We start from the raw sequence: 432804 nt of genomic DNA, 5'->3' as shown, positions 1-432804 counted from the left end.
ACACCGCAGCGAGACCGGAACGCGGCTACCAAGTGGTCGTCCCCATCGCCAACCCTGCGAACATCGAACAGCTGATGCGCACCGCGTGTACGCTCGCGGCTGAAAACGACGGCGAGGTGTTCGTGGTCAGCGCGGTCACCGTGCCCCATCAGACACCGCTTTCGAGCGGCCGTGGGTTGGCAGAACAGCGCCGGGCGGTGTTGGTGCGCGCAATCGAGTTCGCAGCCGAGTGGGGCGTCCCGGCGAGCGGAGTGGTTCGCGTCAGTCACGACGCCGCCCACGCGATTCTCAACACGATTCGCCAGAACGAGAGCGACGCCGTCATCGTCGGTTGGCGGGGCAGTTGGTCGAATCGGCGGAACGTGGTGTTCGGCTCGACCGTCGATGACGTCATCACGAACGCAGACTGTGACGTGTACGTCGAGAAAATCGGCCCGCGAGCGGACGGACAGGTCGATTCAATCTTACTCCCAACCGCGGGCGGGCCACACGCGTACCTCGCCGCAGAGACTGCGCGTGCCATCTCACACGCCACGGGCGCGGTCACGCGCGTCATCTACGTCATCGACCCGCGCGCCGATGCAGAAGAGCGCGAGCGGGCCACCGCCTTGCTAGAGGCCGCCGCGGCGACTTTCGAGGACACCCCGGTCGAAACGCTGCTTGTAGAGAATGCCGATGTCGTCGAAGGCATCGTTACCGAGGCGAAAAACCACGACCTCACCATCATCGGCGCGACGCGCGAGGGGTTCTTCCAACGCCTCCTGTTCGGCGCGGTGCCAGAAGCCATCGGACAACGCATCCCGACCACCGTCATCATGACCAAACGGAAATTGGACGTCTCCTCTCGTCTCGGTGACCTCCTTGGTCGTCGGTAACACGCGGGTATGTCGAGAAGTTAGGGTGTGGTGCACGAACGGACAGTAATCGCGGTGCAAATTGCTTCTGACCGACCGGCTTCAGTGGGCCGATTCCTGCCTGCCAAACTAGCACGAGAGTACCTGTGTTGCCTGTTGGCGCACCTCGCGCAGTTCGTGAACTGGGGATACCACAGAACCCGACGGACAATGTGATGAAACGGACACGATCTCGAAATTCTCTCGATATACTGGCTAAATTTCCGCAAAAACTACTTTCCACAGTATATTTGTCCAGCAAAACTCGAATTTTACGCACAAATACACAACCCTTATCCGTGTGGTCGGTCTCTGTTGAGTTGTAATGGCAAACGGTAAAGTTGATTTCTTCAACGACACGGGCGGCTACGGTTTCATCGCGACGGACGAGTCTGACGACGACGTTTTCTTCCACATGGAAGATGTCGGCGGTGAGGACCTTACGGAAGGTACCGAAATCGAATTCGATATCGAACAGGCCCCAAAGGGCCCACGCGCAACGAACATCGTTCGCGCGTAAATCGGATTTCTCAGTCGCCCTCGGGCGACAGCAAAACACTTCGTTTCTTTACGAACACTACACACCGCGAGCAACCGCGTTCGTCGCGAGTCGTATCTCCGCACCAGCCACTGGCGAGCAGCAAGCCGGTATCGCTCTCGTCAGTGTTGACCGGTAATCTCGCCCGGTTTCTCCCTCGATTCTGGCGCGGTATGGGTACGCATTTCACCCCGAACTTTACATGATAGTTCGTCCGAATTCCGGCTGTTCACCCCCCCAATAGGCGAATACTGCCACTTCTCAAAGGAAACTTCTTTTAGGGCTGAACCATTGGCTCCCGAGCACCGACATGAGCGAGGCTCCGGACGCAAGCACACTCAAGCGAACCTTCCTCAAGTACCAACACGTTCTGGTGTTCGCCGCACCAGTCCTGTTCATCCTCGGAGTGGTTTTCGCCGCCCCGACCCCCGCGGATGCGGGGACGAGCTACTGGCTCGAATACTGGTGGCTGTTCCCGTTTTTCATCCTCGGAGCGACGATTGTGAACACGGTCGGCATCAGCGGTTCGGCGCTGTTCGTGCCGTTTCTCATCTTCATCTTCCCGGTGTTCGCGTTCCCATTGGAACCGGAAACCATCGTGAAGATTGGCCTCATCAGTGAGTCCTTTGGCCTGTCGAGTTCCGCACTCGCGTTCATCCAGTACGGACTCGTAGACCGCAGACTCGCGCTCACGCTCGTTGGTGGCTCCGTGCCGTTCGTCATCGGCGGGGCACTCCTGTCGTTCGTGATTCCAGAGCCAATCTTCCAGTTCCTGCTCGGCGTCGCGCTCGTTGTCGCGGCGTATCTGCTGTTCAAAGCAGACTTGAGCCACGAAGAGCCGGATGACGCGCACGCAGACGTAGACGCCGAGGTCAGTGCAGACGGTGGCACGCACCTCCCCGACGACGACGACAAGCTCGGCCCGGCGGGTGTCACGGTCACCGACGACGGCACCGTAACCCGCGTCGACCGCGACGGCAACACCTTCCGCTATAAGCGCTCTGGGTATCTCGAACGCTTTGGCAACTACAGCATCGGTGGCGTGTTCCAGGGCCTCGCAGGCTTCGGGATTGGCGAACTCGGTATCATCTCGATGCTCCGCTCTGAGATTCCCGTGAAAGTCGCCATCGGCACGAACCACATCGTCGTCGCGCTGACGGCCGTCCTCGCCTCGCTCGTCCACGTCTTCGGTGGCGGACTGATCGGCGGGCACGCGATGGACCTCGCCTCAACGCCGTGGAACATGGTCGTCTGGACGGTTCCCGCAACCGTGACCGGCGGCCAAATCGCACCGTACGTCGCCTCGCGGCTCGACACGGACGTCATCAAAAAGGGTGTTGGCGTGCTGTTCGCCGCCATCTCGGTTGCGTTGTTCCTCATCTCCGTGGGCGGTCTGTAACCGCCGTCACGCCGTTTTTTAGCCTGTCGCCGTCGCGTTCGTTCGATTCGTCTCTTGAATCACGTAGCGCTGGTCGACCTGCGGGTCGAGCAGGCTGTCAATCGGCGCTTGGCCGTCTCTGAGCAGCGGCACATCGGCCGTGTTCTCCGTTGCGCGGTAGTTCCGTATCTCGCTTCTGAGGTCGATGCCGATGTCGCGTTCGGTGTTCCGCGCGAGCAACTCCTCACGGGTGATGAGCGTCCCGTTTTTAGTAGCGATAATTTCGATGTTCTGGATGACCGTAGCATCGACCGTTGGGAAGCTGTACACCCGCGGGAACACGGCGTCGATGGTTTTGTACTCAGACCGGTAGAACTGTGAGGCAGAGCCCTGTGGCGCTGAGATGATGTTGGCAAACAGGATGCCGTCGTCGCTCAGGCGGCTTTCTGCCAGTTGCATGAACTCTTCTGTGGTCAACTGAAACGGCACTTTGTCCTTCTGGTAGGCGTCTAAGACGATGAGGTCGTACGTCTGGTTCGTTTGTCTGAGATACTGGCGGCCGTCCATGTTGTGGATGCGGAGTCGGTCGGATTCTTCGACCGCGAAGTACTCTTTTGCGACCGAGATGACCTCCGGGTCGATTTCGACGACGTCGACGGTCACGTTGTAGTCAGCGACGAAGCGTTTGGGGCCGGTGAAGCCACCGCCGCCGATGAACAGGACGTTGTCGATGTCGTCGTTCATCAACAGGGGAAGGTGGAAGTAGCGCGTGTAGCCGAAGACGTGGCGATTGGGGTCAGAGAGGTCCATCGCGCTGTGGCGCTGGCCGTCGAGATAGAGCGTCCGCGTGTCGCCTAAGTCAATGACCTGTAACTCTTGATACGGCGTCTGTGTCTGGTAGACGATTTGGCCTTCGATGCTTAACCCAGCAAGGCCACTTCCGGCGGCTGCGACGAGCAGGAGCGCGACCGCCGCGCTGCCCACCGCTTGGTCGGTCGTCATCCCCGGACGGGCGATGAGGACGGCCGTTCCGACGGCGATCAGGCCGAGGACGAGGCCGATTTGGGTAATCGAAAGCGACGGGATGAGGAGGAACGTCGTGCCGAACGCACCGAGGATGCTGCCGACCGTCCCAATCGCGTACACCCGCCCCGAGGCGGCCCCAGTGCTCTGTTTATCGGAGAGTTCTGCCGCGTACGGACTGATGAACCCGAGCAGGTAGGTCGGGGGTGCAAACAGCAGGATGATGGCCGGAAGCGACGCGAATCGACTCGGGAGCGGGAACGCCGTAGACGCCCGCAACAGCGTGTCTCCAACGAAAATCACCACCGCGACGTAGAGGGCGGTTCCGAGCAACAGTCGCACCAACCGATTGTGTGAGGCACGCGAGGCCGCAGAAGCGCCGCCGCGCAGATAGCCGAGGCTGAGCGCCGCGAGGAACACGCCGATGATGCTCCCCCACGTAAAAATACTGCTCCCGAACTGTGGCGCAATCATGCGGCCTGCGAGAATCTCTAATCCCATACTGGTCATGCCGGAGGCGAACACCGCCAATTCGGGCTTGGCTGGTGGGGGCGGCAACCGGGTTCGAAGCGGGGCCATTCCTGTGTCCTACGCGCAGCGTGGCATTAAAGGATACAGCTACTAGACACGTCCTGAATCATCGTGTTCCGGACTCTGCAACTGTCACCCGAAGCGAGGTGTGGCAAGTACGTATAACTCGGCTGCAAGATACGGTGACCTATGGTCGTCATTGTGCGGGGTTCGATTCCCGCAACTGATCTCGCGCTCGCCCATGTGCTGCGGTCTGACCTCCCTATCGAAGTCAATGTCGAGCGAATCGTCCAGAGCGGCAAAGAAAGCGTCATGCCGCTCGTCTGGTTTCACGGCGTCGACAAAGACCGATTAGAGACGCTGTTGGCAGAAGACGACAGCGTCGATTCGGTTACACTGCTCGCTGATTTGGGTGACGAATTTCTCTATCGTATGGAGTGGGTCGATAAAATCCAGTTCTTGCTCAGTATGCTCACCGACTCTAAGGCAACCGTGATGAACGCCTACGGACGGGGCGACCAGTGGAACCTCCGGGTGATGTATCCGGACCGAGAGCTGTTCTCACAGAACGTCGATTTCTCAAAAGCGGCAGACCTCTCGTTCGAGGTTCACTCGATTCGAGAGCTCGATGAGGAGCCGGTTGGCCGATACGGACTCACCCAGAACCAGTACGACACGCTCATTCGCGCGGTCGAGACGGGCTATTTCGAAATCCCTCGCGAGACCTCGCTCGAAGACCTCGCAGACGAGTTCGACGTCTCCCATCAAGCGCTCTCAGAGCGCCTTCGCCGCGGGATGAAATCACTCCTCGAAGATACGCTGGTCATCGGCCACATCGAAGACGAGTGAGTCAGTCCCAGTGGCTTCGGTACTCGAAGTCAGGAGACCGGTCTTCGAACCGACCGAGTTCAAAGGGTTCCATCGGGAACGGGGCGTCTTCGCCGGTCACGAGACACCGAATCGCTCGGCCCGTCACGGGCGAGAGCATGACGCCGCGGCCGTGGAGGCCCGTCACGAAAGCGAGTCCATCGGGGACTTCTTCGGGGGCGTCGATGATCGGCAGACCGTCGGGCGAGGCGCAGTCGGCGGTCGGACAGCAGTCCTCGCGGCGGATGTCGCCGTCTTCGACACCCGCGAGCAGAGGTGCAACACGATCGGTCACCACCTCTCGAAACGCCTCTTGGACACCCATTGGCGTGCCTTCGGGGTCTGAGAGGAGGTGTTCGTTCCCGCCGATGAGCACGTCGCCGCGGTCGGTCGTGCGCCAGTAGACGCGCATCGTCGGCTCTGAGCCCATCGGGGCGTCTGCCGGAAGCGGCGTGTCGGGTTCGACCACGATGGCGTTCCAGCGAAGCGGCTTGACGGGGAGTTCGACGTAGTCCGCGAGTAGGTCGCGGGTCTTCCAGCCCGTCGCGTAGACGACGTGGTCTGCGTCGATGGGGCCGTACTCGGTTTCGACGCCCACGACTGCGTCGTCTTCGACGCGCAGGCCGGTGACCTCGTGGTCGCGGAACACGGCTGCGCCCGCTTGCTCTGCGGCCCACTTGAGCGTCATCGTGTAATCGAGGGCGTCTAAGTAGCCCGTGCCGTCGTAGTGGAGCGCCCCGCCGTAAGCCGACAGGTCGGCGAAGGCGTCGGGGTAGCGCGCGCGAAGTTCGTCTTTTGTGAGGTACGCGCCACCCTCGGGTGCCTGGTCGGTGTACTTTGCTGCGTCTTCTTCGGGGACGAGGCGGACGGTGTCGCGGTCGGTAAACGAGAAAATGCCGTGTCCATCGAGGTCTCGAAACTGTGAGAGCGCGAACGTCGCCCACTCGTCAGGGAACGGCTCGAGCGAGAGTGAAATCATCCCCGACGCGCGCGAGGAAGTATCGGCTGCGACGCCGCCTTTATCGAACACCAACACGTCGTGGTCGGGAGCCAACTCGCGGGCGATGGCCAGCCCGGAGACGCCGGCTCCGACGACGACCACACGGGAGTCACGTCGTGACATGTGTGGACACAAGACGAGATGCAATAAAACGCTACGGGAAGGCGATTTCGATCCGAGTGTGTGGTGGTGACACACGCGACCGATTCTATCGGAATTCTCGAAAAATGCTCGATTTTCGCTCACAAACGTTCAGAAATTACCGAACAATCGTGTTCGATTTCCCGCGAGTCGGGCCGATTCAGTCCGCACCTTCCAATCTCTGTAAATCGTTGTATTTGGGTGTTACACACTCTCTCGCTAACGATATCGGCCGTGAACCTTGTATAGTTATAGCGTTCAACTCCTGTTGATTGAATAATGACGGACCTGGCTACATCAGCCCAGTCGCTCAAAACAGCACTTCCGAATCCAAAAGAGGCAGACAACGTCCTCTACAACCCATCGCTCGACGAACTCCGCGAGCTTGCGCGCGGAGACGAAATCACAACCGAGTTCGGGTCGCCGTCCTACGTGAGCGAGGAGCGCTCGCGGAACGCAGACAAGACGAAAAACGCCGTTGACGCGGAGTTCGACGACGAGGATTACGCTTACCTCGATGCGGCCGTCGACTACGCAGAAACGGAAGCGATGATTTGTGTAGACCGCCTGATGGGCCGACACACAGACCACTCCTACCGATGCCGTCTGTACGTGCAAAAGGAGTTCGCCCGCATCGCGCTCGCGTGGGCGAAACTGTTCGAACCCGTCGCGGACGACGCAGACCCCGACTTCGTCACCATCCAGCTTCCAGAGTGGGACGAAATCGCCGTTCGCATCCTTCCAGACGAGGGTGTCACCGCAGTTCTCGGCAGCGACTACACCGGCGAGGCGAAAAAGTCGTTCCTCCGCCTGCACATGTACTACGCGAAGAAAGCAGGCGGCCTCGGCCTCCACGCGGGCAGCAAGCGCGTCACGCTTAAAGACGACGACGGCGACCTGAACGACGTTGGCCAACTGTTCCTCGGGCTTTCTGCGACGGGCAAGTCCACACTCACCGCCCACGGCCTCTGGCTCGACGGCGACGAGGAAGCCTCGATGCTCCAAGACGACGTGTGTGCGCTCCTCCCCGACGGCACCGTCGCGGGCAGTGAAGGCAACGGCCTGTTCGTCAAAACCATCGGCTTAGACGCGGACGAACAGCCAGCGATGTACGACGCCGTCACCCACGAATCGGCCATCCTCGAAAACGTCGATGTCGACACGGACGGCACGGTTGACTTCGACTCCGACCTCCACACCAGCAACGGGCGGGCCATCATCGTCCGCGACCAACTCGCCTCCGCAGACGCAGACATCGACCTGCCCGAGGTAGACCAGGTGTTCTTCATCACGCGCAACCCCGTGATGCCGCCAGTCGCCAAACTCACGCCCGAAGAGGCCGCCGTCGCGTTCATGCTCGGTGAGTCTATCGAGACCAGCGCGGGCGACCCATCGAAGGCAGGTGAGTCCATCCGCGTCGTCGGCACTAATCCGTTCATCATCGGCTCGAAAGGAGAGGAGGGCAACCGCTTTCGCGAACTCGTCTCCGACCTCGGCGTCGAGTGCTACGTCCTCAACACGGGCCACATCGGCGCGAACGCACAGGACATCGGCGTGACCGAGTCCGTCACCATCCTCCGCGAAATCGCTCGCGGCACCGTTTCCTGGGAGCGCGACGAGCAAACCGGCCTCACCATCCCGACGAACGTGCCGGGCATCGACATTACCGAGTTCTACGTCCCAGACCACGTCGAGGACTTCGAGCAGAAAAACGTTGACCTGCGCGGCGAGCGTCTCGCCCACCTGACGCAGTTCGACGACCTCGACGCCGCGATTCTCGACGCCGTCTACTAAATTTTCTCCTCTATCTCTCCCATTCTCCCACCAATGAGCGACAGCATTCGCTGTCGATTACGGCCAGTTTCGAACGAATTTGGGTGAGAGTGGTGTCCCAGTGGTGTCACAGTTCGGCAAACCCTCATGTGTCGATTCGCGCTCCGTTCTGATTCAGCACTATGAGAGACTCCGACCCAACCCCAACTGACCGTCGCGCCCTCAGTTCGCGCCGCACTGTCCTCGGCACCATTGCCAGCATCGGCGGCGTCGCCCTCGCTGGCTGTATGGGCGGCAGCTCCGGTGGCGAGGGAACGACCACGACGACCGAAGACGGTGGCATGACGACGACTGACGGAACCATGACCACGACCGAAGACGGCTCGATGGACGCCAACCCGGACGTTGCTATCCTGAACTACGCGCTCACACTCGAACACTTGGAGAACGCGTTCTACCGTGATGGTCTCGATACGTTCGCGGATGACGAACTCACGCAGGCCGACGCGCTGAGCAACTTCAGCGAGACTCTCCGGATGCAGGTTCCAGACTACCTGAAAGCAACGGGCGAACATGAGGCAGCTCACGTCTCAGCCATCGCAGACACCATCGAGAAACTCGGTGGCACACCGGTCGAAGAAGCCGAGTACAACTTCGGCTACGAGACGCCTTCTGAGTTCCTCGCCGTTGGCAAGGCACTCGAAAACACGGGTGTTGCGGCCTACGCGGGTGCTGCGCCGTCTATCGTCAACAACGACGTGCTCACCGCCGCCCTCGGCATCCACAGCGTCGAAGCGCGCCACGCGAGCTTCCTCAATCTCGTCAACTCCGAAGACCCGTTCCCGAAGGCTGTAGACGAGGCGAAGTCGATGGAGGAAGTCATCGAAATCGCTGGCGGGTTCATAACTGAGAACCCGAACGACAGCAGTGCGCTTGCGCGCGGTGACTCGATGGAGACGCCGATGCGAAAGGAAGATGACGGCACGAGCGACGTGGACCTCCTGAACTACGCGCTCACGCTCGAACACTTAGAGGCCGTCTTCTACCGCGAAGGCCTTGAGACGTTCAGCGCGGACGAACTCCGTAACGCGAGCGTCCTTTCGGACTACGACGACGAACTCCGCATGACGGTTCCAGACCGCCTCACCGCCATCGGCGAACACGAGTCTGCCCACGTGACGGCTATTGCCGACACCATCGAAAAACTCGGCGGGACGCCGGTCGAAGAAGCGAACTACGACTTCGGCTACGAGACGCCTTCTGAGTTCCTCGCCGTTGGCAAGGCACTCGAAAACACGGGTGTTGCGGCCTACGCGGGCGCAGCAACCTCCGTCTCGAACGACGACGTGTTCGCGGCCGCCGCGGGCATCCACAGCGTCGAGGCACGCCACGCGAGTTTCCTGAACGAACTCAACGTGGCGAACCCGTTCCCGGAGGCCGTCGACCAGCCAAAAGGCATGGAGGAGGTGGTTGAAATAGCCGGCCAATTCATCGTAGAGGAGTAATCCTCCCCGACCCGGTCGCACTGGCGACCACCTGTGTGCCATTCCGGCGACGTGGCCCCCACCACGCCACGTCGCCACCTTTTTCTCGAAACCGGTCACGAATCATTTTGCTTCAGTGACGTGTAGGTACGGTATGCGCGTCCACTTTGCCGACGAGACGTTCGACTATCAGACGCTCAGAGCCACTGCGTACGCGCCCTACGAGGGGAGTTCACTTGGCGAGTGCCTCTCCACCGCAGAACGCATCGATGCGGGTGAGTTCGAGTCGTGGCACACCGAGTGGCGACGCACCGCAGATCGGGTCGCGAGCGAGGCAGAACGCGCCCGTGACGAGGGACGCGACGAGACCGCCCGCGGCGCGTTCTTCCGAGCGCACACCTACTACCGGACGGCCGAGTTCTTCTTAGCGGGTGACGACGCGCGACGCCTGCCCACCTACGACCGAAGCCGTGAAACGTTCCGCGCCGCACTCGACTTCCTCGACACGCCCGTCGAAACGGTCGAACTTCCCTTCGAGGACACGGCGATTTCGGGGTATCTGTTCGCGCCCGACGACAGCGAGGAGCCTCGCCCGACGCTCGTCTGTCTCGGCGGCTTCGACTCGATAGCCGAAGAACTCTACTTCCTGTGTGGCGTGCCCGCGGCGCTCGAACGCGGCTACGCCTGCTTCATCTTCGACGGCCCCGGACAGGGCGATCTGCTCAGATACGAGTCGATGCGGGCGCGAACGGAGTGGGAAACGGTCGTCGGGCCGGTACTCGACTTTCTTGAGACGGAACCCGTCGTCGATGCGTCGAATATCGCCCTGCTCGGCGTCAGCATGGGCGGGTTTTACGCCCCGCGGGCTGCCGCGTTCGACGACCGAGTGGCGGCGTGCATCGCGTTCGACCACTGCTACGACCTCTGGGCGGCGTCTGCCTACGGACAAGAAGCCGTTGCGAGCCTGTTCACGTACCTGCCGGGTGCGCTCGTAAACGGCGTCGCGGCGCTTGCTGCCCGCGTCGATGCCGGGTCGCGCTGGCAACGGCAGAACGCAGAATGGGTGTTCGGCACGGACATGGCTGGCCTCCTCTCTACGCTCAAAGCCTACTCACTCAGAGACGTCGCTCATCGAATCACCTGTCCGACGCTCGCGCTCGCTGGGGAGGACGACCACCTGATCCCCCTCCCGCTCGTCTATGAGTTCGTGGACGCGATAGCCGGGCCGACCACCCTGCGCGTGTTCGAGGAACACGAGGGCGCAGCAGACCACTGTCAGTTGGGGAATCTCCCGCTCGCCCACGGCGTCATCTACGACTGGCTTGACGAGACGCTCACCTGAACGGGAACATGCTATTTAGCCCTCGCAGGGCTACAGACAGGTATGGCTGGTCACGCCTCGGCTGTCGATGAGCTCACGTCCCGCGAGCGGGTTCGCTTCTATCTGGTTGACCACCAGACGCTCGTCGGGAAGACCATCGACGTCGCGCTCCTCTCACTGATTCTCGTCTTCATCGCGTTGTTTATCCTTGAAACCTACGCGTTCGCAGAGCCGTACATGCCCATCTTGTTCCAGCTTGAAGTGGCGATTAGCTTCGTCTTCCTCGGTGAGTACCTGCTTCGCATCTACAGCGCCCGAAATCGACTCGCAGAGGTGCTCAACCCCTACACGATGATTGACTTGCTCGCCATTGCCCCCACGCTGCTCATCTTCTTGTTTCCGACCGTCGACCTCGTCGTGTTCAACGTCGGCTTCCTGCGAGTGCTCCGGGTGGTGCGGGCGCTTCGCTTCTACCGGTTTACCGCAGACGAGGAGTTCTTCTTCGGCACGGTGTCGCTCTCTTCGTTGCGGGCGATGAAACTCGCACTCACCGTCCTGACCATTTTCTTCGTCTCAGCCGGGTTGTTCTACAGCTTCGAACACCAGTTGAACCCGACGGTCAACAACTTCGGCGACGCCTTCTACTTCGTCGTCGTCACGCTCACGACGGTCGGATTCGGGGACATCACGCCAATCACCGACGCCGGGCGCTGGGTGACGGTCTCTGCCATCATCGTCGGCATCATCATCATCCCGTGGCAGGCGAGTCGCATCATCAAAGAGTGGACGTACAAAGAGCGCGTCAACGTCGTCTGTGAGAACTGTGGGCTTGCTTACCACGACCGGGACGCCTCCCACTGCAAGGCGTGTGGGCACGTCATTTACCAGCAGTACGACTCGCGGGAGTGAGTCAGCGCGCGAGCACGAGCGACCGGTGAATCGACCCGAGCGAGAACGGGAGTCGCTCCCACGCGTCGCCGGAGGTGGCCGAGTACCAGACCGACCCGTCGCTCATCCCCGCGACGACGAGGCCGGGTTCGCCCGGGAGCGTACAGAGCGCATACGGCATCGCAAACGACGGCTGTGGCAAGCCTCCGGCGAGTCGTTCCCACGGCCCATTTTCCTGCCAGCGGTAGATGTAGGCGCGGGCGTTTTCTTCGCCGTGAGCCGCGAACGGGCCGGTCGAAGCCGACAGATACCACGTCGTTGGGTCTTCGGGGTCTGCTGTGACCGCCCAGCCGTACGACCGGTCGAGGCCGTTCGTCGGTGCAATCCACGTCTCTCCGCCGTCAGTGCTCGTCGCTCCTGCCCGCCCCCGTAACCCGGCACCGCCTTCGTACACGCGGGTGCCGTCGGTGGCGTGGAACGCGAGGCTGTGACAGTCGCGAATCGCACCTGGCCGGTGCCCAGTCCACGTCTCGCCACCGTCGGTGCTTCTGACGACCGCGCCGAACTCAATCCCTGCGAGGACGAGGGTCGGGTCGGTTGGCGACAGGGCAATCGCTTGGACGTACGCCGTCACGAACGGCGGTTCGGCCGGTGAAAACCAGAGCCGACGGCCGGGAATCTTCGAAAAGCCCGGTGGCTTCGTCCACGTCAGTCCTCCATCTCTCGATACGTAGATGGCCGCGGGTTTCGCCCCGGCGTAGATGACCGCCGAGTCGTGTGGACTCACCGCGAGCGATTTCACGACCACGCCGTCGAGGCCAAGAAACTCCCACGTCTCGCCACCGTCTACCGATTGATACACCCCGTCTCCCTGCGTTCCGGCGTACAGTATCGCCGGAGTGGTCGGGTCTACTGCGAGACAGCGCACGTCTTTGGTGACAAGCTCGTGTGAGACCCCCCACTCGCGGTCTTCGAAACTGGCCCGTGCGATACCCCCGTCCGTCGTTGCGAGGAACGTGGTTGCAGTCAGTGCGTCTGGAATCGTCGTGTCGCCAACTCGTGGCGGACTCGGTGTGTTACTCGCCATTTCCCCAGCCCACCTAGAGAGACGTTGCCACGGGCAAAATAGCTAGTCTGTGTTGCTCACATACTGTGACTTACGTGGCCGCGTTCGAGCGGCCTATCGCATCGACGCGATAGTGCAACACCACAGCCCCGAGGATGCACACCAAACCGAGGCCGACGAGGACGAGCGACTGGCTCGTGAACACGCCGGTCACTCGCCCAACGAGCGCGACCACGAGGTCTGCGAGCGCCGGGATTGGAACGTCGCTGCCCGCAAGCGCCGCGCCGAGCTGTGCGATGGCGACTGACCCGAGGGCGAACGAAACGCCCCCAGCGAGCACGAACGCCCCGCCGATAGTGGAGAGAAATGTCACGCCAGAGCGGCCGACGAACCAGAGACTTCCCACCAGCACGAGGATGAGGCCCGCAAGGACGACCACACCGCGGTCGAGGGCGGTGACGACCGTGCGGGCGTTCTCGAACGCCTGTTTCGACTCTGCGGGCATCTCATCGGTGAGGACGAGTTCCGTCCCGCCGAGTTCCGCGACGAGTTGGTCGTTCATCTCTGTGGCAATCGTTTGTGCGAGGACTGACTTCGACTCCGTGAGGTCCGTCTTAAATTCGTTGTAGGTCACGGTCTCGTCGGTGAGTCCGGTGACGACGACCAGCGTGAGGTCTGCTGAGGCAGTGACGAGCGCCGGGTCAATCTCCCCTGGTGGCACTGTCTCCTCAACCGCGGCGACGGCTTGCGTCTGCACCGCGGAGAGTGCCTCGTCGGTCAGCGCTGCGACACGCTCGTCGTCTGCCTCGACGCGCTCGCGCAGGGCGGCTTCGATGGCCGGTCGCCGGGCGTCGACCGCTCGCGCTTTCTCCGCTGCGGTGTAGTCATCCGGGTCGTACTCTGCGATGACGAGCGCGAGCAGGGAATCGTCCGAAGCCGACGAGAAAGCCTGTGCAACTGCACGTTGGACGACCTGTTCACGCACGGTTTCGCGCACCTCCGCGCGTGCGGCGAGGAAGCCCGCCTCGCTCGTCTCTGCGTCTCTGAGGAGGGCGGTGTCGAATGGGAGGTCTGTGGCCGTCACGTCGAGGTCACCCACGAGGTCTGCGGTCGGCGTCTCTACGATGCTCGTTTCGAGATTCTCTGCAAACGACGCCTGCGCTGGCGCGAGGTCTATCGCGAGGCGCGGTTCTGTCGCATCACCGTGGAGGTACGCATACGTATCATCAATATTGGCATTCGTCTGCGCCGCAAGATACGCCGGGTCGAGCAACGCCTCGCTGTAGGCTTCCGCCGTGAGCGAGGCGACAACGCCCATCTCGCTGTCGTTCAACTCGCCCGCGGCGGGGCCGCCCAGCGTTTCGATGGCGGCGGCAGAAAGCACGTCGTAGCCGCCTTCCTCAGCGAGGCTCTGTTTGACGAAGCCGGGGTCGAGTACCGTCCGGTGGGTCGCAACGAGCGCGTTTTCAGCGCCGACTGTCCCAGTCAGCAGCAGTCCTACCACCAACAGACTCAGGAGTTTTCTGGTACTCACCGGCAGTTCACCACACTAGAGAGGGTGGAAACAACGATAAAATCACTGTTTACAATACTGTCTTTCCTTCTGACTAAATCTGGGTGCCTCGGCTCAGCGCTCTTCGACGAGATTGTAGGGGTTGCCGTAGCAGTCCTCGACCATCGCAGAGACGCCCCACGGCACTTCTTCGGGCGCGTTTGTCACCGTCACGCCGTTTCCTTCGAGCGTTGCAACTGTCTCGCGGCAGTCATCAGTGGCGAGGACGGTGACGGTTCCCTGTCCGATTCGCTCGCGGAGTTTCGCGGCTTCGTCTCCGAAAAAGTCCTCGGTTGGCGCTTTGAGGGCGAGCTCTGTCCTTCCGCCTTCGGGCGCAACCGTCACCCAGCGCATGCCGGGGGCGAACTCCTCGTTCGCGCGTTTCTCGAAGCCGAATTTCTCGGTGTAGAACTCGAGTGCTTCGTCTACGTCTGCGACCAGAACGGTCGCGTGGGTTACGTCGGTGAGCATGACACGCGGTGGAACTCAGTGCAGGCAGATAAGCGTAAACCGTGGCGTGAAAATGGTTGTTGAGACTCAGGCCATTGGCTTCACGTTCTGGTTCACCCGGAACAGGTTGTGCGGGTCGTATGCCTTCTTGAGTTCCGCGAGACGGTCGTAGTTGTCACCGTACGCGAGCGCTTCTTCGCCTTCGCTCTCGCTGATGAAGTTGACGTACGCCCCACCTTGGGCGTTGGGTTCTTGGGCGTCGTAGAACTCTCTGGCCCACGCCTTGCAGGTCTCATCGAGTGCCGGGTCATCCCAGCGCGTGTGGACGTTTATTACGTAACTCGCATCGCGGTGTGGATACGCCGTCGCATCGTGAGAAACTCGTCCCATCTCTCCGCCGAGTTGGATGAGGAAGATCTCGGACATCGGCGACGGGAGTCTTGACGAGAAGTCGAGTGCGATGTCGATGACCTCGTCGCTCAGGTCTTCGAAGTTGTGCGTCTTCCAGTAGTTGCGAAGCCCGGCTTCGAGCAGCGGGTCGAACGCCTGTTGGAAGGCTTCGTATGGCGCTGGGCCGACGCCGTCGCCGAGGAGGGTGCCCAGTTCACGGAGCGGCTTGATGAGTTCCTCACCCTCAGCTATGTCGCCTACGTAGAACGGAACGACGATGATTGCGTCCTTGCCCACGTCCGCTTCGTCGATGAATGGAAGCGGCGGAACTTGTCTCAACACGATCCACGCCGAGAGTTCGTCGGGTGCGGTTTTGTTGAACTCACGAACTTGTTGTATCACCGACTTCCCATCTGCCGCGTCGTAGACGAGCGGGCCACAGAGCACTTCCGGACCGACTTCGTGGAGGTCGTACTCGAAGGACGTCACGACGCCGAAGTTGCCGCTGCCGCCGCGAATCCCCCAGAACAGGTCTGGGTGTTCGGTCTCGCTTACGTGGAGCAGCGTCCCGGCGGAGGTGACGAGGTCGACCGACCGCAGGTTGTCGATGGTCATGCCGTACGCCCGAGTGAGCCAGCCAAACCCACCACCGAGGGTGAGGCCCGCCACCCCCGTCGTCGAGTTGATGCCGAGCGGCGTCGCAAGCCCGAACGCCTGTGCCTCGTGGTCGAAATCACCGAGCGTCGCACCGGGTTCGACGCGCGCCGTCTTCGCCTCGGGGTCTATCCGCACCGCGTTCATCCCCGAGAGGTCGATGACCAACCCGTCGTCACACAACGCGTTCCCGGCGATGTTGTGCCCGGCCCCCTTCACCGCCACCAGAATGTCCTGCTCGCGGGCGAAGTTGACCGCCGCGATGACATCTGCCACGCCAGCACAGCGGGCGATGAGCCCGGGGTGCTTGTCGATAGCCGCATTCCAAATCGTCCGCGCCTCGTCGTATGTCGGGTCGCCCGGTCGAATCAACTCTCCTCGGAACTCCATCGCGAGCGTCTCGATTGCACTTTCGTCGATACGTACTTCTCGAACTGCCATTGCCCATAATACTTCGCTGAATACGGAGAAATAGAATGTTGCTTATTCGTCATACAATCTGAAATCTCTGTTAGTATTCAATTCTGGCCGAGTATTCTGGGGAATAAAATATGACTCTTCTTTGTTATATGGGTGGTTCGTGGCGGCCGTTCTCGTGAGAGATGCCACCACAACTCATGCTCTGTGTGTATATTTCAAAGGTATTTTATGCGCCATCTGCATACGGCCTGCTAATGAGTTCACCATCGTTCACCCCGCTCGGGTACGACGACATCGACCCCGAGTTGCGACCGTCGCTCGGTATCGCGCTGCTTCCCGTGCTCGCCGTGCTCGTGTTCCTCGGCATCGGCTCTGCGGTGCTTCAACTCTCACCGCACGTGCCGTTGCTCTGGAGCATCATCTTCGTCGGCGCGCTGGCACACTTCTACCTCGGCTTTAGCTGGGACGCGCTCGCTGAGGGGTTGACCCGCGGCCTGCTGATGGGCAAACAGGCGCTGTTCATCATCTTCGTCATCTACGCCGTGATTGCGACGTGGGTCAGCGCCGGCACCATCCCCGCGCTCATGTACTTCGGCCTCGACCTGCTCACGCCGGTCATCTTCCTGCCCGTGACCGCGTTGCTCGCGGGCATCGTCGCCTTCTCTATCGGCTCGTCGTGGACCACCGTGGGCACCCTCGGCGTCGCCTTCGTCGGCATCGGCTCCGGGCTTGGCGTCCCCGCCCCGATGACCGTCGGAGCGATTCTCTCGGGAGCCTACGCCGGTGACAAACAGTCGCCGCTCTCTGACACCACGAACCTCGCCGCCGGGGTCACGAACACGAACCTGTTCGACCACATCCGGGCGATGCGAAACAGCACGATTCTGGCGTTCGGCCTCGCACTCGTGGGCTACGCCATTTTGGGCCTGCGCTCGCACGGCTCCATCCCCACCGGCCAAATCGCCGAGATTCAGGGCGCGCTCGCGGGCACCTACTCGCTCAGCCCCGTCGTGTTCCTCCCGCTGCTCGTCACCTTCGGCCTCGCGCTCAAACGCTATCCCGCAATTCCGACGCTCGTCGCGGGCGTGCTCACTGGCGTGTTCACCACCATCGTCGTCCAAGGCGCATCCTTCACCGGGGCGTGGACGATATTCATGAACGGCACGAGCCCGGAAACCGGCTCAGAACTCGTAAACGGCCTGCTCGCAACCGGCGGGCTGACCGGCTCTGCGTGGACGATTACCGTCGTCGTCGCCGCGCTCTCGCTCGGTGGCCTGCTCGAACGCACGGGCGTTCTCGCCGTGCTCGCCTACCACCTCTCGAAAGGCGTCACGAGCGTCGGCGGCCTCGTCGCCGGAACGGGCGCAGCCGCCATCCTGACGAACCTGCTCACTTCCCAGCAGTATATGAGTATCGTCGTCCCCGGCCTGACCCTCCGTGATGTGTACGCGGAGTACGACCTCGAGAGCGAAGACCTCTCTCGCGCCATCGAAGCCGCCGGAACGCCAACCGGCGCGCTCATCCCGTGGCACGCAGGCGCGCTGTTCATGGCCCAAGCGACGGGCGTGCCCACGCTCGCCGGGAGCTTCGGCCTCGCAGGCTACGCGCCGTACTACTTCTTCGGCTTCCTCTCGCCGCTCATTCTATTCGCCATCGCGGCGACGGGATGGGGTCTCTCCGAGCGGACGGCGAAAACAGGCACCGCTCAGCCCGCTGACTAACCCCTGAAAAACTCGCGAATCGGCCGAATCTGCTCGGGCGTGTTCAGCGACGGGGCGTGCCCCGAGTCGATTTCGAGCGTCTCTGCATCCGGCTGGCGCTCTTTCATCTCCTCGAACGTTTCTGCAGCGAGAATGTCCGAGGTTTTCCCCCGGAGGATGAACAAGTCTGCCTCAATCGCCTCCCACATCGCCCACGGGTCTGCTGGCGGTTCTGCGGTCAAGAGTGGTTCGACCACGCGCGGGTCGTAGGCGGGGGTGAACGCTCCCGTTTCAAGCCGTCGCATCGATTCGCGCGTAAAGCGTCGCCACTCTGCGTCCGTCATCTCGCTGTAAGTCGCGTACGTCTCTCGGTAGTAGGCTTCGAGTTCGGAGAACCGAGAGAACGACGGTGGATTTGTGAGGTACTCGATGATGCGGTCTAACCCTTCGTCTGCGGCGTCGTCTTCGCTGGGAGCTGGCCCGACGTCGTTCACGACGAGGTGGGTGATGCGGTCTGCGAGTGGGCCTGCGGCGAGACCGATTCCGAGCATCCCGCCCATCGACGTGCCGACCCAGCGCATCGTATCGATGTCAAGGGCGTCACAGAACGCGACGAGGAGCGCCCCCATCGCTTCAGGGCCGTAGGTCGCGTCGTCGGTTGGCCACTCGCTCAGGCCGCGGCCGGGCATGTCAGGACACACCACCCAGTAGTCGTCTGCTAAGCGCCGGGCGAGCGGGTCGAAGTCGCGCCCGACACGCGAGAGGCCATGGACGCACACGACGGGCGGGTCGTCTGTATTCCCCCACGACGAATAGTGTATCTCTGTGTCTGCGACCGTGACGAACTCGTCAGTCCGGGGCATGGGTGGGTGTTCGTCACACGGGCTAAAAGGCGTAGGGGGCAGTCGCTGTGCGTGGTTCGCGGCGGCGTGGCGTGTGAACTGTCTTGCCGTGGTGAGTGTCCGACTTTCCGTAAACGCGGCTTTTCTCTCGTCTCGTCGTAGTATTTATTGGTGATACCACATGGCACACATGCTCGTCCATCACCGAGTGAAGGACTATCCAACGTGGAAAAAGACGTTCGACGAACACGCAGCGACTCGAAAGAAAAACGGGGAACGAAGCCACGAACTGTTCTGCAGTGACGACGACCCGAACGACGTGACCATCCTCATGGAGTTCGACACCGAAGCCCACGCGCGCGGCTTTGCAGAGTCGGACGACCTGCGACAGGTCATGGAGCGGGCGGGTGTTGTTGGGAAGCCGGAAATCTCCTACCTCACCCACGTAGAGCGCTTCGCATCGTAGTGACTACGCCACACTCGAATTTTTCCACCGTCCAGATCCACTCGCTCGGAGCCAATACAGGCCGCCACGGCACTCGATTCTCCTCGTCGCCAATCGCAAGTTCCTCCCCGACGCGATTCAGACCCCAGTGTATTTAGTTCCGGTTTGCAAACCAGTGAGTGATATTAATGCGAATGGTGTGTTGGCGACTCGATAGTGTTTGCACCAATCCGACACGTCACCGCCACCCGTCTCTCACAGCAGTATAAATAAGGATTTCAACGAGTACACCCAATGACACGTATGCACCCTCTGGCCCGGTCTGCACTCTTTACGCTCATCGGGCCGGGGACGGTCACCGTCCTCGTGCCATACATCCTTCTCACGGGCTTTCCGTTGATGTTCGTCCTGTCACTTGGCCCGCTTCGCTATCTCGGCATCACCCTCTTTCTCATCGGCATCGGCATTTACACGACGACGGTTGCGTTGTTCGCGGCCGCTGGGGGCACGCCGGCCCCCTCTGACGAACCGCAGTCGCTGGTCTCCGCGGGTCTCTACGGCGTCGTCCGCAATCCTATGTACGTGGGCGTTCTCTCGATCGTGTTCGGTGAGGCGCTGTTTTTCCAGTCGGGGCTGTTGGTGGTGTATGGCGCGCTCATCTGGCTGTTGTTTCACGCCTTCATCGTCTCCTACGAGGAGCCTCACCTCCGCGAAAAGTTTGGTGAGGAGTACGACCGCTACAGCACCGAGACGCCGCGCTGGTTTCCGCGGCTTCGCCGGGCGTAGCTCACAGCTCCGGCTCGCTGACGAGCCCGAGTTGGCGATACAGGTGGAGGTAGTCCGCCTGCATCCACGTCTCTTGTAGCTTTCCTGATTCGAAGCGGTCGATTGTGATACCGGACATCTCCGTTTCGCCACCCGTCGGTGACGGGCCGCCGCGGACGATGTCTCTCGGGGTGTGGACTGTCCATCGTGTTACGACCGTGTCGTCCGTTGCGACCTGGTCGTGGATGTCGTACCAGAGCGTGCCAATCGTCTCACCGAAGTACTCTCTGAGCCCGGCCGGGCCAACCACTTCGCCGTCGTGGCCGCCAAAGCCGTGGCCTCTGAAGTCGGGGGCGACGACTTCGTCTATCACATCCTCACCACGCATCAGATAGTCGGTGAACAGCCGCAAACTGAGGCTACGATTGCGCTGCTCGGGGGAAATTTCCGGTGCCATCGTTCACCACCGCCTGCCACCGCGACACACGGTGACAGAGGGTAGGGCGGGTGGCACAAAAATTCGCATTCACACTGCGCCGTACAGTCTGTCAGGCTGTCGTATCGAGGTTTTTGAGATCCCATCCGACGAATTCGCCTTCGACTTCGATGTCGAGGGCGTCGATGGTTCGCGCGAGGGCGAGGTACTCGCCTGCGAGCATGGTGATGCCGACGACTGCACTGTCGTCGAAGAATTCTGCCAACTGCTCGTGAACTGCGTCATCGACGGCGCCGTCTACGTAGGCGGTGACGTACGAATAGAGCGCGGCGTCTTCGGGCGACAGTGCGTCGAGGGTACCCGTGTTGATTGCGTGCAGGTCTGCTGTGGTGAGCCCTGCATCGAGGCCGAGTTCGACGTGTTGGTGCCACTCGTAAGCGTTGTCCGTGGCGCGAGCGACGGTGAGGATGACGAACTCTGCGCCACGATTGTCGAGTCCGGCCTCCGTCCAGAGCACTCCCGCAGACTTCGTGAGGGTGGCGAGGGCGGCCGGGTTGTTCGCGAGCGCCCGGAACACGTTTAGCGGCCCGAGGCTGGTCTCCTCGATGAGCGCCGCGGCGTCCGGAGAAAGGTTGTCAAAATCGAGATACGGAACGCGAGCCATGTGGCTGTCTTGGCTCCCGTCACGATAACTGTTCGCCGGTTACCAGACGTGGTCGAAAAACGCGCCGTGAAAATCAAAGGGCAAGACGTGGGGAAGCGGCGCTCTGGCGAGTTCGCTGAACGTCTCGCCGTCTAACACGAGCAGCGACGACTGCTCGCCTGCGGTGTCGAGAATCACCGAGAGCACTACCCCATCGTCTTCGCGCTCCCCGGCCGGTCTCGGAACGAAGACGGGTTCGCCACAGAACGTCTCTTGGGCCGTCCAGATTGCGCTCGACCCCGACTCCACGTCGGCTTTGACGAGGTAGTTCGAAAAGCCGTCGCCGTCCATGACGCTTCCTTGCCCGTAGACGTAGCGGTGGGGCTGTCTGCGGACGGTCGGTGCGATGGTTGGCAACTCCATCGCAATCTCGGACAGCGGCTCACACTCGACCCGTTCTGTGCCAGCAGTCGGCAGCGTGTAGCGTCTGAGTTCGCCAACGAGTCCTTTGAACTCGCCGCGTTCGAGCCGGTCGAGATAGAGGCCGTCGATGATGTCGGGATTGGGGTAGGCCACGAGGTCTACGACGATGTGTCCCTCGCGCTCGAAGGCGTTTACGTGGTGAAACGTGAAAAATGACGGCGCCCGAGGGGTGGCGACGACGCGGCCGTTTTCGCGGTCGATGATGATAAATCGCGTCTCGTCGGTGCCGTCCCAAGTGAAGTGTTCGATGAAGCCGTCGTTGCCGAGTTTCAGGAAACTGAGCGGGTTCACCGTAAACGGCGCTTCCGTGAGGATGACGTAACGGTCGGTGAGGCCGATGCTGTGAATGTACGCCGGACGCGAAACGCTGACCGATGCGATTTCCTCACGGCAGAGGCTCCCGTCCGCCACGCGATAGACGATGTATGTACTCGGCTTGCCAAACTTCGTGAGCAGGCCAATCGTCTCTTCTCGCGCGGTGTCATGGTGGACGTGGGCGGTCATGACGTGGCCCGACAGTTCGTCATCGAAGGCGACCGCTTCGCGCGTTGCTAAGGTTTCTGGGTCGAACGCGATGGCGCGCGGGACTTCGGTGAGCGCGACCATGCGCGAGCCGAGTTCCACCACGGTGACGTTGGCGTTGTCTGTCGTCTCCGGGACGATAATCGACTTGAGTTTCGCGAGAAAGCCCGTCGTTGACGCGGAGGCGAACTCGCCCGGCCCGAGGTGCCCCTGCTTGCGCGCCTTGTACGTCTCGGTGCGGAGAAAGCGATTCGCATACGTGACAGTACCGTCGTCAAACGTGAACTTCCTGATCATCGCCAACCCGTCGAACCAGTGGGTGACGCGCCCGTCACCGAGTTCGAAGTGGGCCGGGCCGTTTCGGATGAGCGTTCCCCTGAGCCAGTCGGGTATCGCACCCACGATGAGCAGCGACGCTTCGGATCGCTCCTCTGTGAGCGACGAAAATCCCCGCCCATACCCGTTCATACCGGTGTTCCGCGGGGAACGACGATAAGCGTATTCTACGCGTCAGTTCGTCGAGATAATCTCGATAACGTCGCGGTGGGACAACTCGCGGTCTGCGCCGACTTGGCGCTTCGACCGGCAGTCGATGGCGTGGAGGAAGCCGTCGCCGATGTCGGTGTGGAGGTGGTAGGCGAAGTCCTCTGCGGTGGCGTAGTCGGGGAGGAGGAAACAGTCGCGGAACTTGCCTTTCTCGTCCCACTTGCCGTTTGCCGTGCCGGGGAAGATGGCTTTCACGGAGAGCTCTGAGAACAGCGCGGCTTCGAGCGCCTGCTGGACACCCGTGCCGTCGTGGGCCTGCATGAACTCCCGAATCTGCTCTAAGCCCTTCTCCTGTTCTGCGGAGATGTCTTTGAGAATCTCGAAGTCGGCTTCGCCGGGGCGATAGGAGACGACGTCCTGTTCGTCCGCCTTCTTGAGCGCCTTCTCTGCGTGGGCGCTCGCGGGGATGATGGTCAGGTGCTCGTACTCGGGATCTGCCGTGATTTCCTCGTAGTTCGCTTGCGCTTCCGGCGTGTCCATCTTGTTCGCCGCGATGATGATGGGCTTGGTCACCTTCCGAATCTCGCGGGCGAGTTGCTCGCGGTCGTCTGCGTCCCACTCGTCGGGGTCGAGGGCTAAATCACAGCGGAGGATGATTTGCTTGAGTTCGTCCTTGTTCGTGCGGAACGCGGACATCTGCTCTGCGAGTTCGACCTCGATTTTCAGCTCCTCTGCCTGATACTTGCCGTTGTAGCGCTCGATACCCTTCTCCAAAATTTCTAAATACCACATGTCGAGTTCGTTCTCCAAGAACTCGATGTCGTCGCGAGGGTCGTGACCCTCGGTTGGCTCGCCTTCTGCGTCCGTCTTCCCCGAAAAATCCACGATGTGGATGAGCACGTCGGCTTCGTTCAGGTCGGTCAGAAACTGGTTGCCGAGGCCCTTGCCCTCGTGTGCGCCGGGAATCAGGCCCGCAACGTCCACGAGTTTCGTCGGGACAAAGCGCATGCCGTGGTCGCAGTAGCCCGTTGTCGGGGTACACTCCTCTTCGAAGTCAGGTGCCGCACACTCGACGCGGGCGTAGGCCTCGCCCACGCTCGGGTCGATGGTTGTAAACGGGTAAGCCCCCTCCGGGACGTCGTTCATCGTGGCCGCATTGAAAAAACTCGACTTGCCGACAGAGGGTTTGCCGACAAGGCCGATTTTGTAGCTCATTGCCGCTCCTTGCCCCAACGGCGGGTAAAGCGTTTTGTTCCGAAAACGCCGTGCGCAGCGCTGTCACAGCACCGCCGCCTGCCGAAACCCTGTGAGTTATGCTGACACCCCTCTCAGTTTTCCCATGCCCAACACCGCCCACTTTCGCAAGCTCGAACGGATGTACGCAGCCGCCCCGTGCAACGAGTACTACGAACCCGAAATCGATATCGAGGAGGGCAAAGCGACGCTTACGATGCCGGTCAAAGAAGACCAGTTCCACGCCGCACACGCCGTCCACGGGTCGAGCTACTTCAAAGCCTTAGACGACGCTGCCTTCTTCGCGGTCAACTCGCTCGTCGAAGACGTGTTCGTCCTCACCTCCCAGTTCAACCTCTATCTCACCCGGCCCATCACCGAGGGCTGGATGGAGGCCGTCGGTGAAGTCGTCCACGAGAGCGGGAGTCAGTTCATCGCAGACGCAGTCGTGAGAGACAGCGACGGGAACGTCATCGCTCGCGGGACGGGGAACTTCGTAAAGAGCCGTATCGCGCTGGACGAGGATGTGGGGTATCGCTAATCATCCCTCTGGGTTCCCTACGACGAGCACCGGTACGGATGCCTCGCGGACGATACGGTCGGTGACGCTCCCGAGGATGAGCCGCGAGAGCCCTTCTCGTCCCTGTCCGAGTACGATGAGGTCGATGTCGTTTTCGTCTGCGTACGTCAAAATCGCCTCCCGCGGGTCGTCGTGGACGAGTGTCGTGACAGTGGTCACGCCAGCATCCTCTGCGCGCACCTCCGCGTCTTCGAGGGCCGCCGCCCCTTCTGCTTCGAGGTCTTCGCGGAACTTTTCGAGGTTCGGTTCTTCCAACAAATCGAGTCCGCGAACCTCGACGGCGAACAGCACGTGGAGGCTTGCGCCGTACGTGTTTGCCAGATCAATCGCGTGCTCGACCGCCGCCTCGGTTCCCTCGTGTCCGTCTACCGGGAGTAAAATGTGTTGGTACATACGCCACCCTGCGTACCTGTTGGATGGCTACGGTAATGAACCTATGACGATTCGACCGTATTTCGTAGCGTGCCGATGCCCTCGTACCAGATTTCGATTTCGTCGCCGGGTTCGAGGCCGCCCGGATTCGCCGGACTGCCAAAGGAGATGACGTCGCCGGGTTTGAACGTAAAGCGCTCTGAGAGGAACGCGACGATGTCGAGCGGGTCGAACAGCATGTTCTCGGTGTGGTCTTTTTGGCGGGTCTCGCCGTTGATTTTCGTCTCCATCGCCAGATTCGCGGGGTCTACGTCGGTGGCAATCACGGGACCGAGGGGCGCAGAGCCGTCGAACGCTTTGCGCGCCGTCCGCCGCGGCTGGTCGAGCGCGTCTAAGTCGTTTAAGATGGTGTAGCCGTGGACCACGTCCGGCACCTCGGCTGCGGTAATCTCGTGACACTCCTCACCGATGACGGCGGCCAGTTCGCCTGCGTACGTCAGGTCGTCCGTGAAACTCGGATACGGAATCGGTTGTTCAGGGTGATGTAGCGAGACGGCGGGCTTGATGAAGAAGTCGGGTTCGTCCGGGATTTCGTAGGACATCTGCTCGATTTTCTTCGCGTAGTTGCGCCCGACACAGTAGAAGGTCGATGGCTCACTCGGCGCGAGCAGGGTCGCGTCTTCGCCGACCTCGTAGGCGGTCTCGTTGTGCATGACGACGCCGTCGTCGTACTCGCCGGTAACCACCCCGTCGGGGGTTCGAACGCGGGCTAAGTGCATGCGCGAGAAGTCTCAGAGCGCTCGTTTACGTGTTATGCTTGCGGCCTAACTGGCCACATCGTGCGCAGTGTTATCACGTTAGCGCGCGTACATCTTTCCATGGGTGACCAACGGTACTACGAATTCGAGGGGATGCGACCGAACGTTCACGAACACGCCCACGTCAGCCGGGAATCGACGCTCATCGGTGACGTGACGGTCGAAGCCGACGCGAGCGTCTGGCCCGGCGTCATCCTGCGGGGCGATATCGGCCCAGTCCGCGTCGGCAAGGAGTCCCACATCGGGGACAACGCCGTGGTTCACGCGTCGAACATCGGCAACCGCGTCATGGTGGGTCACGGCGCGGTCATCAACGAGGCTACCGTCGAAGACGGCGCACTCGTCGGCTTCAACGCCGTGTTGAACGCAGGCGTCGTCGTCGGGGAAAAGACAATTGTCGCCTCCGGCTCCGTGGTTCCAGAGGAGTATCACATTCCGCCAGCGTCGTTCGCTCGCGGCGTGCCCGCCATTGTGACGCCGCTGTCTGAGACCACCATCGACCCGGAAACCATCTTCACCGACTACTCCTCAGGGGAGTACACGAATCTCGCAGAGCGCTACTCCGACCTGTTCGACTAGCCGGTTCGTCGGCCGGTCAACTCCATCACGCTCAACTCAAACAGCACAGGCTCCATTTCTTCTGGGGCTTCCCCGAAAATTCTGAGCGGGATGAACGCCTCGTTGATGTCTGCGTCCGGGTATGCCTCCTGTTCGTCTGCGTCCAACTCGCGGAGCGGGCCGCGGGCGATGATGCTCCACGAGGTGTCCGGCGGCTCGTAGTCGTAGCAGGTGAGACACGCAGACGCCGTTGTCTCGATGAACGACATTTTCTCGCTGTCGGCGTGGCGGCCAAGCCGGATGATGAAGCGCTCGCCGTCGTAGTGAAACGCCACCGGAATCGCGTAGGCGCTCCCGTCACGCGACAAGCCGAGGACGCCCGTGTTGGTATCTTTGAGGATTTCTTGTACGTCTTCGTCGGTCATCCCGTGGGTGTAGGTGTACTCGATGTGGTCGATGTGGTCACCCGTCATGCGGCGATGTCAACCTCCTCAATGAGTTCAGGACGGTCGTTTCCGGGGTTGTTGACCGCCGTCGAGACGGGGTAGGCACGCAGGTCGTCGCCCGGATACGGCTTGAGCAGGTCGTACACTTCTGCTGGGTCGCCGGTGAGCCACGCGGCTTCTGCCTCGGGTTCGAGGATGACGGCCATCCGGTTGTGGAGCGGTCGTATCACGTCGTTGGGTTCGGTCGTGATGATGGTAAAGCTTTCAACGGGTTCGACCGCGCCGTCGGGTTTCCCACCGCCGAAATCCCCGAAACCGGTCTGTTTCTGTGGCGGCTTCCAGCGCTCCCACAGCCCCGCCATCGCGAACGGGCGGTCGTCGTCGAACGCGACACGATAGGGCTGTTTGCCGGTGTCCGTCTTCGCCCACTCGTAGAAGCCGTCTGCGAGGACGAGACAGCGGCGCTGTTCGTAGGCGTCTGCAAAGCTTCGCTTCTCGCGGACGGTCTCTGCACGTGCGTTGATGAGGTTGTTCCCCACCTTCGCCTCCGACGCCCACGACGGAATCAGCCCCCAGCGGAGGGTGCGAATCTGGTCGCGGGCGGTGTTTTGAATCACGGGGAGGTTCTGGCTCGGCGCGGCGTTGTACCGAGGTCGAAAGCGGCGTTCGAAGCGGGCATCGAATCGTGCTTCGACCTCGTCAGGCGGCGTAAACAGGCTGTATCGCCCACACATGCCAGTACAAAGGCGTTCCAGTCGGTTAAACGCTCCCTGAATTTTGGTGTGAGTTTGGTGCAATTCCGCAAAACCACCATAAGCACCGCACCCGAACGAATGGTATGAATCGACGACGCTTCCTCGCGGGAACCGCCCTCACCGGGGTTGCTGCGCTCGCTGGCTGTCTCGGCGGCGCGAGCGACGCCGGGTCTCCGGAAACCGACGGCGAATCCACCACTACTGAAACGTCGAAGACCCACCCCGCGCTTGAGCACATCGACGCCCAGCCCATCCTTGGGTCGGTAGACCAAGAGGCGCTCATCGTCGCCTACGAAGACCCGTCGTGTCCGACGTGCCGCCGGTTTGAGCAGAACACGTTCCCCGAACTCAAAGCAACGCACATCGACACCGGAAACGTCGCGTTCGCGTTCAGGGTCTACCCCATCATCTACCCGTGGGGGAAGCCCGCCGTCCAAGCGCTCGAAGCCACCTACGCCCGCGACGAGGACGCCTTCTGGACGCTGAAAGACCACTACTATGCAGACCAGTCGTCGTTCGCGGAAGCGAATGTCCTTGAACGAACTGAACAGTTCCTCGCCGACGCGACCGACGTAGATGCGGCAGCCGTCGTCAGCGACGCCCGCGAGAAGGTGTACGACGACGCCGTGCAACTCGACCTAAGCTCCGGTAAAGCCGCCGGTGCGAGCGCCACGCCGACGTTCTACCTGTTCTTAGACGGCGAGTTCCAAACGCAGATACAAGGTGCCCAAGACGTGCGGGTGTTCGAAAACGCCCTCCAGCTATGAGCCGCGTCCGACTGCCGACCCGCGGGCGCGACTGGCGACTGATGGCGCGCACCGCCCGGCTCGTCGTCACCATTCCGCTCTACGCCGTCGTGACCTTCGTCGGCGCGTTTTTCGGTCTCACACTGTTCGTCTTCTCGCTCAACCCTGACCTCGTCGGCTTCGCGCTGTTCTCGGGAACCCTCCCACTCGAAAATCAACTTGCCTTGCTCTCGGGGCTGTACCCGTTCGTGAGCGACTCGTTCGACCTGCTCGTCGGCTCGATTCTCGTACTCATCGCGCTGCTGTTTGGCGTCGACATTGCGATGGTCACCTACCACCTGCGCGAACACGATCTCTCGGTGCGCCAGGGCAGTTCTGGGGTTGCGGGCCTCGTCCTCGGCACGCTCGGGGCGGGCTGTGCGGCGTGTGGCTCCGTGCTCATCGTCGGCTTGCTCTCGCTTTTCGGTATCTCCGTATCGCTCAGCTTCCTCCCGCTCGACGGCCTCGAATTCGCCCTCCTCGCGCTCGTCACGCTCCTGCTCTCTATCTACTGGATTGCAGAAGGCATGCGCGGCGGCGAGATAAACGGCTGCCCCGTGGACTTCTAGGGCGAGCATATATAAGTGATTGCGAACCAATCACATGGATAAGAGGGGTCATGAGTACGGAGCTTCCAACGTTCGAGATTCCACAACGCCCGCGACGCGAGTATTCGAGAGACAGCGGCGTCACCTTCGCGGGCCAGACCATCTTCACGCTCACGCCCGACCCCGAGCAGGAAGATAGCGACCTCAAGACGCTGTTGGTCTCCATCCTCGACGACGACCCGTACACCTACGGCGACTGGTTCGACCTGCCGATGCCGCTGTTTCTCGTCTACGACCGCGAGACGGGCGACGTGTTCCGGGTCGCCATTCGCGCGGGTGCAGTGGAGTTTCACGTGCTCCCCGCGACCGAACCGCCGGGCTTGCAGGCGCTCTACCAGCGCCTCCTCGCGGGCGCTGCGTGCTCGTGGTCGGTCGAGTGTCGGTTGGCCGAGTGAGCCAGCAGGGTGTGGCATACGAGTGCAGTAGATAGTATCCCACAACCGTCTTATCGCCCCATCACCGAGGTGTTTTCATGAGCGTTTCGAGCGAAGTCGAACTTGAGGGCCACATCATCGACTCGGGGATGATGCAGGCGTGTTTCGGCATCATCATGGACTTCAACGGCTGGTTCAACGTCGAGGAGTTCGACATTGGTCGCCAGAAGACGGACGAATCCTACGCCCGACTAACGGTGTCTGCGGAAACCGAAGCAGACTTAGACCGTATCCTGCACGAACTCCACCAGTCGGGGGCAAACCCGTCTGACGTGCGCGATGTGGAACTCGACCCCGCCCCCCGCGACCAGGTCGTCCCGATTGGATTTTACTCAACGACCAACCACCCGACGTGGGTCCGCTACGAGGGCGAGTGGCTCGCCGTCGAAGACATCGAGATGGACTGTGCGGTCGTCATCGACACCGACGACAATCGCGCCTACACGAAGGTACTCAATGCCATCGAAGAAGGCGACCTCGTCGTCACCGGCGACTCGGGCATCAAGGTCAAACCACCAGAGCGCCCCCGTGAGGCGGGCGGCGCGTTCGGCTTCATGCAAGGTGGCATCTCCTCTGAGCGCCCCTCGCAAACGACGATTTCGAACATCGCAGACGCAATGCAGAAAACGAAAGACGAAGGCGGGAAAATCCTCGCCGTCTGTGGCCCGGCGCTCCTCCACTCGGGCGCAGGCCCAGCGCTCGCAGAACTCGTCCGTGAAGGCTACATCGACGGCATCTCCGCGGGCAACGGATTCGCGGTTCACGACTTAGAGCGTGATTTGTACGGGACGTCGCTCGGGATGGACGTCGAAACCTTAGACCACCCTCGCAAGGGTCACAAACACCACATCTACACCATCTCGGAAATCATCCGGGCGGGCGGCATCGAAGCGGCCGTCGAGGAAGGACTCATCGACTCCGGTGTGATGTACGAGTGTGTCACGAACGACGTGCCGTTCGTCCTCGCCGGATCCATCCGCGACGACGGCCCGCTCCCCGACACCATCACCGACTCCATCGAAGCTCAGAACGCCATCCGCGAGCAGGCGCGGGATGCGGATATGGTGCTCATGCTCTCGACGCTGCTGCACTCGGTGGCCGTCGGCAACTGCCTGCCGTCCACGACGAAGGTCGTCTGCGTAGACATCAGCCCCGCGACCGTCACGCAACTGTTAGACCGCGGCAGCGCGCAGGCTATTGGGATGGTGACTGACATCGGGACGTTCGTCCCGATTCTCAAAGAAGAGTTACTGGCTTAAATTCCCGAAACCGTCGCGCGGAAGGCTTTGATTTCTTCGTGGGCTTGTTCGATGGCTTTTTTCTGGTCGTCGTCGACCTTCGCTTTGATTTCGTGGAGCGCGTTTTCGATACGGGCGAGACGGCCGTGGTCTGGGCCGCGCTCTTGGCTGGCGAATTTCCCAACCTGCTCTGCGATGCCGGACAGACGCTCTGCGAGGCTGTCGTCGTCTAAGCCCGCGGCGATTTCTGTGAGTTGGTCGCTTGCTGCTTGAAGATGCTCTCGGCTCATACCTACAGATAGGGTACAGACGACAAAAATGGTTTGTCTGTCTATTGGGAGAGTGGCACCGAAACCACGGGTCGACTCGCACTCAGGAGGATGTCCTGTGCGGTCGAGCCGAACACGACTTTCCCCGTCGGACTGCGCTTGCGGATACCGATGACGACTTCGTCAACGTCGTTTTCTTCGGCAAAATTCTTGATGTCGTCTGCGGGTGCGTTGCCGCGGACGAGCTGGTGGCTTTCGACGGTTACTGTGTCACCCAACGCCTCTTCTATGTACTCGATTGCGTCGCGTCCGGCGAACACGTCTTTATCGTCCGTGTCGTCGCCGCCGATGAGTGAGTTTATGGCGTACACTGTGTCGCCGTCAGTTGCGCGCCCTTCGAGGTACGAAACGAGTGCTTCGCTCGTGTTGACGTCGTTCGTGCCGACGAGAAATCGAACCATGTCAGAAAATTGGGTGTGAAGACCTTAAATGTGTCCGACCGGGTGGGTCCCTGGCTCGCACTTGCAGTCGGGGTCGTAGCACAGCCCCCCAGTCGCCTCTCCTCTGGTGAAATACCGACCCGGAGGGGGCTTTTTATTGGTGGCCTGAGTCGGCCTTCCTATGGACCCCAAGAACTTCTTGTTCTGCTCGCTCGATGCTGCCCTCATCGGGGATATTGCGTGGCAGGTGGCCGAGGAGGGCCACGACGTCAAGTACTACATCGAAACCGAAGACGACCGCGAAATCGCGGATGGGTTCGTCGAAAAAACCGACGACTGGGAGGCCGAAATCGACTGGGCGGACGTCATCATCTTCGACGATATTTGGGTCGGCTCTGAAGTGGGCACGGGGAAACTCGCAGAGGAGTTGCGCGAACAGGGGAAAGCCGTCGTCGGCGGCACGCAGAACACAGACCGCTTAGAAGACGACCGCGGCTACGCGATGGAGATACTCAGAGAACACGGCGTAAACACCATCCAACACCGCGAGTTCTCCGACTTCGACGCGGGCATCGAGTACATCAGGGAGAATCCTGGCCCGTACGTCATCAAACCGCTTGGCGAGGTACAGAACGTCAAACGCCTGCTCTACGTCGGCCGCGAAGACGACGGCAGCGACGTGGTGGACGTGCTTCGCGCCTACAAGAAGGCGTGGGGCCACCGGATGAAGGGTTTTCAGCTCCAGCGCCGCGTCTCGGGCGTCGAAATCGCCGTCTGTGGCTTTTTCAACGGCAACAAATTTGTCGAGCCAATCAACTTCAACTTCGAGCACAAGAAGCTGTTTCCGGGGAACATCGGCCCCTCGACGGGTGAGATGGGCACCTCGATGTTCTGGACGGGGCGGAACAAACTGTTCCGCGAAACCCTCGGTAAACTCGAAGACTGGCTTGCTGCGGAGGGGTACGTGGGAAGCATCGACATCAACTGCATCGTCAACAGTTCGGGCATCTACCCGCTCGAATTCACGCCGCGCTTTGGCTACCCCACCATCGTCCTCCAAGAAGAATCGTTCAAAACGCCGACCGGCGAGTTCTTCTACAAACTCGCACACGGCGATGACCCCGAGTTACAGGTACACAACGGCTACCAGATTGCGGTTCGCATCTGCGTGCCGCCGTTCCCGTTCGACGACGACAAGACCTTCGACGAAAACTCGCGCAACGCTGCCATCGTCTTCGAGACCGACGACCGCGACGGCATCCACATCGAGGACACGAAGAAGGTAAACGGCCAGTGGCGCGTCGCCGGAACCTCAGGAATCGCCATCATCGCCACCGGCAAGGGGCCGACGATGGCGAGAGCCCAGGAGAAAGCCTACGACCGCATCGAGAACATCATCATCCCGAACCTGTACTACCGCGACGACATCGGTCGCCGGTGGATTGAGGGCGACGGCGACCGTCTGCTCGCGTGGGGCTATCTCGGGCCGTAAACGAGTTCGACACCCACGAAAAAGAGCATTTTCAGCCGTCGTCCGCTTCGTCTGCGACGCCACGGAATCGCTGGACGGCGAGCGACGTATCCGATGGAACGACGCGGTGGCGTGTGGCCGGAGTCTCCTCGCGGGGCGCACTCGGGTCGGTCACTGAGGTGGCGTCGGCGGTCGGGTGGCGGTCGTTGCGCCGTTGGAGGTGATGGAGGCGCGCGCCGCGAATCGGCACGAGCACCGCGTTCGCCCGGTCTTGTTTGAGCAAACTGCCGAGGCCGAGCGAGAATCCAAGCCGACCGCTGGGAGCGACCCGCCGCGAGTCACCCGTCGTGACCTGTCGCGTCCCCCAGTGGGTCGTCCGGAGCGTCACGAGCGCGTAGAGCAACAGCGGGAGGTGGACGGTGAAGAACAACACGCCGTAGAGTGGCGCGATGAGGAACGTCCCGAGGTGGCGACGGCTGTAGGCGAGATTTCTGAGATACGCCATCACCGCAATCGCAAGCAGGTACGTCCCGAGGCTTGCGAGCGCGCCGAGGATGAACACGCGATAGAGCATCGTCCCGACGCCGACGCCGAGCAGGGCGATCGGGAGACTCAACTCCACGACCATGAGCGCGGCGAGGACGGCGCTTCGCTTCGGTGCCCACGCAAGTGCCAACAGTGACTCGCGCCAGAAACTCCGCATCCACCGCGTCTGCTGGCGAATGTAGGACGAAAAGTCAGCCGGGGCGGCCGTCCACGCCTGGGCGGTCGATTGGAACACCACCTTCCCGCGCTTGAGCGCGTGGGCCGTCAGGTGGCGGTCGTCCCCGTAGTGACACGGCTTGCCGAGGAACTCCTGTTCGACGTAGGCGGTGAGCACCTCGCGCACCACGTCTGCGCGATAGGCGCTGAACACGCCGGTACAGCAGGTGGTGATACCGAGCACCGACTGCGCGCCGCGGTCTACGTTGAACGAACTCCAATACCGCATGTCGATGAGCCGAGAGAGCAGGGATTTCTCTCGGTCGAGGATTTTCGGATAGCCGGTGACGGCGGTCACGTCCGCGTCGGCAAACGGTTTGACCAGTTCAGCGAGCGCGCCCGGTTCGAGAATCGAATCTGAGTCAACCGTGACGAAGAGGTTGCTGGTCGCGCGCTCGAAGCCGGCGGCCTGTGCGTGGCGCTTGCCGCGATTTTCCGCGAATCGGTGGGTGACGATGCGTGAGTCGCGCGCCGCGTACTGGTTTACCGCGCGCCACGCCCGCTTGTCTTCGCTGCCGTCGTCGGTGACGAACACTTCGCTCACGGGGTACGATTGGTCGAGAATGCTGTCGAGACACGCGCGCATCAGCGCCGGGTCTTCGTTGTACGCCGCGATGATGACGCTCACCGTGGGCGTCGTTGTGGCGTGTCCGAACGGCCGGTATCTGAGGTAACCAACCAGCTTCAATCCGAGATACAGCGCCACGACGGCGCCGTACACGCTGAGCGGCAGGGGGCCTGCCATCAGTCGGGTTCCTCGTTGCTTTTGCTGGGCGCAGTCGGGGCGACGTAGCTGGCACGCGAACTCGCGGAGTCGGTCTCGAACACGGAGAATCTCTCACCAAGAAGATGAGTTCCATGTTGTTTGCTATCGTGTGACTACTCGGGCGGTAGGCTGAGATTTCACGCCCGAACGTGTTGTTCCTCTTACCGGTAGGGATGGGTCGCTGGACGTGGATACCTGTCACACCTTACTGGTTGGGTAGTTCTTCGAACCCGCGCAAATCTCTATAACCCTGAGAAACGTCAAATGTATTATTGTTCCCGCATGGTACACCGCCACCCAATAGCCAAAAGTAAGGCCATCCACCGCCGGACTGGCAAGACGTTCTACTATGCGACGAAACTGCTCCCAAAGCGGATTCGTCACGCAACGTACGTCTTGTACGCCTTCTTCCGCATCGCGGACGAAGTCGTAGACAGCGAAAACGACCTCACGCCCGACGCCCAGCGTCGGCGGTTGGAGGCGCTCCGCGACGAGGTGCTCGGCCGCCGCGAGACCGACGACCCCGTCCTCCTCGCCTTCCGCGACCTCTGTGTGACCTACGACATCCCCGACACAGAGGTCGAAGCGTTCATCGACGCGATGTGTGCCGACATCGAGAAAGATCGGTATGCGACCTACGAGGAACTCGAAACCTACATGCGCGGGTCTGCGGCCGCCGTTGGTCGGATGATGACCTGCGTGATGCAACCCGAGGAACCGGAATGCGCCCTCCCCCACGCGACCCGTCTCGGTGAGGCGTTCCAACTCACCAACTTCTTGCGCGACGTGGGCGAGGACATCGTCGACCGAGAGCGCATCTACCTCCCGCAAACCACCCTCGACACCTTCGGCGTGAGCGAGGCCCAAATCGAACGCCGCGAGTTCACTCCCGAGTTCGCAGACGCCATCTCTTTCGAACTAACGCGGGCAGAAGACCTCTACCGCGAGGGCGTCGCGGGGATTCGCTACCTGCCCGAAGACAGCCAGTTCGCCATCTTGCTGTCCGCAGTCCTCTACGCAGACCACCACCGCCTCATCCGCGAGCAGGGGATGGACACGCTCACGCAGACGCCGTCGCTCTCTGCTGTGCGAAAGCTCCGACTCATCGCCGAAACCAGGTGGCAGTGGCTGTGGAACTCAGACCCGGAGGTCGTCTTCGAGAAGGTGAGCACGACGGGAACCACGCGGTCGAGACCGCCGGAACCGACCGGCACGCCCACGCAGGCGCGCTAGCTGTGTTTCGTTTTTCGTGACCTGACGACCGAGCCGACGGCGAAGTCAAAGCGGTCGAGACGAAGCAAGGTCAGGGCGAAACCGACGGCGAGCGCGGCGGGAATCCAGTTGCCGAAGTAGCCGTTTACGACCCCCCAAAGAATGGCGAAGCTCACGAGGTCGTCGAGCATGAACGAGCAGTTCGCAAGCCGACGTTTCACCTCGTCTGCGTGGAAGCCGAGTTCGATGAGCGACATCGCAATCGTGGCGGAGAACACCCACCCGAGGTAGTTCGAGACTGGTACGTCGTAGTACGCGCCGCCGCCGACGTACGCCCAGAAGCCGAGGTCGACGGCGGCCGGGTCGAGCACGAGGTCCATCACGAGGACGATACCGATGCCTGCGAGAATCCGCCGCAACCGCGAGGTGGCGCGTGGCCCGAGCAGGAGCAAGCCAAGGAGGTAGCTGTTGAGCAGGAGGGGAAAGTAGAAGATGGGCAGGGCGAGGGGGACTTCACCGAACAGCATCGGCCCGAGCGCGAGTTGGTAGGAAAACTCGCCGTAGGGAAGCCCGGTTCTGACGCCGACGAGCTCGACGGCGTAGGTGAAGATGGTGAGCGTACAGAGCGCAACTGCTGCCCGCCGGGTCACGAGCGGCGTCAACCCAGCGATGAGCGGCAGGCGCATCACGAACGTCGCCGCGACGAGCAAGAAGGGATTGAGCGCGAGTTCCGCCGGGACGTAGCCCTCGCTGCCGAGGATGAGCAGAAACGTGCCGACGAGCGGGAAGAGGACGGCAATCGTGAACCGGTTGTCGTGGACGAGTTTATCAAACCCCTTCGACACCTCAGACGCCACCGACGAACCTCCAGAGGCCGCCGAAGGTCAGCACCATCCCGACGACGGTGTTGACGGCGGGATACCACCAGTACGCGCGATTTACGCCGACGCCGGCCACGACGATGCCGAACACCAGCAGGGGGTACAGAGTGAGCAGCGCGCCGAGCAGCGGGTGGACGAGCGCGAACGCGATGGCCGCAGCGAACCAGCAGACTGCACAGTAGACGTAGGTTCGCCGCTGACCGAGTGCGGTTGCCGTCGTGCGGATGCCCGCCGCGCGGTCGGGTTCGATGTCGGGAATCGCAGAGAAGGTGTGCATTCCCATCGTCCAGAGCCACCCGCCCGCGATGGCGAGCGTTGGCGGGAGGCTGCCCGCGAGCGCGGTGTAGGCGACGACGGCGGGCAGGATGTACAGCCCGTTCGAGAGCGAATCGAGAAACGGCGTCGTCTTGAACCGAAACGGCGGCGCGCTGTACTCGACGGCGAGGAAGTAGTACACCGCGAGCACGGCGAGCGCGAGCGGCGACAGAAACGGCACGAAGACGAGGCCGAGCAGCCCCGACAAGAGAATTGCGGCCAGCACGCCACGCTCGCCCGAGTATCTAACTTCTTTTTCGTCCTTCTTCGGGTTTTCAACGTCCACTTCCCGGTCGAAGATGTCGTTTATGCCGTACAGGAAGACGTTCGCCGGGAGCAGGAAGTACAGAAAAAGGGCGACGCTGAGCGGGGAGAGCAACGCGTCGAGCGACTCTGCACCGTAGGCCGCGCCGACGATGACCGGCCCGGCGAGGTAGAACCAGAAGCGAGGCCGCGAGAGCCTGAGGAGGTAGCCATGCAGCGTGCTTTCTGCGGGAAGCGCGTTGGCGAACACGTCGGTCGCACGCGAAAGCGTCGAAGTTCTCATAGCGTCGAATCGTGGATGACGGCGTTCGCTGCGTGCTCCCCGCTGATGAGGCACATCGGAACGCCGATGCCGGGGGTGGTAAACGAGCCAGTGAAGTAGAGGCCGTTCACCTTCTTTGAGCGGTGTGGCGGGCGAAGCAGGGCGGTCTGTCTGAGCGTGTGGGCGAGGCCCAGTGCGGTTCCTTGTGTGCTGTTGTACCGGCTTGCGAAGTCGCGCACGCAGAACGATTTCTCGAAGACGATGCGATCGTGGAGGGCGACGCCAGTGTTCTTTTCGATATCATCGAGTATCTTCGCGCGGTACTGGCGGCGGAGTTTCGGCGTGTCGGTCAGGCCGGGTGCGATAGGGACGAGCGCGAAGAGGTTGCTGTGGCCCTCAGGAGCCACCGTGTCGTCGGTTTTCGAGGGGACGCAGAGGTAGTACGCCGGGTTATCCGGCCACGCGGGCGTTTCGAAAATCTGGTCGAAGTGCTGGTTCCAGTCTTCGGGAAGGACGAGCGTGTGGTGGGCGAGTTCCTCGACGTCGCCGGAGACGCCGAGGTAGAGCAGGAAGGCGGAGGGCGCGTAGGTTCTGTCCTCCCAATAGTCGGCCGAGTACTGTCGTTCGTGTTCGGGGAGCAGGTCCTGTTCCGTGTGGGCGTAGTCGGCGTCTGAGACGACGAGGTCTGGGTGGTACTCACCTTGCGTCGATTCGACGAGGAAGCCTTCGCGTCGGCGGGTCACTTCCGTCACCTCACAGTCGGTGACGAACTCCACGCCGAGTTCCTCTGCGAGTGCGACGATACCGTCTACGACCGCGCCGATGCCGCCTTCAGGGTAGTAGACGCCGAGGTTGAAATCGACGTGGCTCATCATGTTGTAGAGCGCGGGCGTGTTCTTCGGCGAGCCGCCGAGGAACACCAGCGTGTACTGCATTATCTGCTGGAGTTTCGGGTGCTCGAAGTATTTCTCGACGTGGTCCTGCATCGAGCCAACGAGGTTGAGGCCGATTGGTGCGGCCTTGAGCACGGAGGGGTCAACCCAGTCGCGGAGTTTCGGGCGGTCTTTGTAGACGAACTCGTTCATCGCAACCTCGTAGTTGCGCTCGCTTTCCTCAAGATAGGCGTCGAGCTTTGCGCCCGCGCCGGGTTCGTACGAGTCGAACACTGCCTTCACCTGCTCGCGGTCGGGCGTGATGTCCACCTGGTCGCCGTCTTTGAAGAAAATCCGGTAGTGGGGGTCGAGGCGGTCGAGTTCGTAGTACTCGGAGGGGAGTTTGCCGAAGTGACGGAAGAAGCGCTCGAACACGTCGGGCATGAGGTACCACGACGGCCCCATATCGAAGCGAAAGCCGTCTTCGGTGAGACGGCTGGCTCTGCCGCCGAGTTGTTCGTTCTTTTCTAAAACCGTGACGTCGAAGTCAGCAGAAGCGAGGTAGCACGCCGTCGAGAGGCCGCCGATGCCGCCACCGATGACGACGACCGACTGGCGCGAGTGTGGACTCATGAGATACTCTACATGTTCTACGATGATAAGGAACCACCCCAACGAGACAGGGAAATCGCCTTAATGCCCGGGTTCGCACGCATCGGTATGGAGGAGTACACGGCAGTCATCACCGGCGCAACCCGTGGCATCGGGCGGGCGGTCGCGCGCACGTTCGCCACCGAAGGCGCACACGTCGTCGCCGCTGGGCGCGACGCAGACGCACTCTCGTCGCTCGCTTCCGACCTCGCAGACGCGTCGGGTGGCGTGACCACGCAGCGAGCGGACGTGCGCGACGAGTTCGACGTGGAGTTTCTGATGGAAACGGCCGCCCGGGTGAACGGCGACATCGACTGCGTCGTCGCAAACGCCGGTGTGTATCACGGCACGCCCGGCGAAACGCCACTCACCGAAGCGTCCTACGCCGCCTTTGACGACCATCTCCGGACGAACGCCCGTGGCGTGTTCTCGACCATCCGCGAAGCCCTCCCGCACCTCGCTTCCGACGCCCGCATTCTCGTCACTTCCGGGTCGGTGGCGCGTGAGTATACACCGGGGTACGGCAGCTACGCCATCTCGAAGGCAGCCGCCGAAGCGCTCGTACAGGGATTCGCCGCCGAACTCGACCAGCCCGTGGGGATTGTCGACCCCGGTGCGGTCGAAACAGCGCTCTCAGATACCGGCCGGTCGCCCGAAACGGTCGCGCCGATGTTCTACTGGGCTGCGACCGACTGCCCAGCGGAAGCAGTAGATGGGAAAATCGTCGGCCTCGGTGACTGGAAGCGCGCAACCCGGTGAACCGACGAACTTATTAATTACAACCACTGCGTTAACAACATGTCTCAGCCCGGAGCCTCCGCGCCCGCTCGCACCTATGTCGGGTACGCCGGTGTGCTCGCGTTCGTCGTCCTCTCCGGGCTCGCCGTCTCGGCGGGCCTCTGGAAGGTGCTCACCATCGGGTGGGTCGCCTTCATCGCAATGGCCGGTGCCGCAATCCCGGGCAAGCGCGCCGCCGCCTCGAAACACGCCGGCCGCCTCGTCTGGGGGTACGGCCTCGCCGCGGGCGCGATGGTCACGAGCGCCGCCGTCTTTCTCCTCCCGCAAGCGTTCGGCTTCGACCCCAAGGTCGGCGGCTTCGGCGTCGCCGCGGGTATCCTCCTCGGCTTCGCCTCCCATACGATTGGCCACCGCCTCGCCCACCTCGACCTGCCCTTCGACGCGACGACGGCCCACCTGACCGCCCACTCGCTCACCGCGGGCATCATCATCGGCGTCGTCTACGCGACGCTCCCCGAACTCGGCCTCGTCCTTGGGCTCGCCATCGTCTCGCACAAAGGCCCCGCCGGGTACGCCGCCGCCCGCCGCCTCGCCTCGAACGACAAATCCACTTCAATTATTTTGCTCCCGGCAGCGGGCGTCGGCATCACCGCCATCCTCTCCGGATTGGTCTCTCTCCCCGCTTCCGCCCAACTGAACGCCGCCGTGTTCGGCTTCGCCGCCGGCATCTTCCTCCACATCGCTATGGACTTCCTCCCCCGCTGTGAGGTCGGCGGCGAGGTCGGTGAAGTCGCCCAACTCACCGACGACGCCCACGCACTGCTCGACCGACTGCGGGTACACGCCGTCGTCAGCACCTCACTCGGCGCGTTCGCGGTGCTCCTCGCGTGGCTTGCGGTCGCGTAAGTTTGGCTTCTCACCCTCGTGTATCTCGAAACATTACAAAATTTATGATATACATATTAATTTAAATATTTTGGATACTTACATGTTTCATGTCTACCCGGTCGCTGCCCTCTCGCTCAGTCCGTCGAGTTCTCGTTGAACTCAGCGTCGTTGGCGGAGCGTTGAGCGTGGTCTATCTGTGGCGTCGGGGGTTGCGTGCGAGCGCCCAGTCGCACGCCACACTGCTTGGCTCTGCGTCGGTGGCCGGCGGTTTTGGCATGGGATTCATATGCCTCACCGGATGCATCGTGTTCCTCGCGGCGTATGCGTCGAGGCGAGACGTTCTGAGCGGGTTTTCACTCCCCTTTCGAATCGACCTCTTCGCGCTCGAACTCACGGTGTTCGCACTCGTGGCTTCCACCTACCAACGGAGCGAATCACTCCTCCCGCTGGTAATCGCATATCTGGGCATCACACTCACTAACTACGCAATCGTCCTTGGGTTCGAAACCCACCTCCTGTTCTAAATCAGAGTTCCTTCAGCGTGTCCGGGTCGTCGAGTTCCCAGAGCACCTGCGGCAAGAACGCATCCAAATTGTCGATAACCTTCCGCTCGCTCACGTCGAGTCCCTCGCAGTGTTCGTGGGCCGACTCGCGCACTGACACGTGAATCTCGCCGTCTTCGACCGTCACTTGCAGGGGAAACACCGAACACCGCGCTGGCTTCCAATCGTGCTCTAAGTGGAGTTCACAAAGACCGTCGTCGCGCAGGAAAAAGCAGGCTTGGCCCTCCTCGTTTACGTGTTCCTCGCGATTTTTCTGCTCGCGCTTGACGAAGTTCTCCCCCCGGAACGTCGTCGTCGCCTCGTTCAAGTCGGCGTGCTTCGCGAGTTCGAAAAAGTCCGGCTCGTAGAGGAGCACGCCGTGGGTACAACACCACGTACACTCCTCTACGCACTCGAAGGTGAGCGAGGGGTCGAAGTCCACGACCGCCTCACAGCCCGGATGCACCTCGACTCGTCGCGCGTCTGTACTCACGACTGGGGTTCGGAGAGTGGTGGGGAAGTCTTTTTCGCAATAAACACCCTCTCACAACCTCACCGACCCAGCAAAGCAGTGTCGTCGCGGGCAGTTACGGACAGTTGGTGGGCAGTTATTTACGCATTCACGCCGTCAGGTATTTAGAACATGACACTGAACCAACAACTGAATGAAGCGGAATCGACGCGCATTCCTCTCAGCGATGGGCGTGGTGGCGTTCGGAGGCTGCATCGGAACGAGCACTGACTCGCCCCCATCCGAGATGCCCACTGGGGCCGACGCCCCTCCCACCTCCGAGTCGACCACCACCCCGGCTACCACTGTCGACTCGACGACGACTGCACACCGAAAAACGACCATTGGATTCGGCGGGGACACGATGGTCGGACGATCGCTCAACGGAATTTATGGCGACGAAGACGTTGACCCGGCGACTATCTGGGGTGACTTCCAGCCCAGACTCCAGTCGCTCGACGGCGTTTTCTGTAACCTCGAATGCTGTCTCTCGACGCGTGGAGAACGATTTCCCGACCGCACCTACCACTTTCGCGGGGATCCAGCGTGGGCGGTTCCCGCGCTCAACGCCGGGAACGTTACGTTCGCCTCGCTCGCCAACAATCACGCGATGGATTTCGGCGCGGTTGCCCTCACCGACACAATCGACGCACTCGATGCAGGTGGTATCGAACACGCGGGCACTGGCGAAAACGCGGCGGCTGCGCGCGCACCCGCGACGTTTTCGGTCGGCGGCCTCGATGTCGCCGCTATCTCGTTTTCAGACGAGTACGAATTTTACGCGGCGACTGAGGATCGACCCGGAATCGCCTGGATTTCTCGGAACTACGACGGTCCGGAAACTCAGCGCGTCGTCGGTGACGCAATAGAGCGAGCGAAAGCAACGGATCCGGATATCCTCGTCGCGTCCGTCCACTGGGGCGAAAACTGGATCGAACGTCCCCGCGACCGACTGGTTGAGTTCGGCCACTGGCTCGTAGACCGCGGCGTTGACCTCGTCCACGGGCACAGCGCACACGTGGTTCAAGCGATAGAACAGTACGAAGACGGCGTCATCCTCCACGATACCGGCGACCTTGTGGACGATTTCGGTATCAAAGACGACCTGGGTAACGACAAGAGCTACCTGTTCGAAGTCACGCTCATCGACGGGGAATTCGAAAAGATACGGCTCGTCCCGTTCCACATCGACGACGGGGTCAGACCGACGACCGAGGACGAGGCTGCGTGGCTGCGAGAGACGCTCCGCGACCGCACCGACCCATTCGAGACGACGTACGAACGAGCCCGTGAGGGCCTCGTCGTCCAGTTGTGAACCTGCTCGCTTCCCATATCTTGACTGCTACGTTGCTTAGGAGAGGTACGCCATGACGTCGGTTGAGGAGATCATTCCGACGTAGTCGTCGTCAACAACCGGGAGGTGTTTGATACCGTAACTGGTCATCATCGCGGCAACCTCTTCCATGTAGAGGTTTGGCGTGGCCGTCTCGACGTTGGTGGTCATCACGTCAGCTACGGTTAGCTTCGAGATGTCACGCCCGCTCGCGACGGCATCGAGCACGTCCGTACTGCTAATAATCGCTCGCGGAGTGGTCTCGACGACCAGTGCACTGATATCCTTTTCACGCATCTGCTGGGCGGCTTCCCGAATCGTTGCGCCCTTCGAAATCGTCTCAAGCGGCGTGGACATCACGTCTCTGACGGTCACCTTGTCCGTTGAACCCATACCACTAGCCACGGACACGGGAGGTAATGGTGTTTTGCTTCACGTGAGCCCACCCAGTCTCGGGCCCGCAGCACGTCATCCAATCGGCGTGATGTGTCTCGAACTATCGCGTCGGCTACTCGACACCTGCCCTCAGCTATACCCTCGCCACCGATGCCCGCATTCCATACACTTGAAAAACCGCGTCGGTGGCTCGTCAGCAGACCCGGTCTGCTTGATGGTGTACCACGCGCGGTCGTGCCCACACTTTTTGCACTCTTCGTTGGCGGTTGGTTTCCCCTCGTCTGAGGCCTCTTCGCTGGTTTCGATAACGTCGTCGAAGGTTTGCTTTTCCGTGCTGACGAAGCTTTTCGCGGCCTCTTTGTCCTTTGGCACGCGCGCGCCACAGCTCTTGCACACCATCTCATCGCCGTCTGCGTGCATCATGGAGCCACACTCGTCGCAAAATTGCATGGACGCGGGTTGTCGCTCTGCGCAAAAAAGGGTTAGCGCTCTTCTTCGAGTTCGCGCCGTTGGGCGACGACGGGGCAGTTTCGCACCTTGAAGTGGCGCATGTCGGTCTGTTCGACGATTTTCGTCCCGTCGTTCGTACAGCCGACCTCCGGCGGTGCGGTGAAGTGCTCGCAGGACTCACAGAAGTCCTGTTTTTCCACGATGGCCTCTTCGCCCTCGCCGGCTGTGCTCGTAATCGTCATGTCGTCTGTGTCCGCGAGCGCGTCCCAGAGGTCGTCCTCGGCGAGTGTTTTGGCTTCTTCGTCACGCAGCGACTCGGCGCCGAGTTCTGAAAGCGGGTCTTTCACCTCGTGGCTCGTCTCCGCTGCGAGTTGGTCGAAGATGTCGTGGTCGTCGCGCGTCATTGGTTGTTACCTCCGGGGGCGACTTCGACCTCGCCGACGACCTCCGCGAGCACGTCTAAGTCGGTCTCCTCGTCGCCTCCGACTTCGAGTTCGGGGCGGGTGTTCACGAGTCGTGGCGAGCGAATGAGCCACGTCCCCGGTTCAATGTCGGTGAACAGGTGGCCACAGCCCGGACAGGTTGGGTCATTGAGGAGCGCCACGTCGATTGGCGCGCCACACGCGCCACACTTCGCGTTGCGCACGCCCTCCTCCGTCGCAATCTCTCTGAGGGTTGAAAGCAGTCGCTCGCGCTCTGCGCGCTCTGCGTCAGTGCGCACCACGTTGCGCATGTCGAGTGTGACGCGGGCAACGGTCTGGAGCTTCGATTCGAGGTCGTCGATACGCTCACGAAGCGCCGTGTGTTCGTCCGTGCGCGTGCTCGCCTCGTGGTCTACGGCGGTTTCCAGCCGGTCTACTTCGTCTTGGAGGCGGTTTACTGACTCTTCGAGAGTTTCGACGGTCGAGAGTTCTGGGTGCGTGTGGTCGCTCTCTGCTTTCGAATCTGCCTCTTTTTTCACCTGAATGACTCGCGCTCGTACGTCGTCGATGAGCGAGTTGACCTTCTCGTCTAGCTCGCCCACTTCTGTGTCGACTTTCTGTGTGAGCGCAGACTCGACTGCCGCAAGCTGGTTGCTATCGACTGCATCGTGTTGTTCGAGCGCCGCTTTGAGGTCACCTGCGGTGGTTTCGTCAGTCAACCGATACGCCGCAAGCAACTGGACGAGGAGCGTCTCACGCGAGACGCCAAGCGCCGCTGTTTTTGCTGTGAGCCACTCGTCAAGCGACTCCGGTATCCGCACCGCCACATCCCTCGATTCCTCACCCTCCATTCAGTACAGATTTCGGAACAATCACCATAAACGTTCCTTCCAACTTATCTGATTTTCTGCACGTTGCTAATGTCGAACCCGGAGTCGTTAATTTCAGTTTCGAATCGAACGATGTTTTCAGCCTCAATCCGTGGGAGGATGCCGCGGAACTGTTTGACGAACATGGTTCGCGCCCGACTCGACCCGCCGGTTTCCCACGTAAATTCCATCGTCCCGTCGGTCGCTTCGACCAGTTGTTCGTGTTCTTCTGGCTGAATCGTCTCTGCGTTGATGTAGAGGAGAATCAGGCCGTCCCACCGGTAGGCTGCCTTCTGGAGGCCTTTAATTATCAGCGTGATGTCAGCCCACGGGCGTTCGTCGGAGACGATGCTCACGAGGTCAGTGAGCGAGTCAATGACGACGAGGTTGCCGCTTGCGACGCGGTCGAGGCAGTGGGAGAGTGCCGTAAGCACGCCTTCTGAGTCGTGTGACGTGCCGAGGTCTTCGATTGAGAGCGCCTTCTCTGCGTACCACTCTCTCGGCACTTGGCTCTCGTTGAAATACTCGTCTGAGAGGTCGTGAAACGTAATTGCCTCGACGCTCTGTTCGACGATTTCTTCGTCGATGGTCATCCCAATCTCACGGGTGAGTTGGGCTTCGTCTGCGGTAAATGACAGATAATGAACTTCGTCCGGAAACACCGTTTCCGGTTGCACGTCGCCGTAGTAGAGGTCGAACAGTTCCGTATCACCGTCTGCGAGGCCGTTCATCACGGCGCTCGTGTACATGAACTCCCGTGCCCCTGCCCCTGCTTCTCCAGACAGCAAGACGACGCTCCCGGCGGGTGCGCCACCGTCGATGATGGAGTCGAGCCGCGGGATGCCAAAGGGGATGCGCTTCATACCGGGCTATGGCAGGCCTCCCGCTTACGTGTTACTCCGAATGAATGTCCGCCCCAGCGTTTCGACCCCGGGTGACGAACACCTCGCCCGATACCGAAACCGCGTCGAGCGCTTCGTGTGCCACGTTTCGGGCTGCTTCCGCGTGGTCGCGGTCGGTCACGCCGAACACTGCTGGTCCCCACGACGACTGGCCTGCGCCCGACACCGCGCCGCTCGCGGTCAGCGTATTCACGAGTTCCCCAAGGGGCGGGCGGAACACGCCGCCCTGTTCGTCTGCGTACCACGCGCCATTGAGGCGGCTGATGGTCGCCACCGCCGAGCCAAACGTCCGCCAGTCGCCCTCTGCGACCGCGGGCAGGATGCGCCGGGCAATTTGGGTCGAAATGTCGTCTGCGAGCATCGGGTCTGCGTCTTCGACGACCGTCCGAATGCTCTCGTCTTCGTCCGCGCCGCTTCGCCCCGATGGGATGGCTGGAATCACGACGACGAACCGCCAGTCTGTGGGGATGTCGTGGCGCGCCGCAACCGCGGGCACGTCCCACTCGCCGTCCGCCGGGCGATTTGTCGTGAATCGCTCCGTCGGGTGACCGGCGTCGAAAATGAACCCACCTGACTCGAAACCTGCCACTCCGATGCCGCTGCGCCCGCCGCGGCCGAGCGTCGGCGCAACTTCGCGCACGGAAATCTCCTGATCGTTCGCCTCTGCGACGGCTTTGAGCGTCGCCAACGCGAGCTGTGTGCCGCTCCCGAGACCGACGTGTCGGGGCAGTTCTTCGTGTACCGTCACGCGCGCGCCGGGCACGCCGAGGACGGCGACTGCGTCTTGTGCGTAGCGGGCGGCGACCGGGTGGTCACACACAACGCCGTCTGCGGGGTGGGCTTCGACCACCACGCGTGGCTCTGCGAGCGTGACGCCGACGCCGCCGTAGAGGCGCGCGTGCGCAAGCGAGAGGTTGCTAAAGCCAAAGTGGAGACGACCACCGGTCGAGACCCGCACCATGGCCGTCGCTTGGCGTGGTTGTGGTATCGGGGTTTCGACAGTGGCAACTGACTATTTAAAGTAGCCGTTGTCGGGTCGCCGGTCGAGGACGAAGTAATCGAGATAGCCGCGAACGTAGGTGAGAAACAGCCCGACGTAGCCCTGGTTGGTCTGGCGACGCGTCGAGGTGTACACCGGACACTCCTTGTCGTAGACGATGCGCCCGTAGTGCTTCATCCGAAGGGACAACTCGGTATCTTCCATGAACGGAATCTCCTCGTCGAAGCCACCGGCTTCGAGAAACGCACTCCGGCGATACGAACAGTTGTTCCCCGATTGCTGAACGAAGCCGACGGGCCACGCCGCGCGATACCAGTAGTCAGAGAGGAGTTTGAACAAAATTCGGTGTTTCGTGCTGTTTCCCTGTGGCCGGAGCGGGCCGCCAACGCCCGCCACCGTATCATCCGTATAGTGACGCCGATGCTTTGCGACCCAGTAGTTTGGAACAACAGTGTCCGCGTCGGTGAAACAGACGACTTCTGCTGACGCGGCGCGTGCGCCCTGATTGCGCGCGGCGCTCGGGCCGTCTTCGGCTTCGTCGCAGAGAACGCGGTCGACGGCGTCGTGGGCTATCGCAATCTCGGCCGTTTCGTCGTCGCCGCCGACCACGACGATGACCTCGGCGTCCTGCCCAGCGAGCGCGTCAAACGTGCGGCCAACCGAGTCGGCCTCCTCGTAGGCGGCGATGACGACGGCAGCCTCCGGCCAGTCGGCGTTCATCACCCTGTTTTCCCGCCCCCGACGGCAAAGGTGTTCTGTTGTTTCGGAATGACAGCAACATCTGTTCGGGTGCGGCCTTTTAAGAACCTCCGTGGCTACCTCCGCGTATGAGCCAGCGTCACAAGCAGAAGTTAGAGAAGCCAGAGGGGCTTCCCTCCCGCGATGTCACCGAGGGGCCAGAACGAGCGCCACACCGCGCCATGTTCCGGGCGATGGGCTTCGACGACGAAGACCTCGCCTCGCCCATGATTGGCATCGCAAACCCCGCCGCGGACATCACGCCGTGTAACGTCCACTTAGACGACGTTGCGGCCTCGGCCATCGAAGGGGTCGACCAGTCGGGCGGTATGCCAATTGAGTTCGGCACCATCACCATCTCGGACGCCATCTCGATGGGCACCGAAGGGATGAAAGCCTCGCTCATCTCCCGAGAAGTCATCGCCGATTCGGTTGAGCTCGTCGCCTTCGGGGAACGACTCGACGGCCTCGTCACGGTCGCGGGCTGTGACAAAAACCTCCCGGGGATGATGATGGCATCCATCAGAACCGACCTCCCGAGCGTCTTTCTCTACGGTGGCTCCATCATGCCCGGCCACCACGACGGCCGCGACGTGACCATCGTCCAGGTGTTCGAAGGCGTCGGCGCGTACGCAACCGGCGACATGAGCGAAGAAGAATTAGACGAGCTAGAGCGCCACGCCTGTCCCGGCGCGGGTTCCTGCGGTGGGATGTTCACCGCGAACACGATGGCATCCATCAGCGAAGCGCTCGGCATGGCCCCACTCGGGAGTGCAAGCGCACCCGCAGAACACGACGAACGCTACGACGTGGCCCGACGCGCAGGCGAACTCGCCGTCGAGGTCATCCGCGAAGACCGCCGTCCCTCCGACATTCTCTCCCGAAAATCCTTCGAGAACGCCATCGCCGTCCAGACCGCGATTGGTGGTTCGACCAACGGCGTGCTCCACCTGCTCGCGCTCGCCCGCGAGGCGGGCATCGACCTCGATATCGACGACTTCGACGAGATCTCGCGTCGCACGCCGAAAATCGCCGACCTCCAGCCCGGCGGCACGCGGGTCATGAACGACCTCCACGAAATCGGCGGCGTTCCAATCGTCATCCGCCGTCTGCTCGACGCCGGACTCATCCACGGCGACGCGATGACCGTGACCGGCCGCACCATCGCAGACGAACTCGACCAGCTCGACCTGCCTGCAGACGAGGACATCGAGACAGACTTCCTCTACACTGTCGAGGAACCGAAACAGGCAGAGGGAGCCATCAAAATCCTCAAAGGCAACCTCGCGCCCGACGGCGCGGTGCTCAAAGTCACCGGCGACGACAAGTTCCACCACGAAGGCCCCGCCCGCATCTTCGAAGACGAAGAGGACGCGATGGCCTACGTCCAAGAGGGTCACATCGAATCGGGCGACGTCATCGTCATCCGCAACGAAGGGCCACAGGGCGGCCCCGGCATGCGCGAAATGCTCGGCGTCACCGCCGCCGTCGTCGGGGCGGGCCACGAAGACGACGTGGCGCTCATCACCGACGGCCGGTTCTCCGGCGGCACGCGTGGCCCGATGATTGGCCACGTCGCCCCCGAAGCGTTCGTCGGCGGGCCAATCGCCGTCCTCGAAGAGGGCGATATCGTTACGGTGGACATCCCGGAACGCTCCCTCGACATCGACCTCTCTGAGGCCGAACTCGCCGCCCGACTCGACGACTGGGAGGCACCCGCACCGAACTACGACTCGGGCGTGCTCGCAAAGTACGGCCAACTGTTCGGCTCGGCCGCAATCGGCGCGGTGACCAACCCCGCCGCAAAGCACGACTAACTCGACTATTTCCCGTTTCTGGTAACGAGTATCCCTACTGCACTCCTACTTCCAGCTATGCAGGTGTTCATTGCGGGAGCAACGGGTGTCCTCGGACAAAGGTTGGTCGAAGCGTGCACGAACCGTGGTCACGAAGCGATTGGTCTGTCGCGGGGGGCAGCGGGTGACAGACGCATCGAATTGGCGGGCGGGCATCCTCGACGCGGGGACGTGTTAGACCCCGACTCACTCCGTGAAGCGGCGCTCGGCGCGGACGTGATTATCAACGCTGCGACCGCCATCCCCACGACTGCTCGCCCCAAACGGGCTGCATGGCAACTGAACGACCGCGTTCGCCGCGAGGGAACGCGAAACCTTACCGATGTGGCCGCGGCGGTGGACGCTTCGCAGTTCCTCCAACAAAGCATCGTCTGGGTTGCCCGCCAGCCAGACGGGAGTTTCTACGACGAGACCGCACCACCCCACCCCGACCGAACGACTGCCTCGGCGCTCGACGCAGAGGACATCGTCACCGCGGCGGGAACCACGAACGAGTTCGACACGACAATCCTGCGCTGTGGCTGGTTCTACTCCGCTGGCAGCACCCAGACACAGACCATTGCCCAACGGGTGCTCTCTCGACGGATGCCCATCATTGGCCGAGGCGACGCCCTCCTCAGCCACCTGCACGTCGAGGACGCAGCACGTGCCTTCGTCGATGCGATGGAGGCCGGAGCAGTGGGACGTTATCACGTCGTTGATGAAACGCCAGTCTCGCTGGCCGAGTACCTACACACCTTCGCGGAGGCACTCGATGCCCCGGAACCGAGACACATCCCACCGTTTTTGGGACGCCTCGTCGCTGGCAGCGGCCTCGTCCGCTTTCTGACCCGCCCGATGCCGACCTCGGCCGCCCACTTTCGGGACGCGACCGGCTGGACGCCACACTACCCAACAATCCACGACGGCATACCGGCCGTCTGTGACGAATGGCGAGCAGAAGGCATCATCGTCACCCGCAATTCTGGGTCGCAATGGGTCCCGGCCTGACCAAACAATTCAGCAACCGGAACAATTTGGACACCCCGGTGCCATACTCGGAACATGGCACTCATTGATACGATTATGGCCGTGTTCCACATGCTGTTCGCCGGCATCTGGGTCGGCGGCACGCTCTTTTTCGTCGGTATCATCCTCCCCGCCGCCCGCGCCGGGCAGATGAGCACTGACGGTCTCAAGTGGATTGCCGGGCGCTTTACCACCGTGACGACCGCCTCGATTCTTCTCTTGCTTATCACCGGCGGCCACCTCGCCGGGAACTTCTACACCTTTGGCTCGCTGGCCTCGACCGGGCGGGGCCACCTCGTCATCTCGATGGTCGTCCTCTGGGTGATTCTCTCCGGCCTCCTCCAAGTCGGTCTCCGCCGTCTCCGCCGCGAACTCGGCAGTAAAACCGCGAAGGTGGCCGTAGAGCAGAACCTCCCGCTGTTTTTCACCGCGGGCGCGGTCGCCCTTGCGCTGCTCGTCGTCGCCGGACTGCTCTAAAAAATCAGCTCTGGAACGGCTCGCCGTCGCGGTGGTTGTCCGGATTCTCCGCTTTTTCGGCTTCCTGCTCTCGTTTCTGGTCTTCGCGTTCGAGCTTTTCCTGTTTGCGCTCCTGTTCGTGCTCGTTTCGCGCTTCTTGCTGTGCCTGTGCTGCCTCGGCTTTGTCTTCGGAGTTATCGTCTGTCATTGGCTTGCTTAGAGTGGTCGTTTCCGACGGTACAGTCGAATCAATCCCTCACCGGCCAGCCCAACGGCACTCCAGCGCATGGAGAGCACGGCCGCCCCGATGAGCATCGCTCCAATCTTCTTCTCTCCACGACGGAACGCAACCGCCGCCTCTGCAATCATCGACAGCGTACTTAGCCGCTTTATTCCCCGAGAGTTCAGTAATTTACCCAACCCCATACCACTGATTTGGCGCGACCACTTGTATGTGCTTGGGCCGATTGGCTTGAAAGTCCTGTACGGCGGCGGGTTGGGGCTTGCATGTGCAAGGTGGACGCGAGGTTGAATGTGGATGCCAGTCGCTCTTCACGCTCGCGCAAGACGCCAAGGCTCTGTCCACCTTTCGACGCTCACGGAGTTACTCGCACACGCTACGCGGCGCTCGTAGCGTTATTCGCGTCAAAAGGTGGGACCGCTGAGATTCGAACTCAGGTCCTACGGACCCCATCCGCAGAGGATACCAGGCTACCCCACGGTCCCGCAATACGGCAGATGTGAGTGGGCACATTAAGCCCTTCGCTTCGGCGTCCCGCCTACGGGTTTCCTCAGACGAGAACGCGCTCTAAGGAGACCACACAGCCCGTCTCCCGAGACGGGGCACCGACCAGTCTGCCGAGGCACACGACCGCGCCGTCCGGCGTGTAGCACGCCACGAGTGGGCGGTCTGCCTCGGCGCCGTCTTCGACGCCTTCGACTGAAATCACGCCGGGGGCGTACACCTGTGCGCCGTTTGCGACCTGTTCGGCCGCATTTGGCGCAATCGTAACCTTCGGCAGGTGAGTGAGCGCGCGCTCTGCTGGCTGCACCACCTCGTCGAGCCAGCTTTCGTCGCCGTCTTCGGCGAAGGCAAGCGCGTCTGCGAAGTCGTGGAGCGTCACCATGGTCGAATCGTCGAACGGCGTCGTGGCCGTCCGGCGGAGGTGGCCCATGTGCCCGCCGGTTCCGAGCGCGAGGCCGATATCGTGGCACAGTTTCCGGATGTACGTGCCGCTCTCACAGCGAATTCTCAGGAGGGCTTGGCGCTCTGCGACTTCGAGCACGTCGATGTCGTAAATCTCGCGGACGCGCAGGCGACGAACCACGGCGCTCTTGCGCGGCGGTTTCTGGTAAATCGGGCCGACGAACTCCTCCACTGTCGCTTCCAGGTCCGCAGGTGCGCGGCCGTGGAGTTCGAGCACCGCGACGTACTCCTTTTCGCCCTCTAAGAACACCTGTGCCATGCGCGTGGCGTCACCGAGTAAAATCGGGAGACAGCCCGTGACTTTCGGGTCTAAGGTTCCCGCGTGGGCGGCCTGTTCGACTCCGGCCAAATCGCGCACCCAGCCGGTCACCTGATGGGCCGACGGGCCGGGCTGTTTGTCGAGGTTGATGACCCCGAACTGGAGGCGGTCTGTGGGGCGTCGTTCTTCGGGTGGGCCGCGTGTGTGCATTAGAACTGGTAGTCGATGGTTATCTCGACCGTCCCTTCGTCGTCTGCTGCGGTGTACTCTTCGGCCGCAGTTCGGACGATGGCGAGCGCGCTTTCCGGGCTCCAACGCGCCGTGTTGACGTTCAGGTCGTAGATAGAGAGGTTGGTGATGTCGATGCCGTAGTACTCTTGATATCGCTGGGCTTCACTGCTTGAGCGAGCGCGCGTCTCCTTTCGTGCTTGCTCTACGGGTTTGCCCTCGCGGTCTGCAATCCGTGCGGCTCTGACGTGCAGTGGCGCATCAAGCCAGAGGCGGAGGTCTGCGTACTCGCCTGCGAGCCAGCCAGCGAGGCGCGATTCGAGCACCACGTCGTCTTTGTCGCGGGCGATGTCGCGCAGTCTTCGATCCAAGTCGCGGTCGATTTGCTCGTCTTCTTCTGCGCGCTTGTTGAGTTCGAGCGGTGTCAGTCCACGTTCTTCTGCAAGAGAGCGAAAGAGGTCGCCACCGCTGATGTGCTCGTAGCCAAGTGCCTCGGCGAGCGCTTTCGCGGTGGTACTCTTGCCGCTTCCGGCTGGTCCGGAGACGGTAATTAGCATATACACCCTCCGAGCGAGGGAGTAAAAAGAAGTTCGTTACGTCGGCGTCGTCTGGATGTTGAGCGATTTGCGGATGATTTGGGTGAAGCTCACCGAGCAGACGAAGTACCAGAGAATCCACGCCTGCAGTGGGCCAAGGACACCCTCTTCCCAGCCGACCGTCCCGATCAGCGGCATGGTGATTTGGTTCGGCGTAATCACGTCACCGCGGGTGAGGAGCATCCAGTACATCCAGAGGAACACCGGGATGGTCAGGAGCATAATCCACACCATCGGGCGGAACTGCTCTTTGAACATGCCGAGGTTGTCGCCCATGGCTTCCATCTGCTCTTCTTGGATGCGTTCGAGTTCGGCGTCGTCGCCGCGCTCTTGGGCGGCCTTGCGCCGCTCTTGAATCTCCTTCATCGCAGACTGGTACTCGCCCATCTTCTCCATGTCCATGAGGTTCGCCTGCAAGAGCGTCGAGTAAAGCCCAGTAAAGAGTGCAAGCACCATCACGACGACGTAGAACGGCAACATCGATTCGAGCGGACCAAGGAGGACGTTCATCCCCCCACCGATGATGTCGCGAACGGGGCCATAGGAGTAGCCCGCGAACAGCCCCACGGTGATGAGGGCTGCGGCCTTGTCGTAGGATGACCAACTCGAATCTGTGTCGCTACTGTTCGACTTCTTCGACCGCGACCGACTTTTCGTGCCCGGGGTGGTGTCATCGAGCGCCGCGCGCACCTGGTCTGGGTTGTTGACGACGAACCCTTCGCCGTTCCCCTCCACCAGGATGCCCTTCTCGATGAGACGACCCCACTCGCCGCTCGTAATCTCGCCTTTCACATCGCCCCACGTCACGGAGCCATCTCCGTTTTGGGCGTGTTCGAGGACGACGTTGAGGGCGTCGGCCATCGACCCGTCTTGGTTGACGAGTGCGGTCACTTTTTCCGCTGTCCGTGCCATTGCCCTCTCTTGGCACTAGCTGTTAATCAACCTTTTACTCTGCGCGCGCCGGAAAACCGGCTTCGCGCCGGAAGAAAAGTCGCTTACTGTGCGGCTTCGATGGCGGCTTTCAGCTTCCCCCAGACCTCGTCGGGCGTGCCTTCGCCGTCGATTTCGACGAGCTGGCCGCGCTCGCGGTAGAACTCGATGACCGGTTCCGTGTTCTCCCGAAAGACGCGCAGGCGCTCGCGGACGGTCTCTTCGGTGTCGTCGTCACGCTGGATGAGGTCGCCGCCACACTCGTCGCAGACGCCCTGTACTGCGGGCTGGTTGAATTTGATGTGGAAATTGGTGCCACACTCACTGCAAACGCGGCGGCCGGTCAGACGTTCTACGAGTTCCTCTTCTGCAACGTTGAGGTAGGCAACGAGATCGAGGCTCGTCATGTCGTCGAGTTCTTCTGCCTGCTCTAAGTTGCGCGGGTAGCCGTCTAAGACGAAGCCGTCCGCGCTCGTGAGCGCCTCTTCGACGATGGCGTTTACGACCGGGTCGGGGACAAGTTCGCCTGCTTCCATGAACGACCGAGGCGTGCCGTACTCCGTCTCCATGTCCTTGTTGGCGCGCAGTGCGTCACCTGTCGTGACGTGTTCGACATCGAACGCCTCCACGATTCGACTGCTCTGGGTGCCTTTACCAGCGCCCGGTGCGCCGAGCAACAGGATGTGCGGCTGACTCATAGCCGAGAATTTGAGGCCAGCCCTAAAAGGCGTATGGAAACGGGCGAAGGTCCTGCCAACCTGCGGCCCCCTCGCTTTTACTCCTCCGCGACAAAGCCGTCCGCATGACGCGATTTGCCGCCGATACCGCCGACACGCGTCGGGCACTTTTCGTCGATGCGATTGCCGCACACGACAGTCGAGACAGCCAGTTTCTCACCATCGAAGCCGAAGTCGAGGGCGAGTCCCTCGCTCCGTGGATACAGTTTGCCTCGGGCACGCTCAACCTCGATTGCACCGCGGCCGAACTCGACCGCCTCAAAGCCCTGCTCGCAGACTATCCGGCGTTCAAAATCGACGAGCTCACCCGCCCTGAGGAAGCAGAGGGTGCGAACGTCCGCATCGCCGCGCGCACCGACCCAGAACGCGTCGCGGCGTTCGTCGATGTGGCGTTCTGTACTGTCTATGAGCGGTCGGACGACTACGTCGCGTGGGTCACGCAAATCTGAGAAGCGACACACTTTCAATAACCGGCGGAGAACCCCGATTCCAGATGTATATCGTCATCGTTGGTGCTGGTGACATTGGCACTCCGCTCATCGAAATTGCGACCGCGGGGGGAAATGAGGTCGTCGTCATCGAACGCGACGAGGCTAAGGCCGAACTCGTCGCCTCGTCGTTCGACTGTCTCGTCATCCACGACGATGCCACGGTCAAAGACACGCTCCTCGATGCGGGCGCAGACCGCGCAGACGCGCTCATCAGCACGACCGACCAGGATGCGACGAACATCATGGTCTGTCTGCTCTCGAAGGAACTGTCCATCCCGAAAATCGTCTCCGTCGTGCACAACCCAGACCACATGGACATCTTCCGCCAGATTGGCGTGAACACGATGGAGAACCCACAGCGCCTCATCGCAGAGTATCTCTATCGCTCGGTCAAACGCCCGGCAATCGTCGATTACATGCGCATCGGTGACGAGGCCGAGGTGTTTGAAATCACCGTCAAAGAGGACTCGCCAATCGATGGCAAGACGCTGCAGGAAGCCGACACGGCTGGGCTTCTCTCGGCGGAAATGCTCATCGTGGCCATCGAGCGAAACGGTGGGGGCCATCCGATTACACCCCGCGGGAACACGCGACTCGAAGCGGGCGACCTGTTGACCGTGTATTCGGGCAAGGGCGCAACACCGGAGATTACCGATATCTTCGGTCACTACGAGGACCACGACTGAGATGGCGAACCCAGCCCACGACGGTATCGTGCCGACCGACCTCGCCACCATCTTCCGCGACGTCGGCGCGCTCGTGTTGATGGAAGCCGCCCTGCTCGCGCTTTCTGCGGGCGTGGCGCTCGCGTTCGGAGAACTCTACGTCGCCGGGGCGTTCGTCCTCGCCGCCACGGTTACCGCCGGTGTCGGCGGCCTCGCCAGAAAACTGTTCGACGACGCGCCAGCCCCGCTGATGAAACACGGGATGGTCATCGCCGCCGCAGGCTGGTTTGCGACCGCTATTTTCGGTGCGTTACCCTTTTTGTTCGCCGCCTACCTCGTCCCCCAGTCCGTCGCGGCAAGCTACGTCCCCGCGGGCGTCGATTACGGCTCGAGTCTCGCCTACTTTCGCTCGCCGCTGCATGCCTTTTTCGAGTCGATGAGCGGGTGGACGGGCAGTGGACTGACGATGGCGGTTCACGAGCCAACCCTGCCAAAGGCGCTGCTCTGGTGGCGCTCGCTCATCCAGTGGGTCGGTGGCGTGGGTGTCATCGTCCTCACCGTCTCGATTCTCGCCCGCCCCGGCAGTGGGAGCTACGCACTCTACCAGAGTGAAACACGCGAGGAGAAAATCCACCCGAGCATCGTCTCAACAGTCAGAACCGTCTGGAAGATGTTCCTCGGCTACACTCTCCTGTCGATTGCGCTCTTGTTCGTGGCGATTCGTCTCTCTGAATACGGCAGCACACTCCCGACGACCGAAGTCGCGTGGCAGGCGATAAACCACGCGATGACGGGGCTTTCGACCGGCGGGTTTTCCGTCACCGACAACTCGATTGGTACCTATAACTCGCCGCTCATCGAGGTCGTCTTGCTGCCGGTGATGGCGATTGGCGCGATTGCGTTCCCCATCCACTACCTCGTCCTCTCAGAGCGCGACCCGCGTCACTTCTTTTCGGACCTTCAGACGCGCTGGCTGTTCATCCTTTTCGGCCTCGGTGTCGCCGTGCTCACAATTCAGAACCTCGCTACGCTCGCGCCCGCGCTCTCGTTGCGCGATTCGACCTTCCAGTTCATCAGCGCGCTCACCTGTACGGGCTTTCAGTCTGCACCCATCGGCACGTGGTCTTCAGGCGGGAAGGTAATCCTCGCTGGCGCGATGACGATGGGCGGGGCCGCCGGAAGTACGGTTGGCGGCATCAAAATCATCCGTGGCTACACGATTGGCCGCGGGATTCGCTGGCAGTTCAGACGGGTGTTTCTGCCCGCAAACGCCGTCATCACGCTCAAGATGGACGGCCGAACGCTCCACCGCAACGAGATGGAACGCGAGTTCGCAGAGGCGGCCATCGTCACCATCCTCTGGCTCATCTTGCTTCTCGTCGCAAGCGTCGTCCTCACGAACCTCGCTGGCCCCGATTTCTCCTTCGCAGACGCACTGTTCGAAGTGGCGAGCGCTCAAGGGAACGTCGGGCTTTCGACCGGCATCACCGGGCCGACGATGCCGCGCCTCGCAGAAGGGATGTTGATTCTCAACATGTGGGTCGGCCGCTTAGAAATCATCCCCATCCTCGTGTTCATCCGGGCGGCCGTTTACGGACTCAACCCCTAGCTCCGCCAGTAGGCCGACGTGAGCAGGACGAACACCGGGAAGATTTCCAGTCGCCCAACCCACATCAAAAACACCATCAGGAGCTTGCTCTCTTGGGTGAACACGAGGTAGTTGTTCATCGGTCCGGCCGCGCCAAAGCCCGGGCCGACGTTTCCGAGCGTCGCGGCGACGGCACTCATCACTTCGAGCACCGACAGCGAGTCTTGGATGCGCGTCATGTCCACGAGCACGAACAGCACGCCGAAGAAGAAGATGAGCACGTACAGCAGCGTGAAGGCGTAGATGCCGCGAATCGCGCGCTCATCGACCGTCCGCCCACCGAGGCGCACCGGCGAGATGGCTTCGGGGTGCACCGTCGTAAACAGCTCCCGACGGAGCGATTTGAGGATGACGAGCCAGCGGACGACCTTGACTGCCCCACCCGTAGACCCCGCACTGCCGCCGATGAACATGGCGAACAGGAGGAGGTACTGGGTGGGCGCACTCCACGTGTTGAAGTCCATCGAGGCGTAGCCCGTCGTCGTCATAATCGAGGTGACTTGAAAGGTGGCGTGGCGCAGCGCGTCTTCGCTCTCACCGATGATTGGCGGCACCTGCCCAGCGATGGCGCCGAGGCCTGCGCCCGTAAACAGCAAGCCAGCAATCACCGCAGAGAGAACGGCCATCGCGCCGAGATAGGCGCGAAACTCGCTGTCTTCGAATAACTGCTCTGACTCGCCGGTGAGGACGTGCCAGAACAGCGCAAAGTTCGTCCCGGCGACGACCATGAACGGGATGATGACCCACTGGACGGCCGCAGAGAACGCTTCGATGCTCCGGGCTTCCGGGGAGAACCCGCCCGTCGGCATCGTCGTGAGCGCGTGGGCAACGGCGTTGTAAACGTCCATGTTCGGGGCCATCCCGCCGAGATGCAGCCCGTAGAGCAACACGATTTGGAGGATGGTGAAGCCGAGATACGCCCCCCAGAGCGCCCGCGCCGTCTCTGCGATACGCGGGGTGAGCTTTTCGAGGCCGGGGCCGGGCGCTTCTGCGTCCATAAGCTGTGCGCCCCCCACAGACAGCTCGGGCAAGATTGCCACGGCGAGGACGACGATGCCCATGCCGCCGAGCCACTGGGTCAACTGTCGCCAGATGAGGATGGCGCGCGAGTGGATGGTGAAGTCGCCCATCACCGTCGCGCCTGTGGTGGTAAACCCGCTCATCGACTCGAACAGCGCGTTCACGGGATTTGCGAGCATGGATTCGGTGCCGTAGCCCGCGATGAGGTACGGAATCGTCCCGATGACGGCGACGCCGAACCACGTCAGTGCGACCATCAGGAAGCCTTCACGAAAGCCCAGTTCGTCGTCGCGTTCGAAGCGTTCTAGGGCCACGCCAACGGTGAGCGTGATGGCGATGGTTGCCACGAACGTCATGACGCCCTCTCCGTCTACGAGCGCGACGAACAGCGGTAGCAACAGCGCAACGGAGAGATATTTGATGACGGTGCCGGTCAGACTGACACTCGTCCACCAGTTTACGCGCCGTTTCATACGCTCGCGGTCACCGCGTCGATTGCGTCGTGGTCAACGAACAGGACAACGTGGTCGTTCACCTCGATGACGGTGTCACCACGGGGGGTAATCATGCGGTTGTCGCGCGTCACCGCGCCGATGACGACGCCCTCGGGGAGGTCTGCGACCGACTGTTGAATCGGGCGGCCCGCGAGGATGCTGTCTGCGTCGATTTCGAATTCGAGCACCTCGGCGCGGTCTGATTCGATGAGTGCGACGTTCTCTGCTTGTTCGTCGCGGGTAAAGCGCGTAATCTCCTCTGCAGTTGCCTCACGGGGATTTACGGCCACGTCCACGCCAACGGCCTCGAACAGGTCGACGTACTCGCCGGCATCGACGATGGCGACGGTGCGTTTTGCCCCGAGGCGCTTTGCGAGCAGCGAGGCGAGCAGGTTGCGCTCGTCGGATTCGAGGCCCGCGATGACGATGTCTGCCTGTCCAACCATCTCACGGGTGAGAAACTCGATGTCAGTCGGGTCTGACTCCATGACCGTGGTGTTCGGCAGACGCTCTGCGAGTTCGAGCGCGCGCGCCTCTCGGTCTTCGATGAGACGGGGATGAAAGCCGCGGGCTTCGAGCAGGCGGGCGGTCTGGAAGGCGATTTCGCTGCCGCCGATGATGACTACGTCTTGGCCGTTGCCGCCCTGTCCGGGGGCGAGTTCCATCGCAAAGCCGCGGACACTCTCGGGGCTGCCGATGACGATGACTTGGTCGTCGGTTTCGATCGTCGTCTCCCCGCGCGGGATGACGACCGCATCTCCCCGCAAGATGGCGGCGAAGGTGAGCGAGTCGAAGCGGTCTGCGTCTCGAATCGTCTGACCGGTGATGGGGCTTTCAGCCGAGATGCCAAACTGGGCCATGAGGACGCTTCCGCCCGCGAAGGCGTCTACGTCTTGGGTCGCGGGGAGGCCAACGACGCGGACGATGCTCTCTGCGGTCAGCAAGTCCGTACACACGAGGAAATCGACGCCGAATGCGCCTTCTTTGCTCTGCCACGTCGTGAGATACTTCGTGTTCTTCACCCGGGCGATGGTGAAGGCGTCACTCGTGGTTTTGACCGTGCCACAGGTCACGATGTTCGTCTCGTCGTCGTCCGTGCTAGCGATGACCATGTCGGTCTGTTCGATACCGGCTTCTCTCAGCGTGTCGAGGTCTGCGCCGTCGCCTTCGATAGCGAGCACGTCGAGGGAGTAGGTGAGCGCCTCGACGCGGTCGCGGTCAATATCAATCACGACCACTTCGTGGCTGTCTGCGAGGCTCGCTGCGATACTGGAGCCGACTTCACCGGCTCCCACAACGATTACTCGCATCCAGACCCCTCACGAGCGAGACTCTTCATGGTTGTCGTGTTTTGCCGGGGGAGGTAAGTTCATTTCTATTCCTCAGACCGTCTCAGTGTGCAACTTGCTCACGTATCGACCGACGACACCGACCAGTTAAGTTCGAGTAGTCTGTCTGCACCTATCATGAACCATTCACTCGCCAGCAACGGGAACTGTCACGGCCTCGCTATCGAACACGAGCCACCGGGCGGTGGTGTCGATGGGTAACTCCCTCGTCGACTGCGTCGTCGTCCCGGTCGCTGACGAGACCGACGCGCGAACGACGTGTCTCGCGCTCGCGCCGTATCTCGACGCCGACAGCCGCGTCGTGGCGCTTCACGTCATCGAAAAAGCGGGTGGCGCACCCGACAAAGCCTCCGTCGAACAACGGCAGGAGGGCGCAGCAGACATCTTCGCCGTGGTCAAAGACACGCTCACCACGGTCACCGTCGAGACCGAACTGCGCTACGGGACGGACGTTGCAGAGACGATTTTCGACACTGCTTCGGACGTAGACGCGACGGCAATCGCCTTCTCGCCGCGTGGAGGGAGCCGGTGGGTTCGCCTGCTCTCTGGGGACGTTGCACTGTCTCTCGTGACCGACACCGACCGGCCGGTGGTCGTCTTGCCGGACGTCACTGACAAATGAGTGACGAAGAACTCGCAAAAGACCTCGGGCCGCTCGCCGCGCTGACCATCGGCGTGGGCACCATGATTGGGGCGGGCATCTTCGTCCTGCCTGGCGTGGCCGTCGAAACCGCCGGCCCACTCGCCGCCGCGGCGTTCGTCCTCGGTGGCGGGATTGCCCTGCTCACCGCACTCTCCGCGAGTGAACTCGGCACGGCCATGCCGAAAGCCGGGGGCGCGTACTACTACGTCAATCACGCCCTCGGGCCGCTGTTCGGCAGCATTGCAGGTTGGGCCAACTGGATGGGCCTTGCCTTTGCCTCTGCGTTCTACATGTTCGGCTTTGGCCAGTACGTCTCCGTGTTCGTAGACGTGCCCACCCTCGCGCTTGGGCCGCTCACCCTGACGGGTGCGAAAATCATCGCGCTCGTGGGCGCAGCGCTGTTCACGTTCATCAACTACGTGGGCGCAAAAGAGACGGGCCGCCTGCAGAACATCATCGTCGTCACGCTCGTGGGCATCCTCACGGTGTTCACGCTAGTCGGGGCGCTGCAAGCAGACATCTCCTCTCTCCGGCCATTCGCGCCGGATGGCTACGGACCGCTGCTCCCCGTGACGGGCATCATCTTCGTCTCGTATCTGGGTTTCGTCCAGATTACGTCGGTTGCAGAGGAAATCAAAGACCCCGGCCGCAACCTGCCGCGCGCCGTCATCGGGAGCGTCCTGCTCGTCACCGCCATCTACGCGCTTGTCTTGCTCGTCGTCCTCGCCGCCGTGCCAAACAGCGTGGTCGCGGGTAACGACACCGCCGTCGTGGACGTGGCGCGCATCCTCCTCGGGCCGATTGGCGCAGTTGCCCTCCTCTTTGGCGGCCTGCTCGCAACGGCGTCGAGTGCGAACGCCTCGATTCTCGCCTCCTCACGCATCAATTTCGCCATGGGGCGGGACAAAATCGTCACCGAAGACCTGAACACGATTCACCCCCGCTTCGGGACGCCGTATCGCGCAATCGCGCTCACCGGCGGGTTCATCTTGCTGTTCATCCTGTTCGGTGACTTGGCGACGCTCTCGACGGCCGGGAGTACGCTCCACCTCATCATCTACGGCCTGCTCAACATCGCGCTCATCGTGATGCGCGAGGCGAATCCGGCGGGCTACAAACCCGACTACGAGGTGCCGTTCTACCCCGTCGTGCCGATTCTCGGGGCGGTCATCTCGTTCGCGCTCATCGCGTTCATCAATCCGGAAATCGTCGCCCTCAGTCTCGCCTTCGTCGCCTTCGCCGCCCTCTGGTACGTCTTCTACGCCCGTTCGCGCACGGAGAAACAGGGCATCCTGAGCCAGTACATCCTGAATCGCTCTGACGTGATGCCAGAACCTGCTGTCTCTGCGGCGGGGGCCGTCCAGCCAGACGGCGGCCAGTATCGCGTGATGGTGCCGCTTGCAAACCCCGCGAGCGAGAAAGACCTCATCTCGCTTGCGAGCGCAGTGGCAAAACAGAAAGGTGGCACCGTAGACGCCATCCACATCATCACCGTACCCGACCAGACGGCGCTTGCGGGGGCGGCGGCGTACAAAGACCAACTCGACGCGGAGTCCTCGACGTTGCTTGAACGCGCCCGCAAAGACGCGACGACGTTCGGCGTGGACGTGGACACTCACACCATCCTCTCACACCGGTCGTTCGAGGAGATTTTCGACGCGGCAAAAACCCACGAGGCAGACCTCGTCGTGATGGGTTGGGGGGCAGACTCCCACGGCGCACCCGGTCGCGCAGAGAGCGCGTTAGACGAACTCACCGAGAACATCCCGTGTGACTTCCTCGTGCTCAAAGACCGTGGGTTCGACCCCTCGAAGCTGCTCGTCCCGACCGCCGGTGGCCCGGATTCAGACCTCTCTGCGGCCGTGGCGACGATGCTGCGCGCAGAGTACGATTCCGAGATTACCCTGCTCCACGCCGTCGACTCACCCGACGAGGAGGCAGATGGCCGCGTGTTCTTAGAACAGTGGGCCAGAGAACACGACCTCGCGGACGTGAACCTCCGCATCGACACCACGGGCGACGTCGAGGGAGCCATCGAGACGGCGGCGAAAGACTCCTCGCTCGTCATCATCGGTGCGACCGAAAAGGGCCTGCTCACTCGCCTCGTTCGCGGGTCGCTCGTCCTTGACGTGGTCGACGACATCTCGTGTTCGGTGTTGCTCGCAGAGAAGGGCCGCAGTCGCACCCTCCGCGAGCGGTTATTCGGTCGGTAATCGACCACACTGGCGCGCTTTTTCTTCCGTTTCACGCGTTTAGCCTCCCGATAATAACGAGGGGTGACAGGTAAGGAGTAATCAACGATGGGTGTGACACAAAAATCTCTCTTCGCGGTTGGGCTCTTGCTGTTCATCTCTGGCATCGCCGTCTCGACGGGTATCGCCCCCTTTGCCCCCGAGATGGGGTCGTCCGTCAGCAACCTCGCCGAGGGCAACCAATCTGACACGGCCAACACGGCAACCCCGACGCAAACCACGTCTGCGGCGACCACGACGCAAGCCACGACCGCCCAAGACACGACCACGTCCACGACGGCGACGACCGACGAGCCAGCCGAGTCGACGGAGACGTCAACGACGACCACGAGTACGACGACTACAACGGCCGAACCAACGGTGACGATTACGGACACGACGACGACGGAGTCCACCACGACGACCGAGACTACAGAAACGACGACGGAATCAACGACCACTACCGAGACGACCACCACCGAAACGACCACCACCGATTCGACGACAACCACCACGACCACCGAGGAGACCACCTCAACGACCACGACGACCGAATCAGACGACTCTGACGGCGGTCTCTTCAGCTTCGACTAACGCCCACCGGTTTCGCCCCTTGTTATTCCCAGTCGTCTTCGACAACAGGATTGAAAAAGTCATAGCAGAAGTCGTAGGCTTTTCCCAGCAAGAGCGGCAGCGCGAGTACGCTCACCCAGACGACTGCCGCGGCGACGAGGTCTCCCATTCCCGTCTCGACACCGGCGGCTTCGAGGCCGATTTCTAACACCCACATGTGGTGTGAGTTAGCGTACCATGGATTTCAATCTCACGCCGAACTATCGGCAGTTGACCGGTCAATCGCCCTGAGTAGCGCTCATTATCTCAGCACGCGTCTCCATTATTGGGTATTGCAATATCCAATGGGGGTGTGAGCGACCGGCCAACGGTCGTCGCTCGATGCGGGGGCCTCTACTCGCGGCGTCTTTGTCTGTGGATACGGCTGCCTCAACAGGGTGGCGAGAGCACGACTTTACGCTCTCTGCCAGCCTATGCTCTACATGCAGCTTCGTTCTGTCGGCAGAGAGCGCGTCATCCACGCAACCGTTACCGTCCCGGCCAGCAGAGCCGCCGTCTGGGACGCCTGGACCACCGACGCGGGCGCGCGAAGCTTCTTCGCGCCCGACTGTACCATTGACCTCATCGAGATGGGTGCCTACGAGATGTTTTTCAATCCCGAGGGCGCGGACGGCCTCCGTGGGGGCGAAGGCAACGTCATCCTCGCCATCGAACCGGAGCGGATGCTGAGTTTTACCTGGAACGCCCCGCCCTCACTGCCCACTGTCCGCGACCAACGGACGAGCGTCGTCGTCCGCTTCCGTGACCTCCCGAACGACCGCACGCAGGTCAGCCTCACCCACAGCGGGTGGGGTGAAGGCCCCGAGTGGACGAAGGCCTACGACTACTTCGTCGAGGCGTGGGCGGAAACGGTATTGCCGCGGCTCAGAGAGCGCTTCGTGAGCGGACCGATTGATTGGGACGCCCTCGACTGAGCTCAGTTCGCAAAGTCGGTCACGACCTCTACGCCTTCGACCTCGTAGCGAGTCATCGCGTCGAGGCGGTCTGAAACGTCTGAGAGGGCGACCTCGCGACTGACCAGCTTTCCGGGCGTGACCGAACCTGCCTGCATGAGACCGAACAGCTCGTCGTAGCGCGTCGGCGGCATCCCACGAGAACCGTGAAAGGAGAGTTCGTGTCTCGCCATGTAATCGGTCGGCACCGATACCTCGCCGCGTTCTGTGTCGGTCGAAAGTCCCACTTGAACGTGTTCGCCGCGCCGCCGTAGCGACCGGATGGAGTTCCGACACGTCTCCGCGATACCGAGTGCGTCCATCGAAACGTGTGCCCCACCGTCCGTGAGTGCCTGTACTGTCGCGGGAACTTCGCACTCGGTTGCGTTCACGACTTCCGTCGCACCAAGGTCACTCGCCCGACCGAGTGCACTCTCGTTTACGTCCACCGCGACGACACGCGCCCCGAGTGCGTGTCCGATGTGCACCGCAGAGAGGCCAACCCCGCCACAGCCGTGCACCGCGAGCCAGTCGCCGGGGCCGAGGGCGGCGCGGTGTGCGAGGCCGTGAAACGCCGTCATGAACCGACACCCAAGTGCGGCCACGTCGCGGACGCTGACGCCCTCTGGCAACCGCATCGCGTTGTACTCCGCCCACGGAAGGTGTACCTGCTCTGCGAACGCACCGGGAGCCTCCGGCTGAAACCCGAGTGCCCGGTCGTTCACACAGACGTTTCCGTACCCATTTCGACAGTAGTGGCACGTCCCGTCACCGAGATTGAACGGCACCGCGATACGGTCTCCGACTGAGAGGGCTGTGACCTGCTCGCCAACCGCCACGACTTCGCCTGCGGGTTCGTGTCCCAACACCTGCCCGCGGGGCACTTGGTCGTCGGCCCACTCGCCGTGGCCCATCCACGCGTGCCAGTCGCTGCGACAGATGCCACACGCCTCTACGGCGACGACCGCGCCGTGTGGCTCCGGTGTCGGTGGCTCGCGCTCTTCGATTTCGAGCGGTTCTCCGTACTCTCGCAACACTGCAGCGCGCATGCTCTCGGATTCGTGTGCGAGTGGATAAACGTCCGTGTGCGGCGTCGGTGACCCTGTGGCTCACCGGTCAGCGCACAAAAAATGAAAACTGCGAACCGGAGTTAGTCGCCGCCGCCGAACATCTGGCGCATCATCGGGTGCATCTCCATGAGTTGCTCCTCTGCGATCTCCTCGTACAGTTTGTACGTGATGGAGACGGTGAGCAGCAAGCCCGTACCGGAGACGGCACCGATGGTGCCGAGCATGTTCGCCATGACGGCGAGCAGGCCCACGAGGGCACCGCCGATGATGGTGACCTGTGGGATGTAGCGTTCTAAGACCTTCTCCATGACACCGGGGCTCTGGCGGAAGCCGGGAATCTGCATCCCCGAGCGCTGAATCTGACGCGCGGTTGCTTCCGGCCCCATGTCGGTGGTCTCCACCCAGAAGATGGCGAAGATTGCGCCACCGATGACCATGAAGGTCAGGTCGATGAGCACGCGGATCATGATCATCCACGGCTCGGCCGTTGTCTGTCCAAGCCACCACATCCACTGTCCGGGTGACTGGATGGGTGCGAGGTAGTAGAACAGCCCGCTCACGGGCTGGCCTTGGGCGTACGTGCCGACCCAGCCGGGCATGCCGGCCCACTGGGCCTCTAAGATGCGCCCGAGGAACTGGATGTTCGCTTGGAGCGCACGAACGAGGATCATCGGCAGGACGCTCGCGTAGATGAGCTTGACCGGGAAGCGCCCGCGAGCACCCTTCACGCGCGAGTGCGAGAGGGGAATCTCGACGCGGACGCTCTCTGCGTACACAACCACACCGAAGATGAGGAGGGTCGTGATGAGCGCGAGAATCTGCCCTTCACCGACGAACAGCACCTGGAGGCCCGAAAGCGACAGAATGCTTGGCATGTCCACGCTGCCGGTGAGCATGCCAAACCACGTCGCAAACAGCCCGGCTTCGTTCGAGCCGAGTCCGGGAATGGCGAAGAAGCCACCCACGAGACTCTGGCTGACACCGGCGATGATGAACAGGCCAATCCCCGAGCCGACGCCCCATTTCGAGACGACCTCGTCCATGAACAGGATGAGGATTGCGCCGACGAAGATTTGCGCGAAGATGAGCCACTTGACGCCCGTGAGTCCAATGCCGAGGCTCTGGGCGACCTGTGGGTCTGCGGGCAGGAAGCTTCCTGCGAACACCATCGGGAGGCCGGTGAGACAAATCATCACGACCACCAGGAACTTCTGGAGGCCCTGATACAGAATCTGGTCTCGTGGGTTGCTCGTATCGAGGCCCAAGAGGTCGGCGCCGCCGAGTAGCTGCAGCACAATGCTTGCGGTGACGATCGGACCGATACCGAGCTGCAGGATGGTTCCCTGACCACCCGCGAGGATGGAGCGGAACTGCCCGAACACGTCCGACTGTCCGGAGCCGAGTCCGTACAGGAACACGTTCGTCAGGAAGAAATACAGCACCAGAATGCCCGCTGTCCAGCCAAGCTTGCGCCGGAACGGCACGTGACCTTCCGGTCTGCGTACCGACGGCATTCGGGTGAGCACCGGTTCAGCAGCCTCCTTCCAGCCCATGGGTCTACTCCGCGTCCTCGTCTTCGTCTTCGTCGTCTGCTTCGAGTTCAGCCTGGCGCTCTTGGCCGCGCTCACTGAGGATGGCGTCGCCGCCTTCGCCCTCGATGAGCTCGCGTGCGCTCTCGCTGAAGTCGTCAGCCGTTACGACGAGCTGGTTACGAATCTGGCTTCCACCGAGCACCTTCACGACATCGACGTCGTGACCGTCTTCGACGATGTCGCGGGCGTCCAGCTTGAAGCCGTGGTCGGTCTCTTCTGCGAGACCGTCTGCGGCGTAGAGCACCGCGTTCTCGTCTAACGTCTGGACGTCCACGGTGCGGACGTCTTCGCGGAGTGACGGCGGCCGGGTGAACCCGTGTTTACCAAGCGGTTCGTAGTTGTGGAACTCGTGTTTTGCGCGACCGGCGCGACCGCGGCCACCACGGTTTCCGGCACCACGCCGGTTCTTGTGGGTACCGCCGCTGTGGGTGCGCGAGCCACGCTGGCGTCGTTTCTTACTGGTCATGGTTATCGCATCGCCTCGAGGAGCTGGTCGATCTCCTCTGTCGTGTGCTTACCGAGTTCGCCACCCTCTTTAGTGACGTGCTTGATGCCTTTGTGTCCCTTGCGTGGGGGGTGCAGGCGAAGCACGGGAGAGAGGCCTTGCTCGCGGAGGTTCGTCTCTTCTGCAAAGAGCGCGTCTGCGAGGCTCTCGATGTCGTCGTAGTCGGTGTTTGCTGCCACCCACTCGTCGTCGACCGTCGCGTCGCCTTCGAGCGGCTCTGCGCGCGTCCGAAGGAGCGTGACGACGACGTCCTTGCTTGGCTCACCGTGGGCAACGTAGTCGTTGACCTTGGTGATCATGCCACGGTAGGCCTCCGTCTCGGGGACGAAGGTCGCGTGGTTGACTTTGTGGATGTTGAGCATGGAGAGCGTGTCGCGGATGCCCTGTTTCATGTTCACTTCACCGCGAATCTGGACGAGTGCTCGCATTATTCAATCACCTCACGCTGCTCGCGGGCGTGCTGGGGCACGCGGGCCTCAGCCGTGTTGCGAAGCGCGTTGAAGGTTGCTTTTGCGAAGTTGACGGTCGTGCGGGTGTTCCCCGACGAGCGCGTCCAGATGTCTTCGATACCGGCGAGTTCGAGCACCGAACGGACGGTCTCCCCGCCCGCGAGTCCAAGCCCACGTGGTGCGGGCTGGAGTTCGACCTCAACGCTGCCTGCCTTACCGGACGTGCGGAGTGCGACGGTGTGGGGTCGCCCACAGCCACATTCCCACGACCCGCAGCCACGCGAGACGTCGATGATGTTCAGTTTTGCGCGCTCGATTGCCTTCTGGATGGAGCCACCGACCTGGTCGTCCCGGCCCTGGGCGTAGCCAACGTAACCATCGCGGTTACCAATGGCGACGACCGAGCGGAACTTGACACGGCGGCCGGAGTCAGTCATGCGCTGGACCATGTTGATGTCCAGCACGTCGTCTTCGAGCCCCGGGAGGAGCTGGTCGACGATCTGGGGCTCCTTAAGCGGGAGACCCGAGCGGAGGGCATCTTCCATCGTGGTGATGTCGCCCTCTGCGACTTTCCGACCGAGACGGGTTCGTGGCTCCCAGCCGTTGTTGTTTCTGCTCATAGTTCGTTCTCCAGTCGTTCACGCACTTCGTCGAAGTGCTCGGGGAGTTCGGTCGCGTCGAACTCTCCGCTGTAGAGTGGTTCGTCGAGCGATTCTGCGTACTCGGCAATGTGTTCGCCGCGGGTGCGAGACCAGTCAGCGAGGACGCTCTCGTTGTGCGGGATGTCGAGTCCTGCATCGATTGCGCCTTCCTGAACTGCGAACACTTTGTTGCCGGGGGTTGCCGTGTTAAGGCCGATGTCAAGCACTGCCTCTTCGAGGCCTGCTGCGAGCGCACGCTTGCCGGCGAGATAGCCGGTCAGGTACGCTGCAGGCAGGTTACCAGTCGGGGCCTCCCAGCCGAAATCGGCGAGGTCGGCAGACGTTGCACTCGCAAGTGTCACGTCGCCTTCGTCTCCAGCCGTGATCAGCTGCGCCCTGATGTGCTGGTTGCTCTTTCGAGCGACCAGACGAGGCTTGCCGGATTTCAACAGGCGCAACCTCTGATGGTAGTCCGTTCTGACCTCGCGGCGGCGCCGCATCGGAACCTTGTATCGTGGTCCGTTAGCCATTATTCGTCACCGTACTGTTGTTCGATGTAGTTGAGCAGGTACTGGACACTGCGGAACTCGCCACCGCTTGCCTTGTTGTAAAGCGAGCGGTACTGGGTGCGGTTGAGTTCACCCTCGTCGCGGAGTTCTTTGAGCTTCTTTCGCTGTGCGCGAATGCGGCTCGTCCAGTCTGCTTTCTTGTTCTGCCGTGCGCCAGCCTTCCCTTTGCGGGAACCGGGGCCTTTGCGGTGTCCGTAGGCGCGCTTCTTGTTGCGCTCACGGGCACGACCGCGGGAGTTCCCGCGCTTGTCCTTTGCCGTGATGGAGCCGTCCGCGACGAGTTCGCGGATGTCCTCGCGCGTGATTGCTTCTGCAATCTCGGCTGAGGCCTCTGGGTCCATCCAAACTTTGTTCTTCCCGACGTCTAAGACGTCGGCTGCGAGACGGCGCTGGGCTTTCAGGTCGCTCATTCTTCTGTCACCTCAACTTCGACGTAGGTTGGGTTGAGCACGCGGACGCCCATCTCCTCTGCCTCCTCTTCGATGCGTTCGCGTTTGCGAGCACCGACGGAGCCAGCGATACGGGCTGCCTGCGTGTCACCGTCGAGACCATCGAGGTCATCGACGTTGAAGACGCGCACTTCTTCGAAGCCGCTTGGGTGCCGCCCACGAATCGATTTCGGGGTGCGGTAGCCTGCCTCGACCATCGGGCCCTTGCCCTTGATGCCGCGGCGCTGCTTCGAGAGCCCACCGCGTGGCTTGCGCCACGAGGTCGGCGTGCGCTTTTTCTTGTGGTAGTCCTGGCGGTTGAACTGCGGTTTGCCCGCGCGGGAACGCGCCTGAAGCAGGCGTGCTTCCTCGTCGTCGAGGTCGGGGGTCTTATCGACCAGGCCGCGTGGTTGCAGTTCGGTTTCGACGTCTTCTGCGGCTGCCTCCTCGGCTTCCGCGTCTTCGTCTTCGACTTCGGCTTCCGTCTCCTCTGAGACTTCGAGCCCGCCGACGTCCGCTTTGATACGGGCGGCGAGGGCGTTACCGATGCCATCAACCTCGGCGAGCTCAGACTGGGAGGCGCGCGCGACGGCTTCGACCGTATCGAAGCCTGCTTCGCGGAGTGCCTCTGCCTTTGCCTCGCCGACACCGCTGATGTCGGTCAGTTCTTGTGGTTGGTCTTCGTCTGCCATCAGGCGTCACCTCGCTGTGGTTTTTCGATGATGTAGACGCCGTCCTGGAACACCCGAGTGTCTTTGCCTTTGACGCGCGTGAGCTGTTCGATGTCCGCTGCGGTCTGGCCGACGTGTTCTTTGTCGGGACCGGAAAGCGTCAGCTCCTCGCCGTCGATCTGAACTTCCGTGTCGCCGTGAACGGTGGTCCGTCGCGGGGACTTCTCACCGAGGAAGTTCTGGATGACAACGTCGTCACCTTCGACGCGAACCTGCATTGGGAAGTGAGAGTAGAAGACTTCCATCTTGTACTCCCATCCTGCGGTCACGCCGTGGAACATGTTCTCGATGTGACTCGAGAACGTCCCGATGGTGGCGTTCATCTTGGCTTTCTCAACGTCACTCTCGACGACGACAACGTTGTCGTCAACGGAGACGGTGACGTTCGGGTACCAGAGTCGGCGCGTTACCGATCCTTCTGGGCCGCTTACTGTGAGGTCGAAGCGGTCGACTTCGGCCGTCACATCGTCTGGAATTTCGAGTTCTACTCGTGCCATGGTTCAGTACACGTACGCGATTATTTGGCCACCGATGCCCGCTTCGCGGGCCTCGTAGTGGCTCATGATCCCGTGGCTGGTAGTCACGACAAGCGTCCCGTAGTCACGGGCTGGGAGGAACCGTTTCTCCCATCGCTCGAAGTCGTCTGCACCCGCCGAGTAGCGGGGCTTGACCGAACCACATTCGTTGATCGCGCCTTTTAGTTCAACCTCGAATCGACCGGCTTTGCCGTCTTCGACGAACTCGAAGCCGTTGATGTACCCGCGGTCGTAGAAGACCTCAAGCACGCTGCCGATGATATTCGAGGCGGGCTCAACTGTCTGGGTCAGATGACCGACGCTCTCGGCGTTGTCGATGCCGGAGAGTGCGCTGCTGAGTGGGTCGTTATCTGCCATGTTACTTATATTTCTTGAAGCCCATGCTTCGGGCAATCTCACGGAAGCACTGCCGGCAGAGCCAGATGTCGTACTTGCCAACAAGGCCTTGTTTGCGACCGCATCGCTGGCACTGTTGGAGCTGGCCCGTTCGCTTCGTGGCGTGCTCGCCGAGTTCCTCGCTCATTTGTTCACCTCCACGTCATACGTCGATTCAAGGTACGCGATTGCGTCCTCGACCGTCAGCTTGTGGGCCGACGGAATCTGTCGGTTGACCTTGTCGCGCTTTGCGACACGGTAGCCGGGACGAACGAGGTTGACGGTCACGTCAAGCCCGTAAATCCCGATGTTCGGGTCGTACTCCTGGCTCGGGAATTCCGTGTGTTCCGGAACGCCGAAGCTGAAGTTGCCGTTGTCGTCGAACTGCTTCGGTTTGAGATCGACGAGCGTGAGTGCCGTCTCGAGGAACTCTGCGGCGTCCTCGTGGCGGAGCGTCACTTTGGCACCGATTGGGTCACCCTCGCGGATGCCGAAGTCCGGAACCGTGCGCTTTGCGAGCGTCCGAACGCTCTGCTGGCCGGTCACGCTTTCTAGGATGTCCTCTGCGTTGGCGAGCTCGCGCCCACCGCGGCCGACACCCATGTGGACGACGACCTTTTCGACGCGTGGCTGTCGCATTGCGTGGAAATCAGCCTCGCTCATTCGTCGTCACCTCCGGTGAAGTTCTCGTCGATAACGACGACGTAGTCTTCGATTGTTTCGAAGGAGCCGTCTTCTTGGTCGACGACGATACGGTTCGGCGCAGACGATGGGGAAATATGGATCTCCTCGATGGTTCCGATTTCGCCAGCGTGCTGGCCCTTGATTGCCGTCACGAGTGCACCCTCTTCGTAGACGAAGTGGGCGACGACTGCTGCGTCACTGTCCACGACGAGCGAGTCGCCGCGGGTGTAGCCGGGGTCCTCGTCGAAGAGGAGCGTCTGGCCGTTGTGAAGTGACAGCTGCGTCTTGCCACCCTGCACGTTGCGCTTGCCCGTGATTTTGCCGAGCTTCGAGCCGGCAGACTCCTCGGGAATCGCGGAGAGTGCGAGGCGACCTCCCTGGTCGGGGAAGACGCGGTAGTATTCGTCGCGCTCGGTGAACGACAGGATGTCGAACATACCGATTGGGCGACGCTCGTCGGTTACTTGCTTGCCATTGACCAGTACCGTTCCCTGGTTGAGCGCGTAGCGTGCTTCTTTCTTCGAATCGACGTAGCCGAGCACGTCGCGAAGGATGATGAGCAGCGGCACACCCTCTTCGCCGTGGGGGCCTGCGCCCGCTTTCACGGTGAAGGTGGCGGTCTTACGCTCGACCGGCCAGGATTTTGGCACTGAGAGTCGCTTCTGGTGATTACTCATTGTCTTCCTCCAGGCGCGCCTCGCGGACGTCGTCTTCCAGGTTCAGCTCGGTCACGCGGACGTTGCTGGTGTCGAGTGCACGGGGGACCTCTTCGCCGTCTGCCTTTTCGAGGGTCACGCCCTCGACGTAGATGACGGTCTTTTTGAGGTCAACTTCCATGACTTCGCCTTCAACGCCTGCGAAGTCGCCGCGCATAACCTCGACGGTGTCGCCCACGTTCACGCGGACGTTTCGCTTGCCGTACTGCTCGCGGAGGTCGTCCGAGAGCGTGGCACGAACCTGGCGCTGACGCTTGTGCAGCGGTGCGCGCTCGGTCTGGTTACGCTGTTTGGTTGGTTGTCGAGTCATACTATCATCGTAGCTGTGGAAGCGATGCTTCCGAAGCGTTCTGCGACCTCACGCCCGATTGGACCTTTAATCTCGGTCCCGCGTGGGTCTTCGTTCTCATCAACGATGACGGCGGCATTATCCTGGAACTTGACGCGCTGCCCGTCTGGGCGGCGAATCGGTTTCCGCTGGCGGATAATGACGGCCTCGAGGACCTGCCGGCGCATTTCCGGGGTCCCCTTCGTCACGGAGACGGTCACCTTGTCCGCGAGCCCCGCTTTGGGGTGGCGGTTGATGGTGCCCGAGTAGCCGGACACGCTGATGACTTTGAGTTCGCGTGCGCCGGTGTTGTCGGCACACGTGATAATCGAACCCTTCTCGAGTCCTTGCGTGATGTCTGCCTTGAGAGCTTTCATCAGGCATCGCCTCCTGTTGTTTCGACCACGACGTGTGCTTTCGTCTTCGAAAGCGGTCGTGTCTCTGCTATACGAACCGTGTCACCGACTTCCAGACCCAGGCACTCTGGTGCGTGGGCCGGGATGCGAGAGCGTCGTTTCATGTACCGGTCGTACTTTGGTACTTTCACGTCGTACTCTCGTTCGACGATCACGGTTTTCTCCATATCCGTCGAGGCGACTTTGCCTTCGAGCAGCTGTCCGCGTACGGCAAGCGAGCCGTGGAACGGGCAGTTCTCGTCGGCGCAAGTGGCCTCCGGTTCTGGTACGTTCAGTCCTAACGCCATTTGGAATCTCCTGTAGTTTCTGTGCGAAGAGCAGGGTGTGAGAGCAGTCGGTCCCCATCCACCGTAACGTAGGCCACATTCTCGCCTGCTGGTTTGAATGCAGTCCCGGCCTCCTTGCGGTCGGCCGCAGCTTCATCTATGGGTCCAAACTCGAGTGTCGAGGCCTGCTTTGGCACGTGCTTCGTCCGAGACCCCACGTCGATGCTGAGCATCTGGGTGGTTTCGCCCACCACACGCCCCGCTATCCCGACTACGTCGGGGTTTGGGGCAGCAGCGACCCGCACGTGCAGGCCGATGAGTTCGTGTCGTGGGAGTGTCTCGGGGGTCAGCATTCCTTATTCCTCGTCTGCGTCGCCTTCCTCCGCCTGAATCGTCTTGATTCGGGCGATGGTTCGGCGAAGTTCTGAAGTTCGACCAGGGTTCTCAGGCGCGCCACCGGCGGCCTGGATTGCGCGGTCGTTCAGTAGTTCGGTTTCGAGTTCTTCGAGTTCCGCCTCGCGCTCTGCGGGCGTCATGTCGCGAATCTCGTCCGTGTAGAGAATCGCCATTATTCCTCGTCCTCCTCTTCGTCATCGTCTTCCATCTCAGAGAGCAGTTCTTCTGCTTCCTCTTCGACGGCTTCGTCGAGTTCGTCGAGCTCTTCTTCTTCGGCGTCCGCCTCCTCACCGTCTGGCGAGGTCGGGGCAGCGCCTTCTTCGGCTTCGACATTCTCTTCGACGATTTCTTCCTCGGCGACCTCGGCGGCCTCCGCAGGCGTCTCTGCTTCGTCTTCGAGTTCTGCTTGCTCGTCCTCCTCGGACTCTGCGAGCAGGTCTTCGACGCCGTCGTCGTCAGACTCGACTTCAGGTGCGTCTTCGACATCCACGTCGTCGTAGATTTTGAAGTCGTCTGGCAGTCGGGCCTCTGGTGGGATGATCTTCACCGTGACGCCAATCGTGCCGAGTTTCATGACGGCGACGCCCTGACCCTCGTCGACGATGGCTTCTGCGGGTTCACCGTTGTGCTTGATGTAGCCACGGTTGAACTTCTCCACGCGCGAGCGTGCGCCGGTGACCTTCCCGGAGAGGACGATTTCTGCGCCGAGTGCGCCTGCGTCCATGATGCGGTCGATGGTCGTGTGACCGGCTTTCCGGAAGTACCAACCACGTTCGAGCGCGTTGGCGAGGCGGTCTGCGACGATCTGGGCGTTCAGGTCTGGTTCTTCGACTTCCTGAACGTCGATCTGTGGGTCGTCTAAGTTGAAGCGGTCTTCGAGCTGGCGGGTGACCTTACGGATGTTCTTCCCGCCTTTCCCGATGACCATCCCGGGCTTCTCAGCCTTGAGGATGATCTGGGTGCCCATCGGCGTCTTGGCGACTTCCATGCCGCCGTAGCCTGCGCGAGCGAGCTCTTCGCCGAAGAACTCGTCGATGGCGGTACGCTGGAGACCGTCTTCGATGAATTGGTGTTCGTCTGCCATCAGTTTTCAACCTCCTCGACGATGATTTCGACGTCAACCTGTGGGGTGTTCCACGCGGTGGCGCGGCCCATGGCACGCGGTTTGCGGCCGGGCACTTCGCCAACCTTGTGGGCGGCGATGTGGATGATCTCCATCGTCTCGCCGTCGAAGCCCTGGTTGCCTGCGTTCGCGGAGACGTTTTCGAGCAGGTCGAGGAAGGCCTTCGAGGCCTTCTCTGGGTAGCGACCTGCGTCCCAACCGTCGATGTCCGACCGGTGACCGACGCCCGAGTTGTGGGACTTAAACGGCACCGAGCGCTTGCCTTCGACGACCTCTTCGAGGTACTCGATGGCTGCGCCGACGGTCATGCCCTTGATTTCGCGGGCAATCTCCTTGCTGTGCTTGTGACTCATGTGACGCTCCCGAAGCATCGCTTTCGCCGTGGTGTCCGGGTCTGCGTCCACGCTGTAGCTGATTCCCATGGTTTACTTGAGGGGCACGAACTTCGAGGAACGGGTTGCCCCGATACCAGCCTGTCCGTGGGTAACCGACTTGCGCGTGAGCTGGAACTCGCCCAGATAGTGGCCGATCATTTCCGGCTCAATGCGCACGCGCTCGAACGACTGTCCCGTGTAGACCGAGAACGTCTTGTTGACGAACTCGGGGAGGACAGGCATGTTGCGCAGGTGCGTGCGAATCGGGTTGTTGGCCGACTCTTGCGCGTCTCGGTTAGCTGCCTTTTCCATGAGCTTCTCCTGCTCGATGGACAGGCCGCGTTTGATACTTCGCCGCATCCGTGCGGGGAGCAGTTCCGCAACTTCGTCGAGCTCCATGTCCTGCAGCTCTTCGAGCGTGTGACCGCGGTAGGTGAACTCACCCTCACGGCCGGTACGGTAGTCAGAACTCATTTGGAACCTCGCTTTCTGCCAGTGCGTTTGGACGCGATGTCACCGACCTTGCGGCCCGGTGGTGCGTTACGCGAGACGGACTTTGGCCGTCCTGGGTGCTGGCGGCCACCGCCACCGAATGGGTGGTCGACGGCGTTCATCGCAACACCACGGACGCGTGGCCACTTCGACCCGCGTGCCTTCATCTTGTGGTACTTCTTCCCGGCTTTGACGACCGGTTTCTCGGTGCGGCCACCACCAGCGACCACGCCAATCGTGGCGCGACACTGTGGGTCAAGCCGCTTGATTTCGCCACTTGGCAGTTTCACGACTGCGTTCTGGCGGTTGTGGGTGATGAGCAGCGCGCTCACACCAGAGGCGCGAGCGAACTTGCCACCGTCGCCGGGCTGGCGCTCTACGTTGCACACCGGAATCCCCTCAGGGACTTCGGCGAGCGGGAGCGTGTTGCCGGGCTTGATTTCGGCGGTGATGCCGACTTGGACGGTGTCGCCCACACCGACGCCTTCTGCGACGAGGATGAGACGCTGGTCACCGTCTTCGAATTCGACGGCGGCGACCGGTGCGCTCCGTGCTGGGTCGTGCTCGATGTCGACGACCGTGCCGGAGATGACGTCTTTGTCCTCGGTTTTACGGTGAGAGAGCTCTGCTTTGTATCGGTGCGATGGTGCCCGGAACGTGGGCGTCCCGCGACCGCGACGTTGGCCAAGAATTCTGCGTCCCATGGTTAGAACACCCCAATTCGTGAGGCGACTTCTTGGGCGTCGTCGTCGTCAGACAGCGACACCGTCGCTTTCTTCGTGCCCTTCGGGGTCACCTGCGTGTTGACGGAGGTGACGGACACGTCGAAGCGCTCTGAAATCTCTGCTTTGATCTCGTCCTTGTTCGCGTCTAAGTCCACGATGAACTGGAGCTTGTTGTCGAAGTCCATGGCGTTCATCGCCTTCTCGGTCACGTACGGGTACTTGATGAGGCTCATCGGTTTGCGACCTCCTCGATGGCGCTTTCCGTCCAGATGGTGAGGCGACCGGCCTGCGTGCCGGGCGCTAAGTCCTCTGCGGACACGTTCGCCGCGGTTGCGACGTCTGCGCCTGCGAGGTTGCGGGCGGCCTTCGACGGCTCGCCTGCGGTGACGAAGAGGATGGACGTTGGACGGCGGTATTTGCGACCGCGCATCTTCCCTTTGCCTGCGCGAACCTTACGGTTCTCTGCGCGCTCGATGTCGGCGTCGACGCCGAGTGCCTCGAGCAGTGAGACGACTTCCTTCGTCTTGAGCAGGTCTTCGAACTCGTCAGAGACGACGAGTGGGAGCGCGACATCCTCGTCGAACTGGTGACCGCGCTCGGCCACGAGTTCTGCGTCAACCGTCGCAGCGATTGCGCTGCGGACGGCGAGTTGGCGCTCTTTGTCGTTGATGTTGAGCGAGCGGTCCTTTTCGGGTTTCGGTGGGTGCGCTGGGCGACCACCGACGGCCTGTGGAACGCGACGCCCGACGCCGTTCTGGCGTGGGACGTGAGCCATACCACGGCCACTACCCATCGATTCCGCGGGCGTTCGGAGCCCGGCGTATCGGTCGGAACCGTAGTCCTGTTTCCGGTTTGCCTGAGCGGCGAGGACAGCGCGCTTGATGAGGTCGGGACGGAACTCCGTCTCGAACACCTCAGGAAGGTCAAGCGAACCGGCCTCAGAGCCGTCCAGACTGCGAATTGTTGCCTTCATTATCCTTGGTTCGATGCGGTGGAGACGTAGCGCACCTCAGGGTCGAGGCGCGGTTGGTCGTTCGGTCGGACGGCTGGTCTAAAGCGCAGGAGGCGCTTGTCTGGGCCCGGAAGCGAGCCTTTGACGAGCGCGTACTGGCCGTTGACTTCGCCGTAGCCGACGAAGCCGCCATCGACGCTGGCATCGTCGCCATCGCCGAGGGCGATGAGACGCTTGTTCAGCTCGGTGCGCTGGTGGTAGCCCATCTGGCCTTGCTGTGGAACGGTCGAGCGAACGCGGCTCGGGTTCCATGGGCCGAGGTTACCAATGCGACGCCGCCATCCCTGGCGGGCGTGCTTGCCCTTGCGTTTCTGGACGCCCCAGCGCTTGACGGGCCCTTGGGTACCTTTACCCTTGGTGATCCCGCCAACGTCGAGGTACTCACCGGCGCGGAAGACGTCGGACATCTCGTGGACGCCGCCTTCTGCGATGAGTTCGAGTCCGTACTCGGCGCGCTCTTCGATGGAACCGCCGCCGATGCGGGATTCCATCACGTCAGGGCGCTTTTTGGGGACGCCGTTGATGTCGGACGGAACGGTGTGCGTGATGACACGCAGGTCCGCGACGTTTCCGGCATCGAGGGCTTCCTGCAGCTCTTCTTTGGCGCTTTCATCTTGCTCGCCTGGGACGTCCAGGACACGGGAGAGTTCCGGGTGGAACTCATCGGTCCAGACCTCCGTCAGCGGACGCTTTCCATACGGCGTTTGTTCGTAGGCACGGAGCGCGACGGCGCGCATTGGCGGCGTTTCCACGATGGTGACGGGGACGGTTTCTTCCATCCCATTTCGAGGCGACTCTGCCTCGTCGTTAATCATCACCACGTGGGTCATGCCGGCCTTGTAGCCTGCGAAGCCTTGCAGTGCGGGCTGACCGTCGTCTGCTGGCCAGGAGCCGAACCGCGGGACTTCACTTGCCGCGCGTTTTCGCGGCCCGTAGCCCAGCGAACCTTTGCGTGGTCTGCTTGGTTGTGGCATCGTATCACTCTTTGAGTGTCAGGCAGGCAAGCACGGCGAACAGAGCTTCTTCCGTTCGCACGGTCTTACTGCCTTGATTCGGGATCGCATTGAGCCAAAGGTCGAACCGGCTGGGTGCGCCTGATTCGACACGCGGAGAGTCCGCGTCTGTGTCCCAGATCCCGCTCCGGTGAGCGGCGATCTCAGCTTCCTCAACGCCGAAGATTTCCACAAGCCCTCTATCGGGCGCTCCGAACACGATGGTCGCTCCATCGGTTTGGAGGCGTCCGGCCAGGACTCCGAGTCGCCCCACGGAGAGTTCTTCCCCGTGGCGCGAGGTTGCAATGCAGAGTCCGGCGTCCTCACGGCCGAGTGCTTCTGGGAGGTCCATGCGAGAGACGGCAAACCCGGGAGGGGTTTCGTCCACGATTTTCGCACGGACCGGACGTCGCGAAGAGATCCTGATGGTCACGCGCTCCCCCACATCAGGTGCCTCCATCGATGGAGGCACGATGAGGGAGATCGGGTGTTGCAAGCCGCAATTGACCCGAACGCGCCCGTCAGGTCCGACCTCGGTCACGATTCCCTGTCTTATCGACTCCGAATCGTCTGATTCGGAGCCGGTCTGTGTCGCGGTGCGAAGCGGGGGGAGAATGCCCGCATACTGCAACTCGTCGCGCTTGCCCCACGCCTCCTTGCGGAGATAGGGGGGCGTCGCAGCGTACCGAAGTACGGTCTCGACGAAGTCGCCTCCCCATCGATTCTCCCCTGCTTCGTCGGGGAAGATGGTCACGCGGTCCACGTTGAACACGGTAGCCGCGCGGGCGACGTAGCCGATTTTTCGAGTTGCCTCGCGTTTGTCCTCGGCCTCTCTGACGAGAGACGAGGGGACGAGGATGCTGACAGTCATACTGTCCGCATTCGCGCCTCGACACTAGACTGTGGCGATTGTACCGTATCCGGTGTTAAAAAGCCCTCGCTTCGTCTGTGGGCGTGTGAGGGCCTGACACTCACGTTTCCGTGAGTTTTGGCACAGTTTGGTTCGCCCCGCCCTCACACGATTTTCGCCCCTGATTCGCAACTCTTTTATTCCATCCTCTACCTCTATTCGAATGCAGTCGAACGCCGAAACAGGCACGCGCTGATAGTGTAGTGGTATCACGTGACCTTGCCATGGTCACAACCTGGGTTCAAATCCCAGTCAGCGCACTTCTACCGAGAACAAATCCGTGAGCGACGCTTGCGTCGCTCACACTTCGGTTCGAGGGTGTATGCGGTACACTGGGATTTTGAACTAAGGAGCAAATCTCTGATTTGCGACTGGCGTTCAAATCCCGAAGCGGTCGCAGACCGCTTCGACGTTCGCAATTCCTTCGGAATTGTTGACCACTGATGCGACTTCGTCGCATCGAGGCTCGCAAACACTCCGTGTTTGCTCACTTCCGGAGCAACGCAGTTGCTCCGACGTTCGTGAAAGCTGTGCTTTCACTCACTCCCGCTCTTTCGTCCCATACTGCACCAGAAACACGATGACGCCGAGAATTCCGAAAAAGCCGTATACAACTCCTCTAACTTTCGGGTTCGACAGTTCACGACGCGTCGACTCGGTATAGACGTAGTAACCCACGGTTGGCCAGAAGATGAGCAGATACAGGCCAATGCGGATTATCGCGCCATTCCCAGCAGTGAGCCAGTCCACACTCCTCGTTGGACGTGTGACACTATTCACTCGCACGCGTGCGTGGCTGTTCGCGTGCGAAACTAATATTTATAACGTGAAACCGCCGGTCCTCAGTCGTCGTCCGCTTCGAGCGCGACTTCCTGTGGAACGCCATCGACGGTGACTCCGCCGGTGAGTTGGCGGTACGGGTACGGCATGTCGATGCCTTCTGCGTCGAAGCGCTCTTTGACGGCTTGGACATATTCAGACCGCGTGCGTACGAAGTCGGCGCGGTTGGGGTCCTTTATCCAGAACCGCGACTGGAGGCCAACGGCGCTGTCGCCGAGTTCGGTGACGCGCACCGACGTAGGTGGGTCGTCCAGAATGTCGTCGTTCTTCTCGGCTTCTTCGATGATGATGTCCGTCGCCTGATTGATGTCGTCGTCGTAGCCGATACCGAAGACGAACTTCTGGCGGAGCGTGTCGAAGGCGACGGGGTTGATGAGCGGGTTGTTCGCGAGGTCTGCGTTCGGGACGGTGATGAGCTGGTTGTCGAACGTCTTGACGCGGGTGACCCGGAGGTCGATGTCTTGGACGCGCCCGGCATAGCCGTCCCACTCGATCCAGTCGCCGATTTCGAACGGCTTGTCTTTGAGGATGAACAGCCCGGCGACGAAGTTGCTGAGCAGGTCTTGGGCGGCGAAGCCAAATGCGAGGGCCAGTGCGCCGCCGAGGGTTGCAAAGGCGGCAAGGAACGCACCGAACCCCGCGACGGTGAACGCAACCGCGAGCGCGAAAAAGAAGGTGAGTACGCCGACCACCTTCTCTGCGAGGTTTGCAATCGTTTCGTCGAACCCGCGTCTGTCCATGGCGCGGCTGGCGAGCGGCGCGAGGATGACGCGCCCGATGAGGTAAACGACGACGAAGGCAAGGATGAAGGCTGCAATCTTGCCAAGCAGGCCTGCATACTGGGCGATAATTCCATCTACGGTCGTTGGAACCCCTACCTGTAGTATCATTTCTGTATATCCGTCGGCAAGGACTAGGCAGATAAAATACTACTGGCTATCTGTCACGAATCACTCGTCTTCTCGCGGCGACCAGCGAATCTCGAAGCCAACGGTGCCGTCGCCGAGATGCAGTGGCGAGGCCGTCGTGTCTGCGTTCACGTTGAGCGGGCGTGGGAGGGTGATTTTCGTCCCGTCTGCGGTGACGATTAACTCGTCTATGTCCTCGCGTTTGAGGAGGGTTTCCAGTTCGGTGAGCCGTTCGGTGAGGTGTGTGCGGTCGATGTCAGTCTGCTTCTCGACGGGGCGCACGCCGCCGATGACGGGTTCGATGTTCACATCTTTGCTCCGATTCGAGAGGACGGCGTTGATAGCTGCGCCCACGAGAATGACGAGGCCGCTGAAGTAGAGCCACGTCAGGAGGATGATGATGCCGCCGATGACGCTGCTCTCGTTGCCGCTGGTGTAGAGGCGAAACAGCGACTCAAAAATGACGAGACCCACGGCGGCGAACCCGACGCCGGGGAGCACTTCGCGCACCGACACGTCCGTGTCGGGGAAGATGTAGTACATGGGGAAGAAAGCGAGTGAGAGGCCGACCACGAGGATGGCACGCTGGACAAGCCAGCGAACCGCGGGCGACCCGAACGCAGGGAGGCTCGTCTCGACCCAGCCACCCACGAGCAGCGCGACGGCCACGGCGACGAGCACGATGAGGCCGTCGCCGAGCGAGTCGAAGAACGTGTTCTCGGCTTCGGTTTCGTAGATGTCCGAAAAGGCGGTGTCGAGCCCGCGGAAGATGCGGAGCGTCCCCCAGATGAGCACGACAATCCCGATGATGGACAGGCCCGTCGAACTCCCACCGGTCTGGAGTTCGGTGATGAGAATGTCACCCGCATCTTCGGTCAGGACTGCCTGCATCAGGCGGCTGAATCCTTCCTGTAAGGTTTGGTTGCCGACCGTCGAGATGACGGCGGTGACGAGCAAGAGGAGCGGCAACAACGACACGAAGGCGTGGTAGGCAATCGAGCCTGCCATGAACGTGATGTTCTCCGTCCGAATCTCGTGGACGACGGCGCGGGCCACGGTGACCGGCCGGTCGAGGCGCGCGTTCATACACCTATCACGTCACCATCCCGGAAAAACACGATGGCGAGGACAACGGTTTTGCGGCTGGCGGGTGCGCTCTCTGCCATGACCGTCGTCGCACTCCTCAGCGTCGCACCCGTCCGCGAAGGCAGCATGGCAGGTGAAGTGGCAAAGGCCGTCGCCGCGCTCGATGACTTCGCCGTCGAATACGAAACGAACCCGATGGGAACCGTCATCGAAACCGACGACATCAACGAACTGTTCGCCGCGGTGCAAGCCGCCCACGAAGCCGTAGACGGCGACCGCGTGAGCACGTTCCTCAAAATCGACGACAAGCGGACGAAAACGCAGACCGCCCGCGAGAAGGTCGAGGCAGTCGAACGCGTCCTCGGCCACGAAGCGCGAAGCAACCGGTAGTCTCGAACTGAAAAACGGTTTATCCGGCGGCCCGTAACTCGTGGGCATGGAGAGTCTCAACCGGATGACGCTCGAACTCGTCGATGAAGCGCTCGACTTCGCCGACGAACTCGCAATCGAGGCGTTCGCCCTCGACAACGAAGCGACCGTCCTCGACTTCGGCGTCGAAGCGCTCGGCGGCATCGAGGCCGGACTGTTGCTCGCAGAAATCCAGACAGCCGGGCTTGCCACCATCCAGACGCGCATAGATGAGGTCGCTGGCGCGCCGATGCCCCACGTCGAACTGTCCACCGACCACCCCGCATTCGCCCTGCTGTGCTCGCAAAAAGCTGGCTGGGAACTCACTGTCGATGACTTCGAAGGCCTCGGCAGCGGCCCGGCACGCGCGCTCGTCGCAGAGGAGTCTGAGTTCGACCGCGTTGGCTACAAAGACGACTTCGACTTCGCCACCCTCGCCGTCGAATCGGAGAGTCTTCCCACCGAAGCCGTCGCAGAACACGTCGCAGAGCTGACCGACGTGTCGCCAAACGCTGTCTTCCTCCCCGCCTTCTCGACGGCGAGCATCACGGGCAGCGTCACCATCGCCGCCCGCGCCGCAGAACTCGCCGTCTTCCGACTCTCGGAACTCGGCTACGACCCACTCTCGGTGCTCTCGGTGAGCGCAAGCGCGCCCGTCGCGCCAGTCGCGGGAAGCGAGGAAGCCGCCATCGCCCGCACCAACGACGCGCTCGCCTACGGCGGCCGGGTACACCTCGTGGTCGAAGATGAGTTCGACCGCTTCGACGAAGTCGTCTCGACGGCGACCGACGACTTCGGCACGCCGTTCGCCGAGATTTTCGAGTCGGTTGACTGGGAGTTCTACGATATTCCAGAAACGCTGTTCGCCCCAGCACAGGTCACCATCGACGTGGTCGGCGGGCCAACCCACGTGTTCGGTGACACCCACGAAGACCTGCTCGCGGAGAGTTTCGAACTGTGAAGTTCAAAGTCGTCCCCACCCCGCCCGAGTCGCTTGAGTACATCGAGACAGCCCACCGCGCCGTCCCGCTCGTCGCCGGCTCTGTGGACGACTGCTGTGCGCGGATGATGGCGAAGGCGAACGTGCCTGCCCGCGACCAAGCCCGCGAGTGGCTCACCTTTCTGCAGGCGCTCGGCCTCGCAACCGAGGGCGACTCCGGCTTTTCGCGCATTCGAAAGGAGTACGATACCGCAGACCTCGCCGCCGCGTTCCGCGAACGCGTCTTCGGCGCGGACGACCTCCTCACCCTCCTCGAGGCCGCAGACGAACCGCTCACGTCAGCCGAGGTTTTCGAGCGCTTCGAGGACCACGTCCCGAACTGGGAGCGCCACCGCAACCCCGAGACGTGGGAGGACATCTGGACAGAGCGCGTCCATCGGCTGCTCGAGTGGGCGGTGCTGTTGAACCTCGCAGACCGAACTGACGACGGCTACCGAGCCTGAGCCTTTTGTCCGTTGGGCGCGTTTGCCCGGATAATGACCGCTGTCGATACGATTCTTTTCGACATTGACGACACCCTCTGTACCTACCGTCGCCCCGCCACAGACATCCTCGACTACTCGTTCGAAGTCACCGGCGTGGAGCCGTTTTTCACCGTGCGCGACTACTTCGCGCGCTTTCACGAGTTCACCGATGCGGACACCATCGACGAACTGCGCGCGAACTGTTTCGCCGCGCTTGCAACCGACGGCGGCTACGACGCGTCCGTGGGCAGAACAGTCGCCGAAGCGTTCGCTGCAGAGCGCGACCACGGCGACGTAAAATTCCTCCCCGGTGCGAAAGAGGCCTTGGCGGCACTTTCGGACCATCACCTCGGCATCGTGACCAACGGAAGCCCCGAGATGCAAACGCCGAAACTCGACAGTCTCGGCATCCGCGACCACTTCGACGTGGTCGTCCACGCCGGCTACGACGGCCCGGCGAAACCCGCACCGGACCCCTTCCACATCGCACTCGACGCACTCGATTCTGCGCCAGACCAAGCGGTGCACGTCGGCAATTCCCTCGAAGCAGACGTACCGGGGGCACAAGCCGCCGGTATCGGCGCGGTGTGGGTACCAGACCACACCGGCGCAACTCCGGATAAACACCAGCCAGACTACACCGTCGAGACGCTCCACGACCTCCTCGACAAGCCGTGGTCGGCCTGAGATGACCGCGACGACATCTATTGAAAACCAGGTGCCGACCGCAGCCCAGTTTCTCTCCCTTCGTGAGGCTGCCGGAATGGCTCCGCGCTCGCGGGAGGCCGTCGAACAGGGTCTGCCGAATTCGGTGTTTGGCGTCCTTGCGGTTCACGACCAGACAGACGAAGTCGTTGGCATGGGTCGCATCGTCGGTGATGATGGCTCGGTCTACCACATCTGCGACATGGCCGTCCGCCCCGAGTTTCAAGGACAGGGCCTTGGTACGCGCATCATGGACGCGCTCATGGACTACATCGAGGAGACGGCCCCGCCGCTCGCCTATGTGAATCTCATGGCCGACGTAGACGGCTTTTACGAGCGGTGGGGCTTTGAGCACACGGCCCCGGCGTCGAAGGGGATGTATCTGCGGACGGAATAAGCACCAAACCTTTCGCTTCACACCGTGAAAAGTCACCCCATGACTACCGAGGGAACGCTTTCCGATACGTACCTCGCCGCCATCCAACACGACCTCGTCGAGTTACCGGCGTCAACCACGCTCGTCGGCGTCGTCCGCAAGCCAACTCGGTGGTTCTCGGGTGCAGTCGATGAGAATGTCGCTGCCCTCGGCCCACCCACAGACCTCCTCTCTGAAACCAAAACACGACAGGAGGAGTTGAAGTTACAGGGGTTTTGTGACGAGGAAGCGCACAACGCCGCGTGGGAGGCGTGTGGGTTTGAGTCAAGCTACCGGGAGTACTTGACGACCGACGAGCCATCTGCTGCGATGCAGGAGCTGCGCTCCCGGCTCGAATCGGGTGAGAACATCGCGCTCGTCTGCTTCGAGAACACGGCAAAAAAGCGGTGTCACCGGACACTTCTTCGAGAGGAACTCGACGCCAGTCAGTGACTATTCGACAACGTCGGTGACCGTGCCAACGCCCTTGCTTCGCCCCTCACGGAAGACGAATCGCTGGCCGACTTCGACGTGGTAGGGGCGGAACTTGAAGCGGACGCGGGTGCGCCCGGTGTCGCCGGGGAGCAGTTGCCCCTCGTTCGGGGTGAATCGCACCGTTTCACTGATGGTCTCTAAGTGAATGACCGGTTCGTAGCCGTTACCGATGCGAGTCGGGTGATTGAGAACCATCACGTCGGCTTCGAACTCGCGGACGGCGGTGGGTTCTGCGTCGCGGCGCACGAGCACCATCCCGCGCTGGATGTCACCTTCTTTGACGCCTTTGAGTGCGATGCCGACGATGCGCCCCGCCTTCGCGTGGTCGACGCGATGGTAGTGCATCTCGATAGAGCGCACCTCGACTTCGCGGAAGGTGCCGTCTTGCATCGGCCCGAGTAGGAGTTCGTCGCCCGCATCGACCGTTCCAGACCGGATGGTGCCCGAGGCGACGGGGCCGACCCCGACGACGTTGTACGAGCGGTCTACGTACATCGAGAAGTCGCCTTCACCGTAGGCGGTTTTCGGAAGGCGTTCGAAGAAGGTGTCGAGCACGTCGAGGCCCTCCATCGTGACCGAACTCGTCCGGAGGATGGGGATGACCCGCGGGCTAATCTCGTCGATTGCCGCATCGACGCCGTGGCGGGCAATCGAGAGCGGCGTCTTTCCGGCCAGTCGAAGCATGCGCTCTATTTCGTGTTCGACCGCCACGACGCGGTCTTCGGTGACGGCATCGATTTTTGTGATGGCGACGATGGTCGGCAGGTCCATCGCGAGCAACACGCCGAGGTGCTCTTTCGTCGTCTTGGTCGGGCCGTCGTCTGCGGCGACGACGAGCAGGCCGTAGTCGAGTTTCTGGCCAACCAGCCCACGAATCGTCGTCCGTAGCCACGGCTCGTGACCAACGGTATCGACGAACGAAACGAGGCGGTCTGCCTGCTCGACGATGTGGGCACGCTCTTCTTTCCGGAAGGGGTTGTGCATGCGCAGTGGCCCCTCCTCGGTGAAGCCGTACACCCCATACGAAAGGTCAGCCGAGAGGCCGCGTTCGACCTCGTGGGGTTGCACGTCGAGATAGGTGCGCGTCCCGCCTTCGCCGTTGTCTGCCTGCCCGGTGACGAGCGAGCCAACGAGCGTGCTCTTGCCGTGGTCTACGTGGCCCGCGGTGCCAACCACGATGTGTTCGTCGTCGGTTTCGAGGACGCCGCCTTCTCTGATGGTGGCGACGCCGACGATGCCGTCGTTTATGCCCCACGTCTGTACCGCGTCGATGTGGGCATTGGCTTCGTCTGCGAGAAATGAGAGGACGTCCATCGATTCCGCAAATGCGTCGGGTTCGAGGCCCGCCAGCCCGCCGTCGTCGGTGACACCAACGACGTACAGTGCCTCGCCGTCTCCGGAGAGAACGCGGTGGCGCAGTTGCGCCGCGAGGCTTTCGAGCCGGCCACCTGCCAGATGCAGGTCCTTGCTGAGCCGTTCTTTGAACTCGACGTTGCCATCCTCTTGTTCGCCGCGTTGGAGCGCTTTCTCGAGGATAGCCCGGTCGGGGCTCATGGTTCTTCATAGTTCACCACCGAAGAAAAGTGTTGTCAGGTGTGTTATCAATTGACACGCAAACCGCTACCCAGTAATCTGGTCTATCGCCTCTAAGAAGCCGTCGCCGTACGACCTCTCAGTCACGGAATCGGCCGCCTGCTTCGCTTTTTCGTCCGCGTTCGCCATTGCAAACGACCGCCCGACGACCGAAAACGTGGACACGTCGTTCTCTGAGTCACCGAGGGCGACGAACGATTCGGGTGAGATATCGAGGTGATTCGCGGCGACTGTGAGCGCCTTGCCCTTGCTCATGGCCGTGTCTTTGACGTGGTAGGCAAAGCCCGTGTCAACCACTTCGAGGCCGTGGCGTTCGGCAATTTCGTAGAGCGGTTCTTTCGGAGAGTCGAGCGACACCGCGACTTCCGTCTCGCGCCAGCGGTTCACGAAGTCAGCCTCACCCCAGCCAAGGTCGTAACCCGCTTCGACGTACTCGTCCGCCACCGCCTGTGCGCCTGCACGGTCACCGAGGTAGTCTACATGGTCGTCTACGGTAACGACGCCGCCGTTTTCTGCGATGACGCGAATCGGGATGCCGATGAAATCACAGAGACCAACCGGGTAGGGAAGGGCCTTTCCGGTGGCGATAACGACGGGAGCGTCCCAGTTGCGAATGACGGGAAACACCCGTTCATCGAGAGAACGGTCTGCGCGACTCAACGTGCCGTCGATGTCGAGGACGAGCGGCGGAACCATACGTCGTATCCGTGCTCCGGGACTTATTGCGTTCCGCTTTGAAAAACTGTGACCGGGTTAGTACGCGCTGAAGGCGCCGAGCGTCTCGAAGCTGCTGCCGTTTGGCCCGGTCCAGAGCACGGAGAGTCGGGTGTCCGCACTCAGGGCGTACGTCGTCGTGTAGGAGTCGCCCGCGGTGATTGCGCCGCCTTCTGGCACCCAGAATTCGAACTGGTCGTAGCCCTCGTCGTCTACGTACTCGATGTAGAGCGTGTCGGTGACGTGGTCGCCGCCTGAGTGAGTGATGGTGGCCGTGCCGTCGGTGTTCTGCTCGAAGGTGAGCGACACCTGCGGTGCTTCGGCGCTTGCGTCACTGGAGAAACTGGTGCTCGAGCTTCCGGTTCCCATCAAGCCACCGTTGCTCTCTTGATAGCCATTCCAGAGTTCGTCGGTATCGACTTCAGAGGTGACGACGACGGCGCGCCCGTCCGCGCTCACGGTAATCTCTGTGGTGTTCTCTTCGAACTCCTCGGATTCCTCTTTGAGGCGCTCGATGAGCGCTTCGACGTTCTCCGCGCTCGCGGCGTCTTCGTCCTCGTAGACGAGGATGATTTTGTTCTCCGTCGTCTCTCCGTTAATGGTCGCGCCCATGCCCATCGCCTCCAAGTCGTCGAGGACGGCTTTTATCTCGGTCTCCTCGTCTGGCACCCAGTCTTTCAGAATGCTGACTTCGAGGTTCAGGCCCATCGCCACCGTGGCGTCCCCGAGTTCCTGCATCATCGTCTTCGCATTTTCGTTGGTGTCGTAGTAGCGTTCGACGGTGCCCGCATCAGACTCAATCATCTGTTCGACGGCCGCTTTCGCTCTCGCGTCTGCGTCCACGACCATGCCAAGTAGCGCGTTTTCGTCCCCGATGGCGAAGGTCATGGACATCGTGGAGTCAGATTCACCCGACATGCTGTAGCCGTAGGGTTGTTCGATGCTGTAGAGCGTGTACCCCTCGTACTCGCCTTTCTCCACGTCCTCGCCGCTCTGGCTCTTTTCGAGTTCGTTCTCGATTTCTTCGCTAATCTCCTTGCTGTCGAACGACCCTGAGACGACCCACGACATCCCAGCACGGCTGAAGTCGGTCTCACCGTAGGCGAGCATCGTCATGTGTTGGAGTTCGTCTAACTCGACGGAATCAATCTCTTCGTCGAGTTGGTCGAGCGAGTCGAACAGCTCTTCTGGCAGTTGGTCTTCGTGCTCGTAGTAGCTCTGGATGTTAACCGATGCAAAGAGGTGGTTGTCCACGTTGAGCACCGTTTCCGGGTCGTACAGCCAGCTCGAATACGCCGGTGCGCTCGGGCCAGTGATGGTTTCAAGTTGCGTACAACCAGCAAGAGAACCGAGAGACGCAAGTGCGAATGTCGCCCCGCTCGCTTTCAGAAAATTTCGTCGAGATGCCATAATTGTCACTCAACTGCAGTTACTAAATAACTACTCATTCTCCAAAACTTATACATATTAATTGGTAATGACGGATTGTTTTTAATTTCACCGGTTAGAGAGACGTTCATAAGCTTCCGTCACGCGTTTGAACGCTTCTTCACTTCCGCGTTCGGTGTCAGGATGTGTCTCTTTGACACGTTTCCGATACGCTTTCCTGACCGCGTCTGCGTCCGCACCGGGGTTGAGACCGAGTATCTGGTAGGCCTCCGTCACCGACTGATTGGGCCGAGACGGCTGCCGAACCTGCCGTTGGCGTCGTTCTTGGCGCGGCCCCCGCCACTGCTGGCGCGGTCCCGCGCCGAACCCACCGCGTTCTTGCCGTGGTGGGCTGCGCGCGGTGCGTGCCTGTCGATACACTTGCTGTTGGAGCTTTCCCGTCGCATGAAACCAGAGAGCGTACGTCGTCGCGCCGAACAGCGCCGTCGCCACGAGCATCGCGGGCGTGAAGACGAAACTCAAGACGAGAAACAGCACTGTCATGCCCGCGAACACGGCGGTCAGCGAGAGGAGGAGCCGCGACTGGTTCACGCGTGTGGCTTTGACCCACACGACCCTAAACTTCTCGCCCAGCACCCTCAAGTGGGTTCCTGTGCTACGGTGACACATGTCCGTCTCCGGCACCTGCCAAATCTGTGGGACCCGCGAGATTACAGACGACTGTGACCGCTGTGGGAAGCTTGTCTGTGCCACACACTACGACAAGGAGTTAGGATACTGTACGGAGTGCGCCACCGAAGTTCGCGGGACAACAGAGAAACCACCGACCCCAGACCGCGACGAGTTCCCCGATGGCGTCGATACCTTCCGCAGCTAGTCGCGGTACTGGTTCAGCCGCTTTTTCAGCCGCTTTGCCGCCTCACCTGCGGCCTTGTCGAACTGCTCGCCTTCGCCCGCGAAGATGATGCCCCGCGAGGAGTTGACGAGCCCAACACCGTTTGCGAGGCCGAACTCGACTGCAGCCTCCGCGTCGCCGCCCTGTGCGCCGACGCCCGGAACCAAAAACGGAACGTCTGGCACCTGTTCGCGGACGGTTTCGAGTTCTTCGGTCGTCGTCGCGCCCACTACGAGACCGACGTTGCCGTTACCGTTCCAGAGGTCCGCGAGCGCGGCCACCCGTTCGTACAGCTTCTCGCCGGATTCGAGCGTGAGGTCTTGGAGGTCTGCACCGCCCGGATTCGATGTGCGACAGAGGACGAACACGCCTTTTTCTTCCTGTGAGAGGAACGGTTCGAGCGTGTCGCGGCCCATGTACGGATTCACCGTGATGGCGTCTGCGTCGTCGAGGAGCTTCGCGTACTTGCGCGCCGTGTTGCCGATGTCGCCGCGTTTGGCGTCTAAGATGACGGGCACGTCTTTCCCGTGTGCGTACGCGATGGTTTCTCTGAGCGCGAGCCACCCGTCGCGGTCTTCGTAGAAGGCGGCGTTTGGTTTGTACGCGACGGCGTGTTCGTGGGTGGCGTCGATGATGCGGCGGTTGAACGCCCAGCGCGGCAGGTCGTACTCCTGTAAGTGTGCGGGAATGCGGTCTTCGTCGGCGTCGAGGCCGACACAGACGACGCTCTCTTTCCGTTCGATATTGCGGGCAACCCAGTCGAAGAACGCTGCTGGCATACCTGTCACTCTCTGGGGTATCCTAACTATTCTGTCGGATGTGGTCGCTCCAAAATCAGGTCGCCAGACCGTCACGTCTGTCGGTATTTCGCGCCTGTGCACGGCAGATTCAATTAGCTGGCTCCCATTGTAGCTACCATGATACGAGCGGTCGGGTTTGACCTCGACTATACACTCGTCGTCCCAGAACGCGACCGTCAAACGCTGTTGCATGAGGCCTCAAAGGCCGTCGATGCCCCACTGTTTGACCGGCAGGCCTACCTCGACGCCCACCGCCGCAACCTCTCGAACGAGACGCGCGAACCCATCTTCAAAGACCTCCTCGAAGACCACGAAACGCCCGTCTCACCTGCAGAACTCTCTGACGCGTATCAACACGCCATCAACAATTCGCTCATCGCCTTAGAGGGGGCAGCACAACTCGTCACCGACCTCCGCAACGAGTATCGCGTCGGTTTGCTCACCGACGGCCCCATCGAAGCCCAGCAGGCGAAACTCGAACGCCTCGGCTGGCAAGACCTCTTCGACACCGTCCTCATCAGCGGCTCGCTCCCGGCGGGGAAACCCGACCACCGCGCCTTCAGGTCGCTGCTCGCAGAACTCGATACGGTACCAGAAGAGTCGGTCTACATCGGTGACCACGCAGACCTCGACATCCGGGGGGCAACGGACATGAACATGCACGCGATCCACGTCATCGGCCCCGACGACGACCCCTCTCCCCTCGCAGACGCGGTGCTCACACGAGATGAACTGGTCGCTCGGCTCCCAGACGTGCTGAAAACGCTCTAATTCGACGTTGCGGCGACGAACACGTCGAGAATCCACTTCACTTGCGCGCCGTCCTCGATGAACACGAGTGTCTTCGGCGGGTCGCTCGCCTTCGGTCGGGTTCGGAGGCCCGTTTTCTCGGCTGTTTCTGCGACGTCGTCGAGGCTCACGTCGAACTCGACATGGGCGCGGTCGGCGTGAACAAACACACGAGCGATTCGCTCACCATCGTGTGCAACATCGTAGGCGCGGGCGACGGCTTCGACCGGCCGCAACCCGTCTGCATCGACTGCGTTCGTCACGGAAAGCGGGCCAAGCGGCCCGTCTTTGAAACCATCGAGTTCAGAAGCGAGCAGCTGCGCGAGGCGGACGCCATCTGTCTCGCGTTTTGTGACCATACCCCTGCTTTGGCGCGCGGTGGTTTATGGCTTCAGAGTTCGGCCAGCGCCGCCGCGGCTTCGTCGCCCACGGCGACCCCCCGACGGTGGGCGTAGAGGACCGCCGCCGCCTCGATGGTCACTCCGAGGCCGCGTTGGAGTTCGTTTACGCCCGCGACGGCCTCCTGTTTGCTGTGGCCATCGGCGATGAGGCGGTCTAAGATTTTCTCGAACGTCGAGCGCTCGTTGAGCAGGCTTGCGTCGGGCGAAAAATCGTCGGGGATGGTCACGTCGTCGGGGTCGAACGCGCAGTGCAGCGCGTCGTCTTCGCGTCGGAGCAGACCTTGGCTCACGGCGATATCGACGAGTCGTTTCGCTTGGTCTGGAGAAAACCAGTCGCGGTCGAGCGAGAGGGCAACGACGAACTCGCTTTCTGCGAGTTTTCGCTTGCCTTTCGTGCGAAACGGTGCGGCGGCGGCGACCCGAATACTCATCGTCTCCATTGATTTTCTGTGCCGGTGTAAGTGTGCCGGTGTCTCCGTGTTTGGGGCTTGTGGCGAGTGGAGCGGGAGGAGAGCGGTACGAGTCGTGCGATTCAAGTAGTCCGTTTGCCTTTGATGGGGTATGAAAGACCAGGGACGCTCCATGCGCAAACGCACGGGTGGGCGACGCCGTTCGCTTCGCAACAAAAAGAAGCACGAACTCGGCCGTCAACCAACCGAAACGCACGTCGGTGACGCGAAGTTCCGCGTCGTCGAAGGCCGCGGCAACACGAAAAAGCTCCGCGCCATCTCCACGGACTCCGTGACCATCGCCAAGGGCGACGGCACGTCCGTCACGGCGACGATTGAGGGCGTAAAAGAGAACAACTCGAACCCGAACTACGCCCGCCGGAACATCATCACGAAGGGCGCACTCCTCACCACGAACGAGGGCGTCGTCCGCGTCACCTCCCGTCCCGGTCAGGACGGACAGGTCAACGGCGTTCTCGTCGAATAAGCTGTCTCACCGCGCGGTGGCCGTCCACCGCTTTTTTCTCGACTGAGTGAACGGGACACCTATCGGTCGTCGATGGGGGTCCACGTCCTGTCGGTTGCGCCGACGTAGCGACTGCGCGGGCGGATGATTCGGTTATCGGCGGCCTGTTCGAGGCAGTGTGCCATCCATCCACCGACACGCGCCACGGCGAACGTCGTCGTGAAGAGATCGCGAGGAATGCCGACGCCGAACAGCAGGGCCGCGGTGTAGTACTCGACGTTCGTATCGAGCCGCCGGTCTGGCTTGTGTGCTGCGAGCAGCTCCACCGCCGTCGCTTCGAACGCGCTCACGGTCTCGAAAAAGTCGGCGTCGCCACCGGCTTCGTAGAAACGTTCGGCGGCCGCAGACAACACCGCAGCGCGGGGGTCTCGAACCCGATACACCCGGTGACCGAATCCCATCAGCCGCTCACCCGCGGCGAGTTTCCGGCGAACGTACCCCTCCGCATCGCCCGACTCGTGTACCTCCATGAGCATTTCGAGGACGGGACCGGGCGCGCCGCCGTGGAGTGGCCCTTTGAGCGACCCTACCGCGGCCGTCGCCGCCGACACGACGTCCGACTCGGTGGAGACGACGACGCGGGCGGTGAACGTAGACGCGTTCAACCCGTGGTCGATGACTGTATTCAGGTAGGTTTCGAGCCCCGCGGTCGCCGCGTCGCTCGGTTCTGTCCCCGTTAGCATGTAGAGGTAGTTCGCGGCGTGTCGCAGGTCGTCTCGCGGTGCGACCGGGTCGTCGCCCTGTCGGTAGCGCCAGTAAGCGGCCACAACTGTCGGAAACACGGCGATGGTTCGCTCGACTGCCTGTTGGGCTGTCGCCGTTTCCGCCCCGAGATTTGCGGCCGCGACACCCATCCTGAGGGCGTCCATCGGGTCGACGCCCTCCGCTGCGGCGCGTTTGAGCCCGGATCGCGTCTCGTCTGTGAGTTCCCGGCTGCTCGCGAGTGACGTGCGAAACGCCACGAGTTCGTCTGCGGTTGGCAGCCGGTCGTTCAACAGGAGGAAGACACTCTCCTCGAACGTTGCGTTGGCCGCCAGTTCGGAGACGGGAAACCCGCCGATGATGAGCGTCCCCGCCTCCCCGTCGATGTAACTCAGTCGTGTCTCCGCGACGGCGATTCCTTCTAAGCCGCGATTGAGTTCGGTGTCGACCATAGCATGTCCTACGCGAACGACGACTAAGAACTCCGCTCGTCCGCCGCCGAACTCACGGGAGGAGTGGGCGAACCGGCGCTACGGGCGGGGGGCTGCCTTCTGGAGCGCCGTCTCTGCGATGTTCCCGCCGTAGTCAGCACTCCGTGAGAGCGAGTCCACGATGAGGCCGAGCAGTTGGGCGCGGTGTGGGTTCAGGTCGCGGATGAGGTTGTCCACGTTCCGCGTCTGTTTGTCGATGCCTGCAATCTTCTCGCTCGCGTCGTTTGCGAGCCGGGTTGCGCGCTCGGGGTCGTCTTCTAACAGCGCGTCCATCGCCATCTCGACGATGGTCGCGGCGTCGGTGTAGAGCTCCTCGATGGCCGTTGTGGCTTCGTCGGGGATGGCCCCGAGTTCGAGCGTGATGCTCGCGATTTTCGTCGCGTGGTCTGCGATGCGTTCTAACTGGCGCGCACTGGAGTGGTAGTCGAACGTCGTCTCGCGCGGGAGGCCGACTTCAGTTGCGGCCGTTGGGTTGCGCAGCGCAGAGCGGAACACGCGTGAGATCATAAACCAGAGGCGGTCTACGTCGTCGTCGCGCTCCATCACGTCGCGCGCGAGGTCGTCGTCGTTGTCCGCGAGGGCGGTGACCGCGTCTTTGAGCATCGAGAGCGCGACGAGGCGCATGCGCGTGATGGCGTTCAACACGGAGAGTTCAGCCGAGTCGAGGAGGTCCTGTAAGACAACGCGGTCTGAGGTCTCTTCGATGACTTCGAGGCCGACGAGCCCTTGGGTGGCTTTGCGAATCGCTCGGCGCTGTTCTGAGGTGACGCGTGAGGTTTCGAGCGTGATGATGTCGAAGCCGCTTACGTACATTGTGACGATGGCGCGCATCAACTCATCACCTTTGAGCCCGACGATGTCGAGGGTGCCCTCTACGTGCGTCGATTCGTCGTTTGGCGTGAGAACCAGCGAGTCGTCTTCTTTGAAAAACGCAATCTCGCTTCCGGCTTTGATTCCGTTGTCCGTCGCCCAGGTTTTCGGGAGGGAAACGGTGAACGTTGAGCCACCCGTGATTTGAACCTTCCGCGTTTCCATATGCATCCTCTTCACCTCTATGATAAATAAATCGATCCCTCTCTACATATTTTCTCGAATTTCTCCTTTCATTGCGGCGACAGTCCACACTCATTTAATATTTTCAATCGTCATGGGGGCGAAATTTCACCCTCTGTATACTATTGGGCTTGTATTGGGTTTGTGTAACACACTGCAAAATTCGTCTCTTTCAGGGGGTATTTTCCGCTAACCTTGTTCAATTTGCCTGACCTTCTTCTTTGTTCATTTGTCCCATAATTATTACTATATAGAAATCATAGGAGGGTATTTATTCCCAAATCCGAATGGCTCAGATGATGGCAGACAAACCCAGCTTCGTTTCGCGTCGCAAATTCATCACCGCTGCGGCAGGCGTCGGCGCACTGAGCATTGCAGGGTGCGTTTCAGAGAGTAGCACCGGTGACGACGGAACGAACTCGGACGGCGAAGATAACCTCTCGGGAACAATCGAAATTGCGGGATCATCCACCGTCTTCCCACTCGCAGAGGCAGTCGCCGTGAAATTCCGCGAGGAGCACCCAGAGGTCAACATCAACATCAGTTCGACTGGCTCTGGTGGTGGCTTTTCGAAGTTCTTCTGCCAGGACAAAACCGCGTTCAACAACGCTTCTCGCCCAATTAAAGAGAGCGAAGAACAGCTTTGTAAGGACGCTGGCGTCGAATGGCTCGAACTCAACGTGGCGACGGACGCCCTTACCGTCGTCGTCAACAACGAGGCAGACTGGGTCGACTGCATTACCGTAGAGGAGCTCAAGAAAATCTGGGAACCAAATGGTGCCAAAAAGTGGAGCGACATTCGCTCTGAATGGCCCGACGAACCGTTCGAACTCTTCGGTGCGGCATCCACGTCAGGGACGTTTGACTACTTCACCGAGGCCATTATCGAAGAAGAGGGAAACCACACACAGAACTATTCCCCAACTGAAGACGACCGCAACATCGTGAGCGGTGTGCAGGGAAGCGAGTACGCGATGGGCTACTTCGGCTTCTCGTACTACTCCAACAACCCAGACTCGGTGAAAGCACTCAAAATCGACAACGGCAGTGGCTGTGTCGAACCATCCATCGAGACGGCGAAATCTGGTGAGTACAAGCCACTTTCCCGTCCGCTGTTCACCTACCCAAAGAAAAGCGCCCTCGCACGGCCTGAAGTCGCCGAATTCGCGAAATTTTTCGTCGAACAGAGCGCGAACAAGGAACTCGTCGCAGAACAGGTTGGCTACGTCCCAAACACCGAAGAGGACATGCAAAAACAACTCTCCGATCTCGAAACCGCAATCGAAGAAGCGCAGGGATAACGTCTCCCCAGCAAAACGAAGCGCTTTTTCCGAAACCAAAAAAATTACTTCCAAGTAAATGAGCACTGATTCTCAACCACTCGACATGACCGTGCGTGTCGCGAACTCGCCGAGAGAGCGGCTTATTCGGTGGTTCTTTTTCGCATGCGCGGCCGTGTCGATTGTAACGACGATTGGTATCATCTTCGCGCTGGTCGGTGATGCTGCACGTTTCTTCCGAGTGACGGGGTCGACTCTGGGCATTCCCGCAGAACAGACCGTTCCCGTGCTCGACTTCCTCCTCGGAACGACGTGGTCGCCAACGATTAATCCAAAACAGTTCGGCGTGCTCCCTCTCATCACGGGGACGCTCACGATTATGGTCGGTTCGGCCCTCGTTGCCCTCCCTCTCGGGCTTGGAACCGCCATCTACCTGAGTGAGTACGCGAGTCCGCGCGTGCGCTCCGTGCTCAAACCTGCGCTCGAAGTGCTCGCAGGCATCCCAACCGTCGTTTACGGTATCTTCGCGCTCGTGTACATCACCCCGTTCCTCAAACAGTTCATCCCTGTCCTCGGGACGTTCAACGCCCTCTCTGCGTCGTTGATGGTGGGAATCATGATTATCCCGATGGTTTCGTCCATCAGCGAAGACGCGATGAGCGCAGTCCCGGACTCACTTCGACAGGCGGGATACGGCCTTGGAGCGACGAAATTCAACGTCTCGACTGGTATCGTCGTTCCTGCCGCAATCTCCGGTATTGCCTCGTCGTTCATCCTCGCGCTGTCTCGCGCAATCGGTGAGACGATGATTGTGGTGGTCGCCGCAGGGTTGAAACCAAACCTCGTCAACCCCTTCCTCCCAGCCACCTACACGCAATCGCTCCAGACGATGACATCCGCTATGATTGCCCTCGGGACGGGCGACATTGCATCGCAGGGTCGGGCCTACCGGAGTCTGTTCGCAATCGGGCTCACCCTGTTCGTCATCACCCTCGTGATGAACATCATCAGCGATCTCATCGCTGAACACTACCGGGAGAGCTACGAATAATGGCAACGCAAACCTCCACTCAGAAAGACGGATTCGGGCAGGTAAGCCGTACCAAGGGCATCTTCTTTAGATACGCCCTTCTCGCATCCGCACTCGTGGGAATCGTCGCTCTCACCGTGCTCCTCATCTACGTCACCATCGACGCCGTGGAGCCAACCTCGGCGAGCACCTCATGGTTGCTCGCGTACGCGGGTGTGTTCGTAGTCCCCTCGTTGCTCGTATTCGGGTATTTCTCGATAAAAAATCCACGCGGCCTCAAACTTGGCTTTGCTACGACCGGGCTTCCAGTCGCCGGGTTGCTCCTTGGGACGGCCATCCTCGTCATCTTCATCGACGTACTCGACGACGACGTGTGGTTCTACCACATGGTCGGGGTCGCGCTCACGGCCGCGCTCATCTGGGGGCACCGCAAACTCAGACCTACCGCAAACATCTACGAAAAACTCCTGTTCGTGCTGTTCGTGGGCGGGTACGTGATGGTCGGCCTTCCGGGCTACTACCACAGCATCCCGGAGATTTTCCTCCTGTTCTCGCCGTTCGAACCCGTCAAGTGGTTTTCTATGCTCACCACGTTCGGGCTGGCAGGCGCACTTCTCACGGGCCGTCATTTCGCTCGGAAATTCGAGAATCAACGAACCGGCCTCGTCACTGGTGGCCTTGTTTTCGCTGGCGCGGCCGCGAGCGCATTCGTCGCGCTCTTCGCCGGCGTCGAACAGAGCATCGGTGTCATCCTCTTTTTGACCGTCGTCGTCCCTCTCGCGCTCTTCGTTGAGGACATCTTCTCCAAGGAGCACACCATCGGCGCACGCGATGGCTTGGTGATTCCAATCGTCGTCTTTGGTGGCTTGTTCGCCGCAGAACTCATCGCGCGGACGGCTGGATTCACCGGCCCGATGGCCTGGATTGACTTCCAGTTCCTCTCTAGCCTCCCGAACCCAGACCCACAGCAGGCAGGCATTTACTCGGCACTCGTCGGTTCTGTGATGCTGATGGTGGTCATCGTGCTGTTCTCCTTCCCGATTGGTGTCGGGGCCGCGGTCTACTTAGAGGAGTACGCACCTGACAACCGCACGACGCGGTTTATCCAGATTAACATCTCCAACCTCGCAGGCGTTCCGTCAGTCGTCTACGGACTGCTCGGACTGGGTTTGTTCATCAACCTCTTGAATCTCGGTATCGGGTCTGTCCTCGTGGGTGGAATGACGCTCTCGCTGCTCATCCTCCCCATCGTCATCATCTCCTCACAAGAGGCGATTCGCGCCGTGCCGAGTTCGCTTCGGCAGGCATCCTACGGGATGGGCGCGACGAAGTGGCAGACAATCCGCGAAGTCGTCCTTCCGCGGTCGATTCCAGGCATCCTGACTGGGACGATTCTCGCGATCGGTCGTGCTATCGGTGAAACGGCACCGCTCATCATCATCGCCGCGCCGACGTCGTCGTTCTCGGTTCCAACCTCGCTGTCGGACGGGGCCAGTGCGATGCCGCTGCAAATCTTCACGTGGGCGTCTTACCCACAACAAGACTTCCAACACGGTGTGCTCGCGGCGGGTGTCGTGACGGTGCTCATCGTCCTCTTGACGATGAACTCCATCGCGATTGTCCTCCGCAACAGGTATCAGAGCGAGAACTAACCATGTCACAAGAGAATATGACTTCGAACGAAGAGGTAGAGACAGACGACCCAACCAACGACGAGATGTTGTTGGAGACCGACGTCACCGCCGGGCTCTCAGGCTCCACGGCTGGAGACGCCCGCGCCGTCGTCGAAGCACGCGACGTGAACGTGTTCTACAACGACGACCAAGCGCTCCAGAACATCGACCTCGCCATCCCCGAAAAGCAGGTCACAGCGCTCATTGGCCCCTCCGGCTGTGGGAAGTCAACCTTCCTGCGCTGTATCAACCGGATGAACGACCTCATCGACGCCGCTCGCGTTGAAGGCGAGCTGTTGCTCGACGGCAAGAACGTCTACGACGACGATGTCGACCCCGTCGCGCTCCGTCGGCGCGTCGGCATGGTGTTCCAGCACCCAAACCCGTTTCCAAAGAGCATCTACGACAACGTCGCCTACGGCCTAAAGATTCAGGGCAAAACCGACAACATGGACGAGAAAGTCGAGAACGCCCTCAAGGCCGCCGCGCTCTGGGAGGAGGTCAAAGACCGACTCGATGAGTCCGGCCTCGAACTCTCGGGCGGGCAACAACAGCGCCTGTGTATCGCTCGCGCCATCGCGGTTGACCCCGAGGTCATCCTGATGGACGAGCCCGCAAGCGCGCTCGACCCCGTCGCAACCTCGCAAATCGAAGACCTCATCGAAGAGCTCTCAGAGAAGTACACCGTCATCATCGTCACCCACAACATGCAGCAGGCCGCCCGGATTTCGGACAAAACCGCGGTGTTCCTGACCGGTGGCGAACTCGTCGAATTCGATGACACGAACAAAATCTTCGAAAACCCAGAGAGTCAGCGGGTCGAAGATTACATCACGGGCAAGTTCGGATAATACACATGGCACGGGAAACGTTTCAAGAACAACTAGGCGAACTGCGCGAAGACGTCCTCTACATGAGCGAAGTCGTCCTCGAACGCCTCCGCATGGGGCTCGACGCGCTCGAACAGAAAGACCACGACCTCGCCCACGAAGTCATCGACGGCGACGACGAGGTCAACCAGCTCTATCTCGACTTAGAACAGGACTGTATCGACCTGATTGCCCTCCAGCAACCGGTCGCCTCAGACCTGCGCTTTATCGCCTCTTCGTTCAAGATTATCACCGACTTAGAACGCATCGCAGACCTCGCAACCAACCTCGGGAACTACACGCTCACCGCCTCGCGAGACATGTTCCCCGAAGTGGACATCCAAGAGATTGGCTCGCTTACCCTCGACATGGTCGAAGACGCCATGGACGCCTACGCGGAGAATGACGCGGAAGCGACCTACGAAATCTCAGAGCGTGACGACGACCTAGACGCCCTCTGCGAGCGCGCCTCCAGTCTCGTGGTGCGCGACCTCATCGAGACCGAAATCGACGACACGACGAGCGAGAAAGAAGTCGAGACGCTCATGCAGGACGTCTCGCGTCTCCTGCTCACCATCCGCGACTTAGAGCGCGTTGGCGACCACGCCGTCAACATCTCGGCCCGGACGCTCTACATGGTCGAGAACGACGATACGCTCATCTACTGAACGCGCACCTTTTACTGCCGGTCGGCTTCGCCTCCCGGGTAAAAGATGCATCAAAACAGCAGTCTTTCCGTTGGTCAGACCGCGCCCCCACTCGTTCGTTTCACTCACTCGCGGTAGATAACTGGATAGCGATCGATTCATTCGGTGACTGCAGCCCAATCGGGCTTGAGCTCGAGTCTCCGCTCAAATAGTGGGTGTCTGTGAAGTTCGATTAATTCTCTCGTAGAGCCTTCACATCGAGGTATTCACCGTGCAGTTCGGCCACAGCGTCGGTTCAGACCAGTTCATGCGTCTTTCTCGGATAATATCCGCTTATTCGTGTCTATCTGCAGCATACTGACGGCTCTACAGGGCGTACCCACACGTAGCCTTGGCATGTCACAAGTGACTGTCATCGCTATGGGGTGTCTGAAAAATGACAGAGAAAAAGAATATCTCGGAGGTAAGTCATTCAGAAACAGACCTTGTAGAGGTCTTGCAAACGTACGGCGTGAGCCGGCGGTTGATACTCAAACTGTTGGGTGGCGGAGCTGCGCTCACAGTCGCGAGTGGGACGGTAAGTGCTGGTCACGAACAACCAGACCCACCGTACATCGATTCGTATTACGGCTACTCTTCACCGTGTGACGTCCGTCTCCCTAGAAAGCTTCAACCGAACCACGAGGTAGACTTGCACATCGACTTCCCAGAGGGGATGGAGGATACGAATCCACCGTTCTTCCACTTTGAGCCGACCGGACTACACGTCGAGCCTGGAGACATCGTTCGGTTCAACTTTACCACGCCTGACCACACGATAACAGCGCTCCACAATGGACACGGCCGCCAACAGCGCGTTCCAGAAGGTGTACCACCGTTCTCCTCGCCGATTATTAACATCGGCGGATTCTGGCTCTACCAGTTCGACGTGGAAGGACTGTACGACATCGTCTGTGCGCCACACGAACTTTTCGGGATGGCAATGCGTATCGTGGTGGGAGACCTCGCGGAAGGCGACGTGCCAGCCTACGAAGACGACTTCGTCGGCGACGATCCGGAGATGTTCCGCCCACCGATCAGCAAAGAAGAAATCGAGTTCTTTCTCAACGCCTTCGGCCAACAAGAATGCGTGTGGCCGTTTCTCACGTCCACTGACGTTCTTTCTACTGACGCCCTCGACCCGGACGTTATCCAGACGGAGGGTTCAGTTCCGTTCAGCGACGTGGCTGCGGAACTCGGATACGAGTAATCCGGTCACACTACTTTTCGAGAAATCCTGCGCGTCACCGGTGGTGACTACGCTGCGGGTCGAGTCGCTCCGGGTCTGAGATACCCACCAATGAAGTTCGGAACGTGGCTAATCGTAGCCCCGGGCGTCCGTTCCAGGACGGCGAGTGCCTCCTCGGTTGGTTCACCGAACACTTCGAATGTTTTGAATTCGAGGAGTTCAGCGGCCTTCTTCACGCGGTTATCGACTCCTCCCATGTGGGCGTCCATCGCGGCCGCATCCGGGAACACGTGAATCGTGGTCACTTCGGTCTCGTCTTCGTTGAAGTACGAGAGGTGCACGACGGTTCCGGGCTTTTCCTGTTCTAACTGCTTCGTCACCGATTGGACGAGTTCCTTGTACTCGGTGGCTTTGCCGGCCTTGATTCGGTGCGTGCTTCTGAATACAATTGGGTCTGCCATCTCTATCTCCTCGCGTTTTGTCGAACGCTAGGTGAACGTAGGACGGCAACGGCAATAATCGTCTATCCTCTCGCAGTGAGCCTCCGGTCGGCTTTGAAAAATCGAACCAAAATCAACAGCAAGCATTTGTACAGCGGAGACGCGAAGCGTCAGATCGGCCTTTTTCATGTCTTCGTGATCTGCTTCGGTGAAAGTTTTTGCCAGCGAGGGTCGCGACGCGACCCCTGCCGGAAAAAGATGCTACTGGAAGCCAATACGGCTGTGACGACCCGCCGTTGGCTCTGCTGCGCCGCCCTTGAACTCGTCTTTGATGCGCTCGAAGTACTCCATCATGTCGTCGGTGATAGTCGGGCGGACGTTCTCCATCGCCTTGCGGAAGTGGCGCATCTCCACGACGTCTGCGTCCGAATCCTCGCGCAGTGCTTGGATGGCGGCTTCGCGCGCGATGGATTCGAGGTCGGAGCCGACGTAGCCCTCGGTGATTTCTGCAATCTCTTTTAGGCTCACGTCGGCGGCGAGTGGCATGTTCTTCGTGTGAATCTCTAAGATTTCCTCGCGGCCGTCCTCGCTTGGCTCGCCGATGAGCACGAGGCGGTCGAACCGACCAGAGCGAATGAGCGCGGGGTCGATCATGTCCGGGCGGTTGGTCGCGGCGATGACCATGACGTTGCCGCGGTCTTCAAGTCCGTCGAGTTCCGTGAGCAGTTGGTTCACGACGCGCTCTGAGACGTTCGAGCCCGTGTCGCGGCCACGGCTTGGCGCGAGGCTGTCGAGTTCGTCGAAGAAGATGACCGTCGGGGCCACCTGCCGCGCCTTGCGGAAGGTTTGCCGGATGGCCTTCTCCGACTCACCGACCCACTTCGAGAGCAGTTGCGGGCCGCGCACCGAGATGAAGTTCGCGTTCGTCTCGTTTGCGACGGCCTTGGCGATGAGCGTCTTGCCCGTGCCGGGCGGCCCGTAGAGGAGCACGCCCGCCGGTGGGTCGATACCCATGCGGGTGAACTTCTCAGGGGAGTTCATCGGCCACTCGACCGACTCCTGCACGTTCTGCTTTGCGTCCTCTAAGCCGCCGACGTCCTTCCAGTTGACCTTCGGTAGCTCGACAAGGACTTCGCGCATCGCGGAGGGGTCGACCTCTGCGAGCGCACCGCGGAAGTCAGACCACTTGATAATCATGCGGTCGATGAGCGACGGGGGAATATCCTCTTCGTCTAAGTCAATCTCCGGCAGGTAACGCCGGAGGGCTTTCATCGCGGATTCCTTCGTGAGCGATTCGATGTCCGCGCCGACGAAGCCGTGGGTCTCCTCTGCGAGGTCATCGAGACTCACGTCGTCTGCGAGCGGCATGCCGCGCGTGTGGACCTGCAGAATCTCCTTGCGGCCTTCCTCGTCGGGGACGCCGATCTCGATTTCGCGGTCGAAGCGACCGGGACGGCGGAGTGCTGGGTCAACCGAGTCAACGCGGTTGGTCGCGGCGATGACGATGACGTTGCCCCGCGCCTCTAGCCCGTCCATCATGGTGAGCAACTGGGCGACGACGCGGCGTTCAACTTCGCCGGTCACGTCCTCGCGCTTTGGCGCGATGGAGTCGAGTTCGTCGATGAAGATGATAGAGGGCGACTCCTCTGCGGCGTCTTCGAAGATTTCGCGCAGTTGCTGCTCGGATTCACCGTAGTACTTCGAGATAATCTCGGGACCAGCGATAGAGAAGAAGCTGGCGCTGGTCTCGTTTGCGACGGCCTTTGCGAGCAGCGTTTTCCCCGTGCCGGGTGGGCCGTGGAGGAGGACACCCTGGGGCGGCTCGATGCCCAGTTTCTTGAAAATCTGGGGGTGTTTCATCGGCAGCTCGACCATCTCGCGGACGCGTTGAATCTCCTGTTGGAGGCCACCGATGTCCTCGTAGGTGATGCCGCCGCCCGTCTTCTCGAAGCCGCTGATCGGTTCCTCGCGGAGTTCGACCTCCGTGTCCTCGGTGATGAGGACGACGCCCTCAGGCTCTGTCTCGACGGCGATGAGCGGGATTGCCTGACCGGGCGAGCGCATGAACGGGTGGTTCGTGCTCGACATGACGGGCACGATGTCGCGTTCGACGACCGGACGCTTCAGAATCTGGCGTTTGACCATGCCAGCGGCGTCAGAGCCGAACTGCACGCTCGCGTCTTCTGGCGGGGCGAGCACCAGTTTCTCTGCTTTTTTCGCCTCGGCTTTGCGGATGGTGACCCGTTCGCCAATCCCCACGTCTGCGTTCTGCCGAGTGAACCCGTCGATGCGAACCGTATCGGTGTTCCAGTCCTGTCGGTCCGCCCGCCACACCTTCGCCGCCGTCACGTCGCCACCCTCAATCTGGATGATGTCGCCCGGGCTGAGCTTTAGATGCAACAGCGTGTCCGGGTCGAGGCGGGCGATGCCCCGACCGGAGTCATTTGGGTACGCTTTCGCGACCTCAAGTTGAACTTCATTCATATTATTTTCACGTTCAGGGAGATGCGTATACTCTGTCGTGGATGGCGATATGCTTTTTGCTCCCAGCACTCACGGCGTATCACGTTTTCGCCTGATGGCGAAAGGATGCGCGACGGGTCTGACATGCGTCTGACATCGGGCCGAGACCGGGTGTTTTTCTCCGTGCCCTTCGTCCTCTCGCATATGCGAACAGTTGCGTTCGACGGACGAATGGGCGCGAGCGGCGATATGCTCCTCGGAGCGTTGCTCGCCGCGGGCGCAAACGAGGCTGCCCTCGCCCCCGTCACCGAGACACTCGACATCCGCTATGACTGCCACATCGTCGATAAAAACGGTATCGCGGCGACGAAGGTGGACGTGTTGCTCACAGACGAGGACGCACGCCGCGCCCACGAGGACGCAGAGGGCTACGACCACGGCGAGGGGCACAGCCACGATCACACGCACGCGCACGACCACGGGCACACGCATGAACACAGCCACCCTCACGACCACAGCGACGACCACACGCACGCAGAAGGCGCAGGCCCGAACCGAACCTACGCCGAGGTCATCGACATTGTCGAGAGCATGAACCTCTCCGCGTTCGTCGAGGCGGACGCGAAAGCCGTCTTCCGCATCCTCGGTGAGGCAGAGGCAACCGTCCACGACGCCCCGCTCGAAGACACCCATTTCCACGAAGTCGGCGCGGATGACGCCATCGCGGACGTGGTCGGCGCGTGTCTTCTCATTGCCGACCTCGCCCCTGACCAAGTGCTGACGACGCCGCTCGCTGTGGGCGGCGGTGAAGCCGACATGGCCCACGGCACCTACCCCATTCCAACGCCCGCTGTGGTCGAAATCGCCGCGCAAGCCGACTGGGAACTGCAGGGCGGCCCCGTCGAAGCCGAACTGCTCACGCCGACCGGCGCGGCGATTCTCGCCCACTTCGCCCGCGGAATCGATTCCCTGCCTGCGATGAATCTCGAACAGTCGGGTTACGGGGCGGGCGGTTGGACGTTCCCAGAGCGGCCGAACGTCCTGCGCGCGCTCGTCGGTGAGGCTCGTGGTGGCCTCGTCCCCGAAGCCATCACCGTCCTCGAAACGAACCTCGACGACGCCCCGCCCGAGGTGCTCGGCGGCCTCCAAGAGACGCTCACCGCCGTCGGCGCACGCGATGTGAGTATCGTTCCCGTCACGATGAAGAAGGCTCGGCCCGGCCACCTCGTGAAGGTCATCGTTCGCGCCGAGGAAGCCGCCCGAGTCGCCCAGAAACTCGCAGAAGAGACGGGAACGCTCGGTATCCGAGAGATGGTCGCTCGCCACCGCTGGACGGCAAAACGCCGCTTCGAAACCGCCACACTCGACATCGAGGGCCATTCCTACGAAGTCTCGGTCAAACTCGCAAGCGACGCAGACGACACGCTCTACGACGTGAGCGCGGAGTACGATGACGCGGCCCTCGTTGCGGAGAAAACGGGTCTCCCAATCCGTGAAATCATGCGCCGGGCAGAGGCTGCGGTCAGGGACGCTTAATCCCGGTCGTTCAGCTGCTGGCGGTGTTCTTCGAGGGCTTCTTCGATGGTCAGTTCGCCCGCCGCAACCCGTCGGGCGAGTTCCTCGCCTATCGCGCGATTCTCGGGTGACTGTTCGCGCGACCGCGTTTTGATGACCTGTAACTCGCCAGCCGTCGGCTCGATGGTTCGCTCGGTGATGCGTTCGCCCGAGAGGTGGGCGATGTTGATGGCGGCGATGACGTCGCCCATCCCGCGCGCGCCCGTCCCGAGATACGGCGTCGTGCCGGTTTCGTCAACGAGTTCGATGGGAATGCCATCGAGGTCGTCAATGAGTCGTGTACCCTGCAGTCGAGCGCCGTCACCGATTCTGACGAGCGGGTCTACAGCTCCCTCGAGCTCCGCCAAAATAATCGCCGCCGCTTGGGCGAGCGGGACGTGGAACGTGGCGATGACTATATCGCCGTTCAACACCGCGATACCGGGGCGTTCACCGGGGTCAATCCCAACAATCGTGCGTCCGCCGCCGCTTCGCATGAGGGCGAGGGCTTCTTCGACGGCGTGCCGGCACTCGTCTGGTTTCGCGCGGACGACGGTCACGGGCGTCTCGATTTCGTCGTCTGCGCCCGTGATGACGACGTTCGTGTTCTCGGGGAACTCGTCGCCGGGTTCGATGGTGGTAAACTGCACCCCGCGCTCGCGCAGTTCTGCGACTGCCTCGTGATACACTTCGAAGTCAGTTGTGGCGACGACTATCACTCCCTCCTTCTCCGCGCCGCAGGTGACTAAATCCTTCGGCAGACCGGACCCTTTTTGCTGAAGACGGCGAAAGGATGGGTGTGTCAAACGCGCCCGTTCCGACCGGCTGTGGCCCCGTCGATACTCTCCTCGGCGGCGGCTTTGAGCGCGGCACCGTCACGCAACTGTACGGCCCGCCGGCCGCCGGGAAGACCAATCTCGCGCTCGCCGCGGCCGTCGAAACAGCCGCCGCCGGACGGACGGTGCTCTACATCGATACGGAAGGCCTCTCCATCGACCGATTCCAACAACTGGCGAAAGCCAAGGGCGAAGACGTTTCTGACCTCGCCTCGCGCATCATCATCTCAGAAGCCCACGATTTCGCAGAACAGGAAGCCGCCGTCAGAGACGCGACCGACCTCGCCTCGCGTGCAGACCTCATTGTCCTCGACAGCGCGACCGGCTTCTACCGCTTAGAACGGACGACCGAAGAAGAAGGTGAGTCGCTGAGAAAAGTCGCGCGCCAGATGACGCACCTACTCTCGCTCGCCCGCAAACACGACCTCGCCGTCGTCATCACGAATCAGGTGTTCACTGACCCGGACGGCGACTCGGCGCGCCCGCTCGGCGGCCACACGCTCGCCCACTGGACGGGCACGGTGCTCCGCCTTGACCGATTCCGTGGCGGCAACCGTCGAGTCACCATCGAGAAACACCGCGCGAAACCGACCGGTGAAACGGCGCGCTTCCAGATTACCCAAGACGGGCTTGTCGGCGTAGACGAGTTGTAAAACGGAAGTATCGCACCCGAAAGCGACTGAGTCGCGTTCGGCCTTTTTCATGCAAGTTTTTCAAGGAGCGGTGCGCGAAGCGCACCCGACGAAGAAAAAGTTGCTATAATTCGCCGAGCTTCCGCAGCAACTGCCCTTTGTAGATTTCGTCAGAACGCATGTCTTTCATCTCGATGACGTTGCGTTCGAGCTTGTCGAGGGCGACGTAGAAGGCGTTCTCTGCACCGTAGCCTTCGCCGGAGCCAGCGACCTGCCCACGATCTGACCGAATCCGAATCTGGCACTGGATGAGCGGCGTGCCGCGGAGTTTCTCCTTGTGCTCGTGGAAGCGAACGTGGGCGTGATGGACGGTCATCCGCTGGTACTTCTGGATGACGGCTTCGATGCTTTCGCGAATTTCGTCGCGGCTCAGCGTTTCGAGCAGGTTGATGTTGGTGATTTGGACGTCTAAGTGTTCTTCCTCCGTGTAGGATAGTGCGCGGAGCACGTCGGTTTTGGTTAGGACGCCAGCGATGAGGCGGTCGTTCTCTTCTGGCGTGACCACGAGGCCTGCGTAGTTGTTTTCGAGCATTCCAGAGACGGCGTCACGAACCGACGCGCCGAGCGTAATCGTCCGCACGGGGCTGTTCATGATGTCGTAGACGGGGAGGTCGAGCATGCGCTCTATGTCGCCAGAGCGCTCGCCAAGGGTGGCTTTGTTCATGTCGCGGACGACGAAATCGACGATGTCGTGGGTCGTCACCATCCCAGTGAGATGACCGTCGTCATCGACCACGGGGAGACGCGAGACGCCGTGTTCGCGCAGGAGGTTGATGGCCTGCCCGACACGGTCTGACTCGTGGACGGTGACGGTGTCGTCGGTGTAAATCTGGTCAACAGTAAGCACGTCCAGATTTTCGAGGACGGCTTCTAAGATAGCATCCGCGGTGACGATGCCCCAGAGAGCGTCGTCTTCGAAGACGGGGGCGACTTTCGTCCCGCCTTCGACGAGCATCCGCGCGACATCGCGGATGTTGGTCGTTCGTTCGACTTTCGGGGCAGATTTCATCAGCGCGGCCACTTTCGTCGAGTCTTCGACGTGTGACTGGAGCAACTCGCGCTGGGTCACAAGACCGGCGTATTCGTCGCCGTTCGTGACGATGATACCCTTTGGGTTCTCCCGTTCGAAAATTGACCGCACTTTACTCAGTCGCTGGTCGACGTCGACCTCGACAAAATCGTTAGTGGCAATGTCAGCAATATCCATCAATTGTCCCCAATATGGTAGAGGGGCGCAGCCCTAATGAAAACTAGGGCTAATCCGGCGACAAGACCTTTATCATGCGAGTACCTATCACACCGGATGATGCCGAACATTGGTGTGTTCGGGCCGTATACATATCTTTTCACAGAACTGCTCTGGGGAGTGGTCGCGCTCGCGCTTCTCTGGTACTCAAATGCGTGGCGCGACGCCGCGCGAACCATCGCGGTTCTCTATCCGTTTGCGTACGTCTGGGACTGGTATACGCTCACTGTGGGTGTGTTTTCGATTCCGCTCAGAACCGGCATCGACCTACTTGGCATTCCCGTCGAAGAACACATCTTCATGCTCATTGTCCCCGCGATGGTCGTCGGGGCACACGAAACGCTCAAAAAACGCTTCGGCAGCTCAGAGGAGTGAGGCGACGAGCCAGCCGAGGCCAATCGCCGCGAGACAGGCGAGAAGGCTCCCTCCGGCGTTCATCGCTGCCCGCAGCCGGTGGCCGCGCTCCCACAATAAGCTTGTTTCGACCGAGAACGACGAAAACGTCGTGAATGCCCCACACGCGCCGGTTCCGACGAGGAGCATCGCGTCGTCAGACACGCCGACGAACGTGAGCGTCCCGAGGACGAAACTCCCGATGACGTTCACGGTGAGCGTGCCGTATGGGAGTCGACCTTCGGGCACGCGCCCGGCGACGAGAAAGCGCGCCATCGCCCCGAATGCGCCGCCAATCCCGACGAGATACGCGGGATTCACATTTCCACCTCCTTCGTTCCGATGCGCGCGCCGGGCAGTGATTTTGCGACCAGCCGTCCCACGAATACCGCCGCGAAGCCGAGCGCGTAGTTCGCCACCACGTTCACGAGCGCGAGTTCGGGCGACAGCGCCGTCTGCACCGCGAACGTCGAGTACGTCGTGAGCGAGGAGAGAAACCCAGTCGTGATGGCGAGGCGCATCGGTCCGGAGAAGACGCCAAGAAACCGCTGTTCGTAGACGAAAAAGCCGAGCAACAGACTCCCCACCACGTTCACGACGAGGGTGCCCGGAAGCCCCGGCAGCACCGTACTCGTCGCATAGCGCAGGTTCGCCCCGGCGAAGCCACCGAGCGCGATGAGCGCCAGGGCCTCAACCGTGGCGAGCGGGTGGTCTCGACTCATACACCTACCCGTGACTTGTGCGAGTCGAGTATAAGGATGTAGTGAAGTTGATAGCTCATCCAATACTGTCAAGTGGATAAACAGACAACGCTACCATATCGCAAATGCCCTCCTCCCGGCTGCCCTTCTGGAGGTGCCCGCTATGCAGGTGCTCCCAGCTGATGGGCTGGCATCGTGGTTCGTATCGCTCGGGCCGGGTATCGAAGCCATCTCGCTCACCGCGGTACAGTGGAGCAGTTACGCTGGCGCTCTTCTCGTCATCTCGCTGCTCGCCGCCTTCGGGTACAAAAGTGCAATTCGCCGTTTCGACCGCTACACCATCACGTAAGGTTGGCCACCGCTATTCGTGCTGGTCGAACGCCTCACGGGTCAGTTCGTTGTACCGTTCGAACTCCTCGCGGGCGCCCGCCGGGAGGTCGTCTTGTGGTGGGGCCATCGCTGGCTCAGCGTCGAGGTCGGGCGTACCAACGATGACGCGTCCGACCATCCCAAACGTCTCGTGTGGCGTGCAGAAGTAGTCGTAGACGCCCTCTTGCTCGAAGGTCACCGCGAACGTCTCACCGGGGTCGCTGATGAGTGGGCTTCGCCACGGGGCTGTGCCTGCCGGGATTCGCGCTGGCTTGCCGTTGTCCGGGTGGTATGCCACCGTGTCGTGGACGCTGTTGACCAGTTCCCACGTCACCGTTCCGCCGGGGACGATGTGGACGACGTGGGGCAGGAAGTGGAAGCCGTTTTCTCCGACCATTTCAACGGTCACACTCGCCATTGGCTCGCCAATCTGGATGTCGCCGTGGGCGTATGTATCCTCGTCGCCCTCGCCATCCATGTGGCCGTCGTCCATATGCTCGTCATCCATGTGCTCGTCATCCATGTGCTCATCGTCGAGGTCGTCGCCGGTTGCATCCGTGGTCGTGGTTCCTCCGGGTTCGCCCGGAGTCGAAACACAACCTGCGAGACCAACAGTGACGACCGCACCGGCCGCTTTGAGGTAGCGTCGGCGTGTCGAGGTCGATTGTCGTGCGTCCATACTAGTACTAAGGTCACCAACGAATGAGCACTCTTTGGTGAATCTCACATTCTGAGACCACGACGTCCGTAATACCGCCCGATTTATCAATTTCTGTTAACACATTTTATCTCCGTTTCGGTCGAACTAGAACGGGCGATGACCGCTGTTAAAATCATCAAAGTGCTTGGCACATCGAGCGAATCGTGGGAAGCCGCCGTCAAAGAAGCCGTCAAACAGGCCGCCGCGTCGGTCGATGACATCCACGGCGTCGAAGTCGAAGACTGGACGGCAGACGTAGAAAACGGAGAGATTGTGAACTACAAGGCAACCGTCGAGATTGCCTTCCCGGTCCACCACGAGCTGTAGACGCGGGAGTTCACCGCCGCACTGTTTTATTCGGCTTGCACACCCGACACACTCACCGCGTCATCGTTAGGCGTGTGCTGGGCTGGGGGCGGGGCTGTGGCCAGTCTGTCGCGTTCGATTTCGAGGGCGGCAAAAACGTGTTCGTGAATCATGGTGGTTTGTGAATCGATTCAGGTAGCGGGTGGTGCGTGGCGTTTGCCTTACTGCGATTCGGGCGGCTGGAAGAACAACAGCTCGTTGCCCTCCATATCGCTCGCGATGGCTTCCGTGCCGTAGTCTTGTTCCGTCGGCTCCGAGACGAACTCGACGCCGCGTTCTTTCAGGTCCTCGTAGGTCGCCTGACAGTCATCGACCGAGAACGCCAGCATCGCGTTGTTCCCGACGAGCGGGCGGAGTTTCTCCTCGTCGCGGCCGTCGAACCAGCCAATGGCCTGCAGCGCGATTTCGACGTCTTGGCCGGGCACGCCGACCGTAATCCACCGGTCGTCGCTGTCGTTGTCCATCATCGGCATGTCCATCTTCTTCTCGAAGCCGAGTTTCTCGGTGTAAAACTCGAGGGCGGCTTGCTGGTCAGCGACGACTAACGAGACGTGTGTGAGTGCTGAAATATGGCTTGTTTGGGTCTTGCTCATGGGTTGTTTTCCTCCACGTAATTGGTACGCTGGAACGGGGGTTATTCGTGCGCATAGCGCGGAGTGAAAGTGAAATTCACGGGTGGTGATTTCGAGCATGTCAAACGCACCCAAAAACACTTACTGGTTCGTGTCAATCTCGCTACCAAGATGTTCGACGTTAAAGTCCCACCGTACGGGTTTGCTCGCATTACCCTCGCGTTCTGGGGATACGTCGCCGTGGCGCTCGGTATCACGCTTGTGGTCCACGAGCTTGGCGTGCCAACTAACTTGGCCGTTTACGTGTTCATCGAGGTTGGCGCGCTGCTCTTTCCGGTGTTTCTCCCGCTGTTTCGGCGGTTGATGCCGGGTGGGAAGGGTGGGGAGTGAACTCACTGCTTTTCATACCACTCATCTCTCAGCACTCTTTCTGGTCCACAAATTAGTAAGAAGTTCACGTCACACTCGATGGAATTCTCTGTTTCCGTAGTCAGTGAAAGAGGCCACATTAGACCCTGATACGGGTAGGTATCACCTCGTGCTGTCGCCCGTACTGATTGAACAAGGTGACTTCGCCGCCCCCAATTTTCAGTAGAAGTGCCGCCTTTGAATCTAACTTCTCCGATTTCGCCGACAACCTCGATATATGTCTGATTATCAATTTCACTTTCAAATGGTTTTGTCTCAACCTCACAAGAAAACCGATACAGTTGACCAGTTTCCAATTCGTTTTTGTTCACTTCAGATATATCTGGTATTTCGTCATCAGAAAGAATCTCATTGGCCAATTTCTTGGCTTTAAACATCTCCTTATCAAAATTGATGCTATGAATCTCTGCTTCAGTCAACTCTCCAGTAAAGCCACTCGAAATTTGAGTAAGAAATGCACCTAATTTCCCACTAATAGTTCCAGTCTTACGGGACCTTTCTTCTACTGTTATCTGATCCACGTCGCCAAATAACTCCGAATATACCTGCTCTACACCACCCCTAGATGCGTACATGACGTGTTGATAATCAGCCATACTCCCCACAACAAGTCAACGATAATAAATGTTGATTTGGTTCTGGAAATGTCTGCTATACTCGAGGAGATTTGAACCACGGTCGCTGCTCGCTCCCTGGTTTAAGCTGCCCTCACATTACGATTACAGACGGCGCTCGAAGGTTGAGCGCCGTCAGAAAGTAGTGGGTTCGGGCAGATTTGAACTGCCGATCTCCTCCATGTCAAGGAGGTGTCATAACCAGCCTAGACCACGAACCCTTGCTGGTGTGCTTCTGTCTGCATTCCTTCGTAACCCGCCGGGGTAATTGAAGGTTTCGAATCGGGAACGAAAACACCGCCGCCGGGATGCGTTTTTCTCCCACACGGTGAACCAACGGGTTTCGGGCGTCTCGACGGAGCGCTTCTCCAATCGTGATTGTGCTCCCGCACGCTCGAAATGGCGACACTGTTAAGTGGATGTACGAATTTGTACATTGCAAGACAAAGAAGTACATTGGTGATATCATGAGGGAATTTATCGAGCGTGTGACGGAGGGTGAGGATTTGACCATCGAACAGGCCAGAGAGGCGGCAACGGCCGTCTTTAACGGCGCGACGGAGGCGCAGATGGGCGCACTGCTCGCGGCGCTCCGGGCCAAAGGCGAGACCGAAGATGAAATCGCGGGCTTCGCACAGGGGATGCGCGACGCGGCGTTGACCATCGACCCCGAGCGAAACGGCAAACCGCTCGTCGATACGTGTGGGACTGGCGGCGACGACTACAACACCATCAACGTCTCCACGACGAGCGCGGTCGTGGCCTCGGGTGCAGGTGTCGCTATCGCAAAGCACGGCAACTACTCGGTCTCCTCGTCGTCGGGGAGCGCGGACGTGCTCGAAACCCTCGGCGTGAACGTCGAGGCGGAACCAGCGGATGTTGAGAAGGCCATCGAAGAAAACGGGATTGGCTTCATGCTCGCGCCGGTGTTCCACCCGGCGATGAAGGCCGTCATCGGCCCGCGCCGGGAACTCGGCATGCGCACCATCTTCAACGTGCTCGGCCCGCTCACCAACCCCGCCGGAGCCGACGCACAGGTCATCGGCGTCTACGACCCCGACCTCGTTCCCGTCATCGCGCGCGCCCTCTCGCGTATGAACGTGGAACGCGCCCTCGTCGTCCACGGCTCCGGCCTCGACGAAATCGCCATCCACGGCGAAACCGTCGTCGCCGAAGTCACGGGCACCGAAATCGAGGAGTACACGCTCACACCTGCCGACCTTGGACTTGACTCATACCCAATCGAGGCCGTCGCCGGAAGCACGCCCGAAGCAAACGCCGCGGACTTCGAAGCCATCGTCTCCGGTGAACTCACCGGCGCGAAACGCGACATCATTCTCGCAAATGCGGGCGCGGCCATCTATATCGCCGGCGCGGCAGAGACCCTCAAAGACGGCGTGGCCCTTGCTCGCGAGTCCATTGACTCGGGTGCCGCGCTGGAAAAACTGAACGCGCTGCGACAGACCGTGGTGGCATGACGCGGGTGAAAATCTGCGGGCTTACGACCGAAGCCGACCTTCGCGCCGCGGTCGAGGCGGGTGCGGACGCCGTTGGGTTCATCTCGGACGTACCCGTCGAGACGCCGCGCGAAGTTTCGACCACTGAGGCCGGTAACCTCGCGGCCGCCACGCCACCGTTCGTCACGAGCGTGCTCGTCACCATGGCCGACTCCGTCGAACGAGTCTGCACGCTCGTCGCGCGCGTCGAACCCGACGCAGTGCAACTGCACACGCTGCTCTCGCCCGATGCTGTCAGTGAAATCCGCGAGCGAACCAACGTCACGGTCATCCAGCGCATCGAAGCAGACGATGCGCGCGTGCCCGAGCACGCCGCCGTCGCAGACGCCCTCCTCGTCGATTCGGTCGATGCCGCCGGTGCTGGCGGAACCGGAACCACCGCGGATTGGAGCAAAACGAGCACCCTCGTCGCAGAGATTGACGCGCCAGTCATCCTCGCGGGGGGCCTCTCGCCCGAGAACGTCGCCCGCGCAATCGACGAGGTTTGCCCCTTCGCCGTCGATGTAGCGAGCGGCGTCGAGAAAGCAGGCGGCGTGAAAGATCACGAGATGTTGGACGCCTTCGTCCGCGCGACCCACCGGCAGGTGACCGCCCAATGATGCGTTCGCTCACCCGTGAGGAGTTCATATCGCTCGCCGCAGACGACCGCCCGGCCGTGCTCCGGCTTGCGGTCTCCCTCGACTGTTCGCTCGACCCACTTGCTGCCTACGCAGAACTCGCAGACGGCTCCCATTCGTTCTTGCTCGAAAGCGCAGAGAAGGTCGCCTCAAGCGACCCGGCCGGGGCGTTCTCTCCGGAGACGACCGACCGCCACGCGCGCTACTCGTTCGTCGGCTACGACCCCGACGGCGTCGTGTCGATTGGCCCGGACGGAGCCGAGGTCGAACAGTTCGAAAACGCGCTCGCAACGCTCGCAGCCCCCGGCGAAGGCGACGTGCTCGATTCGCTGCGCGAGACGCTTCCAGACCTCCCGCTCAAGGGGTTCCCGAAAGCGGGCCGCCAACACCTGCAGGGCGGTCTCGTCGGTTTCCTATCGTACGATGCGGTGTATGACCTCTGGCTGGACGAGGTGGGCGTCTCCCGCCCCGAAAGCTCGCTTCCGGACGCACAATTCGTCTTGACGACGAAAACGGTCGTATTCGACCACGCAGACGACTCCGTGTCACTTGTGTTCACGCCGGTTGTCACTCCCGACGCCGACGCCGGAGACCTCTACGACGAACTCGCCGCCGAAGCGAGTGCCGTAGAATCGCGCCTGCAAAACGCAACCCCGGTCGAGACGGGCAACTTCGTCTGCCGCGCAGAGCACGCTGGCCCGCGCGATGAGTACGAGGCCGCCGTCGCCAAGGCAAAAGAGCACGTCCTCGATGGCGACATCTACCAGGGCGTCATCTCGCGAAAGCGCGAACTCGAAGGAGAGTTCGACCCGAAGACGCTCTACGCCTCGTTGCGCGAGGTCAACCCGTCGCCGTACATGTACCTCTTGCGCGCAGACGACCTGAGCATCGTCGGCGCGAGCCCAGAAACCCTCGTCTCGGTGAGCGGCGACACCGTCGTGAGCAACCCCATCGCGGGGACGTGCGGGCGCGGGGGCAGCCCCGGCGAAGACCGCCGGCTCGCCGGTGAGATGCTCGCAGACGACAAGGAACGCGCCGAACACACGATGCTCGTCGATTTGGCGCGCAACGACGTTCGCCGAGTCGCAGAACCCGGCTCGGTTCGCGTAGAAGAGTTCATGAACGTCCTCAAGTACTCCCACGTCCAGCACATCGAGAGCACGGTCACGGGGACGCTCGCGCCCGAGTTCGACGCCTTCGACGCGACGCGCGCGTCGTTCCCCGCCGGAACGCTGTCTGGTGCGCCGAAGGTGCGGGCGATGGAGATTATCCACGACTTAGAAGCCGGGCCGCGCGGCCTCTACGGCGGCGGCGTCGGCTACTACTCGTGGACGGGCGACACCGACTTCGCCATCGTCATTCGGACTGCGACCATTGAACACGGCGACCCAGACCGGTTGACGATTCAGGCCGGTGCGGGTATCGTTGCTGACTCAGACCCCGTAAGCGAGTTCGAGGAGACCGAAAAGAAGATGGGTGGCGTCCTCGCCGCGATTGAGCGGCTCGAACCCGCGGAGGTGAAGCCATGACCGACGTACTGTTCGTCGATAACTTCGATTCCTTCACCTACAATTTAGTCGAGTATGTGAGCACGAACGCGGACACCAAAGTCGTGAAAAACACCGCGTCGCTCGCGGAAATTCGCGCCGCAGACCCCGACGCAATCGTCTTGAGTCCGGGGCCGGGCCACCCGAAAAACGACCGCGACGTGGGCGTGACCCGCGACGTACTCCGTGAGCTGAGTCCCGACATACCGACGCTCGGCGTCTGTCTCGGTCTCGAAGCCGCGGTGTACGAGTACGGCGGCGAGATTGGCCGCGCGCCGTTCCCCGTCCACGGCAAAGCCTCTGCCATCACTCACGACGGACAGGGCGTGTTCTCGGGACTGCCACAGGCGTTTCGCGCTGGCCGCTACCACTCGCTCGTGGCCACGTCAGTGCCCGAGTGTTTGACGGTGACCGCCCGCTCAGACGACGATTTGGTCATGGGCGTGCGCCACGAAGACTACCCGCTCGAATGCGTCCAATTTCACCCAGAAAGCGTGCTCACCGAACACGGCCACGACGTTATCCGGAACTTTCTCGCCGCGATTTAGAGGAAAATACCGACAATCCAGAGCGCGCCGATGATGGCGATTGCGATGAGAATGAGTTTCCACGCGACGTGGAGCAGGATGCGCCCGACGAGAACGATTGCCGCGAGCAAGACAAGCGTTAACAGAATCGTCGGCGGCGAGGTGAGTCCTTCGACGAGGAACGGTTGCATATCGTGAATTATGAGATGGCGACGGTTAATCGTATTGGGCGACGCCGCGATTGGCGGTCGCTCGCTCAGCGCGATGTGACACCTCGATGAACCCGGCCTGAACCCCCCATTGTTTCTGCTGAACCGCCGCCTCACTCGGCCGGTTTTTCTGCATCGCTTCCACTTTCACTCCGGTCTGGACAGTGTTATTAGTCTCTCTCGCTTACCAGTATTTGACCGTAGAATCAGCAACATCACCCTTGCTGGGGATGTAAACTAAACAGCTGAGTTACAACTTTCCAGGTAGCCTGAAAATCGCGAATGCCAAAGGGTTATTTGGGTGGACTCAGTACAAAATCGCCGTTACAAATGTCGTGTATGACGCCACACTCTGAAAGTCGTATCGCCCGGCAGAGAACGCCTGCCGGCTGTCGAGGGGAACTATGAGCCGCGCGAACCTCTCCGCCGACGAGATTACCCTGCCCATCAAGCGCACGGATGGGGAGACTCTCGCAGACCGGATGACCACAAACGCGTATAACAACATTCTTCCGGCTCGATATCTCCGCAAAGACGCGAACGGGGAGCTTATCGAGACCCAAGAAGACCTGTTCGTCCGCGTTGCGAAGAACATCGCGCTCGCAGAAGCCGTCTACGAGGCAGACAACCTCGGCCTCGAACTGACGGTTCGCCCCGAGCAACTGAAACCACGCCACCCACGCCGCGACGAACTCGCCGCAGAAGTGTTCGGCGAGGGAACCACCGCCGCCGACGACGTCGAAACGCAACTCACCGAGTTCAACGTCAACAAGTTCGACTACGACACCGTCGTCCCCGAACTTCCAGCAGGCGTACAGGAGAAAGTAGAGTCGGTACGCGCCGAGTTCCAAGACCTTATGGAGCAACTCAGCTTCATCCCGAACTCCCCGACGCTCATGAACGCGGGCGACGAACTCCAGCAGCTCTCTGCGTGTTTCGTTGACTCGCCCGCGGACGACCTCACTGACATCCACAAAACCGCCATGGAGGCCGCAGAGGTCTTCCAGTCGGGCGGTGGCATGGGCTACGCCTTCTGGCAACTTCGTCCGTACGGTGACGCGGTTGGCTCCACGGGAGGAATCGCCTCCGGGCCAATCACGTTCATGCGCACGTTCGACCAGATGTGCGAGACCATCGCGCAGGGTGGCACCCGCCGCGGTGCCCAGATGGGCGTCATGCGCGTCTCGCACCCGGACGTCATCGAGTTCCTCCACGCGAAGAACAAGGACGTCTCGCTCGCGGTCACGCTCCGCCTGAACGACCCGGACGACTACACGTACACGAGCTTCAACGAAGCGCTCGAAGAGGCCCGCTCGCTCATCGACGAGGAAGGCCGCGTGCCAAAGCACCTCCGCAACGCCGTCGAGGGCCACCTCTCTAACTTCAATATCTCCGTGGGCGTCACGGACGGCTTCATGGAGGCACTCTACAACGAGGAGGACTTTGTCTTCACGAACCCACGCACAGAAGAGCCACACATCGCCACCGAGGAGACCAAGGAGATGTACGACCGCTACGACCTCGGTCACTACGTCACCCCCGGCGAAGTGCTCAAGATTCCCGCGGTCGAAATCTGGGACCACATCATCGACGGCTCGTGGGAGAACGGCGAACCCGGCGTCATCTACTTAGAGCGCGTCAACAAGGAGCACTCCTTCGACGTCGACAAGCACCCCGACCACCAGATTCTCGCCACCAACCCGTGTGGCGAACAGCCACTGGAGGAGTACGAAGCGTGCAACCTCGGCCACATCAACCTCTCTACAATTGCCGAGTTCGACGCCCCCGACTGGCGCGTCTGGCACGCGGAGAACGGCGAGAACTTCGACTCGACCGAGGAAGCCATGGACGCGTTCCTCGCGGACGCCATCGACTGGGACGAGTTCGACCACCGCATCGAGTGGGGGACGCGCTTCTTAGAGAACGTCGTCACCATGTCGGACTTCCCGGTGCCGAAAATCGAGGAGAAAGTCCGCAACATGCGCAAAATCGGCCTCGGCGTCATGGGCCTCGCGCAACTCTACATCCAACTCGGCATCCGCTACGGCTCTGAGGAGGGCAACGAACTCGTCCGCCAGCTCATGATGCACATCAACCACGGGTCGAAGTGGGCCTCCCACGAACTTGCCGAGGACCGTGGCGCGTTCAACGACTGGGGCGACTCGAAGTACGCAGACCCCGTCGAATACCGCGACTGGTTCGAACACCACACCGGCCTCTCGGCCGACGAGTGGGCCGACGGCTTCTCGATTCGCAACCACAACACGACGACCGTCGCGCCAACGGGCACGACCTCGATGGTCGGCAACACCACGGGCGGCATCGAGCCAATCTACAACGTCGCCTACTTCAAGAACGTCTCCGACGACGTGCAGGGCGACGAGATGCTCGTCGAGTTCGACGACTACTTCCTGCGCGTGCTTGAGGCGAACGACATCGACGTAGACGCCGTCCAAGCCGAAGCCGTAGAACAGATGCAGAACAACGCCTTCGAGGGCGTCACGTCGCTCTCGACGGTGCCTGACGCGATTGGCGAACTGTTCGTCGTCACCGCAGACCTCGCAGGCCTCGACCACGCGGGCGTCCAGTGCGCCGCACAGGCCGGCGTTGACTCCGCCATCTCGAAGACCTGCAACTTCCCGAACTCCGCGAGCAAAGCGGACATGGACGAGGTGTACCGCTACATCTACGACCACGGCGGGAAGGGCGTCACCGTCTACCGCGACGGCACCCGCAGCAAGCAGGTGCTCACCACCCGCGCGAAGAACGCAGACTTCGCCGACGACGACGAAGCCGCAGAGGCCATCGTTGAGCAGATCACCGAGGTGTTCGGCTCGATGGACGAGTTCCTAGACCACGAGGAAGTCAAGGCGGCGTTCAACGCGCAACTCGACTCCATCGCCACGGCCGCGGCGAACGGCAACCTCTACGCCGAGAAGCGCGCGCGACCGGACGTCCTCTACGGCGTCACCCAGCGCATCTCGACGGGCTACGGCAAGCTGTACGTCAACATCAACGAAGACGAACAGGGCCGTCCGTTCGAGTTGTTCGCGAACATCGGTAACTCCGGTGGGTTCACCGCAAGCTTCACCGAGTCGCTCGCAAAGACCGTCTCGACCGCGCTCCGGTCGGGTGTCGACCCAGAGGAGATTGCGGGCGAACTGAAAGGCATCCGCTCACCGAAGATTGCGTGGGACAAGGGCGAGCAGATTCAGTCCATCCCGGACGCCATCGGCACGGCGATGCGCCGGTATCTCGACGGCGAAATCGACAAGGCTTACCCACAACAGCGCAACCTCGCGGAGATTGCAGAGGAGAGCGCGCCTGCAGCGGACGCAGATGAGGTGGACGCAGAAAGCGACGACGACGCAACCCAGTCGCTCATCGACGCGGGCGAGAGCCCAGAGTGTCCCGACTGTGGGTCGATGACGCTCTACTTCTCTGAAGGCTGCAAGACCTGCGAGTCCTGTGGCTGGTCTGAGTGCAGCTAAACAAAAACTAGCGATTTTCGATTTTTTTCTCACTGCTTGACTGGCAAGAGCGGGCATTCGAAGAAGTTCGGCGGGTCGCCGGGGTTCGGTGACCCGGGCGTGATGGACAGGTGTCCAGCCTCGTACTCCGCGTGAACGTCGTCGTAGGATGTCAACACCGGGAGCGGATTGTGTGCGGCCAGCCCGGCAGCCGTCCACGTGGCAGTGTGGGTGTACCAGCGCCCGCCGTTGAACGCGGGGTTGCCGGGTGCCGCCTCCGCGACGGGAAGCTGGCCGGTCGCGCCGTTCGTGAAGGCGAACAGCTTGTCGAAGGAGTGGTCATTCTTGCCGTTCGAGCCGGGAATCGCGGCCGCGCCTTTCGTGCCCCAGGTCTTGCCGTCGCCGTAGAGCGACGGGCCAAAGTTCGGTTTGCCGGGGTTGGCTGCCGCGCTTCCCGCACTGAGTGCGAGTCCAGCGCTGAGGAGGGCCGTCGTTCTGAGGATGCGTCTGCGGGTCACAGTCGGGAGCGGTGTCTGTGTGGTCATTTCATCACCTCACTATGACTCGACGCAGAACGGAGGGATAGCGATTTTTCAAGATTCACACCGAGTTGTTCTAGAATTGCTCGCAAGTGGGAACTGCGGAAAACAGGGACCTCACTTCACCGTGACCCACGTCAGGAAGACGAGCGCGACGAACTGCAGTGCGCGCAGGACGGCGACTGCGCCTTGGACGGTCGGGTCTGAGCCGTAGAACATCTGCATGGTAAAGAAAAAATAGAGCGCGACAGCGTTCTCTACGAGCATCACCGCGCCGAAGGCGATGAGGCCGAGGATGGTGTTCGTCCGGAACGTCCGGTAGTTGCGCGCCCAGACGAAGGTGAGCGCCGCGAGCAGGATGATGTTGAGTCCCGCGAGGGTGCTTGCGATTAGTAGTTCAGTTCCCATTGCCATTGTGAGTCACTCCATTTGGTCGGTGATGCGCTCGAACGCATCCCAGTGGTGTTCGAATTGGTCGGTGAGGAAGTACAGCGCGCCGTAACCCTCGCCGCCCGGCTCGACGATCCCGTGCTCGATGAGCATATCGAGATGATGACGGATGGTGTTGTAGTCCACGTCAAGCTCCGTCGAGAGCTGATTCGCGTTGTGTGGGCGCTCAGCGAGGGCTCTGATGATGCGGACGCGGTTTGCGCCCCCTCGCATGCCCACGAACAAGTACCACAACACCTTTTCCATCGGTTTTCTGTATCGAGTTTACTTGTCGTCAACGGCAAAAGTCTCTCTCATTGGACGGTTCTCGAAACCCAGCCACTTGGCCCGTTCGGGAACGCGGGCAGTTCTTCGTTCGCCTGCACCGTCCCGTCGCCCGTGATGGCGCGCACTCGCACCCGGTGTTGGGAACCGGGGTGCTCGTAGGTGTACGACCACTGTCGCCACACGTCCTCGCCCGGCAGCGGCTCTGAGAGCGTGGCTTCCTGCCATCCATCGCCAGTGTTGACCTCGACCGCAGAGACGTCCATGAGTCCGGCGTAGGCGTGGCCAGCGACCGTCACCGTGCCGTCATCGTTCTGGGTTTCCACCCAGAGCTTTGCGACGATGTTGACGGGGCCGGTGCCGTGCCAGCCGCGCTCTTCCCAGTAGCCATCGACTGCCTCATCGAGGAACTCGATTTCGGTGAGCCATTTGACGTTGATTTCGCCCCAGTGGCCCGGAATGAGCACCCGGACGGGCGCGCCGTGCGAGCGGGGCAGCGGTCTGCCGTTCATCCCGTAGGCGAGGAAGCCGCGTCTGAGCGCCGCGATGGGGAACTGGACGTAGTAGCCGTCTCCCGCCCGGAGCATGGCACACTCACAGCCCGAATCGGTGATGACCTCGTCGAGCAGTGGGGCGAGGGGCGTCCCCGTCCAGAGTGCGTTGTCCATCTTCGTGCCGTTGAGCGAGTCGCCGACACACCGGAGCGTGATGAAGCGCTGTTCGACCGGGAGCGCGCGGATGTCGTCGTAGGTGAACGTTGCGTCCTCGGAGACGGCTCCCGTAAGCGAGAGCGTCCAGTTTTCAGGGGCCGTGTTCGGGTTCACCGCGGCGATGTCAACCTCGTAAAACGACGTGCTGACGAGGGGTTCGAGTCCCGACACGGGAAGCGATTTCGCTTCTGCTTCTGCCAGCATCGTCTCGATTTCTTGGTGCTGTGCTGCGGTGAGGCCGAGCGGTCGGTCGCTCGTGTCGTCGCCGCCGCGGTTGCCACCAACGACGTACGAGAGCACCGAGAAGCCCGCGACGCCTGCGATGGCGGTGAGCACGCGACGGCGTGCGGTGGCGTCCACTTCACTCGGTGGGACGCCGGGGCCGGTGAGCGCGAGGACGGCGCTCGCGGGAACCGCCGCGGCGAGGGCCAACACGGGTTCGCCGGTGAGGAGAGTCACGGCCGCCCACGTTAGTCCGAGCGCCACCGTCACCGAGACGAGCCCGCTTCGCTGTCGCCACCCAGTCGCCAGTGCTGCGGCTGAGAGGCACGCAATGAGGAGGACTGCGAGGGTTATGGCGGCGAGCAGGTTCAGTTTCTGGCCGATGTCGCCGAGGACGACGATGGCGAACGTCACGAGCGACGCGGGGGCCGCTCGTGAGAGCATCGCTTCGAGGGGCGCTCCCACGAATCCAGTCGTGAACCCGGCGGCGGCGTAGGAGCCAGCGATGGCTGCGACGCCTGCGAGTACCGCTCTGACAGCACCGACGCGAATGCGCTGTGATTGTGGGAGCAGGTTCATCGCTTAGCTCCGTACCCGAGCGATGACTAAGGCAATGCCGATGAGGGCGACGATGGCGACGCCGATTGCCGCCGTTGGCGAGAGCAGGCCACCGAGTGCGCCGGACTCCTCGCCCATGTCGTCACCCGAAGAGTCGTCTGCCATCTCTTCGTCGGTCATCTCATCATCCGTCATCTGGTCGTCGGTCATCTGGTCATCACTCATTTTGTCATCAGACATGTCATCATCCGACATATCGTCGCCGGACATATTGTCATCTGACATTGAGTCGTCGCTCATGTTGTCGTCCGACATGCCGTCGTCCATTCCATCGTCCATGCCGTCGTCGGTCATGTTGTCGTCAGTCATGTTGTCTTCTTGGGCGAACCCAGCGTCCGGGGCCGCCGCACCCGCGCCGATTGCGAGCGCGAGGGCAACGAGGACAACTGCCACTGAAGCTACGAGTTTTCGCATGATTCAGGTGAGCAAAGTCCTCGGGGTAAAATACCAATTTTTCAAACTCCGGACAAAGTTATTCTAGAATTGGGCCAAGGTTCGTGGCACAAGGCTCAAACCAACTGGCAACAAGACGACCTATATGGCAAACGCAGGTGGTCGGCCGTGCCCGCTCTGTGAGGAACCGATGTACCACCGCCACTGTAAGTACGTCTGCCCGAACCACGGCGTCATCTACGACTGCGCGGACACCTTCTGGTGACTGCGTTACTGTTTTGCGACGAACTGGCGATAGAGTGGCCCCACGAGGAGCGCCGTGGCGACCGCAACCGCGCCGAGGAGTAGGGGAAGCCCGATGCCCGCCACACCCTCTGTAGCAAGCGACTCCATCGAACTCCCCGCGAGAACACCCGCGACCGTCCACGGCAACTCCCCGACGAGCGTCCCGACGGCGAACGGCCAGAGACGCACGCCCGAAAGCCCGGCGCTGTAGGAGATGACATCCGTTGGAATGGGCACCAGCCGCGAGGCGATGACCCCGCGCGTCTCGCCCGTGGCGGTGAAAAACCGCGAGCCGACATCGCGGGCTTTTCCGAACAGGCCGCTGTCGGGGAAGTGACGGGCGAGCAAGAAGGGCGGAATCGCCGTGACGACGATGCCGACGAGCGCGATGGGCAGGCCGACTTCGATGCCGTAGACGTATCCAACCACGACGGAGATGGGCGTGACCGGCCACGCGACGAGCGGACGCAGGAGGTAGACGAGCGCGAGCACGCCCCCGAAGGCGACGGGGTCTGCAGCGAGGTGCTGGAAGCGAGCGAACACCTCGCGCGGCGAAATCACGAGCGAGACGACGACGAAAAAGCTCCCCACGAGGGCGAGTCCCACCAGTTGTCGTCGCGTCGCCCGCTCCATGTGCCGTTCTCCGCCGGAGTCGCGTAAACCAGTTGCGGCTCACCGTTTTCTTTTTCAGCCTCTCTCTCGAACTGCAACTGTGCCAGAACGCGATACGGTCGAACTCGGCGTCGAACTTCTCTCGAAACTCGAATTCGAGGAGCTGACGCTGGCCGAAGCACTCGACCGCATCGAGACCATCACGACGAATCCGGCGACCACCCGCGAGATTCTCGACGTCGCAGAGAGACGCGGCGTCATCGAACGCGAGGGAACGCTGCTCAAACCCCAAGGTGGCGACTACATCAAATTCGAGAGCGAAGTCATCACGAAAGAAGGCGAGTTCACCTGCCGACGCTGTAACGCGGCAATCACAACGGGCTACTTCATCAAGATGGATTCCGGCGAACTGGGGCCGTTTGGCTCCTCGTGTATCCGGAAGGTTACCGGCCGCGACTGAGTTCGTCGATGAGCTGTTCTAAGAGCACCTGTTGTTGTTCTAAGAGCGCGCTTTGCTGTTCGACGACGGCCGTCAGGTCTGCGAGTTGGGCCTGGACATCCGCACTGTCTGCGCTTGCCACGTCCGTGGGCGCGGCGGCTGGCTCCTGAATCGGCTCTGCCTCTGTCTCTTCGAACATCGACGTGGCCGTTGTGCCGCTCGTCGCCTGTGACTCCTCGGGTGTCTGGTCGGGAGTTGGGTCTGGCGGAGACTGGCTCGCGCTCCCACTTCCGAGTGGCTTCAGCCCGCTCTGTTCGAAGTTGGTATCTGCGCGTTCCGTCTCTGCATCCTCCTCCTCGTCGGGGGCGACGACCGTGTTGAACTCCGCGAGCGAAGCCACGTCGTAGAAGTCGAACAGTTCCTTTTCGAGCGTCTGTCGGACCACGCGGGCTTGCTCGTTCGGGCACTTGATGCGCTCTGGTCGCCCGTTTCGCTCGATGACGATGGACGTGGCGACGCTGCCGTCCTCGAACGAGAGGCCGGTGATGTCGGCAAAGGGATACTCCTCGAAATCTGCGTCCCAGACGGCCTGCCCGACGTGTTTCACCACGCGCTTGCTCGTGACGACGAAGGTGAGTTCGCTGAAGCGATACACCGCCGCGAGCGTCTCGTCGCCGTCCATGACGCCCGAGACCGAGAGGATGCCCGCCATGAGCGACTGCAAAATGTCGTCCGTGCGCTTGCCCGGGACGGTGAACGTCTCCTTGCCGTCGATGTACTCCAGTTCGAACTTGTCCTTGCGGCGGCCGCTCGCAATCGAGAGCCGTTCGACGTTGTGGCTGAACTCCTCGACCGTTTCGTCGCTCAAAAGCCCCTCCGCGCGGTAGACGAGCGTCCGGGTCAGGGTGATGTAGACGCGGTCGTCACCACCGAGGTGAACGCTGGCCGCGGCCTGCTCGTCCCCGAGGTGCTGGTTGACGAGGTCTGGCAGATTCATGGTACTTCATTCCACGGAACAAGTATAAAACCGCATGATGACTCGGGTGAAGATGAGAAGCTTAAAGAAGTCCCTCCTGCTACCAAAAAATGAGCCCGGGTGGCTTAGCTGGACATAGCGCCGCACTCATAGGGTTACGAGATTCGGTGCGGAGCCTTGGAAGCTCCCGACATGTTCCGGAGGCTTTGCCGAGCCTCTAACCTGGGACATGCGGAGATCGAGGGTTCGGAGCCCTCCCCGGGCATACATTTTGATTCCGTCGCTCACTCTGTGAGCGACAAGCTCCTCAAAATGTATGCACATCACGGCGACGAACCCGTAGGCTGGACGCGAACCGGGTGAGCGTCCAGTAGGGAGCAGCTTGCTGCGACTGAAGTTCGGTAGCCCTCCCCGGGCACTTTTCACTTACGCGACTCACTCTCGTGAGTCGTAACTCCGTGAAAAGCTGGCCGGTAGACGCGGAGAACCCGTAGGTATCACGTGAGCGAAGCGAACGTGATGCAGGGAGCGGAAGCGACCGTGGTTCGGCAGCCCTCCCCGGGAACTGATTCACTGCAATCGTCGCTCACTCCCGTGAGTCGCACCCTAGTGGAGAAAGTGGGGCGTGTCTCGTTGGTTACAGTTCGCCGTAAGCTAGGTGTTCGCGGGTGGTGGGACACCAAAGACTACTCGCCTAGACCAGTAGTCGAAACACTCGCCTGAACCTGCGATTTTTCTACCTCCCGCGTGTCCCTGAGAGCATGCACATACGCCTCGCCACGCCGGATGATGCGCCGGGGATTCGCACCATCTACGCGCCCATGGTGCGCGAGACGACGGTCTCGTTCGAGACAGAGCCGCCCACGGAAGCAGAACTCAGCAACCGAATCGAGGAGACACTGCCGAGCCATCCGTGGCTCGTCTGTGAGGGCGAAGACGGTTCCATTCTCGGCTACGCCTACGCGGGTATGCACAACTACCGCGACGCCTACCAGTGGACGGTGAACGTCTCCGTCTATATCCACGAGGACGTTCGCGGTCAGGGGCTTGGCCGCAGGCTCTACGAGGCGCTGTTTGCCGTTCTCCACGAGCAAGGATTCGTCTCTGCGTTCGCCATCATCACCGTCCCGAACGAGCCGAGCGTCGCCCTCCACGAGGCGTTCGGCTTCGAGCGCGTTGGCGTCATCACGGAGGCGGGCTACAAACACGGTCGCTGGAACGACGTTGAATGGTGGAAGCTCAGACTCAGCGAACCGAGCGACACCCCGGAACCCCCGCGCTCGCTCGACCAGCTTCCGGCAGCCGACCTGAAACGCGCACTTGCGTCGTAAGCTGGCCCGCTTAGGTGCGGTGCGTCGCTGTCGCGCAGTCACGTCCTGCACACTACCGATACTATTTCGCCACCAACCACCACATGGCGGCCGTAGAACTAATGATGGATGGGTTACGCTTCTGACTACCTTTATTACGCTATGTGCTGAATAGAAACTTGGCGCGGGAGATTCACTTGTTATACTTACCCCACTAACAACCCTTTCCCCCCCTTCTCCCGCGTTCACTCTTATACGTCGTACATCGCTTGCCACTCACCGACGAGTTCGAGCGCCTCGCGTTCCGTTTCGACGAGTTCGTGTTTGTACGCCTCGCCTTCTGGGGCCTGAATCAGTCGGTCGAACGAGACGGCCCAGTTGCCACCCCGCGTCTGGCGCAGGCTGATGGTCGCGTAGTCGTCGTCGCGTCGCCATTCGCGTTTGTCGCCAATCGGTGTGCCTTCTGCCCAGCTCATAGCGCTGCATAGGGGGTGACTAACCTAAGCCCCTCGAAAGCGCGGCACGCTCTTTAGGCCCCTCGCCGTACCCTCGTTCATGCCCTCGCACCCTGACGATTATCGCGTCGTCCGGTCGATTGCCGTGACCGCGAGCGATGTCGTGATGGCCCACGAGGCAAACCAGTCACGCCGCGACCAGCGAGCGGTGATTCGACTCACCCCGCCGTTCAACGGGCGGATGCGTGCAAGACTGCATCTCGTCCGGGAAGGCGATGCCTACCAGCCACCCGAACCAGCACCCCTCCATATCGACCCGGAGGCACTCATCGACGCCGCCCCGCCGTACCCGCACGCAGAAGATACGGAAACGGCACTTCGGGCAGAAAGCGACACACAGTACACGGTCGAAGAACACTACGAGCGCCATCGCGCAGCCGTTGATGCGTGGCGCACGGCCGTCTTGAGTCGGCTCAAAGAGACAGTCACGCTCGTTGGTAGGCACGGCCAGCACACGGTCGATGTGAAAGTTCTTGGAGATGAATCTGGACTTTCGAAATGACGACTTTTGCGCGGGCTTTGAAGAATAAGGACAGATTTTAGGCACTCATGAAACGTTTTCAGATTGTTCTTGAACCGTGAAATGGGAGAAAACTGTCCAAACGCTCCACCCATTATATGCTATCTCCTGTCGTAGAGATGTGTGAGGTAAATGGGGTGTCCGCCATGAACGAATCCGCCATGAATGAAAACAGGTCCTCTCTCGCCGCCCGCCGCGATGCGGGCGACTCTGGAGACCCGACTGCATCGCTCGCAACCGTCGCTGCGAACTACCGAGACGAGCTTGTCCGCTCGTTTGAAGCCGCTGCCTTCTGGTCTGCAATCGCACTGCCCTTCCTCCACGTGCCATTGCTCCTCTCCGGCCTCACCACGACCGCAGAACAGGTCGCGTTCGTCTCACTGCTCGCACTCAACGTGATCGCCCTCGTCGTGGGTCACTCCCACCACGAGAGCGAACGCTGAGGATTTATTCTGTTTCGGGAGCTAGCTCGGATATGGCTCTCGATTTCGTCCCGCTTGGCCGCACTGGTCTCCAAGTCTCTGAACTCGCCTTTGGCACCTGGCGGTTCGGCCGCGAGAACGACCAGGGCGACATCGAAGTTGACGCAGACCGTGCACACGAACTTTTAGACGCCTACGAAGCACACGGCGGTCGCTTCATCGACACTGCAGACATCTACGGCGACGGCCGCGCAGAGGAGTACATCGGTGACTGGCTCGCCGGGCGCGACCGCGAGGAGTTCGTCATCGCTTCGAAGGTGTACTGGCCAACGCGCGCCGACCCGAACGGCCGCGGACTGAACCGCAAGCACCTCAGGAAGGAAATTGACCGCATCTTAGAACGACTCGGCACCAGTTTCGTCGACATTCTGTACATCCACCGCTGGGACGACGACACCCCGCCAGAGCAGTTCATGCGAACCCTGAACGGCCTCGTCGAAGCCGGGAAGGTGAACCACCTCGGCACCTCGACGTTCGAGCCGAACGCGTGGAAAGTCACCCGCGCGAACGAGATTGCGGACCGCCGCGGCTACGAACCGTTCACCGTCGCCCAGCCACGCTACAACCTCGTCAACCGCGAAATCGAAGGCAACTATCTGGAGATGGCGAGCTACTACGACCTCGCCGTCGTGCCGTGGAGTCCCCTCGCCGGTGGCTTCCTCTCGGGGAAGTACAAACGCACCGAGGAACCGCCTGCGGGAACACGCGGTGCGACTGACTCGCAGTTCGCAGACACCTACCTCACGAGCGCGAACTTCGACGTGATGGAGGAGGTAGAGGAGGTCTCCCGCGAAGTCGGCGCGTCGCCCGCCGCCGTGAGCCTCTCGTGGCTGCTCCATCACGACGCGGTGACGGCTCCGATTATCGGCGCGCGCACGGTCGAACAGCTAGAAGAGAACCTCGCCGCAACCGACCTTGCGCTGTCGCGCGACCAGTTCGAGCGGCTGGCGAACGCGAAATAACGGTTATCCTGTTTCCCACCCAACTGTTCTGCGAGAAAATGGACGCACAACCGATTCAGACACTGGTCGAGCAACTGCGCTCGTCTGCGAGCGTGACCGCCGTCTACGGCAACCCAGTCGAACACGCGGATAAGACGGTGATTCCGGTTGCGCGCATCGCCTATGGCTTCGGTGGCGGGTACGGGCAGAGCGACAGTGCGACCGGAGCGATTGACAGTGACAAAAGAGCGGGAGACGAAGAAGAGTCAATAGACAGCGAGGAGAGAACGGACGGAGCGACCAGTACGGAGACCACAGCAAGCGAGGCAGATGGCGAAGGTGCCGGATTTGGCGGGGGTGTCGCGGCGATGCCCATTGGCGTCGTCGAAATCACCGATACGGACACGCGATTCATTCGATTCAGCGACCGAAAACACACCGCGAGAACCATTCTTCTCGGGATATTCATAGGACTCCTGCTCAGCCGCAGTCTGCGACGGCGCGATTAATCAGTCGAGCCGTCGCTCTGGGCAGTCCCCAACAGTTCCGTGCGAATGTCACGGCCTTTGAGCAGGAGAAAGCCGGTGAAGATGACGAGGAAGCCAGCGACGGTGTACTGGTCAAGCCCTTCCTGTAAGAACAGGAAGCCGCTGAGCGCCGCGAAGATGGGCGCGACGTAGGAGACGAGGTTGATTTCGACGGGGCCGAGGCGTTCTAACAGGTCGAAGTAGATGAGAAAGCCAATCGCACTCGCCACGACCGAGAGGTAGGCAAGCGCGAGCAGCCCCTCGTTCGTCCAGACGATGTCTCCGAGCGACTCGTTCGGGAGGGCGAGACTCACGGCGTGCATGAGCAGCGCCCCGCCGAGCATCGACCACGCCTCCATCGTTTCGATTGGCAGGCGGGCGTCAATGCGCCGGGTCAGCACGCTACCGAACGAAAACGAGAGCGCGGCGAGGAATACCAGTCCCTTTGCGACCACGTCCTCGGTGAGGAGGTTCGCGGGGTCGGGCCGGGCGAGGATGGCGACGCCGAGGAGCGCGATGACCATGCCCGCGACGCCGGCGGCGGTGAGTCGCTGGCTGGGCAAGAGCGCGCGGGCGAACGTCGTGGTCAAAATTGGCGAGAGGCTGATGATGACGGCGGCCGCCGCGCTCGTCGTCTGGGTTTCACCGACGAACAGGAAGATGTGGTAGCCAGCAATCATCAAGACGGCCCCGACGGTGACGAGCCACCATTCGCTTCGCGTGCGGGGCAGCCAGTGGTCGGTCACGTAGACGGCGTAGGCGAGCATGAACACCGCCGCGATATCGTAGCGGAGGGCGGCGAACAGCACGGGCGGGAAGAATTCCAGCCCTGCCTTGATGGCCATGAACGCAGACCCCCAGATGGCGGCGAGGAACACGAACAGGAGTAGATTCCGATAGCGCACATCGGGAATGGCGTGTCAGCGAGCCTCAACCTTTCGTTAGGCAACGCGTTCGCCGCGAAGCGCAGCGAGGATGTCGTCGCGGGTGATGATGCCGACGAGCACGTCGGCTTCGACGACGGGCAAGCGATTGATGTCGCGCTCCTCGTCGGTTACGAGGTCGAGAATCGTGGCCAAGTCGTCGTCCGGGGTGACCGTCACCACGTCTTCGGTCATCACGTCTTTGATGGGTTTTCGCGCGTTCTTTGCGAGGTCAATGTTCACGTCCACGTCCTTCCACGAGAGGTCGAAGCCGTAGGTCTGGCTTTCGATAAACGGCGGCAGGCCAATCGGAATCCAGAGCGTCCGGTCCGACGGCTGGAAGATGTGAACGAGGTCGCCTTGGGTGACGATGCCCACGACGTGATTCTCGTCATCGACGACGGGAAAGCCGTTGAATGAAGCCCGCGCCAGTCGGGTCAGTACGTCGCTCACCTCGTCGTCGGGTGAGACGGTTTCGACGGGCGTGGTCATGATGTCGCGTGCGAAGAGTGCCATAGCTGACCACACGTCATCCGAGGGGGTAGTGGTTACGGTGCCCTGACGTTCCAGTTTGCTATACTAAGACACACATTTAAATCATCTGGGAACATATCGGGTTACATGGCCGTGTACGGCCGACGCACCCTTCGTAACCTGTTCGACGATTCGCCCACGCCGCACATCGCACACCCCCCTCGCACTCACCATCGCCATTTTTACGTAGCGACGGATGGGTCGTACCGGGAGTCCGGTGGCGGGTTGGGCGTCGTCATTGAAACGCACGACGGTGAACGAGTGGCTCGGCTTTCAGTGCCGGATTCGCCACCTGATAACAACGTCGCAGAGTACCGGGCGTTACACCTCGGTCTCGACGTGCTCGCCACACGCGCACCACCGACCGCGCGCGTCGGCGTCCTCATTGACCACGAGAACCTCGCGGCGAACGTGAACACGGCGACCATTCTGGCGCAGGATACAGACTGGCTCCCGAACCATCAGTTCACCATTCCGGCGAACGCAGAACACCACTGGCGCGGGATTCGCGCCCGTATCTGCGGGTTCGCAGAGCTCAGAGCCGCACAGATTTCCTCGGGAGAGAATCCGGCCCACTCGCTTGCGAACGCGCCAGACCAGTACAGTCACGTAAACCGCGAGCGGGCGCGGTGTGTGCTTCCACAACCGTTCGACGTGCCACAGTCACCGAGCGAGACGGGCGTTCCGCCGCCGTCGCGAGCAGACCGCCACGCTGGTGACTAACCAATGAGTACTGTAGAAGACCTCGTCGAACAGCGCACCCACAAAGACGAGTTTTTCAAGAATCATCCGCATTCGCCGATTCCCTACGACCAACGCGAGGGGTTTCGTGGTCTGTCGTACTACGACCCGAACCCCGATTTGCGGTTTGTCGTCCCGCTTTCGGAACACGCGGAGAAGGAAGAATTCCTCCTCGAAACGAGTACCGAAGGGGTTCGGCAGTATATCCGGTGGGGCGAGTTCCGCATCGAAATCGACGGCGAGCAAGTCGTGATTCAGGCGTACCGCGCCGACGAACACGAGCTGCGGCTGTTCATCCCCTTCCGCGACCGAACCAGCGGGTCTGAAACTTACGGCGGCGGCCGCTATCTCGACTTAGAGGAGACAGACCGCGAGGGCGAGGCGTGGATACTCGATTTCAACCTCGCGTACAACCCGTACTGTGCGTACTCAGAAGCCTACGAATGCCCGCTGCCGCCGGGTGAAAACTGGCTCCAGGTGCCAATCGAAGCGGGCGAAAAGAACTACGAGCCGAATTAGTTGTTCTCTTGGGCGTCCACGACCGCGACGGACGCAAGATTCACGATGTCCTTGACCTCGTCGCCGCGCTGGAGGACGTGGACGGGCTTGTCCATCCCAACGAGCATCGGCCCAATCGCCTCTGCGCCGCCGAGGCGCTGGAGGAGTTTGTACGCGATGTTCCCCGCCTCAAGGTTCGGGAACACGAGCACGTTCGCCGATTTCTTCAGGTCGGAGAACTCGTAGGTACCGTCGAGGATGCTCTTGACGACGGCGGTGTCCGCCTGCATCTCGCCGTCAACGGGGAAGTCCGCAGCCGGGTCAGTCCGCAGCGTGCGGGCGGCACGTCGAACCTTCGCGGTTCCTTCGTTGTCCACCGACCCGAAGTTCGAGTAGGAGAGCAACGCGGCGCGTGGCTCGACGTTGAACCGGCGGGCGAGGGTCGCGGTGTGTTTCGTAATCTCCGCGAGCACCTCCTCGGTCGGGTCTAAGTTGACCGTCGTGTCCACGCAGAAGATGACGCGGTTTTTGAAGGTGAGCATGTACACCCCAGCGGCGTACTTGGCGTTCTCCGCGGTTCCGACAACCTGCAGGGGCGGGCGTAGGGCGGAAGGATAGTGGTGCGTGAGGCCCGTGAGCATCGCGTCTGCGTCACCCATCTCCACGAGCACGCTGCCGAGGTAGTTGCCGTCGGTGATGAGTTCGTCAGCCTCGCGGCGGGTGACGCCTTTGCGCCGCCTGAGTTCGTACAGCCGGTCTGCGTAGGCGTCTAAGTTGCTCTTGTCTGGGTCGACGATTTCCGGCTCGAATTCGAGGCCGAGGCGCTGGGAGGTCTCCCAGATACGGTCGCGGTCGCCAATCAAAATTGGCTCTGCGATGCCCTGTTCTATGAGCTGGTAGGCCGCGCGCACCATCTTCTCGTCGTCGCCTTCCGCGAGCACGACGCGCTTTGGGTCGAGCTTTGCCTTGTTGAGGACGACGCGCATCATCTCACGGGATTTCCCGAGGCGCGCTTCGAGCTTTTCGACGTAGTGGTCGATGTCGAGTTCGATACGCGAGGCACCGGAGTCGATGGCTGCCTTCGCAACGGCCGGGGCGACTTCGAACAGGACGCGCGGGTCGACCGGTTTCGGGATGATGTAGTCAGGGCCGAACTGAATCGGCTGGTCGCCGTACGCTTTGACGACCGCATCAGGCACGTCTTGGCGCGCGAGACGGGCGAGCGCCTTTGCGGCGGCAATCTTCATCTCCTCGTTAATCTCGCTTGCGCGCACGTCGAGTGCGCCCCGGAAGATGAACGGGAAGCCGAGGACGTTGTTCACCTGATTCGGGTAGTCAGAGCGCCCCGTCGCCATGATAACCATGTCGTCGCGGGCGCTTTTCGCGTCCTCGTAGGTGATTTCTGGGTCGGGGTTCGCCATGGCGAAGATAACCGGGTCTGACGCCATCGACTGAACCATCTCTTGGCTCACGATGCCGCCGATGGAGAGGCCTGCGAACACATCCGCGCCTTCCATCGCGTCTGCGAGGTCACCTTCCGGCACGTCGCGGGCGAACTGCTGTTTGTATTTGTTGACATCGCCTTCGTCTGCGCGCTGTTTCGTGATGATGCCCGAGGAGTCACACATCGTGATGTTCTCGCGCTTCGCGCCGAGCGAGACGTAAAAGCGAGCGGTTGCGATGGCGCTTGCCCCGGCACCCGAGAACACGATGTCGAGTTCGTCGAGGTCTTTGTCAACGACGTCTGACGCATTGAGCAGGGCGGCCCCGGAGATGATGGCGGTGCCGTGTTGGTCGTCGTGGAACACGGGGATGTTCATCTGCTCTCGGAGTCGCTCTTCGATGGTGAAACACTCGGGGGCCTTGATGTCCTCTAAGTTGATGCCCCCGAAGGTTGGTTCCATGGCCTTCACCGACGCGATGATGGCTTCCGGGTCATCAAGGTCGAGTTCGATGTCGAAGACGTCGATGTCGGCAAAGCGTTTGAACAGCACGCCCTTTCCTTCCATCACGGGTTTCGAGGCTTGTGCGCCGATGTCGCCGAGGCCGAGCACCGCAGACCCATTCGAGATGACGCCCACCATGTTGCCCTTCGCGGTGTAGGTGTAGGCGTCGTCCGGGTTTTCTTCGATTGCAAGACACGGCGCGGCCACGCCCGGCGAGTACGCCAGACTCAGGTCGCGCTGGGTGTTTGTCGGTTTCGTCGTCGAAATCTCGATTTTGCCGGGCGGGTCGCGCTTGTGGTATGCGAGAGAATCTTCATCAAGTCCCATGGGTGTACTCCCACAGGGTTCCGTAAAAAGATATGCGAAGTCACAATTCGACACGCGTCGAAAATCTGTGATTCTCCGGCAACGATTACCGGTCGTCGTCTGTCGGTTCGTCCGTGTCTTCGGCTGCGTCCTCGCTCAGTTCCGTTGGGTCGCCCTCGCCGTCTGCGCGCACCGCCCGGCGTTGGTCGGGGATGAGGTCGAACTCTGGCGCTGAGTCACCGAGGACGAACAGCGCGTAGTACCGGAAGAACGTCGTCACCGGCACTTGCACGAACAGCGCGTAGATGAGCAAGAGCAGGCCAATCGGAATGGCGAGCACGACGAGGAAGGCAATGACGGCGTTCGTCACCCCGCCTGCGCCTGCGAACAGCCCGAAGCCCAACAGGGCTCCGATGCCGAGCACTGGCACGAACACGACCGCAAGGGCGATTGCGACGAGGATGCCTCCGGCGATGCCGAGCAGCCAGCGAAGCACGACATAGACGCCGTACTGTTTCCATTGCTCGCGGAGCACTGGCCAGAACCGTCGCCACCCGGCAAGGACGCCGAGGTTTTCGTGCATCATCACAGGGACGACGAAGTCGGTGGTCAGGCTGAGCGTAATTGCTAGTAAAATCGCCACGATGAACAGGAAGGGCAATAAAAAGAGCAAGAGTAGCGGCGTGACTGCGAAGAGGAAGACGGCACCAACCCCGAAAATCGGCGCGAGGATGAGCAAGAACAGCAAGAAGCTGAACACGAACAGGCGTACGCCTTTGCCAAACCAGCGGCGGAACGGAGCGCGGATGTGCACTTCCTCGCTGCGCACCGCGTCTACGAACACGAACTGGAAGACCGAACTCGCGATGGCGAACAACAGCCCGATGAGGAGCAAGACGGCGACCACGACCAGTATGAGCACAACGACGTTCGCTGGCTCTTGAATCGGCGGGAAGTCGCTTGGTGTGTCACCCGACGGCACTGTGAAGTTGGTACCACCGCCGCCGCCACCGACACCGCCGATGAAAAAGACGATGATGGCGAGTTTCAGCCATTTTCGCAGGTCAAACGGAAAGAGGAACTGTCGCGTCGCGGTCAACGCATCCTCGATGTCTTCTATTGCATACCACGACATGTCAACTAGACCATGCGACGGCCACAGGTAAGAAGGTACCCCTCAAACGGACAGCATCCAACTCGGACACATCTAAATACCATCGGGACTGAGTTCCGACCAATGAACCTCCGTTACCGGCACCTCGCCGCCGTAACCGCGGGGCTGACGTACATCCTCATCCTGCTCGGTGTGTACACGAGTTTGATGGGCGCAGGAGCATCGTGTAGCCTACAGTGGCCGCTCTGTGACGGCGGCGTTCTGCCCCAGACCGCAGCTGGCTGGATTGAATGGACCCACCGCCTCGTTGCGATGATAACCGGCTTTTTCATCCTCGGAACGGCCTACGGCGCGTGGAAACACAACCGTGACCCGCGCCTGAAGAAGGCGACGGCCATCGCGACCGTGTTCCTCCCAACCCAGATTCTGCTCGGCGCGGTCACCGTGAAGGGCTACATCTGGTTCGGGAGCATCCAGCACCTCATCGTGCTGGCTCACCACGCGACGGCCATGATTATCTTCGCGGCAACGGTTGCCACGACGGCGTGGGCGTATTCGGCCGCGCGGAGTGAGGCCACGACTTCCCTGTCTCACAGTTCGACGCCTGCGGACGACTAACACATGACGAAACGTTATTACCTCTGACGTGTCCTTTTTACCCCATGGATCGCAAGTTTAGCAGTGACATAGACCGCCGCTCCTACCTGAAGCTCGTCGGAGCCGGTGGCGCAGTCGGAATGATGGGAACCGCAGGCTGCCTCGGAGGCGGCGATGGCGGTGACGGCGAAACGACCACGACCGAAGGCGGAGAGACCGGCACCGAAAACGGTGGCAACGGCGACATGGAAGTCACCGAAATCGTCCCCGGTACCGCGCCCGGCTTCGCACCGTTCGAGTTCAAAGAAGGCGACAAACTCGTCGGCTTCGACATCGACCTGACCACCGCAGTCGTCGAGAACATGGAGGGCTACGAACTCGGCGAGTGGAAGGAGTTCGAGTTCTCCTCGCTCATCCCGGCGCTCACGAGCGAGAACATCGACCTCATCGCCGCGGCGATGACCATCAACGACGAACGCAAGCAGACCATCTCGTTTTCAGACCCCTACTACGAGGCAGACCAGTCCGTCCTCGTCCGCACCGACGGCGAGTTCTCGCCGGGGTCGCTCGACGACCTGAACGGCCACCCGGTCGGGGCACAGAAAGGGACGACAGGCGAGTCGATCGTCCAAGAACAAGTTCCGGACGCGACCTACCGCGCCTACGACAACTACGTCCTCGCCGTGCGCGACCTTGAGAACGGCAACGTCGATGCCGTCGTGCTCGACAAGCCGGTCGCCGAAAACTTCGCCTCACAGAGTGCCGTCGAAGTCGCATTCGTCGAAGAGACGGGCGAGAAGTACGGCCTCGGCATGCGTCAGGATTCGGAGTTCATCGACGCGCTCAACGAGGGCCTCGCTGCCGTCAAAGAAGACGGCACGTACGAGGAAATCGTTAACAAGTGGTTCGGCCAAGAATAAGCACGTAAATGACCCTCTCAGCCCAAATCTTACAGGCGGGTGACTGGGCGTTTATCGCAGAGAACGCTGAGTTCCTCGTCGCCGGGCTGTGGGTCACGATTAAACTCACGATAGCGAGCATCCTGCTCGGATTTTTCATCGGCTTCCCGGCGGGCGCAATCGAAGTGTACGGGCGCGGCCCCGTGAAGTGGGCCGTTGAGACGGCGGGTGTCATCATCCGTGGCATCCCCATCGTCGTCATCCTCGTGTACGTCTTTTTCGTCCTCTCGGTGACGAACGACCCGTTCTGGGCGGCAACGCTTGGCCTCGGGCTTCGCGGGGGCGCCTATCAGTCACAGATTTTCCGTGGGGCGTTCCAGAGCGTCTCCGGCGGGCAGATGGAAGCCGCCCGCTCGATTGGCCTCACGCGCTTGCAGGCGATTCGCTACGTGAGCGTGCCACAGGCACTTCGGCGCAGTGTGCCGGGCTTTCAAAACGAGTTCACTATCGTGCTGAAAGACACGAGTGTGGCGCTCGTCGTCGGCCTCTCTGAGTTGCTCACGAGGGGCACCGACCTCTACTTACAACCGCGGGGCGGGTCTGCCGTCCTCGAAGTGTTCTTGCTCATCAGCGCCATCTACTTCGTGCTCACGTTCGTGACCAACCGCAGCCTCGACTTACTCAACGATTACTATGCTATTCCCGGAGGAAACGACACATGACTGACCCGCTGCTCCGCGTCGAGAACGTCTCAAAGTCCTACGGCGAAGAAGAGGTGCTCCACGACATCAGTTTCGAGATGGAACCTGGTGACGTCGAAGTGCTCATCGGCCCCTCTGGCAGCGGGAAGTCCACGATGCTTCGTTGCGTGAACCGCCTCACTGAAATCGACTCGGGTGCCATCTATCTCGATGGCGAGAACGTCACCGCGCCGAGCTACGACGTAAACGACCTCCGCCGCGAGGTCGGCATGGTGTTCCAGGACTTCAACCTGTTCGCCCACCTCAAAGCCCGCGAGAACATCACGCTCGGCCTGCGAAAGGTTCGCGGCATGGGCAAAGCCGAGGCGAACGAGCGGGCGATGGAACACCTCGAGCAGGTTGGCCTCGCAGACCAAGCCGACTCCTACCCCGCAGAGCTGTCGGGTGGGCAAAAACAGCGCGTCGGCATCGCTCGAGCACTTGCGATGGACCCGAAGCTCATGCTGTTCGACGAGCCAACGAGCGCGCTCGACCCCGAACTCATCGGAGAGGTGCTCTCGGTTATGCGAGCCCTCGCAGACGACGGCATGACGATGCTCGTCGTCACCCACGAGATGAGCTTCGCGCGGGAAGTCGCCTCGGGCATCTCGTTTCTCGCAGACGGGTCGCTCGTCGAACGCGGCCCGCCTGAGCAACTGTTCACGAACCCACAACACGACCGGACGCGACAGTTCTTGAGCCGCCTTTCGACCACGGAGAACCACGGATGAGCGAGACGGCCACCAGTCGAGACCGTCGGGCATTGCTCGGTCGTACCGGCGCGCTCGTTGGCCTCCTCGTTGGCCTGCTCTTCTGGGGGTGGCTCATCGCCCGGTGGCTAAACGCGTGGCTGTTCTCCGGAATAACCGGTATCGGACCAAACGAGCCGTTCGTCTCTCCATCGATTTTCGGCGGTATCGCAGAGACGCTCACCGCAACCGCGTCCCTCCTCGGGCCGCTTGGCGGGCCGGTATACCTGACTGGCGAGTTGTTCCTCTACGCCGCACAGACCCCAAATGGGCTTCCACAGCTTGCCGGAGCCGTTTGGCTCACCATCGTGCTCACCGTACTCGGCCTCGGCCTCGGGCTCATCATCGCCGTCCCGCTCTCGGTTGCGCGGGTGTACGGTGGCACCGTCTCCCGGAGCATCGCACTCGGCTACATCGAACTCATTCGCGGGACGCCGTTGCTCGCCCAGCTGTTCGTCCTACACTTCGGGACGGGTCTCTCCTCGTTCATCCGCGAGTTCCCCGGTGTTGGCCAGAGCATCATTCCAGACCAGTTCATCTGGGTGGCCATCATCGGTTTCACGATCAACAGCGCGGCGTATCAAGCCGAATACATCCGCTCTGCGCTGTTGTCCGTAGAAGAAGGACAGCTCACCGCCGCGCGCGCAGTCGGCCTCTCGAAACTCGAGGCAATTCGCTACGTCGTGCTCCCACAGGGGCTGCGCTACGCGATTCCCGGCTGGTCAAACGAGTTCGTCTACCTCATCAAGTACTCCTCGCTCGCGGCGTTCATCACCGTCCCCGAACTGTTTTTCACCTCACAGGAACTCGCCACCGTGGGCTATCAGATTACCGTGGTGTACACCCTCGCGGCGCTCATCTATCTCGCGCTCGTGCTCTCTGCGTCGAAGCTCATGAACCGCATCGAGCAGGCCGTCTCCATCCCCGGCCTCGGGCACGTAACCGGCAGAACCCACTGACAACCCTCTTTTTAGCAATCAGAAAACCGCGTCACATGAAGTCGCTGAGGCCAGATTGCGAATCGCCGCTTTCCGTCTCTTCGCTCGATTCGTCCGACGCGGCTTCTTCGTCATCGCTCGTTTCTGACTCGTCAGCCTCATCGTCAACGTCCATCGACGTGCGGTGTGCGCCCTCGAACGCGCCGCCCGAGTGCTCGACGGCTGCTTTCTCCTTTAACTCGTCTGCGTCTTCGACGATGCGCTGTACCTTGTTTGTGTCCTTCCCGCTGCCCGTGAGAAACGCGAGGTGGTCTGCGTCTAAGTCGTAGCGGGCGGCCACCGCCACCGTCAGGTCACGATTCTTGCAGTGGTAGGTCATCCCGGCGAGATACGGGAGGATGTCGCGTCGTGCGCTTCCCATCGACACGCCACTTGCCTCTGCGATTTTCTGGGCAATGTAGTCGCGCTTGTTGCGGGTTGCCTTCGAGCGCCCGAGTTTCGACCAGTAGCTCGGCGGCCCGTAGCGCGTCCACCCGCCTTTCGTGCCGTTGCGCGAGGCGGCTACACCCGCGGTCATGTTGTCGCCCGCATACCGCCAGTAGGAGTAGTTCTGCGTCTTGCGCACGCGTCCGAGCCAGATGTCAGCCTTCCCGAGGTGGTCGTAGGCGTCGGCCAACTCCTCACCCTCGAAGTCTTTGGGCATGTTGTCCTCTATCCAGTTGATGAGGTCGTCGGGCGTCTCGTCTACGTCGTAGGACTGTTTGAGCGCTTCCTCTGCGTCGAGTTTCTTGATGACATCATCGAGGTAGTCGAAGATGCCGGTCGAGCGGTCGCGCTCGCCCGTGATGACGTTGTCTGCGGTCAGCCGGTCGGTCGATTCGGCGAGCGCTTGGAGGTCGTTTACCGCCCCTCGAAGGTCGCCCTTGTTGGCTTCCGCGATTTTCTCTAAGGCGTCTTCCTCGTACTCGACGCCCTCTTTCCGACAGAGATCGCGGAGCACGGGGACAATCGAACGCATCCGCACGTCGCGAAACTCGATTGCTTCACACGCGTTGCGCAGCGAGTTCGACATGTCGTAGAACTCGTTTGCGATGAGTACCATCGGCTGACTCGCTTCTTTCACGAGACGAGTGAGCGCCCGCGAGCCGCCGCGGTCTGCGTTGCCGTGGATGTTATCCGCCTCGTCTAAGATGATGAGCCGTCGCTCTGCCGTGCCCGTTTGGGTCAGCGTACCGCTTTTGGCTGCCTCGCCCGCCACGCGCTCGATGACGCTCGCGGTGCGCTGGTCTGAGGCGTTGAGTTCGATGGTGTTCCAGCCAAAATCGTTCGCCAGCGCGTGGACGGCGGACGTCTTGCCGACGCCGGGACTGCCGTGGACGATGGCGGCTTTCCGGTGGGAATCCCAGCTCTGTGCCCACTCTTTGAGGGCCGTACGGGCCTTGTCGTTGCCGCGTACCTCAGAAAGCGTCGTCGGGCGGTACTTCTCCGTCCAATCCATTGGCACACGGTAGGTGCGAGCGGCGTTTAGTGGTTGCGGAGCCGTCGTGATACGCGGGATTTTCTTCGCGCCCTTCATAGGCCTCTCTATGCCCACGCTCACAGACACCGTCGCACTCGTCACCGGGGCGAGCCGGGGCGTTGGTCGGGGTATCGCCCGCGAACTCGGCGCAGCTGGCGCGACCGTCTACGTCACCGGGAGAAGCGTCGCGGGAAACGTAACCGAAGACCTGCCCGGAACCGTCACAGAGACGGCCACGCTTGTGGACGAAGCGGGCGGCACCGGCATCGCGGTTCGCTGCGACCACGCTGTCGATGCGGATGTCGAAGCCCTGTTCGCACAAATCGAACGCGACCACGGTCGCCTCGACCTGCTCGTAAACAACGTCTGGGGCGGCTACGAGGAGTACGACGACACGTTCGACGACCCATTTTGGGAACAGCCGCTCGACCGGTGGGACCGGATGTTCGATGTGGGCGCTCGCGCCCATTTCACGGCCAGCCGCCTCGCCGCGCCGATGATGCGCGAACAGGAACACGGCCTCATCGTCGGCATCTCGTCAGGTGACGGCGAGAAGTTCCGCGGCAGTACGCCCTACGACGTGGCGAAAACCGCGGTCGATAGGCTCGGAAAGGCGATGGCTCACGAACTGAGAACAGACGAAATCACCTCGCTCGTTCTCTACCCCGGATTCACCCGCACCGAGCGCGTGGAACAGGCGTTCGAGGAGATGGGGGAGGACCCACCCGAGGAAACGCACTCACCCGAGTACGTCGGGCGTGCGGTTGTGGCGCTGGCGACAGATTCGGACGTGTTCGAGAAAACGGGCGGCATCTTCGCGGTTGGCGATCTCGCCCGCGAGTACGGCTTTACGGATACGGACGGACGCCAGCCGCCGCGATTCGAACTCGACACCGACGAGTTGTAGGGTTGCGTGAGTGGGTCCAACGACACCTTTTTCGCACTACTCCGCGCCTGTACGCATATGTTTCCCGAGGAATTCGAGACCGATCGCCTGCGCTTTGAGCAGGTGTCACTCGATACGCTCGACCCGGTTTCGGTCTATCCCTATCACTCGTCTGAAGCGGGTATCGAGGAGGCGACGCAGTACATGTCGTGGAGTCCCCACCGGACGCTCAAAGACACGTGGGATTTCGTCAAACAGGTCGGCGAGGCGGTTGAAGCCGGAAACGGCGCAGTCTACGCCATCTACCCGAAAGACGGCGAACCGGGCGCAGGCGAGTTCGCGGGCACGACTGGCCTGCATTGTGACTGGGACAAGCGCACCGCCCGTTTCGGGATTTGGCTTCGGAAAAAATTCTGGGGGCGTGGCTACTCGGGTGAGCGTGCGGCCAAACTCATGGAACTCGCCTTCGAGCGCCTCGACTTAGAACTCGTCGCCGTCGAACATGTCGTCGAAAACGAGCAGTCGAAACGCGCCATCGAGAAGTACGTCGATGCCCACGGCGGCCGTCTCGACGGCATCATCCGCAACCACATCGTCATCGACGACGAGCCACACGACGCGCTCCGCTACACCATCTCACAGGCCGAGTGGGAGTCGAGTAAATGAGCCACCTGTTCCCCGAGCAAATCGAAACAGAGCGACTCACCCTCACACGACTCTCGACGGAGAACCTCTCTGTGCGTGAGTTCTACGACATCTGCAAACCGTCGCCCGAGATGGAGGAGGTCACGAAGTTCATGCCGTGGGAGCCACACGCGACGATGAAGCCGACCCAGGAGTTCTTCGAACGCCGCGAAAAGCTGTGGGACGACGGTGAGGAAGCCGCGTATTTCATGGTTCCAAAAGCTGGCGAGAGCGGTGTGGGCGAGTTTGCAGGTACTGCCACGCTCCACTGTGACTGGGAACACCGCGTTGGCGGCCTCGGAACGTGGCTCCGCAAAGCCTACTGGGGTCGGGGTTACTCGGGCGAGCGCGCCGCTGCGCTCATGCAACTCGCCTTCGACCGACTCGACTTAGAGTACGCCAAAGTCACCCACCACACCGAGAACGAGAAATCCAAACGGGCCATCGAGAAGTACATCGAGGCACACGGTGGCCAGCGGGACGCCACCCTCAGAAACTGGTTGCCCTACGAAGACCACGTTTCAGACCAAGTCTACTACTCGGTGAGCCAGTCCCAGTGGCGCGAAGCTGTGGACGGCAGACCGAAGGCTGCGTTCACGGAGGTCATCGACCATGCCGAGTAGTCTGTTCCCCGAGCGTGTCGAAAGCGAGCGCCTGCGCTATGAACCACTCCACGAGGTGCTGGACGCCCTCGACCTGTACGAGTACCACCGGACCGGCGAGATGGATGCCGTGATGCAACCGCTTGGCGAGAAGCCCCACGCCACGCCAAAGAAGTCGATGGACGAGATGGAAGCGGCGAAAAAGGGGTGGGAATCGGGTTCGCGAGCGACTTACGCTATTACCCGACGCGAAGACGACGAATTCGTCGGCGTCGCAGAACTGTGGATGGAGTGGGAAAAGCGCGTGACATCGTTCGGGACGTGGATTCGAGAACCACACTGGGGGCATGGCTACTCGGGCGAGCGCGCCGGGGTGATGCTCGCCATCGCGTTCGACTACCTCGACCTCGAGTACGTGAACGTCGGCCACGAACCCGACAACGAGCAGTCAAAACGCGCCATCGAGAAGTACGTCGAGGCGTACGGCGGCAGGCGGGATGCCACGCTCAGAAACTGGCTGCCGCCCGGTGACGAAGGCGGGCCGCGCGATTTAGACACCTACAGCATCTCGCAGGCCCAGTGGCGCGAGAACGTCACCGACGAACTGGCAACGATTCGGATAGTCAAATAGCCAGAATATTCATATTCCCTTCATTGCCTCGAGGTGCATATGGCACAGCAAAACTCGATTCCCGTCGTTCGCGGGACACTCGCCGGACTCGCTGCGTACCTGTTCGGGTATCTCGTCACCTACCTCTTGGTCGCTCCCCGGATTGACGACTTGTTTGCGGTGCAAGCGTTCGAGTTCTTCACGGGTGAAAATCCCGTCTGGAAGCTCACCGGCTGGCTGTTCTACAACGAGCATTTCGTCTCCACAATCGTCCCACGCCTCGCGGGGTCTGACATGGTGAACTTCCTCGTAGAAAGCGACGACGGAAGTGCAACGCTGCTGTTCTTCCTTCCCGTTCTATTGATCGTCGTTGCGGGCGCACTCGCCGCACGCAGCCAGTCAGGCACGAACACGTCGTCGTCGGCAAAAGCCGGTGCAACAGTCGTGCTTGGCTACGTCCTTCCTGCACTGGTCGGCGCACAACTGTTCCGCCTTGATCTCGGCAACTCGACGGCTGGCCCAGATTTCGTCACCGCAATTCTCGTCGCAGGGCTGCTCTATCCGCTGATTTTCGGGGCTCTCGGTGGCGTGCTCGTCTCGTTCTACAGCTCCCGACAGACGAGTTCGCCCCAGTGAGCGAACTCGTGGCGGTCGTAGAACGCCATCGCCCGCGCGTTGTCGCCGTCCACGTCGAGAACGATACGGTTGAGGGGGAGGTTCTGGTCGCGGGCGAGCGCGAGCGCACCCTCCATCAACTCGTCTGCGACGCCGGTGCCGCGATACTCTGCTGCGACGAAAATCTCGTTTAACACGGCCGCATCCCAAATCATCGACATGGTTTCTGGCAGCACGAACACGTAGCCGACCAGTTCGCCTTCCTCTACGGCCACCGTCATGCAGCGTTCGTCTGAGTCACCACACCGTGCCACCCACGCCAGATACCGCTCGCGGTAGTCGTCGGTGAGTTTCGCTTCGTACTTCTCCTGTTTTTCGTCGCCGCCGGTCTCACTGCCGAGGCCCAATTCAAATCGCGTTTTCAGTTCCCACAGCCCTTCGCGGTCTGTCTCCGGGTCGTACGGTCGAATCATGCGTATGCTTTCACACCCGGAAAGTCAAGGTTTGCGTGTCTCGCGGAGCCGTCCCCAGAGAACGATGAGACTCGTCACGATGAGCAGCAGTTGCCAGCCCGATTGGGCAACGGGGAAGATTCTGTCCACTTCCGGTGGTTCCCTCCCCGGATTCGGGTCGATGCCACTGTTGATGTGCACCTCTTGTGAGGAACCAATTGCACCGAGGTTTGGGCTACTGCCCGTCGAGAAGTCAACGAACGTCTGGACGATACCACGATTCGTAGAGTAGAGCAGTTCACCAGAAACGCGGTAGAACTGGTCGTGGATGGGATAGAACACGTTTGCGCCCGCCGTAAAGAGGTCAAGCCCGATGCCCGCGATGGCGAACGCGACGATGCTCACCCACGCAATCCGTAGGCCGCGTGTGCCCCATCGCTCCCGGAGCCACGACGGCTCTCTGTGGCTATCTGCGTACACCACCACGGCAGCGAGAAGTGGGATGAGCAACGTGTGCAACACAGAGCGGTGGCCACCGGCGATGAAAAAACCAGCAAACACGTCGAGATCGGGGATGATGGTCACCCCGAGAACGATGGCGAGCGACCGCTTGTCGAAGGCGTCACCGAGAAGCCCCGCGGCGAGCAGCCCGGCAAGCGCGACGTGGACAACGGTTGAGGGCATGACAACCTCTACCACATGAGTCGCCCTGAGCATTTCGGGAAAAACGTCGAAACCATTTTACGATGAACGACGAACCCTTGCGCAATGACCGACCGCGGCGCACGTCGTGACCTCGCAGAAAAAATCGCGGGCGAGATTACGCTCAGCACAGACCCCGGGGCGACGCTCAGAAAGTGGCGCACCGACTTCGACATCTCACAGACCGACCTCGCAACCCAACTCGACGTCTCGTCGTCCGTCATCTCAGACTACGAAAGCGGGCGACGAAAGAGTCCGGGTATCGGCGTCATCCGACGCATCGTCGAAGCCCTGCTCGCCATCGACGAACACCGCGGTGGTGGCCGGATTCGCCAGTACGCCCGCGTCCTCTCTGCAGGGTTCGAAAGCGACATCGTCCAAGACCTCCGCGAGTATTCGACGACCATCCCCCTCTCTCGGTTCTACGACGCCATCGACGCCACCGAAGTCGCCTCCGGAAACCAGTCTACCATCGCCGGGCACACCGTCGTAAACAGCATCGAAGCCATCACGCGCTTATCGAGCGAGGAGTTCTACCGCCTTTATGGACAGAGTACGAACCGCGCGCTCGTGTTCACGCACGTCACCCGCGGCGAATCGCCGCTCGTCGCCATGCGCGTCGTCACGCCCACGCCGAACGCCGTCGTCCTCCACGGCCTCACCGAAGACGACCTCTGGGAGCACGCCCCGGCGCTCGCTCGCATTGATGGCTTCTCGCTCGCGGTGACGAACAAAGACTTAGAAGAGATGCTAGACGCGCTTCGACAGCTACCCTGACTTACGGCGCGGCGTCCAACCCCTGGTCGATGAGCCGTTGCATCTCATCGCTTATCTCTTCGATTTCGACCATCACGTCCTCTGCGACGAGTTCGTGGCTCGTCATCGCCGTCTCGTCTGGATGGTCGGGCGCGTTCACAATCGTCTCGTAGGTGATGGTTCCGATTGCGTCGTCACCTTCCATGACAATCGCTTGGTCGACGTCGAACTGGTCCATTAACTCCTCGACTCGCGCGACGAGTGTGTCTTTTCTGACCGTTACGAAATCCTTCCCACCGATTTTGACGTGTTTGTTCATCGTAGTACCCTCAATTGACGGTGCTGGCATTGCTGACCACCCGTCACACCTGTCTCTACGCGGGGACAGATAGTTAACTATCCGGACGATTCTCAGCGTGAGAGACCACAAACGCCGTTCAATCCACCAAAACGACCGCAAAAGCCGGAACTTTGACTTACTCGACGAACCGGTACTTGCGTTCGTCCATGCGGCCCCAGCCGTCGAAGACGAACTCGTTTTGCGGGACCGTGAACTCCTCTACGTCCACGTCTTTCTCGTGGTTGTGTACGTCGTGGATGTGCTCGTAGTCGTCGAAGCTAATCTCGTAGCGGTCGTCGAGGTGGTCGAGGATGTCGATAGCTTCAATTTCCTCTTTCCAGCCTTCCTGGACGATTTCCGAGTGGACTTCCGCCTGTGCACCACTGCCGTAGGAGCCAACGAGGAGCTGCTCGCCGGTCATGTCCTCGCCTGCTTCGTACGCCTTGATGAGGCCGCTCACGCGGGCGACGTGGACGGAGCCGGTGTACCAGTTGCCGACGTGGCGTGCGAGATAGAGCGTCGGGTCGACCGTGTTCGCGTACCACTCTTGGTAGGCATCGGTGCGTTTGAGGTCGTCCATGTACGCGCGGATGGCTTCGGTGTAGTTCTCCTCTGAGTCGAACTCGGCTTCGCGTGGCTGGCGGCCAATCTCCGGTTCGAGTTCGTCTTCGACTTCAGTGTCACGGATGATGTGGCGGAAGCCGAGGAGTGCGGCCTTGCGAACCATGCCGGGGAACGGCGTGTGGAACGGCGCGAGGTTCACGTCGTCGAGTTCGACCTTTCCCGCGACCGATTCGTAGTCTTCGAGCGCCTCGCGCATCCGGGCGAGGTACACCTGCACCGAGCGCTTGCCGTCGACGCTTGGGAACTGCTGGTTTGGTTTGAGGAAGTCCGTCTCGTCTGCGCTGCCAAAGCCCTGCTCGGTGCTGAGCGTGACGAGCGATGGGTCTTCGCTGATGAGCATGGCAACCGCACCGGCCCCTTGGGTCGCCTCGCCGGGGTCGCCACGGGCGTAGAGGGCGGTGTCCGTCGCAATCACGAGCGCGGCGCGGCCACGATGCCGTCCGGCGCGAATCCAGTTGTAGGCGTCGTCAATCGACTGCGTGCCCGCGACACAGGCGAACTTGCGCTCGCCTTTGTTGGCGTGGTGGAAGTCGCCGTCGTACACCTGTTCGAGACAGCCGGCGATGTACGTCGAGACGGGCTTTGAGTTGTCGAACGCGCTCTCTGTGGCTACGTCGATGCGGCCGATGTCCTCTGGCGTGAGGCCCTTTCGCTCCATCAGCTTGTAGGCGGCGTTCGCGCCCATCGTCACAATGTCTTCGTACACGTCCGGGAAGGAACTCGCGTGGAGGCCGAGGCCTTTCGTATACTTCTCTGGGTCGTCGCCCATCTCCGGGGCGAACACCTCAGCGAGGTCCATTTTGAGCTTCCCTGTATGAATCTCAACGGCGTCAATTCCGACTTTTGTCATGGCTGTATCCTGTGTAGACCAAGTATATGTGTTTGTCGTCTGGACTATCGACAGGTGTCGAAAATTACGCCACCCAGTGGCATGGCGTCGTGCCCTGACTGGTTGGGGCCAATCACGAAACTCAATCGAAACTGATGTTCTCTCCGATGCTATTTTGTTCGATGATGGATTTATCCGCTTTCGTTTTGATGGAACCGAGCACAAACCACGTCCTGGAAATCGGCCGAACTGCATGACTGGCTGTTCCCGAATTCGAACACGAAAATAACCTGCTCGTCGTCTATGGTGACAGTGTCGTCGTTATTCACCAATCATTGGAATTAGTACTGTTCGCTTATTTCTAATGCATGGTTTCTGCTATACTCGCCAATTATTCCTTGGGTTATATCTTGGTTATTTGATGAATCTGAGACGATGAGTGATACTACCCAATCATCGAGTGTTCTCCTATCTGAGTCCACTCAGCTAAACGTCACGGTGCCTGATTCGTCTTTTCCACCTGGATACACTGTTTGTCTCCCACCTTCGTTTCCGGTTTCGTCATAGAGAACAAAATCGTTGACAGCTCCTCCAGAAAGACTATCCTCGTCAGTCGCTTTCCATCCTACCGTAACATCATATATATTGTTGCTATTTGCATCCTATACGCTGACGGTGTCGATTGAGGCAGCCGGCGGTGTAGAGTCGCCGCTTCCACCGCTTCCGCCGTTATACTACTCACCAGATGCGATGAAGTACGTCGCCGTCTGTCCCGAGTCAAAGGTCACAGAGAGCACCGCAAAGTCTCCCTTCGAGACCTTTTTATCAAAGTCGAGAATGACTGTCGTCGTGTCACCCGCTGTCACCTCAATCTCGTTCGGTGAAAGTTGCTTGAATTTTCCGCCAATCGGTAGCTCAGTTATTCCGCCAACCGCTTTGTCGCTGATGTCGGCTTTAGTGTGCCCGCTCTGCCCTGACCCATCGTTATAGAAGAAACTGAGCCGTGCAGCGGTGATGTTCGTCGTCGTTGACCCGGTGTTCTCTAAGTCGAATTCCAGGATAGTGTCACTGGATCCAGTCCGCGCATCGACCAACCGAATATCTCCCACCTCTGCCGGATTAATCTCAGTCCCCCCGTCACCGTTTCCGGACTCTTCACTCACTTCAATGGTGAAATTCACTCGTTCGTAGTTAGTCGAATTGCCCAGGATGGAGGCAACCACCGTGTCCGATTGCTCCGAATTCGGGGCCGTGTACCTAAACTCGAACTTCCCGTTCTGGTCGGTTGTGTTTGATATGGGGGCGAATTTCGTTTCATTGGACGAATTTACGACGACCCCACTCACGGGGTTGTTGTACCGGTCTTTGACTGTCACTGTAAACCGTTCGCTCGCACCAGGAGCGACCGTCTGATTGGGTTTGTCCGTCGTGATGTACGTCGCGCGCTCCGATTCGACTTGTGTGCCGACGCCGACTTTTGCTAGCCTGAGGTTGTACGTTTCGTCGCCTTTCAAGACGAGGGTAATCGTGTTTGGACTGCCCGGGGTGTAGGTAGTCTCGTCGAGATCAACGAAACCGCCATCGGCCACCGACTGATCTTCGAGAGTTTCGAGCCACTGTTCTTCGCTCATCCGCGTCGGGAGCGTGATGCGAACCGGTCCGGTCGAAGTGTTCGTAATCGCAACCGTCTCAGCGGAGACGCTCACGGGTCGCGCATTTAGCGTAACACTCCCGGTGGTCGATTCTTGGTACTTCCCATCGAGCGTGATGAGGGTTATCTGCCGTCCGTTGACGATGCTCTGGTCTGCGAGGACTCGACTCGTCGAATCCTCGAACTGATTGAACAGAATCGAGTGTTCGTAGCTGGTCGTCGGGGCGTTCCGGTACTCGTTGTAGTTCGGGCGGTACTGGAGGCCCTTCGTCTCGAACTCGTGGCTGGTGACCGTTTCCCAGTACGGATTATCCCCGACTGTAGCCGCATTTTCTATCGAAATCGTCCCGAGCGATACGGTTTCGAGCGTCCCGCCGGGGCGACCCGGATTCACGCTGAACACGCGCTCTGCATATTGGGTGCCAAGCGTGACCGACGCGGGCTGCTCTGTCCCCGTGCCCGCGGTCCTGACGAGGGCGTTTCGCATGTCCACCAGCTGGTCTTGCACCTGGAGGTTGTGGTTAAATTCGACTTCCTTGTTGTTCTGTGGAACGACGGTTGCCTGATATAATGATAGTGCGATAATCAACGTTGCAAACAGGAGCACGGCTCCAATCTGGATTGCTTGCCCCCGTTTGTCGCCCCACAGTCGCATGGGCTATATCAGCAGGGAGTCAATAAAAAGTCTCTGCCAACTGACTATCCTGTATTGTGGCTTATTCGTCGTCTTCTTCGACGACTTCGGGGTCGCTCATCGCGTTGTGGAGGCTGTCGAGGCCGTTTACCCATTCGGTGACGAGCCCGTATTCGAGTTCCTCTGCGACGGCGAGGTCTAAGTCGTTGCCGTCGATGATGCGCGTCCCGGCCTGCACGCAGTAGCCAAGCGCGGCGTCTAAGTCGTCTTCTGCTTCCGCGTCGCCCGCGGCGACGATGTACTCTTCGACGCTCGCATCCTCGGCCACCCCATCGAGGATGTACTGCTCTGCGGCGTAGAACACACACAGCAGCGAGGTCTGGACGCCGTCAACGAGCATTGCTTTCTCCTCGTCTTCGAACTCGACGTCCGCGAGGACGATTTCTCGAATCTTCGCAAGCTCTTCTTGGGCTGCCTCCGTGTCGATGTCACCGTCTGAGTGGCTAGTGACGACCTTCACAATCGCGATGGCCGTATCGTCCTGCAAGTTGAGCAACAGGCGCGCTGAGTCTTCGTCTTCTGGGTCGATTTCTTCTTGTTGAATCCGGTCTAACCAGTTCTGCCACCGATCCTCAGTGTAGAACTCTCCAGGGGGCGTGCTCATACCGTGGAGAAACGGGTGATACGTGATAAGCCCTGTGTTCAGTAATCTATCGTGTCAATGTCATACACGGCCTTCGGCGTCTCGACGTGTGCGACCCGAACGGCCTCTTCGTGGCCCGATTCGAGCAGCCAGTTCACCCGCCGTGGAACCGTTTTCGGCCCCAACACCGCACCCGGCCGGTCGGGGTCGTCGATGAAATCCGTCTCCATCAAGAACGGCTTGTGTTCGGTGAGCGCGAGTTCGAGCCGGTCTTTATCGGCAAGCACGCTCGGCGTCGGACCGGCGAGTTTGCCCCCTGAATAGTGCTTGACCACCTTGTGTTCGGGAAGCCCCCGGGCTTCGGCCCACTCCGCCACTTCAGTCAAATCCTCGCTCGTCTCAGTGTGGAGTTGCACCGCGCAGTCGTGCTCCGCGCCGAGCGCGAAGGCTTGTTTCATCACGTCGTTCGACGCCTCCCACACAGCATCTGCAACCTCGTAGTGCGGCCGCCCGGACTTGAGCGCGAGCGCACGCCCGTCGTCGACGAACTCGGCTGCCACGTCGAGGCCGGTCTGCATCAAGTCGCGCGCTTCTGCCGGCGAGAAGTCGCGTTCGCCAACCAGCCGCGAGATGAGCGCCGGGTGGACGCCGAGGACGGCCCACGCGCGCCCATCCAGAAGTTCCGTCGCCTGCTCGACCGCGCCGACGGTCAACTCGAAAACCTCGCGGAAATCGGCTGGGCCATCGACCTCGCGGTCGAGCAGGTGCCACGACGGTTTGTTGACGACGAGCAGGTGGGTGCCACCGGCGCGCGCGAAGTCTTTGACGGCTTCCTCGTTTCGACCGTACACCGGGTCAAGGTGCATATGATTGTCGAGAACCGGGGTGTCGGGCATAGCTGAGTGCGGGGCGCGCACGAAAAAAGGTCTTACTCGATGGTGACGGAATCGTGGGCGGCGTTGCGCAACGCGTCAGAGCGACCGTGTTCGCCCGGTGCGATGGCGAGCGTGCGCACGCCGTGGCGCGAGGCCATTTCGAGCAATGGTTTGAAATCCGTATCTCGAGAGGCGATTGCGAGGACGTCAATCGATTCGGTGACGATGAACTCGGTCGCGTCGACGGCGAGTTTCACGTCCACGTCGCCGCTCGTGATGATGACCTCGAAGCCGCGGGCTTCTGCGGCTTGAATGAGCGCAGGCGTCGCGTGTTCGTCGAGATAGAGTCGTCGCGTCGCAAGCCACCCCACCTCCATTCCCGCCTCACGGACATCGTCTAAGTCAACACTAAACTCGTCGCGCAGCATGTTCGGTCCATCGACGAACAACCCCACTTTGGGTTCGTCACGGTCACCGAACGCGTCTTCTGTCAGACCGGACATGGCTCTGCTACGGCCGGTAGATTAAAAGTGGTGGCGATTGCCAAACCCATCAGGTATGCTGAATTTGGGGTAAAACGGCGTGTCCCGCGAAGGGGGGTCGCGCGGACACGGTGAGTGTGGATTCCCACGGGAGCAGCCCGTGAGGGGTGTCCCACGCCGGTGGGGGCGACGGGGACGAGGAGCGGGTGTCCCGCGTGGGGTTTGGTCCCACGAGGACGGGATGACAGACACGTGTGAGCTGTGGCGAGCCATGGGGTGTGGCTGGCCGGTGCAGTCGGGATGCGACTGCGTTATTCGACGGTTCCGTCGGTGGTGACGGAGCCTTCGGTGAGCGCACCGAGCGTCGCCTGCAGTTCGTAGGCGGGCGTCTCGATGGTCACTTCGGTGTCGGCGGAGACGTTGACGAACCGGATGTTGAGCTCGTAGCTGCCGTCGTCTGCGATTTCGGTCGCTTCTTTCTGGTCTTCGTAGTAGGCCCACGCGGCCTCACCGGCGTACTCGGCGTCAACCTTGCCGGTGACCGTCCACGTCTTCGGTGCGTCCTTTGGGCTGCTCCCTTTCATCGGGTAGCCCGCAGAGCGCCACGCGCCGTAGCCCTCGTAGACGACGTACACGTTTTCGTAGCCTTCCTCTTTCAGCGCGGCGGCGCGAATCGAAGAGAGATGGTGTGGGCAGTCACAGTAGGCGACGATTTTGTCTTCCTTTGGCCAGCTTGCGACCGGGTCGTTTTCCATTTCGCTCTTTGCGGGGCTGACGACCGCGCCGTAGATGTGCGAAACGTTGTACTCAGACTGACTGCGGGCGTCTAAGAACCGTGCCTCGCCGCGGACGTACCAGTAGTACGCGACGTCGAACGGAACGAGCGTAATTTCGGTGCCGTCGATGGTATTTGACTCCCACCGCGAGTCGTCGATTTCGACATCTTCGAGCTGCATGTCGAATTCGGGTGGGTAGCCGTCTTCTGGAGTGGAGTCTTCCGGAAGCTCCATCTCGTTGGTCGGCCCATCGAACGCGAGGCGACCATCGGCGTCGGTTTCGACCGTCACCTTCGCCTGCTCGGTGGTGGTCTGTGCCGTGGTCGTCGTCTCGTTCTCGGTCGTACCCGCTGCTGTCGTCGTGTCTGAGTTGCCGCTGCTCGAACAGCCAGCGAGTCCGGCGAGCGCGGCCGCACCAGACACTTGAATGAAGCGTCGGCGGGTCGTGTTTCGGTTCGTCATCGTCAGTTTCGCCGTACAAAGACAACCCCCATTATTATAGGCTGAGTAAGGCCGTGAAACTGGAAACTTACCCCGTCCATAATGGTGTGTGCGACTCTCATGCATGTGATTTCGCCGGTGATCGAAATCATCGGCGTAACCGTTCAAAACACCAGCATTGTGAAAAGTACACAACTTCAACAGTTCGGTGCCGTGGCAATATCCCGCACACGCAACTCCAAAACGTTACTTGGCGGCGGTGCGACCGGACAGGTATGGGCCTTCTGCAACCACCACTGCACGGCGTCCACGACGCCCGCGGTGCGAAGTTCACCGAGTTCGGCGGCTGGGATATGCCCGTCGAGTTCGACTCCATTCGAACCGAACACGACAGCGTTCGGGAGGCCGCCGGCATCTTCGACGTGAGTCACATGGGCGAAATCACCGTCTCCGGCCCCGACGCCGAGACGCTCATGCAACGGCTCACCTCGAACGATGTGACGGCGCTCTCTCCGGGCGACGCACAGTATTCGATGATTACGAACGACGACGGCATCATCTTAGACGACACCGTCGTCTACCGCCTGCCCGAGGACGTAGACGGCGACTATCTATTCATCCCGAACGCGGGCCACGACGAACAGATGGAACGGCGCTGGAAGCAGTACCGCGACGAGTGGGACCTCGATGCCGCCGTCGAAAACGTCACGACCGACTGGGCGATGTTCGCCCTACAAGGCCCAGAGGCAGAAGACCTGCTCATGGCCGCGGTCGATGACCATGCGCCAGCAGAGCCAACCGTCGTCCAGGACCTCCGGAAGTTCACGGCGGCGACCGTCGAATTGGACGGCGCACAGTGCATCGTCGCGCGCACCGGCTACACGGGCGAAGACGGCTTCGAGATTCTCGCGCCGTGGGACGACGCCGAAGCGGTGTGGTCGCTGTTCGATGTCCAACCCTGCGGACTTGGCGCACGCGACACCCTCCGCATGGAGATGGGCTTTCTCCTCTCAGGACAGGACTTCCATCCCGACGAAAACCCACGGACTCCGTACGAAACCGGCCTCAGATTCACCGTCAAACTCGACACGGACTTCATCGGCCGCGACGCGCTCGAAGCCCAACAGGCAGAGGGCGTAGCGGAGAAGTTCGTTGGCTTCCAGCTCGTCGAACGCGGCGTGCCCCGACACGGCTACGATATTACTAACACGGATGAGGAGCATATCGGCACAGTGACGAGCGGGACCATGAGCCCAACGCTGGGCGAACCCATCGGGCTTGGGTACGTTCCCGTTTCATACGCAGAGCCAGAGACGACGATTCACGTCCTCGTCCGCGGCAAACCAAAGAAAGCAGTCATCAAATCACTCCCCTTCAACCAATGACATTCGAAATCCCAGACGACCTCAAGTATCAGGAATCACACGAGTGGGTGCGCCAAGCCGGTAGCACCGCAAAAATCGGCATCACCGACTTCGCTCAGGACGAACTCGGCGACATCGTGTTCGTTGAACTCCCCGCCGTTGGCGACGACGTGAGTCAGGGCGCGGAGTTCGGCGTGGTCGAATCCATCAAAGCCGTCTCCGACCTCTATGCTCCGGTTTCGGGCACGGTCACGGCCGTCAACGAGCAGGTGTTCGACGCGCCTGAACTCGTAAACGACGACCCGTACGGCGACGGCTGGATGCTCGAACTCGAACTCGCAGACGAGAGCGAACTCGACTCCCTGCTCACCCCCGAAGCGTACGCAGACCAAATCGCGTAACGACGCGACCGCTTTTTCGTGTGGCCCGGTGTCGTGACGCAATGCACAGACATGTATCGCGGACGCGCTCGCCCACAGTCGATACACACCGTCGTGATAATCGACGCAATCATATGCCATTGTCTGTAACACCCAACCATCGTGCGGCCACAAACCGGACAACAGCGTTTCTTTGCAAACTATGAGTGACTCAGCAACCCCAGGCAGTCCGTTCGCTCCGCATACGCCAGCAGAGACGCAGGCGATGCTCGACGTACTCTCCGTCGCGAGCGAAGAGGAACTGTTCGACATTCCAGACGACATCAAATTCGACGGCAACTTTGGCATCCAACAGCGCAGTGAACAGAACGTTCGCGCACGCGCAGAAAAGATGCTAAATCGCAACGCATCGCTCACCGAGTTCCTCGGCCGGGGTCACTACAGCCACTACATCCCGTCGCTCGTAGACAACCTCTCGATTCGCTCTGAGTTCCTGACATCGTACACCCAGTACCAACCCGAAGTCGCACAGGGCTTCCTGCAGGTGCTGTTCGAATACCAGTCGATGCTGGTTGAACTCACGGGCCTCGAAATCGCCAACTGTTCGATGTACGACGCGGCCACCGCGCTCGGTGAGGCGGCCACCCTTGCAAACCGCCTGCGCCAGACCTCTGGCCACCGCGTGCTCGTCCCCGAGGTCATCTCTGCGGGACGCCGCGACGTGCTCGAAAACTACGTCGGCGGTTCTGAGATGGTCGTCGAATCCTACGCGATGGTAGACGGCAACGCAGACCTAGACGCCCTCGCAGAGATCATCGATGACGACGTGGTCATGATTTACGCGGAGAACCCGACCGTCCGCGGAACCATCGAAGAAGGCCTCACAAAACTTGGCAAACTCGCCCACGACCACGACGCGATTTTCACCCTCGGCAGCGACCCGGTCGCGCTCTCCCTGCTCGAAAAGCCGTCCGCTGTCGGCGCAGACGTCGTGGTGGGCGACGCCTCGACGCTCGGCATCCCAACGAGTTACGGCATGGGTCTCGGCATCTTCGCCTGCCGCGAGAAGTTCCTCCGGCAGGTTCCCGGCCGTCTCGTTGGCATCTCAGAGGATTCGGCGGGCATGCGCGCGTACACGCTCACGCTCCAGACGCGCGAACAGCACATCCGTCGCGAGCGCGCCACCTCGAACATCTGCTCGAATCAGGCGTGGGTTGCGCTCCGTGCGGCGATGCACATCGCGATGCTTGGCCCGGACGGCCTCGTCGACCTCGCAAAAGACTGTGTGACGCGCCCGGACGAACTCGCAGAACGACTCGATAGCATCAGCGGCGTCCAAGCGCCGGTGCACGACCGCTATCACTTCCGCGAGTTCGTCGCCCACACCGACCAACCGGCCGCGGCTATCGTCTCAGACCTCGCGGCGAAGGGCTTTGCCGTCCACCAAGTCGGCGAACACGAAGTCCAAGTGTGTGTCACCGAAACGAACGCCGTCTCCGTCGATGAGTTCGTCGCGGCATTCACGGAGGTCGCCTAGATGTTCTACGACCAAGCCCGCTGGACGGACGACTCCGGCGACGTGTACGAGCCACTCCTCTCAGAGAAGAGTTCGAAAGACGTGACAATCGAGGACTCACCGCTTCCGTCCTCGCTCACGCGCGACTCACTCGAACTCCCTGACCTCTCTGAACCGGAGCTTGCGCGCCACTACACCCGGTTGAGCCAGATGAACTACGGCATTGAGTCGGGGCCGTTCCCGCTTGGCAGTTGTACGATGAAGTACAACCCCAAATTCACCGACGATATCTCGACGATTCCGGCCGGAGCCGTCCACCCAGAACGCCCCGACGAGACGATTCAGGGAACCCTCGAACTGCTCTACAAACTCCAAGACTATCTCGGGCGCATCGGTGGCATGGACGCCGTCACGCTCCAGCCACCCGCGGGCGCGGCCGGTGAGTTCACGGGAATCCTCATCGCCAAAGCCTTCCACGAGGCAAACGGCGACGATGAGCGCACGGAAATCATCATCCCGGATTCGGCACACGGAACCAATTTCGCAACCGCGGCACTCGCGGGCTACGACGTCGTTTCCATCCCGAGCAACGACGACGGGCGCGTCGACGTAGACGCCCTCGAAGCCGCGGTCTCGGAGAAGACGGCGGCGCTCATGCTCACGAACCCGAACACGCTTGGGCTGTTCGAGCGGGACATCGAGCACATCGCGCAAGTCGTCCACGACGCCGGCGGCCTGCTCTACTACGACGGCGCGAACCTGAACGCCCTGCTCGGCCGGGCTCGCCCCGGCGATATGGGCTTCGACATCATGCACTACAACGTCCACAAGACGTTCGCTACGCCACACGGCGGCGGCGGGCCGGGTGCCGGGCCGGTTGGGGTCACAGAACGCCTGAAAGAGTTTCTCCCGCGCCCGCACATCAAGCGCCACAAGGGTGGCTTCAAACTGTACGACCCGGAACAGTCGATTGGGAAGGTCCACGGCTTCCACGGCAACTGGCTCGTCCTCGTCCGGGCGTTCGCCTACATCGACCGCCTTGGCGACGCTGGCCTCTCGGATGCGAGTGCGAAAGCGGTGCTTAATGCGAACTATCTCGCAAGCCAGATAGAGTACGAGGTGCCCTACGGGCCGTTCCACCACGAGTTCGTCGCCAGCGCCGGCGACCAAGACGCCGCGGACGTGGCAAAGCGCATGCTCGACTTCGGCGTCCACCCACCGACGACGAAGTGGCCGGACATCGTCTCGCAGGCGCTCATGACCGAGCCGACGGAAATCGAAAACCGTGAGACGTTAGACCAGCTCGCCACCGCCTTCAACAACGTGGTTGGCGAAGACACGGAGGTACTCGAAGCCGCACCAAATCGGACGGCCGCGCGCAGAATCGACCAAGTACAGGCCGCTCGCAACCCACAACTCTCGTGGCACGCGCTCGACACTGACGAATAACCAACAGTCAGTTAATTACGATTGTTTTGTTACCAAATAAATAAAGTAGGGTATGCCCATACTCCCCATATGGATGATTGACAAACTCGACCGACGACGAGTACTCATCCTCTCTGCCGCCGTAATCGTCGTCCTCTCGCTGCTGGTTTTCGCCAATCCGACGACGGTTCAAGACGCCTCTCGGGTTTCTACGCTTCAACAAACCCCCGAAGGCGTCCACCTCGTCGAACCCGACGCCAACAGCACGGCCAGACTGTGGCCGTACACGAGTCGGTCGCACTCGTTCAGCGAGCGCACGCTTCCAATCAACATGATCGTCACCGGCAACGCGACGCGGGTTCGCTATATTTTGATGGAACAAACGGACGCAGAGTGGAACGTCACGCGAGACGAGTGGGTTCCCGCCCAACCTGAGAAACCCGTTGCCCAACAGCCCGGCCCGCGCATCGACTGGGGGAGTACGCGTGGCGCAGACCGCTACGTCTACATCCACAACCCCGCCGGACAGACCGGCGAGACCGGCGTTGACCCGACGAATGAGGGTGGTATCTGGGTTCCAGAGACCTACCAGGTTCACGACGGCACGTATCTCGGCACGCGCACGCACATCCGGCTCTACTCGGGTGGTTCGGGCGAATCTGCGTGGACGGCCATGCAAATCCACCACGAACACTGGGACTGGTTCCGGCTTCGTCACACCGTTGGCAGCCTCGAAAAAGGCCGGACTGAAGTCGAACGCGACCTCATCGGTGCGCCGTTCGTGACGGATGTCACGAGAGAGTACCATGCGACGCGCCGCACCATCGACGCAGACGGCTGGACGACCGTCATTGACCTCGATGAGGGGTATCGAAGCGGTGTCGGAGTGGACGAGACGAACTCGACTGCGATGTCGCTCGCCCCGCTGCTCGGCCTCGCGTTGGTTCCCGCACTCGCCCGCCGCGTCGACGGCGTTCTAGACGAGGTGCGCGAACGCAGCGCGCAGTGGCCGCTTCCGCCCCGGAGCGTGCTCTTGTTCGGGTCGATGGTCGCCATCATGCTGGCCGTCAGGATCGGTGCCGTAACCGTCGAATCGTGGGGTATCACGGAGTCGCCAAAGCTCATCGCGGCGTTCTTCTACCCGCTGCTCGCGGCCGGGATTCCGCTCACGGCGTATCTCCTTGCCAAGCCGCTCGAACGCGACGATGCGTTCTTCCTCGCGATGTTCGGCCTCGGCTTCGGGATTCTCGCAGACTACGCCTACATCGGCATCGAGGTGATTCCGGTGAACGTCATGCTCCACCGCATCGTCCTCTCGGTGGCAATTGGCATCATCGCGGCTGGCGGCGCGCGCTACGGGGCAGGTGACGGCCGATTTAATCGCCACTTTATCGGCGGCGTCGTCCTCTGGGTGTGCTCGCTCGTCTGGCCACTGCTCGGGTGGGTGTAAGAAATCTATAATCTTTTTAGGGTTCACGCAGTAGGACAAAACACGTCAACGAGACTGTATTAGGCCCCTCGTAGTAACTGTGTAGTAAACGCTTTCACTACGAAAGCGTCTGACTCTCATGAACGACGCCGATATCGATTTCGGCCACCTTCACCATGTCCCCTGACCCCCCATCTCCGTCTGTCCCTTCACCGCCGTCCCTTCGACGCCGCGACCTGCTCGCCGGACTCGCGGGCGGTGGCCTCCTCGCCACCAGCGGGTGTATCCGCCAGCTTCGCTCGCTCGCCAACCGCGACACACCAGAGCAGATTTCACTCTCGATAAAGACTGTGCCAGCGGATGCTGATCCCCGGTCTACGCGCATTGCGCGACAGCTCTCGTCGAACCTGAACGCGGTCGGCATCGAGACCTCGATCGTCCCGATGACCGAAGAAGAACTCCTGCGTGATACGTTGTTGAACCAATCGTTCGACATCTACGTGATGCGCCATCCAGCGACCGACGGAGATACGTTTCTCTACTCGTTGCTCCACTCGCGGTTCGACGCAGAACCCGGCTGGCAGAACCCGTTTGGCTACGCGAACCTCGGCGTTGACGACCTCCTTGACACCCAGCGCCGACAGGCGGGCACCGCGCGGGTAAAAACCCTCCACGAAACGCAGTCGGCCGTCGCCCGCGACCAGCCGTTTACGCCTGTTGCCATCCCAAACGAGATACGCGCGACCCAAGGCGACCGCTTTGCTGGCTGGTCTGCGGCTGACATGCACTCGACGCTTGGCTATCTCCGGCTTCGAACGACGGTGGATGTCGCAGACTCGACGACACCCACGAATCAAACCACGAACGAGACGGCCACCACCCAAGAGACGACCCAGCCGCCGCTTCGGATGACGCTCAAAGACTCGCGGGCGACGCGCAACCTAAACCCAATCGCCGTTGAGTTCCGCGGCGACGGCGACATCACCGACCTGTTGTACGACCCGCTCGCTCGCCGCATCGACGGCGACCTCGTCCCGTGGCTCGCAAGTTCGTGGGAGTGGATGGCGTCGTCCGAAACCGGCACTACCGCAGAACTCACCCTCCGCGACGACCTCCAGTGGCACGACGGCACGCCCATCACCGCAGCGGACGTTTCCTTTACCTACAGATTCCTCAATGACACGTCGGTCGGAGAGTTGGAGAGTCCGGTTCCAGCACCGCGATTCCGTGACCGCTCTTCGCTCGTGGCCGACGCAGTTGAAACGGGCGACCGCACCGTCCGCATCGAGTTCGAAGCCGTCAGCCGCGACGTGGCAACGGCGGCGTTCACGCTTCCACTGCTCCCAAAGCACATCTGGGAGACGAAAACCGGACAGGCGACGATTGCGGGCCTCGACACCGGTAGCGGTGTGACCGAGGCACTTATCTGGAGCAACGAACAGCCCATCGGTTCGGGACCGCTGCGATTCGAGAGCTCGGAAGCCGGAGCCTCGCTGACGCTCGTTCCGTTCACAGAACACTTTCTCAGCCAGGGCGAGTTCGAGGGGCCACTCGCCCCGTACCAAGGTGGGTTCAAGCCGTCGGAACTCGAATTCACCGTCGTGCCCTCCGACGGGGCCGCCCTTGCGCTGCTAGAAGAAGACGAAGTCGATGCGACGGCCTCGCCACTCGGTGCTGATGTCATCGCAGATATTGGCAGCTCCGATGCACTCAGACTGCACGTCTCGAAGCCCTCGGCGTTCTATCACGTCGGATTTAACGTGCGCGAGTCGCCGCTCAGCAACCCGCGCTTTCGCCGAGCGGTTGCGCAACTGCTCGACAAACAGTACATCGTAAGCGAGGTGTTCGGTGGCTATGCAGAGCCAATCGCCTCGCCGCTTGCCCCGTATCCCGAGGTCGCACCGAATCTGGTCTGGACGGACACGGACCCCGAACTCCCCTTCCCAGGCGAGGACGGCACGCTCGACGTGGAACTCGCAAAAGAGTCCTTCCGGGAGGCGGGCTTTCGATACAACGAATCTGGCGAACTCCTGAGGCGATAATCACATGGCACTACTCGACATCCTCGTATATCTCGCGGCCGGCGTTGGCGTTATGATTGCCGTTGGCTCGATTACGTTCATCGGCCCCACCAAACTCTCGTTGCTGCGCGAGTCGTGGCGGACGCGCCTGCGTGAGGCGGGCCCGTATCTTGGTTTACTCCTCGGCATCCTCGGCATCAACAAGGTAGCGAGGCAGGTTGGCCCCGAAATATCGTGGGTGGTCGGCCTCAATATCACGAGCTACATCTACCAGCTAGAGGGCGACTTCGTCGCGTTCATCCAGTCGATTGCGAGCGACCAGTTCACGATGTACTTCTCCTTTATCTACCTCTATGGCTACGTGTTCTTGCTCATCTTCCCGTTCGTGCTCACGTTTGCGATGCAGAATACGAAACACCTGAAACAGACGGCCGTTGCCTTCGCGCTCAACTACTCACTCGGCCTCGTGTTCTACATCCTGTTCGTCTCGTATGGGCCACGAAACCTGATTCCCGACCTCGTCGACCCGCTCATGTACTCGATGTACCCACAGTCACAACTGCTCACGGGTGAGGTCAACTCGAACACGAACGTCTTCCCGTCACTTCACACCTCACTGTCGGTGTCAGTGGCGTATCTCGCGTGGTTCACGCGCAAGGAGTACCCCTACTGGCTGCCAACGAGCATCTTCCTCGCTGTAAGCGTGGTGACCGCGACGATGTACCTCGGCATCCACTGGGGAACTGACGTCGTCGCCGGAACGATTCTCGGCCTCGGGAGCGTCCACATCGCGCGCCATCACTACGAGGTGTTCGAGTTCCTACGAAAAGACCCGTGGAAGTTGCCCGTGTTGAACCGGCTTCGCTAGGCCTTTTCTTCTCGTTCGAACACCAGCGCGTAGTGGTACGGTGGCACGTCGAGTGTTGACACCAGTTCGAACCCAGCCGGAACGACGGCTGTGGTCGTCTCTGCTGGCGTCAGCCGAAGGGCTTCGGGCGGGCCCCGAGCCTTTCCAGCGACGACCGTTTCACTCCGGGGCAGGTCGTGCCAGTTGACGACGATGAACCGTCCCTCGCGGTTGAGGGCGCGTCGAATCTCTGTGGCAAATTCGGTCTGGTCTTCGACGCCGTGGAAGGTGTTCGCCATGAACGCAACGTCCACCGGCGGGATGTGGTCGCTGAGCGAGCGGGCGTCACACCGGACGCAAGTGACGGTTTCGATGCCACGCTCGTCGAGTTCTGCTCGCAACTGCGCGAGGAGTGATTCGTCGAGGTCAACCGCATAGAGTGGCCCTTCGAGAAGCTTCGCGGCGGGAATCGTGAAATAGCCGTTGCCACAGCCAACATCCACGAGCAGTTCACCCGGGAGAACACCGACCCGATCTAACAGTCCGGTTGGGTCAGGCCAGAGTTCGCTCCACCAGTCCCAATCTGGCTGTCGCGTGTGCTGAAATCGGCTCACACCGGCTCCTCGGCGTCGATACGCTTCAACGCCTCGGCTAAGACCACAGCAACCCCAATTTGATATCCTACTATAGGGTTTATGAGTTGGGTGTGGGATGCGAATTCGTGCGCTCACAACCGACAAAATCGACCCACAGACCGACTTTCGCCCCATTTTCGCCCCCAACTGCCGGTCAGTGCGAGGCGACCGCTCACTTGTCGGAAAATAGCTTGGAGACTGTCTGCAAGCCTACACCTGTGTTTCTACCGCCCGAACCCTCGGAGTTTGGCGGACACTGTCGGCACTCGACGGTTGGTGTTTCTGAAAACTGCGTGTGGTCTACGCGGAGACGCTTGAGTCGATGCCGTTGATTTTGATGAAGGCGTAGTTGCACTCGGGGCAGCGCCACTTGGTCTTGGTTCCGAGGTGAACCGTCATGCTGGCTGCCTTGTAGAAGACGCGGGTTTCCCCACAGTGTGGGCAGTCGTGTTCGAGTTCGAGGCTCATAATTTCGTATCTATCGCCAGCCCAATTGAACGTACTGGTTCGTGTATCTGCAGGCTCTGTCCACCCACGCCCGAAAGTCGAAGGCACCACATGCGGAGCGAGCCGTCGCTCAAACGCTCATGATCCAGCCATGTCTGCCCTGTATAAACTCCATTACACTATACTAATTCAGTTGTTGCAGGTGTCGACGGGTCTCTTTGTTCGGAGGCCGACGTATCGCTTTTTAGTAGACGACAGACAATCAGTTGGGAATGAGTATCTTCGAGAGACCATCGATGTCTGCACGTGTCGTGGATGGTTCGAGCGCTGCTGACGCGACAGCCGTTGCTGAGTCCACCCCGCCCGACACATGAAACCACGAGTCGATTGGCGCGTCAGCGTTCGGTTGGTTGGAACGATTCTCAAGTGGTTGTGGGTTCCGTTTCTCATCCCACTCGGAATCGCTCTGTACGACGCCACGTCGGTGATTCCGTTCGTCGTTCCAATGGGGGGAACCGCCCTTGTTGGCCTCGGACTCGAACAGCTCACTGACCGGCGCGACCTGGGTCCCCGAGAGGGTTTTTTGATGGTTTCGCTTACCTGGTTGAGTATGGCAATCGTCGGGGCGGTGCCGTTCATCCTCGCGGGCGAAGGTGCGCTCGCCGCGCCGGTGAACGCGCTGTTCGAAGCGATGAGCGGTATCACCACGACCGGTGCGACCGTCATCTTGGACTTTGAGATTCACTCACGGGCAATTCTCATGTGGCGGGCCGTCCTCCAGTGGCTCGGTGGACTCGGTATTCTCGTCCTCGCAACGGCGGTCCTCTCCCAGCTCTCAGTTGGTGGCGCACAGCTCATGGAGACGGAAACCCAGACGCGGGATATCAACAAACTCACGCCTCGCATCTCGGAGACAGCCGGGTTAATCTGGCAACTGTACCTCGGCTTGACGGGGGTGAATATCGCCACCCTCTACGGGCTCCACGTGGTCGGACTTGCCCCGGAAATGACCTTTTACGACGCAGTGGCCCACGCGTTCACGACGATTTCGACGAGTGGGTTTTCCCCACGCGCCGAGAGTCTCGCGGCGTTTTCTCCGGCCGTGCAGTGGGCGACCACCCCGTTCATGGCACTCGGCGCGACGAGTTTCATCCTCATCTATTTCGTCATCCACGGGAACACAGCCCGCCTGCGCCAAAGCGACGAGTTTCGCTTCTACGTGAGCATCCTCGCGGTGTTCACCCTGGGCGTCGGTGGTATTCTTCTCGCCGATGGTCCGCACACCGGTCTCGAGGAAATCGCACGCCACTCACTGTTTCAGGTTGTCTCCATCGTGACGACGACCGGCTACGCGAGCACCGACTTCAACCTCTGGTCGTCGGGGGCGAAACACCTCCTGTTCGTTTGTATGTTTATCGGTGGAATGGCGGGGAGTACCACTTGTTCGATTAAGGCGCTGCGCTGGCTGGTCGTCTTGAAAGCATTCCGGCGAGACCTGTTTATCGCTGGTCACCCACGCGTCATCAGACCCGTTCGACTGAGCGGGAGTGTGGTCTCAGAGGAGACTATCCGTGACATCTACGCCTATACACTCGTGAGCCTCGTCATCTTCATCATCGCGACGATTTTCGTCGTCGTCAACTCCTCGCGTGTGGCGTCACCGATCACTGAGTTCGAAGCGATGAGCGCTGCCGCGTCCACCTTTTTCAACGTCGGGCCTGCGTTCGGTGTCGCTGGGCCGTTCGAGAGCTACGAACCGTTCCCCGAAACGACCAAACTGCTCATGACGTTCCTCATGTGGGTCGGCCGAATCGAAATCATCCCCGTGCTCGTGCTTCTTACTCCCTCGTACTGGCGCGGGTGACCTGCCAAGGTCGGGTTCGGTTGCTATTCCCCGTCGCGTTCTGTTGGCCTCGTCACGCCGAATGCGGCCGGCGTTGCTTCAGCAATTGGTGGGAGGCGTCGAAGCCGCGGGCGGAGCAGAATATACAGCCCGGTGAACCCAAAGCCGAACGCGGCCAACCCCATCGTGGTAGTCGTCCCGAGCATCTCCGCGACGAACCCACCTACGAGTGAACCAAGGGGCAGGGTTGCCCCCGACGCGGTTCCTTTGGTTGACGACACGCGCCCGAGCAGGTCAGCCGGAAACACGGTTTGGTTCAGCGTCGAGGAAAGCACGCCGCCGATGCCAATGGGAATCCACGCGAGGCCGAACAGGACGATGGTGAGCGCGGGCGTTGGGGCGAACGCCGACGCAGCCCAGCAACCTGCGCCAAGCGAGTGGCCGATGAGCAACAGCCAGCCGTACGGCACTCGTTCGAACGCCGATGCGACGAGCGAGCCGACGAGAAGAGGCTTGAGCGGGAGTCGGTCTACCACCGGCCCGGCGAGTATCTGCAAGAGCCACGGGAGCAACAACAGCGAATTTGCGATTCCCGTGAGGACGGTCGAGCCGCTAAGGTCGAAGACGAGCCACAGGACGGCGACAGTGTAGAGGCTGTCTCCGGCGTTCGTCACGAACTGTCCGACGAAAACCGCCGGAAGTTACGATTGCGCCACAACGACAATGCTTCCGGCGTGTTTGTGGTCATTCTGGACCACCGCCAGTGGCTCCAATCCGTGAGTCGAGCGGGTGGTGTGAACGAGGGCGATGCGTCTGTTGTTTGAGGAGCGTTGCAAGGTCGGATGAGCACCGGCTGTGTGCCGGGAACTCAGCGAATGTCGGCATGTGCGTGTGTGTTCGGTCGAAAAAATGCGGCTACAGAACGTAGCGAAGCGAACCCGAGTGCTGCGGCTATCGGGCTGCCCGCGAAGCGTGAGGCGCGAGCGGATTGAACACCGGATTACGCACAAGCCGGTCGGTCATCAAAGGGCCACTCGAAACGTCGATGACACGACATTTGTATTTGACGGTGCGATCACACAAAGAACAGATTCAGTGGCTGGTGTGGTGGACGCGCGATCCGAGGGCGATACCGTCCTAGTCGTGCAGAAAGCGCGTACCCAATCGCGTGCTGTGGGGAGTGGTGTGAAAAAAGCGGAATGTGGGTTACAGCCGGTCGCGGCCAGACGAGTTCGCGCGTCGCGTTCGCAGCCATTTGTGGACGCGGAGACGAAGTGTGGTGTTCGTTCGGCGTCGGCCGCGGCGGTTCGTGGCTGCGTTTCGTGCTCGTGCTCTCCCAACGGCCCATCGCGTCGCAGACGGTAGTGCCGGAAGCGTGAGCCCGAAGATGCCCGTGAGCCACAGTGCTGGCGAGAACAGTGCGACGAACAGTCCAACAGAGAGCAGCCAGATACCCGCCGCCACCATCAGGTGATTCAGCGTGACGAGTTTCGCCTCTGCTTGCTCTCTGTTTCTCCGTTCTGAGGACGCAAGTGGCGAGCGCCCTTGTTGCGTGCGGCGGTGCTGCCGCCCACCTAATTGCCCTACCATAGGGTAATATTGTTTCGGCCCCCCTTTAAGCCCTGTCAGACCGCAGTCTGACGAACTTCTCCTTACGGACAGGTCGAAAATGAGGAGTTACCGGGAATGTTATGTGTTACCACTCGAAGCCACGCGGCGCGTCAGTCGGTGTCAACGGGCTTTTCGCCAGCCCGGCGCTTGGTTCTGGACGGTTGTATTCGACCGGTGCCACGTCGTTTGCGGCGTCGGGGTAGAACAACGAGGCGAGCGCGTGGATGTGTTCGCGCCCCACGTCGAGTTCGAACTGGCCGCCGCCGTACAGGTGCATTCCCGCTGCCTGTGCGTATTCGATACTTTCGAGGAGCGACTCGACGCTGCCGAAGCGTGAGGGCTTGATGTTCAGCCAGTCGGGTTCCCACGGGAGATTTTTGATGTCGTCAAGGCTGTGGATGGTTGCGTCCCACGACACGCGCCCCTCGTGACCCGCAAAGAGTGGACGGGTCTCGTCGGTGAGCGCGGGGTCTTCGATGACGGCCTCCGGGAGGCCGTCGATGATGCGACGGTACAGGTCGGGGTCGGGTGCTTGGTCTACTATCGTCCCCTCGTAGTGGCCTTTGAGGTCGCAGACGCGCACCGCGCCCGTGGCTGCGAGTGCTGTGACGAGGTCGTCGTCCCACTCATCTGTCGGGTCGAGTTTGAACTCATAGGAATCGTAGATAGAAAGCCACCTCTCGATGCGGTCGAACGAGGCGTCGGGCAGGCGCATAGAGATGATGAATCTGACTGGCTGGTACGCCATTCCCAACTGGGCGGCGAGGGGGGTGTCCGCCTGCTTCAGCGCGAGGTCGAGCGCGGCGCTCTCGAAGCCCCACTGCCGATAGTTTCTGAAGTCGTGGCGGCCGGGTTCGCGGCCGTGAAACAGGTCTGTGTCTGCGAGATGGGCGGAGAACTCTTCGAACGTCCACTCGCCTTCGAGGTCGAACGTGGGCGCCGCTTCGACCAGTTCGCGATGGTCGTCGGGTTCGTAGGTCACGTCCTCGCCACGACCGGTTTCTCCGTCACCGTCGAGTGAAATCGTGGTCGAGAGGCGGGTGAAGTCGCTCGACGTCTCTGCTTCGTGCAGGTCGTACGAGACGGACGAAATCGAAAGCGGCAGGTCAGCGAGGGCGGCGAACAGTGCCATGCTCCGCGTACGAAGGCAGGACAGAAAAGTTACGACCCGCGCCAGTCGGTGACGACGGCGTAGATTTCGTAGGCGAAGATGGCGACGACGAGCGCGACCGACCCCCACGCGAGCGCCGAAAACAGCGTTTGGCCGATTGCGCTCATTGTTCTTCACCCCCGTCTGCGCGAACCTCGTCGAGTTGGTGGATGGTGCGGGCGAGTGAGCCGAGGTCGAACGACCCGGGGGTCACCCGCGAGATGAGGAGAATCGCCACGCCCGAAACGGCCGCCGCGCCGACGAACGAATTGAAGTACGACGCCGTCGGCAGGAGGTCTCCGACGACTGGCAGGGCAGCGAGCGGGGTTCTGAGCGTCGGGAAGTAGGCGAGGCCGACGAGCAGCCCGAGCAGGCTCGAACCGAGCGCACCTGCCCCAGTCGCTTCTGTCGAGTAGAGGCCGAACAGCAGCGGGATGAACGTCGCCGCCGCGAGCAGGTCTGCGATGAGGAAGATGGTGAGCACGCTGTAGCCCTGTGCGCCGACGAAAATGGCCGCGAGCGCGACCACGACGGTGAGCGCGCGGGCGGCGTTCGTGAGCGTGCCGCGGTCAGGGTCGTCCAGCACGAGCGGGAGGTCTGCGGTCACGATGCTCGCAATCGCGTTGAACAGCGTGTCTGCGGTACTCATGACGAGCAGGATGGCGAGGATGACGACGACGAGCGTCACCCACTCGGGGAATGCGGCGTCAAGCACGAGGAAAAAGGAGATGTCGGCGTTGTAGCCCGCCGTGAAATCGGTCGTGACGAGGCCGAGACCGGAGGCGGCGAGGCCGAACAGCCCGGCTAAGAACACCATTGGAATCACCGTGATGGCGGCGATCGTGAAAGAGCGCGCGAGGGTGCGTTCGTCTTTCGCGGCGTAGATGCGCTGCCACCACGCCTGATTCAGCATCTCTGCGGCGAGGACGGCGACGGCGATGTAGGCCCCAAATTCGATGCCGGGGAGGAAGCCGGGGTCTAGCAGGCTCGGACTGGTCTCTGCGACGGTCTGGTAGATTTCACCCGTCCCGCCGAGGGCGAGCAGCGCGCCCGCAAACCCGATGGCGAGAATCGGGAGGATGACGAGCGTCTGGACGGTGTCTGTGAAGATGCTCGCCTTCAGCCCGCCGTAGCCGGTGTAGGCGAGGACGAACAGGCCCACGAGCGCGGCGGTTTGCCACGTCGGGACGCCCGCGACGAGCGAAAGTGCGCCCGCAATCCCGGTCATTTCCGCGGCGAGGAAGATGAACATGTAGGTGATGCTCACGATGAGGACGTAGACGTACATCACCGGCCCGAAGCGCGCGAGAGTGTACTCCGTGATGGAGTGGCCCTCGGGGATGAGTTCGCGGATGCGCGGGCCAATCACGATGAACGCGAATAATGGGAGCGCGCTCCCGATTGCGTAGCCGAGGACGGCAGTAAGCCCGCCGAAGGCCGCGCCCGCCTCTGCCGGGCTAAAGAGAATCCACGCCCCCATCCCGGAGGCGATGAGCGTTGCGGTGGTCATCCCGCTGCCGGTCGAATTGCGGGCAGTGATGTAGTCTTCTACCGAGTTGATGCGGCCGCGGGCGTACCACGTGCCAAGCCCTGCGAAGGTAACGAGCGTGAGAACCGTCAGTCCGAGGGCGACAGCGGCGGTTACCACGAGCGACACCTCCACACTGAGACGAATTCGTACATAGCAGTGGGTCTGCGATACGGGGATTAAAAGTTGGTGGTATTACCCACTAATTTCACACCGTCCACCGTTCCTCTCGCCACGCTGCATCCCAGAAGCGGTACTCGTAGCGAAACGAGGTGAGGAATCGCTCGCGCATCTCCTCGCGGGCGGTGGGTCCTGCGTCGGTAGCGACAGTATCGAGCAGGTCGAGACACCAATCAGTGAGTTCGGTGAACTCGTCGCTCGCGTACATCTCAATCCATTCTGCATACTGCTCGTGGTTGGGTTTTCCGCGCACATCGAGGTGGCGAGCGGTCTGGTTGAACCCCCACATACACGGCAAGAGCGCGGCGACGAGGTTGGCGAAGGGTTCGGTGGCCGCGGTGCGGACGAGGAAGTCGGTATAAGCTTGCGTGGTCGGTGAGGGCTTCGTCGCTTCGAGTGCCTCCTCGCTAATCCCAAACTCGGCGGCGTAGGCGCGGTGGAGGTCCATCTCGGTATTCACCGTTTCGTCGAGAAGGGTGGCGAACGTCGAGAGCTGTGAGAGCGTGGGGGCTGACGCCGCCCCGAGGGCGAATACGCGACTGTAGTCGACGAGGTAGACGTAGTCCTGTTTCACCCAGTAGCGAAACGGCGATTCATCGAGCGTGCCGTCGCCGAGGCCGACGACCATCGGGTGGTCGAGAATCGATTCAAGGATGGGACGCCCCTCCTCGCACAGGGTATCGCTGAAGGCCATGGCTCGCGTTCGCACGGCCACCTGAAAACTGTTCACCGTCTGCCCGGGTATAAGTCGCTCGCGGCCCTCGATACGGGCATGAAGATTTACACCAAACGCGGCGACGAGGGCAAGACCGACCTCTCGAACATGTCTCGCGTGTCGAAGGCGAGCCACCGCATCGAAGCCTACGGGAGCGTAGACGAGGTGAACGCCCTCGTCGGCGTCGTCAGACCGACCGGCCACGAGGACATCGACGAGAAGCTTCGCTCGATTCAAAACCACCTCCACATCGTGCAGGCAGACTTTGCGAACCCTGACCCGGACGCAGACGACCCCGTGGTTCGCCCAGAACATGTTGCCTTGCTCGAACAGTGGATGGACGAACTCGACGCAGAACTGGAGCCGCTTCGAAACTTCATTCTTCCGTCGGGGAGCGAACCCGGCGCGAAACTGCACCACGCCCGCGCGGTCTGTCGGCGCGCCGAGCGCCGGGCGGTCGCGCTCATCAACGAAGAAGAAGCCAATCCAGAGGCTGTAAAGTACCTGAACAGACTGTCCGATGCGCTGTTCGTCCTCGCGCGCGTGGTCAACAAGCGCGAGGGCGTTCCCGAAGAGAGTCCGACGTACTGAGTTAGTCGGGGGTGAGGCCGACCAGTTCTTGGGTCAGGATATTCGCGTAGCCCTGCGGGGTGAGTTTGAGAATCGGGACGCCGAGGAAGGTGAGCGTCGCCACCGCGAGCATTGGTTGGTCTGCGGTGACACCCTGATTTTTGAGTGCTGTGCGGACGGCCTCAATGTTCGCAGCGGCCTCGTCAATTGGCACGTCCGCGAAGAAGCCGCCGACGCGACACGGGTGGGCTGCGGTGAGGTCGTCATCATCGACAACCGTCCAACCGCCGCCTTGCTCGCGGAGGTGGTCGATGGCTGCGTGGATTGCGTCGTCGTCCGCGCCTACGGCGATGGTCAGTCCGGCCTCCCACGCGGTGGTCGTCGCCACGGCTCCCGATTCGAGACCGAGGCCGGTGACGAAGCCAACGAAAGCGTCCCTGTCGCCTGCGGGGTGGCGGTCGATGACGACTACTTTCAGCACGTCTCCGTCGGGGTCAGCGACGAGGCTCCCGGCTTCGACCGCTGGTTCTGCGAGTGCGTCTTGGGTGAAGAGGCCGGTGACGTGTTCGATGGCGCGGACGGAGCCGTCGCGGGCGACCGATTCAGGCACCGTGAGGTCGAGCGTTTCGGGGAGGTGGACACTCTCGTAGAAGTGGTCGGGGTACTCGTAGGGGACTGGCTCGACGGTCGCGGTGCCGTTTTCGACCACAACCTCACCGCCTGCGATGACCGTCTCGATTTCGACTGTTTCGAGGGAGGAGAGGAGGATGATGTCGGCGCGTTTGCCCGGCGAGAGCGTCCCCCGGTCTGTGAGACCAAAGTGCGTGGCTGGATTCAGCGTCGCCATCCGAATCGCGTCTTCGGGGGCGACACCGGCGTCGATTGCGCGGCGGACGACGCGGTTCATGTAGATACCCTCACGCACGTCTCCCGGCCAGACGCTGTCGGTCGAAAGTGAGAGGTCTGCGGGGCCAATTTCGTGATAGGCATCTGCGACGGCCTGTGTGTCGTCGCGGACCGTCCCCGAGCGGCCAATCGCGTGGATGCCGGCTTCGAGGCGGGCTATCATCTCGTCTCCGGCGATGGCCTCGTGGTCGTTGTCCACAACGCTCGCAAAGACCTGCAGGTTCGCACCCTTACAGCCCGCGCCGTGGCCGCTGATTGGCTTGCCCCGTGCCTTCGCCTCGTCGTAGAGGTCGAACAGAGGCGGGTCGCGGCCGACGACGTGTATCCAGTCAACTTCGCCCACTCCGACGACGCGCGGGTGGGTGAGGCTGTCACAGAGCGCCTGTTTCTCGGCCTCGTCTGCCCACGCAGGCGTGAACGTCGAGACGAGTGGCTGTGGAGGGATGGTAAGAAATACGCTCACTGCGAGCGGGGCTGTTGCGCGTAGCAGCTGTTCGGAAGCGGCCGCGCCGTAGAGCGAGCCGAGGCAGTTCGACTCGCTTATGACGCTCGTCGTGCCCGCTTCGAGGACGTGAGGGTAGGCGTATTCGAAGGCGTGTTGGGCTTCGATGTGGGTGTGGGCGTCGATGAGGCCGGGGATGGCGACGAGGCCGTCGGCGTCGATGACGGTGGTCTCAGGGCCGATGATTGGCTCGGGGTCTTCTGGGAGTGCCGCGATCTGGTCGCCGACGACGGCGATGGCTCGCTTCTTTTTCGCTCCTGTCTCGGGGAACAGTACTCGCGCGCCGCGGACGACGAGGTCTGCAGGAGCGTTTCCGAGGGCAACGGCGTGGAGTCGAGTCATGTCCGCTCGTAGACGATGACGCCGCCGTTTTCGTGCTGGCGCACCTTGCCGCGGGCTTCGAGGACGTCTAAGTGGCCGACGGCTTCGCTCATGCCGGGGAAGAACTCGGTCACGGGGAGGTCACCGAACAGTTCGTGCATGATTTCGACGGCCGTCGTGGGGCCGTCGACGAGGCCGTACACCTTCTTCGTCCGGGCGTCGTGGGCGTCTAACATCTCTTGGATGCGCTCGCTCGGGTTCTCGATAGTGGTCCGGTGGCCGGGAAGGAACCGGTCGTACTGTTCTGCTTTGAGCGCGCGCAGTGAGTCGTTGAACGCCGGAAGGGGGCGCGGGCGTTCGTCTTCGTCGGGTTCCGGCGGTTGGAGCAGTGGGTTTGGCGTAATCTCGTTGAGGACGTTGTCGCCGACGATGGCGTGGCGTTCGTCGCCCTCGGTGAATTCGAAGATGAGTTCGCCAATCGCGTGGCCGGTGACGCGGTGGGCGACGAGTGGTTCGCCGTTGATTTCGATTTGGTCGCCCCCACCGACTTCGTGGTCTGTTTCGACGCTCGGGGCGTAGGAGAGGAACGATTCGGGAAGGTTGACGACGGCGTTTGCGGTCGCGTTCGACATCCCGTTGCGCTCGAAGAAGTCGGCGAAGAAGGTCTGTTCGTGTTCGAGTTCGCCGGGAAAGTCGGCCATGATACGGGCGGCTTCGGGGCTGGCGATGACGGTTGCGCCTTCGGCTTGGAGTCGCGCAGCGAGGCCGAAGTGGTCAGGGTGTGGGTGGGTGACGACGACCTGTTCGACTTCGTTTGGCGTCATGCCGTGTTCGTCGAAGCCGTCTAAGAGGGCGGCCCACGCCTCCTCGCTGTCGGGACCGGGGTCAACGACGGTGCGACCGGAGAGATAGGCGTTGACCGCGCCGACACGAAACGGCGTCGGGATAGAAAACCGTGTGAACATAGCCACGAGTTTCACACGCTGTGCTATACAAGTTATGCCGGGCGAAAAAGTGGACGGGTGCCAGCGACCGGGTGATGCCCACGGTCTCGGACGACCCCGCCGCACTCATCCATGCGTCGGCTTTGGGACAGACGCCGACTGCGACGGATGGTCGCCCTCTGTGCACCGCCTGCAGATTTAGGTCGGCCTAAAACAACCAAAAGTGTTGTGGTATCGATGCCGACGCAGATTCTTTCCTCGTCTTCTCCCGCTGAAAATCCATCACGCGCGTACTGTCCTGGGCATAAGGGTTTTATCCAGTGTTGTCGTATTAACACGTATGAACAAGCACTTTGAAGATACGCAGTACTACCTGAAGCGCGCCGGTGAGACCGCAAAGCGCGGCGTTTCAGACGAACTTGCGCCAATCCAGGAGAAGTTCCGCACGCTTACGAGCCGCGAGGATGAGGAACCAGAGCCCTCCCGTGTCGAAGAGGTGCGAGAGGAGCTGAAGAAGCTGCAGGTGCGAGCCGAGGGCGAAACCCGCGAGGCAATCGCGAGCGCCCGCGAGCGCCTCGATGACTACCGGTCGAGCCGCGAAGAAGCGTCCGACTAAGCCTTTTTTCGGCTGCCGAAAGTAACCCTTAAGTTCAGTCGTCGGAAACGAGGTACTGCAGAGGGTTGGTGATCTAGGCTGGTTATGATACCTCCTTCACACGGAGGAAGTCGGCGGTTCAAATCCGCCCCGACCCACTACTTCTGTCGCGAGCAAACTCGCGAGCGACTACTGTCGTGACGAGCGGGCGGTTTGAATCAAGGAGCGAAACGAAGTGAAGCGACCGAGGTTCAAATCCGCCCCGACCCATTTTCACGACGCAACTTCCGCGAGCGAAGCGAGCGGTCAGCGTCGTGAACATTGTTACTAAGGATTTGAAGCAGGGAACGGAGCGGAGCGAAGCGACCGAGGTTCAAATCCGCCCCGACCCACTTTCCCGCTTCGCTCGGTTGAACCTGTAGATGGCGGCCTCCTAGAGATAAACAATGGTAGAATAGACGCTTCTGCACAGCGGAAGTTAGCGGTTCAAATCACGAGAATATTCCCTATCTTGTGCCTGAATACTGAATCCGGGCGAAAGCAATCAGAGGGGTCTTTTGAAATCATCGGAACCTGAGAGAAACAGTGTGCTGAATATAAAGCGCAAGTCAGTCACACCGGCCCTCTCGTCTAGCTAAGACAGACAGAGAATAGCATCAACCGGGCCGCTCCTCACGACATTCTACACGCCGATCGAGGCACCCGTGTGGAGAGTAGTGACAACACCCTTCTCGTCGAGGGTTGCGACCAGCCGGTCCCCGTCGGCCTCGAGGACCATCTCCAGTTCGAACGGATCCTCGGAGCGGACCGTCTGGCGTTGGACCAGTTCGAGTTCGATCAGGAGCCAGTCGTACCAGGGGTCGTAGCCATGATCGTCGAGAAACACGAGCACTCGCGGCTCGGTGAGTAGACACCGGTTGCTCGGAATACCGATCATCTGTTGACAGACATCACACACGATGTCGTACTGGACCTCGAAGATGGTGTCACACGACTCACAGCGACGGCCCGGTTCGACGTGGTGGTCTTCACAGACCTTGGGCGTCGCACTCGTGGTTCCGGTGCAGTCGGGACAGACACCCTCCACTGCGGACATGATTTGGTGTTTCACCATGACATCCAAAGCCCGGTAGAATTCTTCCGGATCCCGGCTGCGCGTGCCGACCGGCGAGAGCGAGTCGGTCAGGCTCAATGCCCCATCGAACCCAGTGCCGCCGAACGCTCCCTCGCACTCGGTGCACCTGATCGCAAAGTATCCACGGGTCAGGTCGGTGTTGCACTCGAAGACGGTCTGGCCCCCACAGATTTCGCACGGCTTGTCGTTCGGAACCGTGTCGAACACGACTTCGTCGGTGAACGCCCCGGCGAGGATCGCGCTGACCACGCGCTGCCCCTCCCGTCGGAGAATGTAGCCATCCGCAGATTGGTGAACGAACCGGCCCAGAAGGGGCTTGAGGTGGTAGTTGAACTGCGACCCGTCCCGCATCCCGAGGGACTTTCGCAACTCTGAGAACGCCATCGGGTGCTGGGGAACGTGTTCGTCGGGACGGCGTTGTTTCCAGAGTTCGAACAGGATGGCGAGTCGCGTCTCGTGGCCGAGTACAGCGAAAGCCCGATCCGGCGTGAGTTCGTGTTCCTGCTCTTCGTCGGAGGTCATAGGATACACCAATAGGGGCCGGTGAATCATAACAATTATCAACAAAACTATGTTTTTCCGGTCGATTACCTCGGCCAGTTCATGCCGTCGGTAGAGTGGCTATTCGCAGTTCACCGGTGGGACGAACACCGTCGGCGGCGCGCCGTCGGGCACACCGAAGAACGTCGCGTATGCCACGGCAATGTCGCTCTGGCTCGGATTAGACGCGGTATGGACGTTTCCCTGCCCGGGGTCGATGAAAGCCTCGCCTGCCGAGTAGGACCGAACGATGCAGTCCCGCTCGTTGATGAGTTCGAGTTCGCCTTCAACGACGCTGACGATCACTGGTCCAGGGTGGGTGTGCCATCCGGAGGTACCCTCTGGGTCCCACGTCACTTTGGCGACGACGGTTGTCGACGCGTCCCGTGGCAAATTGGAAACGACAGTTCCGTTTGCACCGTTGTACTTCATCTGGAACTTCGCGGCGACCCCGTCGGGGAAGGTCGAGTGTCCGGCGAGGACTTCGACGTAAAATCCCACGGGACTGTCGACCTTGCGGTCGTCTCCCGGTTCGCCGTCGTGATCCATCGGATCGGCGGCAACCGGGACACTTGTCCCGAGTGCTGCGATGGTCAGGGCACTGGCTTTCAACACGGTACGGCGCAACACACCGTCGGGTTGTTGGGCCTCGCTTCTTCGGTCGGCTGTATCGGTTCTGGTCATCTTTCCTCATCGTTATCGACGCCCCAGTGGGGAATAAATGTAAGCTGAATTATATTTCTATCCGAAAGCGGACTGTAATTCGTTATCCTGAACCTCCTGACATGATCGCCATGAGAGGAACACTCCGGGGCCCTCTGTGGGCAGTGGGTGTAGTGTCCTCCTCACGGGCTGTCTGGGGCAGGCAGCAACATCCGACCTATCGACAACCACGCCTCCGTCTTTCCAGTGACCGACTTGCGCGCTGAGTTCAGCACAACCACACAAACCTACTCGGACACTGTCAGAAGCGGCGTGCAACACTCAGAGGGTGTATGCAGCACGACCGTAGAAATCTACTCAGGTCCTGTCAGAAGCACAGTGCAACATACAGAGGGTGGATCGCGCAGATTCGGGTCAACCCCCCAAACGAAGGACGTTTCGTACTGGCGACGGGGTGATGTCAAGCAACAACCGGATTTCAGTACGTGCAATAGTATCACTCAGCATCGTCAAGAGGAATCGATGCGATCAATCAGTGAGGGAAAGCATGTCAACAATCAGCAACCACCTTAAGAACAAAGTTCCGGTTGGGAAGACACCCGTCCCCAGGTACGCCTCCTGGGATGAACACCGTGACGCGATACGCGCCGAGGCCGAAGCCCGTCGGACCGCGGTGGAACAGCGGCTGGGCCAGACTGCGCGGTAAAAGGATACGCGACGACCACGTCCCAGTCCCGGACGACTCGCTTCGGACACGACTCTCACTACGAGGTTTGTCTCTGGATCCGAACAGTAACGCGGGTCGATGAATAACATGGCAGAGCCGAAGCCGATGGTACACTGGCGTATCATCGAGCGACACTTATTAGAAAACTGTAACATCGATAGGGGTAATATCTCAGCCATCGTGTCAATAGTATGAATGCACCGGTCGAAGAAATAGAATTTCTGGCTCGTTCAGATCACCGCGTGAACGCGCTCAGTGCACTGGCAGCGGGCCCCCAGAGTCGCGATGACCTCCGAACAATAACCGGTGCCTCGAACGCCACGGTCGGACGTCTCCTCAACGAGTTCGACAGCCGAACCTGGATCAAGCGCGTCGATCGACGATACGAACTGACGTTGCTCGGTGAACTAATCGCCGATGGATTCTTCAATCTTGTAGAGCGATTCGAAACAGAGCGAACGATTCGTGACGTCTGGCAGTGGATCCCGTTCGACCAGATGGGGATCGGCATCGAGTGCTTGTCGGACGCGACGGTCACGCAGGCGACCGAGAACAACCCGTTGGCGGTGATGTCCCGCGTCAGGGAGTTCGAACGGCGAACCACCGAGACGCAGTGTTTCGCAGACTATTTCCCCGAACCGTGTATCGACACCCGCAGCGCGACGATAGAGGCGGGAACCCAGCGGTTCGAGGCAGTGTTCACGCCCTCAGTCGTCACGACAGTGATGTCGTCGAAATGGGCATCCCAGTTCACGGAGATGGTCGCGTCCGAACGAACAGAGATTTCTATCTTTCCTGGAGAGATTTCGTACGCTGCTGGCATCAACGATGGAGTCGCATATCTCGTCGTTGAGGACGACGAAGACAACATCGTCGGTCTGGTAGAGACTGACGACGAGCGCGTCGTGGGGTGGGTCAAGGGGCGCTTTGAAGCGTTTCGGCGAGACTCAACCGTGCTCACGACAGATGCCCTTTTGAGTCTCCGGAAAGAGGAGTACAATCCACGTACCGTGTAAAATCGCTCCGACTTGAGTGGATATTGATCGACGCGGTTCCAGATGTCAGTGGTGGTGAGTCTTTCCTCTCTCGCGCCTACACCGTGGGGTCGCATCTCTGGTCCACCCGAACACCCTCCGAGACTGTTCGGTGGCTACGCTATTGCGAGCGACCCAATCGGCTCAACCGAGACCATTCGCTCGTGACCGACTCGCGCTCTATTTTCAGCACGGTCTCGACAAACCATCAGCGAAGAAGGTTTCAACAGAACCATCCAGTGCTCTGAATAAGATTTTTTCAGCAAGAAGGGGGACTACAATCGTTTGTGACGGGCTCAGACGGAGCGCACCGTTAGCAGTAGAATCGCCCCCAACAGAACCCCCAGAATTCCGAGGAGGAGAATCGGGGCGAGTGCCGAAATGACGGTCACGCCTCCGACGATGGTAGCAAGTCCAATTAACGCGAGGCCGCCGAGGGTGGTGACACCGAAAATAGGGACATCAGTGAGGCGGTTTGCTACTTTTGAACCGAGAAGTAATCCTCCACCGAGTATTCCCGCTAAGAGAAGGACAAACGCTACAGATGGGCGAGCACCTGATACAATAATCACCGCGATAGCCGCACCGATATTTCCGATAATCACCGAAGCACAGTTCTGAATGATGTATCTTGGACGGGCGGTGTAGGGAAGAGAATCGCCTGTCAGAACTGCGGCGAATGTTATCAATATCGGCGGGAAGGCGTAGAGTGTACGGAGCTGACCGGTGGCATCAATAATATTCACGCTCGACCCGAATCCGGATAGACCGAGTACACGGACGCCTGCAATGGGTATCCAGTTTGCATTCAGGAACAGCCATGCAGCTGTTTGCCACGTATCTGTCTCAAGCAGGTCTGGTCTGCTTTCTCTGCTTTTACTTCTTCGAGGAACATATCAGCGGTCTCGGTCAGCGTATAGTCGGTGTCACCCATTGCGATTGGTCTCAAGTTACGGTTCCCCGCACATGGGGGATGACCGAGCGACTGCTGTCGTGACGAGCTGGCCACTCACAACTGCCTTCGCTGGGATGCTTTGAGGTGAGATTTGGAAGAGACTTGAGTCTAAGTATAGCGCAATTTTGGAAAATGGCTATTAGTTTACTGGAACTATGTTAAACTCCAGTCAATAAGGGTGGCGAGGAAACCTTTGTCCAGCTTATTGATTGGGTAGGAGACAGACAATGACTCAACCGACGCGGCAGGATACTTCGAGCCGTCGCACGTTCTTGCGCACAACTGGCGTGGTCGCAGGGGCGCTCACGCTCGGCGTCACTGCGACCAGAAGCGCAGCGGCAAGCAGAGGCGTCAGGACAGCGAACGGCTGGTACGAAGAAGAAGAGATTTACTACATCGACCAAGGTCTCGAGGAGGGAGTCACGGAACGCGGAGAAAACGACATCTATCTCATCGGTGGAGATCGAGTGTTGCAGGCACAGGTTGTCGAGTTCATTCCCGGCGAGCGCGGCTACTCGCCCCACTGGAACGCCAATCTCGTTAACACGGCGGCGGGAGTTACGGTCGCCGATATCGCTGCCTCGCCGTACGTCTCGGAGCACTATCCGGAGGCGCTCTTTGATGATGTTGCGGACATACGGGCCGCACGGGATGCGGGCTTGGTCACCATCACCAAGCTGGGCGTTGTGGTTCTGTGCCCCATCATTTCGGAAGAAGGAGCAGAAGCACCAGGGAACACACAACTCTCGGAAGACTTCCCGCGCCCATGGCCGGAAACGTTCTGATCGCGGGATAATCCGCGAAGCACAATCGACCATTTTTGACCGCGGGTTACGGGTACATCGCTGACGACAGAGACAGGGTTCTTACTCAGACGATGGAAACGCGAATAAAGTACCACTGTCCGTTAAAGCGAACGTAGTCGAATCGATGTTCGCTGTGGAACCGGAAAATTTCCTGTTCTACATTACACGAACAGTTGTAAGCTTCAAGGAAAACTGCCTGCTCGCGTTGGTAAAGGTCGGAGAAATTTGCTCGCTGGCTTGCATTCGCCTTCATCGCGGTTGCGTTATCGACCTCCATGAGAGACAGCAGTTCGTCGCCATATTCGGGCGTGTCGGATGTGGACTCCGTGGTTGTTTCGGTGGTTTTCGTCGCCGTTGTGGAGGTCGGTTCAGTCGTCGGGGAGGCGGTACCCTGTGCCCCCGTGCACCCAGCGAACGCGACGGTGCTGACAACGACAGCGAGCAACAGAACGTCTCTCAGTCGCATACGATTCGCACTCGGGTGGGGATTAAATGTTTTCAGGTGATTGACGTATGTTCGTAAACCCATAGGCTTCCGTAGAAAAACCTTGTTCCGACCTACCGCTCACCTTCACTCGCGGCCACGCCGAGGATGTAGTTACAACTCGGGCACACCCACTGGGAGACGAGGACGGGGCCTTCTTGGATGACTTCTTCGACGGCTGAGACGCTGTTTTCGCAGTATGGACAGATTCCCATGCGTGAGTGACGGGAGCGATGTGTCTTCAGTGTTGTAGCCAACTGACCCCACTAACACTCGCGTCACCTGCTGACACCGATGTCCGCGAGGGCTTTTGTGTGCTCCGTCCATACCGGTGATACGGAACTCTGGTGTGTCAGCTCCTGAGCAAATGCGCTGGCGCTCCCTTACTCAACCATGTCACAGACAAAGGCCGATTACGAGGACGAGGTATCGTACGACGAATCACTCGACGAACTCCCGAGCGAGGCGGAACTTGACGCGGCGGTCGAGAACTTAGAAGCGCGCGGGTTCGACGTGGTGGTCGTCGACTCAGCCGAGGAAGCGCGCGAGGAACTCATCGGCCAGATTCCGACCGGCGCGTCGGTAATGGACGGCCACTCCACGACGCTCGAAGAAATCGGGTTCATGGACTACCTGAACGAAGGCGACCACGACTGGCAGAACCTCCACGCCGAGGTCTTCGCCATCGAGGACGATGAAGCGCGATTCGACGCCCGCCGCGAGGCACAGACGGCCGACTACTTCCTCGGGAGCGTCAACGCCATCGCCAAGACGGGCGAGTTGGTCGCTGCAGACGCCTCCGGGAGTCGCATCGGGGCGTACCCATTTGCGGCGAAGAACCTCCTGCTGGTCGCCGGAGTGAACAAGATTGTCGAGGACTTGCCCGCGGCGCTCGACCGACTCGAAGAAGTCGCCTACCCACTCGAAGACGCCCGTGCGCAGGAGGCCTACGGCGTCGGGAGCGTGATTGCAAAGCAGCTCATCTTCCGCCGCGAGACGACCGAGGGGCGCACGACGCTCGTGCTCGTCCGCGACGACCTCGGGTTCTAAGCGAGCGTTTTCCCACCGTCGTCCCCCAATTCTCTTTGCGTTCAGTGCCCCACAGAGAGGTATGCACGATATGGCCGACCAGCCAAAACTACCGCGGCTCGGGCTTGGCACGTCCGGGATGGACGGGGCGGACGCCACCGAAGTCGTCGCAACTGCTCTCGACATCGGCTATCGCCACATCGACACGGCGCAGTACTACGAAAACGAGACGGCCGTCGGGGAGGGTATCGCCCGCGCTGAAATTCCGCGCGAGGAGTTGTTCGTCGCCACCAAAATTTGGCACACGAACCTCGCACACGACGACGTACTCGAAACCGCCCGCGAGAGTCTCGACCGCCTCGGCCTCGACTACGTTGACCTGCTCTACGTTCATTGGCCAGCGGGAGCCTACGAACCGGCAGAGACGCTCGCGGCGTTTGACGAACTTTCCGACGCCGGCGTTGCAGACCATGTCGGCGTCTCGAATTTCACACCCGACCTCTTAGACGAGGCGCGCACGCACCTCGACGCGCCGATTTTCGCGCATCAAATCGAGTGCCACCCGTTGCTCCAACAGCGCACGCTCCGCATCTATGGTGTGGGTCACGATATCGAACCCGTTGCGTATTCACCGCTCGCCCGTGGACGGCTTCTCGACCATCCGGTACTCGCAGAAATCGGCGCAAAGTACGACGCCACCCCAGCACAAATCAGCCTCGCGTGGCTGCGCGAAAACGGGATTGCGGCAATTCCAAAATCGAGCAGTGAAGCCCATCTCCGCGCGAATTACGAGAGCCTTACACTCGACTTGCGGAGCGAAGACCTCGACCGAATCGATGCGCTTGATGGAGGGGACCGGGCAATCGATCCGGAGTTTGCGCCGTGGGAAGGCGAAACGTAGACCTCAGTCGTCAGCGGGGGCTGGCACTTCGAAGTCGCTGATAGTGGCTTTTGGCAGCAACGTCTTTTCGAAGTCGAAATCGTCGAGCGCTTCGTTATTTTTGACCTTCGTTGGCCAGTCTGGATTTGCGAGGGCGCTCGTGCCGAGCGTGAGGAGTGTGGCTCCCGAGTCGATGACGGAACGAGCCGTCTCGGGGTCGCCAAGCCCACCGTTTGCGATGACGGGTGCGTCACCGTGCTCGATGGCGGCTTCGGCGAGCGTCGGCCCGTCGTCACCGAACGTCGGTGCGGTCGCGTCGCCGTCGGTCGTGTGGATGTAGTTTGCGCCCGCCTCGCTCAGGGCGTCGAAGAAGACGGCGGCGTCGTCCTCGCCGTTTTCCCATTTGTGTTCTTCGTCGCTCACCATGGCCTGTGAGATACGGACGCCAACGCCGAACTCGTCTGCGGTCGCTGCTTGGACGGCTTCGACGATGTCGCGGGTGAAGCGAACCCGGTTTTCCGCGGAGCCACCGTACTCGTCGTCCCGCGTGTTGTACTCAGCAGAGAGGAACGCGTGGAGCAGGTAGCCGTTCGCGCTGTGGACTTCCACGCCGTCGAACCCGGCGGCTTCGGCGCGCTGTGCGGCGGCGACGAAGCCTTCGGTGACCGCTTCGATGTCTGCGTGGGTCATCTCACGGGGCACGGGGAACTCGCCTTCGCCGCCGTAGAGCGGACTCTGCTCGCCTTTCGGCTGGACGGCGGCGGGCGCGATGGTCTCGTCCGTGTAGCGGTTGCCCTGCGCCTGTGCCCCGGCGTGCATCAACTGGGCGAAGATGGCGCTGTCCTCGTCGTGGACGGCGTCTACGACGGATTCCCACGAGATGGCCTGTTCGTCGGTTGCGAGCCCCGGCTGGTTGTGATACCCTTGACTGTGGGCTTCGTCGGTGTAGATGCCTTCGGTGATGAGGAACGAAAAGCCACCGCGGGCGAACTTGGCGTAGTAGCGAGCCATCTCAGCGGTTGCGGTTCCGTCCTCGGTCGCACTCGTCCTTGTCATCGGTGCGAGGCCGACGCGGTTGTCGAGTGTGAGCGCGCCGAGAGAGATTTCGTCGAAGAGGGACGTGTCTGATGTCATCACCGGGACAATGAGCCACCGACTGAAAACCACCCGGCGGGTGTGTGCGCGTTCTACCGTCCCGCCGTGATTGATTGTGTGATTCTTTCGTTGGCACGTTCATTGAGTGCGGTGGTCCATCGCCGTACCCGACGGAGAAACCAGTCAGGTGTAACCTTTGGCAGCACTACACTTGGAGAAAACGACTCTTGAGAAGTTACAGCGAGTTATTTTGGATGTTTGTTTTCCAATAGTGGGATTTACTAGGCCCCTTCGATACTAAAACGACCTATTATTGTCCTTATAGCGAACTTTTATTACCTGCATCGTCTTTGGTGGTGTTGTAATGCATGAAACGAACTCCGATTGCGGTGGGGGTGGTTGGTAGGAACAACCCCCGCGGAACGATTACCACTAGACCAACATGGTCGTGCAAGCTGTACTATGGGTTAGCCACCCCGACTGGCGTCCGCCAGCGCCAGTCAAATTTTTCATGAACTGCCACATCTGCCCCAGATAGTTCACAAATCTGCCAGCCTAACCGACGGTATCGGTAACTGCTCTATGATATACTTTCTCCTATTCAGCGCCTGCTGAGTGTCTCAAAAATCGGAGGGTTATAGCCCGCGTAAATCGAGCGACTGTTGGCGTGTTACTGACTCACACCTACATTAAATCCAATACGCTCGTGTATACGATAATACCTGACAATCATGTACGCTTACGAGACATCTTTTTCTCCTCAGACTGCGTTCTTTTATTCGGTGTTAAACCATGCAGTATGAAGGCAGAATTAGAGCAAACATTCTCGACTGGGCGTCGCTCATCCTCGTTATCGTGGGTGCGCTTAACTGGGGCCTCGTCGGGATTGGGGGCTTCATCAACGCCAACTGGAACGTCGTGAACCTCATCTTCGGCTCGATTCCGACGCTTGAGAACCTCATCTATCTCCTCGTCGGCCTCGCGGGCGTCTACGAGCTGTACTTCGCGTACCAGCTCTACTCCGCACGCGCGGAGAAGCCGATGGCAGAAAAGCCCGCATAAGACCGATTTTTTTCGACAACCGCCCGCTGAGCGGCCGCTCCGGAGCAAAACGCAAAAAACGAGTACGGTGGTTTAGAGGAACTCTTCGATGTAGTCTGCGACTTCCTCAGGGGTGTCGCCGACGGGTGCGCCTGCCTCGTTGAGCGCGTTGATTTTTGACTCTGCGGTGCCCGTCCCCGACCCGGAGACGATTGCGCCCGCGTGGCCCATGCGCTTTCCTGGTGGGGCGGTGCGGCCGGCGATGAAGCCAGCGACCGGCGTATCCATGTGCTCTGCGATGAACGCGGCGGCTTCCTCTTCGTCCTCGCCACCGATTTCACCGCACATGACGACGGCTTCGGTCTCGGGGTCGTTCTCGAACGCTTCGAGGGCGTCTACGAACGACGTGCCGATGATTGGGTCGCCACCGATGCCGATTGCCGTGGTCTGGCCAATGCCGCGCTGGGTCAGGCTGTCCACGACTTGGTAGGTGAGCGTTCCCGAGCGGGAGACGAGACCGACGTTGCCCTCGGAGAAGATGTTGCCGGGCAGGATGCCGAGTTTGGCTTCGCCGGGCGTGATGAGGCCGGGACAGTTTGGCCCGATGAGGCGGGTGTCAACCTCGGAGAGGCGCTTGTACACCTTCGCCATGTCCTGGGTTGGGACGCCTTCGGTGATGGCGACGACCAGGTCGAGTTCGGAGTCGAGTGCTTCGAAGATGGCGTCTGCGGCGAACGCCGGTGGAACGAAGACGACGGATGCGTCTGCGTCCTCTTCTTCGACGGCTTCGCTCACGGTGTCGTAGACGGGGACGCCGCTCACTTCTTGGCCGCCCTTGCCCGGCACGGCACCGGCAACGACGTTCGTCCCGTACTCCATCATCTGTTCGGTGTGGAACTTCCCTTCGCCGCCCGTAATCCCTTGGACGACGACGCGGGTGTCCTTATCGACAAATACACTCATTATTGAACCTCCTCTGCGCGTGCAACAGCCGCTTGGACGGCCGATTCAAGCGTGCCTTCGACCTGCACGAGGTCGGTGTTCAGAATCTCCATGCCCTCTTTGGCGTTCGTCCCGGCGAGTCGGACGATGACGGGCTTTGGAATCTCGTCGAAGCTTTCGAGCGCTTCGTTGATCCCCTTCGCCACCTCGTCGCCGCGGGTGATGCCGCCGAAGATGTTGAAGACGACCGAATCGACGTTCGGGTCCGAAAAGACCATGTCCAGTGCGTTCGCCACGCGGGCGGCCTTTGCCCCGCCACCGATGTCGAGGAAGTTGGCTGGCTTGCCGCCGTAGTAGTCAACGAGGTCGAGCGTCGTCATGACGAGGCCCGCACCGTTGCCGATGATGCCGACGTTGCCGGAGAGACGGACGTAGTCAAAGCCGTACTCGCCGGCTTTGCGCTCTAAGTCGTCCTCGTAGGCTTCTTCTTCGAGTTCCGCGAGGTCTGGCTGGCGGAACAGCGCGTCGTCGTCGATGTTCATGACGGCGTCTGCCGCGATGACCTCGTTGTCCGAGGTGACCATCAGCGGGTTGACTTCGATGTCGCTCGCGTCCTTGTCGTCCCAGAGCTGGAACAGCGTCTGGAGAATCGAGGAGACCTGTCGGGCGACGTCTGCGTCCACACCAGCGCCGTAGACGGCGCGACGGGCCTGGTATGGGTGCATGCCAAACGCCGGGTCGATGTGTTCGCGGGCGATGGCTTCAGGGGTTTCTTCTGCGACCTCTTCGATGTTGACCCCACCTTTCGTCGAGACCATTGCCACGGGCTTGCCCTCGCCGCGGTCCATCGTCACGCCGACGTAGAGTTCATCGACGAAGTCGACGGCTTCCTCGACGAGAACGCTCTCGACGGTGTAGCCTTTGAGGTCCATGCCGAGAATTGCGTCGGCAGCCTCTCGTGCCTCGTCTTCGTCGGAAACGAGTTTGATGCCTCCGGCCTTGCCACGACCACCGACGTGAACTTGGGCCTTCACCGCTACGGGATAACCAAGCGACCCAGCAGCTTCAACAACCTCGTCTACGGTGGTTGCGAGCTCCGAGTCTGGCGTTGGAATCCCCGCGTTTGCGAAGATATCCTTCGCTTGATACTCGTGCAGCTTCATACGTATACTAGCGTGTGAACACGTCGCTTAAATCCCTTTCATTCCGACTGCCGGTTATTGCCGCTACCGTCGCCGCGTGGCAATATCTGCGTGAACTGTGCGCAGTTCACACGGTTGGGGCACACAGCGAACCGTTCTCCTGATTGGTCACGCTTTTCCACGGTGCGCACGTTCACGTTGCCATGCGCGCTGTACGTTACCACGAATACGGTGGGTCGGACGTCCTCCAGACCGAGGAGGTCATGCGTCCCGAACCCGACAAAGGAGAACTGCTCGTCGCCGTCCACGCCGCCGGTATCAACCCGGTGGACACCTACTTCCGCGAGGGGGCGTACAAGCCCGCCTCACTGCCGTGGATTCCCGGCTCCGACGTGGCGGGCGTCGTAACCGCAGTCGGCGACGGCGTCACCGAGTTCAAAGCAGGCGACGAAATCTACGCCACCGCCCTCGGCAATTGGCTGCAGGGAACCTGTGCTGAGTACGTCGTCGTCCCCACCGAGATGGCCGCGCCGCTCCCCGAATCCGTTTCGTTCGCGGAAGCCGCCGGGGCCGCGCTCGTCGGCGTCACCGCGTGGCAGTCACTCATCGCAACAGCAAATCTCGAACCCGCAGAGACGGTGCTCATCCACGGCGGCAGCGGCGGCGTTGGCCACATGGCCGTCCAAATCGCGAGTGCTACCGGCGCACGCGTGGTCACCACGGCCTCTCCGAAGTACCATGACACACTCGAAGAACTGGGTGCGGATGTAGTGCTCAACTACGCCCGCGACGACTTACAGGAAGCAATCGAAGACGCAGGAAAACCCGACGTGATTCTCGACCACCGCCTCGACGAGTACCTCCCGCTCGACTGCGAGGTGGCGGCGAAGGGCGCACGCATCGTCGCTATCGGGAACGAAGAAGCTCAAGCCACCTTCCCGAGCGTGCCCGCCGCCCGCGCGAAAGCGCTCTCGGTGCACCACGTCTCGATGTTCAACACGCCCGACGTCGGTACCGTCCTCAAACGACTCGGCACGCTGATGGACAGCGGCAAACTCACGCCGCTCGTCTACGACACCTACCCGCTCGATGAGATCGCCGCGGCCCACGACGCCGTCCTCGATGAGAGCTTCCTCGGGAAACTCGTCGTCACGCCGTAACCAGCCCACCTTTATCCTGTTTCCACGCCAACCAGTAGCCATGAGTGTCGAGTTCGACTTTTCGGGGAGGGTCGTCGTCGTGACCGGCGCGAGCGGCGCGCTCGGGAGCACCGTCGCAAACGAATTTTCAAGAAAGGGAGCCACCGTCTGTGCGGCGGACGTGGTGGAACCAGAATCGGGCACGCTCGTCGCGGGCGTCCACTTCTACGAGGGTGATTTCACCGACGAGAAAACGGTCGAATCGACTTTCTCGAAAATCGTCGCTGACCACGGGCAACTCGACTGCCTCGTGAACATCGCGGGAACGTGGAACGGCGGGACGCCCATCGACGAAACCGACGTGGACACCTTCGACATGCTGTTCAACGTCAACCTGAAGACGATGTTCCTCGCCAGCAAACACGCGATTCCCCACCTGAAAGAGACGGACGGCGCAATCGTCTCCACGAGCGCCCGCGCCTCACTCGAAGGCGGCACAGGCGACGGCCCCTACCGCGCCGCGAAAGCCGGCGTGCGCCTGCTCACCGAAACCATCGCCGAGGAGAACAAAGGAGTCGTCAGAGCAAACGCCATCATGCCGAGCGTCATCGACACGCCCGCAAACCGCGAGGCGATGCCCGATTCAGACCACGACAAATGGGTCAAACCCGCTGAAATCGCCCGCGTCATCATGTTCCTCTGCAGCGACGCCGCGGACGTGACGAGCGGCGCGGCGGTGCCGGTGTACGGTGAAGCCTGACGCTTCAATTCTCGTCGCCTTCTCAGAACCACTACCCCACAGCGGTGAACACATCTCTCTTTTTCCAGAAATTATTTCTCTGTAACTTACGCTCCAGACGCCACCACACCGGACACCGCTGAATCCAAATGTTGGTTCGAGCAATATTTGCATTCTGCCAAGTAATTTGACCACTAGATTCACTGGTTGCGATTCCCAATCATAATATGATTGTCAATTTTGTGTCCTGTGGTGTCTTGGCATGCTCTGACACTCGTTCTGTGTGTGCATTTCACATATGTTCGAATGACAAACATACCAGTCAGATGTTTGGTAAGTCACGACAAATCGAGACACTTATTTGACCCATACTGATAGGGGGTTTCACACATGAGTGAAAGAGAGACATGGGCAACGCGGATGGGATTTATCCTTGCGGCCGTCGGCAGTGCCGTCGGCCTCGGAAACCTCTGGCAGTTCCCGTTCAAAACGGCGACCAACGGCGGGGCAGCATTCCTCGTCGTCTACATCGGCGCGGCAATCGCCATTGGCTTCCCGGCGATGCTCGCAGAGTTCGTCATCGGCCGACGAACCAACCTGAACACGATTAGCGCGTTCAAAAAACTCGGCTTCAAAAACTGGCGCGTCGTCGGCGCGCTCGGCCTCTTTACCGGCTTCTGGATTCTGTCGTACTACTCCGTCGTCGGTGGCTGGGTGCTTCGCTACCTCGGCGGGAGCGTCACCGGCGCGTACTTCGCCGACCCTGGCACGTACTTCGGGACGATTTCGATGGGGCCAGAGGCGCTCGCGCTCCACGCCGTGTTCATGGCCATCACCATCGGCATCGTCGCCTTCGGCATCGAAGGCGGCATCGAGAAAGCCACGAAGCTGATGGTTCCCTCGATTGCGCTCATCCTCGTCGGCCTCGCCGGGTTCGCGTATGTGAACAACCCGAGCGCCGCGATGGACGCTTACGGCTACTTCCTCAATCCTGACCTCGGGACGCTCCGGGCGAACTTCACCGAAATCGTGCCGTTCGCCGTCGGACAGGCGTTCTTCTCGCTCTCACTCGGCATGGGCGCGATGATTACCTACGCCTCCTACCTCGGCAACGACGACAACCTCGCCAAAGACGGCCTCACGATTGTCTTCCTGAATTCGCTCGTCGGGATTCTCGCCGGGCTTGTCGTGTTCCCGCTCCTGTTCGCACAGGGCATCGACCCGAACACGAGCGGCCCCGGCGCGCTGTTCGTCGCCGTGGCGAGCGCCTTTGCCGACCTCGGTGGACTCGGCCGAATAGTCGGCGTCATCTTCTTCGGCGTCGTGCTCATCGCCGCGCTCTCCTCGGCTATCAGCCTCCTTGAAGTGGTCGTCGCGTACATCGTTGACCACTACGACGTCGGCCGCAAGCCCGCCGCACTCGGCGTCGGGGGCATCATCTTCGCCCTTGGCATCCCGTCTGCGCTCGACATCGCGTGGCTCGGCTGGTTCGACACGCTTGCCTACAAGTTCCTCCTGCCGTTCGGAGTTCTTCTGCTCCTGTTCTTCGTTGGTTGGGTTCTCGGTGGCGATGCGAGTCGAGAACTCCTCAAGGGCATGCGGAATCGGACGACGTTCAGCACCACGTGGCTTTGGACGGTTCGAACGGTCGTTCTCCTCGGCGTCATCGTGACCCTCGGATTTGGGATCCAGACGCTTCTGGAGAAAGGCATCATGCCGCCGCTCTAACCCCCAAACCTCACAAACGTTTCGCCCAAACCGGCCGTCTGAGCGGCTGTACTGCCATGCTATTGCCGGATTGATGGGTTGAAACTCGAAAGTCACTTAGGTGCGCCTTGGTGAGTGCGCGACAATGACACGAGAAACCTGGGCAACCCAAATTGGGTTCATTCTCGCGGCTGTCGGCAGCGCCGTTGGACTCGGGAACATCTGGCGATTCCCGTGGATGACGGCTGAAAACGGTGGCAGCGCATTTCTTATCGTTTATCTCGGTATCGTCCTCCTCGTTGGCGTCCCCGGCCTGCTCGGTGAGTTCGTCATCGGCCGGCGTGCAAAACGCAACCCTGTCGGCGCGATGCGAGAGCTCTCCGGGTCGCGGGCGTGGGAGTTCGTCGGTGGCTTCAGCGTCATCACCGCCGTCGTCCTTCTCTCGTTTTACAGCGTGGTCGGCGGGTGGATTCTCCGCTACCTCGTCGCGAGCCCAACTGGCGCATACTTCGGCTCTCCCGGCGCGTTCTACGACGCCATCTCCTTCGGGACGATCGGAGCCGTCGGCTTTGGCCTGCTCTTTCTCGTCTTGACGGCGCTCATCGTCTTTGCGGGCATCCGCAAGGGCATCGAATTGGCGACGAAGGTGATGATGCCCGCCATCGTCATCCTGCTCATCGCCTTCGCGCTCTGGGCCTTCTTCCAGCCGAACGCCGCGGAGGGCTACGCCTTCTACCTCGGCGCTGACTGGACGTACCTCAGCGAAAACTTCCTCAGCATCCTTCCTGCCGCCGCCGGACAGGCGCTGTTCACGCTTTCGGTGGGCGCAGGGACGATGATCACCTACGCCTCGTATCTCGGTGAAGACCGCTCGCTCCCGTTCGACGGCTCCGCCATCGCGGTGCTCAACACGTTCGTGGGCGTGCTCGCCGGGCTCGTCGTGTTCCCGCTCCTGTTCAGTTTCGCCCCCGAGATGGCAGCACAGAGCGGCCCCGGCGCGCTGTTCATCGGCATCGCTGGTGCGTTTGCGAACCTGCCGCCCGTTGCTGGCATCGAGATTGGTCCGCTCGTTGCGACGCTGTTTTTCGGCGTCGTCGCGCTCGCGGCGCTGTCGAGTTCCATCAGTATGCTCGAAATCCCCGTCTCCTTCCTCGTTGACGAGTTCGGCGTCGAACGCGCTTATGCAACCGGTGGCCTGCTCGTATTCGTCTCGGTTATCATGACCGTCAACGCGCTTCGCCCCGCCGTGTTCGGCTTCATCGCGGGCACGCTCGTCGACCTGATGCTCACCGCCGGGATTCTCGCGTTCTTGCTGTTCGTTGGCTGGGTGCTCGGCCGCGACGCCGCAGCCGAGTTCGCAAAAGGGGCCTCTGACTTCGGCAAGTCACTCGCCACGCCGTGGCTGTTCGCCGTGGGCGTCGTCCTGCCGCTGTTCTTGCTGTTCACCCTCCTGACCGGCATCTTTGGGGCACTCAGCCTCACCGGCTCCGTTGAGACGTGGATGACGCTTCTTCTCAGCGCCGTCATCGGTCTCGTCGCCTTTTTCGGCCTGCGCAGGCCGACCTCGGTGCTGTAATCTTCGACAGCTGTCGAACAGACATTTGCCTCTTTACGGAATCCTTTTTGGGGCGCTTCTGTATCGATGTAGCATGTATTCGGTTTGGAGTGAGTCCCCATGACGATGGAAGAGAAGATCTCTGAGTTGCGTGAGAAGCACGAGGAAGCGCTCCTTGGTGGCGGCGAAGACCGAATCGAAGCCCAACACGAGAAGGGGAAGATGACGGCGCGCGAGCGCATCGACTACTTCCTCGATGAGGACACCTTCACCGAGTTTGACCAGCTGCGCACCCACCGGTCGCACAACTTCGGGATGGAAGAAGAGCAGATTCCCGGCGACGGCGTCGTGACCGGCTACGGCGAGGTTGACGGGCGCACCGTCTTCGTCTTTGCCCACGACTTCACCGTCTTCGGCGGGTCGCTCGGCGAAGTGTTCGCAGAGAAAGTCGTGAAAGTGATGGACAAAGCCATGGACGTTGGCGCGCCCATCATCGGCTTGAACGACTCTGCTGGCGCGCGGATTCAGGAAGGCGTCGTCTCGCTTGCTGGCTACGCGGACATCTTCCACCGCAACCAGCAAGCCTCCGGCGTCATCCCACAAATTTCGGCGATTATGGGGCCGTGTGCGGGCGGTGCGGTGTACTCACCCGCCATCACGGACTTCATCCTGATGGTCGAAGACACGAGCCACATGATGATTACCGGCCCCGAGGTCATCAAGACCGTCACGGGCGAGGAGATTACCATGGAAGAACTCGGCGGCGCGAAAACCCACAACACGAAAAGTGGTGTCGCCCAGTTCTCGACGGCAGACGAGGAAGCAGCTTTAGACGACATCCGTCGCCTGCTCTCGTACATGCCCTCGAACAACGTCGAAGACCCACCGCGTGTCGAGCCGTGGGACGACCCAGAGCGCATGGACGACGAACTCAAAGAGGTCGTCCCTGACCAGCCACAGAAGCCCTACGACATCGTGAACGTTATCGACCGTGTGATGGACGAGGGCTCGTTCTTCGAGGTCGCAGAGAAGTACGCCCGCAACATCGTCATCGGTTTCGCCCGACTCGACGGCCACGCCGTTGGCGTCGTCGCCAACCAGCCGAAAATCAACGCCGGGACGTTGGACATCGAATCCAGCTTGAAGGGGTCGCGCTTCGTGCGCTTTTGTGACGCGTTCAACATCCCACTCGTCACCTTCGTGGACGTGCCCGGGTTCATGCCCGGCACCGACCAAGAACACGGCGGCATCATCAAACACGGCGCAAAACTTCTCTACGCCTACTCGGAAGCCACCGTGCCCCTCCTGACCGTCATCACGCGCAAAGCCTACGGCGGTGCGTACGACGTGATGGCCTCGAAGCACCTCGGTGCGGACGTGAACTACGCCTGGCCAACCGCCGAACTCGCGGTGATGGGGCCACAGGGCGCGGTGAACATCCTCTACCGCAAGGAACTCGCAAACGCAGACGACGTTGAGGCAAAGCGCCAAGAGCTCATCGACGAGTATCGCGACGCCTTCGCCAACCCGTACGAGGCCGCAGAGAAGGGCTACGTTGACGACGTCATCGAGCCACAGGAGACCCGCCCACGACTCATCAACGACCTCGAAATGCTCCGGACGAAGCGCAAGAGCCAACCAGACCGCAAACACGGCAACATCCCGCTCTGAGATGGACATAGAAGAGCTACTCGCGGCGCTCGATATTGACGACGCGAACGCAGACGAGGCTGCCGCCATCGCCGCCGCCATCGGCGCACACCTCCACGACCGCGGCGTCGCTGCCGCGTCAAAGGGAGACGACGAAACGTGGGACGGCAAACGCTGGACGTTCGCCGGGCGGATGGAGACCCTCCAACAACGCACCGTTCGAGTTCCATCGCGTGCGCCCACCAACGCGTGGGCGGCCGCAGGTAGAACCGATAGAATGAGATAACGCGACTGATTATACACCCTTATTCACAAATGTTCGATAAAGTTCTCGTCGCCAACCGAGGTGAAATCGCAGTTCGCGTCATGCGTGCCTGCGAAGAGCTTGGGATTGGCACCGTTGCAGTGTACAGCGATGCAGACAAAAACGCTGGTCACGTCCGCTACGCCGACGAAGCGTACAACATCGGCCCGGCGCGCGCAGCAGAGTCCTACCTCGACCACGAAGCGGTCATCGAGGCCGCAGAGAAGGCCGACGCAGACGCCATCCACCCCGGCTACGGCTTCCTCGCAGAGAACGCCGAGTTCGCGGGCAAAGTCGCAGACGCTGGCATCAACTGGATTGGCCCTAACGCCGAGTCGATGGAACAGCTCGGCGAGAAGACGAAAGCCCGCAAAGTGATGGAAGCCGCGGGCGTCCCAATCGTCCCCGGGACGACCGACCCGGTCAACTCCGGCGAGGAAGTCAAAGCGTTCGGTGACGAGTACGGCTACCCCGTCGCCATCAAGGCAGAAGGCGGCGGTGGCGGCCGCGGGATGAAGGTCGTCGAATCGGCCGACGAAGCCCAAGACCAGTTCGAATCGGCCCAGCGCGAGGGTGAAGCCTACTTCGACAACCCGTCTGTGTACGTCGAAAAGTACCTCGAAAGCCCGCGTCACATCGAGGTACAGATTGTCGCCGACAAACACGGCAACGTCCGCCACCTCGGCGAACGTGACTGTTCGCTCCAGCGCCGCCACCAGAAGGTCATCGAAGAAGGCCCAAGCCCGGCGCTCTCAGACGACCTGCGCGCAGAAATCGGTGAGGCGGCCCGCCAGGGTGTGAAAGCCTCCGATTACGTCAACGCAGGCACCGTCGAGTTCCTCGTCGAGGATGGCAACTTCTACTTCCTCGAAGTGAACACGCGGATTCAGGTCGAACACTGTGTCACCGAGGAAATCACGGGCATCGACATCGTGAAGTGGCAGCTTCGAGTCGCCATGGGCGAAGAACTCGATTTCGCACAGGACGACGTCGAAATCGAGGGCCATGCGATGGAATTCCGCATCAACGCAGAGAACGCCGCAAAGCAGTTCGCCCCTGCGACTGGTACGCTCGAAAGGTACGCGCCACCGGGCGGCATCGGCGTGCGCCTTGATGACGCGCTCCGCGAGGGCGACAAAATCGGCGGCGACTACGACTCGATGATTGCGAAGCTCATCGTCCACGGCAAAGACCGCGATGAGTGTATTGCTCGGTCGAAGCGCGCGCTCAAAGAGTTCGATGTCGAAGGCGTCGTGACGGTCATTCCGTTCCACCGGCTGATGCTCACCGACGATCACTTCGTCGCTGGGACGCACACGACGAAGTATCTCGACGAAGAACTCGACGTTTCCCGCATCGAAGACGCCCAAGCCAAGTGGGGCACCGAAGGCGACGGTGCCGCGGGCGACGAAGAGACCGTCGAACGCGAGTTCGTCGTCGAAGTCAACGGCAAGCGCTTCGAGGTCAACTTAGAGGAACACGGCGCACCCGCAGTCGCCGCAACCGGCGGCAGCAAGAAACCGTCTGCGCCACGACCATCGAAAAGCGATTCTGAGGACAGTGGTTCGGCCGCGCCGACCGACGGCGAGCAGGTCGCAGCCGAGATGCAAGGCACCATCCTCGCGGTCAACGTCGCAGAGGGCGACGAGGTCACCTCGGGCGACGTGGTCTGCGTGCTCGAAGCCATGAAGATGGAAAACGACGTGGTCGCAAGCGCCTCCGGTACGGTCACGCACGTCGGCGTCTCCGAAGGCGAGAGCGTCAACATGGGCGACGTGCTCATCGTCATCGAATAACCGACTCTATTCTTTTTCGACGCAGGCAAAACCAAAAGAGCCTCGCGGCCGTCTAGGTAGGTATGAGCGAGAAATCAGCCACCCACGAGGTTCCGAAAACAGACGACGAGTGGCGAGAAATTCTCTCAGAGGAGGAGTACAAAGTGCTCCGCGAGCAGGGAACCGAACCGAAGTACACGGGTGAGTTCATCGACAAGGACGACCCCGGAACCTACACCTGCAAAGGCTGTGGCCAGAAGCTGTTCATCTCCGATACGAAGTTCACTTCCTCGGGCTGGCCGAGTTTCTACGACGCCATCGAGGGCGCAGTCGAGTTCGAACGCGACACAAGCCACGGAATGGTTCGCACCGAGGTTCACTGTGCGAACTGCGGCAGCCACCTCGGGCACATCTTCGATGACGGGCCGAATCCGACGGGCAAGCGCTACTGCATTAACTCGATTTGCCTCAACTTCGAAAACGAAGACTGAGCTACTGATTCCACGGCGCGGCGTCGAACTCGACGGTGCGTTCTGCGCGCTCGATGCCGTCTATTTTCGCGATCTCCTCCGAGGTGAGCGTCAGGTCTGTCGCGGCGAAGTTGTCTGCGATGTGTTCGCGGCTGGTCGCTTTCGGAATCACCTTCGCCCCCTTTTCGCGGAGCCATGCGAGCGAAACTTGCGCCTCGCTCACGTCGTGTTCGGCGGCGATTTCCTGAATCTCCGGAATCTCGAACACTGCGCCTTGGGCGAGCGGCGAGTAGGCGACGAAATGGTGGCCCTCGCGTTCTGCAATCTCGCGGAGTTCGGCTTGCTGCCACAGGGGATTCATCTCGACTTGGTGGGCGTAGAGCGGGGCGTCGAGGTGGTCGAGTGCCTCTTCGAGCAGTTCGGGCGTGAAATTCGAGAGGCCGACGTGTCGAATTTTCCCTTCGGCGTAGAGTTCGTCGAACGCCCGGAGGGTGTCTGCTGGGTCGTACGCACCGAGTGGCCAGTGGACATAGAGCAGGTCGAGAGTGTCTACGCCGAGGCGGTCGAGGCTCTGTTCGGTGGTCGAGAGCACGTCCTCGGAGGCGAGGTTCGTCGTTTCGACTTTCGAGGCGAGAAACACGTCTTCGCGGGCTACGTCGGCGGCCGCAAGTCCCTCACCGACGGCGGCTTCGTTGCCGTATTCTTGGGCGGTGTCAACGTGTCGATAGCCCAGTTCGAGGGCGGTTTCGACGGTCTGTGCACACTGGTCGTGGTCGTCGTTCAGGTACGTGCCAAGCCCCATGCTCGGAAGGTCGCGCATAGGCCTGCTTTTTCACTCGGAAAGAAAACGGATTCGGCTCGGGCGGTCGCTGTGACGAAAGCCGTCGCTTAGGAAGGAAATGGTGTATAGAAAGCGCAGACCGGGCTACGGTCGCATTGATTTGATTCGGTTGACTAACGCGGCGTACTGTTCGCTCTGCTCGATTTCTTGGTGTGTAAGCTGTTGTTCGAGCAGACTGCGTTTGGTCAGTAGGATTGCGAGTTCTTGGATTTCGGAGTCGTAGCGGTCGCGTGCGAGCAGGGTTTCGACCACGCTGCGCAGCGCCGACTTCGTGACGGGTTTACAGAGGTAGGCGTCGAACGACATCTCGGTAATATCGAGGTCGGGTTCGACTGCGGTTACCATCGCCACCCGACAGCTAAGGCCGCGGTCACGGATTGTTTCGAGCACCGCATCGCCCGTGAGTCGCGGCATGTGTCGGTCGAGCAAGACCAGGTCGATGGATTCATCGAGGATTTCGAGCGCTTCGTTCCCGTCTGTGGCCACCCGGAGCGTATAGTCCGGGGACAACCACATCGAGAACAGCTCGACGATGTCCTTCTCGTCATCGACAATCAGAATCGTGTTTTCGGAGTCGGTCATGCTCTTGTTTGGTAGTATTCGGATAGTAGTATGAACGCAAGTGTGATGGTGGCCGGACAAAATGTTGGGGGTTGTCCGGCGTCGTTGAGTGGGGGTAACGACAATCACCACCGTGGGGGGTGTCTGAGTTCACGACCACACTCACTGTGGTCAACCTATCATATGGAGGATAGGTGGATAAGTAAATCTCCTATTTGACTAGAGGGTCTGGCGGAGACACTCTACATACCTAGAGTTTCCCGTCGAGTGCGAGCGTGACGAGTTTGCGTTCTGCGGCGCGCAGGTGGTACTGTAACGTGGGTGCTGAGATGTTGAGCGTCGCGGCGAGTTCCTCGCCGTTTGTCACACGAGGCCACTCGTAAAAGCCACCTAAGTACGCCGTTTTGAGCGCGGTAAACTGCTTTTCGGTCAGCTCCGCTTCGAGAAGTGCGTAGAACGTGTGGCGCGTCTGGCGCGGCGTGGTGTGGTCGCGGCGCGCCGCAAGTTCGGCGTCGGGGTAGGCACGTTTGATTGCGTCTAATATCTCTCGAACAGACATGTCGGGATGAACGTCAATGAGGATGCGGCTTTGGCCGTGCTGGGTGCTCATCTCTTTTAACACCGCGCCGTGTGCGTCGAGAATCTCAAGCAGTGCGGGTTCTGAAAACCGCATCTCGAACAGGCAGATGTTGTCCGTCGCGGAAATCAGCCCTAGCTCTACGACGGTTTCCATCTCGGCTGCGGTTTCGAGAATGGTGTCCGGTTGGACGCCGACGAACGAGACGAAGGCGAGCGTCTGGCCATCTACTTGCTCTAGGATGCCCTCGATGTTCAGCCGGCAGTTGAGTGTCGCGGAGAGTCGATTACAGAGCAGGCGTTCGTCTGCGGTGTGGACCTCGATTTCGACGCGCTCGTCTGTGAGTTGGCGACCCGACCGAACGGATGACTGGAGGCCGTGACCGATGAGTTGGCCGAGGTTCGAAAACGCCGTGAGTTCGCGGTCTGTCACGGTGTGGGCCGTTGCGACGTGGACGAACAAGACGTGTGTCGTCTGTTCGCCCGTGCCAATCGGAATCGCCACCACCGAGTTGAACCCGTGTGTGAGGGCGTCTTTGCGCTCCGTGCGCCACTCAGTCGAATCGAGCACGCTTTCGACGGTGGCCTGATTTGTAGCCGTCGCGTTCGCCGCGAGTGTCTCCATCAGATTCGGCGTGCGGTCTGGGCTCGTAAACTGCTCGCCGTAGTCCCTCGCGATGCCTGCGTGTGAAACGACTTCGAGCGGCGGCTCATCGTATCGACACAGCCACGCGAACACGTACGGTTTCGCCGCTTCGAAACTCTCACACACCGCCTCAGTGAGCTCGCTGTGCGACGTGGCGGTCACGATTGCTTCGCCGATATCACAGAAGATGGCGTTCAGCGTCGCCGCCCGTTCGAGGTTGCGCGCCTGTTCGTCAACGCGGTGTTCGTGTGCTTGCGCCCGCTCGTCGCTCTTTTGTCGGTCGCGGAACGCGCCGACGGTGTGTGCGAGTACAGTGAGCGCCTCGTTCGTTTCGGCTGGCACGTCTTGGTCGAGGGTTGCAACCGCCACGCCGTGTGTGGAAATGGGGACGGCGACGATGGTCTCAGTCTCTAACGCAGACCGAACCACGTGGCCTTCCATGAACGCCTCCCAGACGATACCGTCGCCGTGTTCGACCGGGGGAACCGTCTCGCTGCCGGATCCAGACACGGGATCTAACACGCCACGCTCTTCGTTGAACTCGTAGACGACGAGTTTCTCACAGCCAGCAAGCCGCTCGCCACCCGCGACGAGTTGGTCATAGAGGGCAGTGGGCGAATCGCTTGCTGTGAGGTGCTGTACCGTCTCCGTGAGGCGGGCAAGCGGTGTTTTATCGGACGTGGGTTCGGTCATATCGTGCGGGATGACAAGGTGGGTGTGCTCGGGGTGTATGTAAGAGAAACGACGCGTTTTGTTTGACGTCGTTTCACCGGACGGAAGTCCGTCTCTTTTGTGGGTTCTCGCAGGCGCGGTACCATGCGACTGGGTTTGTGTGCAAGTCGTAGTCTCCCTCTTCCTTCGACGGCGGTAACGGGTGTGCCTGTTTACGTCCGAAGACAGGAGTCGAGGAATCTGCATTCCTCCGTGCTTCTTCAGGGCCTGACCCGGTAGTTCACAGACGAAGATTCGTCTGCGTTCTGCTTCCTGAAGAGTACTATACGCAAAGGATGTTTCTGAACCTAATAATGTTGCTGTTCCTGAGAGGTGACGTCCCGTGAATCAAACCCTTTAACCACCGCCCACGGCAAACACCCGTATGGACCGAGAGGAGCGCGTACACCTCGTTTCGCGCAATACAGAGGAGGTCGTCACCGAAGATGAGCTGTCAGCAATTTTTGCGGAATCGGAGACGCCCACCGTCTATATCGGCTTGGCTCCGACCGGCGAGATGCACATCGGTCACTTCACGACGATGCGCAAACTCGCCGATTTCCTCAACGCCGGTCTCACCGTGAAAGTGCTCGTCGCAGACCTCCACGCGCACTTAGACGACGAAAAGAGTCCGTTCGACCTCTTAGACGCCCGCACCGACTACTACCAAGAAGCTATCGAGGGCATGATTGACGCCGCCGGTGCAGATGGCTCACAAATCGAGTTCATCCGCGGGCGCGACTTCGAACTGGAACGCGACTACTCACTCGACCTGCTTCGCATGGCCGCAGACACGACCATCAGCCGCGTCCAGCGCGCCGGGAGCGAGGTCGTCCGCCAGAGTGACAATCCGAAACTCGGCGGCCTCATCTACCCGCTGATGCAGACGCTCGACATTCCCGCTCTCGACGCCGACATCGCCTACGGCGGTATCGACCAGCGTGGCATCTACATGCTCAGCCGCGAGATTCTGCCCGAGCACGGCTTCGAAACGCCAATCTGCGTCTTCGCGCCGCTGCTCTCGGGGCTTTCGGGCGGCAAGATGAGCGCGTCTGACGAATCCTCGAAGGTGAACCTCACCGACGCCGAGGACGTTGTCATCGACAAAATCACCGACGCGTACTGCCCGCAGGGCGAAGTCGAGGAAAACGGCGTGCTCGAATACCTGCGCTTCCTCGTCTTCCCGATTCTCGAAGAGCGCGGCGAGCCGTTCGTCATCGACCGCCCCGAGAAGTACGGCGGCGATATCGTCTACGACGACTACGACGACTTGGAAGCTGACTTCGTCGCAGAAGACCTCCACCCCCTCGACTTAAAGAAGGCAACGGGAGCGTACATCTCCGACATCATCGACCCAATCAGAGAACGCTTCGCCGCACAGCGCGACCTCCTCGCGGCGGCGTACCCCGAGAAGTACGACTAATCGAATCGCGCTTTTCTCGGCTTGTGACGCCCTGTCAGTGACATTAGTGTAACGTAGTGGCTGTCGAAGTCACCTGGTAACACCTATGTCAGCTAAATTATATATTCGGCAGGCTCGTGGCTGGTAACGTGATGCTACTAAATCCCCGTCAGAAATCACGTATCGAACTGCAACCTGCTCACCCGGTGGAGGTGGCTGCCTGATGGTGTTCGAAACGACCGCTGGTGCGATTGCGTTCCTACTCGCTCGCGTCCTCCTCGGCGGCATGCTTGCCTTTACCGGCCTCAACCACTTCATGCAGACCGAGCAGATGAGCGGCTACGCGGAGATGAAAGGCGTCCCAGCGCCGACGTTCTCGGTGGTGGCCTCCGGTGTCATGCTCGTTTTCGGTGGCCTCTCGCTGATTCTTGGCGTGTACCCCGTCGTCGGTGCGGGCGCGCTTGCTGTGTTCCTCGTCGTCGCCACGCCGAAGATGCACGACTTCTGGAACGCGCCCGAAGACCAACAGCAGTCCGAGATGACGGCCTTCCTCAAAAACGTTGGACTGCTCGGCGGCGTCCTCGTCTTGCTCGCCCTCGGCGGTGCATCGTGGCCCTACGCGCTCGACATCGGCCTGTTCTAACGGGCTAACACATCTCGCTGCGTGGAACGAACGACCCTTCTGCGGCCGAAATCCAGGTCGTCGTCTGTGCTCCCTCGTCCACGTAGAGCGGGAAAATCGTACACTCATCGGGTGCGTCGTCGTACCCCTCTACGACGGCGACGCACTGCGCAATCGGCTCTTCACCCGCTGCAACCGCTGCTTGCTCTCCGGCGCTTCCATTGTCACTGACTGCGTCGTTGTACATTTTGCTCTCTTGAAATTCGGTCACAACCTATCCCCCCTCGCCGGGTGCCGACAGTCCCACGCGTCGGCGTGTGACTGGGAGATGTTCACAATGGTATAAAATCGTGTCTATTTATGTCTGAATAAAATGGTGCTTCGACGACCACCGACACCACCACGCTCATCTACGAGGAGTCCTGACACGCAACCACCTTCACGACGCGGCCGTACCCACGTCGTTTACTACCCATGGAAATCGACCCGGACACCCTCGACGGAACCCTGTATCGCACGCTCGCCGCTGGCGTCATCCCGCGCCCGATTGCGTGGGTGAGCACCCACAGCGAAGCCGGTGTAGACAATCTCGCACCGTACTCGTTTTTCAACGTCGTGAGCGTCGAACCGCCGACGGTCATGTTCGCGCCCGTAGACCGCGGTGACGACCTCAAAGACACGCCGAAGAACATTCTTGATACCGAAGAATTCGTCGTGAACGTCGTCACCGAGGCGTTCGTCGAACAGATGAACGAGAGTTCGGCCACGCTCCCCCACGGCGAAAGCGAGTTCGACCACGCAGGTCTCGAACGCGCCGACTCGACCAAGGTTGACCCACCGCGCGTCGCGGGCGTGAAGGTCGCCTACGAGTGTCGCCTCGCTGATTTCGTCGACGTGGGCGCGTCGTCGATGGTGCTCGGTGAGGTCGTGAACGTCCACGTCGCAGACGAGGTGACGACCGGCGGCAAGCTCGACGTAGAGAAACTCGATGCCGTGGGTCGGCTGTCAGGCAACTGGTATGCGAAAACGTCAGACCGCTACGCGCTCGAACGGCCGAAGTAATCAGAACTGGTAGCGCCGTTCGTCGTCGCGCTGTGGGTAGTCGTACCCGCCGCCGGTCATGTCCTCGTAAGTCATCCCCGAGAGGTACTCGTCGTAGGTCACGTCGTAGCGCCGCCGGAGGTGGAAATCGAGCGTCCCGCGCTCGACAATCGACTGAAACAGCAGGTGCACCGCCCGGCGGACGAGTTCGTCCGGGTTGTCGGGTTCGAGCGCGGTCGTGAGCACTGCGAGTTCGTTTTTCGTCTCCCGGTCTAAATTCACGGGCAACGACTCATCGAGCGCCGTATACTGGTGTTCGATATCCTCGGAAAGGTCGTCGAGACTCATAGCCGGTAGGTGGATGGGACGACTGAAACCGGTTTCGTCTACTCAGCTCGTTGCCTCGCTCTGTTCGACTGTCACGAGCGCGTACCACGGAATGGCAATTGCGATACAGGCGAGACCGATTCTCGGCCACCACACTTTCGGTATGGCCGACGACGATGAGCACGATCCCAAACCAGAGGAGCGAGGAGGGAGTCAGGCGCATAGTCCTGCTTCAAGAGACAACCAATTGACTGTTTCCCGCTCACTCGAAGACGGCTTCGACTTCGATTTCGACCAGCATCGCGGGGTCGATGAGCCGCCGCACCTCGACCATGCTCGTCGCCGGGCGTATCTCAGAGAATACTTCTCCGTGGGCGCGACCAACCGCTTCCCACGCGTCGATGTCCGTGACGAACATACGGGTGCGAATCACGTCCTCGAATCCCGCTCCCGCCGCATCGAGCGCCGTTTCGACGTTTGCGAGCGCTTGCTTCGTCTGGGCGTAGGGGTCGTCTTCGCCGACGACGTTCCCCGCCTCGTCTGTCGCGGTGGTTCCCGACACCGAGACGCGATTGCCGATTCGAACTGCCCGCGAATAGCCGACAATTGGTTCCCACGTCGTCCCGCTCGAAACGTTCTGTCGTGCCATGGCTGACCCACTCCGTACGGGGAGAAAACCACTACCCCTAAACGCGCGCTGTGCCTACCTCCGCCAATGACTGAAGCGTGGTCGCTTCCCGCAGACTTAGACGCCGTCCAGCTGGCGCTGGTCGAGTGGTACGAGGCAGACCACCGCGACTTTCCGTGGCGGCGAACCGACGACCCCTACGCCATTCTCGTCTCCGAGGTGATGAGCCAGCAGACCCAACTCGGGCGCGTCGTGGAAGCGTGGGAAGCGTTCCTCGACCGCTGGCCTACTCCTGAAAAACTCGCTGACGCTGACCGCGCCGACGTGGTCGGCTTCTGGAGCGAGATGAGTCTTGGCTACAACAACCGGGCGAAATACCTCCACGAGGCCGCCCGACAGGTGGTCGAAGAGTTTGACGGCGAGTTCCCGAAAACACCCGAGGGCTTACAGGAACTCATGGGAGTCGGCCCGTACACGGCGAACGCGGTAGCGAGTTTCGCGTTCAACACCGGCGATGCCGTCGTGGACACGAACGTCAAACGCGTCACGTACCGCGCGTTCGACCTGCCGGACGACGACGCGGTGTTCGAGGAGGCCGCAAACCAACTCATGCCCGAGGGTGAATCGCGGGTGTGGAACAACGCCATCATGGAATTAGGTGGGGTGGCCTGCGGGAAGGTTCCCGAGTGCGACGCGGCTGAGTGTCCGTGGCGGACATGGTGTCAGGCCTACGAGACGGGTGATTTTACTGCGCCGGACGTGCCAACGCAACCGAAGTTCGAGGGGAGTCGTCGGCAGTTCCGCGGGCGCGTCGTGAACGTTCTCAAAGAGTACGATTCGCTCACGGTCGACGAACTCGGGCCGCGTATTCGCGTCGATTACACACCGGAGGGCGAGTATGGTCGCGAGTGGCTTGCTGGCTTGCTCGCAGACTTAGACCGCGACGAACTCGTTGCGTTCGACCCGGAGACGAACGAAGCGGCGCTCCGCCGATAGTCCCGAAACCCGTCTGCTTTTCAATACCCGGTCGTGACCAACAGCTATGACTGACGCCCCACACGTCGTTGCCGTCTGTGGTAGCCTCCGTGACGAGAGCTACACGCGAACCGCGCTCTTTCACGTACTTGCTGAAGCCGAACTCGCGGGCGCGACGACGGAACTCGTAGACTTGCGCGGCATGGATATCCCCCTTTTCGACGCAGACAAGCGCGAGCCGGGTGACGTGCCTGCCCTGATGCAGACACTGCAGGACGCAGACGCTATCGTCCTCGGAACCCCCATGTACCACGGCTCGTACTCATCGCCGCTCAAGACGATTCTCGACTACGCCGGATTCGACGAGTTCGACGAAAAGACCGTTGGCCTCCTTGCGGTGTCTGGTGGCCGATTCCCGACGACGGCGCTCGAACACCTCCGGAGCGTCGGCCGGTCGCTCGGCGCGTGGGTCTTGCCCCATCAGGCCGCGATTCCGGGCGTCCGCGACCAGTTTTACGACGGCGAGTTCGTCGACGAAGAAATGGAAAAACGCGTTCGCACACTCGGGCGTCGCGTGGTGCAGTTCTGGAACATCGAAGCCGACCCGCGCACCGCAGAGAGAGAGGAGAACGTCGGTGCGGACGATTAAGCAATCCGGAGTGTCGCGCCGCCGCGATTGACAACTATTTTGCTACTCGCTCGTCCGTGTAGAGGATATGCACGCTATCACCAACAGCGGTTGGGTGGAGGTGATTTCCGGCTGTATGTTCTCCGGAAAAACGGAGGAGCTTCTCCGTCGTCTTCGACGCGCAGAAATCGCGGGTCAGGAGGTCGCGGCGTTCAAACCCTCCATCGACGACCGCTACGGCACCGAAACGATTGGCTCCCACGACGGCGCGAAGTGGGAGGCGCTCGTCGTAGACCCTGAGAATCCCGGCCCGGAAATCTTCGAGGCACTCAACGGCGAGCAGGTCGTCGGCATCGACGAGGCCAACTTCTTCTCAGAGAATCTCGTCTCCGTTTGCGAACAGCTCGCAGAAGACGGTCGCCGGGTCATCGCGAGCGGCCTCGACATGACGTTTCGCGGCGAGCCGTTCGAGCCGGTTCCGAACCTGATTGCGGTCGCAGAGTACGTCGATAAGGTACAAGCCATCTGCATCAAATGTGGCGAACCAGCGACCCGCACCCAGCGACTCATCGACGGCGTGCCCGCGCACGTAGACGACCCGACGATTCTCGTCGGCGCAGAGGAGAGCTACGAAGCGCGCTGTCGCAACTGTCATACCCTTCGCACCGACTAGGACGCTTGTGACGCAGTGGGTTGAAAATCCGACCGGTGGCCGCGACCGCGGGCCGGTCGCACTCGCGCAGGCGTGGGTCGAAGTCTTGGTTCGCCCCCGACGTTTCTTTCGTGCAGCCGTTGCGCCGGGCGACCAAGCGCCGGGGCTCGTGTTTGCGGGTCTCGTCGTGACCATCGAAGAGGCGACGCGCTTTCTGCTCGTCGAGAACGCCTATCCCGTCTTCGGCGGGCAGGAATCACTCTCGTTCATCTTCGCGCTCGCGCTGGCGGCGCTGTTCGTCGCGCCCGCCGCACTCCACCTGACCGCCGCCATCCAGACGCTCCTGTTGATTCCGTTCGCCCCCGAGCGCGGCGGCGTGAGCGAGACGGTGCAACTGCTCGCCTACGCCGCAGCCCCGTGTGTGTTTGCGGGGATTCCGATACCCGCGGTGCGGGCGGCATGTGCGCTATACGGCGCGGTGCTCCTCGTCGTTGGCGTCCATAAAATCCATCAAGTCTCGATTCCGCGCGCACTGGTGCTCGGGGCGATACCCGCGGCCATCATCTTCGGCTTCGGCTTCCGTGGGTTCCCTGCGTTTGCGACGCTTCTCGGTATCGTTTAACCCCTCCGCTGTGAATCGGGAGGCATGCTGACACTCCAACTCGCTGAGTTCATGGTGGAACTGAAAGACGGTGCGATAAAAAACGTCGGCCCGGCCAACAAATCCGCGACGGCGAAGCTGTTCGACGTGGCTGAGGCGGAGGCGAGAGCCTTCGGGGATAAGCGCGTCAAACTCGTGTTTCACGACGATGAGGGCAACGAAGTGCAGGTCGCGCTGTTCCCGGATGACGCGAAAAAAGTGCGAGACGAGATAGACTCACTCGAAGCAGAAACTGCGATATTCGAGTAGGTCGCTGACAGCAGGAATCCGATAACCGTTTTAGTCCAGGGCCGTTTTTACCGGCTAATGGATAAGTGTATCATCTGCGGGGCTGAGGCAAACGGCCCCATCTGCGACGTCCATCAAGAGGACGTCGTGTTCGAGTTCACTGGTAATCGACCCGGTCAACTGACCCCCGGCCGCTTTTACAAAGGCACCGTAGACGGCTTCGCTGAGTTCGGTGTGTTCATCGACATCGGCGAGCGCGTCACCGGCCTCCTCCACAAAAGCGAGCTAGACCGCCGTCTCGACTCCCTCAACTGGGAAGAAGGCGATCCGGTCTACGTCCAAGTCACGAAAGTGCACAACAACGGCAACATCGACCTTGCATGGTCGATTCGCCAAGCCGACAGCGAGTTCCGCGGCAAGCTCATCCAGACGCCACAGGGCGACGAGCTGCCGGCGGAGAAGCCAAAGAAAGAAAAGCGCGCCGTCGTCCGCCAGACGCTTTCTGACAAGCAGAAAGCCAAACAGCAGAAAGACGACGAGCGTCGCACGCAAAAGCAGAAAGAAGAAGAAGAACAACAGTCAGAACCGCAAGCAGACGAACAGCAAGCAGAAGAAACCGAGCGCGAAACGCCTGACAAAACCACGACGACGCCAGCAGACGCCGACGATGCGGGCGTCACCTACGAGCGCGTCGAAATCGGCACGCTCGCAGACCACGTTGGCGAGAACGCCCGCCTCGAAGGGACGGTCACCGGTGTCCGCCAGACGAGCGGCCCCACCGTGTTCACCATCCGCGACGAAACCGGTACCGTAGACGCCGCCGCATTCGTCGAAGCAGGCGTCCGCGCCTACCCCGAAGTCGAAGTTGGCGACATCATCGGCCTCAACGGCGAAGTCGAGATGCGCCGCGACGAACTCCAGGTCGAGACCGAAGACCTCGACATCTTAGAAGGCGGCGAACGCGACGCCGTCGAAGGCCGTCTCAAGAACGCCTTAGACGCCCGCGCCCGCCCCGAGGCGACCGAGCCACTCGCAGAGGATGCCGTCGTTTCCGCGCTCTCTGCGGAAATTCGTGACGTCGCAACCGCCATCCGCCGCGCCGTCATCGAGGGCCGCCCGGTCATCGTCCGCCACAGCGCAACGGCAGACGGCTACCTCACCGGTGCCGCAATCGAGCGCGCCACCCTGCCCCTCATCCGCGAGGAACACTCCCGCGAAGACGCCATCTACCACTACTTCGACCGTCGTCCGCTGCAGGACGGCGTCTACGGCATGGACGACGCCACTGGCGACGTCACCAACATGCTCTCGAACCGCGACCGCCACGACGAGCAGTTCCCGTTGTTCGTCCTCGCCGCCGCAGGCTCCACGAAGGAGTCGCTCGACGGCCTCGAACTCCTCGACATCTACGGCGCGCCGAAGGTCGTCGTTGACGCCGCCGTCGCAGACGAGGAAGTCGCTGAAGTCGTCGATACGATGCTCAACCCGAACCTCAAAGACGAGGCGTTCGAGGCGAACCTCACGAGCACCGTCCTCGGCGCGAACGTCGCCGCGAGCGTCAACTCCGGTGTGCGCGACGATCTCGCTCACATCCCCGCAGTCAGCTTCTGGGAGGACGCTCCAGAACAGTACGTCGAACTCGCCGCAAACGCTGGCTACGACGAGCAGGCGACCCGCGAACTCCGCGAAGCCATCGCACTCGAAGCCTACTACCAGTCCTACGAGGACAAACGCGAGGTCATCACCGACCTCCTGTTCGGCGAAGTCGGCGGCCTTGCAAGCCACATCGCCCAGCAGTTCCGCACCAAGCTCGACGACGAACTCGAAACGGCGGAAGCCAACTTAGACTACGTGGACGAAGGCGGCGTCAACTTCGCCGTCCTCGACACCGACGCCTACACGAACCGCTTCGACTTCCCGCCAACGGAACTCCTCCTTGACGAGGTCCACCGCCGCAACCGCGAGGGCGAACCGTTCGTGACCATCGGCCTCGCTGACGACGAAATCCACATCCGCGCGACGACCAACGTGGACGTGCGCGAAGTTGCCGAAGCCGCACGCCTCCGCGTGCCAAACGCGGGCGTCACCCCGCGCAGCGCCCACGACGGGAAACTCGAATTCCTCGTCGGCGAGCGCGACGCCGTTCTCGAAGCCGTCATCGCAACGGTCGCAGAACAGCTCGCGTAACTCGGCATTCTCTCTCCGTTCTCACCAGCCCTGAGTGACTACGTTTCCAGTTCGAATCGCATGACTGGCCGCGTCTCTTTGCGGCGAGCCACTTCCACGAACCCCGCTTCCTCGAACGCGCTCGCGAGGCCGTACCATGCAGACGTAGGCGAGACGCGGTCACCCTGTGGGTCTACTGGATAGCCTTCGAGCACCGTCCCACCCTCCGCACGGACGTACTCCTTTGCGGCGTCCAGCAGGGCGACGGTGAGGCCCTGTCCGCGTGCAGCTCTGTCCACGTAGAAGCAGACGACCGACCAGACCGGCGTGTCATCGACGGGTTTCATGACAGGGGAGCGCGCGAGGCGGCCGAACTCCTCGCGGGGCGCGACCGAACACCAGCCAACCGGCTCGCCGTCAGCGTAGGCGAGGATGCCGGGTTTCCCGTCAGCGTGGATGATGTCGTGCATCTGCCAGCGATTCGAATCGCCTCGATTGGCGTTGTACTCGGCCTGTGTCTGTCGGTTCCACATGCACCAACAGCCGTCGCACGCGCCGTTGTCGCCGAACAGGGTTTCGAAGTCGTCCCAGCGGTCGGCGGTGACGACGTGAAACTCGAACGAGTGCATGCGCGTTTCTATGCGATTCGGGGAGAAATACGTGTGCGAACTGTCTACACGGGGCGTGTGCCGGTTTCCGAGCGACAATCTTATTCGCCACACGCCATGACCTACCCATAGCAACTGCTGATGCGAACTGACACCGAACCCACGGAAACCGATGCGTTTGAACAGGCCTGTGCAGAGCTTGTCGAACGGATTCTCGCGGGCGACATCGACAGCGACAATCTGGAGAAGGAGAAGCTGAACGTCTGTTCTGAGTTCTCCTCGCCAAAAGTTCCGAAGAACACGGAACTGCTCGATTACGGCCCGTTCGAGCGCCGCGAAGAACTCATTGAGGTGCTCCAACGCAAACCCGTGCGGACGGCTTCCGGCGTCTCCCCCGTCGCCATCATGACCAGCCCGCACATGTGCCCCCACGGGAAGTGTCTCTACTGTCCCGGCGGCCCGGCCTCTGAGTTCTCCAGTTCGCAGAGCTACACCGGCCACGAACCCGCTGCGGCCCGCGGCGTGCAAAACGACTACGACCCCTACGGACAGGTCACACTGCGCCTCGAACAGCTCCGCGAGATTGGCCATCCCGTCGATAAGGTCGAACTCATCTTGATGGGTGGGACGATGACCGCACGGAGCCACGACTATCAGGAGTGGTTCGTCAAGCGTGCGCTCGAAGCCCTGAATGACTACAACCTGGACAAGCGACCGGAACCCGCAGAGGGCGTCAGCTTCGCACAGGACTTCGACGACTACGAGTTCAAATATTTAGAGGACGTTATCGCGGAAAACGAGACGGGGGCCATTCGCAACATCGGCACCACCTTCGAGACGAAACCGGACTGGTGTGACCCCGAACAAATCGACCGCATGCTCGACCTTGGCGGGACGAAAGTCGAGGTAGGCGTCCAGACGACCTACGAACGGATCAACCGCGACATGCATCGTGGCCACGGGATTCAGGCCTCGCTTGACGCGAATCGCCGGCTGCGCGATGCGGCGTTCAAAGTTGGCTTCCACATGATGCCCGGCCAGCCGGGTATGTCCCACGAGATGTGTATCGAAGATTTCCGCCAACTGTTTGAGAGCCCCGACTGGCGGCCCGACTTCCTCAAAATCTACCCGACGCTCGTCGTCCGCGATACGATTACGTACGACATGTGGCGACGCGACGAGTACGAGCCACTCGACAATGAGGAAGCCGCGGACATCGTCGCAGAGGCAATGGACATGATTCCGCCGTACACCCGCCTCCAGCGCGTCCAACGCGACATCCCCGCAGACTTCATCGACGCGGGTGTCTGGAAGTCGAACCTCCGGCAACTCGCAGAGAAACGCCTAGAAGAGAAGGGCGGCAAATGCCGCGACATCCGCGCCCGCGAGGTCGGGATGAACGACGCAGACCCCGACCCGGAGAATATCGAATTGCAGGTGTTAGAGTACGAGGCAGCGGGCGGTCAGGAACACTTCATCAGCTTCGAAGATCCCGTCAAAGACCTGTTGATTGGCTTCTGTCGCCTGCGCTTCCCCGGCAACCCCGTGCGCCGCGAACTCGACAACGCCGCGCTCATCCGCGAACTCCACGTCTACGGCAACGAAATCGGCGTCGGGAAGGGCGAAGGCGACTGGCAACACCGCGGCTACGGAAAGAAACTGCTCGCCCACGCAGAGGAACTCGCCCGTGAGGCCGGTTTCGACAAGATGAGCGTCATCTCCGGTATCGGCGTGCGCGAGTACTACCGCAAGAAGTTGGGCTACCACCAAGACGGCCCGTACGTGAGCAAGCGTCTGTAGACCGCCGATTGCCGCTTTTGCAGACCATTTCAGGCGTTATGCGTCGAATAAGCAAACTGCTACGCGGCGTTTAATTATCACCTCGTAGCGCGTCATTTTTACTACGAGATGGGAACGAGTCAGGCCGCACGGCTGGCCGGTATCGTCGCTGTCGCAATCGTGGTGCTCGCCGGGGTGGGGGTTGCGCTCTTTGGCGGAAGCCCACCGGTAGCGCCCGGTATTAATGCATCAGTGCCCGGCGCACCCGACGAGCCCGGAAATGAGGCAGAGACGGCGACACCACGAACGCCGTGGCCCACCCCGGAGCCGTTTCCGAACCCTGACCAAGAGATTGTCCGGCAATCGGAGACCCAGACCGTGTCGCGCTATTCGCTGTTGCCGGACACGGCAAACGAGACGGACGTGTACGTCATCGAATCCAATCAGCCCGGCCCGACCGCGGTGGTCGTCGGCGGCATGCACGGCAACGAGGTGGCAGGGTTCACGGCGGCACACAACATGACCAACTGGACGGTCACGAGCGGGACGCTCGTCATCATCCCCGAGGCGAACAAGCGCGCGGTGATGAACCGGACGCGAAAGGCGTTCGGCACTGACTTGAACAACCAGTTCCCTGTCGGCAAGCCGAGCAACTCGTCGCTCGCAAACGCCATCTGGACGGCCATCGAATACCACGACCCCGACATCGTCATCGACCTCCACAGCTCAAAGGGGATTTTCAAGGTTGACGAGGGCAGCGTCGGACAGGCCATTTTCCCCGGCGTCGAAGGCTCCGCGCGAGACGATACGAACGCGGCCATCGCGTATCTGAACGAACACGAGGTACCGGATTCGATGGCCGACCACAAGTTCAAACGCGGGAACATTCTGATGGGAACGGGCCACTCGCTCACCCGCCGCGCCGTTGGCGAACTCGGCGCGTCTTCCATCCTCATCGAGACGGCGAAACGCGACACCACGCTCGACATGCGCATTCGGTGGACGGAGGTGGCGGTTCGCGTGATTCTCTCGCGCCACGGGATGGTCGCGCCGCCGTCTGCGTAGGCCTTTTTTGGACTTCTCATAGCGACATACCTTTCCCAACTCACCCGCTTTGTCGGATATGGACCAGAAACGCGAGTTGACGAGCGTTGACCTCGCCGCGCTCGTCACGGAGTTCGGGGCGTACGAGGGGGCCAAAGTCGACAAGGCCTACCTCTACGACGACGACCTACTCCGGCTGAAGATGCGTGATTTCGAGCGGGGGCGCATCGAGTTGATGATCGAAGTCGGGGAGCAAAAGCGCGCCCACCTCCTCGCGCCCGAACACGTCCCGGACGCACCGGGTCGTCCGCCGAATTTCGCGATGATGCTCAGAAACCGGTTGTCGGGTGCGGATTTCGCCGGCGTCGAACAGTTCGAGTTCGACCGGATTCTCTCCTTTCACTTCACCCGTGAAGACCAAGACACGATCATCGTCGCAGAACTGTTCGGGCAGGGGAACATCGCCGTCCTCAACGAAGACCGAGAGGTTATCAGCAGCCTCGAAACCGTCCGCCTCAAATCGCGGACGGTCGCACCCGGTTCGATTTACGAGTTTCCCTCCTCGCGCTTTCACCCGTTCAAGGCAAGCTACGAGCAGTTCGTGGCGAAGATGGAGCAATCCGACACCGACCTCGTACGGACGCTTGCGACGCAACTCAACTTCGGCGGGCTGTACGCAGAAGAACTCTGTACCCGCGCCGGCGTCGAGAAGGCAAAAGACATCGACAGCGCGACCGACGAAGACTTCGAGGCGCTGTACGACGCGCTCGGTCGCCTCAAAGAGTCGTTGAATCCAGGGAACATCGACCCACGGCTCTACACCGAAGACGACCGCCCCGTCGACGTGACGCCGATTCCACTCGAAGAACACGCCGAGTTCGACACAGAGGCGTTCTCGACGTTCAACGATGCGCTTGATGAGTACTTCATGCGGCTCGAAGCTGACGATGCGAAACAGAGCGGCAAACCCAAAAAGAGCGCCGGGAGCAATCGTCCCGACTTCGAAGAGCGCATCGAGCGCCAACAGCGCATCATCGAGCAACAAGAACAGGCCATCTCCGGGTTCGACGAGCGAGCGGACGCAGAGCGCGAGCGCGCAGAACTGCTCTACCGCGAGTACGACCTCGTAAACGACATCCTCTCGACCGTGCGCGGCGCACGCGACGAGGGCGTCCCGTGGCGTGAAATCGAAGCGAAGTTCGAGGAGGGAAAGGAGCGGGAGATTCCCGCCGCAGAGGCCGTGGTGAGCGTCGATGGTTCGACGGCAACGGTGACGATTCAGATTGACGATTACACAATCGACCTCGACACCACCCAAGGCGTCGAACACAACGCAGACCGCCTCTACACCGAGGCAAAGCGAATCGCAGAGAAGAAAGAGGGCGCGCTCGCCGCTATTGAAGATACCCGCGAAGAGTTGGCGTCGGTCAAACGCCAGCGCGACGAGTGGGAAGCCGGTGACGCAGAGCCGGACGAACCTACGGACGACGAAGAAGACATCGATTGGCTCAACCGACAGTCGATTCCCGTCCGGAAAAACGAGCAGTGGTACGAGCGGTTCCGTTGGTTCCACACGAGCGACGGCTTCCTCGTCATCGGCGGGCGAAACGCCGACGACAACGAGGAACTCGTAAAGAAGTACCTCGACAAGAGCGACCTGTTCTTCCACACGCAAGCCCACGGTGGCCCCATCACGATTCTCAAGGCGACGGGTCCGAGCGAACCCGCCCGCGATGTGGACATCCCCGAACAGAGCAAGAAGGAGGCTGCTCAGTTCGCCGTCTCCTACTCGTCGGTCTGGAAAGACGGACGCTTCGCAGACGAGGCGTACATGGTCTCGAAAGACCAGGTGTCGAAAACGCCAGAGAGCGGCGAGTACTTAGAGAAAGGCGCGTTCACCATCCGCGGCGATCGAACCTATTTCAAGAAAACCGAGGTTGGTGTGGCTGTGGGGATTCGCTGTGAGCCGCGTACGGAGGTCATCGGCGGCCCACCCTCTGCAATCAAGGGGCAAGCCGAGACGTACATCGAACTCGAACCGGGGCAGTACGCCCAAAACGACATGGCGAAGATGTGCTATCGGGAGTTCCGCGAGCGATTTGCGGACACGTCGTTCGTCAGGAAGGTAGCATCACCGGATAAAATTCAGGAGTTCCTCCCGCCGGGCGGGAGTCGGATGCGCGACTAGACCATCCGGTCTGCGATGCCCGCGGCGATGGGGATGCGCGGGGTCTTCCCTTGGTAGGCCCGAACCATCATGTAAATCCAGAGGGCAAACGACCCAACGGCGAACACGAGGTAGATGAGCCCGATGATGAGCGAGAGGATGCTTGCAAGCGCGAACGTCCCGGCGCTATTCACGAAGAACAGCGTGGTGACGAGCGTCGAAATCACGCTCAAGACGATGCTGATGACGATGAGGACGGCTGAGAGCGCGATGCTCTGTGCGGCGTGAAAGCGCACGAACTCGTTTTCGGGTTCCACGAAGTACATGATGATACCCGTGATGAATCCGAGTAAGTAGGAAAGCGCACCGCCGACGTTTTCGTCGAGCCCGGTTCCCGACCGCTGGGACATTTGTGGTTCGTCAACTGGTTGTGAAGTTTCAGTGGCCATAGACCCTAGAAGGAGGGGGTGGTGTGACTATTGGTATGAACTACTTACATTTCAATAAAATGGTTGTTTTAGCTCCGGGTATCGGTTCATTGTCCGTTAATCCTGACTCTCTTGTTGCGATATAGCTGGAAGAATGAACAACGAGCAGCCCTGATAATTTTTCATGTGCTATTTTCGATAATATATAAGACAGCCGCTACCCAATGAGTAGCTGTAATGCTTAGTGAAGCACTGTCATTTCCGCGAAACGATGACGACTGGGTGAAAACCATCGCAATCGGCGGTGTGTTGAGTATCTTGAGCGTGTTCATCCTCCCTATCTTCTTGGTACAGGGATACTTCGTTCGCGTCCTCCGTGTGGGCGTCAGCGGTGAACAGACGCCGCCGAAGTTCGATGAGTGGGCAGACTTGTTCACCGACGGGCTGATGGTGTTCGTCATCAGCATCGCGTACGTCGCCATCCCCTCGATTCTCGCGCTGATTGGCTTCGCGATTCTTGGCGTTGGGTTCGCCGCTGGCGCACAGGCAGACAGTGGCGGCATCATGGCCAGCGTTGGGGTGCTTGGTCTCATCTTCGGGCTCCTCGTGACCGTCCTATTCTTGCTCGTGGCGTACACCATTCCTGCCGCAATGGCGAACTTCGCCACGAAAGACTCACTCGGTGCTGGGTTCGAGTTCGGCACCATTCTGAGCATCGCGCTTACCGGCGACTACCTCGTCGCGTGGTTGTTGGCGGTCGGCGTCTCCATCGTCCTCGGAGCAGTCGCGGGCGCACTCATGTTCGTCCTCGTGGGCATCTTCGTCGCCTTCTACGTCCAGATGGTGGTGTACTACCTCTACGGACGCGGCTACGCGAACGCACAGGCGGGGACGGAGCCACAGACGACGGCCCACGCGGCCTGAGCAATCAGCAGGCACTTAGGGGCTGAGAAACGACCAACAGACAATGCGAATCGCCAGTCGGACACGGACAGAGGGCGGCCGCGAGCGCATCGTGCTCGTGCCGGAAAGCCTCGATGACCTCTGGCATCTCACCTATATTTTAGAGCCGGGAGACCACGTTTCGGGGGACACGACCCGCCGCATCCAACGCGACGACGACATGATGCGCGACACAGGCGGCGAGCGCGAACCGATGAACGTCACCCTCGACGTAGACGAGACGGAGTTCCACAAGTTCGCAAACCGCCTGCGGGTGAGCGGGACGATTGTGGGCTGTTCGAGAGAAGACCAACTCGGCTTCCATCACACGCTGAACGTCGAAGAGCGCGAGGAACTCACCGTAGAGAAGGTGTGGAAAGCAGACCAACTCGACCGCCTCGAAGACGCCGTCGAAGCCACCGAAAACCCCGACGTGGCCATCGTCACCGTCGAAGAAGCCCAAGCCTACGTCCACACGGTCGCCCAGTACGGCACCGAAGAGTACGCCTCCATCTCCGGACCGACCGGAAAAGGCGAGTTCGCCCGCGCCCGCAGCGAACTGTTCGAGGAAATCGCAAGCGTCCTCTCACACCTTGAGGTGGACGCCATCATCCTCGCGGGGCCGGGATTCACCAAACAGGACGCGCTCAAATTCCTCCAAGAGAACGCGAAGGACATCGCCGAGAAAATCACGATGGTCGATACGAGTTCCGTCGGCGACCGTGGCGTCCACGAAGTGCTCAAACGCGGCGCGGTGGACGAGGTGCAAGCAGAGACGCGCATCGCAGAAGAGGCAGCACTCATCGACACGTTGATGGAGAACATCGCACAGGACGCGAAAGCTGCCTACGGCGTCGAAGAAGTGCAGAAAGCCTCGGATTACGGCGCAGTCGAAAATTTACTCATCCTCGACGAACGCCTCCGCATGGAACGCGGCGGGCAGGGCGAGTGGGATTTCGACGTGAACGACCTGATTCAGGCGGTCGAACAGAAAGGCGGCGAAGTCACCGTCTTTTCGAGTTCGTTCCCACCGGGTGAACAACTCTCAAACCTTGGGGGGATTGCGGCGATTCTTCGCTATCGGTTGCAGTAATTCATTCTTCGTCGATTCCGAGCGAGAGGCCGTCTTCTGCAAACCGCACGTCACCTTCGTAGTGCTTGCCAATCGAGTCGAGCATCTCGCGGTGTTTGTTGTTCGTGTGCGGGTACAGATGCGTCAGGTACACGCGCCCAATGTCGAGCCCGGAGAGTGCCTCTCCCAATTGGCTCGGCGTCGGGTGGTTCGACACGTCGATTTCGTCGGGGAACGAGCAGTCGTGGGCGAGGACGGCCGAGCCTTCTGCGAACTCGGCCAACTCGCGGAACGCCTCCGAATCGCCCGAGAAGGTGAACACGGGGCCGTCTGTTCCGACTGGTGTGAACCGATAGGCGAGACAGTACATCGAGTGGATGGTCTCCATCGCGGCGATGTCGAACCCTTTCAGTGTGAACGACTTGCTTGGGGCAACCTCTTTCAAATCGAGGTCAACCCTGCCCGTGAGATACTCGTGAACGTCAAGCAGGTCGGTAACGAGGTCTGCGGTGCCGCGCGGTCCGACGACCGTGAGCGATTCTTCACCGGCCAACCAGCGGGCTTTGAGCAACGGCAAAAGGTCTGCGACGTGGTCTAAATGGTGGTGGGTCAGCAACACCGTATCCACGCCTTCGTAGCCCACGTCGGTGCGAGCAAGTGCGTGGAGGACGCCGCTCCCACAATCGACGAGCAGTCGCTCGCCGTCGGATTCGAGCAGGATACCGGTCTGGCCGCGCTCGCCGGTGGGCATCGCGCTTCCGGTTCCGAGAAACGTAAGTCGCATACCGAAGCAAACACCCGCCTGCGGAAAAGGGGTTTTCCTCGCTACCGCGCCCACTCGACCATCCGCGAGTAGAGGTCCATCGTCGAGAGGGCGTCTGCGTCCCCGACGAGCACGAGCGCCTTCTTTGCCCGCGTGAGCGCCACGTTCACGCGGCGGTGGTCTTTGAAGATGGGACTGTCGAGCGTTTCCGTGGTGACGAAGGAGACGATGATGACCTCCTTGCTCGACCCCTGAAAGCGGTCTACGGTGTCCACGGCGACGGTTTCAGGGACGGTTCTCGAAATCTCTGCCACCTGCGCCCGGTAAGGTGCGATGACGCCGATTGCTTCGTGGGGGACGCCTGCGTCCGCGTAGGCCGCGACCACGTCTGCGACCGCTTGCGCTTCGTCCGGGTTCGTGTTCCCGCGCGCGGTTCCATCCGGGTCAACGAACGAGACGGTGTCGGTGAGGTGCTCGGGCAGCTTGCTCGCATCCACGTCCGACAACTGGTCGATGCGCTGGGCGGCCACCGCGGGCGTGGCCGGGCGGAGTTTGCCGTCGTAGAACTCCCGGGAGGAAAACGCCTGAATCTTCTGTGCCATGCGGTACTGGCGGTCGAGCATGACCGACGCCTCGGGGAACTGGTCGTGGAGGCGTTCGAACAGCGACAGCGAAAGGTCGCCGTCCTCTTCTTCCGGTTCTGACTGGACGACCGGCGGCAACTGTTCGTGGTCGCCAACGAGAACGAATTTTTCAGCCAAATTGATGGCCGCGAGCGTGCCCGGTTCGGTGAGCTGGGCGGCCTCGTCTACGAGCGCCACGTCGAACGCTTGTTCGCGCATGACGCGAGAGCCACAGGCTGCGGTTGTGGCCGCGACGACGGATGCGTCGGTGATTTTCGCGGCTTGCACCGCCGGCTCACCGCGCGTCTCCAAGCGCTTGTCCTGCATGTCGTGGCGGACGCCGTTCTCTGAGCCCACACGGACGAAATCCTCGAAGCCCTGGTCGCGGAGGGCTTCGAGCGCGTTGTCCACCGCGCGATTCGTGAACGCAGAGAGCAGGACGCGGTCGCCACGCTTCACAAGGGCACGGATGATGCGGGCGATGGTGTACGTCTTTCCAGTGCCAGGCGGGCCGTGGACGAGCGCACAGTCCTCTGCGGTTACAGCGAGGTTCACCGCCGCATTCTGCGACTCGTTGTTGTCGATGTACGTGACCTGCTCGTCGTGGAAGGCGGGTTCCCGGCGGCCAAAGAGGATATCCTTGCGCCGTTCCTCGCCCGTCAGGATGGCGTCGTGGAGCGCGACGAGCATCCGGTCTGCTGAGAGTTCAGAGGGATACACGTCGAGTCTCCTGAGTTCCAGCGGTTCGTCAGTGACGACGGTAATCTCGGTGCCGAGTTTCTGGATGCGACCGAGTTCGGCGTGGCCCTGCACTGGATTGCCGTCGCTTGCAAGGACGAAGTCCCCCTCTCGCAGTTTCGAGACGGGGTCGTCGCAGGTCGCATAATTCTCCCAGCGACCGTCTTCGAGTTGTTGTTGGCCGGTTGGTTCTAAGTCGATGAGCGCGAGGTCGGCGTCAGCGCGCTCTTCTGCGGTCTGTTCCCAGAGTTTTGCGTACTCCGTGTGGACGGCCCGGCGTTCGTGTTCGACGAGTCGGTAAAACTGCTCGAAGTAGGCGCGTTCGTCGTCGGGGACGGGGGCGCCAATCGTTCCGGCTTTCGAGTGCTGGCCGAGGCGGCCCGCGATGACCATGCAACTGTCGCGCTCGAAGCAGTACTCGCATTTCGCGTTCGCCTCCTCACCCGTCGGCACGGACATGTCGAACTCCATCGCGGCGATTTCGTTGCGCTTTCTGAGGACGAACGCGAGAAAGCCCTTGCCCATCGAGAACTCTTTCGCGGGCGAGAGGTCGCCTGTTGCCTCGGCACGGTCGAGTGCCGCGTTTTTCGTATAGAGTAAGGTTCCCGTATCGGGCATCTCGCCGCGGTCTGAGAGCAGGAGTGAGTAGCACGCGACCTGCACCTTGTCGTGAAAGCGCGGTTCGCGATTCGTGTTCTTGCCTGTTTTCAGTTCGACGGGCATGCCGCGGCGCAGCGCGTCGGCCCGGCCCTTGATGCCGTAGGTCTGGCTGATGAGCGTCTGCTCGCTTCGCCAGTCGTCTTCGGTGCCGAGGGTGCCTTGGGCGAGCCAGCCCTCGATGGCACGGGCGTTTGCTTTCACGTCTTCGCGGACTTCCTCTGTGTCTTTTTCGAGCAGGCCGAGGTCTAAGCCCGCCTCTTCGACGCGATCTGCGACGGCTTCTTCTAAGTCGCCTCCGCGCAGGAGGTCGCCGAACACCTCGTGGACGATCGTCCCTTTAATGACGGGGTAGTTGAGCGGGATGCCCGTGATTTTGTTGAGGTAGTACATCCGCGGGCACTGCACCCACGAGCGGATGTCGGTCACGTTCACGAGGAAAGACGGTTCGACCACGACCATGGTGTCTCCGGTGGTCGAAAATTGGGTTTCACCCTGATACTCGCGTTCGTCTGCGTCCTTCACGACGAGTTCCATCCCCGGTCTGAGGTAGTCGGCCGTTTCAGCCCACTTCCCCCAGAGGGTGAGTTTCACGGGGTCTGCCTGCCCGTTTTCGGGGCGGAGGGTGACCTCTGCGAGGTCGCTCTCTCCGTATTTCGTGTTGACTGACCGTTTTTCGCCTACCTCGATGACGGGACCCCGTAGATGCACGTCTGTCCTCCGTGACGCGCGGTGAAAAATCCTGCCCGTCGTGGCTCCCCTCCGTTCCGACGGACGATACATTCATTCTCACCCCGTCGCTAAGACTCGATATGCGCGTCCGGAACTGGCAAGACATCCTCGAAGACGTCGTCGAAAGCGGTGCGGACGCAGGCGACTGGCGAGCGGTCGCGGGCAATCGTAACCGTGGCCTCGGCGAAGACCTCTACCTCGGCCATCCGAAAGCAGGCGTCTTCCAACTCAAGACCTACGCGAAAAATCCCTTCGAGGTGAAGGGCGTCGGCACGCGCGTCGCCCGGCGGATTGACGACGACTTAGAGCCATTCTTCCCGAACGAGAGGGTCGGCGGGCGCTTTGGCATCCAGTCACCAATCGAGGAGTCGAAGGCAGAGCGCACGGGCAAGGAACTCACCGAAATTCTGAAAGCCCACGCAGACGCGCCGACGACGCCGAACGCGCTGTTCGAAGACGTGATGGGCGCACTCGACAGTCCCGCGTTCGGGCCGCTCGAGTTCGACCACACCGAACGGTCTGCGAAGCTCGACGAGCTTGCGTCAACCTTCGAAGAGGCAGAGAAACTGCTCGACGCCGAACTCGACGACCTCATCGAGGATGATGAAGTTGGTCGTGGGTTCATGTGACCGCCTTCTTAGCGTTTTCACGCACATTAAGGTTCGAGCACTCGTGAGTCAGGCTATGATGCTGTGTACGGGTGGCCGGTGATGGTCGGCCCCTTATCGAGCGAGGAACGAACCGCAGCGACGCTGCGGCTGAAAATCGGTTTTGTGGTGCTCGTCGGTGCCTCTGCCGGGCTCATCACGCTCCCGTCTTCTCCCACGTGGATCGAATTCGGCGTGGCGTTCCTCGCCGGGTCGGCGCTTGGCGTGTTGCTCGTCTGGCTGGTGTTTCCGGGAACGGGCGATATTGCGGGTGACGCCCGACGGCGACCATAAATCGGACAGGCATGACGGAATCACACGATTGATAACCGTGAAAATGAGAAGTTGGATGAGAACAGATGGCACGAGCAAGTATCGTGGGAGCCGGCATGACGAAGTTCGGCGTCCACGAAGCAACGTTACCAGAGCTTTTCGCTGAAGCAGCCCTCCCCGCAATGGATGACGCCGGCGTCGAATCCGATGACATCGACGCCTTCTACCTCGGGAACGCAATGGGTGGCCAGACCGAAAACGACACCCACCTCGCGCCGACACTCGCCTCGCACATCGGCATCGCGGGCGTGCCGTGTCAGCGCTTCGAGGACGCGTGTGCAACCTCTTCGAACGCGTTCAAACACGCCGTCCAAGACGTGGAGTCGGGCCTCCACGACGTGGTCATCGTCGGCGGGGTCGAGCGCTGCACGCCGGAAACCGGGCTTGGAACCGGCGAGATGACGCGCATCTTCGCCTCCGCCAGTCATCGCCAGTACGAACAGCCGACGGGTCTCACCTTCCCCGGCGTGTTCGCACTGCTCACGAAGCGACACATGTTCGAGTACGGCACGACGCCGGAGCAACTCGCCTCAGTCGCGGTGAAAAATCACGCCCACGGCGCACACAACCCGCGGGCGCATTTCGGCCGCGACATCGACGTTTCGGACGTGCTCGACTCGCCTATTATCGCAGACCCGTTCCACCTCATGGACTGCTGTCCCTTCTCGGACGGCGCGAGCGCGGTCATCGTCGTCTCTGACGACATCGCAGACGAGTTCGACGCTCCCGTGGACGTGACCGGCGTCGGCCACGGCACGGATATCATCCCGCTCTCTGACAAACCGGACTTCCCATCGACGATGTCGGCCCGTCGCGCTGCTGAACAGGCGTACGAGCAGGCGGACATCACGGCAGCCGACGTTGACTTCGCGGAAGTCCACGACTGCTTTACCGGCGCGGAAGTGATGGCCTCGGAAGCACTCGGCCTGTTCGAAGACGGTGAGGGCGGCCCCGCCGCCGCAGAGGGCCGAACCTACATCGACGGCGACATGCCAATCAATCCAAGCGGAGGCCTCAAAGCGAAGGGCCACCCGATTGGCGCGACCGGCACCGCACAGCTCGTCGAACTCGTCGAACAGCTCCGCGGCGACGCGGGCGACCGACAGATTGCAGACGTGGAAACGGGCATCGCCCACAACCTCGGTGGCGACGCCGGTACCACGCTCGTCTCGGTCTTGGAGGTGCGCGCATGAGTCAAATAGAACTCCCGGAATCCCTGACCTACGAAAGCTGGAGTGAATCGCTCAAAAACGGCACGCTGCTCGGCCAGGAGTGTGCCGACTGCGGCCACCAGACCGCCGCACCGAAAGCCGCGTGCGTGCGCTGTGGCAGCCGCGACATTGCGACCATCGAACTCGAAACCACAGGCGAGGTCTACTCCGAGACGACCATCGCCGTCTCGCCTCTCGGCTTCGACGCGGGCTTCAAACTCGCCGTCGTCCAACTCGGCGAGGCCAAAACCGTTGGCCGCGTCTCAGACGACGTGGAAATCGGCGACACCGTGACGCTCTCTGACGTGTTCGAACACGAAGGCCAGCCGTCGCCGGTGTTCGAGTCGGTCGAATAATCTCGGAGTTCGGTTATTTTCCCTGAAAGTATTTATCAACGAGCCTGAATGTGTGGGCTATACCTCCCTCTCGCGGAGACAATTTCTCCGCTGCACGCCAGTTGCGGCGCTCTCGTTCGCCGGTTGTCTCTCAGCATCGACGCCAGCGACGGAAACCACTCAAACGGCACAGACGACAAAGGCGACACAAACGACCGCGAAATCCGTCGATGCTTCATCGCTCGCTGCGCACGCGTCTGTCGTCTCACAGGGCACTGCAGCGCACCCACCAATCGTCCAACTCGGCGTGACCAACACCGGAATTGAACCCGTTCCACTGCGCCCGTACCATACGTCCAACAGCGCAGCGGTGCTTGAATATTCTTCAGAACTCGACGGCGCAACGGGAAAACTCACACTGTATCCCACGTCTCCGGAACACCTCTTCACCACGAATGGGGAACTCGCAGAGAGCCAAACGGACGGCTGTTGGCGGTTTTTGACGACCGACGGTGAAACGCCACGGGTCGCTTGGGAATCTATTGCCGTCCAGTTGGAACTCGCCCCCAGTGAGTCGCATTCGGTAAAACACGCCCTCTACACCACCGGTCAAGACGGACCATGCTACCCGGCAGGCGAGTACCAGACGTACTACCGCGTCTCGCTTTCCGAATTGGATTCGGCAGGGCCAACCAAGTTGCTCACGTACACGCTTTCGCTCGATGATTCGGGGACAGTGTCAATCGGTGCAGTCGAACCAACCGAGTGACTCGTGAGAGTGTCGAACGCGATGAGTCGGAAAAGGAAGACGACAACCGGACGTTCACCGGGCAGTAAGCGAGTCGATTACGCGACCCGCGCAATCCAGCGCGCGGGATTTTCTAACTCGTCTTTCGTTGGGAGGTTTTCTGGCTGTTCCCAGACGAGGGCGGCGGTTTCGATGTCGCGGACGGCGGCCACCATCTCGAAGAACTCCTTGCCGAGTTCGTACTGGCGGCGTTTCATGCCCATGCCGAGCATCCGGCGGACGAGTTGGGCGACGGGGCCGCCGCCTTTCCGGCGCTCGTCGAGTTTGCGCCGGAGGTCTTCGTACTCGCCGTCGAAGGCGTGGTCCATGATGAGTTCGGCGTAGCCCTCGACGGCGGTCATCGCGGTGTTCAGTTCGGTGAAGGCTTGGCGGTTGATGTTTCCATCAGAGAGGTCGTCGATGCCTTCGCGCATCTGGGCTTCTAAGTGGTCAGAGAGCCACGGCGCGGCACCGAACTCGGCGGCGTGGGCCACCTCGTGGAACGCAATCCAGCGCCGGAAGCGCGGGAACGGCGCGTCGAGCATGTCGGCTACGCGGACGATATTCGGGTGGACGAAGTAGAGACCGTGGTCGATCTGCTCTTTCGACTCCTCTGCGAGCAGCAGTGGGTCGTACTGCCCGAGGACGTTGTTTGCGAGAAAGGAGAGGGCAAAAGCCATCGTCCCGGTGTTGACGACGCGGGCGACGCCGGGAATCATCGAGAGCTGTTGGTCTTCGAGTGGAGCCATCACGCGCTCGAAGGTGGTGATGTTGGCGTCCACCCAGTGGTGGCGGTGCTGAATCTCGACGGTGCGCGGCACGTCGAAGTCGATGCCGGACACTTCTCGCACCCGATTGCGGGCGTCGCGGACGTCGTCTGCGTAGCCCGCTTGCTCTGTGTCGGCTAACGTCAGGTCGCCGGGGTCAGTTGCGGCTTTCGTGGCTTCCGCGACGGCCTGCCAGTCGATGGGGCCATCGCCGGTCGCACTGGTGACCGCTCTGACGCTACGAAAGAAGTTCACGACTCTGTTTAGAGAGCGCCGGTAAAATGGGTTGTGCCTACTCGAGGTCGACTTCGGCTTCGCCGTCGCCGCCCCCGCGGAGTTTCTTCACGAGCATGACTGCGCCGACGAGGAACAGAATTGCGATGAGCGCGCCTTTGCCACTCGCGGTTTTCTCCCCTCCGACCTCGTCCACCTCGTCGCCGTCTTCGACTTCGATTTCCGTTTCGGCTGTCGCGTCTTCGTCGTCGTTTTTCGACCGGCGGAACCGGCCAAAGCGACGCGACTTCTCCGATGCGTCTGTGTCCGCAGATTCATCCTTGTCGCTCGATTTCGAGAACGTCGGGCCAAACTGGAAGCCGCCGCCGTTCTCGCCGTGCAGGTGCACCTCGAAGAGAGTGAAGTTTCCCATACTGTTCTATTGGTTGACCAACTGTTTATCGGTTGTGGCCTGGTTCGGGGGATTGATACGTTTCTCACACCGAGATTTAGCCATGAACGAGTCCCAGCGAGCGTTTCTCGATTCGCTCCTCGAAGCACCGAGCCCGTCTGGCTTCGAACTCCCCGTCCAGCGCGTCTGGGTGGACTACGTCTCTCAGTTCGCAGACGACGTTCACACCGACGCCTACGGCAACGCAATCGCCGTCTACGACGGTGGCGACCCGGAACTGGCGTTCACCGGCCACGCAGACGAGATTGGCTTCATCATCCGCACCATCGACGACGACGGCTTCCTCCGACTCGATAAGATTGGCGGGGCGGACAAGACCGTCTCTCGGGGGCAACACGTCACGATTCACACCGCAGACGGCCCCATCTCGGGTGTCGTGGGGCAGGCGGCTATCCACTTACGTGACGGCGACGACGACAAGATCTCCGAGATTACAGAACAGCACGTCGATATCGGCGCGAACGACAAAGCCGACGCCGAGGCCCTCGTCGAAATCGGGGATGCCGTGACGTTCTCCTCCACTGTCAACGATCTCCATGGAACGCGACTGTCGGCCCGCGGGATGGACAACCGAATCGGCGTCTGGGCCGCCGCAGAAGGCCTTCGGCAGGCAGCGGAAGCCGAGGTAGAGGCTACCGTCTACGCGGTGAGTACGGTGATGGAAGAAATCGGCTTACAGGGTGCGAAGATGATTGCCCACGACCTGAATCCGGACGTGGCCATCGCGGTGGACGTGACTCACGCAACCGACAGCCCCGACGCACCCGCGAACAAGGGCGGGGACATCTCGCTTGGGGACGGACCGGTCATCGCCCGCGGGTCTGCGAACCACCCACGAGTGGTTTCGCTCGCACGGCAGGCGGCGACGGCTGCTTCTATCGACGTGCAGTTACAGGCTGCTGGCTCATTTACCGGAACCGACGCAGACGCCTTTTTCACGACGCGTGGAGGCATTCCGTCGCTCAACATCGGGCTGCCAAACCGCTACATGCACACGCCGGTCGAGGTCATCGACACCGACGACCTCGTGGCCGTTTCCGACCTGCTTGGAGAGATTGCAGCCCACGCCGCCGAGTTTGGTGAGTTCTCGGTGTCGCTCTGAGGGACAGGCCGGTACGTTTAATACCGCGACGAAGGGCGGTATGGGTATGAGTGGACGACCGCTCGACGTCCTCGAGGCGTCGCTAGGGGAGGAAGTCACCGTTCGCCTGAAAGATGGCGAGGTGTTCACCGGCGAGCTCGCCGGCTACGACCAGCATATGAATCTCGTGGTTGAGTCGGATGAAGACACAACCATTATACGCGGCGATAACGTCGTCACGATTACTCCATGACTGGTGCAGGTACTCCAAGCCAGGGTAAGAAGAACAAGACGACGCACGTGAAGTGTCGTCGCTGCGGGAACAAGTCCTATCACAGCAGAAAGAAGGTCTGTGCGTCCTGTGGCTTCGGGAAAACGGCCAAACGCCGTGAGTACGCCTGGCAGTCGAAAGCCGGCGAATAGACGCGATGAATCTGCGGCCGCGGTTGCGGTCGCGTGAAATTTTCTCTCTCCCCACCTCACGAGTGTCTACTCACGCGTGCGTGGTGTTCTCATCACACGCTGAGCGACGGTGCGGTGGTTCTCCACCCCAACATATACATGAACGTGTATATTTGGGCGGGAAGTTCAGGCGATTACGACACAATGGCGGGGGTTTTTACGGTTGGCCGCCACACCAACGACCATGGCAGATGGGCGGGATTCCCCACAGTTCCAATACGGCTTGACCGAAAAGTGCGGTGTCGTCGGCATCTCGCTGGCTGACCGACCCGCCGCGCGACCGCTATACTACTCGCTATACGCCCTCCAACACCGTGGACAGGAGTCGGCGGGCATCGTGACCCACGACGGCTTCCAACAGTACAGCCACGTCGAGATGGGGCTGGTTGGTGATGCGTTCACGCTCAACGACTTAGACGGCCTCCACGGACAGGTCGGCATCGGCCATGTCCGCTATCCGACGGCCGGAAGCGTCGATTCGAGTTGTGCCCAACCGTTCTCCGTTTCGTTCAAAAGTGGCTCGCTCGGCCTCGCACACAACGGCAACCTCGTGAACGCAGACGAGATTCGCGCCGAACTCGAAGCCCACGGCCACGCCTTCACCTCAGACGGCGATACGGAAGTCATCGCCCACGACCTCGCGCGCAACCTCTTAGACGGCGACCTCGTGCGTGCCGTCAAGAAGACGATGAACCGGATTCACGGCTCGTACGCCCTCACCATCATGCACGACGACACCGTGATGGGCGTCCGCGACCCACAGGGCAACCGCCCGCTCGTCCTCGGAAAACTCGACGATGGCTACGTCCTCGCCTCAGAGAGCGCGGCCATCGACACGTTAGACGGCGAACTCGTCCGCGACGTGAAACCGGGCGAACTCATCGTCCTCGCAGAAGACGGCTCTGACTTCGACTCCTACCAACTCGTCGAGAACGACAACACGGCCCACTGTTTCTTCGAATACGTCTACTTCGCCCGCCCGGACTCGATTATCGACGGCAAACTCGTCTACGAAGTACGTCGCGAACTCGGGCGCAAACTCTGGGAGGAAAGCGGTATCGACACGGACGTGGTGATGCCCGTTCCCGACTCCGGGCGTGCGTTTGCCTCTGGCTACGCGGACGCCGCGGGCGACGGCGTCGAGTTCGCAGAGGGCCTCATGAAAAATCGCTACGTCGGGCGGACGTTCATCATGCCCACACAGGACGAACGCGAGCGTGCGGTGCGCCTCAAACTGAATCCCATCAAGTCCACCATCGAGGGGAAAACCGTCACTATCATCGACGATTCGATTGTTCGCGGAACCACATCGAACCAGCTCGTCCAACTCCTCAAAGACGCCGGTGCGGAGGAAGTCCACATGCGCATCGGCGCACCCGCTATCATCGCGCCGTGTTACATGGGCATCAACATGGCCACCCGCGATGAACTGATTGCGTCTGATAAATCGGTCGGAGATATCCGCGATGTCATCAACGCAGACAGCCTCTCGTATCTCTCCATCGACGCGATTGCAGACGTGTTAGAAACAGAACGCCTCGACCTCTGTCTCGGCTGTGTCACGGGCAAATATCCCTACGACATCAACGGCGAAGAAACGGACAGAGACGTGTCGCGGCCGGTGTTCGCAGACGACTGATTTTCAGTAGATAATATACAGCAGGAGGTAGACGCCAATGCCCATCGAGAACGAGACGAGCCACAGCGCCGCCGCGATCCGGCCAATCCGCTTGTGACTCGACTTCGGAATCTCTCGAATCGGGCGGGTGAGCGCCGTGAGCACAACGAAGTAGAGCAGCGGAATGCAGGCGATGGCGAACAGCATGTGGATGGCGAGAAACGGGTAGTAGAGATACAGTTTGACCGTCTCTGGCCCCATGAAACTCGTCGTGCCCACGAACGAGATGCGGTAGAGATAGAGACTCAAGAACACGGCGAACAGCCCGAGGGCGGTGAGCATGGCGGCGCGGTGTTTCAGCACCTGTCCCTGTCGAATCCAGCGCCAGCCCTGTATGATGGTGAGGATGGCGACGAAGCTGATGGCGGCGTTGAGGTGGGGGATTGACTCGTACACCCAGTCGGGCGCACGCGGAAGGATGCTCGTGGGAATCGCTCCAAGCACGGCACCGAAGACGAGCGCCAATGAGATGGCCGTGAGCAGCCCCGTAAGCGCCGGGACGCGGTCTCTGGTGAGAACTTCCATGTGCCCGTCTTGCCCCTGCGGACGGATAGCCGTTACTCGATGCTTTCTGCGAATCCGCCCCATTAACTCAGTTATAACCATCTTCCTGTCGCGCCACCTATACTAGCGATGACGCTTCCTCGCCGTCACTTCCTCGTCACGTCCGGGCTTCTGCTCGCGGCCGGATGCTCAACTACCCAGCCGGAACCAACCTCGACCACCACGCAGACTGGTGACGATATTACGACCACGACAGCCACGCCGACCCAAACGACGTCGACGCCGACGACAGCGCAGCCAACCACGGAAACGCCGACTGAAACCGAGACAGAAACGGAGACCGAGACGGAAACACCGGAACCGCAGGAGAACGAAACAGCGCGTGAGGCGCTTGTCCGCGCCGAGTTCAATCTGGCAGAGGCCGTCACCCTCTACAGTGACTTCGGGACGGGTGCGTCGATTCTGAGCGTAACCGCCGCGACCGATGACTTCGAGTGGACGCCGATTGGGAACAAGGTGAGAGAGGCGTGGGACAGACTCGACACCGCAGACGAGTTCGGGACAGCCTCGCAACTGGAGCGAAGCGCCCAACTTCGTGACGTCGGCGAGTTCGTTCGCTACGCCGCCCGGTGTCAAGACCGCGTTATCACGGCATACCACCAAACCGTGCGGGCGACCGGCGGCCTCTACGCCGACGACTCCTTCGAGTTCACCGCGGGGCTCAACCAGCAACGCGACGCCCGCAACGCCGCGTCCACGCTTCTCGATACCCTCCTCGACGAGACGACCCCAGAGAGCACAGCGGGGACGGATACGCTTTCGCGAGCCGAGTACGAGGGGAAAGTCGCGCAGTTCGAGGCAGAACTGCTCGTGAGCGAGGAACTTGCGGGGCTGCTCCGAGAGTTCGATTCGATTCTCGAAGCCTACAACCAGGGCGTCTCGCGGCTGTTTGCGCACAACTATGACGACGCAGAGGAGGATTTCGATGCGGTTGGTCTCGACCTCGACACGTTGGCGACGAAGCTCACCCAACTTGACCGACCGAGGTCGTTCGATTCGCTGCTCGATGAGCTCGCGACCGTGGCCGCCGTCCTCAGCGACGTGTCGGCTGATTTGCGAGACAGCGCGCTCGCGGGCGACGAACGCGATGAGGACACCCGTGACGAGGCGCTCGCGGACGCGAGAGACCGCCTGCTCACCGACGACGTTGTGTCAGAGATGGCGCTCACGGAGACAATCTTCGACGGCGAGTTCTGACCGGGAAGACAACGGCTTTACGTCGCCGGCCAGCCCTTCTTTCGACATGCGTATCGAGAACAGTTTTATTCCCGTCACCGGGGTTGGCGCTGGCACCGAGCGCAAGCTCTGGCAGTCGGGTATCACCCACTGGGACGAGTTCGACCGCGCGGCGGTCTCAGACCGAAAAGCAGACAACATCGAGCAGTTCATCGAAGAGGGCTACGACCGCTTAGAAGCCGGTGACGCCCGCCACTTCGATTCTATCTTCCCCTCCGGCGAACAGTGGCGCATCTACGAGAACTTCGCCTCTGACGTGTGCTTTTTCGACATCGAGACGACCGGCCTGAGTCACAAAAACTCGGTCGTGACGACCGTGAGCTTCCACCAAGACGGCGAGACGACGACGCTCATCCGCGACGACAACCTCACCGTCGACGCGCTCGACGACATCTTCTCCGAGGCGAAAATCATCGCCTCGTTCAACGGCAAACGCTTCGACGTGCCCTTCCTCGAAGGCTCGTTCGACATCGACATCGACCACCCGCACATCGACCTGATGTACACCTGCAAGAAGCTCGGCCTCTCGGGCGGCCTGAAACAAATCGAGAAGGACATCGGCATCGACCGCGACGAACCCGACATCACGGGCCGAGACGCCGTCCGTCTCTGGCGCGAACACGAACGCGGGAAAGACGGCTCGCTCGACACGCTCGTCAAGTACAATCGCGCCGACACGGTGAACTTAGAAACGCTGATGCAAACGGTGACGAGCCAACTGCACAAAGACGTGTTCGAAGCCGGTTGTAACGGGAACTGAGCGGTTCTCTCGCTGTATTAACACTGCTGTTACTCTGGATTCGTAGCTTTCTGTAAAAACCGAGTTGCCACTCTTTGGGAGTGGGTTCTGTAGTAAGTTTGTGCGTGGGTGCTGTCTCTGAGACGAGCACCCGCACTGAAGACACGGATGAACGTGCCATAGCAGTGCGTGGGACCGGATTTGAACCGGCGGACCTCTACAGGACAGCGCCCTCAACGCTGCGCCGTTGGCCTGGCTTGGCTACCCACGCATGCCGTTCTTTGTAAGCAATCTTTGCTTTCTCGGGGGTAAATAAAAGGGTGTTCATTTTCTGTTGGGGTCGGGAGGCGCTCACATGGCAGACGGCGGTGTGATTGTCGGCTCAAAATTCGTTCGCTCACGAACGAGAAGGGCTTTTCTCTCTGAATCTGCAACCTCCGGTATGCGACCCCGAACGGCGCTCGCCCTTGCCCTGCTCGTGGTGACGCTCGGGAGCCTCACCGCCCTCGGCGCGACGAACGCGTTGAACCCGAGCGGCACGCTCACCGAGCAGTGGGTCTCTGATACCGGGCGTTCGGTTCAGTCGAACCACCACGCGCCAGCCGCGGGGCGAATCCACGGCCAACCGTGGGTGTACGCACCGGTGAGCGGCCCCACAGACCCTGAGGGCTGTGCGCTGTTTGCCCTCTCCGGGAGCACCGGCGAGACGCGCTGGACACACGAGATTCCTGAAGACGGCTGTGAGATTCACTCTGTGGCAGACCCCGCGCTCGCTGACTACGACGGCGATGGCACTCGTGAGGTCATCGCGGCGACCACCGAACAGGCCGTCATCGCGTTCGACCCGCTGACGGGCGAAGAGGAATTGCGCTACGAACTCGGTTCGTACGGCTACACCCAGCCAGTCGTTGCGGACGTGACCGGTGACGGCACGGCTGAAATCGTCGTCGTGGACATCAAAGGGACGGTTGCCGTGATTCACCCGAACGGGACGGCACTCTGGACGGACAACCTCTCGACGTACGTGTGGGGCCAGCCCGCCGTCTCTGACTTCGACGGCGACGGACAGCCAGAAGTCGCGCTCAGCCTGTCGAGTGGCGAGATTCGCCTCTACGAAGCAGACGGCACCGAACAGTGGACGGTCAAACCGTTCGATGGCTCCATTACGTGGATGACCACCGGACAGGCAGACGACGACGCCCAACACGAAATCGTCGTGGCGACGGTTTCTGGCACCGTCGGCATGGTCGATGGCGCAGACGGCGCGGTGGAGTGGGAACACGACTTCGGCCGCTTTGCTGCCGTGAACGCCTTTGGCGACGGTGATGGCGACGGCGAGGCCGAGGTGTACGCGACGGCCAAAGACGGGACGCTGCGGAGCATCGACGCCGCTACCGGTGACATCGAGTGGAAGACGACGCTCACCACCGAGTCGGTGCAGATGATGCCGCCACCAGTACTCGGTGACGTAGACGGCGACGGCGCAGACGAACTCGTCGCGGTGTCGAACGACGGTATCGTCTCGGTCGTCGAGCCGAAGACGGGCGACGTGCTCGCAACCAGCCAGCGCGACGTGCAGATTTTCACCCACCCGGCGCTCGCGGACACAGACGATGACGGCGCGGCAGAAATCTACGTGATGTACGGCGACGGGCGCGTGTTCGCCTACACTTACGACGAACGCTGAATCGTCGTCGGCTCCATGTCGATGAACGCCGTCTCGTAGCCCTCGTGGCGTGCGATCTGTGGGACGATGTCCACCGTGACGCCGAGTTCGTCCCACGACACGTCGGCGTCGATTGCTGTGCCGTAGTGGTAGTTCAGATCGGGGTCTAAGGTCCGGGTGAACTGGAGGTCTGTGACTGTCTCGCCACTGTTTGCGAGCGACCCCGAGAGTCCCATCGCTGGGAGCACCATGTGGTTGTACGGCGTTCGCGCAGAGAGTACGAGATAGCGCTCGGCGTCGATGCCTGCTGGCACGTCGCCACCGGAGAGGAGCGTCGCGTAGAACAGGGCGTCACCGCTGGTGGCCTCTCCGATGAACTCACCGGGTAAGGCGTCTTTTGCGGGGGCGGTGGCGGTTGGCAGCATCTCCATCTGCATGGGTTCGAGTGCGCCTCTGTTCCCGGCTTCGTCTTCGAGCAGGCGGTACGGAATGGCTTCGAGTTTCGACTGGCTGAACTCGAACTCGATGTCCGCCGAGGCGGGGTCTGCAAACTTCTCTGCGAACGCGCCGGTTCGCTCGATGTTCAGGCCGCCAACCGAGACGGTCGCGGTGTAGGTGCCATCGCCGGAGAGACCCATGTTGTCGCCGTAGTGAAAGCCCATCTGCTGGGAGAGCATCGGATAGATAACCTCCTCTTCACCATCCAGTTCCACGGAAAGACCGGTTTCGGGGAGGACGACGCCGGTGTCCGGGTCCCAGACGGTTGCCATCAGGTGGACGGTGTCCTCTGCGGTGATGCTCGTCTTTTGGGTCGCACGTTCGTTCATGTTCCAGAATCGGTGGGGGTAGCTGTACATGAGGCCGAACTGGTAGTCACCGGCCGTTCCCATCCCCGCCATTTCCATCCCCTCTGCATGGGTCGGGAGATAGACGGCGTTCGGCCGGAAGTCTGCGAGCGGCGGCTCACGAACCGATTGACTCTCGAACAGCCCGGTACAACCAGCGAGCGAGGCTGCGCCGGTGAGGGCACTGGCCCGTAAAAACGTGCGCCGATTCATTGCTGTGAGTATATAAGGGGCTGAAGAAAGACGTTTCTGGTTCAGTCCTCGAAACTGGGACGCGGTGTCACACCCGGCGGCCCAGTTGGACACAGCCGAACGCAGTGAGCGCGACGAGCGCCGCCAGTACACTAAAGCCAGAGCCGCTGGTGTCGGTTGTCGTGGTCGTCTCCGTTGGCTGGGAAGCCGCCGTGGTCTCGGTGGCCGTCTCAGTTGGCGTGTTCACGCCCACGCCGCCCGAGTTGTCTCCGAGCGGTTTTGCGACGGTAAACAGCGACGCGACCGGGGCGTCACCGGCCGTGACGAGGGTGTCGGTTGCGGGGTCGAACTCGCCGTCGCCGTTGTCTTCGTACACCGTTGCCCAGAGGAGGAACTGGGCTTGCTGGGCGTCGAAGTAGGTTTCATTGATGGCGACGTGAACCTCGGTCTGGGTTCCCGGCGTGAGAGTGGCGTGACCAACGATGTCACCGGGCGACCCGTTCGTGTTGGTTCTGAGGACGAGGAAGCTCGATTGGCTGGCCGTGACCTGCGGGATGGTCACTTCGTTTACTTGCGTCTCTTTCACGCTGAATCCGGCGGCGGCGACGGAGACGGAGCCAGTGGCTTTTCGCACCGTGAGTGGCGTGGCTGCGGCCCCGCCGAAGGCACGGAGTTCAGCGTCGCTCTCTGGGTCGAACTCGCCGTCGCCGTTGTCCTCGTGGAGCACCGCCCACACGGTTTCGTTGCCGTCCATCGATTGCCAGAATTCGTCGCGCATGTTCACGGAGATGGGCGCGTGAAACCCGCGAGAGACGGCTTTGTGGCCGATGACCACGCCCGGATTGCCGCCGTCGTCTGCGTGCAACACGAGGTAGGCGGGCTGGTCGACGAACAGGCGTTCGACCATGATCGAGCCGTCGCCGGACACTTGGCTGTCTGCGCTCAGGTGGTTTCCATGGGCACTCGCCGTCGTCGCACCTACGAGGAGGGCAAGTATCACGGTCAGGGCAACGACCACTCGACTCGTGCGCATCATCGATTATCGCTCCGTTCACCCGCCGACACTAAAGCCTCACTGCCCGGACAGCGCAATCTCGAACGGCTCCGTGTCGAGGAAGGCGGTTTCGTAGCCCTCGTGGCGCGCGACCTGTGGCGGCGTTTCGACGGTGAGCGTGAGCATATCGCCGGATTCGACACCCGACACGCCCGCGCCGTAGTGGTAGTTGAGGTCGGGGTCGAGCGTTCGCTCGAAGGTTCCGCTATAAATCTCTTCACCATCGCGTGAAAGTGTTCCACCGAGCGCCATCGCCGGGAGGACAAAGCGGTTGTACGGCGTCCGCGCGGAGACGGCGAGGTAATTCTCGGCGTCGATGCCAGCGGGCACTTCGTCTCCAGCGAGGAACGTCGCAACGAACACGCCGTCGCCGCTGTTTCCGTCACCGAGGACGGTACCGAGGAGGGCATCGCGTTCGGGCGCGAAGCCGAGGGGCAGCATCATCTCCATTGGCTTGACTGAGCCGGGGTTGCCCGCTTCCTCGATTTCGGTGATGGAAATCTGCTCGCGGGTGTCTTTCGTGAACTCGAACTCGATGTCCACCGAGGCAGGGTCGCCAAATTTGTCCTCAAACGCGCCGGTGCGTCGGATGTTCATGCCCCCAACCGAGACGGTTGCGGTGTACGAACCGTCTTCTCCGAGCGGCATGTTGTCGCCGTAATGAAAGCCCATGCGCTGGGAGAGCATCGGGTAGATGACCTCTTCTCTGCCAGCGAGTTCGACCGAGAGGCCAGATTCAGGGAGGACGATGCCGGTCTCTGGGTCCCAGACGGTTGCCATCACGTGTACCGAATCAGCTTCGTCGATTGCAGTTTTCTGTAGGCGGGTTCCATTCACGTTCCAGAACTCGTGGGGGACGGTGTACATCAACCCGACTTTATACGGGCCGGCGTCGGCCATCCCGGCCATGTACATCCCTTCGACGAACGACTGGATGTAGACGCCACGGCGACCGTCGCTTGCTGGCGTCGTGGTCGTCGCTTGCGATGAGGTCGTGGTGGCGTCGCCTTCCGTCCCCTGATTCAGGCAGCCTGCGAGGCCGAGGGTGAAAGCGACGCCGAGGTGGAGGAACTGGCGGCGGCGCATGGAACTGTACGTGTCACCGCTCTGTATAGGCGTTCTGGTTGGATTATAGAACGCTTCGCGGAAAACTGAGGGAAGCGCACGTTTTAAACGGTCAATTCCCCTAAAATCGACCATGGCCAAGTACTCGACCGGCGGCAGCCTCGGCGGCGGCGGTGGCGACTCGTGTGAGCTCTGTGGCAAAACCACCGGCGACCTCCGGACGGAATCGATAGCCGGGGCCGAGTTGCTCGTCTGCCGTGACTGTGCGCCCCACGGCGATTCGAAACGCGAACGCAAAGAGCGAATGAACGAACCGGAAGAACGACGCGAGAGCCGCAAAAAGCGGGCGGCGAGAAACGTCGCGCGGATGGCAGACGCCCGCAAAGGCGACCCCACCCGCTGGGAGAAAGAGGGCACGCACTACGACGACGACCCGCTTCCGTACCTCGTGAAAGGCTACGCAGACCTCGTCACCGAAGCGCGCCAAGACGCCGGGCTGACGGTCGAAGACCTCGCTGACGACTTAGACCTCGCCGAAGAGGACCTTCTTGCCATTGAGCAGGGTCGGGCGACGAGCGCGGGCGTCGGTGGCTCGGTCATCGAAGCCTTAGAAGAACGCTTCGACCTCACCCTCGCCGAGTGAAAAAGGGGCAAGTTTTTCGACCCTGCCTCTAGATTGTGGGTATGGAACTCACGCCTGAACAACAGGCCATAAAGGAGGCTGTCCGCGACTTTTCTGTAAACGAGATTCGTCCGACGGCCGAGCAAGCAGACCGAGAGCAGGTGTTCCCAGAGGAGGTTTGGCAGGGCCTCGCTGACCTCGATTTACTCGGCCTCAACATCCCCGAGGAGTACGGCGGCTTTGGCGGCGACCGGATGACCTACAGCATCGTAAACGAGGAGGTCGCCTACGGCATGCTCGCGGCGGCGACGGCGATGTCGGTTCAGTACCTCGTAAACGCCTGTATCAACGAGTTCGGCACCGACGCCCACCGCGAAACGTGGCTGCCACGCCTCGCAAGCGGCGAGTCGATTGGTGCGTTCTGTCTCTCTGAGCCGGGCGCCGGCTCGAATCCCGCGCAGATGGAAACCGAAGCAAAGCGCGTCGGTGACGAGTACGTGCTCAACGGGAAAAAACAGTGGATTACGAACGGCCAGCGCTCTGACGTGGCCGTCGTGTTCGCCAAAACCGACCGCACAGACCCGCGGACGGTCACCCAGTTCCTCGTCCCGAAGGACACGCCGGGGGTCGAAGTCGGCAAAAAGGAAGACAAGTTGGGCCTCAGAGCGAGCGATACGACGGGACTCATCTTCGACGACGTGCACATCCCCGCGGAAAATCGGCTGACCGAGGTCGGGAAAGGGCTCTCTGCGGCGTTCTCTATTTTGAACGGCGGGCGCATCGCCATCGCCTCACAGGCGGTCGGCGTCGGCCAATCGGCGCTTGACGAAGCCCTTGCCTACGCCCAAGAGCGCGAGCAGTTCGGCAACCCAATCGCCGAGATTCAGACCATCCAGCACAAACTCGCTGACATGCAGACCAAAGTACAGGCCGCCCGTCTGCTCGCCCGCGACGCCGCCCGCCGCGACGACGTCGGTGAGGACGTTCAGATGGCCGCGAGCATGGCGAAATACTTCGCCAGCGAAAACGCCGTCCAGGTGGCGAATCAAGCCGTCCAGATTCACGGCGGCTACGGCTACACCACGGACTTCCCCGTCGAGCGGATGTACCGCGATGCGAAGATTACGACCATCTACGAAGGCACCTCCGAGATTCAGAAGATGGTCATCGCCCGCAACTTACTCGGGTAGCGAAGCGATGCCCATTTCCTGACTGTGTGCATTGACAGTACCCTTTTATCGGATAGCTGTGAAGGGCTTTGAATGAACTTCACGGGCACAACTGCCGTCGTTGATTTCGACGCCGAGGCCGCACTCGAAGCGGCGGCTTCGGTTCCCGATGCGGAGGTACTCATCGGTGTCGAGTACAACACAGAGGCGTTCAACATTCTGTACGTCTCAGAGACCGTCGATGCACTCTATCGCGACCGCGACCAGATGGAGGCTCATTTCGACACCATCCATTCGTACGTTCACTTAGATTTCACCGAACGGGAGCTGTTCAAAGACCTGTTCGTCGACCCGGACGGTGTTCGAGCCTTCGTCACCTACATGGGGAACATGATTGCGATTCGCGTGCTCTCCGGTGACGACGGGTTGTTCATCGGGCTGGCTCCGGGCAGTGTGGCGACTGAGGTCGTCAACCGTGTCGAGGAAGCTGTCGAAAACCAGTAGCCAGAAGCGATTTTTATTCAGCAGACAGACACTCTCTATGGCCCCCTCCACGCTCGCGTCGGCAACCGCGATTGTTTATGACTTAGACGGCACGCTCGTCCGGCTCGATGTCGATTGGAACGCGGTTCGTGAGAACGTGACCGCAGCCCTCCAAAGTCGGGGTGTCGAAACGAGCGGCGAAGACCTCTGGGGACTCCTCTCGCTTGGCAAAGAAACGGACAACGGCGCGCTCGTCGAGTCGATTATCGCAGACCACGAGCGAACCGGCGCACACAACTCGACGCGACTATTTTTAGCAGACGCAATTCCGACGAGCATCCCAGTGGGTGTGTGCTCGCTCAACTGCGCCTCTGCGGTGCATATCGCCCTTGAAACCCACGGCCTCTCTGAGCGCGTTTCTGCGATGGTCGGGCGCGACTCGCTTCCCGAACAAAAGCCACACCCAGAACCCCTGCTTTCGGTCATCGACGAACTCGGCGCAGACCCGGCTGAGACGGTGTTCATCGGCGACTCGAAAAGCGACGCAGAAACCGCGACACGGGCGGGGACGAAGTTCGTCTACGTTGAAGCGCTCCGGCGCGCGTAGGTGTAGACCGAAAGCGCCGTCAGCAGCCAGATGATGGCCCCGACACGAATCGCGAACGAGGCACGCGCCCCCCACGTTGGGAGGGTGTAGGGAATCGAGAGGAGCGTGACGACGGGTGCGCCGATGGCGATGGTGAGGACGAAGGTGACCTGCATCACCCACGTGTAGTCGATTCCCTCGACTTCGGTCGTCTCGACGCGTGCTGGCACAGGTTCTCGTAGCGGTGGGGGGTGGTTAATGGTTGCCGTTTGTCGCTATCGCGTGCGGGCGACCGAATACGTTTAATCCCATCCCGACCACCTCTGTCATATGCCCACGACAGTCAAGGACATCCGCAATATGGCGGGCGAGACGCGCATCACGATGATGACGGCGTACGATGCGCCGACCGCCGCGATTGCCGATGCACAGGGCCTCGATATTCTTCTCGTCGGTGACAGCCTCGGGAACACCTCGCTCGGCTACGACTCGACGCTCCCCGTGACGGTTGACGATACGGTGCGCCACACGGCCGCCGTCGCCCGGGCGACCGAAAACGCCCTCGTTGTCGCGGACATGCCGTTTCTCAGCTTTGGCGTAGACGACGCAGAGAGCATCAAAAACGCTGGGCGGATGCTCAAAGAAGCCGGGGCGAAAGCCGTCAAAATCGAGAGCGGGCCACACACCGTCGAACTGACGCGCAAACTCACGCAACTCGGGATTCCGGTCATGGCACACCTCGGATTGACTCCCCAGCAGGTGAACCAGCTCGGCGGCTACACCCGTCAAGGCACGACACGAGACTCGGCCGCAGCAATCCTCGACCTCGCCAAACAACACGAAGCCGCGGGTGCGTTCTCGCTCGTGCTCGAACACATCCCCGCGAACCTCGCCGCGCAGGTGACCGAGGCGTTGGAGATTCCGACCATCGGCATCGGCGCTGGCCCGGACACGGACGGACAGGTGCTCGTCGTAGACGATATCGTGGGCATGAGCGACTGGCAACCACCATTCGCAAAACAGTTCGGCAACGTGCGCGCGGAAATGGAGAAGGCAATCTCTGCATACGCAGACGAGGTGCGCGAGGGAAGCTTCCCCGGCCCCGAACACAGCCACGTCGAGAAAGATTTAGACAATCTCTACTGAGCAAGGAACCGCTCGATTGCGGTGGCAAACGCCTCTGGCTGTTCTATCATCGCGAGATGGGCGGCGTTTTCTATCCTGACGAGCGTTGCATTCTGCATGTTCTCGACCAGATACTCGTGATACGCAACTGGTGTGAGTCGGTCGTACTCGCCAACGAGTGCGAGGGTACGGGTTTCGATATCTCCAAGCGCGTCTCGTTCATCGAACGTGTGGCAGGTGCGAAAATCCCTCGTCGTGACGGCTTGGCCCACCGCGTTCATCGTGGCTTTCGAGTGGTCGGTGACGCTCGCTGTCGTGTCGTGAAACAGCATGTCCTCGCCGTGGAGGAACGAAACGGCGCGCTCAAAGTCCGTTTCGAAGAGGGTGAGGAGGTCGTCGAGCACGGCGAGTTTCGCGCCCGTGCCTGCGAGGACGACGGCTTCTGGCTCAAACCCGCGTTCGACGAGTAGGTGGATGACGATTGCGCCGCCGAGTGAGTTCCCGACGAGGACGGATGCGCCGGTCTCTTCGACGACGGCGAGGACGTCGTCCGCGTAGGCAGAGAGCGTTGCAAAGCCGGGTTCGGCGTCGAAATCGTCCGATTCGCCGTGGCCGCTCAGGTCGAGGGCAACTGCGGGGCGGGTGTTCGAGCGCCGCCCGTAGATGCCCGTCCAGACGCGGTGGCTGCCGCCACTGCCGTGAATGTAGCAGACCGGCGGCCCGTCGTCGCCAAAGTCGGTGCGTCGATACGCCGTCTCCCGTCCGTGGTGAGATACCGTGTCCATACGTGAGACGACACAGGCCCGACGGATAAGTTTAGAACACTGAACCGCAATACCACCAAATAATCGATTCCCTGCGCCGTACTACGATTCTCAGCGAAACACTTAAATATTGAGATAACTAACTATAGGTTAGTATGAAAATCACGCTACAAGACAGTCCGGGCGGAGATGAGGGGCAGTTTACCCGCTACGACTACGCCGATACGACCGTGTTCGCGGCCGACCTCGGCATGCGTGGTGGTGCCTCGGTCGATGTCATCGACCACACCGCAATCGTCGTCTGGGACGACGACGAACAACTCGAAATCGAGATACCCACGGAGGATAGGGCAAGAGCGTTTATCAAAAATGGCATCCTTACTATCGAGGTAGACCGATGAAGCTCACCGTCAAACCCCTAAAGCAGAAAGACGCCGGTCGCGGCCTGGCCGCCGTAGACCGCGCAGCAATGGCCGAACTCGGCCTCGAAAACGGCGATTACATCGTCATCGAAGGGAAAGACAGTGGGCGCGCCGTCGCCCGCGTCTGGCCCGGCTACCCCGAGGACGAAGGGCGAAGCATCATTCGCATCGACGGCCGACTTCGCCAGGAAGCGGACGTGGGTATCGACGACCGCGTCACCGTCGAGAAAGCCGACGTGAAACCCGCAAAGAAGGTGACGGTGGCTCTGCCACAGAACCTCCGCATCCGCGGGAACATCGGCCCGTACATCCGCGATAAGCTCGCCGGACAGGCCATCACCAAAGGCCAGACAGTGCCGTTCTCGCTCGGCTTTGGCCCGATGACGAGCATGTCGAATCAGAAGATTCCGCTCCGCATCGCGGGCGTCACGCCGTCTGGAACCGTCGTCGTCACCGACTCGACGGAAATCGAGATTAGCGAGAAGCCAGCAGAGCAGATTCGCGGTGCAGAGCGAACCAGCCCGCTCGGTGGTCCCTCTATCACCTACGAGGATATCGGCGGCCTCGACAGGGAGTTAGAGCAGGTTCGCGAGATGATTGAGTTGCCGATGCGCCACCCCGAGCTGTTCCAACAACTCGGCATCGAACCGCCAAAGGGCGTCCTCCTCCACGGCCCACCGGGCACGGGGAAAACGCTCATCGCGAAGGCCGTCGCAAACGAAATCGACGCCACCTTCGAGACTATCTCCGGCCCCGAAATCATGTCGAAGTACTACGGGGAGTCAGAAGAGCAACTCCGTGAGGTGTTCGAGCGCGCAGAAGAGGGTGCTCCGGCCATCGTCTTCATCGACGAACTCGACTCCATCGCGCCAAAGCGCGGGGAGACCTCCGGTGACGTCGAACGCCGCGTCGTCGCCCAACTCCTCTCGCTTATGGACGGCCTCAACGAGCGCGGACAGGTGACGGTTATTGGCGCAACCAACCGTATCAACGCTATCGACCCCGCGCTGCGCCGCGGTGGCCGGTTCGACCGTGAAATCGAAATTGGCGTCCCGGACAAGCAAGGTCGCAAGGAGATTCTGCAGGTCCACACTCGTGGGATGCCGCTCACCGAAAACATCGACCTCGACATGTACGCGGCGAACACCCACGGCTTCGTCGGGGCGGATTTAGAATCGCTCGCCCGCGAGGCGGCGATGAACGCACTCCGGCGTATCCGGCCCGAACTCGACCTCGAAGCCGACGAAATTGACGCGGACGTCCTCGAATCGATTCAGGTCACGGAAACCGACTTCAAAGAGGCGCTAAAGGGCATCTCGCCCTCTGCACTCCGCGAGGTGTTCGTCGAAGCGCCAGACGTGTCGTGGGAGAACGTCGGTGGCTTAGAAGACACCAAAGAGCGCCTCCGCGAGACCATCCAGTGGCCGCTCGAATTCCCCGAGGTGTTCGAGACGATGGGCATGGAAGCCGCAAAGGGGGTCCTGCTCTACGGGCCACCCGGCACGGGGAAGACCCTGCTCGCAAAGGCCGTCGCAAACGAGGCCGAGTCGAACTTCATCTCCATCAAAGGCCCCGAGCTGCTCAACAAGTTCGTCGGTGAGTCAGAGAAGGGTGTCCGCGAAGTGTTCGCCAAAGCCCGCGAGAACGCCCCAACGGTGGTGTTCTTCGACGAAATCGACTCTATTGCCTCCGAACGCGGCCAGCGCATGGGTGACTCCGGCGTCTCTGAACGTATGGTCTCCCAACTTCTGACCGAACTCGACGGGTTAGAAGAACTCGAAGACGTGGTCGTCATCGCGACGACCAACCGGCCAGACCTCATCGACTCGGCGCTGTTGCGCCCGGGTCGCTTAGACCGCCACATCCACGTCCCCGTCCCGGACGAGGAGGCCCGCCGCGCCATCTTGGAAGTCCACACGAAGGACAAGCCAATCGCAGAAGAGGTCAACCTCGATAAACTCGCCAAAGACACCGAGGGCTTCGTTGGTGCCGACCTAGAAGCACTCGTGCGCGAGGCGTCGATGGCCGCAAGCCGCGAGTTCATCCGCAGCGTCTCGCCCGAAGACATCGCCACCGGCGTTGGTAACGTGCGCGTGACGGCCAAACACTTCAAGAAGGCGATGAAGGAGGTTCAGCCGTCGGTCACCGACGAGACGAAGCGCCGCTACGACGAAATCGAACAGCGCTTCCAGCAGCGCGAACCCGAGACCGAAGAACGCGAGTTCAGTCGCACCTTCCAGTAGTCTCGCACCGTTTTTTTGATTCGAAAGACGAATTGTAGGCACTGTTTAACCCCTCAGTTGCGGATAGTTCGTTGAGGCCGTGGTGAATACAGCGAGTTCGGTTATATCTTGAGGAACGAAATCAGCAATCCCATCGTCCAGTCACGACCTGCCTCACGGTGTCTCAAGTCCACCATAGCCACCACGTGCGACACCGAGTGCGATCAATGCAATGAGCCCACCAACGACGGCTGTGTACAACAGGGCATAGAATCCTGCTCCAACGAAAAATGCAGTGGTAACGACGCCACCAATCAGAAGCGACACGAGAACGATGAGTACGTCAAGCCGTAGTGCGAGCGCGATATCCATATCCAAGCCAGCAGTAGGAGTCAGGTAAACGTTTGGCCATCATATTTCTTCGGCTGCACCCGCAGCTCACGACACCACTGTCACTCGAAAAAACCGCTGCTATTCGCTCACTTCGAGCGGCTCGTGGTCGTACTTCGTCCGGAACTCTTGGATGAGCGTGCCCATTTTCGCATACCAGTCGTTGAGGAGGCGCTGGAGTTCGTCTGCGACCTCGTCTGCAGCCGCGGTGGTGTAGACGTGGTGGTAGCCGCCTTGTTCGTAGTTCACCTGTTCTTTCTGGATGAAGCCCGCTTGTAGGAGGCGCTGGACGGCGCGGTACGCAGTAGAGCGCTCTCGCCCGACTTTGTCCGCGATTTCGTCTATCGTCAACGCCTCCTCGGACTGTGCGAGCACGCTGAAGCAGTCTCGGTCGAGTTCCCGGAGCCCGTGGAAACATTCGAGGAGTCCCTCACACTCCATGTCTTTTCGCAGTAGTTCTGCCATCGAGTCGGCCATCGGTTACCTCTACATAATCGCCCGGACAGCAATAATGGTTCGTATGTTGGGGGGTTCCCACCAGGCTCGCGCCGCTCTCGTCGCTCGGTCGTCTGTGTTGTCGATACCATCCCACCGCGTTCACTGTGTGCGTTGGTCGCACAACCGGTCGGGCAATAGTTAATCCACTTCCTGTACGTTTGGAGTAGTATGGTCTCTCGTATCACGGCAGACGACCTCCGTCGGCTCATCGACGACGAAAGCTCGTTCGCCCTCATCGACACTCGGATGCCGGATAACTTCGAGGCGTGGCACATAGAAGGCGCGCTCAACTTCCCGTACAAACCCGGCGACACCGTGACGAAAGACGAACTCTATGACCGACTCGGCGTGACCACCGACGACCACATCATCACCATCTGCGCGAAGGGCATCTCCTCTGACCACTTCGCAGACGCGCTCGCAGACCTCGGCTACGAGGACGTGTCGCTCGTCGAAGGCGGCATGAAGGCGTGGAGCGCGGTGTACGACACCGTCACCATCCCGACCGATTCTGCCAAGGTGACCGTCATTCAGGTCCAGCGCCGGGCGAAGGGCTGTCTGTCCTATCTCATTATCGCCCGACACACGGGGACGGCGGCGGTCGTGGACACGACCCGCCACACCGCGGAGTTCATCTCGCTGGCAGAGCGCCACGGCGTCGAGATAACCGACGTGTTCGACACGCACGTCCACGCAGACCACCTAAGCGGCGGTCGCGCACTCGCAGACGCCGTGGGCGCGACCTACCACCTCGGCGAACGCGCCACCGACCGCGGCGTGACCTACGACTACGACGCTCTCGGGCAAAACGAGGTAGTCACGGTTGGCGACGTGCAGATAAAGGCAGTCGCAGTCCCCGGACACACCTCTGAGATGGTGAACTACCTCGTAGACGACGTGGCGGTGTGTACGGGCGATACGGTGTTCACAAACTCCGTTGGCCGCACCGAACTCCAGTTTGGCGACGCAGACGCCGCAGACGGTGCGCGACTCCTGTACCAGTCGCTTCACGGCACGCTCCTCGCAGAACCCGACGACGTACTCGTCCTCCCCGGTCACTTCCCACTCGAAGCAGACGGGTCATCACCGAGCGCGACTCCAGGTGAACCCATCTTCACGGACATACACACCCTCCGTACCACCCTCTCATTGCTCGCGCTCCCCGAAGCCGAGTTCGTCGAGCGAATCACCGCTACGCTCCCCGAAAAACCGCCGAACTACGAGACGGTTATCGCCATCAACACCGGCATCCGTGACCTCACCGACGACCAAGAAGCGACGGAGTTGGAACTCGGGCCGAACAACTGTGCGGCAGAACAAGTGAGTTAGTTGAGCGGTTCTGCGGCGTCCTGGTCAACGAGTGGCTTCGCGTTGGCCGAAGGGAGCGTCACCACGTCTTCTGCAGAGAGGACGTAGGTGCGCTGGTCGATACCGAAAATCTCGCCAACGTCTTTCGTGATGCGGACGGTCGTGCGCTCGTCGTCCGCCTCTTCTGCCTTTTCAGCTTCGTCAGCAGCTTCTGGCTCGGCGTCAGCCGTTGGCTCTGGACTGTCTGCGCCGGGCTGTGGGTCTGCGTCTGGATACTCGGGTTCGTCCGGTGGGACCTCGGGCGCGTGCTCGTCCGCAGTCGGCTCTGGGGGAACCGGGCGCGATTCGTCTGCTGGCTCGGTTGCGCCCGCGCTTCCCATCATGTCTGCGGCGCTGACGCCGGAAGTGGGCGATTCGGTTGACTCCGGCGCTGGCTCTGCAGCCTCTGTCTCCTCGTCGGTGCTGGTCGGAACGCCTTCGCCCGAAAGCACCGACAGGACGTGTGCGCGATTCTCCTCGATTGCCGTCACGAGCGTTTCGTAAACGCCCTCTTCCTCTGCGGTGAGGCCGTCGTCGTCTACGGGCATGCCCGCGGCGTCGAGGCTCGCCAGCTTGACGAGTTTCCCGATGCGGCGCTCGTAGACGGCTTCGACGGTGCTCTCTGCGGTTTTGATGTCATCAGAAAGCCTGCGGACCTCAGGTGCGTCGAAGGGGTCGTCTGCGCGCGCGGCGGCCGCTTCGCGCTCGTCGCGCAACGACTGAATGAACTCCGCAGCGTCGGCATAAAAGGTCGATCGAAGATGCTGCAGGCTGTCCTTTTGGCGCTCTTTGCTTCGGACAGATTGGAGGTCGTCTAGATTCATTCTTTGCCCTTCTCTGCGCGTCCTCTGGCCATCAGGAAGATGCCCAGATACTCTGGAACTGTAACATCTCCTTCAGACAGTGTAAAACTATCGCCACCGAGTTCGACCGTTCCGCCGTTCGTGACTTCCACCGTGATGTCGTGGCCGACGAACGTGTCGGGCACAGCCGCTTCGAGTGGGTTGAATTCGGCGAGTTCGTCACGTTCGAGGCGGAGCACCTGTAAGCCACTCCCGCCGTGGAGGCTTCCCGGCAGGCGAATGAGGCGGTTCGTGTCGGTGGTCACGGGTTCGTCAATCGGCGCGTTATCGAGGTCGACGACCTCGCGCATCACGTCGCGCGCGATTTTGTAGAACGCGGGGTGAACGTCGATGTTTCCGGCTGCGATTGCGTCACGATTCGACTGCATGGCGGTGAGCGCGGCTTTCGCCCGCCCCTCGCCGACGCCGTCTTTCGACTGGAGGCGTTCTAAGGCTGCCTCCTCGTCTTGGTCGAGTACGTCATCGACGTAGCCCATGAGGTGGCGGTGGGCGCGTTTGCCCCAGCCACCGCGAATGCGGAGGGTGCGCTTGTCGGCGGGCGTTTTTCTGCCCAGCCCTTGGACGGACTCGGTGGCGATGAGTTCGTCGAAGTCGAGGCCGATACCGCGGACGTAATCGACGATTTCGCGGCGTGCTTCGCGCTCTAATTCGTTGACCGCGGCGTCTCTGACGTGGACGTGGTAGCCCCGGCCGCCCGAGAAAACGACTTGCGTGTCGCGAAAGCCGAAATCCTCGTCGAGAAACGAGAGCAAGCGCATGAGTGCGGTCTTACACTTTTCGAGCATCTCGGCGTAGGAGTCCTCGCCGAGGGTCACCGAGGGCAGGTGGTCTGCGTCCAAGTCGAAGACGAGGTCTGAGCCTTGCCAGCGCTTTTTCGTCATCGAGTTCGCACTCGGGTCTGCGTACTGCCCGGCGGAGAAGTAGACGTGGCGTGGGCGCTTGTGTCTGAGAAACTCACCGAGGTCGCCCAAGTCGAGCAGCGACCGGTGGCGAACCATCGTCGTGCCCGGCGTGTCGGTCCACGGGATGAAGCCCCACTCTCGCTCGTGGGCGTTCGGTGGTGGCGTTATCTCGTGGCGTCTGTAGTAGTCTCGAAAGCGGCCACGGAGATACGCACGCGTGCGCTCTTCCATCGACCGGGATTCGTCGTACGGTTAGAAAGGACTTGCCCTTCAGCGGCGCATGAACTCGGAGAACTTGCTCGTAATCGAACTGTTGCCAAGCCGCAGATAGTATGCCGCACCGCCGTCTTCGTAGTAGTTCGTGACTTCGCGGACGATTTTGAAGCCAATGTGTTCGTAAAAGCCGAGTGCCCGTTCGTTCGTCGTTCGCGCGTGACAGCTAACGGAGCCATACTCTTCTGCGATGGCCTTGACGAGTCGTTCTGCAAAGCCCTCGCCGCGGTAGTCAGGGTCAACGGCGAGAAACAGGATGTATCCATCACGGCGAACCGAACAGAAGGCGACGAGCTTCTCGACGGGGCCGTCTTCGACGAGCAGATACGCCGTAGACCGTCGGTAGGCGTCCATGAAAAAGCCACGCCGCTGGCGGAGGAACCCCTCGTGTTTTCGGATGTGCTCTTTTAGCTCCCAGGCCTCCTTCGCAAAAGCGTCATTGCCAGGCCCGGCGACGCGGAGTTCGATGTTGACGCTCACTATCACGGATTATAGCGACGGAGCCGATATAATACCACCGCCCCTGCCACAACACTTTCAGCAGTGGGAGGATACGAGTCGGTAATGGATTCGGGTGACGGTGAGGGGGGCTTACCACAAGAACACGCGGAAAGTTTCAAACTACGACTTCGGAAAATTTTCTTGAGCGGTGCAGCGCTCACGATTCCGCTCATTATCACGTTCATCGTCCTCGGGTTTATCGTACGATTCGTCTCTGATTTGTTGGCTCCGTTCGTTCGGGTTGCGAACTACTTCTGGACCATCAACATGCCGGGCTTTCTGGTGCAGGCCACCGCCATCGTCGCCACCGTCGTCATCATCTTCGTCGTCGGCATCGTCTCCGAGGGGACGAGCGGCGAGCACATGGCAGACCGGTTTCACACGCTCATTGAGGCAATCCCGGGCGTGGGTGGGGTCTATCACAGCTTTCGCCGCATGAGCGACGTGCTTATCGAAAGCGACACACAGAGCTTTCAGGAGGTCAAAATCGTCGAGTTCCCCCACGAGGGCGCGTACACGATAGGGTTTCTCACCGCCGATACGCCCGAAGAGATTGAGGTGGCAGCCGGCCACGACGACATGCAGACGCTGTTTCTCCCGCTCGCGCCGAACCCGGTGATGGGCGGCTTTCTCGTCCACCTCCCCGTAGAGAAGGTCCACGATGTGGACATGACCGTCGAAGAGGGCGTCCGAGCCATCGTGACCAGCGGGGTTGCCGTCGGGGAATCGAATGGCGAGAGAACCGCCCTCTCGTCTGAGCAGTTGACGCGACTCACCGGCATCAACCAACAGGAGAAGGTACAGCCGGACGACGTCGATTCCGCTGTTGAAGAGCCAGACGCCGCACCCGGAAACCGCGAGGAAAAAGACGATGCGGTCTAAGTGACTCGTATGAACATCGCGGAGGCTTCGTCGTGAGTTTCGAGCTAAAAGAGCACACCGCAGACGTGGGTGTCGCCGCGACCGGCGAAACACTTGGCGAACTGTTTGCCGCCTTCGGTGACGGCCTCACCGCCTGTATGTGCGACGAGTTTCCAGCCACCGGCGAGCGATTTTCCTTCACTGTCCGCGCAGAGAGCCGCGAAGCCGCGCTCTTCGACTACCTCGATGACCTCATCTACGAACGCGACGTGCGCCTCGTCCTCCCCGTCGACAACGAGACGACGGTCCGCGAGGAAGACGGCGAGTGGGTGGTCGAAGCGAGCGCCCGGGGCGTGCCGCTCGCAGACGTGGTCGCCCGAGACATCAAGGCAGTGACCTACTCTGAGATGCGCATTGAGGAGACGCCAACGGGCTGGGAAGGCTACGTCGTCTTCGACGCCTGACACGCGGGTGAATCCGGAGGTGAAAACCTATTCCGCGCGGCGACCGTACCTTCTGCTATGACCACCTACGAAGCTGGTGACATCACGCTTCACAAGCTCCGCGAGTTCGTCTGGGAGATTCCCAAAGACGGTGACATGCGCGTCCCCGCCCGCGTGCTCGCAAGCGAGACGCTGCTCGACCAGATCAGCGACGACCTGACGCTCACCCAACTCAAAAACGCCACCCACCTGCCGGGCATCCAGAACCACGCCATTTGCATGCCGGACGGCCATCAGGGCTACGGCTTCCCGGTCGGCGGTGTCGCCGGTATCGACACCGAGAACGGCTGCATCTCGCCCGGCGCGGTCGGCTACGACATCAACTGCGGCGTCCGGATGATGACGACGAACCTCACCTACGATGACCTCAAAGGCCACGAGGAGGAACTCGTCGAAGCACTTTTCGACGCCATCCCCTCCGGTCTCGGCGGCGGCGGCGTCGTCCAAGACGACATCGCCACGGTCAACGAAGTGCTCGACAAGGGCATGCGGTGGGCGCTCGACCAGGGCTACGCCACCGAAGCCGACCTCGCCCACTGCGAGGACGAGGGCTTCCGTCCCGACGCCCGCCCCGACAAGGTGTCTGAGAAGGCCAAAAATCGCGGGCGAAACCAGCTTGGCTCGCTCGGTTCTGGTAACCACTTCCTCGAAGTCCAGCGCGTGACCGACGTGTTCCGCGAGGATGTGGGTGACGCCTTTGGCCTCTCTGAAGACCAGATTGTGGTGCTCATTCACTGCGGTTCCCGAGGCCTTGGCCACCAAGTGTGTACGGACTACTTGCGAAAAATCGAGAAACAACACAGTGGCCTGCTCGCAGAGCTTCCAGACCGCGAACTCGCCGCCGCGCCCGCGGGCAGTCAACTCGCAGAGGATTACTACGGCGCGATGTGCGCGGCCATCAACTTTGCGTGGGTGAACCGCCAGCTCATCATGCACCGCACCCGCGAGGTGTTCGCAGACGTGTTCGACCGGCCGTGGGAAGAGATGGAGATGAAACTGCTCTACGACGTGGCCCACAACATCGCCAAAAAAGAGTTCCACGAGGTTGACGGCGAGCAGCGTGAACTGTTCGTCCACCGAAAAGGCGCGACGCGGGCGTTTCCCGCGGGCCGACCCGAACTCCCGCCGGCCTACCGCGACGTAGGCCAGCCCATCATCATTCCCGGGTCGATGGGCACCCACAGCTACATCCTGCGCGGTGGCGAGAACTCGCTTGGTCTGACCTTCGGTTCGACCGCCCACGGCGCGGGCCGGGTCATGAGCCGCACGCAGGCAAAACAGGAGTTCTGGGGCGAGACGGTCAGAGAAGAACTGCGCGAACACCAGCACATCTACGTCAAAGCCCAGTCCGGGGCGACGGTCGCAGAGGAAGCGCCCGGCGTCTACAAGGACATAGACGAGGTCATCCGCGTCTCTGACGCGCTCGGCATCGGCGATAAGGTCGCACGGGCACTGCCGGTCTGTAACATCAAGGGCTGAGAGACGCACGACCCAGAAGTTCTTTTGCCCCCAACGAGAAGCGAGAGGTATGATAGACGAGACGGTCGAGGAGATTCTCGATATGCAGACACACAGCTCCTCGGTAGTCGCCGTGAAGGCCGCAGAAGCCCTCGCTGACCTCACAGAGCGAGAGTTCGTGACCGTAGAGGAGTACATCCGCGACTTAGAGCGAAACAGTAGCGCACTGCGCCGGGCAAACCCCTCTCATGCGTCGCTTTTCAACACCCAGCGCCAAATCGTCGAGCTCGTGACCGAGGCCGAGCCCGAATCGGTCGATGAGGCGAAAAAGCTCACCCTCGCCGCCATCGACGAGGTCGTAAGCCAGGTCGAGAAGGCAAAAGACCGCGCCGCGGCCAACGCCGCGGACTCCCTCGAAGACGGGATGACGATTCTCACCCACGACTACTCCTCGACCGTCCTCGAAGCCGTAGAGCAAGCGGCCAAAGACGGCAATCACCTCACCGTCTACGTCACTGAAGCCAGACCGCGCTACCTCGGTCGCAAGACGGCGCGCGTTCTGTCTGGCATCGACCGCGTCGAGACGCATCTGATGGTCGACAGCGCAGCGGGCCACTTCCTCCCCGAGTGTGACGCCGTGTTCTTCGGGATGGACTGCATCGTTGGCGACCTCTTTTACAACCGCGTCGGGACGTTCCCCATCTCCGCAACCGCGGCGCAAGTTGACGTGCCCGTCGTCGTCGTCGGGTCGCGGGCGAAAATCATCGAAGACGGCTTCGTGTTCGAAAACGAGATTCGCTCCGGCAGCGAGGTCATGCTCGAACCCGCAGAGGGGTTCAAACTCGAAAATCCGGCCTACGACGCGACGCCAATCCGGCTCATCGAGTCGGTCATCACCGACCACGGCACCCAGCAGTTCTAATCGAGCAACGCCCGCCTGAGGTCGGCGGGCGACGTGACAACCTCGTCGGCTTTTGTGAGGTCTTGGCCGCTGCCTTCGTTTTGATAGCCAATACAGTACATCCCCGCGGTCACGGCGGCTTCCACGCCGTGGGTCGAATCTTCGACCACGACGCAGTCAGCAGGGTCGACATTGAGCAACGCAGCTGCGTGGAGGAAGATGTCGGGGGCGGGCTTACTCGCCGCCTCGATGTCTTGGGCGCTCACGACGCGGTCGAAGCTGTCTGCTAACTCGAACTCGTCGAGTACCATTTGAATCCAGTCGCGCTGTGAGGAGGAGACGAGCGCCACGCTGTGGCCACGCTCACGGAGCGTGGCGACGAGGTCGTGAAACCCGTCCATAAGCGCGGCGTCTTCGCGGTAGACCTGTGTCGCCGTCTCGTCGTAGCAGTCGAGGAACGCTTCTTTCGACAGCTTCGTCTCGTAGTGCTCGTCTAAGTGGTCGTACAGGTCTTCGACGTTCATTCCCGTGATGTCTTCCGGTTCGATGTCACCGGAGACCGCTTTCGGGAAGATGCGGTCGTGTTCGTATCCTGACCAGTACGCTTGTGAGTCGACGATTACGCCGTCCATATCGAACAGCACAGCACGAAATGGGTGCACAGGTCACCCCTCACGACTCAGGCGGAAATAGCTACTGGGCGGGCGGAATAGTGGAGGTTACGAACCGCTTACCACAGCGAAGGCAGTTGCTTACTATGCGCGCTCCCACTGACTGTCTAGAATGCCGATGTTTTCGCCACAGCCAATCACGCTGGTCGCCGTGGCAGGCGGGTTCGCCGCAACACTCGTCATGACGGTTTCTTTTTTAAACTATCGCAGTGAGTTGCCGTTTCCAACTGCAGAGATCTGGAATCGGCTCACCGGCGGCCGCGAGCTGTTCGGGTCGCCGTACGCCGGGCCAATCATCCTCTTGTTTCTGCTTGGCACCACGCTCGCGGCTGGCTTTCCGTGGGTGCTCTGGAACGTCGTTCGTTTCCACAATACGGCCTACTACAACACCTTCCCCGAAGCGATGCTTACGGGCCTCGTCTTTGGCTTGCTGTTTTACGGCATCTCCGTGCTCGCGGTGGGGGTTGGCCTGCTTCACGTCGAACTCACGGAATCGCAGGCGCTTCGCTATTTTTTCGTCCACGTCCTGTTCGGCCTTGTTTACGGCCTCTGGATGGGGCTTGCGACCAACCTCTGGTATCCGATTTTCTTCTAAGCTACATGTACATCCGGTCTTCCGGTTTGGCCTGTTGTTCGACCTGTTCTAAGCGATTTGCAAGGTCTGCGTAGTGTTGCTGGACGGCTTTTGCGAACGCTTCGAGCGGTTCGGTATCGACGGTGAGGTCGTACACCTGACTCACGGTGTCCAAGAGGCGAAGCGCGGCTTCCACATCGGGCGCTTGCCCGTGGACGGGGGTGGTGAACACACACGCCGCGAGCGACGAATCCATCCCGCGTTCGATGATGCTCCCATTTACGCCGTCGAGATAGCCGTTTGCCATCGGGGGGACGGTCTCGTTTTTGAGGCGACGCGTTCGGTAGTCGTCGGTGGCGATGTAGAAGGTGCGGTGGTCGTCAGGTCCGTGGGGAACTGGGACGCCGGAGAGCAGGACGATTTCGCTCACCTTATTCTCGTCTGCCCAGTGGAGCACCGACTGCGCAAACGAGTCTGCCGCCCAGACGGGGACGAACAGCTCGCCAACGAGGAAGGTCACGTCGAGGTCGTCGCGCGAAAACAGCCGGGTGTGGTGGCGGGGTCTGCCCTCGTTGAACGGAGTAATCGACGGGAGTTGGTCGGTCGTGATGTAGCCCGTCTGGTGTAGGTCTAAGTGCTCTACGAGATAGTCAACGGCCGTCAGCCCGGCGAGGCCGGGCTGTGAAAAGCCCGCGATGAGGGTCGATGCTGGCTGTTCGTCTTGGGTGACGTTGAACATGCGCTCTAAGGCAGGTGGCATGCGGTAGTCCATAGTGAACACTCACGCGCCGGTCGCTTAGGCGTTACCGCACGTCGTGCGCAACCCTTTTTTCGCCTGCCAGTATCGGAATGAACATGACGAGACTGGGATGGGTTCTCCTCCAAGCAAACGAGACGGCCACACCGCCGTGGGTAACGTCGGTCGTAGATGAGGTCACCAAATTCATCCCAGAGATCATCCTCAGAGTCGTCGCCGCACTGTTCGTCGTCACCGTCGCCTACCTGCTTTCACGGACGCTGATGCAACTGCTCAGCCGTCGGGTCGCCCGCCGGTTCCGTCGCCCGAGCATCACCCGAACCATCCTTCGGTCGGTGCAGACGGCCATCATGGTGGCTGCTGGGCTGCTCGCCATCTACATCCTTGGCCTGCATATCTCAGACCTCACTCTCTCGGTGACGGTGTTCTCAGCCGCGGTTGGTTTCATCCTCGCGCCAATCATCGGGAGCATCGTAAACGGGCTGTTCGTCCTGACGGACCAAGCCTACGAGATTGGGGACATGATAGAAATCGTAGATAGCGGGCAGACGGGCTTCGTCGAAGACATCACACTGCGGTACACGAAAGTGTTCACGCTCGACAACACCTTCCTCGTCATCCCGAACGGGAAGATCCGCGACCGTGACGTGGTTAACTACTCCGCAGAAGACGAACGCACACGGCTCGCCCTCGACATGACCGTCACCTACGAAGGCGACCTCAAACAGGCGCGAAACATCATGGAACAGGCGGCCGCAGAAGTCGAGGAGGTCATCGAAGGCGGCCCCGACATCCGCATTGGCAGTGCGCGCTATCCGGCAAAGCCAACGTGTTACATCGATACCTTCGCAGATCACGGCATCAACCTGCGGCTTCGCTACTGGGTCAAACAGCCGTACAAACTGCTCACCGCGCGCTCGAAGGTACAGGAGAACGTCTGGGCCCGTCTCGAAGAGGCCGACGTGAAAATTCCGTATCCGCACTCACACATGGTGTTCGACGAGACGAGCGGCGACCTCAGCGTCTCGATGCAAGACCGGTTCAAGCAGTAGACGCGGTAATCACTTTGCAGTCTAACTTTTCGTTCAGATAGCGTTCGATGTCCGGGTCATCGATGAGCGTCCGAACCATGCGCCGCCAGCGGCTCATCTGCTTGCGGCCGATGACGACCACGTCCGCACCCTCTGCGGCCACCTCATCGAGGATGGTCTCTTCGACGAGGAAGCCGTCGCGGGTGACGTAGCGGGCGCGCGGAAGGCGGCCGAACTCGCGTTCGACGGTGGCTTTCAAGTCCGCCCGCGAGACGCGACGACTAGCCTGATATAGATTGACGTGAAGCACGGTAAGCTCCGCATCAAGCTCGTCTGCCACCTGAATGGCCTTCTCGACGGTGGCGTGTGAGTGCTCAGTCAGCGGATATCGGACAGGGACGATGACGAGCGTCATTACCGAGAAAACACGTGCAAGGGGCCTCAACCTTTTGCTTATACGCCAGTTCTGCTGATTCTTCCCTCGACCGTTGGCGCGAGGCCTTCTGTGCGGGCGTACTCTGCGAGCACCTCGTACTGGGTGTCGAGGCGGTCGACCTGCAATTCAGCAGACAGCACCGGGAACTCGTGGGAGGCGTGGAGCAGGTACTCGGTCGTTGCGAGGGTGTAGGTAGCTTCAGAGTCTATCGGTTCGCCATCGACAGTTGCGGAGGCCAATTCACCCGCCGCGTGGTCGTAGACGAGGCGTGCGCCGCTCACGTGGCCGTGCCACCAGTGGGGTTCACCAAAGTCCACGTTGCCGCCGTTCGCCTGCTCGAAGACGGCTTCTAACTCCTCGCCCGTGAGTTCGACGACCGCGACGGCTTCATCAAAGGGGACGAGGCTGATGAGGTCGCGGACGGTCACGTCGCCCGAAAGTGCCGGGCCGGAGCGAATCCCGCCGGAGTTCTGGAGGCCAACCTCCGCCCCACCCGCCCAGCGGTAAGCGTCTGCGACGAAGTTCCCAACGCGGCTCTCGCCGCGGAAGGCGGTTCGCTCTGTACGTTCGAGCGGTTCGGCGACGTGGCCAACGACCTCGTGAACACCCGCGTCGGCCAACTGGCTGCGCAGGGAGTCGGTCACCGCGTCGTCACTGGGGCCGTCTGCGACCTCGTGGCGGGTCACGGTTTTCTCGTCGAGTTCGACCTCAAGCAGCACCTCGCCGTTGACGCCGGGGCGCGTGAGCAGCGTGCCGTCGATGCGTTCTATGCGTTCGGTGTGGATGTGGCCGCCGAGAATCACGTCTACGTCCACGGAGACGGCGAGTTCCTCGTCGCGGCCGCCGAGATGCGAGAGCGCGACGATGTGGTCTACGCCTTTTTCGGTGAGCGCGGCCACGGCCTCTTTCGCGGCTTCGATGGGGTCTGTAAAGGTGAGCGAAGCAGCGCGTGGCGTGAGCGACGGCGTCGCGGGGTCTGTCACGCCGAACAGGCCAACGCGCGTGTCACCAACGGTTACAACCGTGTGTGGGACGACGCCGTCGTCGTTCCCGAACAGGTCGTCACCGTCCCACGTATTCGCGTTCACCCACGTCTGAGGCGAGGCGCGAACCACGTCGAGAGTGGCTTCTGGGCCGTAGTCGAAGTCGTGGTTGCCAAAGGTCTCTGCGTCAGGTTCGATGGCGCGAAACAGGGAGAGTGCCTGTCTGCCTTCCGTGACGAGTGAGAGCACTCCCGGAGCGGTGTTGTCGCCAGTTCCGAGCACGAGCGTCTCCTCGTCTCTCTGGGCGTCGATGAGTCCAGCGAGTCGTCCTGCGCGCGCTGGGTCGTCGTAGATGTTCTCGATGTCGGAGTAGTGGAGGAGGCGAACCGTCATTGACGGTGCATACAGGCGGGCTGTGATAACGACTTCGAGATTGGGTAGTTCTTTATCTGGGGCGAGCGAAACTACCATACATGGATGCGATAGCGACCGAAGGCGGCGAGACGCTGTACGTGACCGAGGCAGAAGCAGAGCGCGGGTCGAAAGGACCGTTCCTCGTCGTCTACGAGACCGACGACGGCGACGACCGCTGGGGATTTTACTGCTCTCACTGCAACTCACTCAACACGGCCATGGACTCGATGGGCCGCATCAAATGCAACGACTGCGGTAACATCCACAAAGCCGACGAGTGGGACGCGGCCCACGAATAGGAACGCAGCGTCTCCTTCTTGCGGTTTTCACGACGGGCCGAACAGTTAAGAGGGACGCAGTGGTACTCTCTGACGAATGGGGCCTGTTAACATGCCACCAGTCGAGGAGGCGAGGTCGATTTTCACCAGCCTCGGATACACCGTGTCCGGGTCAGGTACCGAGTTCACAGCAGAGCGCAAGTGGCGGACGGTAAACGTCACGGCCACCGACGGCGATGGTGCGCTTCCAACGTCTGGAACATTGCGTTGTTTCGTGACGTGGGAACGGACAGCGTCGTCGCTTCGTCACAAACTCCTTACGGAAAAACCGGACTATGATTGGGCGATTATCAGCGTAGCCGACGACGACTACGAGGTTATTCACCCCGTCGTTGGCCCCGCACCGGTCGCCTAAAGCGCCGAGTTTGCGGCGGCGAGTCCGGCAGGGACATCAACATCTGCATCTGCATCCTTGAGGACGCTGCCAAGCGCCCCGAGGAGCGCAATCACGTTTTTCGGTCGAGCCGAGTGACCCATACAGCCGATGCGGAAGATTTCGCCCGCGAGGTCGCCAAGGCCGCCCGCAATCTCGATGTCGTATTCTGCGAGCAACTGCGAGATAACGTCGCCTGCTTCGACGCCGCCGGGGACGCGCACCGCGTTCAGGCTCGGGAGCCAGTAGTCGTCGGGGGCATTCATTTCGAGCCCCATCGATTGGAGGCCCGTTTTCAGCCCGCCAGCGACGCGCCGGTGGCGCGCCCACCGGTTCTCGATGCCTTCCTCTGCGACGAGCCGCAGCGCCTCGCGCAGGCCGTAGATGTTCGTGATAGGCGCGGTGTGGTGATACGCGCGGTCATCGCCCCAGTAGCCCTGCAGGAGCGAGAGGTCGAGATACCACGACCGGGCGTCTTCCTCGCGAGAGAGCACCTTGTCCATCGCGCGGTCGTTGAGCGTGAGGGGACTCGCACCGGGTGGACAGGAGAGACACTTCTGTGGCCCTGAGTAGGCCACGTCCACGTCCCATTCATCGACGCGCAGTTCGACGCCGCCGAGGCTCGTGACGGTGTCTGCGATGACGAGCGCGTCGTGGCTGTGGGCGATGTCGGTGAGCTGTGGAACCTCGGGTTGGAGGACGCCCGTGCTCGTTTCTGCGTGGACGAAGCCGAACACGTCTGGCTGGTGTTCTGCGAAGGCGGCTTCGACGGCTGCGGGGTCGAGCGGTTCGCCCCACGGCGCATCGACTTCCACGACGGAGCCACCGGCACGACGCACCATCGAGGCCATCCGCCCGCCGAAGTAGCCGTTGGTCGGGACGAGGACGGTGTCGCCGGGTTCGGTGACGTTGCCGATGGCGGCTTCCATCGCCGCAGAGCCGGTTCCGCTCACGGGAATCGTCCACTGGTTGTCGGTGCGGAAGGTGTAGCGAAGCAAGTCCTGTACCTCGTCCATGATTTCGATGAAGTAGGGGTCTAAGTGGCCTACGAGCGGCGTACTCATCGCCTTCAGGACGCGAGGGTGGACGTCGCTCGGGCCCGGGCCCATGAGCGTTCGGTCAGGTGGCACGAGTTCGGTGACGTCTGGTCGGTTCATAGCTGTGCGTTCACAGGGCACGCAAAAAAGCATGTCCAAGACGGCAGCGGCCCCCGGAAGTTATTGGCCGGGTGGCCGTGATGTCGGTGTATGCTTCTCCTGCAATCGGGGCTGTCGCTGGTACAAACCGCCCTCGACCAGTTCGTTTCGAACGTGACGACCGCGCTTCCAGACCTCATCAGCGGCCTCGTGTTTCTCGTCATCGCGGGGGTGTTCGTCCAACTGCTCATGTGGGTGGTGAAAGCCATCTTGAAACGCACCATCGTCGGTGAGTCGCCGGTCTACCGCCAGTTCATCGCCACCGTCATCGCCGTGTTCTTGTGGTTTGGGGTCGCCCTCTCGTTTCTCTCTATCGTGGGGCTCACGGTCATTGCAGCCTCCCTCGGCACCGCCACGGGCTTTCTCGCCCTCGGCGTCTCGTATGCCCTCTCGGGGATGATAAAAGACGCCGTCGCAGGCGTCTATCTGCTCCGTGACCCGGATTTCATGCCCGGTGATACGGTGAAAGCCGGTGACGTAGAAGGTGTCGTCAAGTCCATCGAACTCCGCAAGACGCGCCTCGCGGTCGATGGCAACACCGTGGTTCGCGCGAACGGCGACATCGAACAGAAGTGGACGAAACTCGACGACGAGACGTAACCCCCGAGAAGCTTATATCTCCGCTCGTCGCAGTTCGTTACAATGTTTATCGGTCACGCGATGGTCGCGTTCGCCATCGCGGCCGCCGTCGCCGCGCGCTATGGGTGCTCCCGAGAGCGCGCGCTGGCGCTCGGTATCGCGGCCGGGGCGTTCGCCACCGTCCCCGACGTGGATATGAGCTATGCCGTGTTTGGTCTGCTCAAAACGAGTGTGACCGGCGTTTTCGACGCCACCGAGGCGTTTTGGGCGACTAGCACGCTCGTCCACCGCGTGGTCACTCACTCACTGCTCGTCGGAGCCATTGCAGCAGGTGGCGTCTTCCTGTGGAGCAGGGCCGACGCGGGCGAGTGGTGGGCCTATCCCGTTGCAGGCGTCGTGTTCGCTGGCCTCATCGCCGCCGCGTTCGCTGAAACGGGGCTGCTCGGGGCGGCCGTGATGCTCGCGTTCGTCGTCGCCGCGCTCGCCGTCACCATCGCGATGCGACGCTGGAAAGCGCTCTCGCCGCGTGCCCTCTTTGCGACGGCGCTCGTTGGCTTCCTGAGCCATCCATTTGGGGACCTGTTTACCGGGAGCGCGCCGCGCTTGTTCTACCCACTCGACGTGACGGTGTTGGCCGGGCGCATCACCCTGTATCCCGACCCGACGATGCACCTCATTGGGGCCTTTCTCATCGAACTCGCCACCATCTGGCTCGCGCTGTCCGTCTATCTCTCGCTCGACGGGCGGTCGCTCGATTCGTACCTGAACCGGCGGGCGACCCTCGGCGGCGGGTATGCGGCTGCGGCGGTGTTGTTGCCTGCGCCGACGCTCGATACGTCGTATCACTTCGTGTTCAGCGTCCTCGCCCTCGGCGCGGTGGGCGTGCGGCCACGACGGCCGACGAACTGGGCGCTCACCGAAGCGCGCGTCCTCGACGCAGTGGTGACGGGCCTTGCGGCGATTACCCTCGCCGTCCTCGGCTACAGCGTCGCCTATCTGGCAATTTAAGGGAAGGTTACTAACGCCTGCGCTGTCTACAGATTCTCATGGCTCGGACGGGTAAACTCGGGAGTATCGTTGAGGATGCGAGTCTCAACGCCCTGCTCTCGTGGTTTTTGGTCGGATTTGTGCTCGTGGTCGTCGGTGAAAGCCTCCTCGGTGGCGACCTCCTCTGGGCACTGTTTGCGACGGGTGTGGCGGCGCTCGCGCTCGTTCCCGCGATTTCCTATCGTAACCCGCGGGCGATGTTGCCGTGGGAAGTCCTGTTGCTCGCCGTCTTACCGATGGTTGGTCGCGCGTTTGCAACGCTGCCGGTGACGGGTGAACTCGCCACGTACCTCTCGGTGGCCGCCCTCGCGCTCATCGTCGCCGTCGAACTCCACGTCTTCACGCCCGTCGAGATGACCCACGGCTTCGCAGTCCTGTTCGTCATCATCGCAACCATGGCCACCGCGGGCGTGTGGGCGGTCACGCGCTGGGTGGCAGACCTCTATCTCAACACGGGCTTTCTCGTGAGCGAAGAGGCCCTCATGTGGGAGTTCGTCTGGTCTACGGCGGCGGGCGTCCTCGCGGGTGTCGTGTTCGATCTCTACTTCCGTCGTCGCGCGCCCATTGAGGTGCACAAACCAGACGACGCGGGTGGGGTGCGCTGATGAATCTGCGAAAACGCCTCGGTATCTCAGCACACCGCCAGCGCCAGCTCACCCACGTCATGGAAGTGCTGCTCGTCGGCATGTTCTTCATCGGCGTCGAACGCCGGAGCGGCGGCATCATGGTGAACACCGCGGTTGCGCTGCTCGTCGTCCAGTTGCCACCGCTGCTCGAACGCGACTACAACATCCCGATGGACGCTGGCCTCACCCTCTGGATTACGGCGGCCGTGTTCCTCCACGCCCTCGGTACCGTGGGGATTCCCGGCAGCGAAATCGGGAGCTTCTACCGGAATGTCTGGTGGTGGGACCACCTCACCCACGCGCTTTCGTCGTCTATCGTCGCGGCCGTTGGCTACGCCACTGCACGGGCGATAGACGAACACTCAGATAGCATCACGCTCCCGCCGAAGTTCATGTTCGTCTACATCCTGCTGTTCGTGCTCGCTTTTGGCGTCTTCTGGGAGGTCGTCGAATTCGCGTTAGACCAGACGGCACGCCTGCTCGGCGTCCGTGGTGTCCTGACCCAGTACGGCTTAGAGGATACGATGTTAGACCTCATTTTCGACACTATTGGCGCGGTCGTTGTCGCCATCTGGGGCACCGCCCACCTTACTGGCGTCGTCGACGCCGTCCGACTCCGACTCGACTCGCGGACATCCGAGTGAGTGTTCCCCGACCTGTCGAAACACCATCAATATACTAGTTTCTGAGAATATTCTGTTTACTGTTGTTTATCTCAACTCTTCGAGGAATCGTGGCGGTGTCGGATGCGGTTATATCAATTTCCGCATAGGACTAAATACGCGAACGTCGTCTTTCTCGTACGGACAGTATCTCGCGCATGGTCGAACTCAGTATCATCATTCCCACGCTCCTCGCACCCGAGGATATCCCCTGTGTACAGGCCCTCGAAAAACAGGACTTCACTGACTACGAGGTCGTCGTCCGGGGAGACAAGGGCGCATCACGAGCGCGAAACGAGGCTATCACGCGAGCGAAGGCGGACAAACTCGTGTTCCTCGACGACGACTCGATTCCGCGACCGGGTTACTTAGATGCAGTGAGCGCCGCACTCGACCGCCACCCCGTCGTCGCCGGGCGGGTGTTCCAGCCAGCGGACGCCCCCATCACCCACAAACGCCTGCCGTGGTACGACCAGGGCGACGAGGAGAAACCAACCGACCTCATCGTGGGCTGTAACATGGCCATGCGCCGCGAGGTCATCGACGCCGTGGGCGGCTTCAACGAAATCTTCCACCACGGCCACGAGGAGACCGAACTTGGACGGCGAATCAGCGAGCAGTTCCAAATCTACTACGTCCCTGGCATGGTGGTCGAACACTACTTTGCCACCTCCGTGCGCCAGTATTGGGAGAAATCATATCGGCATGGAAAGGCCGATGCCGACTGGTGGGAACTCGATTCTGTCCCACTCTCGACCCGGCTCAGAGGCTGTCTCCCGTTCGATGTGCTTCGCCTGAGCTGGGTCGAGACGGTCGCCATGCTGGTGGTGAAAGCCGGGCGGATTCGACGCCTGAGCCAGCATCTCGCCGCGCGCGTCCGATCGCGCGGCGTTCGGCCACGGCAGTCGCGTGAGAGCTAAGCTACCACTGCCCATACGCTTAACCCGCTTGCGTGGCTTTGTACGCGGTGGGATGGTTTTCAAGAAAATTACCCTCATCGGGAGCAGCACAGAGAGTTTCGATAAAGCAGTCGACGACGCCGTAGACCGCGCGGAGTCGACGCTCAACAACGTTCAGTGGATAGAAGTCGAAGAACTCGGCGTCGAGATCGCGTCAGTTGAGGGGCGACAGTATCAAGCGACGGTCGAAGTGGCGTTCCGTCTCGAAAACTAATCAGGTGCGGAAGCTTTCGCCACAGCCACACTCACTCACGACGTTCGGGTTTTCGACGTGGAAGCCCGCACCCTGCAGGCCGTCCTCGAAGTCGAGGACGCTTCCTTGAATGTAGTTCATACTCGCAGGGTCAACGAAAATTCGAAGCCCGTGGTGGGTGAACACGCGGTCATCTTCTTCCGCTTCGTTGTCAAACCGCATCCCATAAGAGAGGCCAGCACAGCCACCTTGTTGGACGTACAGGCGCAGTCCTGCCTCGTCGGTTTCGAGCCCTTCGCCCTCGATGAGTGCCAGCGCCTTTTCTGCCGCCGGCTCGGTCACCTCAATGAAGGTGTCAGCGCCGTGTTCGGCTGTACCTGTGCTCATGATTGTATATTCTTGTCCCAGGGTGTTAACGCTGACGCCAGATTAGGCCGCCACTTCGCTCGGTGGGGCAGATTCGAGGCTACGCTTTAGAATCGTGAGTTCCTTCCCGAGTTGGCGGGCCATCATCCGGCGCATCACCGGGCGAAACACGGTGAACATCGCCTTCGTGAACCGGCCGTCAGCACCCGCGTCGATGCTGTTGGTCACGCGCGTTCCCGAGGGGGTTGCAGTGAGCAGGAGTTCGCCTTCGAACGGGAACGGGCCTCGCCCCACCACCGCAAAGCGGTTTGGCGACTCCGCGGCGGTGATTTCGTAGGTCATCTCCGTGGTTCTGCCACTGTAGGTGTAGTCGCTCGTGTACGTCGCACCCACCTCGTCTGGTTCCCCGGAGACGTGCTGGACGTTGCTCACCCCGTCCACCCAGTTCGCCATGTTCTCCACGGACGAGACGTAGGCGTACACATCCTGAATCGGTCTGGCGATGTCGATAGATGCAGATGATTGCATTGGTGTTTATCCGCAATTACAGACGCTCCCTCAGGCTATCTCGATTGTGTACGGGGCGAAAGTGAACGGAAAATTTTTCTTCAATATGGTTAGCTAATTAGCATGAACCGCCGCCACTTTCTCGCTTCCGTTGCCGGGGCGAGTACCCTCCCGCTGACCGGGTGTCTCGGACAGAATGACCTCGACTGGAAGCGACTGCCGGACGACGAGGAAGCCGCGCTCAACTTTTTCGCCAACGGTGAGCGCACCGCGACCGTTTCCGCGACCGAACGCTATTTCGCTCCCGAAAACGGCCGATTTGGGCTGTGGCTCAACATCTGGCACCGCGAGGGGACACACCTCGATTCCTTCCGCTACGAGATTTTAGCTCCCTCCACTCCCAATGGCCCGCGCGTCGTCGTGTCGCTCGACCGCCCCGAGGCGAGTCCGTGGCCCGAAATGACGTTTGGACGCGGTGCACAGCCAGAACGCACAATCATCGACGTGCCCGAGGTCGGGCCTGTTGGCCGTGGCTCACTCGGCGTCGAACTCAGATTGCAGGTGGATAGAATGCCAGAAACGCTCCCCGTCCGCATTCGGACGCAGTTCTCGCTCTCGGCAGAAAATCGGCTGCTCAAAACCTACACCGGTGAGGCGGTTCTCGATATCGAACTCCCCCGCGACCCGAATCAGTCCTGAAGCCGCGTCCGGACGCTCTCTGCGTGGGCTTCGAGACCCTCTGCCTCCGCCAGCGCCGTAATCGTCTCAGAGAGGTCTGCGAGCGCGTCAGAGCTGAGACGTTGGACTGTCGTCGAACGCATAAACGTGTCCACCGAGAGGCCGCCGGTAACCTTCGCCTGCCCGTTCGTCGGGAGGATGTGGTTCGTTCCGGAGGCGTAGTCGCCCGCCGCCACGGGCGTGTACGGCCCGAGGAAGACGCTTCCGGCGCTTGCGATGCGGTCGAGAATGGACTCGTCGTCGTCGGCCTGAATCGAAAGGTGCTCTGCTGCGTACTCCTCTGCGAACAGAATGGCCTCGGACATCGAGCGGGCAACGAAGAGGCCACTCGCGTCGTTTTCGAGAGCTTCGTGGATGATGTCCTCGCGCTCGCGCTCGCCAGCTTGCGTTTCGAGTTCTTTTGCTACGTCGGCGGCGAGTTCCTCGCTGTCGGTCACCGTCACGACCGCGGCGTTCGGGTCGTGTTCTGCTTGGGCGAGCATGTCCGCGGCGACGAATCGCGGATTCGCCGTCTCGTCCGCGACGACGAGCAACTCACTCGGTCCAGCGAGCATATCGATTTCCACGTCGCCGCGCACCTCGGCTTTCGCCGCCGTGACCCACTTGTTGCCCGGCCCGGCGATTTTCTCCACGCGGGGAAGGGTTTCCGTGCCGTAGGCGAACGCCGAAATGGCCTGTGCGCCGCCGACTTGATACACTGCATCCGCCCCGGCGATGTGGATGGCCGCGAGCGTCACTGGATTCACTTTTTTCGCGGGTGGCGTGGCGACGGCGACTTGGTCGACGCCCGCGACTCGCGCGGGGATGACGCCCATCAGCGCGCTCGACGGGTAGGCGGCCGCACCCCCGGGGACGTACACGCCAACGCGTTCGAGTGGGCGAAAGCGCCGGCCGAGTTCGCGGCCGTCGTCGCTCACGCGCCAGTCTTCGGGCAGTTGGCGCTCGTGGAACGCGCGGATGTTTGCTGCGGCCGTCTCGATGGCGTCGCGGATGTCGTCGTCAATGGCGTCAGCGGCGCGTTCGGCTTGGTCGGTGATGTCGAGGTTGCCAACGTCTACGCCGTCGAACTCCTTCGAGAACTGGCGCAGGGCAACGTCGCCTTCGTCGCGGACGCGGGAGACGATGTCTGCAACGTCGCTTCGAATCTCGTCGATACCCGCATCGCGCGCGAACAGGGCGCGACGCGCGTCCGGACCGAGGTCGGCGACGGGTGTAGGTTCCATGCCCGAGGCTTCGGGCGAGACGGGAAAAACGGTTTCCACTCAGGCTTGCTGGTAGGCCCACCACGAGATGGCGAGCAGGATGATGAACGACCCGCCGAGGAAGAAGGCGAGCGCGGGGTCTAAGAACGGGGCGTTCCCGGCGGCGGACGCGGCGGCGGTTGCAGTGGTTCGCGCGGCTTCTTCGGCCGCCATCGCGCCGTCTGCGGCGGCATCTGCGCCCGCCGTCTCTGCACCACTCTGTTGGACGAACCAGTTTGCGAGGGCGTACTGGAGGCCGAGCGTCGCCCCAGCGAGCAACACGATAGCCCCCACTAATCGGGTGAGGACCCCCCGGAGCAGTGATTGCTGGCGTTCGTCGCCTGCGAACAGCACGACCGACTCGTTGGTGGGCGCGAAGACGGTCATCTCCTTTCCCTTCTCCGAGTAGCCGGTTCCCGCGGGCGTGATGAGGCCGGCGTTCTGGAGTTTGTCGAGGTGGTAGTGGACGTTCTGGAGCGACGTGCCCACTTCCTCACGGATTTCCGTGGGCGTGCGGGCGTCGTCGTAGAGGACGGAGAGAATGCGGCGTGCGGTGCGCGAAGAAAGCGCCTCGAACACCTCATCTGCCGCCTCGCTGTCTACGTCCACCAATCGCGGGTCACCCGGAGCGATTTCCGGATCCGCCCGCAGTGGGAGCAAGCGGGCCATTACCCCACTCTACGCCACCCCACCAAAAGGCCCTTCGCATAGCTCAAATGGGTGTTTGAGTGTTCCAACCACGATTTGAGGCTTCACTCCTCGCGGATTTTGGCAACGCCGAGCGCCGAGAGGACGCCGCGGACGAGAAGGTACACAACCAACAGGAAGGCCGCGAACGTCGTCGGCGCGGCGAGCATGCGTGCCGTTTCGAACGGCAACACGAGCCGCGAGAAGCCGAGAATGACGAAGCTTACCAGAATCAGCCCGAAGGCGAGTGCCGCGAGCTTGACAAATCGCTGTTGGTTCATCGACTGGGTGTGAGAAGACGGGCGAGCGAGGATAACGTTTCGCTCTGAGTGAACGAGCACCCGCTTCATCCCACCAAGTTTTAGGCACACCTAAAAATCGACACAGTTATTGTGGTTTAGGCGGGCCTAAAAATCATGTCGGACACTGTGGAAACACACGACGCACCGACGCGAAGAGATTATTTGACCTATGGAGGGGCAGTCATTGGCGCTGGCCTCCTCGCAGGCTGTGCGGGCGATTCACCAGCAGCGACGACGACCACGGGCGAGCAGCCCACGACTGGGCAACCCACCGAAACCGAATCGAGCAGGTACACCGTCTCGATGGAGCCGGTTGGCGACCTCACACTTGAGTCGATTCCGGAGAAATGGATTGCCTACGACGGCGGCTACGCAGACATGGGCGTCGCCCTCGGGAAAGGCGACGGGATGACGGGCATCGGCGGGGCAGGTCGCTACTACACGCAGGTGTACGACGAACTCCCCGGCGTGAGCGTCGACCGCGACCTGCTCGAAACGAACGACCTCGGGGAGGCGGGCATGTCGAAGGAGCTCTTCTACGAGCTCGACAACGACGTCCACGTCATGGACCCGCAGATGCTGATAAACTGGTTCGACTGGAGCGAGGCGGACGTAGCCGAAATCACCGAAAACGTCGGCCCTTTCTTCGGGAATCTGATTTTCCGCCGCGAAGACGAGTGGCACGACTATCGCTACTACACGCTGTACGAAGCCTTCGAGAAGGTCGCCCACCTGTTCGGTGAACAGGAACGCTACGCGGCGTTCGAGGCGCTCCACGACGAGTTCATCGCGACCATCCAAACCAACATGCCACCCGCAGACGACCGACCGAACGTGCTGTTGGTGTACGAGGGAAGCAACGAGCCAGAGGAGTTCTCGCCGTACCGGCTGAACGACCAAGGAACGAGCAAGAAACAGTGGCACGACCTCGGCGTGAGCGACGCGCTCGCGGGGACAGGCATCCAGGGCCTCAGTACTACCGACCGCAGCCGCATCGACTACGAGACGATGCTCGAAATCGACCCCGACGTCATCATGCTGCGCGCCCACGAGCGCCAGAGCGCGGCCGAGTTCCGCGACACCGTGCTCGCGTTCATGCAAGAGCATTCGGTGGCACGTGAACTGACCGCCGTCCAGAACGAGCAGGTCTACCGTGGCGGCTACCTGTTCCAAGGCCCGATTCACAACCTGTTTCTCACCGAACGCGGCGCACAGCAACTCTATCCGGACGTGTTCGGCGAAGAAGACGGAGACGAGCAGTTGTTCGACCGCCAGCGCGTCGCGGACATCGTGGCGGGTGACGTTAGTCGTCCGCAACTGCGGGAGCGTCCGGAGTCGTAGGAGGTGCCGCTGGCTCTATGGACATCGACTGCCACTCCAAATTCTGCTCGTAGTCGAACGCGCGATGGTTCTGTGTCGGGTCAACGACCGTCAGCGACAGCCAATTGTTGTCCAGCAGTTCGGTCAGCTTCTCGTGGTTGGCCAGAACGCCGGTGACGCGCTCGACCGGTGCGTGAATAACCGTCGAGAGACGGAGCGGCTGATGGTACGGCTCGTCGTCGTCGGCCATCAGTGACTGGAATGGGAGGCCAGTCATCAAATCGCCCCCGTTGCCTTGGTAGACGCCGATGTTACCGACTGGGTTTTGGGTGACCTTCGACCCACTTCCGTACACCGCGTTGTCGACAGTCGAGAAGTAGTACTGGGCGTTGATCCATTGCGTGACGACCATCGGTCCCGTCATAATCGCTTCGAGTGCCTCGCCGTCGGAGTCGGTCGACCAATCGTAGGAGTGGAGGAACGAGCGCCCGTCGAGGTCGAGGTTCTCGGTGAGCGCCCGCGGGCCGATGACGAACGCGGCGTTTCCAGCCAGTCCCCACTCAGGACGCGTCTCGGCCCAGTCTGCGGCGCGGCGCTCCGTCTCGCGAATGCCAGATTTAGTGCTCGCGCCCATGTCCGCGGCACGCTCTGCAGCCGCGTTGGCCCGGGCAGTTTCGAGGTCGGCACGCAACAGTTCAAGGTCTTCGACGTGACTCTCGGGCACGTGACCGTCGTACAGTTCGATCTCGTCGGTCGTGGTGTTGTGCTGGCCGGCGAGGAACACGGTGTCCTCGGGAACGTCGATTCCGCGCTCGCGGAGGTCGTTCTGTACGGCCTCGTCGTTGCAAATCGTCGCGAGGACGCGGGCACTCGGCCCCCCGGGGTTGCCAGCACAGGCACCACAGTCCAAACTCGCGTCATAGGGATTGTTCGCCGTCTCGCTTGCGTGACCGGTGAACACGACGAGTCGACCGAACTCCTCCCACCCCATTAGTTCGAAGGCGGTCGAAGCGTACTCGACTTTCTCCTCCTGCGTGAGTCCCACCGGGAGGTCGCCAGCGTACGTGTACTGGTGGTGAACAATCTGGTCACAGAACTCGTGTTCGTCCGGCACCGAATCGGCGATGACGTCGAGCAGGTCATGGACGCGGTCGGGGACGAGCGTCCGTGCTGCGAGTGCGAGACCATAGCCACTCCCTGTGGTTTCGACGTAGCCGTAGGCCGTGGCGGCGTTTGCTTTCACCGTTTCGACGACCTCGTCCGCCGCCTCGCGGATGCCCACCCAGCGGTCGTGTTCCACCTGTGTGTCTCCGTCAGTCGGAACCTCGGTGATGCGGTGTTTCGGTTCGAGAATCGGCGGACAGGAAGCGACCGACACGTCGGACGCATAGCCTTGGTACTCCATCGGGATGCCGAAGAACCCGGCGTAGCCGTGGGTCTCGTAGTCGCCCACGGCCTCGATGTGACGACGGATAATCTCCGAACGGGTGTCGATACAGAAGACCAGTTGCGCGTCCGGGCGGCCCGACGCGTCGCGGTCGACGAGCGATTGGCTCTCGGCAGCGACGCTCTCGACGAGTTCGGTCCGGTAGCTCGCTTCCCACGCACTCAAGAACGCTTCGGCGATTTCGTCGGCTGCATCAGCCTCTGTGCTGTTGGGGCCGGTGGAGGGTGCAATCTCGGCACCGAACCCGTCGAGCAGTGCGAGGCGGATTCCGAGATATCCGAGCAGTGTTATGGGGTGAGCCGACTGCCACGAACCTTCGTCCTCGGCGCGACGCTTGATGAACCCAGTCCAGCCGGGGAGTGCAGCCAGCTGCTCTTCGAATATCGGAGTCCACTGGCTCTTTGGATAGGGCTCCAACACGGCCTCGATGGCTTCGGCCGGCGTTTCGGGCAGGTCAGCGACGACTCCCTCGTCGGGAATCTCGGTGTCGTACCGGGCGATTTCGCGGAACGCGGTGTAGAATCCCGCTTCGCGGTTCGGCATCGACCAGTAGGCACTTCCTTCGTCGAGGAACGTCGACAACCACTTGGTCAGGACTTGATTGACGTGGTCGGTGCCGGTGTCCGTTTCACCGTCGCTACTGGTGGTCGAGTCGGCCAGACGGTCGAGCAGTACTTCAGGGTCCTCCACGTAGCCCGCCGAATCGAGTTTCGCATCGAGTATTTCGGGGTCTATCTGGCCGCGTTCCAGGGCCTTCTGAAACGTCGCAGGGGTGGGATAGCCACGACCGCCCAGTAGGTCAGCTGCCTGCGCGACTGCCTTTCCGAACGGTTGGTTCTCGAACCCTGACAGCGGGTTCGACGTCACGAACGAGTGGATCGGCCAAAGCGAGCCGACCGTGGCCGCTGCCTTGTCGATTTTCTCTTCGAGGGTGGGTTCAGTATTCATTGTAGTCCTCCGTTGTGGTCAACACGGTATCCGACGACGGTTGGCTGGCGTTCAGTAGTGCGACGTAGAGACGTTGGCTGTTCTCGTGGATGCCGGTCTCGATGCCGATGTAGACGCCGACGAAGACGACGACGATGATACCGTGGAGGAGTGTCAGTTCGGTCGTCACCGGCCCGATTTCAAGAAGCATCGAGACGCTCTCGTAGACGACGGCATAGACGATGATGGCGGGGAAGAAGACCAACGGAACGGCCCCGTAGCGAACCGTCGTTGGAAGTGCGGTCTGCTCGATTGCGCTCCGGGACGCGTGTAGCGTGGTGAACACCACGAAGAACGTCAAGAGGAGGCCACTGTCGACGTGCTGTCCCTTTCCAGTTAACATGGCGAACAACACACCACCGGCGAGCCCGGTCACCAGCGTCACGATGACGTCAACGACACTCGTCAAACGGGCTGTTGTGCGTGACGGCCGTGCATCCGGGCTGGTGTGTTCGACCCGCTCGCCAGCGCTGAGAAATTGGTAGGCCTTGTAGAAGCCGTGCAGAATGAGGTGGGTGATGGCGGCTCCGAAAAAGCCGAGACCAGCCTGCATGATCATGAACCCCATCTGCCCGACCGTCGAACAGCCGAGCTTAGATTTGACGTCTGTTTGAACCGATTTCAGCAGCCTCCCGCCGATTGCACTGGCGCCGCCGATTGCGACCACCGCGAACATGAGCCCGGCGTCGACAGTGATGACCGGCGCGAAACGAGTCAGCAGGATGCCACCTGCGTTGACGAATCCGGCGTGCATCAGTGCCGAGGCTGGGGTCGGTGCAGTCATCGAAGAGAGCAGCCAGTTGTGGAACGGGACGAGCGCTGACTGAATCATCGCCGCGAGGACGAGCGCGCTCGCTGCGACGAGCCACACCGGTCCTCCGAGCGTTTCGGCGGCCGCTTCGATTCCGGAAATCGTGGTCGCGCCAGTCAACCACCACAACGCGGTCAGCGCGACCCCGAGGAGCACGCTGCTGGCGAGGAAGTATCTGCGGGCGACCCTCTCGGCTGCCTGTGCCTGCGTCCAGCCGCGGACGGTACCGACGAGCTTCGCCATCAACAACCCCATCGACAGCCAGAGGAGTCCGAACAGTGCGATATGGTCTGCCGCGACGAGCCCCATCACGACTAGCGTGAAACCGAATACGGTGCTGAAAAACCTCGTCTCGTGGGTGCTGCCAGCCATGTACCGGCGCGAGTAGCTGTGGACGACACCGCTGAAGAAAGTGACGACAACCCACATCAGGACTGTCAGTCCGTCGATGGCGACCACGCCGGGGATCGACCAGGTGCCACCGAACTGAATTCGCGTGGCGAGAACCACGATACTCGCAGCGAACAGTGTCCACACGAGCCACGTCAGTGCGACGGGCACGTACGGTGATTTCACCGTCGTGTTCGGGAGCGTTCCGACCGTCTTCTTCGAGTTATGTCCTGACATCGATCTGATTATTTCGCGACCCATCCCGGCAGCCGTGTAGAATTCGGCGGACCGAGACTATCGTTGTTATCCACCTCGAGAACGTATTGGTTAATAAAAACTCTGATTTTTCACAAACTGTTCGATAAACTCTCAATACTGGAACGATATGTGGCGGATGTGGGCGTTCAGCGCAACAGACTCGCAACGTGAACCGTCGTGTCTTCGGGGAGTTGGGTTCGGATAGTCTGCGGTTCGATTTTACCGTCGAGCGCAACCAGATACCAGTTATCTGGAAACGAGCCGTATACTCCGTCTTGGTCGTGAACGTAGCCAGCTACCGTGATCGACCGAGGGAGTGCTTGACGAAGGAACTGAACCTGTCGGTGGACGTTGAATTCGACGAGTCGACACCGTACCGTCCGAAGCGGCGTTGATTCTGTAATGGTTCCCTCTTTGAACCCATCTCTGACGATCAAGCGAAGGGGATCTAGTCGTGCTTTGATCCCTGCGGGAGACTGTGACGCAGGCGCAACCCACTCCTCGTGTGCGTCTTCGAGAACCGTACACTTCGTGTGTCCAACGACGAGGACTGCCCCAACGTCGTACTGAGTTCTGAGATGTTCGATATTGCCATCTAGAACCATTTCGCCCTCGTGTCTCCTCCAGGCCTGGTTTCCGAGGGTCTGCACCTTGATGAGGTTCCAAGCGGCGTCAACCGGCCACAGTGGTTCTTGGGGGTTCCAACCTTCCATCGAACACGAAATGACGAGTGCCGTGCGTGAACTCGAACCGTCTGTCCAGTCTCTCTCAGAACCGACCCAGTCTTGAACCGACTCAACGACGGATTCGAGATTGCCATCGTTCATCGACAGATTGTCCTCCACTGTTCCGACTCATCTATGTGAGGCATTAGGCCGTGCAACCGGATTGCCCGATAGAGGTCAAATAATTACCGAAGTGTTCATAATACCGTATCAATAAACCGAATCGTTACGCAGACACTGCCGATCCGGTACGAGCGGTTGTCCGGTGTCCGACCGTGTTCGAAAGCAAACACGTTTGGATTATCGATCAGTCTCCGTTTGATCCTCGGGAGAAAACTTGCCGAATGGCGTCGTCTCGTGGCTTCGTACGAGAACCTCGTCGGCGATGGTGAGCCCCATATCGAGAAGTTTCTGTGCCACTTGCGTGATATCGCTATCGGACTCGCCAACGGCAGTAACGAGGAGGTTCTGTTCACCGGTGACCAACTCCTGAACCGAAACGACACCATCTATCCCGAGAATTTCGGGGATGCACTCACCACGCTGCGGTATCGAGGCGGTGCAATAGAGCAACATTCGGAGTGGATAGCCTGACTTCTGGTAATCGACGCTGGCGCTGTATCCTTTAATTACCCGGTCGGATTCGAGCCGATTGATCCGCTTGCGAACGGTGCTGTCTGAGGTCCCGGTGCGCTCCGCGATATCTCCGGACGACATATTTCGGGCGTCTTCCTGCAGTGCATACAAGATCGCCCTATCAACGTCATCAATCGCTTCTTCGACCATACGCGTGTATCAGTGGCAAAGGCACTTTAGGTTTGTACGTTGCACGGGCACTCACCGGATGTTCTCACCTGTGTCGATAACTAAACGTATTGAATCCCGTTCCAGAAATGTGTATACTCGGGTGATGGTAGAGACTCGTCGTGTGAGGAGTGTCGCCCGAGACACTAACGGCCGGTATCATCCCGAGGCGGCGTGCCGCGTCAACCGGGAAACCCTCGTGTCAGGCGCCGCCAACTGGCGGATTCTCCGTATGTCGCGTGCCTGGGTTCGCCGCACAGTCATTGCACCCTGAACAGGTACGCTCAGGCGGGGACTAATGGCACGCAGAAGGTAGTTAGCGGGCCGCCGGTTTAAACCCTTTTTACGCCGTGTACTCGTCTTCTCGAATCTGGACGTACGAGTGGTTCCGGTAGCCGAACTTGATTTTTCGGTACTTCGCGGCGAGTTTCATCCCGGCGACGCCCGAGGAGAGCGCTTGTGAGGTGGTGTAGCCGCCGCGGTCTAAGATGCGGTCGAGCGTGCCGAACGTCTTGTCCCAATCGCGCGGCGTGAAGTCGGCAACGTAGTCGGCCATCGCAATGCTCCGCAGAATCTCGCTCCCGAGCGCGCGCTTCCACGCCGTGTTGTAGGAGTTGAGGGTTCCGCTTGCGGCCATCGCCCCGGCGAGTTTGCCGGTGCGGACGGCGACGTGGTCGCCACCCTCGTGGAAGTGAGACGTCCCGCCCATCGCGCCGCCGGTGACTGCGATGTTCGCGGCCACGGGCGAGTCGATGGGGCGCGTCGAAGAGATTGGGTAGGCTTCCGTTCCCTTGTTCTTCCCACGGTCTTCTACGAGCGGGAAGTCGTCTTCAATGTCGTACTCGTCGCCGTAGAGCATTTCGAGCAGGCGACGGAGGTAGACGCGCCCCGGTGGAATCTGCGTGTCGTCGTGGCGCAGCAGTTTGTACTCATGGGGGTACTGCACATCTTCTAAGTTCATGCCAATCGGCATGGTGAGGCCGACGCGCTGGACGTTGCCGTCGTTCGGGAACACCCACGGATACGCTGTGTGGCCGGGGATGAGGCCCCACCAGAACTTGATGAGGTTGTTCTCGACTAACTCCTCGGGGAACTCACGGTGTTCCTGATACGCGATGTGGTTTGCCTTGTTCGGGCCGAGGTAGTCCGCCACAGAGCGACCGGCGGGCATGAACTGGTCTACGGTGTTTATCGTGACCTGTCGCTGTGGCCCGTCTGCGAGCACGAGATACTCGGCTTCGATTTCGGAGCCGTCGCGCAGGGTGAGCGTGTGTTTCGGGCCACCGGCGAGCGTCGTTTCGACGTTTCGGACGGCGGCTTTCACGCGATATTCGGCACCGGCTTCTTCGGCTTCAGCGCGGAGCCAGTCGTCGAATCGAGCGCGGTGGAAACAGAATCCGAAGCCATCGTACTTCGCGGGAATCCCGGTTTTCTGGAGCGTGAACTTCTCGGTCGGTCCCATGAACTGCGCGCCGTCGAGACGAGAGAGAATAACGTCTTCGGGGAACTCCGAGGGTTCCATGTCCATCAGGTCAATCCAGTAGTCGAGCATCCCCGCGGCGTCGGTCGAATCCGGGCCGAGTTGCTCGCGGTCTGCACGGGGTACCCCCTTCTCTAAAACGATGGCCTCGGCACCTCGTTCGGCCGCCGCCTTTGCGGCCGAGGAACCAGCAGGCCCCCCGCCGACGATCGCAACGTCAACTCGCTTCATACCAATACCCGCGCATGGCGGGGTTAAATTCCTGACCCTTTGCCCCGTCGCGTGTGACGAAAACCTCCTTGCAGCACCGTCACTTCCGGACTGTTGCCGACTATTTCACCAGTAATGACTGTCCTAATTGCAATCATTTCAGCACTTACTTCCTGGATAACAATATTGCCTGTGTGTCTCGCTACCACTCGTGATTGCCGATGCCAGAATGTAACACCTGTGGCGAGTTCGTCTCGCTCGACTTCGCCCGCGTCTTCGGAAACAACGCCAATGAAGTGCGAGCCTGTCTCGACTGTTCGACACGAAATGCCCTCCAAGGTGGTGGCCCAAACCGCCAGCGTGCGGACTGAGTGACGGCACAGTTTTGAGGCTGGCGGCCGCGCTCTTTGCCATGTCCGAGTTCGAATTCGTCACCGTCGAAGACGACGGTGCAGTTTGCACGATTCGCTTAGCCCGCCCGGCCGCACACAACGCACTCGACCGACAGATGGCAGCCGAGTTGCGCGAAGCCACCTACGACGCGGTCACCCGCGACGACGTGCGCTGTCTCGTCATCACGGGAACCGGCGGCACCTACTGCACCGGCGCAGACCTCGGGACGCTTTCTGGCGACGAAAGCGACGAGAAACGACTCCGTCACCTCGCCACTGACCTCCACGCGATTGTGACCGCGCTCGTGAACGCGCCGATGCCCGTCGTAACGGGCGTAAACGGCGTGGTCGCCGGTGGCGGCCTCGGGCTGGCCCTCTGTGGCGACATCGTCCTCGCCGCGGAGTCCGCGCGTTTCGAGTTTGCGTATCCGCGTATCGGCCTCTCCGGTGACGGCGGCTCGACCTACTTCCTCCCGCGACTCGTCGGCCTCAGAGAAGCCCAGCGGCTGACCCTGCGCGACGAACCCGTCGGCAGCGAGGAAGCCGTCTCGCTCGGGCTCGCTACCGAACAGGTCGCAGACGACGAGTTTGACGCCCACCTTACAGACCTCGCTGCGGGCATTGCGAGCGGCCCGACGGCGGCCTACGCAGAGACCCGCGCGCTGCTCCACGAGAGCTTCGACAATACGCTTTCAGAACAGCTCACGTCAGAATTGGAGCGTATCTCGGGGCTTGCGAACTCAGCGGACTTCGCGCGCGGCCACGACGCTTTCTTCGAGAAATCGCCCGCCGAGTTCGTCGGTCGGTAATCGTAATACGAGGGGGCGAAAATCACGAGGCATGCAAGCACGGTGGTCACACTGACCCGCTCACCCGACGTGCTGGTGCTTCGCCGGTGCGTCCACGGGATGCCCGTAGAACAGTACGCAGACGCCCTTCGCGCGCAGCTCCCCGACGCCGACATCGCGCTGGCGAAAACGCCCGCAGAAGAGCGAGAACTCATCAAACACGCCACAGTTGTGACCGGCGGCGTCATCGACGACGACCTGCTCGATGCCGCAGAAGACGTAGAACTGTTCGCCTGTGTCTTCGCCGGATACAACCACTTGCCACTCGACACACTCGAAGCACGAGACATCGCGGTCACGACGGCCTCGGGGGTTCACGGCCCAAATATGGGAGAACACGTCGTCGCGTCGATGCTCGCGTTCGCACGGCGCTTCCCCGAAGGCTGGCGTCGCCAGCAGAAACGCGAATGGCGACACTACAAAACCCGTGAGCTGAATGGCTCGACGGTCACTATCGTCGGCCTCGGCGCGATTGGACAGGCGGTCGTCGAACGACTGCAGGGCTTTGGCGTCGAGACGCTCGGAATTCGCTACACGCCGGAAAAAGGCGGCCCGACCGACGAGGTGTTCGGCTTCGACGACCTCCACGCAGCGCTCGCGCGGACGGAGTATCTCGTGCTCGCCTGTCCGCTCACCGACGAGACGCGCGGGCTCCTAGACCGAGAGGCGTTCGCAACGCTCCCACCGGAGGCGGTGTTAGTGAACGTCGCTCGCGGGCCTGTCGTGGATACGGATGCGATGGTTCGCGCCATTCGCCTCGGCAAACTTCGCGGGGCGGCACTCGACGTGACCGACCCGGAGCCGTTGCCCGAAGACCATCCGCTCTGGGGCTTTTCGAACGTGCTTATCACCCCGCATAATTCGGGGTATACACCAGTTTACTACGAGCGGGTTGCTGCAATTGTGGCACGGAATCTCAATCGATTATCCGACGTTGGAGTTGGCAGCCTTGAAAATCAGGTCATCTAGAGCAGACCTCCCCCAAGGTTTCTCCGATGTCCTGTGTTGCTAGAGACACTGAACCCGGCTCCCTACCCCTTCTGAAATCTGGAAACCGCGATACACGTGCAGTGCAATCCGGCCACAATCCCCCAATTGCAATCGGATGCAGTTTCTATTACAGTCGAACAGAGGATATACTCATTCACTGTTCAACGTTCACGGCGTGAACGTGGGTCAAGACATGAACACGGAACGCCCGTCTTTCTTTCAGAGATAGTCTCTGTCAAGAAGAAGTTCGCCGTTCAGCACGCTCGCGCCTGCAGCCCCACGGATGGTGTTGTGGGCGAGGCAGTTGTACTGCAGGCCGAACGTGGATTCTTCGAGGCCGCCAACGGAGACGCTCATGCCGTCGCCAAGGTCGCGGTCGAGGCGCGGCTGTGGGCGTTCTGCGTCCTCGAAGACGTGGATGAACGGGTCGGGCGACAGCGGGAGGTCGAGTCCGGGGTACTCGGTCATCGCCTTCGCTGCGGCCTCGGGAGTCAGTTCGTCTGCCGTTTCGACCCAGACGTTCTCTAAGTGGCCGTCGAGCGTCGGAATCCGGTTGCACGAAGCAGAGACCTCCACGTCGTGGAGGGTGACTTCCGCGCCGTCGAACTCGCCGAGCAGGCGGCGCGATTCGGTCTCTAACTTCTCCTCTTCGCCGCCGATGTGCGGGATGGCGTTGTCGATGATTTCCATCGAGGTGACGCCGTCGTAGCCCGCACCCGAGACGGCTTGCAAGGTCGCAACGTGGACACGCTCTAAGCCGAAGTCAGTGAGCGCGGCGAGCGTTGGCGTGAACGTAATCGTCGAACAGTTCGGATTCTTCACGATTGCGCCGTCCCAGCCGCGATTGTCCTGTTGGACTTCGAGCAGGCCGAGGTGGTCTGCGTTCACTTCGGGGATGATGAGCGGCACGTCTGCGGCCATCCGCCAGTTAGAGGAGTTAGAGGAGACGACGTAGCCCGCTTCTGCGAAGCCTTCTTCGACGGCCGCGCCGACCGACGAGGGAAGCGACGAAAACAGGAGGTCGACGTCGTCCGGCACGTCGTCGGGCGTCGTATCGGAGACGGTGAGGTCTGCGATCGACTCGGGGATGGGGGTGTTCACACGCCACTTAGCGGCGTCGCGGTACGTCCGGCCTGCACTCGTCTCACTGGCGGTGAGTGCGGCGATTTCGAACTGGTCGTGCGGTTCTAAGAGCTGGATTAGTCGCTGCCCTACGGCACCGGTGGCTCCGAGAATACCTACCTTGACAGTCATCACCTGACGTAGAGAGAGGCCTATTCAAAACAATTGTGGAACCTGCATGTGTTACACTCGCGCGGCTGTCAGCCGCGTTACAGCAGTCGCTCTACGGCGAAAACGCGGAGAGATGAGAACGGCTTATGCGGCGGTCTTGATTTTGCGCGTGACGTACCCGGCGATACGGTTTCGGACGCTCTTTGACTCGATGTTGGTGAGTTCCTCGACGGTGTCCTTGTTGTGCTCGAAGTCCGTGTTGAAGGCGTCTGGGTACTGCTCCATCAGTCGGTGACCGGTCTTCTTGACGTAGGCGGGTTTGATTGCCATTACCGTCTGGTTCCCCGTTCAGCGACTAAAAACGTTCGTTCTCACTCCCACGAAACGTACGATTGCAGCCGATTGAGTGCCTCGTGTTCCCGTGGCCCACCGCACGCAGCCACCACGTCGGCCAGATAGTCGAGTCGCGCGCTGAGCGTCTCGGTGTTGTATTCGGGCACGTCGAGGCGTGAGGCTGCCACTGTCGCCTCGATAACGGCATTGAACCCTCGATTGATGGTCGGCACCGATTCGGCGACGACCGCGGATTCGACGGGCGTCAGCGTCCACGTTTCGACGGTGATGTCTCCCTTCTCTGCTGAATCCATCTGCTCGACTTCGACGCGCGCCCACGCTCCGGCGCTGTCGAGAACCGGGTCACCCACTTCGTACACGGAGAGCGCGCCATCGACGAAGTCCACGGGGTCGGTTGGAAATTGGACGTAGCCCTCGCCTTCTTCGTGGAAGTTGCGCCACGTGCGCGTTCGACCGTAGGTGCGCGCGGTCACCCGCGACCCGGCGTGGAGGCCGAGCGCGGCGACGTTCCACTTCCCGTTCGGCCCGCGCGTCGTCACGAGCGATTCGGTCACGCCGCGCAGTTCGACCGGCCACGTCATACCTGCAGGCCTCGTTCGAGTGCGATGAACAGCGACGCGGCCACGATGTCGGCGGTCGTCCCCGGATTGATGCCCTCTTTGACGAACTGGTCTGCGAGTTTCTCAGGGTCTGCTTTCCGCCGCAGGTAGGCTTGGGCGCGTTCGCTCACCTCCGCCGCCACCTCCGGTCCGTGGTGTTTTTCGACAAATGTGTCGGGTTCGGCGGCGAGCAGTTCGAGAAACAGGGTCGCGGCGCGGTCGGTGACCGGCCCCGAAAGTCGTCGGAGCCGTTCTGCGCCCGCGAACGACCGTTCGAAGCCCGTTGTCCACTCGCGGGCGACGCCGTCGCCGTCGGCACTCATCTCCATCACGTCGAAGAGCGTGATGTCACGGGCTTCGAGCGTCGGAATCGCCTTCGACCCCCGGCGCACGTCGAGGTCGTCTGCGTCTGCGGGCGGGTCGCTCACGAACACGGGAACGTGCTCGAACGCGCGATAGAAGTTCGCTGCGTCCGCAATCGTCGTCTCTCTCACGAGGCGCTGGGTCGCCTCCGACGAGAACTCACCGGTCGAAGCCTGCACGAGCGGGATGAGCAAGAGCAACGCCCCGAACTGGGTGTTGCCGCCGCGTTGTTCCGCCATGCCCGACACCGCGCGTTCGAAGGCATGGCCGATTGGCTCGCCTTCTGCGGCCAGTTGGAGCCCGTTCTGTGCGCCGACAGCCCCTGCCAGAAAGTGCTCGAAGCGCAGGTCATCGTGGTCGCGATGGCGGTCTACGTTGCCCGGCTTTGGGGTACTCGCTACTTCGAGGAGCAAGGCGAGTTCGGCGTTCTGTGGGGGTGTTCTCATCGCGCACCTCCGAACTGGTCGGCTGCGCGACGCACCCGCGCCATAACCGTCGGATTGTCGCTCGCCCGCCCGACGCTCACGGCGTCAGCGCCGTAGGCGAAATACTCTCTGACGGTTTCGGTACCGCGCACGCCGTTGTTGGCGATGATGAACAAGCCTGATTTGGCCACCTCCGCGATGACCGCTTCAGCGTCCATCGCATCGACGTGGAGAATGTCGGCTCCGGCGGCTTCGACCCGCGCTGCCGTCTCGCTGAGGTCGACGCCTTCGACTTCGGCGCGCACCTTCACGCTCACCGTCGCGCCCGTTTCTGCGGCCACTTTCACGTACGCACAGAGTCTATCCGTATCTGCGAGGAGTGTTTCGCCCGCGCCAACCGCGCACATCTCGGCCTGTCGGCAATGAGCGTTCAATTCGAGGATGGCGTCGTGGGCGACGCACAGTTCTGCAGCCTCGCGGAGTGGGGTGGTCGTCACGGTGCGGACGTTCACCCCCGCCACGAGCGCCGCGTCGCTGAGTGCGGCCAGTTCGCCGTCGATGAACGCGAGCGGGTCGTCCGGGAGAAACTCGGTTCGGTCGCGAGCGACGAGTTTTCTGGCAGCGTCTCGCGTCTGTTCGTCTAGCGACACGCCGCCGAGGAAGGCGGCCCCGGCGTAGGCAGACCCCTTTCGCGCCCACTCAGCGTCGGATTCTCCCGAGAGGCTGGCGAGGGCGACGCGCGGCTCGAACATTCAGGCCACCTCCAGTGCGGCGGCGACGGCCTCTGCGACGCGGACGGCGTCCGCGTGTGTGTCCATGCGCGTATCGGTTTTCACGGTCGGCCGGTCGAGACTCGTGTCGTCATCTGAATCGAGGACGAACGCATCCGCGAACGGGTAGGCGTCCGCCACGCCCGCCGTACTCGGGTCGAACCCCGAGGCAGCCATGAGGTCGCCCGCAGGCCCCGAGAACACCGTATCTTCGATAAACGGCGAGACGGCGACGACGGTGGTCTCTGCGAGCGCGTCACGGATTTCGGGGATGGCAAGCATCGGCCCGATGCTGGTGATGGGGTTCGACGGCCCGATGACGACGGGGTCAGCAAGCGCGTCACGGACGGCGGGCGTTGCTTGGGCGTTTTCGGCTCCGCGGAACTCCACGCGCTCGATTTCCGGCTCGGCGCGTTTGCCGACCCAGAACTCCTGAAAGTGCATTTCCCCGGTTGGTGTATGAATGATGCTCGCCACGGGGTCGTCGCTCATCGGCAGGAGCGTGAGGTCTACGTCGAAGGCGTCTGCGAGCGTCTGTGTGACTTCGGTGAGCGAGTGGCCTTCATCAAGGAGGCTCGTGCGCGTGATGTGGACCGCACGGTCGCGGTCACCGATGGTCATGAACTCACCGACGCCCGAAAACCGTCGCCAGCGGGAGAGTAGTCTGCCCGCAGTTTGCTTGTCGGCGGGCAGGTAGCGTGGCCCCGGCGAGAATCCGGCATCTTCTGCGAGGTCGTGGAGCGCCCGATTCGTCTCCTCGGTGTCGTTTTTGATGCCCCACCATCGGTCGGTATCGAGGACGCCGCCCCGGGAGAAGAGGACGGTGTCTACGTCCGGACAGACGAGGAGGCCGCCGAGTTCCACGTCGTCGCCGGTGTTGCCGATGACGGTGGTGTCGGCGGGTGAAAAGACGGCATCGGAACCCGAGAGAAGTTTGGGGGTTCCCGTGCCGCCTGCGAGAAACGTAACCATGCCTGAGTGGTGACTGTCCGGTGGGTTAAACACTCCCCTCGAAAGGCGGGAGAAACTAGTTGTCGAGCAGTTCGGCTTCGCCTTCGTATGCGCTTTCGTCGAACGAGGTGACGCGGACGCGCACTTTTTCGTCTACGTGCGCTTCGGTCGCACCCTCGACGAACAGGTGGGTGTCGCCAACGCGAGCTACGGCACCGCGGCCGTCGTAGCTCGTGATGAACACCGAGAACTCGTCGCCGGGGTCGAAGGCGGGCGTCGAGGTTCGAAAGAGGCCTGAGAGGAAGCTCATACGCGAGCCACCTCCTTCGATTCACGGTCTGGGATGTATTCCCGGCCGTAGCCAGTGAGCGCGGCGAGCAGGAACACGCCGACGAGGAACCAACCGTGGAAGACGAACGGCACCACGTCGATGGCGTTTACAATCATGTCGGTGGTGAACCACGCGAACTCACCGTTGTTTGCGGCGAGTTGCTCCATCTGGGTCACCCCAACGAGGACGCCACCGGCCCACGGGAAGATGTACCCGAGTGCGGAGGTGTTCGCGTCTAGGATGTTCGCCCGACGGTAGCCGTTGATGTTGAACTTCTCACCCATGCGCGAGATGTAGGGCGCGATGGCGATTTCGGCTGCGGTGTTGATGGTAATCATCGCGTTCACGGAGGCCGTGCCGAGCACCATCGTCGTCTCCGCGCGCCGGACGTTTGTGGCGACGGAGTTGAGCAGGAGGTTCTGGAGCGCTTCGAAGCCGCCTCCGCGAATCATGACCTGCGCACCGGCGACGATGAGCAGCGTCAGGACGATGAGCGGGAAGAACCCAGAGGCCCCAGTGACGAGACTCCCGGCGACGCCCGTCCCCTCTTCGACGACTTGGACGAACGGCAGGCCGCTGAGGGAGGCGGCGAACGGTGCGCCTTCGGGCGCGTTGAACACGAGGACGTCTTGGACCGAGGCAAGCCCGAGCGCGAGACTCGCGGCGATGGCCGTGAAAATCCCCCACGAGATGGCTTCGACGATGTGGCGGCCTTTGATGGCCGTCACGATGACGACACCCATCGAGATGAGGTGGACGAGGCCAAGCGGGTTGCTCTGGGCTTCGAGCAGTTGTTGGGAGTTCTGTCCGATGTCGATTCCGGGCATCGACAGCCCCATGATGGTGTACGCGGTGAACGCCAGCGCGGCGGCCACGAAGGCGTACTTGAACCGTGAGGCGACGACGCCGCCGATGTCGGAGTCTTGGGTGACGGCGCTCACGATGGTCGTGTCGCTCACGGGTGCGAGGTTGTCCCCGAACACCGCGCCGGAGAGGATTGCCCCGAACAGGAGCACGGGGTTCGCCCCGAGCAGGAGGCCAGCGGGGAAGAACAGGCCGGTGAAGGCGATGGTCGTCCCGTAGCCCGTCCCGATACCGGTTGCGAGCAACGCGGCGAGGACGAACGTCACGGCGGGGAACAGTTGAGGCAACAGCGCGTCGGAGACGGGGACGACTTGGGCGGCCCACACGAGGCCGTCCACGAAGCCGCCGTCTTGGAGCGTCTGGGCGAACATACCAGCCCAGAGCCACGCGACGATGGCGGTCGCGGCGACGCGGCGGGTCATCCCCTCGAAGATGGTGTTTGCGTACTCTTTCCAGTCACCTTTGACGAACAGCATCCCGACGGTAAGGGAGACAAGCATCCCAATCGACAGTCCTGTCGTGTCACCGATTCCGAGGAGGCCACTTTGGAAAATGGCCCACACGATGAACAATCCAATCGGGAGGGCACTCATCCACTTCCCTCCGTAGAACTCTAAGGCAGGACCCGACCGGGCTGATGCACCCTCTGCCAACTCTTGGCGGAGGGTCTCATCGAGCTCGTCAGACCCGGCTTGTTTGTCAGTAGGCATCATGCCGGGCTAACCAGTCTGTCGTTAACATTCTTCCTATTTTTTCTGCCTTCTTTCAGTGAATTGAATGGTGCGTGGTTACACGCCTCACGGATGGTCGGATTACATGCCTTCGCTCCGGCCGCGATGTTTTGTACCAAGCCGCCGAACGGGGGCGTATGAAGCATATAAAGGACAGCGTCCACGACCACATCGAGGTTGGCGGCGTTGCCCAGGACTTACTCGACACCCCGGAAGTCCAGCGCCTTCGCCATGTAAAGCAGTTGGGCACTGCGGGGCTGGTGTACCCCTCTGCGAACCACTCACGATTCGAACACAGCCTCGGCGTCTATCACCTCGCCACCCAAGCCCTGCGCCACCTCCGCGTCGAAGGCAGACAGGCAGAACGCGTCCGGGCGGCAGCCCTGCTCCACGACGTTGGGCATACGCCGTTTTCGCACAACATCGAGACCATCATCGAACACCACACGGGCAAGTACCACGACGACGTCCACGAACTGCTCGACAAGGGGACGGTGGGCGATATCCTCCGCGCCCACGACCTCGACCCGGAGAAGGTCGCAGACCTCGTCGCGGGCGATGGCGAACTCGGCCAACTCGTCTCGGGCGAACTCGACGTAGACCGGATGGATTACCTCCTGCGCGACGCCCACCACACGGGCGTCCCCTACGGGACAATCGACCACGGTCGCCTCGTCCGGGAACTCCGTTTCGTTGACGGCGAACTCGTCCTCGCAGAAGGCAACGTCCAGACTGCAGAGAGCCTGCTGCTCGCGCGGGCGTTGATGAACCCAACCGTCTACAACCACCACGTCGCCCGCATCGGGAAGACGATGCTCCGACGCGCGACCGAACACCTGCTCGAAAACGACGTCGTCACCCCGGAACGGCTTCGCCGGATGGACGACCACGACCTCATCGTCGCGCTCCGCACCTTCGACGGCACACAGGGCTTCGCAGACCGCCTCAGCTACCGCGACCTCTACAAACGCGGCATCTGGGCGGAGATGCGCGACGTTGGCGACGACGTCATCGACGCAAGCCGCGAGCAAATCCACGAGTGGGAGACAGAAATTGCGGTACAGGCCGAAGTGGACGTAGACGAAGTGCTCCTCGACATCCCCTCCCGGCCGACAATGAAAGAGTCCTCGACGCGCGTCATCGTGAACGGTGAAATCCGCCCGCTCGACCAGCAATCGACGCTTGTCGGCGCGCTCGAAACCGCCCAGCGCGACCAGTGGCGATTCGGGGTCTACGCCCCAGCGTCGGTCGCAGAGCGCGTCGGCAACGCCGCCGTCCGAGAACTCGGTCTTGACATCGACGGCGCGCTCGTCCAAGATGTACGCCACGGCATCCACGCGCGACTTGACGAGTTTGAATAAGATGGCGGAAAATCACTCGTCTATGGAACTCACAGGGACAATTTTACGCGGGCGGTCGTTCGACCCCATCGAAGGACGCCTCGTCGTCGAAGACGGCGAAATCACTGCCATCGAGGAAGCGCCCACGGACTCGACGGACATCATCCTCCCGGCGTTCGTAAACGCCCACACGCACATCGGCGACTCGATTGCCAAAGAAGCAGGCGGCGGCCTCTCGCTCGACGAGCTCGTCGCGCCACCAGACGGCTTGAAACACCGATTGCTCCGAGCGGCAGACCGGTCAGAAATGGTCTCCGCGATGCGCCGGTCGATTTCGTTCATGCAACAGACCGGCACCGCGGCGTTCATCGAGTTCCGCGAAGGCGGCACCGAAGGCGTCGAAGTGCTCAGAGAAGCCGCAGACGGCCAGCCAGTCGAACCCGTCATCCTCGGCCGCGAAGAGATTGCGGCGATGGAAGCGAGCGATGGCTATGGCGCAAGCGGCGCGAGAGACGCCGAATTTGGGCCTGAGCGCACTGCGACTCGTGAGGCTAGAAAACTGTTCGGCATCCACGCGGGCGAGCGTGACGAACTCGACATCAACCCGGCGCTCGACTTAGACCCGGACTTTCTGGTGCACATGGTACACCCCCAACAGATTCACTTCGAACGGGTCGAAGACAACAACATCCCAATTGTCGTCTGCCCGCGGTCGAATCTCGTCACGAACGTTGGCATCCCTCCAATCGCGGAGTGGTGCAACCGGACGACGGTCGCCCTTGGTACGGACAACGTGATGCTCAACAGCCCCTCGATGTTTCGCGAGATGGAGTTCACCGCGAAACTCGCGGACGTGTCGGCCACGGACGTTCTCCAAATGGCGACCGTCAACGGCGCTGAAATCGCCGGGCTCGACTACGGCGTCCTCGAAGCAGGCAGACCAGCAAAGCTGCAGGTGTTAGACGGTGATTCGGACAACCTCACCGGTGCCAACGAAGTCGTTAGAGCCGTCGTCCGACGGGCTGGCGCGAGCGACGTGAAAGCCGTCTATCTCTAACGATACCTTTCTCTCAGAGAACAGTTTTTCTGACAATATTTCGAACACACCAATATATGTTTTAGTTCGTACATATAACGGAGTCTCAACCGGCACCGTCGCTACAACAGTTAAGAGTCGTCGGGCTGAATGTGTTATCGACTAACACGATGTACGAGCGCATTCTCGTTCCAACGGACGGCTCTGACGGCATCGACAGCGTCGTCGAACAGGTCGTCGAACTCGCACAGGTTCACGATGCGACGATTCACGCCGTCTACGTCATCAACACGGCGAGCTTCGCCAATCTCCCGATGGAAACCTCCTGGGATGGTGTGAACGAAATGCTCTCGAACGAAGGCGACACCGCACTCAACAGACTCGAAGAGCTCATCGACGGCCGGGTTCCGGTAAAACGTGTCCTCCTCGAAGGCTCACCGAGTAAAGAAATCGTCCGCTACGCGAAAACCGAAGACTGTGACCTGATTTTCATGGGTACCCACGGCCGGGGTGGCATCGACCGCTTGCTCCTCGGGAGCGTCGCAGAGAAAGTCGTAAGAACCTCAGATATTCCCGTGCTGACCGTTCGCGTTTCCTCTCAACGCGACTGAACCGGCCGGAGGTGCTCACATTCGCCCGCCGAAATCCGCACAGTGCCGTCGTCAGTTTTTAACACGAGCGTTCCCGGGAACTCGACATCGACGGCTTCACCGAGTACGTCGCCATTCGGCGTTTCGACGCGGACGTACTGACCAAGGGTGAGGGCATATTCGCGCCACGCAGGCAGGATAGCCTCCGTATCCGCCGCGAGTTCGGTAAACTCCTCAAGCACGCGTTGGACGACGATTCGACGATTCACTTCCCCTCCTTCTATCTGGAGGCTCGTCGCTGTCTCCGGAATCTGGTCTGCGTCGAGGTTTGCGTTGATGCCGATTCCGACGACGACCCACGAGACGCGGTCTGCCTCGCCCGCCATCTCTGTGAGGATGCCACAGAGCTTCTTCTCGCCCTCTGCGGTCGAGACAAGCACGTCATTCGGCCACTTGATAACGGCTTCGACGCCTGCCTCTCGGGCGACTTTTGTGACTGCGACGGCAGCGGCCAGCGTCAACAATGGCGCGTGAGACGTGGGGAGCTCCGGGCGGAGCACGAGGCTCATCCAGACGCCACCGGCGGGCGCTTGCCAGTCACGATTCAGGCGACCACGGCTTCCAGTTTGCTCGTCTGCGAGCACGACGACGTTCTCTGCGCCTTCTTTGGCCAGTTCACGTGCCCGGCTGTTCGTACTGTCAATCGACTCGTGATACTCGATGTTGTAGGGGGCGTCGAGACCAAACTCGACGGCGGGGCCACCGTACTCAGGCACGGAGGCGAGGACATATCCCTCACCATCGCTCTCGATTTCGAATCCGGCCTCGCGGAGCGCTTCGACGTGTTTCCAGACCGCCGCCCGCGAAATCCCCAGCTCGTCTGCGAGTGCAGGCCCGGAGCGCGACCCGTCTGCGAGCGCAGCCAACACGCGCGCTCTCGTATCGTTCATACCCGGTGTTTAGCCGGGGAGTAGAAAATCGTTTAGAAGGGGGCTTGTGGGCGGTTCTCGTCGTCCTCGCTGCCAGAGAAAGACGGCATGCTCGGGGTGCTGTCCATACCGGTATAGGCGTGGACGACGTCGATCTCTGGAATCTCGGCGACGAGGCGGTGTTTGAGCGCCTGTACCGTCATCGGGGAGATGCCACAGCCGCTGCACGCGCCGCCGAGCGAGATGGAGACTTCACCGTTTTCGAGGTCTAAGTCCTGAATCGCCGCACTCCCGCCGTGCATCTGAATCTGCGGGAAGTTTCGCATCATGAACAGCCGGATGCGCTCTCGCACGTCCTCTTCTGTCGCTTGCGTCTCTATGCTCATGGCTGAACGAAGGGAGTCTGCAGATATAGCGTTTCGCCCCGGTGAACCGCCCGTTTTACCCGATTTATCACCCGTTGCGGGCTAACCAGAGGCCGGTCAGGGCAATCGAGAGAGCGACACCAACCCCAACGCCGAGCCCACTCGGGAAACTCGCCGCAAAATCTTTCGTGAGCATCCCGATGGCCGTCGCCAACGCGAACGCGATGACGCCCGCGAGGCACGCCCGGAGGAGAATTCCGCGGTAGAGAGACATACCTCTCCGGTAGAGACGGGTGGGTAAAAATGAGCGGAAACTAATGTCATTATCGAGGCCTTGTCTTTCAAGCTGCCATCAAAAATATCAATTGTTAAGAATTAATAACAATATATTACTAGTATGGCCGGCGAGATAAATGATAATGATATCGACAAACTCCAAATTTGCTATGATAGAATTGCAAATGACGGATTAAAAATACTCAGATATAATCTTGTAATTATTGGAATTTATATATCTGTAATAGGCTTTCTTTTCCAATCTTCACCGGAACTTCAGTATCGACTAATTACAAGTTATTATACTTGGTGTGGGGCTTTTGTATGGCTACTCTCGTCATTTTATGTCCTTTTCGCATATGACACCTCTCGTAAATTGTCAGTAGTGAATTTCTACCCAAATATGGGTCGGCTACTTGAGAAAACAAATCCAAGAACATTGACTTTCAATGTCCGAGCAGCTGTTTATACTTCTGCTATCGCTTTTTCATTATTGGGGGTCGGTATATTCGATTCATTCCTACCGGTTGGAATCGCCCTCGAATATATCGGAGTGTCTGCATTTATTATTCTGGTTGTAGCAGTGATTCCACTATTAGTCACAAAATATGGATTATTTGCCAAAAGAACTCTCGAAGAACTGTTCTAACGCTCTAACGTGCCGCGTTCGACCACTTGCAGGATGAACTTCATGTTGAGGTAGATGTCCTGTGGTGTGGTCTCCTCGTCGGGGTCGTAGAGGTCGCTGATGCGGTACAGCAGCGCCGAAATCTTATCGGCCTCGTCCGACCCGTCGCGCACGTCGTCTGCGATTTCGCGGAGTGTGTCCATTCGCTCGGTGTCCTTCTCGACCATGGTTATTGCATCCGTCGGCGGAGTAGAATCCCGACGTTCGTGGCAGTATTCTCCGTGAATTGCCTGAACGCGTCGCCGGTCGCTGAGTCTTCGTCCATCACGACGGGTTTGCCTTCGTCACCGCCCGTGCGGACGCGCGGGTCGAGGGGAATTTTTCCGAGGAACGGCATCTCGACTTCCTCTGCGAAGCGCTCGCCGCCGCCTTCACCGAAGATGGAGTGGTCGCTGCCACAGTCTGGACAACGGAAAGAGCTCATGTTCTCGACGATGCCGAGGACGGGCGTTTGGTGCTTGCCGAACATGCGGAGGGCTTTCCGGGCGTCGTCGAGGGCGACTTCCTGTGGGGTCGTGACGATGACTGCACCGGTGACGGGGACGGTTTGGAGGAGAGTGAGTTGGGTGTCGCCAGTCCCGGGTGGGAGGTCGATAATCATGTAGTCGAGGTGGCCCCATTCGACGTCTTCCCAGAGTTGGGTGAGGAGCTTGTGGACCATTGGGCCGCGCCAGATGACGGGGTCGTCTTGGCCGGTGAGGAATGCCATACTCATCAACTTCATCCCGAATTTCTCGGGCGGGACGATTTTCTCCTCGGCGGTTGCCTTCGGGCGTTCGTCTGAGCCGACCATCCGCGGGACGTTTGGGCCGTAGACGTCTGCGTCGAAGAGACCGACGCGCGCGCCCATTTGGGAGAGGCCAGCGGCCAAGTTCACCGCAACCGTAGATTTTCCGACGCCTCCTTTGCCCGAGGCGACGGCGATGATGTTCTTGACGTTCGGGAGGATACTTTCGTCTGCGGTGATGCCACGGTCTACGTCTGCGGTGAGTTCCGGCTCGATGCCTTCTTTTGAGAGTACTTCGCGTACGCGAGCGGCGATCTGTGTTTCGTTCGGCGAGTAGGGTGCACCGAGCGCGAGTGAGATGTGGACGGTGTCGTCTGCGTCGATAGTGACCTCGTTTACGAGGTTCAGCGAGACGATGTCGTCACCGAGGTCGGGGTCGTCTACCCGTCGCAGGAGGTCGAGGATGTCCGCTTTGTCCATGGTCGCACGTACATCGTGACGGGGCGATAAGGCTTGTGAAGGCCCAGACCGACGACGGACTTCGTCGGTAGACTGACGCTCGATTGCAACGGGGTCTCGTTGCGGATTGCCGGAACCCGTAAGCAATTTTGGTTACTTTGGGGGTGTTTTGTCCCGCCAACTTATGCGGACGCACGAGAAGTGTGTCATATGCTCACGGACGATTTTGGCCGCGAGGTGACGGGCGTGCGGATTTCGCTCACCGACCGGTGTAATTTTGATTGTGTCTACTGTCACAACGAGGGGCTTGGGGACACGCGCGGGCCGATGGACCCGCAAGAAAACGAGATGAGCGCGGACGACGTGGTTCGATTTCTGGAGGTCGTCGAAGAGTTTGGCGTCGAGAAAGTGAAGTTCACAGGCGGCGAGCCGATGTTGCGCGAAGATTTAGAGGAGATTATTCGGCGGACGCCCGACTCGATGGAGGTGTCGCTGACGACGAACGGGACGTTCTTGCCGGGCCGGGCGGAGGCGCTCAAAGAAGCTGGGCTTGCGCGGGTGAACGTCTCACAGGACGCGCTCGACCCCAAAGAGTTCGCGGAGATTACGAAAAGCGGAGCCTACGACCGCGTGCTCGAAGGCGTGCAAGCGGCACTTGACGCGGGACTCGACCCCGTGAAGCTGAACATGGTCGTGTTCAAGCAGACAGCGGGCTACGTCCCGGAGATGGTAGACCACGTTGCCGAAAACGAGGGCTTGCAACTCCAGCTCATCGAGTACATGCCGGAGTTGACCGGCCACGACGAGTGGGCAATCGACATCGGGCGGGTTCACGACTGGCTCGCAGACCAAGCAGACCATATCGAACGCCGGAACATGCACGGCAGAAAGCGCTACTACATCGGGAAGGGCATGGTCGAAATCGTCGACCCAGTCGGGAACAAGAGCTTCTGTGCGAACTGCCATCGCGTGCGCGTGACGCACGAAGGGTATCTAAAGGGCTGTCTCAACCGCAACGACGACCTGCGGCCGATGGGCGAGATGACGAAAGACGAGATTCGGACGGCGTTCCGTGCGGTCGTGGCGAATCGTGTTCCGTACTATGGCGAGTATCTCATCGAAGAAGATGGCGAGTGGGTTGTAAACGAGAAGTACCTCCCCGAGAAGACGGTCGGCGTCTGAGTTACAGTCTGTCCACAGCGGTTTTCTCTCTGTATTCGAGACTGTTCTAATACGCAACTATTCGCAGACTGTCTAGCTTTTTTCACCCCCGTTTGCCGTGAGACAGCATGACGGGCAGGCGGGTTGCTTTCGTTGTGTTTAAGTACCCTAACCGGATTTGTACCAGTGTAAGCGAATAGCTGTAGGGGCATGTGCCCCGAGTCCAACTGGGCGAAGATACTGAGCGCAGGTCGTGGTAGCCAAGTCTGGCCCAAGGCGCAGGGTTGCTAACTCTGTGGCGTCAAGCCTCCGGGGTTCGAATCCCCGCCACGACGTCTCGAACGTCCAATAACGGACACTTTCGACCGAAGCAACGAAGTTGCTTCATCAACCATTCAGCAACAATGAGTGCAGAAGAACCCAACACGGACGAAGAACAAGAGGACATCAGATACTTCGTTCGTATCGGACAGACAGACCTCGATGGTACGAAGAGCATCGAGCGTGCACTGAGCGAGATGAACGGCATTGGCCGACGGACGGCCCGCATCATCGCGAAAAAAGCCAACATCGACCGACGTGAAACGTTCGGCCGCCTCGAGGACGACGAGATTGAATCGATTGTCTCCCTCGTAGAAGAGTACGCTGACGAAGTGCCAGTGTGGCTCACGAATCGTCAAAGCGACTTCTACACGGGCGAGACGAAACACATCACCGGTAACGACGTAAACCTCACGCGAACGCGTGACATCAACCGGATGAAGATGATTAACTCCTACAAGGGCGCACGCCACAAGCGCGGACAGAAAGTTCGTGGCCAGCGCACCAAGTCCACCGGACGCTCGGAGGGAACCATCGGTGTCAACATCGAAGCCATCAAACAGGAGGAGGAGTAATAAATGTCGCTTCCCGGACAGAACACGAAGTTCTACGAAACCCCGAACCACCCGTTCCAGGGCGAGCGCATCGCCGAAGAGCACGGGCTCGCCGGTCGTTACGGCCTGAAGAACAAAGAAGAACTCTGGAAGGCGCAGTCGGAACTGCGTAACTACCGCCGCGAAGCCCGCGAACTGCTCGGGCAGACGCAAGGCGACACGGAACTCGCAACCGAGCGCGGTTCCCAGTTCCTCGCCCGTCTCAAGCGCATCGGCATCCTCTCCGAGGACGACAGCCTTGACGACGTCCTGAGTCTCGACGTGAACGACGTGCTCGAACGCCGTCTCCAGACGGTCGCCTACCGCAAAGGCCTCGGTCACACGCCAAAGCAGGCACGCCAGTTCATCGTCCACGGTCACGTCACCGTCGCCGGCAGCCGTGTTACCACTCCCTCTGCGAAGGTATCCGTCGCAGATGAGGATTCGGTCGCGTTCGACGAGACCAGCCCACTCGCAGACGACCTGCACCCTGAGCGTTCGGAGGACCAACAATGAGTTCTGAAGAAGAAAAATGGGGCATTGCCCACGTTTACGCATCGTTCAACAACACCATCATCACGGTCACCGACCAGACGGGCGCCGAGACGATCGTCAAATCGTCCGGTGGTACCGTAGTCAAGCAGAACCGTGACGAAGCATCCCCGTACGCGGCGATGCAGATGGCTGAGACGGTCGCAGAGGAGATTCACGCCGCTGGTATCACTGGCCTGCACATCCGTGTGCGTGGCCCCGGTGGCAACCTCCAGAAGAACCCAGGCCCCGGCGCACAGGCGACGATTCGCGCGCTCGCCCGTGCCGGACTCGAAATCGGCCGCATCGAAGACGTCACGCCAATTCCGCACGACGGCACTCGTGCTCCTAAGAACAGCGGGTTCTAACAATGGCTGTCGACTACGAAGTGGAGTTCATCGACTACACGGATCGCAGGTCGCGATTCCTCGTCCGTGGGGTCACCCCGGCATTCGCAAACGGCATCCGCCGCGCGATGATTACGGACGTGCCCACGCTGTCGATCGACACGGTTCGGTTCATCGAGAACTCGAGTGTGATGTTCGACGAGATGATCGCCCTGCGACTGGGTCTCGTCCCGCTCACCTCGCCCATCGGCGAGTTCGAGCTCGGTGACACCGTCACCCTGAGTCTCGACGTGAAAGGGCCGGCAACGGCGTACTCGGGCGACCTCGTCTCGGCGGACGACCTCGTCCAGCCCGCAGACCAGAACGTCCCCATCGTCGAACTCAAAGAGAGCCAGCGTCTCGAATTCGAGGCCGACGCGGTTCTCGACACCGGCAAATCCCACGCGAAGTTCCAAGGTGGGGTGGCCGTTGGCTACCGACACCTCCAGCGTGTCGAGGTCGTCGGTGACGCAGGTGAGTTTGAGGATGACGAACCGAACATCCTTCGTGGTGTAATCGAAGAAGACGGAGAACTGGTCGGCACCGAAGAGTTCGACCACGACCTCTCGAAGCGGTATCCAGGCAAGGAAGTCGAAGTCACCGACGTGCCGAACGCGTTCGTGTTCGACGTCGAAACTGACGGGTCGTTCACCGTCGCAGACCTCGTCCTCGCCGCCGCCGATAGTCTCGGTGACCGCGCCGCAGAACTCGAAGAAGCAGTCCAACTGTAAGCAGACCAATGATCCCTTCAAACCACATTCAGTCCCGGACGCCTGCCCACAAAACCACCGGCAGGACCGGGTGTGCAATCGAAACAGGTTTGAAGGCCAACCCAAAACACATGCATGCGAGCAGGGGTAGCCAAGTCAGGCCAACGGCGCAGCGTTCAGGGCGCTGTCTCGTAGGAGTCCGCAGGTTCAAATCCTGCCCCCTGCACTCAGTTTTCCACCAGGAGCGATATTATGAGTAAGACGAATCCGAGGCTCGCCAGTCTCATCGCCGACCTGAAGTCGACCGCCCGTGATTCGGGTGCCGACATCTGGAGCGATGTTGCTGACCGACTCGAAAAGCCCCGGCGTAACCACGCAGAGGTCAACCTGGGCCGTATCGAGCGGTACGCCAAAGAGGACGAAACCGTCGTTGTACCTGGAAAGGTGCTCGGCAGTGGCGTCCTTCAAAAGTCGGTCACCGTCGCTGCAGTCGACTTCTCGTCGTCAGCAGAGACGAAGATCAAGCAAGTCGGTGAGCCAGTTAAGCTGGAACAGATCCTTGAACAGAACCCCAACGGAACGAACATTCGGGTGATTCAATGAGCGCAGCCGAATTCGACGTCGACGTCATTGTCGACGCCCGCGACTGCATCATGGGTCGGGTGGCCAGCCAGGTCGCCCAGCTCGCCTTAGACGGCGAGCGCGTTGCCGTGGTGAACGCAGAAGAAACCATCATCACCGGCAGCAAAGACGACATCTTCTCGGTCTACGAGAAGCGTGCCGAGATCGGCTCTGACCAGGGCCCATACTACCCAAAGCGTCCCGACATGATCTTCAAGCGCGCCATCCGCGGCATGCTGCCATACAAAACGCAGCGTGGCCGTGAGGCGCTCGAATCCGTCCGCGTCTACGTGGGTAACCCGTACGACGACGACGGCGAAGTCCTTGAAGGCACGTCGATCGACCGCTTATCGAACATCCGCTTTGTCCAACTGGGCGAAGTGAGCGAAAAACTGGGGGCCAACGTCACATGGTAACGAATACGAGTGGTAAGAAGAAGACGGCCATCGCCCGTGCAACGGTCAAAGCAGGCGAAGGTCGCGTGCGTATCAATTCCCAGCCAGTCGAACTGGTCGAACCAGAACTCGCCCGCCTCAAGATGCTGGAGCCGTTCCGCATCTCCGAAGGCCTGCGCGACTCGGTCGACATCGAAGTGCACGTGCAAGGCGGCGGCGTCGTCGGACAGGCCGACGCAGTCCGCACCGCCATCGCGCGTGGACTGGTTGAGCACTCTGCGGACGCCGAACTCCGCGACGCGTTCATGGAGTTCGACCGTTCCCTGCTGGTGAACGACGTTCGCCAGTCTGAACCAAAGAAGTGGGGCGGGCCCGGCGCTCGTGCCCGCTACCAGAAGTCCTACCGCTGAGGTGACCACGCCATGATGATACCAGTCCGGTGTTTCACGTGCGGCAAAGTTGTCGGCGAACACTGGGAAGAATTCGAAGCACGCGCCTTAGATGGCGATGAAGACCCCGAACAAGTACTCGACGACCTCGGGCTGGACCGATTCTGCTGTCGGCGCATGCTAGTGTCGCACCGCGACCTCGTCGATGTCGTCGCCCCATACCAGTGATATCCATGCAACGATACAGCCGGTACGAAAAAGCACGCATCCTCGGGGCACGCGCCCTGCAGGTGTCGTACGGCGCGCCCGTCCTCATTGAGACGGACGAATCCCAACCGATTCTCATCGCAGCCGAGGAGTTCGACGCCGGTGTCCTGCCGTTTACCGTCAACCGAGGTGCAAAGCAGTGACGCTCATCTCCGAGGTTCACTTACGCGCGATTCTCGACTCGCGGGGCAACCCGACGGTCGAAGCAGACGTGCGCACCGAAAGCGGTGGATTCGGCCGTGCAGCAGCCCCAAGTGGCGCGAGTACGGGCGAATTCGAAGCCATTGAACTCCCCGTCGAAGAGGCCATCGCGGCCGCCCGCGAACACGCCATCCCCCGACTCGTCGGGAAGGTGTACGCAGGCGACCAGCGCAGCGTTGACGCAGCCCTGCGCGCCGCAGACGGCACGGACAACTTCTCCGAGCTTGGTGCAAACAGCGCCGTCGCCATTTCGATGGCCGCGGCGAAGGCGGCCGCCGACCTGCTCGGCGCGCCCCTCTATCAGCACCTCGGTGGAACGTTCCGTGGGAACACGTTCCCCGTCCCCCTCGGCAACGTCATCGGCGGCGGCGAACACGCCACCGACGCGACGTACATCCAGGAGTTCCTTTCAGCCCCCATCGGCGCACCGAGCGTCGAGGACGCGGTGTTCGCGAACGCGGCAGTTCACGACACGGTCAAAGAACTGCTCGACGCTCGCGGCGTTGCGGCAGCGAAAGGCGATGAAGGCGCATGGGCACCATCGATTGACGACGCCGAAGCGTTCGACATCATGGCCGAAGCAACAGACGCGGTCGAAGACGACGTTGGCTTCGAGATTCGATTCGGCCTCGACGTGGCCGCATCCGAGTTGTTCGAAGACGGCGAGTACCACTACGGAGACGTCACGCGCACGCCTGACGAACAAGTAGACTACATCGCCTCCCTCGTCACTGACTACGACCTCGTGTACGTCGAGGACCCCCTCGACGAGAACGACTTTGACGGCTTCAAAGCGCTCACCGAGACCGTTGGCGACCGGACGCTCATCTGTGGTGACGACCTGTTCGTCACCAACACCGAGCGACTCGCAGACGGCATCGACATGGGCGCGGCGAACAGCATCCTCATCAAGCCAAACCAGATTGGCACGCTGAGTGACGCGTTCGACGCCGTTGAACTCGCCGTCCGAAACGGGTACGACCCGGTTATCTCCCACCGCAGTGGTGAGACAGAGGACACGACGATCGCACACCTCGCTGTCGCGACCGACGCCCCGTTCATCAAGACGGGTGCCGTAGGCGGCGAGCGCACTGCAAAACTCAACGAACTCATCCGAATCGAGGCAAACGCATGAGCGATAACGAACAAGAAGAAGGCCTCGAGGCGGCCGAGGAGGAGATCGACCAGGAGCCGACCGGCGAGGCCGGTGCGGAACCCGAGGTCGACCCCGACACGGACGTCCGAGAGGCAGATGACGAAGAGCCGGCCACCGAGGCCGAAGAAGAGAGCCCCGTGCTTGACGAGGACGTGATGGACAACCAGGAGGAGGCAGACCTCCTCATCCCGGTCGAGGATTACCTCGCCGCTGGTGTCCACATCGGTACTCAGCAGAAGACCAAGTACATGGAGCGGTTCATCCACCGCGTCCGTGACGACGGTCTGTACGTCCTTGACATCTCGAAAACAGACGAGCGCATCCGCACCGCTGCGGACTTCCTTGCGGGCTACAACCCAGAACAGATTCTGGTGACCTCGAGTCGCCAGTACGGTCGCTTCCCGGCAGAGAAGTTCGCCGACGCCGTCGGCGCACGCGCCCGAACGGGCCGCTTCATCCCCGGAACGCTGACCAACCCCGACTACGCAGGCTACATCGAGCCGGACGTCGTCGTGGTGACCGACCCGATTGGTGACAGTCAGGCCGTAAAAGAGGCCATCACCGTTGGAATTCCGGTCATCGCCATGTGCGACTCCAACAACTCGACCAGCAACGTAGACCTCGTCGTCCCAACGAACAACAAGGGTCGCAAAGCGCTGTCGGTCGTCTACTGGCTGCTTGCCAACGAGACGCTCGACCGCCGCGGCGCAGAGCCGTCCTACGCCCTCGAAGACTTCGAGAGCGAGATTTAAGCCGCCCTTTTTCGTTTCTTATTCATCGTCCGTGAGCGACGGCGTTCGCTCGGGGAGAGGCAGTTGGTGGAGTTCTGGATGCTGAAGCTGGTCTGGGAGCACGTCCCACCAGCGCGCCGCTTCGACTTCGTCTGCGTCCGGCTCTGGTGACCCCGAGAGGTGCTGGCCGTCGAACACCACAGAGAGGTTGAACAGCTCCGGTCGGGAGGGGTCCGCGTCGTCGGTGACGGTCGTGACGTGCACCTGATTGAGTCCGGTGAGCAAACACTCGACGCTCGTCTCTTCGCGCACTTCACGGCGTGCGGTTTCTTCGTAGGATTCGTCGGGGTTGATGTAGCCGCCCGGCGCGGTCCACGCGGCTTCGCCAACCCGCCGGATGAGGAGCACTTCGCCGTCGCGGTTCGAGAGCCAGACGCCCGCCCCGCCGAGGTCGCCGGTCTCCTCGAAGTGGGCGGCGGCGCCGTCGTAGCGTCCGGTGGGCCACGTTGCGGCCTTTTCGACGATTTCGTAGGTGCCGTAGGCCGCGTCGAACCGGCGAATCGTCTCCTCTACGTGGCGACGCATTCGCGCGGTGAGTGACATATCTGCAGGGATTGCGGTCATCACTATTGAAATGTGAGGATGCGTGACGGGTAAATTCGCAACTACTGTTATCCCTCGAACCCTCGAATGGGTAATGACCGTTTCAAGTGCTCCAGGCAAGGTCTATCTCTTTGGTGAGCACGCCGTCGTGTACGGGGAACCGGCCGTCCCCTGTGCTATCGAACGCCGCGCGCGAGTCACCGTAGACGCCCGCGATGACGGCCGCCTTCGCGTGCAGGCAGCCGACCTCACACTCGACGGGTTCACCGTCGAGTACAGCGGTGACGCGGGCGGCGCACCCGACGTGGACGTGCCAAGCGGCCTCGTTCGCGCTGCGATGGGCTACATCGACGGTGCCGTCTCACAGGCGCGAGACGCGGCGAACCAGCCAGACGCTGGCTTCGACATCACCATCGAAAGTTCGATTCCGCTCGGTGCGGGGCTTGGCTCTTCTGCCGCCGTGGTCGTCGCGGCCATCGACGCCGCCACCCGCGAACTCGGCGTCGAACTTACCAACGAACAGCTCGCAGACCGCGCCTATCAGGTCGAACTCGACGTCCAAGACGGGCAAGCGTCGCGCGCGGACACGTTCTGCTCTGCGATGGGCGGGGCGGTGCGCGTCGAAGGCGACGACTGTCGAACCATCGACGCACCCGACAACCTCCCGTTCGTCATCGGCTACGACGGCGGTGCGGGTGACACGGGCGTGCTCGTCGCAGGCGTTCGCAAACTCCGCGAAGAGTACGACTTCGCTGCGAACACCGTTTCTGCCATCGGCGACATCGTCCGTCACGGAGAGCAGGCGCTGGCAGACGGCAATATCGAGGAACTCGGCCGACTCATGAACTTCAATCACGGACTGCTCGAAGCCCTCGGCGTCTCCTCGCGTTCGCTCGATACGATGGTGTGGGCGGCGCGTGACGCCGATGCGCTCGGTGCAAAACTCACGGGCGCGGGTGGCGGTGGCTGTATCGTCGCACTCGACGAAACGGACGCGACGGCGACGGCGCTTCGCTTTACCATGGGCTGTGAAGATGCCTTCCGCGCCGAACTCGACACCGAAGGCGTGCGCGTGGAGGAACCATGACGACGGTGCTCAAACTCGGCGGCAGTATCATCACCGAGAAAGAAGGCGTCGAGAAAATCCACGAACCGCGCCTCGGAAAGGCAGTCGGGATGCTCGCCAACGCCGACATCTCGCGGCTCGTCCTCGTCCACGGCGGCGGGAGCTTTGGCCACCATCACGCGAACAAGTACGACGTTTCGACCACCGACGGCACCCACGACCCGGACGCCGTCCTCGACATCCACGAGGCGATGAAGCGCCTGAACGAAGTCGTCGTCCACCGGCTGAACGAAGCGGGCGTGCCCGCCGTGCCGGTCCACACGCTGTCGACGGCATCGCGGGACGCTGCCGGGGCACTCACGCTCGGGACGACGGCCGTCGAAACGCTGCTCGCAGAGGGGTTTGTCCCCGTACTCCACGGCGACGTCATCGCCCACGAAGGCAAGGGTGTGACCGTCGTGAGCGGCGACGAAATCGTGACGGCACTCGCCCAGTCGCTCGATGCAGACCGGGTTGGGCTCTGTTCTGCGGTTCCGGGCGTGCTCGATGCGGAGAACAATGTCATCCCCGAAATCACGTCATTCGAGTCGGTCGCGCAAGCACTCGGTGAGAGTGATGCGACGGACGTCTCAGGTGGGATGGCCGGGAAGGTTCGCGAACTGCTCACCCTCGGCGCACCCGCAGACATCTTCGGTCTCGATGACCTCGCGGCGTTTCTCGCAGGCAAGTCACCGGGCACCCGAATCGACGGCCGGGGCAACTGAGTGCGGAGTCGCCCACCATTCCACGTCCTTTTTAAGACCCGAGTTCGTACCGTTCCGTAACCGAGACAGCAAGCCGTCCACCTCGTGCGGTTGTGGGCGTTCGGCGGGGACCCGCCGGAGGCTCATGCAGAACCGTCTGGTTGGAGGGCTCCGCTCGGAGCTATAACCATGGAAATTGAAATTGCTACGATAGGCGGCTATGAAGAAGTCGGTCGGCAGATGACTGCCGTCCGCGCAGGTGACGACGTTGTAATCTTCGACATGGGCCTCAACCTTTCACAGGTCCTGATTCACGACAACGTCGAGACCGAACGAATGCACAGCTTAGACCTCATCGACATGGGTGCCATCCCGGACGACCGTGTCATGAGCGACCTTGAGGGCGACGTCAAAGCGATTGTCCCGACCCACGGTCACCTTGACCACATCGGCGCAATCAGCAAGCTCGCCCACCGCTACAACGCCCCAATCGTTGCGACGCCGTTCACCATCGAACTCGTCAAACAGCAGATCGAGGGCGAAGAGAAGTTCGGTGTCCAAAACGACCTCATCAAGATGGACCCCGGTGAGACGATGTCCATCTCCGAGGAAGTCGAACTCGAATTCGTCAACGTCACCCACTCCATCATCGACGCCATCAACCCCGTGCTCCACACCCCGGAGGGCGCGGTTGTCTACGGCCTCGACAAGCGGATGGACCACACGCCGGTGCTTGGCGACCCAATCGACATGAAGCGGTTCCGCGAGATTGCCAACTCCGAAAACGGCGTCCTCGCGTACATCGAAGACTGTACGAACGCCGGACGCAAGGGCCGCACGCCGAGCGAGTCCGTCGCACGCAAACACCTCAAAGACGTCATCCACAGCATGGAGGACTACGACGGCGGCATCGTCGCAACCACGTTCTCCTCGCACGTCGCGCGTGTGAAGTCGCTCGTCGAGTTCGCAGAGGACATCGGCCGCCAGCCAGTCCTCCTCGGTCGCTCGATGGAGAAGTACTCGGGTACCGCAGAGCGCCTCAACTTCGTCGACTTCCCGGACGACCTCGGGATGTACGGTCACCGCAAGTCGGTCGACCGCACGTTCAAACGCATCATGAAAGAGGGCAAGGAGAACTTCCTGCCTATCGTGACCGGCCACCAGGGCGAGCCACGCGCCATGCTCACGCGCATGGGCCGCGGCGAGACGCCGTACGAGTTGGAAGAAGGCGACAAGGTCGTCTTCTCCGCGCGCGTCATCCCGGAGCCGACCAACGAAGGCCAGCGCTACCAGTCTGAGAAGCTCCTGCGCATGCAGGGCGCACGCATCTACGACGACGTCCACGTTTCCGGGCACATGTCCCAGGAAGGACTGTACGAGATGCTCCGCACGCTCCAGCCACAGCACGTCATCCCTGCCCACCAGGACATGAAAGGCTTCGCGCCGTACGTCGACCTCGCCGAAAACGAGGGCTACACGATGGGCCGTGACCTGCACGTCACGCGCAACGGGAACATCATCCAGCTGGTCGAGTAAATGGACATGCGGAACATGGCAGTTACAGACGCACTCGCCGCCCGCCGCGACCTGGTCAACGACGCCATCGGCGAGGACCTGCCGGTCACCAGCCCCGAACGCCTGTATAAGGCGTCGCGCCATCTGCTCGATGCCGGTGGCAAGCGACTGCGCCCGGCCATGCTGTTGCTGGTCGGTGAGGCACTCGTAGACGTGAGTCCGGAGCAGACGGATTACCGCGAGTTCCCGACGTTAAACGGCGTCACCATCGACCTGATGGCGGCGGCCGTCAGCATCGAAGTCATCCAGTCGTTCACGCTGATTCACGACGACATCATGGACGACGACGACCTGCGCCGGGGTGCCCCCGCGGTCCACCGCGCCTACGACTTAGAGACCGCAATTCTCGCGGGCGACACGCTCTACTCGAAGGCGTTCGAGTTCATGCTCGAGACCGGCGCGCCCGCAGACCGGTCTGTGCGCGCGCTCTCGATGCTCGCGACGACCTGTACGAAAATCTGCGAGGGCCAAGCGCTCGACGTGGCCTTCGAGACGCGGACGGACGTGCTCCCCGAGGAGTATCTGGAGATGGCAGAGCAGAAGACGGCAGTGCTATACGCCGCCGCAACGGCCATCCCGGCTATCCTGCTCGGCGCAGACGACGAGACCGTCGAAGCGCTCTACGGCTACGGACTCGACGTTGGCCGCGCCTTCCAGATTCAAGACGACTTGCTCGACCTCACCGTTCCAAGTGAGAAACTCGGCAAGCAACGCGGCAGCGACCTCGTTGAGAACAAGCAGACGATCATCACGCTCCACGCCCGTCAACAGGGCGTGGACGTCGATTCGCTCGTCACCACGGACTCGGTCGAGGGCGTCTCAGAGGCGGAAATCGACGACGCCGTCGAGAAACTCGAAGCGTCCGGCTCTATCGACTACGCCCGCGAAACGGCAGAGCGACTCGTCGCAGACGGGAAAGCCCGCCTCGACGTGCTTCCGGACAACGAAGCCCACGACCTGTTGCTCGACATCGCGGACTACCTCATCGACCGCGGCTACTGAATCGCGCCCCGATTTTTCGGCGCGGTTTCAACGTAGTTTTGACGCGCCACAGCGAACGCTCACCCAATGGACAAGGATCTCCGCGAGCAAATCGAAGAGGAGGCCGAGAAACACGCGCTCATCAACGCCGTCAAACACGAGAGCGACGCCGACGTGGGTGCCATCATGGGGCCGCTCATGGGTGAGAACCCCGAGTTTCGCCCGCACGGTGGCGACATACCGGGCATCATCGGCCCAATCGTAGCGAAAGTGAACAGCGCCTCGACGGAAGAGAAACGCGAGCGCCTCGCCGTCCTCGCCCCCGAGTGGCTCGAAGACCTTGATGCAGAAGAGGAAGCCGACGACCGGGTGCTTCCCGACCTGCCGAACGCCGAGGACTACGACGAGATTCGAATGCGCACCGCGCCGAATCCGAACGGGCCGTGGCACCTCGGCCACGCTCGCATGCCCGCGGTCATCGGGACGTACAAAGAGCTGTACGACGGCTGGTTTGTCTGCCGATTCGACGACACCGACCCCGAGACGAAGCGCCCGGACATGGACGCCTACGACGCAATTTTGGAGGACATTGAATACCTCGGCTTCGAGCCGGACGACGTGATGCGCGCCTCAGACCGGGTGCCTATCTACTACGACCACGCTCGCGACCTCATCGAGATGGGCGGGGCCTACACCTGCTCGTGTTCGGGCGAGGCGTTCTCCGAGCTCAAGAACGCGGGCAAGCCGTGTCCACATCGCGACAAGGACGTAGCGACCACCGAAGAAGAGTTCGAGCAGATGGTCGAAGGCGAGTTCAGCGCCGGCGAGATGGTGCTCCGCGTGAAGACGGACATCGAACACAAGAACCCCGCGCTGCGCGACTTCGTTGCGTTCCGCATGGTTGACACACCTCACCCACGCGAGGAAGCCGCAGACTATCGCTGCTGGCCGATGCTCGACTTCCAATCCGGCATCGACGACCACCTCACGGGCGTCACGCACATCATCCGTGGCATCGACTTACAGGACTCCGCAAAGCGCCAGCAGTTCGTCTACGACTACTTCGGCTGGGAGTACCCCGAGGTCATCCACTGGGGGCACGTCCAGATTGACGAATACGACGTGAAGATGTCCACCTCAACTATCAAGCAACTCATCGCGGATGGCGAACTCGACGGCTGGGATGACCCGCGCGCGCCGACCCTGAAAAGCGTCCGCCGTCGTGGTATTCGTGGGGAAGCAATCACCGACGCGATGATTCAACTCGGCACCTCTACGAGCAACGTCGACCTCGCCATGAGTTCGATTTACGCGAACAACCGCGCGCTCGTAGACGACGCGGCGAACCGCTACTTCCTCGTCCGCGACGGACAGGAGCTCCCTGTCGTCGGCGCGCCCGAAGTCGGCCATCCGCCGCTCCACCCCGACCACGAAGACCGTGGGAAACGCGACATCCCGGTCAACGGCGCAGTTCTCATCGAAGCCGACGACGTGCCCGCGAACGGCGAGCGCGTCTGGCTCAAGGGTCTTGGCCTGTTCCAGCACACTCGCGACGCGCTCGAATATCTCGGCAACGACCTCTCTGCGGTGCGCGAAGAGGGCGTTGACGTCATCCACTGGGTCTCTGCTGATACGAACGTGCCCGTCACGATGCGGACGATGGACGGCGACGTGTCCGGCCACGCAGAACCCGACTTCACAGCAACGGACGTAGACGACGTGATTCAGTTCGAGCGCATTGGCTTCGTCCGCGTCGATTCCCACGGTGACGACGACTCGGTCGTCTACTACACGCACCCCTGAACTGAGCTACACCCAGTGTTTCTCCGCGCCCGGAAGCGGTTCTGCGACGATGCCGTCGTGTTGCACCATCGCTCGGGCGTGTGCCGTACAGACGTCTTTTCTATCGGCCCACGGGATGTGGAGGCGGACGGCCGCGCGCTCGTGGCAGCCGGACTCGTCACAGTGTCGCATGCCGGGCATTAGTGGGCCATGGTAACAATCCTTCCGCGCGTCAGATAACGAGAATGAACGCGACGAGCATCGACGCGGTGAGCAGCACCTGCATCACCGCAGAGGCGAGGATGCCGATGGTCGTGTACACCGCCGCCCGCACGCTCTGGTCTACGTCTTCGTGTTTGCGGTACTCGAAGGCGAACACCGTTCCCGCGACCCCCAGAAAAATCCCGAGCGGGCCGAGGACGAACAGGAGCGCGAAGCCAACGAGACCGGCGAGCGCGGAGACTTCCCACGACGCACCACTCGCTTTGGCGGCCACCGCTCCACCGAGGTAGTCGAAGGTCATCGCGGTGAGGCCAAGGACGGTCAACCCGATGAGCGCGAGCACGCCGGGTTCTGCGTAGCCCGAGTGCCACCAGTAGAGATAGACGCCTGCAAGCGAGGTTGGCGCGCCGGGAAGGAGGGGGACGGCGCTCCCGACGACGCCGAGGATGAGCAACCCAAAGGCGAGGAGGATGACGGTGTCAATCATTCGAATCGCCGCCGTTCGAGTTGCGCGGCTGGTGACCCGTAGACGGAGACGAGCGGGCGGAGCGTCGCGCTCAACTCACGCATCGCGTGGGCGGGAGAGTGAAAGCCGAACTCCTCGGTCACGGTTCGCCAGTGGGTCGCTTGCAACACCTTGCGAACGAGTAGCCGTTCTTGGCGGGCGGTGAGCAGCGAGACATCAGCCGGGTCTGTGAGGTGTTTCATCGCCAGTTTCCGCACTGCGGCGGGTGCGACTTCCGATATACCGGGGCCGAAGGCCGCGCCCGCGAGCAGTCGCCACTCGCGGTCTGAGAGGGTGAGGTCGATGTCCGCCTCCGTCGCACGAATCGCCGCCCGAACCACGTTCGGGTCGAGTTCTGAGAGTACATCAGACAGCATGTCTCTGGTGCGCTCTACGAACCATCGGACGTGTCGGTCGTGGAGGTCGTGGCCGGCCGCAGAAAGGGGACAGACCATTACCGCAGAGTGCTCGCCGCTCGCGTCGTTGCGCCCGGTCGAGAGGTACACGGTGTGATAGCCGTTTTCGTGCCAGAAGTCGATGAGGTCGGGCGTCGCGCCGTAGCCGACGCCGAGCCAGTCGAAGTCGGCTTCGAACTCGGTTTGAATCGCCGTGAGCAAGTGTGAGCCAAGCCCCCGCGAGCGAACGGCTGGGTGGGTCGCAATCCGCATCACACGCAGGCCAGCAGTGATTCCTGCGTCTTCGTCACGCACCTGACTTGTGAGCACGTCGGGAAGCATGTTTCCACGCACTCTGCCGCCGTCGTACATCTCGGCGCGGAGGGTTTTGGGTAGCTTCCCCTCGCGGGCAAGCAGGGCGACGCAGGCGACGTGCCCCTCGTGGGTCAACACCCGGAGGGTGAGGTTTGGCGCGTCGAGGAGGCGCGCGAGGTCGTCGGGTTCGGTTCGGTAGTGGGCGAAGACGAGCAGGCCGAACACTTCACGCAGAAGGTGTTCGTTTTTTCCTAGTTCGTCGCCTGTGTAGGCTTCATAGGCGACCGTCTCTGGGGTCGCGTGTTCGACGAGCGGTTCGACCGCCGGGCGTGCGTCGAGCAACAGGGTGCGAAATGCCCAGATTTCGACCGGGTCGCCCGGCGCGTACCGGATGGGTTCGTCAAGGCGCACGTCGGTCACGTCGTGGGCAGAGTCGTCGAGTCGGTCACGGAACCTGACCGAGAACCCGCGACCTGCGCCTTCGTAGCCGTGGACGGTCGTGGTGAATGCCACGCGAGAGGCGGCAAGGAACCGTTCGAGGACGCGCACGGGGAGCGCGGCGGCTTCGTCTACGATGACCACGTCCGAGGCTCCTGGCAGGTCGGTCGCGTCTGCCGGTTTTGCAAATCGCACACGACCGCCCGTGGTCGTCGTGAGTAGCGACGGGTTGTCCGGATGGTTCACCGTCTCAAGGGAGCCAAGTGTGTCGAGCAGTTCGTGCGCTCGGGTGAACACCTCGGCTGCGCTTTCGTACCCACGGGCGGTCACGAGCACGTCTTCGCCCGCGTGGGCGAGCGACCCGGCGGCGAGTCCGGCGGCACTCGACTTCCCCCGGCCGCGGTCGGCTTCGACCACGAGTGCGGTGTCGGGTTCGGTGAGGCGTTCGAAGGCGCGAAGAGCCGTCGCTTGGTCGTCGGTCAGACAGCGGGTGTAGGCTTCCGTGGGGAAGGCGTGAACGTTCGGCGGTGCTGGTGCGTTGCGGTGTCGGGCAGGAAGCGGGTCGGTCAAGCCGTCTTTTTCGACGGTGTCCGTGGCCGCGTCGTAGATGGCGACGCCGGGATGTGTCCGGAGTAACTCGACCGTCCGGGTTCTGAAGTTCCCCGTGACCTCATCGCGGCTGAACGGCGGGACGGCGAGTCCATCGTCGAAGCTGTCTCGTCGGTCCGGCCATTCATCGAGCGGCGGGGTGAGCAAGAGCACGAGGCCGCCGCCGGAGACCGCGCCCACGGAGCGTCCGAGGGCGTTCGGGCGGAAGGCGTCGTGGGCGTCTACGACGACGGCGGTTCGCGTGGTTCCGAGAAGGGAGCCAGCGCGTTTGGGGGCGACGCGCTCGCAGGCGAGATCGTCGTGGTGGCTGAGAAACGTCGTCTCGTCGCGGGAGATATTAGCTTCGCTGAGTGCGCGGTCGGCGGCGGTGACCGTGGCGTCGCGCTCGCCAGTGAGGACGAGCAGCCGGCGCTCGTTTGCACGGCTGGCTTCGGCGCGGAGGGCGGTCACGAGCTGTTCCATATTGTGTCAAAATGTCCCTGAGAAAAAGGGCGTTTCTGTGCGTGTCTTACCGTCGCATGGCGTGTTTGCTTTGAAAGCGCTTTTATGGTGGGGCTCTCTACTGAGCGTTACAGCCTGTACGGGGTTGATGATGCTCCTAGCCATTCAGGACCCTTACGGCAGGGGAGCGCGAGCCCACGTACAGGAGGTGAACATACTATGCCAGTGTACGTCGATTTCGATGTACCCGCCGACCTCCAAGAGTCTGCCCTTGAGGCGCTCGAAGTCGCGCGGGATACGGGAGCTGTAAAGAAAGGAACGAACGAGACCACGAAAGCTGTCGAGCGCGGCAACGCGCAACTCGTCTTCATCGCAGAAGACGTTCAGCCTGAGGAGATTGTTATGCACCTCCCAGAGCTTTCGGACGAGAAGGGGATTCCATTCCTTTTCGTCGAGACGCAGGACGATGTCGGCCACGCGGCCGGTCTCGAAGTCGGCAGTGCGGCCGCGGCCATCACCGACGCCGGTGAGGCTGCCGACCAGGTCGAGGACATCGCCGGAAAGCTTGAGGACCTCCGCTGAGGTGACCGTTGATGAGTGCTGAAGAGAATACTGACGGAGCCACCCCCGCCGAAGTCATCGAGGTCGTCGGCAAGACCGGGATGCACGGCGAGGCGATGCAGGTCAAGTGCCGCATCCAGCAGGGCTCGAACAAGGGCCGTATCATTACCCGAAACGTCCTTGGTCCCGTCCGCGAGGGCGACATCCTGCAACTGCGCGAAACGGCTCGTGAAGCTGACTCCATTGGAGGCCAATAATGGTTCGCACGCGAGACTGTGATTACTGTGGCGACGACATCGAACCCGGCACGGGGACGATGTTCGTCTTCACCGACGGACGTACCGTAAACTACTGCTCATCGAAGTGCGAGAAGAACGCCGAACTCGGCCGTGAAGCTCGCGACGTTCGCTGGACCGAAGAAGGGCGCCGCCAGAGCGGCGTCAACAAGCGCGCCAGCGAGAAAGCAGCAGCCGCTTCAGACGCCAAAAAAGCGGAAGCAGCCGAGGACGCTGCACCCGACCTCGAAGCCGCAGAGGCAGAAGACGAGGAAACTGAAGAATGAGCGAACGCACCTTCGTGATGGTCAAGCCTGACGGCGTCCAGCGCGGCCTCATCGGCGAGATCGTCTCTCGCTTCGAAGACCGCGGACTGAAGCTCGTCGCGGGCAAGTTCATGCAGATCGACGAGGAGCTCGCCCACGAGCACTACGGCGAGCACGAGGGCAAGCCCTTCTTCTCCGGGCTTGTCGAGTTCATCACCTCCGGCCCAGTCTTCGCAATGGTCTGGGAAGGACAGGACGCGACGCGGCAGGTTCGCGGCATGATGGGAGAAACTGACCCCGCTGACTCTGCTCCGGGCACCATCCGCGGTGACTTCGGCCTCGACCTTGGCCGCAACGTCATCCACGGCTCGGACCACGAGGACGAGGGCGCAAACGAACGCGAAATCGCGCTGTTCTTCGACGAGGACGAACTCGTCGACTACGAGCGCATCAACGAAGGCTGGCTGTACGAGTAAGCCAGTTCGGGTTTTTCCATTTTCACCGCCGCCGAGCCGCGGCTGTGCTTTCCCTACCACTGCATTCTCTGGAAACTCCTGAGCGCGCACAAGACCCCTCTAGACACATGCATATTTTCTCAATCAGCTGCCTAACGTCCGTGCAGAAGCCTCTGGAGGCATGTTTTCAAGACTATTGTAATAATTTACCAATTTTAAAAAGACTTACTAAAAAAGGCATCTTTATGCCGACTCCAATCCAATTTGTAGTTGTGTCCTGTTGGGGGCTAGGCAGCGACAAATCTGCCTCGCCATCGTGATACAACACGCGACGGCGACACAATGGCGCTCCGCCGTTCGGGGGGACGGGCGGACGCTCTGAAACGAGGGGACGGGGTAGGGAAAGAGACGGAAATTGCCACAGAGGCACCGTCCGGGTGAATCACGGTATTTTGTGTCTGTCGGGAACTCGTTCGAGACAGAACCGATAACAGCGTTCCAGCTGACTGCTTTAGTATGGACGAGTTCCACACCGAAAATCGGAAAAATTGGGAGGAACGCGCCGCGTTGCACCCTGCTACGGACTTTTATGACGTCGAGGGGTTTCGTGCCGGTGGGTCGTCGCTCCAGTCGCTCGAACGCGAGGAGCTCGGAGACGTTTCGGGGAAAACGATGCTCCATCTCCAGTGTCACTTCGGCCTCGATTCGCTCTCGTGGGCGCGCGAAGGTGCGTCTGTGACGGGCGTCGATTATTCGACCCAAGCCATCGAAAAAGCTCGCGAACTGCGCGACGAAACGGGCCTCGACGCCGAGTTCATCGCCGCAGACATCTACGACCTTGAGAACCATCTCGACGAACGATTCGACATCGTGTTCACCTCCTACGGGGTGCTCTGTTGGCTCTCTGACCTCGGCGCGTGGGCCGAACTCATCGAGCAGTTTCTCGAACCCTGCGGCACGTTCTACATCGCGGAGGCTCACCCGTACATGGGCACACTCTCCGCGCTCTCCGCAGACGGCACGGCACAGTTCGAATTTCCGTATTTCCACGACGACCAGCCAGAGCGCTACGACGCGGACGGGTCCTATGCCGCCCCAGATGCGTCGTTCGACCACCCGACGACCTACCAGTGGTATCACAGCATGAGCGACATCCTCAACGCGCTACTCTCGGCCGGACTCGCTATCGAGTTCGTCCACGAACACCCCTTCGGCACGTTCAAAATGTTCGAATCGATGGAGCAGGCAGACGACGGCTGGTGGTACGTTCCCGGACTGGAGATAGACCTGCCGTTCACGTTCTCACTTTTAGCAACCAAATCGGAGAAAAATTAGCGGGCGTTAGTCGGCTTTGACCGGTTCCCAGTCGAGTTCGAGTTCGCCCGAGTCCAGTTCGGCTTCAATTTCGCGGGCCGCGGTCACCATGTTCGCCATCTTGCCGTAGGCAACCTCGCGAGGCAGCAGCTTCAACCCGCAGTCGGGGCTGACGACGAGCTGTTCCGGTGGCACGACTTCGAGCCCCTTCTTGATGTTTGCTTTAATCTGTTCGACGCTCTCGACTTCCGCGACGTGGGCGTCGGTCACGCCGAGGGCGAGGTCTTTCGTGAACTCTGCGGACTTGAACACGTCAAGCTGCTCGTAGTCGCCGTTTGCGAGTTCTAAGTCGAACTCGTCGACGGGATAGTCGAGAATCTCGGGGTAGATGCGCGAGTAGTCGCCGTAACAGACGTGGAGGCCGATGCGCACGTCTTCGGGGATGTCGGCGACGATGCGTTCGAGACATTCTCCGACGATGGCGTGGTCGTCCGGCGTCGTTGCGAGTGCGGGCTCGTCGATTTGGATGTAGCGTGCGCCTGCTTCGACCAGCTTCTCGATTTCCTCGTTCACGAGGTCTGCGAGGTCGTAAGAGAGCGCTTCTTCGTCCTCGTAGGCTTCGTTGAACGACCAGTTTGCGAGCGTGTACGGCCCCGTGATTGGCACCTTGACCGGGTGGTCTGCGACGCTCGCGGTGTATTTGTACTCCTCGACCAGCCACGTCTCGTCGTATTCGACTTCGGAGACGACGCTTGGCTTGTCGAAGTAGTTGTGTCCCCACACCTTGACGGGGCCGTTGAACTCGTAGCCCTCGATGCGGTGGGCGAAGTACTCGACCATCTCGGTGCGGCGCATCTCGCCGTCTACGACCACGTCGATACCGGCGCGTTCGTGCTCTTGGGTGATGAGGCGAGAGGCGTCGTTGGTCGCCTCCTCCCAGTCATCGTCTTGGAAGTCTGCGTTCTCGTCGTGGTAGAGTGTGCGAACGCGGTCTAACCACTTTGGCTTCGGGTAACTCCCGACGACCGTCGTCAGGATGAAGTGTTCGTTCGGGTGGTCTGCGGGACGGAACTGTTCACGAGTCATGCCGTGGTCACCTCCGCGCGCAGGGCAGTCGCCTCGCCGAGGGCGGCGAGCTTTTCTTGGTATTTGTTCACCGGCAGGTAGAACAGCTCTGTGTTTGGTGTCATGTACACGGTGTCGAACGAGGCGGCAGGGGTGTTGTCGAGCACCCAGTCAACGCGCTCGTTGATTTTCTCCGGCGTTTCGACGAGGGTGTTCTGCCCGTTGAGGAGCCCAAGCGAAATTGCCGATTTCGTGCCGTACTCGTTGATGTTGTAGAGGTTCTCCTCGTGATTCGCGATGAAGTCGTAGCCAACCGCGTCGATGTCGGCGTCGAGTAAGTGGGCGTGGACTTTCTCGGTGAGCGCGCCGTAGTGGGTGTGAACGACGACCTCTGCGTCAGTCGCGCTTGCCACGGCGTCAATCGCTTCGCTCGCGTGCTCATCGACGCCGTCTCCCGGCGCGTTCGTGACGAGCGACGGTTCGAGCAGGTAGAGCGTCTCCGTCTCCGGGAACGCCTCGACTTCGCCCGCGAGGAAGTCTGCGACGGCGTCTAAGAACGCCGCGTCGTCTGCGTAGTACTCGTTCGTTGCGAGGTCACAGAGTGAGTACGGGCCGGGAAGCACCGCTTGCAGGTTGTCTGCTTGCTCTGCGGTCGCGTCGAGTTCCTTCGCAACGTCACCGTTGAAGGTGAGGTCGCCGGTCACGACGGGGTCGCGGTAGAAGTTGTTGTTGTCGTAATAGCGGACGATGCCCTGGGTTTCGACGTTTTCGTGAACGGCGAGTGGGTGGGCGAGCATGTCGTCCCACCGAAGCTGGCCTTCGACGGTGCGGTCAAGTCCGGCGTTCTGCTGGTCTTCGACGACGGCGGTGCGGGCACGGTCGATAACGGCCGTGATTTCAGGGCCTTCGTTCCCCGAGACGAGGTCTTCTTTCTGGTGACCTTTCAGGTCTGATAGCTCATCTTTCGCCCAGTCGGGCAGCGGGAAGAGCCCCGGTGTTGTAGCGACGAACTCTGTCATTCACTCGGCTAAAAGATATGCTGCTGTTTAATATTTACTACTTCGACAAATTACTTTGAGTAATTACTGGCGGTCGAGACGTTCGACGGTCAGCCGCTCGAACGGATAGGATTCTTCGCGCACGGTTTTCGCTGAAAAGCCGGCACTTGCGGCCGTGTCGCGCACCGCTTCGAGGTTCGTGAGCGTGCTCACGAGCAACAGGACGTAGCCGTCCGGCGCGAGCACACGACCCACCGATTCGAGAAACGGGTCGATGACCGCGCGGCCGTTCTCTCCGCCAGACAGCGCGACTTCCATCCAGTCGTCGCCCGCCTCGTCGGGGGCGGTCGGCAGATACGGCGGGTTGAACACCACCACGTCGAACGCGCCATCGCGGAAGCCGTCGGTCAGGTTCATCCGCGCCGCCTCGACGCCGCGCTCGCGCGCCTGCTCGCACGCATGCGGGTTCAGGTCACAGGCAATGACGTGCGCGCCGACTTCCTGTTCGATGGTGGCGGCGACGTAGCCAGAACCGGTGCCGACTTCGAGTACTCGGTCGTCGGGCGTGACCTGTGCCACCGCTGCCTCAGCGAGAAGGCGTGAGTCTTCGGCTGGCTGGTACACCTCCGTCTCGACGCCACGGCGTTCTGCGAGATCTGTCATTGCGTTTCCTCCGCGTCATCTTCGTTCCCGTCATCCGCGCCACCGTCGGCCTCCGCTTCGGCCGTCGATTCTGCAACGCCCGTCGTCGGTGGCGCTTCGTCGCTGACGCGCAGCCCGCCCGCCTCAGAGCGACCCATGAGTTCGCGCTGTGGGAACGGAATTTTGACGCCCGCGTCGTCGAAGGCGCGCTTTACGGCGCTGATGACCGCGGTCTGGGCGTCCCACTTCTTGCGCGCGGTGGGGTTGTCTATCCAAAACCGTAATTCGAGGATAATCGCAGAGTCACCGAACGCCTTGAGCACGGCGTGGGCGCTTGGCACCGAGCGAATCTCGTCGAGGCCGCTCATCGCGTCGGTGGCGATTTCGACGGCGCGGTCTACGTCCACTTCGTAATCGACGCCCACATCCAGGGTGACCCGCAGGCGGCCGCGACGCGATTTGTTCACGACTTCGTTGCCCGTCACCTGGTCGTTCGGGATGATGAGGTACTCGTCGTCGAACGTCCGGATGCGCGTATTGACGATGGTGATGTCGGTGACGATACCCTCGTGGTCGCCAATCTCGACCCAGTCGCGCACTTCGAAGGGGCGGCTGAACAGCAGGACGAAGCCCGCGAGCGCAGAGCCGAGCGTCTGGCGGGCGGCAAGCCCGAGCACGAGGCCGAGGAAGCCAGCGCCGAGCAGGAGGTTTTGGATGTTGATGCCCCACAGCGAGAGCGCCACGAGCGACGTGAGACAGAAGATGATGACCTGCATCGTGCGGTTGGCCATCTGGCGCTGGTGGTCGGTGACGGCGTCGTGTTCGTCGACGAACCTGTCCACCAGATGCTTGAGCGCCCGCATCAGCGCAATCGCCGTGATGAACAAGATGACCGTAAACAGCACCAACACGCTATCCTCGCCGGAGAGTTTGAGCACGGCGAGCGCGGAGATGACCTGACTGGTAGCCCCCCAGATGATGACCAAGATGAGCACCGACCCGGTCATGAGCGCGCCACCGACGGTAATCTGGGCGACTTCGACCTGCCACGACCCAAAGCGGTCTTTGAGCAGGTTCCCGGCTTTTCGCAACACCATTCCACCGACGACTAGCCCAACGACGACGGCAACTGTCCCGGCGACTTTCGACTCGGGAGTCAAAAACAGCGATTCGAGCCAGGCGAGAAACGGGGTGTGAAAGCTCATACGTCGGGGTTACCCACCTCGTAGGCGAGCGTCGCAAGTTCCGCGAACTGTGCCGGGGTGACCTTGCCCGCGCGCATGCTCATCAGTTCCTCGTCGGCCGCCGCGACGACGGCTTTCGGGTCACCGAGGTGCGAGATGTGGGCGGTGTTTCGCACCGCATTGCGCATCGTCTTGCGTCGCTGGGTGAACACCGCGGTCACGAAGTTCAAGAAGAACTCGTCGTCTGGCACCTCGTACTCAGGGGTTCGCGGCATCGCTCGAACGATGGCGCTCTCGACCTGTGGCGGCGGCGAGAAGGCGGATTTGGGCACCGATTCGACGACTTCGATGTCGGCGTAGTGGCCCGCGGTCACCGACAGTCGCCCGTACTCGTCGGTCGCTGGGTCTGCGGCCATCCGCGCTGCGAACTCCTTTTGGAACATCAAGATGAGAGGGATGTCCCGCGGGAGCAAGCGAAAGGACAGCTCACTGGAGACGCTGTAGGGGAGATTCGAGATAGACGCCGTCACGTCAGCGGGGAGTTCCACGTCGAGGGCGTCGCCTTCGATGAGGGTGAGTTTGCCCGACTCGATTTCGGCTGCGAACTCACGGCGCAGGAACTCAGCAAAGCGTTTGTCGCGTTCGACGGCCGTCACCTTGTCTGCTACCGAGAGCAAGCGGTCGGTGAGCACGCCCGCACCGGGGCCGATTTCGAGGATGTGCGAGCAGTCGATACCTGCATCGGTCGCGTGGCTCGGTAGTCTGTCGAGAACTCTGTCGTCTACGAGAAAGTGCTGGTCTTGGTTCGTATCCGCGCGGACGCCCGCTCGCTTGATGAGTGCACGCGCCTGTCGATGACCGGTCTGTTCGGCGCGCGTCGGTTCGCTCCCATCTGAGTTCGTCATTGGTTGTTGGCGAGTAGGCGGCCGCCCGTATCTAAAGCCTTCAGTTCTCTCGGCGGACGAACGCCTTGTACTTCAGGTCGTCGTCGTGGAGTTCCTCTAAGATGCGTTCGACGAGCACCTCTTTTGGCTTGTGCAGGCCCTTCACGCGCTCTTCGAGTTCTTCGAAGCTCTCGAAGGGGCCGCGCTTGCGTTGTTCGAGAATGTTGTTGCGCAGTTTCTTCCCGATGCCGGGCAGCAAGTTGAGTTGGTGGAGGCGCAGCGAGATAGGTTGCGCATCGTTGTAGAAGTCCACGAAGCGCTGTTCGTTGTTCTCGACGATATCGCGAACCACATATTCGAGTTCCGCGCGGGCAGCCCCCGAGAGGTCGTCGTACTCGACGTGCTCGACCGTCTCCACTTGCTCGTCTTTTGGTTTGGTGGTGACGCGGTCACCGATGTTTAGGTCTGCACCCTCCGCGAGGGTGCATTCAACGAGGGCAAACGTCGCCTCGGTGAGCGCGTACGCGATTGCCGGCTTCTGATAGCTCGGGCGGTCGTCGCCACTCTTCCCGTGTGGAAGGTAGTCGAGGATAACGGCTGTCGTGACATCACCGCTCTCGGTATCGCTCATATGAAAAACCGTACGACGGTGGCGAACTTAAATAGTCGCCACTTAGACGTATTTCGAGACGATGTTGAGGATTTCGTCGAGTTCGTCACCCGAGAGCGCGAACCGCTCTTGGGCGTAGATGGCGCGCAGTTCGTCGCGGTCGCGTGGCAGGAGGTCTGCGATTTTGTACGCCGTTGGCTCTGCGACCTTTTCGAGTTCGGAGAGCTCTGCGACGAGTTCGTTCGCGTCGTCTGCCGAAAGCACGGCAAAGCGGTTTACGTGCTCGATTGCACGCGCGAGTTCGTAGCGCATCTCACGCTCTTCGTCCGCGGCGCGCTCCATCTCGATGTCGGCGAGGAGTTCTTTCGCCTCGGAGATGGTGAGATACTCCTCGTCGAGCTTTTCTTTGAAGATGGTCATTTCTGACGGCGGAGGTGAGCGGGCTTCGCGATGATGGTCTTCCGCTTTCCACCGTCATTGATTGCGATTTTGTACGCGCGGCCCTGCTGTTCGATGATTTCGCCAGTCTGGCCGTTGAAGCGTGGGTGGAAGCGACCCTTCGGGACGGATGGGTCGATGTGCATGTGCACCTTCTCGCCAGCCTCGAACTGCTGGACCGAGCGCTGTGGCGGCGAGGTGCCGCGCTCTCGTGGTTTGTTCGAAAGCTTGTTCCGGGTGTGGCTTAGGGGCCCGTGGGAGTTCGGCATAGTCGTGGGCAAATCTTAATCGGTCGGACTAATAAAACGTGCGTTCCCGTTCCGTCCGACGGCACTACTGCATCGGGGGGACGGGGGCCGGTTCGTCTGCCGGTTCCACGTCGAGAGCTACCCCGTGGGCTCCCTCGCGCTCATGGGCGCTCTGTGCGACGCGGATGAACTCGGCCTTCTCGCGCGCCTCTGTGAGTGTGTGGCCGCCACAGTAGCTCACGCCAGAGCGAACGCCCGCGAGGAACTCGCTGACGAGTGGCGCGAGCGCGCCTTTGTACGGCGTCAGCCCATCGACGCCTTCGTCCGCCGACGGGTTGCTCTCTTTGTCCGTCCGCGCCTCTGCGGCGGCCGAACTCGCCATCCCACGGGTGCGCTTGAACTGCTCGTTTCCGTGGGTTACGATGTCGCCCGGCGCTTCGTCGGTTCCGGCGAAGAAACTGCCCATCATGACGGTGTCAGCCCCGGCCATGAGCGCCTTCGTGGCGTCGCCGGAGGTGCGCACGCCGCCGTCTGCGCAGATGGGAACGCCGAGTTCTGCGGCGACTTCGGCGCAGTCGTCGATGGCCGTGAGCTGTGGTTTGCCCGCGCCCGCAACTTTTCGCGTCGTGCAGTGTGAGCCCGGCCCGACGCCGACTTTCACGCCGTCTGCACCCGCCTCGTAGAGGTCGCGCACTGCCGCTGCGGTCACGACGTTGCCGACGACGAGTTCGGCGTCGTACTCCCAGTCGATGCGCGCGGCGGCGTCGAGACACGCCTCCATGTGGCCGTGGGCGACGTCCATCATGATGCAGTCTGTACCCGCCATCAGACACGCTTCCGTGCGTTCGAGGTAGTCTTCGTTGATGCCGACGGCGGCGGCCACGCGCTCGCCTGCGTCTTTGACGGCGCGCACCTGTGCAGCCTGTTCTTCGATGCTCAGGAAGCGGTGGATGGTGCCGAGACCGCCGAGTTCGGAGAGAGCGATTGCCAGTTCGGCTTCCGTCACGGTGTCCATCGCCGCGCTGACGAGAGGCGTGTCGAGTTCCAGATTCGGCGTGAGGTGCGTCGAGAGATCGACGTCGCTCCGGCTGTCCACTGGAGACCGCTGTGGCACGAGGAGCACGTCGCCATAAGAGATTCCCGTTCTGATTTCCATTGGTTGAACCCTTCGAGACCAGCCTGTTCCTGAACTTAAGCGTGGTGAATCTCATCCCCTAAAAAAGGTCGCACACGAGAACGGTAGACGTAACCCGCAGGCTCCCCACGTGGCGCGCATGGACGAACACATAGAAACCCGCGCCATCCACGCCGGGCAGGAACCCGACGAGGAGACCGGCGCGCTGATGACGCCAATTCACGCCAATTCGACCTACGTCCAAGACGGCCCCGGCGACCACCGCGGCTACGAGTATTCGCGCACGGGCAACCCCACCCGCACGGACTTAGAAGCAAACCTCGCCGCGCTCGAAAACGGCGCGTACGGCCGCTGTTTCTCCTCGGGGATGGGCGCGATAAACACCGTCCTCAACCTGCTTGATTCGGGCGACCACGTCGTCGCCGGCAACGACGTGTATGGGGGTACGCACCGCATCTTCACGCAGGTGTACGAGAAGTACGGCCTCGACTTCGACTTCGTGGACACGACCGATCACGACGCCGTCCGCGACGCCATGCGCGACGAGACGGCCCTCGTCTGGGTCGAAACGCCGACCAACCCGCTGATGAACGTAAACGACATTGGCGCGCTCGCAGACATCGCCCACGACCACGACGCGCTCTGTACGGTGGACAACACCTTCGCCACGCCGTACCTCCAGCGCCCGCTCGACCACGGCGCTGACATCGTCGCCCACTCGCTCACCAAGTACCTCGGCGGCCACTCAGACGTCATCGGCGGCGCGCTCATCACCGACGACGAGGAGTTGGACGAGGAGATTGGCTTCTACCAGAATTCGGTAGGCGCGACGCCCGGTCCGTTCGGCTGTTTCCTCGTGCTCCGGGGCACCAAGACGCTCCCCGTTCGCATGGACCGCCACTGCGACAACGCCCGCGACCTCGCCGAATGGCTCGCAGACCATGACGCCGTCTCCAAAGTCTACTACCCCGGCCTCGAATCCCACCCACAACACGACCTCGCCGCAGCGCAGATGGACGACTTCGGTGGGATGCTTTCGTTCGAGTTCGACGGCACGTTAGAACAGGCGAGTACGGTCGTGAGCGAGACGGACGTGTTCACGCTCGCAGAGAGCCTCGGCGGCGTCGAGAGCCTCATCGAACAGCCAGCAGCGATGACCCACGCAGCCATTCCGAAAGAAGAGCGCCTCGCGGCGGGCCTCACTGACGGCCTCATCCGCGTGAGCGTCGGCATCGAGCACATAGACGACCTGAAAGCAGACCTCCAGCAGGCGTTCGACGCCGCGCTGTAACTTTACCTCATCTGCCGACGTACGGGGGGTATGGTGCTTCCCGACGCGATACACCCCATCCCCCTTTCGGTGCCGTTTGGCGACCACGATATCGAGATTCACCCCGTCGCCGTCGAAACCGACCACGGCCTCATTCTCGTCGATACGGCGGTTCCTGATGCTCACGGTGATATCGACGCCAATCTCAACAGCCTTGGCTACGGCATCGACGACATCTCCGTCATCATCATCACCCACCATGACGCAGACCACGCCGCCGGATTGGCACGCCTCGTCAGTCGAACCGACGCCCTCGTCTGCACGCACGGCCGGGAAGCCCCCTACCTCGAAGGCAAAATGCCGCCGGAGAAGGGAAACTGGGTGCCTGACCCGGTTCCCGTGGACGTCGAACTCGTCGATGGGGTGAGTTTCAGAACTGCAGTTGGACCGATGCAGGTTGTCTCGACGCCCGGCCACTCACCGGGCCACTGCTCGCTGTATTTCCCCACGACGTACACGCTCATCTCGGGCGATGCGCTCAACGTCGTAGACGGACTCGTCGGGCCGAGACCCGAGTTCACCCCGGACATGCAGACGGCCACCGAGTCGGTCGAAAAACTCGCCTCGTTCGACGTGACGACCACCCACTGCTATCACGGCGGGACGGTGCCTCAAGGCACGCCACGCATCAAAGAAATTCTCGCCTCGCTCCGCTGAGCAGCGGCGTCGCTCACCGGGTAGTGGGCGTGAAAAACGGGTGTCGGCTTAAATGCGGCCGACGTTTTCGACGGAGACAGATTCGACGCCGTCGACTTCGATGAAGGCTTCCTCGACTGCTTCCGTGCCACCAGCACCGTCCGGGACGATGACGGTTGGCAGGAGGGCGATGAGGCCGAATGCGACGTTGTCGCGTTCGAAGCCGTTGATTTTTGCGCCTTCAGGCAGGGACTGCTCAAGGCGGTCCTGGAGGTCGTCCAGGTCGATTTCAGGGCTGTTCGGCATGACTTTCATCTTGGCGGCTACTTTTCCCATGATTATGGACCGGTGAATCCGCAGTCAGGACACTCATAGAGGTTGCTCTGCTTTCGGCACTTCGCACAGCGGTAAATCTGCTGGCCGCAGTCTGGACAGTCGAATGCGGCGGCGTTGGTACCGGAAATGTTGATTCCACACGAAACGCACTTCCGTGCAGAAACTTGTTGACTCCCGCTCATACCCCCTCTTCCGTCTCGCGGCTTTTAACCGTTATCAAACGGAGTTGGACTCAACTCCCCGGGAGAATGTCACCAAGCGCCGCACCGATGGCCATCGGGACGAACGCCACGCTCACCTGACAGAGCGCGAGCCACGAGTCGTCCCACGAGACGCGCCCCCACGCGCTCATCATCAACACGGCCGCCCCGAACGAGATGGCGACGACGCCGACGAGCCGCCGCGGGAACACGCCCAAAATCGGGTTCGTAATCCGGACGTCTTGGATGTCTGCGACGTAGAGCAGGCCAATCACGATACTGATGGCAATCCCAATCGTCGCAAGCAGGTAGCTCGGATGCGTCGCAATGAACGCGCCCGCTTCGAGCGTGCCGCTCTCTACGAACATCGGAATCCCGAAAATAATCGCCCCGACAAAGGCTTCTGCGGCGTCGGCGCGGTCGAATCCCTTGATGGTGTTCCCGAACACAGACGCGGTGGTTTGACTCGCCTCCATCGCAATCGCCCGCGCTTCTCGCACCTGCTCGCGGGCCTCATCATCGACCGTCGATTCGAGGCGGTCGAACTGCTGGGCCAGGTCTGCAAGCGTAGAGCGGTCGTCACGCGACCCGTTTGCGCGGCTGTCCATAGGCTGTCGTCCCGCGCCGCGCGTAAAACTCTGCCCGTGAGGGTGTGGGCTAAGCCGCCAGCACTCGTACGAGTCTGTATGGTGGAGATGGGGGACACCGCCCGGTATCAGGCGAACTGGCAGGACGAAATCGACAGCGCGTCGCTCTACCGGACGCTCGCTGAAACCGAATCGCAACCCCAACTCGCTGAAGTCTATCTAAAACTCGCAGAGACGGAAACGAAACACGCCGAGTTTTGGGCCGACCGGCTCCGCGAAGCTGGTGGAACGCTCCCCGACGCGCGGCCGTCGTGGCGTGCTCGCACGCTTTCGTGGCTGGCCCGGCGATTCGGCGCACAGACGATTCTCCCCACGCTCACCGCGACAGAACGCGCCGGTCACGCGGGCTATCTCAGCCAACCGGAGGTGACCGGTACGTCGCTGCCAGCCGACGAGCGGTCGCACGCCACGTTGCTCCGCACAATCGACTCGACGGCGGGCGTCGAGGGAAGCGTCCTCGCTCGCCTCGAAGGCCGTCATCGCTCTGCGAGCGGGAACGCGCTCCGCGCGGCGGTCCTCGGCGCGAACGACGGGCTCGTCTCGAATCTGAGTCTCGTGATGGGCGTCGCGGGGGCTGCGCTCTCTGGGTCTGCCATCCTCATCACCGGCCTCGCCGGGCTGCTCGCTGGAGCCGGGTCGATGGCGATGGGCGAATGGCTCTCGGTCCAGAGTTCGAGAGAACTCTACCAACGGCAGATAGCCATCGAAGCCGAAGAACTCAGCGAGACGCCAGCAGAGGAAGCAGAAGAACTCGCACTCATTTACCAAGCGAAAGGGCTGACAGAACCGCAGTCCCGAGAGCTGGCTGCACGCCTCCTCGCAGACGAACAGACGGCCCTCGACACCCTTACGCGCGAAGAACTCGGCATCAACCCGGAGGAACTCGGCGGGTCGGCGTGGGAAGCAGCGGGTACGTCGTTCGTCCTCTTCGCGCTCGGCGCAATCGTCCCCGTCGCGCCGTTTGCAGTTCTGACTGGCATGACGGCCGTCATCACGAGTCTCGCACTCAGCGCCGTTGCGCTGTTCGGCATTGGCGCGGCCATCACGCTCCTCACCGGCCGCAGTCTGCTCTACTCTGGTGGCCGACAGGTGTTGATTGGGCTTGCTGCGGCGGCACTCACCTACGGCGTCGGGTCGCTCATCGGTGTGACGCTCGTGGGCTAGTGGTTTTATCAAGAAATACGAACATCGTCTCTGAATGACCAGTTCGGACGACGACTTCGACCCCGAGGCGCGCGAAGGACGGGAGGTCGCTGGCGAGGCGGCGACCGACCGCAGCGACTTCCTCTCGCTGATGGGGCACGTCTACCGGGGCGAGGTTGGGCGGGCAAACGCGTGGCGCACCCGCCTCGACCGCACCACGAACTGGGCGGTCGTGCTCACCGCGACGTTGCTCACGTGGGCCTTTTCGGCCGAAACCCGCCCACACTACGTCATCCTCGTCGGGATGGCGATGGTGGCGCTGTTTCTCGTTTTCGAGGCGAGACGCTATCGCATCTATGACGTGTGGCGCTCGCGGGTTCGGCTGTTAGAGGAGAACGTGTTCGCAAACGCCCTCGACCCGGAGGGTGCAGAACAGCGTGGCTGGCGCAAACTTCTGAGCCGCGACCTGCGGACGCCGACCGTCAAAACGCCGCTCGCAGAGGCGGTCGCCCGCAGAAGCCGCCGCATCTACTTTCCGCTGTTCATCGTTCTCTTGCTCGCGTGGGTTATCCATCTCGCCGTCTTCGACGCGACCGACATGGGCTTGATCCAGCGGGCGAGTATCGGTCGCCTCCCCGGAACCGTCGTCGCAGGAGCTGTCAGCCTGTTTTATGCGACAATCACTGGCATCACGTTCTGGCCGCGCGAACGTCACGCAAAAGGTGAACTCCAGTCGGACGAGCAGGCCCAAGACGACTGGAAAGCCTGATTATTTGCCCGTCCACTCGGCGTCGCGCTTCTCGAAGAAGGCGTCCATGCCTTCCTGTTTGTCCTCGGTCGCAAACAGCTGGGTGAACAGCTCAGATTCGTAGGCAATGCCCTGTTCTAACTCCATGCGCGAGGCCGCCTTGACTGCGTCCTTGGCGAATTCGAGTGCGACGGGACTTTTGTCGGCCATCTTCGCCGCGAGGTCGTAGACGCGCTCGTCGAAGCCGTCGTCGCCGTACACCTCGTCTACGAGGCCGATGTCTGCTGCTTCCTCGGCCGAAATCAGTTCGCCGGAGAGAATCAGGCGCATTGCGTGACCCTCACCCACGAGTCGCGTCAGGCGTTGGGTGCCGCCGCCGCCGGGGATGATGCCGAGATTGATCTCGGGTTGTCCCAACTTCGCCTTCTCGTAGGCGATGCGCACGTCACAGGCCTGTGCGAGTTCACACCCGCCGCCGAGGGCGTGGCCGTTGATACGCGCGATGACCGGCATCGGGAGGTCATCGACCACTTCGTAGATGCGCGGGCGTCGGCTGACTTTGCGCTGTTCGAGCGTCGTCCGCTCGCGCAGTTCGCCCACGTCTGCGCCCGCGACGAACGCCTTCGCCTCGTCTGCCCCCGTGAGGACGATGACGCGCACCTCGTCTGCGTCTTCGAGCGCGGTGAAGATGCGTTTCAGCTCCACGCGAACCTGCGAATTTAGCGCGTTTCGCGCGTCCGGACGGTCGATGGTGACGGTGGCGACGTACTCGCGGTCGCTTCCCACGTCGAGGTGGACGAGCGAGCAGTCTGCGGCGACTGATTCAAGGTCGCTCATCGCTCGACCTCCCCGACGTTTTCGCCCTCGTCCCACTCGTAGAAGCCCTGCCCGGATTTCCGCCCGAGGTGCCCAGCGCGAACCTTTCGTTTCAGCACCTGTGGCGGGCGGAATCGCTCGCCCAACTCTTCGCGTAGGTATTCGAGAATGTCGAGGCGTACGTCTAAGCCCACCAAGTCGGTGAGTTCGAGCGGCCCCATCGGGTGGTTGTAGCCTAGCGTCATCGCCTCGTCAATATCGGCGGCGCTCGCGACGCCCTCTTCGTACATCCGCATGGCTTCGACGCCGATGGTGACGCCGAGCCGTGAGGAGGCAAAGCCGGGCGAGTCCGTGACGACGATTGGCGTCTTTTCGATAGCCTCGACGAACTCGACGGCGGCCGCTTCAGTGGCGTCGTCGGTCTGCTCTGCGAGGACGACTTCGACGAGCGCCATGATGTGGACTGGGTTGAAAAAGTGGAGGCCAATCGCCCGGTGGGGCGAACTGAGTTCGCTCGCAATCTCCGTCACCGAAAGCGAGGAGGTGTTGGTGGCGAGAATCGCGTCTTCGGGCGCGACCGCTTCGGCATCCGCGAACACCTGCTGTTTGAGGTCGAGGCGTTCGGGGACGGCCTCCACGATGAGGTCAGCCTCGCCTGCGGCTTCTCGGAGGTCGGTCGTCGTCGTGAGCCGAGAGAGGGCGGCATCCATTTCGGCTTCGGTGAGTTTCTCGCGGTCGACACCACCTTGCAGGTTGCGCTCTACAGCGTTGCGCGCCTCGCTCAAAACGCTCTCGTCAATATCTCGAAGAAATACATCGTGGCCGGCCATCGCGCTCACTTGCGCGATGCCGTGACCCATGGTTCCAGCACCGAGTACGGTGACGTGCATATCGACACGCGAACGCGAACCGAGTTAATGGTTATCGTCTGTCGATCTGACCTTAAATCCGTAGCGGGTGACTCCCTCTTGGGTGTAGATGCGGCGAATTATTGCCGTCACTTCATCGCCCACCGACGGATTCCCAAACGCCACCTGCGCTGGGGCGCTCACCGTCTTGCCGTCGTACTCGAAGGCGACGATTGTGATGCCGAAATCGCCGTTCTGGGCCTGCTGGACGGCGAACTCCGGTGGCGCGCCGCCCTGCCCGATTCGCGTCACGGCCTCGACGGTGCCCGTGCCCGACAACTGCACATCCTCGAACGTGCCCAAGTTCCCGCACTCGTCACAGGCTCCTTCCGGCGGGAAGGCAAGCGCACCACACTCGACGCACTCGCCCGCGACCAGTCGGTGGCGCTGTGGAAGTGATTGGTGCCACGCGGGCATGGAGACGTACGCGCCCCCACCCGATGGCGAGTCACCCGTCAGGTCGCCCCGGCGGCGGAGATACTCGGCGTACGTGAGTTCCGCGTCGCCCGAGAGCGCGAGGTTCGTCTTTACGCCCTCGCCGTCCACGACGAACGCGGACGCACCGCCGCCGGCTCCATAGCCCACGCCGAGGACGCGCTCGCAACCAGCGTCAAGTGCTTTTGCGAGACCGAGCGGGACGCTCGCCCCGCCCGTGTCACCGAGGTCGTGGACGGTGGTTCCCGCCTGAACGAGTTCGGTGTCGATATCGAGCGCCTTCGCCGCCCGATACGGCAACTTTCCGTCTGGAGCCTGCAGACACGCCGCGGCGATGTCACCGACGTACACCTGCTCGACTGCACCGCGAACTGTCTCAGTGTACGCCTCGCGGTCGTAGCCGGTCACGCCGAGGCCATCGACGTACTCGCTCCCGCGTTCGCGGAAACGAGTTCCGGGATACGGTGTCGTGAACTCGGCTTGGCTCACGACCTCCGCACCTTTCTCTCCAAGGACGAACGCCACAGCACCCGCGCCGGCGGCGTGTTCGTGGGCGTCTGATGGGTGGCCGCGCGGGCAGTCGCTTGCGATGACGAGGCCGACGCTGTCGTTCCACGGTCCTATCTCTACACCGGAAAGGAGCGCCTGTACTCCCGCCCTCGTACTCCCGCCGAACTGCTGACGTGGGGTGGACTCTTCGACGCCAAGCATCGAGCCGAGTCGCGCGGTCAGGTCTTCCTCTTCGGTAGGAGGCGTCGAGGAGGCGAACCCAAGATGGGCCACGTCCGCACCCGCGCAGTCTGCGGCGGTGAGGGCGCGCTTCCCGGCTTCGACGGCCATCGTCAGCGCGTCCTCGTCTGCGTCGGGCACCGACTTTTCGGTGATTCCCGCGGGGCCGCGACTCCACTCCTGTGCAAATTCGCTGCCAGCAATCCTGAAACGCGGCGCGTACGCACCGACGGCGGTGATGCGCGGGCCGCTCATGGCTGCTCCTCCGTTTCGAAGATGTGAACGACGGCCGCGCCGCCGCTTCCGCCGACGTTGTGCGTCAGCCCGTAGCGGGCGTCCTCGACCTGTCGCTCCCCTGCCCTGCCCGAGAGTTGGGTGAACGCCTCTGCGACCTGTCCCGCGCCGGTCGCGCCGATTGGGTGGCCCTTGCTCTTGAGTCCGCCCGAAGCGTTTACGACCACGTCGCCGCCGTAGTCGGTCGCCCCCGAGGCGACGTAGGGGCCAGCCTCGCCCGGCTCGCAAAAGCCGAGGTCTTCGTAGGCCATGAGTTCGGCAATCGAAAAGCAGTCGTGCACCTCCGCGAAGTCGATGTCATCGGGGCCAACGCCGGCCATCTCGTAGGCCTGTTCAGCAGCGCGCTGTGAGGCCGGGACGCCCGAATAGGTGTCGCGCTGGAACAGCCCGACTTTGTCGGAGCCAGCGCCCACGCCCGCGACGCGGATGGGGTCGTCCGTGTATTCCTCCACCACGTCTTCGCTCACGATGAGCGCGCAGGCCGCGCCGTCGGTCGTCGGACAGCAGTGATACAGCGTGAGCGGATCTGCGACGGTCGGTGCGTTCATCGCGTCTTCGAGCGAGCACTCGAATCTGAGCTGTGCGTGCGGGTTTTTCGCCCCGTTACGGTGGTTTTTGACGGCGACATGCGAGAGGTGCTCTGTGGTCGTACCGTACTTTTTCATGTGTGAACTCGCCATCTGAGCGTAGACGCCCGCAAAGGTGGTTCCGGAGAGACGCTCCCACTCGGTTTCCCCAGAAACGCCGAGCCACCAGCGAGTGGCGTCGCCCGAGAGGTCGGTCATGACCTCGACGCCGCCGGCGAGGACGACGTCTGCCATCCCGCTTTTGACGGCTTGGACGGCCTGTCGGACGGCGTAGCCGGAGGCCGCACAGGCGTTTTCGACGCGGGTGCAGGGAATCCCCGACAGCCCGACGTGTTCGGTGACGGCCGGGCCGGGAAGCCCAATCTGGCGGCCACCAACACCGAGCGTGCCGATGACGGCTTCGTCGATGTCGTCGGGGTCAATGCCGTGAGGGACGCTCGAAAGCGTCGCAGTGTACGCCTGCTCGAACAACGAGCGATAGGATTCGTCGGGGAACGACCCGAAATCGGACTGGGCCGCGCCCACGAGATACGCGTCGCGCATACTGCCCCGTTCGTGGCACGCAAGGTATACTCTGTTGGCTTCGCCGTGCAGAAACGTGTAGGATTGTCCGACAGAATAGATTTGTGGGGTGCTGGCAAACCTCGAACGTATGCACGGCGATGTGGAGACGGCGACCCGTGAGGAGCTTCGAACGGTGCAAACGGAACGGCTACAGCGGATGGTCACACAGGCGGCCACCGTCCCGTACTATGCACAGGCGTTCGAGGATGCGGGCGTCTCCCCGGACGACATCGAGTCCATCGACGACATCGAGAAACTGCCGTTCACCACGAAAGAAGACCTGCGCGACAACTACCCGGACAAACTGTTCGCCGTCCCGCGCGAGGAAATCGTCCGGCTGCACGCCTCGTCTGGAACCACGGGGAAGCCGAAAATCGTCGCCTACACGCGCGACGACCTCAAGGTCTGGCGCGAGGCGATGGCCCGGTCGCTCGTCACCGCGGGCGTTTCCGCCACGGATACCGTCCAGAACGCCTACGGCTACGGCCTGTTTACTGGCGGCCTCGGCTTTCACGACGGCGCAGAGGAACTCGGCGCGACGGTCATCCCCATCGGCGGCGGGAACACCGACCGGCAAATCGACTTCCTCGAAGATTTGGGGAGCACCGTCCTCTCGTGTACTCCGTCCTACTGTCTCTACCTCGCAGAAGCCATCGAAGCGCGCGGCGTAGACCCCCACGACCTCCCGCTTTCGACGGTCATCATCGGCGCAGAACCCTTCACCGACCCGATGCGCGAGGAGATTGAGGAGGCGCTCGACGTGACCGCAATCGACGTGTACGGGCTCTCAGAAATCGTCGGTCCAGGCGTCTCCATCGAGTGTGCAGACGTGCAAAACGGCCTCCACGTCTGGGAGGATTTCTTCTATCCCGAAATTATCGACCCCGAAACCGGGGAGGTACTGCCAGAAGGCGAAGAAGGCGAACTCGTGCTCACGACACTTGCGAAAGACGCGATGCCTATCTTGCGCTATCGAACCGGCGACATCACCTCGCTCAACTACGACACGTGCGACTGTGGGCGCACCCACGTCCGGATGGACAACGTGACTGGGCGCGCCGATGACTTGCTCATCGTCCGCGGGGTGAACGTCTATCCAAGCCAAATTGAGGAAGCGATGCTTGAGTTTGCAGAAGTCGCACCCCACTATCGCATTGACTTGCGCCGCGAGGGTGCCCTCGATACGATGGAACTGACGGTCGAACACCACGCAGATGTGGTGGACGTCGCGGGCCTCACAGAGCGGATTCGAAAGAAATTGAACTCGAAGCTGGGCGTGAAACTCTCAGCGCTGCACGTCGTCGAACCGGGCACAATCGAACGGACGACGGTGGGGAAGGTACAGCGCGTGTTCGACCACCGCACGTAATTCCCGGTAATTTTTTCTCATCTTTCGGTGAAGGCAGCATGTGCCATACAGTTACGAACCACACTTCTTCGAGGATATGGAAGTGGGGAAAACCTTCGAGAGCGTCGGGCGGACCATCACCGAAACGGATTTCGTCAATCACTCTGCGTTCGCGGGCGACTGGACGGAACTCCACACGAACAAAGAGTACTCGAAAGACGGCCCCTTTGGCAAGCGCATCGGCCACGGTCCGATGACGTTCATCGTGACAACCGGCCTCGTTCAACGATGTGGCTTCGTAGAGCGCACCGTCATCGCCTTCCTCGGCATGAATTACATGGACGTCCCGAATCCCGTGTTCATCGGCGATACGCTCTCTGCTGAGTTCGAAGTCACGGAAAAACGCGAGTTCGAGAGCCGCGACGATGCGGGCCTCGTGGTCATCGACGCGACGACCACCAATCAGGACGGGACGGTCGTCTTCCAAGGCGACATGAAGTTCATGTTCAAGCGCCGCGACTGAACTTTCCTATCTTTCTGTCACTCTTTCAAAAAAGCCCGTTCGGATACTGCTTTCTCCTTCGTCACCGTAGTGATATATGGTGCAAAACCATGGCAAAACTATCACCACGAGATGCGAAGTCGCGCGTCGTTCGCTTTAACGATGAAGTGTTCAACGGGCGAAACTACGACCTGCTGGACGAATTGATGACCGACGACATCATCCTCCACGAGACATCGTCGCCGGAAGACATCAAAGGTCGCGAGGCGTTCACGGTATATCTCAAAGGGCTTCACGCGGGATTCTCCGACCTCAAAGCAATCATCGAAGACCAAATTGTCGAGGGTGACAAAGTCGTCACGCGGTACACCTACGAAGGCACGCACGACGGCGAATTCATGGGAATGGACGCGACCAACCGGTCGGCCAAAATTTCGGGCATCGTCATCAATCGGATGGAGGGTGACAAAGTCGCAGAAACGTGGACGAACGCCGACTTCCTTGGCTTGATGCAACAGCTCGAACTCATCCCACGCCAAGAATAGTCGTCCCAATCCCTTGAAATTCCTCGTTTTCAGCCGTTCTACATACAGATTTCTCCTCGCCCGCTGATACAGTACTGAGGGATTGAAAATGGCCGTCCAAGATGTGAAACAGATGAAAGACCTCGTTCTGAACATGGCCGTCGACGTGATGAACGACAAGAAGCTCGATGACATTTCGAAGTACTATACCGACGACTGTGTCGTTCATTACGCGGACGCTCGCCCCGACGAGACCGGTATCGACGGACTACGGAAAAACTGGGAGGACGTGTTCGCGGGCTTCCCGAACTTCACCGCCGACCTCAACCGTGTCGTCGCTGAAGGCGACAAACTCGCCGTGAACTACACGTACAAGGGCACCCACGAGGGTGCGTTCCTCGGCGTCGCTCCGACGAACAAGAAGGCCCAAATCGACGGGATGACGCTGTACCGGTTCGAGGACGGCAAGATTGCAGAGTCGTGGGTTCACTCAGACCTGCTTGGCCTGATGCAACAACTCGGTGCCGCACCGAAACCCGGCGAATAAGCCCAAATCACGCTGATTTTTCTGACATTCAAGCAAGGGACTTGCTCACAGACAGCCTCCCTCTAGTGGGTGGCACACATGGCAATCCAATCACCAACAACAGAGAACAAACAGCTTGCACGCCGATTTTTTGAAGAGGTGCTGAGCGAAAAGAACTTCGACCTGATCGACGATCTGTTTGCGGAAACGTACACGCATCACGACGCAGAGAGCGGGCGCGAACTCCACGGCCGCAGAGAGTTCAGAAAGCTGCTCACCGAGTTCACGACGGCGTTCCCGGACGTGAACATGACCATACACGACCAACTCGCAGACGACGACCACGTCGTCACGCGACTCACCATGACCGGCACGCAGACGGGACCGTTCGGTGACATGGACGCAACGGGCAAGTCCGTAAGCATCGACGGTATTGTCGAACACCGCGTAAAGAACGGCAAAATCGTCGAGGGCTTCCCACAATGGGACATGCTCGGCATGATGCGACAGGTCGGTGTCGTTCCGGACGAACTCGCCGACTGACGGTATCCCTTTTTCACCGTGTGGGAACAATTCACGAGGTATGCCCGGAGATGTTCTCGCAGACGGCGAACCGCGCGCCATCGACATGCACGCTCACCAGCCGACGAAGGAGTTTTTAGAGGACGCTGGCGGCGAGATGATGCGCGACGCCGCCAAAAAGTTCGGCGCGGAGATGGAGTTCGACACCTACGAAGGGATGCGCGAAGAGTACTACGCCGCCGGCGTGAAGAAAGTCGTCCTCGTCGGGTGGGACGCGGAGACGAACACGGGCAACCCGCCCGTCACGAACGATTACGTCGCAGGCGTCCGCGACGAATTTGCTGACTTCATCATCGGGTTTGGCAGTGTTGACCCACTCAAAGACGACTGCGTCGAGGAAGCAGAGCGCGCCGTGAACGACCTCGGCCTCTCAGGCTTCAAGTTCCAGCAAATCGCTCAAGGGTTCTCACCGAGCGACCCCGAACACGAACCGCTCTGGGACACCATCGAAGACCTCGGTGTGCCCGTCATCTTCCACGGCGGTAACTCCACGCTCGGCGCGGGCAGCCCCGGCGGTCGCGGCCTCAGAATCAAGTACGGCAACCCGATGCTCATAGACGACGTGGCCGCGACGCATCCAGACCTGCAGATTCTCATCGCGCACCCGGCGTTCCCGTGGGAGCGCGAACAGCTCGCCATCTGCCAGCAGAAGGGGAACGTCTACATGGACTTCTCGGGCTGGCTGCCGAAGTACATCGACGATGAGTGGCTTCACTACGCCGGAACCCTGCTCAAGGACAAGACGATGTTCGGCACCGACTACCCGATGATTGGCCCGAAACAGTGGCTCGACAACTTCAGGGAATACACTGACTACCCCGAGGATGTGCAGCGAAAACTCCTCTGGGAGAACGCTGAAGCGTTCCTCAACTTGTGAGAAAAGAAACGCTCGCCGGACACCCGGCGGTCACGGTCGGAGCGGGGTCAGATAGGCTCCTCATCATCCCGGGGCTGAACGACCCACTCATGCGCGTGACCGAGACGTTCTGGTTCGCCCGCATCGTCGCCACCTACTGCAAGCGCTACGCCGACACCCATACGGTTTCTATGGTCTCGCGGCCGATGGGCGTCGAAACCCAATCGACCGCCGAGATGGCCGTTGGCTACGCCGATGTGCTCAAAGAAACCGGTCCAGCGGCGGTCATGGGACTCTCGATGGGTGGGTTCATCGTCCAGCATCTCGCCGCCGTCCGCCCCGACCTCGTGACCGGTGCGATACTCGGCCTGTCTGCGGCAAAACTCAGCGGCGCAGGCTACGACACTATCGTCCGGTGGCGCGACTGGGGGCGGGCCAGCCAGTGGAACCTCATCTACCGCGAGGCCGTCGATGCCGTCGCAGTTGGCCTGCTCAGGCGCGGCTTCTCACTGGGAGCACGCGGCTACGACCTCGTGACGCGCGGGCCGAGTACGCCCGAAGACTTCATCGGTGCGGCGGAGGCGTGTCTCGCCCACGACGCGACAGACATACTTCCCGAAATCGACGTGCCGACGCTGACGATTGGCGGGACGAGAGACCCCTTCTTCGCAGAGCGAGACTTCCGCGAGACAGCCACGGCACTCCACGGCGAGCTACAGATATTACCAGCAATTGGCCATGAGGCGGTCATCCACCACGCCGCCGCCTTTGACCGGCCAATCAACCGCTTTCTCAGCGACGGGGCACAGTTTTAACCACCCCGCGGGCGTCTGCCGGACTATGGACGTAGAAGCCTTCTTCGAAGGGATGCCGTTTGCTGATTTCCTCGGTGTCGAAGTCACCGAAGCCGAAGACGGCCACGCCGAAGGCCACATCGAGATGCGCAAAGAACTCTCGTGGAACGCCGAGAAGCTGATGGCCCACGGCGGCGTGGCGTTCACGCTCGCGGACACCGTCGGTGGTGCGGCACTCGTCTCGCTCGTAGACCAGCCAGTCCCAACAATCGACATGCGTATCGACTACCTGAAAGCCGGGACGGGCGACCTCTACGCCGAAGCCGACGTGGTTCGCTGTGGCTCTTCCGTTGGCGTGGTGGACGTGATGGTCGCGGACGAAGGCGGAAACGAAGTCGCAAGCGTCCGCGGCGTGTACAAAACCGGGTAGCGCTCCTCCAATCGGGCTAGAACACCTGCGAGAACAGGCCGCGCTCGCCACGATGCAAGCGTTCTAAGAACGAGGATTTACTGATGTCGAGCGCCGCCGCAACCGCCGCGGCATCGACTTTCCGTGGCACTTCGAAGTAGCCCATTTCCACGGCCGTCCGGAGCGCTTCTTCTTGGGCTGGCGTGATGTCCCACTGCTGGGCAACGGTCGTCTCGTCGTCTGTGCCGAGCGGGTAGATGCGTTCGAGCGTGACGCCGACGGCGTCGGCCCCGGCCTCGGCGTTTCGCGCAGCCACCGTGTCGAGAACCCCTTGTAACACGTCGCGGCCGACAACCGCGCCGGTGTGGCGCTCGGTTCCACGATGGTATTGGAGCGATTCGACCAGCAGGCCCGCGTTTGTCAGGTCGTGGACGACGCAGCGCTGTTTTGCGAGGCAGCGAAAGTTGTAGCGACCCTCCGTGTGGGACATGTGGAGATAACGCACCCGTTCGTCTGCGTCAAGAATCGGGGCGACGTCGTCGGTCGGGGCGCTGAAGCGGAGGAGGACGTTCCCGTCCGCTCTGAGTTGAGGTGGGCGGGCGACGAGCGTCGTCCCAGCCTCCCGCGAGGCGTCTGCGAGCGGACAATTGTCCCCCGTTACGCGAAACTCGACGACGAGGCACTCGGCGATCATGCGGAGATATTGGCCGCCACAATATTTAAAGCCCTGTCATGAACGGGGTAACGAGTATCCGGTATCGTCTGTTATTATTTTCCATCATGGATCTCGATACTGTGTTCGAGCGAGCAGGTCCGCGGGCGTTCAGCCCGAAAGACGACCTGCCCCAGGAATACCGCGAGGCGGCGACGCGGATGATTCAGTTCCACGCGAACTCTGAGATAATGGGCGCGTATTTAGAACGCCCGTTCATCCGCCAAGCGCCGAGCCTCGACCGCAAACTCGCCTTCAGCGCGAAGGTGCAGGACGAAATCGGCCACGGTCAACTGCTCTATCGCGCCGCAGAGTCCCTCGGTGTGAAGACGCGCGAGCAGATGCTCGATGAACTCGCCAACGGGAAAGGCAAGTTCCTGAACTGCTTTCACTACCCGATGGAACACTGGTGGGAAGTGCCGATGATTGGCTTCTTCGTTGACGGCGCGGCGATGCGCCGCCAGGCGACGCTCAAGGACACGAGTTGGGAGCCGTACGCCCACGCAATGGACAAGATTTGCTTCGAGGAAGGCTTCCACATCAAACACGGCGAGCACATCCTCCGCGAACTCGGCACCGGGCCGAAAAAGCACCAAGAGTTAGTGCAAGAAGCGTTCGAGGAGTGGTGGCCGCGCATCATCCAGTTCTTCGGCCCGACCAACGACAAGAGCGTCCACCACGACTTCGCGTCGAAGGTGGGCTTAAAGCGCAAATCGAACGACGAACTCAGAAACGAGTTCCTCACCGTCTACATCCCGAAAGCAGAGCGCTACGGCCTCGAAATCCCCGAGTACCCACGCATCAACTTCGACGAGGAGACGGGGAGCTACGAAGTCATCGAGGAGGACCTAGACTGGGACGAGTTCTTCCAGATTGCGAAAAACGAGTACGAACCCGGCCTCGGGCAAATCAACACCCGCAAGGCGGCCCAAGACGCCGTCGAGTGGGTGACCGAATCGCTCGAAAACACTGGCCCAACCCCACAGGCGGCTGACTGATATGATTTGGGAAGTTTTCAGACAGGAAAAACAGGGCGGCTACCACACCCACTGTGGCAACGTCCACGCACCAGACCGCGAGATGGCGCTCATGTTCGCACAGGTGCAACACGCCCGTCGCCGCCCGACCCACAGCCTGTGGGTCGTCCCGAAAGACGAAATCGGTGAAGTTGACGCAGAGGAAGCCTCGTTCGGCGGTACGACCGACAAGATGTACCGCTGGGCGATGACGTTCAACACGGACGCGAGTTTCGCAAAGGAAATCGAAGACTCGGAGAAAGAGCAAATCGAGGCCGAGCGCCAGCGGAGGGAACAATAATGGCGCTCTCCGAACTCCCCGGCCCGGCGGAGTTAGACGCAGAACAGCAACAGGCCGTCTCCGAGGTCATCTTCCGGATGGCCGACGACGAGTTCGTTCTCGCAGAACGCTACACCGAGTGGCAGGTTCGCGCGCCGACGCTCGAATCCGACCTCGCCATTGCGAACATCGCACAGGACGAGTACGGCCACGCCCGTCTCTGGTACGACCTGCTCGAAGACTTCGGCGCAGAAGAGCCAGAACTCATCTGGGAGCGACCTCCGAGCGACTTCCGCCACTCGACGCTGGTCGAACTCCCGATTATCGAGGGCGACTGGGCGGACAGCATTCTGCGTGGGTATCTGTTCGACACCTACGAGAAACTCCACCTCGAATCGATTCACGGCTCTGCGTACCCGCGCCTGCGAGATCGTGTCGAGAAGGTTCAGATGGAAGAGCGCTACCACTTAGAGCACGGCCAGAACTGGCTCGAACGCCTCTGTGACGACGAGCCGGGCCGGGAGAAAGTCCAGCAGGCGTTCGACCGCCTGTTCCCGTACGCGCTCACGCTGTTCGAGCCAAGCGAACACGAAGCCGACATCGTGGAACTTGGCGTTCGCACCGAACCGCTCGCCGACCTGCGCGCCCGCTGGCTCGAAATCACCCTGCCGTTCCTCTCGTCGCTCGGTCTCTCCGTACCGGAAGCCGAGGATGAGCTACCGGAACTGCCTGCGGAAACCGGCCGCCACGGCGACCACACCGCAGACTGGGAGCCACTCTACGAGGAGTTCACCCACACCTACCGCACGCTCGGGCTGAGTACCCCGACGAAGCTGCTCAAGGACCCTGACGATGTCAAGTAACCCAACCGAAAACACCGCCACGCCGTGTTCGCACACCGACTACGTCCACGGCCCCGAACGCGAGGGCCTGCCTGCGACCGGCGAGGGCACAACGGGTGTCGAACGCCGCGTCTGGGACACCCTCTACGCCATCGAAGACCCGGAGATGCCGGTCAGCATCGTTGATTTGGGGCTCATCTACGGCGTCACCGTCGAAGACGGGCACGCCGACGTGAAGATGACGCTCACCTACACCGGCTGTCCGGCCCGCGAGATGCTCACGACGGACATCGAGGAAGCCGTCGCCGCCGTGGAGGGCGTCGACAGCATGGAGTTAGACCTCGTCTGGAGTCCGCCGTGGACGGTCGAGATGGTCACCGAACCGGGGAAGGAGGCCCTGCGCGAGTTCGGGCTGTCCATCTAATCATGCGATTCAACGACCCGAGCGTCACGACGAGTCCCGACGAATCGCCCGCAGTCTGCCCGTACTGTGGCTCAGAGAACACGGTGCGCGACCACCCGAAGGGGCCGGGACTCTGCCGGTCGATGCACTACTGCAACGGCTGTGACCAGCCGTTCGAGAAGTTCGGGTAGTCGGCCAGCAGAGCGCGCCTTTTAACCACATCCCACTCGCTACCGACAGGTATGACTGAAAACGGATGGTTCGTCGGCGTCGATTCCGACGACACCGCCGCGGCCGTCGCGCGGATTATCGAGGGGGCAGCCGACGCGCCTGCCGATTGGCCTTCCGAGGCCGTTGCCGCCGGGTTTGCTTCTGATGAGGACGCTTACTACGAGCGCCTCCACGCGGCGACCGTCGAGGCAGCCCGCAGGGAAGTCGTGGAAAAAGAGCGGGCGACCGACAAGCAGTTGATTCACGCAGTGCGCGCCATGGACGACTCGCGTCGGATGGCGAACGAACTGGCCGAACGCGTCGCAGAATGGGCTGGCAGCCGCTTTGCAGACGCTGGGACGGGTGTGGAGTACGCCCGCGACCTCGCTGTCCGTGAGCCAGAAGACGCTGCGGACGAGCAACTCATCTCGCTTGCGACGCGGTGTGCCGAACTCGACGACGAAGCCGACGCACTCAAGCAGTTCGTCGAGGAGACGACGCCGCTCATCGCGCCGAACCTCTCGAATCTGGCAGAACCGGTGCTCGCGGCGCGACTCATCGCGCTCGCCGGCGGTCTCGACACGCTCGCAAAGAAGCCGAGCGGGACGGTGCAGGTGCTCGGCGCAGAGGACGCGCTGTTCGCCCACCTAAAGGGCCAAGCTTCCTCGCCGAAACACGGCATCATCTTCATGCACCCGGCGATTCGCCACACGCGCCGGGAGGATAGAGGGTCTGCGTCTCGCGCCCTCGCCGGGAAGCTCTCGATTGCGGCGCGTATCGACCACTACGCGGGCGACCTGCGTCCCGAGTTAAAAGCAGAACTCGATGAGCGCATTGCGACCATTCAGGCGCGAGGTGAGAACTGATGTTGCCAGACGGCGTCTCCCGGCGCACGTTTGACGGGCAAGAACGGCTTGCGACGCAGGGGCAGGCGGTGTACGGCGAACCAGTGAGCGAAGGCTGGCGGCTGTGGGACGCGAATCGTTCGAAACTCGGCGCGATGCTCGAAACGGAGATGGACGTTGGCCTTGCTGGCGGCGAAAAAGTGCTGTATCTCGGCGCGGCGAGCGGGACGACCGTGAGCCACGTTGCAGATTTCTCAGGGCCGACCTACGCCGTGGAGTTCGCACCGCGCCCCGTCCGCGACCTCGTGGGCGTCGCCCGCGACCGCAGCAACCTGTTTCCGTTGCTCAAAGACGCCCGCAAACCGGAAACTTACGCCCACATCGTCGAGTCGAATCTCGACGTGCTCATCCAAGACGTTGCGACTCGCGGGCAGGCAACGGTTGCCCTCCGAAACAAGCAGTTCCTCGCAGAGGACGGAGGGGCGCTCATCGCCATCAAGGCGCGCAGTGAAGACGTGACGCGCGACCCCGGCGACGTGTTCGATGACGTGCTCGCTGAGTTGGCGGACGGCTACGACATCCTCGAAACCGCGCGACTCACGCCGTTCCACGACGACCACCTCGGCGTGGTTGCGACGCCGAAGTGACCAGATAACCAGACGACTGAGCCACCGTTCCGAACCAGTTGGGGGTCGCCGATATTTGTTTACACGACGTTCCTTGTGACGAGGAGTCGAATTATGCAAACCTCTCGCCGCGCAGTCCTGAAATCGCTCGCCCTCGTTGGGACGACCGCTTCGATCGGCAGCGCCGCCTTCGCCGGAACCGCCGCCGCAGATCGCAAGCAGTGGGCACTCGTCCGTGTCGTCCACGCGTCGCCCGACGCACCAAACGTAGACGTGTACGTAAACGACCAACGCGTCCTCGCCAATGTGCCGTTCAAAGCCGTTAGTGACTACCTCCCGCTCCCGGTCGGGACGTACACCGTGACGATTACCGCAGCAGGCGACGAATCGACCGTCGCCTTCAGCGGCGCTGTAACGGTCGAACGCAACGCCTACACTATCGCCGCAATCGGTGAACTCACCGAAGGGACGTTCCGACCGCTCATCCTCACCGATACGCTGCGCCGTGTTCGCGGGAAGAACGCCCGGGTTCGAGTGGTGCACGCGTCGCCGGACGCACCCGCCGTCGACGTGACGGTCGCAGATGGTGCCTTGACTCTCTTCGATGGGCCTGCGTTCGGCGGTGTGACCGAGTACATCGAAGCCCCCGCTGGCGGGTATGACGTCCAGGTTCGCGCCGATACACCCGGGGACGACGGCCCGGTCGTCGGCACGTTCCCCGTAACCCTCGACGGTGGCGATGTGTACACGGTGTTCGCACTGGGGTATCTGACGCCCGACGACGAACCCACAGCCAACCCATTCGACCTCGTGATCGCCGTAGATCGCGACGCTCGCCGCCCACGCAGTCGACCGGCTCGTCGGTGGCTCCGTCGGTATCAAGACGACCGCCGCGAGCGCGACGAAACCGCCGACTGAATAGGTTCTGACCTTCTCGAAGCCGGCCGGTAATCACGGTGGGCAAAGCCAGAACTGTTTAAGTTGCCGCGGCCGTACCCGGATACGATGGATACGGGCTCTGCCGAGAATTTCACGCAGACCGGGACGCTCGGAATCGAAGAGGAGTTTTTCGTCATCGATGACGCAGGCCGTCCGACCTCGGGCACTGACGAACTCGTCTACGAGTCTACGCCACCCGAGCTTCTCCAAAACCGCATCGACCACGAACTGTTTAAGTGCACCATCGAGACACAGACGCCGATAATCGAACGCCTCGCTGGCGCCCGCGAGAATCTGCTTGCCATCCGCGAGGCGCTCGTCAGCCACGCCGAGACGCATGGTTTCGGCATTGCGGCGGCGGGCCTCCACCCGGCGGCGAAGTGGCGCGAACTCGAACACGCAGAAAAGTCGCGCTACAAAGCGCAACTCGACCGCATCCAGTACCCACAACACCGTAACACGACGGCGGGGCTGCACGTCCACGTCGGCGTCGACGACGCGGATAAAGCCGTCTGGATTGCGAACGAGATTCGCTGGCATCTCCCGGTGATGCTCGCACTCTCTGCGAACTCGCCGTTCTGGAACGGGTTCGATACGGGGCTGTCGTCTGCTCGGGCGAAGATTTTCGAGAACCTGCCGAACACGGGGATGCCGACCGATTTCGAGGACTACGAGGATTTCCTCCGCTTCGAGCACATGATGGTGAACCAGGGGTCGATAAACGACCGCGGCGAACTCTGGTACGACGTACGCCCACACACGGCCTACGGCACGCTCGAAGTCCGGACGCCCGACGGACAGCGAGACCCCGACCGCGTGCTCGCGTTTGTCGAGTACACGGCGGCGCTGGTCGAGGAGTTGGGCGAGCGCTACGATGACGGCGAAACCGGATTCAAACACCGCCGGGAACTCCTCGATGAGAACAAGTGGCGGGCACTTCGCTACGGCCACGACGCGTCGTTTATCGACAAAGACCGACAGGGAACGAGCACGCTCGGCGAGATTGTTGACGAAGAGTGCGAACGCCTCGACATCGCGGGAATCAAAGAGCTGTACGAGAGCGAAAGCGGGGCAGCGTTCCAGCGCAGAGTGCTTGCAGAAGAAGGGATGGACGCCCTCTGTGACGCTCTCAGACTGTAGCCAAGGGTTTTTACCCGGCAATCGCTTTGTCCCGCTTGAGAGGACGTATGGCTGCTGATAACTCACCAGATAGTTCAAAGGAGGGTGAGGCCGACCAGGATTCTGCGTCGGCCGGTGGTCGGGGGCGGCCACGAGAGAAACTCGAACAGCATCGGGCACGGCTGGAAGACGAAGCAGACCGTGCGGTAGACCAGTTCGACGAACGCATCGTCGAACTCCTATCGTGGGTGCTCGATACGGAAACCCGGGCGCGCATTTACGTCTATCTTCGCCAGCGTCCGTGGGGGACGAGCGACGAGATTGCCGCCGGAACTGGGCTCTATCCGAGCACGGTTCGAGAAGCGCTCGCAGAACTCCACAGCGAGGGCATTTTAGAGCGCAGAAAACGCAAGAACTCCGGGGCCGGGAACAACCCTTACGAGTACACCGCCATGCCTCCGAGCGAACTCGTCACAACGCTCGCAGAGCAGGTACAAGACGAGCTCAACACGGTTTTCAACCTCGATTGCTATCTCGGGAAGCGCGACCTGAACACGGCGACAGAACCCGTCACCATCACCGTCGAGGAAGCGAACGACGAGTGACATACACTGAGTCGAAGCCACTAAGCCAGCGGCGGTCGATGAGTGGACTATGAAAGTCGCGCTGGGCGGGACGTTCGATCCGGTTCATGACGGGCACCGGGAGCTGCTCAAACGAGCCTTCGAACTGGGTGACGTGACTGTTGGTCTCACGAGCGACGAGCTTGCGCCACAGACTCGCAAGGAAGACCGGTACGTACGGCCGTACGAGGAGCGAAAAGCCGACCTCGAAACCGAACTCCGACGCTTCGCCAAAGAGTACGGCCGCGAGTGGGAGATTCGCACGCTCGAAGAGCCAACCGGCATCGCCACCGAACCCCAGTTCGACATCCTCATCGTTTCGACGGAGACCCAACGCGGGGGCGAACTCGTCAACGAGATCCGCGAAGAGCGCGGCATCGACCCCCTGCAAATCGAGGTCGTAGACCGCGTCTACGCGAAAGACGAGGACGTGATTTCGAGTACGCGCATCGTCCGCGGCGAAATCGACCAACACGGCAACATGACCCCAGAACGCGATGGCCGACCCGCAGAGCGCGAACAGTAAGCTACCAGCCCGGCGGCCGCAAGCCCGCTTCTTCTAACAAGCCTTTCCACCGCTGTTGAATCGTGAGCCGTGCGACCCCGACGGCATCTGCAACGTCACCCTGTGAGCGTTCGTCGCCCGCGATGAGCGCACCCGCATACAGACTCGCCGCAATCACCGCCGGTTTCGAGCGGTCCTTTTCGGGGACCGTCGAGAGAAAGAGGTCTTGGGCGCGCGAACGCGCCTCCGTCCCGAGCGAGAGCCGGTCTGCGGCCTGTTCGAGTTGGGCGAGCCACTCCTCGTTTTCGACTTGGTCGCGGGCTCGATACACGACGCAGGCTTGGCCGCCATCGGTGATAAGCCCTCGCCACCCGAGAGCGACAGGTATTTTGTTGAATGCGCGGAATCACGAGACGCGCGTGGGTAGCCAAGCCAGGAAACGGCGCAGCGCTTAGGACGCTGTCCTGTAGAGGTCCGCCCGTTCAAATCGGGTCCCACGCATTTTTCTGATTCACTCTCAGTTCAACACGACAATCCACGCGATGACGGCGACGTTAATGAGGATGCCGAGGCCGCCCTTTTCGGGAAGCTGCGTCGCTTTACCGTCCCACAACAGGAGATAGAGAGCGGTCGAGAGAACTGACGCTGCGATGAGCAGCGGTCGCCACCAATTCTGAGCGAAGACGTAGCCAAGCGCACCGATGACAAACCCGAGGGCCACGAGGAGAAACAAACCATTTGCGAACGTGCGGATTTGTGTTTCTTCAAGGACCTCCGAGAGCAGCCACGACCGACCGTTCCACGCCCAGTCGGACTCGGATGCGAACCACCCCAGACTCGACGCGACGTAAACGAAATGCACCCATCCATGGGCGGCGAGCAAGAAGCCGATGAGGTACTGTGTGAGTGTCGTCATGCTGTCTCACTACATACAAGAGGGCGTGCTTTCCGATAAATCTACGAAGCGACCGCTATTCTATGTTGGTTTCACAGAACCACTTCCACCCTACTCCTTCGGCCGCCCGCCGTCCGCAAGCCGCTCCGTCTCGACCTGCGCAATAGGTTCTGCCTGATTCGTTTTCGAGAATCGGAGTTGCTCTTTGCCGGTGCCGTCTACGGCGCGAGCGTCTCGGTCACGTTGGAGTGCAGTCCCGATGCGGATGCCCGCGACGCCGAGGAAGAAGGGGACGAGAACCCACCAGAACAGGGTTTGCAGCCCGGCGAAAAACCAGACGAGGGCTGCGATTGGGATGAGGGCCACGAGCGCGACTCGCAGTCCCCACCAGGGCGTTGCTGTGCGGGGTGTTCGCATTGCCCAGTAATGGGTCTTGGTGGGGTTAAGTGTTCGGTCACGCGCAAAATCACGGGCGTTGGGTGTGAGTGCTGACACGAAGTGGGCGTGGCCGTCTCCGGTTCGAGTGGGTGGTGCGTTCGTTTCACGGGAGAGAGTGCTAACTGTAATGCAGGTCGTGCCACGAAACCGCATCCGGGCGCCACAAACCTTTTTGTCGGCTTCACGAGTGGATAGAACTAATGAGTGAAATCCACGACCTCCTTGGGCCGATTGTGTCCGATGTCGATGCAATCTTGTTGTTCTCCCCAAGCGCGTCGTACTACGGGCGTTTCGCAGATGTTGATGACGTTTCAGTCGTGGTTATCTCCCCCGAAAACACGGTCTCTGCGGCCGATTTTGTGGAACTTCCGCTTGAGTTTGACGACGTTGCCGCGCGCATCCGCTACGGCATCGAGGGTGCCATCGAGAACGACCTCATCGACGACGGCGACGACCTGCTCTGTGCGACGAAGATGTTCGACGAGGACATCGACTCGCTCACGCGGGTTCGCGCGAGCGAGTTCACCCACACGGGCATCTACGACCTCTTTATGAACTCGCGGGCGGAGCCAGCGGTCATCCGCGACGTGCTTGAAGTCGCCATCGAACTCGGGAAGAAAGGACAGAAGGGCAAGCCAGTGGGCGCGCTGTTCGTCGTTGGCGACGCGGGCAAGGTGATGAACAAGTCCCGGCCGCTTTCGTACAACCCGTTCGAGAAATCGCACGTCCACGTCGGCGACCCCATCGTGAACGTCATGCTCAAGGAGTTCTCCCGTCTCGACGGCGCGTTCGTCATCTCCGATGCGGGCAAAATCGTCTCTGCCTACCGCTATCTCGAACCGTCTGCTGAGGGTGTGGACATCCCCAAAGGGCTTGGGGCGCGTCACATGGCGGCGGCGGCGACCACCCGCGACACGAACGCCATCTGTATCGTGTTGAGCGAGAGCGACGGGCTGGTTCGGGCATTCAAAGGCGGCGAACTCATCCTGGAACTCGACCCCGAGGAGTACTGAGCCATGGTGGAGATCATCTCCCAACTCGAACAGTTGCTCACCCAGGAGTTTCGGTTCTTCGTCGCGCTGTTTGTCTTGATTGGCGGGCTCTTGCTCGGCTACGTGGTGAGCCGCGCCTTGCGGCGACTGCTTATCTCCTCTGGTGTGCCCCAAGCAGTCGAGGGGACGCCCTTTGAGCGAACCGCGCGTGGCATCGGAACCTCAACGGTATCGCTCCTCGCCCAACTCACTGGGCTGTTTATCGCTCTGCTTGCCGCGTTGCTCGCCCTTCGCATCGCGGGGCTGAGCACGGAGTTCTTCTTCGGGCAGCTCACGGCGTTCATGCCGCGGCTGTTCATCGCCGCGCTCGCCATCATTCTCGGACTCATCATCTCTGATAAGGCAGAACTAATCGTGAGCGAGCGCCTTCGGAGCATCAAACTCCCCGAAGTGAACATCATCCCGAAAATCGTCCGCTACAGCATCATCTACATCGCCGTGCTCATTGCGCTCGGCCAGATTGGGGTAGCAACGGGCGCGCTGCTCATCTTGCTCGGCGTGTACGTGTTCGGCGTCGTGTTCCTCGGCGGGCTTGCCTTCCGCGACCTGCTCACGTCGAGTGCGGCGGGCATCTACCTCCTGCTCAACCAGCCCTACGGCATTGGCGACGAGATTGCGATTGGCGACCGACGCGGCATCGTCCAAGAGGTGGACGTGTTCGTCACGCACATCGAAAGCGACGGAGAAGAGTACATCATCCCGAACGCCCACGTCTTCGACTCGGGCATCGTTCGGATTCGAACCTAACTGTCGTCTGCGGACATTTCTGTTGCCGGGACACCTGCGACCGTCGCCCCGGCAGGCACGTCACGCGTCACGAGTGAGTTCGCCGCCACCTGCGCGCCATCGCCGATGGTCACGCCCGGGAGGACGATTGCACCCGCGCCAATCATCGCGCGTTTGCCGATGTGTACCTCGCCCGTGCGGTACTCGTGTTGAAGAAACTCGTGGCAGAGAATCGTGGCGTTGTAGCCGATGATGGCGTGGTCATCGACCGTAATCAGGTCGGGCCAGAACACGTCCGGCGTCGATTCTAAGCCCCATGAAACACCAATCCCGATGGTGACACCAATCGCGCCCAAGAGCCAGTTTTTGAGCCGCAGGCTCGGCGAGATGCGCGCGAGGACGATAACGGCGTAGTTGAGCGACACGCGAAGCGGGTTGCGGGCGCTCGTCCAGTGGCGAAGCGAGTTTTGTGTGCCCGGCGTCGGGTGGCGCGTGATGCGGTCGTGGCGCGAAGGTGGCGCGTCGTCAGTCACGCAGAACAGTTCGGCCGTGGTGAATTTGAACTTACCCCCACGCGCTCGACTCGGCTTCGACGATGCGGACGCCTTTCGCCGCGAGATGGCGCATGCGCTGGCGGGCGAAATCCTCCTCTGCCGTGCCCCGCGTCGCGAGCACGTACATCCGGGAGTTGCCCATCGGGCGCATGGTGCGTCCGGCGCGCTGGGCACCCTGCCTGCGAGACCCACCGAGGCCGGATGCGGCGATGGCCACCGACGCCTCCGGCAGGTCGATGCCCTCGTCGCCAATCCGCGAGACGATGAGCGCATCGCGCGGGCCGGTGTTGAACTGCGAAAACAGTCGCCTGCGCTCTGCGTGCGGGGTCTCGCCGCTCACGAACGGGATGTTGAGTTCCTCGCTCAACTGGCGGCCCTGTTCTAAGTATTCGACGAAGATGAGCGCCTTTTCGCCGGGATGCTCGCCAAGAATCGCCCGCACCTCTGCGACTTTCGCGGGATTCGAGGCGGCAACCATGCGCTTTTCGTGGCCCTCAGCGCTGCCATACTCGTTCACGCCGAGTTCGTCCACGAACGGCACGTAGCGAATCTCCACCTCCGGCTCTGCGACGTAGCCCGCCTCGAACAGCGCCCCCCAGTCGGTGCCGATTGGCGGTCCGATGAGCGTGAAAATCTCCTGTTGCTTGTCGTCTTCGCGGATGGGCGTCGCAGAGAGACCGAGTCGGTGGCGAGTTTGCAAATCTGCACTCCGGCGGTGGATTGGACTCGGGATGTGGTGGACTTCGTCGTAGACGATGAGCCCCCAGCGGCGTTCGTCGAACAACATCCGGTGGCGGTCCATCCCCGCCGTCTGGTAGGTGGCGATGGTGACGGGGCGAATCTCCTTTTTCCCGCCGTGATACTCGCCGACTTGGTCGGGTTCGAGCGTCGTGTGGAGCAGGATTTCGTCGCGCCACTGGGCGGCGAGTTCGCGCCCCGGCACGAGAATCAGCGTCTCACCTTCCACGGCGGCCATCACGCCGAGCGCGGCGATGGTCTTCCCACTTCCCGGCGGCCCGACGAGCACGCCGGATTTAGCTTCGAGAAAGCGCGTGACCCACGTTTTCTGGTAGTCGCGCAACTGCAAGTGGAGGTCGTGGGGCAGCGCGTCTCCCTCCTCTAAGGTGCGTTCGTCCTGCACCGGATAACCCGCCTCGTAGAGCGTGCGTTTGACCGAAGCCGTCGAATCGCTCGCGACCCACGCCTCCTCATCTGAGATGCGGGCGCGAATCTCGCCGTTCGTGAGCTTCGGGAGGGCGACGTTGCCGAGTAAGTCTGCACTGCCTGCTTCGAGGACGACGTAGCCGTCTGCGTGGGTGTAGAGGCGGAACTTCCGGGCACGCTCCCACTGGCTTTCGACCCACTCCTCTAAGTGCGGCGAGCGCTCGCCGAACGCCTGGCGCATGGTTCGCAAGAGGTCGTCTAAGCTGTCGTAGGGGGCCTGCCAGATGTCCTCCTCGCGGAGTTTGTAGACGTAGCCGCCCGTCCGATTGGTTTCGACGAGGTGGGCGAACTGCGTGAGCTGAGCGCGGGTGAACTGCGAGGGGTGGTCAACGACGACTTCGCGGCGTTTCGGGAACAGGACGACGCGCTCACGGTTGGTCGTCTCCTTCCAGTCGCGGGGATACCAGACGATGGGGTCGGTTTCGACGTCGAGTGATTCGACGCGCCCGTCTCCAGTGAGCGTGGCGAGGGCGTCGCTCGCCTGCGCTTGCGTGATATCGAGCCATCTGGCGACTTCGCTCGCGGTGACGACCGGGCGGCCCCGGTCTTCGAGTACGTCATAGAACTCGTCTATATCGAGGGCGTCGAGAGAGTCCGCTGAATCGGTCACTACCACGCAGAAGGGCGGGGACGACCAAAAGCCCCGTGCGTTTTCTCCGGCGGTGAACTGTTCAGCTCCTCAATGCTTTTCGCCGCCGCACGCGTATTTTCTCTAAGGACTCTCGGGTGGTGTCACTCCGTGCCGACGGCCTCCGCCGGAAATTCGACGGCTCCGTCGCGCTGGATGGCGTCAGCGTCACCCTTTCGGGGCCGGAAATCGTCGTCCTCAACGTGGGGACGGTAGACGACCTCTGGATTGCCGCAGTGGCGCTGGTGCTCTTTTCAGAACTCTCGATACTCGCCACAGACGCGCTCATCCGCAGAAATGAGTGAGTGGGGGTGTGTCCGGCCTACTGGCCGCGCAGTTCCTGCATGTGGTCGATGCGGCGTTGGACGAGGTCTGCCTTCCCGATGTCGTGGCGGATGTGCAGGCCGTCTTCACCCGCGACGGCAAGCGCGTCCTCTGCGATTTTCTCGGCTTCGGCAATCGTGTCCGCGACGCCGACGAGGGCGAACGAACGCGAGGTAGTCGTGTAGATGCCGTCGTCGCGCTCGTCGACGCTCGCGTAGTAGAGCAGCGCGTCTCCGGCGCTCTCTTCGTCAACCTCGACTTTGGCTCCCGCCGTCGGGTTCTCAGGGTAGCCGTCTGGAACCGCGTATTTGCACACCGTCGCCTGTGCGGCGAACGCAAGTTCCGGCAATTCATCGCCCTCGCGGGCGGCGGTGAGAATTTCAGAGAATCGGGTTTCGAGGACAGGCAGGGTGTTCATCGCTTCGGGGTCGCCAAAGCGCGCGTTGAACTCGATGACCTTCGGCCCTTCGGTCGTGAGCATGAACTGGCCGTAGAGGATGCCCTTGTACCCGTCTAAGGCAGACACCGTCGCGTCGAGAATGTCGAGCGCCGCGTCGTAGTCGGCTTCGGTCATGAACGGGAGCGCCCACGTCGCGTCGGAGTAGCTTCCCATGCCGCCGGTATTCGGCCCCTCGTCGCCCTCGTAGGCGCGCTTGTGGTCTTGGACGGCGGGCGTGGCGCGGAACTCGCCGTTTGCGACGAACGCTTGTACCGTGAACTCCTCGCCGATGAGGCGTTCCTCTAAGACGATTCGGTCGTAGTCGTTTTCTCGGATGTACTGCTTTGCACCCTCGGCGTCGACTTGGTCGCCCATGACGACGACGCCCTTGCCGCCGGTGAGACCCGCGGGCTTGACCACGAGGTCGCCGTCGTAGTCGTCGATGTACGCGCAGGCTTCCTCGTCGTCGTCGAACGTCTCGAAGTCGGGACAGCCAGGAATCCCCGCATCGCGCATGAACCGGCGCTGGAACGCCTTGTCCGTCTCGATGCGTGCTTCTTCTGCGTGCGGGCCAAAGGCGTAGATGCCCCCCTCGTCGAGTGCGTCTGCGACACCCGCCGCGAGGGGAGCCTCGGGGCCGACAACGGCGATGGTCGCGCCAACCTCCTCAGCGTAGGCGACGATTGCCTCCGGGTCGGTCTCGGAGAGTGATTCGAACCCGTCTGCGAGTCGCGCTATGCCGGGATTGCGGTTGCTCGCACAGGCGTACAGGTTCACGTCGGGCGCAAGGGCGCGGGCGATGGCGTGCTCGCGGCCGCCGCCACCGACCAGCAGGATGGTCTCGGTCATATCCGAATACCCTGCGCATAGGAGTGTAAAGGTTGCTCTTCAGGACACGAAAACTATCCACGAACGTGTATCATCTTCCGGTTCGATTCACACCGAGGACGTACAGGACGGCCGTGACGATACCCGTATACTGGAGCGTGCCCGCGATCGTGGAACCGAAGCCGCGAAGCAGTGGGATGAATGAGAAAACCTCCCCGACGAGGAGCGCGGCGAAGTAGCCCACGAAGATGATGGCGGCGATGTATTTGGCGTGTCCGAGAAGCCAACTGACGTTTGGCTGTGCGTTTCTGTGCATACGTGATTGTGACGGGTCAGCACGATAATTCTATCAGTTTCTGAGACACTCATCCCCGACTGAGTACTCTCGATAATTCCCATCCAACTTCGACCTTTTACGTGTCCGGAGTCAGTACGTCAACTATGGACGACCCCACCGGACGCAACCGCCTCTCTGCGGAGGAAAGTCCTTACCTTCGACAGCACGCGGACAACCCCGTGAACTGGCAGCCGTGGGACGACGACGCCTTAGACGCCGCCCGCGAGCGAGACGTGCCCATCTTCCTCTCGATTGGCTACTCGGCGTGTCACTGGTGTCACGTCATGGAAGAAGAGAGCTTCGAGGACGAGGCCGTGGCCGAACTCATGAACGAAAAGTTCGTGCCCATCAAAGTTGACCGCGAGGAGCGACCGGACTTAGACCGCATCTACCAGACCATCGGCCAGCTCGTGACCGCCCACGGCGGGTGGCCGCTCTCCGTCTGGCTCACTCCGCAGGGCAAACCGTTCTACGTCGGGACGTACTTCCCGAAAGAGCCGCGCGGCCAGATGCCGGGCTTTCTCGACTTGCTCGACAACATCGCCCACTCGTGGGAACACGACCGCGAGGAAATCGAGAACCGGGCGACGCAGTGGACGGCGGCGCTCACCGACGAACTCGAAGACGTGCCAGACCAGCCCAGCGAAGCCCCCGGCTCAGAGCTTCTGGACTCAGCCGCGAACGCCGCCCTCCGCAGCGCCGACCGCGAATACGGCGGCTTCGGGTCCAGTGGCCCGAAGTTCCCCCAGACCACGCGCCTCGACCTGCTCTTTCGCGCCTACGACCGAACCGGCCGCGACGCGTACCGCGAAGTCGCCCTCGAGAATCTGGACGCGATGATTTCGGGTGGGCTCTACGACCACGCAGGCGGCGGCTTCCACCGGTACGTCGTCGACCAAACGTGGACGGTTCCCCACTTCGAAAAGATGCTCTACGACAACGCAGAGATTTCTCGCGCCTTGCTCTCGGGCTATCAGGTGACTGGGAACGAACGCTACGCCGACGTGGTGCGCGAGACGTTCGCGTTCGTTTCGCGCGAACTCACCCACGACGAAGGCGGCTTCTTCAGCACCTTAGACGCCCAAAGCGAGGGTGAGGAAGGCAAGTTCTACGTCTGGACGCGCGCGCAGATCCGCGAGGCCGTCGCAGACGAGCAGGTGGCGAACATCTTCATCGACCGCTTCGGGGTTACGAAACGCGGCAACTTTGAGGGAACCACCGTCCTCGGCCTCGCAAAGAGCATCGAAGACATCGCAGAAAAGTACGACCTGAGCGAGGAGGAAGTCGTGGAGAAAATCGACCTCGCCCGCGAGCAGGTGTTCGAAGCGCGCACCGAGCGTGTTCGCCCCGCCCGCGATGAGAAGGTGCTTGCCAGTTGGAACGGGATGATGATTTCCGCGTTCGCGCAGGGAGGCCTCGTTCTGGAAGACGAGTACGCAGACACCGCAGAACGCGCGCTCGCGTTCGTCCGCCGCCATCTCTGGGATGAGGAAACCCAGACGCTCTCGCGCCGATTAAAAGACGGCGACGTGAAAGGTGATGGCTACCTTGAGGACTACGCCTTCCTCGGACGCGGCGCGTTCGACCTCTATCAGACGACGGGCGATGTGGCACACCTCGCCTTCGCCCTCAAGCTGGCTCGCGCCATCGACCGCGAGTTCTGGGACGACGAGCGCGGGACGCTCTATTTCACCCCCGAATCGGGCGAAGCGCTCGTCACCCGCCCACAGGAACTCGGTGACCAGTCCACGCCGTCAAGCGTGGGCGTCGCCCTCGACTTGTTCCAGTCGCTCGCCCACTTCGCACCGGACGAAGAGTTCGCCGAGAAGGCAGAGCGCGTCGTCGAAACCCACGCGGCGAAGATTCAGGCGAATCCGCTCCAGTACGGCACGCTCGCACTCGCCGCAGACCGCCTCGCCACGGGTGACCTCGAAGTGACCGTCGTGGCCGATTCGCTCCCGGGAACGTGGCGCAAGCGCCTTGCTCGGACGTACGTTCCGAGTCTCGTGCTCTCTCGGCGGCCGGCCGCGGACGCAGCACTGGAGGCGTGGCTGGCTGAATTGGGCGTCGAAGAAGTGCCACCAATCTGGGCAGCGCGCACCCAACAGGACGGCGAACCGACCGTCTACGTCTGTCGGTCGTTCACCTGCTCGCCGCCGCAGACGGACATCGACGAGGCGCTGTCGTGGGCCGAACAGCTTCAACCGAACGCCTAATTCTCCCATGGAGTTTTGTTGATTCGACCAAACGTGTCAGTAATGACGTTTGTCGTCCCGTTTGATGGCTCGAAGCTTGCAGCGGCCGCCCTGATTCGAGCAACGGAGTTTGGCAACGATTTGAACGAGCGCGTGGTCGCGGTGAGCATCATTCCGCAGGATGATTTCTCGTACGCCAAAGACCACGGGTGGGTCGAGTCAGGCGACGAGTTCGACGTAGAGACCATCGTCTCTAACCTTCACAAACAGGTCACCAAGATTGCGCCGAGTGCGGATTTCCGACACGAGACCGTTGGGCGGTTCGCCACGTCGGGAACGATTTCGCTTGCCCTGCGCCGTATCGCGAAAAACGAGAAGGCGTCGATGGTGTTCATCGGGAGTGAGAACGCCGGGCGGCTCGTCTCAAGTCTGTCGAGCGTCGGAAGCATGGTCTCTGCAGACCAACTGTACGATGTCGTCATCGTACGATCCCACGGGCCGACGAAAATCGAGCGGCTGCGCGAGAAATCGGACTTTTATCAGGTGGACTAAAGCGTCTCCTGCAAGCGGTCTGCGAGGTAGACGGCGGCTGGCTGTGGTTCCTGTTCGACGTAGCGGGCGACTTCTTCGCCGTCCCGCTCGACGACGATAGTCGGGATGTACTCGATACCGTACTCTTCGGTGAGTTCGCCGTTTTTGTCGTTGTCCACCGGGTACTCGTGGATGTTCTCCTCGGGGACGCCTGCGGCGGCCATCGCGGCGGCGAAGTCAGGGAGCTGGTTGCGACAGTCGCCACACCAATCGCCGCCCCAGACGCGAATCGTGAGTTCGTCGCCGAGCGCAGCGAACGTCTCGACGGTCGAGGGATAGGATTCTGCGTCCCAGACGGGGTTCGGTGACATCGTTTCCATGGCCCCGGCTACGAAGTGGATTCACTTAACAAACGCGCTCAGTGCAACTTCAAACGAACTCGTCGTGTAGGGGCAGCGATTCTAAGTGGAACTGGGTGAGCTCTGCGACCGCCTTACTCCGGTCTGAGTAGTCCTGGGCGAGCATGTACGCCTCCGCCGCCCCAGCGCCGTCCGCGACGGGCACGTATCGGACGGTCGTGCCCAGCTCATCGACGGTGAGCAACAGGTAGCCCTGTGGATACGAGGAAAGTGCGGGGCAGATGAGTTCGTTGATGCGCTCGGTTTGGGCGACTGCCGGGATGTGCAGGTGCCCAGAGAGCGTGAGCGACACGTCGTGGGCTTCGAGCACTTCGACGAGCGGGTCGTAGTCGAGCATCGGGAACGACGACCGCCACGAGACGCCGCCGGTCAACTCGAGCATGCCTGGGAGATTGTGATGCATGACGACGAGCGGGCAAATCGCTTCGTCGAGCACCTCGTCGAGCCACGCAATCTGCGCGGCCGAAATCTGGCCCTTGTGGGTAGCAGAAAGCGACTCGTTCGGGCCAGTCGCAGAGTCGAGGCCAATCACGTCTACACCACCGATGCGCGTTCGGAAGGGCAGGCCACCGGGCGTGAACGTTTCTGCAAACCAGTCGAGGGTGGCAACGTCGTGCTGGTCGAAGTCCTTTGGCACGTCGTGATTGCCGGGGACGGCGACGGCGGGCGCGTCGATGTCGGCGAACAGCGCTGCGACGCGCTCGAAATCCCCTTGTTCACCGTTTTCGGTCAGGTCGCCGGTGAACACGACGCCGTCTACCTCGCGGGCGTTGATATCGGAAATGGCGGTTTGCAGGCGTTGTTCGGTGCGGTGATACACCTTCCAACTGCCGGACTCACGAGTTGAGAGGTGGACGTCAGAGATAATCGCGAGCGTGGTCTGGGTGTCGGTACGTGGGCGGGCGAAGCGGGCGAACAACGGACCTGCGTCGTCGTGGGTGTGGGCGGACGGCTGCCGACTGGATTGCTGGGGGAGTTCCCGGCTGGTCATGCGGCTTGCCCGTGAGTTAGATGCGGGGAGAATAAGCGTTCCTATCGTGTTACTTGATAGCACAACCCTCTCCCCTAGCTGATGAGACCCGTGGAGCCTTCACGTGGTTTTTCGCCGCTCACAAGCCGGATCCGGTCGATATTCTCCGATAGCTCGCCAAAATCTATTGCTGACACAATAGCTGTATGTATCTCGATTTTGGACAGTCAGTGCGCGCTCAAAAAACGCTAAGCCGCTCACCGTATTACAGAGAGCGTTGTGACGCACGTTGGGATTTCGTACTGGGAGGCAGGTGGAAACCAGATGAAACAGCGGGTGTTCCGGGCGCTCGCAGATCACGTCACGGTCACGCTTCTCGACCCAACGACCGAGCACACTGACCTCGACGCACGCGGTTTCGACCTCTATCACCTCGCAAAGCGCCGAGCCGCCTCGCTGCGTGACTTACACCGCGCGGCACTCGCGGGCATTCCAACGTTGAACCCGCCGGTCGGCGTCGCACTCACGAGCGACCGGGTCGCGACCCTCGACGTGCTCAGTCAGGGCGGAATCCCGGTTCCCGCCTACGAGTACGGTCGCGCAAGCGACGTGTCGCTCACGCCGCCGGTCATCGTCAAAACCCGCCATGAGACGGATGTGGCCGCCCATGACCACGACGTGTTCTTCGAGGAAGCACCTGCGTTCGCAGGCGCGCGGCTCGTCCAACAGTACCTTCCGGAGACGCGCCACCTGAAGGTGTATCGCCTCGGTGCGGCGATACGGGTGGTCGAACTCGGAGCCGGACGCGGCGTGGTTCACCGCGAACTCGACCCAACGCCGCAACTCGTCGCGTTAACTGACCGCATCGCGGCGCTCACCGGCCTTTCGCTGTTCGAAGTAGACGTACTCGACGGGCCACTCCCGGTGGTCGTTGACGTGAATCCCGTCGTCAGCCTCGCTGGCGTGGCAGATGCAGAGCGCGTGTATCTCGCGTTCCTCCTCTCGCAGCTTCGCCGGGCGGTGCCCCAGTCGGAAGCGCCAGCGGCGGTGTCGCTCGATTGAGCACGGCGTGGATGCCCCAAGCGTACCTGGCGCGAAAAGAGACGGGTGAGACTCGGCTCTCCGGGAGCGACACCATCTGCAGGAAGGGTGGTGGCACGGATGTGATGACGATGTTGGTGTGCTACCGTCCCTTGCTACGCGACAGGGAACTCCCTGTGGCGAAGCCGATTTGTCTCTGTGCCGTCTGCTACGTCCCGTTAGTCGACCGGTGAGCGGATGCCGTCAACTAACGTGGACAGCTATGCCTATTCGGTAGCCCCGCATTATTATCTGGGGGATAATACGTCGGTAAAATCTCATTACAAATGCATTAAGGGTGGTAAAAACGGTGAGCTTCTGCGCATGAACGGTCACACGCCGTCACGAACGGACAGTCATGTTGGCCGAGTCCATCACCGGTATAAGCGCCCGTTCCGTAGGTGGGAGCAATGAAGGACAGTATTCTCGATACTGTCGGGACGCCGCTCGTTCGCATTCGCTCTCCCCCGGGCTCGATTATCGCGGCCAAGCTGGAGTCGTTCAATCCCGGTGGCTCCGCGAAAGACCGACCGGCCATCTCGATGATACGCGCCGCAGAAGCGGCCGGTGTGCTCGACGCCGACTCGCACATCGTCGAACCGACGAGCGGCAACACCGGCATCGGTATCGCCCTCGCGTGTGCTGCGCTCGGTTACGACCTCACCATCGTCATGCCCGCCTCGAAGTCGAAAGAGCGCCGCCAACTCATGAAAGCTTACGGCGCGAGCCTCGAACTCGTCGAAGGCGAGATGACCGACGCCCGCGACCGGGCAGACCAACTCACCGAGCAGGACGGCTACGTCCAACTCGGCCAGTTCGAGAACGAAGCCAACCCGGACGCCCACTACCGGACGACCGCAGCAGAAATCTTGGAGGACATTGGCGACCGCACCGTAGACGCCTTCGTCGCCGCCGTTGGCACGGGCGGGACCATCACCGGCACCGCATCTCGCCTCCGAGAGGAATTCCCGGAGATGGAAGTCATCGCCGTCGAACCCGAGAAAAACGCCGTCCTCTCGACGGGCAAACCGGGCCGCGACGACTATCAGGGCATGGGGCCGGGCTTCGTGAGCGACCTGCTCGACGTAGACCTCTTAGACGACGTCGTGACCGTCCCGCTCGAAGACGCAGAAGTCGAGTGTCGCAGACTCGCCCGCGAGGAGGGAATTCTCGTCGGCCAATCGTCCGGCGCGGCAGCAATCGCCGCCCGGCAGGTGGCAACACGCCTTGCAACCCCTGAGACGGACTGCGAGGCCGCGACCGACGGTGGAACGCCGGACGCAGACTGTCCGCTCGTCATCACCGTGTTCCCCGACAGCGGCGAACGCTACCTCTCTACGGGCCTGTTTGACTAACCTGCCGTCACGTTTACACTGTCACCCTTTGTCGGTTCGCGCATGTCCAGACGAACCGCCCTCGATTCACAACTGGTCGAGGTGCTCGCAGATATCGACGCGATGGGCATCCCGCCGTGGCACGCGCTCTCCGTCGACGCCGCTCGCCAACTCGAAGACGACCTGTTCTCTGCGGGTGGCGGCCCCAAAGTCGCGCGCATCGAGGCGTTCGGTATCGACCGACGAGACGGGAGTGGTTCGATTCCGATTCGCGCCTACCACCCCACCACAGCCGCAGAAGCCCCACCGATTCTCGTCTTCTACCACGGTGGGCTCTGGGCGATGGGAACGCTCGATTCGGCCGACGACCTGTGTCGGAATCTCGCCGCCCGCGTCGGCGCACTCGTCGTTTCTGTGGACTATCGCCTCGCGCCCGAACACTCGTTTCCCGCGGGGTTAGAAGACGCCTACGCTGCCTTCGAGTGGGCAAACGCGTTCGGCCACACGCTCGGCGGCGACCCGACACGCGTCGGCGTCGTTGGCTCCAGTTCGGGCGGCAACCTCGCTGCCGCCGTCGTGCGCTGGGCGCGAGAAGACGGCCACGACATCGCCGTCCACGCCCTGCTCTACCCGATTCTCAGTGCCCAGTTCGACCGTGGCTCATACGTCGAGAACGCGGACGGGCCGCTGCTCAAAACCGCCGACGTGCGCCACTACTTCGACCACTATCTCAGGACTCCAGTCGACGCCTTTCACCCATTTGTCGCGCCGCTCGCAACCTCAGAAGTTGACAACCTCGCGCCCGCTGTCATCGTCACGGGCGGCCACGACCCGCTTCGCGACGACGGCTTTGCGTATGCAGCCCAATTGACCAAGGCAGATATTGATGTCGCTCACCATCACGAACCGTCGCTGTGTCACGGCTTTTTGAGCCTCGCAGACGACGTAGACCGGGCGGCCGACGCATTCGAGACGGTGTCGGCGGCGATTCGAGAGAGGCTGCGTTAAAATTCGGCTTCGGTGACGCGCACGATGACGGTTTCTTCTACCTCAGCAAGGTCGTAGTCCGGGAGCGTGCCGTCGCGTTCGACGGCGAGCGGTTCGGTGAGTTGGCCGTCTTTCACGCCGTAGATGTGGACGAACGCGGCAGACTGCTCGCGGCTGACGGATCCGTCGCGGATGGCGCGGGCGAGTTTCCGCGAGAGCCACTCGTCCTCGGCGACGCTCGGCTCGTTTACGAGCGTCAACTGGGCAAAGCGGACGAGATACCAGTTCAAGTCGTTCATCAACGAGACGGCCGCGCCAAGAGAAATCGTATCGATAGCAATCGAGTTGGCGTAGGGTTTGTGCAGTCGGTACGTCGAGAGTGCCTCGCGGGCGGTGTCCCGCGACAGCAGTTCGTACCGAAGCTCGACCTCCGGCGACCCGACGATACACACCTGCGTCATACCGAACACGAATTGACGGCGGCGTAAAGCGATTACGCTGTTTGCGGATAGACGCGTTTTGCCGACTTCGCGGCTTCGACGGCCAGTTCCGGAAGGTTTGCAGGCTCTGCAGACTCAACCTGTGCGAGGCTCGCACGAGTCTCTGGTCGGTTTGGCGCGACGCGATTGCACCCAGCTTGGATGTTCGCGGTGTGGAACGTGCCGAGTGCTTTCGCGCGTTCGACGATTTCTGGCTTGTCCATGGTGACGAGCGGGCGATAGACGGGAAGGCTCGTAGCCGCCGTCGTGGTCATGAGGTTCGCGCCGGTCTGACTCGACTTCTGGCCGATTGCCTCGCCCGTGACGATGCCCACGGCGTGTTCCTCGCGAGCGACGTGTTCTGCGACCATGAACATGAACCGGCGAAGCGAGAGCATCCGCGTGTTGTCGAGTTCGTCTACGAGCATGCGGGCGACCTTCCCGGCGGGAACCATCCGCAGGCGCATGTCGAAATTCGGCGCGTAGCGCGCGAGCGTTTCGACGGCTTCGATGACGCGCGCTTGGTGGTCAACGCCGCCGAACTCCTCGAAATCGAAGTAGACGGGGATGATGGGACAGCCGCGTTTCATGAGTTCCCACGCCGCGACGGGTGAGTCAATCCCGCCAGAAATGAGCGCAACGACGGGGTCTTGGGTGCCAAGCGGGAGGCCACCCGGCCCGGCGCGCTTTTCGACGTAGGCGTAGGCGTGGTCTGTGCGACACTCGACGAACAGTTCGCAGTCGGGCTGTTCTAAGTCAACTTCCGGCTCGAAGCGGGCTTCGGTGGCTTCCCAGACCGCCGCCCCAATCTGTCGTTCGATATCTTCAGAGGAGAAGGGGTGTTCGTGTTTCTCACCGGCGCGACGGGCACTCACGGCGAACGCACCGCCGGTGTAGACTTCACGCGAGGCTTCCACGACGGCCGCTTCCATCGCGTCCATCGTTGGCTCGGTGATGGTGACGGGGCTTGCGGAGACGACGCCGAACGCATCGCACGCGGCGTCGGTGGCGTCGTCCACCGCGGCTTCGGTGGTGTCGATGAAGAGCCGAGAGTGCTCTTTTCGTACCGTCCCCACAATGTCTCGGTCATCGAGCAGTGCTTGGATGTTGTCACAGAGCATCTGCTCCATGCGACCGAGCACCTGCGGACTTTTTACCCCCATATCGCCGTACCTGACGAGAACCGTGTCCGCTCCCGGTGGATTCATAGCAGAAATTGATTGGTGGGCGAATAAACGCCTATCGCCTTCAGAACTCAGAACGTCGACAGCTCGCCGTCGATAACCTGCCGCGTGATGTCGGTCACGTTGGCGAGGTGGTGGTCGATGATTTCACTCACGTCGTCTTCGATGGTTTCGAGTTCGACGCCTTCCTCGGTGACCAGACGGGCGTCTGCGACGTGTGGTTGGTCGATTGGCTGGCCAATCTGAGACAGCAGGCGGATGCGCATGTCGCGGATGCCGGGCACCTCTGCGACGACGGCCTCTGCAATCTGCGTGCTGAGGAGGTTGTAGATTTTCCCGATGTGGTTCACCGGATTCTTCCCGGAGGTTGCCTCCATCGACATCGAGCGATTTGGCGTGATGAGGCCGTTGGCGCGATTGCCGCGGCCAACAGAGCCGTCGTCGCCCATCTCGGCGGACGTGCCGGTGACGGTGAGGTAGACTGACTCCTTCTCGTAGTTGTCAGCCGTGTTCACGTACACCTCGACAGAGCGGTCCGTGTACTCGCTTGCGAGTTCGGTGACGTACGCACGGACGTTATCGACCGCTTCGATGTAGTCGTCTAAGCCGGAGAGATATTTGTCCACCATCGCGGCGGCGACGGTGATGTCGATGTGGTCGTCCTCGCGCTTTCCCATCACCTTGATGTCTTGGCCGAGTTCGGGGTGGTCTGCGCCGTAGACGCCGTTTAAGTGACGTTCGGTCTCTAAGACGATGGTCTCGGTCTCAGAGAGGGGGGCGTGGCCGACGCCGAAGGAGGTGTCGTTGGCCATCGGGATGGTTGCATCCTCCTCACCGAACACAGATTGGAGGTCACCGGAGCCTTCACCGAGTTTTACGTCCACGATAATGTCCGTGCCAACGTCGATTTCCGGGAAGTGCGCAGACAGATAGTCGCGGGCCGCACCGAGGGCGATTTTCTCGGTTGGGATGTGGATTGTCTGTTCTTCGCCATCCTCATCCTCGTACGTGTACTCCTTGGTCGCACGGCCCACGATCAGCAGATAGATGGGGTTCATGACCTCGCCGCCCCCGTATTTTGGCTCTGAGTTACCAGCCACGAGTTGCGTCTCGTCGGTGTTGTAGTGAAGCACCTTCCCGACACGCTCTAAGTACTCGTTGGCGAGCGCCTGGCAAACCGCCTCAGCGACGCCGTCGCAGATAGAATCGGGGTGGCCGATGCCCTTTCGCTCGACAATCTCGACCTCCTGGTCTTCGACTGCGCGTCGGTCAATCGGCTCGACGCGAATATTGCGTACTGTCATTGGCCTTCATTCTGTTCGGGCGTTTCTATAACTTCCGAAAACCTCAGCGCGGTGAATAATTACTCTGGGTTATTGTCTTCGAGCAACAAACCGAGATACGACGTGCGAATCTGCACTTCTGGGTCGAGGCCGAGTTTCTCCAGGAGTTCGTAGGCTCCTTTGCGGGCCGGTTCGATGCCCTCCTCGACTTCCGTCTCGACTTCGACGTACTCGCCGAGGCCGGTGACGTCATCGAGAGTGACGGTGTAGCCATCGATTGCGAAAAATTTGCGGCGCTTTTCGACGGTCGCGGTCGCGTCGTAGCCGAGGCCGGTGAGGATGCGATGCATCGTCTCGCCGTCTTCGACCACCGTTTCTGCCTCCTCCCGCGTCTTCGACTCTGCTTCGACGAGCGGGCCTTTGTAGGTCACTTTCACCACAGTGGTGTCGTCAGTCTGCTCTCGGCGGATGCGAAGGGCCTCGTCGGTCTCAGCAAAATCTCGGTCGGGTGCGTTGTAGTACGTGTCCGTCTGGGTGACAGTGCGGAGTGGCGTCGCGTCGAGTGTGGCGAGTTTCTCGCGGACGGCGTCGTGGGCCGCCCGAACTTTGACTTCGACCTCGTACATGGGCTGAGACAGGGGTTCCCCGCCAAAAAGCGTGGGTATCCGTCGGGCGCGAGAAACGTGATTCTTAAGGGTGCAACGACTGTCCGTTGACGTATGAGTGAAGAACCTCAGGCCGAGGAGGCCGAGCAACCGGAAGACGTCGAAGAAGAAGTCGAAGCGGAGGAGGCTGAGGCTGAGGAAGGCGGACTCCAAGACGGAGATTTCATCAAACTCGCCTACACCGCCCGAACCGTCGAAAACGGCCAGCTCGTCGACACAACCGATGAGGAAATCGCAGAGGAAGAGGGCGTCGCAGACCAGGGCGAGTTCGCCCCACGGACCATCGTCCTCGGTGCGGGCCACATCTTCGCCGCAGTCGAAGAGGCAATCATCGGTGGCGAAGTCGGTGACTCCGGCAAAGTGACTGTCCCCGCCGCAGAAGCCTTCGGCGAGTACGACGAGTCCGAAGTCCGCACCGTCGCGGCCTCGAAAATCCCCGAAGACGACCGCTACCCCGGTGGGCACGTCGACATCGACGGCCAGCACGGTCACGTCGAGACCATCATCGGCGGGCGCGCTCGCGTCGACTTCAACCACCCACTCGCAGGCGAGGACATCGAGTACGAGTACGAAGTGCTCGACGTTGTCGAAGACCGCGAGGAGCAGGCACAGGGGCTGCTCGGCATGTACCTCGACGCCGACCTGAACCTCTGGATTCAGACGGACGAAGTCGAAGAGGAAGTCGTCGTTGAGTCCGATGAGGACGACGAGGACGCAGAGCCTGAGACGGAACTCGAAACCGTCGAAAAGGAAACCCTCTACATCGAGTCCACGCCACAGCTCGCGTTCAACCAGCAGTGGATGTTCCAGAAACAGCAGATTGCTCAGCAGATCATGGACCGCCTCGACTTAGACCGCGTCATCATCCAGGAGACCATCGACGGCTCCGGCGGCATGATGGGCGGCATGGGCGGTATGATGGGCGGTATGGGCGGCGCAGGCGACGCTGACTTAGAAGCTGCGCTCGAAGACGCCGACATCGACGCAGAAGAGCTCGTCGAAGACTTAGACGAAGAATAAGTCACTCGCGTTTTTCCATTTTCCAGCCAGTGAGCCGCGGCTGTGGCATCTTGCATCAAACAGAGAACCCGGCCTTATGCGATGTCGCGGCTGGTGTCGATAGCGACGCGCTCTGAAAGCTGGAGCTTGATGGTTTCGGGGAGTGCGGCCCCACCGCGAAACTTCGGTACGGCGAGCTTGTTCACGATTTGGTCGCCTTGAACCTTCGTTTCGAGTTGGAAAATCACGTCCACCATGTGCTCGGTCGTGTCTCGCAACGCGGGCACGTTTCGCCCCTCAAGCCCGTGGACGACGGCGAGTCCACCCGTGTTGTAGATGTGGTTTTGCAACTCGTTCAGGAAGTTTCGGTAGCGTGGGGCTTCCTGCTCTTCTAAGATGTTGATGGGGTCGATGATGAGGTTCGATTCCTCTGGCAGGCTTTTCACCATCTGGGCTGCGCGGTCGAGCGGCGCGTCGCCGGAGACGTAGCGAATGGTGGGCTTGCCGGTGCGCGCAGAACTGGCCACGATGCTGTCTGCGACCGACTGCTCGGTTCGGTCGAGGGTGAGATACAGCGTCCGCCGTCCGGCGGTTAGCTCGTACAGGAACAGCTCTGCCTGACTCGCCGGTGGCGCGGTCAGCGCGACGATGCTCCCTGCCGGAATGCCCCCGCCGAGCTTCCGGTCGAGCACGTCGATTCCTGTTGGCAGACGCTTCGACATACGTTCGTGTAGCGACCCTATCGAATTAAATGTTCCCCAGGACTCCTCGCCCAAGAAGTGTATCGAACTCCACTACAGTCTGGCGGTTCTCGAATATCTTGTCAGATTGGAGACTGATACAGCCGAGTAACGTACAGTCAAAGAGCCGGCCGATGCCTGCGGGGGGTGTCTCACAGCGCGTGAGTACGACACCAATCGGCGGGGCCGAAAGCGCCCGCGCCATCGCCGCCGTTTTCACCGCATCGCAGAGGCTCGCCGGGTTGGGCGTTGAGACGAGCAGCGTTCGGTCTGCGATGCGAAGCGGCGCGGCCGCGGCAGTCCCGGCTCCTGCAGGGCAGTCGATGAGTGTTTGGTGCGTGTCGGGAAGGTTCGTGAGTGCCTGTGTGAGCGAACAGTCAGCCGTCGGTTCGCCAGCGGGGACGATTCTGACACGAGGATTATCGGGGTAGACGTGACCCACCGCTTCGAGCGACGCGGTGTCGAGCGCCGGAAGGCCGGGGTCGCGGGGCACGCCCGCCAGCTCGTGGAGATTTGGCATCGCGCGGTCTGCGTCCACGGCGACCACCTCGCGCTCGGCGCGAGCGAGCGCACCCGCGAGCCCGAGCGTTGTCGTTGTCTTTCCACAGCCTCCTTTGCCTCCGGCGACGGCGAGCATGGCGTCGGTGGTCCCGCCATGGTACATGAACCTTCGGCAAGTGTCGGGAGTTTCAAGAGTGCTGGCGTCTGCCCTCTAAACGATGTGGACCGACCAGCTCGTCAGCGCGAAACAACTGTCGCGGGCGGACATCGACGCCGTCCTCGACCATGCCGCCGAAATCGATGAAAATCCGGCGGCGTTCGCCGACCGACACACCGACAAACTCCTCGCACTGCTTTTTTACGAACCCAGTACCCGGACGCGCCTCAGTTTCGAGACGGCGATGAAGCGCCTCGGAGGCGACGTTATCGACATGGGCTCGGTCGAAGCCTCAAGCGTCAAGAAGGGTGAAACCCTCGCAGACACCGTTCGCGTCATCGAGGGCTACGCAGATGGCATCGTGCTTCGCCACCCGAGTCAGGGCTCTGCGACCATGGCCGCAGAGTACGTGGACGTGCCGCTCGTAAACGCCGGAGACGGCGCGGGCCAGCACCCCACCCAGACGCTGCTCGACCTCTACACCATCCGCAAGAACGTCGGCTTCGACGATTTGACCGTGGGCATCATGGGCGACCTCAAATACGGGCGGACCGTCCACTCGCTCGCAAACGCGCTCACGCAGGTCGATGCGAGCCAGCACTTCATCAGCCCCGACAGCCTGAAACTCCCGCGTCGGGTGCGCTACGACCTCCACGAAGCCGGAGCGAACGTCAAAGAGCACACCGAGTTAGACGAGATTCTCCCGAGTTTGGACGTGCTCTACGTCACGCGCATCCAGCGCGAAAGATTCCCCGACGAGAGCGAGTATCGCGCCGTCGCCGGACAGTACCAAATCGACGCCGAACTCCTCGAAGCGGCGAGCGACGACCTCATCGTCATGCATCCGCTGCCCCGTGTTGACGAGATTGCGGCCGACGTTGATGGAACAGACTTTGCAAACTATTTCGAGCAGGCCCACAACGGGATTCCCGTCCGCATGGCGCTGCTCGACATGATGTTAGACAATGAGTGACCACGAACTTCGCGTCAGCAAGATTAAAAGCGGCACCGTCATCGACCACATCCCCGGCGGGCAGGCGCTGAACGTGCTCGCCATCCTCGGCATCGACGGTTCGACGGGCGAAGCCGTGAGCGTCGGGATGAACGTCCCGTCAGACCGTCTCGGCCGCAAGGACATCGTGAAAGTCGAAAGTCGCGAGCTGAGTCAAGACGAAGTGGATGTTATCTCGCTCATTGCGCCGATGGCGAGCATCAACATCATCCGCGACTACGAGGTGCAACGCAAACACCGCGTCGAACGTCCGAACTCCGTACAGGGCGTTCTCGAATGCCCGAACCCGTCGTGTATCACCAACGAGCGCGAACCGGTGAAAACGCGCTTTACCGTCCTCGACGACGCGGTTCGCTGTGACTACTGTGAGACCATCGTCCGGGACAACATCGCAGAACACATCAGCGACGACTAACGCGGCGAGTGCGGCCGTCGCCCGAACAATTTTACTCTGGGCGAACGAACGTACTGTCATGGCCCGAAAATTCAAATTCCTGTTCGCCCTCATCGCCGTTGCACTGCTCGTCAAACTCGTCGCAAAGAAGTAGTCGCCCACCGTTTTCGAATCACTTACCCCTGTACCGGACTAGCCGCTTGTATGTTCGGCGTCGTCACACGCAACGCATCAGAGGTCGAGTTGACCGAGTTCGACCGCGGGTTCTATGAGGTGAAAGACGTGACCGGACGGGCCGCTGCCCCGCTCCCGAACGCCATCAACATGGTCTCGTGTTTCGGCGACAACGCGGCTGCAAACGGTAATCCCGACCTCGTTCCGGTGAACGAAGCCGGCGACCTCGCCACCCGCGACCAACCGTATTTCGACTGGGCGTACATCTGCCCGACCAACGAGCAGTATCGCGCCGGACTGCTCGAAATCATCGACGACTGTGTCGAGCAGAACGAGGACGTGCGCTTAGACGACGTGGGCTTCCCGCGCGAGGGCTACTGTCGCTGTGAGCGGTGTAACCGCCTGTTCGACGAGAGCGAGTACGACGACCGAAACGAGTGGCGCGCGTCGGTCATCACCGAGTTCGTAGCCGAGGCCGCCGCCCGGATTCCGGGCAAGGTGTATCTGACGCTGTATCCAGACCCCTACCCCGGTCACCTCTACCGACGGGCGGGACTCGACCTCGACGCACTCGCGGAGCACGTAGACGAGTTCGTCATCCCGCTCTACGACATGGCGTACACGACGACCTATTGGCTCGAAATTATCGTTACCGGCTTCCTCGACCTGCTCACGACGCCCTTTAGCGTAGAACTCTACGCGGTTGACGTGGACATCGACAACCTCATCCACGCGACGGATGTGGCAGATGCCTACGCAAACAACGTCTACTTCGGCTACGACGCCTCGAACGCGGTGGCGGCGCTCAGGCGGATGAAAGCAGAAGACAGAGAAGGCGTGTCACACGGACAGTGAGCGTTCGCGCCACGTGAGAAGGTCGTCGCGGTCGCGCGTGTCGGGGGGCAGGCGGTCGAACCATTCTGCGGTCGAGATTTCGTTATCCGGGTCGCGTATCTGTGGCTCTGTTGTGTCCGCACTCGCGGCGAACACCGGCAGGATGCCCCACGTTTCGTGGCTTCCACAGCGAAGGTGGATGCGCGTGAGGAGCGCAAGCCCGTCGTAGGTGGCTTCCACACCGGCTTCCTCTGCTAGTTCGCGGTGGGCGGCTTCGTGGAACGATTCACCTGGGTCTACGCCGCCGCCGGGGAGCACCCACATGTCGACGCCTTCGTGGCGACAGAGCAAGAGTTTCCCACACAGCTGGTAGACGATAGTGTGTGCGCCGTAGGGAGCACCGGTCTCGTTGATTCGCCGGGCGAGCGTCCGAAACCGGTTGCGCGAGACGTGGTGAGTTCGGGTGTGTTCGGTGTACTCGTCGTGGGCCTCCGCGAGTCGATGGTAGGCCTGTGCTGCGGCTTGGTCTGCTTCTGAGGCGAGAAACCAGAGGTCGTCTACGGGCGTCATCTGCGCCACGTCGGCCGGGTAGTTATCGCATGAAACGCAGAGGGGAGAGCGCAAATCGTGGCAGTCATTACCGTTTGTTCGCGTCGCCACTGCAATAAATGTTCGACCAGTTCAGGCGAGCTGTGCGCGACAGGTGCGTGCCATAGCCGGCAGCGACAGCGTGACCGACGAATCGAACGACACGAGCACTTGTTGGTTATCGGTGAAGGGGAGTTGCAAGATGGTCTGCGTGTCGAACCCTTGGACGGCGTAGGTGAGCGAGCCGAGTTTCTCGCTGAGCCGGTTGGGGTTCTCTGCGAGAACGTCCGTCGCCACGTCGCTGAGCGTCTCAGCCACCGCCGACTCTGTCCGGCTCACTGCTGCTGGGGTGTGGACGTACATCGTGACGGCTTCGCGCGTGTAGGCGACGACGCCACGGAGCGCAGTGCCCGCGTGGTCGATGAGAAATGAGAGCAGGTCGTCGTATGGAAATGCGTCGCGGGTGACGGTTGTGAAGCTGATGTCCTCGGTTCTGCGGAACACATCCCAAACGACGTCCCGTCCAGTTGGGGTAAGCCCGTACAGGCGCCCTTTCAGTGTGTCTTCAGGAACGAGCAGATCGATGAGGTCTCGTTCTCTGAGCTCTGCGATACTGCGAGAGATGTGTGGGAGCGGTCGGGACACGCTTGTCGCAATTTCGGAGGGTTGTGCAGGCCCCTTATCAAATAAATGATACATAACGTCCGTCCTGTGTGCTGAGTTGGAGACATATTGCACGTGCTCCCAGTCGTCGCTCACAATGTATTCCTCATCACAGTTTTCGAATTTGTGCTACAGTCGTTTATACTCTTGGTCGCCGTATATTTTAGTAGTTATTCTTGACATATTTCATTGCCTCTACGCTCAACTAATATTTCATATCTGACTGGCCTACCCCGGGCACACGCTCCGTTCGGTGGGGATTCTCACCATGTACTGCGTCCGTTACGTGGGGCGGAAATGGCCGCGAAGCCACTCACTGCCGTGCCCTGTCGCCCTGGAGCGCGGCTCACACAGAGAGCCATCAAAACAGACCTGAACCACGACACTTTTAGCCGGGTCGCTGCAAGGATGACTATGAGCTTTGACGAAGGAGACCAAGTTATCCTGCACGACAAGCACAGTGAGTATGACGGCCAATCCGGTACGATTAGCCAAGTTATCGAAAACATGTTCGGTGGCGCTACGTACACTGTGATGTTCGACGAGGGTCAAGAGCAGGGTCTCTCCGAGGATTCACTCGAACGGCTCGAAGACGAGTAAGACGCTTTTTACCGACCGGGCACGAAGCCTGCCCATGTCGAAGGTTCCGTTTCACTATATCGACCTCCGCACATTTTGCTACGCGACCGAGGACGAAAAGCGCGTAATAGAGGCTATTCGGGCATTCCTCCCCGAGGAATTCGAACTCGAACGCATGGAGACGAAAGGCCACCACGGCGACCGCATCGTCATCTTCTCTGCCCGCGTCGAAAAGGCAGACGACGTGCGGGTGGTGCTCGACAAGCTCGCTGAACTCGAAAACATAGACAAAGTGCGTGCAGAAATCGATCAGCGCGTAGACGACAACTGCTCGTTTTTCATCCACCTCGACAAGCAGGCGGCGTTCAAAGGCATCGCACAGCTCGGTGAGGGGCTCTCGCTACGGGGGAAGGTCGAAGCGTATCCCGCAAAAAAAGCGAAAGCAGTCGAAATCGTCAGAGACGCTATCTGACGCCCGAAAAACATGTCCCGTGTTATCTAGTGCCAATGTTTATGGGGGCACCCCGTGTGTGTGAGAAAGAGGCGTCAATTGAATGCAAGCGTGTCCGTACTGTAACTCTGAATTGAACGGGACTGGTAGCCGAGTATCGACGAGAACCGGCGGTGGGCGAAAAACAACCGGGTCTGAGATGGTTTCGTGTCCGGATTGTGGCGGCGTAATCGACGGCTTTTCGACACACTGAGTCGGCGGCCGGGTCGCGCCTTTTATTTTCGGTGACGGGAAAGTCGAGAGTGACACCGCTCGATGCTCATGTACGAAGCAGTCCACGCACACCCCGACGGCGACAGCACCGTGGCCAGATTCGCGGCGACGGCGAAGTCGTATGGGTACGACGGAATCGTCGTCCGGAATCACGGGGACGCCCCAGCCGAGTTCGACAGCGAGTCGCTCAGCGACGCAACCGGCATCAACGTCGTGGACGCCATCGAGATTCGCGCCGACAATCCCGCACAGGCCAGCGGCCACGTCGGCAACTACCGCCCAAAAAAGACGATGCTCGTCGTCCACGGCGGGAACACGAAGGTAAACCGCTTTGCGTGCGAGCAAGAGCGCGTGGACGTGCTTGCCCACCCGATGGCCGGGCGCGGCGACCTGAACCACGTCCTCGCAAAAGCCGCAGCGCGCAACAACGTCCGCATCGAGTTCAACTTCGGAGACGTGCTCCGTCGCCACGGCGGCCCCCGAGTCCAAGCGCTCCAGAACCTGCGTAAACTCCGCGAACTCGTCGAGTACTACGACGTGCCGTACGTGGTGAGCGGCGACCCACAGAGTCACTTAGCCCTGCGCGCCCCGCGCGACCTCGTTGCTCTCGGTGAGACGATTGGCTTCTCGAAAGCCCAGATGAAAGCCGGGCTCGAAGAGTGGGGAACCATCGCGGCGCACAACCGCGAGGTGATGGACGAGTCCTTCATCGAACCCGGCGTGACTCGTGGGCGCTACGAGGAGGTCTCAGAATGAAGCACCTCCCGAAGCACATCCGCCCGCGGTGGCGGTATCTTGCGGTCCACCTCGAAGCGTGGCCGGAGACGAGTTTCAATCGCCGAAGCTTCCAGCGGCACGTCTGGTACGCCACCCAGAACCTTCACGGCGACCCGGGGGCGGCGGCCCTCGACATGAAGGTCATCCGGTTTTCGTTCGCAGACGGGGATGGACACGCCATCGTCCGCACCCGCCGCGGCGAGGAAGACCGAGCGCGTGCGGCCCTCGCCTGCGTCCACGAAATAGACGGCGACACCATTGGCGTTTCCGTCGCCGGAATCAGCGGGACGGTGCGTGCTTGTGAAGAAAAGTATATAGGTCGCCGAAGGGTAAAACCGACACAGAGAAAAGTCGTCTTTGCAGGCGCAGATGTAACCGCCGTCGAACGGGGTTCCCGGTTCGACGTGCGGCAAGATGGCGCGTTTGTGGGGGCGGCAGAACTCGATCTCGAGTGATACTACATGCAGGGACAAGCCCAACAACAGGCCTACGACCGCGGAATTACGATTTTCTCCCCGGACGGACGCCTCTACCAGGTCGAGTACGCCCGTGAGGCAGTCAAGCGAGGAACCGCGAGCATCGGTGTCCGGACGACGGACGGCATCGTGCTCGCAGTTGACAAGCGCATTCGCTCGCCGCTCATGGAGCGCACTAGCGTCGAAAAGATTCACAAGGCCGACGACCACATCGGCATCGCGAGCGCCGGGCACGTCGCAGACGCGCGCCAGCTCATCGACTTTGCCCGCCGTCAGGCGCAGATAAACCAACTGCGCTACGGCGAGCCAATCGGCGTCGAGACGCTCACGAAGGAAGTCACCGACCACATCCAGCAGTACACGCAGGTCGGTGGCGCGCGCCCATTCGGTGTCGCGCTCATCATCGGCGGCATCGAAAACGGCCGCCCACGCCTCTACGAAACGGACCCATCCGGGACGCCGTACGAGTGGAAGGCGCTCGCCGTCGGCGCAGACCGCGGCGAGATTCAAGACTACCTCGAAGCGAACTACTCCGAGGAACTCGACCTCGACGCCGGTGTCGGACTCGCCCTCCGGGCACTCGCAGAGGTCAACGACGGCAAACTCCGCCCAGAAGGAATCGGTGTCGCCACCATCTCCTTAGACGAGGACTTTGCCGAATTAGACGACGAGTCCGTCGAATCCTACCTCACGGAACTCGACCTGCTCGACACCGAGTCGGACGACGAATAATCGCGCCGTTCTTTCGTTTTCCCCACCAGCGAGCCGTTGCGCTCGGCCAGTTTTCGCCCAACCGAGGACAACACCCTTTACCCGTGCTGTACTATCTTGTACCATGATTTCACTTGACGAGGCCGTCACGGCCCGACTCGAATCACACGGTGCGCGATTTGAGGTTCTCGTTGACCCGGACGCTGCACTGGCCATCAAACGAGACGAGTTCAAAGGCGACTTAGAGGATGTCATCGCCGCAGACGACGTGTTCGAAGACGCCTCACGCGGTGACCGCCCCGCAGAGGAGGACTTAGAGAAGGTGTTCGGGACGACAGACCCGATGGAAATTATCCCGGAGGTCATCAAACGCGGCGAGATTCAGATTACCGCAGACCAGCGCCGCGAGATGCAAGAACAAAAGCGCAAGCAGTTGGTGGCGACCATCGCGAGAAACGCCATCAACCCGCAGATGGACAACGCCCCCCACCCGCCAGACCGCATCGAGGCAGCGCTCGAACAGGCGGGGTTCAAGGTAGACCCGATGGAGCGGGTCGAAGAACAGGTCGATGACGCCCTCGATGCGCTTCGGCCCGTCATCCCGATTCGCTTCGACACGGTAACCATCGCGGCGAGAATCCCGGCTCAGTACGCAGGCAGCGCACAGGCGCGCATCCGCAAGTTCGGCGACTTAGAGCGAGAAGAGTGGCAAAACGACGGGTCGTGGGTCGGCGTCATCACCTTCCCCGCCGGACTGCAAAACGAGTTTTATAGCCTCGTAAACGAGCTGTCGAGCGGCGAAGCAGAGACCCAAATCATCAAAGACGAAGACGACATCAAAACGCGATAAGCGATTCTCGGCGGTCGCTTTTTCCCCGTTCGTCCCGATGCACGGACATGGTCGGACAATTCCTGTTGCAGGTGAACCTCCCCGAGTCGCTCTCTGCGTATCAAGAGGTTCTCACCGAGGTGTTCTGGTTTCTGAGCGGGGCATTTATGGTGTACCTCGTTGGCCGTTTTCTGCTTATCCCGCTCGTGTTGCGGGTGGTTCGGGCGCGCAACCGCAACAATCCCACGATTGAGACGGCAGCAGAAACGTATCTTCGTGTCGCGTTCGCGTTGTTGGCGACGCTTGCGGGCATCGTCGCCGCGGGCTACGGGGGCGTTCTCACCGGCTCTGCGGTCGTCATCGCCGCGCTCACGTTTCTGCTTGGTATCTCCGGGCAGGAAGTGTTCGGGTCGCTCATCAGTGGCATGTTCCTCGTTGCGGACCCGGATTTCAACGTTGGCGACTGGATTTCATGGTCTGGTGGGCAGGGAACCGTTGAAGCCGTTGACTTCCGAGTGACGCGAATTCGCTCCCCGAACAACGAGACCATCACCGTCCCCAACACGGAACTCACGACCAATGCGCTCACTCGGCCGTTCGGGCGCGACACGTTTCGAGTGACCGAACAGGCGTATCTCCCCTACGACGAGGATACAGAGCGCGCGCTCCTCGAAATCAGGCAGGTCGCTGCGAGCCAAGACCTCGCATTGGCAGAGCCGGCACCCACGTCTCGCATCATGGAACTCGGGCCGAACGCGATCACCGTGCAAGCCGAGTTCTGGGTAGACGACCCCGCTGGGAGCAACATTGCGACGGTGCGCTCTGATTTCAGACGCCAGTTAAAGCGCCGGTTCGTCGAGGCGGGACTGACGCTTTCACCACCGACTGGGCAGGAACTTTCGGGAGCGGTTCGAGTAGAGCAGTCGCTCTAACCCTTGTCCACCGAAAAATCGAATGCAGAAACTATCCTCTGCGGAAGCCAAGCAAGAAGCCAGCGGTGAACCCTGCACCCACCGAGAGCGTTTCTAAAATCGTCGTAATCCACGAGGGGGGCGTCGCAGAGGTCGCTTCTTCGCCGGCTTTGATGAATCCAGCAGTCAGTTTCTCCCAATCGACGGTGAGAATCTGGCGCGACTCTAAGAACTTGAACAGCGCGAGTTCGAGACCAATAATGACGGCGATGAGTTTTGCTACTTTCTTCGCAGCAAAGCCAATAATCGCCCCGATGAGTGCCCCACCCCCGGCTTCGATGCCGAGTTGTTGGAGGTTGATATCCACCATAGCGTACACTCCGCACGTAACTGTTAAGACTTTTGTCCTAAATTCACCCCTCAACCAGAGTGTCACGCCGTGACATTGAAGATGTGCGGGCGCATACTGACGGCCATGAACGTCAGTAGCGTCGCGGAGGTGGGCTGCCGTCAATAAGACAGACCGCGACACGGTGGCGTGCCGTGTCGAAATGGGTGTTTCACTCCCCGCCACTGCTGGCGAGGAATTGCTATGAAGGCCGTTATCGTCAAACGTGTCGACAGGGGGAGTGCCGATGTTGGAGAGATTTGCGATCTCGCAGCAGCGGCGGGCTACACCGTCGCTGCGACGCTCACGCAAACGCGTGAAGCGGACTCCGCCCTCCACATCGGGGAAGGGAAAGCAGACGAACTCGCCGCGCTCGTCGCAGAGACGGGCGCAGGCATCGTTATTTTCGACAACCGACTCGGGCCGTATCAGGTGTTCAACCTCGGCAAACGACTGCCCGAGGGCGTCGAGGTCGTAGACCGCTTCAAACTCGTCCTCGAAATTTTCGGCCAGCGTGCCCGCACGCGCAAGGCACAACTCCAAGTCGAACTCGCAAACCTCCGATACGAACTCCCGCGTGCAGAGGCGAAAGCCAGCCTCGCAAAGCGCGATGAGCGCCCGGGGTTCATGGGGCTTGGTGAGTACGACCAAAACCGCGAACGCGACATCAAATCCCAGATTGCCCGCCTTCGGGACGAACTCACGCGCATTGAACGCCGCGAAGAACAGCGCCGCGAACACCGCCGGGAGACGGGCTTCGACCTCGTCGCGCTCGCCGGGTACACGAACGCCGGGAAGTCCACACTCCTGCGCCAACTCGCCCGCGACGTGGACGTAGACGAAAACGAAGATCTCCACCCGGATATCGAGGCCACCGCCGAGTCAGAAGACCGCCTGTTCACCACGCTCGGGACGACGACCCGCCGCGCCGACATGGAGCGAAACGTCCTCGTCACGGACACGGTTGGATTCATCACCAACCTGCCTCACTGGCTGGTCGAATCGTTTAAATCCACGCTGGATGCGGTGTACCACGCAGACCTCGTCCTCCTCGTCGTGGACGTTTCAGAGCCGGTCGAGAACATCCGCGAGAAACTCGTCACCTGCCACGACACGCTGTATGAGCGCAACGAAGCGCCCATCGTGACCGTCTTGAACAAGGCAGACGCGGTTGACGACGCCGAGATTGCCGAGAAAATCGAGGCACTCTCCGCGCTCGCCCCCGACCCCGTGGTCATCAGCGCAAAAGAGGATCTGAATATGGACGCGCTCAGAGACCGCATCGAGCGCGCGCTCCCGCCGTTCGAACACGAACGGCTCGTCCTCCCGATGACCGACGAGACGATGAGCCTCGTCTCGTGGATTCACGACAACGCCCGCGTCAACGACGTGGACTACGGCGAGCAAGTCATCGTGGACTTCGAAGCCCGACCCGCCATCGTGGAGAAATCGCGGTCGAAAGCCGGTGAGTTGCCGCTCGCAGAATCAGCCTGAGTAGTCGAGTTTTCGAAGTGCTTTCCGGTCAGTCGAGCGTCTGCTTTTCCTTATCGAGCACGCGCACGTTCGAAATCTCCGTCGCGGGATACTGCCCGTTTTCGTCTTTCTCGACGGCTTTCACCATGTCCCAGACGACGTTCAAACCGGTCGTTACGCCCTCTAAGGCTTCCATCTCACAGCCCGTCTTGCCGGTGGTTTCGACGGCCACAGTCAGGGTGATTTTCTCCTCGCTAATCTCGAACTCGGTGTCTACGTTCGTAATCGGAATCTGGTGGCACATCGGGATGGTCTCCCACGTGTGTTTGACCGCCTGAATCGCGCCGACGCGGGCGGTTGCGAGCACGTCGCCTTTGCCTATCTCGCTCTCGCGGATGGCGTTGATGGTCGTTGGTTTGAGGTGGATGTCGCCCTGTGCGACGGCGCGGCGGGCGGTGTCTGGTTTCTTGCCCACGTCGACCATCTGCACGTCGCCCGACTCCGTCGTGTGCGTCAGGTCGTCACTCACGGCGCTCACCCCAGAGCGCGACCGGCAGCGTCGAAAGCAAATCGGTTGCCATCATACCGTACCCTCGTTGCTCGACCACCAAATCACCAGCGCGTCCCGTCGCGTAGGCGGCGATGGCTGCTGCGTGTGTCGGTTCCTGTGTCGCCGCGAGCGCGCCGGTCGCACCCGCGAGCACGTCGCCCGTTCCACCGACGGTCATGCCGGGATTGCCAGTCCGATTGACGCGCGTCGTCTCACCGTCCGAAATCACGTCGTAGGCTCCTTTCACGAGCAACGTGTGGCCGAGGCTTTTTGCGAAGTCCTCAACCAACTCCTTCCGACTGTGCCAGTCCGTGTCGGTTTCCCCGCCCATCTTTTTGAGTTCGCCCTGATGAGGCGTGCAGATGAGCGTCGCCTCCGTTTCGATTGTCGGAACCACCTGCAGCGCATCTGCGTCCACGACCGCAGTTCCGTCGAAAGCTTTTACGAACTCTTCTACCGCGTCGAGCGTCTCGTCCGCGCTCCCGAGACCGGGGCCGAACACCACCGTGTCGTGGCCTGTGGCGAGGTCGAGCAGGGACTCTACGTGGCTCGGTTCGAGTCTGTCGCCATCGAACGGTCGGAGAATCAAGTTCTCGCTGTAGCCCTGTATCTCGCGGGCGACCGACTTCGGACAAGCGACGCGCACGAGGTCTGCGCCAGCGCGAAGTGCGGCCTGCCCGGAAAGCGCCGGTGCGCCGGTGTACGGGCCGCCGCCGACGATGAGCACGCGGCCGTGGTCGCCCTTGTGGCTCTCGGATTTCCGGGTGAGTGTGCGGAGGTCACCCGGCCCGACGAACAGCTCTGCTGCGGCGGGAATCCCGATGTCCGCGACGGTGACGTTCGGGAGGTTTTCGAGGCCGGGTTTCATGTCGTGGCAGGTGACGACGTGGTCTGCACCGACGGCGATTCCGGCTGAGGAACCCGTGTCTGCGTCCATTCCCGTCGGCACGTCCACGGAAACGACCGTCGCTCCCGAGGCGTTGATGGCTTCGGCAGCGGTTTTCTCGGGTTCGCGCAACTCGCCGGTGACGCCGGTACCGAGCATTCCGTCTACGATGAGGTCGGGGGTGCCGAGGTCGAGTGCCGTCGAATCGCGGACTTCTCGGGTATCGTATTCAGCCTCTTTGAGCGCGTCCCAGTTCTCGCGGGCGATGTCGGTCGAAATGGACTCCTCGCGGCCGAGCAGGTGAACGGTCACGTCAAATTCGTCAAGGAATCGCGCGGCGACGAAGGCGTCACCACCGTTGTTCCCGCGCCCGGCGACGATGGCGACGGTCGCACCGGGTGAGACGAGGTTGCGGACGACGCGAGCGACGGCGTTGCCACTCGACTCCATCAACTGTTTTTGAGGCACTCCGAGGGCCGCCGCGTTCTCGTCTACGGCGGCCATTCGGTCGCTCGAAATCATGGCAGGGAGTTGTTTCCGGGGTGGGTTAAACGTGCGGGGGCCGGTGCAGTCATTTTCCTCCACTCCTTTCACCCAGTTGTGAACGTCTTCTGGCTAGACGAAAATCCGCGACGGGCGGCGCGCTACCACGGTGACCAGCACGTGAACAAGATGCTGCTCGAAGCCGCCCAAATCCTCTCGACTGCCCTCCGTGAACACGGTCACGACGAGGCATTTCTCTATCAGCCAACCCACACCGGCCATCCCGTCGTCGAATGGGCGGCACACTCACGGGAGAATTGGCTTCGCCTCTATGAGTTTGCAGGCGCGCTGAACGCGGAGTTCGTCGAGCGATTCGACCATGACGAGCCACACGCGAGTTGGCAGATGCTCGAGCGAGTCGACCGCGACGCGATTGCAATACCCGCCCGCGGTGCGACCGAACCGCCACAGTGCATGCCAGAAGAATACTATCGGGACGACCTCGTAGACGCCTACCGAACCTACTACGCGAACGACAAGGAGTGGGCTGTGTGGAACTACACCGACGAACCGCCGTGGTTGGCAGAGTACCGGCTTACCGCTTGATTTCGAAGCCAGAGACGTTCTCTGGAGACTTGTATTCCGCTTCGACACTGGTTACGTCCGCGGCCGGACTTCCCGTGTGACACCACTCGATGAGTGCGTCTACTTCGCTTTCGTCGCCCTCGAACACGGCTTCGACGCGGCCGTCTGCCAGATTTTTCACCCACCCGGAGACACCGAGTTCCTGTGCCTTGTCGCGGGTGTTCGCGCGGTAGTAGACGCCCTGTACTTTCCCGCTCACGAAGACGTGTGCGCGCACTCGTTCGGTCATAGGAACCATTCTGCAAAACCGTCAATAAGTGTTCTCCCTACGCCTCGCCGCCGGTTCTGAGATAGTGGAACACGTACGTCTGGGCGTAGCCTGCGTATTTCCCGCCGAACTGCGCGCGGATGGCCCGTGACGTATCGCGGTAGTTCCCCTTCTCGCAGTCGGGATAGTGGTCTGCGATGGCCGATTGAATCCACGTATCGAGCGGGACGGCTTCGAGGTAGCCAAGCGAGAACAGGAGGATGCAGTCTGCGACTTTGTCGCCGACGCCGACGAACGTTTTCAGTTCGTCACGGGCGGCTTCGTACTCCAGTCCAACGGCGTCTTCGGGGGCAGCCTCGCCTGTTGCGACGAGTTCGGCAGAGCGCTTGACGTAGGGTGCGCGATAGCCGAGGTTTAGGTCGCGGAGTTCTGCTTCGCTTGCTTGTGCGAGCGCCTTGGGCGTCGGGAATGCGTGGTAGGTTTTCCCGTCGAATTCGAGTTTCTCGCCGTAGGTGCGCGCGAGGCCAAGTTGCATGTCGTGGATACGCGAGACGCGCATCTGCGCAGAGCAGATAAACGAGATGAGCGTCTGAAACGGCGGGTCGCGGACGAGTCGCATTCCTTTGTAGGCGTCGTAGGCGGTGGACACGAGGGGGTCGTCGGGAATCGCGTCGAAAATCGCGGGCAGGTTGTCGTCCAGTCGAAGGAGATGGACGAGGGCCGATTCTGCGTCGAACTGCGATTCCCATTCAAGGTGGCCGTCTTTCTGGCGGACGCGCACGACTGCTGGGTCGCCGTCGCGCGGGAGGACGGTGTAGTACCACGCGTCGCCGCCGTAAGCTGGGGTTTGTTCGTACATCCGGCTATCTTCGCGCCGCCAGAGATACGACTGGCCGCTTTCGACCGTCGATTGGAGGTCAAATTCTCCCGTGAGGTTGGCAAGTGCGAGGGTGCCCGATTCCATTACCACCGTAGAGGAGTGGGTGCGGTTTGTGCTTTCGCTTTCAACATGACAAACAGGTCACAAAGGCGACGTATGCTGATTTGGCCTAACCTTCTTACGGGAGGCCGCTGAATAATAGTCCATGGACTGCAGAGTTGTCGTCGAAGCCGCAGTCCCGGTGTACGACGTCGGCACGCCGGACGAAGCGGTTCGAATTGCCATCTCGAAGACGGGCGAGATGCTCAACCCCGACTTGAACTACGTCGAAATCAACATGGGTGAGCGCGTCTGTCCCCACTGCCACGAGCAGTTAGACCCCGCATTCTTGAGCGCAGACGAGAGCCTCGTCGCGCTCGAACTCGAAATGACCGTGTTCAACGTCGAACGCGAAGAACACGCCGCGCGCATCGCGCGCAAAGAGATTGGTCAGCGCCTCCACAATATCCCGCTCGACGTGATTGACGTCCGCATTCTTGGCGAAGGTGAGGACGATGCGGATACAGGCGCGACGCTCAACGCCGAATAGGTCGTCGATAAAAGCCGACGGCGGCTGCGAGGAGTTTTTGCACGATACCGCTCTGAGAGCGTCGCCACTTTTCGTCAATGTGGTGACAGAGAGACTGCGTCGGTCGCGACGCGATTAATCGGCCGTGGCGGAGATCTTCTCGGATTCCGCCTCGGTCATTTCTGCGGTGATACCGTCTGCGAGTGCAAAGACTGCGGCTTTGTGGTCCGTTTTGGATTTGTGGATAGAGGTCGGCCGTACCCCAAGTGCCTCGTATTCCTCGTGTTCAATTGTGATTTCGTACTCTGCTTCGTAGTGGTTGCATACCTCCGAGAGGAGGCCGTGCAGGTGGATGAGCTCCTGCTTCTTCATAACAACAGCCTCTTACAAGCGGAGGGTTATATTACTATCTTGAGTCTCGTTAGCATACGTACCGGATTAGAAGGGCTGTATCGACAGTATTCGCCGGAATTTCACGCCGACGTCTCTTTCAGTTGACTGGTCTATTCTGCATACATTGACTATATATCTCACAGTATACTCCGCGTGACTGACGATACGAGCGTGGGTCTCTGAAAAAAGCCGGGACTGCGAGTGGGCGTCGCCTACTCGAACTGCTTGACCGTGTCGAGGTCGTGTTCGGTACGCATAAACTCAGAAAGCATTCGACTTGCGTGACAGTTCGGACAATGGAAGGTGGTTTTCAAGGGCGGAAGGTCACCCGGCGTCGATTCCCAATCTTTGCCGCACTCAGGACAGAGTAGACGAACATATGCTTCCACCATGTGTGCACACTGTTCGCAGGCTGCAATGAAAAGCTTTGTTGCCTGACTTATACGGGGAGGTAGTTCCCGTTGGCTTCGAGCAGTTCTTTGTAGCGGTTGCGGATGGTGACTTCGCTGATGTTCGCTACGTCAGAGACCTGGCTTTGGGTCACTTTCTCGTTCGAGAGCAGCGCGGCGGCGTAGACGGCGGCGGCCGCGAGGCCGACCGGCGACTTCCCGCTGATGATGCCCTGCTCTTTCGCGTTGCGAAGCAGGTCGCGGGCGGTGCGCTCTGCCTCATCAGAGAGGTCTAAGTCAGACGCAAAGCGTGGGACGTAGCTCTCTGGGTCTGCGGGCTTTATCTCTAAGTTGAGCTGGCGGACGATGTAGCGGTAGGTGCGCGTGAGTTCCATCTTATCGACGCGCGATACCGTCGCAATCTCGTCGAGACTGCGGGGCATGCCCGCTTGTCGGGCAGCGGCGTACACCGACGCTGTGGCGACGCCTTCGATGGAGCGACCTGGTAAGAGATTCTCAGAGAGCGCGCGCCGGTAGATGACCGACGCCGTCTCACGAACCGTGCTCGGCAGGCCGAGTGCCGAAGACATGCGGTCGATTTCGCCGAGCGCCTGCTTCAGGTTGCGTTCCTTGCTGTCGCGCGTGCGGAACCGCTCGTTCCAGGTGCGGAGGCGCTGCATCTTCGCGCGCTGGCGGGCACCGAGGGATTTGCCGTAGGCGTCCTTGTCTCGCCAGTCGATGTTGGTCGAAAGCCCCTTGTCGTGCATCATCTTCGTCGTCGGTGCACCGACACGGGACTTCGAGTCCTTTTCGCTCGCGTTGAACGCGCGCCACTCCGGGCCGCGGTCGATTTCTGCTTCCTCTACGACGAGGCCACAGTCGCGACAGACCGTCTCGCCGTGTTCCGTGTCCGACATGAGCGGACCGCTGCACTCTGGGCACACTTCGGTTTCATCGACGATTCGATTCTTCTGCTTCTCCTGTGGCTGTTCGCCGGTGTATGTCCTGATTGTTGTGTCACTCATTAGCGTCTCCATTGGGCCAGGGCGGGTGTCTGCCGGGGGGTACGAAACCCTAAAAAGCCGGGTGTTGACCTTACGTATAGTTAGTGCGTAAAGTTTATAAATGTTTCGCAAAACGGAACGGGCCAAAACCACACGACACAACCCATATACAACCGATTTACCGCTCGTAAGTGGCGAGGGCCGCCATCGCCGCTTCGTCGCTCACCTGACCGAAATCTTCATAAAACTGTCCCACAGCGCTGAAGTACGCGGGCGTCATCTCACAAATCACCTCATCAGCCTCGCTCATGAGCCGCTCTGCACCCGATTCAGACGCAACGGGAACCGCAAGAACCACGCGGCTCGCGCCCGCTGCCTTCGCCAGCCGTACGCAGGCGAGCGCCGTCGCCCCGGTCGCCAGCCCATCGTCGACGATGACGACGCGCTTATCCGTCAAGTCGGGGGGCGTGCGCTCCCCCCGATACCGTTTGGCCTTCGCTTGAGCGGTTTCGTGTTCGCGGGCAATCGTCTCTTCGAGGTACTCTTCAGACACGCGGAGTGTCTGGATGAGCGGTTCGTTTCGCCAGACGCTCCCGTCTGCTGCGACTGCGCCAACGGCGAGCTCTGGGTTGTCGGGCGCACCGAGCTTTCGCGCGACGATAATGTCGAGTGGCACGGCGAGGAAATCTGCGACGATTTTGCCAATGGGCACCCCACCCCGTGGAATCGCAAGGACGATGTCCGCCACCACGTCGTGGGCATCGACGACCGCCGCGAGTTTCTCGCCCGCGTCAGTTCGATTTCGGTACATCAATGAAAATAGGTGCGCACGCGGCTTAAACCCCGTCTGGACTCGCGAATGGGTTGCACCGAAACACGCCACGCATCACACAGTCTCCCTCGACAGAAACTATTTATCGAATGACTCGGGTTGAGAAAACGCATGATTAACCCCGTCGGTATCTTCTTCCTGCTTGGGGGATTCCTCGCGGCGCGGTGGCCCTATCGATTCGCACGATTTAGCGAACGCATCGATGCAATTGGCAGCACGACACCGCGCGACCAAGTCGAACCTGCAGAATGGAACGTCCTGTTGACACGAGTTCTCGACATCGCAATGATACTCGTCGGCAGCTTGGCAGTTCTAAGCAGCCTTGCGGCCGGGTGACCCGCCAGTGAAAAAGTGTAGAACGTGCTGCGTCACTCCAGTTCGCTCAGCTGGTTTCGGTTCCCGTTTCTTCGCCGTCTAGATTTGCCTCTCCGTCAGTTTCTGAGCCGCCTTCGCCCCCCTCTGCGAACAGCTCATCGGGATTGAACGTGGGAATCTCTCCTTTGAGGTCTTCCCACGCGATGGGACCGTTGTCGATGATGTTCTGTGGCGTGAGTAACTCTGCGTCGAGCACGGTGGCCACCGGCGGCGGCAGTTGTTCGCTTCCGGCAGGTGCTTTGGGCTGTTCACAGCCATCCCCGGTGACGACGACGCGCATCACCATTCCAAGATCGAAATGCGGGAGGCACATGATGTCGTACACACCCGGCTCCGTGAACTGATAAATCCAATTCTCCCCGCTCATGACTGGGGGCGAGGAGAAGGGTGCGGCTCCCTCGGGAATCCGCCGTGGCAGGCCGAAAAATCGTGGGTGGATTGCCGTCACCGTGTGGAGGTCAGCAGAGGCGTTCGGGAACTCGATGATGTCGCCGACACTGATGGCGAGGCCGACCGGGTCGAAATAGAAATCAGGGAAGCCTTCGGCCTCTCCGTCCGCCTGCTCGTCACTATCCCCCTCTTCGGGGAACAACACGTCCGCGTCGTCAAGCCGCAGTTCAACTGTGTGCTGGGGCATGAGCGCCTCTGGGAGGTCGAGTTCGGTCGTCAACGACGCATATCCCATCAGGTCGTCGATGCACGGCGGACAGTCGTTGTCGGCTTGGAATGTAGACTGTGTCCCACCCCTCGCACTTGTCTGCGTCCCGTCCCCTGTTTCCCCAGCGGCGACCCCACCGAGCGCCGCCACCGCGGTTCCCACGCCGAGCGTCCGAAGGACGGTTCGTCGCGTTGGCAGGCTGTACCTCGAATTCTCGCCGGTGTCTCGTGACATGGCGACTTGATGTTTCCGTGAATGGCCGTTATTATCCAGTGGCCAAGGTAACATACCGCATACTGGAGATGAACTGGTGGAGTGAGCGTTGAAATCCGCTTTTAACCCATGAAAACTCGTGTGCGTCACCGCGCTGGTAGTTCTCCGTATGGCGATTGTTCAGTTCCCGTCAGTCCCACGCCGTCCACGAGAGAAACAGGAGGCCAATGAACTGCAACACCGCGAGCAGCATCATCGCCTGCCAGACGATTTCGGGCACTGCAGAGGCGTACCACGCAGAGAGGTCGGGGTCGATGAGGTAGTAGTAGAGCGTGAGCGCGTTCTGAGCGAGCAAGAACAACGAGAAGATGAATAGACCGATTGTGTGCTTAGAGCGGAACTGCAGATAGTTACGACCCCACACATAGCCGAGTCCTGCGAGGAGGAGGACGTTTAGTGCAGTTGCGCCCTGTGCGACCGTGACCCAGATACTCATCTACCTCCACCTACCTTACTGTCACATATAACGACTAGCCCAAATTCGACCATAATCACTCCACCTGCGCTATGATTTGCTCTATCGTATCCCAGTGATGGCGGGCGTTCTCACTGGGGAGATAAATCGCTCCGTACTCATCGCCGCTCGTCGTCACAATGTTGTTATCCATGAGAACATCGAGGTGGTGTCTGACCGTCTTGTAGTTAAGGGCTAAGTCTTCGGCTAGTTGGTTTGCGTTCCGCGGTTGCCGATTCAGCGTCTTGAGCAGGCGAACGCGGTTGGCTCCACCTCGGGTACCGGTCAACACGTACCAGAGGACGGCCTCCATTGTTCTGCATCTCTCACCCACACCATGTAAGCCCATCGACAGAGGAGGGTGTCAGATTCACGCCGTCGGTCACTTCCACCTCCTTTGACACGCGGTCAGACAGTGAACAGATGCCCCTCGTCGGGAACCTTGAACAGCCCAATGCGCGCACCCGCATCCATCCAGCCGTGGCCGTAGGAGAACGACGCGAGGGCGTTCACGAGGTCGTCATTTGCCTTGAAGTGGCGGCCGTCGTCGAGATACGACTGCGCCATCTCGCGGTACTCGGCGGCTGACTCCCCGAGTGGCGTGTTCGGCGGATTCACGTCTTCTGCGGCGTCTAAGGCCTCCGCCAGCAGTCGTTCGTAGCGGTTGGTCTTCTCTGCTAAATCAGCGGCCATAGAACCTCGTTGTCGGGGACGAATATGGGCCTTGGCACCGACGGCAGATCTGTGCCCGAACACCCGGACGAAATCGTGCTGACTGCGCAAGACAGCGCAAGGTAAATACTTGTCCACGGTCAATTTGTGCACATGACAAAAGGCGACGCAGCCGAGGTTGAGCACCACCGACTCGTGATTGCCGGGTCCGGCATCGCGGGGCTCACCGCGGCCATTTATGCGGCTCGGTCGAACAACGAACCGCTCGTTCTCGAAGGCACAGAGCCGGGTGGCCAACTCACCTTGACCACCGAGGTGGACAACTACCCCGGCTTCCCCGAGGGCATCAGCGGGCCTGAACTCGTGAACAACATGAAAGCACAGGCAAAGCGCTTTGGCGCGACCGTCAAAAACCGCGTCGTCAAATCGGTCGACGCCTCGGAGCGCCCGTTCCGCATCGAACTCACCTCGGGCGACGTCATCACCGCAGACGCCTTCATCGCCGCCTCCGGTGCGAGCGCTCGAACGCTCGGCATCCCCGGCGAAGACGACCTCATGGGCTACGGCGTCTCGACGTGTGCGACCTGTGACGGTGCGTTCTTCCGCGACCAAGAAATGGTCGTCATCGGCGGCGGCGACGCCGCGATGGAGGAAGCCTCCTTCCTCACGAAGTTCGCCTCGAAAGTGTACCTCGTCCACCGCCGCGAGGAGTTCCGCGCCGAGGACTACTGGATCGACCGCGTCAACGAACAGGTCGAAGAAGGCGAAATCGAAATCCTCCGCAACACCGAGGTCACGGAAATCCACGGCTCGCCAGAAGACGGCGTGAGCCACGTCACGATGATTCGCCACCCCGAGGGCCACCCCTCCGAGAAACTCGACGACCCCGCTACTGAAAAATTCGACTTCGAGACGGGCGCGGTGTTCCTCGCCATCGGCCACACGCCGAACACGGCCTACCTCGAAGGCACGGGCGCGAAGATGGACGACGCTGGCTACCTCATCACGAAAGACGGCAAAGGCGCACAACAGACCGCAACGGACGTGCCCGGCCTCTTCGGCGCGGGCGACGTGGTGGACTTCCACTATCAGCAGGCCATCACCGCAGGCGGCATGGGCTGTCAAGCCGCCATCGACGCGGACGACTACTTAGAGGAGTTAGACCGCGAAAACCGCGCTAAAGAACAGGTCGCCGCCCCCGAATCCGACGACTAAGCGCTCGATTTCTCTCACAGATTCTCTCTGTTTTCCAACCCCACGAGCCACCGCACCGCGTGTGCACGCACGAAGCACAGATTCCACAGACCCTTTACGTCCACGCGCAAAGTGAATCCCATGTCTGATTCCGTAGAGACAGCCACGTTCAGCATCGAATCCTCGGACGGTTCGACCGACGAAGTCGAACTCCCAACCGAACTGCTTTCCCTGCTCTCAGAAGAGGAGTCCACCGCAGAAACCGTCGCAGACGTCGTTCTCATCGGCTTCGCCCAGCGCGCTCACGCCCTCGTCCACCACGCACAGGGCGAGTTCGACGCAGACGTAGAAGCCATCGAAGAGAGCGTCCTCGAAACCTTCGAAGAGCGCTTTGGCATGACGTTCGCCGAGATGACCGGTCACGACCACTAACTCGTCTTCACATTCTCTCGCTTTTCACCGGTCGAGAGCGCCGCGAGTGGAGAAGAAAGTTCACCAACACCCTCACTTTTTCGCTGGGACGTAACTCAGCACGACGCCGTCGTCCATCCGTTCAACGTTCGTCAACTCCAGTTTCGGAAAGCCAGCGACAAATCCTTCGCCGTCCGCGAGCGTCGGGGCTTCGCGGCCGCCGATAATCATCGAACCGACGAACACGGTGAGTTCGTCTACGAGGCCCTCTTCGAACAGCGAGAAGATGAGTTCGCCGCCGCCTTCGACCATTATCGACTCGATGCCGTGGTCTGCGAGGGCGTCGAAGGCGCTCGTGAGATTGACGCGCTCTTCGCCTGCGGTGATGATGGTGACGCCCTTGCGTTCGAGTTTGCGGATTCGCGTAGGGTGGGCCGCTTCGCTCACGAGCAGGTAGGTGTGGGCGCGCTCGTCGAAAATCTGGGCGTCTCGCGGACAGCGGGCGTGGGAGTCTGCGATGATGCGCGCCGGATTTTCAGGGACGCCGCGCGCTTTGCGTGCCGCGCGGCGTGTCTCGTCATCGACGGTCAGGCTCGGGTCGTCTGCGACGACGGTTCCCGCCCCGACCATGATGGCGTCGTTTTCCGCACGAATGGCGTCCATGCGGTCGAAATCGGCGTCGCCGCTGATGACCACCTGCTTTCGGCGGCGGTGTGAGAGCTTTCCATCCACGCTCATGGCTGCATTGACGACGACGCGCATGGGAGATGATAGGTCAGACGCGTGAAAACAGCTTTCGGTAGGGGTGGCTCCCACGAACGCTTTTTATGGAATCCGCACGAAGGTTCGGTGATGAGTCTCGAAGACACCGCCGAAGAGCTTGCCTCCGCTCTCGGCGCAGACAAAGCGGAGGTCAAACGCGACTTAGAAAACCTCGTCCAGTACAGCGTTCCACTGGAGGAAGCGAAACAGAGCGTCCGCCGAAAGTACGGCGGTGGCGGGGGTGGCGCGCCCACGCCCGAAACCGTCTCCATCGCGGACATCGGAACGGACAGTTCCAACGTCACGGTGACGGCCAAAGTGCTCACCGTGGGCAAGCGCTCGATTCGCTACCAGAACGAGGACCACCTCATCCACGAGGGGGAACTCGCAGACGAGACGGGGAAGATTTCCTACACCGACTGGCACGACTTCGGCCTCAAAGCTGGTGACACCGTCACCGTCACGAACGCCGGCGTCCGCGAGTGGGAGGGGAATCCCGAACTCAACCTCGGAGACAGCTCCTCGGTTGACCCGGCAGAAGCCATCGAGGTACCGTTCGACGTAGGCGGTGACAAGCCGCTCACCGACCTCAAACCTGGGGACCGCGGCGTCAACGTCGATGCCGTGGTCAGCGAAGTGGAGGAAAAAACCATCAGCGGCCGCGACGGTGAGACGACCATCCTCTCTGGCGTCCTCGCTGACGATTCCGGTCGCTTGCCGTTTACCGACTGGAACCCACACGGGGAACTCGAAGCGGGCGCGTCCGTCCGCATCACCGGCGCGTACGTCCGCGAGTTCCGCGGGATTCCGTCGGTCAACATCTCGGAGTTCTCGGCCGTCGAAGCGCTCGACACAGACCTCGAAGTGAGCGACGATGCGCCGCGAAAGCGCATCGACGAAGCCGTCGGGATGGGTGGGCTGTTCGACGTAGAAATTGTTGGCAACCTGCTGTCGGTGCGCGATGGCTCCGGCCTCATCCAACGATGTCCGGAGTGCAATCGCGTCACCCAGAAAGGCCAGTGTCGCTCGCACGGACAGGTAGACGGTTACGACGACCTGCGCGTAAAGGCGATTCTTGACGACGGCACCGGCGCGCTCACCGTCATCTTAGACCGCGACCTCACCGAACAGGTGTACGGCGGGTCGCTCGAAGATGCCCTCGACGCCGCCCGCGAGGCGATGGACCAAGAGGTCGTCGCGGACGCCATTCGCGAGAACGTCGTGGGCGGCGAGTTCGTGGTTCGGGGCAGTCTGAGCGTCGATGACTACGGCGCGAACCTCGATGCAACCTCGTTCCGCAAATCCGACGACGACCCGGCCGCACGTGCGACGGCCGTCCTCTCGGGGGTGGACGCATGAGCGCAACTCCTGTGGGGCGCGAAGTCGCCCACCGTCTGTTCGCCGCGGAGTTCGACGCCGCGTCGATGTCCTACTCGGAATCCGACGAAGAGCGCGCCCCGAACTACGTCGTCACGCCGACCGGCGCGCGCGTAAACCGGATGTTCGCCGTGGGCGTCCTCACGGAAGTCGATACGGTGAACGAAGACCAGCTTCGCGCCCGCATCGTCGACCCAACCGGTGCATTCGTCGTGTACGCAGGGCAGTATCAGCCAGAGGCGCTCACCTTCCTCGAAAACGCATCCGTGCCAACGTTCGTCGCCGTGACGGGCAAGGCGCGCACGTTCGAGCCAGCGGACTCAGACCGCGTCTACACCTCAATCCGCCCTGAGAGCATCAGCGAAGTCGATGCCGAAACCCGCGAGCGGTGGACGGTCACGACCGCAGAGCGCACCTTAGAGCGCATCGAAACCTTCGCAGGCGCACTCGCGCTCGACTCGCGCGGCGACGACCTCTCCGCGCAACTCGCGGCCCAGGGCGTAAGCGAGAGTCTTGCCGCGGGTATCCCGAAGGCAATCGACCACTACGGCACGACGACTGCCTATCTCGCGGCGATGGAGACGCTCGCAACGCAGGCGCTCGAAGTGGTCACGGGCGACCGCGATTCGGTGCCGTCGTTCGACGCTGCTCCGTCGATGGCCGGGCCGGAATCGCCAACTCGCGTCGCCTCGTTCGAGTCGGTCGAAACGGTGACTGACGCGGCCGACGAGGGTATCGAATCCGTGGAAGCCGAAGTCGAAGCCGAACTTGATGCCGAGGATACGGAACCCGAACCGACGGCCGAAGCGGAATCTGAGACGGTCGAAACAGACGAAGCGGTCGTCGAAGACAGCGAGCCAGAAGTCGAAGAACAGGTCGTGGAATCCGAACCAGAAATCGACACCGAACCACCGGAGGAAGACGCGACGGGAACCGTCCCCGAAGCAGAACCCGTTGACGCAGCCGACGCGACAGCGACCCAACAGGCAGAACCCGCAGACGACGTGGACGACGAACTCGGCGACTTCGAGGAAGACGATGACCTCGAAGACTTCGAACCTGGCGAGTTCGACGAGATGTACGAGATGGACGACGAGGAGCGAAAAGAGGTCGAAGAGGAGTTCGGCACCGAGTTCTCGACCGGCTCCGAGGTCGGCCCAGCAGGTGAAGCCGGTATCGAGGTTCCAGAGCCAGAAGACGTCGAGGAAGAGGCTGAGCCAGAACCCGAAGCAGAGACCGGCGACGATTCGGCGGCTGACGACGCAGACGTAGACTTAGAAGACGCCGTCTTGACCGCGATGCGTGACTTAGATGACGGCGACGGCGCAGACCGCGAAGCCATCATCGCCGCCGTGGTCGATGAACACGGCGTCTCCGTCGAGGCCGTAGAAGACGCGATTCAAGACGCGCTGATGGACGGGCAGTGTTACGAACCCGACGAATCGACGCTCACCGCAATCTGATGGCGAGTTCGGTCGAGCCGATTCCCGGACAGGCGGCGGCGATAGCCGACCTCTCCGGGAGTCGCGCGCTCGTCGTGGCCGACTACCACGCGGGCCTCGAAGTCGCCCTCCGCTGGGATGGGGTGTCCGTCCCGAGCAAGGCGGGCGAGCGCCGTGACCGACTCCTCGAACTGAAAGCAGAAACGGCCGCAGACCGCGTCATCATTTTGGGTGATTTCGGCAACGCCATCGGAGCAGGCCCGGAAGAGGAAATCGCCGAGATTCACGACTTGCTTTCGGCCCTCGACTGTCCCGTGACCGTCGTGAAAGGCAACCACGACGGCGACATCGAAGAACACATCGAGAGCATCGAGGTGACACCCGCCCACGGCATCCGCATCGGTGAGGTTGGCTTCGCCCACGGACACACCTGGCCCTCGCCCGACGTGCTCGAAGCCGACGTTCTCTGTACTGCACACGAACACCCGCAAGTGAATCTCACCGACGAAGTCGGTGGCGGGCGCACCGAACGCGTCTGGCTTCGCGGGACGGTCAACCCCGAACCGTTTGCTAAGTTTCACGGCCGGGCGTTCGACGACGGCGCGCCGTTCGTCATCTTTCCCGCGTTCAACGACCTCGTCGGCGGAACCTGGGTGAACGCGCAAAAAGACGGCTTTCTCTCGCCGTTTTTGCCCGACGGCCTCCGTGACGGCGAGGCGTACCTTCTCGACGGCACGCGCCTCGGAGACTATTCGACCATCTGACTGGCCGCGCGGTTTAACCTCCTCTGGCCGTTACCCAGCCACAATGTCAGACGGTGAGGTCGCGGGTGCGGACGCGTTTACGTATCTCGGTGAGGCGGTGCGCACGGCGCTTTCTGCGCGCGGATTTTCGACGCCCACCGCCCCTCAGCGCCGAGCAATCCCGCCGCTCGCCTCCGGCCGCGACGCGCTCGTCATCGCGCCGACCGGAACGGGAAAAACGGAAACGGCCATGCTTCCGGTGTTCGACGCCATCGTGGAAAAACCGCCCGAGGAACGCGCCGGAATCTCCGCACTCTACATCACGCCGCTTCGCGCGCTGAACCGCGACATGCGCAGTCGCCTTGACTGGTGGGGCGACACGTTAGATGTAACGGTGGACGTGCGTCACGGCGACACCACGCAGTACCAGCGAACCAAGCAGGCGAACGACCCGCCGGACGTGCTCGTGACGACGCCGGAGACGCTCCAAGCAATGCTCACGGGGAAAAAGCTCCGCCAGGCCCTCTCCGACGTGTCGCACGTCGTCGTAGACGAGGTACACGAACTCGCGGCTTCGAAGCGCGGCGCACAGTTGACGATTGGCTTAGAGCGCCTGCGCGAACTCGCCGGGCCATTTCAACGAATCGGCCTCTCTGCGACTGTGGGCGACCCGCGAGAGGTGGGGAAATTCCTAACCGGCGACCGCGGCTGTGCCATCGTCGAAGTGGACGTGGGCAGTCGCGTCGATTTGACCGTGTTCGAGCCAGCAATCACGGCCGAAGACGACCGACTCGCGGGACGGCTGATGACCGAAGCCGACATCGCAAGCCACGTGCGCGCCATCCGCGACCTCGTGGACGGCCACGAATCGACGCTCATCTTCGTGAACACGCGCCAGACCGCAGAGGCGCTTGGCTCACGCTTCAACGAACTCGACTTGAACATCGGCGTCCACCACGGGTCGCTCTCCAGAGACGCCCGCGTGGAGGTCGAAGACCAGTTCAAAGCCGGAGAACTCGATGCCCTGCTCTGTACTTCCTCGATGGAACTCGGTATCGACGTGGGGCGTGTTGACCACGTCATCCAGTATTCGAGCCCGCGCGAGGTTTCGCGGATGCTCCAGCGCGTCGGCCGGGCCGGACACCGACGGGATGCCACCTCCTACGGAACCATCATCACGACCCGGCCGGACGACACCTTCGAGGCGATGGTCATCGCCCGCCGGGCCGGGGTGAACGACGTCGAGGAGACGAACATTCATCATGGCAGCCTCGACACCGTCGCAAACCAGATTGCAGGCATCGTGATGGACTTCGGTGACATCTCGGGGCGCAAGGCTTACGAAATCGTGACGCGCGCCTACCCGTTTGCTGACCTCACCGAAGGGCAGTTCAAGGAAGTCATAAAAGAGCTCTCGCACAATCGCATCCTCTGGCTGGACGAGGAGAAAGACCTGCTCTCGAAGGGTGGGGGAACGTGGCGGTACTTCTACGCGAACCTCTCGATGATTCCCGACGAGGAGACGTTCGAGGTGTACGACATGGCGAGTGGGCGGCAGGTCGGCACGCTAGACGAGCGCTTCGTCGTGAACTTCGCTGGGGCGGGTGAGGTGTTCATCCAGCGCGGCGAGATGTGGCGCATCACCGAAATCGACGAGGAAGAACAACGCGTGCAGGTGACACCCATCGAAGACCCCTCCGGCGAAGTGCCGTCGTGGACGGGAAGCGAGATTCCAGTGCCGTTCGAGGTTGCCCAAGAGGTCGGTGAGGTTCGGGAAGTCGCCGCCAGCCAGGTAGAGGGAAACGACGACCGCGAAGCCGTCGCGCGCTTCCTCGGCAAACGCTACCCCGCAGACCGCAGAACCATCGAAGAAGCGCTCAAGCCGCTCGTTCGACAGCGAGAACAGGACCATCCCGTGCCGACGGACGACCGTGTCGTCATCGAATTCCAGGGTCGGACGCTGGTCGTCAACGCCTGTTTCGGCCACAAGGTGAACGAAACGCTCGGGCGCGTGCTGTCTGCATTGATTGGCCAGCGCACTGGTTCGTCGGTCGGCCTCGACGTAGACCCCTACCGCATCGAACTCGAAGTGCCCCGCGACGTGACGGCGCGTACGGTGGTTGAAGTGCTCGAATCGACCGACCCTGACCACCTTAAGCCACTCATTGAGTTGAGCCTGAAAAACGCAGACGCGCTCAAGTTCAAGCTCGCACAGGTCGCAGCAAAGTTCGGCTCGCTCCAGAGTTGGCAGGGCGATTCGCGCCGTCAGTTCGGCCTCGGCCGCCTGCTCGCCGCACTGGATGAAACCCCCGTGTACGACGAAGCCGTGCGCGAAATCCTCCACGAGGATTTGGACGTGGGACGGGCGGCCGAGGTGCTCTCGCGGATGCAGTCGGGCGACATCGAGCTCGTCACCGTTGGCGGCCGAACGGCGATTGGCATTGACGGGCGCTCGTCTGGTCGGGAACTGCTCGCGCCCGAAAATGCGGATGCGAGCGTTATCCAGACGGTGAAAGAACGCATTCAGGAAGACCAGCTGCTGCTCTTTTGTCTCCACTGTCAGGAGTGGGAACGCACACAAAAGGTGCGGAGAATCCCCGACCAGCCACAGTGTCCCCTGTGCGAATCGAGTCGGATTGCCGCGCTCAATCCGTGGGCCGACGAAGTTGTTTCGGCGGTCAAAGCACGCGAGAAGGACGACGACCAAGAGAAAATGACCCGTCGAGCCTATCGGTCTGCAAGCCTCGTCCAGAGCCACGGCAAGCAAGCCATTATCGCGCTCGCCGCCCGCGGCGTCGGACCGCACAACGCCGCGCGTATCATCGGCAAGTTACGCGAAAACGAAGACGAGTTCTATCGCGATATTCTGGGACAAGAACGCCAGTACGCCCGCACCAAATCGTTCTGGGATTAGTCGAGTTTCACCGGATGGATATGATGGCCACACGGACGGAACGCAGCGTTCTCGGGCCCGCTGATGACGGTTCCAGTGACGGGCCGGTTGCAGATTGGGCAACAGCGCTGTTGCTCAGTGTCAGGGGTGTGTCCATCCCACATAGTACATGGTTGATGTGATTATATACTAAGGTATCGGTTTGTTCACGAATCTCCCACGTTGTTCCAAAATTGTTCAATCTGCGCGGACAGGAACATCGGGGTCATTCGTACCTGTTCAGTGCGCTCTTCTGCAGACAGACACGCACGAACGTCATCGCGTCTCGTCGTCTCACAGTACCGCTGGTCGATAAGCGCACGCACGCCACGTTCGTCCGGGCCACGAATCACGCGACCGAGCGCCTGGCGCGTCCGACGAACCGCCGGAACCGTAAGCGCATAGGTGAAGGCATTCTCCGAGCCGAAGGCCTCCGCGTAGGCGAAGCGAACCGCTCGAACCCGGGGTGAGCGCGTGTTCACGAGCGGGACGCCCACGACCGCGCAGGTGGCGAGTTTGTCGCCGTCGTAATCGACACCTTCGGTGAGTGTTCCCCGCGTGCTCGTCACGAGCACCTTCTCGCCGCCATCGAAGAAGGTCTGTTTGAGCGCCTCTGTGTCCTCGTTCGAGGAGCTTTCGTCCACGAGCACTGGCTTTGAGACCTCCTCACGCAGCCGGCTTGCCGCCCACGTCGCTTCCCGGTAGTTCGGCATACAGATGAGGACGTTCCCGGGACTGCGGGCGAGTTCGCGCAGCGCGTAGGCGTACTCTTCGCGCACTGCGTTGTCCTCGCCTGCGGTTGGCGACCCGCGATTTCGCGCGGTAAAGGGCGTCAGGTCGACGCCCCACGTCGCACGGTTTTCGGGTGGGAAGCGCAAGTCGAAGGTGTGGGCATCGACCGGCCGCTCGGGGTCGAAGTCAGCGAGGCCAACCACCTCGGTAAATACGGAGAGCGGTTCGAGCGTCGCGCTCATCAGCACGCCGCCGCCGACGGTGTTGAATATCTCTCGGCACTCTGCCGACGGGAGACAGTTGTACATGGTGAGCGCGGGCGTGAACGCCCGTTCCCAGACGTTCGCCGTCTCGCCGAGTTCCTTTGGCGAGTATTCGAGTACGAGTTCGCGGAAATAGGTGGCTCGACTGTTCTCCCACCAGTTGGTCATGAGCGTGCCAACCGCACCGCAGACCGTGCTCCGGTTTGGCTCGATTTCTTCGAGGACGGCATCGACGGCCACGCCGAGTGGCCCCATCGCCTGCCAGAGGCGTTCTCCGTACCCCTCCGCTTTGGCCCACGTCGAGAGGGCGTCTATCTCCTCGCTTTCGGGCGGTCTGAGCGGAATCTCGATGTCTTCTTCGGGGAACTCGTCGTACTGAATCAACCGGTGCCAGTCGTCGAATTCTTGGTCGAGATGGGCGGTGATGCGCTCGTCCATCCAGTCCATGACGGCGTTATAAAACTCGATGGCGCGGTGAACGTGGTCTAAGGATACCTCGTAGGTCCCGAGGGCTTCGTTCACCTCCATTTTGTGCTCGCGCGTCTTGCTCGCGTGTTTGGTGAGCATCTGCAAATCGCCGCGCGCCCGTCGCAGCGAGTGGAGGCCAACGCGGTCAGAAAGGATGTCTCTAACGCGCTCTTCGACGCGGTGGGCCTCGTCCACGATGACGAACGTGTTCTCGTCCAAAATGGCGTCGGTGAGCACCCGCGTCTGGCCGTCGAACAGGTGCATGTAGTTCCCGATGACGACCTCTGCGTTCCCGAGAAGCACTTGCATCACGCGGTGGGGACAGGTGCCGTGTTCGACCGACTGGGGCAGGAGTTCTGAGATGGTTACGACGCCGTTTTCGCCGTGCTCGAAGCCGACGGGCGACCCTTTGTCGCGGGCGTACCAGTCGGCCTCGAACGGACAGTAGAGTGGGCCGTTGCCGGTGTCGGTATCGAGCACCTCGTCGGGCGCGGTTGGCTGGTGGGTCGGATACGGCGATTTGGCTCCGGCCGTTTCGAGCGTGGCTGTGTTGAGCGATTGCCACGTTTCTGCGTCCTGTCTCGCCGCGGCGGCGAGCTTCTCTGCGCGGGCGGGGTCCCACCACTTCTCTGCGTCCTCGCGCACGCCCGGGATGGCGCTCTCTTTCGGGAGGCCGCCCTTTTCGCCGTCGTTGAGTTTCACGAGCGAACTGGTGTGGTCTCTCAAGTCTTCACATCGGTCGTGGACGCTCGCATCGCCGGGGAAGATTCCTTCGCGCTCGTAGGGACAGAGGTCACCCTTGCTGTCGAGGGCGACCGCAGAAAGCGGGTCGTCGCGGCCGTCGTTGAGCGCGCGCATGTCGGCAACGAACTGCGCGAGTTGCTGTTTGACCGGCGTGACGACGACCACGCGGTCGTAGAGGTCTGTTTCGCGGATGAGATACGACGCGGCGGTGAGCGCGGCCATGGTCTTGCCCGTGCCACACGGGCCTTCGAAGACGAAGTAGCCCTTCCCCTTTGCCGTCCGGATGGTGCGCTCTATGACCTTCGCCTGCTGGTCGTAGGGGGTGTCGAAGCCGAAGTAGTCGCGCCAGTCTGCGTCGTCAACTTCTGCCACCCCCGGCTGGTCACTCATTCGACTGCGAGGTAGCGCGCCATCGCCTAAGAGTGATTGGGTTCGTACGCCGTCCACTTCGTGCGCTTGCCGCCGAGTCCAACCACGCGCATCTCGATGCCGGCGTCGCTCTCCCGGAGTTCTATCATGCCGTCGAACACCTGTTTGATGGTGTTTACGGCCTGTTCGTCGTGTGCGCCGGTATCGAGGGTGAACACGCCGAGATAGCCAACCGCTTCGAGTCGGGCGGTGAGCACATGGCAGAACTTGAACACCGTCCGCACTTCGACGTAGGACAGGAGCGTCGAAATGGAGTCGAGGGCGAGTCTCGTTTGCGTGATGCCAGACTGGTTGAATCGCTGCATGAACTGCGATATGCCGATACCGATACCCGTCAGGTCTCCTGGTGAGGCCACCGAGTGGACGAACTCGTCTTTCGCAGAACCACCCGACTCGCGCGACTCCACGATACCAAACGAGTCGTGATTGAGATTCGGTACCCGCTTTGTGAACTCTTTGTTGATGGAGTCAGCACTGCGGTCTGTCGAGACGATGACGCTGCCTTCTCCGTCTGTGGCCCCCTGTGCGAGGATAGATAAGGCGAGATCTTGCTTCCCGCTCATCGGCGGACCGGCTATCAGAATGTTCGTACCCGGTGAGACGCGGAGTGTCTCCTCGGGGAGAACGCCCTCCAGCTCGTAGCCTACTTGGTCAGTGTCAGTGTTACGATTGGTCTCCATTCGTACCCCCCAAATCCCGAAGTGCGCTGATGAACGACGTCTCGTCCGTGAAACCACCCTGCGTTTCATTCAACCGTGCTTTCACGTCCGCTAGCTTGGCTTCGAGTTCGTTGTATGCGTCGTTTTGTTCGAGTTTCTCGATACGCTTCCCGGTCATCAGTGCCGCTTTCGTCTCTGCGAGCGCGTAGTATTCCTGTAAGAGCGCAGAGTAGGTCGCCCGCTCTACAAGACTATCGACGGTGTCGTGCAACTGGGCTTTGCTTACTGGCTTGCTGAGATAGGCGTCGAATCCCATATCGATGATGTCGAAATCCGGCTCTACGGCGGTCACCATCGCCACGCGACAGTTGAGGTCGCGTTCACGGATAGTCGAGAGTACCTCGTCTCCGGAAAGCCCCGGCATCATCCGGTCTAAGAGGACGACATCAACCGCTTCGGTGATAGCTGCAAGCGCTTCACGACCGTTTTGTGCCACGGTTACGTCGTACTTGCCACTGAGCCAAATCTCGTACGTTTCTGCCACGTCAGCTTCGTCTTCGACAACGAGAATGACTGGCCTATCTTCGTCACCCATCAGTTCTATTTCAACGTTCGTCCCCACTGTCAAAGCATTACTGTTTTTATTACTGTCATCTTAAACAGGCAAAACGGAGCCGTCACAGTCCTCTGCTCAGGTCAACGAGGGTTCTACTTGCTCTAGAGCCTGTGCGAAGTGGGATTCGCGAATCACTAACTCGGCTGCCCGGCTGGTCGCGGCTTCCGGGCCGATTTCTGCGGCGAACTCTCGAATCGCGTACATCGCGGCCTGCCGAACCACTGACCGCAAGTCTGCACCCGAGTAACCACGGGTGTCCGTGGCCAATGTGTCGGCATCGACGTCGGCTGCAAGCGGCTTGCCCGCGAGGTGTACCGCAAGAATCGCCCGGCGGGCTGCCTCGTCGGGTGCAGGCACTTCGATGTGCGTCTCCAGGCGACCTGCGCGAACGAGCGCGGGGTCAAGCACGTCGCGGCGGTTCGTCGCCGCGAGCACCATCAGATTCGGGTTATCGACGACGCCGTCCATTTCGGTGAGCAGTTGGGAAACGACGCGCTCGGTCACTTCGTGGCTGTCGTCTCTGCGCGCGGCAATGGCGTCGATTTCGTCGAAGAAGATGATTGCAGGGGCGGCCTGTCGTGCCCGGTCGAACACCTTGCGGACGGCTTTCTCCGACTCACCCACATAGCGGTCGAGCAGTTCCGGCCCGGCGACGCGGATGAAGTTTACCTCGCTCTCTCCGGCGAGCGCGCGAGCGAGCAGCGTCTTTCCGGTTCCCGGTGGGCCGTACAACAGCACACCGGAGGGCGGGTCGGTGTTCGCCGCCTCGAACAGCGCGCCGTATTCGAGCGGCCAGATGACCGCCTCCTCTAACGTCTGCTTTGCGTCTTCAAGCCCGCCAACCGCGCTGAAGTCCACGTTCGGCGTCTCTGCGACGTATTCGCGCATCGCAGACGGGTCGACCACCGCGAGCGCAGCCTCGAAGTCGGCGCGCGAGACGGTGAGCGGCGTTCCGTCTTCCCGGCGACGAAGCGCGTGCATCGCCGCCTCCGTGGCGAGCGTTTTCAAATCCGCGCCGACGAAGCCGTGGGTGCGCTTTGCGAGTAGTGAAACCTCCACGTCGTCTGCGAGCGGCATCCCGCGCGTGTGAACGTCGAGAATCTCACGGCGACCCTCGATGCCGGGGACGCCGATTTCGATTTCGCGGTCGAACCGCCCGCCGCGGCGCAGCGCGGCGTCGATGGCGTCGACGCGGTTGGTCGCGCCGATGACGACGACCTGACCGCGGTCTTCGAGCCCGTCGAGTAAGGTGAGCAACTGGGCGACGACGCGGGTTTCCATGTCGGCGTCGTCGTCGCGGGTGCCTGCAATCGAGTCGATTTCGTCGATGAAGATGATGGCCGGGGCGTTCGCGGTTGCCGTCTCGAACGCTTCGCGCAGTTTTTCCTCTGATTCACCCTTGTACTTCGAGACGATTTCCGGGCCGGAAATCACCGTGAAGTGGGCGTTCACCTCGTTTGCCACCGCTTTGGCGATGAGCGTTTTTCCGGTGCCGGGCGGCCCGTAGAGCAAAACGCCCTTCGGCGGGTCGATGCCCAACTGGGTGAACAGCTCCGGCTCTGCGAGCGGCAACTCAATCATCTCTCTGACCTGCTCTAGCTCGTCGTCTAAGCCGCCGATGTCTTCGTAGTTGACGCCCGAATCATCTTTATTGACGGCTTTTGCAGCCGGCTTCGACGCGGCCGAACCCGATTCGAGCAAGACGAGACGCGTCTGGCCCGTCACGCGCACCATTCCGTCGGGTTGGGTTCGCGTCACGGCGAGCGACCCGTTGCCGAGTCGGGGGACGTGAAGCTGTTCGCCTGCGGTGAGCGGGCGGTCTACGAGCGCGTCGCGGATGGCTCTCGTCGCTTCATCGTCGTCGGCAAACTCGCGGTCGGGCGTGATTTCGACCATCGTGGCATCGGCCACGTCGACTTTCCGGACGTGCACCTCGTCGCCGATGTTGACGCCGGCGTTCGCGCGGGTGTCGGCGTCGATTCTGACCGCTTTCTTCGACAGTCCCGCGCCCGCGGGCCACACCTTTGCGACGGTCGAGGCGGTTCCTTCGATGATGACGGTGTCGCCACTCAGGACGCCGAGTCGCCGGCGAGCGGTTTCGGGGAGGCGCGCGACACCCCGTCCCGCATCGCGTTTTTCGGCACTCTGCACCGTGAGCGTGAGGCCCTCGTCTCGCACACCCGAACTCATACTACCCTCTTTCTCCCCCGCGCTCTTTACCGTTCGCTCGGAGAAACGAATTTATCGACACACGACAGTTCATACCTATGGTCTCTACGACCGAGCGCGACAACATGACCTGGTACGAGTGTGACCACTGCGGTCTCATGTTCGATGTCGAAGAAGACGCGCGCCAACACGAGGAAAACTGCGAGGGTGACGAAGCCGACTATATCCAGTAATCAGTCGTCCGTGGGTGGGGCCACGATTTCGAACGAGCGTTCGCCCATGTCGTCCTCTTCAAAGACGAATACGCGACCGCGAACCGTCTCTGGGTCTGCGTCGACTTCGACGCGAAAGCCACCAGCGTCGCGGATGGTCACGCCGGGGAAGATAGTGGTCTCTTCGCCCTCCGCCAGAAGGACGCGCCCGACGCCCGTCGATTCGAGGATCTCGTCTGCCGTGTTTCGGTCGTTCACGTAGACGACGACACCTTCGGTCTCCGTCGGGTCGGTGACGAGGATGTGAACGTCTTTGGCCGGTGCGGTTTTGACCGTCCCCTCGACTTTCGCTGGAATCCCGTTGTAGAACACCTCTCTGCCGTCGGTGTAGTGGACGACGATGCCCCCCTCGGTGAGTTCGATACCGAGCGTTTCGGGCGAGATGTCGTTGCGAAGGCTCATACAATCCGTACTGCCCTACGCGCCAAAAACCCGGCGTTGTCAGGCGGCTAAATCCGCGTCAACCGCCACGCGTAAGTAGGCGGGTAGGGGAGGAGAACCTGTATCATGGAGGGCACGGCAAAAGCACCCGCCGCCGGAACTATCCTCAACGCACTCGCAACGGGGACGGGCGCGGCGTTCGCCATCGACCGCTACACCACCGCACACGTCACCCTCGACGACGGGGCGGGCGTGACCGGCGAGGTAGACGGCGCACCGGACGCGGACACGCGACTCATCGAGAGATGTGTCGAACTCGTCACCGCCGAGTACGGAAACGGCGAAGGTGGCCACGTTCGCACCGAGAGCGACGTGCCGATGGCCTCTGGACTGAAGAGTTCGAGCGCCGCTGCGAACGCGACGGTGCTCGCCACACTCGCCGCCCTCGACACCGACATAGACAGAGCAGACGCCGCGCGCATCGGCGTCACCGCCGCCCGCGACGTGGGCGTCACTGTCACCGGCGCGTTCGACGACGCGAGCGCGAGCATGCTCGGCGGCGTCACCGTCACCGACAACACCCGCGACGAACTCCTCCACCGCGAAGAAGTCGAGTGGGACGTGCTCGTCTGGACGCCCGACGAACAATCCTTCAGCGCGGACGCAAACGTGGCCCGATGCAAGCAAATCGCCCCGATGGCTGAACTGGTGGCCGACCTCGCCCTCGCAGGCGACTACGAACGCGCGATGACGGTAAACGGCCTCGCCTTCTGCGCCGCCCTCGACTTCCCGACCGACCCGCTGGTCGAAGCGATGCCCCTCTCGCGGGGCGTCTCATTGTCGGGGACTGGGCCGAGCTTTACGGCGATTGGCGACCGAAAGACACTGGAACAACTCGAAGACCGCTGGAGCAACCGAGCTGGACACACATGGCTAACGACAACACAGAATCACGGCGCGACACAGAAGTGACGCTCGACGAACACCGCCAGGAAATCGAAGACATCGACCGCGAGTTGGTCGAACTCATCGCCCGGCGCACCTACGTCGCAGACACGATTGCACAGGTCAAAGCCGAACTCGACCTACCGACCACCGACGAGGCCCAAGAGGACAAAGTGATGGAGCGCGCCGGGAAGAACGCAGAGCGCTTCGAGGTAGACGCGAACCTCGTGAAAGCGATTTTCCGGTTGCTCATCGAGTTGAACAAGGTCGAACAGCGCGAAAAGCGATAACAAGGGGACAGTCCGAGACCTGTCTGTGTTCTACTGAACTGTTTCCCGATACTGCTCGGCCGTAATCGAATAGAGATGGTGGTCGATGATGTCGCCGCTCGGCCGAACCGTCGAATTGCGGATGATGCCGTCGTACTGGCCGCCGTGTGCGTCGACGTACTTCTCGACCGCTCGTCGTGAGTTTTCGTTTCCGTCTTCGACGGGAATCGCCACGAGATCGAGGTCGAGTCGCTCGAAGGCGAGGACGCCATCTACTTCATGCTCGTGCCCGCGCTGGTGACGAGCGCAGATACGGTGGGGTATTCGTACTATCTCTCCGAGCAGTTAGAGCGGGGTACTGACTCGTCCACTGACAGCCTTTGAGTGGCTAGGGACTCTCTGAAAAATCGAGCACTTGGTCACTCCGCGGCGAGCGATTCTTCTCGATACTGCGCTGCATAGTCCACGAAGTTTTTGAGCACGGTGAGTCCCGTCTCGCCGCTTTTTTCGGGGTGGAATTGGGTTCCCATGACGTTTCCTGCCTCGTTTGCGGCGATGGCGGCGAAGTCGAAGCCGTAGTCACAGGAGGCGACGGTGTGGGCTGCGACGGCAGAGCAGTAGGAATGGACGAAGTAGGCGTAATCACCGTTCTCAATCCCAGAAACAAGCGGATGGTCACGTTCGACGGTGAGTTCGTTCCAGCCCATGTGTGGCACTTTCACTTCGTCGCTCGGCAGGCGTTCGACGCGGCCGGGAATCAGATCGAGGCCGTCGATGGTTTCGCCGTCTGGTGCGCCCTCGGTACTCTCGGTGAACATGAGTTGGAGTCCGACGCAGATGCCGAGTATCGGCGTGTCTTCTGCAGCGTCTATGAGCACGTCGTGGAACGGCTTCGAGTTCCGAACGCACTCGCCAAACGCCCCGACGCCGGGGAGGACGAGCGCGTCCGCCGCGGCGATTGCGTCGGGGTCGTCGGAGACGGTCACGGTCGCGTCGGCCCGTTCGAGGCCGCGCCTGAGACTGCGGAGGTTACCGACGCCGTAGTCGATAATGGTGACGTTCACACGCGAGGATTTGAGATGGTGAGGTTTATCTGTTGACCTCCGGGTGAATTTCTCGGCTGTGAAACGCCGTCAGGGAAAAAGATAGATAGCTGCGCTGACACTGCGAGCACACGACAGATGGAGTTACGCGAAGCCACCGAAGCCGATATTCCCACACTCATCGAGTACTGGTACGCACTCGCTACCGACAACGAGCCGTATTCTCGGTTCAACGAACTGGTCTACGACAGCCAAGCCGAGGTTCCAGCAGACGGGTTCAGAAACCAGTTAGAACGTGACGGCATCACCAACTACCTCGTCGAGGTACAGGGGGAAACCATCGGCTTCGTCACCCTCCGCGACGGCGAACACTCCTCGCGCCAGTACTCGCGCTATCTCATGATTGTGAACCTCTACATCAAAGACGCCTTCCAAAATCGTGGTCATGGCACGCGCGTCGTAGAGAAGGTGAAAGAACTGGCGCGTGCGGCCGACTGCGACCACCTCAAGGTCTCCTGTGAGTGGCACAACGTTGATGCGCGACGGTTTTACACGAACACGGGCTTCGAAGAAAAGCAGGTGACGTTCGTCCAATCCATCGAGTAGCCGCGCACTGCCCCTTTTCGCTCGGCCACCCGCCACACGTCACCGCCCGGGAGGGGCCAAGAACCCTCTGTGCGTACGACCAGACTGGTCTGGGGCCGGCGCGGATACCAGCGTTTTTCCCTCGTTATCCCTTCGGTTAGGTATGTCTCTCTTAGCGCCCGCGCTGGCCGTGGCCGCGGTTGCCTCGACGCCAGTGACGGGTGAAATGCTCGTCGTCTTCGCTCTCATTGCGCTCGCTCTCTTTTTGTTTGCAACCGAGTGGTTCCCCATCGACGTCACCGCCATCATCGTTATGGTGCTGTTGATGGTGCTTGAACCGTGGACGCAGGTCTCTGCACAGGAAGGTATTTCGGGGTTTTCGAGTCCGGCCACCATCACCGTCCTCGCCATGCTCATCTTGAGCACAGGCATCAACCGTACCGGTATCGTCCAACTCCTCGGCCGGAAGATGGCCTCGTTTGCTGGCACCGACCAACGAAAACAACTCGCCGCCACCATCGGCGTCACTGGACCGATTTCTGGGTTCGTGAACAACACGCCCGTCGTCGCAATCTTGGTTCCCGTCATCGCTGACCTCGCCCACAAGGGGAAAACCTCGCCCTCAAAACTGCTCATGCCGCTTTCGTTCGCGTCGATGTTCGGCGGGACGTTGACCCTCATCGGCACGTCTACGAACATTCTGGCGAGTGACATCGTGGCGCGACTTGGCGCAGAAGCCCCCGAAAGCGGGTTGCACGCTTTCGGGATGTTCGAGTTCACCAAACTCGGTATCGTCGTATTCGCGGTCGGGACGCTCTATCTCATGACGGTGGGCGTCTGGCTGATTCCAAAACGCGTGCCTGCAGAGGAGGACTTGGTCGAAGAATACGCCCTCCAAGAGTACCTCGCAGACGTCGTCGTCCCAGCCAATTCCTCGCTGATCGGCAAGACCGTAGAAGAAGCGCTCGGTGGCGACGAACTCGACATCGACGTGCTCCAGTTGATTCGCTACGGCGAGCAGTTCTCAGAGCCCCTCGCCCGCAAGGAGATTCACGAAAACGACACGCTCCGCGTCAGGACGAACCGCGAGACGCTCGAACAGCTCATGGACGCAGAGGGCGTCCAGTTCGCTGGTGGGCCGCGAACCGAAGACGACCTGCATCCCGGCGAGGAAGAGCCGGTGCTCGTCGAAGTCGTCATCCCATCGGGGTCGTTCCTCGTCGGCGAAAACCTCGCCAGCTCGACGTTTCGCCAGCGCTACGACGCGAACGTCCTCGCTTTCAGAAGCCGGGGGAAAGTCGTCCGAGACCGATTCGAGGAGATTCGTATTCGCGTGGGTGACACGCTCCTCGTGCAAGCGCCACCCGACAGCCTCACCCGCCTCGTCGAAAACGAGGATTTCATCGTTGCCCACGAGTTCGAGAACGTGACCTATCGCAGCGAGAAAATCCCGTTCGCCGTCGCCATCGTCGCCGGCGTCGTGGCGCTCCCCGCACTCAACATCCTTCCCATCGTCGTCTCCGCACTCGGCGGTGTGGTGGCGATGATTTTGAGCGGCGTCCTCAAACCGAACGAACTCTACAAATCCGTCGAGTGGAACGTCATCTTCCTGCTCGCGGGCGTGATTCCACTCGGCATCGCCCTCCAGCAGACCGGCGCGGCCGCGCTTCTCGGCAACGCCGTCGCCTCTACTGCGACGTTCCTGCCCGCCATTGGCGTACTCTGGGTACTGTATCTAGCAACCGGGCTGTTGACGAGCGTCATCAGCAATAACGCGAGTGTGGTGCTCATGATTCCTGTCGCGGCGAGCGCCGCCCAGTCGATTGGCGCAAATGCCTTCGCGTTCGTGCTTGCGGTGACGTTCGCCGCCTCGACGGCGTTCATGACGCCCGTTGGCTACCAGACCAACCTGTTCGTCTACGGGCCAGGTGGCTACACGTTCTCCGACTTCATCCGTGTCGGCGCGCCCCTCCAGTTGCTCCTCTCGATTGTCACGGTGCTCGGCATCGCCTTTTTCTGGGGCGTCCGCGTCTAAGAACAGGTGGCTGGCGTCGGGCCTTGTGGGTACGCTTGTCGGGTCACGAATCAAACAAAAAATCTCGTCGCAGGTCTCAGACTGAAACGATCTTTACGTACCTGCTCTCGATTTCTTCGAGCGAGAACTCCTTTCCATGCTGTTCTTTGACGTGCTCTTGGGTGACTTTCAAGAGGCGGTCTTTATCGGAATCTTCCGTTCGCATCATGAATAAACAGCCATTGACGGCTGTGTCACACGCAACTTCTAGCGTCATCGTTGTTCCCGCCCTCTCACTGAGAGGGCGACATACTAGACGACTGGGGAGAGAATAAAAATTCTTAGAGATTTTGTGACCAGACCGTTTTCCTGACTGTCGCTGAACGCTCTCGCGTTTGGGCAACAACGCACTTTCGCGCCCCGCTTGCAAGTCGAAGACGGAACGCGCCGACGGTGGTAACGAAACGCTATCGCGTTTGCAATCCTCTTCTAGATATGGATACGAGGGGTGAGAGAGTCGAACCGTTCTCTCTGCGACGCCGGGCGACGGTGGACTCCATGCGGATGGCCGGACGACGCAGCGATATTCACGGCCTCGTCGAATTCGACGTGACCGACGCGAGAACCCGCATTGACGAGTTGGAGCACGCAACTGGAGAGCGGCTTTCTTTCACTGCCTTCATCGTGTTCTGTCTGGCACAAGCAATCGACGCTCAGCCACACGTTCAGGCGTATCGGGACGCGTTGGGTCGTGTCGTGCGGTTCGACGACGTTGACGTGATGGTCATCGTTGAGACGACCGTATCCGGCGAACGAATCGGTGTGCCCCACGTCATCCGGGCGGCGAATCGTCGATCGCTTCACTCCATTCATCGAGAGATTCGACGCGCACAGACGACTTCTGACGTGCCACAATTTTCCCGGTTCGCGCCGCTCTTTTTCCGATTACCCGGCGTGCTCAGACGGCAGATTTACCGGCTTCCTCGACTCGCTCCCCGTCGATGGAAGCAACTCGCCGGAACGGTCGGCGTCTCGGCTGTGGGGATGTTCGGTGCTGGCGGTGGGTGGGGAATCACGCCGACGAACTACCCACTCCAGCTAACGCTTGGGGGAATTTCGACAAAACCCGGCGTCAAAGACGGCGATATCGAGATTCGAGACTATCTCTCGGTCACCGCAACGTTCGACCACGATGTCGTTGATGGCGCGCCAGCAGCGCGCTTTCTCACCCAGCTAAAGGAATTGGTCGAATCGGCCCACGGACTCGACACGATAGCCGAATAACCGTTCCCCGTCGACTCCGTAGACAGGCGGCTCAGTACTCCCAGAGCCGACGAATCCGCGCGTCGATGGCCGGGTGGGCCTCGCGCAGGGTTTCGACGTTCATCTCGCCGTTTACGTTGATGACGTGGACTTCCCCACGACGGTCTGAGTACACGTCTTGGAAGTCGTAGACGACGCCGACGATATCCACGTCGTCGGGAATCGTCTCGTTCGCGTCGAGGAACGCGATTTGCCGGTCGACGTTGTATTCGACCAGCCGGTTGACAGCCTCGGTTCGACTCACGTCGTCTGGCAGGGCGTCCACGCCGGATTCGAGGTGTGGCTTTAACAGCGACAAACAGTGTTCGATGCCTGCCGGTTCAGAGATTTCGCCAGTGAGTGCGTCGTAGGTCGCCGTCACGGCACCACACCCGGTGTGGCCGACGACGACGATGATGTCTGTCCCAGTGTGTTCGACCGGATAGAGCACGTCGCCGGAGACGACTTCACCGGCGTCTGTCTGTTGAACGACGCGGTTGCCAATGTTCCCGCAGGTGAAGATCTGGCCAGGTTCGTCGTTGCCCCAGATGTGGTCTTGGAGGACGCGCGAATCAGAACAACACACCGTGACGACGGCCGGGTGTTGGGCGTCTTGGACGTGGTCGAACCGGTTCTGGAACTCGGTTGCGTGCTCCAAATTGTTTTGTAGTAGTTCGATGAACGCCGAATGCATTGGCTATACCAGTTCGTCACGGTAAAAATAACTCTTGGTGATTTTCAACTGTACAACGGACACGCGACGGATTCAGCCGTCTAGCATCGTTATGGGCGGAGTCGAAGTTCCTCGTCGTTGAGCGTAAAGCCGGTCGATTCGAGCGAGTGTTTCGAGAAACAGAATCACACCACCGAGCAGCGTATTGAACAGCGTCTGGACGGCTCGGGTTTCGACCACTAGCCGCTCCATCTCGAACTCCCAAATCGCCCCAACTCCAAGAAGGAAGCAGAAAATCAGCGCGGAGAGAAACAGTGCAATCCATCGTCGATTCCCGTACAGAAACACCCACTGGCGCACGGTGCGTCGTTGTGTGGTCTTCGCTCACCCTCGTTTGGTCCCCTCCCCATGAACTTCCCTTTCTATTGGCGAGGAAGCTATATGATCCTTCTCGCCGACGTGGACGCGCTGGTCACGGACTGTCTTCGGGTTCGTGTGTGGCCGTGGTGTCCCCCTCTCGACAGCACCTTTTTCTATTGTTCTCGTGTGATATTTCGTATTGATACGCGTCCGCAACCTCGAATACACGTACGCCGGGGCAGACCAGCAGGCACTTCGAGGCATCGATTTTGCGGCCGACTCGGGCGAAGTGTTCGGTTTTCTCGGGCCAAGTGGAGCCGGGAAAAGCACGACACAAAAGGTGTTAGTCGGGCTGCTCGACGACTATGGAGGCGAGGTCAAACTCTTCGACCGCGAGGTTTCCGACTGGGGGCGCGACCTCTACCGACGCATCGGTGTTTCAGCGGAGACGCCGAACCACTACCGCAAACTGACCGGGAGAGAAAATCTCACGCTGTTCGCCTCGCTGCACGGCGGTGCCGTCCGCGACCCAGAGCCACTCCTCGAACGCGTTGGGCTCGCAGATGCCGTAGACCGCCGCGTCGGAACCTACTCGAAGGGAATGCAGATGCGTCTGAACCTCGTGCGGGCGTTGCTCCACGACCCTGAGTTGGTGTTCTTAGACGAGCCAACAACCGGCATCGACCCCGGCACCGCCCGCTCGGTCAAACAGCTCATCGCAGACCTCAGAGACGGCGGGACGACGGTGTTTCTCACCACCCACGACATGACGGTTGCAGACGAGTTGTGTGACCGCGTTGGCTTCATCGTCGATGGCGAACTCCCGGTGGTGGATACGCCGCGAGCGCTCAAGTTGGCCCACGGCGAAGCCACCGTCCGCGTCGAGTTTCGGACTGACAGCGCGCTCCAGAGCCGAACCTTCCCGCTATCGACGCTCGGCACGGATGAGGCGTTCACGACCCTCCTCTCTCGCGGGCAGGTGGAGACGATTCACACCGACGAAGCAACCTTAGAAGACGTGTTCATCGCCGTCACGGGCAAGGTGCTGCGGTGAGCTTCGTGAACTCGTTTCGGGCGATGCTTGGCTGGGACGTTCGCCTGCAGATTCGCTACGGCTTCTATGCGGTGTACGCGATATTGACCGTGGGATTCATCCTCGGACTTCGGGTGCTCGGGCCTGGGTTACGCACCGACGCTGCGGTGCTCCTCATCGTGACCGACCCAACCGTTCTTGGCTTCTATTTCATCGCCTCGCTCGTCCTGTTCGAGAAGGGTGAAGGCGTCCTCGATGCGCTCGTCGTCTCGCCGCTTGGCGTCCGCGGCTATCTCGCCTCGAAGGTGCTCTCGCTGGCACTGCTGGCGACGACCAGTGGAACCCTCGCCGCTGTCCTCGGCCACGGCGCGGTCTCGAATCTCCCGGTGTTGGTCGTCGGCATCTTGCTTTCTGCCGCGCTGTTCGTGCTCATCGGATTCGTCGCCGTCGCCCGGTTCGATTCCATCAACGCCTACTTCATCAGCGCCGCTGGCTGGGGGACCGTACTGTTTCTCCCGTTGTTCGAGTACGTGGGATTCGTCGAGACACCCCTGTTCTATCTGCTGCCTGCAAAGCCGGCCATCGTGCTCGTCCACGCGGGATTCAGCCCGATTGCTGCGTGGGAACTTGCTTACGCACTCGGCTATCTCCTCCTTGGCAATGTCGTCGCATATGTGTGGGCGAGTCGCGCCTTTCGCCGTCACATCGTCAGCGGGGGAGACCCGGGCGCACAACTCGGTCACCACAGGCAGACGAACCAGCCGCGTGGAGCAGTGTCCGCGGCTCGTTTACCCGTGGTTGCGCTGATTCGAACCGACGTGAGAAACTGGCTTCGAGACCCGATGCTCGCGTTCGTCGCGGTTGCCCCACTCCTCCTTTCCAGCATTATCAGAGTTGGTATGCCAACAGTAACGCAAATGGCCGCCCCCGCAGTCGCACTGGAGCCGTACTACCCGGTGATTGCGGGCACGATGGCGGTGTTCGGCCCCGCGATCTACGGTTTCGTCGCGGGGATGTTCGTCCTCGAAGACCGCGAGCAGGGCGTGCTCGCAGCCTACCGCACTAGCCCCCTTTCGGCTCGCGGCTACCTCCTGTATCGTGCCGGGACGGCATACGCGCTGAGCCTCGGAGCGACACTGCCCGCGCTCGTCGTCGTCGGGCTGGTTCCCGCACCACCGCTCGTCGTTCTCGGGGTTGCCGCAGTCGCTGCCCTCGGCGGGCCAGTGCTCGCGTTCACCTTCGGCAGCCTCGCGTCTAACACAATCGAAGGCATCGCCATCAGCAAATTGTTGAACCCAGTTCTCCTCGGCCCCGCACTCATTATCGCCCTTGTCCCGGAGCCACTCCAGTTGCTCGCCGGTGTGTCCCCCACCTACTGGCCGGTCAAAGCCTACGTCGCGGGCGTCTCGGACGACCCGCTCTGGGTCGGATACGTGCTCGTCGGGATAGTCGTTCACCTGCTTTTCTTGCTCGTGTTCGCCCGACTGTTTCAGAACCGAACCGAGTAGTGGGGTGGCAGAGGTAAGCCGCCACAAACCTGCAGCCCTCACCAGCCACTTGATAGACCAAGCCAGGGTAGGTTTGCTATGGCAACTGGAACCGCAGCAGACGGTGTCGAACGCACGCCGTCGCTCACGACACCGACGATGCAGGCCTTTTTCCTGCTCGGATTCGTCGTCTGGCTCGTCGCCACCCTCGCGTTCAGAGTCGCCGGGCAATTTCTCTTGAATCCAAACGCGCCGCTCGTCATCGGCGCGTTGTACGTCGTAACCGTCCCGGCAATGATTGGCCTCGCGCTCGTGTTCTATCGTTGGCGGCGCGTGTCGGGAGCGGCACGGTTGCCGGCGGCGATTGCCCTCGTGTTACCCGGGATGGTCCTCGACACCGTGGTCATGGCCCAGTTTGAGGCCGTGATCCCGAACATGGTGTCTGCGTCCGCGCCCTATTTCGGTGGCATGTTGCTGTTGGCGTATGCCTCCGTGCTCCTGAGTGCATTCGTCAGGCGAGCGTAGCCTCGTTTTGAAACACTGTCGCGTTATCGGTGGGCTTCGAACCACTCGACCGCATAGTCGACAATCGCTTGTTGGTCGATGAGTTTCACGTCCGCGGCGGCGACCGTGCCTTCGGTGACGCCGACTTCCGCCTCGAAATCGGCTCCGAGTTCCTCGAAATCGTCCGTGTTCGTTTCGATGTCTTCGTATTCGACGACGACGCGTTCGCCGTCCCGCTCGACGGGCGCGCGCTCAGTGATGATTTCTTTCTCGAAGCTCGCGGGGTATTCCCCGAGATGGAGCGACGTGTTGTTCGCGTGGCCGACGCCGAGGAGGAGGATTTTCCCGCCGCGGTCGTAGATGCGCGCGAGCGGCGACCCTTCGCCGAGGCCGTAGTCGAACTCGTGGTCGGAAATTATCGTGGACGCCCCCGCACCCCACGCCGCAAAGGAGTTGATTGGGTGGGCGCTTCGCTCGACGCCCGCGTAGTTCCGGAAACACTCGCCAATCGCCCCCATGCCGCGCGTTGGGGTGCTTTCCGGCCGGAACGGCGGCATTTCGTCGTTGATGATTTTGACCCAGTGGTCTGGAACCGGCGGTGCTTCCCAGTTTTCTGGATTCGAGTACTGTGAGGTGAACGACGGCATGACGAGCGTGCCACGTTCTGTGAGCACTTCCTGGAGCGCGTCGATGACGGCGGTTGGCCCGCCAACGACCCATCCGAGTGAACTCAGCGACGAATGGACGATGAGCGTGTCACCAGCCTCGATACCAAGGGCGCGAAAATCCGCAGCAAGCGACGAGACGGTCGCGGGTGACTCGACCATCTCGATGGCGTCATATTCGGACATACGAACTCGTCACCAAGGCGTGCCTTCAGTGTTTGTTTCTGCGTCCGAAAATTCACAATTCTCGGACGGTTGCTCAACAGTCTTCTCCGTTTCCCACCAATACACTCTTCTGCTCGTGTGAGCTGAAAGAGGTGACTCATGGCAACGACAGACGTTCTCAGCGCGAACAAAGCGCTGGTTCAACGCGAGATGACCGAGGTATGGAACGAAGACAAACTCGACGTACTCGATGAATTGTACGCCCCCGACGTGAAAATCGGAACTCGGCGGATGGGCGATTCGACGCCACTCGTCACACTTGATGACATCAAAGCGATTCACCGTGAGTGGGACGAGGGGTTCCCGGACGCAACCGTCACGGTAAACGAACTGGCCGCAGAGGGTGACGTGGTGTTCGCGTGGTGGACGATAACCGGCACGCACACCGGACAGTTTCGCGGCTACAAGCCAACCGGCAATGAGATTGCCGTCGATGGATTCAGCTTCTGGAAAATCAAAGACGGGCGGGTTGTTGAAATGACAGACGGCGCGAGTATGACGACCCTTCTCGGCCAGATTGGTGTGCAGATTCCGACGAGCTAACACCGTCTCAGACGGCTTTTTGCGACTACAGGTACGTTTCAGCCAGTGCGTCAAGCGCCTCGTGGTGTTCGGTCGTGTGGGGTGCCGTGAGCGGCGAGACACTGATACGTCCGTCAACGACTGCCCGACGGTCGCTCCCGCGTGGGTCGGGGATGTCGCCTGCTGCCATCTTCTCCCAGATGCGGTCGTGGAGCGTCACGGTCTCGCCGTTCTGTTCTGCGTCCATCTGGTAGACGTGCGACGGCCGAGTGATTTCCATGTCTGCCGGTTCCTCGCCGGGCATCGGTGCGTTCACGTTGAGATAGTCGGCGTGGTCGAACACGCCCGCGTTGAGCGCATGAGTCGTGAGATATTCGGCCGCTCGGACGGCCTCGCGGTAGGAATCGGCTGTCTCTTGGTGCTTCTTAAAGGCATTCCACCCGCCGGGAATGTAGAGCGAAACGGCGATTGCGGGGATGCCAAAGAAGGCGGCTTCGACGGCGGCGCTCACCGTTCCAGAGCGCCCGAGGACGTACTCACCGAGGTTCGCGCCGCGATTAATTCCAGCGACGACGAGGTCGGGGTCGGGGGTGAGTGACTGCACCCCCGCGACGACGCAGTCGGCTGGCGTGCCCTCGATTGCGTAGCCGAGTTCGTGGTCGTGGATGCGCACCTCCCGCGACATCTTGCGCCCCACAGCACTCTGGTCTTCTTTGGGGGCGACGGCCGTCACCGACCCCACCGCAGAGAGGGCATCGTACAGCACGCGAAATCCGGTGCTGTCGATGCCGTCGTCGTTGGTCAACAGAATCTCCATGCTCATACTCCTCATGCGGCCGCCTGCCGCAAAAACACCCCGCCCTCAGGCGGGCATCGCGTCGACCGTCGTCTTACCGTCCACGACGAGGTTGTACGCCTCCTCGTCGTCGTTCCAGAGCACAAGGACGTTCTCGAAGATGAGGAGGTCACCGTACTCGGCGTCTTCAAGCGCGGCGTTCGTCGTCGTCTTCTGGGTGCGCACCGCGTAGTGGTCGGTTTGCTCTGAGCCGTCGCCAATCTTGTAGAGTTGGTGGGCGTCGCCCGACGACAGCGAGTGGCTCAATTTGACGGCGAGCACGTCGATGCGTTTGGTGACGTGCTTTTCCATCTCGTTCATCCGCGCGAACAGGCTGATGTTCGGCTCGATGTCGAGGCGCTGTTTGTCATCTTTGCGCAGGACGGTCCAGGAATACTGGACGTCTTCGTTGATGAACTCGCCGTAGTCACCGCCCGCCTCGTCGAGTTTCTGCTGGAAGGCCGGAATTTCGAGGTCTGGTTGCACGTCGAACGACCAGCCCTCGTCTGCGGGCACGAAGCTGGGCCAGATGCGAACCGCTGGCCCCCATACCGACAGGCCGTCTTCGACCGTACGCTCGACTTCGCGAAGCCCGATGCTCGTGTTTTTGTCGGCGGGCGCGATGGCGACAATCGAGCCGTCGTCTGCGAGGTGTTTGGCGTACTTCTTGACGACGGCTACGGGGTCGTCGAGCTCGCTCAAGACGTTTGAGAACAGGACGATGTCGTAGGTTTCACTCGGCGCGAACGCCTCTGCAGTCTCGCGGTGGAGTTCGGTTCTGAAGGTGTCGCGCGTCTCCCCGAGCATGTGTTCGAACACGTCTGCGCCCGCACTCGGTTCGAGCGCGTGATAGTCCACGAGCGCGTCGTCGGGGAACAGGTCGTGGATGCCGAGCGCCGGGCCGCCCGCCCCCGCGCCCACATCGAGAATACGGGTGTGCTCGCTCAGCAAGCCGTGGCGGAGCATATCTGCGAACACGTACTGTGCCGTCGCGTAGTAGTCAGGGAGGTGGTACACGGCGTAGCCGAGCGCGGCGTCCTCGTCGTATTCGACCGGGTTCTGGGCGAAGTAGTCCTCTTTCAGCTTCCGGATGTTGTAGCGGAGCACGTCACCGCCCTCACCATCAGGCCAGCCCGCGCCGAAGCGGTTCACGATGAAGTCCTCTAGGCGCGCTGAGTGTTCCGGCGGGAACGCCTTCACGCCGTGGAACGTGGTCGAAATCGGCTCGTCAGAAGCGGGGACGAACGTGCCGTCTTCGGCCTCGACGATGCCGAGTTCGACGGAATGTTCTCGGAGCACCTGCCGGACGACTGCGGGGTGTGGTTCGCCATCGACGTATTCGAAAATTTCGTCGGGGTCGATTGGTCTGACGGCGCGAAGATACTTTGCGTTCTCTACGATTTGCGTGCGTTGTTCCTGTTTCATCGTCGTGACTCGCGATAGAGGCGTTCTACGGTTTCTGCGTCTGCGTCTGCGAGTTTTCGGGCAGCGACTGCGACTTCCTCTGCGCCCGCAAAGGTTTCTTGAATCTCTGCGTACACTCGCGGCGTCCCCGAGGTGACTTGCTCGACAAGGTCGAACAAGCCTTCTGAGATGGGCGTGTGAAATTCGTCGGGTACGTCGTCTGCGGCAAGGGCGAACGCGAGGATGGCGGCGTGCGTTTTCGCCTGCACCGTCTCCATGGCCGTGTCGTGTTCTTCTGCGGTCGTCTCGAACAGCGTGTTGCCCGCGGCTTCGAGGGCCTTTCTGAGTCGGGCGGTGACCGGCCCCGCGTTGGCAGAGGCGACGGCAATCGTCCCGGGAGCGTTATCCGGCCCGAACAGCGGGTGGAGACTAAAGTGCTCTATGTCGGGGGCGTGAGTCGCCATCGCGGTGAGCGGCTCGTCCATCACGCCGCTCAGGTCGAGGAGCGCCCGGGTTGCCTTGTCTGCATGTGCGGCGATGGCCTGTTCGACGACGGAGATGGGGACCGCAACGCAGACGGCGTCGAAGTGGTCGTCGGTATCGAGTGAGACGGCCCGGCCACCGATTTCGGCGGCCGCTCGCTCGGCGGCCGCGGGGTCGGCATCCGTGAAGGCCAGCTCGCATTCGTCGGCGACGCTCTCTGCAAACCAGCGTCCCATCGCGCCCGCACCGACGACCAGCAGTTCCATGTCTGCGACGTATCCGCGCGGGAGCAAAAAGGGGTTCGTTTAGTCGAGGACGAACGTTTTCGGGTAGTCGGTCAGATTTTCGTAGCCGTCTTCGGTGACGACGATGATGTCCTCGATGCGCACGCCGCCCACGTCGGGGTCGTAGAGGCCCGGCTCGATGGTGATGATGTGACCGGGTTTGAGTTCCTCGCCGCGTGGGCTAATCGACGGCATCTCGTGGATGTCGAGGCCAACGCCGTGGCCCGTCGAGTGGATGAACCCGACTTCTGTCGTCTCATCTGCCCGAAGCGTCGGGTAGCCCGCTTCCTCGTAGATGTCACAGACCACGTCGTGGACGTCTTTGCCGGTTGCGCCCGGTTTCACGGCGTTGAGGGCCGCTTCGAGTGCTTCATCAGTGATGTCGTACCATTCTTGGAGTTCGTCGCTCGGCGTCCCTTTGACGAACGTCCGGGTCATGTCCGCGAAGTACTTGCTCTCCTTGTCGCGCGGGAAGATATCCACGATGATGGACTCGTTTGCGAGGAGTGGCCCACTGCCGCGGTCGTGGGGGTCTGCGGCGTCCGCACCGCAGGCAACGATGGTTTCGTCTAACGCACAGCCGTGGCGCAGGAGGGTCAGCTCGATTTCTTGGCGGACGCGCTCTGAGGTGAGCGGCTCGCCCTCGTAGTGGAGGACGCCGTCATCGACGGTGGACTCGCTGATGCGCGTCTCTGCGGTTTTCATCGCCTGCTCGTTCGCCTTCTGGGCGGCGCGGATGTGGGCGATTTCTTGGGGGAGTTTGACGGCGCGAATGTCGCGGAGCACGTCATCGTCGTCCGCGGTGACCTCGATGCCCTGTTCGCGGAGGCCGTCGCCGTGGCCGAGCGGGAAGTCGGTGGGGACGAGCACGGAGGAGACGTCGTGGGAGTCGAGGAACTTCGTCCAGACGCGGTGGGTCGCCTCTGTCGGGCCGTATTCGTCTACAAGGTCACCGTAACCGAACTCACTCCCGCGGGAGAGGGTGGTCGCGCCGCTTTCTTTCTTGGCTCGGCCGTATTCGAGCGGCGAGACGAACAGGTGCACCTCGCCGTCGTAGAGCGTGAGAAACGGGTCTGGCGCGTCGAATCCGGAGAGGTAGCGCTGATTCGAGTCGTCGCTTGCGGCGTAGATGAGAAAGCCATCGACCCCCGATTCTGCGAGGGCGGCGTCGAGGTCGGCAAAGTCCGGTTGCATACTCACGGGTGCGTGAGCGATGGCTAAAATCCTACCGGGGCGACCCCGTAGCGGCTGGCAGACCTCTCCGTGTCCGGTATCCTGATACCGGGTCGTCCCATCTACCCACCCATGGACGTTGACATCTCGAACTCGACCGTTGCCGGGCGAGCAAAGGCTCCGCCGTCGAAGAGTTACTCCCACCGCGCCATCCTCGCCGCGGGCTACGCCGACGGCGCGCTCATCTACGACCCGCTCATGAGCGCCGACACGAAGGCGACCATCCGCGCGGTCGAAGCCTTCGGCGGTAGCGTCGAAGAAATCGACGGCGGTCTCGATGTTTCCGGGTTTGGTGGCAAACCGGGCACACCTGGCGACATCATCGACTGCGCCAACAGCGGGACGACGATGCGCCTCGTGACGGCCACCGCCGCGCTCGCAGATGGCATCACCGTGCTCACAGGCGACCGTTCGCTTCGCTCCCGCCCACAAGGCCCGCTCCTCTCCGCGCTCACCGAACTCGGCGCGCGCGCAGAAAGCACCCGCGACAACGGGCAGGCCCCGCTTGCGATTCGCGGCCCACTCGCGGGGGGTGAGGTCTCCATTCCCGGCGACGTGTCCTCACAGTACATCACCGCGCTCTTGATGGCCGGTGGGACCACCGAACAGGGTATCGGCGTCCACTTAGAAACTGACCTCAAGAGCGCACCGTATGTCGATATCACGCTCGAAGTGCTCGCCGCGTTCGGCATCGACGCAGAACCCACACCCGACGGCTTCGCGGTCGCGGGCGGCCAGACCTACGAACCCGAAGACGGCGAGTACCACGTCCCCGGCGATTTCTCGTCTATGTCCTACCTGCTCGCCGCGGGCGCACTCGCCGCCGAAGGCGAACTCATCGTCACGGGCGCACACCCGAGCGCACAGGGCGACAGCGCCATCGTGGACGTACTCCTCGGCATGGGCGCAGACATCGAGTGGGACGACGATGACGGCATCATCACGGTCAGGCAATCTGACCTCTCGGGCATCGAATTCGACGTGGGCGACACGCCCGACCTCCTGCCCACCATCGCCACGCTCGGTGCGGTCGCAGACGGCGAAACCCGAATCACCAACTGCGAACACGTTCGCTTCAAGGAAACTGACCGCGTGAGCGCGATGGCAGAAGAACTCACGAAAATGGGCGCATCCGTCACCGAACGCCAGGACGAACTCATCATCCGCGGCGGTGAGTCGGACTTGTCGGGGGCGGTCGTAGAGGGTAAGAACGACCACCGCATCATCATGGCCCTCGCCGTGGCGGGCCTCGCCGCGGAGGGAACGACGAAAATCAAAGGCGCAGAACACGTTGACGTGTCGTTCCCCAACTTCTTCGACGTGCTGTACGACTTGGGTGCGCGCGTAGACCAGAAAATCGGCTAACTATCTGCCTAACCGGAATCCTCTTTTCGCTCCCTCGTCCACGTGGTGTCAATGCGACAGGACGACGTTGTCGCCGACCTCCGCGACCGGTTCTTGGGAGACGGTTTTCTGTTTCCGGACTACGCAGACTACTCCTTTGCGAACGTCCCGGATACGATTCTTTCACTCTTTGACGCGCCGACGCGTCGTACCCTCCCGAACGACGTGTTCGCGGGCGTCGAGACGGACGTGGAGAACGTCGTCGTGGTGCTCGTAGACGGTTTCGGCTACGAACAGTGGGCGCGCGACCAGAACAAACACGGCTTTCTCGACAGGCTCACCGAGCAGGGGACGGTGACGCCGCTCACTTCCACCTATCCCTCCGAAACCTCGGCCGCCATAACGACCGTTTCGACGGGAACCCAGCCGGTCGAACACTGCCTACTCGGCTGGTTTCAGTACTACGAAGAACTTTCGCAGGTGCTTCTGACGCTCCCGTTTTCGACACTCGACGGCGAGTACGCCCCCGAGAAATTCGACGGGCTGGACGGACGGTTCCTCTTCTCGCCGCCCGAACAGACGGTGTACGAACGCGCCCACGAGGCGGGCGTCACGCCGACCGTGGTCATGCCCAAACGCATCTCTCGGTCTGAACATTCGAAACTCGCCATGGCTGGCGCGGACGTCTCGGGGTACGGCGACCTCGCGCACATGGGTCGGCTCGTCCGAAAAACGCTCGAATCGGCGGCTGGACCGAGTTACACCTACGCCTACGTTCCGCACGTCGATGGGGTTTCTCACCAGCACGGCACAAAGTCGCCCGAGTACGAGAAGATGGTCTCGAAAGTCACGGGACACATTCAGCGCGAACTCGTAGCGCGGCTGGCTCCCGAGGTGGCAGCACACACGCTCCTCGTCGTCACCGCAGACCACGGCCATCTCGATACAGACCCCGAGACGAACGTCAGCCTCGACACTATCGACGGCCTCAACGAGCATCTGAAACGAGACGCCGACGGCGACCCCATTCCCGCGGTTGGCAGCGGGCGGAACCTCCAGTTCCACGTCCGTGAGGGGCACGTCGAATCGTTGCGAGAACTGCTCGAAGCCAAGCTGGACGTGCTCACCCTCGACCGCAAGGAGTACACGGCGCGTGGGCTGTTCGGCGACCAAGAGCCATCGGCGCACTTTGAAGCCCACGCCCCCCACCTCGTGGCCGTTCCGCGCGACAAACTCGTCTGGTACGACGACGGCGAACTCGACCAAATCGGCTCACACGGCGGGCTGACCCCCGACGAAATGCTCTGTCCGTTTGCGGTTTGCCGTCTTTCTGCCCTCCAGTAAGCGGCAACTTTGCGCCATGTCCTGTAAACACTAAATGTGCGGCCACCTGAGTGGCCTGCAATGAACGGTAACGAATTCGGCCGACTCTTTCGCGTCACCACCTACGGCGAGAGCCACGGCGACGCGATGGGGGTCACCGTCTCCGGGTGTCCCGCCGGGCTGGAACTCACAGAAGAAGACATTCAAGGCGACTTAGACCGCCGCAAACCCGGCCAGTCGATGATTACGACGAGCCGCGGCGAACCCGACGAAGTGAAAATCCACAGCGGCGTCCAAGACGGCTACACCACCGGCACGCCCATCGGAATGACGATTCAGAACAAAGACGCTCGCTCGGGGAAGTACGAGCCCTTCATCACCGCACCACGCCCGAGCCACGGCGATTTCACCTACTCTGCGAAGTTCGGCACGCGCAACTGGGGCGGCGGCGGGCGTTCGTCTGCCCGCGAGACGGTCAACTGGGTCGCTGCAGGCGCGATTGCGAAGAAGCTTCTCGCCACCCAAGATATTCAGGTGAAAGCCCACGTCAACCAGATTGGCGACGTTGTTTCGCCCGACGTGAGTTTCGAGGAGATGCTCGAACACGCAGAAGAAAACGAGGTGCGCTGTGCCCATCCAGAAACCGCAGCCGAGATGCGCGATCTGATCAACAAGTACCAAGAAGAAGGCGACTCCATCGGCGGCAGCGTCTACTTCGAGGCCCAGGGCGTCCCGCGCGGCCTCGGCGCACCGCGCTTCGATTCGTTCTCCGCTCGCCTCGGCCAAGCAATGATGGCCGTCCCCGCCGCCTCTGCCTTCGAATTCGGCCTCGGGCGCGAGGCGCGGACCTACACCGGCTTCGAGCGCAACGAAGATTGGATGTTCGACGAGAACGGCGACCCAACGCCTGTCGGCAACGACCACGGCGGGATTCAAGGCGGCATCACGACCGGCCAGCCAATCTACGGCGAGGTGACGCTTCATGCGCCTACGTCCATCCCGAAAACCCAGACGACGGTTGACTGGGAGACCGGCGAGGAGAAACAGGAGAAGGTCATCGGCCGCCACGACCCAGTGTTGCCCCCGCGCGGAGTACCCGTGGTCGAAGCGATGCTCGCGCTCACGATTCTCGACTACATGCTGCTCTCCGGGCGCATGAACCCAGACCGCCTCGACGGGAAGGTCGGCGAATACGACACCAACTACCACCCACGCAACCCGGCAAACATCGAGTGATGGCGGCGAACCCCGACAACCTCCAGAACCCGTTCAACATGGACGAGGCGTGTGCGAACTGCGACGCGCTCTGTGAGACCCGGACGAACGTGGTTCATGGCTACGGCGACGTGTCCGCTGAGTTCGTTTTCGTCGGCGGCCAGCCAAGCGCGGGCGCAGACGAGACGGGTATCCCCTTTACCGGCGACGCAGACGGCGAGCGCGTCCAAGAACTCCTCGGACGCGTTGGCTTCAGCGACTCACCCGCGGACACCACCGAACCGTCGCTCGAAAACGTCTTTCTCACCTACGTCACCCGGTGTCGCCACCCCGAGCGCGGGCCGACTGACACAGAGCGCATGGCCTGTGACGGCTATCTGACCGCAGAATTGCGGATGATAAACCCCCAACTCATCATCCCCGTCGGGCAAGAAGCGCTCTCTGCGCTCGCCTTCGAGTACACGACGAAAAAGCCCGACGACCTCGACATCGAAGCGTGTCACGCCACGACCCTCCGCGGGCGGGGCTTCGAGTTGATTCCGATGCTCGCTCCTGAAAACATGGACGACGACGAGTACGAAGCGTTCGTCGAACACCTCTCGGCTGAGATGGGCCGCGACTACCGCCAGACGAAAGGCCGACGCGGGCGCTGAGTCACCAGTACGGATTGGCGAGCCACGCCGCGGATTTTCGTGCAACCACGATGACGGCGAGGACGCTCCCGCCGACGAGGCCGAGCGTCACGAGCGCGGCCGGATTTGTGAGTTCGCCGTTGAGGCCGAGGCTGACGAGCGCGCCGAGCAAGAACAGTCCAGTCAAAAAGAGGACGAGTCGAACGAGCCACTGTTGCCACGTCATGTGCGAACTCGCGCGCGGCGAGCACATAACTGTGCGGGCTTTCTGTTTTCTCCGCTCTCAAATGCCTCGAAAACGACTTCACGGTCTGTCGTGATTCTCACACTATGCATGGCGAATCTCTCTGTGTGGGTGAAATGCGATGAGTGACCCGATTACGCTCGATGGAGCCTCGCTGACGCCGGAGGCCGTCGCGCGCGTTGCCCGAGAGGATGTCTCAGTCGTCGTCTCCGACGAGGCTCGTGAGGCCGTCCGCGCCGCCCGCGAGCGGGTTGCCGACGTGGTCGATGCCGGAGACGCAGTCTACGGCGTGAACACCGGCTTTGGCCAACTCGTGAACGAGCGCATCCCGCGCGAGGACATCGAGCAACTCCAGACCAATCTCATTCGGAGTCACGCCGCGGGTGCGGGCCGCGAACTCAGCCGAGAGGAGGTACGAGCGATGATGCTCACGCGCATCAACGCGCTCGTGAAAGGCTTCTCTGGCATCCGAGAAATCGTTCTCGACCACCTCGTGACGATGCTGAACGAAGGTGTCCACCCCGTCGTGAAATCGCGCGGGAGCCTCGGCGCGAGCGGTGACCTCGCCCCCCTCGCACACATGGCACTCGTGCTCCTCGGCGAGGGCGAAGCACACGTCGACGGCGAACGGCTGAGCGGGGCTGAGGCACTCGCCCGTGTCGGCCTCGAACCGCTCACGCTCGCGTCGAAAGAAGGCCTCGCGCTCATCAACGGAACGCAGCTTACCGTCGGCCTCGGTGCGTTGCTCGTCGTGGACGCAGAATCGTTGCTCCGCGCTGCTGACACGGCGGGGGCGCTCACCACGGAAGTGACGATGGGAACCACCGCCTCGTGCGACCCGGCGCTCTCTGCGGTGCGCCCACATCCCGGACAGGCCGCCTCCGCGCGGAACGTAAAGCGTCTGACGGCGGAGTCAGAAATCGTCGAATCTCACCGCAACTGCGATCGCGTGCAGGACGCCTACTCGATTCGGTGTCTCCCGCAGGTCCACGGCGCAGTCCGCGAGGCCGTCCGCCACCTTCGAGAGACAGTGGAAATCGAACTCAACAGCGCGACCGACAACCCGCTCATCTTCCCCGGTGGGCAGGTGGATTCACGGGCCAGCGGCACGGAGTCTGCGGCCGTGCTCTCGGGTGGGAACTTCCACGGTGAAGTCCTCGCGCTCCGGCTCGATTACGTCGCAAATGCGCTCACCGAACTCGCCGCAATCAGCGAGCGGCGCACCGACCGTATGGTGAACCCGAACATCCAAGAGGACTACCTGCCGCCGTTCCTGACCGAACACAGCGGCCTGCGCTCGGGGTTGATGATTGCCCAGTACACCGCCGCGTCGCTGCTCAACGAGTGTCGCTCGTTCGGCCGTGCCTCTGCGGACAACACGCCCGTGAGCGGCAACCAAGAAGACCACGTGAGCATGAGCGCGCAGGCGGCCCACAACGCCCGAAAAACGCTCGAAAACGCGCGGATGGTCGTCGCCGTCGAACTGCTCTGTGGCGCACAGGCCGCGGAGTTCATCGAAGACGACCTCACCCATGGCGTCGGCACAGCCGCCGCCTACGATGTGATTCGAGACGTGGTCTCGCCACTCACCGACGACCGAGAACTCCATATTGACATGGCCGCCGTCAATGACCTGCTCAGAGACGGTGTACTGGACGACGCCCTCGCCGTGGCGCTTTCTGAGCCGTTAGAATGACGCCGTAGCTACGGAGCACCAAGCGGCGGGTTCAAGGGTTCGCCGGACGCAGGGTTTTCCATGACGACGGTTGCCGTTCTCGCAGACCCACCGCGACCGGGACTCGTGCTCACTGAGTTGGCGGAGACGACGCCACTCAGCGAAGAAGAGACCGCAGACCTCTACGCCGCTATGTTGAAAGACGTGCTTCGCGCCGTCGAGAACAGCGGCGGCGAGCTGCTCGTGAACTACCGCGCAGACGAGGATTTGCCGGAGGAACACCAGACCGCGCAGTCGGTCGAGTCGGAACTCCGCGACCTCGCAGACGAGTGTCTCAAATCGCCTGCAGACGCTCGATTCGAGGTGCAAGTCGGGCAAACGTTCTCCGGGCGCGTCGGGAACACGCTCACCCATCTGCTCGACCGCGAAGAAGTCCAGACTGCGGCGGCGGTCGAACCCACCGCAATGTTCCTCACGCGCAAGGAAATCGACAACGGGGCGATGAAACTCCGCCGCCATCCCGTGATTCTCGGCCCATCCACTGACGGACGAGTCTACTACGCAGGGTTCGACGACCCTATCAACTTCGAGGCGGCGTACACTCAACCGGCGGTCGAGACGCTCACCGACCGCGGGCTGGACGCTGGCTTTGAGGTCGATTTCCTGCCGAACCTCCCCGTGGTGGAGACGGCTTCAGACCTCGTGACGGCGCTCACGCTCATCAACGCGCGAAAGAAGGCCGGGCGCATCTATCCTCGGCATGCTGCGGCCTTCTTTGATGACATCGGCCTGACGGTCGTCGCGGAGGACGGCGACCTCGTTCTCTCGCGCGACTGAAAAGCGACAGGCCTTAATCGGATGACGCGGTATGACGGACTGTTGGTGAGATGGCAGAGTGGCCAAATGCGCCAGTCTTGAAAACTGGTAGCCGCAAGGCTTCATGGGTTCAAATCCCATTCTCACCGCCTTTTCCGACGAACATCACCGGCGAGCACCGCGTAGCGTGTGCTCGCCACTCCGTGAGGAGCAAAGCGTGAATCGCAGGATTTGAACTAAGGAGTGAAGCGAGCGCAAGCGAGCGAAATGACTGAAGTTCAAATTCCAAAGCGGTCGCAGACCGCTTTGAAGCTCGCAAATCCAACGGATTTGCTCCCCTCCGAAGCAATCAGTGATTGCTTCGTGGCTCGCGAAACTAGTGGTTTCGCTCGCTCCCATTCTCACCGCCTTTTACCGCGAACACCTCCACAGAGCATTCGCTCTGCACTCGGTGAGCGTGAAAAGCGTGAACCACGGGATTCGACCGACGGCTGGACAGTTACTCCCACACGCCGACTTGTTCGAGTATCGCCAACGAGTTCACCGCGTTCCACGCTTCGACGATTTCCCCATCCTCGATACGATGGGAGATGAGTCCGTGAATTTCGAACGGCCGTCCTGTCGGCTTGAATCCGCGGTACTCACCCTCCATTGTCCCGCCAATCACAAACCGTGTTACCACCATGTCGCCTTCGGTGATGGATTCCATGACGCGAACGTGGAGGTCTGGGAAAGCGGTTCTAATCAGCAGTAGGTATGCTTTCCACGAGTCGATTTCGTGGTCTTTTCCGAACGCATCGACGAACATCGCATCGGTTGAATAAATCTCGTCTAGCTGATCCACGTCACCGTCGTTCCAAATCTGGAGGTCGCGCTGAGCCAGGCTCTCAGGAGTCCGTTGTGCAATTGAGCTCATTATCTATCGGTCAGTCCACAGTGCGGACATGACTATCGCTAAATACGCCTGTTGAGGGGATAGAATTTTTCACAGGTTTTCCGTACGGTTCTCTGGTAACGTCTCCGAACGACCGCCACGCCGTTCACCCGGAGCGCGCTTAATATCGTTTCGGAGATTGATTCAAGTGTCGTGAGTTTCTAAATCAAGCCATGACGAAAGCCGGACGGCTCCGAATTGGCGTGTTGAGCCTCCATACCTCGAAAGAGACGAAGGCGATTCTCAACGCCATCGAAGCACTGGGCCACGACCCCGAGTGGCTCCGGCGCGACAACATCGAAGTCCGCATTCGAGCAGGGCAGGCGACGCTCGAACCGGACGTTGACATTGTCATCAACCGCTTGTTGCTCTCGAAAGCCGACTACGCCACCGAGGCGCTCTGTCTTGCAGACACGGTAAAAGGGCTCGTCCCGGTGCTCAACGACCCGACGACGGTGCTCACGGCGATGCACAAGTACTCGACGGCGGTGCGCCTTTCCGAAGCGGGCATTCCCGTTCCAGACCAACTGCTCGCGCTCGACCCTGGTCGGTTGAACGAAGCGCGTGGTGAGTTCGACGAGGAGGCAGTGTACAAGACAGCAATCGGGACGCACGGTGGCTGGACGTGGAAGGTATCGCCAGAGGAGTTGCTCTCGCCCCAAGTCGGAAACCGCTGGGCGTTCTTACAGGAGTTCATTGAAGTCGATGCAGACCGACACCGCGACCTCCGGGTGTACGTGGTCGGCGACGAGGTTATCGCGGCGATGACGCGCCATGCGCCTGACGGGGATTGGCGGACGAACGTCGCCCTTGGCGGGGACACAGAAGATGCAACCGCCGACCTGCCAGCCGAAGTCAGAGACATTGCGCTGCGAGCCACCGAGGTTATTGGCCTCGACTACGCCGGTATCGACCTCATCTGCGGCGACGACGGCTGGTACGTCCTCGAAGTGAATCCGACCGCGGGATTCAAAGGTCTGTTCGGGGCGACGGGAATCAGCCCCGCACCGTACATCGCTGCACTCGCGATCGAGCGAGCAGGTGGCGAGGTCGAGCCAGAACTCGTCGCGGAACTGGCGACCGACCTCGACGACTCGACGCCGGCGTTCATCACCGAGGAGGCGGTCGAGAATTTGCCCGCAGAGCGTCCGGTCATTGGCTACACGAAAGACGTGACCGTCTACGGCACGTCGGGCGCGAAAACCGTCACCGCAAAGTCAGACACGGGCGCGACGCGGACGAGCATCGACATCTCGTTAGCTGCAGAGATTGGAGCGGGGCCAATCACCGACCGCACGCGCATCGTTTCGGGAAGCAACAAGACGGGGAAAACACGCCCCGTCGTGGACATCACAATCGATATCGACGGGCGGACGCACACGCTCATGGCGAGCGTCGAAGACCGGAGCCACATGAGCTACCCGGTCATCATCGGCCGCGACATCCTGAAAGATTATCAGGTGGATGTCGGGTCGTAGTCGTTCGTTCTACCGCTCTGCCATCGCATTGTCAAAGCGCTCTTTTGCGGCCACGCTTCCGGCGAGCATATGGCTCACGTCGATGCCCGCGATGAGGTAATCAAAGCCGAGTGAGAGCCAATTGTCGATTTGGTCGTTCGTGCTCGCAAGCGTGCCAACCGGCACGTCGTGGGCGTGAGCGGTCGAAAGCACCGACTCCATCGCCTCGTGGAGTTCGTCGCTTTCCCATTCCCCGAACACTGAGAGTGCGCCAGAGAGGTCTGCGGGGCCGATGAACAGCGCGTCGAGGCCGGAGACGGTCGCAATCTCTTCTACGGCATCGAGCCCGGCGCGAGTCTCGATTTGTCCAATCGTAACGAGTTCGTCGTTCGCACGGGCGACGTACTCCTCGAAGTCGAGGCCGTACTGGGCGGCGCGGCTTGCGGCGATGCCGCGCTCACCCTCAGGGGGATAGCGCGTCGCGCTCACGAACGCTTCGGCGTCGGCGCGGCTTTCGAGCATCGGAACCATGATGCCAGAGACGCCGACGTCGAGCAGGCGCTTGATGCGAACGGGGTCGTTCCACGCTGCGCGGACGAACGGTGCGGTGTCGCCCGGTGCGGCATCGACGCCACGGACGAGGTCGGTGACGGTCTCAACCGAGTGCGGAGCGTGTTCGGTGTCGATGAGCAGGAAGTCATAATCGAGACTTGCCGTAGCTTCTGCGACGGCGGGGTCTGCGAGTGAAATCCAACTGCCACACACTGGTTCGCGGGCGTGGAACGCGGCCCGAAGGTCAGCGGTCATACAGAATGCTCTCGGGGGAACGACTAAAATGTGCCAGTCCATGTCAGCCGAGCAGTCCGGAAACGACGTGTGCCTCGGCTTTGCGGAGGTGTTCATCGACCGTGCTCGGCGCACAATCGAGGTTCTTTGCGAGTTCCTTGTGCGTTGCTCTGCGTGGCACGTCGTAGTAGCCAGACTCGACGGCTGCCTCGAACACTTCGAGCTGCCGGGCCGTGAGCGGTGACAGCACGTCTTTGCGGTCGGGTGCGTAGTCGCCCGCTTGTTCGATGGAAATGTCTATCGCTTCGGGCATCGAGGCGAGGGCGTCCCTGAGTTTGTCGTGGGTTCCAACCACGGTCACGCGAAGGCCCTTCGCGGTGAATTCGAGCGGGCCGTCGATGATGAGAGCGTGGTCGTCAACGAGTGAGATGAGTTCACCGCCGACCTCGTCGGCCTCGACCTGGATGTAGATGTGGAACCGCTCGCCGTCTACGTCGACCAGTTCGTAGGAGCGTACGTCCGGGTGAACGGCGAGCATCGCCGTGAAGGAGTCTGCGTCGCCGCGAAGGCGGTAGAGGAGAATTTGCAGGCCATCTGCGAGTAAATCGACGTGCAAGAGCGCTTCTCGGGTGACGTGGGGGTGACATCCGATTGTTTCATCGAGTGGGTGCAGCGCGCGTTCGGTCGGTGCGAGGGTAAACTTGAGGTATTTCATGGGGACACGTCATGCTGGGGGCATTGCTACAGACTCCCGTCACGGTTCTATTTACCATTCTGACAAACCCCTCCAAACGTCCGCCCACCGCCGGAACATAAACCCTTTTGAGAGTCGGGAACTGTCACAACGCATGGACTGGCCCCACGACCCAGACGGTGAGGAAGGCAGCGAGGGCATGCGTAAATACGGCCACGCAATCCTTGCCAAGAAAATCAACGAAGACGAAGACTTCCCGCTCGCCAAAGCTGACTACGTAGCGCAGTACGGCGACCACCCAATCCGCATCAACTACCAGCGCGTCGTAAGCGTCGCGGACATCTTCGAACACGTCCCCGAGGAGAACTTCGCTGACTTCGTCGAGTTCCACAAAGCCGTCGGACGCGGCATGCGTCGCGGTGGCTTCTGGGACTACGATACGAACGTCGAAAACCCCGACAAGCAAAAGGCGTAAGCTATTCTGGCCGACCGGGGCTCGATGCCTCGCGCAACTCCGTCGCCGTCCCGTTGATCTCTGCGTGTACCTTATCCGCGAGCAGGTTCACCGCCACTCGGTTTGCACCCTCAGGAATGATGAGGTCTGCGTGTTTTTTCGTCGGTTCGACAAACTGCTCGTGCATTGGTTTGACCGTGTTCAAATACTGTTGGATGACGCCGTCTAAGTCGCGCCCGCGGTCGATGACATCGCGGCGGATGCGCCGGAGGATGCGAACGTCTGCATCCGTCTCGACGTACACGCGGAGGTCCATCATGTCGTTTAACTGCTCGTCATACAGCGAGAAGATGCCTTCTAAGACGATGACGTCCGTTGGCTGGACGGTGATGCGTTCCTCACGGCGGTTGTGAATCGTAAAATCGTACTGGGGCATCTCGACGTGTTGACCCTCCATGAGCGCCCCCATGTGCTCGCGGACGAGTTCCCACTCGAAGGCGTTTGGGTGGTCGTAATTGACCTCGGCGCGTTCGTCCATGTCGAGGTGTGAGAGGTCTTTGTAGTAGTTGTCGAGCGGGATGCGGGTGACCGAATCGCCCGCCCCTTCGGTGAGCTCGCGGGCGACAGTCGTCTTTCCGGCACCGGTGCCGCCTGCGATGCCGATGACGAACGAGGGAATCATTGTTTCCGGAGTCGGGTGCCCGGTAGTTTTAATCTGCGGATTTCGGTCGTAGACCGCCCAACGCTGTGCGAATACCCACCACCACACACAAGGAGGGTGGAAAAGCCAGACTATTCACATGATTGCTGCGATTGTGTTTCTATGCCACAAATGGGGGCACAGGCACCATCTTTCTCGCTGGTCGGTGTCGAGGATGAGGAACAAACGAGATTCAGCCTCACGGACTACACGGCTGATGGGTCGATAATCCTGCTGTTGTTTTACCCGTTCGACTTCAGCCCGATTTGTACGACTGAACTGTGTAGCATCCGCGACGCAGAGTGGTTTTCGTATACTGAAAACCTCCAAGTGTGGGCAATCTCGACTGACTCTGTCTACTCCCACTCGCAGTTCTCAGAAGAGTACGATATTGGCTTCCCGCTCCTCTCTGATACAGACGGTTCCGTCGCCTCGAAGTACAACGTCTGTTACGACGAGTGGGAAGGCCACAAAAATGTCCCCAAGCGTGCAGTGTTCCTCATCGATAGTGCCGGCACGATTCAGTACTCTTGGGCGACAGACGACGCCTACAACCAACCGGAACTGACTGCGATAAACGAGGCACTTCTCGAACTCGTTTCGTTTCACGAAACGCTCACCGCAGACGACATTCCGTAACCCTCCGTCAAAATCCGCATCGAAAAGAAAGATACGCGCGGACTTCGTAGGGCCGACCAACCGTGACGAATACGCAGGTAACTCTGATTCAAATTGATAACTACGGGCCATGGACGGTCACGCCCGAACCACGCCGTGAAGTTGACCTCCAGACGCTCCAATCGCGGCTGTATGCAGACCTTTCTCAACTGTTTGGCAACCGCGATGGCTACATCTTCTTCAGCCGCTTTGACAACATGATAGCGGTGACCAACGGCCTCTCAGTCGAAGACCACGCACGGATTCAAGAGTCCGTCCGCAACCGCTATCCCGTGACCGTGAGCCTCAGCGTGGCGACCGGGCAATCACCGATTCAGGCGCTCGAAGACGCGACCAGCCAGCTTCAAGACGCGGGGAGCGCACAGGACAAAACACGGAAAGAGATTCTGCGCGGGCGAACCATCGACGAGCAGTTTCGCACCGCAGAAGACGTCCAACTCGCCCACTTCGACGTGAACGACGCGACGGGCCAGTACACAGACCAGTTGAACGAGTTTGACACGTTCATCAACATCGAACAGGGGTACGCCGAGTTGATGCGCTACATGCGCGAAGAAAACGGCGCGCTCTCGTTTTTCGTCGGCGGCGACAACATAATCGCCGTCTGTCCCGACATGGACGAGGCCGCGTATCAAGACGCCATCGACCACGTGCGCGACGCGGTGAACGTCGAACTCAAAGTCGGCGTCGGCAGAGCCCGGTCGCCACAGGATGCGGGCATGGCCGCAAAACACGCGCTCGAAACGTGCAGAGCCACCGGCTCTGCGGTCGAATTCGACTTCGAAAACGCGTAATTACTCACATACGGCGGGCGTATGCTTAAGCGTGCTGGAGGTAGCTTTTAGCCCCAGTGTGTGAAATATTCTCATATGGAAGATACCGTCACGATTCGCGATGTGATGACTCGTGAATTTGTCGGGGTGAGCGAGTCCGACTTGGCCGTCAACACGGCTCAGCTCATCCGCGACGAAGGACAGGGCTGTGCTGTGGTTCTCCGCGGCCAAGAGGTCGTTGGACTCGTCACCGAAGGCGATATGCTTGGTCTGTTTCTCAACGGCAAAGACCCGAGTTCGGCGACCGTCTCTGACGTGATGCACCCGGGTATCGTCACCGTCTCTGATGATTTGCCCGTAGAGGAAGCTGCGAGCATGCTCACGCGGGGGAACGCTGGCCGTCTCATCGTTCTCGAAGGGGCCGAACCTATCGGAATCGTTACCGAAGGTGACTTGGTTACCGCGTCGGTTCTTGGACACCTCGGTTCGGGTGACGAAACCGACGCAGAACCGAACCTCTCCGATGCGGACCCACTGGATACCGAGTATTCGAATCAGAGTATCTGTGAGGTCTGTGGGTCGCTAACCAGAGATTTGGCGAACGTAAACGGGCAGCTTGTTTGCCCCGATTGTCGTGACATTTGACCATCGTTTTTATTTCGACAATAAAGCAAAACCGCGGCAGGGAGTCACATATTCAAGGGTAGTTTTATAAACTTCACGACCAATAGACCGAGTTGTATGGCACCAAATAACGAGCGCCGGAGATTCCTTAAGGGACTTGGCGCAGCAGGGATTGCTGGACTGGCCGGTTGTATCGGCAGTCCGGACGGAGAGGAGACGACGACTACGAGCGGCGGCGGTGGCGGTACCACCACGACCAGCGGCGGTGGCGGCGGTGGCGGGGACGGTTCCCCAGACGTCATCACCGTGATTGGCTACCCAGAGTCGGGTATCCAGCTGTTCCGTGACTACTACAATCTGAGCGACGGGAGCGAACAGATCCTGGTACCTGATGGCCTTCGATCGAACACCCTCCCAGACCAGGTCGGTAACGACATGGCGAACGTGACCGGGACGGCCCCCGCAGCAGGCGGGCCAAACCAGGAAGCGTTCGACTCGCTGTTCCAAGAGGAGTTCGGCGCAGCACCATCCGTGTTCACCTCCCAGTCGTACGACTCGGTGGCCGTTCTTATCCTCGCAAACGCCGCAGCAGGCGCGAACAGCGGGACGGACATCCGCGACCAGCTCCGTCGCATCGCAAACCCATCCGGCGAAGAGTTCGGTCCGGAGAACTTCGTCGATGCCGTCGAAGCCGCCGCAGCCGGTGACGACATCAATTATCAGGGTGCGTCCTCCGCGGTCAACTTCGACGACAAGGGTGACCCTGCATCCGCAGCCTACGACATCTGGACGTTCGACCGTGCGAACCAGAGTTCGCCCGCACAGGAGACCCAGAACTTCGAGAGCGACAACCCAGACGGCTCCGGCCCGATGGCCGACTCCGCACCCGGCAGCGACAGCCGCGAAGTAAAGGTCGGAATCCTCCTGCCGGAGACCGGTGACCTCGCCGCAGTTGGTCAGCCAATGATTAATGCTGCCCGCCTGCCCGCACTGCAGGTCAACGACGCTGGCATCAACATCACCGTCGATGCACAGGTCCAAGACACGCAGACGTCGCCTGACTCCGGTGTCGCAGCCGCACAGTCGCTCGTCAACGCAGGCTACCCCGCCGTGTGTGGGTCGGCTTCGTCGGGTGTCAACGTGCCTGTCTCCCAGCAGGTGTTCATCCCGAACAAGGTCGTTGGCTGTTCGCCATCCTCGACGGCATTGTCCGTCTCAAACTTGAATGACGACGACTACATCTTCCGCACGGCACCATCCGACTTCCTGCAGGGTCGCGTTATGGCGCAGGTCGCCTCAGAGCGCCTCGGTGGCTCGTCAGCCGCAACGCTGTTCGTCAACAACGACTACGGCCAGCAACTGTCCGACCGCTTCTCGGAAGTGTTCGAAAGTGAGTTTGGCGGCACCGTCACGAACAAGGTTGCGTTCAACATCGGCGAGTCCTCGTACACGTCGGTCGTCGAACAAGCCCTCGGCCAGTAAACCTACACCTTTTCTTTTGGCACCTGCGGTGTGAGCCGTTGGCTCGGTCTATTCAGTATCGACCGGTTCGATGGTGCTGGTGTCATCCAATCCAGCAGGTGATGAGCAGGGAACCCATCACGTCGGAAAACGTCGACCTCTTGGCGTTCGCTTTCGGTAAGTACTGAAAAAATGAAAAGCCGAACTCGCGCTTACCCGCCGAGGAACTCTTGGCGCACTTCCTCGTCGCCGAGGAGCGCCTCACCAGTGTCCATGAAGCGGTTTTTGCCGTTTGCGAGGACGTAGCCGCGGTCACACCGGCGCAGCGCCTCTTTCGCGTTCTGCTCGACCATCATGATGGCCGTGCCCGCCTCGTTGATTTCGTCGATTTTGTCGAACATCTCCATCACGAGGTCGGGCGCAAGCCCGGCGGATGGCTCGTCGAGGAGGAGGAGTTCGGGTTCGAGCATGAGCGCCCGACCCATCGCGAGCATCTGGCGCTGGCCGCCAGACATCGTCCCGGCCTTTTGGTCTTTGCGCTCTCTGAGGATGGGGAAGCGCTCGTAGACCGCGTTAAGCGCGTCTTGTGGCAGTTCATCGAGAATGTACGCGCCCATCTCCAGATTCTCTTGAACCGTGAGCGTCGGGAAGATGTTGTCGTTCTGGGGGACGTAGCCGATTCCCTTGTGGATGATATCCTCGGGGTTCAGCCCGGAGATTTCCTCGCCGTTGAACTCCACGGTGCCGCCCATGTGCGTGGTCAGTCCGAAGACGGACTTCATCATGGTCGATTTGCCCGCGCCGTTCGGCCCGACAATCGTCACGTACTCGCTCTCGCCAACGTCCATGTCCACGTCGGTGAGAATCTGTAAGTCCTCACCGTAGCCAGCGTCTAAGTTACGGACTTCGAGCAGGCTCATACCGTCCCTCCGAGGTAGGCTTCGATGACGTCCTCGTTTGCCTTGACCTGCTCCGGTGGGCCTTCGGTAAGCACCTGTCCTTGGTGCATCACGATGACGTGCGAGGTGTTGTTCATGATGAGGTCGATGTCGTGTTCGACAATCAAGAACGTGTAGCCTTGCTCGCGCAGTTCGTGGATGTGTTTCAACAGCCGTTTTTCGAGCGACGGGTTCACGCCCGCGAACGGCTCGTCGAGCAGGAGCATGTCGGGGTCGGTGAGTAACGCGCGTGCCAATTCGAGCAGCTTGCGTTGGCCCCCAGAGAGGTTGCCCGCGTACTCCTCTGCGAGGTGGTCGATTTCGAAGAATTCGAGCATGCCCCACGCGCGGTCGAGCAGTTCGTGTTCTTGCATGACCACGTCGTTGCGGGCGAACGGGACGACCGACCGCCAGAGCGCCTCACCCTTCTGGTGTTTCGGGGCGAGCATCATGTTCTCTAAAACGGTCATATCCGCGAGTTCACGCGCAATCTGGAACGTGCGCACGAGACCACTGTTCGCAATCTCGTGGGCCGGGTGGCCCGTGATGTCGTGGCCATTGAACTGCACCGTGCCCCCGTCGGGCTTGTGCGTCCCCATGATGAGGTTGAACGTGGTGGACTTCCCCGCCCCGTTCGGTCCGATGAGACCGGTCATGGTGCCACGTTCGACTTTGAACGTCGCACCGTCTACTGCCTGAATCCCACCGAAGGACTTGTAGAGTCCTTCGACTTCGAGGGGATATTCGGTGAGGTCTGGGCCACTGGCCGCTGACTGCGCTACCTGTTCTGTATCACTCAT

505 protein-coding genes, 10 tRNA genes and 1 pseudogene (2 of these 516 running past the window's edge) are annotated in these 432804 nt (G+C 61.2%); 262 read left to right on the top strand and 254 right to left on the bottom strand.

The window, feature by feature from the left end; translation table 11 throughout:
* The 3 genes from V5N13_RS05465 to V5N13_RS05455 all read left to right on the top strand — a co-directional run.
* Positions 1-875 carry the 3' portion of an amino acid permease gene (locus tag V5N13_RS05465; RefSeq protein ID WP_336359936.1) on the top strand. Its footprint begins 1498 nt before the window's first position, so 875 of the gene's 2373 nt are visible here — the last part of the coding sequence; its start codon lies beyond the left edge, outside the window; it ends in the stop codon at positions 873-875.
* A 343-nt stretch (positions 876-1218) separates the two neighbouring features.
* Entirely contained in the window at positions 1219-1413 is a 195-nt protein-coding gene (locus tag V5N13_RS05460; RefSeq protein WP_332899843.1) for a cold-shock protein, read from the top strand.
* 328 nt (positions 1414-1741) lie between these two features.
* A complete protein-coding gene (locus V5N13_RS05455) occupies positions 1742-2830 on the top strand; it encodes a sulfite exporter TauE/SafE family protein (RefSeq protein WP_336359935.1) in 1089 nt (362 codons plus the stop codon).
* A gap of 18 nt (positions 2831-2848) precedes the next feature.
* Here V5N13_RS05455 and V5N13_RS05450 read toward each other — a convergent pair whose 3' ends face one another.
* On the bottom strand, positions 2849-4411 hold the full coding sequence (locus tag V5N13_RS05450) for a spermidine synthase (RefSeq protein WP_336359934.1): 1563 nt from the start codon (positions 4409-4411) through the stop codon (positions 2849-2851).
* 141 nt (positions 4412-4552) lie between these two features.
* Between V5N13_RS05450 and V5N13_RS05445 the strand changes: the two genes are divergently transcribed.
* Complete coding sequence (locus tag V5N13_RS05445; protein WP_336359933.1) at positions 4553-5212, top strand: helix-turn-helix domain-containing protein; 660 nt, start codon at positions 4553-4555, stop codon at positions 5210-5212.
* A 1-nt stretch (position 5213) separates the two neighbouring features.
* Here V5N13_RS05445 and V5N13_RS05440 read toward each other — a convergent pair whose 3' ends face one another.
* Positions 5214-6353: an NAD(P)/FAD-dependent oxidoreductase gene (locus V5N13_RS05440; protein ID WP_336359932.1), complete on the bottom strand. Its 1140-nt coding sequence runs from the start codon at positions 6351-6353 to the stop codon at positions 5214-5216.
* A gap of 297 nt (positions 6354-6650) precedes the next feature.
* On the opposite strand from V5N13_RS05440, the gene V5N13_RS05435 reads away from it, so the two are divergent.
* From V5N13_RS05435 to V5N13_RS05420, 4 genes are all read left to right on the top strand, one after another.
* Positions 6651-8165 (top strand): phosphoenolpyruvate carboxykinase (ATP), encoded by a 1515-nt coding sequence (locus V5N13_RS05435; RefSeq protein WP_336359931.1) that lies wholly within the window; start codon positions 6651-6653, stop codon positions 8163-8165.
* 161 nt (positions 8166-8326) lie between these two features.
* Positions 8327-9649 (top strand): ferritin-like domain-containing protein, encoded by a 1323-nt coding sequence (locus V5N13_RS05430; protein ID WP_336359930.1) that lies wholly within the window; start codon positions 8327-8329, stop codon positions 9647-9649.
* 133 nt (positions 9650-9782) lie between these two features.
* Positions 9783-10970 carry an alpha/beta hydrolase family protein gene (locus V5N13_RS05425; RefSeq protein ID WP_336359929.1) on the top strand — a complete coding sequence of 396 codons (1188 nt, stop codon included), beginning with the start codon at positions 9783-9785 and terminating at the stop codon, positions 10968-10970.
* A gap of 42 nt (positions 10971-11012) precedes the next feature.
* Positions 11013-11858, top strand: a complete 846-nt coding sequence (locus V5N13_RS05420; RefSeq protein WP_336359928.1) for an ion transporter — start codon at positions 11013-11015, stop codon at positions 11856-11858.
* Position 11859: 1 nt separating this feature from the next.
* Here the strand turns inward: V5N13_RS05420 and V5N13_RS05415 are convergent, their stop codons facing one another.
* From V5N13_RS05415 to V5N13_RS05400, 4 genes are all read right to left on the bottom strand, one after another.
* Complete coding sequence (locus V5N13_RS05415) at positions 11860-12924, bottom strand: WD40/YVTN/BNR-like repeat-containing protein (protein ID WP_336359927.1); 1065 nt, start codon at positions 12922-12924, stop codon at positions 11860-11862.
* 70 nt (positions 12925-12994) lie between these two features.
* Positions 12995-14437 (bottom strand): hypothetical protein, encoded by a 1443-nt coding sequence (locus tag V5N13_RS05410; RefSeq protein ID WP_336359926.1) that lies wholly within the window; start codon positions 14435-14437, stop codon positions 12995-12997.
* Positions 14438-14530: 93 nt separating this feature from the next.
* Positions 14531-14926 carry a VOC family protein gene (locus tag V5N13_RS05405; RefSeq protein WP_336359925.1) on the bottom strand — a complete coding sequence of 132 codons (396 nt, stop codon included), beginning with the start codon at positions 14924-14926 and terminating at the stop codon, positions 14531-14533.
* Between the two features lie 66 nt (positions 14927-14992).
* Positions 14993-16390 (bottom strand): FAD-binding oxidoreductase, encoded by a 1398-nt coding sequence (locus tag V5N13_RS05400; RefSeq protein WP_336359924.1) that lies wholly within the window; start codon positions 16388-16390, stop codon positions 14993-14995.
* A 233-nt stretch (positions 16391-16623) separates the two neighbouring features.
* On the opposite strand from V5N13_RS05400, the gene arcD reads away from it, so the two are divergent.
* Positions 16624-18090, top strand: coding sequence for an arginine/ornithine antiporter ArcD (gene arcD / locus V5N13_RS05395; RefSeq protein ID WP_336359923.1), 1467 nt, complete (start codon positions 16624-16626; stop codon positions 18088-18090).
* On the opposite strand, the gene V5N13_RS05390 is transcribed toward arcD, so the two are convergent.
* A complete protein-coding gene (locus V5N13_RS05390; RefSeq protein ID WP_336359922.1) occupies positions 18087-18932 on the bottom strand; it encodes an alpha/beta fold hydrolase in 846 nt (281 codons plus the stop codon). The two genes, arcD and V5N13_RS05390, sit on opposite strands and share 4 nt — an antisense overlap.
* Before the next feature lie 160 nt (positions 18933-19092).
* Here V5N13_RS05390 and V5N13_RS05385 point away from each other — a divergent pair, with 160 nt between their 5' ends.
* Complete coding sequence (locus V5N13_RS05385) at positions 19093-19377, top strand: antibiotic biosynthesis monooxygenase (protein WP_336359921.1); 285 nt, start codon at positions 19093-19095, stop codon at positions 19375-19377.
* Positions 19378-19659: 282 nt separating this feature from the next.
* Positions 19660-20142 (top strand): methyltransferase family protein, encoded by a 483-nt coding sequence (locus V5N13_RS05380; RefSeq protein WP_336359920.1) that lies wholly within the window; start codon positions 19660-19662, stop codon positions 20140-20142.
* Between the two features lies 1 nt (position 20143).
* Here V5N13_RS05380 and V5N13_RS05375 read toward each other — a convergent pair whose 3' ends face one another.
* The 4 genes from V5N13_RS05375 to V5N13_RS05360 all read right to left on the bottom strand — a co-directional run bounded on the left by V5N13_RS05375 (position 20144) and on the right by V5N13_RS05360 (position 23906).
* Positions 20144-20578: an ester cyclase gene (locus V5N13_RS05375; RefSeq protein ID WP_336359919.1), complete on the bottom strand. Its 435-nt coding sequence runs from the start codon at positions 20576-20578 to the stop codon at positions 20144-20146.
* Between the two features lie 91 nt (positions 20579-20669).
* A complete protein-coding gene (locus V5N13_RS05370; protein WP_336359918.1) occupies positions 20670-21221 on the bottom strand; it encodes a carboxymuconolactone decarboxylase family protein in 552 nt (183 codons plus the stop codon).
* Positions 21222-21260: 39 nt separating this feature from the next.
* Positions 21261-22673 (bottom strand): carotenoid oxygenase family protein, encoded by a 1413-nt coding sequence (locus tag V5N13_RS05365; protein WP_336359917.1) that lies wholly within the window; start codon positions 22671-22673, stop codon positions 21261-21263.
* Between the two features lie 42 nt (positions 22674-22715).
* Positions 22716-23906, bottom strand: coding sequence for a redox-regulated ATPase YchF (locus V5N13_RS05360; RefSeq protein WP_336359916.1), 1191 nt, complete (start codon positions 23904-23906; stop codon positions 22716-22718).
* 124 nt (positions 23907-24030) lie between these two features.
* Here V5N13_RS05360 and V5N13_RS05355 point away from each other — a divergent pair, with 124 nt between their 5' ends.
* Positions 24031-24465, top strand: a complete 435-nt coding sequence (locus tag V5N13_RS05355; RefSeq protein WP_336359915.1) for a PaaI family thioesterase — start codon at positions 24031-24033, stop codon at positions 24463-24465.
* Here the strand turns inward: V5N13_RS05355 and V5N13_RS05350 are convergent, their stop codons facing one another.
* Together V5N13_RS05350 and V5N13_RS05345 are read right to left on the bottom strand one after the other, a co-directional pair.
* Positions 24466-24897 carry a universal stress protein gene (locus tag V5N13_RS05350; RefSeq protein WP_336359914.1) on the bottom strand — a complete coding sequence of 144 codons (432 nt, stop codon included), beginning with the start codon at positions 24895-24897 and terminating at the stop codon, positions 24466-24468.
* Between the two features lie 41 nt (positions 24898-24938).
* On the bottom strand, positions 24939-25655 hold the full coding sequence (locus V5N13_RS05345; RefSeq protein ID WP_336359913.1) for a fumarylacetoacetate hydrolase family protein: 717 nt from the start codon (positions 25653-25655) through the stop codon (positions 24939-24941).
* Positions 25656-25754: 99 nt separating this feature from the next.
* Between V5N13_RS05345 and V5N13_RS05340 the strand changes: the two genes are divergently transcribed.
* Complete coding sequence (locus V5N13_RS05340; RefSeq protein ID WP_332899819.1) at positions 25755-26273, top strand: gamma carbonic anhydrase family protein; 519 nt, start codon at positions 25755-25757, stop codon at positions 26271-26273.
* Here the strand turns inward: V5N13_RS05340 and V5N13_RS05335 are convergent.
* Both V5N13_RS05335 and V5N13_RS05330 read right to left on the bottom strand, forming a co-directional pair.
* The gene (locus V5N13_RS05335; protein ID WP_336359912.1) at positions 26270-26725 is read right to left on the bottom strand and encodes a pyridoxamine 5'-phosphate oxidase family protein; all 456 of its coding nucleotides are present in this window, start codon (positions 26723-26725) and stop codon (positions 26270-26272) included. The two genes, V5N13_RS05340 and V5N13_RS05335, sit on opposite strands and share 4 nt — an antisense overlap.
* The gene (locus V5N13_RS05330) at positions 26722-27432 is read right to left on the bottom strand and encodes an SOS response-associated peptidase (RefSeq protein ID WP_336359911.1); all 711 of its coding nucleotides are present in this window, start codon (positions 27430-27432) and stop codon (positions 26722-26724) included. The genes V5N13_RS05335 and V5N13_RS05330 overlap by 4 nt, the downstream gene beginning before the upstream one ends.
* A 104-nt stretch (positions 27433-27536) precedes the next feature.
* On the opposite strand from V5N13_RS05330, the gene V5N13_RS05325 reads away from it, so the two are divergent.
* The 4 genes from V5N13_RS05325 (at position 27537) to V5N13_RS05310 (ending at position 30539) form a co-directional block, all read left to right on the top strand.
* Entirely contained in the window at positions 27537-28220 is a 684-nt protein-coding gene (locus V5N13_RS05325; protein WP_336359910.1) for a DsbA family protein, read from the top strand.
* On the top strand, positions 28217-28807 hold the full coding sequence (locus V5N13_RS05320) for a hypothetical protein (RefSeq protein WP_336359909.1): 591 nt from the start codon (positions 28217-28219) through the stop codon (positions 28805-28807). Before V5N13_RS05325 ends, V5N13_RS05320 begins: the two co-directional genes overlap by 4 nt.
* A 50-nt stretch (positions 28808-28857) precedes the next feature.
* Positions 28858-29241: a hypothetical protein gene (locus tag V5N13_RS05315; protein WP_336359908.1), complete on the top strand. Its 384-nt coding sequence runs from the start codon at positions 28858-28860 to the stop codon at positions 29239-29241.
* Between the two features lie 77 nt (positions 29242-29318).
* Complete coding sequence (locus V5N13_RS05310; protein WP_336359907.1) at positions 29319-30539, top strand: ornithine cyclodeaminase; 1221 nt, start codon at positions 29319-29321, stop codon at positions 30537-30539.
* Here the strand turns inward: V5N13_RS05310 and V5N13_RS05305 are convergent.
* Positions 30536-30808 (bottom strand): DUF7553 family protein, encoded by a 273-nt coding sequence (locus V5N13_RS05305; protein WP_336359906.1) that lies wholly within the window; start codon positions 30806-30808, stop codon positions 30536-30538. The two genes, V5N13_RS05310 and V5N13_RS05305, sit on opposite strands and share 4 nt — an antisense overlap.
* Before the next feature lie 41 nt (positions 30809-30849).
* The gene (locus V5N13_RS05300) at positions 30850-31248 is read right to left on the bottom strand and encodes a universal stress protein (protein ID WP_336359905.1); all 399 of its coding nucleotides are present in this window, start codon (positions 31246-31248) and stop codon (positions 30850-30852) included.
* Positions 31249-31408: 160 nt separating this feature from the next.
* Here V5N13_RS05300 and V5N13_RS05295 point away from each other — a divergent pair, with 160 nt between their 5' ends.
* Entirely contained in the window at positions 31409-32719 is a 1311-nt protein-coding gene (locus tag V5N13_RS05295) for a phosphoribosylamine--glycine ligase (protein WP_336359904.1), read from the top strand.
* A gap of 31 nt (positions 32720-32750) precedes the next feature.
* Here the strand turns inward: V5N13_RS05295 and V5N13_RS05290 are convergent, their stop codons facing one another.
* Positions 32751-34205: a glycosyltransferase gene (locus tag V5N13_RS05290; protein ID WP_336359903.1), complete on the bottom strand. Its 1455-nt coding sequence runs from the start codon at positions 34203-34205 to the stop codon at positions 32751-32753.
* Between the two features lie 303 nt (positions 34206-34508).
* Here V5N13_RS05290 and V5N13_RS05285 point away from each other — a divergent pair, with 303 nt between their 5' ends.
* On the top strand, positions 34509-35459 hold the full coding sequence (locus V5N13_RS05285; RefSeq protein WP_336359902.1) for a phytoene/squalene synthase family protein: 951 nt from the start codon (positions 34509-34511) through the stop codon (positions 35457-35459).
* Here V5N13_RS05285 and cruF read toward each other — a convergent pair.
* From cruF to V5N13_RS05270, 3 genes are read right to left on the bottom strand one after another with little or no spacing between them, the layout of a single operon-like run.
* Positions 35456-36295, bottom strand: a complete 840-nt coding sequence (gene cruF / locus V5N13_RS05280; RefSeq protein ID WP_336359901.1) for a bisanhydrobacterioruberin hydratase — start codon at positions 36293-36295, stop codon at positions 35456-35458. The two genes, V5N13_RS05285 and cruF, sit on opposite strands and share 4 nt — an antisense overlap.
* On the bottom strand, positions 36285-37181 hold the full coding sequence (locus V5N13_RS05275) for a prenyltransferase (protein WP_336359900.1): 897 nt from the start codon (positions 37179-37181) through the stop codon (positions 36285-36287). The genes cruF and V5N13_RS05275 overlap by 11 nt, the downstream gene beginning before the upstream one ends.
* Positions 37178-38665, bottom strand: a complete 1488-nt coding sequence (locus V5N13_RS05270; RefSeq protein ID WP_336359899.1) for a phytoene desaturase family protein — start codon at positions 38663-38665, stop codon at positions 37178-37180. Before V5N13_RS05270 ends, V5N13_RS05275 begins: the two co-directional genes overlap by 4 nt.
* Positions 38666-38752: 87 nt before the next feature.
* Between V5N13_RS05270 and V5N13_RS05265 the strand changes: the two genes are divergently transcribed.
* The 3 genes from V5N13_RS05265 (at position 38753) to V5N13_RS05255 (ending at position 40833) form a co-directional block, all read left to right on the top strand.
* On the top strand, positions 38753-39442 hold the full coding sequence (locus V5N13_RS05265) for an SDR family oxidoreductase (protein WP_336359898.1): 690 nt from the start codon (positions 38753-38755) through the stop codon (positions 39440-39442).
* Positions 39443-39481: 39 nt separating this feature from the next.
* Positions 39482-40327: a ZIP family metal transporter gene (locus V5N13_RS05260; protein ID WP_336359897.1), complete on the top strand. Its 846-nt coding sequence runs from the start codon at positions 39482-39484 to the stop codon at positions 40325-40327.
* 257 nt (positions 40328-40584) lie between these two features.
* Positions 40585-40833 (top strand): hypothetical protein, encoded by a 249-nt coding sequence (locus V5N13_RS05255; RefSeq protein WP_336359896.1) that lies wholly within the window; start codon positions 40585-40587, stop codon positions 40831-40833.
* A 1-nt stretch (position 40834) separates the two neighbouring features.
* Here the strand turns inward: V5N13_RS05255 and V5N13_RS05250 are convergent, their stop codons facing one another.
* Positions 40835-41344 carry a hypothetical protein gene (locus V5N13_RS05250; RefSeq protein ID WP_332899802.1) on the bottom strand — a complete coding sequence of 170 codons (510 nt, stop codon included), beginning with the start codon at positions 41342-41344 and terminating at the stop codon, positions 40835-40837.
* A gap of 172 nt (positions 41345-41516) precedes the next feature.
* On the opposite strand from V5N13_RS05250, the gene V5N13_RS05245 reads away from it, so the two are divergent.
* Positions 41517-42677: a CapA family protein gene (locus V5N13_RS05245; RefSeq protein WP_336359895.1), complete on the top strand. Its 1161-nt coding sequence runs from the start codon at positions 41517-41519 to the stop codon at positions 42675-42677.
* Between the two features lie 36 nt (positions 42678-42713).
* Here V5N13_RS05245 and V5N13_RS05240 read toward each other — a convergent pair whose 3' ends face one another.
* The 7 genes from V5N13_RS05240 to V5N13_RS05210 form a co-directional block, all read right to left on the bottom strand.
* Positions 42714-43088: a CBS domain-containing protein gene (locus V5N13_RS05240; RefSeq protein ID WP_336359894.1), complete on the bottom strand. Its 375-nt coding sequence runs from the start codon at positions 43086-43088 to the stop codon at positions 42714-42716.
* A 132-nt stretch (positions 43089-43220) separates the two neighbouring features.
* Positions 43221-43541, bottom strand: coding sequence for a transcription factor S (locus tag V5N13_RS05235; RefSeq protein WP_336359893.1), 321 nt, complete (start codon positions 43539-43541; stop codon positions 43221-43223).
* 32 nt (positions 43542-43573) lie between these two features.
* On the bottom strand, positions 43574-43945 hold the full coding sequence (locus tag V5N13_RS05230) for a hypothetical protein (protein ID WP_336359892.1): 372 nt from the start codon (positions 43943-43945) through the stop codon (positions 43574-43576).
* Positions 43942-44814: a hypothetical protein gene (locus tag V5N13_RS05225; RefSeq protein WP_336359891.1), complete on the bottom strand. Its 873-nt coding sequence runs from the start codon at positions 44812-44814 to the stop codon at positions 43942-43944. Before V5N13_RS05225 ends, V5N13_RS05230 begins: the two co-directional genes overlap by 4 nt.
* Before the next feature lie 44 nt (positions 44815-44858).
* Positions 44859-45695: an RAD55 family ATPase gene (locus V5N13_RS05220; RefSeq protein ID WP_336359890.1), complete on the bottom strand. Its 837-nt coding sequence runs from the start codon at positions 45693-45695 to the stop codon at positions 44859-44861.
* Positions 45696-45726: 31 nt separating this feature from the next.
* On the bottom strand, positions 45727-46695 hold the full coding sequence (locus V5N13_RS05215; protein WP_336359889.1) for a beta-ribofuranosylaminobenzene 5'-phosphate synthase family protein: 969 nt from the start codon (positions 46693-46695) through the stop codon (positions 45727-45729).
* A 51-nt stretch (positions 46696-46746) separates the two neighbouring features.
* Entirely contained in the window at positions 46747-47454 is a 708-nt protein-coding gene (locus tag V5N13_RS05210; RefSeq protein WP_336359888.1) for a glycosyltransferase, read from the bottom strand.
* 107 nt (positions 47455-47561) lie between these two features.
* Between V5N13_RS05210 and ilvD the strand changes: the two genes are divergently transcribed.
* The 3 genes from ilvD to V5N13_RS05195 are packed head-to-tail and all read left to right on the top strand — an operon-like array spanning position 47562 to position 50813.
* Positions 47562-49289: a dihydroxy-acid dehydratase gene (ilvD, locus tag V5N13_RS05205; protein WP_336359887.1), complete on the top strand. Its 1728-nt coding sequence runs from the start codon at positions 47562-47564 to the stop codon at positions 49287-49289.
* Between the two features lie 57 nt (positions 49290-49346).
* Positions 49347-50318 (top strand): NAD-dependent epimerase/dehydratase family protein, encoded by a 972-nt coding sequence (locus V5N13_RS05200; protein ID WP_336359886.1) that lies wholly within the window; start codon positions 49347-49349, stop codon positions 50316-50318.
* A gap of 54 nt (positions 50319-50372) precedes the next feature.
* Positions 50373-50813 (top strand): hypothetical protein, encoded by a 441-nt coding sequence (locus V5N13_RS05195; RefSeq protein ID WP_332899792.1) that lies wholly within the window; start codon positions 50373-50375, stop codon positions 50811-50813.
* 4 nt (positions 50814-50817) lie between these two features.
* On the opposite strand, the gene V5N13_RS05190 is transcribed toward V5N13_RS05195, so the two are convergent.
* The 7 genes from V5N13_RS05190 to V5N13_RS05160 form a co-directional block, all read right to left on the bottom strand.
* Positions 50818-51000 (bottom strand): hypothetical protein, encoded by a 183-nt coding sequence (locus tag V5N13_RS05190; protein ID WP_336359885.1) that lies wholly within the window; start codon positions 50998-51000, stop codon positions 50818-50820.
* 8 nt (positions 51001-51008) lie between these two features.
* The gene (locus V5N13_RS05185) at positions 51009-51161 is read right to left on the bottom strand and encodes a hypothetical protein (protein WP_336359884.1); all 153 of its coding nucleotides are present in this window, start codon (positions 51159-51161) and stop codon (positions 51009-51011) included.
* A 284-nt stretch (positions 51162-51445) separates the two neighbouring features.
* Positions 51446-51518: transfer RNA gene (locus tag V5N13_RS05180), tRNA-Pro, on the bottom strand.
* Between the two features lie 65 nt (positions 51519-51583).
* Positions 51584-52468, bottom strand: coding sequence for an RNA-guided pseudouridylation complex pseudouridine synthase subunit Cbf5 (locus tag V5N13_RS05175; RefSeq protein ID WP_336359883.1), 885 nt, complete (start codon positions 52466-52468; stop codon positions 51584-51586).
* The gene (gene cmk / locus V5N13_RS05170) at positions 52468-53043 is read right to left on the bottom strand and encodes a (d)CMP kinase (RefSeq protein ID WP_332899788.1); all 576 of its coding nucleotides are present in this window, start codon (positions 53041-53043) and stop codon (positions 52468-52470) included. Before cmk ends, V5N13_RS05175 begins: the two co-directional genes overlap by 1 nt.
* Positions 53044-53079: 36 nt before the next feature.
* Positions 53080-53994 (bottom strand): DUF106 domain-containing protein, encoded by a 915-nt coding sequence (locus V5N13_RS05165; RefSeq protein ID WP_336359882.1) that lies wholly within the window; start codon positions 53992-53994, stop codon positions 53080-53082.
* A gap of 83 nt (positions 53995-54077) precedes the next feature.
* Positions 54078-54710: an adenylate kinase gene (locus V5N13_RS05160; RefSeq protein WP_336359881.1), complete on the bottom strand. Its 633-nt coding sequence runs from the start codon at positions 54708-54710 to the stop codon at positions 54078-54080.
* Between the two features lie 104 nt (positions 54711-54814).
* On the opposite strand from V5N13_RS05160, the gene V5N13_RS05155 reads away from it, so the two are divergent.
* The 3 genes from V5N13_RS05155 to V5N13_RS05145 are packed head-to-tail and all read left to right on the top strand — an operon-like array spanning position 54815 to position 57514.
* Positions 54815-55198, top strand: coding sequence for a hypothetical protein (locus V5N13_RS05155; RefSeq protein WP_336359880.1), 384 nt, complete (start codon positions 54815-54817; stop codon positions 55196-55198).
* A gap of 44 nt (positions 55199-55242) precedes the next feature.
* Positions 55243-55926, top strand: a complete 684-nt coding sequence (locus V5N13_RS05150) for a potassium channel family protein (RefSeq protein ID WP_336359879.1) — start codon at positions 55243-55245, stop codon at positions 55924-55926.
* A 1-nt stretch (position 55927) separates the two neighbouring features.
* On the top strand, positions 55928-57514 hold the full coding sequence (locus V5N13_RS05145; RefSeq protein WP_336359878.1) for a TrkH family potassium uptake protein: 1587 nt from the start codon (positions 55928-55930) through the stop codon (positions 57512-57514).
* Here V5N13_RS05145 and V5N13_RS05140 read toward each other — a convergent pair.
* Together V5N13_RS05140 and trkA are read right to left on the bottom strand one after the other, a co-directional pair.
* Complete coding sequence (locus tag V5N13_RS05140; RefSeq protein WP_336359877.1) at positions 57511-59046, bottom strand: TrkH family potassium uptake protein; 1536 nt, start codon at positions 59044-59046, stop codon at positions 57511-57513. The two genes, V5N13_RS05145 and V5N13_RS05140, sit on opposite strands and share 4 nt — an antisense overlap.
* Positions 59043-60377, bottom strand: a complete 1335-nt coding sequence (gene trkA, locus V5N13_RS05135) for a Trk system potassium transporter TrkA (protein WP_332899781.1) — start codon at positions 60375-60377, stop codon at positions 59043-59045. The genes V5N13_RS05140 and trkA overlap by 4 nt, the downstream gene beginning before the upstream one ends.
* A gap of 232 nt (positions 60378-60609) precedes the next feature.
* Here trkA and V5N13_RS05130 point away from each other — a divergent pair, with 232 nt between their 5' ends.
* The 3 genes from V5N13_RS05130 to V5N13_RS05120 all read left to right on the top strand — a co-directional run bounded on the left by V5N13_RS05130 (position 60610) and on the right by V5N13_RS05120 (position 63884).
* Positions 60610-61038, top strand: a complete 429-nt coding sequence (locus tag V5N13_RS05130) for a universal stress protein (protein WP_336359876.1) — start codon at positions 60610-60612, stop codon at positions 61036-61038.
* Entirely contained in the window at positions 61035-63272 is a 2238-nt protein-coding gene (locus V5N13_RS05125; protein ID WP_336359875.1) for an amino acid permease, read from the top strand. The genes V5N13_RS05130 and V5N13_RS05125 overlap by 4 nt, the downstream gene beginning before the upstream one ends.
* 93 nt (positions 63273-63365) lie before the next feature.
* A complete protein-coding gene (locus tag V5N13_RS05120) occupies positions 63366-63884 on the top strand; it encodes a hypothetical protein (protein WP_332899777.1) in 519 nt (172 codons plus the stop codon).
* Positions 63885-63906: 22 nt separating this feature from the next.
* Here V5N13_RS05120 and V5N13_RS05115 read toward each other — a convergent pair whose 3' ends face one another.
* Positions 63907-64080 carry a hypothetical protein gene (locus V5N13_RS05115; RefSeq protein ID WP_336359874.1) on the bottom strand — a complete coding sequence of 58 codons (174 nt, stop codon included), beginning with the start codon at positions 64078-64080 and terminating at the stop codon, positions 63907-63909.
* 265 nt (positions 64081-64345) lie between these two features.
* Between V5N13_RS05115 and V5N13_RS05110 the strand changes: the two genes are divergently transcribed.
* Entirely contained in the window at positions 64346-64837 is a 492-nt protein-coding gene (locus tag V5N13_RS05110; RefSeq protein ID WP_336359873.1) for an SRPBCC family protein, read from the top strand.
* A 2-nt stretch (positions 64838-64839) separates the two neighbouring features.
* Here V5N13_RS05110 and V5N13_RS05105 read toward each other — a convergent pair whose 3' ends face one another.
* From V5N13_RS05105 to V5N13_RS04980, 26 genes are all read right to left on the bottom strand, one after another.
* Complete coding sequence (locus V5N13_RS05105) at positions 64840-65904, bottom strand: zinc-binding dehydrogenase (protein WP_336359872.1); 1065 nt, start codon at positions 65902-65904, stop codon at positions 64840-64842.
* 101 nt (positions 65905-66005) lie between these two features.
* The gene (secY, locus tag V5N13_RS05100) at positions 66006-67478 is read right to left on the bottom strand and encodes a preprotein translocase subunit SecY (RefSeq protein ID WP_332899772.1); all 1473 of its coding nucleotides are present in this window, start codon (positions 67476-67478) and stop codon (positions 66006-66008) included.
* A 4-nt stretch (positions 67479-67482) separates the two neighbouring features.
* Positions 67483-67983, bottom strand: coding sequence for an uL15m family ribosomal protein (locus V5N13_RS05095; protein ID WP_332899771.1), 501 nt, complete (start codon positions 67981-67983; stop codon positions 67483-67485).
* A gap of 2 nt (positions 67984-67985) precedes the next feature.
* Positions 67986-68450 (bottom strand): 50S ribosomal protein L30, encoded by a 465-nt coding sequence (rpmD, locus tag V5N13_RS05090; RefSeq protein ID WP_336359871.1) that lies wholly within the window; start codon positions 68448-68450, stop codon positions 67986-67988.
* Complete coding sequence (locus tag V5N13_RS05085; protein ID WP_332899769.1) at positions 68450-69091, bottom strand: 30S ribosomal protein S5; 642 nt, start codon at positions 69089-69091, stop codon at positions 68450-68452. Before V5N13_RS05085 ends, rpmD begins: the two co-directional genes overlap by 1 nt.
* Positions 69088-69642, bottom strand: coding sequence for a 50S ribosomal protein L18 (locus V5N13_RS05080; RefSeq protein WP_332899768.1), 555 nt, complete (start codon positions 69640-69642; stop codon positions 69088-69090). The genes V5N13_RS05085 and V5N13_RS05080 overlap by 4 nt, the downstream gene beginning before the upstream one ends.
* Complete coding sequence (locus V5N13_RS05075) at positions 69642-70091, bottom strand: 50S ribosomal protein L19e (RefSeq protein WP_332899767.1); 450 nt, start codon at positions 70089-70091, stop codon at positions 69642-69644. The genes V5N13_RS05080 and V5N13_RS05075 overlap by 1 nt, the downstream gene beginning before the upstream one ends.
* A complete protein-coding gene (locus V5N13_RS05070; RefSeq protein WP_332899766.1) occupies positions 70088-70801 on the bottom strand; it encodes a 50S ribosomal protein L32e in 714 nt (237 codons plus the stop codon). The genes V5N13_RS05075 and V5N13_RS05070 overlap by 4 nt, the downstream gene beginning before the upstream one ends.
* Complete coding sequence (locus V5N13_RS05065; protein ID WP_332899765.1) at positions 70801-71337, bottom strand: 50S ribosomal protein L6; 537 nt, start codon at positions 71335-71337, stop codon at positions 70801-70803. Before V5N13_RS05065 ends, V5N13_RS05070 begins: the two co-directional genes overlap by 1 nt.
* A gap of 3 nt (positions 71338-71340) precedes the next feature.
* The gene (locus tag V5N13_RS05060; RefSeq protein WP_332899764.1) at positions 71341-71733 is read right to left on the bottom strand and encodes a 30S ribosomal protein S8; all 393 of its coding nucleotides are present in this window, start codon (positions 71731-71733) and stop codon (positions 71341-71343) included.
* A gap of 1 nt (position 71734) precedes the next feature.
* Complete coding sequence (locus V5N13_RS05055; RefSeq protein WP_332899763.1) at positions 71735-71899, bottom strand: 30S ribosomal protein S14; 165 nt, start codon at positions 71897-71899, stop codon at positions 71735-71737.
* Positions 71896-72414 carry a 50S ribosomal protein L5 gene (locus V5N13_RS05050; RefSeq protein WP_332899762.1) on the bottom strand — a complete coding sequence of 173 codons (519 nt, stop codon included), beginning with the start codon at positions 72412-72414 and terminating at the stop codon, positions 71896-71898. Before V5N13_RS05050 ends, V5N13_RS05055 begins: the two co-directional genes overlap by 4 nt.
* Entirely contained in the window at positions 72411-73112 is a 702-nt protein-coding gene (locus V5N13_RS05045; protein WP_332899761.1) for a 30S ribosomal protein S4e, read from the bottom strand. Before V5N13_RS05045 ends, V5N13_RS05050 begins: the two co-directional genes overlap by 4 nt.
* Complete coding sequence (gene rplX / locus V5N13_RS05040) at positions 73105-73461, bottom strand: 50S ribosomal protein L24 (protein WP_336359870.1); 357 nt, start codon at positions 73459-73461, stop codon at positions 73105-73107. Before rplX ends, V5N13_RS05045 begins: the two co-directional genes overlap by 8 nt.
* Entirely contained in the window at positions 73458-73856 is a 399-nt protein-coding gene (locus V5N13_RS05035; protein WP_332899759.1) for a 50S ribosomal protein L14, read from the bottom strand. Before V5N13_RS05035 ends, rplX begins: the two co-directional genes overlap by 4 nt.
* On the bottom strand, positions 73856-74182 hold the full coding sequence (locus V5N13_RS05030; RefSeq protein WP_332899758.1) for a 30S ribosomal protein S17: 327 nt from the start codon (positions 74180-74182) through the stop codon (positions 73856-73858). Before V5N13_RS05030 ends, V5N13_RS05035 begins: the two co-directional genes overlap by 1 nt.
* Positions 74173-74514: a ribonuclease P protein component 1 gene (locus V5N13_RS05025; RefSeq protein WP_332899757.1), complete on the bottom strand. Its 342-nt coding sequence runs from the start codon at positions 74512-74514 to the stop codon at positions 74173-74175. The genes V5N13_RS05030 and V5N13_RS05025 overlap by 10 nt, the downstream gene beginning before the upstream one ends.
* Positions 74515-74517: 3 nt before the next feature.
* Complete coding sequence (gene rpmC / locus V5N13_RS05020) at positions 74518-74730, bottom strand: 50S ribosomal protein L29 (RefSeq protein ID WP_332899756.1); 213 nt, start codon at positions 74728-74730, stop codon at positions 74518-74520.
* Positions 74730-75641, bottom strand: a complete 912-nt coding sequence (locus V5N13_RS05015) for a 30S ribosomal protein S3 (RefSeq protein ID WP_336359869.1) — start codon at positions 75639-75641, stop codon at positions 74730-74732. The genes rpmC and V5N13_RS05015 overlap by 1 nt, the downstream gene beginning before the upstream one ends.
* The gene (locus V5N13_RS05010; protein WP_332899754.1) at positions 75641-76102 is read right to left on the bottom strand and encodes a 50S ribosomal protein L22; all 462 of its coding nucleotides are present in this window, start codon (positions 76100-76102) and stop codon (positions 75641-75643) included. Before V5N13_RS05010 ends, V5N13_RS05015 begins: the two co-directional genes overlap by 1 nt.
* Positions 76103-76105: 3 nt before the next feature.
* Positions 76106-76528 (bottom strand): 30S ribosomal protein S19, encoded by a 423-nt coding sequence (locus V5N13_RS05005; RefSeq protein WP_332899753.1) that lies wholly within the window; start codon positions 76526-76528, stop codon positions 76106-76108.
* On the bottom strand, positions 76525-77250 hold the full coding sequence (locus V5N13_RS05000) for a 50S ribosomal protein L2 (RefSeq protein WP_332899752.1): 726 nt from the start codon (positions 77248-77250) through the stop codon (positions 76525-76527). The genes V5N13_RS05005 and V5N13_RS05000 overlap by 4 nt, the downstream gene beginning before the upstream one ends.
* Before the next feature lie 2 nt (positions 77251-77252).
* Positions 77253-77504, bottom strand: a complete 252-nt coding sequence (locus V5N13_RS04995; protein WP_332899751.1) for a 50S ribosomal protein L23 — start codon at positions 77502-77504, stop codon at positions 77253-77255.
* Positions 77501-78244 carry a 50S ribosomal protein L4 gene (rpl4p, locus tag V5N13_RS04990; protein ID WP_332899750.1) on the bottom strand — a complete coding sequence of 248 codons (744 nt, stop codon included), beginning with the start codon at positions 78242-78244 and terminating at the stop codon, positions 77501-77503. Before rpl4p ends, V5N13_RS04995 begins: the two co-directional genes overlap by 4 nt.
* Positions 78244-79257, bottom strand: a complete 1014-nt coding sequence (locus V5N13_RS04985) for a 50S ribosomal protein L3 (protein ID WP_332899749.1) — start codon at positions 79255-79257, stop codon at positions 78244-78246. The genes rpl4p and V5N13_RS04985 overlap by 1 nt, the downstream gene beginning before the upstream one ends.
* A gap of 4 nt (positions 79258-79261) precedes the next feature.
* On the bottom strand, positions 79262-80146 hold the full coding sequence (locus tag V5N13_RS04980) for an RNA methyltransferase (RefSeq protein WP_336359868.1): 885 nt from the start codon (positions 80144-80146) through the stop codon (positions 79262-79264).
* 228 nt (positions 80147-80374) lie between these two features.
* Between V5N13_RS04980 and V5N13_RS04975 the strand changes: the two genes are divergently transcribed.
* Positions 80375-80445: transfer RNA gene (locus V5N13_RS04975), tRNA-Gly, on the top strand.
* A gap of 280 nt (positions 80446-80725) precedes the next feature.
* Here the strand turns inward: V5N13_RS04975 and V5N13_RS04970 are convergent.
* From V5N13_RS04970 to V5N13_RS04960, 3 genes are all read right to left on the bottom strand, one after another.
* Entirely contained in the window at positions 80726-80935 is a 210-nt protein-coding gene (locus V5N13_RS04970) for a hypothetical protein (RefSeq protein ID WP_336359867.1), read from the bottom strand.
* A 92-nt stretch (positions 80936-81027) separates the two neighbouring features.
* Positions 81028-81915 carry a mechanosensitive ion channel family protein gene (locus V5N13_RS04965; protein ID WP_336359866.1) on the bottom strand — a complete coding sequence of 296 codons (888 nt, stop codon included), beginning with the start codon at positions 81913-81915 and terminating at the stop codon, positions 81028-81030.
* 60 nt (positions 81916-81975) lie between these two features.
* Positions 81976-83019, bottom strand: a complete 1044-nt coding sequence (locus V5N13_RS04960; RefSeq protein ID WP_336359865.1) for a YihY/virulence factor BrkB family protein — start codon at positions 83017-83019, stop codon at positions 81976-81978.
* A 78-nt stretch (positions 83020-83097) separates the two neighbouring features.
* Between V5N13_RS04960 and V5N13_RS04955 the strand changes: the two genes are divergently transcribed.
* The 6 genes from V5N13_RS04955 to V5N13_RS04930 are packed head-to-tail and all read left to right on the top strand — an operon-like array spanning position 83098 to position 86464.
* Positions 83098-83409: an MTH1187 family thiamine-binding protein gene (locus V5N13_RS04955; protein WP_332899744.1), complete on the top strand. Its 312-nt coding sequence runs from the start codon at positions 83098-83100 to the stop codon at positions 83407-83409.
* Between the two features lie 46 nt (positions 83410-83455).
* Positions 83456-84388 carry a methenyltetrahydromethanopterin cyclohydrolase gene (gene mch / locus V5N13_RS04950; protein WP_336359864.1) on the top strand — a complete coding sequence of 311 codons (933 nt, stop codon included), beginning with the start codon at positions 83456-83458 and terminating at the stop codon, positions 84386-84388.
* Positions 84385-84870, top strand: coding sequence for a hypothetical protein (locus tag V5N13_RS04945; protein ID WP_336359863.1), 486 nt, complete (start codon positions 84385-84387; stop codon positions 84868-84870). Before mch ends, V5N13_RS04945 begins: the two co-directional genes overlap by 4 nt.
* Positions 84871-84903: 33 nt before the next feature.
* Entirely contained in the window at positions 84904-85578 is a 675-nt protein-coding gene (locus V5N13_RS04940; RefSeq protein ID WP_336359862.1) for an HAD family hydrolase, read from the top strand.
* Between the two features lies 1 nt (position 85579).
* Entirely contained in the window at positions 85580-85993 is a 414-nt protein-coding gene (locus V5N13_RS04935) for a GNAT family N-acetyltransferase (protein WP_336359861.1), read from the top strand.
* Positions 85994-86032: 39 nt separating this feature from the next.
* Positions 86033-86464: a DUF488 family protein, N3 subclade gene (locus V5N13_RS04930; RefSeq protein ID WP_336359860.1), complete on the top strand. Its 432-nt coding sequence runs from the start codon at positions 86033-86035 to the stop codon at positions 86462-86464.
* Here the strand turns inward: V5N13_RS04930 and V5N13_RS04925 are convergent, their stop codons facing one another.
* The 4 genes from V5N13_RS04925 to V5N13_RS04910 form a co-directional block, all read right to left on the bottom strand.
* On the bottom strand, positions 86465-88060 hold the full coding sequence (locus V5N13_RS04925; protein ID WP_336359859.1) for a GTPBP1 family GTP-binding protein: 1596 nt from the start codon (positions 88058-88060) through the stop codon (positions 86465-86467).
* 66 nt (positions 88061-88126) lie between these two features.
* Positions 88127-88795 carry a phosphoglycolate phosphatase gene (locus tag V5N13_RS04920; RefSeq protein ID WP_336359858.1) on the bottom strand — a complete coding sequence of 223 codons (669 nt, stop codon included), beginning with the start codon at positions 88793-88795 and terminating at the stop codon, positions 88127-88129.
* 57 nt (positions 88796-88852) lie between these two features.
* A complete protein-coding gene (locus V5N13_RS04915) occupies positions 88853-90223 on the bottom strand; it encodes a twin-arginine translocation signal domain-containing protein (protein ID WP_336359857.1) in 1371 nt (456 codons plus the stop codon).
* 87 nt (positions 90224-90310) lie between these two features.
* Positions 90311-90793, bottom strand: a complete 483-nt coding sequence (locus tag V5N13_RS04910; protein ID WP_336359856.1) for a J domain-containing protein — start codon at positions 90791-90793, stop codon at positions 90311-90313.
* A gap of 76 nt (positions 90794-90869) precedes the next feature.
* Between V5N13_RS04910 and V5N13_RS04905 the strand changes: the two genes are divergently transcribed.
* Positions 90870-91079, top strand: a complete 210-nt coding sequence (locus V5N13_RS04905) for a hypothetical protein (RefSeq protein WP_336359855.1) — start codon at positions 90870-90872, stop codon at positions 91077-91079.
* On the opposite strand, the gene pyrF is transcribed toward V5N13_RS04905, so the two are convergent.
* The gene (pyrF, locus tag V5N13_RS04900) at positions 91076-91876 is read right to left on the bottom strand and encodes an orotidine-5'-phosphate decarboxylase (protein WP_336359854.1); all 801 of its coding nucleotides are present in this window, start codon (positions 91874-91876) and stop codon (positions 91076-91078) included. The two genes, V5N13_RS04905 and pyrF, sit on opposite strands and share 4 nt — an antisense overlap.
* Positions 91877-92014: 138 nt before the next feature.
* On the opposite strand from pyrF, the gene V5N13_RS04895 reads away from it, so the two are divergent.
* Positions 92015-92668, top strand: a complete 654-nt coding sequence (locus V5N13_RS04895; protein ID WP_332899732.1) for an HAD family hydrolase — start codon at positions 92015-92017, stop codon at positions 92666-92668.
* On the opposite strand, the gene V5N13_RS04890 is transcribed toward V5N13_RS04895, so the two are convergent.
* Positions 92665-93045 (bottom strand): hypothetical protein, encoded by a 381-nt coding sequence (locus V5N13_RS04890; RefSeq protein WP_332899731.1) that lies wholly within the window; start codon positions 93043-93045, stop codon positions 92665-92667. The two genes, V5N13_RS04895 and V5N13_RS04890, sit on opposite strands and share 4 nt — an antisense overlap.
* A gap of 32 nt (positions 93046-93077) precedes the next feature.
* On the bottom strand, positions 93078-93518 hold the full coding sequence (locus V5N13_RS04885) for a DUF2240 family protein (protein WP_332899730.1): 441 nt from the start codon (positions 93516-93518) through the stop codon (positions 93078-93080).
* Positions 93519-93648: 130 nt separating this feature from the next.
* Here V5N13_RS04885 and V5N13_RS04880 point away from each other — a divergent pair, with 130 nt between their 5' ends.
* Complete coding sequence (locus V5N13_RS04880; RefSeq protein WP_332899729.1) at positions 93649-94023, top strand: 30S ribosomal protein S8e; 375 nt, start codon at positions 93649-93651, stop codon at positions 94021-94023.
* Between the two features lie 59 nt (positions 94024-94082).
* Here the strand turns inward: V5N13_RS04880 and V5N13_RS04875 are convergent, their stop codons facing one another.
* Positions 94083-95216 carry a citrate synthase/methylcitrate synthase gene (locus V5N13_RS04875; RefSeq protein WP_336359853.1) on the bottom strand — a complete coding sequence of 378 codons (1134 nt, stop codon included), beginning with the start codon at positions 95214-95216 and terminating at the stop codon, positions 94083-94085.
* A gap of 78 nt (positions 95217-95294) precedes the next feature.
* Positions 95295-96290: a PhoU domain-containing protein gene (locus tag V5N13_RS04870; protein ID WP_336359852.1), complete on the bottom strand. Its 996-nt coding sequence runs from the start codon at positions 96288-96290 to the stop codon at positions 95295-95297.
* Positions 96291-96607: 317 nt separating this feature from the next.
* Between V5N13_RS04870 and V5N13_RS04865 the strand changes: the two genes are divergently transcribed.
* From V5N13_RS04865 to V5N13_RS04840, 6 genes are all read left to right on the top strand, one after another.
* Positions 96608-97609 (top strand): PstS family phosphate ABC transporter substrate-binding protein, encoded by a 1002-nt coding sequence (locus V5N13_RS04865; protein WP_336359851.1) that lies wholly within the window; start codon positions 96608-96610, stop codon positions 97607-97609.
* A gap of 58 nt (positions 97610-97667) precedes the next feature.
* Entirely contained in the window at positions 97668-98639 is a 972-nt protein-coding gene (pstC, locus tag V5N13_RS04860; protein ID WP_336359850.1) for a phosphate ABC transporter permease subunit PstC, read from the top strand.
* Entirely contained in the window at positions 98639-100270 is a 1632-nt protein-coding gene (gene pstA, locus V5N13_RS04855; protein WP_336359849.1) for a phosphate ABC transporter permease PstA, read from the top strand. The genes pstC and pstA overlap by 1 nt, the downstream gene beginning before the upstream one ends.
* Positions 100271-100272: 2 nt before the next feature.
* Complete coding sequence (pstB, locus tag V5N13_RS04850; protein ID WP_336359848.1) at positions 100273-101142, top strand: phosphate ABC transporter ATP-binding protein PstB; 870 nt, start codon at positions 100273-100275, stop codon at positions 101140-101142.
* 5 nt (positions 101143-101147) lie between these two features.
* Complete coding sequence (gene phoU, locus V5N13_RS04845) at positions 101148-101828, top strand: phosphate signaling complex protein PhoU (protein WP_332899722.1); 681 nt, start codon at positions 101148-101150, stop codon at positions 101826-101828.
* A 670-nt stretch (positions 101829-102498) separates the two neighbouring features.
* The gene (locus V5N13_RS04840; protein ID WP_336359847.1) at positions 102499-103056 is read left to right on the top strand and encodes a plastocyanin/azurin family copper-binding protein; all 558 of its coding nucleotides are present in this window, start codon (positions 102499-102501) and stop codon (positions 103054-103056) included.
* A gap of 47 nt (positions 103057-103103) precedes the next feature.
* On the opposite strand, the gene V5N13_RS04835 is transcribed toward V5N13_RS04840, so the two are convergent.
* Together V5N13_RS04835 and V5N13_RS04830 are read right to left on the bottom strand one after the other, a co-directional pair.
* Positions 103104-103496 (bottom strand): putative quinol monooxygenase, encoded by a 393-nt coding sequence (locus tag V5N13_RS04835; protein WP_336359846.1) that lies wholly within the window; start codon positions 103494-103496, stop codon positions 103104-103106.
* Between the two features lie 240 nt (positions 103497-103736).
* Positions 103737-105959, bottom strand: coding sequence for a CDC48 family AAA ATPase (locus tag V5N13_RS04830; protein WP_336359845.1), 2223 nt, complete (start codon positions 105957-105959; stop codon positions 103737-103739).
* Positions 105960-106142: 183 nt separating this feature from the next.
* Here V5N13_RS04830 and larC point away from each other — a divergent pair, with 183 nt between their 5' ends.
* Complete coding sequence (larC, locus tag V5N13_RS04825) at positions 106143-107474, top strand: nickel pincer cofactor biosynthesis protein LarC (protein ID WP_336359844.1); 1332 nt, start codon at positions 106143-106145, stop codon at positions 107472-107474.
* Here the strand turns inward: larC and V5N13_RS04820 are convergent.
* Positions 107471-108211, bottom strand: a complete 741-nt coding sequence (locus tag V5N13_RS04820) for a hypothetical protein (protein ID WP_336359843.1) — start codon at positions 108209-108211, stop codon at positions 107471-107473. The two genes, larC and V5N13_RS04820, sit on opposite strands and share 4 nt — an antisense overlap.
* Positions 108212-108285: 74 nt before the next feature.
* Between V5N13_RS04820 and radB the strand changes: the two genes are divergently transcribed.
* Positions 108286-108981: a DNA repair and recombination protein RadB gene (gene radB, locus V5N13_RS04815; protein WP_332899721.1), complete on the top strand. Its 696-nt coding sequence runs from the start codon at positions 108286-108288 to the stop codon at positions 108979-108981.
* A gap of 103 nt (positions 108982-109084) precedes the next feature.
* On the opposite strand, the gene V5N13_RS04810 is transcribed toward radB, so the two are convergent.
* A complete protein-coding gene (locus tag V5N13_RS04810; RefSeq protein WP_336359842.1) occupies positions 109085-110227 on the bottom strand; it encodes a CBS domain-containing protein in 1143 nt (380 codons plus the stop codon).
* A gap of 96 nt (positions 110228-110323) precedes the next feature.
* Between V5N13_RS04810 and V5N13_RS04805 the strand changes: the two genes are divergently transcribed.
* Positions 110324-110641: a lycopene cyclase domain-containing protein gene (locus tag V5N13_RS04805; RefSeq protein ID WP_336359841.1), complete on the top strand. Its 318-nt coding sequence runs from the start codon at positions 110324-110326 to the stop codon at positions 110639-110641.
* Here the strand turns inward: V5N13_RS04805 and crcB are convergent.
* Positions 110630-110980, bottom strand: a complete 351-nt coding sequence (crcB, locus tag V5N13_RS04800) for a fluoride efflux transporter CrcB (protein WP_336359840.1) — start codon at positions 110978-110980, stop codon at positions 110630-110632. The two genes, V5N13_RS04805 and crcB, sit on opposite strands and share 12 nt — an antisense overlap.
* Positions 110977-111381, bottom strand: coding sequence for a CrcB family protein (locus V5N13_RS04795; RefSeq protein WP_332899713.1), 405 nt, complete (start codon positions 111379-111381; stop codon positions 110977-110979). The genes crcB and V5N13_RS04795 overlap by 4 nt, the downstream gene beginning before the upstream one ends.
* Positions 111382-111523: 142 nt before the next feature.
* Between V5N13_RS04795 and V5N13_RS04790 the strand changes: the two genes are divergently transcribed.
* Positions 111524-111709, top strand: a complete 186-nt coding sequence (locus V5N13_RS04790) for a hypothetical protein (protein WP_336359839.1) — start codon at positions 111524-111526, stop codon at positions 111707-111709.
* A 12-nt stretch (positions 111710-111721) separates the two neighbouring features.
* Here the strand turns inward: V5N13_RS04790 and V5N13_RS04785 are convergent, their stop codons facing one another.
* Positions 111722-112408, bottom strand: a complete 687-nt coding sequence (locus V5N13_RS04785) for a cupredoxin domain-containing protein (protein ID WP_336359838.1) — start codon at positions 112406-112408, stop codon at positions 111722-111724.
* A 138-nt stretch (positions 112409-112546) separates the two neighbouring features.
* Between V5N13_RS04785 and V5N13_RS04780 the strand changes: the two genes are divergently transcribed.
* On the top strand, positions 112547-112756 hold the full coding sequence (locus V5N13_RS04780; RefSeq protein ID WP_336359837.1) for a dodecin family protein: 210 nt from the start codon (positions 112547-112549) through the stop codon (positions 112754-112756).
* A gap of 200 nt (positions 112757-112956) precedes the next feature.
* Here V5N13_RS04780 and V5N13_RS04775 read toward each other — a convergent pair whose 3' ends face one another.
* Positions 112957-113388 (bottom strand): VOC family protein, encoded by a 432-nt coding sequence (locus V5N13_RS04775; protein WP_336359836.1) that lies wholly within the window; start codon positions 113386-113388, stop codon positions 112957-112959.
* Between the two features lie 150 nt (positions 113389-113538).
* On the opposite strand from V5N13_RS04775, the gene V5N13_RS04770 reads away from it, so the two are divergent.
* Positions 113539-113757, top strand: coding sequence for a hypothetical protein (locus tag V5N13_RS04770; RefSeq protein WP_336359835.1), 219 nt, complete (start codon positions 113539-113541; stop codon positions 113755-113757).
* A 2-nt stretch (positions 113758-113759) separates the two neighbouring features.
* Here V5N13_RS04770 and V5N13_RS04765 read toward each other — a convergent pair whose 3' ends face one another.
* On the bottom strand, positions 113760-114392 hold the full coding sequence (locus V5N13_RS04765; protein ID WP_336359834.1) for a hypothetical protein: 633 nt from the start codon (positions 114390-114392) through the stop codon (positions 113760-113762).
* A 164-nt stretch (positions 114393-114556) separates the two neighbouring features.
* Positions 114557-114631, bottom strand: a tRNA-Val gene (locus V5N13_RS04760).
* Between the two features lie 246 nt (positions 114632-114877).
* Between V5N13_RS04760 and trpD the strand changes: the two genes are divergently transcribed.
* From trpD to trpG, 4 genes are read left to right on the top strand one after another with little or no spacing between them, the layout of a single operon-like run.
* Positions 114878-115888 (top strand): anthranilate phosphoribosyltransferase, encoded by a 1011-nt coding sequence (gene trpD / locus V5N13_RS04755; protein ID WP_336359833.1) that lies wholly within the window; start codon positions 114878-114880, stop codon positions 115886-115888.
* The gene (locus V5N13_RS04750) at positions 115885-116526 is read left to right on the top strand and encodes a phosphoribosylanthranilate isomerase (protein WP_336359832.1); all 642 of its coding nucleotides are present in this window, start codon (positions 115885-115887) and stop codon (positions 116524-116526) included. The genes trpD and V5N13_RS04750 overlap by 4 nt, the downstream gene beginning before the upstream one ends.
* Entirely contained in the window at positions 116523-118073 is a 1551-nt protein-coding gene (gene trpE / locus V5N13_RS04745; RefSeq protein ID WP_336359831.1) for an anthranilate synthase component I, read from the top strand. Before V5N13_RS04750 ends, trpE begins: the two co-directional genes overlap by 4 nt.
* Positions 118070-118639 carry an anthranilate synthase component II gene (gene trpG / locus V5N13_RS04740; protein WP_336359830.1) on the top strand — a complete coding sequence of 190 codons (570 nt, stop codon included), beginning with the start codon at positions 118070-118072 and terminating at the stop codon, positions 118637-118639. The genes trpE and trpG overlap by 4 nt, the downstream gene beginning before the upstream one ends.
* Here trpG and V5N13_RS04735 read toward each other — a convergent pair.
* Complete coding sequence (locus V5N13_RS04735; protein ID WP_336359829.1) at positions 118636-118809, bottom strand: hypothetical protein; 174 nt, start codon at positions 118807-118809, stop codon at positions 118636-118638. The two genes, trpG and V5N13_RS04735, sit on opposite strands and share 4 nt — an antisense overlap.
* A gap of 422 nt (positions 118810-119231) precedes the next feature.
* Here V5N13_RS04735 and V5N13_RS04730 point away from each other — a divergent pair, with 422 nt between their 5' ends.
* A complete protein-coding gene (locus V5N13_RS04730; RefSeq protein ID WP_336359828.1) occupies positions 119232-122318 on the top strand; it encodes an adenosylcobalamin-dependent ribonucleoside-diphosphate reductase in 3087 nt (1028 codons plus the stop codon).
* A gap of 29 nt (positions 122319-122347) precedes the next feature.
* On the opposite strand, the gene V5N13_RS04725 is transcribed toward V5N13_RS04730, so the two are convergent.
* The 5 genes from V5N13_RS04725 to V5N13_RS04705 form a co-directional block, all read right to left on the bottom strand.
* Positions 122348-122842: a hypothetical protein gene (locus tag V5N13_RS04725; protein WP_336359827.1), complete on the bottom strand. Its 495-nt coding sequence runs from the start codon at positions 122840-122842 to the stop codon at positions 122348-122350.
* 111 nt (positions 122843-122953) lie between these two features.
* A complete protein-coding gene (locus V5N13_RS04720; RefSeq protein ID WP_336359826.1) occupies positions 122954-123250 on the bottom strand; it encodes a hypothetical protein in 297 nt (98 codons plus the stop codon).
* Positions 123251-123256: 6 nt separating this feature from the next.
* Positions 123257-123532 (bottom strand): ArsR/SmtB family transcription factor, encoded by a 276-nt coding sequence (locus V5N13_RS04715; protein ID WP_332899698.1) that lies wholly within the window; start codon positions 123530-123532, stop codon positions 123257-123259.
* Positions 123533-123579: 47 nt separating this feature from the next.
* On the bottom strand, positions 123580-125061 hold the full coding sequence (locus V5N13_RS04710) for a molybdopterin-dependent oxidoreductase (RefSeq protein ID WP_336359825.1): 1482 nt from the start codon (positions 125059-125061) through the stop codon (positions 123580-123582).
* Between the two features lie 3 nt (positions 125062-125064).
* A complete protein-coding gene (locus V5N13_RS04705) occupies positions 125065-125514 on the bottom strand; it encodes a hypothetical protein (protein WP_336359824.1) in 450 nt (149 codons plus the stop codon).
* A gap of 124 nt (positions 125515-125638) precedes the next feature.
* On the opposite strand from V5N13_RS04705, the gene V5N13_RS04700 reads away from it, so the two are divergent.
* A complete protein-coding gene (locus V5N13_RS04700; RefSeq protein WP_332899695.1) occupies positions 125639-125758 on the top strand; it encodes an HVO_2523 family zinc finger protein in 120 nt (39 codons plus the stop codon).
* 5 nt (positions 125759-125763) lie between these two features.
* Here V5N13_RS04700 and V5N13_RS04695 read toward each other — a convergent pair whose 3' ends face one another.
* Positions 125764-126411: a TVP38/TMEM64 family protein gene (locus V5N13_RS04695; protein WP_336359823.1), complete on the bottom strand. Its 648-nt coding sequence runs from the start codon at positions 126409-126411 to the stop codon at positions 125764-125766.
* Positions 126412-126490: 79 nt separating this feature from the next.
* Between V5N13_RS04695 and V5N13_RS04690 the strand changes: the two genes are divergently transcribed.
* Positions 126491-126850, top strand: a complete 360-nt coding sequence (locus tag V5N13_RS04690; RefSeq protein ID WP_336359822.1) for a DUF5830 family protein — start codon at positions 126491-126493, stop codon at positions 126848-126850.
* Here the strand turns inward: V5N13_RS04690 and V5N13_RS04685 are convergent.
* A complete protein-coding gene (locus V5N13_RS04685; protein WP_336359821.1) occupies positions 126834-127826 on the bottom strand; it encodes a DUF7115 domain-containing protein in 993 nt (330 codons plus the stop codon). The two genes, V5N13_RS04690 and V5N13_RS04685, sit on opposite strands and share 17 nt — an antisense overlap.
* Before the next feature lie 93 nt (positions 127827-127919).
* On the opposite strand from V5N13_RS04685, the gene V5N13_RS04680 reads away from it, so the two are divergent.
* Together V5N13_RS04680 and V5N13_RS04675 are read left to right on the top strand one after the other, a co-directional pair.
* Positions 127920-128070 (top strand) — tRNA-Met (locus tag V5N13_RS04680).
* 496 nt (positions 128071-128566) lie between these two features.
* A complete protein-coding gene (locus tag V5N13_RS04675) occupies positions 128567-129136 on the top strand; it encodes an arsinothricin resistance N-acetyltransferase ArsN1 family B (protein ID WP_336359820.1) in 570 nt (189 codons plus the stop codon).
* A 230-nt stretch (positions 129137-129366) separates the two neighbouring features.
* Here the strand turns inward: V5N13_RS04675 and V5N13_RS04670 are convergent, their stop codons facing one another.
* Entirely contained in the window at positions 129367-129591 is a 225-nt protein-coding gene (locus V5N13_RS04670) for a DUF7543 family protein (RefSeq protein ID WP_336359819.1), read from the bottom strand.
* 79 nt (positions 129592-129670) lie between these two features.
* Between V5N13_RS04670 and V5N13_RS04665 the strand changes: the two genes are divergently transcribed.
* The 4 genes from V5N13_RS04665 (at position 129671) to V5N13_RS04650 (ending at position 132082) form a co-directional block, all read left to right on the top strand.
* Entirely contained in the window at positions 129671-130132 is a 462-nt protein-coding gene (locus tag V5N13_RS04665; protein WP_336359818.1) for a hypothetical protein, read from the top strand.
* A 179-nt stretch (positions 130133-130311) separates the two neighbouring features.
* Positions 130312-130593 carry a hypothetical protein gene (locus tag V5N13_RS04660; RefSeq protein WP_336359817.1) on the top strand — a complete coding sequence of 94 codons (282 nt, stop codon included), beginning with the start codon at positions 130312-130314 and terminating at the stop codon, positions 130591-130593.
* Positions 130594-130625: 32 nt separating this feature from the next.
* Complete coding sequence (locus V5N13_RS04655; RefSeq protein WP_336359816.1) at positions 130626-131594, top strand: aldo/keto reductase; 969 nt, start codon at positions 130626-130628, stop codon at positions 131592-131594.
* Positions 131595-131632: 38 nt separating this feature from the next.
* Positions 131633-132082, top strand: coding sequence for a GerW family sporulation protein (locus tag V5N13_RS04650; RefSeq protein ID WP_336359815.1), 450 nt, complete (start codon positions 131633-131635; stop codon positions 132080-132082).
* Here the strand turns inward: V5N13_RS04650 and V5N13_RS04645 are convergent.
* Together V5N13_RS04645 and V5N13_RS04640 are read right to left on the bottom strand one after the other, a co-directional pair.
* A complete protein-coding gene (locus V5N13_RS04645; protein ID WP_336359814.1) occupies positions 132079-133005 on the bottom strand; it encodes a DMT family transporter in 927 nt (308 codons plus the stop codon). The two genes, V5N13_RS04650 and V5N13_RS04645, sit on opposite strands and share 4 nt — an antisense overlap.
* A 36-nt stretch (positions 133006-133041) precedes the next feature.
* Positions 133042-133539, bottom strand: a complete 498-nt coding sequence (locus V5N13_RS04640) for a CBS domain-containing protein (protein ID WP_336359813.1) — start codon at positions 133537-133539, stop codon at positions 133042-133044.
* A gap of 105 nt (positions 133540-133644) precedes the next feature.
* Here V5N13_RS04640 and V5N13_RS04635 point away from each other — a divergent pair, with 105 nt between their 5' ends.
* A complete protein-coding gene (locus tag V5N13_RS04635; protein ID WP_336359812.1) occupies positions 133645-134280 on the top strand; it encodes a ribonuclease H in 636 nt (211 codons plus the stop codon).
* Between the two features lie 3 nt (positions 134281-134283).
* The gene (locus V5N13_RS04630; RefSeq protein WP_336359811.1) at positions 134284-134817 is read left to right on the top strand and encodes a DUF1684 domain-containing protein; all 534 of its coding nucleotides are present in this window, start codon (positions 134284-134286) and stop codon (positions 134815-134817) included.
* Here the strand turns inward: V5N13_RS04630 and V5N13_RS04625 are convergent.
* Entirely contained in the window at positions 134814-137069 is a 2256-nt protein-coding gene (locus tag V5N13_RS04625; protein ID WP_336359810.1) for an NADP-dependent malic enzyme, read from the bottom strand. The two genes, V5N13_RS04630 and V5N13_RS04625, sit on opposite strands and share 4 nt — an antisense overlap.
* Positions 137070-137154: 85 nt before the next feature.
* Positions 137155-138183: a DUF7544 domain-containing protein gene (locus tag V5N13_RS04620; RefSeq protein WP_336359809.1), complete on the bottom strand. Its 1029-nt coding sequence runs from the start codon at positions 138181-138183 to the stop codon at positions 137155-137157.
* A gap of 102 nt (positions 138184-138285) precedes the next feature.
* Between V5N13_RS04620 and V5N13_RS04615 the strand changes: the two genes are divergently transcribed.
* From V5N13_RS04615 to V5N13_RS04595, 5 genes are read left to right on the top strand one after another with little or no spacing between them, the layout of a single operon-like run.
* Positions 138286-138780 (top strand): COX15/CtaA family protein, encoded by a 495-nt coding sequence (locus V5N13_RS04615; protein WP_336359808.1) that lies wholly within the window; start codon positions 138286-138288, stop codon positions 138778-138780.
* Between the two features lie 44 nt (positions 138781-138824).
* Entirely contained in the window at positions 138825-139679 is an 855-nt protein-coding gene (locus tag V5N13_RS04610) for a basic amino acid ABC transporter substrate-binding protein (protein ID WP_336359807.1), read from the top strand.
* 8 nt (positions 139680-139687) lie between these two features.
* Positions 139688-140380 carry an amino acid ABC transporter permease gene (locus V5N13_RS04605; protein ID WP_336359806.1) on the top strand — a complete coding sequence of 231 codons (693 nt, stop codon included), beginning with the start codon at positions 139688-139690 and terminating at the stop codon, positions 140378-140380.
* Positions 140377-141129, top strand: coding sequence for an amino acid ABC transporter ATP-binding protein (locus tag V5N13_RS04600; protein ID WP_336359805.1), 753 nt, complete (start codon positions 140377-140379; stop codon positions 141127-141129). The genes V5N13_RS04605 and V5N13_RS04600 overlap by 4 nt, the downstream gene beginning before the upstream one ends.
* Positions 141126-142106 carry an amino acid ABC transporter permease gene (locus tag V5N13_RS04595; RefSeq protein ID WP_336359804.1) on the top strand — a complete coding sequence of 327 codons (981 nt, stop codon included), beginning with the start codon at positions 141126-141128 and terminating at the stop codon, positions 142104-142106. Before V5N13_RS04600 ends, V5N13_RS04595 begins: the two co-directional genes overlap by 4 nt.
* Positions 142107-142137: 31 nt before the next feature.
* On the opposite strand, the gene V5N13_RS04590 is transcribed toward V5N13_RS04595, so the two are convergent.
* The gene (locus V5N13_RS04590) at positions 142138-143583 is read right to left on the bottom strand and encodes a replication factor C large subunit (protein WP_336359803.1); all 1446 of its coding nucleotides are present in this window, start codon (positions 143581-143583) and stop codon (positions 142138-142140) included.
* A gap of 88 nt (positions 143584-143671) precedes the next feature.
* On the opposite strand from V5N13_RS04590, the gene V5N13_RS04585 reads away from it, so the two are divergent.
* Genes V5N13_RS04585 through V5N13_RS04565 form a run of 5 tightly spaced genes read left to right on the top strand, consistent with a single transcriptional unit; the run spans position 143672 to position 147022 of the window.
* Entirely contained in the window at positions 143672-144511 is an 840-nt protein-coding gene (locus V5N13_RS04585; RefSeq protein ID WP_336359802.1) for an SDR family NAD(P)-dependent oxidoreductase, read from the top strand.
* A gap of 57 nt (positions 144512-144568) precedes the next feature.
* On the top strand, positions 144569-145156 hold the full coding sequence (locus V5N13_RS04580; RefSeq protein ID WP_336359801.1) for a GNAT family N-acetyltransferase: 588 nt from the start codon (positions 144569-144571) through the stop codon (positions 145154-145156).
* Positions 145153-145797: a GNAT family N-acetyltransferase gene (locus V5N13_RS04575; RefSeq protein ID WP_336359800.1), complete on the top strand. Its 645-nt coding sequence runs from the start codon at positions 145153-145155 to the stop codon at positions 145795-145797. The genes V5N13_RS04580 and V5N13_RS04575 overlap by 4 nt, the downstream gene beginning before the upstream one ends.
* Positions 145787-146407: a GNAT family N-acetyltransferase gene (locus V5N13_RS04570; protein WP_336359799.1), complete on the top strand. Its 621-nt coding sequence runs from the start codon at positions 145787-145789 to the stop codon at positions 146405-146407. The genes V5N13_RS04575 and V5N13_RS04570 overlap by 11 nt, the downstream gene beginning before the upstream one ends.
* 39 nt (positions 146408-146446) lie before the next feature.
* Positions 146447-147022 (top strand): transporter, encoded by a 576-nt coding sequence (locus V5N13_RS04565; RefSeq protein WP_336359798.1) that lies wholly within the window; start codon positions 146447-146449, stop codon positions 147020-147022.
* Here the strand turns inward: V5N13_RS04565 and V5N13_RS04560 are convergent.
* Both V5N13_RS04560 and V5N13_RS04555 read right to left on the bottom strand, forming a co-directional pair.
* Positions 146989-147474 carry a GNAT family N-acetyltransferase gene (locus V5N13_RS04560; protein ID WP_336359797.1) on the bottom strand — a complete coding sequence of 162 codons (486 nt, stop codon included), beginning with the start codon at positions 147472-147474 and terminating at the stop codon, positions 146989-146991. The two genes, V5N13_RS04565 and V5N13_RS04560, sit on opposite strands and share 34 nt — an antisense overlap.
* Positions 147475-147498: 24 nt before the next feature.
* Positions 147499-148152: a metal-dependent hydrolase gene (locus V5N13_RS04555; protein WP_336359796.1), complete on the bottom strand. Its 654-nt coding sequence runs from the start codon at positions 148150-148152 to the stop codon at positions 147499-147501.
* A gap of 69 nt (positions 148153-148221) precedes the next feature.
* Between V5N13_RS04555 and V5N13_RS04550 the strand changes: the two genes are divergently transcribed.
* The gene (locus V5N13_RS04550) at positions 148222-148932 is read left to right on the top strand and encodes a helix-turn-helix domain-containing protein (RefSeq protein WP_332899647.1); all 711 of its coding nucleotides are present in this window, start codon (positions 148222-148224) and stop codon (positions 148930-148932) included.
* A 1-nt stretch (position 148933) separates the two neighbouring features.
* Here the strand turns inward: V5N13_RS04550 and V5N13_RS04545 are convergent, their stop codons facing one another.
* The 7 genes from V5N13_RS04545 to V5N13_RS04515 form a co-directional block, all read right to left on the bottom strand.
* Positions 148934-149260, bottom strand: coding sequence for a hypothetical protein (locus V5N13_RS04545; RefSeq protein WP_336359795.1), 327 nt, complete (start codon positions 149258-149260; stop codon positions 148934-148936).
* A gap of 127 nt (positions 149261-149387) precedes the next feature.
* Entirely contained in the window at positions 149388-150725 is a 1338-nt protein-coding gene (gene hmgB, locus V5N13_RS04540; protein ID WP_336359794.1) for a hydroxymethylglutaryl-CoA synthase, read from the bottom strand.
* A 713-nt stretch (positions 150726-151438) separates the two neighbouring features.
* Positions 151439-153010 carry an Ig-like domain-containing protein gene (locus tag V5N13_RS04535; protein WP_336359793.1) on the bottom strand — a complete coding sequence of 524 codons (1572 nt, stop codon included), beginning with the start codon at positions 153008-153010 and terminating at the stop codon, positions 151439-151441.
* Positions 153011-153071: 61 nt separating this feature from the next.
* Entirely contained in the window at positions 153072-153653 is a 582-nt protein-coding gene (locus V5N13_RS04530; protein WP_336359792.1) for a DUF2150 family protein, read from the bottom strand.
* Between the two features lie 38 nt (positions 153654-153691).
* Positions 153692-154528 carry a TatD family hydrolase gene (locus tag V5N13_RS04525; RefSeq protein ID WP_336359791.1) on the bottom strand — a complete coding sequence of 279 codons (837 nt, stop codon included), beginning with the start codon at positions 154526-154528 and terminating at the stop codon, positions 153692-153694.
* 32 nt (positions 154529-154560) lie between these two features.
* Positions 154561-155010 (bottom strand): NYN domain-containing protein, encoded by a 450-nt coding sequence (locus V5N13_RS04520; protein WP_336359790.1) that lies wholly within the window; start codon positions 155008-155010, stop codon positions 154561-154563.
* Between the two features lie 290 nt (positions 155011-155300).
* Positions 155301-156227: a rhodanese-like domain-containing protein gene (locus V5N13_RS04515; protein WP_336359789.1), complete on the bottom strand. Its 927-nt coding sequence runs from the start codon at positions 156225-156227 to the stop codon at positions 155301-155303.
* A gap of 254 nt (positions 156228-156481) precedes the next feature.
* Between V5N13_RS04515 and gcvT the strand changes: the two genes are divergently transcribed.
* The 7 genes from gcvT (at position 156482) to V5N13_RS04480 (ending at position 165212) form a co-directional block, all read left to right on the top strand.
* Positions 156482-157591 carry a glycine cleavage system aminomethyltransferase GcvT gene (gene gcvT / locus V5N13_RS04510; protein WP_336359788.1) on the top strand — a complete coding sequence of 370 codons (1110 nt, stop codon included), beginning with the start codon at positions 156482-156484 and terminating at the stop codon, positions 157589-157591.
* Positions 157588-157971 carry a glycine cleavage system protein GcvH gene (gene gcvH, locus V5N13_RS04505; protein WP_332899638.1) on the top strand — a complete coding sequence of 128 codons (384 nt, stop codon included), beginning with the start codon at positions 157588-157590 and terminating at the stop codon, positions 157969-157971. The genes gcvT and gcvH overlap by 4 nt, the downstream gene beginning before the upstream one ends.
* A 181-nt stretch (positions 157972-158152) precedes the next feature.
* On the top strand, positions 158153-159487 hold the full coding sequence (gene gcvPA, locus V5N13_RS04500) for an aminomethyl-transferring glycine dehydrogenase subunit GcvPA (RefSeq protein ID WP_336359787.1): 1335 nt from the start codon (positions 158153-158155) through the stop codon (positions 159485-159487).
* Positions 159488-160915, top strand: a complete 1428-nt coding sequence (gcvPB, locus tag V5N13_RS04495; protein WP_336359786.1) for an aminomethyl-transferring glycine dehydrogenase subunit GcvPB — start codon at positions 159488-159490, stop codon at positions 160913-160915.
* Between the two features lie 73 nt (positions 160916-160988).
* Positions 160989-162344, top strand: a complete 1356-nt coding sequence (locus V5N13_RS04490; protein WP_336359785.1) for a hypothetical protein — start codon at positions 160989-160991, stop codon at positions 162342-162344.
* A 155-nt stretch (positions 162345-162499) separates the two neighbouring features.
* The gene (locus tag V5N13_RS04485; protein WP_336359784.1) at positions 162500-164365 is read left to right on the top strand and encodes an ABC transporter substrate-binding protein; all 1866 of its coding nucleotides are present in this window, start codon (positions 162500-162502) and stop codon (positions 164363-164365) included.
* Between the two features lie 4 nt (positions 164366-164369).
* A complete protein-coding gene (locus V5N13_RS04480) occupies positions 164370-165212 on the top strand; it encodes a phosphatase PAP2 family protein (RefSeq protein ID WP_336359783.1) in 843 nt (280 codons plus the stop codon).
* Here the strand turns inward: V5N13_RS04480 and V5N13_RS04475 are convergent.
* Positions 165209-165805: a class I SAM-dependent methyltransferase gene (locus tag V5N13_RS04475; RefSeq protein WP_336359782.1), complete on the bottom strand. Its 597-nt coding sequence runs from the start codon at positions 165803-165805 to the stop codon at positions 165209-165211. The two genes, V5N13_RS04480 and V5N13_RS04475, sit on opposite strands and share 4 nt — an antisense overlap.
* Positions 165806-166126: 321 nt before the next feature.
* Positions 166127-166294, bottom strand: a complete 168-nt coding sequence (locus V5N13_RS04470) for a DUF7838 family putative zinc beta-ribbon protein (protein ID WP_332899631.1) — start codon at positions 166292-166294, stop codon at positions 166127-166129.
* A 349-nt stretch (positions 166295-166643) separates the two neighbouring features.
* On the opposite strand from V5N13_RS04470, the gene V5N13_RS04465 reads away from it, so the two are divergent.
* Positions 166644-168137 carry a TrkH family potassium uptake protein gene (locus V5N13_RS04465; protein ID WP_336359781.1) on the top strand — a complete coding sequence of 498 codons (1494 nt, stop codon included), beginning with the start codon at positions 166644-166646 and terminating at the stop codon, positions 168135-168137.
* Positions 168138-168160: 23 nt separating this feature from the next.
* Here the strand turns inward: V5N13_RS04465 and V5N13_RS04460 are convergent.
* From V5N13_RS04460 to tenA, 5 genes and pseudogenes are all read right to left on the bottom strand, one after another.
* A pseudogene (locus tag V5N13_RS04460) lies at positions 168161-168864 on the bottom strand (hypothetical protein).
* A 458-nt stretch (positions 168865-169322) separates the two neighbouring features.
* Complete coding sequence (locus V5N13_RS04455; protein ID WP_336359779.1) at positions 169323-169706, bottom strand: hypothetical protein; 384 nt, start codon at positions 169704-169706, stop codon at positions 169323-169325.
* Between the two features lie 106 nt (positions 169707-169812).
* Positions 169813-170859, bottom strand: a complete 1047-nt coding sequence (locus V5N13_RS04450) for a hypothetical protein (protein WP_336359778.1) — start codon at positions 170857-170859, stop codon at positions 169813-169815.
* A 142-nt stretch (positions 170860-171001) separates the two neighbouring features.
* Positions 171002-172525, bottom strand: coding sequence for a sodium:solute symporter family transporter (locus V5N13_RS04445; protein ID WP_336359777.1), 1524 nt, complete (start codon positions 172523-172525; stop codon positions 171002-171004).
* A gap of 88 nt (positions 172526-172613) precedes the next feature.
* The gene (tenA, locus tag V5N13_RS04440; RefSeq protein WP_336359776.1) at positions 172614-173279 is read right to left on the bottom strand and encodes a thiaminase II; all 666 of its coding nucleotides are present in this window, start codon (positions 173277-173279) and stop codon (positions 172614-172616) included.
* A gap of 78 nt (positions 173280-173357) precedes the next feature.
* Here tenA and V5N13_RS04435 point away from each other — a divergent pair, with 78 nt between their 5' ends.
* On the top strand, positions 173358-173891 hold the full coding sequence (locus V5N13_RS04435; protein WP_336359775.1) for a cob(I)yrinic acid a,c-diamide adenosyltransferase: 534 nt from the start codon (positions 173358-173360) through the stop codon (positions 173889-173891).
* A gap of 1 nt (position 173892) precedes the next feature.
* Here the strand turns inward: V5N13_RS04435 and V5N13_RS04430 are convergent, their stop codons facing one another.
* Together V5N13_RS04430 and V5N13_RS04425 are read right to left on the bottom strand one after the other, a co-directional pair.
* Complete coding sequence (locus V5N13_RS04430; RefSeq protein ID WP_336359774.1) at positions 173893-175620, bottom strand: adenine deaminase C-terminal domain-containing protein; 1728 nt, start codon at positions 175618-175620, stop codon at positions 173893-173895.
* A complete protein-coding gene (locus tag V5N13_RS04425) occupies positions 175617-176564 on the bottom strand; it encodes an MBL fold metallo-hydrolase (protein WP_336359773.1) in 948 nt (315 codons plus the stop codon). Before V5N13_RS04425 ends, V5N13_RS04430 begins: the two co-directional genes overlap by 4 nt.
* Positions 176565-176883: 319 nt before the next feature.
* On the opposite strand from V5N13_RS04425, the gene V5N13_RS04420 reads away from it, so the two are divergent.
* Together V5N13_RS04420 and V5N13_RS04415 are read left to right on the top strand one after the other, a co-directional pair.
* On the top strand, positions 176884-177159 hold the full coding sequence (locus tag V5N13_RS04420) for a DUF7553 family protein (RefSeq protein ID WP_336359772.1): 276 nt from the start codon (positions 176884-176886) through the stop codon (positions 177157-177159).
* 62 nt (positions 177160-177221) lie between these two features.
* Positions 177222-177296 (top strand) — tRNA-Val (locus tag V5N13_RS04415).
* A gap of 524 nt (positions 177297-177820) precedes the next feature.
* Here V5N13_RS04415 and V5N13_RS04410 read toward each other — a convergent pair.
* Together V5N13_RS04410 and V5N13_RS04405 are read right to left on the bottom strand one after the other, a co-directional pair.
* Positions 177821-178795 carry a DUF7351 domain-containing protein gene (locus tag V5N13_RS04410; protein WP_336359771.1) on the bottom strand — a complete coding sequence of 325 codons (975 nt, stop codon included), beginning with the start codon at positions 178793-178795 and terminating at the stop codon, positions 177821-177823.
* Between the two features lie 99 nt (positions 178796-178894).
* Positions 178895-179497 (bottom strand): cupin domain-containing protein, encoded by a 603-nt coding sequence (locus tag V5N13_RS04405; RefSeq protein WP_336359770.1) that lies wholly within the window; start codon positions 179495-179497, stop codon positions 178895-178897.
* A gap of 897 nt (positions 179498-180394) precedes the next feature.
* Here V5N13_RS04405 and V5N13_RS04400 point away from each other — a divergent pair.
* Positions 180395-181219 carry a helix-turn-helix transcriptional regulator gene (locus tag V5N13_RS04400; protein WP_336359769.1) on the top strand — a complete coding sequence of 275 codons (825 nt, stop codon included), beginning with the start codon at positions 180395-180397 and terminating at the stop codon, positions 181217-181219.
* A gap of 314 nt (positions 181220-181533) precedes the next feature.
* Here the strand turns inward: V5N13_RS04400 and V5N13_RS04395 are convergent, their stop codons facing one another.
* The gene (locus tag V5N13_RS04395; RefSeq protein WP_336359768.1) at positions 181534-181983 is read right to left on the bottom strand and encodes a hypothetical protein; all 450 of its coding nucleotides are present in this window, start codon (positions 181981-181983) and stop codon (positions 181534-181536) included.
* Positions 181984-182419: 436 nt separating this feature from the next.
* Between V5N13_RS04395 and V5N13_RS04390 the strand changes: the two genes are divergently transcribed.
* Positions 182420-182977, top strand: coding sequence for a hypothetical protein (locus V5N13_RS04390; RefSeq protein ID WP_336359767.1), 558 nt, complete (start codon positions 182420-182422; stop codon positions 182975-182977).
* A gap of 85 nt (positions 182978-183062) precedes the next feature.
* Here the strand turns inward: V5N13_RS04390 and V5N13_RS04385 are convergent, their stop codons facing one another.
* Positions 183063-183464 carry a hypothetical protein gene (locus tag V5N13_RS04385; protein WP_336359766.1) on the bottom strand — a complete coding sequence of 134 codons (402 nt, stop codon included), beginning with the start codon at positions 183462-183464 and terminating at the stop codon, positions 183063-183065.
* Between the two features lie 92 nt (positions 183465-183556).
* Positions 183557-183697, bottom strand: a complete 141-nt coding sequence (locus tag V5N13_RS04380) for a hypothetical protein (RefSeq protein ID WP_332899618.1) — start codon at positions 183695-183697, stop codon at positions 183557-183559.
* 178 nt (positions 183698-183875) lie between these two features.
* On the opposite strand from V5N13_RS04380, the gene V5N13_RS04375 reads away from it, so the two are divergent.
* Entirely contained in the window at positions 183876-184532 is a 657-nt protein-coding gene (locus V5N13_RS04375; protein WP_336359765.1) for a lactate utilization protein, read from the top strand.
* A gap of 61 nt (positions 184533-184593) precedes the next feature.
* Positions 184594-185412 (top strand): aldo/keto reductase, encoded by an 819-nt coding sequence (locus V5N13_RS04370; RefSeq protein ID WP_336359764.1) that lies wholly within the window; start codon positions 184594-184596, stop codon positions 185410-185412.
* A gap of 3 nt (positions 185413-185415) precedes the next feature.
* Here the strand turns inward: V5N13_RS04370 and V5N13_RS04365 are convergent, their stop codons facing one another.
* Entirely contained in the window at positions 185416-186525 is a 1110-nt protein-coding gene (locus V5N13_RS04365) for an NADH:flavin oxidoreductase (protein WP_336359763.1), read from the bottom strand.
* A 753-nt stretch (positions 186526-187278) separates the two neighbouring features.
* Between V5N13_RS04365 and V5N13_RS04360 the strand changes: the two genes are divergently transcribed.
* Positions 187279-187548: a DUF378 domain-containing protein gene (locus V5N13_RS04360; RefSeq protein ID WP_336359762.1), complete on the top strand. Its 270-nt coding sequence runs from the start codon at positions 187279-187281 to the stop codon at positions 187546-187548.
* Positions 187549-187620: 72 nt separating this feature from the next.
* Here the strand turns inward: V5N13_RS04360 and sucD are convergent, their stop codons facing one another.
* Together sucD and sucC are read right to left on the bottom strand one after the other, a co-directional pair.
* Positions 187621-188490 carry a succinate--CoA ligase subunit alpha gene (gene sucD / locus V5N13_RS04355; RefSeq protein ID WP_332899613.1) on the bottom strand — a complete coding sequence of 290 codons (870 nt, stop codon included), beginning with the start codon at positions 188488-188490 and terminating at the stop codon, positions 187621-187623.
* Positions 188490-189632 (bottom strand): ADP-forming succinate--CoA ligase subunit beta, encoded by a 1143-nt coding sequence (gene sucC, locus V5N13_RS04350; protein WP_336359761.1) that lies wholly within the window; start codon positions 189630-189632, stop codon positions 188490-188492. The genes sucD and sucC overlap by 1 nt, the downstream gene beginning before the upstream one ends.
* 182 nt (positions 189633-189814) lie before the next feature.
* On the opposite strand from sucC, the gene V5N13_RS04345 reads away from it, so the two are divergent.
* From V5N13_RS04345 to msrB, 8 genes are all read left to right on the top strand, one after another.
* Positions 189815-190771: an NADPH:quinone reductase gene (locus V5N13_RS04345; RefSeq protein WP_336359760.1), complete on the top strand. Its 957-nt coding sequence runs from the start codon at positions 189815-189817 to the stop codon at positions 190769-190771.
* A gap of 40 nt (positions 190772-190811) precedes the next feature.
* Positions 190812-191510: an SDR family oxidoreductase gene (locus V5N13_RS04340; RefSeq protein ID WP_336359759.1), complete on the top strand. Its 699-nt coding sequence runs from the start codon at positions 190812-190814 to the stop codon at positions 191508-191510.
* Between the two features lie 369 nt (positions 191511-191879).
* Positions 191880-193217 carry a sodium-dependent transporter gene (locus V5N13_RS04335; protein WP_336359758.1) on the top strand — a complete coding sequence of 446 codons (1338 nt, stop codon included), beginning with the start codon at positions 191880-191882 and terminating at the stop codon, positions 193215-193217.
* Positions 193218-193341: 124 nt separating this feature from the next.
* A complete protein-coding gene (locus V5N13_RS04330) occupies positions 193342-194772 on the top strand; it encodes a sodium-dependent transporter (protein ID WP_336359757.1) in 1431 nt (476 codons plus the stop codon).
* Between the two features lie 105 nt (positions 194773-194877).
* Positions 194878-196422 carry an acyl-CoA carboxylase subunit beta gene (locus tag V5N13_RS04325; protein WP_442905062.1) on the top strand — a complete coding sequence of 515 codons (1545 nt, stop codon included), beginning with the start codon at positions 194878-194880 and terminating at the stop codon, positions 196420-196422.
* Between the two features lies 1 nt (position 196423).
* Positions 196424-196687: an acc operon protein gene (locus V5N13_RS04320; protein WP_336359755.1), complete on the top strand. Its 264-nt coding sequence runs from the start codon at positions 196424-196426 to the stop codon at positions 196685-196687.
* Between the two features lie 29 nt (positions 196688-196716).
* Entirely contained in the window at positions 196717-198501 is a 1785-nt protein-coding gene (locus V5N13_RS04315) for an acetyl-CoA carboxylase biotin carboxylase subunit (RefSeq protein WP_336359754.1), read from the top strand.
* A gap of 62 nt (positions 198502-198563) precedes the next feature.
* A complete protein-coding gene (msrB, locus tag V5N13_RS04310; protein WP_336359753.1) occupies positions 198564-198971 on the top strand; it encodes a peptide-methionine (R)-S-oxide reductase MsrB in 408 nt (135 codons plus the stop codon).
* A 1-nt stretch (position 198972) separates the two neighbouring features.
* On the opposite strand, the gene V5N13_RS04305 is transcribed toward msrB, so the two are convergent.
* From V5N13_RS04305 to V5N13_RS04295, 3 genes are all read right to left on the bottom strand, one after another.
* Complete coding sequence (locus tag V5N13_RS04305) at positions 198973-199770, bottom strand: aldo/keto reductase (RefSeq protein WP_336359752.1); 798 nt, start codon at positions 199768-199770, stop codon at positions 198973-198975.
* A gap of 105 nt (positions 199771-199875) precedes the next feature.
* Positions 199876-200373, bottom strand: a complete 498-nt coding sequence (locus V5N13_RS04300) for a response regulator (protein ID WP_336359751.1) — start codon at positions 200371-200373, stop codon at positions 199876-199878.
* 229 nt (positions 200374-200602) lie between these two features.
* The gene (locus tag V5N13_RS04295; protein ID WP_336359750.1) at positions 200603-202267 is read right to left on the bottom strand and encodes a bacterio-opsin activator domain-containing protein; all 1665 of its coding nucleotides are present in this window, start codon (positions 202265-202267) and stop codon (positions 200603-200605) included.
* A 403-nt stretch (positions 202268-202670) separates the two neighbouring features.
* On the opposite strand from V5N13_RS04295, the gene V5N13_RS04290 reads away from it, so the two are divergent.
* Positions 202671-203708 (top strand): tyrosine--tRNA ligase, encoded by a 1038-nt coding sequence (locus V5N13_RS04290; protein ID WP_336359749.1) that lies wholly within the window; start codon positions 202671-202673, stop codon positions 203706-203708.
* Positions 203709-203910: 202 nt separating this feature from the next.
* Positions 203911-204330 carry a DoxX family protein gene (locus V5N13_RS04285; RefSeq protein WP_336359748.1) on the top strand — a complete coding sequence of 140 codons (420 nt, stop codon included), beginning with the start codon at positions 203911-203913 and terminating at the stop codon, positions 204328-204330.
* Between the two features lie 4 nt (positions 204331-204334).
* Here the strand turns inward: V5N13_RS04285 and V5N13_RS04280 are convergent, their stop codons facing one another.
* Positions 204335-204580, bottom strand: a complete 246-nt coding sequence (locus V5N13_RS04280; RefSeq protein WP_336359747.1) for a DUF7511 domain-containing protein — start codon at positions 204578-204580, stop codon at positions 204335-204337.
* Between the two features lie 203 nt (positions 204581-204783).
* On the opposite strand from V5N13_RS04280, the gene V5N13_RS04275 reads away from it, so the two are divergent.
* On the top strand, positions 204784-205371 hold the full coding sequence (locus V5N13_RS04275; RefSeq protein WP_332899596.1) for a flavin reductase family protein: 588 nt from the start codon (positions 204784-204786) through the stop codon (positions 205369-205371).
* On the opposite strand, the gene V5N13_RS04270 is transcribed toward V5N13_RS04275, so the two are convergent.
* Positions 205372-205698, bottom strand: coding sequence for a hypothetical protein (locus V5N13_RS04270; RefSeq protein WP_332899595.1), 327 nt, complete (start codon positions 205696-205698; stop codon positions 205372-205374).
* A 241-nt stretch (positions 205699-205939) separates the two neighbouring features.
* On the bottom strand, positions 205940-206326 hold the full coding sequence (locus V5N13_RS04265) for a RidA family protein (protein WP_336359746.1): 387 nt from the start codon (positions 206324-206326) through the stop codon (positions 205940-205942).
* A 66-nt stretch (positions 206327-206392) separates the two neighbouring features.
* Here V5N13_RS04265 and V5N13_RS04260 point away from each other — a divergent pair, with 66 nt between their 5' ends.
* The 6 genes from V5N13_RS04260 to V5N13_RS04235 all read left to right on the top strand — a co-directional run bounded on the left by V5N13_RS04260 (position 206393) and on the right by V5N13_RS04235 (position 211636).
* The gene (locus V5N13_RS04260) at positions 206393-207301 is read left to right on the top strand and encodes an A/G-specific adenine glycosylase (protein WP_336359745.1); all 909 of its coding nucleotides are present in this window, start codon (positions 206393-206395) and stop codon (positions 207299-207301) included.
* A gap of 46 nt (positions 207302-207347) precedes the next feature.
* A complete protein-coding gene (locus tag V5N13_RS04255; protein ID WP_336359744.1) occupies positions 207348-207929 on the top strand; it encodes an NADPH-dependent FMN reductase in 582 nt (193 codons plus the stop codon).
* A gap of 67 nt (positions 207930-207996) precedes the next feature.
* Positions 207997-208581 carry a thymidine kinase gene (locus V5N13_RS04250; protein WP_336359743.1) on the top strand — a complete coding sequence of 195 codons (585 nt, stop codon included), beginning with the start codon at positions 207997-207999 and terminating at the stop codon, positions 208579-208581.
* A 7-nt stretch (positions 208582-208588) separates the two neighbouring features.
* A complete protein-coding gene (locus tag V5N13_RS04245) occupies positions 208589-209182 on the top strand; it encodes a YIP1 family protein (RefSeq protein ID WP_336359742.1) in 594 nt (197 codons plus the stop codon).
* A 24-nt stretch (positions 209183-209206) separates the two neighbouring features.
* Complete coding sequence (locus V5N13_RS04240) at positions 209207-209470, top strand: hypothetical protein (RefSeq protein ID WP_332899589.1); 264 nt, start codon at positions 209207-209209, stop codon at positions 209468-209470.
* Positions 209471-209527: 57 nt separating this feature from the next.
* Positions 209528-211636 (top strand): DHH family phosphoesterase, encoded by a 2109-nt coding sequence (locus V5N13_RS04235; RefSeq protein ID WP_336359741.1) that lies wholly within the window; start codon positions 209528-209530, stop codon positions 211634-211636.
* Positions 211637-211674: 38 nt separating this feature from the next.
* Here V5N13_RS04235 and V5N13_RS04230 read toward each other — a convergent pair whose 3' ends face one another.
* Entirely contained in the window at positions 211675-212244 is a 570-nt protein-coding gene (locus V5N13_RS04230) for a GNAT family N-acetyltransferase (RefSeq protein ID WP_336359740.1), read from the bottom strand.
* 120 nt (positions 212245-212364) lie between these two features.
* Between V5N13_RS04230 and V5N13_RS04225 the strand changes: the two genes are divergently transcribed.
* The 3 genes from V5N13_RS04225 (at position 212365) to rqcH (ending at position 217234) form a co-directional block, all read left to right on the top strand.
* Positions 212365-214023 (top strand): tRNA uridine(34) 5-carboxymethylaminomethyl modification radical SAM/GNAT enzyme Elp3, encoded by a 1659-nt coding sequence (locus tag V5N13_RS04225; protein ID WP_336359739.1) that lies wholly within the window; start codon positions 212365-212367, stop codon positions 214021-214023.
* Positions 214024-214131: 108 nt separating this feature from the next.
* Entirely contained in the window at positions 214132-215067 is a 936-nt protein-coding gene (locus V5N13_RS04220; RefSeq protein ID WP_336359738.1) for a succinylglutamate desuccinylase/aspartoacylase domain-containing protein, read from the top strand.
* Positions 215068-215125: 58 nt separating this feature from the next.
* Entirely contained in the window at positions 215126-217234 is a 2109-nt protein-coding gene (rqcH, locus tag V5N13_RS04215) for a ribosome rescue protein RqcH (RefSeq protein WP_336359737.1), read from the top strand.
* On the opposite strand, the gene V5N13_RS04210 is transcribed toward rqcH, so the two are convergent.
* The gene (locus V5N13_RS04210; RefSeq protein ID WP_336359736.1) at positions 217231-217623 is read right to left on the bottom strand and encodes a DUF4870 domain-containing protein; all 393 of its coding nucleotides are present in this window, start codon (positions 217621-217623) and stop codon (positions 217231-217233) included. The genes rqcH and V5N13_RS04210 overlap by 4 nt on opposite strands.
* A 255-nt stretch (positions 217624-217878) precedes the next feature.
* Between V5N13_RS04210 and V5N13_RS04205 the strand changes: the two genes are divergently transcribed.
* Positions 217879-218565, top strand: coding sequence for a DUF4013 domain-containing protein (locus tag V5N13_RS04205; RefSeq protein WP_336359735.1), 687 nt, complete (start codon positions 217879-217881; stop codon positions 218563-218565).
* A 43-nt stretch (positions 218566-218608) separates the two neighbouring features.
* A complete protein-coding gene (locus tag V5N13_RS04200; RefSeq protein WP_332899581.1) occupies positions 218609-219676 on the top strand; it encodes an mRNA surveillance protein pelota in 1068 nt (355 codons plus the stop codon).
* A 1-nt stretch (position 219677) separates the two neighbouring features.
* Here V5N13_RS04200 and V5N13_RS04195 read toward each other — a convergent pair whose 3' ends face one another.
* Both V5N13_RS04195 and V5N13_RS04190 read right to left on the bottom strand, forming a co-directional pair.
* Positions 219678-220439, bottom strand: a complete 762-nt coding sequence (locus V5N13_RS04195; protein ID WP_336359734.1) for an MBL fold metallo-hydrolase — start codon at positions 220437-220439, stop codon at positions 219678-219680.
* A gap of 41 nt (positions 220440-220480) precedes the next feature.
* Positions 220481-223147: an AAA domain-containing protein gene (locus V5N13_RS04190; protein WP_336359733.1), complete on the bottom strand. Its 2667-nt coding sequence runs from the start codon at positions 223145-223147 to the stop codon at positions 220481-220483.
* A gap of 101 nt (positions 223148-223248) precedes the next feature.
* On the opposite strand from V5N13_RS04190, the gene V5N13_RS04185 reads away from it, so the two are divergent.
* From V5N13_RS04185 to V5N13_RS04165, 5 genes are all read left to right on the top strand, one after another.
* On the top strand, positions 223249-223797 hold the full coding sequence (locus V5N13_RS04185; protein ID WP_336359732.1) for a hypothetical protein: 549 nt from the start codon (positions 223249-223251) through the stop codon (positions 223795-223797).
* 81 nt (positions 223798-223878) lie between these two features.
* Positions 223879-224109, top strand: a complete 231-nt coding sequence (locus V5N13_RS04180) for a hypothetical protein (RefSeq protein ID WP_336359731.1) — start codon at positions 223879-223881, stop codon at positions 224107-224109.
* Between the two features lie 65 nt (positions 224110-224174).
* Positions 224175-225341, top strand: a complete 1167-nt coding sequence (locus V5N13_RS04175; protein ID WP_336359730.1) for a thiolase domain-containing protein — start codon at positions 224175-224177, stop codon at positions 225339-225341.
* Positions 225338-225715, top strand: coding sequence for a Zn-ribbon domain-containing OB-fold protein (locus tag V5N13_RS04170; protein WP_336359729.1), 378 nt, complete (start codon positions 225338-225340; stop codon positions 225713-225715). Before V5N13_RS04175 ends, V5N13_RS04170 begins: the two co-directional genes overlap by 4 nt.
* Before the next feature lie 52 nt (positions 225716-225767).
* Entirely contained in the window at positions 225768-226463 is a 696-nt protein-coding gene (locus V5N13_RS04165; protein ID WP_336359728.1) for a hypothetical protein, read from the top strand.
* Between the two features lie 77 nt (positions 226464-226540).
* Here V5N13_RS04165 and V5N13_RS04160 read toward each other — a convergent pair whose 3' ends face one another.
* Both V5N13_RS04160 and V5N13_RS04155 read right to left on the bottom strand, forming a co-directional pair.
* Entirely contained in the window at positions 226541-227503 is a 963-nt protein-coding gene (locus tag V5N13_RS04160; RefSeq protein WP_336359727.1) for a zinc-dependent metalloprotease, read from the bottom strand.
* Positions 227504-227540: 37 nt separating this feature from the next.
* Positions 227541-227894, bottom strand: a complete 354-nt coding sequence (locus V5N13_RS04155) for a hypothetical protein (protein WP_336359726.1) — start codon at positions 227892-227894, stop codon at positions 227541-227543.
* 82 nt (positions 227895-227976) lie between these two features.
* Between V5N13_RS04155 and V5N13_RS04150 the strand changes: the two genes are divergently transcribed.
* The 4 genes from V5N13_RS04150 (at position 227977) to purF (ending at position 231115) form a co-directional block, all read left to right on the top strand.
* Complete coding sequence (locus V5N13_RS04150) at positions 227977-229035, top strand: M20/M25/M40 family metallo-hydrolase (protein ID WP_336359725.1); 1059 nt, start codon at positions 227977-227979, stop codon at positions 229033-229035.
* A gap of 46 nt (positions 229036-229081) precedes the next feature.
* Positions 229082-229267: an LSM domain-containing protein gene (locus V5N13_RS04145; RefSeq protein ID WP_276246897.1), complete on the top strand. Its 186-nt coding sequence runs from the start codon at positions 229082-229084 to the stop codon at positions 229265-229267.
* Positions 229264-229437 carry a 50S ribosomal protein L37e gene (locus tag V5N13_RS04140; protein WP_332899570.1) on the top strand — a complete coding sequence of 58 codons (174 nt, stop codon included), beginning with the start codon at positions 229264-229266 and terminating at the stop codon, positions 229435-229437. The genes V5N13_RS04145 and V5N13_RS04140 overlap by 4 nt, the downstream gene beginning before the upstream one ends.
* Positions 229438-229660: 223 nt before the next feature.
* The gene (gene purF / locus V5N13_RS04135; RefSeq protein ID WP_442905061.1) at positions 229661-231115 is read left to right on the top strand and encodes an amidophosphoribosyltransferase; all 1455 of its coding nucleotides are present in this window, start codon (positions 229661-229663) and stop codon (positions 231113-231115) included.
* Positions 231116-231118: 3 nt separating this feature from the next.
* Here the strand turns inward: purF and V5N13_RS04130 are convergent, their stop codons facing one another.
* A complete protein-coding gene (locus V5N13_RS04130) occupies positions 231119-231679 on the bottom strand; it encodes a DUF420 domain-containing protein (protein ID WP_336359724.1) in 561 nt (186 codons plus the stop codon).
* A 108-nt stretch (positions 231680-231787) separates the two neighbouring features.
* Here V5N13_RS04130 and V5N13_RS04125 point away from each other — a divergent pair, with 108 nt between their 5' ends.
* Entirely contained in the window at positions 231788-232915 is a 1128-nt protein-coding gene (locus V5N13_RS04125; RefSeq protein ID WP_336359723.1) for a hypothetical protein, read from the top strand.
* A 46-nt stretch (positions 232916-232961) separates the two neighbouring features.
* A complete protein-coding gene (locus V5N13_RS04120; RefSeq protein ID WP_336359722.1) occupies positions 232962-233714 on the top strand; it encodes a ribonuclease H-like domain-containing protein in 753 nt (250 codons plus the stop codon).
* Positions 233715-233879: 165 nt separating this feature from the next.
* Here the strand turns inward: V5N13_RS04120 and V5N13_RS04115 are convergent.
* Positions 233880-233964: transfer RNA gene (locus V5N13_RS04115), tRNA-Leu, on the bottom strand.
* Between the two features lie 171 nt (positions 233965-234135).
* On the opposite strand from V5N13_RS04115, the gene V5N13_RS04110 reads away from it, so the two are divergent.
* On the top strand, positions 234136-235380 hold the full coding sequence (locus V5N13_RS04110; protein ID WP_336359721.1) for an FG-GAP-like repeat-containing protein: 1245 nt from the start codon (positions 234136-234138) through the stop codon (positions 235378-235380).
* Here the strand turns inward: V5N13_RS04110 and V5N13_RS04105 are convergent.
* From V5N13_RS04105 to V5N13_RS04095, 3 genes are all read right to left on the bottom strand, one after another.
* A complete protein-coding gene (locus tag V5N13_RS04105; RefSeq protein ID WP_336359720.1) occupies positions 235365-236417 on the bottom strand; it encodes a twin-arginine translocation signal domain-containing protein in 1053 nt (350 codons plus the stop codon). The genes V5N13_RS04110 and V5N13_RS04105 overlap by 16 nt on opposite strands.
* 67 nt (positions 236418-236484) lie before the next feature.
* Complete coding sequence (locus V5N13_RS04100) at positions 236485-237432, bottom strand: DUF7282 domain-containing protein (RefSeq protein ID WP_336359719.1); 948 nt, start codon at positions 237430-237432, stop codon at positions 236485-236487.
* 36 nt (positions 237433-237468) lie between these two features.
* Positions 237469-238536 (bottom strand): DUF7350 domain-containing protein, encoded by a 1068-nt coding sequence (locus tag V5N13_RS04095; RefSeq protein ID WP_336359718.1) that lies wholly within the window; start codon positions 238534-238536, stop codon positions 237469-237471.
* A 112-nt stretch (positions 238537-238648) separates the two neighbouring features.
* On the opposite strand from V5N13_RS04095, the gene V5N13_RS04090 reads away from it, so the two are divergent.
* From V5N13_RS04090 to V5N13_RS04075, 4 genes are all read left to right on the top strand, one after another.
* Positions 238649-239158 (top strand): helix-turn-helix domain-containing protein, encoded by a 510-nt coding sequence (locus tag V5N13_RS04090; RefSeq protein WP_336359717.1) that lies wholly within the window; start codon positions 238649-238651, stop codon positions 239156-239158.
* 41 nt (positions 239159-239199) lie between these two features.
* Positions 239200-240327: an acyl-CoA dehydrogenase family protein gene (locus V5N13_RS04085; RefSeq protein WP_336359716.1), complete on the top strand. Its 1128-nt coding sequence runs from the start codon at positions 239200-239202 to the stop codon at positions 240325-240327.
* Positions 240328-240399: 72 nt separating this feature from the next.
* The gene (locus V5N13_RS04080; RefSeq protein WP_336359715.1) at positions 240400-240810 is read left to right on the top strand and encodes a hypothetical protein; all 411 of its coding nucleotides are present in this window, start codon (positions 240400-240402) and stop codon (positions 240808-240810) included.
* 37 nt (positions 240811-240847) lie between these two features.
* Entirely contained in the window at positions 240848-241396 is a 549-nt protein-coding gene (locus V5N13_RS04075) for an HAD family hydrolase (RefSeq protein ID WP_336359714.1), read from the top strand.
* Here V5N13_RS04075 and V5N13_RS04070 read toward each other — a convergent pair.
* Complete coding sequence (locus V5N13_RS04070; protein WP_332899558.1) at positions 241369-241605, bottom strand: DUF5822 domain-containing protein; 237 nt, start codon at positions 241603-241605, stop codon at positions 241369-241371. The two genes, V5N13_RS04075 and V5N13_RS04070, sit on opposite strands and share 28 nt — an antisense overlap.
* Positions 241606-241705: 100 nt before the next feature.
* Between V5N13_RS04070 and panB the strand changes: the two genes are divergently transcribed.
* On the top strand, positions 241706-242521 hold the full coding sequence (gene panB, locus V5N13_RS04065; protein WP_336359713.1) for a 3-methyl-2-oxobutanoate hydroxymethyltransferase: 816 nt from the start codon (positions 241706-241708) through the stop codon (positions 242519-242521).
* Here panB and V5N13_RS04060 read toward each other — a convergent pair.
* Positions 242515-243285 carry an alpha/beta fold hydrolase gene (locus V5N13_RS04060; RefSeq protein ID WP_336359712.1) on the bottom strand — a complete coding sequence of 257 codons (771 nt, stop codon included), beginning with the start codon at positions 243283-243285 and terminating at the stop codon, positions 242515-242517. The two genes, panB and V5N13_RS04060, sit on opposite strands and share 7 nt — an antisense overlap.
* 134 nt (positions 243286-243419) lie before the next feature.
* Here V5N13_RS04060 and V5N13_RS04055 point away from each other — a divergent pair, with 134 nt between their 5' ends.
* Together V5N13_RS04055 and V5N13_RS04050 are read left to right on the top strand one after the other, a co-directional pair.
* A complete protein-coding gene (locus V5N13_RS04055) occupies positions 243420-243665 on the top strand; it encodes a DUF7127 family protein (RefSeq protein ID WP_332899555.1) in 246 nt (81 codons plus the stop codon).
* Positions 243662-245929 (top strand): CDC48 family AAA ATPase, encoded by a 2268-nt coding sequence (locus V5N13_RS04050; protein ID WP_336359711.1) that lies wholly within the window; start codon positions 243662-243664, stop codon positions 245927-245929. The genes V5N13_RS04055 and V5N13_RS04050 overlap by 4 nt, the downstream gene beginning before the upstream one ends.
* A gap of 153 nt (positions 245930-246082) precedes the next feature.
* Here the strand turns inward: V5N13_RS04050 and V5N13_RS04045 are convergent, their stop codons facing one another.
* Entirely contained in the window at positions 246083-246280 is a 198-nt protein-coding gene (locus tag V5N13_RS04045; RefSeq protein WP_336359710.1) for a hypothetical protein, read from the bottom strand.
* A gap of 99 nt (positions 246281-246379) precedes the next feature.
* Positions 246380-246775 carry a helix-turn-helix domain-containing protein gene (locus V5N13_RS04040; protein ID WP_332899552.1) on the bottom strand — a complete coding sequence of 132 codons (396 nt, stop codon included), beginning with the start codon at positions 246773-246775 and terminating at the stop codon, positions 246380-246382.
* Between the two features lie 189 nt (positions 246776-246964).
* Between V5N13_RS04040 and V5N13_RS04035 the strand changes: the two genes are divergently transcribed.
* Positions 246965-248125, top strand: a complete 1161-nt coding sequence (locus V5N13_RS04035; protein ID WP_336359709.1) for an MBL fold metallo-hydrolase — start codon at positions 246965-246967, stop codon at positions 248123-248125.
* On the opposite strand, the gene V5N13_RS04030 is transcribed toward V5N13_RS04035, so the two are convergent.
* Genes V5N13_RS04030 through V5N13_RS04020 form a run of 3 tightly spaced genes read right to left on the bottom strand, consistent with a single transcriptional unit; the run spans position 248122 to position 250661 of the window.
* On the bottom strand, positions 248122-248967 hold the full coding sequence (locus V5N13_RS04030) for a hypothetical protein (RefSeq protein WP_336359708.1): 846 nt from the start codon (positions 248965-248967) through the stop codon (positions 248122-248124). The genes V5N13_RS04035 and V5N13_RS04030 overlap by 4 nt on opposite strands.
* Entirely contained in the window at positions 248964-250139 is a 1176-nt protein-coding gene (gene priS / locus V5N13_RS04025) for a DNA primase small subunit PriS (protein WP_336359707.1), read from the bottom strand. The genes V5N13_RS04030 and priS overlap by 4 nt, the downstream gene beginning before the upstream one ends.
* Before the next feature lie 39 nt (positions 250140-250178).
* Positions 250179-250661: a GNAT family N-acetyltransferase gene (locus V5N13_RS04020; protein WP_332899548.1), complete on the bottom strand. Its 483-nt coding sequence runs from the start codon at positions 250659-250661 to the stop codon at positions 250179-250181.
* An 84-nt stretch (positions 250662-250745) separates the two neighbouring features.
* Here V5N13_RS04020 and V5N13_RS04015 point away from each other — a divergent pair, with 84 nt between their 5' ends.
* The 4 genes from V5N13_RS04015 to V5N13_RS04000 are packed head-to-tail and all read left to right on the top strand — an operon-like array spanning position 250746 to position 254426.
* Positions 250746-251564, top strand: coding sequence for a DUF502 domain-containing protein (locus tag V5N13_RS04015; protein ID WP_336359706.1), 819 nt, complete (start codon positions 250746-250748; stop codon positions 251562-251564).
* A gap of 32 nt (positions 251565-251596) precedes the next feature.
* The gene (locus V5N13_RS04010) at positions 251597-252007 is read left to right on the top strand and encodes an archease (protein WP_336359705.1); all 411 of its coding nucleotides are present in this window, start codon (positions 251597-251599) and stop codon (positions 252005-252007) included.
* A gap of 57 nt (positions 252008-252064) precedes the next feature.
* Positions 252065-253525: an RtcB family protein gene (locus tag V5N13_RS04005; RefSeq protein ID WP_336359704.1), complete on the top strand. Its 1461-nt coding sequence runs from the start codon at positions 252065-252067 to the stop codon at positions 253523-253525.
* 49 nt (positions 253526-253574) lie between these two features.
* The gene (locus V5N13_RS04000) at positions 253575-254426 is read left to right on the top strand and encodes a translation initiation factor eIF-2B (protein ID WP_336359703.1); all 852 of its coding nucleotides are present in this window, start codon (positions 253575-253577) and stop codon (positions 254424-254426) included.
* Here V5N13_RS04000 and V5N13_RS03995 read toward each other — a convergent pair.
* Positions 254423-255067 (bottom strand): HAD family hydrolase, encoded by a 645-nt coding sequence (locus tag V5N13_RS03995; RefSeq protein WP_336359702.1) that lies wholly within the window; start codon positions 255065-255067, stop codon positions 254423-254425. The two genes, V5N13_RS04000 and V5N13_RS03995, sit on opposite strands and share 4 nt — an antisense overlap.
* Before the next feature lie 121 nt (positions 255068-255188).
* Between V5N13_RS03995 and V5N13_RS03990 the strand changes: the two genes are divergently transcribed.
* Entirely contained in the window at positions 255189-255671 is a 483-nt protein-coding gene (locus V5N13_RS03990; RefSeq protein ID WP_336359701.1) for a hypothetical protein, read from the top strand.
* A 1-nt stretch (position 255672) separates the two neighbouring features.
* On the opposite strand, the gene V5N13_RS03985 is transcribed toward V5N13_RS03990, so the two are convergent.
* Positions 255673-256422, bottom strand: coding sequence for a proteasome assembly chaperone family protein (locus V5N13_RS03985; RefSeq protein ID WP_336359700.1), 750 nt, complete (start codon positions 256420-256422; stop codon positions 255673-255675).
* Between the two features lie 83 nt (positions 256423-256505).
* Here V5N13_RS03985 and V5N13_RS03980 point away from each other — a divergent pair, with 83 nt between their 5' ends.
* Positions 256506-257459, top strand: coding sequence for a mechanosensitive ion channel family protein (locus tag V5N13_RS03980; RefSeq protein ID WP_332899541.1), 954 nt, complete (start codon positions 256506-256508; stop codon positions 257457-257459).
* Here V5N13_RS03980 and V5N13_RS03975 read toward each other — a convergent pair.
* Both V5N13_RS03975 and V5N13_RS03970 read right to left on the bottom strand, forming a co-directional pair.
* A complete protein-coding gene (locus V5N13_RS03975; protein WP_332899540.1) occupies positions 257449-257853 on the bottom strand; it encodes a universal stress protein in 405 nt (134 codons plus the stop codon). The two genes, V5N13_RS03980 and V5N13_RS03975, sit on opposite strands and share 11 nt — an antisense overlap.
* A 38-nt stretch (positions 257854-257891) precedes the next feature.
* Positions 257892-259250, bottom strand: coding sequence for a bifunctional metallophosphatase/5'-nucleotidase (locus tag V5N13_RS03970; RefSeq protein ID WP_336359699.1), 1359 nt, complete (start codon positions 259248-259250; stop codon positions 257892-257894).
* A gap of 80 nt (positions 259251-259330) precedes the next feature.
* Between V5N13_RS03970 and V5N13_RS03965 the strand changes: the two genes are divergently transcribed.
* Positions 259331-259570 carry a DUF5816 domain-containing protein gene (locus V5N13_RS03965; RefSeq protein ID WP_336359698.1) on the top strand — a complete coding sequence of 80 codons (240 nt, stop codon included), beginning with the start codon at positions 259331-259333 and terminating at the stop codon, positions 259568-259570.
* 76 nt (positions 259571-259646) lie between these two features.
* Entirely contained in the window at positions 259647-259964 is a 318-nt protein-coding gene (locus tag V5N13_RS03960) for a DUF7116 family protein (protein WP_332899537.1), read from the top strand.
* On the opposite strand, the gene V5N13_RS03955 is transcribed toward V5N13_RS03960, so the two are convergent.
* Positions 259961-261139: a pyridoxal-phosphate-dependent aminotransferase family protein gene (locus tag V5N13_RS03955; RefSeq protein ID WP_336359697.1), complete on the bottom strand. Its 1179-nt coding sequence runs from the start codon at positions 261137-261139 to the stop codon at positions 259961-259963. The genes V5N13_RS03960 and V5N13_RS03955 overlap by 4 nt on opposite strands.
* A 90-nt stretch (positions 261140-261229) precedes the next feature.
* On the opposite strand from V5N13_RS03955, the gene V5N13_RS03950 reads away from it, so the two are divergent.
* The 6 genes from V5N13_RS03950 (at position 261230) to V5N13_RS03925 (ending at position 265265) form a co-directional block, all read left to right on the top strand.
* On the top strand, positions 261230-261778 hold the full coding sequence (locus V5N13_RS03950; protein ID WP_442905060.1) for a mechanosensitive ion channel domain-containing protein: 549 nt from the start codon (positions 261230-261232) through the stop codon (positions 261776-261778).
* 42 nt (positions 261779-261820) lie between these two features.
* Positions 261821-262765 (top strand): metal-dependent hydrolase, encoded by a 945-nt coding sequence (locus V5N13_RS03945; protein ID WP_336359696.1) that lies wholly within the window; start codon positions 261821-261823, stop codon positions 262763-262765.
* Between the two features lie 38 nt (positions 262766-262803).
* Positions 262804-263409 (top strand): hypothetical protein, encoded by a 606-nt coding sequence (locus tag V5N13_RS03940; RefSeq protein ID WP_336359695.1) that lies wholly within the window; start codon positions 262804-262806, stop codon positions 263407-263409.
* The gene (locus V5N13_RS03935; protein WP_336359694.1) at positions 263409-264074 is read left to right on the top strand and encodes a hypothetical protein; all 666 of its coding nucleotides are present in this window, start codon (positions 263409-263411) and stop codon (positions 264072-264074) included. Before V5N13_RS03940 ends, V5N13_RS03935 begins: the two co-directional genes overlap by 1 nt.
* 176 nt (positions 264075-264250) lie before the next feature.
* Positions 264251-265012, top strand: a complete 762-nt coding sequence (locus V5N13_RS03930; RefSeq protein WP_336359693.1) for a glycosyltransferase family 2 protein — start codon at positions 264251-264253, stop codon at positions 265010-265012.
* Between the two features lie 52 nt (positions 265013-265064).
* The gene (locus V5N13_RS03925; RefSeq protein WP_332899531.1) at positions 265065-265265 is read left to right on the top strand and encodes a dodecin; all 201 of its coding nucleotides are present in this window, start codon (positions 265065-265067) and stop codon (positions 265263-265265) included.
* On the opposite strand, the gene V5N13_RS03920 is transcribed toward V5N13_RS03925, so the two are convergent.
* Together V5N13_RS03920 and V5N13_RS03915 are read right to left on the bottom strand one after the other, a co-directional pair.
* The gene (locus tag V5N13_RS03920) at positions 265266-265631 is read right to left on the bottom strand and encodes a HesB/IscA family protein (RefSeq protein ID WP_332899530.1); all 366 of its coding nucleotides are present in this window, start codon (positions 265629-265631) and stop codon (positions 265266-265268) included.
* 42 nt (positions 265632-265673) lie between these two features.
* Positions 265674-266138: an SRPBCC family protein gene (locus tag V5N13_RS03915; RefSeq protein ID WP_336359692.1), complete on the bottom strand. Its 465-nt coding sequence runs from the start codon at positions 266136-266138 to the stop codon at positions 265674-265676.
* A 102-nt stretch (positions 266139-266240) separates the two neighbouring features.
* Between V5N13_RS03915 and V5N13_RS03910 the strand changes: the two genes are divergently transcribed.
* Positions 266241-266816, top strand: coding sequence for a hypothetical protein (locus V5N13_RS03910; RefSeq protein ID WP_336359691.1), 576 nt, complete (start codon positions 266241-266243; stop codon positions 266814-266816).
* Here V5N13_RS03910 and hisD read toward each other — a convergent pair.
* The 3 genes from hisD to V5N13_RS03895 all read right to left on the bottom strand — a co-directional run bounded on the left by hisD (position 266807) and on the right by V5N13_RS03895 (position 269133).
* Positions 266807-268078, bottom strand: coding sequence for a histidinol dehydrogenase (gene hisD, locus V5N13_RS03905; RefSeq protein ID WP_336359690.1), 1272 nt, complete (start codon positions 268076-268078; stop codon positions 266807-266809). The genes V5N13_RS03910 and hisD overlap by 10 nt on opposite strands.
* Before the next feature lie 39 nt (positions 268079-268117).
* Positions 268118-268765: an ArsR/SmtB family transcription factor gene (locus V5N13_RS03900; RefSeq protein ID WP_336359689.1), complete on the bottom strand. Its 648-nt coding sequence runs from the start codon at positions 268763-268765 to the stop codon at positions 268118-268120.
* A gap of 83 nt (positions 268766-268848) precedes the next feature.
* Positions 268849-269133, bottom strand: coding sequence for a hypothetical protein (locus V5N13_RS03895; protein WP_336359688.1), 285 nt, complete (start codon positions 269131-269133; stop codon positions 268849-268851).
* A 66-nt stretch (positions 269134-269199) separates the two neighbouring features.
* Here V5N13_RS03895 and V5N13_RS03890 point away from each other — a divergent pair, with 66 nt between their 5' ends.
* On the top strand, positions 269200-270426 hold the full coding sequence (locus tag V5N13_RS03890; protein WP_336359687.1) for an ABC transporter substrate-binding protein: 1227 nt from the start codon (positions 269200-269202) through the stop codon (positions 270424-270426).
* Here V5N13_RS03890 and V5N13_RS03885 read toward each other — a convergent pair.
* From V5N13_RS03885 to V5N13_RS03865, 5 genes are all read right to left on the bottom strand, one after another.
* Positions 270389-272800, bottom strand: a complete 2412-nt coding sequence (locus V5N13_RS03885) for a DUF2309 domain-containing protein (protein ID WP_336359686.1) — start codon at positions 272798-272800, stop codon at positions 270389-270391. The two genes, V5N13_RS03890 and V5N13_RS03885, sit on opposite strands and share 38 nt — an antisense overlap.
* On the bottom strand, positions 272790-274277 hold the full coding sequence (locus tag V5N13_RS03880) for a proton-conducting transporter transmembrane domain-containing protein (RefSeq protein ID WP_336359685.1): 1488 nt from the start codon (positions 274275-274277) through the stop codon (positions 272790-272792). Before V5N13_RS03880 ends, V5N13_RS03885 begins: the two co-directional genes overlap by 11 nt.
* 167 nt (positions 274278-274444) lie before the next feature.
* Positions 274445-275125, bottom strand: a complete 681-nt coding sequence (locus tag V5N13_RS03875) for a PadR family transcriptional regulator (RefSeq protein WP_336359684.1) — start codon at positions 275123-275125, stop codon at positions 274445-274447.
* Positions 275126-275323: 198 nt separating this feature from the next.
* On the bottom strand, positions 275324-275809 hold the full coding sequence (locus tag V5N13_RS03870) for an Lrp/AsnC family transcriptional regulator (RefSeq protein WP_332899520.1): 486 nt from the start codon (positions 275807-275809) through the stop codon (positions 275324-275326).
* Between the two features lie 361 nt (positions 275810-276170).
* Positions 276171-277538 carry an NAD(P)/FAD-dependent oxidoreductase gene (locus tag V5N13_RS03865; protein ID WP_336359683.1) on the bottom strand — a complete coding sequence of 456 codons (1368 nt, stop codon included), beginning with the start codon at positions 277536-277538 and terminating at the stop codon, positions 276171-276173.
* 200 nt (positions 277539-277738) lie between these two features.
* On the opposite strand from V5N13_RS03865, the gene V5N13_RS03860 reads away from it, so the two are divergent.
* The 3 genes from V5N13_RS03860 (at position 277739) to V5N13_RS03850 (ending at position 279726) form a co-directional block, all read left to right on the top strand.
* A complete protein-coding gene (locus tag V5N13_RS03860; RefSeq protein ID WP_336359682.1) occupies positions 277739-277888 on the top strand; it encodes a DUF7563 family protein in 150 nt (49 codons plus the stop codon).
* 41 nt (positions 277889-277929) lie between these two features.
* Positions 277930-278718: an enoyl-CoA hydratase/isomerase family protein gene (locus tag V5N13_RS03855; protein ID WP_336359681.1), complete on the top strand. Its 789-nt coding sequence runs from the start codon at positions 277930-277932 to the stop codon at positions 278716-278718.
* A 99-nt stretch (positions 278719-278817) separates the two neighbouring features.
* A complete protein-coding gene (locus tag V5N13_RS03850) occupies positions 278818-279726 on the top strand; it encodes a D-2-hydroxyacid dehydrogenase (protein ID WP_336361415.1) in 909 nt (302 codons plus the stop codon).
* A gap of 240 nt (positions 279727-279966) precedes the next feature.
* Here the strand turns inward: V5N13_RS03850 and asd are convergent, their stop codons facing one another.
* From asd to V5N13_RS03810, 8 genes are all read right to left on the bottom strand, one after another.
* On the bottom strand, positions 279967-281001 hold the full coding sequence (gene asd / locus V5N13_RS03845; protein ID WP_336359680.1) for an aspartate-semialdehyde dehydrogenase: 1035 nt from the start codon (positions 280999-281001) through the stop codon (positions 279967-279969).
* 123 nt (positions 281002-281124) lie between these two features.
* Positions 281125-281310, bottom strand: a complete 186-nt coding sequence (locus V5N13_RS03840) for a 30S ribosomal protein S17e (RefSeq protein WP_332899515.1) — start codon at positions 281308-281310, stop codon at positions 281125-281127.
* 41 nt (positions 281311-281351) lie between these two features.
* Complete coding sequence (locus V5N13_RS03835; RefSeq protein WP_336359679.1) at positions 281352-281915, bottom strand: DUF447 domain-containing protein; 564 nt, start codon at positions 281913-281915, stop codon at positions 281352-281354.
* Positions 281912-282742 (bottom strand): triphosphoribosyl-dephospho-CoA synthase, encoded by an 831-nt coding sequence (locus V5N13_RS03830; RefSeq protein WP_336359678.1) that lies wholly within the window; start codon positions 282740-282742, stop codon positions 281912-281914. Before V5N13_RS03830 ends, V5N13_RS03835 begins: the two co-directional genes overlap by 4 nt.
* Entirely contained in the window at positions 282739-283473 is a 735-nt protein-coding gene (locus tag V5N13_RS03825; protein ID WP_336359677.1) for a tRNA-dihydrouridine synthase, read from the bottom strand. Before V5N13_RS03825 ends, V5N13_RS03830 begins: the two co-directional genes overlap by 4 nt.
* The gene (gene cofD / locus V5N13_RS03820; RefSeq protein WP_336359676.1) at positions 283474-284463 is read right to left on the bottom strand and encodes a 2-phospho-L-lactate transferase; all 990 of its coding nucleotides are present in this window, start codon (positions 284461-284463) and stop codon (positions 283474-283476) included.
* Positions 284464-284518: 55 nt separating this feature from the next.
* Positions 284519-284752 (bottom strand): DUF7513 family protein, encoded by a 234-nt coding sequence (locus V5N13_RS03815; protein WP_336359675.1) that lies wholly within the window; start codon positions 284750-284752, stop codon positions 284519-284521.
* Entirely contained in the window at positions 284749-286347 is a 1599-nt protein-coding gene (locus tag V5N13_RS03810) for a Na+/H+ antiporter NhaC family protein (RefSeq protein WP_336359674.1), read from the bottom strand. Before V5N13_RS03810 ends, V5N13_RS03815 begins: the two co-directional genes overlap by 4 nt.
* 158 nt (positions 286348-286505) lie before the next feature.
* Between V5N13_RS03810 and V5N13_RS03805 the strand changes: the two genes are divergently transcribed.
* The 3 genes from V5N13_RS03805 (at position 286506) to V5N13_RS03795 (ending at position 289355) form a co-directional block, all read left to right on the top strand.
* On the top strand, positions 286506-287729 hold the full coding sequence (locus V5N13_RS03805) for an HD domain-containing protein (RefSeq protein WP_336359673.1): 1224 nt from the start codon (positions 286506-286508) through the stop codon (positions 287727-287729).
* A gap of 22 nt (positions 287730-287751) precedes the next feature.
* Positions 287752-288765 (top strand): amidohydrolase family protein, encoded by a 1014-nt coding sequence (locus V5N13_RS03800; protein ID WP_336361414.1) that lies wholly within the window; start codon positions 287752-287754, stop codon positions 288763-288765.
* A 149-nt stretch (positions 288766-288914) separates the two neighbouring features.
* Positions 288915-289355 (top strand): universal stress protein, encoded by a 441-nt coding sequence (locus tag V5N13_RS03795; protein ID WP_332899506.1) that lies wholly within the window; start codon positions 288915-288917, stop codon positions 289353-289355.
* Here V5N13_RS03795 and V5N13_RS03790 read toward each other — a convergent pair.
* The 3 genes from V5N13_RS03790 to V5N13_RS03780 form a co-directional block, all read right to left on the bottom strand.
* On the bottom strand, positions 289343-290284 hold the full coding sequence (locus V5N13_RS03790; protein ID WP_336359672.1) for a biotin--[acetyl-CoA-carboxylase] ligase: 942 nt from the start codon (positions 290282-290284) through the stop codon (positions 289343-289345). The genes V5N13_RS03795 and V5N13_RS03790 overlap by 13 nt on opposite strands.
* A gap of 32 nt (positions 290285-290316) precedes the next feature.
* Entirely contained in the window at positions 290317-290649 is a 333-nt protein-coding gene (locus V5N13_RS03785; protein ID WP_336359671.1) for a NifU family protein, read from the bottom strand.
* Positions 290650-290716: 67 nt separating this feature from the next.
* Entirely contained in the window at positions 290717-290902 is a 186-nt protein-coding gene (locus V5N13_RS03780) for a hypothetical protein (protein ID WP_336359670.1), read from the bottom strand.
* Positions 290903-291025: 123 nt separating this feature from the next.
* Between V5N13_RS03780 and V5N13_RS03775 the strand changes: the two genes are divergently transcribed.
* Positions 291026-291553, top strand: coding sequence for a hypothetical protein (locus V5N13_RS03775; protein WP_336359669.1), 528 nt, complete (start codon positions 291026-291028; stop codon positions 291551-291553).
* On the opposite strand, the gene V5N13_RS03770 is transcribed toward V5N13_RS03775, so the two are convergent.
* A complete protein-coding gene (locus V5N13_RS03770; protein ID WP_332899500.1) occupies positions 291550-291759 on the bottom strand; it encodes a hypothetical protein in 210 nt (69 codons plus the stop codon). The genes V5N13_RS03775 and V5N13_RS03770 overlap by 4 nt on opposite strands.
* Before the next feature lie 2 nt (positions 291760-291761).
* On the bottom strand, positions 291762-292799 hold the full coding sequence (locus V5N13_RS03765) for an Mrp/NBP35 family ATP-binding protein (protein WP_332899499.1): 1038 nt from the start codon (positions 292797-292799) through the stop codon (positions 291762-291764).
* 189 nt (positions 292800-292988) lie between these two features.
* On the opposite strand from V5N13_RS03765, the gene moaA reads away from it, so the two are divergent.
* The 14 genes from moaA to rpsB all read left to right on the top strand — a co-directional run bounded on the left by moaA (position 292989) and on the right by rpsB (position 300261).
* The gene (gene moaA, locus V5N13_RS03760; protein WP_336359668.1) at positions 292989-293960 is read left to right on the top strand and encodes a GTP 3',8-cyclase MoaA; all 972 of its coding nucleotides are present in this window, start codon (positions 292989-292991) and stop codon (positions 293958-293960) included.
* Positions 293961-294189: 229 nt separating this feature from the next.
* A tRNA-Ser gene (locus tag V5N13_RS03755) sits at positions 294190-294274 on the top strand.
* 69 nt (positions 294275-294343) lie between these two features.
* Complete coding sequence (locus tag V5N13_RS03750) at positions 294344-294835, top strand: 30S ribosomal protein S13 (protein WP_336359667.1); 492 nt, start codon at positions 294344-294346, stop codon at positions 294833-294835.
* Between the two features lie 3 nt (positions 294836-294838).
* The gene (locus V5N13_RS03745; protein ID WP_332899496.1) at positions 294839-295369 is read left to right on the top strand and encodes a 30S ribosomal protein S4; all 531 of its coding nucleotides are present in this window, start codon (positions 294839-294841) and stop codon (positions 295367-295369) included.
* Positions 295366-295752 (top strand): 30S ribosomal protein S11, encoded by a 387-nt coding sequence (locus V5N13_RS03740; RefSeq protein WP_332899495.1) that lies wholly within the window; start codon positions 295366-295368, stop codon positions 295750-295752. Before V5N13_RS03745 ends, V5N13_RS03740 begins: the two co-directional genes overlap by 4 nt.
* Before the next feature lie 2 nt (positions 295753-295754).
* Entirely contained in the window at positions 295755-296501 is a 747-nt protein-coding gene (locus V5N13_RS03735) for a DNA-directed RNA polymerase subunit D (protein WP_332899494.1), read from the top strand.
* A gap of 120 nt (positions 296502-296621) precedes the next feature.
* A tRNA-Leu gene (locus V5N13_RS03730) sits at positions 296622-296706 on the top strand.
* A 26-nt stretch (positions 296707-296732) separates the two neighbouring features.
* Positions 296733-297083, top strand: coding sequence for a 50S ribosomal protein L18e (locus tag V5N13_RS03725; RefSeq protein WP_332899493.1), 351 nt, complete (start codon positions 296733-296735; stop codon positions 297081-297083).
* Complete coding sequence (locus tag V5N13_RS03720; RefSeq protein ID WP_332899492.1) at positions 297080-297517, top strand: 50S ribosomal protein L13; 438 nt, start codon at positions 297080-297082, stop codon at positions 297515-297517. The genes V5N13_RS03725 and V5N13_RS03720 overlap by 4 nt, the downstream gene beginning before the upstream one ends.
* Positions 297511-297906, top strand: a complete 396-nt coding sequence (locus V5N13_RS03715; RefSeq protein ID WP_332899491.1) for a 30S ribosomal protein S9 — start codon at positions 297511-297513, stop codon at positions 297904-297906. Before V5N13_RS03720 ends, V5N13_RS03715 begins: the two co-directional genes overlap by 7 nt.
* A gap of 12 nt (positions 297907-297918) precedes the next feature.
* Positions 297919-298113 (top strand): DNA-directed RNA polymerase subunit N, encoded by a 195-nt coding sequence (locus V5N13_RS03710; RefSeq protein WP_332899490.1) that lies wholly within the window; start codon positions 297919-297921, stop codon positions 298111-298113.
* A 5-nt stretch (positions 298114-298118) separates the two neighbouring features.
* The gene (locus V5N13_RS03705) at positions 298119-298295 is read left to right on the top strand and encodes a DNA-directed RNA polymerase subunit K (protein ID WP_442904943.1); all 177 of its coding nucleotides are present in this window, start codon (positions 298119-298121) and stop codon (positions 298293-298295) included.
* Positions 298292-299488 (top strand): phosphopyruvate hydratase, encoded by a 1197-nt coding sequence (gene eno / locus V5N13_RS03700; protein ID WP_336359666.1) that lies wholly within the window; start codon positions 298292-298294, stop codon positions 299486-299488. Before V5N13_RS03705 ends, eno begins: the two co-directional genes overlap by 4 nt.
* Positions 299485-300261, top strand: coding sequence for a 30S ribosomal protein S2 (gene rpsB, locus V5N13_RS03695; RefSeq protein WP_336359665.1), 777 nt, complete (start codon positions 299485-299487; stop codon positions 300259-300261). The genes eno and rpsB overlap by 4 nt, the downstream gene beginning before the upstream one ends.
* A gap of 18 nt (positions 300262-300279) precedes the next feature.
* On the opposite strand, the gene V5N13_RS03690 is transcribed toward rpsB, so the two are convergent.
* Entirely contained in the window at positions 300280-300864 is a 585-nt protein-coding gene (locus V5N13_RS03690) for an NUDIX hydrolase (protein ID WP_336359664.1), read from the bottom strand.
* A gap of 73 nt (positions 300865-300937) precedes the next feature.
* Here V5N13_RS03690 and mvk point away from each other — a divergent pair, with 73 nt between their 5' ends.
* From mvk to V5N13_RS03665, 5 genes are all read left to right on the top strand, one after another.
* The gene (mvk, locus tag V5N13_RS03685; RefSeq protein WP_336359663.1) at positions 300938-301930 is read left to right on the top strand and encodes a mevalonate kinase; all 993 of its coding nucleotides are present in this window, start codon (positions 300938-300940) and stop codon (positions 301928-301930) included.
* The gene (locus V5N13_RS03680; protein ID WP_336359662.1) at positions 301927-302673 is read left to right on the top strand and encodes an isopentenyl phosphate kinase; all 747 of its coding nucleotides are present in this window, start codon (positions 301927-301929) and stop codon (positions 302671-302673) included. The genes mvk and V5N13_RS03680 overlap by 4 nt, the downstream gene beginning before the upstream one ends.
* A 168-nt stretch (positions 302674-302841) precedes the next feature.
* Complete coding sequence (locus tag V5N13_RS03675; protein WP_332899484.1) at positions 302842-304188, top strand: ribonuclease J; 1347 nt, start codon at positions 302842-302844, stop codon at positions 304186-304188.
* Positions 304189-305229 carry a geranylfarnesyl diphosphate synthase gene (gene idsA3 / locus V5N13_RS03670; protein WP_336359661.1) on the top strand — a complete coding sequence of 347 codons (1041 nt, stop codon included), beginning with the start codon at positions 304189-304191 and terminating at the stop codon, positions 305227-305229. It begins immediately after the preceding gene.
* 66 nt (positions 305230-305295) lie between these two features.
* The gene (locus tag V5N13_RS03665) at positions 305296-307011 is read left to right on the top strand and encodes a glutamate--tRNA ligase (protein ID WP_336359660.1); all 1716 of its coding nucleotides are present in this window, start codon (positions 305296-305298) and stop codon (positions 307009-307011) included.
* Between the two features lie 6 nt (positions 307012-307017).
* Here the strand turns inward: V5N13_RS03665 and V5N13_RS03660 are convergent, their stop codons facing one another.
* Genes V5N13_RS03660 through tmcA form a run of 3 tightly spaced genes read right to left on the bottom strand, consistent with a single transcriptional unit; the run spans position 307018 to position 309936 of the window.
* Positions 307018-307182: a hypothetical protein gene (locus V5N13_RS03660; RefSeq protein WP_336359659.1), complete on the bottom strand. Its 165-nt coding sequence runs from the start codon at positions 307180-307182 to the stop codon at positions 307018-307020.
* Between the two features lie 40 nt (positions 307183-307222).
* Positions 307223-307696 (bottom strand): DUF456 domain-containing protein, encoded by a 474-nt coding sequence (locus V5N13_RS03655; protein ID WP_442905091.1) that lies wholly within the window; start codon positions 307694-307696, stop codon positions 307223-307225.
* Positions 307696-309936 (bottom strand): tRNA(Met) cytidine acetyltransferase TmcA, encoded by a 2241-nt coding sequence (tmcA, locus tag V5N13_RS03650; RefSeq protein ID WP_336359657.1) that lies wholly within the window; start codon positions 309934-309936, stop codon positions 307696-307698. The genes V5N13_RS03655 and tmcA overlap by 1 nt, the downstream gene beginning before the upstream one ends.
* A 198-nt stretch (positions 309937-310134) precedes the next feature.
* Between tmcA and rpl7ae the strand changes: the two genes are divergently transcribed.
* From rpl7ae to V5N13_RS03625, 5 genes are all read left to right on the top strand, one after another.
* The gene (gene rpl7ae, locus V5N13_RS03645) at positions 310135-310497 is read left to right on the top strand and encodes a 50S ribosomal protein L7Ae (RefSeq protein WP_332899478.1); all 363 of its coding nucleotides are present in this window, start codon (positions 310135-310137) and stop codon (positions 310495-310497) included.
* Positions 310498-310508: 11 nt separating this feature from the next.
* The gene (locus V5N13_RS03640; protein WP_332899477.1) at positions 310509-310733 is read left to right on the top strand and encodes a 30S ribosomal protein S28e; all 225 of its coding nucleotides are present in this window, start codon (positions 310509-310511) and stop codon (positions 310731-310733) included.
* Positions 310733-311038 (top strand): 50S ribosomal protein L24e, encoded by a 306-nt coding sequence (locus V5N13_RS03635; protein WP_332899476.1) that lies wholly within the window; start codon positions 310733-310735, stop codon positions 311036-311038. The genes V5N13_RS03640 and V5N13_RS03635 overlap by 1 nt, the downstream gene beginning before the upstream one ends.
* Positions 311035-311493: a nucleoside-diphosphate kinase gene (gene ndk / locus V5N13_RS03630; RefSeq protein ID WP_332899475.1), complete on the top strand. Its 459-nt coding sequence runs from the start codon at positions 311035-311037 to the stop codon at positions 311491-311493. The genes V5N13_RS03635 and ndk overlap by 4 nt, the downstream gene beginning before the upstream one ends.
* A gap of 495 nt (positions 311494-311988) precedes the next feature.
* A complete protein-coding gene (locus V5N13_RS03625; RefSeq protein WP_336359656.1) occupies positions 311989-312807 on the top strand; it encodes a class I SAM-dependent methyltransferase in 819 nt (272 codons plus the stop codon).
* Positions 312808-312813: 6 nt separating this feature from the next.
* On the opposite strand, the gene V5N13_RS03620 is transcribed toward V5N13_RS03625, so the two are convergent.
* From V5N13_RS03620 to V5N13_RS03580, 9 genes are all read right to left on the bottom strand, one after another.
* A complete protein-coding gene (locus V5N13_RS03620) occupies positions 312814-313872 on the bottom strand; it encodes a methionine synthase (RefSeq protein WP_336359655.1) in 1059 nt (352 codons plus the stop codon).
* A complete protein-coding gene (locus V5N13_RS03615; RefSeq protein WP_336359654.1) occupies positions 313869-314870 on the bottom strand; it encodes a 5-methyltetrahydropteroyltriglutamate--homocysteine methyltransferase in 1002 nt (333 codons plus the stop codon). Before V5N13_RS03615 ends, V5N13_RS03620 begins: the two co-directional genes overlap by 4 nt.
* Before the next feature lie 63 nt (positions 314871-314933).
* Positions 314934-315512, bottom strand: coding sequence for a HemK2/MTQ2 family protein methyltransferase (locus tag V5N13_RS03610; RefSeq protein ID WP_336359653.1), 579 nt, complete (start codon positions 315510-315512; stop codon positions 314934-314936).
* Entirely contained in the window at positions 315509-316696 is a 1188-nt protein-coding gene (locus tag V5N13_RS03605) for a mechanosensitive ion channel family protein (RefSeq protein WP_336359652.1), read from the bottom strand. The genes V5N13_RS03610 and V5N13_RS03605 overlap by 4 nt, the downstream gene beginning before the upstream one ends.
* Entirely contained in the window at positions 316693-317580 is an 888-nt protein-coding gene (locus V5N13_RS03600) for a 16S ribosomal RNA methyltransferase A (RefSeq protein ID WP_336359651.1), read from the bottom strand. Before V5N13_RS03600 ends, V5N13_RS03605 begins: the two co-directional genes overlap by 4 nt.
* Before the next feature lie 40 nt (positions 317581-317620).
* Complete coding sequence (locus V5N13_RS03595) at positions 317621-318190, bottom strand: DUF655 domain-containing protein (RefSeq protein WP_336359650.1); 570 nt, start codon at positions 318188-318190, stop codon at positions 317621-317623.
* Positions 318191-318232: 42 nt separating this feature from the next.
* Positions 318233-318589, bottom strand: coding sequence for an RNA polymerase Rpb4 family protein (locus tag V5N13_RS03590; RefSeq protein WP_332899467.1), 357 nt, complete (start codon positions 318587-318589; stop codon positions 318233-318235).
* Complete coding sequence (locus V5N13_RS03585) at positions 318586-318876, bottom strand: 50S ribosomal protein L21e (RefSeq protein ID WP_332899466.1); 291 nt, start codon at positions 318874-318876, stop codon at positions 318586-318588. Before V5N13_RS03585 ends, V5N13_RS03590 begins: the two co-directional genes overlap by 4 nt.
* 64 nt (positions 318877-318940) lie before the next feature.
* Positions 318941-320011 carry a guanosine monophosphate reductase gene (locus V5N13_RS03580; protein ID WP_336359649.1) on the bottom strand — a complete coding sequence of 357 codons (1071 nt, stop codon included), beginning with the start codon at positions 320009-320011 and terminating at the stop codon, positions 318941-318943.
* A 118-nt stretch (positions 320012-320129) separates the two neighbouring features.
* Between V5N13_RS03580 and V5N13_RS03575 the strand changes: the two genes are divergently transcribed.
* Positions 320130-321281 carry a cystathionine gamma-synthase gene (locus tag V5N13_RS03575; protein WP_336359648.1) on the top strand — a complete coding sequence of 384 codons (1152 nt, stop codon included), beginning with the start codon at positions 320130-320132 and terminating at the stop codon, positions 321279-321281.
* Positions 321282-321311: 30 nt separating this feature from the next.
* A complete protein-coding gene (locus V5N13_RS03570; RefSeq protein WP_336359647.1) occupies positions 321312-321977 on the top strand; it encodes an MBL fold metallo-hydrolase in 666 nt (221 codons plus the stop codon).
* Between the two features lie 48 nt (positions 321978-322025).
* Here the strand turns inward: V5N13_RS03570 and V5N13_RS03565 are convergent, their stop codons facing one another.
* The 3 genes from V5N13_RS03565 to V5N13_RS03555 are packed head-to-tail and all read right to left on the bottom strand — an operon-like array spanning position 322026 to position 323100.
* A complete protein-coding gene (locus V5N13_RS03565) occupies positions 322026-322292 on the bottom strand; it encodes an elongation factor 1-beta (RefSeq protein WP_332899462.1) in 267 nt (88 codons plus the stop codon).
* A gap of 2 nt (positions 322293-322294) precedes the next feature.
* Entirely contained in the window at positions 322295-322474 is a 180-nt protein-coding gene (locus V5N13_RS03560; RefSeq protein ID WP_332899461.1) for an HVO_2753 family zinc finger protein, read from the bottom strand.
* Positions 322475-322524: 50 nt separating this feature from the next.
* Positions 322525-323100, bottom strand: a complete 576-nt coding sequence (locus V5N13_RS03555) for a DUF2391 family protein (protein WP_336359646.1) — start codon at positions 323098-323100, stop codon at positions 322525-322527.
* Positions 323101-323178: 78 nt separating this feature from the next.
* On the opposite strand from V5N13_RS03555, the gene V5N13_RS03550 reads away from it, so the two are divergent.
* Both V5N13_RS03550 and V5N13_RS03545 read left to right on the top strand, forming a co-directional pair.
* Positions 323179-324303 (top strand): VIT1/CCC1 family protein, encoded by a 1125-nt coding sequence (locus V5N13_RS03550; RefSeq protein ID WP_336359645.1) that lies wholly within the window; start codon positions 323179-323181, stop codon positions 324301-324303.
* A gap of 34 nt (positions 324304-324337) precedes the next feature.
* Complete coding sequence (locus V5N13_RS03545) at positions 324338-325051, top strand: DUF2270 domain-containing protein (RefSeq protein ID WP_336359644.1); 714 nt, start codon at positions 324338-324340, stop codon at positions 325049-325051.
* Here V5N13_RS03545 and V5N13_RS03540 read toward each other — a convergent pair whose 3' ends face one another.
* The 4 genes from V5N13_RS03540 to V5N13_RS03525 are packed head-to-tail and all read right to left on the bottom strand — an operon-like array spanning position 325052 to position 329342.
* Positions 325052-325867, bottom strand: a complete 816-nt coding sequence (locus tag V5N13_RS03540) for an enoyl-CoA hydratase/isomerase family protein (RefSeq protein WP_336359643.1) — start codon at positions 325865-325867, stop codon at positions 325052-325054.
* Positions 325864-326736 carry a 3-hydroxyacyl-CoA dehydrogenase family protein gene (locus V5N13_RS03535; protein WP_336359642.1) on the bottom strand — a complete coding sequence of 291 codons (873 nt, stop codon included), beginning with the start codon at positions 326734-326736 and terminating at the stop codon, positions 325864-325866. Before V5N13_RS03535 ends, V5N13_RS03540 begins: the two co-directional genes overlap by 4 nt.
* A gap of 24 nt (positions 326737-326760) precedes the next feature.
* The gene (locus V5N13_RS03530) at positions 326761-328173 is read right to left on the bottom strand and encodes a zinc ribbon domain-containing protein (RefSeq protein WP_336359641.1); all 1413 of its coding nucleotides are present in this window, start codon (positions 328171-328173) and stop codon (positions 326761-326763) included.
* Positions 328170-329342: a thiolase domain-containing protein gene (locus tag V5N13_RS03525; protein ID WP_336359640.1), complete on the bottom strand. Its 1173-nt coding sequence runs from the start codon at positions 329340-329342 to the stop codon at positions 328170-328172. Before V5N13_RS03525 ends, V5N13_RS03530 begins: the two co-directional genes overlap by 4 nt.
* 109 nt (positions 329343-329451) lie before the next feature.
* Between V5N13_RS03525 and paaK the strand changes: the two genes are divergently transcribed.
* The 8 genes from paaK to V5N13_RS03485 all read left to right on the top strand — a co-directional run bounded on the left by paaK (position 329452) and on the right by V5N13_RS03485 (position 334925).
* Positions 329452-330732 (top strand): phenylacetate--CoA ligase PaaK, encoded by a 1281-nt coding sequence (gene paaK / locus V5N13_RS03520; RefSeq protein ID WP_336359639.1) that lies wholly within the window; start codon positions 329452-329454, stop codon positions 330730-330732.
* Positions 330733-330772: 40 nt separating this feature from the next.
* Positions 330773-331234, top strand: a complete 462-nt coding sequence (locus tag V5N13_RS03515) for a MaoC/PaaZ C-terminal domain-containing protein (protein WP_336359638.1) — start codon at positions 330773-330775, stop codon at positions 331232-331234.
* 89 nt (positions 331235-331323) lie between these two features.
* Positions 331324-331758, top strand: coding sequence for an ester cyclase (locus V5N13_RS03510; RefSeq protein ID WP_336359637.1), 435 nt, complete (start codon positions 331324-331326; stop codon positions 331756-331758).
* An 88-nt stretch (positions 331759-331846) separates the two neighbouring features.
* A complete protein-coding gene (locus tag V5N13_RS03505; protein WP_336359636.1) occupies positions 331847-332284 on the top strand; it encodes an ester cyclase in 438 nt (145 codons plus the stop codon).
* Positions 332285-332362: 78 nt separating this feature from the next.
* Positions 332363-332806 carry an ester cyclase gene (locus tag V5N13_RS03500; RefSeq protein WP_332899449.1) on the top strand — a complete coding sequence of 148 codons (444 nt, stop codon included), beginning with the start codon at positions 332363-332365 and terminating at the stop codon, positions 332804-332806.
* A 40-nt stretch (positions 332807-332846) separates the two neighbouring features.
* Positions 332847-333722 carry an amidohydrolase family protein gene (locus V5N13_RS03495; RefSeq protein WP_336359635.1) on the top strand — a complete coding sequence of 292 codons (876 nt, stop codon included), beginning with the start codon at positions 332847-332849 and terminating at the stop codon, positions 333720-333722.
* Positions 333719-334516: an alpha/beta fold hydrolase gene (locus tag V5N13_RS03490; RefSeq protein WP_336359634.1), complete on the top strand. Its 798-nt coding sequence runs from the start codon at positions 333719-333721 to the stop codon at positions 334514-334516. Before V5N13_RS03495 ends, V5N13_RS03490 begins: the two co-directional genes overlap by 4 nt.
* 25 nt (positions 334517-334541) lie before the next feature.
* Positions 334542-334925: a PaaI family thioesterase gene (locus V5N13_RS03485; protein ID WP_336359633.1), complete on the top strand. Its 384-nt coding sequence runs from the start codon at positions 334542-334544 to the stop codon at positions 334923-334925.
* Positions 334926-334941: 16 nt separating this feature from the next.
* Here V5N13_RS03485 and V5N13_RS03480 read toward each other — a convergent pair whose 3' ends face one another.
* Positions 334942-335598 (bottom strand): helix-turn-helix domain-containing protein, encoded by a 657-nt coding sequence (locus V5N13_RS03480; RefSeq protein WP_332899445.1) that lies wholly within the window; start codon positions 335596-335598, stop codon positions 334942-334944.
* Positions 335599-335684: 86 nt separating this feature from the next.
* Between V5N13_RS03480 and paaA the strand changes: the two genes are divergently transcribed.
* From paaA to V5N13_RS03425, 11 genes are all read left to right on the top strand, one after another.
* The gene (paaA, locus tag V5N13_RS03475) at positions 335685-336614 is read left to right on the top strand and encodes a 1,2-phenylacetyl-CoA epoxidase subunit PaaA (RefSeq protein WP_336359632.1); all 930 of its coding nucleotides are present in this window, start codon (positions 335685-335687) and stop codon (positions 336612-336614) included.
* Between the two features lies 1 nt (position 336615).
* Positions 336616-336933: a 1,2-phenylacetyl-CoA epoxidase subunit PaaB gene (gene paaB, locus V5N13_RS03470; protein ID WP_336359631.1), complete on the top strand. Its 318-nt coding sequence runs from the start codon at positions 336616-336618 to the stop codon at positions 336931-336933.
* The gene (gene paaC, locus V5N13_RS03465; protein WP_336359630.1) at positions 336933-337775 is read left to right on the top strand and encodes a 1,2-phenylacetyl-CoA epoxidase subunit PaaC; all 843 of its coding nucleotides are present in this window, start codon (positions 336933-336935) and stop codon (positions 337773-337775) included. The genes paaB and paaC overlap by 1 nt, the downstream gene beginning before the upstream one ends.
* The gene (gene paaD / locus V5N13_RS03460; protein ID WP_336359629.1) at positions 337765-338178 is read left to right on the top strand and encodes a 1,2-phenylacetyl-CoA epoxidase subunit PaaD; all 414 of its coding nucleotides are present in this window, start codon (positions 337765-337767) and stop codon (positions 338176-338178) included. Before paaC ends, paaD begins: the two co-directional genes overlap by 11 nt.
* Positions 338179-338180: 2 nt before the next feature.
* The gene (gene paaE, locus V5N13_RS03455; protein WP_332899440.1) at positions 338181-338348 is read left to right on the top strand and encodes a 1,2-phenylacetyl-CoA epoxidase subunit PaaE; all 168 of its coding nucleotides are present in this window, start codon (positions 338181-338183) and stop codon (positions 338346-338348) included.
* Between the two features lie 51 nt (positions 338349-338399).
* Complete coding sequence (locus V5N13_RS03450) at positions 338400-339233, top strand: NOP5/NOP56 family protein (protein WP_336359628.1); 834 nt, start codon at positions 338400-338402, stop codon at positions 339231-339233.
* Entirely contained in the window at positions 339233-339859 is a 627-nt protein-coding gene (locus V5N13_RS03445) for a fibrillarin-like rRNA/tRNA 2'-O-methyltransferase (RefSeq protein ID WP_442905059.1), read from the top strand. The genes V5N13_RS03450 and V5N13_RS03445 overlap by 1 nt, the downstream gene beginning before the upstream one ends.
* A 93-nt stretch (positions 339860-339952) precedes the next feature.
* A complete protein-coding gene (locus V5N13_RS03440; protein WP_336359627.1) occupies positions 339953-340756 on the top strand; it encodes a DUF4397 domain-containing protein in 804 nt (267 codons plus the stop codon).
* A gap of 87 nt (positions 340757-340843) precedes the next feature.
* Positions 340844-341917: a glutamate--cysteine ligase gene (locus tag V5N13_RS03435; protein ID WP_336359626.1), complete on the top strand. Its 1074-nt coding sequence runs from the start codon at positions 340844-340846 to the stop codon at positions 341915-341917.
* A 47-nt stretch (positions 341918-341964) separates the two neighbouring features.
* Positions 341965-342501, top strand: a complete 537-nt coding sequence (locus V5N13_RS03430) for a winged helix-turn-helix domain-containing protein (protein ID WP_332899436.1) — start codon at positions 341965-341967, stop codon at positions 342499-342501.
* A gap of 49 nt (positions 342502-342550) precedes the next feature.
* Positions 342551-343045 (top strand): phosphopantetheine adenylyltransferase, encoded by a 495-nt coding sequence (locus V5N13_RS03425; protein WP_336359625.1) that lies wholly within the window; start codon positions 342551-342553, stop codon positions 343043-343045.
* 1 nt (position 343046) lies between these two features.
* On the opposite strand, the gene V5N13_RS03420 is transcribed toward V5N13_RS03425, so the two are convergent.
* On the bottom strand, positions 343047-343355 hold the full coding sequence (locus V5N13_RS03420; protein ID WP_336359624.1) for a transcription initiation factor IIB family protein: 309 nt from the start codon (positions 343353-343355) through the stop codon (positions 343047-343049).
* An 86-nt stretch (positions 343356-343441) separates the two neighbouring features.
* Between V5N13_RS03420 and V5N13_RS03415 the strand changes: the two genes are divergently transcribed.
* Positions 343442-343525: transfer RNA gene (locus V5N13_RS03415), tRNA-Leu, on the top strand.
* Positions 343526-343541: 16 nt separating this feature from the next.
* Here V5N13_RS03415 and V5N13_RS03410 read toward each other — a convergent pair.
* Together V5N13_RS03410 and V5N13_RS03405 are read right to left on the bottom strand one after the other, a co-directional pair.
* Positions 343542-343940, bottom strand: coding sequence for a hypothetical protein (locus V5N13_RS03410; protein ID WP_336359623.1), 399 nt, complete (start codon positions 343938-343940; stop codon positions 343542-343544).
* 90 nt (positions 343941-344030) lie between these two features.
* On the bottom strand, positions 344031-344336 hold the full coding sequence (locus V5N13_RS03405) for a hypothetical protein (protein WP_336359622.1): 306 nt from the start codon (positions 344334-344336) through the stop codon (positions 344031-344033).
* A gap of 221 nt (positions 344337-344557) precedes the next feature.
* On the opposite strand from V5N13_RS03405, the gene dacZ reads away from it, so the two are divergent.
* The gene (gene dacZ / locus V5N13_RS03400; RefSeq protein WP_336359621.1) at positions 344558-345370 is read left to right on the top strand and encodes a diadenylate cyclase DacZ; all 813 of its coding nucleotides are present in this window, start codon (positions 344558-344560) and stop codon (positions 345368-345370) included.
* A 3-nt stretch (positions 345371-345373) separates the two neighbouring features.
* Positions 345374-346156 carry a mechanosensitive ion channel domain-containing protein gene (locus tag V5N13_RS03395; protein WP_336359620.1) on the top strand — a complete coding sequence of 261 codons (783 nt, stop codon included), beginning with the start codon at positions 345374-345376 and terminating at the stop codon, positions 346154-346156.
* Here the strand turns inward: V5N13_RS03395 and V5N13_RS03390 are convergent.
* Together V5N13_RS03390 and V5N13_RS03385 are read right to left on the bottom strand one after the other, a co-directional pair.
* On the bottom strand, positions 346153-346668 hold the full coding sequence (locus V5N13_RS03390) for an acyltransferase (RefSeq protein WP_336359619.1): 516 nt from the start codon (positions 346666-346668) through the stop codon (positions 346153-346155). The genes V5N13_RS03395 and V5N13_RS03390 overlap by 4 nt on opposite strands.
* A gap of 31 nt (positions 346669-346699) precedes the next feature.
* On the bottom strand, positions 346700-348529 hold the full coding sequence (locus V5N13_RS03385; RefSeq protein ID WP_442905058.1) for a DEAD/DEAH box helicase: 1830 nt from the start codon (positions 348527-348529) through the stop codon (positions 346700-346702).
* A gap of 113 nt (positions 348530-348642) precedes the next feature.
* On the opposite strand from V5N13_RS03385, the gene V5N13_RS03380 reads away from it, so the two are divergent.
* On the top strand, positions 348643-348846 hold the full coding sequence (locus tag V5N13_RS03380; protein ID WP_336359617.1) for a hypothetical protein: 204 nt from the start codon (positions 348643-348645) through the stop codon (positions 348844-348846).
* A gap of 17 nt (positions 348847-348863) precedes the next feature.
* Here V5N13_RS03380 and purD read toward each other — a convergent pair whose 3' ends face one another.
* Positions 348864-350153 (bottom strand): phosphoribosylamine--glycine ligase, encoded by a 1290-nt coding sequence (purD, locus tag V5N13_RS03375; RefSeq protein WP_336359616.1) that lies wholly within the window; start codon positions 350151-350153, stop codon positions 348864-348866.
* A gap of 70 nt (positions 350154-350223) precedes the next feature.
* On the bottom strand, positions 350224-350448 hold the full coding sequence (locus V5N13_RS03370; RefSeq protein WP_336359615.1) for a hypothetical protein: 225 nt from the start codon (positions 350446-350448) through the stop codon (positions 350224-350226).
* A gap of 125 nt (positions 350449-350573) precedes the next feature.
* Here V5N13_RS03370 and V5N13_RS03365 point away from each other — a divergent pair, with 125 nt between their 5' ends.
* A complete protein-coding gene (locus V5N13_RS03365; RefSeq protein ID WP_336359614.1) occupies positions 350574-352685 on the top strand; it encodes a thioredoxin domain-containing protein in 2112 nt (703 codons plus the stop codon).
* 42 nt (positions 352686-352727) lie between these two features.
* The gene (locus tag V5N13_RS03360) at positions 352728-353216 is read left to right on the top strand and encodes a universal stress protein (protein ID WP_336359613.1); all 489 of its coding nucleotides are present in this window, start codon (positions 352728-352730) and stop codon (positions 353214-353216) included.
* Here the strand turns inward: V5N13_RS03360 and V5N13_RS03355 are convergent.
* The gene (locus tag V5N13_RS03355; protein WP_336359612.1) at positions 353213-353575 is read right to left on the bottom strand and encodes a thioredoxin family protein; all 363 of its coding nucleotides are present in this window, start codon (positions 353573-353575) and stop codon (positions 353213-353215) included. The two genes, V5N13_RS03360 and V5N13_RS03355, sit on opposite strands and share 4 nt — an antisense overlap.
* A gap of 49 nt (positions 353576-353624) precedes the next feature.
* Complete coding sequence (locus V5N13_RS03350) at positions 353625-354605, bottom strand: metallophosphoesterase family protein (RefSeq protein WP_336359611.1); 981 nt, start codon at positions 354603-354605, stop codon at positions 353625-353627.
* 303 nt (positions 354606-354908) lie between these two features.
* Between V5N13_RS03350 and V5N13_RS03345 the strand changes: the two genes are divergently transcribed.
* The 3 genes from V5N13_RS03345 to V5N13_RS03335 all read left to right on the top strand — a co-directional run bounded on the left by V5N13_RS03345 (position 354909) and on the right by V5N13_RS03335 (position 358006).
* Complete coding sequence (locus V5N13_RS03345; protein WP_336359610.1) at positions 354909-355646, top strand: hypothetical protein; 738 nt, start codon at positions 354909-354911, stop codon at positions 355644-355646.
* Between the two features lie 428 nt (positions 355647-356074).
* Positions 356075-357019, top strand: a complete 945-nt coding sequence (locus tag V5N13_RS03340) for a PLP-dependent cysteine synthase family protein (protein ID WP_336359609.1) — start codon at positions 356075-356077, stop codon at positions 357017-357019.
* Positions 357020-357061: 42 nt separating this feature from the next.
* Positions 357062-358006 (top strand): alpha/beta hydrolase, encoded by a 945-nt coding sequence (locus V5N13_RS03335; protein ID WP_336359608.1) that lies wholly within the window; start codon positions 357062-357064, stop codon positions 358004-358006.
* Here V5N13_RS03335 and V5N13_RS03330 read toward each other — a convergent pair.
* The 4 genes from V5N13_RS03330 to cyaB are packed head-to-tail and all read right to left on the bottom strand — an operon-like array spanning position 358003 to position 361557.
* Positions 358003-358446: a DUF5804 family protein gene (locus V5N13_RS03330; RefSeq protein WP_336359607.1), complete on the bottom strand. Its 444-nt coding sequence runs from the start codon at positions 358444-358446 to the stop codon at positions 358003-358005. The two genes, V5N13_RS03335 and V5N13_RS03330, sit on opposite strands and share 4 nt — an antisense overlap.
* A gap of 32 nt (positions 358447-358478) precedes the next feature.
* The gene (locus V5N13_RS03325) at positions 358479-359672 is read right to left on the bottom strand and encodes a tRNA sulfurtransferase (protein ID WP_336359606.1); all 1194 of its coding nucleotides are present in this window, start codon (positions 359670-359672) and stop codon (positions 358479-358481) included.
* A 47-nt stretch (positions 359673-359719) separates the two neighbouring features.
* Entirely contained in the window at positions 359720-360952 is a 1233-nt protein-coding gene (locus V5N13_RS03320; RefSeq protein WP_336359605.1) for a methionine adenosyltransferase, read from the bottom strand.
* A 59-nt stretch (positions 360953-361011) separates the two neighbouring features.
* Positions 361012-361557: a class IV adenylate cyclase gene (gene cyaB / locus V5N13_RS03315; protein WP_336359604.1), complete on the bottom strand. Its 546-nt coding sequence runs from the start codon at positions 361555-361557 to the stop codon at positions 361012-361014.
* Between the two features lie 93 nt (positions 361558-361650).
* On the opposite strand from cyaB, the gene V5N13_RS03310 reads away from it, so the two are divergent.
* Positions 361651-362616, top strand: coding sequence for an FKBP-type peptidyl-prolyl cis-trans isomerase (locus V5N13_RS03310; RefSeq protein WP_332899411.1), 966 nt, complete (start codon positions 361651-361653; stop codon positions 362614-362616).
* Positions 362617-362690: 74 nt separating this feature from the next.
* On the opposite strand, the gene V5N13_RS03305 is transcribed toward V5N13_RS03310, so the two are convergent.
* On the bottom strand, positions 362691-363317 hold the full coding sequence (locus V5N13_RS03305) for an RAD55 family ATPase (RefSeq protein WP_332899410.1): 627 nt from the start codon (positions 363315-363317) through the stop codon (positions 362691-362693).
* Between the two features lie 25 nt (positions 363318-363342).
* The gene (locus V5N13_RS03300; RefSeq protein ID WP_336359603.1) at positions 363343-363999 is read right to left on the bottom strand and encodes a MinD/ParA family ATP-binding protein; all 657 of its coding nucleotides are present in this window, start codon (positions 363997-363999) and stop codon (positions 363343-363345) included.
* 55 nt (positions 364000-364054) lie between these two features.
* Between V5N13_RS03300 and pyrB the strand changes: the two genes are divergently transcribed.
* The 3 genes from pyrB to V5N13_RS03285 all read left to right on the top strand — a co-directional run bounded on the left by pyrB (position 364055) and on the right by V5N13_RS03285 (position 366428).
* Positions 364055-364966, top strand: coding sequence for an aspartate carbamoyltransferase (pyrB, locus tag V5N13_RS03295; protein WP_332899408.1), 912 nt, complete (start codon positions 364055-364057; stop codon positions 364964-364966).
* Positions 364959-365420, top strand: a complete 462-nt coding sequence (gene pyrI / locus V5N13_RS03290; RefSeq protein WP_336359602.1) for an aspartate carbamoyltransferase regulatory subunit — start codon at positions 364959-364961, stop codon at positions 365418-365420. The genes pyrB and pyrI overlap by 8 nt, the downstream gene beginning before the upstream one ends.
* A 183-nt stretch (positions 365421-365603) precedes the next feature.
* The gene (locus V5N13_RS03285) at positions 365604-366428 is read left to right on the top strand and encodes a hypothetical protein (RefSeq protein ID WP_336359601.1); all 825 of its coding nucleotides are present in this window, start codon (positions 365604-365606) and stop codon (positions 366426-366428) included.
* Here the strand turns inward: V5N13_RS03285 and V5N13_RS03280 are convergent.
* Both V5N13_RS03280 and V5N13_RS03275 read right to left on the bottom strand, forming a co-directional pair.
* A complete protein-coding gene (locus tag V5N13_RS03280) occupies positions 366414-366977 on the bottom strand; it encodes an NUDIX hydrolase (protein WP_336359600.1) in 564 nt (187 codons plus the stop codon). The genes V5N13_RS03285 and V5N13_RS03280 overlap by 15 nt on opposite strands.
* 111 nt (positions 366978-367088) lie before the next feature.
* On the bottom strand, positions 367089-367499 hold the full coding sequence (locus tag V5N13_RS03275) for a hypothetical protein (protein ID WP_336359599.1): 411 nt from the start codon (positions 367497-367499) through the stop codon (positions 367089-367091).
* Positions 367500-368072: 573 nt separating this feature from the next.
* Between V5N13_RS03275 and V5N13_RS03270 the strand changes: the two genes are divergently transcribed.
* The 7 genes from V5N13_RS03270 (at position 368073) to V5N13_RS03240 (ending at position 372686) form a co-directional block, all read left to right on the top strand.
* Positions 368073-368258, top strand: coding sequence for a DUF1918 domain-containing protein (locus tag V5N13_RS03270; RefSeq protein ID WP_332899403.1), 186 nt, complete (start codon positions 368073-368075; stop codon positions 368256-368258).
* A gap of 34 nt (positions 368259-368292) precedes the next feature.
* Positions 368293-368709 (top strand): RNA-binding protein, encoded by a 417-nt coding sequence (locus tag V5N13_RS03265; RefSeq protein WP_332899402.1) that lies wholly within the window; start codon positions 368293-368295, stop codon positions 368707-368709.
* Positions 368710-369009: 300 nt separating this feature from the next.
* Complete coding sequence (locus V5N13_RS03260; RefSeq protein ID WP_336361412.1) at positions 369010-369717, top strand: RNase P subunit p30 family protein; 708 nt, start codon at positions 369010-369012, stop codon at positions 369715-369717.
* Positions 369714-370193, top strand: a complete 480-nt coding sequence (locus V5N13_RS03255) for an Rpp14/Pop5 family protein (RefSeq protein ID WP_336359598.1) — start codon at positions 369714-369716, stop codon at positions 370191-370193. The genes V5N13_RS03260 and V5N13_RS03255 overlap by 4 nt, the downstream gene beginning before the upstream one ends.
* Before the next feature lie 6 nt (positions 370194-370199).
* The gene (psmA, locus tag V5N13_RS03250; RefSeq protein WP_336359597.1) at positions 370200-370946 is read left to right on the top strand and encodes an archaeal proteasome endopeptidase complex subunit alpha; all 747 of its coding nucleotides are present in this window, start codon (positions 370200-370202) and stop codon (positions 370944-370946) included.
* 103 nt (positions 370947-371049) lie between these two features.
* A complete protein-coding gene (locus tag V5N13_RS03245) occupies positions 371050-371775 on the top strand; it encodes a ribosome assembly factor SBDS (protein WP_332899399.1) in 726 nt (241 codons plus the stop codon).
* A gap of 47 nt (positions 371776-371822) precedes the next feature.
* Complete coding sequence (locus tag V5N13_RS03240) at positions 371823-372686, top strand: mechanosensitive ion channel family protein (protein WP_336359596.1); 864 nt, start codon at positions 371823-371825, stop codon at positions 372684-372686.
* Between the two features lie 31 nt (positions 372687-372717).
* On the opposite strand, the gene V5N13_RS03235 is transcribed toward V5N13_RS03240, so the two are convergent.
* Positions 372718-373035, bottom strand: a complete 318-nt coding sequence (locus tag V5N13_RS03235) for an FUN14 domain-containing protein (protein ID WP_332899397.1) — start codon at positions 373033-373035, stop codon at positions 372718-372720.
* Positions 373036-373257: 222 nt separating this feature from the next.
* Here V5N13_RS03235 and hflX point away from each other — a divergent pair, with 222 nt between their 5' ends.
* Positions 373258-374547 carry a GTPase HflX gene (hflX, locus tag V5N13_RS03230; protein ID WP_336359595.1) on the top strand — a complete coding sequence of 430 codons (1290 nt, stop codon included), beginning with the start codon at positions 373258-373260 and terminating at the stop codon, positions 374545-374547.
* 28 nt (positions 374548-374575) lie between these two features.
* Here the strand turns inward: hflX and moaC are convergent, their stop codons facing one another.
* Positions 374576-375064: a cyclic pyranopterin monophosphate synthase MoaC gene (moaC, locus tag V5N13_RS03225; RefSeq protein WP_442905057.1), complete on the bottom strand. Its 489-nt coding sequence runs from the start codon at positions 375062-375064 to the stop codon at positions 374576-374578.
* A complete protein-coding gene (locus V5N13_RS03220; protein ID WP_336359593.1) occupies positions 375048-376484 on the bottom strand; it encodes an NAD(P)H-hydrate dehydratase in 1437 nt (478 codons plus the stop codon). The genes moaC and V5N13_RS03220 overlap by 17 nt, the downstream gene beginning before the upstream one ends.
* 78 nt (positions 376485-376562) lie before the next feature.
* Between V5N13_RS03220 and V5N13_RS03215 the strand changes: the two genes are divergently transcribed.
* Complete coding sequence (locus V5N13_RS03215) at positions 376563-377051, top strand: hypothetical protein (RefSeq protein WP_336359592.1); 489 nt, start codon at positions 376563-376565, stop codon at positions 377049-377051.
* Here the strand turns inward: V5N13_RS03215 and V5N13_RS03210 are convergent.
* Positions 377041-377319, bottom strand: a complete 279-nt coding sequence (locus V5N13_RS03210; RefSeq protein ID WP_332899392.1) for an acylphosphatase — start codon at positions 377317-377319, stop codon at positions 377041-377043. The two genes, V5N13_RS03215 and V5N13_RS03210, sit on opposite strands and share 11 nt — an antisense overlap.
* A 37-nt stretch (positions 377320-377356) precedes the next feature.
* A complete protein-coding gene (locus tag V5N13_RS03205; RefSeq protein WP_336359591.1) occupies positions 377357-378262 on the bottom strand; it encodes a DNA-3-methyladenine glycosylase family protein in 906 nt (301 codons plus the stop codon).
* A 121-nt stretch (positions 378263-378383) separates the two neighbouring features.
* Between V5N13_RS03205 and V5N13_RS03200 the strand changes: the two genes are divergently transcribed.
* Entirely contained in the window at positions 378384-378767 is a 384-nt protein-coding gene (locus V5N13_RS03200; protein ID WP_332899390.1) for a DUF555 domain-containing protein, read from the top strand.
* A gap of 114 nt (positions 378768-378881) precedes the next feature.
* Here V5N13_RS03200 and V5N13_RS03195 read toward each other — a convergent pair whose 3' ends face one another.
* The 4 genes from V5N13_RS03195 to V5N13_RS03180 all read right to left on the bottom strand — a co-directional run bounded on the left by V5N13_RS03195 (position 378882) and on the right by V5N13_RS03180 (position 381343).
* Positions 378882-379118 carry a UPF0058 family protein gene (locus V5N13_RS03195; protein WP_332899389.1) on the bottom strand — a complete coding sequence of 79 codons (237 nt, stop codon included), beginning with the start codon at positions 379116-379118 and terminating at the stop codon, positions 378882-378884.
* Positions 379119-379351: 233 nt separating this feature from the next.
* Positions 379352-379531 carry a DUF7836 family putative zinc-binding protein gene (locus V5N13_RS03190; RefSeq protein WP_332899388.1) on the bottom strand — a complete coding sequence of 60 codons (180 nt, stop codon included), beginning with the start codon at positions 379529-379531 and terminating at the stop codon, positions 379352-379354.
* Between the two features lie 47 nt (positions 379532-379578).
* A complete protein-coding gene (locus tag V5N13_RS03185; RefSeq protein ID WP_332899387.1) occupies positions 379579-380553 on the bottom strand; it encodes a transcription initiation factor IIB in 975 nt (324 codons plus the stop codon).
* 157 nt (positions 380554-380710) lie between these two features.
* Entirely contained in the window at positions 380711-381343 is a 633-nt protein-coding gene (locus V5N13_RS03180; RefSeq protein ID WP_336359590.1) for a phosphoribosyltransferase, read from the bottom strand.
* A gap of 132 nt (positions 381344-381475) precedes the next feature.
* On the opposite strand from V5N13_RS03180, the gene V5N13_RS03175 reads away from it, so the two are divergent.
* Positions 381476-381700, top strand: a complete 225-nt coding sequence (locus tag V5N13_RS03175; protein ID WP_336359589.1) for a hypothetical protein — start codon at positions 381476-381478, stop codon at positions 381698-381700.
* 46 nt (positions 381701-381746) lie between these two features.
* Here V5N13_RS03175 and V5N13_RS03170 read toward each other — a convergent pair whose 3' ends face one another.
* From V5N13_RS03170 to V5N13_RS03155, 4 genes are all read right to left on the bottom strand, one after another.
* Complete coding sequence (locus V5N13_RS03170; RefSeq protein ID WP_336359588.1) at positions 381747-382631, bottom strand: cupredoxin domain-containing protein; 885 nt, start codon at positions 382629-382631, stop codon at positions 381747-381749.
* 169 nt (positions 382632-382800) lie between these two features.
* Positions 382801-383106 (bottom strand): hypothetical protein, encoded by a 306-nt coding sequence (locus V5N13_RS03165; RefSeq protein WP_332899383.1) that lies wholly within the window; start codon positions 383104-383106, stop codon positions 382801-382803.
* A gap of 55 nt (positions 383107-383161) precedes the next feature.
* Positions 383162-383437 (bottom strand): ArsR/SmtB family transcription factor, encoded by a 276-nt coding sequence (locus tag V5N13_RS03160; protein ID WP_336359587.1) that lies wholly within the window; start codon positions 383435-383437, stop codon positions 383162-383164.
* A gap of 95 nt (positions 383438-383532) precedes the next feature.
* Positions 383533-383817 carry a DUF357 domain-containing protein gene (locus V5N13_RS03155; RefSeq protein ID WP_336359586.1) on the bottom strand — a complete coding sequence of 95 codons (285 nt, stop codon included), beginning with the start codon at positions 383815-383817 and terminating at the stop codon, positions 383533-383535.
* A gap of 132 nt (positions 383818-383949) precedes the next feature.
* Between V5N13_RS03155 and V5N13_RS03150 the strand changes: the two genes are divergently transcribed.
* Positions 383950-385011, top strand: coding sequence for an NAD(P)/FAD-dependent oxidoreductase (locus V5N13_RS03150; RefSeq protein ID WP_336359585.1), 1062 nt, complete (start codon positions 383950-383952; stop codon positions 385009-385011).
* A gap of 120 nt (positions 385012-385131) precedes the next feature.
* Complete coding sequence (locus V5N13_RS03145) at positions 385132-385422, top strand: DUF7545 family protein (protein ID WP_332899379.1); 291 nt, start codon at positions 385132-385134, stop codon at positions 385420-385422.
* 72 nt (positions 385423-385494) lie between these two features.
* On the opposite strand, the gene V5N13_RS03140 is transcribed toward V5N13_RS03145, so the two are convergent.
* Positions 385495-386163 carry a 2,5-diamino-6-(ribosylamino)-4(3H)-pyrimidinone 5'-phosphate reductase gene (locus V5N13_RS03140; protein ID WP_332899378.1) on the bottom strand — a complete coding sequence of 223 codons (669 nt, stop codon included), beginning with the start codon at positions 386161-386163 and terminating at the stop codon, positions 385495-385497.
* A 90-nt stretch (positions 386164-386253) separates the two neighbouring features.
* Here V5N13_RS03140 and V5N13_RS03135 point away from each other — a divergent pair, with 90 nt between their 5' ends.
* From V5N13_RS03135 to V5N13_RS03120, 4 genes are read left to right on the top strand one after another with little or no spacing between them, the layout of a single operon-like run.
* On the top strand, positions 386254-387522 hold the full coding sequence (locus V5N13_RS03135) for a Single-stranded DNA binding protein (protein WP_336359584.1): 1269 nt from the start codon (positions 386254-386256) through the stop codon (positions 387520-387522).
* Positions 387519-389003, top strand: coding sequence for an RPA family protein (locus V5N13_RS03130; RefSeq protein WP_336359583.1), 1485 nt, complete (start codon positions 387519-387521; stop codon positions 389001-389003). The genes V5N13_RS03135 and V5N13_RS03130 overlap by 4 nt, the downstream gene beginning before the upstream one ends.
* Positions 389003-389746 (top strand): metallophosphoesterase, encoded by a 744-nt coding sequence (locus V5N13_RS03125; RefSeq protein ID WP_336361411.1) that lies wholly within the window; start codon positions 389003-389005, stop codon positions 389744-389746. Before V5N13_RS03130 ends, V5N13_RS03125 begins: the two co-directional genes overlap by 1 nt.
* A gap of 43 nt (positions 389747-389789) precedes the next feature.
* The gene (locus V5N13_RS03120) at positions 389790-392639 is read left to right on the top strand and encodes a DEAD/DEAH box helicase (protein ID WP_336359582.1); all 2850 of its coding nucleotides are present in this window, start codon (positions 389790-389792) and stop codon (positions 392637-392639) included.
* Positions 392640-392824: 185 nt separating this feature from the next.
* On the opposite strand, the gene V5N13_RS03115 is transcribed toward V5N13_RS03120, so the two are convergent.
* The 4 genes from V5N13_RS03115 to V5N13_RS03100 form a co-directional block, all read right to left on the bottom strand.
* The gene (locus tag V5N13_RS03115) at positions 392825-395254 is read right to left on the bottom strand and encodes an ATP-dependent DNA helicase (RefSeq protein WP_336359581.1); all 2430 of its coding nucleotides are present in this window, start codon (positions 395252-395254) and stop codon (positions 392825-392827) included.
* A 26-nt stretch (positions 395255-395280) separates the two neighbouring features.
* On the bottom strand, positions 395281-395973 hold the full coding sequence (locus V5N13_RS03110) for an RAD55 family ATPase (protein ID WP_336359580.1): 693 nt from the start codon (positions 395971-395973) through the stop codon (positions 395281-395283).
* On the bottom strand, positions 395957-396547 hold the full coding sequence (locus tag V5N13_RS03105) for a response regulator (protein WP_336359579.1): 591 nt from the start codon (positions 396545-396547) through the stop codon (positions 395957-395959). Before V5N13_RS03105 ends, V5N13_RS03110 begins: the two co-directional genes overlap by 17 nt.
* A 96-nt stretch (positions 396548-396643) precedes the next feature.
* On the bottom strand, positions 396644-398758 hold the full coding sequence (locus V5N13_RS03100; protein ID WP_336359578.1) for a CDC48 family AAA ATPase: 2115 nt from the start codon (positions 398756-398758) through the stop codon (positions 396644-396646).
* Positions 398759-398835: 77 nt separating this feature from the next.
* Between V5N13_RS03100 and V5N13_RS03095 the strand changes: the two genes are divergently transcribed.
* Positions 398836-398970, top strand: coding sequence for a DUF7128 family protein (locus V5N13_RS03095; protein ID WP_336359577.1), 135 nt, complete (start codon positions 398836-398838; stop codon positions 398968-398970).
* Here V5N13_RS03095 and V5N13_RS03090 read toward each other — a convergent pair whose 3' ends face one another.
* Complete coding sequence (locus tag V5N13_RS03090) at positions 398971-399411, bottom strand: DUF5796 family protein (protein ID WP_332899368.1); 441 nt, start codon at positions 399409-399411, stop codon at positions 398971-398973.
* Between the two features lie 105 nt (positions 399412-399516).
* On the opposite strand from V5N13_RS03090, the gene V5N13_RS03085 reads away from it, so the two are divergent.
* Complete coding sequence (locus tag V5N13_RS03085; protein ID WP_336359576.1) at positions 399517-400362, top strand: shikimate kinase; 846 nt, start codon at positions 399517-399519, stop codon at positions 400360-400362.
* Positions 400320-400625, top strand: coding sequence for a chorismate mutase (locus tag V5N13_RS03080; protein WP_336359575.1), 306 nt, complete (start codon positions 400320-400322; stop codon positions 400623-400625). The genes V5N13_RS03085 and V5N13_RS03080 overlap by 43 nt, the downstream gene beginning before the upstream one ends.
* A gap of 30 nt (positions 400626-400655) precedes the next feature.
* Here V5N13_RS03080 and V5N13_RS03075 read toward each other — a convergent pair whose 3' ends face one another.
* Complete coding sequence (locus tag V5N13_RS03075) at positions 400656-400838, bottom strand: hypothetical protein (protein WP_336359574.1); 183 nt, start codon at positions 400836-400838, stop codon at positions 400656-400658.
* Positions 400839-401023: 185 nt separating this feature from the next.
* Complete coding sequence (hisH, locus tag V5N13_RS03070) at positions 401024-401668, bottom strand: imidazole glycerol phosphate synthase subunit HisH (RefSeq protein ID WP_336359573.1); 645 nt, start codon at positions 401666-401668, stop codon at positions 401024-401026.
* Positions 401669-401785: 117 nt separating this feature from the next.
* Between hisH and V5N13_RS03065 the strand changes: the two genes are divergently transcribed.
* Positions 401786-402253: a GNAT family N-acetyltransferase gene (locus tag V5N13_RS03065; protein WP_336359572.1), complete on the top strand. Its 468-nt coding sequence runs from the start codon at positions 401786-401788 to the stop codon at positions 402251-402253.
* A gap of 205 nt (positions 402254-402458) precedes the next feature.
* On the top strand, positions 402459-404267 hold the full coding sequence (locus V5N13_RS03060; RefSeq protein ID WP_336361410.1) for an SLC13 family permease: 1809 nt from the start codon (positions 402459-402461) through the stop codon (positions 404265-404267).
* A gap of 76 nt (positions 404268-404343) precedes the next feature.
* On the opposite strand, the gene V5N13_RS03055 is transcribed toward V5N13_RS03060, so the two are convergent.
* Positions 404344-404475 (bottom strand): hypothetical protein, encoded by a 132-nt coding sequence (locus V5N13_RS03055; protein ID WP_336359571.1) that lies wholly within the window; start codon positions 404473-404475, stop codon positions 404344-404346.
* 266 nt (positions 404476-404741) lie between these two features.
* Here V5N13_RS03055 and V5N13_RS03050 point away from each other — a divergent pair, with 266 nt between their 5' ends.
* Entirely contained in the window at positions 404742-405530 is a 789-nt protein-coding gene (locus tag V5N13_RS03050; RefSeq protein WP_336359570.1) for a 2-oxo acid dehydrogenase subunit E2, read from the top strand.
* Positions 405531-405561: 31 nt separating this feature from the next.
* Here the strand turns inward: V5N13_RS03050 and V5N13_RS03045 are convergent, their stop codons facing one another.
* Both V5N13_RS03045 and V5N13_RS03040 read right to left on the bottom strand, forming a co-directional pair.
* Positions 405562-406242 (bottom strand): carbonic anhydrase, encoded by a 681-nt coding sequence (locus tag V5N13_RS03045; protein WP_336359569.1) that lies wholly within the window; start codon positions 406240-406242, stop codon positions 405562-405564.
* Between the two features lie 72 nt (positions 406243-406314).
* On the bottom strand, positions 406315-406581 hold the full coding sequence (locus V5N13_RS03040) for a hypothetical protein (RefSeq protein WP_336359568.1): 267 nt from the start codon (positions 406579-406581) through the stop codon (positions 406315-406317).
* Positions 406582-406780: 199 nt separating this feature from the next.
* Between V5N13_RS03040 and V5N13_RS03035 the strand changes: the two genes are divergently transcribed.
* The 3 genes from V5N13_RS03035 (at position 406781) to V5N13_RS03025 (ending at position 409626) form a co-directional block, all read left to right on the top strand.
* Complete coding sequence (locus V5N13_RS03035) at positions 406781-407635, top strand: ABC transporter ATP-binding protein (RefSeq protein ID WP_336359567.1); 855 nt, start codon at positions 406781-406783, stop codon at positions 407633-407635.
* Complete coding sequence (locus V5N13_RS03030) at positions 407632-409122, top strand: fluoroquinolone export ABC transporter permease subunit (RefSeq protein ID WP_336359566.1); 1491 nt, start codon at positions 407632-407634, stop codon at positions 409120-409122. Before V5N13_RS03035 ends, V5N13_RS03030 begins: the two co-directional genes overlap by 4 nt.
* A gap of 78 nt (positions 409123-409200) precedes the next feature.
* Positions 409201-409626, top strand: coding sequence for a DUF5367 family protein (locus V5N13_RS03025; protein ID WP_336359565.1), 426 nt, complete (start codon positions 409201-409203; stop codon positions 409624-409626).
* Between the two features lie 23 nt (positions 409627-409649).
* On the opposite strand, the gene V5N13_RS03020 is transcribed toward V5N13_RS03025, so the two are convergent.
* A complete protein-coding gene (locus V5N13_RS03020; protein WP_336359564.1) occupies positions 409650-410456 on the bottom strand; it encodes an aminoglycoside N(3)-acetyltransferase in 807 nt (268 codons plus the stop codon).
* Between the two features lie 138 nt (positions 410457-410594).
* Between V5N13_RS03020 and V5N13_RS03015 the strand changes: the two genes are divergently transcribed.
* On the top strand, positions 410595-411038 hold the full coding sequence (locus V5N13_RS03015; RefSeq protein ID WP_336359563.1) for an ester cyclase: 444 nt from the start codon (positions 410595-410597) through the stop codon (positions 411036-411038).
* Between the two features lie 25 nt (positions 411039-411063).
* On the opposite strand, the gene surE is transcribed toward V5N13_RS03015, so the two are convergent.
* From surE to V5N13_RS02995, 4 genes are read right to left on the bottom strand one after another with little or no spacing between them, the layout of a single operon-like run.
* Entirely contained in the window at positions 411064-411849 is a 786-nt protein-coding gene (surE, locus tag V5N13_RS03010) for a 5'/3'-nucleotidase SurE (protein WP_442905056.1), read from the bottom strand.
* A gap of 30 nt (positions 411850-411879) precedes the next feature.
* Positions 411880-413277: a small ribosomal subunit Rsm22 family protein gene (locus V5N13_RS03005; protein WP_336359562.1), complete on the bottom strand. Its 1398-nt coding sequence runs from the start codon at positions 413275-413277 to the stop codon at positions 411880-411882.
* The gene (locus V5N13_RS03000) at positions 413274-414005 is read right to left on the bottom strand and encodes a prephenate dehydrogenase/arogenate dehydrogenase family protein (protein ID WP_336359561.1); all 732 of its coding nucleotides are present in this window, start codon (positions 414003-414005) and stop codon (positions 413274-413276) included. Before V5N13_RS03000 ends, V5N13_RS03005 begins: the two co-directional genes overlap by 4 nt.
* A gap of 39 nt (positions 414006-414044) precedes the next feature.
* Positions 414045-415217, bottom strand: a complete 1173-nt coding sequence (locus tag V5N13_RS02995) for a M24 family metallopeptidase (protein WP_336359560.1) — start codon at positions 415215-415217, stop codon at positions 414045-414047.
* Between the two features lie 111 nt (positions 415218-415328).
* Here V5N13_RS02995 and aroA point away from each other — a divergent pair, with 111 nt between their 5' ends.
* The 4 genes from aroA to V5N13_RS02975 are packed head-to-tail and all read left to right on the top strand — an operon-like array spanning position 415329 to position 419791.
* Complete coding sequence (gene aroA, locus V5N13_RS02990; RefSeq protein WP_336359559.1) at positions 415329-416621, top strand: 3-phosphoshikimate 1-carboxyvinyltransferase; 1293 nt, start codon at positions 415329-415331, stop codon at positions 416619-416621.
* 51 nt (positions 416622-416672) lie between these two features.
* Entirely contained in the window at positions 416673-417944 is a 1272-nt protein-coding gene (locus V5N13_RS02985; RefSeq protein WP_336359558.1) for an alkaline phosphatase family protein, read from the top strand.
* Between the two features lie 60 nt (positions 417945-418004).
* Positions 418005-419159, top strand: coding sequence for a chorismate synthase (aroC, locus tag V5N13_RS02980; RefSeq protein ID WP_336359557.1), 1155 nt, complete (start codon positions 418005-418007; stop codon positions 419157-419159).
* Positions 419159-419791 (top strand): uracil-DNA glycosylase, encoded by a 633-nt coding sequence (locus V5N13_RS02975; RefSeq protein WP_332899342.1) that lies wholly within the window; start codon positions 419159-419161, stop codon positions 419789-419791. The genes aroC and V5N13_RS02975 overlap by 1 nt, the downstream gene beginning before the upstream one ends.
* Position 419792: 1 nt before the next feature.
* Here V5N13_RS02975 and V5N13_RS02970 read toward each other — a convergent pair whose 3' ends face one another.
* Positions 419793-419996, bottom strand: coding sequence for a hypothetical protein (locus tag V5N13_RS02970; RefSeq protein ID WP_332899341.1), 204 nt, complete (start codon positions 419994-419996; stop codon positions 419793-419795).
* A gap of 139 nt (positions 419997-420135) precedes the next feature.
* Here V5N13_RS02970 and hutH point away from each other — a divergent pair, with 139 nt between their 5' ends.
* From hutH to V5N13_RS02955, 3 genes are all read left to right on the top strand, one after another.
* On the top strand, positions 420136-421710 hold the full coding sequence (gene hutH / locus V5N13_RS02965; RefSeq protein WP_336359556.1) for a histidine ammonia-lyase: 1575 nt from the start codon (positions 420136-420138) through the stop codon (positions 421708-421710).
* A 60-nt stretch (positions 421711-421770) separates the two neighbouring features.
* The gene (locus tag V5N13_RS02960; RefSeq protein WP_336359555.1) at positions 421771-422526 is read left to right on the top strand and encodes a hypothetical protein; all 756 of its coding nucleotides are present in this window, start codon (positions 421771-421773) and stop codon (positions 422524-422526) included.
* Between the two features lie 44 nt (positions 422527-422570).
* Positions 422571-422654: transfer RNA gene (locus V5N13_RS02955), tRNA-Ser, on the top strand.
* A 350-nt stretch (positions 422655-423004) separates the two neighbouring features.
* Here the strand turns inward: V5N13_RS02955 and V5N13_RS02950 are convergent.
* Positions 423005-423421, bottom strand: a complete 417-nt coding sequence (locus V5N13_RS02950) for an ester cyclase (RefSeq protein WP_336359554.1) — start codon at positions 423419-423421, stop codon at positions 423005-423007.
* Between the two features lie 191 nt (positions 423422-423612).
* Between V5N13_RS02950 and V5N13_RS02945 the strand changes: the two genes are divergently transcribed.
* On the top strand, positions 423613-424917 hold the full coding sequence (locus V5N13_RS02945; RefSeq protein ID WP_336359553.1) for a RimK family alpha-L-glutamate ligase: 1305 nt from the start codon (positions 423613-423615) through the stop codon (positions 424915-424917).
* 9 nt (positions 424918-424926) lie between these two features.
* On the opposite strand, the gene V5N13_RS02940 is transcribed toward V5N13_RS02945, so the two are convergent.
* Complete coding sequence (locus tag V5N13_RS02940) at positions 424927-425703, bottom strand: HpcH/HpaI aldolase family protein (protein ID WP_336359552.1); 777 nt, start codon at positions 425701-425703, stop codon at positions 424927-424929.
* Positions 425704-425746: 43 nt separating this feature from the next.
* Complete coding sequence (locus V5N13_RS02935) at positions 425747-426397, bottom strand: helix-turn-helix domain-containing protein (RefSeq protein ID WP_336359551.1); 651 nt, start codon at positions 426395-426397, stop codon at positions 425747-425749.
* Between the two features lie 133 nt (positions 426398-426530).
* Here V5N13_RS02935 and V5N13_RS02930 point away from each other — a divergent pair, with 133 nt between their 5' ends.
* Positions 426531-426851: a DUF5785 family protein gene (locus V5N13_RS02930; protein ID WP_332899334.1), complete on the top strand. Its 321-nt coding sequence runs from the start codon at positions 426531-426533 to the stop codon at positions 426849-426851.
* Between the two features lies 1 nt (position 426852).
* On the opposite strand, the gene udk is transcribed toward V5N13_RS02930, so the two are convergent.
* Positions 426853-427512, bottom strand: coding sequence for a uridine kinase (udk, locus tag V5N13_RS02925; RefSeq protein ID WP_332899333.1), 660 nt, complete (start codon positions 427510-427512; stop codon positions 426853-426855).
* A 141-nt stretch (positions 427513-427653) separates the two neighbouring features.
* Here udk and V5N13_RS02920 point away from each other — a divergent pair, with 141 nt between their 5' ends.
* The 4 genes from V5N13_RS02920 (at position 427654) to V5N13_RS02905 (ending at position 431087) form a co-directional block, all read left to right on the top strand.
* Positions 427654-428169 (top strand): redoxin domain-containing protein, encoded by a 516-nt coding sequence (locus V5N13_RS02920; RefSeq protein ID WP_336359550.1) that lies wholly within the window; start codon positions 427654-427656, stop codon positions 428167-428169.
* A 62-nt stretch (positions 428170-428231) separates the two neighbouring features.
* Positions 428232-429002, top strand: coding sequence for a GTP cyclohydrolase III (locus V5N13_RS02915; RefSeq protein ID WP_332899331.1), 771 nt, complete (start codon positions 428232-428234; stop codon positions 429000-429002).
* 75 nt (positions 429003-429077) lie between these two features.
* On the top strand, positions 429078-429626 hold the full coding sequence (locus tag V5N13_RS02910; protein WP_332899330.1) for a CBS domain-containing protein: 549 nt from the start codon (positions 429078-429080) through the stop codon (positions 429624-429626).
* Positions 429627-429722: 96 nt separating this feature from the next.
* Positions 429723-431087, top strand: a complete 1365-nt coding sequence (locus tag V5N13_RS02905; RefSeq protein WP_336359549.1) for an ABC transporter substrate-binding protein — start codon at positions 429723-429725, stop codon at positions 431085-431087.
* Positions 431088-431278: 191 nt separating this feature from the next.
* Here V5N13_RS02905 and V5N13_RS02900 read toward each other — a convergent pair whose 3' ends face one another.
* Positions 431279-431986 carry an ABC transporter ATP-binding protein gene (locus tag V5N13_RS02900; RefSeq protein ID WP_332899328.1) on the bottom strand — a complete coding sequence of 236 codons (708 nt, stop codon included), beginning with the start codon at positions 431984-431986 and terminating at the stop codon, positions 431279-431281.
* Positions 431983-432804, bottom strand: a complete 822-nt coding sequence (locus V5N13_RS02895) for an ABC transporter ATP-binding protein (RefSeq protein ID WP_336359548.1) — start codon at positions 432802-432804, stop codon at positions 431983-431985. Before V5N13_RS02895 ends, V5N13_RS02900 begins: the two co-directional genes overlap by 4 nt.
* Positions 432797-432804, bottom strand: partial view of a branched-chain amino acid ABC transporter permease gene (locus V5N13_RS02890; protein WP_442905090.1) — the final stretch only. The gene runs 1324 nt beyond the window's last position; 8 of the gene's 1332 nt are visible here — the last part of the coding sequence; its start codon lies off the right edge, out of view; the stop codon is at positions 432797-432799. The genes V5N13_RS02895 and V5N13_RS02890 overlap by 8 nt, the downstream gene beginning before the upstream one ends.

This window comes from Haladaptatus sp. ZSTT2 (genome assembly GCF_037081775.1).
Classification (GTDB): Archaea; Halobacteriota; Halobacteria; order Halobacteriales; family Halococcaceae; genus QDMS2.
Note: the sequence above shows the minus strand (reverse complement) of the source record. Positions and strands in the feature narration are given on the sequence as shown.

Excerpts from the sequence above, each read along its gene's own strand:
- gcvPA (WP_336359787.1), top strand. The coding sequence starts at position 158,153 with ATGAGTGACTCAGCAACCCCAGGCAGTCCGTTCGCTCCGCATACGCCA.
- V5N13_RS03160 (WP_336359587.1), bottom strand. The coding sequence starts at position 383,437 with ATGGAGGCCGTCCTCTGGTACGTGTTGACCGGTACCCGAGGTGGAGCC.
- V5N13_RS04260 (WP_336359745.1), top strand. The coding sequence starts at position 206,393 with ATGACTGAAGCGTGGTCGCTTCCCGCAGACTTAGACGCCGTCCAGCTG.
- V5N13_RS03945 (WP_336359696.1), top strand. The coding sequence starts at position 261,821 with ATGTTTATCGGTCACGCGATGGTCGCGTTCGCCATCGCGGCCGCCGTC.
- aroA (WP_336359559.1), top strand. The coding sequence starts at position 415,329 with ATGGACGTTGACATCTCGAACTCGACCGTTGCCGGGCGAGCAAAGGCT.
- V5N13_RS04050 (WP_336359711.1), top strand. The coding sequence starts at position 243,662 with ATGAAGCTCACCGTCAAACCCCTAAAGCAGAAAGACGCCGGTCGCGGC.
- paaD (WP_336359629.1), top strand. The coding sequence starts at position 337,765 with ATGTCAAGTAACCCAACCGAAAACACCGCCACGCCGTGTTCGCACACC.
- V5N13_RS04700 (WP_332899695.1), top strand. The coding sequence starts at position 125,639 with ATGGCAAACGCAGGTGGTCGGCCGTGCCCGCTCTGTGAGGAACCGATG.
- V5N13_RS03085 (WP_336359576.1), top strand. The coding sequence starts at position 399,517 with ATGGAGGGCACGGCAAAAGCACCCGCCGCCGGAACTATCCTCAACGCA.
- V5N13_RS05300 (WP_336359905.1), bottom strand. The coding sequence starts at position 31,248 with ATGGTTCGATTTCTCGTCGGCACGAACGACGTCAACACGAGCGAAGCA.
- V5N13_RS05285 (WP_336359902.1), top strand. The coding sequence starts at position 34,509 with ATGGTACACCGCCACCCAATAGCCAAAAGTAAGGCCATCCACCGCCGG.
- paaK (WP_336359639.1), top strand. The coding sequence starts at position 329,452 with ATGCACGGCGATGTGGAGACGGCGACCCGTGAGGAGCTTCGAACGGTG.
- V5N13_RS02945 (WP_336359553.1), top strand. The coding sequence starts at position 423,613 with ATGACGAAAGCCGGACGGCTCCGAATTGGCGTGTTGAGCCTCCATACC.
- V5N13_RS04710 (WP_336359825.1), bottom strand. The coding sequence starts at position 125,061 with ATGAACCTGCTCCCACAATCACAGCGCATTCGCGTCGGTGCTGTCAGA.
- V5N13_RS04470 (WP_332899631.1), bottom strand. The coding sequence starts at position 166,294 with ATGAGCCTCGAACTCGAACACGACTGCCCACACTGTGGGGAAACCCGC.
- V5N13_RS03320 (WP_336359605.1), bottom strand. The coding sequence starts at position 360,952 with ATGACAGTACGCAATATTCGCGTCGAGCCGATTGACCGACGCGCAGTC.
- V5N13_RS05115 (WP_336359874.1), bottom strand. The coding sequence starts at position 64,080 with ATGTGGGTGTTAGAAATCGGCCTCGAAGCCGCCGGTGTCGAGACGGGA.
- V5N13_RS03625 (WP_336359656.1), top strand. The coding sequence starts at position 311,989 with ATGGACGAGTTCCACACCGAAAATCGGAAAAATTGGGAGGAACGCGCC.
- V5N13_RS03540 (WP_336359643.1), bottom strand. The coding sequence starts at position 325,867 with ATGAGCGACCTTGAATCAGTCGCCGCAGACTGCTCGCTCGTCCACCTC.
- V5N13_RS04200 (WP_332899581.1), top strand. The coding sequence starts at position 218,609 with ATGCGAATCGCCAGTCGGACACGGACAGAGGGCGGCCGCGAGCGCATC.
- V5N13_RS04620 (WP_336359809.1), bottom strand. The coding sequence starts at position 138,183 with ATGTCGTGGTATGCAATAGAAGACATCGAGGATGCGTTGACCGCGACG.
- V5N13_RS03615 (WP_336359654.1), bottom strand. The coding sequence starts at position 314,870 with ATGACAGAGTTCGTCGCTACAACACCGGGGCTCTTCCCGCTGCCCGAC.
- pyrB (WP_332899408.1), top strand. The coding sequence starts at position 364,055 with ATGTGGACCGACCAGCTCGTCAGCGCGAAACAACTGTCGCGGGCGGAC.
- V5N13_RS04465 (WP_336359781.1), top strand. The coding sequence starts at position 166,644 with ATGAAACCACGAGTCGATTGGCGCGTCAGCGTTCGGTTGGTTGGAACG.
- V5N13_RS03055 (WP_336359571.1), bottom strand. The coding sequence starts at position 404,475 with ATGATGCGAACGGAAGATTCCGATAAAGACCGCCTCTTGAAAGTCACC.
- V5N13_RS05030 (WP_332899758.1), bottom strand. The coding sequence starts at position 74,182 with ATGGCGTTAGGACTGAACGTACCAGAACCGGAGGCCACTTGCGCCGAC.
- V5N13_RS04965 (WP_336359866.1), bottom strand. The coding sequence starts at position 81,915 with ATGATACTACAGGTAGGGGTTCCAACGACCGTAGATGGAATTATCGCC.
- V5N13_RS04835 (WP_336359846.1), bottom strand. The coding sequence starts at position 103,496 with ATGGCAGACCCAATTGTATTCAGAAGCACGCACCGAATCAAGGCCGGC.
- V5N13_RS05265 (WP_336359898.1), top strand. The coding sequence starts at position 38,753 with ATGGAGGAGTACACGGCAGTCATCACCGGCGCAACCCGTGGCATCGGG.
- V5N13_RS04625 (WP_336359810.1), bottom strand. The coding sequence starts at position 137,069 with ATGGGACTTGATGAAGATTCTCTCGCATACCACAAGCGCGACCCGCCC.
- trpG (WP_336359830.1), top strand. The coding sequence starts at position 118,070 with ATGACCGACGTACTGTTCGTCGATAACTTCGATTCCTTCACCTACAAT.
- V5N13_RS03600 (WP_336359651.1), bottom strand. The coding sequence starts at position 317,580 with ATGACGAACTCAGATGGGAGCGAACCGACGCGCGCCGAACAGACCGGT.
- V5N13_RS05110 (WP_336359873.1), top strand. The coding sequence starts at position 64,346 with ATGCAGCTTCGTTCTGTCGGCAGAGAGCGCGTCATCCACGCAACCGTT.
- V5N13_RS03020 (WP_336359564.1), bottom strand. The coding sequence starts at position 410,456 with ATGTCCGAATATGACGCCATCGAGATGGTCGAGTCACCCGCGACCGTC.
- V5N13_RS04410 (WP_336359771.1), bottom strand. The coding sequence starts at position 178,795 with ATGACCTCCGACGAAGAGCAGGAACACGAACTCACGCCGGATCGGGCT.
- V5N13_RS05000 (WP_332899752.1), bottom strand. The coding sequence starts at position 77,250 with ATGGGACGCAGAATTCTTGGCCAACGTCGCGGTCGCGGGACGCCCACG.
- V5N13_RS03395 (WP_336359620.1), top strand. The coding sequence starts at position 345,374 with ATGGTGGAGATCATCTCCCAACTCGAACAGTTGCTCACCCAGGAGTTT.
- V5N13_RS03875 (WP_336359684.1), bottom strand. The coding sequence starts at position 275,125 with ATGAACGATGGCAATCTCGAATCCGTCGTTGAGTCGGTTCAAGACTGG.
- V5N13_RS05035 (WP_332899759.1), bottom strand. The coding sequence starts at position 73,856 with ATGAAAGCTCTCAAGGCAGACATCACGCAAGGACTCGAGAAGGGTTCG.
- V5N13_RS05340 (WP_332899819.1), top strand. The coding sequence starts at position 25,755 with ATGGGTGACCAACGGTACTACGAATTCGAGGGGATGCGACCGAACGTT.
- pyrI (WP_336359602.1), top strand. The coding sequence starts at position 364,959 with ATGAGTGACCACGAACTTCGCGTCAGCAAGATTAAAAGCGGCACCGTC.
- V5N13_RS05160 (WP_336359881.1), bottom strand. The coding sequence starts at position 54,710 with ATGAGTCAGCCGCACATCCTGTTGCTCGGCGCACCGGGCGCTGGTAAA.
- rpl4p (WP_332899750.1), bottom strand. The coding sequence starts at position 78,244 with ATGAAGGCAACAATTCGCAGTCTGGACGGCTCTGAGGCCGGTTCGCTT.
- paaB (WP_336359631.1), top strand. The coding sequence starts at position 336,616 with ATGATTTGGGAAGTTTTCAGACAGGAAAAACAGGGCGGCTACCACACC.
- V5N13_RS03235 (WP_332899397.1), bottom strand. The coding sequence starts at position 373,035 with ATGGTGGATATCAACCTCCAACAACTCGGCATCGAAGCCGGGGGTGGG.
- V5N13_RS03570 (WP_336359647.1), top strand. The coding sequence starts at position 321,312 with ATGGTGCTTCCCGACGCGATACACCCCATCCCCCTTTCGGTGCCGTTT.
- V5N13_RS04220 (WP_336359738.1), top strand. The coding sequence starts at position 214,132 with ATGGGAACGAGTCAGGCCGCACGGCTGGCCGGTATCGTCGCTGTCGCA.
- V5N13_RS03815 (WP_336359675.1), bottom strand. The coding sequence starts at position 284,752 with ATGAGCTTCCTCTCAGGCCTCTTTCGAACCTCGACGCCCGCCTTCGAC.
- V5N13_RS04060 (WP_336359712.1), bottom strand. The coding sequence starts at position 243,285 with ATGGACACGGTATCTCACCACGGACGGGAGACGGCGTATCGACGCACC.
- V5N13_RS04655 (WP_336359816.1), top strand. The coding sequence starts at position 130,626 with ATGGCTCTCGATTTCGTCCCGCTTGGCCGCACTGGTCTCCAAGTCTCT.
- asd (WP_336359680.1), bottom strand. The coding sequence starts at position 281,001 with ATGACTGTCAAGGTAGGTATTCTCGGAGCCACCGGTGCCGTAGGGCAG.
- V5N13_RS03095 (WP_336359577.1), top strand. The coding sequence starts at position 398,836 with ATGGTCTCTACGACCGAGCGCGACAACATGACCTGGTACGAGTGTGAC.
- V5N13_RS02895 (WP_336359548.1), bottom strand. The coding sequence starts at position 432,804 with ATGAGTGATACAGAACAGGTAGCGCAGTCAGCGGCCAGTGGCCCAGAC.
- V5N13_RS03300 (WP_336359603.1), bottom strand. The coding sequence starts at position 363,999 with ATGTACCATGGCGGGACCACCGACGCCATGCTCGCCGTCGCCGGAGGC.
- V5N13_RS04615 (WP_336359808.1), top strand. The coding sequence starts at position 138,286 with ATGAACCTCCGTTACCGGCACCTCGCCGCCGTAACCGCGGGGCTGACG.
- V5N13_RS04705 (WP_336359824.1), bottom strand. The coding sequence starts at position 125,514 with ATGCGAAAACTCGTAGCTTCAGTGGCAGTTGTCCTCGTTGCCCTCGCG.
- V5N13_RS04635 (WP_336359812.1), top strand. The coding sequence starts at position 133,645 with ATGGCCGTGTACGGCCGACGCACCCTTCGTAACCTGTTCGACGATTCG.
- V5N13_RS03370 (WP_336359615.1), bottom strand. The coding sequence starts at position 350,448 with ATGCACAGAAACGCACAGCCAAACGTCAGTTGGCTTCTCGGACACGCC.
- V5N13_RS03750 (WP_336359667.1), top strand. The coding sequence starts at position 294,344 with ATGAGTGCAGAAGAACCCAACACGGACGAAGAACAAGAGGACATCAGA.
- V5N13_RS05230 (WP_336359892.1), bottom strand. The coding sequence starts at position 43,945 with ATGACGCGCGACGACCACGACATCTTCGACCAACTCGCAGCGGAGACG.
- V5N13_RS03255 (WP_336359598.1), top strand. The coding sequence starts at position 369,714 with ATGAAGCACCTCCCGAAGCACATCCGCCCGCGGTGGCGGTATCTTGCG.
- V5N13_RS03710 (WP_332899490.1), top strand. The coding sequence starts at position 297,919 with ATGATGATACCAGTCCGGTGTTTCACGTGCGGCAAAGTTGTCGGCGAA.
- V5N13_RS04105 (WP_336359720.1), bottom strand. The coding sequence starts at position 236,417 with ATGAATCGGCGCACGTTTTTACGGGCCAGTGCCCTCACCGGCGCAGCC.
- V5N13_RS03610 (WP_336359653.1), bottom strand. The coding sequence starts at position 315,512 with ATGACAGATCTCGCAGAACGCCGTGGCGTCGAGACGGAGGTGTACCAG.
- V5N13_RS02935 (WP_336359551.1), bottom strand. The coding sequence starts at position 426,397 with ATGAAATACCTCAAGTTTACCCTCGCACCGACCGAACGCGCGCTGCAC.
- psmA (WP_336359597.1), top strand. The coding sequence starts at position 370,200 with ATGCAGGGACAAGCCCAACAACAGGCCTACGACCGCGGAATTACGATT.
- V5N13_RS03555 (WP_336359646.1), bottom strand. The coding sequence starts at position 323,100 with ATGGACAGCCGCGCAAACGGGTCGCGTGACGACCGCTCTACGCTTGCA.
- V5N13_RS03310 (WP_332899411.1), top strand. The coding sequence starts at position 361,651 with ATGAGTGAAGAACCTCAGGCCGAGGAGGCCGAGCAACCGGAAGACGTC.
- V5N13_RS04550 (WP_332899647.1), top strand. The coding sequence starts at position 148,222 with ATGACCGACCGCGGCGCACGTCGTGACCTCGCAGAAAAAATCGCGGGC.
- V5N13_RS03165 (WP_332899383.1), bottom strand. The coding sequence starts at position 383,106 with ATGAGTATCTGGGTCACGGTCGCACAGGGCGCAACTGCACTAAACGTC.
- V5N13_RS03155 (WP_336359586.1), bottom strand. The coding sequence starts at position 383,817 with ATGGCCGCTGATTTAGCAGAGAAGACCAACCGCTACGAACGACTGCTG.
- V5N13_RS04640 (WP_336359813.1), bottom strand. The coding sequence starts at position 133,539 with ATGGCACTCTTCGCACGCGACATCATGACCACGCCCGTCGAAACCGTC.
- V5N13_RS05420 (WP_336359928.1), top strand. The coding sequence starts at position 11,013 with ATGGCTGGTCACGCCTCGGCTGTCGATGAGCTCACGTCCCGCGAGCGG.
- V5N13_RS03180 (WP_336359590.1), bottom strand. The coding sequence starts at position 381,343 with ATGTACCGAAATCGAACTGACGCGGGCGAGAAACTCGCGGCGGTCGTC.
- V5N13_RS03825 (WP_336359677.1), bottom strand. The coding sequence starts at position 283,473 with ATGTTCGAGCCGCGCGTCGCCCTCGCCAGCCTCTCGGGAGAATCCGAC.
- V5N13_RS05370 (WP_336359918.1), bottom strand. The coding sequence starts at position 21,221 with ATGGCTCGCGTTCCGTATCTCGATTTTGACAACCTTTCTCCGGACGCC.
- V5N13_RS03780 (WP_336359670.1), bottom strand. The coding sequence starts at position 290,902 with ATGTCTCTCTACCGCGGAATTCTCCTCCGGGCGTGCCTCGCGGGCGTC.
- V5N13_RS05320 (WP_336359909.1), top strand. The coding sequence starts at position 28,217 with ATGAGCCGCGTCCGACTGCCGACCCGCGGGCGCGACTGGCGACTGATG.
- arcD (WP_336359923.1), top strand. The coding sequence starts at position 16,624 with ATGAGTTCACCATCGTTCACCCCGCTCGGGTACGACGACATCGACCCC.
- V5N13_RS03110 (WP_336359580.1), bottom strand. The coding sequence starts at position 395,973 with ATGGAGACCAATCGTAACACTGACACTGACCAAGTAGGCTACGAGCTG.
- V5N13_RS03285 (WP_336359601.1), top strand. The coding sequence starts at position 365,604 with ATGTTCGGCGTCGTCACACGCAACGCATCAGAGGTCGAGTTGACCGAG.
- V5N13_RS05155 (WP_336359880.1), top strand. The coding sequence starts at position 54,815 with ATGACGCGATTTGCCGCCGATACCGCCGACACGCGTCGGGCACTTTTC.
- V5N13_RS03675 (WP_332899484.1), top strand. The coding sequence starts at position 302,842 with ATGGAAATTGAAATTGCTACGATAGGCGGCTATGAAGAAGTCGGTCGG.
- trpE (WP_336359831.1), top strand. The coding sequence starts at position 116,523 with ATGATGCGTTCGCTCACCCGTGAGGAGTTCATATCGCTCGCCGCAGAC.
- V5N13_RS04255 (WP_336359744.1), top strand. The coding sequence starts at position 207,348 with ATGACTGACGCCCCACACGTCGTTGCCGTCTGTGGTAGCCTCCGTGAC.
- V5N13_RS04155 (WP_336359726.1), bottom strand. The coding sequence starts at position 227,894 with ATGGGAAACTTCACTCTCTTCGAGGTGCACCTGCACGGCGAGAACGGC.
- V5N13_RS04665 (WP_336359818.1), top strand. The coding sequence starts at position 129,671 with ATGCCCTCGCACCCTGACGATTATCGCGTCGTCCGGTCGATTGCCGTG.
- V5N13_RS04450 (WP_336359778.1), bottom strand. The coding sequence starts at position 170,859 with ATGGCACTGTTCGCCGCCCTCGCTGACCTGCCGCTTTCGATTTCGTCC.
- V5N13_RS03510 (WP_336359637.1), top strand. The coding sequence starts at position 331,324 with ATGGCAAAACTATCACCACGAGATGCGAAGTCGCGCGTCGTTCGCTTT.
- V5N13_RS03935 (WP_336359694.1), top strand. The coding sequence starts at position 263,409 with ATGAATCTGCGAAAACGCCTCGGTATCTCAGCACACCGCCAGCGCCAG.
- V5N13_RS03560 (WP_332899461.1), bottom strand. The coding sequence starts at position 322,474 with ATGAGCGGGAGTCAACAAGTTTCTGCACGGAAGTGCGTTTCGTGTGGA.
- V5N13_RS04660 (WP_336359817.1), top strand. The coding sequence starts at position 130,312 with ATGAATGAAAACAGGTCCTCTCTCGCCGCCCGCCGCGATGCGGGCGAC.
- V5N13_RS04810 (WP_336359842.1), bottom strand. The coding sequence starts at position 110,227 with ATGGATATTGCTGACATTGCCACTAACGATTTTGTCGAGGTCGACGTC.
- V5N13_RS05330 (WP_336359911.1), bottom strand. The coding sequence starts at position 27,432 with ATGTGTGGGCGATACAGCCTGTTTACGCCGCCTGACGAGGTCGAAGCA.
- V5N13_RS04235 (WP_336359741.1), top strand. The coding sequence starts at position 209,528 with ATGGATAAGTGTATCATCTGCGGGGCTGAGGCAAACGGCCCCATCTGC.
- V5N13_RS05015 (WP_336359869.1), bottom strand. The coding sequence starts at position 75,641 with ATGGCAGACGAACACCAATTCATCGAAGACGGTCTCCAGCGTACCGCC.
- aroC (WP_336359557.1), top strand. The coding sequence starts at position 418,005 with ATGAACGGTAACGAATTCGGCCGACTCTTTCGCGTCACCACCTACGGC.
- V5N13_RS04695 (WP_336359823.1), bottom strand. The coding sequence starts at position 126,411 with ATGGAGCGGGCGACGCGACGACAACTGGTGGGACTCGCCCTCGTGGGG.
- V5N13_RS03850 (WP_336361415.1), top strand. The coding sequence starts at position 278,818 with ATGCCCGTAGAACAGTACGCAGACGCCCTTCGCGCGCAGCTCCCCGAC.
- V5N13_RS03830 (WP_336359678.1), bottom strand. The coding sequence starts at position 282,742 with ATGAGAACACCCCCACAGAACGCCGAACTCGCCTTGCTCCTCGAAGTA.
- V5N13_RS03715 (WP_332899491.1), top strand. The coding sequence starts at position 297,511 with ATGGTAACGAATACGAGTGGTAAGAAGAAGACGGCCATCGCCCGTGCA.
- V5N13_RS03125 (WP_336361411.1), top strand. The coding sequence starts at position 389,003 with ATGGCGAGTTCGGTCGAGCCGATTCCCGGACAGGCGGCGGCGATAGCC.
- V5N13_RS04485 (WP_336359784.1), top strand. The coding sequence starts at position 162,500 with ATGTCCCCTGACCCCCCATCTCCGTCTGTCCCTTCACCGCCGTCCCTT.
- V5N13_RS05295 (WP_336359904.1), top strand. The coding sequence starts at position 31,409 with ATGGACCCCAAGAACTTCTTGTTCTGCTCGCTCGATGCTGCCCTCATC.
- surE (WP_442905056.1), bottom strand. The coding sequence starts at position 411,849 with ATGAGGAGTATGAGCATGGAGATTCTGTTGACCAACGACGACGGCATC.
- purF (WP_442905061.1), top strand. The coding sequence starts at position 229,661 with ATGGCAGATGGGCGGGATTCCCCACAGTTCCAATACGGCTTGACCGAA.
- V5N13_RS05105 (WP_336359872.1), bottom strand. The coding sequence starts at position 65,904 with ATGCGCGCTGCAGTGTTGCGAGAGTACGGAGAACCGCTCGAAATCGAA.
- V5N13_RS03050 (WP_336359570.1), top strand. The coding sequence starts at position 404,742 with ATGGATACGAGGGGTGAGAGAGTCGAACCGTTCTCTCTGCGACGCCGG.
- V5N13_RS04730 (WP_336359828.1), top strand. The coding sequence starts at position 119,232 with ATGAGCCGCGCGAACCTCTCCGCCGACGAGATTACCCTGCCCATCAAG.
- V5N13_RS04120 (WP_336359722.1), top strand. The coding sequence starts at position 232,962 with ATGCGTATCGAGAACAGTTTTATTCCCGTCACCGGGGTTGGCGCTGGC.
- V5N13_RS04725 (WP_336359827.1), bottom strand. The coding sequence starts at position 122,842 with ATGACCACACAGACACCGCTCCCGACTGTGACCCGCAGACGCATCCTC.
- V5N13_RS03335 (WP_336359608.1), top strand. The coding sequence starts at position 357,062 with ATGTCCAGACGAACCGCCCTCGATTCACAACTGGTCGAGGTGCTCGCA.
- V5N13_RS04140 (WP_332899570.1), top strand. The coding sequence starts at position 229,264 with ATGACTGGTGCAGGTACTCCAAGCCAGGGTAAGAAGAACAAGACGACG.
- V5N13_RS04995 (WP_332899751.1), bottom strand. The coding sequence starts at position 77,504 with ATGAGCCTCATCAAGTACCCGTACGTGACCGAGAAGGCGATGAACGCC.
- V5N13_RS05310 (WP_336359907.1), top strand. The coding sequence starts at position 29,319 with ATGAGCGTTTCGAGCGAAGTCGAACTTGAGGGCCACATCATCGACTCG.
- V5N13_RS05175 (WP_336359883.1), bottom strand. The coding sequence starts at position 52,468 with ATGCACACACGCGGCCCACCCGAAGAACGACGCCCCACAGACCGCCTC.
- V5N13_RS05125 (WP_336359875.1), top strand. The coding sequence starts at position 61,035 with ATGAGTGACGAAGAACTCGCAAAAGACCTCGGGCCGCTCGCCGCGCTG.
- V5N13_RS04530 (WP_336359792.1), bottom strand. The coding sequence starts at position 153,653 with ATGAGCACGCCCCCTGGAGAGTTCTACACTGAGGATCGGTGGCAGAAC.
- larC (WP_336359844.1), top strand. The coding sequence starts at position 106,143 with ATGCGAACAGTTGCGTTCGACGGACGAATGGGCGCGAGCGGCGATATG.
- paaA (WP_336359632.1), top strand. The coding sequence starts at position 335,685 with ATGGATCTCGATACTGTGTTCGAGCGAGCAGGTCCGCGGGCGTTCAGC.
- hutH (WP_336359556.1), top strand. The coding sequence starts at position 420,136 with ATGAGTGACCCGATTACGCTCGATGGAGCCTCGCTGACGCCGGAGGCC.
- V5N13_RS03745 (WP_332899496.1), top strand. The coding sequence starts at position 294,839 with ATGTCGCTTCCCGGACAGAACACGAAGTTCTACGAAACCCCGAACCAC.
- V5N13_RS02970 (WP_332899341.1), bottom strand. The coding sequence starts at position 419,996 with ATGACGTGGCAACAGTGGCTCGTTCGACTCGTCCTCTTTTTGACTGGA.
- V5N13_RS04515 (WP_336359789.1), bottom strand. The coding sequence starts at position 156,227 with ATGACGAACCGAAACACGACCCGCCGACGCTTCATTCAAGTGTCTGGT.
- gcvH (WP_332899638.1), top strand. The coding sequence starts at position 157,588 with ATGACATTCGAAATCCCAGACGACCTCAAGTATCAGGAATCACACGAG.
- V5N13_RS03915 (WP_336359692.1), bottom strand. The coding sequence starts at position 266,138 with ATGCAATCATCTGCATCTATCGACATCGCCAGACCGATTCAGGATGTG.
- V5N13_RS03975 (WP_332899540.1), bottom strand. The coding sequence starts at position 257,853 with ATGACGCTCGTCATCGTCCCTGTCCGATATCCGCTGACTGAGCACTCA.
- V5N13_RS04565 (WP_336359798.1), top strand. The coding sequence starts at position 146,447 with ATGGCACAGCAAAACTCGATTCCCGTCGTTCGCGGGACACTCGCCGGA.
- V5N13_RS03660 (WP_336359659.1), bottom strand. The coding sequence starts at position 307,182 with ATGCGACACTGTGACGAGTCCGGCTGCCACGAGCGCGCGGCCGTCCGC.
- V5N13_RS03800 (WP_336361414.1), top strand. The coding sequence starts at position 287,752 with ATGGAACTCACAGGGACAATTTTACGCGGGCGGTCGTTCGACCCCATC.
- V5N13_RS03325 (WP_336359606.1), bottom strand. The coding sequence starts at position 359,672 with ATGAATCCACCGGGAGCGGACACGGTTCTCGTCAGGTACGGCGATATG.
- purD (WP_336359616.1), bottom strand. The coding sequence starts at position 350,153 with ATGACCGAGACCATCCTGCTGGTCGGTGGCGGCGGCCGCGAGCACGCC.
- V5N13_RS03485 (WP_336359633.1), top strand. The coding sequence starts at position 334,542 with ATGGACGTAGAAGCCTTCTTCGAAGGGATGCCGTTTGCTGATTTCCTC.
- secY (WP_332899772.1), bottom strand. The coding sequence starts at position 67,478 with ATGGGCTGGAAGGAGGCTGCTGAACCGGTGCTCACCCGAATGCCGTCG.
- V5N13_RS03200 (WP_332899390.1), top strand. The coding sequence starts at position 378,384 with ATGGACTGCAGAGTTGTCGTCGAAGCCGCAGTCCCGGTGTACGACGTC.
- V5N13_RS04720 (WP_336359826.1), bottom strand. The coding sequence starts at position 123,250 with ATGGCAATGGGAACTGAACTACTAATCGCAAGCACCCTCGCGGGACTC.
- V5N13_RS04040 (WP_332899552.1), bottom strand. The coding sequence starts at position 246,775 with ATGGCCGACTCGATGGCAGAACTACTGCGAAAAGACATGGAGTGTGAG.
- rpmC (WP_332899756.1), bottom strand. The coding sequence starts at position 74,730 with ATGGCGATTCTCTACACGGACGAGATTCGCGACATGACGCCCGCAGAG.
- V5N13_RS03120 (WP_336359582.1), top strand. The coding sequence starts at position 389,790 with ATGTCAGACGGTGAGGTCGCGGGTGCGGACGCGTTTACGTATCTCGGT.
- V5N13_RS04715 (WP_332899698.1), bottom strand. The coding sequence starts at position 123,532 with ATGGAAAAGGTGTTGTGGTACTTGTTCGTGGGCATGCGAGGGGGCGCA.
- V5N13_RS03855 (WP_336359681.1), top strand. The coding sequence starts at position 277,930 with ATGTCCGAGTTCGAATTCGTCACCGTCGAAGACGACGGTGCAGTTTGC.
- V5N13_RS05050 (WP_332899762.1), bottom strand. The coding sequence starts at position 72,414 with ATGAGCGAGGCTGATTTCCACGCAATGCGACAGCCACGCGTCGAAAAG.
- V5N13_RS03140 (WP_332899378.1), bottom strand. The coding sequence starts at position 386,163 with ATGCGCGTCGTCGTCAATGCAGCCATGAGCGTGGATGGAAAGCTCTCA.
- V5N13_RS04955 (WP_332899744.1), top strand. The coding sequence starts at position 83,098 with ATGACCGTCGTCGCACTCCTCAGCGTCGCACCCGTCCGCGAAGGCAGC.
- V5N13_RS04780 (WP_336359837.1), top strand. The coding sequence starts at position 112,547 with ATGACCGCTGTTAAAATCATCAAAGTGCTTGGCACATCGAGCGAATCG.
- V5N13_RS03080 (WP_336359575.1), top strand. The coding sequence starts at position 400,320 with ATGGCTAACGACAACACAGAATCACGGCGCGACACAGAAGTGACGCTC.
- V5N13_RS03880 (WP_336359685.1), bottom strand. The coding sequence starts at position 274,277 with ATGTCAGGACATAACTCGAAGAAGACGGTCGGAACGCTCCCGAACACG.
- V5N13_RS05085 (WP_332899769.1), bottom strand. The coding sequence starts at position 69,091 with ATGAGCAGAAACAACAACGGCTGGGAGCCACGAACCCGTCTCGGTCGG.
- V5N13_RS05355 (WP_336359915.1), top strand. The coding sequence starts at position 24,031 with ATGCCCAACACCGCCCACTTTCGCAAGCTCGAACGGATGTACGCAGCC.
- V5N13_RS03835 (WP_336359679.1), bottom strand. The coding sequence starts at position 281,915 with ATGACGTGGCCGGTCGAACTGCGCGGCGTGACCGAATCGCTCGTGACG.
- V5N13_RS02950 (WP_336359554.1), bottom strand. The coding sequence starts at position 423,421 with ATGAGCTCAATTGCACAACGGACTCCTGAGAGCCTGGCTCAGCGCGAC.
- V5N13_RS04405 (WP_336359770.1), bottom strand. The coding sequence starts at position 179,497 with ATGACCAGAACCGATACAGCCGACCGAAGAAGCGAGGCCCAACAACCC.
- V5N13_RS03175 (WP_336359589.1), top strand. The coding sequence starts at position 381,476 with ATGATTAACCCCGTCGGTATCTTCTTCCTGCTTGGGGGATTCCTCGCG.
- V5N13_RS03545 (WP_336359644.1), top strand. The coding sequence starts at position 324,338 with ATGACCAGTTCGGACGACGACTTCGACCCCGAGGCGCGCGAAGGACGG.
- V5N13_RS05220 (WP_336359890.1), bottom strand. The coding sequence starts at position 45,695 with ATGAAGCGCATCCCCTTTGGCATCCCGCGGCTCGACTCCATCATCGAC.
- V5N13_RS03360 (WP_336359613.1), top strand. The coding sequence starts at position 352,728 with ATGACGTTTGTCGTCCCGTTTGATGGCTCGAAGCTTGCAGCGGCCGCC.
- V5N13_RS03665 (WP_336359660.1), top strand. The coding sequence starts at position 305,296 with ATGGACAAGGATCTCCGCGAGCAAATCGAAGAGGAGGCCGAGAAACAC.
- V5N13_RS04345 (WP_336359760.1), top strand. The coding sequence starts at position 189,815 with ATGCGCGCTGTACGTTACCACGAATACGGTGGGTCGGACGTCCTCCAG.
- V5N13_RS03635 (WP_332899476.1), top strand. The coding sequence starts at position 310,733 with ATGGTTCGCACGCGAGACTGTGATTACTGTGGCGACGACATCGAACCC.
- V5N13_RS02985 (WP_336359558.1), top strand. The coding sequence starts at position 416,673 with ATGCGACAGGACGACGTTGTCGCCGACCTCCGCGACCGGTTCTTGGGA.
- V5N13_RS04795 (WP_332899713.1), bottom strand. The coding sequence starts at position 111,381 with ATGAGTCGAGACCACCCGCTCGCCACGGTTGAGGCCCTGGCGCTCATC.
- V5N13_RS03985 (WP_336359700.1), bottom strand. The coding sequence starts at position 256,422 with ATGGACTACCGCATGCCACCTGCCTTAGAGCGCATGTTCAACGTCACC.
- V5N13_RS04880 (WP_332899729.1), top strand. The coding sequence starts at position 93,649 with ATGAAAGACCAGGGACGCTCCATGCGCAAACGCACGGGTGGGCGACGC.
- V5N13_RS05325 (WP_336359910.1), top strand. The coding sequence starts at position 27,537 with ATGAATCGACGACGCTTCCTCGCGGGAACCGCCCTCACCGGGGTTGCT.
- V5N13_RS03930 (WP_336359693.1), top strand. The coding sequence starts at position 264,251 with ATGGTCGAACTCAGTATCATCATTCCCACGCTCCTCGCACCCGAGGAT.
- V5N13_RS04240 (WP_332899589.1), top strand. The coding sequence starts at position 209,207 with ATGCTGACACTCCAACTCGCTGAGTTCATGGTGGAACTGAAAGACGGT.
- V5N13_RS03965 (WP_336359698.1), top strand. The coding sequence starts at position 259,331 with ATGGATGCGATAGCGACCGAAGGCGGCGAGACGCTGTACGTGACCGAG.
- V5N13_RS03220 (WP_336359593.1), bottom strand. The coding sequence starts at position 376,484 with ATGATTTCGAGCGACCGAATGGCCGCCGTAGACGAGAACGCGGCGGCC.
- V5N13_RS04030 (WP_336359708.1), bottom strand. The coding sequence starts at position 248,967 with ATGAATCTAGACGACCTCCAATCTGTCCGAAGCAAAGAGCGCCAAAAG.
- V5N13_RS04270 (WP_332899595.1), bottom strand. The coding sequence starts at position 205,698 with ATGAGTCTCGACGACCTTTCCGAGGATATCGAACACCAGTATACGGCG.
- V5N13_RS04735 (WP_336359829.1), bottom strand. The coding sequence starts at position 118,809 with ATGCAACCGTTCCTCGTCGAAGGACTCACCTCGCCGCCGACGATTCTG.
- V5N13_RS04250 (WP_336359743.1), top strand. The coding sequence starts at position 207,997 with ATGCACGCTATCACCAACAGCGGTTGGGTGGAGGTGATTTCCGGCTGT.
- V5N13_RS03765 (WP_332899499.1), bottom strand. The coding sequence starts at position 292,799 with ATGGACAAAGCGGACATCCTCGACCTCCTGCGACGGGTAGACGACCCC.
- V5N13_RS05315 (WP_336359908.1), top strand. The coding sequence starts at position 28,858 with ATGAGTACGGAGCTTCCAACGTTCGAGATTCCACAACGCCCGCGACGC.
- V5N13_RS04080 (WP_336359715.1), top strand. The coding sequence starts at position 240,400 with ATGAACTTCACGGGCACAACTGCCGTCGTTGATTTCGACGCCGAGGCC.
- V5N13_RS05425 (WP_336359929.1), top strand. The coding sequence starts at position 9,783 with ATGCGCGTCCACTTTGCCGACGAGACGTTCGACTATCAGACGCTCAGA.
- V5N13_RS05290 (WP_336359903.1), bottom strand. The coding sequence starts at position 34,205 with ATGGCAGGCCCCCTGCCGCTCAGCGTGTACGGCGCCGTCGTGGCGCTG.
- V5N13_RS02975 (WP_332899342.1), top strand. The coding sequence starts at position 419,159 with ATGGCGGCGAACCCCGACAACCTCCAGAACCCGTTCAACATGGACGAG.
- cyaB (WP_336359604.1), bottom strand. The coding sequence starts at position 361,557 with ATGTACGAGGTCGAAGTCAAAGTTCGGGCGGCCCACGACGCCGTCCGC.
- V5N13_RS03680 (WP_336359662.1), top strand. The coding sequence starts at position 301,927 with ATGACGACGGTGCTCAAACTCGGCGGCAGTATCATCACCGAGAAAGAA.
- msrB (WP_336359753.1), top strand. The coding sequence starts at position 198,564 with ATGAGCGAGAAATCAGCCACCCACGAGGTTCCGAAAACAGACGACGAG.
- V5N13_RS05450 (WP_336359934.1), bottom strand. The coding sequence starts at position 4,411 with ATGGCCCCGCTTCGAACCCGGTTGCCGCCCCCACCAGCCAAGCCCGAA.
- V5N13_RS04570 (WP_336359799.1), top strand. The coding sequence starts at position 145,787 with ATGCCGAGTAGTCTGTTCCCCGAGCGTGTCGAAAGCGAGCGCCTGCGC.
- tenA (WP_336359776.1), bottom strand. The coding sequence starts at position 173,279 with ATGGCCTTCAGCGATACCCTGTGCGAGGAGGGGCGTCCCATCCTTGAA.
- V5N13_RS05080 (WP_332899768.1), bottom strand. The coding sequence starts at position 69,642 with ATGGCTAACGGACCACGATACAAGGTTCCGATGCGGCGCCGCCGCGAG.
- V5N13_RS03345 (WP_336359610.1), top strand. The coding sequence starts at position 354,909 with ATGAAACAGCGGGTGTTCCGGGCGCTCGCAGATCACGTCACGGTCACG.
- V5N13_RS05335 (WP_336359912.1), bottom strand. The coding sequence starts at position 26,725 with ATGACGGGTGACCACATCGACCACATCGAGTACACCTACACCCACGGG.
- V5N13_RS03955 (WP_336359697.1), bottom strand. The coding sequence starts at position 261,139 with ATGAACCGACCAGACGTCACCGAACTCGTGCCACCTGACCGAACGCTC.
- V5N13_RS04035 (WP_336359709.1), top strand. The coding sequence starts at position 246,965 with ATGGTCTCTCGTATCACGGCAGACGACCTCCGTCGGCTCATCGACGAC.
- V5N13_RS04175 (WP_336359730.1), top strand. The coding sequence starts at position 224,175 with ATGGCACGAGCAAGTATCGTGGGAGCCGGCATGACGAAGTTCGGCGTC.
- V5N13_RS02930 (WP_332899334.1), top strand. The coding sequence starts at position 426,531 with ATGGACTGGCCCCACGACCCAGACGGTGAGGAAGGCAGCGAGGGCATG.
- V5N13_RS03795 (WP_332899506.1), top strand. The coding sequence starts at position 288,915 with ATGTACGAGCGCATTCTCGTTCCAACGGACGGCTCTGACGGCATCGAC.
- V5N13_RS04085 (WP_336359716.1), top strand. The coding sequence starts at position 239,200 with ATGGAACTCACGCCTGAACAACAGGCCATAAAGGAGGCTGTCCGCGAC.
- panB (WP_336359713.1), top strand. The coding sequence starts at position 241,706 with ATGCCCACGACAGTCAAGGACATCCGCAATATGGCGGGCGAGACGCGC.
- V5N13_RS04090 (WP_336359717.1), top strand. The coding sequence starts at position 238,649 with ATGGCCAAGTACTCGACCGGCGGCAGCCTCGGCGGCGGCGGTGGCGAC.
- V5N13_RS05245 (WP_336359895.1), top strand. The coding sequence starts at position 41,517 with ATGAAGCGGAATCGACGCGCATTCCTCTCAGCGATGGGCGTGGTGGCG.
- pstB (WP_336359848.1), top strand. The coding sequence starts at position 100,273 with ATGTCACAAGAGAATATGACTTCGAACGAAGAGGTAGAGACAGACGAC.
- V5N13_RS05140 (WP_336359877.1), bottom strand. The coding sequence starts at position 59,046 with ATGAAACGGCGCGTAAACTGGTGGACGAGTGTCAGTCTGACCGGCACC.
- V5N13_RS04110 (WP_336359721.1), top strand. The coding sequence starts at position 234,136 with ATGCGACCCCGAACGGCGCTCGCCCTTGCCCTGCTCGTGGTGACGCTC.
- V5N13_RS05400 (WP_336359924.1), bottom strand. The coding sequence starts at position 16,390 with ATGGCAGTTCGAGAAGTACGTATCGACGAAAGTGCAATCGAGACGCTC.
- V5N13_RS03130 (WP_336359583.1), top strand. The coding sequence starts at position 387,519 with ATGAGCGCAACTCCTGTGGGGCGCGAAGTCGCCCACCGTCTGTTCGCC.
- V5N13_RS03425 (WP_336359625.1), top strand. The coding sequence starts at position 342,551 with ATGAAAGTCGCGCTGGGCGGGACGTTCGATCCGGTTCATGACGGGCAC.
- V5N13_RS03705 (WP_442904943.1), top strand. The coding sequence starts at position 298,119 with ATGCAACGATACAGCCGGTACGAAAAAGCACGCATCCTCGGGGCACGC.
- V5N13_RS04145 (WP_276246897.1), top strand. The coding sequence starts at position 229,082 with ATGAGTGGACGACCGCTCGACGTCCTCGAGGCGTCGCTAGGGGAGGAA.
- trkA (WP_332899781.1), bottom strand. The coding sequence starts at position 60,377 with ATGCGAGTAATCGTTGTGGGAGCCGGTGAAGTCGGCTCCAGTATCGCA.
- V5N13_RS04935 (WP_336359861.1), top strand. The coding sequence starts at position 85,580 with ATGACCGCGACGACATCTATTGAAAACCAGGTGCCGACCGCAGCCCAG.
- V5N13_RS04575 (WP_336359800.1), top strand. The coding sequence starts at position 145,153 with ATGAGCCACCTGTTCCCCGAGCAAATCGAAACAGAGCGACTCACCCTC.
- V5N13_RS04775 (WP_336359836.1), bottom strand. The coding sequence starts at position 113,388 with ATGAGCAAGACCCAAACAAGCCATATTTCAGCACTCACACACGTCTCG.
- dacZ (WP_336359621.1), top strand. The coding sequence starts at position 344,558 with ATGAGTGAAATCCACGACCTCCTTGGGCCGATTGTGTCCGATGTCGAT.
- V5N13_RS05130 (WP_336359876.1), top strand. The coding sequence starts at position 60,610 with ATGGGTAACTCCCTCGTCGACTGCGTCGTCGTCCCGGTCGCTGACGAG.
- V5N13_RS03240 (WP_336359596.1), top strand. The coding sequence starts at position 371,823 with ATGGTCGGACAATTCCTGTTGCAGGTGAACCTCCCCGAGTCGCTCTCT.
- V5N13_RS03890 (WP_336359687.1), top strand. The coding sequence starts at position 269,200 with ATGTCGGACACTGTGGAAACACACGACGCACCGACGCGAAGAGATTAT.
- V5N13_RS04390 (WP_336359767.1), top strand. The coding sequence starts at position 182,420 with ATGACTCAACCGACGCGGCAGGATACTTCGAGCCGTCGCACGTTCTTG.
- V5N13_RS04610 (WP_336359807.1), top strand. The coding sequence starts at position 138,825 with ATGGATCGCAAGTTTAGCAGTGACATAGACCGCCGCTCCTACCTGAAG.
- V5N13_RS03450 (WP_336359628.1), top strand. The coding sequence starts at position 338,400 with ATGACTGAAAACGGATGGTTCGTCGGCGTCGATTCCGACGACACCGCC.
- V5N13_RS05195 (WP_332899792.1), top strand. The coding sequence starts at position 50,373 with ATGGCACTCATTGATACGATTATGGCCGTGTTCCACATGCTGTTCGCC.
- V5N13_RS04180 (WP_336359731.1), top strand. The coding sequence starts at position 223,879 with ATGGTCGGCCCCTTATCGAGCGAGGAACGAACCGCAGCGACGCTGCGG.
- V5N13_RS04275 (WP_332899596.1), top strand. The coding sequence starts at position 204,784 with ATGGAAATCGACCCGGACACCCTCGACGGAACCCTGTATCGCACGCTC.
- V5N13_RS03260 (WP_336361412.1), top strand. The coding sequence starts at position 369,010 with ATGTACGAAGCAGTCCACGCACACCCCGACGGCGACAGCACCGTGGCC.
- V5N13_RS03480 (WP_332899445.1), bottom strand. The coding sequence starts at position 335,598 with ATGATCGCCGAGTGCCTCGTCGTCGAGTTTCGCGTAACGGGGGACAAT.
- V5N13_RS05305 (WP_336359906.1), bottom strand. The coding sequence starts at position 30,808 with ATGAGCCGAGAGCATCTTCAAGCAGCAAGCGACCAACTCACAGAAATC.
- V5N13_RS04150 (WP_336359725.1), top strand. The coding sequence starts at position 227,977 with ATGAACGAGTCCCAGCGAGCGTTTCTCGATTCGCTCCTCGAAGCACCG.
- V5N13_RS03045 (WP_336359569.1), bottom strand. The coding sequence starts at position 406,242 with ATGCATTCGGCGTTCATCGAACTACTACAAAACAATTTGGAGCACGCA.
- V5N13_RS04095 (WP_336359718.1), bottom strand. The coding sequence starts at position 238,536 with ATGCGCCGCCGCCAGTTCCTCCACCTCGGCGTCGCTTTCACCCTCGGC.
- V5N13_RS03720 (WP_332899492.1), top strand. The coding sequence starts at position 297,080 with ATGAGCGCAGCCGAATTCGACGTCGACGTCATTGTCGACGCCCGCGAC.
- V5N13_RS04805 (WP_336359841.1), top strand. The coding sequence starts at position 110,324 with ATGATGCCGAACATTGGTGTGTTCGGGCCGTATACATATCTTTTCACA.
- V5N13_RS04480 (WP_336359783.1), top strand. The coding sequence starts at position 164,370 with ATGGCACTACTCGACATCCTCGTATATCTCGCGGCCGGCGTTGGCGTT.
- V5N13_RS03435 (WP_336359626.1), top strand. The coding sequence starts at position 340,844 with ATGGATACGGGCTCTGCCGAGAATTTCACGCAGACCGGGACGCTCGGA.
- V5N13_RS05060 (WP_332899764.1), bottom strand. The coding sequence starts at position 71,733 with ATGGCAGATAACGACCCACTCAGCAGCGCACTCTCCGGCATCGACAAC.
- V5N13_RS03015 (WP_336359563.1), top strand. The coding sequence starts at position 410,595 with ATGGCAACGACAGACGTTCTCAGCGCGAACAAAGCGCTGGTTCAACGC.
- V5N13_RS05275 (WP_336359900.1), bottom strand. The coding sequence starts at position 37,181 with ATGAGAACTTCGACGCTTTCGCGTGCGACCGACGTGTTCGCCAACGCG.
- V5N13_RS05455 (WP_336359935.1), top strand. The coding sequence starts at position 1,742 with ATGAGCGAGGCTCCGGACGCAAGCACACTCAAGCGAACCTTCCTCAAG.
- V5N13_RS03770 (WP_332899500.1), bottom strand. The coding sequence starts at position 291,759 with ATGGTCGAGAAGGACACCGAGCGAATGGACACACTCCGCGAAATCGCA.
- V5N13_RS05365 (WP_336359917.1), bottom strand. The coding sequence starts at position 22,673 with ATGAACGGGTATGGGCGGGGATTTTCGTCGCTCACAGAGGAGCGATCC.
- rpl7ae (WP_332899478.1), top strand. The coding sequence starts at position 310,135 with ATGCCAGTGTACGTCGATTTCGATGTACCCGCCGACCTCCAAGAGTCT.
- V5N13_RS04885 (WP_332899730.1), bottom strand. The coding sequence starts at position 93,518 with ATGAGTATTCGGGTCGCCGCCGCCGCACCGTTTCGCACGAAAGGCAAG.
- V5N13_RS04125 (WP_336359723.1), top strand. The coding sequence starts at position 231,788 with ATGACGCTTCCTCGCCGTCACTTCCTCGTCACGTCCGGGCTTCTGCTC.
- V5N13_RS04770 (WP_336359835.1), top strand. The coding sequence starts at position 113,539 with ATGTTCGACGTTAAAGTCCCACCGTACGGGTTTGCTCGCATTACCCTC.
- V5N13_RS04370 (WP_336359764.1), top strand. The coding sequence starts at position 184,594 with ATGCACGATATGGCCGACCAGCCAAAACTACCGCGGCTCGGGCTTGGC.
- idsA3 (WP_336359661.1), top strand. The coding sequence starts at position 304,189 with ATGGACATGCGGAACATGGCAGTTACAGACGCACTCGCCGCCCGCCGC.
- gcvT (WP_336359788.1), top strand. The coding sequence starts at position 156,482 with ATGGGCCTTCTGCAACCACCACTGCACGGCGTCCACGACGCCCGCGGT.
- V5N13_RS05145 (WP_336359878.1), top strand. The coding sequence starts at position 55,928 with ATGGCGAACCCAGCCCACGACGGTATCGTGCCGACCGACCTCGCCACC.
- V5N13_RS05460 (WP_332899843.1), top strand. The coding sequence starts at position 1,219 with ATGGCAAACGGTAAAGTTGATTTCTTCAACGACACGGGCGGCTACGGT.
- V5N13_RS02920 (WP_336359550.1), top strand. The coding sequence starts at position 427,654 with ATGCCACAAATGGGGGCACAGGCACCATCTTTCTCGCTGGTCGGTGTC.
- V5N13_RS05235 (WP_336359893.1), bottom strand. The coding sequence starts at position 43,541 with ATGCAATTTTGCGACGAGTGTGGCTCCATGATGCACGCAGACGGCGAT.
- V5N13_RS03280 (WP_336359600.1), bottom strand. The coding sequence starts at position 366,977 with ATGACGCCCGTAGACGACCTCTGGTTTCTCGCCTCAGAAGCAGACCAA.
- V5N13_RS04230 (WP_336359740.1), bottom strand. The coding sequence starts at position 212,244 with ATGCACTCGTTCGAGTTTCACGTCGTCACCGCCGACCGCTGGGACGAC.
- V5N13_RS03355 (WP_336359612.1), bottom strand. The coding sequence starts at position 353,575 with ATGGAAACGATGTCACCGAACCCCGTCTGGGACGCAGAATCCTATCCC.
- trpD (WP_336359833.1), top strand. The coding sequence starts at position 114,878 with ATGAGGGAATTTATCGAGCGTGTGACGGAGGGTGAGGATTTGACCATC.
- mvk (WP_336359663.1), top strand. The coding sequence starts at position 300,938 with ATGACCGTTTCAAGTGCTCCAGGCAAGGTCTATCTCTTTGGTGAGCAC.
- V5N13_RS03430 (WP_332899436.1), top strand. The coding sequence starts at position 341,965 with ATGGCTGCTGATAACTCACCAGATAGTTCAAAGGAGGGTGAGGCCGAC.
- V5N13_RS02900 (WP_332899328.1), bottom strand. The coding sequence starts at position 431,986 with ATGAGCCTGCTCGAAGTCCGTAACTTAGACGCTGGCTACGGTGAGGAC.
- V5N13_RS03405 (WP_336359622.1), bottom strand. The coding sequence starts at position 344,336 with ATGCGAACACCCCGCACAGCAACGCCCTGGTGGGGACTGCGAGTCGCG.
- V5N13_RS05070 (WP_332899766.1), bottom strand. The coding sequence starts at position 70,801 with ATGGCAGACGAAGACCAACCACAAGAACTGACCGACATCAGCGGTGTC.
- cmk (WP_332899788.1), bottom strand. The coding sequence starts at position 53,043 with ATGCTAATTACCGTCTCCGGACCAGCCGGAAGCGGCAAGAGTACCACC.
- V5N13_RS03900 (WP_336359689.1), bottom strand. The coding sequence starts at position 268,765 with ATGGCCCGCTTGCTCCCACTGCGGGCGGATCCGGAAATCGCTCCGGGT.
- V5N13_RS04940 (WP_336359862.1), top strand. The coding sequence starts at position 84,904 with ATGACCGCTGTCGATACGATTCTTTTCGACATTGACGACACCCTCTGT.
- V5N13_RS04685 (WP_336359821.1), bottom strand. The coding sequence starts at position 127,826 with ATGAATCTGCCAGACCTCGTCAACCAGCACCTCGGGGACGAGCAGGCC.
- V5N13_RS05150 (WP_336359879.1), top strand. The coding sequence starts at position 55,243 with ATGTATATCGTCATCGTTGGTGCTGGTGACATTGGCACTCCGCTCATC.
- V5N13_RS03565 (WP_332899462.1), bottom strand. The coding sequence starts at position 322,292 with ATGGGAAAAGTAGCCGCCAAGATGAAAGTCATGCCGAACAGCCCTGAA.
- V5N13_RS04455 (WP_336359779.1), bottom strand. The coding sequence starts at position 169,706 with ATGGTAGGGCAATTAGGTGGGCGGCAGCACCGCCGCACGCAACAAGGG.
- rqcH (WP_336359737.1), top strand. The coding sequence starts at position 215,126 with ATGGACCAGAAACGCGAGTTGACGAGCGTTGACCTCGCCGCGCTCGTC.
- V5N13_RS03145 (WP_332899379.1), top strand. The coding sequence starts at position 385,132 with ATGTCTGATTCCGTAGAGACAGCCACGTTCAGCATCGAATCCTCGGAC.
- V5N13_RS03725 (WP_332899493.1), top strand. The coding sequence starts at position 296,733 with ATGAGTAAGACGAATCCGAGGCTCGCCAGTCTCATCGCCGACCTGAAG.
- ilvD (WP_336359887.1), top strand. The coding sequence starts at position 47,562 with ATGAGCCAGCGTCACAAGCAGAAGTTAGAGAAGCCAGAGGGGCTTCCC.
- V5N13_RS04785 (WP_336359838.1), bottom strand. The coding sequence starts at position 112,408 with ATGGACGCACGACAATCGACCTCGACACGCCGACGCTACCTCAAAGCG.
- V5N13_RS03595 (WP_336359650.1), bottom strand. The coding sequence starts at position 318,190 with ATGAGCGATACCGAGAGCGGTGATGTCACGACAGCCGTTATCCTCGAC.
- V5N13_RS04980 (WP_336359868.1), bottom strand. The coding sequence starts at position 80,146 with ATGACTGTCAGCATCCTCGTCCCCTCGTCTCTCGTCAGAGAGGCCGAG.
- V5N13_RS04590 (WP_336359803.1), bottom strand. The coding sequence starts at position 143,583 with ATGGATTGGACGGAGAAGTACCGCCCGACGACGCTTTCTGAGGTACGC.
- V5N13_RS03440 (WP_336359627.1), top strand. The coding sequence starts at position 339,953 with ATGCAAACCTCTCGCCGCGCAGTCCTGAAATCGCTCGCCCTCGTTGGG.
- phoU (WP_332899722.1), top strand. The coding sequence starts at position 101,148 with ATGGCACGGGAAACGTTTCAAGAACAACTAGGCGAACTGCGCGAAGAC.
- V5N13_RS05010 (WP_332899754.1), bottom strand. The coding sequence starts at position 76,102 with ATGGGAATCAGCTACAGCGTGGACGCAGACCCGGACACCACGGCGAAA.
- V5N13_RS05065 (WP_332899765.1), bottom strand. The coding sequence starts at position 71,337 with ATGGCACGAGTAGAACTCGAAATTCCAGACGATGTGACGGCCGAAGTC.
- V5N13_RS04375 (WP_336359765.1), top strand. The coding sequence starts at position 183,876 with ATGTCACAGACAAAGGCCGATTACGAGGACGAGGTATCGTACGACGAA.
- mch (WP_336359864.1), top strand. The coding sequence starts at position 83,456 with ATGGAGAGTCTCAACCGGATGACGCTCGAACTCGTCGATGAAGCGCTC.
- V5N13_RS05200 (WP_336359886.1), top strand. The coding sequence starts at position 49,347 with ATGCAGGTGTTCATTGCGGGAGCAACGGGTGTCCTCGGACAAAGGTTG.
- V5N13_RS04895 (WP_332899732.1), top strand. The coding sequence starts at position 92,015 with ATGATACGAGCGGTCGGGTTTGACCTCGACTATACACTCGTCGTCCCA.
- V5N13_RS03885 (WP_336359686.1), bottom strand. The coding sequence starts at position 272,800 with ATGAATACTGAACCCACCCTCGAAGAGAAAATCGACAAGGCAGCGGCC.
- V5N13_RS04305 (WP_336359752.1), bottom strand. The coding sequence starts at position 199,770 with ATGCGCGACCTTCCGAGCATGGGGCTTGGCACGTACCTGAACGACGAC.
- V5N13_RS04585 (WP_336359802.1), top strand. The coding sequence starts at position 143,672 with ATGCCCACGCTCACAGACACCGTCGCACTCGTCACCGGGGCGAGCCGG.
- V5N13_RS04340 (WP_336359759.1), top strand. The coding sequence starts at position 190,812 with ATGAGTGTCGAGTTCGACTTTTCGGGGAGGGTCGTCGTCGTGACCGGC.
- V5N13_RS04205 (WP_336359735.1), top strand. The coding sequence starts at position 217,879 with ATGCTTAGTGAAGCACTGTCATTTCCGCGAAACGATGACGACTGGGTG.
- V5N13_RS02940 (WP_336359552.1), bottom strand. The coding sequence starts at position 425,703 with ATGACCGCTGACCTTCGGGCCGCGTTCCACGCCCGCGAACCAGTGTGT.
- V5N13_RS03605 (WP_336359652.1), bottom strand. The coding sequence starts at position 316,696 with ATGAGCTTTCACACCCCGTTTCTCGCCTGGCTCGAATCGCTGTTTTTG.
- V5N13_RS03690 (WP_336359664.1), bottom strand. The coding sequence starts at position 300,864 with ATGACCGCAATCCCTGCAGATATGTCACTCACCGCGCGAATGCGTCGC.
- V5N13_RS03060 (WP_336361410.1), top strand. The coding sequence starts at position 402,459 with ATGCTCGTCGTCTTCGCTCTCATTGCGCTCGCTCTCTTTTTGTTTGCA.
- V5N13_RS03005 (WP_336359562.1), bottom strand. The coding sequence starts at position 413,277 with ATGAAACAGGAACAACGCACGCAAATCGTAGAGAACGCAAAGTATCTT.
- V5N13_RS04315 (WP_336359754.1), top strand. The coding sequence starts at position 196,717 with ATGTTCGATAAAGTTCTCGTCGCCAACCGAGGTGAAATCGCAGTTCGC.
- V5N13_RS05260 (WP_336359897.1), top strand. The coding sequence starts at position 39,482 with ATGTCTCAGCCCGGAGCCTCCGCGCCCGCTCGCACCTATGTCGGGTAC.
- V5N13_RS04400 (WP_336359769.1), top strand. The coding sequence starts at position 180,395 with ATGAATGCACCGGTCGAAGAAATAGAATTTCTGGCTCGTTCAGATCAC.
- gcvPB (WP_336359786.1), top strand. The coding sequence starts at position 159,488 with ATGTTCTACGACCAAGCCCGCTGGACGGACGACTCCGGCGACGTGTAC.
- V5N13_RS04435 (WP_336359775.1), top strand. The coding sequence starts at position 173,358 with ATGAAGATTTACACCAAACGCGGCGACGAGGGCAAGACCGACCTCTCG.
- V5N13_RS05095 (WP_332899771.1), bottom strand. The coding sequence starts at position 67,983 with ATGACCAGTAAGAAACGACGCCAGCGTGGCTCGCGCACCCACAGCGGC.
- V5N13_RS04870 (WP_336359852.1), bottom strand. The coding sequence starts at position 96,290 with ATGGAAACGCGGAAGGTTCAAATCACGGGTGGCTCAACGTTCACCGTT.
- V5N13_RS05445 (WP_336359933.1), top strand. The coding sequence starts at position 4,553 with ATGGTCGTCATTGTGCGGGGTTCGATTCCCGCAACTGATCTCGCGCTC.
- V5N13_RS04670 (WP_336359819.1), bottom strand. The coding sequence starts at position 129,591 with ATGAGCTGGGCAGAAGGCACACCGATTGGCGACAAACGCGAATGGCGA.
- sucD (WP_332899613.1), bottom strand. The coding sequence starts at position 188,490 with ATGAGTGTATTTGTCGATAAGGACACCCGCGTCGTCGTCCAAGGGATT.
- V5N13_RS04675 (WP_336359820.1), top strand. The coding sequence starts at position 128,567 with ATGCACATACGCCTCGCCACGCCGGATGATGCGCCGGGGATTCGCACC.
- V5N13_RS03740 (WP_332899495.1), top strand. The coding sequence starts at position 295,366 with ATGAGTTCTGAAGAAGAAAAATGGGGCATTGCCCACGTTTACGCATCG.
- V5N13_RS05415 (WP_336359927.1), bottom strand. The coding sequence starts at position 12,924 with ATGGCGAGTAACACACCGAGTCCGCCACGAGTTGGCGACACGACGATT.
- V5N13_RS04520 (WP_336359790.1), bottom strand. The coding sequence starts at position 155,010 with ATGTCCGGTCTGACAGAAGACGCGTTCGGTGACCGTGACGAACCCAAA.
- V5N13_RS04890 (WP_332899731.1), bottom strand. The coding sequence starts at position 93,045 with ATGGTCACAAAACGCGAGACAGATGGCGTCCGCCTCGCGCAGCTGCTC.
- V5N13_RS03620 (WP_336359655.1), bottom strand. The coding sequence starts at position 313,872 with ATGACTCGTGAACAGTTCCGTCCCGCAGACCACCCGAACGAACACTTC.
- V5N13_RS03920 (WP_332899530.1), bottom strand. The coding sequence starts at position 265,631 with ATGAGCACAGGTACAGCCGAACACGGCGCTGACACCTTCATTGAGGTG.
- V5N13_RS04075 (WP_336359714.1), top strand. The coding sequence starts at position 240,848 with ATGGCCCCCTCCACGCTCGCGTCGGCAACCGCGATTGTTTATGACTTA.
- V5N13_RS03170 (WP_336359588.1), bottom strand. The coding sequence starts at position 382,631 with ATGTCACGAGACACCGGCGAGAATTCGAGGTACAGCCTGCCAACGCGA.
- V5N13_RS04875 (WP_336359853.1), bottom strand. The coding sequence starts at position 95,216 with ATGGTCGACACCGAACTCAATCGCGGCTTAGAAGGAATCGCCGTCGCG.
- V5N13_RS03735 (WP_332899494.1), top strand. The coding sequence starts at position 295,755 with ATGGCTGTCGACTACGAAGTGGAGTTCATCGACTACACGGATCGCAGG.
- V5N13_RS05225 (WP_336359891.1), bottom strand. The coding sequence starts at position 44,814 with ATGGAGGGTGAGGAATCGAGGGATGTGGCGGTGCGGATACCGGAGTCG.
- sucC (WP_336359761.1), bottom strand. The coding sequence starts at position 189,632 with ATGAAGCTGCACGAGTATCAAGCGAAGGATATCTTCGCAAACGCGGGG.
- V5N13_RS04300 (WP_336359751.1), bottom strand. The coding sequence starts at position 200,373 with ATGACCGACTCCGAAAACACGATTCTGATTGTCGATGACGAGAAGGAC.
- V5N13_RS04605 (WP_336359806.1), top strand. The coding sequence starts at position 139,688 with ATGACCCTCTCAGCCCAAATCTTACAGGCGGGTGACTGGGCGTTTATC.
- V5N13_RS03525 (WP_336359640.1), bottom strand. The coding sequence starts at position 329,342 with ATGCGCGACGCGTATCTCGTGGGCGCGGCCCAGTCCGATTTCGGGTCG.
- V5N13_RS04525 (WP_336359791.1), bottom strand. The coding sequence starts at position 154,528 with ATGCCCGACACCCCGGTTCTCGACAATCATATGCACCTTGACCCGGTG.
- V5N13_RS03185 (WP_332899387.1), bottom strand. The coding sequence starts at position 380,553 with ATGAGTGACACAACAATCAGGACATACACCGGCGAACAGCCACAGGAG.
- V5N13_RS05165 (WP_336359882.1), bottom strand. The coding sequence starts at position 53,994 with ATGGCACGGACAGCGGAAAAAGTGACCGCACTCGTCAACCAAGACGGG.
- V5N13_RS04545 (WP_336359795.1), bottom strand. The coding sequence starts at position 149,260 with ATGCCAGCACCGTCAATTGAGGGTACTACGATGAACAAACACGTCAAA.
- V5N13_RS03150 (WP_336359585.1), top strand. The coding sequence starts at position 383,950 with ATGACAAAAGGCGACGCAGCCGAGGTTGAGCACCACCGACTCGTGATT.
- V5N13_RS04225 (WP_336359739.1), top strand. The coding sequence starts at position 212,365 with ATGCGAACTGACACCGAACCCACGGAAACCGATGCGTTTGAACAGGCC.
- hmgB (WP_336359794.1), bottom strand. The coding sequence starts at position 150,725 with ATGACAAAAGTCGGAATTGACGCCGTTGAGATTCATACAGGGAAGCTC.
- cofD (WP_336359676.1), bottom strand. The coding sequence starts at position 284,463 with ATGGTTACGTTTCTCGCAGGCGGCACGGGAACCCCCAAACTTCTCTCG.
- V5N13_RS05055 (WP_332899763.1), bottom strand. The coding sequence starts at position 71,899 with ATGAGCGAGGAACTCGGCGAGCACGCCACGAAGCGAACGGGCCAGCTC.
- V5N13_RS03445 (WP_442905059.1), top strand. The coding sequence starts at position 339,233 with ATGTTGCCAGACGGCGTCTCCCGGCGCACGTTTGACGGGCAAGAACGG.
- V5N13_RS03205 (WP_336359591.1), bottom strand. The coding sequence starts at position 378,262 with ATGGAATCGGGCACCCTCGCACTTGCCAACCTCACGGGAGAATTTGAC.
- V5N13_RS04905 (WP_336359855.1), top strand. The coding sequence starts at position 90,870 with ATGTCCGTCTCCGGCACCTGCCAAATCTGTGGGACCCGCGAGATTACA.
- V5N13_RS04490 (WP_336359785.1), top strand. The coding sequence starts at position 160,989 with ATGATTGACAAACTCGACCGACGACGAGTACTCATCCTCTCTGCCGCC.
- V5N13_RS04170 (WP_336359729.1), top strand. The coding sequence starts at position 225,338 with ATGAGTCAAATAGAACTCCCGGAATCCCTGACCTACGAAAGCTGGAGT.
- V5N13_RS05375 (WP_336359919.1), bottom strand. The coding sequence starts at position 20,578 with ATGGCACCGGAAATTTCCCCCGAGCAGCGCAATCGTAGCCTCAGTTTG.
- V5N13_RS05390 (WP_336359922.1), bottom strand. The coding sequence starts at position 18,932 with ATGCCCCGGACTGACGAGTTCGTCACGGTCGCAGACACAGAGATACAC.
- rplX (WP_336359870.1), bottom strand. The coding sequence starts at position 73,461 with ATGACTCGACAACCAACCAAACAGCGTAACCAGACCGAGCGCGCACCG.
- V5N13_RS03550 (WP_336359645.1), top strand. The coding sequence starts at position 323,179 with ATGGTGGAGATGGGGGACACCGCCCGGTATCAGGCGAACTGGCAGGAC.
- V5N13_RS04330 (WP_336359757.1), top strand. The coding sequence starts at position 193,342 with ATGACACGAGAAACCTGGGCAACCCAAATTGGGTTCATTCTCGCGGCT.
- V5N13_RS03265 (WP_332899402.1), top strand. The coding sequence starts at position 368,293 with ATGTCGAAGGTTCCGTTTCACTATATCGACCTCCGCACATTTTGCTAC.
- V5N13_RS03340 (WP_336359609.1), top strand. The coding sequence starts at position 356,075 with ATGAAGGACAGTATTCTCGATACTGTCGGGACGCCGCTCGTTCGCATT.
- V5N13_RS04055 (WP_332899555.1), top strand. The coding sequence starts at position 243,420 with ATGAAAATCACGCTACAAGACAGTCCGGGCGGAGATGAGGGGCAGTTT.
- V5N13_RS05210 (WP_336359888.1), bottom strand. The coding sequence starts at position 47,454 with ATGAACGCCGACTGGCCGGAGGCTGCCGTCGTCATCGCCGCCTACGAG.
- V5N13_RS04750 (WP_336359832.1), top strand. The coding sequence starts at position 115,885 with ATGACGCGGGTGAAAATCTGCGGGCTTACGACCGAAGCCGACCTTCGC.
- V5N13_RS04320 (WP_336359755.1), top strand. The coding sequence starts at position 196,424 with ATGGACATAGAAGAGCTACTCGCGGCGCTCGATATTGACGACGCGAAC.
- V5N13_RS03305 (WP_332899410.1), bottom strand. The coding sequence starts at position 363,317 with ATGTCGAAGCGTCTGCCAACAGGAATCGACGTGCTCGACCGGAAGCTC.
- V5N13_RS03270 (WP_332899403.1), top strand. The coding sequence starts at position 368,073 with ATGAGCTTTGACGAAGGAGACCAAGTTATCCTGCACGACAAGCACAGT.
- V5N13_RS04430 (WP_336359774.1), bottom strand. The coding sequence starts at position 175,620 with ATGACTCGACTCCACGCCGTTGCCCTCGGAAACGCTCCTGCAGACCTC.
- V5N13_RS03785 (WP_336359671.1), bottom strand. The coding sequence starts at position 290,649 with ATGAGCATAGAGACGCAAGCGACAGAAGAGGACGTGCGAGAGCGCATC.
- V5N13_RS05075 (WP_332899767.1), bottom strand. The coding sequence starts at position 70,091 with ATGAGCGACCTGAAAGCCCAGCGCCGTCTCGCAGCCGACGTCTTAGAC.
- V5N13_RS04425 (WP_336359773.1), bottom strand. The coding sequence starts at position 176,564 with ATGTTCACACGGTTTTCTATCCCGACGCCGTTTCGTGTCGGCGCGGTC.
- V5N13_RS04290 (WP_336359749.1), top strand. The coding sequence starts at position 202,671 with ATGGACCGAGAGGAGCGCGTACACCTCGTTTCGCGCAATACAGAGGAG.
- paaE (WP_332899440.1), top strand. The coding sequence starts at position 338,181 with ATGCGATTCAACGACCCGAGCGTCACGACGAGTCCCGACGAATCGCCC.
- V5N13_RS03840 (WP_332899515.1), bottom strand. The coding sequence starts at position 281,310 with ATGGCAATCAAACCCGCCTACGTCAAGAAGACCGGTCACCGACTGATG.
- V5N13_RS04930 (WP_336359860.1), top strand. The coding sequence starts at position 86,033 with ATGACTACCGAGGGAACGCTTTCCGATACGTACCTCGCCGCCATCCAA.
- V5N13_RS05255 (WP_336359896.1), top strand. The coding sequence starts at position 40,585 with ATGGGATTCATATGCCTCACCGGATGCATCGTGTTCCTCGCGGCGTAT.
- V5N13_RS04535 (WP_336359793.1), bottom strand. The coding sequence starts at position 153,010 with ATGCGACTGTGGGGCGACAAACGGGGGCAAGCAATCCAGATTGGAGCC.
- V5N13_RS03210 (WP_332899392.1), bottom strand. The coding sequence starts at position 377,319 with ATGACCGAACGAGTGCGCGCACACGTCTTCGTGAGCGGGAAAGTACAG.
- radB (WP_332899721.1), top strand. The coding sequence starts at position 108,286 with ATGGGTGTGTCAAACGCGCCCGTTCCGACCGGCTGTGGCCCCGTCGAT.
- V5N13_RS04295 (WP_336359750.1), bottom strand. The coding sequence starts at position 202,267 with ATGACCGAACCCACGTCCGATAAAACACCGCTTGCCCGCCTCACGGAG.
- V5N13_RS03105 (WP_336359579.1), bottom strand. The coding sequence starts at position 396,547 with ATGGGTGACGAAGATAGGCCAGTCATTCTCGTTGTCGAAGACGAAGCT.
- V5N13_RS04380 (WP_332899618.1), bottom strand. The coding sequence starts at position 183,697 with ATGGGAATCTGTCCATACTGCGAAAACAGCGTCTCAGCCGTCGAAGAA.
- V5N13_RS02995 (WP_336359560.1), bottom strand. The coding sequence starts at position 415,217 with ATGCAACCGGACTTTGCCGACCTCGACGCCGCCCTCGCAGAATCGGGG.
- V5N13_RS05345 (WP_336359913.1), bottom strand. The coding sequence starts at position 25,655 with ATGCACTTAGCCCGCGTTCGAACCCCCGACGGGGTGGTTACCGGCGAG.
- V5N13_RS05380 (WP_336359920.1), top strand. The coding sequence starts at position 19,660 with ATGCACCCTCTGGCCCGGTCTGCACTCTTTACGCTCATCGGGCCGGGG.
- V5N13_RS03940 (WP_336359695.1), top strand. The coding sequence starts at position 262,804 with ATGGCTCGGACGGGTAAACTCGGGAGTATCGTTGAGGATGCGAGTCTC.
- tmcA (WP_336359657.1), bottom strand. The coding sequence starts at position 309,936 with ATGGAACAGCTCGTGACCGCCCTCCGCGCCGAAGCCAGCCGTGCAAAC.
- V5N13_RS03190 (WP_332899388.1), bottom strand. The coding sequence starts at position 379,531 with ATGGTGGAAGCATATGTTCGTCTACTCTGTCCTGAGTGCGGCAAAGAT.
- V5N13_RS04790 (WP_336359839.1), top strand. The coding sequence starts at position 111,524 with ATGCAGGTGCTCCCAGCTGATGGGCTGGCATCGTGGTTCGTATCGCTC.
- V5N13_RS05190 (WP_336359885.1), bottom strand. The coding sequence starts at position 51,000 with ATGACAGACGATAACTCCGAAGACAAAGCCGAGGCAGCACAGGCACAG.
- V5N13_RS03500 (WP_332899449.1), top strand. The coding sequence starts at position 332,363 with ATGGCAATCCAATCACCAACAACAGAGAACAAACAGCTTGCACGCCGA.
- V5N13_RS04560 (WP_336359797.1), bottom strand. The coding sequence starts at position 147,474 with ATGATTCGACCGTACGACCCGGAGACAGACCGCGAAGGGCTGTGGGAA.
- V5N13_RS02960 (WP_336359555.1), top strand. The coding sequence starts at position 421,771 with ATGACGACGGTTGCCGTTCTCGCAGACCCACCGCGACCGGGACTCGTG.
- V5N13_RS03790 (WP_336359672.1), bottom strand. The coding sequence starts at position 290,284 with ATGAACGATACGAGAGCGCGCGTGTTGGCTGCGCTCGCAGACGGGTCG.
- V5N13_RS04210 (WP_336359736.1), bottom strand. The coding sequence starts at position 217,623 with ATGTCCCAGCGGTCGGGAACCGGGCTCGACGAAAACGTCGGCGGTGCG.
- V5N13_RS03245 (WP_332899399.1), top strand. The coding sequence starts at position 371,050 with ATGATTTCACTTGACGAGGCCGTCACGGCCCGACTCGAATCACACGGT.
- rpmD (WP_336359871.1), bottom strand. The coding sequence starts at position 68,450 with ATGCGAGCACTCGTCCAGATTCGCGGTGAAGTGAACATGAAACAGGGC.
- V5N13_RS04185 (WP_336359732.1), top strand. The coding sequence starts at position 223,249 with ATGCGCGTCCGGAACTGGCAAGACATCCTCGAAGACGTCGTCGAAAGC.
- V5N13_RS04630 (WP_336359811.1), top strand. The coding sequence starts at position 134,284 with ATGAGTACTGTAGAAGACCTCGTCGAACAGCGCACCCACAAAGACGAG.
- V5N13_RS04100 (WP_336359719.1), bottom strand. The coding sequence starts at position 237,432 with ATGATGCGCACGAGTCGAGTGGTCGTTGCCCTGACCGTGATACTTGCC.
- udk (WP_332899333.1), bottom strand. The coding sequence starts at position 427,512 with ATGATTCCCTCGTTCGTCATCGGCATCGCAGGCGGCACCGGTGCCGGA.
- V5N13_RS03535 (WP_336359642.1), bottom strand. The coding sequence starts at position 326,736 with ATGCACGTCACCGTACTCGGTGCTGGAACCATGGGTCACGGCATCGCG.
- V5N13_RS05435 (WP_336359931.1), top strand. The coding sequence starts at position 6,651 with ATGACGGACCTGGCTACATCAGCCCAGTCGCTCAAAACAGCACTTCCG.
- V5N13_RS03960 (WP_332899537.1), top strand. The coding sequence starts at position 259,647 with ATGGGGCCTGTTAACATGCCACCAGTCGAGGAGGCGAGGTCGATTTTC.
- V5N13_RS04335 (WP_336359758.1), top strand. The coding sequence starts at position 191,880 with ATGAGTGAAAGAGAGACATGGGCAACGCGGATGGGATTTATCCTTGCG.
- V5N13_RS03090 (WP_332899368.1), bottom strand. The coding sequence starts at position 399,411 with ATGAGCCTTCGCAACGACATCTCGCCCGAAACGCTCGGTATCGAACTC.
- V5N13_RS05240 (WP_336359894.1), bottom strand. The coding sequence starts at position 43,088 with ATGGGTTCAACGGACAAGGTGACCGTCAGAGACGTGATGTCCACGCCG.
- V5N13_RS03590 (WP_332899467.1), bottom strand. The coding sequence starts at position 318,589 with ATGACCATCTTCAAAGAAAAGCTCGACGAGGAGTATCTCACCATCTCC.
- V5N13_RS02910 (WP_332899330.1), top strand. The coding sequence starts at position 429,078 with ATGGAAGATACCGTCACGATTCGCGATGTGATGACTCGTGAATTTGTC.
- V5N13_RS03000 (WP_336359561.1), bottom strand. The coding sequence starts at position 414,005 with ATGGAACTGCTGGTCGTCGGTGCGGGCGCGATGGGACGCTGGTTTGCA.
- paaC (WP_336359630.1), top strand. The coding sequence starts at position 336,933 with ATGGCGCTCTCCGAACTCCCCGGCCCGGCGGAGTTAGACGCAGAACAG.
- V5N13_RS04195 (WP_336359734.1), bottom strand. The coding sequence starts at position 220,439 with ATGCGACTTACGTTTCTCGGAACCGGAAGCGCGATGCCCACCGGCGAG.
- pstC (WP_336359850.1), top strand. The coding sequence starts at position 97,668 with ATGAGCACTGATTCTCAACCACTCGACATGACCGTGCGTGTCGCGAAC.
- V5N13_RS03100 (WP_336359578.1), bottom strand. The coding sequence starts at position 398,758 with ATGAGTTCGGGTGTGCGAGACGAGGGCCTCACGCTCACGGTGCAGAGT.
- V5N13_RS03495 (WP_336359635.1), top strand. The coding sequence starts at position 332,847 with ATGCCCGGAGATGTTCTCGCAGACGGCGAACCGCGCGCCATCGACATG.
- V5N13_RS04925 (WP_336359859.1), bottom strand. The coding sequence starts at position 88,060 with ATGAGCCCCGACCGGGCTATCCTCGAGAAAGCGCTCCAACGCGGCGAA.
- pstA (WP_336359849.1), top strand. The coding sequence starts at position 98,639 with ATGGCAACGCAAACCTCCACTCAGAAAGACGGATTCGGGCAGGTAAGC.
- V5N13_RS03810 (WP_336359674.1), bottom strand. The coding sequence starts at position 286,347 with ATGCCTACTGACAAACAAGCCGGGTCTGACGAGCTCGATGAGACCCTC.
- V5N13_RS03575 (WP_336359648.1), top strand. The coding sequence starts at position 320,130 with ATGGACGAACACATAGAAACCCGCGCCATCCACGCCGGGCAGGAACCC.
- V5N13_RS04385 (WP_336359766.1), bottom strand. The coding sequence starts at position 183,464 with ATGCGACTGAGAGACGTTCTGTTGCTCGCTGTCGTTGTCAGCACCGTC.
- V5N13_RS03805 (WP_336359673.1), top strand. The coding sequence starts at position 286,506 with ATGAAGCATATAAAGGACAGCGTCCACGACCACATCGAGGTTGGCGGC.
- V5N13_RS04265 (WP_336359746.1), bottom strand. The coding sequence starts at position 206,326 with ATGGCACGACAGAACGTTTCGAGCGGGACGACGTGGGAACCAATTGTC.
- V5N13_RS03505 (WP_336359636.1), top strand. The coding sequence starts at position 331,847 with ATGGCCGTCCAAGATGTGAAACAGATGAAAGACCTCGTTCTGAACATG.
- V5N13_RS03950 (WP_442905060.1), top strand. The coding sequence starts at position 261,230 with ATGCTTCTCCTGCAATCGGGGCTGTCGCTGGTACAAACCGCCCTCGAC.
- V5N13_RS05360 (WP_336359916.1), bottom strand. The coding sequence starts at position 23,906 with ATGAGCTACAAAATCGGCCTTGTCGGCAAACCCTCTGTCGGCAAGTCG.
- ndk (WP_332899475.1), top strand. The coding sequence starts at position 311,035 with ATGAGCGAACGCACCTTCGTGATGGTCAAGCCTGACGGCGTCCAGCGC.
- V5N13_RS03580 (WP_336359649.1), bottom strand. The coding sequence starts at position 320,011 with ATGGAAATCAGAACGGGAATCTCTTATGGCGACGTGCTCCTCGTGCCA.
- V5N13_RS03925 (WP_332899531.1), top strand. The coding sequence starts at position 265,065 with ATGGTTTTCAAGAAAATTACCCTCATCGGGAGCAGCACAGAGAGTTTC.
- V5N13_RS03970 (WP_336359699.1), bottom strand. The coding sequence starts at position 259,250 with ATGACGGTTCGCCTCCTCCACTACTCCGACATCGAGAACATCTACGAC.
- V5N13_RS03775 (WP_336359669.1), top strand. The coding sequence starts at position 291,026 with ATGGCCGGCGAGATAAATGATAATGATATCGACAAACTCCAAATTTGC.
- moaA (WP_336359668.1), top strand. The coding sequence starts at position 292,989 with ATGCTCACGGACGATTTTGGCCGCGAGGTGACGGGCGTGCGGATTTCG.
- V5N13_RS05350 (WP_336359914.1), bottom strand. The coding sequence starts at position 24,897 with ATGTACCAACACATTTTACTCCCGGTAGACGGACACGAGGGAACCGAG.
- V5N13_RS03530 (WP_336359641.1), bottom strand. The coding sequence starts at position 328,173 with ATGAGCGGCCCGCGCATCACCGCCGTCGGTGCGTACGCGCCGCGTTTC.
- V5N13_RS04960 (WP_336359865.1), bottom strand. The coding sequence starts at position 83,019 with ATGAACGCGCGCCTCGACCGGCCGGTCACCGTGGCCCGCGCCGTCGTC.
- V5N13_RS03330 (WP_336359607.1), bottom strand. The coding sequence starts at position 358,446 with ATGACGCAGGTGTGTATCGTCGGGTCGCCGGAGGTCGAGCTTCGGTAC.
- V5N13_RS05430 (WP_336359930.1), top strand. The coding sequence starts at position 8,327 with ATGAGAGACTCCGACCCAACCCCAACTGACCGTCGCGCCCTCAGTTCG.
- V5N13_RS04830 (WP_336359845.1), bottom strand. The coding sequence starts at position 105,959 with ATGAATGAAGTTCAACTTGAGGTCGCGAAAGCGTACCCAAATGACTCC.
- V5N13_RS03065 (WP_336359572.1), top strand. The coding sequence starts at position 401,786 with ATGGAGTTACGCGAAGCCACCGAAGCCGATATTCCCACACTCATCGAG.
- priS (WP_336359707.1), bottom strand. The coding sequence starts at position 250,139 with ATGGAAGAGCGCACGCGTGCGTATCTCCGTGGCCGCTTTCGAGACTAC.
- V5N13_RS03910 (WP_336359691.1), top strand. The coding sequence starts at position 266,241 with ATGAACCGCCGCCACTTTCTCGCTTCCGTTGCCGGGGCGAGTACCCTC.
- hisD (WP_336359690.1), bottom strand. The coding sequence starts at position 268,078 with ATGGAACCTACACCCGTCGCCGACCTCGGTCCGGACGCGCGTCGCGCC.
- V5N13_RS04000 (WP_336359703.1), top strand. The coding sequence starts at position 253,575 with ATGATAGACGAGACGGTCGAGGAGATTCTCGATATGCAGACACACAGC.
- V5N13_RS04580 (WP_336359801.1), top strand. The coding sequence starts at position 144,569 with ATGTTTCCCGAGGAATTCGAGACCGATCGCCTGCGCTTTGAGCAGGTG.
- V5N13_RS03115 (WP_336359581.1), bottom strand. The coding sequence starts at position 395,254 with ATGAGTGACCAGCCGGGGGTGGCAGAAGTTGACGACGCAGACTGGCGC.
- V5N13_RS04600 (WP_336359805.1), top strand. The coding sequence starts at position 140,377 with ATGACTGACCCGCTGCTCCGCGTCGAGAACGTCTCAAAGTCCTACGGC.
- V5N13_RS04865 (WP_336359851.1), top strand. The coding sequence starts at position 96,608 with ATGGCAGACAAACCCAGCTTCGTTTCGCGTCGCAAATTCATCACCGCT.
- V5N13_RS02905 (WP_336359549.1), top strand. The coding sequence starts at position 429,723 with ATGGCACCAAATAACGAGCGCCGGAGATTCCTTAAGGGACTTGGCGCA.
- V5N13_RS03195 (WP_332899389.1), bottom strand. The coding sequence starts at position 379,118 with ATGAAGAAGCAGGAGCTCATCCACCTGCACGGCCTCCTCTCGGAGGTA.
- V5N13_RS03135 (WP_336359584.1), top strand. The coding sequence starts at position 386,254 with ATGAGTCTCGAAGACACCGCCGAAGAGCTTGCCTCCGCTCTCGGCGCA.
- V5N13_RS04595 (WP_336359804.1), top strand. The coding sequence starts at position 141,126 with ATGAGCGAGACGGCCACCAGTCGAGACCGTCGGGCATTGCTCGGTCGT.
- V5N13_RS03410 (WP_336359623.1), bottom strand. The coding sequence starts at position 343,940 with ATGACGACACTCACACAGTACCTCATCGGCTTCTTGCTCGCCGCCCAT.
- V5N13_RS05405 (WP_336359925.1), bottom strand. The coding sequence starts at position 14,926 with ATGCTCACCGACGTAACCCACGCGACCGTTCTGGTCGCAGACGTAGAC.
- pyrF (WP_336359854.1), bottom strand. The coding sequence starts at position 91,876 with ATGCCAGCAGCGTTCTTCGACTGGGTTGCCCGCAATATCGAACGGAAA.
- V5N13_RS03990 (WP_336359701.1), top strand. The coding sequence starts at position 255,189 with ATGCCGATGTTTTCGCCACAGCCAATCACGCTGGTCGCCGTGGCAGGC.
- V5N13_RS04005 (WP_336359704.1), top strand. The coding sequence starts at position 252,065 with ATGACCACCTACGAAGCTGGTGACATCACGCTTCACAAGCTCCGCGAG.
- V5N13_RS04045 (WP_336359710.1), bottom strand. The coding sequence starts at position 246,280 with ATGGATATCGCGCTCGCACTACGGCTTGACGTACTCATCGTTCTCGTG.
- hflX (WP_336359595.1), top strand. The coding sequence starts at position 373,258 with ATGAAGGCCGTTATCGTCAAACGTGTCGACAGGGGGAGTGCCGATGTT.
- V5N13_RS03870 (WP_332899520.1), bottom strand. The coding sequence starts at position 275,809 with ATGGTCGAAGAAGCGATTGATGACGTTGATAGGGCGATCTTGTATGCA.
- V5N13_RS03365 (WP_336359614.1), top strand. The coding sequence starts at position 350,574 with ATGGACGACCCCACCGGACGCAACCGCCTCTCTGCGGAGGAAAGTCCT.
- V5N13_RS04325 (WP_442905062.1), top strand. The coding sequence starts at position 194,878 with ATGGAAGAGAAGATCTCTGAGTTGCGTGAGAAGCACGAGGAAGCGCTC.
- V5N13_RS05270 (WP_336359899.1), bottom strand. The coding sequence starts at position 38,665 with ATGAGTCCACACTCGCGCCAGTCGGTCGTCGTCATCGGTGGCGGCATC.
- V5N13_RS05185 (WP_336359884.1), bottom strand. The coding sequence starts at position 51,161 with ATGATTGCAGAGGCGGCGGTTGCGTTCCGTCGTGGAGAGAAGAAGATT.
- V5N13_RS03585 (WP_332899466.1), bottom strand. The coding sequence starts at position 318,876 with ATGCCGAACTCCCACGGGCCCCTAAGCCACACCCGGAACAAGCTTTCG.
- V5N13_RS03350 (WP_336359611.1), bottom strand. The coding sequence starts at position 354,605 with ATGACCAGCCGGGAACTCCCCCAGCAATCCAGTCGGCAGCCGTCCGCC.
- V5N13_RS04915 (WP_336359857.1), bottom strand. The coding sequence starts at position 90,223 with ATGGCATCTCGACGAAATTTTCTGAAAGCGAGCGGGGCGACATTCGCA.
- V5N13_RS04420 (WP_336359772.1), top strand. The coding sequence starts at position 176,884 with ATGAACAAGCACTTTGAAGATACGCAGTACTACCTGAAGCGCGCCGGT.
- V5N13_RS04015 (WP_336359706.1), top strand. The coding sequence starts at position 250,746 with ATGGATTCGGGTGACGGTGAGGGGGGCTTACCACAAGAACACGCGGAA.
- V5N13_RS05440 (WP_336359932.1), bottom strand. The coding sequence starts at position 6,353 with ATGTCACGACGTGACTCCCGTGTGGTCGTCGTCGGAGCCGGCGTCTCC.
- V5N13_RS04360 (WP_336359762.1), top strand. The coding sequence starts at position 187,279 with ATGCAGTATGAAGGCAGAATTAGAGCAAACATTCTCGACTGGGCGTCG.
- V5N13_RS03895 (WP_336359688.1), bottom strand. The coding sequence starts at position 269,133 with ATGAAGCGGGTGCTCGTTCACTCAGAGCGAAACGTTATCCTCGCTCGC.
- V5N13_RS03980 (WP_332899541.1), top strand. The coding sequence starts at position 256,506 with ATGACGAGACTGGGATGGGTTCTCCTCCAAGCAAACGAGACGGCCACA.
- V5N13_RS05215 (WP_336359889.1), bottom strand. The coding sequence starts at position 46,695 with ATGGTGCGGGTCTCGACCGGTGGTCGTCTCCACTTTGGCTTTAGCAAC.
- V5N13_RS05005 (WP_332899753.1), bottom strand. The coding sequence starts at position 76,528 with ATGAGTTCTGACTACCGTACCGGCCGTGAGGGTGAGTTCACCTACCGC.
- V5N13_RS04130 (WP_336359724.1), bottom strand. The coding sequence starts at position 231,679 with ATGGAAGTTCTCACCAGAGACCGCGTCCCGGCGCTTACGGGGCTGCTC.
- V5N13_RS04920 (WP_336359858.1), bottom strand. The coding sequence starts at position 88,795 with ATGGTTCCGCCGCTCGTCCTCGACATCGACGGCACGTTGAGTCGCGCA.
- V5N13_RS05045 (WP_332899761.1), bottom strand. The coding sequence starts at position 73,112 with ATGAGTAATCACCAGAAGCGACTCTCAGTGCCAAAATCCTGGCCGGTC.
- V5N13_RS05025 (WP_332899757.1), bottom strand. The coding sequence starts at position 74,514 with ATGCTGACCCCCGAGACACTCCCACGACACGAACTCATCGGCCTGCAC.
- V5N13_RS03865 (WP_336359683.1), bottom strand. The coding sequence starts at position 277,538 with ATGAAGCGAGTTGACGTTGCGATCGTCGGCGGGGGGCCTGCTGGTTCC.
- V5N13_RS04985 (WP_332899749.1), bottom strand. The coding sequence starts at position 79,257 with ATGCCACAACCAAGCAGACCACGCAAAGGTTCGCTGGGCTACGGGCCG.
- V5N13_RS04365 (WP_336359763.1), bottom strand. The coding sequence starts at position 186,525 with ATGACATCAGACACGTCCCTCTTCGACGAAATCTCTCTCGGCGCGCTC.
- V5N13_RS04285 (WP_336359748.1), top strand. The coding sequence starts at position 203,911 with ATGGTGTTCGAAACGACCGCTGGTGCGATTGCGTTCCTACTCGCTCGC.
- rpsB (WP_336359665.1), top strand. The coding sequence starts at position 299,485 with ATGAGCGATAACGAACAAGAAGAAGGCCTCGAGGCGGCCGAGGAGGAG.
- V5N13_RS04765 (WP_336359834.1), bottom strand. The coding sequence starts at position 114,392 with ATGGCTGATTATCAACACGTCATGTACGCATCTAGGGGTGGTGTAGAG.
- V5N13_RS03640 (WP_332899477.1), top strand. The coding sequence starts at position 310,509 with ATGAGTGCTGAAGAGAATACTGACGGAGCCACCCCCGCCGAAGTCATC.
- V5N13_RS03025 (WP_336359565.1), top strand. The coding sequence starts at position 409,201 with ATGGCAACTGGAACCGCAGCAGACGGTGTCGAACGCACGCCGTCGCTC.
- V5N13_RS04650 (WP_336359815.1), top strand. The coding sequence starts at position 131,633 with ATGGACGCACAACCGATTCAGACACTGGTCGAGCAACTGCGCTCGTCT.
- V5N13_RS03860 (WP_336359682.1), top strand. The coding sequence starts at position 277,739 with ATGCCAGAATGTAACACCTGTGGCGAGTTCGTCTCGCTCGACTTCGCC.
- V5N13_RS05385 (WP_336359921.1), top strand. The coding sequence starts at position 19,093 with ATGGCACACATGCTCGTCCATCACCGAGTGAAGGACTATCCAACGTGG.